Origin of the sequence: Nocardia coffeae (assembly GCF_019890715.1) — a bacterium.
In the GTDB taxonomy this organism is placed as follows: Bacteria; Actinomycetota; Actinomycetes; order Mycobacteriales; family Mycobacteriaceae; genus Nocardia; species Nocardia jiangxiensis.
Map to the genome: position 1 here is coordinate 344,767 of NZ_JAINZY010000001.1, position 461,373 is coordinate 806,139.

The 461,373-nt window shown below is 67.0% G+C and carries 363 protein-coding genes, 1 tRNA gene and 3 pseudogenes (2 of these 367 cut by a window edge); 150 read left to right on the top strand and 217 right to left on the bottom strand.

The annotated features are described in order from the left end of the window. On the bottom strand, window positions 1-698 hold the 5' portion of the coding sequence (locus K7711_RS01510; RefSeq protein WP_308014395.1) for an SDR family NAD(P)-dependent oxidoreductase. It extends 169 nt beyond the left edge of the window; 698 of the gene's 867 nt are visible here — the first part of the coding sequence; it begins with the start codon at window positions 696-698; its stop codon lies off the left edge, out of view. A gap of 21 nt (window positions 699-719) precedes the next feature. Then, window positions 720-2,342: a GMC oxidoreductase gene (locus K7711_RS01515; protein WP_222964164.1), complete on the bottom strand. Its 1,623-nt coding sequence runs from the start codon at window positions 2,340-2,342 to the stop codon at window positions 720-722. Between the two features lie 116 nt (window positions 2,343-2,458). Between K7711_RS01515 and K7711_RS01520 the strand changes: the two genes are divergently transcribed. Next, window positions 2,459-3,739: a cytochrome P450 gene (locus K7711_RS01520; RefSeq protein ID WP_222964166.1), complete on the top strand. Its 1,281-nt coding sequence runs from the start codon at window positions 2,459-2,461 to the stop codon at window positions 3,737-3,739. Here K7711_RS01520 and K7711_RS01525 read toward each other — a convergent pair. Next, window positions 3,736-4,857, bottom strand: a complete 1,122-nt coding sequence (locus tag K7711_RS01525) for an alkane 1-monooxygenase (protein ID WP_222964168.1) — start codon at window positions 4,855-4,857, stop codon at window positions 3,736-3,738. The two genes, K7711_RS01520 and K7711_RS01525, sit on opposite strands and share 4 nt — an antisense overlap. 69 nt (window positions 4,858-4,926) lie before the next feature. Then, window positions 4,927-6,294, bottom strand: coding sequence for a lipase family protein (locus tag K7711_RS01530; RefSeq protein WP_308014396.1), 1,368 nt, complete (start codon window positions 6,292-6,294; stop codon window positions 4,927-4,929). A 174-nt stretch (window positions 6,295-6,468) separates the two neighbouring features. Between K7711_RS01530 and K7711_RS01535 the strand changes: the two genes are divergently transcribed. Further along, window positions 6,469-8,253, top strand: coding sequence for a serine/threonine-protein kinase PknD (locus K7711_RS01535; RefSeq protein WP_372460086.1), 1,785 nt, complete (start codon window positions 6,469-6,471; stop codon window positions 8,251-8,253). A gap of 220 nt (window positions 8,254-8,473) precedes the next feature. Here K7711_RS01535 and K7711_RS01540 read toward each other — a convergent pair whose 3' ends face one another. From K7711_RS01540 to K7711_RS01550, 3 genes are all read right to left on the bottom strand, one after another. Beyond that, window positions 8,474-8,905 (bottom strand): DUF6924 domain-containing protein, encoded by a 432-nt coding sequence (locus K7711_RS01540; RefSeq protein ID WP_222964172.1) that lies wholly within the window; start codon window positions 8,903-8,905, stop codon window positions 8,474-8,476. Window positions 8,906-9,093: 188 nt separating this feature from the next. Then, entirely contained in the window at window positions 9,094-9,660 is a 567-nt protein-coding gene (locus K7711_RS01545; RefSeq protein WP_222964174.1) for an ester cyclase, read from the bottom strand. 115 nt (window positions 9,661-9,775) lie between these two features. Further along, complete coding sequence (locus K7711_RS01550) at window positions 9,776-13,027, bottom strand: carboxypeptidase regulatory-like domain-containing protein (RefSeq protein WP_222964176.1); 3,252 nt, start codon at window positions 13,025-13,027, stop codon at window positions 9,776-9,778. Between the two features lie 175 nt (window positions 13,028-13,202). Between K7711_RS01550 and K7711_RS01555 the strand changes: the two genes are divergently transcribed. Then, on the top strand, window positions 13,203-13,823 hold the full coding sequence (locus K7711_RS01555) for a TetR/AcrR family transcriptional regulator (RefSeq protein WP_222964178.1): 621 nt from the start codon (window positions 13,203-13,205) through the stop codon (window positions 13,821-13,823). A 55-nt stretch (window positions 13,824-13,878) separates the two neighbouring features. On the opposite strand, the gene K7711_RS01560 is transcribed toward K7711_RS01555, so the two are convergent. After that, window positions 13,879-16,266, bottom strand: a complete 2,388-nt coding sequence (locus K7711_RS01560; protein WP_222964180.1) for a heavy metal translocating P-type ATPase — start codon at window positions 16,264-16,266, stop codon at window positions 13,879-13,881. 252 nt (window positions 16,267-16,518) lie between these two features. On the opposite strand from K7711_RS01560, the gene K7711_RS01565 reads away from it, so the two are divergent. Further along, on the top strand, window positions 16,519-17,325 hold the full coding sequence (locus tag K7711_RS01565; protein WP_222964182.1) for a hypothetical protein: 807 nt from the start codon (window positions 16,519-16,521) through the stop codon (window positions 17,323-17,325). A gap of 170 nt (window positions 17,326-17,495) precedes the next feature. Continuing rightward, entirely contained in the window at window positions 17,496-17,990 is a 495-nt protein-coding gene (locus K7711_RS01570; RefSeq protein WP_222964184.1) for a hypothetical protein, read from the top strand. Here the strand turns inward: K7711_RS01570 and K7711_RS01575 are convergent. Further along, the gene (locus K7711_RS01575) at window positions 17,974-18,909 is read right to left on the bottom strand and encodes an undecaprenyl-diphosphate phosphatase (RefSeq protein ID WP_372460087.1); all 936 of its coding nucleotides are present in this window, start codon (window positions 18,907-18,909) and stop codon (window positions 17,974-17,976) included. The genes K7711_RS01570 and K7711_RS01575 overlap by 17 nt on opposite strands. A 210-nt stretch (window positions 18,910-19,119) precedes the next feature. Here K7711_RS01575 and K7711_RS01580 point away from each other — a divergent pair, with 210 nt between their 5' ends. The 3 genes from K7711_RS01580 (at window position 19,120) to K7711_RS01590 (ending at window position 22,075) form a co-directional block, all read left to right on the top strand. Then, window positions 19,120-19,905 (top strand): RNA ligase family protein, encoded by a 786-nt coding sequence (locus K7711_RS01580; protein WP_222964186.1) that lies wholly within the window; start codon window positions 19,120-19,122, stop codon window positions 19,903-19,905. After that, window positions 19,892-21,019 (top strand): AAA family ATPase, encoded by a 1,128-nt coding sequence (locus tag K7711_RS01585; RefSeq protein WP_222964189.1) that lies wholly within the window; start codon window positions 19,892-19,894, stop codon window positions 21,017-21,019. The genes K7711_RS01580 and K7711_RS01585 overlap by 14 nt, the downstream gene beginning before the upstream one ends. Before the next feature lie 87 nt (window positions 21,020-21,106). Then, window positions 21,107-22,075 (top strand): GlxA family transcriptional regulator, encoded by a 969-nt coding sequence (locus tag K7711_RS01590; RefSeq protein ID WP_222964191.1) that lies wholly within the window; start codon window positions 21,107-21,109, stop codon window positions 22,073-22,075. Window positions 22,076-22,164: 89 nt separating this feature from the next. Here K7711_RS01590 and K7711_RS01595 read toward each other — a convergent pair whose 3' ends face one another. Next, window positions 22,165-24,477 (bottom strand): MFS transporter, encoded by a 2,313-nt coding sequence (locus K7711_RS01595; protein ID WP_222964193.1) that lies wholly within the window; start codon window positions 24,475-24,477, stop codon window positions 22,165-22,167. A gap of 469 nt (window positions 24,478-24,946) precedes the next feature. On the opposite strand from K7711_RS01595, the gene K7711_RS01600 reads away from it, so the two are divergent. The 4 genes from K7711_RS01600 (at window position 24,947) to K7711_RS01615 (ending at window position 30,810) form a co-directional block, all read left to right on the top strand. After that, window positions 24,947-25,798, top strand: a complete 852-nt coding sequence (locus tag K7711_RS01600; RefSeq protein ID WP_222964195.1) for an LppX_LprAFG lipoprotein — start codon at window positions 24,947-24,949, stop codon at window positions 25,796-25,798. Window positions 25,799-26,108: 310 nt separating this feature from the next. Next, window positions 26,109-27,572, top strand: a complete 1,464-nt coding sequence (locus tag K7711_RS01605) for a fatty acid desaturase (RefSeq protein ID WP_222964197.1) — start codon at window positions 26,109-26,111, stop codon at window positions 27,570-27,572. Between the two features lie 111 nt (window positions 27,573-27,683). After that, on the top strand, window positions 27,684-28,838 hold the full coding sequence (locus tag K7711_RS01610) for a type III polyketide synthase (protein ID WP_308014574.1): 1,155 nt from the start codon (window positions 27,684-27,686) through the stop codon (window positions 28,836-28,838). 73 nt (window positions 28,839-28,911) lie between these two features. Next, window positions 28,912-30,810, top strand: a complete 1,899-nt coding sequence (locus K7711_RS01615) for an ATP-binding cassette domain-containing protein (RefSeq protein WP_222964199.1) — start codon at window positions 28,912-28,914, stop codon at window positions 30,808-30,810. A gap of 43 nt (window positions 30,811-30,853) precedes the next feature. On the opposite strand, the gene K7711_RS01620 is transcribed toward K7711_RS01615, so the two are convergent. Both K7711_RS01620 and eccCa (K7711_RS01625) read right to left on the bottom strand, forming a co-directional pair. Then, window positions 30,854-32,146 (bottom strand): type VII secretion-associated protein, encoded by a 1,293-nt coding sequence (locus K7711_RS01620; RefSeq protein ID WP_235746701.1) that lies wholly within the window; start codon window positions 32,144-32,146, stop codon window positions 30,854-30,856. A gap of 152 nt (window positions 32,147-32,298) precedes the next feature. Next, window positions 32,299-36,333 (bottom strand): type VII secretion protein EccCa, encoded by a 4,035-nt coding sequence (gene eccCa / locus K7711_RS01625; RefSeq protein WP_222964204.1) that lies wholly within the window; start codon window positions 36,331-36,333, stop codon window positions 32,299-32,301. A gap of 172 nt (window positions 36,334-36,505) precedes the next feature. On the opposite strand from eccCa (K7711_RS01625), the gene eccD (K7711_RS01630) reads away from it, so the two are divergent. From eccD (K7711_RS01630) to K7711_RS01640, 3 genes are all read left to right on the top strand, one after another. Beyond that, entirely contained in the window at window positions 36,506-37,972 is a 1,467-nt protein-coding gene (gene eccD, locus K7711_RS01630) for a type VII secretion integral membrane protein EccD (RefSeq protein ID WP_235746510.1), read from the top strand. An 8-nt stretch (window positions 37,973-37,980) separates the two neighbouring features. Next, window positions 37,981-39,399: a type VII secretion-associated serine protease mycosin gene (gene mycP / locus K7711_RS01635; RefSeq protein ID WP_222964208.1), complete on the top strand. Its 1,419-nt coding sequence runs from the start codon at window positions 37,981-37,983 to the stop codon at window positions 39,397-39,399. Window positions 39,400-39,579: 180 nt separating this feature from the next. Beyond that, window positions 39,580-40,866 (top strand): MFS transporter, encoded by a 1,287-nt coding sequence (locus K7711_RS01640; protein ID WP_222964210.1) that lies wholly within the window; start codon window positions 39,580-39,582, stop codon window positions 40,864-40,866. Window positions 40,867-41,064: 198 nt separating this feature from the next. On the opposite strand, the gene eccB (K7711_RS01645) is transcribed toward K7711_RS01640, so the two are convergent. Next, the gene (gene eccB / locus K7711_RS01645; protein WP_222964212.1) at window positions 41,065-42,552 is read right to left on the bottom strand and encodes a type VII secretion protein EccB; all 1,488 of its coding nucleotides are present in this window, start codon (window positions 42,550-42,552) and stop codon (window positions 41,065-41,067) included. 111 nt (window positions 42,553-42,663) lie between these two features. Between eccB (K7711_RS01645) and eccE (K7711_RS01650) the strand changes: the two genes are divergently transcribed. Continuing rightward, window positions 42,664-44,325, top strand: coding sequence for a type VII secretion protein EccE (gene eccE / locus K7711_RS01650; protein ID WP_222964214.1), 1,662 nt, complete (start codon window positions 42,664-42,666; stop codon window positions 44,323-44,325). An 8-nt stretch (window positions 44,326-44,333) separates the two neighbouring features. On the opposite strand, the gene K7711_RS01655 is transcribed toward eccE (K7711_RS01650), so the two are convergent. Together K7711_RS01655 and K7711_RS01660 are read right to left on the bottom strand one after the other, a co-directional pair. Beyond that, window positions 44,334-45,074, bottom strand: a complete 741-nt coding sequence (locus K7711_RS01655) for an SDR family oxidoreductase (protein ID WP_222964216.1) — start codon at window positions 45,072-45,074, stop codon at window positions 44,334-44,336. 133 nt (window positions 45,075-45,207) lie between these two features. After that, window positions 45,208-45,768: an NADPH-dependent FMN reductase gene (locus tag K7711_RS01660; protein ID WP_222964218.1), complete on the bottom strand. Its 561-nt coding sequence runs from the start codon at window positions 45,766-45,768 to the stop codon at window positions 45,208-45,210. Between the two features lie 393 nt (window positions 45,769-46,161). Here K7711_RS01660 and K7711_RS01665 point away from each other — a divergent pair, with 393 nt between their 5' ends. Next, window positions 46,162-47,202, top strand: a complete 1,041-nt coding sequence (locus K7711_RS01665) for a GAF domain-containing protein (protein ID WP_222964220.1) — start codon at window positions 46,162-46,164, stop codon at window positions 47,200-47,202. Between the two features lie 8 nt (window positions 47,203-47,210). Here K7711_RS01665 and K7711_RS01670 read toward each other — a convergent pair whose 3' ends face one another. Both K7711_RS01670 and K7711_RS01675 read right to left on the bottom strand, forming a co-directional pair. Then, the gene (locus K7711_RS01670; RefSeq protein WP_222964222.1) at window positions 47,211-48,371 is read right to left on the bottom strand and encodes an NAD-dependent epimerase/dehydratase family protein; all 1,161 of its coding nucleotides are present in this window, start codon (window positions 48,369-48,371) and stop codon (window positions 47,211-47,213) included. A gap of 87 nt (window positions 48,372-48,458) precedes the next feature. Beyond that, the gene (locus K7711_RS01675; protein ID WP_222964224.1) at window positions 48,459-49,268 is read right to left on the bottom strand and encodes an S-methyl-5'-thioadenosine phosphorylase; all 810 of its coding nucleotides are present in this window, start codon (window positions 49,266-49,268) and stop codon (window positions 48,459-48,461) included. 125 nt (window positions 49,269-49,393) lie between these two features. On the opposite strand from K7711_RS01675, the gene K7711_RS01680 reads away from it, so the two are divergent. Next, complete coding sequence (locus K7711_RS01680) at window positions 49,394-49,729, top strand: metal-sensitive transcriptional regulator (protein ID WP_372460088.1); 336 nt, start codon at window positions 49,394-49,396, stop codon at window positions 49,727-49,729. A 129-nt stretch (window positions 49,730-49,858) separates the two neighbouring features. On the opposite strand, the gene K7711_RS01685 is transcribed toward K7711_RS01680, so the two are convergent. After that, window positions 49,859-50,683: an LLM class F420-dependent oxidoreductase gene (locus K7711_RS01685; RefSeq protein WP_222964226.1), complete on the bottom strand. Its 825-nt coding sequence runs from the start codon at window positions 50,681-50,683 to the stop codon at window positions 49,859-49,861. Between the two features lie 53 nt (window positions 50,684-50,736). Then, the gene (locus K7711_RS01690) at window positions 50,737-51,594 is read right to left on the bottom strand and encodes a hypothetical protein (protein ID WP_222964228.1); all 858 of its coding nucleotides are present in this window, start codon (window positions 51,592-51,594) and stop codon (window positions 50,737-50,739) included. A 213-nt stretch (window positions 51,595-51,807) separates the two neighbouring features. On the opposite strand from K7711_RS01690, the gene K7711_RS01695 reads away from it, so the two are divergent. Continuing rightward, the gene (locus K7711_RS01695) at window positions 51,808-52,470 is read left to right on the top strand and encodes a respiratory nitrate reductase subunit gamma (RefSeq protein ID WP_222964230.1); all 663 of its coding nucleotides are present in this window, start codon (window positions 51,808-51,810) and stop codon (window positions 52,468-52,470) included. An 8-nt stretch (window positions 52,471-52,478) separates the two neighbouring features. Here K7711_RS01695 and truA read toward each other — a convergent pair whose 3' ends face one another. The 9 genes from truA to K7711_RS01740 form a co-directional block, all read right to left on the bottom strand. After that, on the bottom strand, window positions 52,479-53,321 hold the full coding sequence (gene truA, locus K7711_RS01700; protein WP_235746703.1) for a tRNA pseudouridine(38-40) synthase TruA: 843 nt from the start codon (window positions 53,319-53,321) through the stop codon (window positions 52,479-52,481). Between the two features lie 85 nt (window positions 53,322-53,406). Further along, complete coding sequence (rplQ, locus tag K7711_RS01705; protein WP_222964234.1) at window positions 53,407-53,910, bottom strand: 50S ribosomal protein L17; 504 nt, start codon at window positions 53,908-53,910, stop codon at window positions 53,407-53,409. A gap of 47 nt (window positions 53,911-53,957) precedes the next feature. Continuing rightward, on the bottom strand, window positions 53,958-55,016 hold the full coding sequence (locus K7711_RS01710; protein ID WP_040818611.1) for a DNA-directed RNA polymerase subunit alpha: 1,059 nt from the start codon (window positions 55,014-55,016) through the stop codon (window positions 53,958-53,960). A 107-nt stretch (window positions 55,017-55,123) separates the two neighbouring features. Then, entirely contained in the window at window positions 55,124-55,729 is a 606-nt protein-coding gene (gene rpsD, locus K7711_RS01715; RefSeq protein ID WP_040818609.1) for a 30S ribosomal protein S4, read from the bottom strand. A 22-nt stretch (window positions 55,730-55,751) separates the two neighbouring features. After that, entirely contained in the window at window positions 55,752-56,165 is a 414-nt protein-coding gene (gene rpsK, locus K7711_RS01720; protein WP_040818607.1) for a 30S ribosomal protein S11, read from the bottom strand. A gap of 12 nt (window positions 56,166-56,177) precedes the next feature. Further along, window positions 56,178-56,552 (bottom strand): 30S ribosomal protein S13, encoded by a 375-nt coding sequence (gene rpsM, locus K7711_RS01725; RefSeq protein ID WP_040818606.1) that lies wholly within the window; start codon window positions 56,550-56,552, stop codon window positions 56,178-56,180. A gap of 222 nt (window positions 56,553-56,774) precedes the next feature. Then, window positions 56,775-56,888, bottom strand: a complete 114-nt coding sequence (gene rpmJ / locus K7711_RS01730; protein WP_040818798.1) for a 50S ribosomal protein L36 — start codon at window positions 56,886-56,888, stop codon at window positions 56,775-56,777. Between the two features lie 94 nt (window positions 56,889-56,982). Then, window positions 56,983-57,204, bottom strand: a complete 222-nt coding sequence (infA, locus tag K7711_RS01735) for a translation initiation factor IF-1 (protein WP_040804562.1) — start codon at window positions 57,202-57,204, stop codon at window positions 56,983-56,985. Between the two features lie 275 nt (window positions 57,205-57,479). Continuing rightward, the gene (locus K7711_RS01740) at window positions 57,480-58,730 is read right to left on the bottom strand and encodes an MFS transporter (RefSeq protein ID WP_222964236.1); all 1,251 of its coding nucleotides are present in this window, start codon (window positions 58,728-58,730) and stop codon (window positions 57,480-57,482) included. A 261-nt stretch (window positions 58,731-58,991) separates the two neighbouring features. Between K7711_RS01740 and K7711_RS48835 the strand changes: the two genes are divergently transcribed. The 6 genes from K7711_RS48835 to K7711_RS01770 all read left to right on the top strand — a co-directional run bounded on the left by K7711_RS48835 (window position 58,992) and on the right by K7711_RS01770 (window position 66,022). Beyond that, window positions 58,992-61,388, top strand: a complete 2,397-nt coding sequence (locus K7711_RS48835) for a MinD/ParA family ATP-binding protein (protein WP_308014400.1) — start codon at window positions 58,992-58,994, stop codon at window positions 61,386-61,388. 182 nt (window positions 61,389-61,570) lie between these two features. Then, window positions 61,571-62,572, top strand: coding sequence for an alpha/beta hydrolase (locus K7711_RS01750; protein ID WP_235746512.1), 1,002 nt, complete (start codon window positions 61,571-61,573; stop codon window positions 62,570-62,572). A gap of 18 nt (window positions 62,573-62,590) precedes the next feature. Continuing rightward, on the top strand, window positions 62,591-63,586 hold the full coding sequence (locus tag K7711_RS01755; RefSeq protein ID WP_222964238.1) for a helix-turn-helix domain-containing protein: 996 nt from the start codon (window positions 62,591-62,593) through the stop codon (window positions 63,584-63,586). Window positions 63,587-63,722: 136 nt separating this feature from the next. Further along, window positions 63,723-64,091, top strand: a complete 369-nt coding sequence (locus K7711_RS01760; RefSeq protein ID WP_235746513.1) for a hypothetical protein — start codon at window positions 63,723-63,725, stop codon at window positions 64,089-64,091. 247 nt (window positions 64,092-64,338) lie between these two features. Next, a complete protein-coding gene (locus K7711_RS01765; protein WP_222964240.1) occupies window positions 64,339-64,731 on the top strand; it encodes a TetR-like C-terminal domain-containing protein in 393 nt (130 codons plus the stop codon). A 298-nt stretch (window positions 64,732-65,029) separates the two neighbouring features. Next, entirely contained in the window at window positions 65,030-66,022 is a 993-nt protein-coding gene (locus tag K7711_RS01770; RefSeq protein ID WP_222964241.1) for a threo-3-hydroxy-L-aspartate ammonia-lyase, read from the top strand. Window positions 66,023-66,089: 67 nt separating this feature from the next. Here K7711_RS01770 and K7711_RS01775 read toward each other — a convergent pair whose 3' ends face one another. After that, window positions 66,090-67,541, bottom strand: a complete 1,452-nt coding sequence (locus K7711_RS01775; RefSeq protein WP_222964243.1) for an amidase — start codon at window positions 67,539-67,541, stop codon at window positions 66,090-66,092. Between the two features lie 393 nt (window positions 67,542-67,934). Here K7711_RS01775 and K7711_RS01780 point away from each other — a divergent pair, with 393 nt between their 5' ends. Both K7711_RS01780 and K7711_RS01785 read left to right on the top strand, forming a co-directional pair. Continuing rightward, window positions 67,935-69,419: an HNH endonuclease signature motif containing protein gene (locus K7711_RS01780; RefSeq protein WP_235746514.1), complete on the top strand. Its 1,485-nt coding sequence runs from the start codon at window positions 67,935-67,937 to the stop codon at window positions 69,417-69,419. A gap of 325 nt (window positions 69,420-69,744) precedes the next feature. Further along, window positions 69,745-70,551 carry a nucleotidyltransferase domain-containing protein gene (locus K7711_RS01785; RefSeq protein ID WP_222964245.1) on the top strand — a complete coding sequence of 269 codons (807 nt, stop codon included), beginning with the start codon at window positions 69,745-69,747 and terminating at the stop codon, window positions 70,549-70,551. A gap of 55 nt (window positions 70,552-70,606) precedes the next feature. Here the strand turns inward: K7711_RS01785 and K7711_RS01790 are convergent, their stop codons facing one another. Further along, window positions 70,607-71,197, bottom strand: a complete 591-nt coding sequence (locus K7711_RS01790) for a GNAT family N-acetyltransferase (RefSeq protein ID WP_222964247.1) — start codon at window positions 71,195-71,197, stop codon at window positions 70,607-70,609. Next, window positions 71,194-72,033 carry a GntR family transcriptional regulator gene (locus tag K7711_RS01795; RefSeq protein WP_222964249.1) on the bottom strand — a complete coding sequence of 280 codons (840 nt, stop codon included), beginning with the start codon at window positions 72,031-72,033 and terminating at the stop codon, window positions 71,194-71,196. Before K7711_RS01795 ends, K7711_RS01790 begins: the two co-directional genes overlap by 4 nt. Before the next feature lie 176 nt (window positions 72,034-72,209). Here K7711_RS01795 and K7711_RS01800 point away from each other — a divergent pair, with 176 nt between their 5' ends. After that, a complete protein-coding gene (locus tag K7711_RS01800; protein ID WP_222966546.1) occupies window positions 72,210-72,716 on the top strand; it encodes a DUF4254 domain-containing protein in 507 nt (168 codons plus the stop codon). A 525-nt stretch (window positions 72,717-73,241) separates the two neighbouring features. Here the strand turns inward: K7711_RS01800 and eccCa (K7711_RS01805) are convergent. Genes eccCa (K7711_RS01805) through eccD (K7711_RS01815) form a run of 3 tightly spaced genes read right to left on the bottom strand, consistent with a single transcriptional unit; the run spans window position 73,242 to window position 80,202 of the window. Beyond that, window positions 73,242-77,273 carry a type VII secretion protein EccCa gene (gene eccCa / locus K7711_RS01805; protein ID WP_222964251.1) on the bottom strand — a complete coding sequence of 1,344 codons (4,032 nt, stop codon included), beginning with the start codon at window positions 77,271-77,273 and terminating at the stop codon, window positions 73,242-73,244. Between the two features lie 5 nt (window positions 77,274-77,278). Then, a complete protein-coding gene (gene mycP / locus K7711_RS01810) occupies window positions 77,279-78,664 on the bottom strand; it encodes a type VII secretion-associated serine protease mycosin (protein ID WP_222964253.1) in 1,386 nt (461 codons plus the stop codon). 59 nt (window positions 78,665-78,723) lie between these two features. After that, window positions 78,724-80,202 (bottom strand): type VII secretion integral membrane protein EccD, encoded by a 1,479-nt coding sequence (gene eccD / locus K7711_RS01815; RefSeq protein ID WP_222964254.1) that lies wholly within the window; start codon window positions 80,200-80,202, stop codon window positions 78,724-78,726. 216 nt (window positions 80,203-80,418) lie between these two features. Between eccD (K7711_RS01815) and eccA the strand changes: the two genes are divergently transcribed. Next, window positions 80,419-82,242, top strand: coding sequence for a type VII secretion AAA-ATPase EccA (gene eccA / locus K7711_RS01820; RefSeq protein WP_222964256.1), 1,824 nt, complete (start codon window positions 80,419-80,421; stop codon window positions 82,240-82,242). An 85-nt stretch (window positions 82,243-82,327) separates the two neighbouring features. Here the strand turns inward: eccA and eccB (K7711_RS01825) are convergent, their stop codons facing one another. Next, on the bottom strand, window positions 82,328-83,872 hold the full coding sequence (eccB, locus tag K7711_RS01825; protein ID WP_222964258.1) for a type VII secretion protein EccB: 1,545 nt from the start codon (window positions 83,870-83,872) through the stop codon (window positions 82,328-82,330). Between the two features lie 216 nt (window positions 83,873-84,088). Here eccB (K7711_RS01825) and eccE (K7711_RS01830) point away from each other — a divergent pair, with 216 nt between their 5' ends. Then, window positions 84,089-85,903 carry a type VII secretion protein EccE gene (gene eccE / locus K7711_RS01830; RefSeq protein ID WP_222964260.1) on the top strand — a complete coding sequence of 605 codons (1,815 nt, stop codon included), beginning with the start codon at window positions 84,089-84,091 and terminating at the stop codon, window positions 85,901-85,903. 378 nt (window positions 85,904-86,281) lie between these two features. On the opposite strand, the gene K7711_RS01835 is transcribed toward eccE (K7711_RS01830), so the two are convergent. From K7711_RS01835 to K7711_RS01915, 17 genes are all read right to left on the bottom strand, one after another. Next, a complete protein-coding gene (locus K7711_RS01835; RefSeq protein WP_040818580.1) occupies window positions 86,282-86,578 on the bottom strand; it encodes a WXG100 family type VII secretion target in 297 nt (98 codons plus the stop codon). Between the two features lie 76 nt (window positions 86,579-86,654). After that, a complete protein-coding gene (locus tag K7711_RS01840) occupies window positions 86,655-86,933 on the bottom strand; it encodes a WXG100 family type VII secretion target (RefSeq protein ID WP_222964262.1) in 279 nt (92 codons plus the stop codon). 87 nt (window positions 86,934-87,020) lie between these two features. After that, entirely contained in the window at window positions 87,021-87,848 is an 828-nt protein-coding gene (locus K7711_RS01845) for an ESX secretion-associated protein EspG (RefSeq protein WP_222964264.1), read from the bottom strand. Continuing rightward, window positions 87,848-88,849: a PPE domain-containing protein gene (locus K7711_RS01850; RefSeq protein ID WP_222964266.1), complete on the bottom strand. Its 1,002-nt coding sequence runs from the start codon at window positions 88,847-88,849 to the stop codon at window positions 87,848-87,850. The genes K7711_RS01845 and K7711_RS01850 overlap by 1 nt, the downstream gene beginning before the upstream one ends. Beyond that, entirely contained in the window at window positions 88,850-89,176 is a 327-nt protein-coding gene (locus K7711_RS01855) for a PE family protein (protein ID WP_222964268.1), read from the bottom strand. A 34-nt stretch (window positions 89,177-89,210) separates the two neighbouring features. Further along, on the bottom strand, window positions 89,211-90,752 hold the full coding sequence (locus K7711_RS01860) for a hypothetical protein (RefSeq protein WP_222964270.1): 1,542 nt from the start codon (window positions 90,750-90,752) through the stop codon (window positions 89,211-89,213). A gap of 5 nt (window positions 90,753-90,757) precedes the next feature. After that, window positions 90,758-91,063: a type VII secretion target gene (locus K7711_RS01865; RefSeq protein ID WP_222964272.1), complete on the bottom strand. Its 306-nt coding sequence runs from the start codon at window positions 91,061-91,063 to the stop codon at window positions 90,758-90,760. A gap of 124 nt (window positions 91,064-91,187) precedes the next feature. Beyond that, window positions 91,188-91,478, bottom strand: a complete 291-nt coding sequence (locus K7711_RS01870) for a YbaB/EbfC family nucleoid-associated protein (protein ID WP_235746515.1) — start codon at window positions 91,476-91,478, stop codon at window positions 91,188-91,190. 58 nt (window positions 91,479-91,536) lie between these two features. After that, window positions 91,537-91,980, bottom strand: a complete 444-nt coding sequence (locus K7711_RS01875) for a hypothetical protein (RefSeq protein WP_308014402.1) — start codon at window positions 91,978-91,980, stop codon at window positions 91,537-91,539. Between the two features lie 68 nt (window positions 91,981-92,048). Further along, window positions 92,049-92,873, bottom strand: coding sequence for an ESX secretion-associated protein EspG (locus tag K7711_RS01880; RefSeq protein WP_222964276.1), 825 nt, complete (start codon window positions 92,871-92,873; stop codon window positions 92,049-92,051). Continuing rightward, entirely contained in the window at window positions 92,870-94,795 is a 1,926-nt protein-coding gene (locus K7711_RS01885) for a WXG100 family type VII secretion target (protein ID WP_222964278.1), read from the bottom strand. Before K7711_RS01885 ends, K7711_RS01880 begins: the two co-directional genes overlap by 4 nt. 16 nt (window positions 94,796-94,811) lie before the next feature. Next, the gene (locus K7711_RS01890; RefSeq protein ID WP_222964280.1) at window positions 94,812-96,458 is read right to left on the bottom strand and encodes a hypothetical protein; all 1,647 of its coding nucleotides are present in this window, start codon (window positions 96,456-96,458) and stop codon (window positions 94,812-94,814) included. A gap of 208 nt (window positions 96,459-96,666) precedes the next feature. After that, window positions 96,667-96,960: a WXG100 family type VII secretion target gene (locus tag K7711_RS01895; protein WP_222964282.1), complete on the bottom strand. Its 294-nt coding sequence runs from the start codon at window positions 96,958-96,960 to the stop codon at window positions 96,667-96,669. A gap of 36 nt (window positions 96,961-96,996) precedes the next feature. Further along, the gene (locus K7711_RS01900; protein WP_222964284.1) at window positions 96,997-97,803 is read right to left on the bottom strand and encodes an ESX secretion-associated protein EspG; all 807 of its coding nucleotides are present in this window, start codon (window positions 97,801-97,803) and stop codon (window positions 96,997-96,999) included. Continuing rightward, window positions 97,800-100,307, bottom strand: a complete 2,508-nt coding sequence (locus K7711_RS01905; protein WP_222964286.1) for a hypothetical protein — start codon at window positions 100,305-100,307, stop codon at window positions 97,800-97,802. Before K7711_RS01905 ends, K7711_RS01900 begins: the two co-directional genes overlap by 4 nt. Window positions 100,308-100,357: 50 nt before the next feature. Next, window positions 100,358-106,972: a WXG100-like domain-containing protein gene (locus tag K7711_RS01910; protein WP_222964288.1), complete on the bottom strand. Its 6,615-nt coding sequence runs from the start codon at window positions 106,970-106,972 to the stop codon at window positions 100,358-100,360. Between the two features lie 17 nt (window positions 106,973-106,989). Then, on the bottom strand, window positions 106,990-107,487 hold the full coding sequence (locus K7711_RS01915) for a YbaB/EbfC family nucleoid-associated protein (protein WP_222964290.1): 498 nt from the start codon (window positions 107,485-107,487) through the stop codon (window positions 106,990-106,992). Between the two features lie 432 nt (window positions 107,488-107,919). Between K7711_RS01915 and K7711_RS01920 the strand changes: the two genes are divergently transcribed. From K7711_RS01920 to K7711_RS01940, 5 genes are all read left to right on the top strand, one after another. Beyond that, entirely contained in the window at window positions 107,920-109,533 is a 1,614-nt protein-coding gene (locus tag K7711_RS01920; RefSeq protein ID WP_222964292.1) for a hypothetical protein, read from the top strand. Window positions 109,534-109,604: 71 nt separating this feature from the next. Beyond that, entirely contained in the window at window positions 109,605-111,110 is a 1,506-nt protein-coding gene (locus tag K7711_RS47275; RefSeq protein ID WP_235746516.1) for a hypothetical protein, read from the top strand. Window positions 111,111-111,174: 64 nt separating this feature from the next. Beyond that, window positions 111,175-111,858 (top strand): hypothetical protein, encoded by a 684-nt coding sequence (locus K7711_RS01930; RefSeq protein ID WP_222964294.1) that lies wholly within the window; start codon window positions 111,175-111,177, stop codon window positions 111,856-111,858. Between the two features lie 61 nt (window positions 111,859-111,919). Further along, a complete protein-coding gene (locus tag K7711_RS01935) occupies window positions 111,920-112,381 on the top strand; it encodes a YbaB/EbfC family nucleoid-associated protein (RefSeq protein ID WP_222964295.1) in 462 nt (153 codons plus the stop codon). A gap of 100 nt (window positions 112,382-112,481) precedes the next feature. Continuing rightward, entirely contained in the window at window positions 112,482-112,787 is a 306-nt protein-coding gene (locus K7711_RS01940) for a WXG100 family type VII secretion target (RefSeq protein WP_222964297.1), read from the top strand. 37 nt (window positions 112,788-112,824) lie between these two features. On the opposite strand, the gene K7711_RS01945 is transcribed toward K7711_RS01940, so the two are convergent. Continuing rightward, window positions 112,825-113,580 carry a MerR family transcriptional regulator gene (locus tag K7711_RS01945; protein ID WP_222964299.1) on the bottom strand — a complete coding sequence of 252 codons (756 nt, stop codon included), beginning with the start codon at window positions 113,578-113,580 and terminating at the stop codon, window positions 112,825-112,827. Between the two features lie 177 nt (window positions 113,581-113,757). On the opposite strand from K7711_RS01945, the gene K7711_RS01950 reads away from it, so the two are divergent. Both K7711_RS01950 and K7711_RS01955 read left to right on the top strand, forming a co-directional pair. Beyond that, window positions 113,758-115,311 carry an amino acid permease gene (locus tag K7711_RS01950; RefSeq protein ID WP_222964301.1) on the top strand — a complete coding sequence of 518 codons (1,554 nt, stop codon included), beginning with the start codon at window positions 113,758-113,760 and terminating at the stop codon, window positions 115,309-115,311. Window positions 115,312-115,442: 131 nt separating this feature from the next. Continuing rightward, entirely contained in the window at window positions 115,443-117,761 is a 2,319-nt protein-coding gene (locus K7711_RS01955; protein ID WP_222964303.1) for a serine/threonine-protein kinase, read from the top strand. Window positions 117,762-117,768: 7 nt separating this feature from the next. Here K7711_RS01955 and K7711_RS01960 read toward each other — a convergent pair whose 3' ends face one another. The 3 genes from K7711_RS01960 to K7711_RS01970 are packed head-to-tail and all read right to left on the bottom strand — an operon-like array spanning window position 117,769 to window position 141,018. Further along, window positions 117,769-140,142 (bottom strand): WXG100-like domain-containing protein, encoded by a 22,374-nt coding sequence (locus tag K7711_RS01960; RefSeq protein WP_222964305.1) that lies wholly within the window; start codon window positions 140,140-140,142, stop codon window positions 117,769-117,771. Window positions 140,143-140,157: 15 nt separating this feature from the next. Then, window positions 140,158-140,676: a YbaB/EbfC family nucleoid-associated protein gene (locus K7711_RS01965; RefSeq protein ID WP_235746517.1), complete on the bottom strand. Its 519-nt coding sequence runs from the start codon at window positions 140,674-140,676 to the stop codon at window positions 140,158-140,160. Between the two features lie 18 nt (window positions 140,677-140,694). Further along, complete coding sequence (locus K7711_RS01970; protein WP_222964307.1) at window positions 140,695-141,018, bottom strand: WXG100 family type VII secretion target; 324 nt, start codon at window positions 141,016-141,018, stop codon at window positions 140,695-140,697. Between the two features lie 173 nt (window positions 141,019-141,191). Between K7711_RS01970 and dtd the strand changes: the two genes are divergently transcribed. Beyond that, window positions 141,192-141,635, top strand: a complete 444-nt coding sequence (dtd, locus tag K7711_RS01975; RefSeq protein WP_222966553.1) for a D-aminoacyl-tRNA deacylase — start codon at window positions 141,192-141,194, stop codon at window positions 141,633-141,635. 12 nt (window positions 141,636-141,647) lie between these two features. On the opposite strand, the gene K7711_RS01980 is transcribed toward dtd, so the two are convergent. From K7711_RS01980 to rplN, 15 genes are all read right to left on the bottom strand, one after another. Then, complete coding sequence (locus tag K7711_RS01980; RefSeq protein WP_222964309.1) at window positions 141,648-142,421, bottom strand: DUF6585 family protein; 774 nt, start codon at window positions 142,419-142,421, stop codon at window positions 141,648-141,650. 142 nt (window positions 142,422-142,563) lie between these two features. Next, complete coding sequence (gene map, locus K7711_RS01985; RefSeq protein ID WP_222964311.1) at window positions 142,564-143,364, bottom strand: type I methionyl aminopeptidase; 801 nt, start codon at window positions 143,362-143,364, stop codon at window positions 142,564-142,566. A 5-nt stretch (window positions 143,365-143,369) separates the two neighbouring features. Next, window positions 143,370-143,915 carry an adenylate kinase gene (locus K7711_RS01990; protein ID WP_222964313.1) on the bottom strand — a complete coding sequence of 182 codons (546 nt, stop codon included), beginning with the start codon at window positions 143,913-143,915 and terminating at the stop codon, window positions 143,370-143,372. Continuing rightward, window positions 143,912-145,237, bottom strand: coding sequence for a preprotein translocase subunit SecY (gene secY / locus K7711_RS01995; protein ID WP_222964315.1), 1,326 nt, complete (start codon window positions 145,235-145,237; stop codon window positions 143,912-143,914). Before secY ends, K7711_RS01990 begins: the two co-directional genes overlap by 4 nt. Before the next feature lie 189 nt (window positions 145,238-145,426). Continuing rightward, complete coding sequence (gene rplO / locus K7711_RS02000; protein ID WP_222964317.1) at window positions 145,427-145,873, bottom strand: 50S ribosomal protein L15; 447 nt, start codon at window positions 145,871-145,873, stop codon at window positions 145,427-145,429. Continuing rightward, window positions 145,870-146,055, bottom strand: a complete 186-nt coding sequence (gene rpmD, locus K7711_RS02005; RefSeq protein WP_067667070.1) for a 50S ribosomal protein L30 — start codon at window positions 146,053-146,055, stop codon at window positions 145,870-145,872. Before rpmD ends, rplO begins: the two co-directional genes overlap by 4 nt. Before the next feature lie 2 nt (window positions 146,056-146,057). Further along, window positions 146,058-146,705: a 30S ribosomal protein S5 gene (rpsE, locus tag K7711_RS02010; protein WP_040818518.1), complete on the bottom strand. Its 648-nt coding sequence runs from the start codon at window positions 146,703-146,705 to the stop codon at window positions 146,058-146,060. Between the two features lie 49 nt (window positions 146,706-146,754). Beyond that, the gene (gene rplR / locus K7711_RS02015) at window positions 146,755-147,168 is read right to left on the bottom strand and encodes a 50S ribosomal protein L18 (RefSeq protein ID WP_222964319.1); all 414 of its coding nucleotides are present in this window, start codon (window positions 147,166-147,168) and stop codon (window positions 146,755-146,757) included. Window positions 147,169-147,171: 3 nt separating this feature from the next. Continuing rightward, the gene (rplF, locus tag K7711_RS02020) at window positions 147,172-147,711 is read right to left on the bottom strand and encodes a 50S ribosomal protein L6 (RefSeq protein ID WP_222964321.1); all 540 of its coding nucleotides are present in this window, start codon (window positions 147,709-147,711) and stop codon (window positions 147,172-147,174) included. 14 nt (window positions 147,712-147,725) lie between these two features. Continuing rightward, window positions 147,726-148,124, bottom strand: coding sequence for a 30S ribosomal protein S8 (rpsH, locus tag K7711_RS02025; RefSeq protein WP_040818510.1), 399 nt, complete (start codon window positions 148,122-148,124; stop codon window positions 147,726-147,728). Between the two features lie 214 nt (window positions 148,125-148,338). Beyond that, on the bottom strand, window positions 148,339-150,321 hold the full coding sequence (locus tag K7711_RS02030; protein ID WP_222964323.1) for a serine/threonine-protein kinase: 1,983 nt from the start codon (window positions 150,319-150,321) through the stop codon (window positions 148,339-148,341). Window positions 150,322-150,525: 204 nt separating this feature from the next. Further along, window positions 150,526-150,711: a type Z 30S ribosomal protein S14 gene (locus K7711_RS02035; protein WP_040818507.1), complete on the bottom strand. Its 186-nt coding sequence runs from the start codon at window positions 150,709-150,711 to the stop codon at window positions 150,526-150,528. A gap of 4 nt (window positions 150,712-150,715) precedes the next feature. After that, window positions 150,716-151,282: a 50S ribosomal protein L5 gene (gene rplE, locus K7711_RS02040; RefSeq protein ID WP_222964325.1), complete on the bottom strand. Its 567-nt coding sequence runs from the start codon at window positions 151,280-151,282 to the stop codon at window positions 150,716-150,718. Next, window positions 151,282-151,596: a 50S ribosomal protein L24 gene (gene rplX, locus K7711_RS02045; protein ID WP_036498213.1), complete on the bottom strand. Its 315-nt coding sequence runs from the start codon at window positions 151,594-151,596 to the stop codon at window positions 151,282-151,284. The genes rplE and rplX overlap by 1 nt, the downstream gene beginning before the upstream one ends. Before the next feature lies 1 nt (window position 151,597). Beyond that, window positions 151,598-151,966 carry a 50S ribosomal protein L14 gene (gene rplN / locus K7711_RS02050; RefSeq protein WP_067895247.1) on the bottom strand — a complete coding sequence of 123 codons (369 nt, stop codon included), beginning with the start codon at window positions 151,964-151,966 and terminating at the stop codon, window positions 151,598-151,600. 308 nt (window positions 151,967-152,274) lie between these two features. Between rplN and K7711_RS02055 the strand changes: the two genes are divergently transcribed. Further along, window positions 152,275-154,308 carry a M13 family metallopeptidase gene (locus tag K7711_RS02055; RefSeq protein ID WP_308014407.1) on the top strand — a complete coding sequence of 678 codons (2,034 nt, stop codon included), beginning with the start codon at window positions 152,275-152,277 and terminating at the stop codon, window positions 154,306-154,308. A 110-nt stretch (window positions 154,309-154,418) separates the two neighbouring features. Then, complete coding sequence (locus K7711_RS02060; RefSeq protein WP_222964327.1) at window positions 154,419-154,814, top strand: hypothetical protein; 396 nt, start codon at window positions 154,419-154,421, stop codon at window positions 154,812-154,814. Between the two features lie 9 nt (window positions 154,815-154,823). Here the strand turns inward: K7711_RS02060 and K7711_RS02065 are convergent, their stop codons facing one another. The 3 genes from K7711_RS02065 to K7711_RS02075 all read right to left on the bottom strand — a co-directional run bounded on the left by K7711_RS02065 (window position 154,824) and on the right by K7711_RS02075 (window position 160,693). Then, a complete protein-coding gene (locus K7711_RS02065) occupies window positions 154,824-155,231 on the bottom strand; it encodes a hypothetical protein (protein WP_222964329.1) in 408 nt (135 codons plus the stop codon). 54 nt (window positions 155,232-155,285) lie between these two features. Further along, window positions 155,286-156,077 carry an immunity 49 family protein gene (locus tag K7711_RS02070; RefSeq protein WP_222964331.1) on the bottom strand — a complete coding sequence of 264 codons (792 nt, stop codon included), beginning with the start codon at window positions 156,075-156,077 and terminating at the stop codon, window positions 155,286-155,288. 65 nt (window positions 156,078-156,142) lie between these two features. Next, window positions 156,143-160,693, bottom strand: a complete 4,551-nt coding sequence (locus K7711_RS02075; protein ID WP_222964333.1) for a WXG100-like domain-containing protein — start codon at window positions 160,691-160,693, stop codon at window positions 156,143-156,145. 338 nt (window positions 160,694-161,031) lie between these two features. On the opposite strand from K7711_RS02075, the gene K7711_RS02080 reads away from it, so the two are divergent. Together K7711_RS02080 and K7711_RS02085 are read left to right on the top strand one after the other, a co-directional pair. Beyond that, window positions 161,032-161,340 carry a WXG100 family type VII secretion target gene (locus K7711_RS02080; protein ID WP_222964335.1) on the top strand — a complete coding sequence of 103 codons (309 nt, stop codon included), beginning with the start codon at window positions 161,032-161,034 and terminating at the stop codon, window positions 161,338-161,340. 5 nt (window positions 161,341-161,345) lie between these two features. Continuing rightward, window positions 161,346-162,002 (top strand): YbaB/EbfC family nucleoid-associated protein, encoded by a 657-nt coding sequence (locus K7711_RS02085; protein WP_222964338.1) that lies wholly within the window; start codon window positions 161,346-161,348, stop codon window positions 162,000-162,002. A 16-nt stretch (window positions 162,003-162,018) separates the two neighbouring features. Here the strand turns inward: K7711_RS02085 and K7711_RS02090 are convergent, their stop codons facing one another. Beyond that, window positions 162,019-164,136 (bottom strand): amylo-alpha-1,6-glucosidase, encoded by a 2,118-nt coding sequence (locus K7711_RS02090; RefSeq protein ID WP_222964340.1) that lies wholly within the window; start codon window positions 164,134-164,136, stop codon window positions 162,019-162,021. Between the two features lie 264 nt (window positions 164,137-164,400). On the opposite strand from K7711_RS02090, the gene K7711_RS02095 reads away from it, so the two are divergent. After that, window positions 164,401-165,099, top strand: a complete 699-nt coding sequence (locus K7711_RS02095; RefSeq protein WP_222964342.1) for a siderophore-interacting protein — start codon at window positions 164,401-164,403, stop codon at window positions 165,097-165,099. Between the two features lie 7 nt (window positions 165,100-165,106). On the opposite strand, the gene secA2 is transcribed toward K7711_RS02095, so the two are convergent. The 10 genes from secA2 to K7711_RS02145 all read right to left on the bottom strand — a co-directional run bounded on the left by secA2 (window position 165,107) and on the right by K7711_RS02145 (window position 175,549). Then, window positions 165,107-167,467 (bottom strand): accessory Sec system translocase SecA2, encoded by a 2,361-nt coding sequence (secA2, locus tag K7711_RS02100; protein ID WP_222964344.1) that lies wholly within the window; start codon window positions 167,465-167,467, stop codon window positions 165,107-165,109. Between the two features lie 140 nt (window positions 167,468-167,607). Then, window positions 167,608-168,267 carry a helix-turn-helix domain-containing protein gene (locus tag K7711_RS02105; protein ID WP_222964346.1) on the bottom strand — a complete coding sequence of 220 codons (660 nt, stop codon included), beginning with the start codon at window positions 168,265-168,267 and terminating at the stop codon, window positions 167,608-167,610. Window positions 168,268-168,271: 4 nt separating this feature from the next. After that, on the bottom strand, window positions 168,272-168,721 hold the full coding sequence (locus K7711_RS02110) for a VOC family protein (RefSeq protein ID WP_222964348.1): 450 nt from the start codon (window positions 168,719-168,721) through the stop codon (window positions 168,272-168,274). 32 nt (window positions 168,722-168,753) lie between these two features. After that, the gene (locus K7711_RS02115) at window positions 168,754-170,184 is read right to left on the bottom strand and encodes an aspartate ammonia-lyase (protein ID WP_222964350.1); all 1,431 of its coding nucleotides are present in this window, start codon (window positions 170,182-170,184) and stop codon (window positions 168,754-168,756) included. Continuing rightward, entirely contained in the window at window positions 170,181-170,957 is a 777-nt protein-coding gene (locus K7711_RS02120; RefSeq protein WP_222964352.1) for a D-glutamate cyclase family protein, read from the bottom strand. Before K7711_RS02120 ends, K7711_RS02115 begins: the two co-directional genes overlap by 4 nt. Beyond that, window positions 170,954-172,258, bottom strand: a complete 1,305-nt coding sequence (locus tag K7711_RS02125) for an MFS transporter (protein WP_222964354.1) — start codon at window positions 172,256-172,258, stop codon at window positions 170,954-170,956. Before K7711_RS02125 ends, K7711_RS02120 begins: the two co-directional genes overlap by 4 nt. Before the next feature lie 183 nt (window positions 172,259-172,441). Beyond that, a complete protein-coding gene (locus K7711_RS02130) occupies window positions 172,442-173,359 on the bottom strand; it encodes a 5-oxoprolinase subunit C family protein (RefSeq protein ID WP_222964356.1) in 918 nt (305 codons plus the stop codon). Continuing rightward, complete coding sequence (locus K7711_RS02135) at window positions 173,359-174,006, bottom strand: 5-oxoprolinase subunit B family protein (RefSeq protein ID WP_222964358.1); 648 nt, start codon at window positions 174,004-174,006, stop codon at window positions 173,359-173,361. Before K7711_RS02135 ends, K7711_RS02130 begins: the two co-directional genes overlap by 1 nt. Further along, a complete protein-coding gene (locus tag K7711_RS02140; protein WP_308014408.1) occupies window positions 174,003-174,788 on the bottom strand; it encodes a LamB/YcsF family protein in 786 nt (261 codons plus the stop codon). Before K7711_RS02140 ends, K7711_RS02135 begins: the two co-directional genes overlap by 4 nt. 71 nt (window positions 174,789-174,859) lie before the next feature. After that, complete coding sequence (locus K7711_RS02145) at window positions 174,860-175,549, bottom strand: GntR family transcriptional regulator (protein ID WP_222964362.1); 690 nt, start codon at window positions 175,547-175,549, stop codon at window positions 174,860-174,862. Window positions 175,550-175,823: 274 nt separating this feature from the next. Between K7711_RS02145 and K7711_RS02150 the strand changes: the two genes are divergently transcribed. The 3 genes from K7711_RS02150 to K7711_RS02160 are packed head-to-tail and all read left to right on the top strand — an operon-like array spanning window position 175,824 to window position 178,803. Then, window positions 175,824-176,891, top strand: a complete 1,068-nt coding sequence (locus K7711_RS02150) for a FecCD family ABC transporter permease (RefSeq protein WP_308014409.1) — start codon at window positions 175,824-175,826, stop codon at window positions 176,889-176,891. Window positions 176,892-176,908: 17 nt separating this feature from the next. Beyond that, window positions 176,909-177,985, top strand: a complete 1,077-nt coding sequence (locus K7711_RS02155) for a FecCD family ABC transporter permease (RefSeq protein ID WP_222966559.1) — start codon at window positions 176,909-176,911, stop codon at window positions 177,983-177,985. Beyond that, complete coding sequence (locus K7711_RS02160; protein WP_308014411.1) at window positions 177,982-178,803, top strand: ABC transporter ATP-binding protein; 822 nt, start codon at window positions 177,982-177,984, stop codon at window positions 178,801-178,803. The genes K7711_RS02155 and K7711_RS02160 overlap by 4 nt, the downstream gene beginning before the upstream one ends. A 139-nt stretch (window positions 178,804-178,942) precedes the next feature. Here K7711_RS02160 and K7711_RS02165 read toward each other — a convergent pair whose 3' ends face one another. Then, window positions 178,943-179,647 (bottom strand): siderophore-interacting protein, encoded by a 705-nt coding sequence (locus K7711_RS02165; RefSeq protein WP_222964366.1) that lies wholly within the window; start codon window positions 179,645-179,647, stop codon window positions 178,943-178,945. Between the two features lie 142 nt (window positions 179,648-179,789). On the opposite strand from K7711_RS02165, the gene K7711_RS02170 reads away from it, so the two are divergent. The 15 genes from K7711_RS02170 to K7711_RS02240 all read left to right on the top strand — a co-directional run bounded on the left by K7711_RS02170 (window position 179,790) and on the right by K7711_RS02240 (window position 213,013). Then, the gene (locus K7711_RS02170; protein WP_222964368.1) at window positions 179,790-181,604 is read left to right on the top strand and encodes an ABC transporter ATP-binding protein; all 1,815 of its coding nucleotides are present in this window, start codon (window positions 179,790-179,792) and stop codon (window positions 181,602-181,604) included. Continuing rightward, window positions 181,601-183,391, top strand: a complete 1,791-nt coding sequence (locus K7711_RS02175) for an ABC transporter ATP-binding protein (RefSeq protein WP_222964370.1) — start codon at window positions 181,601-181,603, stop codon at window positions 183,389-183,391. Before K7711_RS02170 ends, K7711_RS02175 begins: the two co-directional genes overlap by 4 nt. A gap of 24 nt (window positions 183,392-183,415) precedes the next feature. Beyond that, window positions 183,416-184,438, top strand: coding sequence for an ABC transporter substrate-binding protein (locus tag K7711_RS02180; RefSeq protein WP_222964372.1), 1,023 nt, complete (start codon window positions 183,416-183,418; stop codon window positions 184,436-184,438). Window positions 184,439-184,661: 223 nt separating this feature from the next. Next, window positions 184,662-186,071, top strand: a complete 1,410-nt coding sequence (locus K7711_RS02185) for a cupin domain-containing protein (protein ID WP_222964374.1) — start codon at window positions 184,662-184,664, stop codon at window positions 186,069-186,071. After that, window positions 186,071-186,853, top strand: coding sequence for a YqcI/YcgG family protein (locus K7711_RS02190; protein ID WP_063712932.1), 783 nt, complete (start codon window positions 186,071-186,073; stop codon window positions 186,851-186,853). The genes K7711_RS02185 and K7711_RS02190 overlap by 1 nt, the downstream gene beginning before the upstream one ends. A gap of 52 nt (window positions 186,854-186,905) precedes the next feature. Further along, on the top strand, window positions 186,906-187,154 hold the full coding sequence (locus K7711_RS02195) for a phosphopantetheine-binding protein (RefSeq protein WP_222964376.1): 249 nt from the start codon (window positions 186,906-186,908) through the stop codon (window positions 187,152-187,154). After that, window positions 187,151-192,574 carry a non-ribosomal peptide synthetase gene (locus tag K7711_RS02200; RefSeq protein WP_222964378.1) on the top strand — a complete coding sequence of 1,808 codons (5,424 nt, stop codon included), beginning with the start codon at window positions 187,151-187,153 and terminating at the stop codon, window positions 192,572-192,574. Before K7711_RS02195 ends, K7711_RS02200 begins: the two co-directional genes overlap by 4 nt. Continuing rightward, the gene (locus K7711_RS02205; RefSeq protein WP_222964380.1) at window positions 192,571-201,429 is read left to right on the top strand and encodes a hybrid non-ribosomal peptide synthetase/type I polyketide synthase; all 8,859 of its coding nucleotides are present in this window, start codon (window positions 192,571-192,573) and stop codon (window positions 201,427-201,429) included. The genes K7711_RS02200 and K7711_RS02205 overlap by 4 nt, the downstream gene beginning before the upstream one ends. Then, complete coding sequence (locus K7711_RS02210; RefSeq protein ID WP_222964382.1) at window positions 201,426-207,731, top strand: SDR family oxidoreductase; 6,306 nt, start codon at window positions 201,426-201,428, stop codon at window positions 207,729-207,731. Before K7711_RS02205 ends, K7711_RS02210 begins: the two co-directional genes overlap by 4 nt. Before the next feature lie 173 nt (window positions 207,732-207,904). Continuing rightward, window positions 207,905-208,888, top strand: coding sequence for an ATP-binding cassette domain-containing protein (locus K7711_RS02215; protein ID WP_222964384.1), 984 nt, complete (start codon window positions 207,905-207,907; stop codon window positions 208,886-208,888). Then, on the top strand, window positions 208,885-209,655 hold the full coding sequence (locus K7711_RS02220) for an ABC transporter permease (protein ID WP_222964386.1): 771 nt from the start codon (window positions 208,885-208,887) through the stop codon (window positions 209,653-209,655). Before K7711_RS02215 ends, K7711_RS02220 begins: the two co-directional genes overlap by 4 nt. Next, window positions 209,652-210,443, top strand: coding sequence for an ABC transporter permease (locus K7711_RS02225; RefSeq protein WP_222964388.1), 792 nt, complete (start codon window positions 209,652-209,654; stop codon window positions 210,441-210,443). Before K7711_RS02220 ends, K7711_RS02225 begins: the two co-directional genes overlap by 4 nt. 19 nt (window positions 210,444-210,462) lie before the next feature. After that, on the top strand, window positions 210,463-211,227 hold the full coding sequence (locus tag K7711_RS02230; protein WP_222964390.1) for an ABC transporter permease: 765 nt from the start codon (window positions 210,463-210,465) through the stop codon (window positions 211,225-211,227). Continuing rightward, window positions 211,224-212,033 (top strand): ABC transporter permease, encoded by an 810-nt coding sequence (locus K7711_RS02235; protein ID WP_308014412.1) that lies wholly within the window; start codon window positions 211,224-211,226, stop codon window positions 212,031-212,033. Before K7711_RS02230 ends, K7711_RS02235 begins: the two co-directional genes overlap by 4 nt. Before the next feature lie 23 nt (window positions 212,034-212,056). Further along, window positions 212,057-213,013: a TIGR03560 family F420-dependent LLM class oxidoreductase gene (locus K7711_RS02240; protein ID WP_222964392.1), complete on the top strand. Its 957-nt coding sequence runs from the start codon at window positions 212,057-212,059 to the stop codon at window positions 213,011-213,013. Between the two features lie 26 nt (window positions 213,014-213,039). Here the strand turns inward: K7711_RS02240 and K7711_RS02245 are convergent, their stop codons facing one another. Continuing rightward, complete coding sequence (locus K7711_RS02245) at window positions 213,040-213,612, bottom strand: class I SAM-dependent methyltransferase (RefSeq protein WP_222964394.1); 573 nt, start codon at window positions 213,610-213,612, stop codon at window positions 213,040-213,042. A gap of 54 nt (window positions 213,613-213,666) precedes the next feature. Here K7711_RS02245 and K7711_RS02250 point away from each other — a divergent pair, with 54 nt between their 5' ends. Both K7711_RS02250 and K7711_RS02255 read left to right on the top strand, forming a co-directional pair. Next, window positions 213,667-214,476, top strand: a complete 810-nt coding sequence (locus K7711_RS02250; protein WP_308014413.1) for an AraC family transcriptional regulator — start codon at window positions 213,667-213,669, stop codon at window positions 214,474-214,476. Between the two features lie 48 nt (window positions 214,477-214,524). Continuing rightward, complete coding sequence (locus K7711_RS02255) at window positions 214,525-215,484, top strand: pseudouridine synthase (RefSeq protein WP_222964395.1); 960 nt, start codon at window positions 214,525-214,527, stop codon at window positions 215,482-215,484. Between the two features lie 10 nt (window positions 215,485-215,494). On the opposite strand, the gene K7711_RS02260 is transcribed toward K7711_RS02255, so the two are convergent. Continuing rightward, a complete protein-coding gene (locus K7711_RS02260; protein ID WP_222964397.1) occupies window positions 215,495-215,956 on the bottom strand; it encodes an EXLDI protein in 462 nt (153 codons plus the stop codon). A gap of 150 nt (window positions 215,957-216,106) precedes the next feature. Here K7711_RS02260 and K7711_RS02265 point away from each other — a divergent pair, with 150 nt between their 5' ends. Further along, window positions 216,107-216,907 carry a CPBP family intramembrane glutamic endopeptidase gene (locus K7711_RS02265; RefSeq protein ID WP_222964399.1) on the top strand — a complete coding sequence of 267 codons (801 nt, stop codon included), beginning with the start codon at window positions 216,107-216,109 and terminating at the stop codon, window positions 216,905-216,907. Window positions 216,908-216,994: 87 nt separating this feature from the next. On the opposite strand, the gene K7711_RS02270 is transcribed toward K7711_RS02265, so the two are convergent. The 4 genes from K7711_RS02270 to K7711_RS02285 are packed head-to-tail and all read right to left on the bottom strand — an operon-like array spanning window position 216,995 to window position 219,055. Beyond that, the gene (locus K7711_RS02270; RefSeq protein ID WP_222964401.1) at window positions 216,995-217,366 is read right to left on the bottom strand and encodes a hypothetical protein; all 372 of its coding nucleotides are present in this window, start codon (window positions 217,364-217,366) and stop codon (window positions 216,995-216,997) included. A gap of 11 nt (window positions 217,367-217,377) precedes the next feature. Then, a complete protein-coding gene (locus K7711_RS02275) occupies window positions 217,378-217,845 on the bottom strand; it encodes a roadblock/LC7 domain-containing protein (RefSeq protein ID WP_235746518.1) in 468 nt (155 codons plus the stop codon). Next, the gene (locus K7711_RS02280) at window positions 217,842-218,663 is read right to left on the bottom strand and encodes a hypothetical protein (protein WP_222964403.1); all 822 of its coding nucleotides are present in this window, start codon (window positions 218,661-218,663) and stop codon (window positions 217,842-217,844) included. Before K7711_RS02280 ends, K7711_RS02275 begins: the two co-directional genes overlap by 4 nt. Beyond that, complete coding sequence (locus K7711_RS02285; RefSeq protein ID WP_308014414.1) at window positions 218,660-219,055, bottom strand: hypothetical protein; 396 nt, start codon at window positions 219,053-219,055, stop codon at window positions 218,660-218,662. The genes K7711_RS02280 and K7711_RS02285 overlap by 4 nt, the downstream gene beginning before the upstream one ends. A gap of 363 nt (window positions 219,056-219,418) precedes the next feature. Between K7711_RS02285 and K7711_RS02290 the strand changes: the two genes are divergently transcribed. The 4 genes from K7711_RS02290 to K7711_RS02300 all read left to right on the top strand — a co-directional run bounded on the left by K7711_RS02290 (window position 219,419) and on the right by K7711_RS02300 (window position 223,944). Then, the gene (locus K7711_RS02290) at window positions 219,419-221,614 is read left to right on the top strand and encodes a hypothetical protein (RefSeq protein WP_222964405.1); all 2,196 of its coding nucleotides are present in this window, start codon (window positions 219,419-219,421) and stop codon (window positions 221,612-221,614) included. A gap of 110 nt (window positions 221,615-221,724) precedes the next feature. Further along, a complete protein-coding gene (locus K7711_RS02295; protein ID WP_040818447.1) occupies window positions 221,725-222,405 on the top strand; it encodes an SGNH/GDSL hydrolase family protein in 681 nt (226 codons plus the stop codon). Between the two features lie 172 nt (window positions 222,406-222,577). Then, complete coding sequence (locus tag K7711_RS48305) at window positions 222,578-222,703, top strand: hypothetical protein (protein WP_268929142.1); 126 nt, start codon at window positions 222,578-222,580, stop codon at window positions 222,701-222,703. Continuing rightward, window positions 222,703-223,944: an acyltransferase gene (locus K7711_RS02300; protein WP_222964407.1), complete on the top strand. Its 1,242-nt coding sequence runs from the start codon at window positions 222,703-222,705 to the stop codon at window positions 223,942-223,944. The genes K7711_RS48305 and K7711_RS02300 overlap by 1 nt, the downstream gene beginning before the upstream one ends. A 53-nt stretch (window positions 223,945-223,997) precedes the next feature. Here K7711_RS02300 and K7711_RS02305 read toward each other — a convergent pair whose 3' ends face one another. The 25 genes from K7711_RS02305 to K7711_RS02425 form a co-directional block, all read right to left on the bottom strand. Beyond that, window positions 223,998-225,131, bottom strand: a complete 1,134-nt coding sequence (locus tag K7711_RS02305) for a DUF6585 family protein (RefSeq protein WP_222964409.1) — start codon at window positions 225,129-225,131, stop codon at window positions 223,998-224,000. 59 nt (window positions 225,132-225,190) lie between these two features. After that, window positions 225,191-226,594 carry an MFS transporter gene (locus K7711_RS02310; protein ID WP_222964411.1) on the bottom strand — a complete coding sequence of 468 codons (1,404 nt, stop codon included), beginning with the start codon at window positions 226,592-226,594 and terminating at the stop codon, window positions 225,191-225,193. Continuing rightward, window positions 226,591-227,526, bottom strand: a complete 936-nt coding sequence (locus tag K7711_RS02315; protein ID WP_235746520.1) for a ketopantoate reductase family protein — start codon at window positions 227,524-227,526, stop codon at window positions 226,591-226,593. The genes K7711_RS02310 and K7711_RS02315 overlap by 4 nt, the downstream gene beginning before the upstream one ends. Continuing rightward, window positions 227,523-228,818 carry a hydroxymethylglutaryl-CoA lyase-like TIM-barrel protein gene (locus K7711_RS02320; RefSeq protein ID WP_222964413.1) on the bottom strand — a complete coding sequence of 432 codons (1,296 nt, stop codon included), beginning with the start codon at window positions 228,816-228,818 and terminating at the stop codon, window positions 227,523-227,525. The genes K7711_RS02315 and K7711_RS02320 overlap by 4 nt, the downstream gene beginning before the upstream one ends. 167 nt (window positions 228,819-228,985) lie before the next feature. Beyond that, complete coding sequence (locus tag K7711_RS02325) at window positions 228,986-230,605, bottom strand: monocarboxylic acid transporter (RefSeq protein ID WP_222964415.1); 1,620 nt, start codon at window positions 230,603-230,605, stop codon at window positions 228,986-228,988. After that, a complete protein-coding gene (locus tag K7711_RS47280) occupies window positions 230,605-230,940 on the bottom strand; it encodes a DUF485 domain-containing protein (RefSeq protein ID WP_308014415.1) in 336 nt (111 codons plus the stop codon). The genes K7711_RS02325 and K7711_RS47280 overlap by 1 nt, the downstream gene beginning before the upstream one ends. Window positions 230,941-231,098: 158 nt before the next feature. Continuing rightward, window positions 231,099-232,742 carry a sodium/solute symporter gene (locus K7711_RS02335; protein WP_222964419.1) on the bottom strand — a complete coding sequence of 548 codons (1,644 nt, stop codon included), beginning with the start codon at window positions 232,740-232,742 and terminating at the stop codon, window positions 231,099-231,101. Beyond that, window positions 232,739-233,074 carry a hypothetical protein gene (locus tag K7711_RS02340; RefSeq protein ID WP_222964420.1) on the bottom strand — a complete coding sequence of 112 codons (336 nt, stop codon included), beginning with the start codon at window positions 233,072-233,074 and terminating at the stop codon, window positions 232,739-232,741. The genes K7711_RS02335 and K7711_RS02340 overlap by 4 nt, the downstream gene beginning before the upstream one ends. Before the next feature lie 23 nt (window positions 233,075-233,097). After that, the gene (locus tag K7711_RS02345; protein WP_222964422.1) at window positions 233,098-233,871 is read right to left on the bottom strand and encodes a LytR/AlgR family response regulator transcription factor; all 774 of its coding nucleotides are present in this window, start codon (window positions 233,869-233,871) and stop codon (window positions 233,098-233,100) included. Continuing rightward, complete coding sequence (locus K7711_RS02350) at window positions 233,868-234,896, bottom strand: sensor histidine kinase (RefSeq protein WP_222964424.1); 1,029 nt, start codon at window positions 234,894-234,896, stop codon at window positions 233,868-233,870. Before K7711_RS02350 ends, K7711_RS02345 begins: the two co-directional genes overlap by 4 nt. A gap of 296 nt (window positions 234,897-235,192) precedes the next feature. After that, window positions 235,193-235,489, bottom strand: coding sequence for a 30S ribosomal protein S17 (gene rpsQ / locus K7711_RS02355; RefSeq protein WP_040818444.1), 297 nt, complete (start codon window positions 235,487-235,489; stop codon window positions 235,193-235,195). After that, complete coding sequence (gene rpmC / locus K7711_RS02360) at window positions 235,486-235,725, bottom strand: 50S ribosomal protein L29 (protein WP_040818715.1); 240 nt, start codon at window positions 235,723-235,725, stop codon at window positions 235,486-235,488. Before rpmC ends, rpsQ begins: the two co-directional genes overlap by 4 nt. Further along, a complete protein-coding gene (gene rplP / locus K7711_RS02365; protein WP_040818442.1) occupies window positions 235,722-236,138 on the bottom strand; it encodes a 50S ribosomal protein L16 in 417 nt (138 codons plus the stop codon). Before rplP ends, rpmC begins: the two co-directional genes overlap by 4 nt. A 3-nt stretch (window positions 236,139-236,141) precedes the next feature. Then, on the bottom strand, window positions 236,142-236,945 hold the full coding sequence (gene rpsC, locus K7711_RS02370) for a 30S ribosomal protein S3 (RefSeq protein ID WP_040818440.1): 804 nt from the start codon (window positions 236,943-236,945) through the stop codon (window positions 236,142-236,144). After that, window positions 236,946-237,344: a 50S ribosomal protein L22 gene (rplV, locus tag K7711_RS02375; RefSeq protein WP_040818437.1), complete on the bottom strand. Its 399-nt coding sequence runs from the start codon at window positions 237,342-237,344 to the stop codon at window positions 236,946-236,948. After that, window positions 237,341-237,622 (bottom strand): 30S ribosomal protein S19, encoded by a 282-nt coding sequence (gene rpsS, locus K7711_RS02380; protein ID WP_025347177.1) that lies wholly within the window; start codon window positions 237,620-237,622, stop codon window positions 237,341-237,343. Before rpsS ends, rplV begins: the two co-directional genes overlap by 4 nt. 14 nt (window positions 237,623-237,636) lie before the next feature. Then, window positions 237,637-238,467, bottom strand: coding sequence for a 50S ribosomal protein L2 (gene rplB / locus K7711_RS02385; RefSeq protein ID WP_067666856.1), 831 nt, complete (start codon window positions 238,465-238,467; stop codon window positions 237,637-237,639). Window positions 238,468-238,500: 33 nt separating this feature from the next. Beyond that, window positions 238,501-238,806 (bottom strand): 50S ribosomal protein L23, encoded by a 306-nt coding sequence (rplW, locus tag K7711_RS02390; RefSeq protein ID WP_040818433.1) that lies wholly within the window; start codon window positions 238,804-238,806, stop codon window positions 238,501-238,503. Further along, window positions 238,803-239,474 (bottom strand): 50S ribosomal protein L4, encoded by a 672-nt coding sequence (gene rplD, locus K7711_RS02395; protein WP_040818432.1) that lies wholly within the window; start codon window positions 239,472-239,474, stop codon window positions 238,803-238,805. The genes rplW and rplD overlap by 4 nt, the downstream gene beginning before the upstream one ends. Beyond that, window positions 239,471-240,136: a 50S ribosomal protein L3 gene (gene rplC / locus K7711_RS02400; RefSeq protein ID WP_222964426.1), complete on the bottom strand. Its 666-nt coding sequence runs from the start codon at window positions 240,134-240,136 to the stop codon at window positions 239,471-239,473. The genes rplD and rplC overlap by 4 nt, the downstream gene beginning before the upstream one ends. Window positions 240,137-240,150: 14 nt before the next feature. Next, complete coding sequence (gene rpsJ, locus K7711_RS02405; RefSeq protein WP_003938093.1) at window positions 240,151-240,456, bottom strand: 30S ribosomal protein S10; 306 nt, start codon at window positions 240,454-240,456, stop codon at window positions 240,151-240,153. A 444-nt stretch (window positions 240,457-240,900) separates the two neighbouring features. After that, window positions 240,901-241,452 carry a hypothetical protein gene (locus K7711_RS02410; RefSeq protein WP_235746521.1) on the bottom strand — a complete coding sequence of 184 codons (552 nt, stop codon included), beginning with the start codon at window positions 241,450-241,452 and terminating at the stop codon, window positions 240,901-240,903. Then, window positions 241,452-242,609, bottom strand: coding sequence for a hypothetical protein (locus tag K7711_RS02415; protein ID WP_222964428.1), 1,158 nt, complete (start codon window positions 242,607-242,609; stop codon window positions 241,452-241,454). The genes K7711_RS02410 and K7711_RS02415 overlap by 1 nt, the downstream gene beginning before the upstream one ends. A 94-nt stretch (window positions 242,610-242,703) precedes the next feature. After that, window positions 242,704-243,150 carry a FixH family protein gene (locus K7711_RS02420; protein ID WP_222964430.1) on the bottom strand — a complete coding sequence of 149 codons (447 nt, stop codon included), beginning with the start codon at window positions 243,148-243,150 and terminating at the stop codon, window positions 242,704-242,706. Beyond that, on the bottom strand, window positions 243,147-244,835 hold the full coding sequence (locus tag K7711_RS02425; protein ID WP_235746522.1) for a DUF8832 domain-containing protein: 1,689 nt from the start codon (window positions 244,833-244,835) through the stop codon (window positions 243,147-243,149). Before K7711_RS02425 ends, K7711_RS02420 begins: the two co-directional genes overlap by 4 nt. Before the next feature lie 177 nt (window positions 244,836-245,012). Here K7711_RS02425 and K7711_RS02430 point away from each other — a divergent pair, with 177 nt between their 5' ends. The 3 genes from K7711_RS02430 to K7711_RS02440 all read left to right on the top strand — a co-directional run bounded on the left by K7711_RS02430 (window position 245,013) and on the right by K7711_RS02440 (window position 246,176). After that, window positions 245,013-245,489 carry a hotdog fold domain-containing protein gene (locus tag K7711_RS02430; protein WP_222964431.1) on the top strand — a complete coding sequence of 159 codons (477 nt, stop codon included), beginning with the start codon at window positions 245,013-245,015 and terminating at the stop codon, window positions 245,487-245,489. A gap of 100 nt (window positions 245,490-245,589) precedes the next feature. Next, window positions 245,590-245,880 carry a WXG100 family type VII secretion target gene (locus tag K7711_RS02435; RefSeq protein WP_235746523.1) on the top strand — a complete coding sequence of 97 codons (291 nt, stop codon included), beginning with the start codon at window positions 245,590-245,592 and terminating at the stop codon, window positions 245,878-245,880. Continuing rightward, window positions 245,880-246,176: a WXG100 family type VII secretion target gene (locus K7711_RS02440; protein ID WP_222964433.1), complete on the top strand. Its 297-nt coding sequence runs from the start codon at window positions 245,880-245,882 to the stop codon at window positions 246,174-246,176. Before K7711_RS02435 ends, K7711_RS02440 begins: the two co-directional genes overlap by 1 nt. Before the next feature lie 401 nt (window positions 246,177-246,577). Here K7711_RS02440 and K7711_RS02445 read toward each other — a convergent pair whose 3' ends face one another. Beyond that, window positions 246,578-246,925: a hypothetical protein gene (locus K7711_RS02445; RefSeq protein ID WP_222964435.1), complete on the bottom strand. Its 348-nt coding sequence runs from the start codon at window positions 246,923-246,925 to the stop codon at window positions 246,578-246,580. Between the two features lie 28 nt (window positions 246,926-246,953). Between K7711_RS02445 and K7711_RS02450 the strand changes: the two genes are divergently transcribed. Continuing rightward, on the top strand, window positions 246,954-247,667 hold the full coding sequence (locus tag K7711_RS02450; RefSeq protein WP_222964437.1) for a DUF6980 family protein: 714 nt from the start codon (window positions 246,954-246,956) through the stop codon (window positions 247,665-247,667). A gap of 567 nt (window positions 247,668-248,234) precedes the next feature. Here the strand turns inward: K7711_RS02450 and K7711_RS02455 are convergent. Then, window positions 248,235-248,861 (bottom strand): TetR/AcrR family transcriptional regulator, encoded by a 627-nt coding sequence (locus K7711_RS02455; protein WP_222964439.1) that lies wholly within the window; start codon window positions 248,859-248,861, stop codon window positions 248,235-248,237. Window positions 248,862-248,940: 79 nt separating this feature from the next. On the opposite strand from K7711_RS02455, the gene K7711_RS02460 reads away from it, so the two are divergent. Together K7711_RS02460 and K7711_RS02465 are read left to right on the top strand one after the other, a co-directional pair. After that, on the top strand, window positions 248,941-249,687 hold the full coding sequence (locus K7711_RS02460; protein WP_222964441.1) for an SDR family NAD(P)-dependent oxidoreductase: 747 nt from the start codon (window positions 248,941-248,943) through the stop codon (window positions 249,685-249,687). Between the two features lie 69 nt (window positions 249,688-249,756). After that, on the top strand, window positions 249,757-250,971 hold the full coding sequence (locus K7711_RS02465; protein WP_222964442.1) for a lycopene cyclase family protein: 1,215 nt from the start codon (window positions 249,757-249,759) through the stop codon (window positions 250,969-250,971). A gap of 16 nt (window positions 250,972-250,987) precedes the next feature. On the opposite strand, the gene K7711_RS02470 is transcribed toward K7711_RS02465, so the two are convergent. Together K7711_RS02470 and K7711_RS02475 are read right to left on the bottom strand one after the other, a co-directional pair. Continuing rightward, window positions 250,988-252,016, bottom strand: coding sequence for an SDR family oxidoreductase (locus tag K7711_RS02470; protein WP_222964444.1), 1,029 nt, complete (start codon window positions 252,014-252,016; stop codon window positions 250,988-250,990). 106 nt (window positions 252,017-252,122) lie between these two features. Next, window positions 252,123-252,926: an enoyl-CoA hydratase-related protein gene (locus K7711_RS02475; RefSeq protein WP_222964446.1), complete on the bottom strand. Its 804-nt coding sequence runs from the start codon at window positions 252,924-252,926 to the stop codon at window positions 252,123-252,125. Window positions 252,927-253,058: 132 nt separating this feature from the next. Between K7711_RS02475 and K7711_RS02480 the strand changes: the two genes are divergently transcribed. Beyond that, window positions 253,059-254,291 (top strand): TetR/AcrR family transcriptional regulator, encoded by a 1,233-nt coding sequence (locus K7711_RS02480; RefSeq protein WP_222964448.1) that lies wholly within the window; start codon window positions 253,059-253,061, stop codon window positions 254,289-254,291. A gap of 6 nt (window positions 254,292-254,297) precedes the next feature. Here the strand turns inward: K7711_RS02480 and K7711_RS02485 are convergent, their stop codons facing one another. Further along, window positions 254,298-255,812 carry an aldehyde dehydrogenase family protein gene (locus tag K7711_RS02485; protein WP_222964450.1) on the bottom strand — a complete coding sequence of 505 codons (1,515 nt, stop codon included), beginning with the start codon at window positions 255,810-255,812 and terminating at the stop codon, window positions 254,298-254,300. Between the two features lie 565 nt (window positions 255,813-256,377). Between K7711_RS02485 and K7711_RS02490 the strand changes: the two genes are divergently transcribed. From K7711_RS02490 to K7711_RS02500, 3 genes are all read left to right on the top strand, one after another. Beyond that, a complete protein-coding gene (locus tag K7711_RS02490; RefSeq protein ID WP_222964452.1) occupies window positions 256,378-257,370 on the top strand; it encodes an ATP-binding cassette domain-containing protein in 993 nt (330 codons plus the stop codon). Continuing rightward, window positions 257,367-258,179, top strand: coding sequence for an ABC transporter permease (locus K7711_RS02495; RefSeq protein ID WP_308014418.1), 813 nt, complete (start codon window positions 257,367-257,369; stop codon window positions 258,177-258,179). Before K7711_RS02490 ends, K7711_RS02495 begins: the two co-directional genes overlap by 4 nt. A gap of 85 nt (window positions 258,180-258,264) precedes the next feature. Next, on the top strand, window positions 258,265-259,104 hold the full coding sequence (locus tag K7711_RS02500) for an ABC transporter permease (protein WP_443678086.1): 840 nt from the start codon (window positions 258,265-258,267) through the stop codon (window positions 259,102-259,104). Between the two features lie 16 nt (window positions 259,105-259,120). Here K7711_RS02500 and K7711_RS02505 read toward each other — a convergent pair whose 3' ends face one another. The 7 genes from K7711_RS02505 to K7711_RS02560 form a co-directional block, all read right to left on the bottom strand. Then, window positions 259,121-259,825, bottom strand: a complete 705-nt coding sequence (locus K7711_RS02505) for a polysaccharide deacetylase family protein (RefSeq protein WP_222964456.1) — start codon at window positions 259,823-259,825, stop codon at window positions 259,121-259,123. A 23-nt stretch (window positions 259,826-259,848) separates the two neighbouring features. After that, window positions 259,849-261,102, bottom strand: coding sequence for an Nramp family divalent metal transporter (locus tag K7711_RS02510; protein ID WP_222964458.1), 1,254 nt, complete (start codon window positions 261,100-261,102; stop codon window positions 259,849-259,851). 66 nt (window positions 261,103-261,168) lie between these two features. After that, complete coding sequence (locus K7711_RS02515) at window positions 261,169-262,164, bottom strand: alpha/beta hydrolase (RefSeq protein WP_222966577.1); 996 nt, start codon at window positions 262,162-262,164, stop codon at window positions 261,169-261,171. A 261-nt stretch (window positions 262,165-262,425) separates the two neighbouring features. Then, window positions 262,426-275,916 (bottom strand): amino acid adenylation domain-containing protein, encoded by a 13,491-nt coding sequence (locus tag K7711_RS47285; RefSeq protein ID WP_235746524.1) that lies wholly within the window; start codon window positions 275,914-275,916, stop codon window positions 262,426-262,428. Window positions 275,917-276,146: 230 nt separating this feature from the next. Then, window positions 276,147-281,264 carry an AMP-binding protein gene (locus K7711_RS02550; RefSeq protein ID WP_235746525.1) on the bottom strand — a complete coding sequence of 1,706 codons (5,118 nt, stop codon included), beginning with the start codon at window positions 281,262-281,264 and terminating at the stop codon, window positions 276,147-276,149. Between the two features lie 320 nt (window positions 281,265-281,584). Then, window positions 281,585-282,634 carry a helix-turn-helix transcriptional regulator gene (locus K7711_RS02555; RefSeq protein WP_308014419.1) on the bottom strand — a complete coding sequence of 350 codons (1,050 nt, stop codon included), beginning with the start codon at window positions 282,632-282,634 and terminating at the stop codon, window positions 281,585-281,587. Next, entirely contained in the window at window positions 282,616-283,416 is an 801-nt protein-coding gene (locus K7711_RS02560) for a M23 family metallopeptidase (protein ID WP_308014421.1), read from the bottom strand. The genes K7711_RS02555 and K7711_RS02560 overlap by 19 nt, the downstream gene beginning before the upstream one ends. Before the next feature lie 265 nt (window positions 283,417-283,681). On the opposite strand from K7711_RS02560, the gene K7711_RS02565 reads away from it, so the two are divergent. Both K7711_RS02565 and K7711_RS02570 read left to right on the top strand, forming a co-directional pair. Continuing rightward, window positions 283,682-284,725: a nitronate monooxygenase gene (locus tag K7711_RS02565; RefSeq protein WP_222964461.1), complete on the top strand. Its 1,044-nt coding sequence runs from the start codon at window positions 283,682-283,684 to the stop codon at window positions 284,723-284,725. Between the two features lie 58 nt (window positions 284,726-284,783). After that, window positions 284,784-285,176 (top strand): SCO5389 family protein, encoded by a 393-nt coding sequence (locus K7711_RS02570; RefSeq protein WP_222964463.1) that lies wholly within the window; start codon window positions 284,784-284,786, stop codon window positions 285,174-285,176. Between the two features lie 78 nt (window positions 285,177-285,254). Here K7711_RS02570 and K7711_RS02575 read toward each other — a convergent pair whose 3' ends face one another. Next, the gene (locus K7711_RS02575) at window positions 285,255-286,874 is read right to left on the bottom strand and encodes an acyl-CoA synthetase (protein ID WP_222964465.1); all 1,620 of its coding nucleotides are present in this window, start codon (window positions 286,872-286,874) and stop codon (window positions 285,255-285,257) included. 12 nt (window positions 286,875-286,886) lie between these two features. Next, on the bottom strand, window positions 286,887-288,521 hold the full coding sequence (locus tag K7711_RS02580) for a long-chain fatty acid--CoA ligase (RefSeq protein ID WP_222964467.1): 1,635 nt from the start codon (window positions 288,519-288,521) through the stop codon (window positions 286,887-286,889). A 519-nt stretch (window positions 288,522-289,040) separates the two neighbouring features. On the opposite strand from K7711_RS02580, the gene K7711_RS02585 reads away from it, so the two are divergent. After that, window positions 289,041-290,519 carry a flavin-containing monooxygenase gene (locus K7711_RS02585; RefSeq protein WP_222964469.1) on the top strand — a complete coding sequence of 493 codons (1,479 nt, stop codon included), beginning with the start codon at window positions 289,041-289,043 and terminating at the stop codon, window positions 290,517-290,519. Window positions 290,520-290,617: 98 nt separating this feature from the next. Further along, window positions 290,618-290,690: transfer RNA gene (locus K7711_RS02590), tRNA-Arg, on the top strand. A 929-nt stretch (window positions 290,691-291,619) separates the two neighbouring features. Here the strand turns inward: K7711_RS02590 and K7711_RS49615 are convergent. The 6 genes and pseudogenes from K7711_RS49615 to K7711_RS02620 form a co-directional block, all read right to left on the bottom strand. Next, window positions 291,620-292,084, bottom strand: a pseudogene (locus tag K7711_RS49615) (recombinase family protein); the annotation flags it as partial. A gap of 494 nt (window positions 292,085-292,578) precedes the next feature. Continuing rightward, entirely contained in the window at window positions 292,579-292,887 is a 309-nt protein-coding gene (locus tag K7711_RS02600; protein WP_222964471.1) for a hypothetical protein, read from the bottom strand. Between the two features lie 749 nt (window positions 292,888-293,636). Beyond that, window positions 293,637-294,602 carry a TRM11 family SAM-dependent methyltransferase gene (locus tag K7711_RS02605; protein WP_222964472.1) on the bottom strand — a complete coding sequence of 322 codons (966 nt, stop codon included), beginning with the start codon at window positions 294,600-294,602 and terminating at the stop codon, window positions 293,637-293,639. A gap of 56 nt (window positions 294,603-294,658) precedes the next feature. Continuing rightward, window positions 294,659-295,297, bottom strand: coding sequence for a hypothetical protein (locus K7711_RS02610; protein ID WP_222964474.1), 639 nt, complete (start codon window positions 295,295-295,297; stop codon window positions 294,659-294,661). A gap of 201 nt (window positions 295,298-295,498) precedes the next feature. Beyond that, window positions 295,499-295,903 carry a TniB family NTP-binding protein gene (locus K7711_RS02615; RefSeq protein WP_222964476.1) on the bottom strand — a complete coding sequence of 135 codons (405 nt, stop codon included), beginning with the start codon at window positions 295,901-295,903 and terminating at the stop codon, window positions 295,499-295,501. A gap of 177 nt (window positions 295,904-296,080) precedes the next feature. Beyond that, on the bottom strand, window positions 296,081-296,677 hold the full coding sequence (locus K7711_RS02620; RefSeq protein ID WP_222964478.1) for a hypothetical protein: 597 nt from the start codon (window positions 296,675-296,677) through the stop codon (window positions 296,081-296,083). A 319-nt stretch (window positions 296,678-296,996) separates the two neighbouring features. Here K7711_RS02620 and K7711_RS49620 point away from each other — a divergent pair, with 319 nt between their 5' ends. The 4 genes and pseudogenes from K7711_RS49620 to K7711_RS02640 all read left to right on the top strand — a co-directional run bounded on the left by K7711_RS49620 (window position 296,997) and on the right by K7711_RS02640 (window position 303,024). Continuing rightward, a complete protein-coding gene (locus K7711_RS49620; RefSeq protein WP_222964480.1) occupies window positions 296,997-299,333 on the top strand; it encodes a DUF4236 domain-containing protein in 2,337 nt (778 codons plus the stop codon). 122 nt (window positions 299,334-299,455) lie between these two features. Beyond that, a pseudogene (locus tag K7711_RS02630) lies at window positions 299,456-300,840 on the top strand (IS1380 family transposase). Window positions 300,841-301,720: 880 nt separating this feature from the next. Then, window positions 301,721-302,647: a sigma-70 RNA polymerase sigma factor region 4 domain-containing protein gene (locus K7711_RS02635; protein WP_222964482.1), complete on the top strand. Its 927-nt coding sequence runs from the start codon at window positions 301,721-301,723 to the stop codon at window positions 302,645-302,647. Continuing rightward, window positions 302,638-303,024, top strand: a complete 387-nt coding sequence (locus tag K7711_RS02640) for a pilin (protein WP_222964484.1) — start codon at window positions 302,638-302,640, stop codon at window positions 303,022-303,024. The genes K7711_RS02635 and K7711_RS02640 overlap by 10 nt, the downstream gene beginning before the upstream one ends. A gap of 36 nt (window positions 303,025-303,060) precedes the next feature. Here K7711_RS02640 and K7711_RS02645 read toward each other — a convergent pair whose 3' ends face one another. Then, on the bottom strand, window positions 303,061-303,300 hold the full coding sequence (locus K7711_RS02645; protein WP_222964486.1) for a hypothetical protein: 240 nt from the start codon (window positions 303,298-303,300) through the stop codon (window positions 303,061-303,063). Here K7711_RS02645 and K7711_RS02650 point away from each other — a divergent pair. From K7711_RS02650 to K7711_RS02695, 10 genes are all read left to right on the top strand, one after another. After that, window positions 303,230-304,897, top strand: a complete 1,668-nt coding sequence (locus tag K7711_RS02650) for a TrbL/VirB6 family protein (protein WP_504740365.1) — start codon at window positions 303,230-303,232, stop codon at window positions 304,895-304,897. The two genes, K7711_RS02645 and K7711_RS02650, sit on opposite strands and share 71 nt — an antisense overlap. Beyond that, window positions 304,894-307,977 (top strand): PrgI family protein, encoded by a 3,084-nt coding sequence (locus K7711_RS02655; protein WP_222964490.1) that lies wholly within the window; start codon window positions 304,894-304,896, stop codon window positions 307,975-307,977. Before K7711_RS02650 ends, K7711_RS02655 begins: the two co-directional genes overlap by 4 nt. Further along, the gene (locus K7711_RS02660; protein WP_222964492.1) at window positions 307,974-310,532 is read left to right on the top strand and encodes a DUF8128 domain-containing protein; all 2,559 of its coding nucleotides are present in this window, start codon (window positions 307,974-307,976) and stop codon (window positions 310,530-310,532) included. Before K7711_RS02655 ends, K7711_RS02660 begins: the two co-directional genes overlap by 4 nt. A 113-nt stretch (window positions 310,533-310,645) precedes the next feature. Further along, window positions 310,646-311,641, top strand: a complete 996-nt coding sequence (locus K7711_RS02665) for a replication-relaxation family protein (protein ID WP_222964494.1) — start codon at window positions 310,646-310,648, stop codon at window positions 311,639-311,641. Beyond that, entirely contained in the window at window positions 311,641-312,654 is a 1,014-nt protein-coding gene (locus tag K7711_RS02670) for a C40 family peptidase (protein ID WP_222964496.1), read from the top strand. The genes K7711_RS02665 and K7711_RS02670 overlap by 1 nt, the downstream gene beginning before the upstream one ends. 360 nt (window positions 312,655-313,014) lie before the next feature. Next, complete coding sequence (locus K7711_RS02675; RefSeq protein ID WP_222964498.1) at window positions 313,015-313,638, top strand: hypothetical protein; 624 nt, start codon at window positions 313,015-313,017, stop codon at window positions 313,636-313,638. 67 nt (window positions 313,639-313,705) lie between these two features. Further along, window positions 313,706-314,488, top strand: a complete 783-nt coding sequence (locus K7711_RS02680; protein WP_222964500.1) for a hypothetical protein — start codon at window positions 313,706-313,708, stop codon at window positions 314,486-314,488. 81 nt (window positions 314,489-314,569) lie between these two features. Further along, window positions 314,570-314,962 carry a hypothetical protein gene (locus tag K7711_RS02685; protein WP_222964502.1) on the top strand — a complete coding sequence of 131 codons (393 nt, stop codon included), beginning with the start codon at window positions 314,570-314,572 and terminating at the stop codon, window positions 314,960-314,962. 297 nt (window positions 314,963-315,259) lie between these two features. Next, window positions 315,260-316,726, top strand: a complete 1,467-nt coding sequence (locus K7711_RS02690) for a cutinase family protein (RefSeq protein WP_222964504.1) — start codon at window positions 315,260-315,262, stop codon at window positions 316,724-316,726. Window positions 316,727-316,991: 265 nt separating this feature from the next. Continuing rightward, the gene (locus K7711_RS02695; RefSeq protein ID WP_222964506.1) at window positions 316,992-318,653 is read left to right on the top strand and encodes a bifunctional 3'-5' exonuclease/DNA polymerase; all 1,662 of its coding nucleotides are present in this window, start codon (window positions 316,992-316,994) and stop codon (window positions 318,651-318,653) included. Window positions 318,654-318,785: 132 nt separating this feature from the next. Here the strand turns inward: K7711_RS02695 and K7711_RS02700 are convergent, their stop codons facing one another. Together K7711_RS02700 and K7711_RS02705 are read right to left on the bottom strand one after the other, a co-directional pair. Beyond that, window positions 318,786-319,628, bottom strand: coding sequence for an NmrA family NAD(P)-binding protein (locus K7711_RS02700; protein ID WP_222964508.1), 843 nt, complete (start codon window positions 319,626-319,628; stop codon window positions 318,786-318,788). Window positions 319,629-319,938: 310 nt separating this feature from the next. Then, entirely contained in the window at window positions 319,939-320,580 is a 642-nt protein-coding gene (locus K7711_RS02705; RefSeq protein WP_222964510.1) for a TetR/AcrR family transcriptional regulator, read from the bottom strand. A 54-nt stretch (window positions 320,581-320,634) separates the two neighbouring features. Here K7711_RS02705 and K7711_RS02710 point away from each other — a divergent pair, with 54 nt between their 5' ends. The 3 genes from K7711_RS02710 to K7711_RS02720 all read left to right on the top strand — a co-directional run bounded on the left by K7711_RS02710 (window position 320,635) and on the right by K7711_RS02720 (window position 321,915). Then, entirely contained in the window at window positions 320,635-320,883 is a 249-nt protein-coding gene (locus K7711_RS02710) for a hypothetical protein (protein ID WP_222964512.1), read from the top strand. A gap of 115 nt (window positions 320,884-320,998) precedes the next feature. Next, a complete protein-coding gene (locus tag K7711_RS02715; protein WP_222964514.1) occupies window positions 320,999-321,160 on the top strand; it encodes a hypothetical protein in 162 nt (53 codons plus the stop codon). A gap of 47 nt (window positions 321,161-321,207) precedes the next feature. After that, window positions 321,208-321,915: a tyrosine-type recombinase/integrase gene (locus K7711_RS02720; protein WP_222964516.1), complete on the top strand. Its 708-nt coding sequence runs from the start codon at window positions 321,208-321,210 to the stop codon at window positions 321,913-321,915. 439 nt (window positions 321,916-322,354) lie between these two features. Here the strand turns inward: K7711_RS02720 and K7711_RS02725 are convergent, their stop codons facing one another. From K7711_RS02725 to K7711_RS02780, 12 genes are all read right to left on the bottom strand, one after another. Next, window positions 322,355-323,626, bottom strand: a complete 1,272-nt coding sequence (locus K7711_RS02725) for a DNA sulfur modification protein DndB (protein ID WP_222964518.1) — start codon at window positions 323,624-323,626, stop codon at window positions 322,355-322,357. Window positions 323,627-324,726: 1,100 nt separating this feature from the next. After that, window positions 324,727-325,647, bottom strand: coding sequence for a hypothetical protein (locus tag K7711_RS02730; protein ID WP_222964520.1), 921 nt, complete (start codon window positions 325,645-325,647; stop codon window positions 324,727-324,729). A 240-nt stretch (window positions 325,648-325,887) separates the two neighbouring features. Further along, window positions 325,888-327,024: a hypothetical protein gene (locus tag K7711_RS02735; protein ID WP_222964522.1), complete on the bottom strand. Its 1,137-nt coding sequence runs from the start codon at window positions 327,022-327,024 to the stop codon at window positions 325,888-325,890. Window positions 327,025-329,094: 2,070 nt separating this feature from the next. After that, a complete protein-coding gene (locus K7711_RS02740) occupies window positions 329,095-329,667 on the bottom strand; it encodes a hypothetical protein (RefSeq protein WP_222964524.1) in 573 nt (190 codons plus the stop codon). A gap of 106 nt (window positions 329,668-329,773) precedes the next feature. Further along, the gene (locus K7711_RS02745) at window positions 329,774-331,198 is read right to left on the bottom strand and encodes a hypothetical protein (protein ID WP_222964526.1); all 1,425 of its coding nucleotides are present in this window, start codon (window positions 331,196-331,198) and stop codon (window positions 329,774-329,776) included. Between the two features lie 769 nt (window positions 331,199-331,967). After that, window positions 331,968-333,899, bottom strand: coding sequence for an AfsR/SARP family transcriptional regulator (locus K7711_RS02750; RefSeq protein ID WP_222964528.1), 1,932 nt, complete (start codon window positions 333,897-333,899; stop codon window positions 331,968-331,970). A 22-nt stretch (window positions 333,900-333,921) separates the two neighbouring features. Further along, window positions 333,922-334,830, bottom strand: coding sequence for an alpha/beta fold hydrolase (locus tag K7711_RS02755; protein ID WP_222964529.1), 909 nt, complete (start codon window positions 334,828-334,830; stop codon window positions 333,922-333,924). An 87-nt stretch (window positions 334,831-334,917) separates the two neighbouring features. After that, complete coding sequence (locus tag K7711_RS02760; protein WP_222964531.1) at window positions 334,918-335,616, bottom strand: DUF8176 domain-containing protein; 699 nt, start codon at window positions 335,614-335,616, stop codon at window positions 334,918-334,920. Between the two features lie 83 nt (window positions 335,617-335,699). Next, on the bottom strand, window positions 335,700-336,857 hold the full coding sequence (locus tag K7711_RS02765; RefSeq protein ID WP_222964533.1) for a lipase family protein: 1,158 nt from the start codon (window positions 336,855-336,857) through the stop codon (window positions 335,700-335,702). 134 nt (window positions 336,858-336,991) lie between these two features. Beyond that, window positions 336,992-338,245 carry a lipase family protein gene (locus K7711_RS02770; protein ID WP_222964535.1) on the bottom strand — a complete coding sequence of 418 codons (1,254 nt, stop codon included), beginning with the start codon at window positions 338,243-338,245 and terminating at the stop codon, window positions 336,992-336,994. Continuing rightward, window positions 338,242-339,480, bottom strand: a complete 1,239-nt coding sequence (locus tag K7711_RS02775; RefSeq protein ID WP_222966584.1) for a cutinase family protein — start codon at window positions 339,478-339,480, stop codon at window positions 338,242-338,244. The genes K7711_RS02770 and K7711_RS02775 overlap by 4 nt, the downstream gene beginning before the upstream one ends. A gap of 2 nt (window positions 339,481-339,482) precedes the next feature. Further along, window positions 339,483-340,175: a hypothetical protein gene (locus tag K7711_RS02780; RefSeq protein ID WP_222964537.1), complete on the bottom strand. Its 693-nt coding sequence runs from the start codon at window positions 340,173-340,175 to the stop codon at window positions 339,483-339,485. An 843-nt stretch (window positions 340,176-341,018) separates the two neighbouring features. Here K7711_RS02780 and K7711_RS02785 point away from each other — a divergent pair. The 4 genes from K7711_RS02785 to K7711_RS02800 all read left to right on the top strand — a co-directional run bounded on the left by K7711_RS02785 (window position 341,019) and on the right by K7711_RS02800 (window position 346,069). Continuing rightward, window positions 341,019-341,822 carry an MmyB family transcriptional regulator gene (locus tag K7711_RS02785; protein ID WP_222964539.1) on the top strand — a complete coding sequence of 268 codons (804 nt, stop codon included), beginning with the start codon at window positions 341,019-341,021 and terminating at the stop codon, window positions 341,820-341,822. Window positions 341,823-342,516: 694 nt separating this feature from the next. Next, window positions 342,517-342,816 carry a hypothetical protein gene (locus K7711_RS02790; RefSeq protein WP_222964541.1) on the top strand — a complete coding sequence of 100 codons (300 nt, stop codon included), beginning with the start codon at window positions 342,517-342,519 and terminating at the stop codon, window positions 342,814-342,816. A gap of 32 nt (window positions 342,817-342,848) precedes the next feature. Continuing rightward, on the top strand, window positions 342,849-345,359 hold the full coding sequence (locus tag K7711_RS02795; protein ID WP_222964542.1) for a TPR repeat domain-containing protein: 2,511 nt from the start codon (window positions 342,849-342,851) through the stop codon (window positions 345,357-345,359). 8 nt (window positions 345,360-345,367) lie between these two features. Then, on the top strand, window positions 345,368-346,069 hold the full coding sequence (locus K7711_RS02800; RefSeq protein WP_222964544.1) for a hypothetical protein: 702 nt from the start codon (window positions 345,368-345,370) through the stop codon (window positions 346,067-346,069). Between the two features lie 187 nt (window positions 346,070-346,256). On the opposite strand, the gene K7711_RS02805 is transcribed toward K7711_RS02800, so the two are convergent. From K7711_RS02805 to K7711_RS02830, 6 genes are all read right to left on the bottom strand, one after another. Continuing rightward, window positions 346,257-346,973 carry an ESX secretion-associated protein EspG gene (locus K7711_RS02805; RefSeq protein ID WP_222964546.1) on the bottom strand — a complete coding sequence of 239 codons (717 nt, stop codon included), beginning with the start codon at window positions 346,971-346,973 and terminating at the stop codon, window positions 346,257-346,259. Next, window positions 346,970-348,388 carry a hypothetical protein gene (locus K7711_RS02810; RefSeq protein ID WP_222964548.1) on the bottom strand — a complete coding sequence of 473 codons (1,419 nt, stop codon included), beginning with the start codon at window positions 348,386-348,388 and terminating at the stop codon, window positions 346,970-346,972. Before K7711_RS02810 ends, K7711_RS02805 begins: the two co-directional genes overlap by 4 nt. A 135-nt stretch (window positions 348,389-348,523) precedes the next feature. After that, complete coding sequence (locus tag K7711_RS02815) at window positions 348,524-349,105, bottom strand: DUF3558 family protein (RefSeq protein ID WP_222964550.1); 582 nt, start codon at window positions 349,103-349,105, stop codon at window positions 348,524-348,526. A 74-nt stretch (window positions 349,106-349,179) separates the two neighbouring features. Continuing rightward, on the bottom strand, window positions 349,180-349,575 hold the full coding sequence (locus K7711_RS02820) for a hypothetical protein (protein WP_222964552.1): 396 nt from the start codon (window positions 349,573-349,575) through the stop codon (window positions 349,180-349,182). Window positions 349,576-350,560: 985 nt separating this feature from the next. Then, window positions 350,561-351,475, bottom strand: coding sequence for a helix-turn-helix domain-containing protein (locus K7711_RS02825; RefSeq protein ID WP_222964554.1), 915 nt, complete (start codon window positions 351,473-351,475; stop codon window positions 350,561-350,563). 97 nt (window positions 351,476-351,572) lie between these two features. After that, the gene (locus K7711_RS02830; protein ID WP_222964556.1) at window positions 351,573-351,752 is read right to left on the bottom strand and encodes a hypothetical protein; all 180 of its coding nucleotides are present in this window, start codon (window positions 351,750-351,752) and stop codon (window positions 351,573-351,575) included. Between the two features lie 121 nt (window positions 351,753-351,873). Between K7711_RS02830 and K7711_RS48310 the strand changes: the two genes are divergently transcribed. Then, window positions 351,874-352,005 carry a hypothetical protein gene (locus tag K7711_RS48310; protein ID WP_268929145.1) on the top strand — a complete coding sequence of 44 codons (132 nt, stop codon included), beginning with the start codon at window positions 351,874-351,876 and terminating at the stop codon, window positions 352,003-352,005. Between the two features lie 810 nt (window positions 352,006-352,815). Here K7711_RS48310 and K7711_RS02835 read toward each other — a convergent pair. Continuing rightward, window positions 352,816-353,637, bottom strand: coding sequence for a hypothetical protein (locus tag K7711_RS02835; protein WP_222964558.1), 822 nt, complete (start codon window positions 353,635-353,637; stop codon window positions 352,816-352,818). A gap of 23 nt (window positions 353,638-353,660) precedes the next feature. Then, a complete protein-coding gene (locus tag K7711_RS02840; RefSeq protein WP_222964560.1) occupies window positions 353,661-353,864 on the bottom strand; it encodes a hypothetical protein in 204 nt (67 codons plus the stop codon). A 324-nt stretch (window positions 353,865-354,188) separates the two neighbouring features. On the opposite strand from K7711_RS02840, the gene K7711_RS02845 reads away from it, so the two are divergent. After that, window positions 354,189-355,046: a helix-turn-helix domain-containing protein gene (locus K7711_RS02845; protein ID WP_222964562.1), complete on the top strand. Its 858-nt coding sequence runs from the start codon at window positions 354,189-354,191 to the stop codon at window positions 355,044-355,046. Next, window positions 355,039-355,434, top strand: coding sequence for a DUF397 domain-containing protein (locus K7711_RS02850; RefSeq protein WP_222964564.1), 396 nt, complete (start codon window positions 355,039-355,041; stop codon window positions 355,432-355,434). The genes K7711_RS02845 and K7711_RS02850 overlap by 8 nt, the downstream gene beginning before the upstream one ends. A gap of 419 nt (window positions 355,435-355,853) precedes the next feature. Here K7711_RS02850 and K7711_RS02855 read toward each other — a convergent pair whose 3' ends face one another. The 3 genes from K7711_RS02855 to K7711_RS02865 all read right to left on the bottom strand — a co-directional run bounded on the left by K7711_RS02855 (window position 355,854) and on the right by K7711_RS02865 (window position 358,425). Then, window positions 355,854-356,000 carry a hypothetical protein gene (locus K7711_RS02855; protein WP_222964566.1) on the bottom strand — a complete coding sequence of 49 codons (147 nt, stop codon included), beginning with the start codon at window positions 355,998-356,000 and terminating at the stop codon, window positions 355,854-355,856. 347 nt (window positions 356,001-356,347) lie between these two features. After that, window positions 356,348-358,174, bottom strand: a complete 1,827-nt coding sequence (locus K7711_RS02860; RefSeq protein ID WP_222964568.1) for a recombinase family protein — start codon at window positions 358,172-358,174, stop codon at window positions 356,348-356,350. Next, window positions 358,171-358,425 (bottom strand): hypothetical protein, encoded by a 255-nt coding sequence (locus tag K7711_RS02865; protein WP_222964570.1) that lies wholly within the window; start codon window positions 358,423-358,425, stop codon window positions 358,171-358,173. Before K7711_RS02865 ends, K7711_RS02860 begins: the two co-directional genes overlap by 4 nt. A 202-nt stretch (window positions 358,426-358,627) precedes the next feature. Here K7711_RS02865 and K7711_RS02870 point away from each other — a divergent pair, with 202 nt between their 5' ends. Further along, window positions 358,628-360,307, top strand: a complete 1,680-nt coding sequence (locus K7711_RS02870; RefSeq protein WP_222964572.1) for an N-6 DNA methylase — start codon at window positions 358,628-358,630, stop codon at window positions 360,305-360,307. On the opposite strand, the gene K7711_RS02875 is transcribed toward K7711_RS02870, so the two are convergent. From K7711_RS02875 to K7711_RS02905, 7 genes are all read right to left on the bottom strand, one after another. Then, window positions 360,228-362,396: a UvrD-helicase domain-containing protein gene (locus K7711_RS02875; protein ID WP_222964574.1), complete on the bottom strand. Its 2,169-nt coding sequence runs from the start codon at window positions 362,394-362,396 to the stop codon at window positions 360,228-360,230. The two genes, K7711_RS02870 and K7711_RS02875, sit on opposite strands and share 80 nt — an antisense overlap. A 10-nt stretch (window positions 362,397-362,406) precedes the next feature. Then, the gene (locus K7711_RS02880) at window positions 362,407-363,600 is read right to left on the bottom strand and encodes an McrC family protein (RefSeq protein WP_222964576.1); all 1,194 of its coding nucleotides are present in this window, start codon (window positions 363,598-363,600) and stop codon (window positions 362,407-362,409) included. After that, a complete protein-coding gene (locus tag K7711_RS02885; protein ID WP_504740364.1) occupies window positions 363,597-365,429 on the bottom strand; it encodes a DUF4357 domain-containing protein in 1,833 nt (610 codons plus the stop codon). The genes K7711_RS02880 and K7711_RS02885 overlap by 4 nt, the downstream gene beginning before the upstream one ends. Beyond that, entirely contained in the window at window positions 365,429-369,373 is a 3,945-nt protein-coding gene (locus K7711_RS02890) for an Eco57I restriction-modification methylase domain-containing protein (protein WP_222964580.1), read from the bottom strand. Before K7711_RS02890 ends, K7711_RS02885 begins: the two co-directional genes overlap by 1 nt. After that, window positions 369,373-372,270 carry a DUF8741 domain-containing protein gene (locus K7711_RS02895; RefSeq protein WP_222964582.1) on the bottom strand — a complete coding sequence of 966 codons (2,898 nt, stop codon included), beginning with the start codon at window positions 372,268-372,270 and terminating at the stop codon, window positions 369,373-369,375. Before K7711_RS02895 ends, K7711_RS02890 begins: the two co-directional genes overlap by 1 nt. A gap of 23 nt (window positions 372,271-372,293) precedes the next feature. Then, window positions 372,294-378,527: a protein kinase domain-containing protein gene (locus K7711_RS02900; protein ID WP_222964584.1), complete on the bottom strand. Its 6,234-nt coding sequence runs from the start codon at window positions 378,525-378,527 to the stop codon at window positions 372,294-372,296. Window positions 378,528-379,427: 900 nt separating this feature from the next. Further along, complete coding sequence (locus K7711_RS02905) at window positions 379,428-379,589, bottom strand: hypothetical protein (RefSeq protein ID WP_222964586.1); 162 nt, start codon at window positions 379,587-379,589, stop codon at window positions 379,428-379,430. Between the two features lie 507 nt (window positions 379,590-380,096). On the opposite strand from K7711_RS02905, the gene K7711_RS02910 reads away from it, so the two are divergent. Further along, window positions 380,097-380,885 (top strand): DUF8757 domain-containing protein, encoded by a 789-nt coding sequence (locus K7711_RS02910; protein ID WP_222964588.1) that lies wholly within the window; start codon window positions 380,097-380,099, stop codon window positions 380,883-380,885. Here the strand turns inward: K7711_RS02910 and K7711_RS02915 are convergent. From K7711_RS02915 to K7711_RS02925, 3 genes are all read right to left on the bottom strand, one after another. Continuing rightward, window positions 380,882-381,355, bottom strand: a complete 474-nt coding sequence (locus K7711_RS02915) for a DUF488 domain-containing protein (protein ID WP_222964590.1) — start codon at window positions 381,353-381,355, stop codon at window positions 380,882-380,884. The two genes, K7711_RS02910 and K7711_RS02915, sit on opposite strands and share 4 nt — an antisense overlap. A gap of 415 nt (window positions 381,356-381,770) precedes the next feature. After that, on the bottom strand, window positions 381,771-382,109 hold the full coding sequence (locus K7711_RS02920) for a hypothetical protein (RefSeq protein ID WP_222964592.1): 339 nt from the start codon (window positions 382,107-382,109) through the stop codon (window positions 381,771-381,773). 69 nt (window positions 382,110-382,178) lie between these two features. Beyond that, window positions 382,179-382,397 carry a hypothetical protein gene (locus K7711_RS02925; protein WP_222964594.1) on the bottom strand — a complete coding sequence of 73 codons (219 nt, stop codon included), beginning with the start codon at window positions 382,395-382,397 and terminating at the stop codon, window positions 382,179-382,181. Between the two features lie 576 nt (window positions 382,398-382,973). Here K7711_RS02925 and K7711_RS02930 point away from each other — a divergent pair. Genes K7711_RS02930 through K7711_RS02940 form a run of 3 tightly spaced genes read left to right on the top strand, consistent with a single transcriptional unit; the run spans window position 382,974 to window position 386,228 of the window. Further along, window positions 382,974-383,291: a type VII secretion target gene (locus K7711_RS02930; protein WP_222964596.1), complete on the top strand. Its 318-nt coding sequence runs from the start codon at window positions 382,974-382,976 to the stop codon at window positions 383,289-383,291. Continuing rightward, window positions 383,291-385,678 (top strand): TPR repeat domain-containing protein, encoded by a 2,388-nt coding sequence (locus tag K7711_RS02935; RefSeq protein WP_222964598.1) that lies wholly within the window; start codon window positions 383,291-383,293, stop codon window positions 385,676-385,678. Before K7711_RS02930 ends, K7711_RS02935 begins: the two co-directional genes overlap by 1 nt. A gap of 10 nt (window positions 385,679-385,688) precedes the next feature. Continuing rightward, the gene (locus K7711_RS02940; protein WP_222964600.1) at window positions 385,689-386,228 is read left to right on the top strand and encodes a DUF3558 family protein; all 540 of its coding nucleotides are present in this window, start codon (window positions 385,689-385,691) and stop codon (window positions 386,226-386,228) included. A 207-nt stretch (window positions 386,229-386,435) separates the two neighbouring features. Here the strand turns inward: K7711_RS02940 and K7711_RS02945 are convergent, their stop codons facing one another. From K7711_RS02945 to K7711_RS02965, 5 genes are all read right to left on the bottom strand, one after another. Continuing rightward, on the bottom strand, window positions 386,436-386,789 hold the full coding sequence (locus tag K7711_RS02945; protein WP_222964601.1) for a hypothetical protein: 354 nt from the start codon (window positions 386,787-386,789) through the stop codon (window positions 386,436-386,438). Continuing rightward, window positions 386,747-387,223, bottom strand: coding sequence for a DUF2637 domain-containing protein (locus tag K7711_RS02950; protein ID WP_222964603.1), 477 nt, complete (start codon window positions 387,221-387,223; stop codon window positions 386,747-386,749). The genes K7711_RS02945 and K7711_RS02950 overlap by 43 nt, the downstream gene beginning before the upstream one ends. 581 nt (window positions 387,224-387,804) lie before the next feature. Further along, the gene (locus K7711_RS02955) at window positions 387,805-389,010 is read right to left on the bottom strand and encodes a DUF1214 domain-containing protein (RefSeq protein ID WP_222964605.1); all 1,206 of its coding nucleotides are present in this window, start codon (window positions 389,008-389,010) and stop codon (window positions 387,805-387,807) included. Then, entirely contained in the window at window positions 389,007-389,168 is a 162-nt protein-coding gene (locus K7711_RS02960; protein ID WP_222964607.1) for a hypothetical protein, read from the bottom strand. The genes K7711_RS02955 and K7711_RS02960 overlap by 4 nt, the downstream gene beginning before the upstream one ends. A 32-nt stretch (window positions 389,169-389,200) precedes the next feature. Beyond that, window positions 389,201-390,565, bottom strand: coding sequence for a DUF1254 domain-containing protein (locus tag K7711_RS02965; protein ID WP_235746528.1), 1,365 nt, complete (start codon window positions 390,563-390,565; stop codon window positions 389,201-389,203). Window positions 390,566-391,122: 557 nt separating this feature from the next. Between K7711_RS02965 and K7711_RS02970 the strand changes: the two genes are divergently transcribed. From K7711_RS02970 to K7711_RS02990, 5 genes are all read left to right on the top strand, one after another. Beyond that, window positions 391,123-391,356 carry a hypothetical protein gene (locus tag K7711_RS02970; RefSeq protein WP_222964609.1) on the top strand — a complete coding sequence of 78 codons (234 nt, stop codon included), beginning with the start codon at window positions 391,123-391,125 and terminating at the stop codon, window positions 391,354-391,356. Then, complete coding sequence (locus K7711_RS02975; RefSeq protein WP_308014424.1) at window positions 391,353-392,168, top strand: SDR family NAD(P)-dependent oxidoreductase; 816 nt, start codon at window positions 391,353-391,355, stop codon at window positions 392,166-392,168. The genes K7711_RS02970 and K7711_RS02975 overlap by 4 nt, the downstream gene beginning before the upstream one ends. Before the next feature lie 67 nt (window positions 392,169-392,235). After that, window positions 392,236-392,943 carry a hypothetical protein gene (locus K7711_RS02980; protein ID WP_222964611.1) on the top strand — a complete coding sequence of 236 codons (708 nt, stop codon included), beginning with the start codon at window positions 392,236-392,238 and terminating at the stop codon, window positions 392,941-392,943. 145 nt (window positions 392,944-393,088) lie between these two features. Next, window positions 393,089-394,075, top strand: coding sequence for a sigma-70 family RNA polymerase sigma factor (locus K7711_RS02985; RefSeq protein ID WP_372460090.1), 987 nt, complete (start codon window positions 393,089-393,091; stop codon window positions 394,073-394,075). A 12-nt stretch (window positions 394,076-394,087) separates the two neighbouring features. Then, on the top strand, window positions 394,088-394,354 hold the full coding sequence (locus K7711_RS02990; RefSeq protein ID WP_222964615.1) for a hypothetical protein: 267 nt from the start codon (window positions 394,088-394,090) through the stop codon (window positions 394,352-394,354). A 23-nt stretch (window positions 394,355-394,377) separates the two neighbouring features. Here K7711_RS02990 and K7711_RS02995 read toward each other — a convergent pair whose 3' ends face one another. Beyond that, window positions 394,378-395,127 (bottom strand): nucleotidyl transferase AbiEii/AbiGii toxin family protein, encoded by a 750-nt coding sequence (locus K7711_RS02995; RefSeq protein WP_222964617.1) that lies wholly within the window; start codon window positions 395,125-395,127, stop codon window positions 394,378-394,380. Continuing rightward, entirely contained in the window at window positions 395,124-395,765 is a 642-nt protein-coding gene (locus K7711_RS03000) for a type IV toxin-antitoxin system AbiEi family antitoxin domain-containing protein (RefSeq protein ID WP_222964619.1), read from the bottom strand. Before K7711_RS03000 ends, K7711_RS02995 begins: the two co-directional genes overlap by 4 nt. A 91-nt stretch (window positions 395,766-395,856) precedes the next feature. Here K7711_RS03000 and K7711_RS03005 point away from each other — a divergent pair. After that, window positions 395,857-396,209 (top strand): annotated as a pseudogene (locus K7711_RS03005) (hypothetical protein). A gap of 411 nt (window positions 396,210-396,620) precedes the next feature. Next, a complete protein-coding gene (locus K7711_RS03010; protein ID WP_308014426.1) occupies window positions 396,621-397,412 on the top strand; it encodes an SAM-dependent methyltransferase in 792 nt (263 codons plus the stop codon). A 14-nt stretch (window positions 397,413-397,426) separates the two neighbouring features. On the opposite strand, the gene K7711_RS03015 is transcribed toward K7711_RS03010, so the two are convergent. After that, entirely contained in the window at window positions 397,427-397,678 is a 252-nt protein-coding gene (locus K7711_RS03015; RefSeq protein ID WP_222964621.1) for a Smr/MutS family protein, read from the bottom strand. A 290-nt stretch (window positions 397,679-397,968) separates the two neighbouring features. On the opposite strand from K7711_RS03015, the gene K7711_RS03020 reads away from it, so the two are divergent. Together K7711_RS03020 and K7711_RS03025 are read left to right on the top strand one after the other, a co-directional pair. Further along, window positions 397,969-398,298: a hypothetical protein gene (locus K7711_RS03020; protein ID WP_222964623.1), complete on the top strand. Its 330-nt coding sequence runs from the start codon at window positions 397,969-397,971 to the stop codon at window positions 398,296-398,298. Window positions 398,299-398,487: 189 nt separating this feature from the next. After that, window positions 398,488-399,087, top strand: coding sequence for a TetR/AcrR family transcriptional regulator (locus tag K7711_RS03025; RefSeq protein WP_222964625.1), 600 nt, complete (start codon window positions 398,488-398,490; stop codon window positions 399,085-399,087). A gap of 28 nt (window positions 399,088-399,115) precedes the next feature. Here the strand turns inward: K7711_RS03025 and K7711_RS03030 are convergent, their stop codons facing one another. Further along, entirely contained in the window at window positions 399,116-399,772 is a 657-nt protein-coding gene (locus K7711_RS03030; RefSeq protein ID WP_222964627.1) for a TetR/AcrR family transcriptional regulator, read from the bottom strand. A 97-nt stretch (window positions 399,773-399,869) separates the two neighbouring features. On the opposite strand from K7711_RS03030, the gene K7711_RS03035 reads away from it, so the two are divergent. After that, entirely contained in the window at window positions 399,870-400,784 is a 915-nt protein-coding gene (locus tag K7711_RS03035) for an SDR family oxidoreductase (protein WP_222964629.1), read from the top strand. A 62-nt stretch (window positions 400,785-400,846) separates the two neighbouring features. On the opposite strand, the gene K7711_RS03040 is transcribed toward K7711_RS03035, so the two are convergent. From K7711_RS03040 to K7711_RS03060, 5 genes are all read right to left on the bottom strand, one after another. Next, window positions 400,847-401,227 carry a DUF5313 family protein gene (locus K7711_RS03040; RefSeq protein ID WP_222964631.1) on the bottom strand — a complete coding sequence of 127 codons (381 nt, stop codon included), beginning with the start codon at window positions 401,225-401,227 and terminating at the stop codon, window positions 400,847-400,849. Between the two features lie 25 nt (window positions 401,228-401,252). After that, entirely contained in the window at window positions 401,253-403,079 is a 1,827-nt protein-coding gene (locus tag K7711_RS03045) for a phosphoenolpyruvate carboxykinase (GTP) (protein WP_308014427.1), read from the bottom strand. 93 nt (window positions 403,080-403,172) lie between these two features. Then, complete coding sequence (locus tag K7711_RS03050; RefSeq protein ID WP_222964633.1) at window positions 403,173-403,502, bottom strand: ArsR/SmtB family transcription factor; 330 nt, start codon at window positions 403,500-403,502, stop codon at window positions 403,173-403,175. Window positions 403,503-403,641: 139 nt separating this feature from the next. Continuing rightward, window positions 403,642-405,204 carry an adenylate/guanylate cyclase domain-containing protein gene (locus K7711_RS03055; RefSeq protein WP_308014428.1) on the bottom strand — a complete coding sequence of 521 codons (1,563 nt, stop codon included), beginning with the start codon at window positions 405,202-405,204 and terminating at the stop codon, window positions 403,642-403,644. 52 nt (window positions 405,205-405,256) lie between these two features. Further along, on the bottom strand, window positions 405,257-406,393 hold the full coding sequence (locus tag K7711_RS03060; RefSeq protein ID WP_222964635.1) for an FAD-dependent oxidoreductase: 1,137 nt from the start codon (window positions 406,391-406,393) through the stop codon (window positions 405,257-405,259). 322 nt (window positions 406,394-406,715) lie between these two features. Between K7711_RS03060 and K7711_RS03065 the strand changes: the two genes are divergently transcribed. Both K7711_RS03065 and K7711_RS03070 read left to right on the top strand, forming a co-directional pair. Continuing rightward, on the top strand, window positions 406,716-407,516 hold the full coding sequence (locus K7711_RS03065; RefSeq protein WP_222964637.1) for a DUF8017 domain-containing protein: 801 nt from the start codon (window positions 406,716-406,718) through the stop codon (window positions 407,514-407,516). A 37-nt stretch (window positions 407,517-407,553) separates the two neighbouring features. Beyond that, window positions 407,554-409,305, top strand: coding sequence for a hypothetical protein (locus K7711_RS03070; RefSeq protein ID WP_222964639.1), 1,752 nt, complete (start codon window positions 407,554-407,556; stop codon window positions 409,303-409,305). Here the strand turns inward: K7711_RS03070 and K7711_RS03075 are convergent. After that, on the bottom strand, window positions 409,289-409,696 hold the full coding sequence (locus K7711_RS03075) for a Rossmann-fold NAD(P)-binding domain-containing protein (RefSeq protein ID WP_222966913.1): 408 nt from the start codon (window positions 409,694-409,696) through the stop codon (window positions 409,289-409,291). The genes K7711_RS03070 and K7711_RS03075 overlap by 17 nt on opposite strands. Window positions 409,697-409,981: 285 nt before the next feature. Between K7711_RS03075 and K7711_RS49230 the strand changes: the two genes are divergently transcribed. After that, complete coding sequence (locus K7711_RS49230; RefSeq protein ID WP_222964643.1) at window positions 409,982-410,080, top strand: TetR family transcriptional regulator; 99 nt, start codon at window positions 409,982-409,984, stop codon at window positions 410,078-410,080. Between the two features lie 34 nt (window positions 410,081-410,114). Here the strand turns inward: K7711_RS49230 and K7711_RS03090 are convergent, their stop codons facing one another. Next, on the bottom strand, window positions 410,115-410,573 hold the full coding sequence (locus tag K7711_RS03090; RefSeq protein WP_222964645.1) for a hypothetical protein: 459 nt from the start codon (window positions 410,571-410,573) through the stop codon (window positions 410,115-410,117). Between the two features lie 323 nt (window positions 410,574-410,896). Here K7711_RS03090 and K7711_RS03095 point away from each other — a divergent pair, with 323 nt between their 5' ends. From K7711_RS03095 to K7711_RS03115, 5 genes are all read left to right on the top strand, one after another. Beyond that, the gene (locus K7711_RS03095) at window positions 410,897-412,285 is read left to right on the top strand and encodes a hypothetical protein (RefSeq protein WP_222964647.1); all 1,389 of its coding nucleotides are present in this window, start codon (window positions 410,897-410,899) and stop codon (window positions 412,283-412,285) included. Between the two features lie 145 nt (window positions 412,286-412,430). Further along, window positions 412,431-413,174, top strand: a complete 744-nt coding sequence (locus tag K7711_RS03100) for an SGNH/GDSL hydrolase family protein (RefSeq protein ID WP_222964649.1) — start codon at window positions 412,431-412,433, stop codon at window positions 413,172-413,174. A gap of 78 nt (window positions 413,175-413,252) precedes the next feature. Further along, on the top strand, window positions 413,253-414,707 hold the full coding sequence (locus tag K7711_RS03105; RefSeq protein ID WP_222964651.1) for an amidase: 1,455 nt from the start codon (window positions 413,253-413,255) through the stop codon (window positions 414,705-414,707). A 551-nt stretch (window positions 414,708-415,258) separates the two neighbouring features. Further along, the gene (locus K7711_RS03110; RefSeq protein WP_235746529.1) at window positions 415,259-415,600 is read left to right on the top strand and encodes an LGFP repeat-containing protein; all 342 of its coding nucleotides are present in this window, start codon (window positions 415,259-415,261) and stop codon (window positions 415,598-415,600) included. A 210-nt stretch (window positions 415,601-415,810) separates the two neighbouring features. After that, entirely contained in the window at window positions 415,811-417,553 is a 1,743-nt protein-coding gene (locus K7711_RS03115; RefSeq protein ID WP_222964653.1) for an alpha/beta hydrolase domain-containing protein, read from the top strand. A 32-nt stretch (window positions 417,554-417,585) separates the two neighbouring features. Here K7711_RS03115 and K7711_RS03120 read toward each other — a convergent pair whose 3' ends face one another. The 4 genes from K7711_RS03120 to K7711_RS03135 all read right to left on the bottom strand — a co-directional run bounded on the left by K7711_RS03120 (window position 417,586) and on the right by K7711_RS03135 (window position 422,589). Further along, a complete protein-coding gene (locus tag K7711_RS03120) occupies window positions 417,586-419,052 on the bottom strand; it encodes a serine/threonine-protein kinase (RefSeq protein WP_235746530.1) in 1,467 nt (488 codons plus the stop codon). Between the two features lie 15 nt (window positions 419,053-419,067). Then, window positions 419,068-420,306 carry a DUF7373 family lipoprotein gene (locus K7711_RS03125; protein WP_222964657.1) on the bottom strand — a complete coding sequence of 413 codons (1,239 nt, stop codon included), beginning with the start codon at window positions 420,304-420,306 and terminating at the stop codon, window positions 419,068-419,070. 19 nt (window positions 420,307-420,325) lie between these two features. Beyond that, window positions 420,326-421,861, bottom strand: a complete 1,536-nt coding sequence (locus K7711_RS03130) for a serine/threonine-protein kinase (protein ID WP_308014430.1) — start codon at window positions 421,859-421,861, stop codon at window positions 420,326-420,328. Window positions 421,862-422,016: 155 nt separating this feature from the next. After that, window positions 422,017-422,589: a TetR/AcrR family transcriptional regulator gene (locus tag K7711_RS03135; RefSeq protein ID WP_222964659.1), complete on the bottom strand. Its 573-nt coding sequence runs from the start codon at window positions 422,587-422,589 to the stop codon at window positions 422,017-422,019. Between the two features lie 155 nt (window positions 422,590-422,744). Between K7711_RS03135 and K7711_RS03140 the strand changes: the two genes are divergently transcribed. The 4 genes from K7711_RS03140 (at window position 422,745) to K7711_RS03155 (ending at window position 426,951) form a co-directional block, all read left to right on the top strand. Next, on the top strand, window positions 422,745-425,237 hold the full coding sequence (locus K7711_RS03140; RefSeq protein ID WP_222964661.1) for a 2Fe-2S iron-sulfur cluster-binding protein: 2,493 nt from the start codon (window positions 422,745-422,747) through the stop codon (window positions 425,235-425,237). 139 nt (window positions 425,238-425,376) lie between these two features. Then, window positions 425,377-425,565: a hypothetical protein gene (locus K7711_RS03145; protein ID WP_040828068.1), complete on the top strand. Its 189-nt coding sequence runs from the start codon at window positions 425,377-425,379 to the stop codon at window positions 425,563-425,565. A 252-nt stretch (window positions 425,566-425,817) separates the two neighbouring features. Further along, window positions 425,818-426,027, top strand: coding sequence for a hypothetical protein (locus tag K7711_RS03150; protein WP_222964663.1), 210 nt, complete (start codon window positions 425,818-425,820; stop codon window positions 426,025-426,027). A 126-nt stretch (window positions 426,028-426,153) separates the two neighbouring features. After that, window positions 426,154-426,951, top strand: coding sequence for an SAM-dependent methyltransferase (locus K7711_RS03155; RefSeq protein WP_222964665.1), 798 nt, complete (start codon window positions 426,154-426,156; stop codon window positions 426,949-426,951). 4 nt (window positions 426,952-426,955) lie between these two features. Here the strand turns inward: K7711_RS03155 and K7711_RS03160 are convergent, their stop codons facing one another. After that, the gene (locus K7711_RS03160; protein ID WP_222964667.1) at window positions 426,956-427,993 is read right to left on the bottom strand and encodes a hypothetical protein; all 1,038 of its coding nucleotides are present in this window, start codon (window positions 427,991-427,993) and stop codon (window positions 426,956-426,958) included. A gap of 359 nt (window positions 427,994-428,352) precedes the next feature. Here K7711_RS03160 and K7711_RS03165 point away from each other — a divergent pair, with 359 nt between their 5' ends. Beyond that, entirely contained in the window at window positions 428,353-429,366 is a 1,014-nt protein-coding gene (locus K7711_RS03165) for an alpha/beta hydrolase (protein ID WP_308014431.1), read from the top strand. A 360-nt stretch (window positions 429,367-429,726) separates the two neighbouring features. After that, a complete protein-coding gene (locus tag K7711_RS03170; protein WP_222964669.1) occupies window positions 429,727-430,617 on the top strand; it encodes a Sco1979 family transcriptional regulator in 891 nt (296 codons plus the stop codon). 53 nt (window positions 430,618-430,670) lie between these two features. On the opposite strand, the gene fadD11 is transcribed toward K7711_RS03170, so the two are convergent. The 6 genes from fadD11 to K7711_RS03200 are packed head-to-tail and all read right to left on the bottom strand — an operon-like array spanning window position 430,671 to window position 437,340. Then, window positions 430,671-432,494, bottom strand: a complete 1,824-nt coding sequence (gene fadD11, locus K7711_RS03175) for a fatty acid--CoA ligase FadD11 (protein WP_222964671.1) — start codon at window positions 432,492-432,494, stop codon at window positions 430,671-430,673. Window positions 432,495-432,536: 42 nt separating this feature from the next. Next, window positions 432,537-433,424, bottom strand: coding sequence for a short-chain dehydrogenase/reductase (locus K7711_RS03180; protein ID WP_222964673.1), 888 nt, complete (start codon window positions 433,422-433,424; stop codon window positions 432,537-432,539). Further along, window positions 433,424-434,878 (bottom strand): flavin-containing monooxygenase, encoded by a 1,455-nt coding sequence (locus K7711_RS03185; RefSeq protein ID WP_222964675.1) that lies wholly within the window; start codon window positions 434,876-434,878, stop codon window positions 433,424-433,426. The genes K7711_RS03180 and K7711_RS03185 overlap by 1 nt, the downstream gene beginning before the upstream one ends. Next, complete coding sequence (locus tag K7711_RS03190) at window positions 434,875-435,375, bottom strand: SRPBCC family protein (RefSeq protein ID WP_222964677.1); 501 nt, start codon at window positions 435,373-435,375, stop codon at window positions 434,875-434,877. The genes K7711_RS03185 and K7711_RS03190 overlap by 4 nt, the downstream gene beginning before the upstream one ends. A 22-nt stretch (window positions 435,376-435,397) precedes the next feature. Continuing rightward, window positions 435,398-436,462 carry a PDR/VanB family oxidoreductase gene (locus tag K7711_RS03195; protein ID WP_222964679.1) on the bottom strand — a complete coding sequence of 355 codons (1,065 nt, stop codon included), beginning with the start codon at window positions 436,460-436,462 and terminating at the stop codon, window positions 435,398-435,400. Continuing rightward, on the bottom strand, window positions 436,459-437,340 hold the full coding sequence (locus K7711_RS03200; RefSeq protein ID WP_222964681.1) for a metal-dependent hydrolase: 882 nt from the start codon (window positions 437,338-437,340) through the stop codon (window positions 436,459-436,461). The genes K7711_RS03195 and K7711_RS03200 overlap by 4 nt, the downstream gene beginning before the upstream one ends. Window positions 437,341-437,437: 97 nt before the next feature. On the opposite strand from K7711_RS03200, the gene K7711_RS03205 reads away from it, so the two are divergent. Then, the gene (locus tag K7711_RS03205) at window positions 437,438-438,049 is read left to right on the top strand and encodes a TetR/AcrR family transcriptional regulator (protein ID WP_222964683.1); all 612 of its coding nucleotides are present in this window, start codon (window positions 437,438-437,440) and stop codon (window positions 438,047-438,049) included. Between the two features lie 34 nt (window positions 438,050-438,083). On the opposite strand, the gene K7711_RS03210 is transcribed toward K7711_RS03205, so the two are convergent. Beyond that, complete coding sequence (locus K7711_RS03210; protein ID WP_222964685.1) at window positions 438,084-438,947, bottom strand: P1 family peptidase; 864 nt, start codon at window positions 438,945-438,947, stop codon at window positions 438,084-438,086. A gap of 124 nt (window positions 438,948-439,071) precedes the next feature. Here K7711_RS03210 and K7711_RS03215 point away from each other — a divergent pair, with 124 nt between their 5' ends. Continuing rightward, the gene (locus K7711_RS03215; RefSeq protein WP_222964687.1) at window positions 439,072-440,004 is read left to right on the top strand and encodes an aldo/keto reductase; all 933 of its coding nucleotides are present in this window, start codon (window positions 439,072-439,074) and stop codon (window positions 440,002-440,004) included. 153 nt (window positions 440,005-440,157) lie between these two features. Here K7711_RS03215 and K7711_RS03220 read toward each other — a convergent pair whose 3' ends face one another. The 4 genes from K7711_RS03220 to K7711_RS03235 all read right to left on the bottom strand — a co-directional run bounded on the left by K7711_RS03220 (window position 440,158) and on the right by K7711_RS03235 (window position 444,567). Next, window positions 440,158-442,044, bottom strand: a complete 1,887-nt coding sequence (locus K7711_RS03220; RefSeq protein WP_222964689.1) for a glycosyltransferase family 39 protein — start codon at window positions 442,042-442,044, stop codon at window positions 440,158-440,160. 103 nt (window positions 442,045-442,147) lie between these two features. Then, window positions 442,148-443,029, bottom strand: a complete 882-nt coding sequence (locus K7711_RS03225; protein ID WP_222964691.1) for an IclR family transcriptional regulator — start codon at window positions 443,027-443,029, stop codon at window positions 442,148-442,150. Window positions 443,030-443,268: 239 nt separating this feature from the next. Beyond that, on the bottom strand, window positions 443,269-443,964 hold the full coding sequence (locus tag K7711_RS03230) for an MspA family porin (protein WP_222964693.1): 696 nt from the start codon (window positions 443,962-443,964) through the stop codon (window positions 443,269-443,271). Window positions 443,965-444,021: 57 nt separating this feature from the next. Beyond that, a complete protein-coding gene (locus tag K7711_RS03235) occupies window positions 444,022-444,567 on the bottom strand; it encodes an MspA family porin (protein ID WP_308014575.1) in 546 nt (181 codons plus the stop codon). A gap of 569 nt (window positions 444,568-445,136) precedes the next feature. On the opposite strand from K7711_RS03235, the gene K7711_RS03240 reads away from it, so the two are divergent. The 3 genes from K7711_RS03240 (at window position 445,137) to K7711_RS03250 (ending at window position 446,696) form a co-directional block, all read left to right on the top strand. Continuing rightward, window positions 445,137-445,637 carry a hypothetical protein gene (locus K7711_RS03240; protein ID WP_222964697.1) on the top strand — a complete coding sequence of 167 codons (501 nt, stop codon included), beginning with the start codon at window positions 445,137-445,139 and terminating at the stop codon, window positions 445,635-445,637. A gap of 52 nt (window positions 445,638-445,689) precedes the next feature. Next, window positions 445,690-445,848 (top strand): hypothetical protein, encoded by a 159-nt coding sequence (locus K7711_RS03245; RefSeq protein WP_222964699.1) that lies wholly within the window; start codon window positions 445,690-445,692, stop codon window positions 445,846-445,848. 95 nt (window positions 445,849-445,943) lie between these two features. After that, complete coding sequence (locus K7711_RS03250; RefSeq protein ID WP_372460091.1) at window positions 445,944-446,696, top strand: isocitrate lyase/PEP mutase family protein; 753 nt, start codon at window positions 445,944-445,946, stop codon at window positions 446,694-446,696. Between the two features lie 34 nt (window positions 446,697-446,730). On the opposite strand, the gene K7711_RS03255 is transcribed toward K7711_RS03250, so the two are convergent. Together K7711_RS03255 and K7711_RS03260 are read right to left on the bottom strand one after the other, a co-directional pair. Further along, window positions 446,731-447,009 carry a DUF4254 domain-containing protein gene (locus K7711_RS03255; RefSeq protein ID WP_235746531.1) on the bottom strand — a complete coding sequence of 93 codons (279 nt, stop codon included), beginning with the start codon at window positions 447,007-447,009 and terminating at the stop codon, window positions 446,731-446,733. 173 nt (window positions 447,010-447,182) lie between these two features. Further along, the gene (locus K7711_RS03260; protein ID WP_222964703.1) at window positions 447,183-447,413 is read right to left on the bottom strand and encodes a hypothetical protein; all 231 of its coding nucleotides are present in this window, start codon (window positions 447,411-447,413) and stop codon (window positions 447,183-447,185) included. Between the two features lie 434 nt (window positions 447,414-447,847). Between K7711_RS03260 and K7711_RS03265 the strand changes: the two genes are divergently transcribed. Together K7711_RS03265 and K7711_RS03270 are read left to right on the top strand one after the other, a co-directional pair. Then, a complete protein-coding gene (locus K7711_RS03265) occupies window positions 447,848-448,732 on the top strand; it encodes a helix-turn-helix domain-containing protein (protein WP_222964705.1) in 885 nt (294 codons plus the stop codon). Next, the gene (locus K7711_RS03270) at window positions 448,729-448,935 is read left to right on the top strand and encodes a DUF397 domain-containing protein (protein ID WP_222964707.1); all 207 of its coding nucleotides are present in this window, start codon (window positions 448,729-448,731) and stop codon (window positions 448,933-448,935) included. Before K7711_RS03265 ends, K7711_RS03270 begins: the two co-directional genes overlap by 4 nt. Window positions 448,936-449,104: 169 nt before the next feature. Here K7711_RS03270 and K7711_RS03275 read toward each other — a convergent pair whose 3' ends face one another. Continuing rightward, entirely contained in the window at window positions 449,105-449,296 is a 192-nt protein-coding gene (locus tag K7711_RS03275; protein WP_040828104.1) for a hypothetical protein, read from the bottom strand. Window positions 449,297-449,446: 150 nt separating this feature from the next. Between K7711_RS03275 and K7711_RS03280 the strand changes: the two genes are divergently transcribed. Further along, window positions 449,447-449,875, top strand: a complete 429-nt coding sequence (locus tag K7711_RS03280; protein ID WP_222964709.1) for a hypothetical protein — start codon at window positions 449,447-449,449, stop codon at window positions 449,873-449,875. Window positions 449,876-449,945: 70 nt separating this feature from the next. Here K7711_RS03280 and zapE read toward each other — a convergent pair whose 3' ends face one another. Beyond that, window positions 449,946-450,995: a cell division protein ZapE gene (gene zapE, locus K7711_RS03285; RefSeq protein WP_222964711.1), complete on the bottom strand. Its 1,050-nt coding sequence runs from the start codon at window positions 450,993-450,995 to the stop codon at window positions 449,946-449,948. 41 nt (window positions 450,996-451,036) lie between these two features. Here zapE and K7711_RS03290 point away from each other — a divergent pair, with 41 nt between their 5' ends. Beyond that, on the top strand, window positions 451,037-451,624 hold the full coding sequence (locus K7711_RS03290; RefSeq protein ID WP_222964713.1) for a TetR/AcrR family transcriptional regulator: 588 nt from the start codon (window positions 451,037-451,039) through the stop codon (window positions 451,622-451,624). A gap of 27 nt (window positions 451,625-451,651) precedes the next feature. Here the strand turns inward: K7711_RS03290 and K7711_RS03295 are convergent, their stop codons facing one another. From K7711_RS03295 to K7711_RS03305, 3 genes are all read right to left on the bottom strand, one after another. After that, a complete protein-coding gene (locus K7711_RS03295; RefSeq protein WP_222964715.1) occupies window positions 451,652-451,981 on the bottom strand; it encodes an NIPSNAP family protein in 330 nt (109 codons plus the stop codon). Window positions 451,982-452,110: 129 nt separating this feature from the next. Further along, window positions 452,111-453,457 (bottom strand): LpqN/LpqT family lipoprotein, encoded by a 1,347-nt coding sequence (locus tag K7711_RS03300; protein ID WP_222964717.1) that lies wholly within the window; start codon window positions 453,455-453,457, stop codon window positions 452,111-452,113. Between the two features lie 81 nt (window positions 453,458-453,538). Further along, a complete protein-coding gene (locus tag K7711_RS03305) occupies window positions 453,539-453,973 on the bottom strand; it encodes a hypothetical protein (protein WP_222964719.1) in 435 nt (144 codons plus the stop codon). 160 nt (window positions 453,974-454,133) lie between these two features. Here K7711_RS03305 and K7711_RS03310 point away from each other — a divergent pair, with 160 nt between their 5' ends. Together K7711_RS03310 and K7711_RS03315 are read left to right on the top strand one after the other, a co-directional pair. Next, window positions 454,134-454,439: a hypothetical protein gene (locus K7711_RS03310; protein ID WP_222964721.1), complete on the top strand. Its 306-nt coding sequence runs from the start codon at window positions 454,134-454,136 to the stop codon at window positions 454,437-454,439. Window positions 454,440-454,449: 10 nt separating this feature from the next. Continuing rightward, window positions 454,450-455,193: an MBL fold metallo-hydrolase gene (locus K7711_RS03315; RefSeq protein WP_222964723.1), complete on the top strand. Its 744-nt coding sequence runs from the start codon at window positions 454,450-454,452 to the stop codon at window positions 455,191-455,193. Between the two features lie 15 nt (window positions 455,194-455,208). Here the strand turns inward: K7711_RS03315 and K7711_RS03320 are convergent, their stop codons facing one another. Together K7711_RS03320 and K7711_RS03325 are read right to left on the bottom strand one after the other, a co-directional pair. Beyond that, the gene (locus K7711_RS03320) at window positions 455,209-455,994 is read right to left on the bottom strand and encodes a dioxygenase family protein (RefSeq protein WP_235746532.1); all 786 of its coding nucleotides are present in this window, start codon (window positions 455,992-455,994) and stop codon (window positions 455,209-455,211) included. A 10-nt stretch (window positions 455,995-456,004) separates the two neighbouring features. After that, window positions 456,005-456,634 carry a GTP cyclohydrolase II gene (locus K7711_RS03325; protein ID WP_268929152.1) on the bottom strand — a complete coding sequence of 210 codons (630 nt, stop codon included), beginning with the start codon at window positions 456,632-456,634 and terminating at the stop codon, window positions 456,005-456,007. A gap of 95 nt (window positions 456,635-456,729) precedes the next feature. Here K7711_RS03325 and K7711_RS03330 point away from each other — a divergent pair, with 95 nt between their 5' ends. From K7711_RS03330 to K7711_RS03340, 3 genes are read left to right on the top strand one after another with little or no spacing between them, the layout of a single operon-like run. Continuing rightward, window positions 456,730-457,191 (top strand): MarR family winged helix-turn-helix transcriptional regulator, encoded by a 462-nt coding sequence (locus K7711_RS03330; RefSeq protein WP_222964725.1) that lies wholly within the window; start codon window positions 456,730-456,732, stop codon window positions 457,189-457,191. Window positions 457,192-457,220: 29 nt separating this feature from the next. Beyond that, entirely contained in the window at window positions 457,221-457,697 is a 477-nt protein-coding gene (locus tag K7711_RS03335; protein WP_222964727.1) for a carboxymuconolactone decarboxylase family protein, read from the top strand. Next, window positions 457,698-458,009, top strand: coding sequence for a GNAT family N-acetyltransferase (locus K7711_RS03340; protein WP_222964729.1), 312 nt, complete (start codon window positions 457,698-457,700; stop codon window positions 458,007-458,009). 20 nt (window positions 458,010-458,029) lie between these two features. On the opposite strand, the gene K7711_RS03345 is transcribed toward K7711_RS03340, so the two are convergent. Beyond that, on the bottom strand, window positions 458,030-458,905 hold the full coding sequence (locus K7711_RS03345; RefSeq protein ID WP_222964731.1) for a helix-turn-helix transcriptional regulator: 876 nt from the start codon (window positions 458,903-458,905) through the stop codon (window positions 458,030-458,032). Between the two features lie 102 nt (window positions 458,906-459,007). On the opposite strand from K7711_RS03345, the gene K7711_RS03350 reads away from it, so the two are divergent. Further along, window positions 459,008-460,012, top strand: coding sequence for an aldo/keto reductase (locus K7711_RS03350; RefSeq protein WP_222964733.1), 1,005 nt, complete (start codon window positions 459,008-459,010; stop codon window positions 460,010-460,012). Between the two features lie 65 nt (window positions 460,013-460,077). On the opposite strand, the gene K7711_RS03355 is transcribed toward K7711_RS03350, so the two are convergent. Together K7711_RS03355 and K7711_RS03360 are read right to left on the bottom strand one after the other, a co-directional pair. Beyond that, complete coding sequence (locus K7711_RS03355; RefSeq protein WP_222964735.1) at window positions 460,078-460,545, bottom strand: PaaI family thioesterase; 468 nt, start codon at window positions 460,543-460,545, stop codon at window positions 460,078-460,080. Between the two features lie 128 nt (window positions 460,546-460,673). Continuing rightward, window positions 460,674-461,373, bottom strand: the 3' portion of a protein-coding gene (locus tag K7711_RS03360; RefSeq protein WP_222964737.1) for a Uma2 family endonuclease. Its footprint extends 77 nt past the window's final position; the window shows 700 of its 777 coding nt (coding positions 78-777); its start codon lies off the right edge, out of view; the stop codon is at window positions 460,674-460,676.

A 461,373-nucleotide genomic window follows, 5' to 3' on the forward strand; every position in this document is an offset into this window, starting at 1 on the left:
TCGGTGGGTGCGCTCATCCGGGTGTGCACCAATGGCATGTAGACCGAGGTGGTGGTGACGTGGTCACCCGCGATTTCGGCGGCGATGCTGCGCAACCAGACGTCGAAGGCCGTCTTCGAGGCGCCGTACGCCGACCACCGCGGACTCGGCGGCATGAGCACGCCCCAGGTGGAGACGTTCACGATATGTCCCTGCTTGCGTGCGCACATCTGCGGCAACAGAGTAAGAAGCAGCCGAACCGGGCCGAGATAATTGATGTCGATGGTGCGGGTGAAATCGTGGAAGCGGTCGTAGGACTCGGCGATCGGCCGTCGAATCGACTTTCCCGCATTGCTGATCACCATATCGATATGCCCGTACTCGGCCAGCAGTGTCCGGCCGAGTCGGTCGACCGCGGCCGCATCGGCCAGGTCGGTCGGGTACGCGCGGGCCGTGCCGCCGTCCCCGGTGATGTCCGCGGCCAGTTGTTCCAGTTCGGGACCGGAACGCGCGACCAGCAGCACCACCGCTCCCGCCGCGGCGAGTTTGCGCGCACTGGCCTTGCCGATACCGTGCGAAGCGCCGGTCACCAGCACTGTCTTGTCGGCGACTGCCGCACGCAACGCCTTCTCGCTCGGCCGGAATGTCGGGTAGAACAGCCGGATCGCCACCCGCTGGGGAAGCGACCGCTCACGATGTGTGACCGGCGTCTCATCCACAGCTTTCGACTGTATCCGCCACTAACCCCCGGAACGAATGATCTGTTCGATATTGCGCTCGGCCAGCGCGCTGATCGTCAATGAGGGATTGACCGTTCCGGTACTGCCCGGCACCGCCGCACCGTCCATGACATAGAGGTTTCGGTAACCACGCACCCGGCCGTATGCGTCCGTTGCGCGTCCGATCACCGCGCCGCCGAGCGGATGCGGGGTGAACGACGCATCCGCATCCCGCGTCGCCCGAATACCGGACCGGCAATCACAACCCGCTCGCTTGTTGACTTCCCGCGCTCGCGCGACCGCGGCGGCCGACCCGCCGGGTGGCCACTGCAGAACCACCCGCCCGCCGGCCGGGTCGTAGACGAACCGGCCGCGGGTGTCGTCCAGGACGATGCCCAACGATCCGAGCACGGTGGTGTCGAAGTACGACGTGCCGGGGATGAACCAGTTCTCCAGTGCCACAGGCATTCCCGCCTCGTCCAGAATCCGGCTCGCGGACGGTGCGCCCTGCAGGCCCACCTCGAACGTGTCGAGCGGCCGAGCCAGCGCGACGTCGCCGTTGCCGCCCCAGCCTTCGCCGATGTGTTCGTTCAGATTCGGCAGCGCGCCGGTCGCCCGCGCGCGCACCAGCAGTTCGGAGGTCCCGATCGAACCCGCGGCCAGGAACAGCTTGTCGCAGGTCAAGGTCCGGGTGCGGAGCACCTCACCGGTGGGGGCGAGCTTGGTCACCGCAACGGTGTATCGGCCCGGCGCTCCCGGTTCCACGCCGATCGCGTCCACGCGGTGGCCCGGATGGATCCGGGCGCGGCCGGTGCCTTCGGCGTCGCGCAGATAGTTCTGGTTCAGATCGAATTTCGCACCGTTGGCATTGCCGAGGTTCGAACAGCCGACCGTCGCCGATGCCCTCGATCGTCCGGCCAGCTCGCCCCGGACGATGTCCCACGTCCACGCACCGGCGATGGGCTGCGGCGTGTACCCGGCCGCGCGGGCCTGTTCGTCCCAGGCCCGGGAGTGCGCGAACGCGGCGGAGTTGTAGATGTCGACCGGTATCGGGCTCGGCCGCAACATCTTTCGAACCCTGGGGTAGTAGACCCGGTGCATCTCGCGATAGTCCACGACACCGCGGAACACATGATCGAAGAATCGCTGCTCCGGTTCGATCATCACCCCGGTGAACACCACCGAGCCGCCGCCCACACATGCTCCGCGCCACACGTCGATGCCCGGGTAGCTGCAGACATCCAAAACCCCGCCGAACGGATCGATGACCTGCGTGACCCCATCCACCCCGGTGAAACTCGTGCGATGCCAGAAGCCGCGGCCATCGGGAAGCGTGTCGACGGCGAAGATGTCGCGCCACGGATCATTCGGCCAGCGCGACCCGCGCTCGAGCACCGCGACGCTGGTCCCGGCCTGCGCCAGGCGCAATGCGGTGACCGCCGCCCCGAATCCGGATCCGACGACGATCGCGGGTACGTGATCGGCCGGATCCGGCACCGGGGCGAAGATCTCCGGCACCAGCATGCGATAGATCGGCGTGTTCGGGCTGAAGTTGTCGGCCCGTGCGACCGGCGTCCCGGCGCGCGCGAGAGCGAGCAGCGCCGCGGCCGACCCGGCGCCCTGGAGAAATTCGCGCCTGTCCATGATGGCTCCTCGTCCGATTCGAACGTCGCCCCATCACCCGCCGACGCCCACAGCCGCTGCGCCGGACATAGCGACTACCTATCATAGGGAGTAAGTCGAGGGCGGGAGGTGACGATGTGATTCGCGCATGGACCCGATGGCTGCTCACGCATGGCCTGCCCCGGACCTATCTGCGATTCTCGGCGTATCGGGGTGACCCACTCGGACAGATCGCCGTCGGCGACGATCGCCTGCTCGGTTCCTCGCCGTATATCGAACAGATCCGGCGGCGGGGGCGCATTCCGCGGATGTCGGGGGTGCACGTGACCGCGGACTACGAACTGTGCCGGCTCATCCTGCGCGACCGGCGCTTCGGCGTGGTCTCACCCGATCACCCGGCCCTGCCCAAGCCGATCCGCTGGATGCTGGCCAAGACGGATCTGGGACTTCCCAATCTGGGCGAACCGCCCTCGATGCTGGTCACCGATCCGCCGGATCACACCCGATTCCGTCGCGTGGTCGGGCAGGCGTTCGGTCCGAAGGCGATCGCCATGTTGGAGGAGCGAATCGGCGAAGTGGCCGATGAACTGGTCGAACGTCTGAAATCGAATCCGCGACCGAATCTGATCAGCGACTTCGCCGCGCAACTACCGGTCACGGTCATCGCCGAAATTCTCGGGCTGCCGGCCGATATGCATTCGACCCTGCTGAAATGGGGCGATTCCGGTGCACCCCTACTCGAACGCGGCCTGCCCTGGGCCACCTACCGGCACGCTATCGAAGATCTGGTCGAAGTCCGGCAGTACTTCGACCGCTATCTCGACGGCCTCACCGCCGAGCCGCGCGATGACGTACTGAGCATGTTGGTCACGAGTGAAGATCTGACACGCCGCGAACAAATGTCCAACGCGGCACTGCTACTGGACGCGGGATTCCTGACGACGGTGAACATGCTCGGCAACGGAATCGTGCTACTGACCAACCACCCGAACCAGCTGGAGCTGTTCGCCGCGGACCCGGGCCTGTGGTGGAACGCGGTCGAGGAAATCCTGCGCTACGACGGCCCGGTGCGCATGACCGGCCGGGTCGCGAACTGCGACGTCGACATCGCCGATCAGCACATCGCGTCGGGTTCGCTCGTCCTGCTGTCCCTGGCGGGAGCCAATCACGATCCCACGGTCTTCCCCGAGCCCGAACTGTTCGATGTGACCAGAGCCAATGCCGCAGAACATCTCGGGTTCGGTAGCGGGATACACGGATGCCTGGGCTTCAGGCTCGCCCGATCGGAGGGCGCGATCGGTCTGCGAGCCCTCTTCGAGAAGTACCCGGATCTGAGCCTCGACGGCCCACCGATCCCGCACCCCCTGCGAAACCTGCACGCCTACCGGTCGATGCCCGCCACACTGGGCGCCCGCTAGTCCGGTTGCGGCCCGTTGTTCACGAGCGTGCGGTCGCCGCCGTAGTGGGCGAGCACTCGGCGATCCATCACCGTGCGCCACAACGGCGGGAACAAGGCCAGCACGACCATGGTGGCGTAGCCGAACGGCAGCTGCGGCGCCTCGCCGGAGCTGCGCAGCGTCTGGTAGCGACGGCCCGGATTCGCGTGGTGGTCACTGTGGCGTTGCAGGTGGAACAGGAAGACATTGGTCACCAGGCGGTCGCTGTTCCAGCTGTCCCGCGGTGAACATCGCAGATAGCGGCCGTCGGCGCGCCGACCGCGCAGCAGGCCGTAGTGCTCGACGTAATTGACCGTCTCGAGCAATGCGATGCCGACGATGGCCTGCAGAATCAGAAAGGGGATGATCACGGGCCCGAAGACCAGGATCAACATGCCGAACAACACGGCGCTCATCGACCATGCCTGCAACAGGTGGTTGCCCAGGCTGAACCACCGTCTTCCCTGCTGGGACAAGCGTATTCGCTCCAGGGCGAGCGCCGAACGGAAGCCGCCCAGGACGGTCCTGGGCAGGAATCTCCAGAGCGACTCGCCGAATCGGGCGCTCGCCGGGTCTTCGGGTGTGGCGACGCGGGCATGGTGGCCGCGATTGTGCTCGACGTAGAAATGCCCGTAACAGGATTGCGCCAGTGCGATTTTCGAGAGCCAGCGTTCGAGCTGTTCGACACGGTGGCCGAGTTCGTGGCCCGCGTTGATGCCGACGCCGGACACGAACCCCATGGTTGCGGCCAACCCCACCTTGTCGACGAGCTTCAGTTCGGGACTGGACCACATGAATCCCGCGACGACCAGTCCGACGAACTGGATCGGCAGGAAAACGTAGACGCACCAACGGTAATAACGATCGTTGGCCAGCGCCTCGTAGTCCTCGTCGCGGATGTTCCGAGTGTCGATTCCCATCGCCATGTCCAGCAGTGGGATCACCCCGAGCACGGCGATCGGGCCGATCCACCAGAACACTTCGAGCCCGGTGAACCGCACCAGCTGCGAAGGCAGCAGCGCGCCCGCGGGCCCCAATGAACTCAAGACCCAGAGGTAGCGTTTGTGATCGCGAACCTGGGCACGTCTGAAAACCGTCATAGCCGTCTCCCTCAGCCAACCGACGATGATCAACGCACGACGCCGCGATGCGGCATTCTCACAAGGGCCTCAGCGCCTGGGACATTCGTTCGGTGCCGGTTCACCACGCAGTCGCGCATTGAGCCAGTCGTCGAGTCCGGGATAACTGGTGGCGTAACTGGACAAGTGCTCGCCGGGCACCGTGCGGAACACGGCCGGAACGCCCCGGCTGCATTGTTCGCCGTACATGCGCTGAACGTCCTCGATGGGAATCCAGGGATCCCACGAACCGTGGTAGATGTACAGCGGCACGCCCGAGGTCCGATTGGTCAGATCCAGTTGGCGGTACAGGTTTTCGGCCGCCGGACTGTCGAGCGAATTGCTGATGTTCGCGGCGGCGTCCATCGGGATACCGACCGCGCCGAGCGGTCCGTCGGCGTCACCACACAGATCGCGCGTCGGCGAAGTCACCACCCACTGCGCGAGGTTGTTCATGTACTGGAGCATCTCGGGATGTTCGCGCGCTATCGCCGTCGTTACCGACAGCATGATGCCGGAGGCGATCCAGCCGTTGAAACGGTGGGCGATATCCCGGTAGTCGGTGACCAGTCCACCCGAAGCCACGCCGGTCAGAACTCTCGACAATTCCGGCGCGTACTCCCGCTGCAACATGGCGGTCGCGTACGCGGCGATCGCTCCGCCCGAATAACCCGCGACCGCATAGCGGCTGTTATCGAACTCCGGCAAGGCATTTCGCACCGCGCGAATGGAATCGAGCATCATGTGCCCGGCCACATTCGGCTCGCCATATGCCATCAGCGGACCTTCGTGATCGGGCAGCAGAACCGCGTGCCCCTGGTTCAGGGAAGCGTAGAGGGCCGGCATGAACCAGACCAGATCGGTATTGGTCCGATCGAATAGGTTGTGCGACAGCTGATAGCCCGGGGTGCAGTGCATCCCGAGGGCATTGATCGGCATCGCGTTCACCTCTACCGGGCGGGATCCCGGACCGTTCCACGCGGCCGCCGGGGTGATCAGCGTCGCGGTGCCGAAGGAGGGTGTGCCCGTCGAGGAGGTGGAGCGGAACTTCAACAGCACCGCGCGGCGGATCGGTACCGTCATGTGCTGCGCGGTCGTCGCCGTCACGTCACGGGATTCGATGATCTGCCCCGGTTTCAGTGCGGCGAGATTCGGGGGCCAGGCATCGAACATCCGATCCCCGGTCGGCGAGGACAACATCGCACGCCACAATGCCGCCTGATGATCGGCGGGGGTGGAAGTCAACTGCGGCGCCTTGATGTTGTGGTCGATCCAGCTCTGCAACGGGGAGGGCGGGGAATTCACCGGAAACACCGGTGACGGAGCGACATTCGGGCCCGGATCCGCCCCGGCGGGCTGTTCGACCGACAGCACGCTACCGACGAGAACAGCTACCACGATCGCCAGAAACCCTCTCACAAGCCAACATCCTTTGTTCGGACGAAACTGCCGGGGAGTGCCTCTAGGTGATGGTTGCCATGTAAAGCGGCATTATCAAGGGCCTTTGTTCTCTAACCAAAAAGGTCTATTGCACGATAATTGCGTTCGGGGAACCGCGACCTGCGCGTTCGAGGGAACGGCACAATGGATCACATGTCAGTGGGTGGAGAAAGCACCACCCCGGCGGAGGCGTTCGGGCGCTACCGGCTGTTGTCGCTGCTGGGTGAGGGCGGCATGGGCCAGGTATGGCGGGCGCACGATCTGCTGACCGACCGGGTGGTAGCGCTGAAGGTATTGCCCGAGCGCTTCACCGAGGACGAGCAGCTGCGCGAGCGGTTCCGCAGGGAGTGCCGGACGGTGGCACAGTTGACCGAGCCGCATGTGATCCCCATCCACGACTTCGGCGACATCGACGGTCGGCTCTACCTGAACATGCGCCTGATCGAGGGCACCGACCTGCACGCGTTGCTCATGCGAGAAGGGGCCTTGTCGCCGCGGCGGGCGGTCTCGATCACCGCCCAGGTGGCGGGCGCGCTGCAGGCGGCCCACGACGCCGGGCTCGCGCACCGCGACGTCAAACCCTCCAACATCCTGCTGTGCGCTGATGATTTCGCCTACCTGATCGACTTCGGGATCGCCCACGCCGCCGGCGACCGAACGCTGACCAAGGTCGGCGAGACCATCGGCACCGTCTCCTACATGGCGCCGGAGGCGATCAGCGCGGCTGTCAAGACCGACGCCCGCGTGGACGTGTACGCGTTGGCGTGCGTACTGCACGAGTGCCTGACCGGTCAGCCACCGTTCGTGAGCACATCGGGCATGGAAGAGGTGATCGCCCATCACCTGCGGACCCCGCCGCCGCGCCCCAGCACCACACCCGGGGTACCGGCTGCCTTCGATGCGGTCATCGCCAAGGGAATGGCCAAGGACCCCGACGATCGCTACCAGACCGTGCGCGAGCTGGCCACGGCCGCACGCGCGGCGGTGGGCGAGCCCACGGCCGACGGCACCCAGGCCGTGCCCGCGCGCCGGGGACGGCGAATCAGGCTGTCGCGCAAGGCCGCCTGGCTGCTGGCCGCCTCGGTCGCGGTGGCGGTGGTGGCCGTCGCAGCGGTGATCATCGGCGTGCGACTGGGGTCGGGCGGCAGCGGCAACTCACCCGCCCCCATCGGCCCGGCCTACTCGTCACAGATTCCGCTGCCGTTCACCGGCGTCAACCTACCCACCGGTGTGGCGGTCGACACCGCGGGCAACGTATACGTCGCCGACATCGGTAACGACCGGGTGGTGAAGCTGGCGGCGAACGCATCGACCGCGATCCCGCTACCGTTCACCGGACTCAAGAACCCCCAAGGCGTAGCAGTCGACACCGCGGGCAACGTGTACGTCACCGACACGAGCAACAATCGGGTGGTCGAGCTGGCAGCGAACGCATCGACCCCGACCCCGCTACCGTTCACCGGACTTCGGAATCCCCAAGGCATATCAGTCGATACCGCGGGCGACCTGTACGTCACCGACCGGGGCAACGATCGCGTGGTGAAGCTGGCGGCGGGCGCACCGACACCGACCGCACTGCCGTTCACCGGACTCAAGGATCCGCAGAGCGTGGCAGTGGACACGGCGAACAACGTGTACGTCACGGAATTGGGTGGTGACCGGGTCGTGAAGCTGGCGGCGGGCACGTCGACCCCGACCCCGCTGCCGTTCACCGGACTCAAGGATCCCCGGAGTGTGGCAGTCGACCGAGCGGGCGACATCTACATCGCCGACCGCGGCAACGAATGGGTGGCGAGGTTGGCAGCGGGCGCATCGACCCCGACCGCACTACCGCTCACCGGACTCAAAGATCCCCAGGACGTAGCAGTCGACACGACGGGCAACATATACGTCACCGACCTGGGCCCCGATCCGGTCGTGAAACTCCCGATCGGCTGAACAGCGGGTCCCTCACTCGCGCTCGGGTTCGGAAATCGCGGGCCGGGACACCATGCGGCCGGTCTGCTGCGGCAGCGAATGCCGGTGGGGCACCGATCCTCCCGTGCAGAAGATCGTCGACGTCGGTGACGAACACGGCCCCGGGATCATGGCCGCGTTCGTCTCCGGCGCGACCGAGTACTACCGCTACCTGGAGGGCGCAATCCGGGCCGGAAGGTGTTCAGGCAAATCCGCGGAAAACGTTCTTGTCGCCCGCGTGCGCCGCGGCTGCGGCGTAGTCCTCGATGGTGATGTTGCCGTTGTCCACGTTGCCGACCGCTTCGCCCAGCTCGGAAGACGCGACGCGGACGGTGGCGCCGCGCTGGTCCTCGAACAGGTCGAGGAACAGGATCGGGTATTCGGTGCTCGCCAAGGTCTCGCGGTCCGCCAGCATCACGAACGTGTGGTCCGTCTCCTCCAGCGCGAGCAGCTGTTCGACGGTGATGTCGTGGTTGTCGGGATCATCGAGTATCTCGACGTCCTGTTCGATGTTCACATCGGACGCCGCCATCGCCGAGGCATCGATCGCCGACCGGCAGGACTCCCATGCCTGCTGATCGGAGAAGTCCGTGCGAATGAGGACAGCCTTCACGGTCTCGGGCAGAACAAACACTGGTGCAGTACCTCTCGGTGTCATCGGGAAACAGGCTCGAGTGCACACACCGTACTCGTTCGGACGGAGGAAACACTCGAACCGCAACCCACCCGCCACGGGTTCGCGGACGCGATCGGAGCCGCCGTCGTCGTCGGCAACACCGTGGCACCCGCGAATTCATCGCCTGTGCGTCGAGCCGAGATCAACTATCGGTCATCGAGATTCGGCGGTGTGGTGGACAGCAGGCGCGGGTCCGGCTCGGCGCCGGCCGCGGCGAGGGCTCCGGTGAGCGCCCGCACGAGTGTGAGCAGGTCGCGGGGGTCGCGCTTGTCCAGCCCGCCCAGCAGTTGTTTCAGGACGGTGAGCTGATCGAAGTAGATCCGTTCGGTCACCAGGTTCTCGTGCTCGTCGAACACGAAATACGCCGTCATCCGGGTCCGATGGGTCGAGCCCGTCGGCGGGATCTTGCCCAGCGGACCCAGATGCGTTCCCAGCAGCCAGAATTCGACGATCACCGCATCGTGGCTGTGCCGCAACGCGATGATCTCGTGGTCCTGGTCGGGGAAGGCGACGCGGGTGTCGCGATAGTAGTCGCGCACCTCACCGTCCCCGTCGTGCACGGTCATCGGCGCGATCAGCTCGTAGTGCGGGTGCGGAAATGTCGACAAGGTGGCGTCCCAGTCCTGCGCCACCTCGTCGTGGAAGTGGTCGAGAACGAGTTTCTCGCGGGCACGCAGGACGTCTTCGGGCGGCAGGGTGAAACGTGACGACATCGATGATCTCCTCGCAGGTCTGATCACAAGCTATACCGACTCGGCCCGGCCTGCTCGTCCGCCGGAACCTGCTCGGGCGCAATGGGTTCGGAGCAGTCGCGGCCTGCCGGGCGGACTACTCGCCCCGGGCGCTGCCTACCTCTTCACCGTAATCGAACAGCACATCGTGGACGACCTCGTCGCCGAAAACCCTGACCCGGCTGGTCACCGGCGGGTAGCCGCTGGTGACGACGGTGTAGCGGCCGGTGTCGAGATCGGGGACGACGTAGCGGCCGTCGGTATCGGTGCGGGTGTGGGCGATCGGGGCGCCTGCGGGGTCCAGGATCGTCACCCGGGCGTCGGGTACCGGGCGCTCATCGGTTCGCACCGAACCCGCGAGCGATGACATCGGGGTCATGTCGATGTCGCAGTGCAGCCGGCCGCTTTCGGGGACGGTCAGGGTGATCGCGGTCGGGCGCATGTGTTCGGCGTTGGTGACCAGGGTGTAGTCGCCCGCTGCCAGGCCGGGGCACAGGTAGCTGCCGTCGGTGTCGGTGATGGTCGCGCCGACGACCTCGCCGCGCGGATCGGTCAGCGTGACGGTGGCGTCGGCGAGCGGTGCGCCGCGATCGGTGCGCCGGACCACTCCGGTCAGTTCACCCGAACCGAGCAGGGTGACGTGCTGGCGTTGCGGCCCCGAACCCGGATGGACGGTGACCGCCACCGGTCCGTACCCGTTCGCCGACACGATCAGCACATGGCTGCCCGTCTCCGGCACGTCGATCCGGTAGCTGCCGTCACTCCTGCCGGTCGCCCGTGAAATCTGGTGTCCCAGTTGATCTATCAGCGTCAACACCACGCCGGGGACCGGGCGTCCGCCGCCGCCGTGGACATGACCGTCGATCCAGCGGCCCTCGCCCGAAGCCGGTGACTCGATCGTCGGCCACGCCCGCACCGGCGCCGCCACCCGCGTACGACGCGCTGCCCCGCCTGCCGGCAGCGTCTGCCCGGCGGTCGCCAATTGCGCTTGGGCAGTGAATAATTCACGACTGACGGCCTGCGCGCCGGTCCGGTAGTCACCGCCTTGCACAGGGATGTCCAGCCGGGCGGCGAGGTCGCCGAGCAGATCGTCCAGATAGCCGAGATAGTGCAACGCGTGCCGCAGCCGGGCATTGGCCGAAGAGACGGACAGCGCCTCCTGCAACCGCCGAATGTCGTCGGCCTGGCGGACCCAGACCTGCCGAGCGGTCGGGTTCGCTGCCGTCTCGATATCCGCCGCGTACTCGATCAGCGGGGAATCTGCACTGTCCGAGGCATTTTCACTGTCCGACACGATCCCGGCCAGACCGTCGATCGAATCGGACAGGTTGCCGGTGATCTTCAGCAACAACTCCCGCTGGCCCGTGGTCAGCACCGCCGCACCACTGCCGACCGACATCTCCCGGGCGCAGACCGCGGCCGTGCGCAGCATGGCACGGATCTCCTCGGCGGGCTCGTGGCCGGTGCCGCCCGGCAGGCGAACCAGCGAGCCGGAGAACCGGTGCAACTCGTGCGCCGCCTGATCCACCGCCCTGGCCTGTTCCCGGGTGCCGTGCGCACCGGCCGCGCCGCTCCAGACCTCGCCGGATTCGCGGACGAACGTGGCCAGGGAGTGCACGTGCGTGGCCTGGGCGTGCCGCAGCAGCGTGCGCGTCGCGATGGGCAGGACCACCAGCGCGACCAGTGTCGCGACCACAGCGCCCAGGGCGTTCTCCCCCGCGCGCAACACCACCACCGAATCCTCGTAGCCGCCGGTGAACGAGTAGAGCTGGATCAGCGAGAACGCCAGCGCGCCGGACCACACCGAGTAGTACGCGCTGATCGAGTAGGCGCCCACCACCAGGGCCACCACCAGCAGCGACAGTGTCGCCATCGGATGGTGCGCCCCGAGGAGCTGAGCGAAGCCGATTCCGGCGAAGCCGCCGACGAGCGTGCCGAGGACGCGTTTGACGGTCTTGCGCAGCCGATCGTGCGGAGAGTCGGTGTTGCTCAACACGATCAGCGCGCCGATGACGGCCCAGTAGAACCGGTAGCCGTTCAGCGCGTCACCCAGCGGAATCGCGATCATCAGCGTGATCAGCATCTGCGCGGCGATCCGCAGTTGGGGATTCGGCCTGCTCCAGAAGTTCCAGGGGCGGCGCATACCGCCGGAGTCCAGGACGCGTCCGGCCAGCAGATTGGTGCCGGGGAGTCTGCCCGCGACCAATTCGACCGGGGTGCTGAAGGGTTCGGCGTCGATCTCGGCCTCGAGGTCGTCATCGGATGCGATGGTCCACGCGTCGCTGACGTGGTGCAGGTCGCCGAGCACCGCGACGATCCGGTAGAGCGTCGAGACCAGCCGCTCGTGTTCGGGATCCCGGGAGTCGTTCTCGTGCTGGGACAACCATTGCAGCAGCGGGGCGGTCGAGGCGGGCAGGGCGCCGTCGTGTCGGCGGCCGCCGCGGTCGAGATCGGTGCAGGCGGCCAGCAGGCAGCCGCGCACCTCGGCGGGCAGCGGGCGGCCGGACAGCTGAATCACGATGCGGCCGAGCGCATGTGCGGCGAGTTCGGTGTCGAAGACGAGCCGGTGCAGGCGGTCGGCGGACCGGCTCGAGCTCGAGGCGGTCGCCAGATAGCCGTCCACCAGCATGGCCGCCTCGTTGAGGTGGATCATCTCGTCGCAGAGTTTGCGGGTCGCGCGGGCGGTGGGGTTCTCGGACGCGATCAACCGGGTGGCGCGCCGGACGACGTACCGGGTACGAGTCAGGAACGCCCGTTCGATGTGCAGCAGACCGGTTTCCGGACGCATCCGGCACAGCACGACCTGAACCACCGCCGCCGCGATCGCCGCCACCGCGACGATCGGTGCGATGTACTGCATCTTCGACACCGGCAGCGGCACCAGGACGCCGCTGAGGTAACCGGCGAAGATCATCACGCCCGAGTCCTGCCCGAATTCACCGAAGAACGCGGGCGCGGACAGTTGCACCACCGCGGCCACGGCCGCGACGACCAGCGCGAGAATCCGGTTGTGCTGGACCTCGATCGCGCACAGCAGTGCGATCAGGAACGCCGGGACACCCCACACACAGCGCACCGCGAGCCTGCCCGCCTTGGGACCGGCGACGGTCAGGCCGACCAGCAGTCCGACCATGCCGCCGTAGGTCAGGCCGAACAGCACCGGTTGCCCCAGCGCATGCGCCATGCCGTAGCCCACGGCCAGAGTGGCGACGAAGACCGTCAGCATCCGCCATCCCGCTCGCAGCCGAGCCAGGGCCGGATCGGTGGCCTGCAGATGATCGCGCAGGCGGACGGGCCACGCCGGGCGGCAGGCCGGACACCGGCCGCCGCTGCCGAAGATATTCGACAAAACGTCGTTCTCCTTGTTGCACAAAGCTTTTCAATCGCTCGTGGGGCCATCCGGCCGAACCACCGAGCGCGGCATCGTTGCCGCGAACCCCACCGCTAGTTACTTAGACAGGCTAAGTTATTCAGTTTATCACTGCAAGTATGCAGCACTGCAAGTTTGCAGTAGGATAACTTGGGTGAACAGCGCGAGTGCGACCCTCGGCCTGCGGGAACGCAAGAAGCAGCAGACCCGTGAGGCCCTGCACCGCGCCGCCATCCGCCTCTACGCCGAGCGCGGCCCGGATTCGGTCACGGTCAACGACATCTGCGCCGAAGCCGACGTCTCACCGCGCACGTTCTTCAACTACTTCGACTCCAAGGACGACGCGGTCCTGGACTGGCACGAGCAGCAAGCAGGCGGATCACTCGCCGATCGGATCGCCGCCCGGCCACCCGAGGAGGCCCCGCTGCAAGCGGTTCACCAGGCGATCAACGCCGGTATCCGCCGCCTCCAGGACCGCCCGACCTGGCGCGAATACCAGCAGATGGTGCGGCAGAACCCCCGCCTGGTACCCACCGCCTACGCCGAGAGCCGCCGCACCCTGGCCTCGATGACCGAGGGCGTCGCCCGCCGCACCGGCCTCACCCCCGACGACCACTACCCCCGCGCCCTCGCCGGCGCCGCTCACGCCATCACCCGCGCCGCCCTGGCCGAGTGGAACCCCGAGGACCCCGTCTCCGACCTCCTGACCATCATGAACGCCTCGTTCGAGATGCTCGTCGCGGGCTTCCCGCCCCCACTGCCGAAGTCCGGATAGGGCATCGGCAGAACTCCGCGAGACCGGCGAACGGCTTCGAGACCGCCTCCCGGGATCATCGTCTCCGGCTCCGTCCCGAATCGGAAACCGTTGTCGTAGTAGCGGGTTCGAGGTCGTCGTCGGTGAGGGTGAAATAGTTCTCCTCCTCCTGCAGGAAGTGCAGGCGCAGCAGGGTGTACAGGCCGTAGAGGCAGGCCAGCAAGTCGTCGGTCTGGTCGGGGTCGAGGTGACCGGCGCCGTTCGCGAGGTCGAGATGTGTGCCGATACGTGTGGTGAGCCGCTGTATTTCGGCGTGGGTGCGGCTCATGGTCGCCGTGGCCTCGCCACTGCCGAGCGGACCGGCCAGCGCCGGATACAACTGCGTCTCCTCGGCCTGCTCGTGCGGGAGCAGTTCCTCGGTGAGGAATCGGTGCGCGGCCCGCACCGCGGTCAGTGCCGCCGGGTCGTGCGGGTGGTCGGCGAGTTCGTCGGCGGCGGCGCGCAGCAGCGTGAGCGTGTCGCGCAACGTGTCGTGCTCACCGGCGAATCGGTGCAGCAATTGCTCTGTGGCGGTACGCAATTCGAGACGTGTGGCCGGATTGCCGCGTAACGCGCGCAGGGCGTTGAGGATGACCGCGATGTCGATGCCTTCCTGCAGCAGCGCCCCGGCGGCAGGCGGCAGCAGCCCCACGGCGGCGACGATCATGGCCAGCAACGACAGGCTCATGCCGGCGACCGCGCTCTGCACGGCGATGTGACGTGACCAATGGGCGGTGTCCATGGCGTCGGCGAGCCGATCGAGGCGATCCGTGGTCAGCACGACATCCGCGGCTTCGGAGGATGCGGTGGATCCGCGGGCGCCCATCGCGACGCCCACGGTGGCCGCCGCGAGAGCGGGCGCGTCGTTGACGCCGTCGCCGACCATGACCGCGACCGCGCTCTCCCGTTCTCGCCGCACTGCGGCGACCTTGTCGGCCGGTGTCTGCCCGGCATACACCTCGTCGAGGCCCAGGACGGTAGCGACCTCGCGGGCCGGTTCGGGCCGGTCACCGGTCAGCATGACCAGTCTCCGCAATCCGGCTCGCCGCAGGCGCCGGACCGTGCGAGGTGCGTGGCGACGCAGCGGGTCGCGTAACAGGATCGCTCCGGCGAGTTCGCCGTCGACCACGACCCAGGCAATCGCGGCCGAGTCCAGACCGGCCCGATTCACCACCGCGCGTGTCCATTCGGCTGCGGTGAGCATCGCATCGGGGAGCTTGCCGACCTCGACCCGACGGCCGTCGACCGTCCCGCGGACGCCGCGGCCCGCCTGCTCGGTGACATCGGACGGCGCGAGCAGATCCAGGCGGCGGTCGAGGGCCTCGGTGACGATCGCTTCGGCCAGCACATGCGGCGACATCTGATCGACCGATGCGGCCACGCGCAGAACCGCCGTCACCTCCCGGCCCGGCGCGGCGACCACCTCCACCACCCGAGGTCGGCCCGCAGTCAGCGTGCCGGTCTTGTCCATCACCAGAGTCGTTGCGTGACCGAGGCTTTCCAGCGCACCGCCACCGCGGACCAGCACACCCATGCGAGAGGCCCGGGACAGCCCCGACACGATCGCGACCGGTGCGGCCAGTAGCAGCGGGCACGGGGTCGCCACCACCAGCACAGCCACCGCCCGCACCGCCGACCCGCTCGCGAGGTACGCCGCGGCGGCGACCAGCAAGGCCAGCGGCAGGAACCAGGCCGCGTACCGGTCGGCCAACCGCACCACGGGGGCGTTCTCGGCCCCGGCCTGTTCGGCCAGGCGCACGATTCCGGCGTAGGTGCTGTCGGCGGCGGTCGCCGTCGCACGCATCTCGAATACGGCGCCCGCATTCACCACGCCGCTGCGCACCGGTTCGCCCGGACCCCGCTCGACCTGCAGCGGCTCTCCGGTGAGAGCCGATTCATCCAGTACCGCAACGGTATCGGTAATTCTGCCGTCCACCGGCACCGCCGCACCGGCGGCGACCACCAGCACATCGCCGACCACGACCTCGTCCACCGCGATGACGGTGACCTCGTCGCCGACGCGACGGCGTGCCGAGCGCGGCGCTCTGTCCAGCAACGCACGCAGATCTCGGGCGGCGCGGCCTTCGGCGGCGGCGTCCAGCGCTCGGCCACCGGCCAGCATGACCGCGATCAGCGCGCCCGCCAGGTACTCGTGCACCAGGATCGTCCCGGCCAGGGACAGCACCGCGATCAGATCCACCCCCGCACGTCCCTTGACCAGGGTCGCGATCATCCAGCACACCGCGGGCACGAACGCCACCGCCGTGGTCGCTGCCCAGACCGCGTCGGCCGCATCCCGAACCCCCGCCAGCCACAGGATTCCGCCGACCGCCAGCCCGGTCACCGTCACGGCGACCAGCGACGGCTCCAGCCACCGCGCCAACCGGTTCAGCCACGGCCGCACCGCGGTCGTCACCTGACTCATCGCACACCTCCGGGCCGAGGATCGTCCGCTTACGAGTCCAGTCCGCGCGACGATCTTCGGGGAGGGTCGAAATCCCTGGCCATATGTGTCTTCGGGCCCAACCGCCAGGCATCGTCCCGACACCGGGCGAGCACGAATTCCCAGGTCGGGCGCCGTGCGGATAATGTGTCGCCGCGGTCGCGGCGGGACGATACGATCTGGCCGACGTTACGGTCGGCGGGGGTTCCGCCGCGGAAGCGGAGGACTGCGGGGATGGCCGATTCCCAGGACACGGGTGATCGACCGGCGGTGGGCGATGCCGAACCTACTGTGCGGCAGCATGATTCGTCCGCATCGGGCGGGGCGCGGTCGGAGCCGGGGCATGGTGATGCCAGTCGTGGACATCCTGCGCCGAGGCCGTATCCACCACCGAGCAATTCGGGCAGAACGGGGTGGATCATCGGCGGCATCGTCGCGGCGGTCGTCGTACTGGGCATCGGGGTCGGCGTCGGGGCGCTCGGTGCGCGGTCGTCCGAGAAAGCCGGAAATGCGGTCGCCGAGACGCCGATCTACTCGATGGACGGGATCGACGACGCGTGTGGTTCGGTCGATACCGCGCCGCTGAAGAAATGGTCGTCGACGCCCGGCAGCCCACCCGAGCACCGGGAGGATCGGCCGGGGCCCGACGGCGGCGGCAGTCTGAGCTGCCGGATCGGTTACTCCACCAACGGCGATCCACTCCAGGAGGCGCGCATCCTGGTCGACGTCGACTTCACCAACGGCAGCGCCCCGCCCTATTACGAACACTGGGACAAGCGCGAGACCGGCAAGATCGGACCGGGGCTGTCCTCGGGCAAGGTCACCGGGCTCGGCTCGCAGGGGTACTGGCATTCCGAGGTGAGCGGCGATCTGGTCACCGATACGAGCTACATCGTGTGCGTGCTGGCCGACAACGTCTCGGTGCACGTCGAACTCCAATTCGTCCGGGACCGCGATGTGTCCCAGGTGAGCGGCGCGGACCTCGACCCGATCGCCCGAGCCCAGGTCCGCCGCACGCTGGACGCATTGCGGAAGAAGTAGGGAATCCCTTGCAGCACAGACGGGTACAGCGCCGATGACCGGCCCCGGACATGAATCCGGGCCGCCGCCCGGCCAACGGCCACGCGCGAGCGGGATGAACACGATCGGCCTGATCGTGGCAGGCGCGGCCACCGACCACCCACTACGAACCCGCGCCGGGCATCTACTCGATGAACAATGTCACCAACGCCTGCGATCTGGTCGACACCGCACCGCTCACGAAATGGTCGTCCGGACCGACACCGATCGTGCACCGCGAATATCCCGCGCAGAGTGCCGATTACGGCGGTGTCCTGCTGTGCCAGATCAAATACACCAGCACGTCGCCGGTCGACGATGTCACCACCGACGACGCGGAAATCAGCCTCCAGGTCGAGTTCACCGGCGTTGCCGGACCGCCCAAATACGACGAGTGGAAGAGTGCCGACACCGTCCCGCAGCAGGGCGCCAGCTCGGGCGACCTCACCGGACTGGGCACCCGAAGCTATTGGTACGCAGGACATCTGACAGCCACGGACGCCAATTCCGATTCCTACGCCGTCGGCGTGCAGGACAGTAACGTCTCGGTGAAAGTCGAGGTCGGCATCAGACGCGCCCGAGGTGAGGCCGAAGCGAGACTGCTGCGAAATTCCTGTCTGCCTGAGGATTTCAGCCGAATCGGATGATGGATAGGACTCCGGCCACCAGGCAGTACACCGCGAAGGGCAGGAGCGTGCGGGTTTGGAAGTGGCGCTCCAGGAAGCGCACGGCCAGCCAGGAGGACACCCCGGAGACGATGGCGCCCACCAGGATCGGGCCGCGAATCGGGGCCAGGCGAGAGTCGGTGAGTTCGGGGACCTCGAACAGGCCCGCGCCCAGGATCGTGGGGGTGGCGAGCAGGAAGGCGAATTTGGCCGCGTGCTCGTTCTCCAGGCCGCGCCACAGGCCGCCGACCATGGTCAGGCCCGCGCGGCTGAAGCCGGTCAGCAGGGCGCCGGCCTGGGTGAGGCCGATGCCGATGGCGTCCAGGACGCTCAGCGCCGCCAGCGGGCGGTCGGCCTGGCGGGGTAGGCGACGCTCGGCGGTGAGCAGTGCGCCGTGCGCCTCACGTCGGGCGAACCGGCGACCGTATTCGGCCAGGGTCGGCTCGTTGCGGCGGCGTAATCCCTCCCCCAGGACCAGGACCGCGCCGTTCAGGGTCAGGAAGATGCTGGTGTCCACGGGCGTGTCGAACAGCGCGTGCAGCGGGCGATCCAGCAGTGGGCCGAGCACCGCGACCGGAACTGTCGCGATCACGATCAACCAGGCCAGCCGCTGCGGTACGGTCTCCGCGCGACGGGTGCGCAGGGTGGATACGAATCCGGCGATGATGGCCAGCCAATCGCGCCAGTAGAACGCCAGCAGCGCGACCGCCGTCGCCACGTGCAGCGCGACCACGAAGGCGAGATACGTTGCGCCCCTGTCGGATTTGTTCACACTGACCGCCTCCCAACGGCCACCGAACCAATCCGCGACCAGCACGGAGTGGCCGAGGCTCGAAATGGGGAACAACTCGGTGACACCCTGCACCGCGCCGATGACGGCGGCTTGAGAGTACGTGATCATCGGCAGGAGTTTCGCACGCGCGCCGGGCGATTACCCTGGCAGTCCGGCTGATGTACCAGATGCCTGAATCGTCTTGTATCCCAGTGATTCTCATCTCATTTCAAGATCGATTCGCAGGGACGCAGCACATCTCGGGCAACCGAGTCGAACCGGCTGTGCGGCTGAATAATCCGGTGGACACCGCTCGCGCCACACCGTTACAAACGACGAATGATCCGCAAGTATCCGCGCACCCGGCACCTGGAGGGGTCCCGCCTGCAACCGGGCGACCACGACCTGCGTGCCGTGCCGTTCGCGCAGATCGCGGGCGAACATCTGGTCGTGGAGGAGAAACTCGACGGCGCGAATGCGGCAGTCAGCTTCGATTCCGAAGGCGCACTGCGACTTCAGAGCCGAGGGCACTATCTGACCGGTGGCCCGCGCGAGCGGCAGTTCGGACCGTTCAAGGCGTGGGCAACCGCCGTGCAGCACATCCTGCGCGCCCGGCTGGGCAGCCGCTACGTGATGTACGGCGAATGGCTCTATGCCAAGCACACCGTGTTCTACGATGCACTGCCCCACTACTTCTGCGAGTTCGACGTCCTCGACCGCGACACCGAGACATTCCTGTCGACCGAACGCCGACGGGAGCTGCTCGACGGAGCGCCGGTCGTCTCGGTGCCCGTCCTGCACACCGGTCCGATCGATCGGCTCGAGGACCTCACCGCCCTGATCGGACCGTCCGGCTGCCGAACTCCCGGCTGGCGCACCGCACTCGCTCACGCCGCACGGGTCGCGGGCGTCGATCCGGCCCGCGCGGCGGCGGAGACCGACACCGCTGATGACATGGAGGGCCTGTACATCAAGGTCGAATCGGGCGCGGAGACCGTCGACCGATTCAAATGGGTGCGCGCCGGATTCCTCACCACCATCCTGGATTCGGGCGGGCACTGGCAGGATCGGCCCGTCATCGCCAACGGGCTCGCCGATCCGGAGGCACTGTATGCGGGAGTATGAGGCGCTGTGCCCCGGACCGCCCGGCTGGACGGTGCCGTGGGCGCAGATCCGCGAACGGTTCGACTGGGTCCGCTCGATGACCGGTGTGCCGCAGGATGCGGTGCACCACGCCGAGGGCGATGTCGAGATCCACACCCGGATGGCCTGCGAAGCCCTTGCCGAACTGCCCGAGTGGCGAGCTCGGCCCGCTGCCGAGCGCGTCCGGCTGTTCGCCACCGTGCTGATGCACGATATCGCCAAACCCTATTGCACACAGATCGATTCGGACGGCCGCATCACCGCGCACGGCCATTCCCGGCGGGGTGATCTGCTGGTGCGGCGCGCGCTGTGGCAACTGGATGCGCCGATCGCCGACCGGGAACACGTCGCCGCGCTGGTGCGTCATCATCAGGTCCCGTTCTGGGCGCTGGAGCGACCCGACCTGCAGCAGATCGCCTTTCGCGTCGCTCTGCTGGCCCGCAACGACGATCTCGCCCTGCTGGCCACCGCCGATCTGCTCGGCCGGATCTGCCAGGACACCGAACAGATCCTCGAGAACATCGCGCTGTATCGCGAATACTGTGCCGAGCAGCAATGCCTCGACCGGCCACGCGTTTTCGCCTCCGATCACGCGCAGTTCCAGTACTTCCGCACGCCCGGCCGCGATCCGGACTACGCCGCCTACGACGACACCCGGCTGACCGTCACCATCCTGTCCGGTCTGCCCGGCGCGGGTAAGGACCACTGGATCGCCGCACATCGCCCCGGGCTGCCGGTCGTCGGCCTGGACCGGATCCGCGCGGAGCTGGGCATCGCGCCCACCGACGACCAGCATCCGGTGATCGCCGCGGCCCGCGAGCGCGCCCGCGAATATCTGCGGGCCGGAACATCATTCGTGTGGAATGCGACCAACACCACTCGACGGCTACGCAGTCGCAGTATCGATCTGGCCGCCGGCTACCGGGCCCGAATCGAGATCGTCTCCCTGGAGGCTCCCGCCCCGATCCTGCACGCCCGAAACCGCTCCCGCACCTCCCCGGTCCCGGCCGCGGTCATCGATCGACTCGCCGCGCACTGGGAGACACCGGATCCGACCGAAGCGCACCGGGTGGAATGGATCTGCACCGCAGCGTGATGCGCTTTTCGTAAATTCGGGGTGACCGGTCGATATCGGGTACCGAAAGCGGCAAAAATAACACCGACAGGGATTATTCTGCCACCCGTGCATCGATGTCATCGTGTCGCCGCCGTGGTGACCCCGCCGCAATCGACATTCGAATTATCTTGCGTCGCAGAGGTATTCGGTATCGAACACCCCGGCGTGCCGACCCGCTACTCGTTCGAGGTCTGCGCGGAGAATACCGGCGCGCTGCCCACCAAGGCGGGGTATCGGATGCTCGTCGACCACGGTCTCGACACACTCCGCACGGCCGATTCGATCTTCGTGACCGGCTGGCCGGACCGGGATCGACAGCCCTCGACACAACTCACCCGCGCCCTGTGCGAGGCGCATCGACGCGGCGCCCGGATCATCGGAATCTGTTCGGGCACTTTCACACTCGCGGCCATCGGACTGCTGGACGGCCGGGAGGCGACCACGCACTGGCGGATGGCCGAGGAGCTGCGGGAGCGGTATCCGCAGGTGTGGGTGCGGCCGCACGCGCTGTACGTGAATCACGGCGACGTCGCGACCAGCGCGGGCACCGGCGCGGCCATCGATCTCGCCCTGGAACTGGTCCGCTGCGATTTCGGCGCGGCATATGCGGCCGATATCGCGCGGCATATGGTTCTGCCGCCGCACCGGGAGGGCGGCCAGCGCCAGTACACCCGAAATCCCGCGCGCCGCCCCACCCCGCAACCCGATACGCTCACCCCCGCGCTGTCCTGGATCGAGGACAATCTGCATCGCCCGATCGCCGTCGAGGAAATCGCCGCCCGGTGCGCGGTCTCCCCCCGAACGCTGGCCCGGCTGTTCGACCGGCACCTGGGCACCACACCGGGAAAATGGTTGTTGCGCAGAAGAATTCATCACGCCTGTGCCCTGCTCGAACGCACCGACGCCACCGTCGCCGCCGTCGGCGCGGCCACCGGCTTTCCCGACCCCTCCAACTTCCGCCGCCGATTCGCCGACGAGGTCGGCACCAACCCCAGCGATTACCGCCGCACCTTCGCCCAGCCCGCGGGGCACTGAGCACAAGGTCGAGTCCGAAACGACGGCGCTCCGATCGGAATCACCTGTTTCGGTGAGGTTCCGACCGGAGCGGCCGTCGCGGTGCAGATCTAGTGGACGGGCAGCGTCGCCGCCTCGTCGTATCCCAGTTCCAGGTCGTGCCGGATGCGTTCACCGGTCACCCGGACGCTGCTGGCCACCGAGGGGTAGCCGCGGGTGACCACCGCGTAGCGGCCCGCGGGCAGATCGGGGACCAGGTAGCGGCCGCTCTCGTCGGTGCGCGCGGTGGCGACCAGTTCACCGGTCTCGTCCAGCACCGTGACCTGCGCGTCGGGCACGACCCGATCACCGGCCTGCACCGCACCGGCCAACGTCGCGGTCGCGTCGAGGTCGACATCGTGTCGCAACACGCCGCTCTCGGGTACGACCACCGTGCTCGCGGCGGGACGCATGCCGTCGGCGACGACGACCACGGTGTGCGCGCCCGGGGTGACGGCACAGGTGTACGTGCCGTCCGCGCCGGTGACCGCGGCTCCGACCACCTCGCCGGGTGCGTTGGTCAGGGTGACGGTCGCACCGGCCACCAGCAGGCCACCCGGACCGCGGACGGATCCGGTCAGCTCACCCGAACCCGGCAGCGTGACGGTCAGCAGATGCGGTCGCGCACCGACGGCGACGCTCACCGCGACCGGCCGGTGCCCGTGCGCCGAGGTGATCAGCACATAGTTGCCGGGCGCGGGCGCGGTGATCCGGTAGCCGCCGTCCGCATCGCCGGTCACCCGCGAAACCTGCTGTCCGCGTGGATCGATCAAGGTCAGCGCGGCGCCGGACACCGGCTGACCGCCGGAACGCTGCACGTGGCCCACGACCGCGGGCCCGCTGCCCGCATCGACCACCCGATCCGGAATCGACCGTGCGACAGCCGAATCGGCGAACACAGCGGCCTCGGACAGTGGAGAGATGTCCACGATCTGTTGCGCCGGAACAACTTCCGCCTCCTCGGCCGAATGCGCGAGTTCGACCGATTCCAGCGCCCGCGCCCGTCCGGACGGAATGAAGATGCTCACCACGGCCGCTCCCGCGGAGACCGCACCCAGGAACCAGAAGATGTTGGCATATCCCGAATCCGCCGGAAGTCCGTGCGCCGCATGCGCACCCGAGGTCAGGATGACCGAGGAGATCGCACTGCCGATCGCACCGCCCACGGTCCGCACATTGGCGTTCATCCCGGTCGCCGCGCCGGTCTGCGCGGGCGGCACCGCGGCCACGATGATGGCGGGCATCGAGGAGAACGCCATGCCGATGCCGATCCCCAGCAGCACGGCGGCCAGGTAGATCTCCCAGCGCTGATCGTGCCCGAGCGCGAGCAGGAAGAAGGCGGGCGTGGTGATGACGGCGCCGATCAGCACGATCGCCTTGGAGCCCAGCCGCGCGGCCAGCGGCCCGATGGCCAGGCCGATGATGAACATCGCCACCGACAGCGGCAACAGGTACAGCCCGGATTGCGTGATGCTCGCGCTGAGCCCGTATCCGGCAACCGATTTCGGCGTCTGCAACAGCTGCGGCAGGAACGTCATCATCGCGTACATCGCAGCGCCGATCAGCACCGCGACGATGTTGGTCGTCCACACCGCCGGAATCCGCATCGTGGTCATATCGATCAGCGGTGTCTCGGAACGGATCTCGACCACGACCCACGCGATCGCACACACCACCGTCAGGGCGAACAGGCCCAGGGTGATCCCCGAAGTCCAGCCCCACGAGGGCCCCTTGCTCACCGCGAGCAGCAGCGCGACCAGCCAGGCGGACAGCAGAATCGCTGCGCCCCAATTGATCCGGCCCGGACTGCGCACCGGCGATTCGGGCACGAACAGCACCGCGGCGACCGCGGCCACCGCCGTGATGATCATCGGGATCCAGAACAGCCAGTGGTAGTTCAGGTGATCGACGATCGGACCGGCCAATACCAGTCCGAGTCCGGAGCCGACCGCGATCAGCGAGGAGGCGATGCCCACCGCGCCGTTCAGCTTGTGCATGGGGAATTCGTCGCGAATGATGCCGAACGCCAGCGGAATCACGCCACCGCCCAGGCCCTGGATCACCCGCGCGACGATCATCACGCTCACCGATTCGGTGAGCGCCGCGATGAGCGAGCCGACGGTGAGCCCGACGAGCGTGACGACGAGCATCCGCTCCTTGCCGACCTTGTCACCGATCCGGCCGAGGATCGGCGTGGCCACCGAGGCCGAGAGCAGATAGCCGGTCATCAGCCAGGTCGCGGTGCTCTGCGTGGTGTGCAGAGCCGGAATCAACAGCGAGAACACCGGCACGATCATCGACTGGAGCATCGCGTACGCGGCGATCCCGAGCAGCAGCACCGCGAAGACGACGTTGTAGTGCGGGCGGGTCTTCACTAACGCCATGAGATACGGGTTTCCTCCCCGGAGAACATAAACGGAGTCATTCTCCGTTTAGATAACGGTAACAGAAAGCGGGGCGGTCGCTCCCTATCGGAATTGTGATCTGCGACTCGAAACCCGGGCATCGCGCTCGGCAGCGCACCCGTGTACCGGCCACTACTTGAAGCGTCTTGCGTCGCAGATCAATTCCCGGTATGGCCGAATTTCTCCGCCAACCGCACGTCGCGAACCGGCGGACGAATGTGAAACATCGATTGCCGCAGGGCCGGGCCCTGATCGGCGCACCACCGGTCGGTCCCGTAATGATCTGCGCGCCTTCGAGTTCGACTAACAGGTCGACACCGGCGCAGCGGTGCTGGTTGAATGCCCGTGTCCGCTCGACCGAGCGTACGTCGGCGGCGTGCTGCATACTGCGACGCAGTTGCACCGAGCATCTCGACCGAGTGCCCAAAGAACCTCCGGGGGTTGACACATGACAGACCTGAAATCGCTCGACCGATCCGTGCGCCGGTCTCGGCGGACCACCGTGCGGACGGTCGGCGCGGCCGTGCTGGCGGCCTCACTGCTCGGCGCGTTCGCGACGGGTTGCAGCTCGAACTCCTCCTCCTCGACCTCCGCCGCGGCGAGTAGCTCCCCCACCGCGCCGCCGCCCAGCCAGCTCCCGGACGGCGCGCAGCTGATCTCCGAGTCGGCCAAGACCACCGAGACCCTGCACTCGGTGCACCTGGACATCAAGGTCAACAACCTCCAGAACCTGCCGGTCGACACCATCTCCGCCGATGTCACCAACCAGCCCTCCGGTCAGGCGATCGGTGACGCGAGCATCCGCCTGAAGGAAGGCGACCCGTTCACCAAGACCAAGTTCCTCGCGGTGGACAAGAAGATCTACGTCTCCAGCGACGGCACCAAGTACGTCCCGGTCGGCGACACCCAGAAGGTCTACGACCCGGGCGTCATCCTGGACAAGGACAAGGGCATCGCCAACGTCATCGCGCACGTGAAGGGCGCGAAGGCCGAGTCCCGCGAGACGATCAACGGCGTGAACACCGTCAAGGTCACCGGCACCATCGATCCCACCGTGATCGACCCGGTCGTGCCCAAGATCGGTGACAAGGTCCAGGGCAGCCTGCCCATCACCCTGTGGATCACCGACGTCACCCCGCCGAAGTCCTCGGCCGCGGCGACCACCCTGCCCTCCTCGGCGGCCTCCCCGGGGACCGGCCCGAACCTGGTGCAGGCCCAGGTGACCAAGGACAAGGGCAACGCCACGATCGACCTGTCCAACTGGGCCAAGCCCGTCACGGTCACCAAGCCGGCCGGCTGATCCCACCACAGCAGGCAGTTCGGACATGCGAGCCGGTCCGGGATCGCGTACGGCGGCACTGTTGCTGCCGTACCTCCCGGACCGGCTCGCGTAGCGTCCGCGCCGGATTCTCGCCGGTGAGCTCCGGCATCGTTCCGCGCCCGAATCCCGGCCCCGGAACCCTGATCTCGGCCCGCTTAAGGGATTATTCAGTCAAATACAAGGCGCCGCACGGAATCTGAACACCAACGACGCTCGAACGCGACGCCTGCCGGAGAACCTGATCGGCAGCACGGCCTCGAACGGCCGATCAGACATGGAGGTAAGAAAGATGACCGACCGCCCGGATGTGCAGGAGCGGGAGTTCAGTCGACCTCCCATTCCCGACGGCCCTCCGCCGGTCTCCAATGTCTGGATCTACAACGGGAAAGCTTACGATCTCAGCGAGTGGATTTCCAAGCATCCCGGCGGAGAATTCTTCATCGGCCGGACGAAGAATCGTGACATCACGTCCATCATCGGCTCGTATCACCGCGAACCCGAGCGGATCGCGCGGATGCTCGAGCGGTACTCGCTGGATCGCCAGGCCCTGCCCGAGGACATCCATCCCAAGAACAACGCCCCGGACTTCCTGTTCACCGAGGGTTTCGACAGTTGGACCGACACCCCGAAGTACCGCTTCGACGACGAGAACGACCTGCTGCACAAGATCAAGGCGCGGCTGCGCGAGCCGAAACTCGCCGCGCGCCTGAATCGTATGGACAAACTGTTCAACATCGTCGCTATCGTGCTGACCATCGCCTATTTCGCGGTCGAGGGCCTGCGGCTGTTCGAACGTAACTGGATTCCGTTGCCGGTCTTCGTGATCGCGATGGTGCTGCTGCGCAGTTCGCTGGCCGGCTTCGGCCATTACGGAATCCACCGAGCCCAGAAGGGGCTCAACAAGATATTCACCAACGCATTCGATTTCAATTACGTGGCACTGTCTTTCGTGACCGCAGACGGCCACGCGCTGCTGCATCATCCACACACCCAGAGTGAAGTCGACATCAAGAAGAACGTCTTCACCATGATGATGCGCATTCCGCGGGTGTATCGCGTTCCGGTGCACACGATTCACAAATTCGGGCACACCATCACCGGGATGACGATCCGCCTGCTGGACGTGTGCCGCCTGACCCGCAAGGTCGGCATCAAGGACATGTACGGCACCTGGGGCGGCGCGCTGCCACACTTCATCGGCTCCTTCGCCATGCGATTCCTGCTGTTGGGCGAGCTCGTCGCCTTCGTGCTCGCGGGCGATTTCTGGGCCTGGGCACTGCAATTCGTGATCACGCTGTGGATCAGCACCTTCCTGGTCGTCGCGAGTCACGACTTCGAGGAGGAGGTCGGCGAGCTGCCCGAGGCCGACACCGAGGATTGGGCGGTCAACCAGCTCGAACAGGCCTACGACCTGACCGTGGTCGGCAACCGCTACGTCGACTGCTTCCTGTCCGCGGGGCTGAGCTCGCACCGGGTCCACCACGTTCTGCCGTTCCAGCGCAGCGGATTCGCCAATATCGCCACCGAGGACGTGGTGCGCGAGGAAGCGGCGAAATTCGGCGTCGAATGGCTTCCGGCGAAGAGTTTCTTCACCGACCGGTTCCCGAAACAGTGCCGGACCTATCTGCTGGCTCCCTCGCGCGATGCGCAGGAACGCAATTGGGGTTTCTTCCGCGAGCATTTCGCGCCCGGCGCGCTCAAGACCTGCGGGGTCTACATGGTCCAGGGATTCACCGGAATCGGAACGGTGTAAACAGCTTTCACACTTCACCGCGCCACGATTCCGGCGTGTGGATGTTTCATCAGAAGGGGAGAATTCGTGAGTATCACATTCGATGCGGGGGGCGCACGCCCGGACGAAGCGATCCGGCCCGACGCAACCGGCGAGCACGGCCTGGCCCAGTTGCCGCCTGCGCCGCCGACCACGGTGGGCGTCATCGAATCCATCGCCACCGGTGCGCCCGGCCGGGTCATGGACCAGGCCGCCTCCGCCGAGCAGGTGGCCGCGCTGTTCGCCGATCCCGCACAGCGAGCGCGCATTCCGCGGATCTACGCCAAGACGATGGTGCGGACCCGGCAGCTCGCGGTCGACCCGCTCGATCCGGAATTCCTGGAATTCAGCCGCAAGCCCGCGACCATCCGCGACCGGATGAATCTGTTCTTCCAGCACGCGGTTCCGCTCGCGGTCGACGTCGCCGGACGCGCGGTGGCCGGTCTGGACTACCCGGCCGAGGAGATCGGACTGCTGGTCTTCGCCACCAGCACCGGATTCATCGCGCCCGGCGTGGACGTCGCGGTCGTCAAGAGGCTGGGCCTGTCCCCCACGGTGGGCCGGGTGATGGTGAACTTCATGGGCTGCGCGGCGGCGATGAACGCCATCCGCACCGCCGTGGATTACGTTCGCGCACATCCGGACAAGAAGGCGCTGGTCGTCTGCCTCGAACTCAGCTCGGTCAACGCCGTGTTCGACGACGACATCAACGACGTGATCACGCACAGCCTGTTCGGCGACGGCTGCGGCGCGGTCGTCATCGGCGCGGGCCAGGTGCATCAGCCCCTGGCGCCCGGCCGGGTGGTGATCCGCGACAGCTTCAGCCATCTGCTCGACGACGCCGAGGACGGCATCGTCCTGGGCGTCAACCATCACGGCATCACCTGCGAGCTGTCCGAGCAGTTGCCCCGCTACATCTACACCGGGGTGGATCCGGTCATCGGAAAGATCCTGGAGCACAACGGATTGCGGAAATCCGACGTGGATCTGTGGGCCATCCACCCGGGTGGTCCCAAGATCATCGAGGAGTCCGCACGATCGCTGGGCATCTCGGCCGAACAGGCCGCGCCGAGCTGGGATGTCCTGGCCCGGTACGGAAATATGCTCAGCGTCTCGCTGATCTTCGTCCTGGAGGAGATGGTCCGGGCCGGATCATCCACCACGAAGCCGATATCGACCGGTGTCGCCTTCTCCTTCGCGCCCGGAGTCACCCTCGAGGGAATGATCTTCGACATCATCCGCCGATAGTGCGCCGCGGCCCCGCCCGAGTCGACGCGACCGCCCGAGTCGTCCGACTGCCCGAGTCGAAAGACGCAGCATCATGCAACTCCTCCGATTTCTGATCTCGATCTCCTGGATGCGGATCACCGCCGTCATCGCCGCCGGGCTGGTCTGCGGTGTGGCGAACACCTATCTGGTGACATTGATCCGGGGGGTCGTGTCACCGCCGCCGCATCCGCCGGTCACCATCACCAGTTTCGTGCTGGCCGGTGTGGTCATCCTGGTCAGCGGCGTGCTGTCGCAACTGCTGCTGATCCGGCTGGCCCAGGACGCGATCTACCGGCTGCGCGCGGACCTGAGCACAGGAATCGTCTCCGCCCCGCTCGAACACCTCGAGCGCCTGGGTACCCACCGCCTCATGGCGACGCTGACCGAGGATGTGCGCTCGCTGTCCGAGGCGGTCACCGCGATTCCGAGCATCTGCGTCGACGTGGCGACCATCGTGGGATGTTTCGTATTCCTCGCGATCGTCTCCGGTCCGATCTTCGCCGTGACGATCGCGGGCACGCTGCTCGGAATCGCCTGTGTCGAACTGGTTCTCAAGCGCGTGCGCGGACTGTACCGGGCCGCGCGCGAGCACGAGGACGGGCTGCTGGGCTCGTTCCAGGCGGTCACCCTCGGCATCAAGGAACTCAAGCTGCATCGGGGCCGCCGCCGCGACTTCATGGATCGGCACCTGCTCGGTTCAGCCCGCGACGTGCGGGCGCGCAATGTGGAGGCGGGATCGAAATTCTCGCTGGCACAGGGCTTCGGGCAACTGCTCCAGCTCGGCACGATGGCGGTGATCCTGTTCGTGCTGGCCTCGGCGATGCATCTGTCGCTGGATGTGATGGTCGGCTACGTCCTGGTGACGACCTTCCTGGCGATGCCGATGCAGAACTTCATGCACCGCATCCCGGACCTGGTTCGCGGCGACGTCGCACTGGCGAAGATCCGCACCATGAACCTGTCCATGGAGACGTTGCACGACGAGGAGTCGCTGCCGTACACCGAGCGCCCGCCCGCGGGACCGGAACCGCTGGTGCTGACGAACGTCGGCTACAGCTACCGCACCGAGGCGCCGCCGCCGGTGCCGCCGATTCCGGGTGCGCCGCCCCCGCCCGGGATGCCGCCGATGCCCGGCGGGTCCGGTCGCGGAGCGAAGCAGCCGCCGGGTGGACGTCCCGCGGGTGCACCCCCTCCGCCGCCGCCCGGTGCGCGGCCGCCCGGTGGCGGTCGTCCCGACGTCAACGGCCGTCGGCAGTTGCACCACGGCCGACCGGATGACCGGCCGGTGCCGATGGCTCCGCCGCCGGGCGGTCCGAACGAGTCCGGCGACGACTCGGGCTTCGCACTCGGCCCGCTGGATCTGGTTTTCGAACCCGGCCAGATCAGCTTCGTCATCGGCGGCAACGGCAGTGGCAAATCGACTCTGGCCAAACTGATCACGGGTCTGTACGTGCCGCGGACCGGTTCGATCTCGCTGGGTGAGGAGCGGATCGATCACGAGAACATCGAATGGTTCCGGCAGAACGCCTCGGCGGTGTTCACCGATTTCCATCTGTTCGAGGACTATCTGGGCTTCGACCGTCCGGGCATCGACGAGGAGGTGCGCGGATACCTCGAGGAACTGCAGATCGCGCACAAGGTGACGGTGCAGGACGGACGGCTGTCCACCATCGCGCTGTCCCAGGGACAGCGCAAACGCCTCGCCCTGCTGACCGCTCTGCTCGAGGATCGGCAGATCTACGTCTTCGACGAATGGGCGGCCGATCAGGAACCCCGGTTCCGCGAGGTGTTCTACACCGAGATCCTGGCCGGGCTGAAACGTCGCGGCAAGACCGTCATCGTCATCACGCACGACGACCGGTACTTCGACCACGCGGATCAGATCGTCAAACTCGATTTCGGCAAGGTGGTCGAGGCGACCGCCGCGGCCGGCGAGGCCGCGGTCCGCTGAATTACCGTGGCCCGCACCGCTATCGGTGCGGGCCACGCTCAACTCATCCGGTGATGCGCAGGTTGCGGACGAACTGTTCGCAGATCTCGGCGATGGGCTGCCAGGCACCCTGAACGTATTGGCAGCCGATGCTGGCCTGCAGGCCGGAGTCGACGAGGATCTGCCAGCGGACCGTGGTGCCGTCGCCGGGAGATTCCTCGTAGGACAGGCCGGGGCGGTCGCCGAAGACCGCGTCGCGACGCAGGTCGCTGACCTGACCGGCGGGGCGGCGTTTGATCTGCGCGTCCAGGGTGTCCGCGACGTCGTTCAGACCGGCGCCCGAGGTGAGCGTCTTCTGCATCAGCGTGATGCGTTGGCGCGCACCGTCATCCGGGGACAGGTCGATGCGGTCGCCGACGTGCGAGGCGATGTGCCACCCGGCGGGGATCTGTGCCTGTATCCGGCCGAAGGTCTGTGCGGTCGGCCGGGACGCGCTGGTCGCGGCGGCCGAAGCCGTTGGCGCAGACGATGATTCGGCGACCGTGGTGCGGGACGAGCCGGAGCGGGTCAGCGCGATCGTCACACCCACACCGATGAGCAGCAGCACGACCACCGCGGCAGCGCCGATGAGCAACCGGTTCGGCCCCTGTCGCGGCGGCTGGGTGGCCAGCGCGTGCTCGTGCAGGGAATCGAACTCCGGCTGCGGCGACCGGGCGCCCTGCGCCGTGGACAGCTGCGCGGCCTGCGCGTTGGGCATCGGCATCCCCGGATGTACACCGCGAATCAACTCGACACCGGCGAGCGGGCGCACGTCGACCGGGAATCCGCACTGTTCGGCCAGGGTCGCGGCCAGCGCGTCGAGCAGGCCCCGATCCGTCACGCCGAGGGCGAGCAGATAGGTCGGCGCCTGTCCGCCGAGCAGCCGGGCGATCACGCCGACCACCCCGGGCAGACCGTGCCCCTCCTCGACATCGGCCATGCCGACGGCCGGTTCGAACTCGCACGCCTCGATCCAGGTGTCCTGCCCGGACCGGCCGATCAGGCTGACGGTGGTGGACAGCGGGTCGAGTTCCAGTACCGCGATCCGCTGCTGCTGAGCGGTACTCACCCCCAGTGACGCCGCGCGCCGGGCCAGCGGCTCGACCGTCACCTGCGACACCAGTCGCCGGGCCGCGGTCTCCAGCGCCGCCCGCCGACGACGTCCCCAGGCCGAGGGGCCCACGATGGTGAGTTGCGAGCAGGGCGTGGGCAACTGCAGATTGTTCAGTACCGCACCCAGCGTCACCGCCCAGGCATCGGCCATCGGCGGCAACGTCGGTGGGAAGGCGATCCGGTCGGCCGCGGCCATCCGAACCATCGACACCGCCGGATACTGCGGCCGAAGCTGTTCTCCGACAATGAAACTCCTGCCATCACTGGCCGGAACGATCGAAGGCGGGCCATCCCAGTGTGTCGACTCGCTACGCGCCCACAGTCGCGTGTCGGTCAACACTATGTCGACAGTTGCCATCAGACGAGCGGCATCCATCCGGTCTGGATGAGTTCCTCGCCGTTACGGGTGACGTAGATACCGCGTCCGGCCGGCATGGCCGACGGACGGGCATTGCCCCACAGCACACCCTCGTCGCGGCTGCCGCTCATGATCAGACCGGCCGAGCCGAGATCCTTCATGCGCCCGATCACCGGCTCGTACATCGCGCGGCTGGCGCCGCCCGAACGCCGGGCGATGATCACGTGGAAACCGAGATCGCGTGCGTGCGCGAGACTTTCGAGCAGGGCCTGAACCGGGTTGCCGCTGGATGTGGCGACCAGATCGTAGTCGTCGATCAGGACGTACAGCTCCGGACCATCCCACCAGGACCTGTCCCGCAACTGCTGCGGGGTGACGTCCGGGCCCGGGGTCCGCTTCTCCACATAACCGGCCAGATCGGCCATGTTCTGCATGAACTGCGGTCCGGTGGAACCGTATCCGGCCATGTACTGCTGCGGGAGCAGGCCCAGCATGCTGCGCCGGTAGTCGCCCATGATGATGCGCGCCTGATCCGGCGTGTTGGAGGAGATGATGCCCTCCGCGATCGAGCGCAGCAGGGTGGTCTTACCCGATTCGGAATCACCGACGATGACGAAGTGCGGGCTGACGTTGAAGTCGATGTACGCCGGAGCCAGCTCGGATTCGTTGATACCGATGGGGAACCGCATGCACTTCTGCGACGCCTCACCCGCCCAGTTTCCGCACAGGCGCAGCAGTTCCGCACGCTCGAGCCGTTCGGGCAGCATGCGCACCCGCGGGGCCGGACGGCCCGGGGTCATCTGCTGCAGCGCCGCGACCGCCTGGGCCACACCGGTACTGACCGTCTCCGGATTCGGATCGCTGTCCACACGCGGCAGCGCGGTCAGCATGTGCAGGGTCTCGGCGGTCATACCGCGACCGGGACGGCCCTTCGGGACCAGGGCGGCGAACTTGCGGCCCAGATCGGAATCCATCGGATCACCGAGGCGCAGTTCGATACGGGTGCCGATCTGATCCTTGAGCGCCGGGCGGGCCTCGGCCCACCGGTTCAGCGCGATGATCACGTGCACGCCGTACGACAGACCCTGCACGGCCAGGTTCATGATGCCCTGCTCGAGCGAGTCGAAGTCCTGGCGAATGGTGCTGAAACCATCGATGACCAGGAAGACGTCACCGAACGGGTCCTCGTGCACACCGGCCGCGGCCGTGCTGCTACTCGGATCGGTGCCGCGCAACCGGCGGAATTCCGACATGGACTCGATACCCAGCTGCCGGAACCGCATCTCGCGCGCACGCACGATGCCGTGCATCTCGGACAGGGTGCGCCGCACCTTGTCCTCGTCGAGTCGAGCGGATACCGATCCGACGTGCGGCAGACCCTCGAGGCTGACGAGGGTACCGCCGCCGAAGTCCAGGCAGTAGAACTGCACCTGTTCGGCAGTGTGGCTCAACGCCATCGACATGATCAGCGATCGCAGCGCGGTCGACTTACCCGACTGCGGACCACCGACCACGGCCACGTTGCCGCCGACGCCGGACAGATCGACGATCATCGGATCGCGGCGCTGGTGGTACGGGCGGTCGACGATGCCGATCGGCACGCGCAGCGAGGCGACCTGCGGGATGTCGCCGGTCAGCAGGGAACGCGGCAGGAGCTGATCCATGGTCGGCGCCTCGTCCAGCGGCGGCAGCCAGATCTCGTGCGCTGTGCGGCCGTGCCCGCGGATGCGCGAGACCAGCATGCCGAGGTTGGAGACCTCCTCCCCGTCCTCGCCCTTGACGGCCTCCTGGATCAGTTCCGGCTCGGCCGCCACCGAAATGTGGTCGCTGGCACGGAAATCCACGTGACCGGCGGTGAACATGCGGGCGTGGATATCGATCTCGCCACCCTGGATGCCGGCCTGGGTGACCTGGCGCTGCGAGCCGCCGCCGACATACGTGCCCGAGACGTACGAGGCCTGGAAACGCCGGATCTCGCCGTCACCGGCCTTCAGATAGCCGCCACCGGGGCTGGGCGGCAGGTTGTACGCGTCCGGAACGCCCAGCACCTGCCGGGATTCGTTGGCGGAGAAGGTTTTCAGACCGATCCGGTAGGACAGGTGGGATTCCAGGCCCTTGAGCTTGCCCTCCTCCAGACGCTGCGAGGCGAGCAGCAGATGCACCTGCAGCGAACGGCCCAGACGACCGATCATCACGAACAACTCCGCGAAATCCGGATGCTGCTGCAGCAGTTCGGAGAACTCGTCGAGCACGACGAACAGCGCGGGCAGCGGATCCAGATCGGCGCCGGCGGCGCGCGCCTTCTCGTACTCACCGACGTTGGCGAAGTTGCCCGCCGTGCGCAGCAGTTCCTGGCGGCGGGTCATCTCACCGGCGAGGGCGTCGTGCATACGGCCGACCAGGTCGGCCTCCTCCTCCAGGTTGGTGATAACGGCCGCGACGTGCGGCACGCCTTCGAGTCCGAGGAAGGTCGCACCACCCTTGAAGTCGACCAGGACCAGGTTCAGCTGATCGGGCGAATGCAGCGCGAGCATCGAGAGCACAAGGGTGCGAAGGAATTCCGACTTACCCGAACCGGTCGCGCCGATGCACAGGCCGTGCGGGCCCATACCGTTCTCCGCGGCCTCCTTGATGTCCAGGAAGACCGGCAGCCCGTCCGCGCCGACACCGAAGGGCACCCGCAGCCGCTCCCGGCCGTAGCGGGGCTTCCACTGGCTCTCCGGGCTGAACGTGCCGATGTCGCCGAGCGCGAGCATCTGCGCCCAGGACGTGATGACCTCGGCATTCTCGTCCGAGGCGGATTCCGCGCCGGTCTGGGCCACCACCCGGAACGGCGCGAGACGGCGGGCCACCTGCTCGGCCTGGCGCGCGCTGATCCGGTCGATCACCGCGAAACGCTCCATATTGCCGGTGGCGCCGCGGCCGACGCATTCGCCGTTCTCCACGACCATCTGGATGCCACGCGAAACCGCAAGGCGCGGAGCGTAATTGCACAGGTCGATGATGGTGACGCCCTCGTAGCCGGATTCGCGCAGCGCATCCTCTTCGGCCTCGAGCAGACCACCGTCGACTACGACGACGATATGGGTCAGATTCTGATTGGCCGGTTGATTACGCGAGTAGCGAACTCGGTTGTGCACCAGTGGATTCAGGCCCGCGGTCATCTCCCGGACCGAGCCGTACACCATGCGCTCGGCCCCGACGCCGTCCTGCGACTCCGGATGCTGGGTGTGCGGGAGCCATTTGGTCCACTCCCACTCGGCGATCGTGTCCGCACCGGACACCACTGCGACCAGCACCTGATCCGGCGCCTGGAACATGCACAGCTGCAACAACATCGCGCGCGTCATATCCCGCGCCTGGGCGCGGTCGCCGTTGAGCTGGATGGTCGCGAAACCCTTGACCGCGATGGCGGTGGCCAGGTCCGGCACGGTGGAATGGGTGCGCACGAAGCGGCGCAGCGAGACCGCGGCGATCGGCTCGAGCTCCTCGACCGGACCGGTCTCCGGCGACACCAGACGCGTGGCCAGGCGCTGACCGCCCAGGCCGATGCGGGCGTGGCAGAAGTCCTTGTCGCCCGGACGGCGCTCCCACATGCGGCTGGTACCCGCGAGCATCCAGACCAGGCCGGGTTCGGGATGACTCCAGTCCACCGCGGCGCGCTGCTGGCGCGCGGTCTCGTCGACATCCTTGCGGACCTGGTCGAGATAACGCAGATAGTCCTTGCGGTCCTCGTTGGCCTCGGCCGCCTTCTGGCCCTTGCCACCACCCTGGGTGAACATGCCGACCATCGAGAAGACCATCATCATCGGGAACATCAATGCGGTCGGATTCGACCCTATGCCACCACTTTTGGTGAACATGACGGCCATCATGCCGACCATGCCGACGACCATCACGACCGGCATCAGCTTGCCCAGCAGGCCACCGGGTATGGAGCGGGGGATCTCCGGAGGCGGCTGCAGCGTGACCTCACCACCGGGAGAACGCGGAACCTCCCGGCGCTGGCGGCGCTGGAAACGGACTGTGCTCATCGACTGAAGCTCCCCCTTCGGCGGCATGGTGCGGCCTCAGTGTAGAGGTCACGGCCGACATGTCGTACAGTTCGGGCAGCATTCTGCACGGGTCAACCGCGCGATCGCAACTCGCGCGCTTGCGGAAACACCAGGTAGAGACGGAGTTGGGGGCAGCGTGACGCACGCGCGAATGAGCCATATCGAAGATGATTCGACTCGCGGGATCGTCCGTGCGCCGGATCTTGCCCGGGTCACGATTCTGGCCAAGCACACGCAGGTCGACATGGCGATCCCGGTGGATGTTCCGGTGGCACTGGTCATTCCCAGCGTCGTGGATATGGTCGCCCAGCACAGCCGGACCAATGATTTCGATACCAGCGGCGAACAATTCCAACCCGCCGAATGGGTTCTGGCCCGCATCGGGCAGCCGCCGTTCTCCAATTCACTGAGCCTGGGCGAGCAGGGGGTGCGCGACGGCGAGCTGCTGATGCTGGAGAGCGCCGACCACGTCGCGCCGACGCCGCTGTTCGACGACATCATGTACAACGTCGCCATCGCCGACGGCGACAACTTCCGCTCCTGGTCGCCGCGGATGGCCCGGATCGCCGGTTCGGCCATCGCCGTGCTGACCATGATCGTCGGCTGCGTCGGCCTGCTCGCCGCCCCGAATGCCATGCCCGGCTGGATATCCGGCGCGGTCGCGGCATTCCTGACCATCCTGCTGGTCGTGGCCGGCACGGTGCTCAGCCGCATGTACGGGGACATTCCGACGGCGATCGTGGTCGGCGGCTGCGCACTGCCCGCCGCATTCGCCGCGGGCATGCTGCTGGTGCCACTGCAACATCACCACTACGGCTGGGCGAACATCCTGCTGGGCTCGGTGTTGTTCGGCGCGACCGCGGTACTGGCCTGGCGGGTCAGCGGCGTCGGGCTGGCGCTGTTCATCGGCGCGACCACGGTGTCGCTGTTCGCGATCGTGGGTGCGCTGGTCGGCCTGCTGGTCTCGCAGCCGACCCGGGCGATCGGAGCCGGTGCGGCCATCCTGGCCCTGGGCGCCCTGTCGCTCGCCCCGCGGGCATCCATGCTGCTGGCCAAGCTGCCGCTGCCGCCGGTCCCCTCCCCCGGCACCCCGATCGACCCGACCGAGGACGACCCGGACGACCACCGCGCGCTGCCGACCATGGAGGTGCTGCGCGAAAAGTCCGAGCGGGCCCGGATGTATCTGGGCGGCATCGTCGGTGCGACCACGCTGGTCACGGTGATCGGCACGCTGGCGGGGTGCGATCCCGGCCACCACGGCCCGTACTGGCCCGGTATCGCACTGGCGCTGGTGGCGGCGGTGGTGCTGCTGTTCCGCAGCCGCACCTACACCTCCGCCGAACTCGCGGTGGTGCTGATCGGCGGCGGCGCGGCCATCCTGCTCGCGGTGATGCTCGGCGCGGCCTTCACCCAGTCCCAGCCGCTGGCGGTATTCGGCGCGGCGATGATCCTGCTGATCGGCGCGCTGATCTGTGGTCTGGTGATCCCCAACCAGACCGCGACCCCGCCCATGCGCCGCGCGGTCGAGCTGCTGGAATACGCATTCGTCGCCGCGATTCTGCCGCTGGCATTCTGGGTGGCCGATCTGTATTCGATCATCCGCTCACTCTCGCTCTGAGGCGCGCGATGAACCCGAAGACATTCGGACGCAACGTGATTCGCGTCGTCGCCGCGGCGGCGGTAGTGGGCCTGAGCGTATCGGTCGGCGCCGGAACGGCTTTCGCCGAGCGCCCGCCCGCGGTGAATCCGGGCGATCTGCCCGCGGACGGCACGCCGCATCCGTCCAAGACCACCGAGCCGAAGCCGAACACCGCGTGTATGAGCACCGTTCCCGGCGGCGACGGCGAGACCGTGCCACAGGCGCAGCGGGTGCTGGACCTGGACCGGGCGTGGAAGTTCGCCACCGGCGCGGGGCAGACCGTCGCGGTCATCGATACCGGGGTGGCCCGCAATCCGCGGCTGCGGAATCTGTCCGCGGGCGGTGATTACGTCAGCACCGGCGACGGAACCCAGGACTGCGACGGCCACGGCACCGCGGTCGCGGGCCTGATCGCCGCCAGCCGGGTGAGCGGACAGGGTTTCGCCGGTATCGCTCCCGACGCGAAGATCGTCGCCATCCGCCAGACCAGTAACTACTTCGAGGTCAAGGGCCAGTCCCAGGGACAGACCCAGGAGCAGATCGAGAAGAACAGCTACGGCGATCTGGACTCCCTGGCCTCCGCCATCCGGCACGCCGCCGACCTGGGCGCTCGGGTGATCAACATTTCCGAGGTCAACTGCGTCGCGGGTACCCCGTCGGACGCGAAGATCGGCGCGGCGGTGCAGTACGCGGCGGTGCAGAAGGATGTCGTCGTGGTGGTGGCGGCCGGTAACAGCGACGCCTGCAAGGGAACCAACCCGGTGCTGGATCCGACTGATCCCGACGGCGACATGTGGAGCCGGGTCAACGAGAACGTCACCCCCGCCCGCTGGGACAACTACGTGCTCTCGGTGGGTTCCATCGATCCGGCCACCGGATCGCCGTCGAAGTTCACCGTGCCCGGCCCCTGGGTCGGAGTCGCGGCGCCCGGCGAGAAGATCACCTCGCTGGACGTCAACTACGCCTCGGCCAACAGCAAGGGCACCGCGACCGCGTTCATCGAGAGCAGCAAGCAGACCGAGATGGCCGGAACGAGTTTCGCCAGCCCGTATGTGGCCGGACTGGCCGCTCTGGTTCGCTCGAAGTTCCCGCGCCTGAGCGCATTCGACGTGATCAAGCGCATCGAGGCGACCGCGCACGCACCGGCCGGGGGCTGGAACCCGTACGTCGGCTACGGCGCGATCGATCCCGTCGCCGCGCTGACCGCCGAGGTCCCCACGCAGATCCCGCCCAAGCATCCGTTCTCCGCCCAGAGCTGGCAGATGGCGGTCCCCGCGCCGCCGAAGCCCGCGGACAACACCGCCCGCAACGTGGCGTTGATCGGTACGGCCGTCATCGCGGTACTGCTGATCCTGGGCTATCTGGCATCGTTCCCGATTCGCCGCCGGCTCGGCATGCACGACTGACGGGTTGCCAGAACCAAGCTTTCCCCAAGTCCTCGTCAACGCGGCCCAAAATTTCCATTCGGAAGCGCAACGAACGTGGCGAAGTCGAGTTGCGCGGTGCTTCCCACATTGCAGAATGCGCTACGGCGCGGTCGCGCGGAATGGCCGCGTCGTACACCTGAGAAGAGGGCAGGGATACACATGGCCACCGCCGTACCCAAGGCACCCAGACCGAAGCTGACCGCCGATCAACGCAACTCGTTCATCGCCGCCCAACTCGGGTGGACGATGGACGCCTTCGACTATTTCCTCGTGGTGTTCGTCTACGCCGACATCGCGCACACCTATCACATGAGCAAGGCCGAGGTCGCCTTCCTGACCACGGCCACGTTGATCATGCGACCGGTCGGCGCGTTGCTGTTCGGGATGTGGGCGGACCGCGTGGGACGACGAATCCCGCTGATGGCCAACGTATCGATGTATTCGGTGATCGGCTTCCTGTGCGCGTTCTCGCCCAACTTCACCGTGCTGGTGGTGCTGCGCATGCTCTACGGCATCGGCATGGGCGGTGAATGGGGCCTCGGCGCCGCGCTGGCCATGGAGAAGATCCCCACCGAACGTCGCGGTTTCTTCTCCGGCCTTCTGCAGGAGGGATATTCGTTCGGCTATCTGCTCGCCTCACTGGCTTCGCTGGTGGTCATCAACTGGGCGGGGTTGTCCTGGCGCTGGCTGTTCGCACTGTCGATCATCCCGGCGCTGATCATCCTGATCATCCGTACCCGCACCGAGGAATCCGAAGCGTGGGAGCGGACCCAGGAGCGAATGAAGGTGACCCAGACCAGGATTCGCGACATCATCCGCAATCCGATCATCGTGCGCCGGTTCATCTACCTGGTCCTGCTGATGACGGCGTTCAACTGGATGAGCCACGGCACCCAGGACGTCTACCCGACGTTCCTGTCCGCGCCGCACGCCCAGGGCGGCGCGGCGATCAGCGCGGTCACCGCGAAATGGATTGCCGTGGTGTACAACATCGGCGCCATCATCGGCGGTCTGCTGTTCGGCTCGCTGTCCGAACGGTACGGCCGCCGGTACACCATCATCTTCTGTGCGGTGCTCGGTCTGCCGATCGTTCCGCTGTTCGCCTATTCGACGACCGCGGCGATGCTGTGTCTGGGTTCGTTCCTCATGCAGCTGATGGTGCAGGGCGCCTGGGGTGTGATCCCGGCGCATCTGACCGAGATGTCACCGGACGCCATTCGCGGGTTCTATCCCGGTGTCACCTATCAGCTCGGCAATCTGTTCGCCTCACTGAATCTGCCCATCCAGGAACGCCTGGCCCAACATCACGGCTATCCGTTCGCCCTGGCGGTGACCATCATCCCGGTCCTGATCGTGGTGGCGATATTGACCGCGGTCGGCAAGGAGGCCAAGGGAATCAAGTTCGGGGCGGGCACCGGCCCCAACGAGCCGATACCGGCCACGTGAATGCGTCCCGGGGTGCGCGATCCGCTTCACGCACCTCGGGACGAACGCGGATCCTTGTGCCGGGCAGGGTAATTCGCACGATCGACCGGGCCACCTGAATGGTCCCGATGTACGACGAGCGCACGGTCACCTGTCGACCGTGCGCTCGTTCGTTGTCCGCGGCCCATCCGGAATCCGTTGCCCCGCAGACGTTTCGGATCAGTTCGACGCTGCCGCCGAGGTCGGGGAGACCAGCGTCTTGGCGGGGTTGGAATCCGGCGCCACACCGTCGTGCGCGACCATGGCGTCCTGCCGCGACAGGGTCGGGCCGGAAGCCACCAGGCCGACGATCGGCCAGGGCGCGGGCTCGTATTTGGTCTTGGAGGAATCCATCCCGAGCGCCTTCTCCGCGTCGGCATCCTTGAGGCCGTAGCGCACACCGGTGTCGGAGATGAAGAACACGGCGTCCTTGCGCTGGCTGTCCGGCTCGATTCCGGTGGTCTGCACCAGGATTCCGGTCCCCGGGGTGGTGTAGAACTGGTCGGCCTTGTCACTGCCCGAGCTGTCGGCCTGGGCCAGGCGAACCGGCTTGGAGCCGTCCGGGATCGGCAGCGCATGCCCGGTGACCAGGGACAGTTCGGCGTGCATACTGCCGTCGGACTTGTCCGCGGAGTTCAGCGGCTTCCAGGACATGCACTCGACCGGCTGGTCCTTCGACTCCACGATCTTGGGCGCGGTGTCCGGATAGTCCTGCACCGGAAGGGTGTTCACGATCGGAGTGTGGGTGCGGCTGTACGGGCTGATCTGTCCGTTGCCCGCCGTCGGATTCGAGTTGCGGATGATGTCGGCGGTCAACGGGGAGATCTGCTGAATACCGTTCTCCAGCGCCACGAAATACTGGTTGTCGGTGCCGAGTTGCACCACATCGCCGTTGCGGTGGTCGGCCAGAGCCGAGGTGCCACCCGGATCGGTGATGGTCGGCGCGACGATCGAGAGCACCTCGGGGATCGAGTTCAGCAGCCCCTGGCTGATCGGGCGCGGGGTCTCACCGGTGATCCCGAGCGCGTCGGTGACCGAGCGGTCGTTCATGCTCACCCGGGCGCGCTTGTTGTCGTAGATGAGGTAGATCCCGTCCTTGCCCTGCACGAGCAGCGCGCTGTTCTTCGGGAGCTTGGAACCCTTGTCGCCGAGCGTCAGACCGCCCGCGATGGCCGTGCTGGTCAGCGTGTTGGTGCCATCGGTCTTCAGCTCGTCGCACACCGTCCACTGCCGGCCGTTGCCGCTGGAGTCGAAGGTCAGCAGCGACGGCGCACCCGGAATGCCGATCAGCGCACCCATCGGCTTGCTGGACAGCTGCGATTCCTTGACGCTGGCCGGGCTGGAGGCATCCCCCACGGCCAAGCGCGCGGAGGCGAGATTCAGTGCGGGATGGACGGTTCCGTCGATGACCGCGTAGATCTGACCGGATTCCTTGCCCATCAGAATCTTGCTGTTGCCGATCGTGCCCTGCGGTTTGAGCAGCGCCAGGACCGCACAACCGGCGAGCGCGACGACACCGAGAATGAGTCCGACGCTGTAGGCGCGCGACTGAGAGCGCATGGGGTCGTGCAACATTCGCACATCCCGGCGCACCAGGGCGTGCTCCATGCGGCGTACGAGGAAGCGATATCCGCTTACCTGCCACCTGGTTGTGGGTCTTGAAGGCATGAGTCCTCCCCCGAACAGTGCTCGCGTTCGTGGAACACAGTACAGTTCACGGGGACTTCAGTTCAGCTCGGCCATCGAATCTGGCCGACACCGGGTACATGGGGGACCACGATGGCCGAACCCAGCGGGGCGAACAGGCGCCCGCTTTTCGGGCGGATCACGCTGTCGAATCTGCTCGCCGCACAGCTGCTCGGCCTGGTGGTCGCGCTGGTGGTGCTGGCCGTGCGCCTGCCGTGGTGGTATGCACTGGGCGCGGCGATCGTGGCGGGCCTGCTGCTGCTGATTCCGTTCGGCAAGCGCACGCTCGCCTCCTGGATCGCCACGATCTGGCGCTTCTCCGCCAAGCGGGAGTACGAGATCGGCGACACGGTCGACTTCCGTGGTCCGGACGGCCGATCGCTCGGACTGTTCTGGGAGGGCAGCCGGGTGGTCGCGGTGGTCGAGGTGCTGCCCCCGCGCGGCGGACTGACCCGGATCGACCGCAGCACCGTGCACGCCTCGCACCTGCTGCCGATGCCCGAACTGGCCCAATGCCTGAACCAGCACGACATCCTGCTCAGCGGTATCGACATCATCAGCCACGGACACCGCAGCCGCTCGGGCACCCCGGCCGGGCCGATCTACGAATCGCTGCTGGGCCCGCTGCCCGCCACCGCGCATCGCACGGTGTGGCTCGCCATCAGTTTCGACGCGCTGAACTGCCCGGATGCGGCGGACCGCCGGGGCGGCGGCACCGAGGGCGCCTGCCGCGCGGTCACCGTGGCCACGCAGCGGATCGTGCGCGCGCTCGAGGATGCGGACTGCTATTCGCGCGTGCTGACCGCACCGGAGATCCGGCAGGCGGTCCTGCAGATCAGCGCCGGCATCGACCCGCGCACCCTGACCCATCGCTGGCGGTACGCCGAACTCGGCAACGGCGTGAACATCGGCGCCGCAGTCGATCCCAAGCGTCTGGGTTCGGATCTGCTCGCCCAGCTGTGGGTACCGCCCTCGCGCGGCACCACGGTCGCGGTGCGGCTGCGGCCCGGCAGTTCGGCCGAGACGGTCAACATCGGCGCGGCCTGGCGGCTGACCGCCCGCGAGATGCCCGAGCAGATCAAGCGCAAGAACATGGTCTCGATGAGCGGGCGGCATCGGCAGAATCTGTTGGCGCACTTCCCGATCGGCATTCCGGACGTCGACGATACGGTGCCGGTGGCGGAGTTCCCGATCGATGTGATCGACGCGCTGCATCTGCCCTCCTCGGGCTGCGGTCAGTTGATCGGCTCCGACTCCGAGGGTAACGGCGTCGCGATCCGCCTTGTCGGACAAGGTATTTCGACGGTTTACGTGGCCGGTGAGCTGTATCTGGCACAGCAGTTGGTCTTCCGCGCGCTGGCGGTCGGCGAGCGCATCCTGATCCGCACCGACCGGCCGGGCGCGTGGGAGCAACTGGTCAGCACCATCGGCAATCCGGAACGTCTCACCATCGCGGTGGAGACCCACCAGAGCGATGCGTCGTTCACCGCCGCGGTCGTGGACGGCGTGCTCGCCCCCGCACCGCACGCCGGTGTGACCACCATCTACGTGACCGGCGATCCGATGGGCTGGCCCGCCACCAAGCCCGATCTGCAGATCCACCAGCCCGGCGCGATCGGCAACCACGTCCTGCTGCGCACCGGCACCACCCAGGTCGATCTGAGCCTGGTCTCGATTCCACGCGAGTCCACCTATATCGGCTCACCCCGCGGTCAGCAGCAACAACAGCAGCGCCGGGCCGCGGCCCGAGGGTAGCCGGGCGCTCAGCCCTGCCGGGTGGGCCGCAGGGTGATGTCGCCGATCTCCACATCGTCGGGCTGTTCGATGGCGAAGGCGATCGCGCGCGCCACCGCGTCGGGGCCGATGCCCAGTGCCGCCATCGTCTCCTGCGCCTGTCCGCGCTGTTCGGAATCGTCGATGTAGTCCACGAGTTCGGTGCGGACGAAGCCCGGCGAGATCGACGTCGTGCGCAGGACGCCGTCGGTGGATTCCTGGCGCAGTGCCTCCAGCAGCGTGCGCACGGCGTTCTTGGTTCCCGCGTAGACCGCCTGGGTCGGCACGATCTTGAGTCCGGATGTCGAGATGGTGGTGACGAAATGTCCGCGGCCCTGATCGCGGAAGACCGGCAGTGCCGCGGCGATACCGTGCAGGACACCACGCAGGTTGACGTCGATCATGGCGTCCCAGTCGTCGAGGTCCAGGGCCTGCATCGGTGCGATCCGGGCGATGCCGGCATTGCTCACCAGCACGTCGAGGCGGCCGAAGCCGTGCACCGCCGCCGCCACCAGGTCTTCCAGATCGGCCCGCTGCGTGACGTCGACCGCGACCATCTCCGCACGCCCGCCCGCGGCCCGGATGCGCGTCACCGACTCCTCGAGCCGATCGGTCCGCCGCGCGCCGAGTACGACGGCCGCTCCGCGCGCGGCCAGTTCCGCAGCGGTGGCCGCACCGATACCGCTGCTGGCTCCGGTGATGGCCACGACCTTGCCATCCAGTCCACTCATCGAGATACCTCCCGGTCCGAGAATCGTTCGATCACGATGTCGACCGTACCGGACAATTGTCCGTTTAGCTGAGCGACGGGCGGCCCGGCACCTCGGAAGGCCCCGAGTCGTGCGCCGCGGATCCGGCGACGGATCAGCCCGGATACGGATCGGCGATCCGCGCCTCCCGCAAATGCCCTGCCCACCAAGCGAGTTGGCGCAACAGCCGCTGAGCCGCATCGATCGCCGCGCCGTCGCGGGTCTCGCCGTCGGCGTCGAAGGCGCGCTTGGCCTGATGGAAGCTGACCGATTCGCGGATCGAGACCATGTGCACCTCGGCCACCACCTGACGCAATTGTTCGATCGCCCGCAGACCGCCCGACATCCCGCCGTACCCGACGAATCCGATGGGCTTGGCGCGCCATTCGCGTTTGGCGCTGTCCAGGGCGGTCTTCAGCGAGGCCGGGTAACCGTGGTTGTATTCCGAGGTCACCACGACGAAAGCCGCTGCGGCGGAGAGGCGTTCACGAAAAGCCTCGACCTCCGGCGTCTCGGACAGATCCGTCGGCAGCGGGGTGTGCAGCAGATCGATGACACCGACGTCGAACCGGTCGTCGGCCCGCGCGGTCCGCAGAAACCAGTCGGCGACGACCGGCGCGAACCGCCCCTGCCGCACACTGGCGACGATCACCTCGAGCCGCAGCGGAGTATCCATGTCAGCGAGCCTAACCGCACCCACCGCGCGCTCCGGCCGAACAATCCGTCACCGTGGCGAATTCAGCCCGGCCCTCATGTCCGGACCGGACGCTGCGAGCAACGCGACGATCCTGCGAACCACCGCCAAACACACACCTCGACACGGTTGTCCCCGCAGTTGATACCCCGCCGGGGAACCGGCGTCCAACCGAACGACTTGAACGAGACCACCACCAGAGACGATCCTGTACCGGGCGAACTGGAATCTGACGATTCAGCACGCCACCCGAACTCGCCCGAGTTCCGCCCATCCCTGGGCAACGCCAACCCCGGCCGGGGCCCGCCCCGGTCCTGGACTGACCGGAGCGGAGGAGCGAAGCGGGGGAGCGGAGAGAGGGAAGGACCGGGGTTAATGGGGCCCCGGCCAGCCGGAGCGAAGCGGAGGCAGAATATTCAGCCCCGCCGGAGCGAAGCGGAGGCAGAAATTACAGCCTGGCTGCTGATCGAGACTCTCGGTGCGCCCGAGAGCTGGTCGCTGGTCGCCGTGGGCACCGCACCGCGACAGTGGAAGTCGTTGGCGCGCGCGGTACCCGGCCGGGTGCTGCCGGTGATCGCCGCGGCCCATGCCACCGGCGAGCCGGTCGAGCGGATCCTGCCGAAGTCCCGGCACGCCTGGTCACAGCAGCGAGTGCAGGCCATTCCGGTCGTCGGACCGGGCGATCGGGTGTACGCGGTGCACGTCCGGGTGGGCGAGGGCGACACCGAGCCGACCTCGGCCGCGCCGTATCTGTACAACAACGACGATCGGCGGCTCGAGGTCGTCTCCACCGGGCTCGGACCGGACTTCGACCGCGGCCGCACGGTGTGGACGGGGACCGAGACCTTCGAATACGTCGAACGTTTCGACGACGCGCTCGACTGGGTGGCGACCATGGCGCAGGCGGTGCCGGGTGCGCGCTGGCTGGGCGAGATGACCGTCCGCATCCCCGGCGGCCTGCGCACCCTGATGACCGCGGCCCGCAGCGACGACGAGGATCCGCGGCGTTGGCGGGGACTGCTCGTCGACATCACCGACAGCGTTCCACCGCAACAGAAGTCGTTCGAGGCCGCGACGGTGGACACCCTCGTCAACGCCAATCCGGGGCTGTATCTGGCGGTCGTGGACACCGAGCAGGTTCGCGTGCTGCGCTGGATCAGTGGGCCGATTCCCGGCCTGCGCTGGTCCGGTGACATCGAGGAACGCACGCTGCCCCATCCGGACGATCTCGAACGGATTCGCGCCGCCCGCAACAACGTTCGGGCGGGCAAACTCAACCAGGCCCTGCCCGGATTGCGCCTGGCCGCCACGGACGGCGGCTGGCTGAGGGTCGACGCGGAGATCAGTCCCCTGCCGCACGGCGCCCCCGCCGAGGGCCGGCCCCGTTTCGCCCTGGTCCGTTTCGAGGTGCTCTGACGACCGGTTCAGGGGTGCACGGCGGTCGCGGCGTACTCGGCAAGCCCCTGTTCGGGAGGCACCGCAGCGGTGAAATCGACTGTGCGACGGGCACGTTGCGGATCGGCGACGATATGCCGGGCGTCGGTGATCCGATACTGTCCGCTCACCACGGGATTCGGGCCACTGCGGGCCCGGGACATGATCGAGGCCACTTCCCACAGCGTGATCGGATGGCCGGAGGCGATATTGAGCGGGACGAATCCGGACAGCGGGCGCGCCACCACCGCGGCGGTGGCGGCCGCGATATCGCGGACGTGCACGAAATCCCGCACCTGCCCGCCGTCCTCGAACACGTACGGCGCGCGTCCGGCCGCCAGTTCCGCGCGAAACCGCGCCGCGACTCCGGAATGCGCACTCAGCGCGGCATTCTCGTGCATCGGGTCGCCGTACACGTGGTGATACCGCAGCACCGTGACGCCCGCGCCGGTGGCTGCGCCCCAGGCCATCGCGTAGTTCTCCTGGGCCGCCTTGCTCGCCGCATAACCGGTCCGGGGCCGCAGCGGGGCATCCTCGCCGACCGGCTCCCAGGTCAGGATCTCCCCCGATCGCGGCGCGCGATGGTCGAACATCCCGCGGTCCAGATCGCCCCGGCGGCGCACCCCCGGGAAGAACGGCCCGCTGCGCAGCCCGCGATAGCGCCCCTCCCCGTACACCGACACCGAGGAGGCGAGCACCAGCCGCCGGATTCCGGCGCGCTCCATCGCGGCCAGCAGGACCGCGGTGCCGAAGTCGTTGTGCGCGGCGTACATCGGGGCGCGCTGCACGCTCGGACCACCCGGCCGCACCACACTCGTCGCGCCCGTGCCCGGCTCCGACCCCGTGTTCCGCCGCGGCAGTCCGGGCGGCCCCTGCACTCCCATCGACGAGCCGGACCCGCCGACGGCCGAGGATCCCGGCGGAATCGCGGCGGCCAGATGCACGACCACATCGATACCGCGAAGCAGCGGGTCCAGCGCGTCCGGATCGCGGATGTCCGCGCGCACGATGCCCTCGGGCGGGGTCGGATCGGGCCCGTGCACGGTGTCGAGCAGCGCGTCCAGCGCGACCACCTCGTGTCCGGCGTCGGCCAGGGTGCTGCGCACGTGCAGTCCGATGAATCCCGCAGCCCCGGTCAGCATCACCCGCATGTCATCTCCATCGGCCCGCGAATCCCCCGCAGGAAGATCGGCGCGACCGCCGCCGGAACCGAAGCCTGCGACGGTGCACCCATCACCTCAGGGTAGTTCGAACGGCAGCGTCACACCGGCATGGACACGACACCGCGCACAGGTGTCGGTGCCCTCGACCGCCGCGATCGCGTTGCGCACGAGTCCCTTGAACGGCACCAGATTCTGCTCGAACGCGGCGAAAACCGCCGCCGCGCTGACGCCTTCGCCCGCCTCCAGCCCGGCATCCAGATCGGTCACCAGGGCGATTGCCGCGTAACACATTTCGAGTTCGCGGGCCAGGACGGCCTCCGGGAATCCGGTCATGTTCACCAGTTCCCAGCCCTGCGCGGCGAACCAGCGGCTCTCGGCACGGGTGGAGAACCTCGGCCCCTGCACCACGACCATTGTCGCGGTCGATCGCAGCGGCAGCTCCGGAACTACGGATCCGATTGCCGCACCGCGCAGTTCATCGCAGTAGGGGTCGGCGAAGGAGACGTGGACTCCGCCGTTGTCGAAGTAGGTCTGCGGCCGCCCGGACGTGCGGTCGACGAGTTGATCGGGCACCGCGACCGTCCCGGGGCCCCAGTCCGCGCGCAGGCTGCCCACGGCGCAGGGTGCGAGGACCCGGCGCACGCCGATCGAGCGCAACGCCCACAGATTCGCCTGATAGGGCACGGTGTGCGGGGAGAATTCGTGTTTGCGGCCGTGGCGCGGGAGGAATGCGACCTGCCGCCCCTCGACCTCCCCGACGGTGATCGGCGCACTCGGCGCACCGTAGGGTGTGTCGACCTCGAGGCTCACCGCGTCGTCGCCGAAGAAATCGTAGAAGCCGCTGCCGCCGATGATGGCCAGCGCGGGCCGGGGAACCGAACTCATGCGCCGATTCTCGCGCACCACCGGGTCCCGCGCGGAAACCGGGGCGCGACCACTCCCACCAGCCTGTACCCTGGTGGGGTATCACAGACGGCAGGCTCGACGGGCTGGGAGAAGAGGGCGATCCGGTGACCGAGGACGACATCACCACGGCGGAGACCACGTCGGGTCACGATCATGCCGGCCATGGGTACATCACCGCCAAGGACGACTACCTCAAGCGGCTGCGCCGCATCGAGGGCCAGGCCCGCGGCCTGCAGCGCATGGTCGAGCAGGAGCAGTACTGCATCGACATCCTCACCCAGGTCTCGGCCATGACCAAGGCCCTGCAGGCGGTGGCGATGGGCCTGCTCGAGGATCACATCAGCCACTGCGTCGTCGACGCGGCCGTGCGCGGCGGACCCGAGGCCGACGAGAAGATCAAAGAGGCCACCGACGCCATCGCCCGCCTCGTGCGGTCCTGAGCGAGCGGTCCGGGTGGCTTCCGGATCATCACGGACAACCGCCACCGATTTCGTGGACGACCGCGCCCCGCATCCGCACCCTCGCGGGGTTCGCGTCAGGGCGCGGATGCGGGGCAGCGTGCGGCGGTCTCAGCCGAGCGCGGCGGCCAGCGTCCGCAGGGTGCCCATGTAGTCGTTGCCCAGCGCCTGGATGGCGACGGTGTCGGCTCCGGCGGTGAGGTGCTCGGTCAGGCCCGCGGCAATCTGTTCGGCGGTGCCGTGCAGCGCCAGCGCGTCGATCAACTTGTCACTGCCGGGCGTGGTGAGATCCTCTTCGCTGAACCCGAGACGGCGCAGGTTGGACACGTAGTTGCGCAGGCCGAGGTAGAACTTCACCACGTCGCGGCCGGTCGGGCGGGCGGTGGCCGGATCGGTGTCCAGGACGATCTTCTGCTCGGCGACCAGCAGCGCGTCCGGCCCCAGGATCTCGCGGGCCTCGCGGGTGTGCTGCGGGATGGTCAGGTACGGGAGCGCGCCCGCGGTGCGGTCGCCGGAGAGCTTCAGCACCCGCGGGCCGAGTGCGGCCAGGGCTGTCTGCTGCTTGGGCACGCCGGCCTTGTCCAGGACGTCGATGTAGTCCACCAGGACGTCGTAGGGCTTGCGGTAGTCGTTGTCGTGCTCCGGGTGCCCGATCCCGATACCGAGGATGAAACGCCCCGGAAAACGCTTGTCGATGCGATGGAACGACTCCGCGGTCTCCGCCGCGGCCGCGCTCCACACGTTCACGATGCTGGTGCCGATGACGAGGTTCTCGGTCGCCTCCAGCAGCGACTCCACCACCGGCAGCTCGGCGGCGGGCGATCCACCCAGCCAGATCGAGCCGTACCCCAGACCTTCCAACTCCTTCGCCTCGTCCGGAGTCACTGCCCCGTAGTAGCGCCACACCCCGAACCGGCCGAGTCCACGAATCGTCATATCGGTTGTGAACCGCGACACTCCGGCACGTATTCCGCCCTGGTGAGGAACGGCTACACCACCCCCGCCTCGAATTCCGGATGCACGTGGATCGGGAGCGGTTCGGCCGCGACGGGCAGGATCTGCAGCCGCGCCCGCACGACCACCTCGGCGACCTCGTGCGGAATCGCGTCGTCCTCCTCGGGCTCCTCCAGTTCCACGCCGGCTTCGCGCGCGGCGCGATCGTGCAGCGCGCGAGCGTCCAGTGCGGCGTGCACGTGCCAGCGGAATTCACCGGCGGTCATGAGTTCCTCGTCGGCAGGTTCCTGTTCATCGGTGAGGCGCCGCGACTCGGTCAGCCCCTCGCCGACGAACGGAGCCAGATCGTATGCGGCACCACAGTTCTCGTCGTCGACGAAGATCAGGAACCCGTCCGTGCGACCCGCCCGCGCGAAACTGCCGAACAGCGTCGCACCCGTGCCGTCCACATCGGGCCAGCGGACGAATTCGCCCGCGGTGAGCGGTTCGTCCAGTTCGGGGACCCAGGCGGGCGGGACGACACCGGCCGCGGCGAGCCGATCGGCGGCCTCCTGCGCCACGTTGCGCGAGGGCTCGGCGATCAGGGCCGTGACGCAGCGCAGGAAGGCCAGCGCACCCGGCGTCGCCAATTCCTCCGCCCGGTCGACGAACAGGCGCACGAACACGTCCAGGTAGTCCGCGCTCTCCCCGTATCCGACCGCGAGCAGCCCCGCCGCCAGATATTCGCCGTCGACCGGCTCGTCCACCTGCTCGAATTCCGTTATCCGAGCGTCGACCTCGGCCATCATCTCGGCAACGCCGAGATCGTCGTTCTCGACGACGTCGGCGCCACCTCGGCGCACCTCGCCTCGCTTGTTCTCCTTGCCCTTACGGCCACGGCTCACCGGACTCATGAGAGCCGAGTCTGCCATCTCCGCCCGCCGGCGCACGAACACCCCGGGGAGCGAGTCGGCGCAGGCAGCCGGAATGCACCCCGCTCACGCTAGCGGCTATCGGACATTTCCCGCCGCCACTTCGGATTCCGCCCTGCTGCGAGCACGAGGACATAGGCTTGCCACGATCTGGCGAACCAGGATGGTCGCCTCCGGAGGGCACCGAGAATTTTCATGACAACCCTGGTTTGGCTCGTCGTCCCCTACCTCGCTTTCGCCTCCTTCGGCGTGGGCCACTGGTGGCGCTGGCGGCACGATCGATTCCGCTCCGGCGTCGCCGGCGGTCGCACCGACATCTCGCGCACCGGCTTGTGGCTGTTCCGGATCGGCATCCTGGTGGTGCTGCTCCCCCGGATCGGCCGAATACTGCTCAGCCGTACACATTTCGGCTTCTCCGTCAGCGTCTCGCAGGTCGCCCTCGTCAGCGAGGCGATCGCCGCACCGATCGCCTTGACCGGTGCGGTACTGCTGCTGTTGCCCGCCATGGTGAACGGCTCCACCCGCCCGGTCACCATCGTCGACCGCATCACGCTGCCGATCCTGGCCGCGGCGATCCTGTCGGGCGTCCTGGTGATCTTCGACCCGAAATCAACCGGCTCCCAGGACATTTCCGAACACACCCTGTTCGTCTGGTTCCCCTCCCTGTTCGGCCTCGACCCCCAGCCCGGCGTCATGGCCCACGCCCCGTTGCTCTACCGGGTCAGAGGGCTCACGGTCATCCTGGCCATCGCCGTGTGGCCCTACACCAGACTCGCCGGACTGTTCGCGCGCCCGATCGGGCACGGCATCCGCCGACTCACCACCGCACTGACATCAGCTGTCCGCCAAGCCAATTGACCTGCGGGTCACGCTCCGCAGCAACCCCCGGCAGTCGGCACGGTGCGCATCTCTCGGGTCTGGGCGTTGCGGGTGGCCAGATCCTCGTCGGCGGGGTAGTCGACGGCGATGAGGCTCAGCCCGTGGGCCGGAGCCACCGTGACGGAGCTGGAGCGGCTGCGTTCGTCGAGCAGGGAGGCCAGCCAGTCGGGAGTGCGGCGGCCCTCGCCCACCGCCAGCGCACCGCCGACCAGGCTCCGGACCATCGACCAGCAGAACGCGTCGGCGGTGACATGGGCGGTCAACAGATCGCCGGTCCGGTCCCAGTCGAAGCGCTGGAGTTCGCGGACGGTGGTCGCACCTTCGCGGCGGCGGCAGAATGCGGCGAAATCGTGCAGCCCCAACAGGTTTCGCGATGCCTCGCGCATCGCGTCCAGGTCCACCGGGCGGCACGGGACCACGCTACGGGCCTGCAACGGCGACGCACCGTACGGCGCGGTGGTCAGCCGGTAGACGTAGTGGCGGCGGATCGCCGAGAAGCGGGCGTCGAACTCGGCGGGCGCGGGCCGAATCCCGGTGACCCGCACATCCTTCGGCAGAAATCGGGCGAGCCGATGCAGCAACTTGCCAGCATCGATTTCGGCGGCGGTATCGAAATGCGCGACCTGCCCTTCGGCGTGCACTCCGGCGTCGGTGCGCCCCGCGACGGTCAGCTGGACCGGCTCCCGCAGCACCTTGCTCAGCGATTCCTCCAACACGCCCTGCACCGTGCGCAGACCCGGCTGACGTGCCCACCCGGTGAAATCGGTGCCGTCATAGGAGATATCCAGCCGTACCCGAATCGAGACGGTTCGCTCGGACGAATCGGACATGGTCACAGCGATCTCCTGGTTAACATGAACGAAGCCCGCCGACCCGGAGGGGACGGCGGGCTCGCGCATGGATCCGACGCAGCGGTCAGGCTTCCTCGGTGGCAGCCTCTTCGGCAGCGGCCTCGGCCGCAGGCTCGGTCTCGGCAGCCTCGTCGGCCTTGGGGGCCTCCTCGGACTTGGCCTGCTGCGACGCGGCGACCCGACGGGCACGATCGGCCTCGTTGGTCACGGTCTTCTCCCGGACCAGCTCGATGATCGCCATCGGCGCGTTGTCACCCTTGCGAGGGATGGTCTTGATGATCCGGGTGTAACCACCCTCGCGGCCCTCGAACGACGGTCCGATGGTCGCGAAGAGCTCGTGCACGACATCCTTGTTGCGGATGACCTTGAGCACCTCGCGGCGGTCGGCCAGCGAGCCGGCCTTGGCCTTGGTGACGAGCTTCTCGGCGTACGGGCGCAGCGCCTTGGCCTTGGCCTCGGTGGTCGTGATCCGACCGTGCTCGAAGAGCGCCTGCGCCAGATTGGCGAAGATCGCCTTCTGGTGCGACGCCGACCCGCCGAAGCGAGCACCCTTCTTGGGCTTGGGCATTGGTTGTTCTCCTTTGGGAAGGCCCCGGGGACGCTGCCCCGTACGGCCTAGAGCTGTTCGGTTTCGGCGTAGTCCTGCTCGCCGTTGTCGGTGTCGCTGAACGTGCCGCTGTCGCTCCAGGTACCCGTGGCGGCGTCGTAGCCGACGACGCTGGAAGGATCGAAGGAGGCCGGGCTGTCCTTGAGCGACAGACCCAGCGAGTGCAGCTTGACCTTGACCTCGTCGATGGACTTCTGCCCGAAGTTGCGGATGTCCAACAGATCCGACTCGGTGCGCGCGACCAGCTCACCCACGGTGTGCACACCCTCGCGCTTGAGGCAGTTGTACGAACGCACGGTCAGGTCCAGGTCCTCGATCGGCAGCGCGAACGAGGCGATGTGATCCGCCTCGGCCGGGCTGGGCCCGATCTCGATGCCCTCGGCCTCGACATTGAGCTCACGCGCCAGACCGAACAGCTCGACCAGGGTCTTACCGGCGGAGGCCAGCGCATCCCGCGGGGAGATCGAGTTCTTGGTCTCGACGTCCAGGATGAGCCGGTCGAAGTCGGTACGCTGCTCGACACGGGTCGCCTCGACCTTGTAGGTCACCTTCAGCACCGGAGAGTAGATCGAGTCGACCGGAATCCGGCCGATCTCCGCACCCGAGGCCTTGTTCTGCACGGCCGGGACGTAACCGCGACCGCGCTCGACCACGAGCTCGATCTCCAGCTTGCCCTTGTCGTTCAGGGTCGCGATGTGCATATCCGGGTTGTGCACGGTCACGCCCGCCGGGGGAACGATGTCACCGGCGATGACCGCGCCGGGGCCCGACTTGCGCACGTACATGGTGACCGGCTCGTCCTCTTCGGACGACACGACCAGCCCCTTGAGGTTCAGGATGATGTCGGTGACATCCTCCTTCACGCCCGGGACGGTGGTGAACTCGTGCAGCACGCCGTCGATGCGGATGCTGGTGACCGCGGCGCCCGGGATGCTCGAGAGCAGGGTGCGGCGCAGCGAGTTGCCGAGGGTGTAACCGAAGCCCGGCTCGAGCGGTTCGATGGTGAACTTCGAGCGGTTCTCGGCGATGACCTCTTCGGTCAGCGTCGGTCGCTGTGAAATCAGCATGAGGATCTCCTCCTTCAGGGGCGCCCGCTATTTGACGCCCACGACTGGGGTTGCGGGAGACCGCGTTCCGCGGAACACGGCCTCCCACCAGCGGCGTGTGTAACGCCTTACTTCGAGTAGTACTCGACGATGAGCTGTTCGTTCAGCGGCACATCGATCTGCGCGCGCTCGGGCAGCTGGTGCACCAGGATCCGCAGCCGGTTCGGCACGACCTGCAGCCAGCCGGCGTTCGGACGGTCACCGATGGTCTCGCGCGCCACCTGGAACGGCAGCGTCGGCAGCGACTTCTCCTTGACATCGATGATGTCGTACTGGCTCACCTGGAAGCTGGGAACGTCGACCTTCTTGCCGTTCACCAGGAAGTGGCCGTGCGAGACGAGCTGACGGGCCTGACGACGGGTGCGAGCCAGACCGGCGCGGTACACGACGTTGTCCAGACGCGACTCCAGCAGGCGCAGCAGGTTGTCACCCGTCTTGCCCTTCTGGCGATTCGCCTCTTCGTAGTACCGGCGGAACTGCTTCTCCATGACGCCGTAGGAGAAGCGAGCCTTCTGCTTCTCCTGCAGCTGCATCAGGTACTCGGACTCCTTGATCCGCGCGCGGCCGTGCTGGCCGGGCGGGTAAGGACGACGCTCGAACGCCTGGTCGCCTCCGACGAGGTCGACACGCAGACGACGCGACTTGCGGGTGATGGGGCCTGTATAACGAGCCATTTTTCGCTAAATTCCTTTCCCGCTAGACGCGACGCCGCTTGGGCGGACGGCAGCCGTTGTGCGGCTGCGGGGTGACGTCGGAGATCGTGCCCACCTCGAGGCCCGCGGCCTGCAGCGAGCGGATCGCGGTCTCACGGCCCGAACCCGGGCCCTTGACGAACACGTCGACCTTCTTGACGCCGTTCTCCTGCGCCTTGCGGGCAGCGTTCTCGGCGGCGAGCTGCGCGGCGAACGGGGTCGACTTGCGCGAACCCTTGAAACCGACGTGGCCGGAGGACGCCCAGGAGATGACGTTGCCCTCGGGGTCGGTGATCGACACGATGGTGTTGTTGAACGTGGACTTGATGTGCGCGTGGCCGTGCGGGACGTTCTTCTTGTCCCTGCGCCGCGACTTCTGGGTCTTCTTGGGGCCGGAGGTCCGGCTCTTCGGAGGCATCGGTTATATCCCCTACTTCTTCTTGCCGGCGACGGTCTTCTTCGGACCCTTGCGCGTACGCGCATTGGTCTTGGTCCGCTGACCGCGCACCGGAAGGTGGCGACGGTGGCGGATGCCCTGGTAGCAGCCGATCTCGATCTTGCGGCGGATGTCGGCCTGCACCTCGCGGCGCAGGTCACCCTCGACCTTGATCTGGTCCGACGCCTCGATGTAATCGCGCAACCGGGTGACGTCATCGTCGGTGAGGTCCTTCGAACGCAGGTCGGGGCTGATGCCCGTGCCTGCGAGGATCTCCTTGGAGCGGGTACGACCGATACCGAAAATGTAGGTCAGTGCGATCTCCATGCGCTTGTCGCGCGGGAGGTCGACGCCCATCAGACGTGCCATATGGCATTTCCTTCATGTTGCGGAGGTCTGCTCCCTGGCCGTCCCCTCGTCTGGGGCCCCGGCCTCCGTTCCGGGGGTGGTTCCGGCATCCGCCCGCCTCGTCCCTGGAGACTTCGCGGGCTCGCCGATGCCGTGTGGCGCTGGGAGTTCTTCATATGTGCCAATCCGAACCGCGTTCGGTGCTTGGCTGGTGGTGCGAACCGGGGGTCGCCCCCGCCGGGACTAGCCCTGACGCTGCTTGTGACGCAGGTTGTCGCAGATCACCATGACCCGGCCGTTACGGCGGATCACCTTGCACTTCTCGCAGATCTTCTTGACGCTCGGGTTGACCTTCACGTCATTCCAATCTTCTCGGTGTTCACCGGCTGTGAACACAGGTTTTCCCCGACCGGTGCGGCCGGGGAAATCTATGGGGCGATCGCCGAAGCGATCACTTGTAGCGGTAGACGATGCGACCGCGGGTCAGGTCGTACGGCGAAAGCTCCACAACCACACGATCCTCGGGGAGGATACGGATGTAGTGCTGCCGCATCTTGCCGCTGATGTGGGCGAGAACCTTGTGGCCATTTTCCAGCTCGATCCGGAACATCGCGTTGGGCAACGGCTCGATGACCCGGCCCTCGACCTCGATGGCCCCTTCCTTCTTCGCCATATCCTCCGCGATCCCGTTTGCGCTGAAACCCTGGCTGGTCGCAGCTCGTCGGCGGATTTCTCCGCCGTCACCGTCTGTTTTGCGGCCGACTCTCGTGCACTTTCGCCGACCTGGTGCCATACTCACCGGACAGCAACATGCGAACATGAAACGACCGGCGGATAGGTGCACCGCCGACCAAGCTTACCTGTGCCCACTTCCCCCCTCCAAACCGGTCCATTCTGCCCTGCGCGAAGCGCGCCCGAGGCGATTGCGCGGCGCGGGGACCGCCGCTCTCAGGCCAGCGGCCCGCGGCCGGTGCGCGGTCCCCAGACGCTGATCAGGGCGAACATGATCAGCAGGGCCGCGGTGATGATCGTGAAGACCGTCCCCGGGCCGCGACTGTCCAGCAGTGGCAACAGCAGGAACGGCTGGATCGCGGTGCTGAGTTTGGACAGCGAGTAGGTGGTGCCCGAGGCGGTGCCGCGGACGGCGGTGGGGAACGATTCGGGCAGATAGGTGTGGATCGCGTCGGAGAACACGTTGCTCGCCAGGGTGAACAGCCCGCCCGAGATCAGGATCAGCGGGATGCTCACCGCGAATCCGAAGATCAGGCCGAAGATCGCCATCGCGGCGGTGGAGACCAGCACCAGATATTTGCGTTCCATCCGCTCGATCAGCGGGACCGCCAGCAGTGAGCCGATCGGGTAGCCCAGATAGGTGATCGCCAGGTACCCCAGCGAGTTGACCACCGTGAAACCCTTGTGCTGCAACACCAGAACGGCCAGCGTGCCGAAGCCGTAGTAGCCGAAGACCTGCAGGATCATCGCCGCGGAGAACAGCAGGGTGCGGGAGCGCAGCGGCGCGGCGAGAATCTCGGTGAAGCGCGTGCGTTCGGCCGTGCGATCCCGATGTTGTTCCCAGCGCGGCGATTCCGGCATGAACCGGCGCGCGAAGAACACCAGCGCAGCGCCCAGTCCGCCGATCACGAACAGCCACCGCCAGCCGTCCAGGCCCAGCGGCTTCAGCGGAACCAGCCAGCGCGCCAGGAATCCCACCGTGGGGACCGCGCAGAAACCGATCGTGTAGGCGATGGAGATCATCCGCCCGCGTACCTGCGGCGGCATCACCTCGGACAGATAGGTGTCCGCGAGGGTCATCTCCGCGCCGATGCCCAGACCGGCCAGCATTCGGGTCACCATCAGGAACCACACGTTCGGGCTGAAGGCGCCCAGCAGGGTGAATCCCGCGTAGAGGCCGATGTTGATCATGAACATCCGGCGGCGTCCGAACAGGTCCGACAACCGGCCCAGCACCAGCGCGCCGAAGAACTGGCCGACGAACGCCGAGGCCAGGATGCCGCTGAGCTGATAGGTCGACAGATGCAACTGCTCTTTGAAGACGCCGGTGATCGTCCCGGCCAGGAACAGCTCGTACAGATCGAAGAACAGCCCCATGCCGACCAGTGCGACGAGCCTGCGATGGATGGGCCGGACCGGCAGTTCGTCGAGGCGACCGGCGCCCTCGTGATCGACCGATTGTGCCATCGCGCCCTGCTCCTGAACTCGTACATCCCCCGGCGACAGCGCCCGCCGAGCCCGGCCGAGACTACACCGCACACAGGTCCCGCACCTGCCCTGCTCGATGGAGCAGCGGATCACTCGTCATCGGGTGCGCTCGCGTAAACTGCGGACTGTCCAGGTAATCGGCCGAGCAGATCCCAGGGGGACACCAGTGAGCGAGCGCAGCGACTACGTCGTCGGCGACGCAGCGCACGCAGCCATGGCGAGCACCGACGAGGTGGCGCTGTGAGTAACAACGAACTCCCGATGCTGCCACCGTGGCTGTCCGAGAGCGAAGGCGCGGAGTCCGGCTACGAAGCCCCCGTACAGAACCTGCCGCAGCGGGATCTGATCTCGGAGAAGCCGTCCAAGCGTCCTCGGTTCGGCCGCAAGGCCGAAAGCGAGCGTCCCGACCCCGGACTCAAGGGCCGCAACAAGAAAAAGGGTAAATCCAAATCCGAGGATGCGCCCGAGCAGCGGCCGTGGGGTGAGCCACAGTCCGAGTCGCAGGCGTGGGGCGAGCCACAGCAGAGCGCCCAGTCCCAGGGTGTGCGTCCGAACGAGACAGCGGCACCGGCCGATCCGCGTCAGTTCGCGCCGAACGCCCAGCGCCCCAACGGGGAATTCCAGCCGCCGGCGCCCGAGAATCCCCATTCCGTGGGCGGATTCCCGCAGCCCGACAACGGTTTCGGACCCGGTCCCCGGCCGAATACCGGCCCGCAGCAGACGGGCCAGGATTTCCCCGGTCCCGATCAGCGCGGTCCCGGACCGATGCCGCAGGGCGAATTCGTTCAGCCGCAACAGAATCAGCCGCAGCCTCCCGGCCCGATGCCGCCGCAACAGCTTCCGCCGCGGCAGTCCGGTCCGATGCCGCAGGTACCTCCGGCGCAGCCGGACGGGCCGCCCCCGAACCGCCCGCCGATTCCCGATGCACCGCAGGCGTATTCGACTCCCGCGACGCCGGAGTCCGGTGACGCCGGTGAGATGACCGTGCGGGTCGGCGGCCGGCCGGATCTGCCGCCTCCCCCGCAGCAGACGCCGCAGCGGCCGCCGCTGCCCGAACCTCCGGGGCAGCACGAGGGACATCCGGCTGCCGATGATTCCGGTGCGCCCGACTGGGTGACCGGGCTGGATTCGCCCGCGCCGCAAGAGGATTCCGGCGCCCTGGGTCCGGATGCCGAGACACCGCAGCGGCTGCCCGATTCCCCTGCCCCGCAACCGAATACGCCCGCACCCGAGGCGCTCGCCCAGCCTCCGGCCACCCCGGAGCGGGGCATCGACCCCAACAGCGGGCGGCATCAGGCATACGATGCGCCCGCGCCGACCCACCCGGGTCCGGATTCCGATCGGACCGTGGTCGCGGGACGCCCGGACGAGCAGCATCCCCAGGCTCCGTATCCGCCCGCCGCACAGGGATTTTCCGGCGATCGCCCGCCTTCCGGCGACTACCGGCAGGTTCCGCCGCCCGATGCGCCGAACTTCGCGGCGCAGCAGCCGCCGGTCGCGCCGCAGAACGAGCAGTACTCGCCGCAGGCTCCGGGTCCGGCCCAGTCCGATCCGCGTTTCGGCGCTCCGGCGCAACCGCCGATGCAGGGCAACCAGTGGAACGCCCCGGCTCCGCAGCAGGGCGGTCAGGGTTATCCACAGCAGTACCAGCAAGGGCAGTACCAGCAGCAACCGCCGCAGTACCAGCAGCAGCAGTACCCCCCGGGACAGCAGCCTTCGCTGGACGACGTCCCGGTGCGCAGGGCCAAGAAGGCCCCCGGCACCGGATGGCGGCGCACCGTGCACCACATCTCCGGCGGCGCGATCAATCCCGGCATGTCGGCCGAGGAGCGGCGGCTGCAGGAGTTGGTGGCCCGCATCCGCCAGCCGGTCCGCGGTGACTACCGGATCGCGGTGCTCTCCCTCAAGGGTGGCGTCGGCAAGACGACCACGACGATGGGCATCGGCTCGATCTTCTCCTCCATTCGCGGCGACCGCGTCATCGCGGTGGACGCCAACCCGGACTTCGGCACGTTGTCCCAGCGCGTGCAGTTGCAGACCCGCTCCACGGTGCGCGATCTGCTGCTGGACCCGTCGATCAACTCCTACTCCGACGTCCGCCGGCACACCTCCCAAGGCACCAGCCGACTGGAAGTGCTTGCCAGCGAACGGGATCCGGCCGCCTCGGAATCCTTCAGCGATGACGAGTACCGCCAGGTCGCACGCATCCTGCAGCGGTTCTACAACATCATCCTCACCGACTGCGGAACCGGTCTGATGCATTCGGCGATGGCCGGTGTGCTGGAGTTGGCGCACTCGCTGGTGCTGATCTCGTCCTCGGCGATCGACGGCGCCCGCAGCGCCGCGGCCACCCTGGACTGGTTGTCCCTGCACGGCCACGACCACCTGGTCCGCAACGCCGTCGTGGTGATCAACCTCCCCCGTCCCGGCTCCCCCAACGTCGGCATCCAGCAACTGCGCGAATACTTCCTGTCCCGCTGCCGCGCCGTCCACATCATCCCCTACGACGCCCACCTGTCCGAGGGCGCCGAAATCGAACTGGCCCGCCTGCACAAGACCACCAAGCGGGCCCTGGTCGAACTCGCCGCGACCGTCGCCGACGACTTCGCCACCGAACACCACAGATTCAGTTACTGACCGTTCGAAAACGAACCACACCAACGGAATTCAATTCGCGCCCGCCTCGGCATCGAGGCGGGCGCGAATCGGTTCGGGCGCCGCAGCACCCGCCGAATGGCGGGTTTTTCCCGTCGCTTGGCTGTTCCGCTCGTGACGACCACCCGCCAGACTGGGCCGAGCAGCTATCAGCAGGAGGAGCCATGACCGACAGCGACGTCGCGACCTCAGCACCGATCGGACCGCCCGTACCGTTCGACCCGGAACTCGCCGCGGCGCTGGAGGTGATCCTGCCGCACATGCCGACCTTCACCAGCGTGGAATCCATCCCGCAGATCCGGGCCAGGGCCGGCGATCTCCTGGTGTATCGCTCGAACGAGGACCTCAGCCGCGAGGGCACCCTGCACGTCGAGGAGGTTTTCATCCCCGGGGCGCCCGGAGCGCAGATCTCGCTGATCATCTGCCGCCCGGTGCGAGCCCAGGCGCCGACCGCGGCGATCTATCACACGCACGGCGGCGGCATGATCCTCGGCAGCAACCGCATGATCAGTGACGAAATGCTGGACTGGGTGGTCGAATTCGACGCGACCCTGATCTCGGTCGATTACCGGCTCGCTCCGGATACGCCGCACCCCGGGCCGGTAGAGGACTGCTATACCGGGCTGACCTGGGTTGCCGATCACGCCGCGGAACTCGGCATCGACCCGGCGCGAATCGTCATCGCGGGAGAAAGCGCGGGCGGCGGCCTGGCCGCGGCGACCGCGCTACTGGCCCGGGACCGGCAGGGTCCGGCGATCGCGGCGCAGGTCCTGATGTGCCCGATGCTCGACGACCGCAACGACACTCCCTCGGCGATCCAGGGCGAAGGGCGCGGCGTCTGGCACCGCCACACGAACGAGATCGGCTGGTCCGCGCTGCTGGGCGAATCTCGCGGCGGCCCCGACGTCTCGCCCTACGCTGCTCCCGCGCGCGCAACCGACTTGTCCGGTCTGCCACCGACATTGATCGATGTAGGCTCGGCGGAGACGTTCCGGGACGAGGCGGTCGCCTACGCGGGCAATATCTGGCGCGCGGGAGGCCAGGCGGAACTGCACGTTTTCGCCGGAGGTTTCCACGGATACGATGGCCTGGCTCCGCAGGCGACGGTCTCCCAGGACACCAAGGACGCCCGGATTCGGTGGCTGCGCAGGATCATGAACTCCTGACCGAACAGAGGAAAGACGATGCGAGAGCTCACCATCCGCCTCTCGGCACTCGCTCCGGAAGCGGCGAACGCGCTGCACGTGGTCGCCTATTTCGATCGGCTCGTCGAGCACGGCGCCGGTTCTCGTTCGGTACTGCGCGGCGCCGCAATACTTTCCGGGTGCCCGGTGGGCTTCGTCGATCGAACGCACGGCAACAGTTGGCGGGTTCTTCCGGATGGGACGTTCACGGCGCCGGAACCGGAGGCCGCGGAGACGTGGCCGCGGGTCGCCGCGGGCGATGGTTCGCTCGAAATGTGGCTGGAGCGTGCCGAACCCGTCGAGGGTGGGCTCGACGCACTCGTCCTCGAACGGGCGCTGCTGGCCGCGGCGACCATGCTCGGCCGCACCGCGGACACCCCCGAGCAGCGCCGGGCCGGATGGATCCAGACGCTACTGGCGGACGACCCGGACGATGCGGCCCGCGACGCCGCCCTGCGCGGACTCGGGCTGACCGCCACGACCCCGCTGTGCGTCGTCGCCACGGCCGACGACACTCCGTTGCTCGCGTCGTCGATCGACGATGCCCGCACCGCGATCGGCGCCGGACGTGCGGGTATCGGTCCGATCGTGCCCGCGCGAGCAGCCGCGACGTCGTGGCGGCAGGCCCGCTCGGCGCGCAGGCTGACAGCCGAAGGCACACAACAGGATCCGGGTGATCGTGTAGTCCTCGCCGAGGAAACCGGCACCCTGCTCGTCCTCGCCGCGAGTATCCGTCCGGACGAGACGCCACCAGCGGATGTCGTGGCGCTGGAGGACGCGGCCACCACCACCGCGTGGATGTTGGAGACCCTGCACGCGATCAGCACCACCAACAGCGTGCGAGACGCCGCGAGCGTCCTGCATCTGCACCACTCCACGGTGCAGGAGCGCGCCGCCCGAGCCGATCGGGTCCTGGGCTGGAATGTGTTGAGCCAGCGCGGAAAACAGCGCACCCAGCTCGCCTTGGTGATGCGTCGCATCCTCGCCGCTCGGTGAGCAGCGATCCATCCACCGGTTCACACGACCATCGCGTGCCTCGCGCAGGACACGTTCGAGCAGGTGGGAGGTCCGAGCGGCCGTAACGGCCAGGTATCCGGAGCCGATAATCGGATAACTCGTCGGGAGGACTTGAATGAGAAGAACGACAATCGCCGCCACGCGAGTCGCGATCGGGGCCGTCTCGGTGCTGGGTTTCGCCGCGGTGATCGGCTCCGGCACAGCTCAGGCGGCACCGCAGGACTGTGTCGTCACGCGGGACCTGTTCGGCGCGACCGCAGCATGCCACGACACCGGAACACCTGCCGGCAGGGAGTACACCCTGGTCGTCGAGTGCGTCGGACTGCACGGCGTACCGAACGCCTTTCCGCTGATGGCCATCGGCCCGTACCGGGGTTCGTGGGGCGGTTCCTTCGCTCCGTCCGGTCAGGGCACGGCCACCTGTTTGGGGCCCACCAGCGTCGGAACCGCCACCAACGCCTATGTAGCGATATACCGCTACTGATCGAACCCGGAGCCCACCTCTGCGCCGGTACGCGCTCGCGAGAATAGCTGGCGCCCAACGACTATCGCCCGCACGAACAGACCCGGTCGGGTACGAGCGTCCCGATCAGGCTGTTCTGCTCGTCGTCTCCGATGGCGAAAATCCCGAGCGGCCCAGGAATCCCAGTAGTTGCTCATGAGCGGGCGCATCAAGGGGAACCGGTTGCGCGGGCCCGAACATGCCGGGGCGGCGGAAGGTGTCGAAGTCCATGGACCGCATCGTGGTGACGACCAACTCACCCATCCCCGACACCGGCGGCCTCGACAGCGATCTGCGCGGCTACGCGGCGGGCGTGGCCCGCGACATCAGCGGTCCCGACGGGCTCGCGGTGCCACGCCTGGCCATGGCCCTGTCCCAGAGCGGTGCGATCGGCGCGGACGCTCGCGACCGCTTCATCGACGAGCGCCGACGCCAGATTCAGCAGATGCTCGACCGTGCCGCGACGCGAGGCGAGAATCCGCCTGCGGCCCTGGACATCCTCGACCACCTCCTCGCTCCGCTCTACATCCGCATCCTGTTCGGTATGGGTCCACTCACCCCCGGCTACATCGATTCCCTGGTCGACCGGCTGCTCGCCACCTCCCGCCCGAAGTCCGTGTAGCGACGACCATGAGACGGTGACCGGGCTCATCGTCCGGGGCTCGAGCCGGGGTCTCCGATGGCTGGGCTCCTGTGCGGCGCGGCCGTGGCTCTGCGGCGTCTCTTCCTCCGATCGTGCGGATCGTCGGACTTCTTCGATCACGCACGAGATCATCACTGGCACAGGCGGTATCGATATCGGTTGAGATTCCCGTGCCTGACGAGAAGTTCCACGACCCTGTTCCGCGCCGCGCTGCAGCGGCCGGTGGGACGGTCGCGCACAACGACAGACGAAGAGCCGCGATGGCAGAATCCTCTGGGTGGCAAGCCTTATCACTATCGAGAACATCCGCAGGGCGGCGGACCGGCTGGCCGATGTCGTGCACCGGACGCCGGTGCTCACATCCCGCATCTTGAACGAGCGCGTCGGCGCCGAGGTGTTCTTGAAGTGCGAGAACTTCCAGCGGATCGGTGCGTTCAAGTTCCGGGGGGCCTACAACGCGCTCGCCGAGCTGACATCCGAACAGCGCGAACGCGGGGTGGCGACCTGGTCTTCGGGGAACCACGCCCAGGCGATCGCTCTGGCTGCGGGACTGCTGGGCACCTCGGCCCTGATCGTGATGCCCGCGGACGCCCCTGCCTCGAAGTTGGCTGCTACCAAGGGATATGGAGCCGAGGTCGTCACCTACGACCGCTACACCGAGGACCGGACCGCGATCGGTGCGGCCTTGGCGGCCGAACGCGGGCTGACCGTCATCCCACCGTTCGACCACCCCGCGGTCATGGCGGGCCAGGGCACCGCGGCGCTCGAACTGGTCGAGCAGGCCGGGCCGCTCGACGCCTTCCTCGCCCCGATCGGCGGCGGCGGGCTGATGGCAGGGTGCGCGACCGCCGTGAGCGCGCTGTGCCCCGACGCTCGCATCATCGGCGTCGAACCCGTCGACGGCGACGACACGAAACGTTCACTCGCAGCCGGTCACCGGGTTCGGATACCGGTTCCACGCACCATCGCCGACGCTCAGGCGGCCGACATTCCCGGCGAACTCACCTTCCCGATCAACCAGCAGCTGGTCGACGAAATCACCCTCGTCACGGACGATCAACTGGTGACGGCGATGTCGTTCCTCTTCGACACGATGAAGATCGTCGCCGAACCGACCGGAGCCGCCGCCGTCGCCGCACTCCTGTCCGGCCGGGTCCAGCTCCCGGGTGCGCGTATCGGCCTCGTCATCTCCGGCGGCAACATCAGCGCGTCACGCTTCGCGGCCCTCGTGGGAGAGCGCGACTCACGGAAACCAGCTCAGCAGCTGTAAGAGGCCAGGACGTTGGCGGCGGCGACCGGCGCCGCATTTCATCCCCGACGGGCACCCGGCGCACGCCCTACTCCGGTGGTTGGAAGCCGCCGATCTGCTGTTCGAGCAGTTCGGCAAGCCGTAATGTGGTGCGGTCCTGGAACATCGGGCCGATGAGCTGTACTCCGACAGGGAGCCCGTCGGGTGACCGGCCCGCGGGTATGGCCGTGGCAGGAAGGCCGGGCATGGTGGCCAGACCGGCCCAGACGAGCTGGTCGAAGTACGGGTACTCGACCCCGTCGATGTCGAGTCGACGCTCCAGCCGATCAGGGTTGTGGTCGTGCGGGTGCGCCGGGGTCGGCGTGATCGGACACACCACGGCATCGAACTCGCCGAACAGCTGTCGCCAGCCGTGGCGGTGGATCTCGCGACGGTTGTTCACCTCGATCCAATCGCGGTGACTGAACACCATTGCGCGCAGTCGCGCGGCGTCGAGGCTGTGGTCGTCTGCGCTCAGACCGGCTGCGCGGGTTCGCAGCTGCTCGTACGTGTCGACGGGAAATCGTGCCGTGGAACCGGAGAACAGCAGCTGCGTGTAGAGAGTCGCGGCTTCGGCCAGATCGGGCAGCAGTGGGCTGTGCCGTTCGACGCGGGCGCCATTGGCGACGAGCGCGTCGGCCACCCGGTTCACGCCCGCTCGCACCGCGGCCCCGGTCGCGATGAACGGATGCTGGTCCAGGACCAGGACCCGGAAGTCGCCGAGTCTGTCGTGGCGCGCGGGCGGCAGCGTCACCTCGTGCGCCACGCCGAGCGTCAGCGGGTCCGGTCCGGCCATCACGTCGAGCAGGACAGTGAGGTCGCGTGCGGTGCGTGCCATCGGCCCGACGACAGCGAGGTCGAGATCGATCGGCAATGCGGGCGCGGGCGGGGCGACCATGCCTCGGGTCGCCGCCAGCCCGAGTGTCGGCTTGTGCGCGTAGACGCCACAGAAATGCGCGGGGGTGCGCAGCGAACCGGCGAGGTCGGAACCGATGGACAGCGCACCGAAGCCGGACGCCAGGGCCGCAGCCGATCCGCCGGAGGATCCGCCCGACGTGCGGCCGCGATTCCACGGGTTGTTGGTGGTGCCGTAGATCTCGTTGAAGCTCTGCAGATCTTGCAGCCCCAACGGCACATTGGTCTTACCGAGCACCACCGCGCCTGCGGCCTTCAACCGCGACACCTGTACCGCATCCTCGGCCGGTACGAAGTCCCGGTACTGCGGCATGCCCCAGGTCGTGGGCAGCCCGGCCATGTTGTAGGACTCCTTGACCGTCACCGGAATACCCAGCAGCGGCCGATCCTCTCCGCGGGCGCGCGCCTGGTCGGCACGACGCGCCGCGGCCCGCGCACGATCGAAGTCCGGCACACAGATCGCGTTGATCAGGCTGTCATCCCGCTCGATCCCGGCGATCGCCGCGTCGGTCAATTCCACCGAGGACACTTCACCAGCACGCAACGCAGCCGTCAGCTCACCGGCCGACCGAAAATTCCATTCCATGATTTCGACGCTAACGGCCCTCCGTGAAAGCCATAAAATCCCGCTTCCCGCAACGGAAATGACGCGGAGACTCACCCTGGCCAGGGCACATCGAAATGTCAGCCGCAATACGCGTCGTAGGGCGCCGAGCCGCCCCTCAACGCCACCGGGACGATCCGGGCAGCAGAGCCGCCGACAATATCTTGGCCCGCAACAACAGCGATCCTGCGCGAGTTTCGGAACCCACTTTTCCGATCCGGTCGCCTGGAGCGTGGAAGATGGTCGAATCCGCACAGAGGTTGAGCGAAAAGTGGTGTGTGCAACAATGATTGGGTCAAATGTCCAGGGTGAAGATTCTGAATTCACATGGATTCGCGGGGTGTTTCGGGGTGGTTTTCTCGGTAGAATTCGAACATGGATTCGATGGGGGAGATTGGAGGGCCGACAGCCGATGCGCTGCTGGCTGCGGTAGGTGAGCTGGTCGATGGGTCGCTGACCCCGTTGCCGGATCGCGGGGTGGTGGAGTTGCTTCGCGGGGTGGAGCGTGCGGCGCGGATGTTGGTTGCGGTGCAGCATCGGGTGTTGATCGAGGTGGATTCCCGGTCGATTCCGGCGGATTCGGGTGCCAAGACGATCAAACGGTTCCTGATGGAAACCCTGCGCCTGTCGAACGCCGAAGCCGGTGCACGAGTACGCGCGGCGACGAAGGTGGGCACGTTCCGTGATTTGTGCGGTGAGGAGCGTGAGCCCGAATTACCTTGCACGGCAGCGGCTTTGCGGTACGGGGATATCTCGCTGGAGCACGCCCGGGGTATCGCGGCGGTGATGGCCAGGATCCCGCGTGCCGCTGATGAGGTCGATCGTGCTGCGGCGGAACAGATTCTGACCGAGTTCGCTGAAACTGGTTCGCCTGATGATATGAGCAAGGTCGGTGACAGTATTCTGGCGTATCTGGATCCGGACGGGAAGGTCACCGACGAGTCTGATCGTGCGCGGATGCGTGGTATCCGGATCGGGCGCCAGCGTGCGGATGGGATGTCCCCGATCAGTGGCGAGATCGATCCGATCCTGCGGGCGTTACTGGACCCGGTGATCGCGAAATTTGCGCGCCCGGGGGTAGGGAATCCGGATGACCCGGCCAGTCCCAGAGTCGATGTGGACCGCATGAATCCGGACCTGATTGCTGCTGCGGCGCAGCGTGATTCCCGGACCGCCGCCCAACGCACCCATGACGCGTTCACCCTGTTACTCGGTGAGCTGGTGGATACCGACAAGCTCGGCTCGCATCGAGGGATTCCGGTCACCACGGTGCTCACGATGCGTGTGCAGGATGTGGAGCGCCTGTCCGGGGTGGCAACCACAGCGACCGGTGGCACGGTCGCGGTCACTGAGGCGTTGCGGTTGGCTGAGCGGTCCCGCCCGTATCTGGCGGTGTTCGACCACAATGGTTTACCACTGCATTTGGGTCGGATGCGTCGGTTGGCTTCATCCGCGCAACGGTTTTCGTTGATCGCTGCGTTGGCTGGTTGTTCGCGGCCGGGGTGTGATGCGCCCGCGTCGTTGTGCGTGGTGCATCATGTGCGTGATTTCAGCAAGGGTGGTCCGACTGATATCGAGAATCTGGTGTTGGCGTGTGATCACTGTCATTCGCTGATCAACGACACCGAGACTGGTTGGGGAACTGTTGTCCTGAACGAAGATTCACAGTTCCCCGGCCGGACGGGGTGGATCGCGCCGGAACATATCGATCCGACCGGTGCCCCGCGAGTGAACCACCGTCACCGAGCGGGGGAACTGCTCGCGGAAGTAGTAGCGGCCATCCATGCTCGTCGGGAACGAGAACACGCCGCACACCGACGCTGGTTGCGCGAACGAAAACCCAGCGATATGGCAGCCTGACCTCGGCGGAGAACCACCCCGCCGAGGTACTCACACAGGCCCGAAGCGTATCCGCGTGGGCGTTCATCAGGTCGAGGAGTCGCCAAAGCGAATACCTCGCGTCCTCGGTCGATGCCTACATCGAAGCCGCTGCCAATCATCGGCCGAGTAACTAAGACGGAGCCGCCACAGCCCCTCGTGCCGAATCCCTCACGATCTGATTGCGCAGCCAGGCGAACAAGATGGATACATCCGATCTTCAGTAAAAGCCTGTGTCCGAGCATGTTCCGGGATCTGCGCGAAAATCCGCTGGCCACAGCGTGCCGCCAGGTCGCATAGTGCGAGCGTGGCGATCGAGGGTGTGGACGAGGCAGGCTACATACGCCGGGAGGGTTCGTTGAGTCGGATTCAGCCCGAGTTCGCTACTGTCGTCGACAGATTGCGCGCGACGCTGTCCCGCATCTTCGGACCGGATCGACTGCACAGCGCCTACCTGTACGGCAGCGTTCCGCGCGGTACCGCGATCGCCGGGACGTCCGATCTCGATGTCCTGCTCGCCTTGCGCCATGAGCCGACCGCCTTGGACCGCTCCAACGCGGACGCCATCGCGGCCGAGCTGGACACAGCTTTCCGCGAAATCCGTGGCGTCGGTATCGAAATCGCGAGTATCGCGAAGTTGACGAGCGAGCTCGAGCGCTACGACCTGGGCTGGTTCGTCGCATGCCTGTGCACGCCGCTGCTCGGCGACGACCTGGCCGCCGACCTGCCGCGCTACCGCCCGAGCGCGCTGCTGGCCCGAGAAACCAACGGAGACTTAGCACTACAGCTGCCTCAGTGGCGCTCACAACGCGCGAACGCCTCGACCGATCTGTCCCGAATCCAGCTGTCCCGCACAGTATCCCGCCGCATCGTCCGCACAGGACTGACCCTGGTGATGCCCCGATGGGGCGGCTGGACCAGCGACCTGATCCGCTCGGCAGAGATATTCGGCCACTACTACCCCGGCCGAGCCGACCACATGCACACAGCAGCCACCATCGCCCGCTCCCCCACCACCGCCCCAGCCGCCCTCGACCTGCTCATCGACGACCTCGGCCCCTGGCTCGCCACCGAATACATCGCAGTCCACGGCCCCAAGACACCTCGCCCCTGACCGAAACCAGGAGATGCTTCGACGCGTATTCCGACTTCGTCTCGGACGAACGCGTTCAGCGCGGGGAAGCCGAGCGGATGATGCTCTCGGCCTCGCGGGGGAGGCTGGGAATGACTGCGGGGAGCCAGGAGTCGGCGCGGCGTTCGAACAGTGCTGCCGACGGGCCCGGAGCTTCCGGGCCCGCTACTCGGGCCAGGCGGAATCCGGCGCGGCGGTAGTAGTCGTGCAGGTCGGTGTTGGCGGTCCAGGCGTCCAGGCGGACCCAGGTGCGGCGACGGGCCCGGGCCAGGGCGGCGGCGTGGGCGAGCATGTGCGAACCCACACGGTTTCCGGCGAACCGCAGGTCGACGATCATGTAGTGGACGATGACCGATTCGGCGGTCTCGTGTGACGTCCAGAGTCCTTCGTCCGCACGGTCGTTCACGGTGATGGTGCCTGCCGGTTCGCCACTCTGCTCGGCGATCCAGGTCTCCCCGGCGTACACCGCGCGGCCGACCACGTGGGCAAATATCTCGATGGGCAGGCCCCGCCCCTGCCGCGTCCACTGATCGGACCCTCGTTCCGCAAGCCAGTCCGTTCGTTGGAGCCGTAGTCGGCAGATGGTGCCGAGGTCGGCCAGCGTGGCCTGGCGTATGCGGACTGTCATGGTGATCCGGGTACCAACGAGTTACCGAAGGAATGGGAATTGCCCGGGGGATGCTGCTCGCCCAGGGTCTTGCGGATGAGTTCGGTGCCGGCGTCGTCGCCGAGTTCGTAGGCCAGACGATTACGCGCGGCGATGGAACGATGCCTGGTCACACGGGTGATCCGGGCGTCGTTCGCGCCGATGCGCAGATGATCCAGCAGCAGCGTGCCTGTCGCTACCCCCAGCACAGCAGCCTCCTCGGCGGTCGCGGGGCGGGCGACGACGGTATCGCGATGCGCGGATTCGGGATGGCCGCGCTCGGCCAGACGACGCGTGGTGCCCTCGGGGATGTCGTGCGGCGAGTCCACACCGGTGGCCTCCGCCAAGTCCCGTGGATAGAAGCTGACCTCCCAGGACCACGGCTCGTTGTCCAGGTACTGCACGACCGTGCGCGCGACGACCCAGGAATCCTCCGGTACACCCAGCCACAGTGCCACATCCGGACCGGCCGGTTCCATTCGGGCGGTGAAATGTTTCGCCGGTTCGCGCCCGGCCGCCCGCGCGATCTCGGAGAATATGTCCTGTGAGGATTTGGGGCGATCGGGCCGGATCGGGCTGGTGACAACCGATTCCAGCACTTCCTGACTTCGCACGATGGTTCCGCGCGAAGTGGCTGTATACAGCAGATTTTCGGCGACCAGCACTTGAATCGCATTGCGAGCGGTGGTGATCGACACCTGCATCTGATCGGCCAGCTCGTTGTGGCTGGGGAGCCGATCACCCGGCTTCCACCTGCCGCTGCGGATCTCCTCACGGAGGAGATCCGCGATCCGCTGATACCTCGGACCGTCCGCCATCTCGCTCCTACGGATTGTTACTTCAAGGTAAGGAAGTTTACCCCCGCGGTCCGCAGGGCGCGGGACCCTTGACACCCAGCTTCAGAGGTTTATTGTAATGAACGTCCTGAACGGGTGTTGTACGGCGATGACGGCGAGGCAACGTGGCGGGTTCGGAGACATCTCATACGGTGGTGATGGCAGCAGTGCCCAGCACGCCGCAGAGTGTGACTGCGGTCCAGACCTTCGTGAACGGCATTCTGCCGAGCTCTGATCTACTCCTACGCGCATGTCGCGGCTATCGCGTGATCGGTGGGCCCATGCTGTGGTTCACCCGCGATCTCGCGGTGCTGCACGAGCGTCGGCTGATCGGGCGCGGCGGATCCGAACCGACGCACGATCCGGCCACCCTCATCGAAATCGACCGTCGCCGAAACGAACTGGTGATGGCGATCGACGACTGGATCTCCCGGTCCATCCCCCAGCATCGTCTCGGCGCGACCCTGCACACCGAAACCGTCGGCTCGGTCATCGACCGCATCGCCGAAGCATCCGTCCGCGCCCACCACGCCCTGATGACCCTCGACGCCAACGACGAAATCCTGCATATCGCCTGGCACCACCTAGCCGAACTCGCCGACGCCTACGACGACCTCATCGCCGACGTCCTAGCCGGCCGCCGCCGCCTCCCCGCCTGGCTCTAATTTTTGGCCTCCGCTTCGCTGCTGTATTTTTGGCCTCCGCTTCGCTGCGGCGGGTTTTCGGCGCTGTAAGGCTCGTCGTTGCGCGGTCGAGACTCGGCCTTCGGCCATGCGCTTCGACCGCGCAACGACGAGCCCGCGCCGAAAACCATTAGTGTTGACGTTCCTTGCCTGACGGTTCCGGCGTACAAAGACGCTTCGCACCGGGGAGGTCGTTTTTGCCTCGCTTCGCTTCGGCAGGTTTCCGCGGTGAGGTTCGGTGTTCAGGTGCCGTCGTTCGGGCGGACACGTCGACGCAACTCACCGCACCACAACGCAACCACCAACGCACCCAGCGGCGAATCGTCTCCGTACGCCGGAAGCCGCCCGCGAAGCGAAAGGCTCAACAAGGCCAACGCCAAGGTTTTCGGCGCGGGCTCGTCGTTCAGCCCTCGAAGCGCATGGCCGAAGGCCGAGTCTCGAGGGCTGAACGACGAGCCTTACAGCGCCGAAAACCCGCCGCAGCGAAGCGGAGGCCAAAAATACAGCTTACAGCGGCGGGAGGTTGGCTATTTGGACCATTTCCTGGCCGTGGCTGCGGGAGACCAGGATGCCTCGGCCGGGTGGGAGTTTGGAGGGGCGGACGTCGCCGATGATCTTGCCCTCGTCGCGGGGGCCGCTCATGATCAGCGCGTCGACGGACATGTTCTTCATACCGCCGAGGATCGGGTCGAACAGCGCGCGGGACACGCCGCCGGTGCGGCGGGTGACGATCAGGTGCATGCCGATGTCGCGGGCTTGCGGCAGGTATTCCATGAGTGGGCTGAGCGGGTTGCCCGCGCCCTGCACCACCATGTCGTAGTCGTCTACCAGGATGTAGATCTCCGGGCCGCTCCACCAACTGCGTTCGCGCAGCTCCTTCGGGGTGATGTCGGAGCCGGGGATGCGTTCGGACAGGAATTTGACGATATCGCTGATCATCGAGCTGCAGGTCTGCGACGAGGTCGAGTATCCGGCCAGCTGATCGCCCTCGACGACACCGAGCATGGTGCGGCGGTAGTCGATCATGATGATGCGGGCCTGTTCGGGTGTCGCACTCTCGATGATGCCCATCGCGATGTTGCGCAGCAGTGTGGTCTTGCCGCACTCCACGTCGGCGAAGGCCATCAGGTGCGGATCGGAGCCGAAATCCAGGACCAGCGGCTCCAATTCGTTCTCGCCGAGGCCGACCACGATGCGGGTCGGGCTCTGCTCGATACCGCGCGCCGCGGCCACGGCCAGCAACTCCTCGCGGGAGAACTGCATGGGCAGCATGCGCACCTCGGGCGCCTTGCGGGGGCCCCACAGCTGCGCCAGGCCCTCGCGTGAGGCCGCGACGCCCTCGGACAGATTGCCGGGCTCGGTCTGGGAGTCCAAGCGCGGCAACGCGATCAGCATGTGCAGTTCCTCGGGCGTCAGACCGCGACCGGGGCGGCCGACCGGAACCAGCGCCGCCGAACGGCGATTCATCTCCGAATCGGTCGGATCACCCAGGCGCAGTTCCAAGCGGGTACCGATCTGGTCCTTGACCACCGCGCGGATCTCGGCCCAGCGGGACGCACCGACCATCAGGTGAATGCCGAGCGAGAGCCCTTGTCCGGCAATGGCATTGATCTGCGGCTCGAGCGCCTCGAATTCCTCGCGGATGGTCGCCCACCCGTCGATCACCAGGAATACGTCACCGAACCGGTCGGCCGCGAGCGGATGGTCCGCCGGCATGGTGCCGTCGGTGCCGAGGACCGAGAACTTGCGCCGCCGGAACTCGGCCATGGATTCGATGCCCAGTTCGCTGAATCGCTCCTCACGCTGACGCATCAGCGAGGTCAGCTCCGCGATCGTGCGCCGGACCCGGTCAACGTCCAGACGACCGGCCACCGAACCGACGTGCGGCAGACCGACCAGACCGGCCATACTGCCGCCACCGAAATCCAGGCAGTAGAACTGCACCTGTTCGGGAGTGTGCGTCGCGGCCGCGGCCATGATGATGGTGCGCAGTGCGGTCGACTTACCCGACTGCGGACCGCCGACCACCGCGACATGTCCTCGCGCACCGGACAATTGGATGGTCAGCACATCGCGGCGCTGTTCGTACGGCTTGTCGATGATGCCGATCGGCATCCACAGCTGACCGTGCCGGTTCGCGGGCGAACGCCAATCCGGATCGGGCAGCAGCATGTCCACCGACGGGGATTCCTCCAACGGCGGCAACCACACCTCGTGCGCGGGACGACCGTGTCCGGTCAGCCGCTTGACCACCACGGTCAGCAGCGAATCCGGGATGCCTTCGTCGGCCGACGGCGGTTCGGGCAGCTCGAGCGGATCGAACGCGGGTTCGGGCTCCGGCGGCAGTTCGGGCATCTCCACATGACTCGCGGTGAAGACGGTGGGCGAACCGCCGACCGTGCGGCCGCCGACCACGACCGGACCCGTCGTCGCCGGCGCGACGTAGGGCCCGGAGACGTAAGTCGCGTTGAACCGCAACGGATCCGCGGCGTCGGTCTTGAGATACCCGGCGCCGGGCACGCTCGGCAGGTGGTAGGCGTCGGTGATACCCAGCACGGCGCGGGATTCGTTGGCGGAGAACGTTCGCAGACCGATCCGATAGGACAGGTGCGAGTCCAGACCGCGCAGCTTGTTCTCCTCGAGTCGCTGCGAGGCCAGCAGCAGATGGACGTGCAGCGATCGGCCCAGACGGCCGATCATCACGAACAGATCCGCGAAATCCGGCTTCTGCGAGAGCAGTTCGGAGAACTCGTCGACCACGACGAACAGCGCGGGCAGCGGATCCAGCGGAGTTCCGGCGGCACGGGCCTTCTCGTAATCGGTGACGTTGGCGAAGTTGCCCGAGGACCGCAGCAGCTCCTGGCGGCGGTTCATCTCACCGGCCAGCGCGTCCTTCATACGGTCGACCATGGAGAGTTCGGCTTCGAGGTTGGTGATGACCGCCGCCACGTGCGGCAGCGGATCCAGCCCCAGGAAGGTCGCACCACCCTTGAAGTCGACCAGGATGAGGTTCAACGCGTCCGGGGAGTGCGAGGTCACCATGGACAGCACCAGCGTGCGCAGGAACTCCGATTTACCCGAACCGGTTGCGCCGATGCACAATCCGTGCGGACCCATACCGTTCTCGGCGGATTCCTTGATGTCGAGTTCGACCGGGGTGCCGTCGGGGGTGACGCCGATCGGCACCCGCAGCCGCTCGCGCGGGGTGCGCGGGCGCCACACCTTGGACGGTTCGATCTGCGCGGCGTCGGGAATCTTCAACAGCGCCATCAGACCCGGATCGGTGCGGGTCTCCTCGCCCAGGCTGACGATCTGCGCGGCGGTGGCGATCCGGTACCGCGCCAGTGCGCGGGCGAAGGTTTCGGCCTGAGCGCGGCTGATCACGTCCACCGTGGCGAAACGCTCCACCCCGGCGGCGCTGCGCGCGCTCACCGCACCGTCGCCGACGACCAGTTGCAGACCGCGGCGCACGGCCAGGCCGTTCTCGGGCGCGGTCAGGTCCAGCACCGTCACCGAGTCCAGACCGGACTCGCTGACCAGCCGCTCGGTGCCGTTGACGAATCCGTCGTCGATGATCACGATCAGATGCGTTCGGCCCTGTGTCGGTTGGGGATTGCGCATGAAGCGGCCGCGTTCCATCAGCTCGGCGGACAGCGCGGTCTCCAGCTCACCGAGCGAGCCGTACATCATCCGGGCCGAGCCCATCCCGTCGCGGTGGGTCGGATGTTGCAGGTGCGGAAGCCATTTCGCCCACGCCCACGCCTCGCCGTCGGGATCGGCGCAGACGATGGCGACCGCGACGTGATCGGGTCCGTGGAATGCGGTGAACTCCATCAGCATGGCGCGCACCAGCATTCGGGAGTCTTCGTCGGGCCCCTCGATGTTGACCGCGGGGAATGCGCGCAGCGAGACCGCGGTCGGCAGCTGGTGCACGACCGAGTGGGTGCGCACGAAACGACGCAGCGCGACGGTCGAGACCGGTTCGAGGTCCTCGAGCGGACCGGTCTCCGGACGAGCCAGTTTGGTGGCCAGGCGGTGACTGCCCACCCCGACGCGCACATGTCCGAAGTCGGGATCGTTGGGGCGGCGCTCCCACATCCGGCGGGAGCCGACGAGCGATTCCAGATCGACCGGTTCGGGATGCGACCAGCGCAGCGAATCCAGCTGCCGCACACCCGTTTTACGCACATCACGGCGGATCTGATCGAGATACCGGAAGTAGTCCTTGCGTTCCTCGTTGAGCTCACCGGCGGACTTGGCGCCGCCACCGCCGCGGCCCATCATCATGCCGACCATCGACACGAGCATCATCATCGGGAACATCATCATCATGGGATTGCTCAGCAGCGACTTTCCCATCATCACCATCATCGCGAGCATGCCCACGACGGCGACGACCATCACCACCGGCATCAGCTTGGCGATCAGCGGACCGGGCACCGGCCGGCTGACTTCGGGCGGCGGGCTCAGCGTCACCTCACCGCCGGGCGCGCGCGGCGGCGCGATGCGGGGACGGCGGACGAAACCTTCGGTAATCATGGGTCCTACCGATCGGGGTCGAGGGTATCGGCGGCGGTCCCGGGGCGGCGACGCAGCGGAATAGCCAGTGCGATACCGATTCCCAGTACGGACAGACAGGCGATCGAGCCGATCGTGGCGTACTTGCGCGGGCGCGTGTCCGCGGGCGGGGGCGAGTAGGGCGTCGGAATGGCCCGCGGCACATCCGCTCCCGCGGACACCGGACGATCCGGCAGCACGGCGGTCAGCGCGGCGACGGGATCGATCATCCCGTAACCGACCGAATCGTCCCGGGTCGCGCCCGGATGGTGCGCGGTGCGCTCGATCCGGTCGATGACCTGGCCCGCGGTGAGCTTCGGGAAACGCGAACGCACCAGTGCCGCAAGGCCGGAGACATACGGCGCGGCGAAACTCGTGCCCTCGATGGGCCGGATGCCGTCATTGCCCTGCACGGCGTTCACCAGGCCGGTGCCACCGGTTTTGCTGTCCAGCGACACGATTTCGCGGCCGACCGCCGCGGCGCCGATCCACGGACCCCGCAGCGTCAGTTCCGACGGGGAGCCGCTGGGATCCACCGAGCCGACCGACAGCACATATTTATCGAACCACGCCGGACTCGGAATCGTCTGCACTCCATCCCAACCCGATCCGGAATTCTGCGTCTTGCAGGGCCCGTCGGACTGCATGTTTCCGGCCGCGGCGACGACGACCACATTGTGGTTGTAGGCGTATTGCACGGCCGCGCCGAGTGATCCGTCCGCGGTGTCGTACCCCGCGCCGGTGCAGGCCACCTCGGAGATGTTGATCACCGTGGCGCCCATGTCGGTCGCGCGCACCACCGCCGCGGACAGGGTGAGCACATTGCCGTAGCCGGAATCGGAGATCGCGCCCGGTGACTGCCCGCCGGAGCGGTTGTTCTTGGCCGCGAACGCGAGACTCAGCTGGCGGATGCTCAGAATCTGCGCCTGCGGTGCGACACCGGAGAATCCGTCGTTCGCACTGGGCTGCCCGGCGATGATGCCCGCGACGATGGTGCCGTGCCCGTCGCAGTCGGTGGTGCCGTCGGAGTTGGAGACGTAATCGCCGCCGGCTTGCAGATTCGGCAGCCTCGGGTGCCGGTTCACGCCGGTGTCGACCACCGCGACCTTCTGCCCGGCGCCCTCGGAGAACTGCCATGCCCCAGGCAGATTCAGCACCCGCTGCGCGATCGGCGCGTCCGCGGGCGCGGTGCCGCTGAGCATCGGGGTGGCGCAGACCTCGCGCTGCTCGGTCGGCTCGAGCGGTGCGGGATGCCCGCTCAGCGCCTGGGCCGCGCCCAGCGCCCCGGGGTTGACCGTCGGCGGTTGGACCGCGTTCGCGGGTCCCGGCACGGCGAATACCGCGGCACCGAGAACTGTTGCCGCGCACAACATCCGAAGAACCGAACGACCCCGGCCGCCGTGTCCTTCCCCGCCGGCGGGGCCCACACCGGTCATATGTCGCGGGCCATCGAGTACACGCCCATGATCCACAGCACCAGCGGGATCACCAGCACGATCAGCAGATATTCGAACAACTCGTTCATCCGGCGCATGACCGGGGTGATCTCGATGTGCGGGCCGATCACACCGAAGACGACCACCGCCGCGGCGAACAGCAGCAGAATCCCCGTCGAGATCAGCACTGCGCGTGAATCACCCAGCGCCACACCGGCTGCCGTCCCGACGAAGATCACCCCGCCGCCCGCGATCAGCGTGCCGGCCTGGGTCAGATCGGCGAAGGAGCGGCCGCGCAGGGCCAGGATGATCGAGGTGATCACCGCCAGCGCGATGCCTGGCCAGCGGGCATTGCCGCCGACCGGATCGGCCGCGGCGATCGTGCCGACGACCGCCGCCAGCGTGCAGCCCGCCATGATGCCGGTCTGATACGCGTTGGCCGCCTTGGCACGTCGGCCCAGTCCGATCGCGGAGGGCAGGGCCGTGGCGCCGATCGCGCCGATGCCTTCGATGGTCGGGCGCGGTTCGTGGTCGGCCGGATCGATCGCCGCACCGGCCGTGGGTACGTGCGGCACGGGCAACCGGGCCAGCACCGCGGACAGCCGAGGCACCGTGGAGATCACGATCAGCGCGCCCACCAGCATGCCCGCGCCGATGCCGGGCAGTGCCACATCGCCGAACATCCTTACGGCCGAAGCGATCCCGCCGAACAGCGCGACGGTGATCGCCATGGGGAACAGCGTCGCGCCGATGCCCGTCGCGCGATAGCCCACCGCCGCGGCCACCAGAGCGACCGAAAAGCCCAGCAGCAGATGAGGACTGCCCAGACCGCCCGGTACGAAGAACACACCGCTGGAGAACAACAACACCAGCGACGCCAGCGACAGCCAGGTGCCCGCGAGCGTATCGCTGTAGCGGCGCACCGCGATCGCGGCGGCCACCATCGCCGCCACCCCGACACCGGCCGCGATGAATCCGGCGGCCAGACCGTTGACGTGCGATCGCCCAGCGGCCAACAGCAACATCGCCACGACGGTGGACAACACGGCGGCCACCAGGCCCGTCCAGCGGGCCGACTGCGCCGACCAGCCGCGGAAAGTGTCCGCGGTCAAACGCGATACCGCATCGATGACGTCGTCGAACAGCGCCGGAGTCTCCTTGGCGCCCACCGCGCGCAGGACGAGCAGATCGCCGTCGTGCACCTCGGCCTCGACCAGGGTGCGGCTCGGCGGGATCGGGTCGCGCCCGAGCCGCGCCAACGTCCAGTGCTGGGTCTGCAGCGGGCCGGTGTCGTCCTCCGCATCCCCGACGTCCGGGTTGCGAGATTCGATCAGCGAGACCAGATCACCGATGAACGAAGCCACCGGGATCGCCGTGGGCAAACCCACATCCAGCTGCGTGTTTCCTCCGATTACCGAAACTCGGCAGAGCTCGGGTTCCGCGGCGGTCCGCCCGCCCGGCGATGGTGTCGTCATGAGGCCGCCGATCCCGGACCTACGGTAACCAACGGTGTTTCACAAGACGATCTGTCAGCTGGCCGAACCACTTTCACCCCGTCAATTGCCTTCGCGTTGCGACCTCTATGCAGCGAACCCTAATGTATCGGACAGGTGAGTAGTGCGCGATCGGTAGGCTGGTCAGGAGAGATACGGAATGGGCCTTCACAAAAGAAAATTCGGGGTTCGAGTGTTATGACCAGCAACCGCCAAGCTCAACGCGCTTTCGACGCCGGCGTTCTGTCGCTGGGTCTGACCATCGACGGACAAGAGGCCACGCGCGATCTGGAGTACGCCAAGTTGGCGTTCCAGCGTGCGACCGAGTGGGATCCCACGATGTGCGATGCCTGGCTCGGACTGGCCGTCGCCGGTGAGATGACTCCCGAGGTGCTCAACCAACTGCAGAAGACCAGTGGCTCGACGCTCTACCGCGAGCAACGCCGATTGGGGCTACGACCACGAGAGTTGGCCGGACGCTTCGTCACCGGCCTGTACATCGACTACCCGCTGTCGAACTACGCCGAGATCTGGGTCGCCCAGGCCGCACAGCTGATCACCGCCAAGAAGTACGACGAGGCCGAGCAGGTGCTCGACGAACTCGCCGAATTCCGTCGCGGCCAGGCCCCTGCCCCCGAAACCGAGCCGGACAACCGGATCTCCGCCTACGTACGCGGCGTGCTGCACTACAACACCCAGCGCTGGCCCGATGTGATGACCGTCCTGGCCGGTTCGGCCGAGTGGGACGATCCGTTCATGGCGGCGGGCGCGCACGTCATGGTCGGTTCGGCCTGTGCTCAGCTGGGCCTGTTCGGCGAGGCCATTCGCCGCATGGAAATGGCCGAGCACGGCCCGATTCCGGCCGCGCGCACCACGGCCATGTTCTGCCGCGGCCTGTGCCTGCGCGAGAACGGGGCCGAGGAGGAAGCACAGAAACTCTTCGAGAAGGTGTACTCGCAGGCGCCCGATTTCGCCGCGAACACCGAGGCGATGCGCGATCGCACCTACCGGATCACCATCACCTCCAAGGAGACCATCGCCGCCCGCACCGATCGCTGGGACCCCGAATCGGCCCCCTCGATGCAGGAGCAGCAGGAGGCCGATTTCCAGGATCGCGCCAAGAAGATCCTGGACGAGGCGCGCAAGGAACTCGATCACCAGATCGGTCTGGTCTCGGTGAAAACCCAGGTCGCCCGGCTGCAGTCGAGTGCGCAGCTGGCCAAGATCCGTGCGGAGAAGGGCCTGTCGGCCAAATCGCGTGGCAATCACCTGGCGTTCACCGGCCCGCCCGGTACCGGTAAAACCACGATCGCTCGCGTCGTCGCCAAGATCTATTGCGGCCTCGGAATTCTGAAAACCGACAAGGTCGTCGAAGCGAAGCGAATGGATCTCGTCGGTGAACATTTGGGTAGCACCGCGATAAAAACCGATAAATTGATCGATAGCGCAATGGACGGTGTGCTTTTCATCGACGAGGCGTACACCCTGATCCAGACCGGCCTGTCCGGCGGTGACGCCTTCGGTCGTGAAGCCGTGGACACCCTGCTGGCCCGCATGGAGAACGACCGCGACCGGCTCGTGGTGATCATCGCCGGATACGACGGCGAGATCAGCCGTCTGCTGGCCGCCAACGACGGTCTGGCCTCCCGTTTCTCCAAGCGCCTGCAGTTCCCGTCCTATACCGCCGAGGAACTGGGCCGAATCGGCCAGGTGATCGCCAAGTCGCGCGACTCGGAACTGACCGACGGGGCCACGGCCCAACTGGTCGCGGCCTGCCAGCGGCTGTACGAGATGGAGAGCACCGATCAGAGCGGCCAGCCGCGTCGCGGGGTCGACATCGCCGGTAACGGTCGTTTCATCCGTAACGTCATCGAATCGGCCGAGGAGGAGCGCGAATTCCGCCTCGCCAACGATGATTCGCTGGATCTGGCCGACCTGGACGAGGCGGTGCTGATGCGTATCGAGGGGTCGGACATGCAGGCCGCGCTCGGGACCATTCTCGCCTCGCTCGGCCTGGGCTGAGTGTTCCCGAGCTGAGTGTCACTGCGGCTCTGCTGCTTTCGAGAGGAATCGAAAGCAGCAGAGCCGCAGGTGTTTCGGGGACCGCTCAGTTCGACGCTGTGGTGGTGTTCGACGAGTCGTCCGAGCTCGAGGCGCTGCTGGGCACGCTGTCGTAACTCTGCAACGCCGATGTCCGCGAGAGCGTCGGGCCCGGGACCAGTTGGCCCACGATCGCCCACGGCGCCAGATGCGGCGTCTTGCCCAGGCCCAGCATCTGCGCGGTGGCCAGATCCGGTATGCCGTACCGGACTCCGTCGTCGGTGATGTAGAACAGGCTGTCGCGGCGCAGGCTGCCCGCATCCATCCCGGTGGTCTGGACGAACTCACCGGTCATCGGCTTGACGAACACCTCGTCGACGTGGTCGCCGGCGCCCGAGGAGGTGGCCAGCTTGACCGGATGCTCCGAATCGGCCAGCGGCAGTTGGGTTCCCAGGACCAGCGACACTATCGCCTTGTCCGCCGGATTACTCGATTCGACCTGTTCGGTAGCCATGCCCGAACTCTTGTTCCAGTGCACGCAGGTCACCGGATCGTCCTCGGCGGAAACGATTTTCGGCACCTGTGTCGGGAACTGGTCCAGCTGCAGAGTGGTCACCACCGGGACACCGTCGAGCACGTCCGGCGGCACCGTCTTGATCTCGCTCATGCCGTGTGAGTCGGCATTGCGGATCAGCTGCGCGACGAACGGTCCGATGTGCTGCACGCCGTTCTCCAGCACCACGTACAGATCCGAGGCGCCGCCGCCATCCAGCGGCGCGACCGAGATCACGCCGCCCACAGGCACGTTCGACAGTTTACCCGGCCCTGGATGACCGGCCTGCGGGATCGTCGGCGGAGCCAGCGCCGGCATCGGGACCGCGACGTCGAGCAGGCCGGTGCCGGTCGGCCGCGCCGGATGCGCGCCCAGGTTCAGGGTGCGGGCGACGACGGTGTTGCTGGGATCGATCTCCGCGCGCTTGCCGTCGTAGAGCAGATAGGTCTTGTCGTCGTGGCGCACCAGCACCGCCTCGTCCGGGCCCGCGGTCTGCGCCCGGGAGCCCAGCTGCGGCGGTCCGGCCACGACGGTCGTGGTGACCGCCGAGGAACTCGTCGCGCTACCGCTCGCCGAGAGCGCCACCGACTCGCACATCGACCAGTCCGAATGGTCACCCTGCGAGGTCGCCGGCAGCGCGTTCGGCGCACCCGGAATGCCCAGCAGCGGACCGCGCGGATAGGACGACAGCTTGGAATCCTTGACCGAGGTGGGTGTTTCGGCGGTGCCGCTGATCAACCGGGCCGAGGCCAGGTTCATCGCGGGATGCAGGGTCTGATTGCCGGACTGATCCTTGACCAGTACGAACAACGCGGCGCTGTCCTTGCCGACGATGATCGACGCCTTGCCGACCGACCCCTGCGGATGCAGCAGCGCCAGGATCACGCAACCGGCCACGGCGATCACGCCGAGGATGGCGCCGATGATCAGCGAACGGGATTGCGAGCGCATCGGATCGTGCAACATCCGCACATCGCGCCGGACCATCGCGTGGTCGAGGCGGCGCAACAGGAAGCGGTAGCCATTGACCTGTGCCCGAGTTGTCAGCTGTGCCGGCACTGGATCTCCCTCGAACGGTAGGGCATCGGTCGAACGCGCGGGTGTGGCCGCCCATCGGTGGAGACTCCCCGCATGGAAAAGACTAAGCGGTTGCGCGGGCGGGACGCCACTCGCAGCCGGAACAGGTAACGTAATCCGCGAAACCGGCCATTCGTACCGTGCTTCCGGCCGTACCGGCCGGCCTGCATTGCGGCTCGTGAACAGATATGGGAAACGATGGTCGAAGAAGCGGTCGTGTACACCGGCCCCGAGGAACAGGAATCCGGATCGCCGGACGGGCCGTCGTCGCAGAACGGCGGCGTGGGGCGCACCGGCCGCCCACCGGTCGCGCTGCATGATCAGGACTTCTGGCTCTTCCGGGATTTCCCACTGCGCCAGGTGGTTCCGGTGCTGCTGCTGGCCGCGATCGCGGGCTGGATCGCCACCGCATTCCATCAGCGGCTGTACGTGATCATCCCGGTCGGCGTCGTCGTGGCGCTGATCGGACTGGTGCCGCTGCGCCGTCGGCTGCCGCGCACACTCGCCGGAATCATCGGCGGCGCCATCTCCTTTCGCTGGAACCGGTGGCGGCACGATCCCAGCGCCGAGCCGCCGGAGGCGTTCGACGTTCCGCTGCCCGAGGGCGGCAGCTACGGCGTGCGCTGGGACGCGGATCGGCTGATCAGCATGCTGCGGATCGAACCGCCGCCGGACTCGATGACCTGGCTGCGCCCGGGCTCGCTCGGCTCGGTGCAGGAACTGCCGCTCAGCGAGATCGCCGGCTGCCTGGGGCAATTCGACATCACGCTGGACTCGATCGACGTCATCAGCACCGGTGCGCGCACCGCGGGCAACGGCGCGGTCGCGTGGCTCTACGACCGCATCCTGGGCCCGCTGCCCGCGATCGCGCGGCGCACGGTGTGGCTGGTGCTGCGGTTCGATCCGCTGGCCAATGCGCAGGCGGTGGACAATCGCGGTGGCGGCGGGGCCGGTGCCTTGCGCGCGGCGATCATCGCCACCCGCCGGGTCGCCAACCGGCTCGCCGCGCGGGACATCACCGTCTCGGTGCTGACCGCCGGTGAGATCAACAGTGCGGTAAGGCAACTCACGCACGGCATCACCCCGGACCAGTTCACCGAATCGCCGAACACGCTGGAGTACGAGGGTCTGCACCTGACCAGTTACGCGATCGGGCGGGATCTGATCGCCTCCCCCGGTTTCGCGGATCTGTGGGCCGCACAGAGCCTTTCCACGACCATCACCGTGCGGCTGCGCCCGCAGGCCGTGCGCTCCGGGCAGGACGAGATCCGGCCGGGCATCGCACTGCACGCGCTGGTCCGGTTCGACACCCTCAGCAATCCGGCCGACCCGCCGGTGCCGGGCCTGCGGCGGCTGCCCGGACAGCAGCTGCGCGCCTTCCTGGACAGCCTGCCCATCGCGGTGGCGCCGGGAGAGGCCCCGGAGGATTATCGCGGTCCTCTGGACGCGCTGGACGGGCTTGCGGTGCCCACCGCGGGATGCGGACAGCTGATCGGCGCGGATCTGACCGGGCAGGGCATCGCGGTGCCGCTGATCGGTGAGGGCACACGGCATCTGGAGGTCATCGGCAAGCTCGATCTGGCCCAGCAGGTGGTGCTGCGGGCGATCGCGCTGGGCGCGCACACGGTCGTGCACACCGTGCGTCCGGATGCCTGGAACGCCATGGTCGCGAGTGTGGCCGCACCGCATTCACTGTCCCTCGCGCCGCGTTCGGCGGGCGCCAGCCATCATCCGCCCGCACCCACGATGCAGCCCGGAAGTTCTTATCCCACAACGACTGTCGTGGTCTTCGACGGGATCACCCCGACGGCGCTGCCCGGCGGGGCCACCATCCTGCACGTGCGCGAGCAGGACGGTCCGGAGAGTCCGTTCGACGTCGATGTCACCCTGCTGCAGGATCCCGCGGCGCCGAATATGATCACCGTCCGCACGGCGACAGATTCGGCGACGGTGCACATGGTCACCACACCCGACGAGATGCAATACATCGGGGAATCGCTCGCCACGCGCTGAATTCCGTTGACGCGGCGGAAATATCGAAGTGCCGACGTTTTCCGAATCTGCCACGTATGTGAACACTTCGCCACATATGTGAACGAAAAAGTCAGCGGCCGTTCAGGATTGTGACATCACCGGGAAACCGTGCCTCCCACCCGATATTTCAGTACTCGAGAGAATATCGGCGTTCGCGCATCACGAAATGCACACGGAATCGCGAACCGGCGCGCCCGGCATTACCGCGAACCGATACGGCGGGGCCACGCAATTATGCTGCCGGACAACAGAACAGGCCGCGCGAGGATATCGCGCGGCCCGGTGGGATCGACGAAACGCCGACGGCCGCCCGGAGGATCTACTCCGAGCGGCCGTTCGTGTAGCGCAAACCGTGAATCAGAAGACCTCGAAGCCCTGACCGACGGCGGAGTCGGCGGACAGCGCGCGGTGCAGCGCCTCCTCCACCGAGTTGGACAGCTGGTCGAGCACGCCCAGGTGCTGGCTGAACTCGTCCGACCACTTCTTGTGCACCGAGTCGAAGCTGGACGACGCGTTGTCACCCTGCAGGGCGTTGTGGAACGCGGTCGCGTTCTGCTCGAGGTTCTGACCCTCTGCCTTGAGCTGCGAACCCGAGTGGTTCAGGTCGTCGTACAGCGTGTTCATCGTGGCGGGGTCGTAAAGGATATCGCTCATGGATGTATCTCCTCATCGGGAAGTGATGGAGTGCGGCAGAATTGCCGCTGCGCCGGCCTGTGGCCGCGACGGACGATCAGGCGTTGCCCTGGTCCATCGACAGCAGCTTGTTCTTGCCGTCGATGACGGCCTGGTGCAGCGCGGCGAGGTTGGCCTTGAGAGTCTCGGCCTCCTCGTGCCACGAGTTGGCGGCCTTCACGAACGAGGCGTTCGCATCGCCGTGCCAGCCGGCCTTGGCCGCATCCGCGGCATCTTCGATCTTCTGGATGTGGCTACGGATGTTAGTGATCGAGGTGTCCATGTCGCCGGCCACCTTCTCGATGGCGGCCTTATCAAGACCAACTGCGCCTGCCATTTTCCCAACCTTTCATCACGGTTTACTGCTACTCGGAGATCGTCCGAACTTCTTCAGAATAGAAGACTTCCGGACATATTTCAGAACTTATAGCCGCAGCCACCTTTCCCCGGGCAGCAACTGGATCAGCGCCGAAATCGCCTGAGCGATTCGGTGATCCGTCCCCGGTGTGACCGTCGACCAAGACTGTTGATCGGGCGCCAGTGCCGGAATGGCGATAATCCGGCCGCGGCCGGTGTCGTACACCGCGACGGCACCCGGCGTCCGGGTGGCTATGCCGTCCTCGTGAGTGTAAGCCACGATTTCGGCGTAGGCATAACATGATTCGAAGGCCAGACCGAGAATGGTCGCCTCCCGATCGGGCACCCCGAGCGCGTAACAGGCATCGGAGTACTCGATGGCGGTGCTCGCCTCGCTGAGCCGCTCGCTCAGATCCTCCGATGGCACATTGAAATCGGGAATCTGCGCCGGTGCGCACGCACCGAGCGCACCGAACAGCGGACGCGCCAGCGAATCGCCCGAACCGTCGGACCAGAAGGTCTGCAGCTCGAAATCGTCGCCAGTGCGCACTGCGATCGCGTGGTCTTCTCCCCTGCGCGCCAAGCACACTCGCACCACGTCGGCCGGGGCTGCGGACGCGTCGCCGGCGTGATTCGGCGGGACGCGATAGATCCGCGCGACCAGTTCGCGCTCGGGTTGTGCGAGCACGAAGAACGCCTGCGCCAGATCCGAACTCACCTCGCCGTAGGAGTCGAACACCCCGGCGTCGGTCAGACCGGCGACCGCCTCCTGCTGGGCGGCCTGCCAGTCGGCGTACGAATCATGGTGCGGCGCAACGGCGAGCACCAACGGCAGCGTCTGCACGCCGAGCCGTTCGGCCACCGCGAACAGGCCGTCGTTGGTGAGCGTCGTCATCAGGCCGCCCCGGGCTGGGCGGTATCGGGCACCGGCTTCGCCGCCTGCTGCGGCGCGGCCGAAGAACCGCCGAGAACTGCCGGGGCGCTGACGATTCCGTTGTCGAGGCCGACAGCGTCCGCACCCTCGACGGCGATTCCGGCGCGATGCTCGTCGTTCTGCAACGCCGACCCCGCCGCCGCGGCCGGGGCGACCGCGCCCGGGACACCGCCGGCGGGAATCTGGCTCGCGGCGGTGGTCGCCGATGCCGGAACGACCTCCGCGGCCTCCTCGGCCGCAGTGGCCGATTCCACGAAAGACGGTGCGCGATAGGCGGTCTTGACGGGCGGTGCGATGGCGAACGCCGCGGGATCGAAGCTCGGCGGCAACACCGGAACGCCCTCGGGCTCGGGCAGTTTCGGCACCTGGGCACTGGCCTGCTCGGCAGCCAGCGCCGTCCCGGCGCTCAACACCGGCGGATGATCCTGCACCCACGGGGTGGCCAGCGGTTCGGTGGCCGCCTCGTAGATGCGCATCACCCGAGATGCGGTGGCCTTGGCCATATCCGAATTCGTATCGGTGACCGCAGCGATCGCCTGGATCGGCGCGCCCAGCGAGATGCCGATCTGCTGCAACATCTGCTGTGCTTCCAGAATCGCCTTGATATCAGCCATATTCGGCATCGTCAGGCGGGCGAGCTCATTGGCCGCGGCATGTTCCTCGGCCTTCGCGGCATTGGCGGCCGCCGCCTGTGCGGCGCCGGCCAGCCAATCACGCAACGCCGAAACACGGTCGTGCACACCGGCACTGGTCGCCGACTGCCACGCACCGCGCAGGCTGACGATGATCGCCTCGTACTCGGCCGCCGCAGCCCCGAAGGTGATCGCCAGACGGGACCAGGTGGCACCGGCCTCGGCCATCGGAAGCGGACCGGGGCCGGTATCGAGATCGCGTGCGAGCTGGTCGGGTTCGCGCGCCTCCCAGACGACCCCGGTGAAACCGGGCTGCGGTGGCTCGATCATCTAGACCGACCGCGCCTGCTCGATCCCGGTGCTGTTCTCGCTCTCGACCCGGCCGAAATGCGTGACCTGAGCCCGCAGCGAGGCAGCCATCTTCTGCAGTTCGAGTACACCGGCATCGGCACTGGTGGAGAACGAGCCTCCGACGTCGTTCATCGTGTGCGCCGCGCGCACGGAGACCTCGTCGGCCCCGGCCGCCGGTACGGTCAGTGCGGGCTTGCTGGTCTGCAGCTCCTGCTGCAGGCGCTGGGCCAGTGCGTCCAGGCGGCCCGCGGCGTCGGTCGCGGCGGCCGGGCTGAAATAGAGCCCGTCGAAGTTGTTGTCTGTCATGACGATCCCTCCACAATTGGTTTCCGCTGCACCATCACAACGTCAATTCTTTGTCGGGTGGCGCTTCCACGGCCCGCACGTAGGCCCCGACCACTGGCAGCGTCGCACCATTGAGATCGCCGACGACTTCATCGCCGTTAACCCCGGTCACCAGATTGCTGTTCACGCCGCCATCGGCATCGCCCGCGCCGCCGATACCCCGGGCAGCCGCCGCGGCGGCGCCCGCACCGGCCATCGGCACCATCGGGCTGCTGGCAGACATCGGCGTCGAGGTCGCCACCGGCTCGGCCGCCAGCGCCTCGGCAGCCGCGGCACCGCCGGGGCCGAAAGTGGATCCACCGGCCAGCTGGGTGCCGATATACGGGGTGAGCGGCGTCGCGGGAACTGCGGCGACACCGCCGGCCCCGCCCGCGGCACCACCGCCGGCGGCGGAACTCTTCGAATCCGAGCCCTTGTACGCACCCAGCGCGGTCTTGTCCGCCGAAACCGAAGCGGCCGTGGGCGTTGCGGACACACCGGGGATGAGCGTCTTCGCCGCCTCCCCCAGCTGTGTCGCCGATTGCACTCCGGTGGTGAGCAATTGGCCCACCGGCGAGATCATCTGCATGAGCTGCTGCAGCTCGCTGGTGGACGAACTGGACGAGGCTGCCGCGGTATCCGCGGCGGTCGACGCCTGGGACGCGGCGTTGACGCCGGTCGGCGTGGAACTGACCTCGACCTTCTGACCGGCCTCGGTCATGTTGGCCGAGTGGATCGTCAGCTCCACGCGCGTCTTGGTGATGACCGCGAGCGCCTCGGCGATGGCCTCGGCGGTCTCGGCGACCATGAATGCCGCGCCGCCGGGCACCGACAAGGCCGGTGCGGTGAGCGCCATCGTGGTCATGTACTTGCCCATCACGGTCGCCATCAGCGCACCACCGGTGAAGACCGAGGTCGCACCGGCGCCGAGAATCGCCTTCTGCCCGGTGCTCTGGGTGGCCAGCTGGCTGCCGGACGCCTGCGCCTGCGTACCCGTCGAGGCCGCCTGCTGCGCGCCCTGGCCCTGCCACATCTGCATCACCACCTGCAGCGCCGACATGCCGAGCTGCATGGCGGTCTGCAGACCGGTGGTGATCGCCGTGAGTACCTGGGTGGGATCGACATTCGGCTGCGCCGCGGTCGGTGAACCGGCTGCGTTGTTACCCGCGGGCGCGCCCGGCGTCGCGGGCTGCGGCGCGGCGGCCTGCGGCTTGCTCGCCTGTGGTGCGGCCGAATTGTTCTGTGCCGCAGGGCTGTTCACCGGATTGCTGGCGGTCGGCGCGGGAGCCGGTGCGACGCCCACCGCGGGATGCACTCCCGCGCCACCGAACTGGCCGGTGCCGAAACTCGAGGCCATGTCCGTCAGCGGCCGGACGATCGCCGTCAGGTCGATCACCGGCATCGGCGGCAGCCCCGGCAGGGGCGGCATCGGCGGAATGGCAGGCAGCTGCGGCAATCCCATGCTGTGCAGGATGTGGCTCACCGGCTGGTCCATCATGGGCGCCAGTGAGCTACCCCGCAGCAGATCCGAGATGCTGGGGTCGATCGGCGCGTTCATCGGACTCAGACCGAGCCGATGTGTGCGGCAGAGTCGTCGTCGGTGAGCTGATAGTGGTCCGCGGCCGTGAAGGCGGCCAGCGCAGTGCCCGCGTGCACGGAAGCCAGCTCGTTGACCGACGAGATGTGGTTGGCCTGCGCATAGGCGAACGCCGCCAGGAAGTCCTGGCCGATCAGCCCGAACACCGGCACCGCCGCACCGACCGTGGCGGCCTGATCGACGTTGCCGACCGTGGCGATGGTGGTCGCCATCGCCGCCGAGGACGCACCGTATCCGCGGATGGCATCCGGGACTGTGACAAAAGGCTCCATTATAAAAAACCCCGATCCGGTGACGAAAATCCTTACTTGCCATCAATGGTAAGCGGACCCGCGCTCATCGCGCTACGCAATTGCTGCCCTCGAGTCTCGGGGGGCCTGGCCATGGGCCAGAAGTTCACCAGCTTGCAACCTCGTCATTGAAGCTATTAACCAGATCGGCACGTTCGGCAAAGGCTTGGCGCGCAGCGGCATACGAGGTAGTCACCAGAGTGCTCTCGAACTGCTCCGGGGTCATCCGCGAAATCGACTCGGACAGTTGAAGATCCACGATCGCGCCGTTGCCGTCGACCTCGACGGTCATCGATTCGTCCGGCGCGGTCTCGCGGGCGCGCACGCCGGCCATCTCGTCACCGAGGTCACGCAGCCGGTACAACCGTCGGCGCACACTCGCCTCGAGCTCGTCCATCGATTCGTACATGACGCTCCTCACAAGGGTTTTCGTCGCTCGAACAGGCCGAACCGTCTCAGACGGACCGCAGCCAGCTCTCCGGCTCGGTCTCGTACTCGTCCTCCTCCGCGAGCTCGCTCTGCGCGACCTCCGCGGGACTGGGCAGCCCCATCCGGCGCAACGCCTCTGGCGCGACCCCGGCCTCCTCGAACTCCGCCCGCCGCGCCAGCGCCGCACGGTTCGCCGCCTGTTTGCACAGCCGCAACACCTCGGCCGCCAAAGCCTGCGGATCCCGCCGCAATTCGGCCGGATCGACCGAAATCCCCAGCGGCAGACCCTGTTCGGTGGTCCGCACCGAAATCGACCCGGTCCGGTTGGCCGCGGTCCACTCCACCAGCTCCGGTTGCGCCTGCTCGTCGACCGGACTCTCCTCGGCCGATTCCAGGCGCACCGGCTCCTCGCCCAGAATCCCCTCGCCCACAACGGAATCCATCTCGAAACCCGAATCGTCGGCGCTCATATCACAATCCCATCAGCTCGTTTCGGACAGCCCCGGGCAGGTGCCCCACCAGCGTACGTCCCATGCGCTCAGGCTCTCTCGTCTTTGATCGCATGCACCACGGCCGCCACTCGGGTGTTGATCATGGCGATCAACTTCGCGTTGTCGACCGCTGTCGCGACGGGCGGAGTCTGATCGTCGATCACGTAGCGCCCGTCGTCCTCGAGATCACGCCATTCCAAGCGATGTTTGGTCCGGCCACGCGGACCGAATATCGAACGCATCTGGCGGACCTCCACGATTCCGGTATAGGTCGTGGGCGCATCGAGAAAACGCTGCGCACGATCCGATGCCGATTCGGCGAATGAATCCTGAACCGACGACTGACCGTACGAATAATCCAGCTCCTCGTGAGAATTCCCGGGGCCGATGTTCTCACCGGCGAGGACCAGCGCAGAGATATGTCCGGGATCCGCCTCGGGAATCGCTGCCACCACGGCATCGGCCAGCCGGATGGCGTCACATTCGGTCACGGTGAATCCGTCTGCATCCCAATAGGTTTCACCAGTCTGCTGCGAGATGACGTAGCCCCGGTCACCGCTGCGAGCGGCATACAGCCGGACAAGCTCGCCCGGCTGCCCCCACACGCGCCAGTCCGCCTTTTCCCATGCGCGCCAGTCGGCGCATTCGAGCATGACCGCGATATCCGGTCGAGTGATCGCGGCCAGCATCCGATCGAATTCCGCGTCGCGGGCCTCGGCCAGACTCGCCCTGGTTTCCCGCTGCACGAAACGGAACTCGTCTTGGGACTTCGTCCGATTCGTATAAGCCAGCGGCCAGGGAACCGGGCCATCGGTCGCATCCAGCCACAGGACGAAGAAGTCGAATCCTGCGAACGTCCAGGTGCGACTCATTTCTCGACAACGGGTTTGGCGACGGTCGGCGCATTTCCGAGTGCATCGTCGAGCCATTCCTCGGAGTCGAGGAATTCGGCCCGCTTCCGCTCCTTGTCGCTCTGGCCGCCGCGTTGCGCTGCGCCCATGGGGCTCATCGCAGGCATGCCCATACCGCTGCTGTTGGTGGAAAGTGCGGACTTCGCCTCGCCGGTGAGGGTTTCGCCGAGAGCGGACGTGAGAGACGCACGCGGGAACAACTTCGCCGATGCCTGTCCGACGGACGAGAATGGCGTCGACTCGCCGCTGAGGCCCCCGCCACCGCCACCACCACCGCCGCCCAGGCCATTCAGCGCCGACTTCTCCAGTCCCTCCAGGGCGGAGGAAGCAGGCGTTTCGAACTCGCTGGCGAGGTTCTTCAGCTGGCTCTGCTGTGTGCCCTGCTGCAGGAACTGTTGCGCCGCCTGCACTCCCTGTTGCAGGACCTGCTGGAGGGTCTGGAAGATCTGCTGTTCCTGCTGCTGTTGCTGTTGCTCTTGCTGCTGTTGCTGTTGCTCTTGCTGCTGTTGCTGTTGCTCCTGTTGCTGTTGCTGTTGCTGCTTCTGTTGCTGTTCCTGCTGCTTCTGCTGTTGTTGCTCTTGCTGCTTCTGTTGTTCTTCCTGCTGCTTCTGCTGCTGCTCCATCTGCTTCTCGTAGGAGCTGCTGGGGCCGGGTTGGGAAGGAGTCGACGGCTTCGAAGGGTTAGCGGGGTTGGACGGATTCGCAGGTTTGGACGGATTCGCAGGGTTAGCCGGATTCGCAGGGTTGGCCGGGGGCTGTGTGCCGTCATCGACGCCCTTGATACCGGTGGGGGGCGGCAGATCCGGCAGCACCTGCATGTGCGTGAGCCCGGGCGAGTAGAAGCCGGCGACCGCAGCGTTCGCAGTGGCCATTTGCTCGCTCTGAGCACTCGTGTCGGTATCGACCTTGTCCGGCATGGCATCATGTACGACCTTGAGCCAGCCCGACGCATCCACCATCAGGTTTCCGATGATATTCATCCGGCCGATCAAATCGTCTGCAACAGTCTTGATCCGGGTGACTGCCTGCATTGCAGCGTCCGAACCGTCCCCCTTCCAACTGTCCTTGGTGATGTCGGTCATCTGCTGATCCAGATAGTGGAACGACTCATTCACCTTGGCGGCGATAGCAATCCAGGTGCTGCCCAGGTCGAGCAGCTGCGCAGGCTTGCCGTCGGTCGTCTTCTTCAGGTTGACCGCGGATGGAGGGTCCAAACTGTGCGGTCCCGGAGCAGAACCGTCCACAGTCGTCGTACCAGCGCCCGCCTGTACTTGCGGCTTGGCAAAGTCCGACGACGGAGGATTTTTACTGTCGTACTTCGGCACCTGGTTGGTCAGGTTTATGGGATCGTAGACGTCGGGAATCGTGGTCGCCGCCGGTTTATTGCTCGTCACCGGGACGTCCTGCTTCTCTTTCGTGGTGTCGATTCCGTAGACGTACTGTTCCTGTGAGTACAGATCCGGCGCAGCGAACGTCAGCCTCGTATAGGCGCTCTTCACCTTGTCCAGCGAATCTGCCGCCCCCTGGTCCTCATTGGTCATCAAATTCCCGGCACGTACGAGGGCTTCACCAATCTGGTCGACGGCGTCCTTGTACTTGGGCAGGAGATTGGTCATCAGGTCGGCCGCGGTATCGGTCAACTTTTTCGACAGATTCGTGGGGAGGTCGTAGTGATTGGGCGGAGTGCCGAAAAGTTGTGTGTCCCCTCCTTTCTCGAAACCGTCGTACTTGTTCAAGGTGCCGTTGTATGCCGTCTCGAGCATCGATGCCGCGACCCCGACAGACCCCACCGCCTTCTTCAGCACGCCCGCGTCCACTTTGACGATCCGGTACGAACCGTTCTGAGCGTTGGTCAACAAGTCCTTCCACGGTTCGTTGGCCATGCCTCACCCCTCCTGATCAAATGCGCAAATCGGCTGCCGCACCTGTTTGTCGCTGGTTGAAACGCTCCTCGAAACCGGTGGCGTACACCGACGGTGCGGTCGAGGAAGACGACTGTTCGATGACTCCGTCGTCGGCGATGTAGAAGATCGCGCGGCCGATGGCGATCTCGCCCTCGGGGACCGGGACGAAGACCATCCAGCCGACGTTCAGGCGCTCGGCGACCAGGTCCTCGAGCGGGTAGTTGGTGGTGTCGATGTCCAGGCTCAGGATGTGCTCGCGCACCAGGGCGATGGCCCGATCCTGGGACAGCGCAACGGGATCGTCGGTCACCAGGCCCGCCAGCGACAGCTGGTAGAGCGCGCCGTCGATATCGTCGGCGGGGTCGTCGAACAGGGCGGTGAGGGTTTCGCGGGTGACCACGCCGGCCTCGGCGGCGGCCACCAGATTCACCGCGGCGGCACGCTGGGCGCTGCTCGGATCGTTGCTCACCACACCGCACACCACGTCGGCGACCGTATCCGCGGACCACACGCCGGGGATCGCGGCGCTGATCCTGTCGGAGGTCGGCGATTCGCCGCGGTACCAGCCGTCGCGGTCCCACCAGTAGCAGAACGACATCAGACCGCGCGCCGCGCGCGGGTTCAGCACCTGGTTCGCAACCCATTCCGGCGCACCGGAATACAGATCAGGCATCGGTTCGCCGTCGTTGTACGCCGCATCCAGCGCGGGAGCGTCCCAGACGCCGCCGGACAACACCGCGCGCCCGCCCGGCAGGATGTACAGCGTCGAACCGCTGCGCGAGGAGCCCTCGAAAACGCCCAGCGCGGGCAGCACCCGCGGACCCCAGTCCGAACCGATCGCGACGAAGGCCGCGGCGATCGCGGCCCAGCGCGACCAGAACACCGGCAGCACCGGGAAGTCGTCGTAGGACGGCACCGGGACCACGCCCGCCTCCTGCTCCGCGCGGGTGTTCTGCGCGGCCTGCTGCGGCGAACGCCACTGCCGGTTGTCGTGCCCGACGTACGCGGCCAGCCACACCGGCACCCGCTCGCGCGGAAAGGCTTGCAGGTCGGCCAGATACGCGTCCGGGACCAGCATCTGATCCTCGGGGAACGGCTCGTCGCCGTAGTCGTAATCGGCCTCGACGTGACCGGTGACATCGAGCCGGATCTCCATCCGCCACCACGGACCGTCGCCGAGCTGCGCGGAAACCTCGCGCTGCATCTGCACCAGATCGATGATCTCCGAGGAGGGTTCGCGCCGGGCCACCCGATCGGCGTCGTCGTAGTACAGCGTGTAGGTCACCCCGCCTGCGACGGTGATGGCGAAGTACGCCTCGAGCCGCTTCCAGCCTTCCGGACCGGCAACCGCGAGTTCGCGCGCGATGGTGTGGGCGAGCTGGGTCGCCTGCTGCTCGATGGAGGAGGGTTCCTCGGCAGCGGCCTGCGGTGCGGGCGTCGACTCACCGGGCACCTCCTCGTCCACGAGCGAGATGTCCAGCGGCGCTTCGGCACCGGCCTGCGGCGTGGGCGTGGCGCCCGCACCCGCGTCGGCGGACGGTCCGGCGGCGCCGGGTGTACCCCCGCCCAGGAGACCGCCCAGGCTGAAGGTGACGTCGGGGGCTTCCTGGCCCTTCGACGCTTCCTCGTGCGGATCGGTCATGTCCTCGAACCCTCCTGTATGCCGCAACGGCCTGCCTCATCACGGACAGGGGCAATCATGCCGTGTCACCGGCCGTCACGCTATTCAACGGTATCGCCGATCGACGTGAACGACGAGCCAATATCTCGAAAACGGCCACGGCCGAAAGGGCAAGACCACACTTCCCGGGTCTCGGGCCGGACGAGGCGCCGACCGGCCCGAACCGGAACTAGTGGTCCATATCGTCCATCTTCTGCGCGGCGTCGGTCATACCGGTGCCGAACTTGCCGAGCGAGCCGACCATATTGTCCGCACCCTGCACGAGGTTCTTGCTGGAGTTGGTGTATCCGCTGTCGCCCTCGGTGAACTTGTTGCCGTAATGGTCGTGACCCCAGGGAAATCCCTTGGCGTTCAGGCCGTTCTTCAGGGTCGTGACGATCGTGGTGACCCGACTGGTGACATCGTTCATCGTTCCCGCGGCCTGCCGCAGTTTCGCGGTGTCGACTTCGACCGGTTTACTCATCGAATTCTCCCTCTCTGATCGTCCTCGGTGACCGCATTACCAGCGATCCTCGGGACGTCCACTCTCCCAATGGGTATCGAGCCGCTCCATCAAATTGTCGATCTGCTGCTGGATCTTGTTCGCGAACGCGTTGCGACCGATGCCGACGGCCACCGGAGAGTCGTCCATGTTCATCACATAGCGGCCGTCGCCGATCACATCGCGCCAGAGCAACTTGGTCTCCTGGATGCCGCGCGGGCCGAATTTCGAACGGCCCTGGACGACGCGCAGCGTCCCGGTCTTGCTGGCGGGCATGTTGAAGAACTTCGTGGAGGCGACGGCGGGCGGATCCTCGTCGTCGTCCTTGAAGAAACTTCCGCCGCCGTGCCCGACGTGCTCGGCCGGATCGATGATGATCGGGGTGCTGGACTGACTGCCCGCCTCGGTCGGCGGCAGCGACCTGACCACCTCGGATGCCAGGCTGCGCGGATCACATTCGGTGACGATGTATCCGTCGGTGTGCCAGTACGTCTTTCCGGGCTTCTGCTCGAATTTGAACGCCTGTGCGCCACTGCGCGCGAAATGGATGTAGATGTTCTTCTTGCCGTTGTCCATATCGCGCTCGTCCCAGCCGTGCAGCCGGATGTAGATCTCCGGGGCGCACATGACGTCGATCATCGAGTCCCAGGACGGATCCCATTTCGCCCGCAACTCTTGCCAGACATCGGCTTTCAGCGCCGCCGACTTGTCGATCGTCATGTGCTCGTCGAGCGTCCAGAACAGCGGGTCCGGCATTTCGCCACCCCGGTACTTTTCACAGAGCACCTGGAATTCGATGCCGGTGAAGGTCCACGACAGGCTCACGGCTCGATCACCGGCCTCACCTTGTCGACCGGATCGAGGATCTCATCGAGATTCGTCGCGCCATCGAGGTATTTCGCCCGCTTGTGTTCCTTGTTGCTGTTGGCCTGCTGACTGCCTCCCATGGGTCCGGGCATACCCGGCATGCTCGGTCCGTTCGCGGAATTCGGGTCGAGGGCATGTTCGGTGGACAACGGCGTATCGGAGCCGGCCGCACGCGGGAACAGTTTCGACACGTCCGGCGAACCGTTCGGATCCAGCGCGGCGCCAACGGCATTCGAGATGTCGTGCCCCGCTCCGCCGAGTGCTTCCCCGGCCTGGGTCAGGCCCTGGCCGAGGCTGCTCAACGCGTTGTTGAACATGCCGGGCAAACCAGCCATACCGGAGGTCGCGGCGCCCAGCAGCGAGGGCAGCAGGCCCGAGAGCGCACCGCCGAGGGTGTTGCCCAGGCTGTCCAGTCCGGACAGCGCGCTGTACGGGGACGCGCCCGACAGGCCCAGCGCGTTCTCGGCGGCCAGGTAGCCCGCCGAGTAGCCCGCTTGGTAGCCCGCGGCGTAACCCGAACCGCTCAGGCCGTACGAACCGTAACCGTAACCACTGCCGTAGCCGCTGCCGTAACCGTAGGAGCCGTATCCGCTGCCGTACGCGCCACTGCCGTTCCCGTATCCGGAGTAAGCGCCCGAGTAGCCGATACCCGAGTAGCCACCGAGCCCCGAGTAGGCGCCGATGCCGGAGTAGGCGCCCATACCGGATGCGGCCGCCAGGCCCGCGGAGTAACCGGCCATGTACGCCGAGCCCATGGCGCCGGTGTAGCCGCCCGCATTGCCGCCGCCGCCCTGGCTGCCGCCACCGCCGCCACCGCCGCCGTACGCACCAGCACTCGATCCGGCCCCGCTGTAGGCGCCGTAAGGACTGCTCGCGCCGTAGCTACCGGCGCCGCCGCCGCCGTAGCCGCCACCGGTGCCGCCACCGGTGCCGCCGCTGCTCTGTCCTGCACCGGTGCTGCTGCCTGCGCCGTAGCCACTGCCGTAGCTGGAGCCGGTGCCGCCGGTCGAAGCGCCACCGGCGCCACCGCCGTACCCGCCGCCGGTGCCGCCGGTCGAACCACCACCAGCGCCGCCGGTCGAACCACCAGCGCCGTAGCCGTTGCCGTTGCCGTTCCCGCTGCCCGCGGCGGCCGCGGCGGCGGCGTAACCCGCGGAGTACCCGGCGCCGTAACCGGCGGAATATCCCGCGCCGTAACCGGCGGAATACCCTGCGTTGTAACCGGAATCGGCGCCACCGCCATAACCGCTTCCGGTACCGCTGCCATAACCACTGCCGTAGCCGCTGCCATAACCACTGCCGGCGCCGCTGCCGTAACCACTTCCGGCACCGCTACCGCTGGCGGCACCGCTACCACTGGCGGCGCCGCTGCCACTGCCGTTACCGCTGTTCGAGCCGCTCGAGCTGGTATTTCCGGTGCCCGAACCCAGAACCGTGATGTACGGCAGGGCCTTCATCGCATTCTGGATACCGACCTTGTAGTCGTTGTTGTACGCATCCAGGGCCTTGTTGCGCCACTTCTTGATGGTGCAGTCTGCGACCCACCAATCCGACCGGGGCGCGGTGGGCATCTGATCGAATGTGGCCTTCAAGAAACCACTGGTGTACTTCAGGACCGAGGACAGTTCGCTGATGCTGTTACTGAACGCCATGGCGCCGTTCTCGAAACGCTGCACCGCGGCCATGGCCGCGGTCGCTCCGGTGCCCGTCCACATGTCGCCGGTGATCTTCGACAACTGCTGGGTCACGGACGTGAAGCTGTTGCCCATCTGCGTGGCCAGCCACCCGTAACGGACGCTCGCGGCGTCGGTATTCCAGTCACTGCCGATCATCGACCGGTCGAAGTAGTAGAAATCGTCGAAAGTCCACGAGCTGGCATCGTTGATCTGCACCGTCTGACCGGTGTCGTGGTTCAGCGGAGTCGTGGGCGCGTCCGGCATATCACCGCTGCCCACCGAGAACTGCGAGGGGTCCGGTGGATTGACGGTCGGATCGCTCTTCAGCGCGGCATTACTGATGCTGGTGAAGTCGTCGACCGTCTGCCCCTCGGTCTTCTGATAGGCCTTGAGCGCCGCGATGAACGTGTCCTGCATATTCGTCAGGATCTTCTGCAGGCCCTCGATCCCGGTGAGGATCGTGGTGCCCTTCTGGTTGTAGATGTTCGTCAGCTGGGGACCGGCCGGGTCCAGCGCGTAGTTCGTGATGGGCTTGATGGCGTTCAGCTGGTTGTCGGTGATGTACTTGTGGTACGTGTCCAGCTGCTTGATCAGCTCGTGAATCGCCGCGGCACTGTCCTTGAACACCTGGAAGTCGGCGCTCATACCCTTGTCGGTGTTGAGCGTCAGGCTCGGCGGATCGCTGCTGGCCCAGTTGTGGAGATTGGTCCAGTCCGTCGAATCTTGGGGCGTCGTATCTCCAGGGCCACCGGTGGTTGTACCGCTGGTGCCGGTGCCGTCAGCCATCTCTTCCTACTCCCTCATCAAAGTCACTAAGTGTGCCGAGCTCTGCTGCCCTAATCGGAATCCCGGTAGCTCAACCCCGGGGCCCTCGGTTCGCCGTCGGGAGCCTTCGGCCCGCCTTCGGAGATCGTCGTCACGGGCGTCGCCTTCGGCTTCGGCTTCGCCCTCTGTTTATCAGGATCTCGCGAACCCGCCTGCGGCAGTAGAGGTTCGCCGAGGTTGAACTTGACGTCCACATCGGCCTCGGGAGGCTCGACCTCGACTTCCTCGTCCGGCGAGGGCATCAGGACTGCCTTGGGACGCTTGCGTTTTCGCTTGTCGTCCTTCTTGCGGTCCTTCTTGCGATCCTTGGGGCCCTTGGATTCGGCCGTCTCCGCGCCGCCACCCATACCGCCCATACCACCACCACCGCCCGCACCGCCGAATCCCGAACCTGCCGAACTCGGCATGCTCTGGTCGTCGGAACCGTCCGGGTTCTGCGGTGTCTGGTCACTCTGATTCGTCGGATCCGGAGAACTCGTGCCGTCGCCCAGCGACCCCGGGGAACCGTCGTGCGAGGCGCCGTTCGATGCCCCATTGCTGCCGTCGTCGCCGGTGACGTCGGCCATCGACTTGTTCGCCTCGGAGCCGTACTGCGACCCGGGCTGACCGCCGGTCCCGTCGGTGCCCGAACCTGTTCCGTCCGTGCCGGATCCGGTTCCGTCGGTGCCCGAACCTGTTCCGTCGGTACCGGATCCGGCTCCATCGGTGCCCGAACCCGTTCCGTCCGTCCCGGATCCGGTCCCGTCGGTGCCCGAACCCGTTCCGTCCGTCCCGGATCCGGTCCCGTCCTTGCCGGAACCCGTTCCGTCCGTGCCCGAACCGGTCCCGTCACTGCCCGAACCCGTCCCGGTGGACGATCCGTCCCCGCCCGAACCCGGGGTGTTCTGCGAACCGAGCGGGTTCTGCCCCAAGGCATTCAGCAGGCCGGGCGCCGAGAGGGATTGCAGACCGTTCTGCCCGGTGAGCGCGTTGAGCAGTGCGTTCAGGGCGGGACTGGCCGAATTCAGCAGATTCGACAATCCCTGACCGCCCAGGCCGGACGATCCCTGATTGCCCAGCCCCGTCAGATCACCGAGCCCCGACAGGCCGTTCAGTCCGGACAACCCGTTGAGCCCGTTGAGCATGTTGTTCAGCCCCGACAGCCCGCCGGGTCCGTTCAATCCGGACAGCATGTTCGCCAGGCCGAGCGGACCGCCGCCACCCATCGAACCGAGCAGATCCGACATCGCCTGCGGGGACAGATGCGACATACCGGCCAGCCCCGACAGTTGCGACGGCGACAGTCCGGACAGCCCGCCCAGACTCGAGAGTCCCGGCAGATTCGACAGATTCGACAGCCCCGCCAGCTGCGCGGACTTCAGTCCCTGCAACCCGGCCAGCCCCTGGGCCAGGTGCGCGGCCGCGGCCCGCTGGGCAGCGGCGGCGGCCTGGTGAGCCGCCGCCTCGCGGGCGGCGGCCTGCTGGGCAGCAGCCGACGACGGACCCGACACACCCGCCAGATCGTGGGCCGCCCGTCGGGCAGCGTCGTTGAGACCGGACAGATCCGGGCCGCCGGAGTGGTGGCCGTTACCGCCGCCGTACCCGTTACCACCGCCGTACCCGTTACCACCGCCGTACCCGTTGCCGCCGCCGTAACCTCCGCCGCCCCAGTTGCTGGTCCACGGCGGATTCCAGTAGAACGGCGGTGGCTGGAACGGTGGTGGTGGAAGCGGAAGCGGAGGTGGTGGCGGGGGCAGCGGCGGAGGCGGCGGCACCAGATCCTGCTCCGGAATGAACTGGATCGCCTCCGGCCCCGGCAGCGCCATGAACATCGTCGGATCCGGCGGCGGTGCGGGCAGCACCAGCCGCGAACGGAACCTCGTGGTCAGATCGCCGCCCTCGACGAACGGGCTGTCCCGGTCGCGCGGCGGCAGTTTCACGCCGTCGGCATCGTTGACGTGCACCTTGCCGTTCTCGTCGACGGTCCACGTGGTGCCGTCCGGGCGGCTGCCCGACGAGGTGCCGTCCTTGTCGGTGACCCGCACCGAACCGTCCGAGCGGATCTCCCGGAGCGACCCGTCGGGATGCTTGATCCCGACCATGCCGTCCGGTCTGGTCTCGCGCGAAACACCTTCCAGATCGGTGAATTTCACCCCGCCCTTGCCGACCTCGGACACCGAGTCGCCGTGGAACACCTTGAACCCGTTGGAGGTGTTCTCCAGGGTCGAGCCGTTGGAAAGCTTGACCGTCCCGTGCGTCGACTCGATGGGCGAGCCGCCCTTGAGCGCCTCCCCGTCGGGACCGGTGACGGTCACCTTGCCCTTGGCGTCCTTCTCGAAGGTGGTGCCGTTCGGGTCGGTGACCTTGACCGTGCCCTTCGCGTCCACCCGCAGTCCGGTGCCGTCGGGACGGTCGAGCGTCACCGGCGGTCGCTGCGGGCCGGTCATCCGCTCCTGGAACCCCGACGGCTCCGGCGCCTTGGGCACGGTCGTGGTCGAGCCGTCCGGATAGGTGGTCTTGCGCCCGCCCAGCGGATTCGAGGTGTCGGCGACCGCGTGGGTGGTGCCGTCCGGATCCTTCACCGTCACCGCGCCGTCGGAATGCAGGGTCTGCTCGGTGCCGTCGTGCATCGAGACCACGGTCGGCGAGTCCGGCCCCTTCTGCACCACGGTGCCGTCCGGCTTGGACAGCGTGGTGTGGCCGTTGGGCTCCTCGAAATGCGTTGTGCCGTCGGTCTTGATGGTGCTGACGGTGCCGTCCGGGGTCTTGGTGCGCACGGTCCCGTCGGGGCCGATCGAATGCGTCGTGGTGTCCGGCCGGTCGAACGAGATCGAGCGATCGGGATCGATGGTGATCGTGCGCTGCGGATCGCCCGGATGCCCGAACGTGATGTTCTTGTCCTTGTCGACGGTGAAGTGCGTCCCGTCCGGTGCGGTGATGTGTATTTCGCCGCCGCTCTTGTTCCAGGCCGCGAAGGTGCCCTGCCAGCCGGACTTGGAGCCCGATTCCCTTCCGCTGGAGCCGAATCCGGTCTTCGTGCCGTCCTCGCTGACGAAGTCCGCGGAACCGTTGCGCTTGATCGTGACCGTCGAGCCGTCCGAGTTGGTGGCCTTGACGGTGCCGTTGGGCTGCGCCTCGACCGTGACCGTTTTCCCGTTCTGGCCGAAGAATTCGACGCTGTGATCGTTGGTCTTCGGTGTCGAGGAACCCGGGGTGATCCGGCTGATGAAGCTGGGCTTCTCCGGGGGTGCGGGCGGGTGGATGGTGAACCGATGCGGGTCGTTTGCACTGCGCCCCACCGGAATCGGGCCGCCGTCGGATTTCATCAGATGCGTCGTGCCGTCGGTGGAGCTGACCAGCAGATCACCGTCGGAGTTCTTGTTCCAGGATCCGCGGTCGGACTGCACGGTGTGGGTGCTGCCGTCGGAATGCGTGACGATCGTCGGGCGGCCCGGACCGAATTCGACCTTGCCGCCGTCCGGGCTGTGCGTGGTGGTATGCCCCGACGGTCCGGCGAATTCGGTTGTGCCGTCCGGTTTCACGGTGGTGGTCGAACCGTCCGGGCCGGTGGTGCGCACCCCGCCGCCGGACAGCGTGGTGTGCGTCGTGCGGTCCGGGCGACCGAAGGTCTGCTCCTCGAAATTTCCCGCACCCTTGCCGGGTTTGCCTGCGGGACTGCCACTTTCGTGGCCGTCCGGGCCGACGAACCGAACCGTCTCGCCGTCCGCGGACACCTTGATCCCGTGCAGTTCGCCGGGGCGGATGACCGTGATGTTGCCCTCGGAGTCGACGGTGTGCCGCGTGCCGTCGTGCGAGACCACCGTCGTGGTGCCGTCGTCGTTCCTGGTCCAGCTCTGTTTGTTCGTCGGGACGGTGTGCTGAGTGCCGTCCGGGGTGGTGACGATGGTGGGCTGTCCCTGCTCGGACTCCACCTTGGTCCCGTCCGGGCGGTAGGTGGTCTTCTTGCCGCCCGAGGAGGTGACCTCGGTCTCGCCGTTCGGCTTGACCGTGACGTTGGCTCCGTCCGTACCCGGGAACCGCACCGAACCGTCCCGGCCGAAGTTGTGCGCGGACGGCCCTCGGCCGCCATCCGCGCCGCCGTGCACGCCGATGAACACGAAGCCGTCCTGCACCTGGACCTCGGTGCCGTCGGGGAGGCGGACGGTGATGCTGCCGTCCTTGTTCCGCCGCCAGGTGGGGTTGTTGTCGTCATCGTTCGAACCGCTGCGGGTGTTCCCCGGGTTGGGTTCGTTGTGCAATCCACCGCCGCCGTCTTCGGTCCGAGATCCGTAGGGGGACAACGGAGTCTGATCGGACCGGTTCGATCCGCCGCCGACCCCGGCGCGCGGGCCGTTGCCGGAGGTGACCGGATCGTCGTTCGAACTGCGGCCGCCGCCGGAGGGGGTGGAGTTGCTGTCGCCGAGCGGGCGGCCACCGGAGTTGCCTGTATTGGACGAACCCGTATTGGACGAACCCGTCGCCGGAGTCCCGCCGACGCGTGTCGGCGTGGAGGTGCCGTCGCCGGTCACGCTCACCGTCGGGCGCGGTCCGCTCTGCAGGGACGTGCCGCCGCCACCCGGCGTGTTCTTGACCGAGGCCGCGATCGGGTTGCGCGTCCCGCTGCCGCCGGTTTCGGTGTTGGACCCCAGCGAATTCGAGGCGCGGACCGGCGTGCTCGTCGAACCCGTATCGGAGGACGAAAGTGGCCGCGCCGTACTGGAATTCGTTGTGAAGTCCGAACCGAACTGCGATCCGCCGGAGAACGACGGTGTGGCCTTGGGGGTGATCGGGCTGACCGGCGACAGGTCTTCGGAGTTCCACGGGGAGGTATCCGACACCGGGCTCACCAGTTCGTCGCCCTGGCGGGCGAGATTGAAGGCCGTCATGTCGGTCTGGACGCGCAGCGTCGGACGCGCTGTCGTACCGTCGCCGGTGTTCGAGGTCGAGGACGACCGGATCGGCGAGGACTGCGAGGTACTGCTGGAACTGGTCGTCGTGGTGGTCGTGGTTCGCTGGACCTGGTTGCCGGTGCTGGTGGTGGTGTTGTTCGTGACCTCGGTCTTCTGATTCGACTGAGTGACCGGACCGTCGGTGACCTCGGACTTCTGGTTCGACTGGATGACCGGACCGTCGGTGACCTCGGACTTCTGGTTCGACTGAGTGACCGGACCGTCGGTGATCTCGGACTTCTGATTCGACGGAGTCACCGGACCATCGGTGACCTCGGACTTCTGATTCAGCGGGGTTTCGGTGCCCTCGGTGGGCGGCTTCTTGGTATTCCCCCCGGTGATCCCCGAGGTCTCGTTCGCCGGTGGATCGGACCGCTGTTGCCCGTTGGTCGAATTGGACTCGGGCCGTGTGTTGTTCTGGGTCGATCCGGCCGGAGTGGTCGGCTTCTGATTGGCCGGCGGAGTCTGGTTGGAGTCGCTGAAGCCGCGCCCGTTGGTGTTGCCGTTGGTGACGGTGAGCTGGTTGTTCGGATGCTCCTCGTCGAAGTTCCCGCCCCGGTTGCCGTTCGAGCCGCCCGGCATGAAATCCGAACTGCCGCCGCGGAATCCGTTCGATCCGCCCGGCGTGAACTCCGAACTGTCACCGCGGAATCCGGTCGGGAAGGTCGGCGGGGAATCATCGCTCCCGCCGCGGGTGAAGGTGTTCTCGAAACCGCCCTTCGGGGAGAACGATCCGATCTCGAAGGTGTGCGACCCGGGCGGTGCGACGATGCCGCGGTACCCGCCCAGACCACCGCCCAGGGCGCCACGCACCGCACCACCGGCCCAGCCCGCGCCGTTGCCGAAGGTGCCCTCCCAGTCACCGGTGATGCCCGCGGCCACCAGGTTCGTGACCGCGTTGCCGAATTCGCCGCCCGCCGCGCCGACGAGCATGCCGTGACCGGTGCGCATCCACGGATTGGTCATGTCCCCGAACAACTTCGAGGCCTGCTTGCCGAAGAAGTTGCCGAAGGTCTTGCTCAGCCCGCCGACTCCGGCGCCGCCGGCCATCGCCACGCCGAACTCCGTGGCGTTGAAGCTCTTTCGCTTACCGTCCGCCATCTGGCCGAGCTGCACGGCGGCGTCGACGCCGCCGGAGATGAGCGCGGACTCGAGGATCCGCGCGACCCAGCCCTTGGCCAGATTCGCGAACTTCTCACCGAAGATCCGCAGCACCCGGGCGACGATCTGATCCTCGATCATCCTGGCCAGGAACCGGACCACCGCGCGGGTGGCGCCGATCTCGGCCGCCTCCACCGCGGGCGCGGTCGGCGGGAACAGCCACGCCCAGGCGATCTCGATGGCCAGCATGATCAGCGAGATGATCACCATGAGCTTGGCGGCCTGGACCTGGGTGCCCATGTCGAACGCGGCGTCGCCCACCGAATCCATATATTTGGCAAGGGTTTCCACCGAGGAGTCACCCTGCAGGATCTGGTCGAACATGCCCGCGATGTTCTCCCCGCCGGTGCCCTGCGGGTAGGCCGAGACCGCTACGCCCTTGGCGGACTGGATCTCCGGGATGACGCCGCGCAGTCCCTCCGCGGCGTCCTTCCAGATATGCGAGACCGCCCAGATGGCATCTTCATCGCCATCGGGCCATTCGGTTCCCGCGACGTAGCCCAACCATCGAAGCTCCGGAGGCAGATAGAGGCTCATAACGGTACAACCCGCACCTACCGGTCGACGTCACTGATCATCGAACGCGGGCGAACATCCTCGACGTCACCGTAGACCATCGTGGGCTCCTCCTCGCGCCGACGTTCGGCGGCATCGGGCGGGGCGGTCGACGCGGGCGGGACCAGCGGCATCATTTCGCCGAGATCCGGTGCGCCCTCCAATAATTCGGACAGCCGCGGCAGCCGGTCCTTGCGCTCGCGCAGCGGCTCCATGAGTTCGCGGGCCATCTTCTGCACCTTGGCGGAGGCGGCCTGGACCGACTGGGTCATCGCGGTGGCGATCTCCTCGTAGGTCAGATCCTTGATGTCGTCGGCGAATTTGGTTCCGATGAGGATGCCGTCGGCATTGACGGTGACCGTGATGCGCTTGTCGCATGCGGTAACGGTGGCCGTGAGCCGAGACCGATTGCGCTGGATCTCAGCGATGCCGGACATTTGCTCGGAGAACGCCTCCATCATCATTGCGGCATCGGCCTGCAATCGCTCATTGCTCATCGGCAACCTCCACGGATCAATGCTACGGCCGAACCCACTGAGCCGCACGTCGAGACGCTTGTCCCGGCGCACCCTCAGCTATATCCGGATCGTTGGTCCCGCTTCCATTGTTAACGTTCATCATGGCCGGTTCGCGGCAGGTTTCGCATCGCAATGCCGAAGTTTGCCCAGCCGATCTGTCGTCACATGACGTCACCACGAACAGCGCGCGAAATGCCCGGGAAACCTCCAGAGAACTCTGGACGAATCGACAGCGTCGGCGAGATGTCCTGGACGCCAACAGGTCTCGACGTGACCTCGCACACACCACGACCCCGCCCGCCGTCCCGGCATCCCGAAACACCCTCCCAGCGCACGACGCGGCTGGTCCCGGGCCGGTGGATCGGACGACGGCCGCGGGCACGCCCGACCGGACGATGCAATACTGACGCGGTGCGACGCAATCTTGTCATTGTCCGAGCCGGCGACACGTCGATGCACGAGAAGTGGCTGGCTGGGCCGGTGGATCGGAACTGGGACCTGATCGTCAGCTACTTCGGTGACGACCCGGATCGCTACCGGGTGCCCGACGTGGTGCGAGTGGATGCGAAGGGTCCGAAGTGGCCGCCGCTCGGGCAGCTCATCCAGAATCTGGCCACCCTGGTCGACCAGTACGACTACATCTGGCTGCCGGACGACGACATCGACGCGGACACCGCATCGGTCAACCTGATGTTCGACTATTGCGCCGAGTACAAGCTGTCGCTGGCCCAGCCCGCCCTGACCCCGGACAGTTCCATCGTCCACCCGATCACCCGGCTCGATCCGCGATACACGTTGCGCTACACCAACTTCGCCGAAGTCATGGCTCCCTGCCTGAGCGGGGACTTCCTGCGCCGCACCGTCGCGGAGTTCGGTGAGACCCAGTCGGGCTGGGGCATGGACTACGTGTGGACGAGCATGCTCGGCGAGGGCGATATCGCCATTCTCGACGCGGTCCCGATGCGGCACAGCCGGGCCCAGGGCAGCGGTCCGCTGTACGCGGCGGTGCGCGAGGCCGGGGTGGAGGATCCGCGGCAGGAATACGAGGCCTACATGGCCCGCAAGGGAATCTTCCGGCAGCCGCAGGTGATGTATCGCGGTATCCCCGCAGGTTTCCCGGAACCGGCGAGCCTGACTCGCCGCCGTCTGATGTGGCAGGCCCCCTCGCGGGAGGTGCTGGACCCGGGGCGCTGCGTCGTGCTGGTCCCGGTCGCGGACAAGATCGAACCCGATTGCGCCCGCGGCCTGTTCGAACTCGAACGGCAGGGATACACCGTGTGGCGCCTGTACGGAGCCTCCGCGATCGATCAGGCGCGCAGCCAGATGGCCACCGACGCACTGGCGGCCGGGTTCGAAGAACTGATGTGGATCGACGCCGACATCGACTTCCCCGCCGACGCGGTGAACCGGCTGCGCGCACTGGATCTGCCCGTGGTGTGCGGGGTCTACGCGAAGAAGGGCAGGCGCGAACTCGTGGTGCACTTCGAGCCCGGAACCGAACAACTGGTGTTCGGCCAGGGCGGCGGGGTGCTCGAAATCAAGTACGCTGCCACCGGATTCCTGCTCACCAAGCGCAGTGTTTACGAGAAAATCCAAGCGGCGGAACAACTTCCGACCTGCAACCGGCAGTTCGGCACCCCGACGGTGCCGTACTTCCTGCCGATGGTCATCGACGACGGCGAGAACCCCTGGTATCTGGGTGAGGACTTCGCCTTCTGCGAGCGGGCCCGGCGCAACGGTTTCGCGATCATGGCCGACACCCGAATTCGCTTGGGCCACATCGGCCGTAACTCCTACAGCTGGGAGGAGGCCGGTACCGACTCCCCCCGCTACGCCACCTACACCTACCATCTGCACCCGCCCAAGGATGCGACCGCCGAGCCGGAGCCGCAGCCGGAGGCGCCCGCCGCGGGCGCGGATGCCTCGGCAACCGCCGCACCGGCGTGGGCGAGCCCGGGGCAGGAAGAGCCCGCCGCACAGCCGGAGCCGGACGACGCACCACCGGTGTCCGGACCGAATTCGTGAGTGAGTTTCCCGACGTCACCGACCTCCAACGCGCACAGGCGGAGTTCGACGACCGGTGTAATACTGTCGTTGTGCGACGTAACCTTGTCATCGTCCGAGCCACCGAAATATCGCAGCACGAGTCCTGGCTGACCGGTCCGGGCGATCGGAATTGGGATCTGATCGTCAGTTACACCGGCGCCGACGCGAAACGCTTCCGCAGCCCGCACGTGGTGCGTATGGATTTCGAGGGCACGAAATGGCCCGTGGTACGGCAGGTGGCGCAGAGCTTGGGCGATGCACTCGAACAGTACGACCACATATGGGTTCCGGATGACGATCTCCAGACCGATATGGCATCGATCAATGCGATGTTCGATATCTGTGCCGAATACTCCTTGGCACTGGCGCAACCCACGCTCACCAGTGACAGTTATGTCGATCACGAGATCAACCGGGTCGTTCCCGATCATGTACTGCGATACACGAATTACGTCGGCACCATGGCGCCCTGCTTCAGCCGGGAATTCCTGAATCGCTGCCTGCCGGATTTCGTCGCGAGGGTCTCCGAATTCGGCCTCGCGGCACTGTGGCCGACCATGCTCGGCGACAACGACATCGCCGTCATCGATCACGCGTCGGTCCGCAACGTCCGGTCGCGCGCGATTCTGCAGCCCGCCACGGACGAGGAGCTCGAGCTGTTCGCCCGGCTCATCGAGCTGGAAGGCACCGAGGAGTACGACGACCTGCCCGACGTGGATCCGCGGATCGTCGAGTATCGGCGGTTCATCGACGCGCGCGAACTCTCCCCCGTCGAACCGCAGGTGCGCGGGGAGGTCGCGGCCGATCCGGACGCACCGGACGCGCCGCGGCCGCGGCTGGACCCGTTCTGGGTCGCCTCCAATACCCGCGAACGCCTCGATCCCGCGCGCTGCGTGATCCTGGTGCCGGTGGGCGATAGTATCGAGCCCGATTGCGCGCGTGGGCTTTTCGAGCTCGAGCAACAGGGTTACCCGGTGTGGCGGCTGTACGGCGCCTCCGGTATCGACCAGGTCCGCAGCCAGATGGCCACCGACGCGCTGGCGGCCGGGTTCGAGGAACTGATGTGGATCGATGCCGATATGTCCTTCCCGGTCGAGGCGGTGATGCAGCTGCGCACCCTGGACCTGCCGATCTCCTGCGCCGTCTACACCAAGAAGGGGCAGCGCGAGCTGGTGGTCCACCTCGAGCCGGGTACCCAGCGGCTGACCTTCGGCGAGGGCGGCGGACTGGCCGAGATCAAGTACGGCGCAACCGGATTCCTGCACACCCGTCGGGAGATCTACGACGAGATCCAGCAGCACGAGCAATTGCCCACATGCAACAAGCATTTCGGGCGCCCGGTCGTCCCGTACTTCCTGCCGATGGCCGTCCCGGTGGGCGAGGACTTCTGGTATCTGGGTGAGGATTTCGCGTTCTGCGAGCGCGCCCGGCGCTGTGGTTACGCCATCATGGCCGACACCCGGATCCGATTGGGCCACATCGGGCGACGGACCTACGGCTGGGAGGATGCGGGCAGTTCCCAGGAACGGTTCGCCAGCTTCACCTTCAACTTCTGATCCCCGCGACCGCCTCGGCGGTGCGGAGATCAGCGAACATGTTTCGACGAGGGAGTGAACTTCGATGGATCCGTCCCGCTGCGTCGTGCTGGCGCCGATCAGCGGCTACCTGGAGCCCGAATGTGCCCGGGGGCTGGCGCAACTCGAGGCACGCGGCTATCACGTCCGTGCGGTGCCCAGGTACGCCGCGATCGATCAGGGGCGCAGTCAGCTGGCGACCGACGCGCTGATGGACGATTACGAAGCGTTGATGTGGATCGATTCGGATATCGGCTTCGACGCGGATTCGGTGGATATGCTGCGCGAGCACGATCTTCCGGTGGTGTGCGGGATCTACCCGCGCAAGGGCCGGCGGGAGCTGGCTTGCAAACTGCTGCCCGAAACCCCCCGGGTCGTCTTCGGCGAGGGCGGCGGACTGATGGAGATCCGTTATGCGGCAATGGGTTTCTGCTACACCCAGCGAACGGTCTACGAGCAGATGATCGTGCACGAGGAACTTCCGGTGTGCAACAAGCAGTTCGATCGCATCACGGTGCCGTACTTCCTGCCGATGGTGCTGCCGGAGGGGACGGAGCACTGGTACATGAGCGCGGAGTACTCGTTCTGTGAGCGGGCCCGGCGCAGCGGTTTCCAGATCATGGCCGACACCCGGATCCGCCTGGGCCACATCGGGCGACACACCTTCCAGTGGGAGGACGCGGGCACCGATCAACAGCGTTTCGCCACCTATGAGTTCAATCTTCGCTGACCCCGAGCGGCGTTCACGCGGTAAACTCGGACGAGTTTCCGCACGAGGAGATTTCGCTGTCGTGAGTAACGAGAGAGCCAAGGCCGACCTCGCCGACCTGCTGGACACGGTCAACACCCACATCCGGTCGATCGCCGACGCACAGCGTCAGCGCACCGAGCTCGTCGCCACCGCCACCGCCGAGGAGGGCCGGGTCGAGGTGACCTGCAATGCCGACGGTGTGCCGATCGACATCGTGTTCGGCGATGACATCGACGATCTGGACTACGACGAGATCGCCGCGGCGGTGCTGGAGGCCGCACAGGATGCCGCGGCCTCGGTCGCCCGCCGGGCCGAGGAGTTGATCGCGCCGGTGCGCAAGACCCGCTCCCGGCTGCCGAGCCTGTCCTCGATCGTCGCGGACCTGCCGGATCTGCAGGTGAAGGTGCCCGAACCCGAACGTGCGTCGTTCGATCCGCCTTCGGCGCGCAACAAGGAGCAGTCGGGCCAGGCCCAGCCCTGGTCGGTATCCGACGACGACTGATCTGCCCGTGAGAGCGAGGACCCGTGAACGAGCTTGCGAGTGAACCATTGATGCAGCGCGCATCGCGCATGCCGGAACCGAACGCCAGCGAGGTGGAGTCATGAGCGAACCGGTAGAACTGAATCCCGACGGGCTGCGCAAGGCCGCCACGGAGTTCGACGACGTCTCCGCCAGCACCAAGGCGCTCCTGGACAGATTGCAGTCCGCCAGCGGCGCCAAGGGCGCGCCCTGGGGCGACGACAAGAACGGCAAGAGGTTCGCCGAGGGCGACAAGGGCTACATCACCAATCGCGACGGGATGTTCAACACACTCTCCCAGCTGGTGACCGTGTTCACCGACAACGCGAACAACCTGCGGGACTCCGCGAACACCTTCGAGCAGAACGAGAAGGACTCCTCGCAGTAGCGGCGTGCGCCGCCACGGGCCGATCGGCCCGCGCGACTCACACGCCGTCGGGCAGGATGTCGCCCAGTTCCCGGGTGACGTGGTCGAGATATCGGGCGACGTACTGACCGATCAGCTCGCCCGCCACCCGGCCGGGCATCGACCGCGTCATCGACAGGTGTCCGACCAGTTCGGCCACATCCTGCGATTTGCGATCGGACCGGCGGAACTCCCGCACCGCGGTCCGCTCGAACATGTCCACGAACTGCCGGGCGATGTGGTCGCAATCGTCTCGCAACCGCTCGATTTCGTCGAGCACCCGGGTCGGCGGCACGCCCGCGCCCATCAGCTGCGCGGCGATGTCGACCAGATGCGGATCCTTGACCCGGTACGTGGTGGCATCCAGCGGCTCGTACAGGCCGGTGGCCACCACGCGGGCCAGGCCGTTCGGGATCTCGCTGTAGCGTTCGGCGAGTTCGGTTGCGGCAACCGTGGTTTCGGCCGCCACGGCAACAGGTTTCGGGGCCGCGGGCGCGGGCGAGGTGGATGCGCTGACGCCGAGCACCGCGGCCAGATCGTCACCGCGATCCCACGCCTCGAGCAGATCACGCACACCGTTGAGCTTGATGCCGCGATCGAGCAACCGGCTGATGATCCGTACCCGGTTCAGATGTTCGTCGCTGTAGAAGCCGGTGCGCCCTTTCAGCTGCGGGGGCGGCAGCAAACCGCGCTCGTTGTACACGCGCAGCGTGCGCACGGTCATCCCGGCCTCGCGCGCCAACTCGTCGATCGTGAACTCCGATTCCACAGCCATACCTCCAGGAAACCATATGGAAACCCGTGTCCACAGTGCCCGTAACCACCGGGTTTCGGTGAGAGCCATGGGTTTCCATGACGTTACATATGAACTTACCTCTTGCATGTGCCATTTATCAGCGGTACGTTACACCACACAGCGGTATGATCGGCATCACTAAGGAAGGTCCCGCACATGACCACAGTTCAACCTCCTCCGGAGACGCAGGCACATTCCCTGCACGCGGAGGACGAGGGCTACCACAAGGCGCTTCGGCCTCGCCAGCTGCAGATGATCGCGATCGGCGGCGCCATCGGCACGGGCCTGTTCCTGGGTGCCAGCAAACGCCTCCATGACGCAGGCGCGGGACTGTTCATCGCGTACGCGGTGTGCGGCATCTTCGTCTTCTTCATACTTCGCGCCCTGGGCGAGCTGGTGCTGCACCGGCCGTCCTCGGGCTCGTTCGTCTCCTATGCGCGCGAGTTCTACGGGGAGAAGCTCGCCTTCGGCGTCGGCTGGATGTACTTCTTCCACTGGTGCATGACCGGTATCGCCGACATCACCGCCATTGCAACCTACGTCCACTACTGGGGGGCCACCAAGGTCATCCCGCAGTGGCTGATCGCGCTGGTAGCGCTGGCCATCGTGCTGAGCATCAACATGATCTCGGTGAAGTGGTTCGGTGAGATGGAGTTCTGGGCCGCGATCATCAAGGTCGTCGCGCTGGTCGGATTCCTGGTCCTGGGCGTGGTGTTCCTCGCCGGGCGGTTCAAGCTGGACGGCGACACCACCGGCTGGACGGTGATCAGTCACAACGGCGGTCTGTTCCCGAACGGCACCTGGCCACTGGCGTTGTCCGTCACCGGCGTCGTGTTCTCTTACGCGGCAGTCGAATTGGTGGGCACCGCGGCCGGTGAGGCCGAGAACCCCGAGAAGATCATGCCCCGCGCGATCAACTCGGTCGTCGCCCGCATCGCCCTGTTCTACGTCGGCTCGCTGGTGCTGCTCGCGTTGCTGATCCCGTTCAAGGCGTTCGACCCCGACACCAGCCCGTTCGTGACCTTCTTCTCCAAGCTGGGCATCCACGGCGCCGGCACGGCGATGAACCTCGTGGTGCTCACCGCGGCGTTCTCCAGCCTCAACGCGGGTCTGTACTCGACCGGTCGCATCATCCGGTCCATGTCGATGAACGGCAGCGCGCCGAAGATCGGTTCGAAGATGTCCTCGCGGGGCGTGCCCTACGTCGGCATCCTGGCCACCGGCTGCGTCGCGCTGATCGGTGTCGGGCTCAACGCGGTCGTCCCGAAGGAGGCGTTCTCCATCGTGATGAACGTGTCCGCGCTGGGCACCATGTTCGCCTGGACCGCGATCCTGCTGTGCCAGCTGCAGCTGTGGCGGTGGGCGAAGCAGGGCAAGATGTCGCGGCCGTCGTTCCGGCTGTTCGGCGCCCCGTACACGAGCTACGCCACGCTGGCGTTCCTCGCGGCGGTCGTGCTGATCATGGTGTTCAGCGGCGATCGCACGCAGTGGGGTGCGGTCCTGGCGATGGTCGTGATCGTGTTCCCGCTGATGATCGGCGGCTGGTTCCTGGCCCGCAAGCGGGTGATCGAACTGGCCAACGCACGGGTCGGCTACACCGGTCAATTCCCGGTCCTGGCCGAGCGTCCGATGGAGAATCGGGAGGCCAGGCTGCCCGGTTCGAGCTCGAGTCCGAGCGCGAGCCCGGACGATGAGGCACAATCGCACTGATACCCGACGATTCCGGTAACCACCGGAACACCGCCGGGACCGGTCCCCGCCGCTCCGCAGTACGGATCACTCCGGCTGCGGAGCGGTGGGGTTTCCGGGTCACTGCGAGGTTCGAGGTTCTGAGAAGACGAATGGCCGAGAATTCCAGCCCGCCCGGCCACCCGAGTCCACCTCCGTGGGCGACGCGCCAGCTGCGCGAGGCCGCCGATACGTCCTACCGCTGGGCGACCCGGCGCGCGGTGGTCACCCAGCCCAGTTCGTGGACGGGACAGGAGGATTCGGTTCCGGCCGAACCGGACACCGAGCGACGCTCGCGTCCCGGGGTGCGGCGGGTGGGTGTCGGGCTGATCTCGCTGCCGCGGGTGAATCCGATCGATCCGACCGCGGCGGTGCTGCGCGATCCCCAAGTGCCCGAGGACAAACGCTTCTGCTGGAAATGTCAGCAGCCGGTCGGGCGATCCGAGGAGAGCGCGGCCGAACCCACGGCGAGTTCCGCGGCGCACGACGTGTCGGCCGGAAGCTGCGCGCAGTGCGGCTCCCCGTTCAACTTCCGGCCCATGCTCGAACCCGGCGAACTGGTCGCCGACCAGTACGAGGTGCGCGGCTGTCTGGCCTACGGCGGGATGGGCTGGATCTTCCTGGCCCGCGACCGCAACGTCAGCGGGCGCTGGGTGGTGTTGAAGGGGTTGCAGAATCCCCTGGACATCGAGGCGCACGTGGTGGCGCTGGCCGAACGCCAATTCCTTTCCGAGATGGCGCATCCGGCGATCGTGAAGATCTACAACTTCGTCAAACACCGTGGCGCGGACGGGATCCCGTGCGGATACATCGTGATGGAGTACGTCGGCGGGCGCTCCCTCAAGACCGAACTGGACGAGCGCGCCCCCGAATTCCTGCCGGTCGCCGAGGCCGTGGCCTATATGCTCGAAGTGCTTCCGGCACTGGACTATCTGCATTCGTTCGGGCTGGCCTACAACGACCTCAAGCCGGACAACATCATGGTCAGCGAGGACGAGGTCAAACTGATCGACCTGGGCGCGGTGGCCGCTCGCCAATCCGGCGGCAGTCTGTACGGCACACCCGGTTATCAGGCGCCCGAGTTCACTCGCACCGGCCCCACCGTGGCCTCGGACATCTACACCGTCGGGCGCACCCTGGCCGCGCTGACCATGCGCATGCCGACCGATGCGCACGGTCACAAACTTCCCGGCATCCCCTCGTCGCAGGACGGATCGGTGCTCGAGCGCTATCCGGCCTTCGCCCGGCTGGTGCACCGGGCCACCGATCCCGATCCCGCCCAGCGCTTTCCGTCCGCCTACGCGCTGTACCGGCAGCTGCTCGGCGTGCTGCGCGCGGTCCTGGCCGAGGACACCGGTCGGGAGTATCCCCAGGTATCCACCGTATTCAGCGCTCCGAGAGGGGATTTCGGCATCGAGACGCTGCTCCGGCAGACCGATGCCATCGCCGACGGGGTGCGCCGCACGCCCGAGCTGGACGCGGCGAATGTGGCTGCTGCCCTTCCGGTTCCGTTGATCGACGGCGAGGATCCCAGCGCGGATCTGCTCTCGCCGCTGCTGCACGGCGATCCGCATCGGGCGCTGGACACCCTGCGCCAGGGCCGGGAGAACATGCGCATCGGCAAGATCGCCATGCCGGACACCTTCGAACTGGAAGGCGCGTTGACCGAGGTCCGCGCCTATCTGGACCTGGGTGAAGTGAAATACGCGCGATCGAAACTGGACACGCTGCGCACGGGATACCGGATCGACTGGCGCATCGAATGGTATGCCGCGGTCGCCGATCTCGTAGACGCGGATTACGACAAGGCTTATGCGCGTTTCGATCTCGTCGCCGCCTCGGTGCCCGGCGAGGCCGCGCCGCTGCTGGCCCTGGCCGCGACCGCGGAACTGCTGCTCGAATCCGAGCCCGAGGACGCGGACCGGTGGGAGCGCGCGGCGACCGATCACTACCGCGCGGTGTGGCGCTCCAATCGCGGGATCGCCAGCGCTGCTTTCGGATTGGCTCGCTGCCTGGCCGAGGCCAAGGACCACAGCGCCGCCGTGGCCACGCTGCAGCAGATGCCGGAGACCTCGCGCCACCACGATGTCGCCCGGATGACCGCCTGCCTGCTGCTGGTGACCCGTCCGGCCGACGAGCTGACCCGCGAGGATCTCGACGCGGCCGCCACACACCTGCACGGTCTGCACGACGAGCCCCGACTGCACCAGTTGCGGGTGCTGGTGCTCAGCGCCGCGCTGGACTGGCTGCGCCGCGGCGGATCTCCCCCGGCCCCGGGGTCGACGATCCTGGACCTGAACTACTCCGACGAGGCGCTGCGCGAGGGAATCGAACTGGCACTGCGTCATATCGCCCGCACCACCCCGCGCCGCCTGCAGCGGTACGCGCTGATCGATCTGGCCAACCGGCTGCGGCCACGATCGTGGTGGTAGTCGCCGCTCATCGCGCGAAGATCTGGGTGCGTCGATCCGGATCGGCCAGCACGTCGCGGATGAGCAGGCCCAGATCCATCTCGTTCGGCGTGGACGGGTAGTACAGATCGCACACCACGACGCCGTCCACCGCGACCGCGAACCGGGTCCGGCTCGGATCGACGCGCTCCCAGTGCGTGGTGACATCCGGTGAGTCCAGATCCACGCCGCGCTCGTTCACACGCAGCGACAGCCCGGTTCCGCAGCGGTAGAACACGATTCGCGAGCCGCCCAGTTCGCCGTAGACTCCGGCGAGCCCGCCCATGGCGAGTTCGACCGGACGCAGGGTGCCGGTGACCGGGTCGAAGGCGGCGCTTTCGCCCCAGCCGGTGTGCGACCGGACGTAGATCTCGGTGTCGTTGCCGTGCCCGTTGCCCGGACCGATACCGCTGCCCACGCGGGGCATGTAGTTCTTGCGCTTCTTCGACGAATCCGAGCCGCGCAGTGCTGCGCCCGGCAACCCGGGTACACCGGGGAAGCCGGGCACGCCCGGATACTGGCTGCCGTTCGAATCACCCTGCTGGGAGGGCTGATTCGCGCCGTTGGACCCGTTGTGCCGACCGGATCGGTCGGACAGCGGCATCCCCGGAAGAGAGCCGAAGGTATCCGGACCAGGCAGATCCGGATATCCGGGCTGATCGCCCGGCCCCCAGGAACCCGTGCCACCGGGCAGTTCGGGAGGTTGCGGAATTCCGGGCGGCACAGCGCCGTTCGGTGATCCCGGCGGCTGCGATCCACCGGTGGCTCCCGGAATGTCCGGCAGTGACGGAAGACCGGGCAGCGAGGGCAGACCGGGCCACTGTGTCCCCGGATCCGAGCCCTGTCCCGGACACTGCGGACACGGATTCGGATCGTGCGGGCAGTGGTCGTGCCGATCGCACCCCGGCTGCCCGTCGCCCGGCCCGGACCCGTGCGGCGGACCGGGCACGGGATGCTGCGGCGATTGCGGCCCGCGCGGCCCGGGGCCCTGGGGCCCAGGACCTTTCGGCCCGGGGCCGTGCGGCTTCGGCGGCTTGGGCGGCTGCCCCGGATCGGGCGGCACCGGCGTGAGGTTGGCGCCCGGAATATGTTCCGGCGCACCCGGTTCACCCGGCCACCGGAAGTTGTGCCGGATCGGGATGCGCGGCGTGCGCGGCCCGTAGTACGGCCACGGCTCGGTCCGCTTACCTCCGAGCCCACCGATGCCGCCCTCGTCCGGTGTCCCCGGCTTCGACCCCGAGGATTTCGGTGGCTTCGGCGGCTTACCGGCTCCGGACTCGCCCTCGGACCCCGGCTTCTTCCCCTTCGGCGGCTTACCGGATTCCTGCGGCTCCGTCTCGGGACGCTCGGCCTTCGGGGATTCGCCGGGCTCCTGCGGCTCCTGCGCCCTGGGGCGCTCGGCCTTCGGAGTCTCGCCGGGCCCCCGTGCCTCCTCCGTCCCAGGGCGCTTCACCTTCGGCGACTCGCCAGACTCCTCCGGCTCCTGTGCTCCGGGGCGCTTCACCTTCGGAGTCCGGCCCGATTGCTCCGGCTCGGACTTCTTCGGCGGCACCGGCTTCGACCGCTCGGTTCGCTCCTCGGACTCCGCGGACTCCTCCGGCTCCGAAAGTTTCGGCGGCTTACTGGACTCCGAAGATTCCTCGGCACTGGGCTTCTTCGCCTTCGGCGTCCGCTCCGAGCCCTGCGACTCCTGCGACTTCTTCGGCGATTCGATCGTCTCATCGGACCCGTCGGACTCCGCGGTGTCCGACTTCTTCGGCAACTCAGCGGATTTCGGAGTGCGACCCGACTCGGACGACTGCTCCGGCGGCGTCTTCGGCAGCTGCTCCGCCTCGGTCCGGCGCTGCTGCGGCTGCGTCGGTGCGTCCGGGTCGCTCTGTTGCACCTTCGGCGACTCGGGCGACTCCGGGGACTTCGGCGGTGTCTGCCCCGATTCGGCCCGGCGCTGCTGCGGCTGCGTCGGGGCATCGGGATCGGACTTCTGCTGTGGGAGTGGGGTTTCCGGTTCGCTGCTCGGGAGTTCCTTGGTCTTCGCCGAGCCCTCGACCTGTCTGCCGTTCTGTAGCTCGAGGTCGTGCTCGATGTTGCGGCGCAACCTGGCCAGCGTCCGGTCGAGGTTGTCCGGGTCGACCGCCTCGGGGAGTTCGTCCAGTCGGCGGGCCCATTCCTGGCGTTCGCTCCTGGTCGGCGAATCGGCCAGCAGTTCGATCGTGCCGGCGCGGATCACCCTGGCCAGTTCGCGATCGGCCTCGTTCAGGTGCAACGTGGTGACGTCCGGGCCCAGTTCGATCCAGGCGTGCAACGCGACCTTCTGCAATGCCGCGACCGGATCGTCCGGCAGTCCGTCGTACCAGTCGCGCAGACCGGTGGCCTCGATGATGTGCTCGGCCCGGCGCATCGTCGGATGCTTCCAGGAATCGTCCAGCGGCCGCATCTCGACCGCGTACGGAATCCGCGCGAACGGCACCTTCTTGTCGCGCGCGAACGGCATCCCGCCGCGCTCGGGCGCCTCGGCCGGCAGATCGTCCGGGTGCACCAGCGCACCGCCGCGGACCACGAAGTGTTCGGTCAGCGGTGGCCGAATCCACTTGTAGCCCAGCAGATCCGCGTGCGCTTCGGCGTCGTGCCAGGTGACCTTGTCCTCGGTGTCGAGGTAGTGCGCCTCGGCCCAATAGTGTTCCAGCATCACCAGATCCGGCCGCGTCGGCGAGGTCTTGCCCGCACCGTCGCCCCGACCGGTCAGCCGGTTCCAGGCATCCACCAGCTGCGGCATCGCGTCCATCCGCCGGGTACCGGACCGGCCCTCGGGCGTATTCGCGTCGAACACCGACATCACATCGCGCATAACGTGGTTCTTGACGCGCAGAATACGTTGTCCCAGTTCTTCTTTCGTCAACGGCGTGCCGTCTTCACGATGTGCCAGCGGCATACCGTGCGCGTAGGTGACCCCGCCGTCCTCGGGGCGCAGCAGCGGGTTGCCCGAACGCGTCAGCGCATCGACGATCTCCCGGACATCGGCGTTGTTCTCGTGCTCGATGTCGTCGTGCGCGGCCTGCCCGGCCGCCTCTCGCGCGGCCTGCCGGTCGGGGGCGAATTCGTCGTATCGCTCCTCGGCCCACTCCCGCACCTTCGAATAGCGGTGGACCATCCGGTCCCACTTGTTCGAGATGAAATCCACCCGATCACCCGGCGGCGCGAATTCGGCGACGTGGTACCGGGGATGGGGCGGCTGGACCTCCAGGTCGATCGGCGGATGGAATCCCCGGAAGGTCCGGATACTGCGCAGCCCCGGAACGAACCGCAGCACAGGGTGATTCTCGTCGAACGGCCCGTTCGGCAGACCACGGGTGTGCTCGAGCACCCACCTCCCGATCTCGGGATGGTTGTAGAACCGGTTGAGCACCCACGGATGTTTGCGCGCGAGGTTGTAGAGCTGGAACCACCGCTTGCCGATCGTGTACAGCGCACCGTCGAGCGGCATCTCGTGGTGAGCGTCCTCGTCCCAGCCGATCGGCGGTTCGGGCCCCGGCCCGGGGCCCTGGGTGGCCCAGAGCATCGCCCGCCCCTGCTCGGTCAGGCTCAGCAGCTCCTCGTAACTCATCTCCGGCCAATGCCCGGTGATCAGCCGCAACAGACCCGGCTCCACCATGTTCTGGAACGGCTCGGCGGCCATCGCACCGCTGAATCCGTCCGGCATCTTCTCCTCGTAGGAGCGCGCGGGCAGATGCGATTTGTCCTCGCCGCCGAACGGGGCCCAGCCCTTGGGTGGCAGCCGCCAGCCGTCGACGTCCTTCTGCCCGTACTTGTCGAGCTTGGTGCCCATCGGCAGTTCCGGTTTGTGCGCCCGGAAGCCGTACGCCTCGCCCGCACGGACGTCGTGCCAGGTCGGCTCACCGCCCGGAGTTTCCGAACGCCGTTCCCACAGCAAGATTTCCAGCGGAATCGTGGGTTCGCGCTGACGCCGCCCCACCTCGGCCGCCTCCCGATCCCGGCTGGGCAGCGCGCGGCGATCCCCGGTGCCGGGAGCCTTGATTCCCGTTGCCTCGTACAGCATCTGCCGCCAGCGCACCGCCCCGGAGAGGGTCAGCGGACGCTCACCGTGCTGGATGATCCGCAGCGACTCGACGAGATTGCCGTCCTCGTCGAGCTCGGTGCGCATGCCCTGACGTTCGATCCGCGGCGGCGCCAGTTCGCGCACCCGATGACCGTTGCCGCTCTTCTCGGCCGCCACCTCCAGGTAGTGCACCACGGTCTCCGGCCGCTCGAACAGCCGCGTCACGACGTGGTGACGGCTCAGCGTCTCGGCGAGCGCGCGATCGTGATCCACGCCCGCGTCGAGCCCGTACTCCGGACGGCCCGCGGTCACGACGATGCGCGCGGGACGGCCGCCCTCGCCGTTCTCGTCGGGGACCCGGCCGTGATCGATCCACACGTTGTCGGTGATCCGCCGCAGATTCCGCGGATCCACTACGCTCTGCGCGGCCGCGCGCCAGCCGCCGCCCGTGCCGACCCGGCGATCGTTGATCCGATCGATCTCGTTGTCCGCCCGGTCGACGGCCTCCCGGGCGTCGGCCAGAGCTCGCAGATCCTCGGGCGTCGCCGCGCCCGGATCGGCCTCGTGCTGTGCGCGCAGGCGGTAGTACGTCCGGCGCAGCGGTTTGGTCCGCTCGAGCGCCGCCTTGTACCCATCCGCGAGCCGCCCGATCGAACGATGCGCCTTATCGGTCTCGGAGACATCGTGTTTCGCGCCGAGCTGTTCGAGCTGATGGATCCGCTGATCGATCTCGGCGAGCTGATCGACCACCGCGTAGTACTGCTCGGCGGCCTCGGCGAGTTTGTCGATCGGATCCTGCCGGCGGGCCAGCTCCTGCTCGCTGACCTGTTCGGGCAGGGACAGGCCCGGCGTGTCGAGACCTGCGTCCTCCCGGGTGTAGCCGACCCGCTCGGTGGTCAGCCGCGCGATGGTGGACGACCACGCGTCCCGGCTCAGATCGTCCGGTGCCACGCCCTCGATGCGGGAGACACGGCCTTCCAGTTTGGTGCGCCAGAATTCGTGTGTCAGGGCGATACGGGCGCGGCGATTCACCAGTTCGTCGAGTTCGACCTGATTCGGGTCCGGGGCGAACTGCTGCGCCGGATCGGTTGTCTCGTCCGGTGTTTCGGCGGCATCGGCCCCCTCGCGCTCCGCCGGTGCCGCGGTCCGCTTCGGCTCGATCGCGGGGGCGCCTCCTGCCGGGACCGCTGCCCGCGCGCGCTGCGGCTCGGTGAGGTCGGCCAGCCACACTCGCCCCTCGTCGTCCACCCGGATCCGCCGGACGTTCAGCGCACCATCGGCGCCGAGCAGTTGTTCGCGCACCGCGCGGGGCAGCACGTGATCCGGATTCGCGGTCGGCGCGACGATATCCAGCCGGATCGGGTTCCCCGCCTCGGCCTCCCGCAGGCGGGCCACCTCCGCGGTGGCATGATCCGCGTCGACCGGCAGACCGTTCCGGCCGATCGCGGTACCGCCGGTGTGCCGCAACACATTCCGCGTGGCCATCATCGTCAGCTCGGCGGCCTTGCGATCGCGCATCACCACGCCCAGCTCGTGGATGCCCAGCCGTTGCAGAACGGCGTTGCCGCGCGAGGAGACCTCCTCCGCCCGCGCCTCGACGGCACGTCGCTGGTCGAAGAACTCCTCCATCCGATCGGCCGGAATGGCGGTGCGGTCGAAGAACTCGTCGGCCCGCGCCCGATGTTCGGCGACCAGCCCCCGCACCGCGCCGGCCAGTTCGTGCCGAGTCATACCGGCCGCATCGATGTCCAGCCAGCCGACGTCCCGCAGGATGCTGCGGAAGTTCTCGTTCAGCGCCTTGTCCATATCGCTGACCTGAAGGGCCAACTTGCGCAAGGCTTTCCGGTCCGACCGCGAGGCGGGCAGATATTCGGTCTCCGCGCCCGCGTCCCAGTCGCCCGGACGCGGCGCGGGCGGAATCTGCGGACGCCGGGCAGGCACCTCGTCGGGATGGTGTTCGGTGAGGTGCACCGTACCGTCCGCACCGACCCTGACCTGGTAGTAGACCGTGTCGGCGCCCTGCTCGGCCAGAGTGCGGCGGCGCGCGTCGTCGATGTGGATGTTCGGATCGTCGGTCTTGCCGACGCCGACCAGACGTGCGGTCCGCCCGTCCGCACCCTCGATCTCCCGGGTGTGCGAGACGCCGAACTTCAGCCGCACCTTGCGCAGGCCGTCGCCGTAGACCCTGGGCCCCTTCTCCAGAGCACCGGCCTTGACGTCCATCACCTCGCGCTCGGCCTCGGTCTGCGCCTCGGAGTCGCGCATCCGCTCGTTGGCCTGCGCGACCCGGAACGCGTTCAGCTGCTCGATCAGCTTGCCCGCACCCTCGACGGTCCGGTTCGTCTCGACCTGCGATGCCTTGTCGATCCTGCGCACCAGGGCTTTTCGATCCAGTTCGGGATCGACGCCGAATTCACCTGCCAACTCCCGCAACCGCGACAGGCGGGTGCGGGGATTCTCCAGCTCGTCCCGCACGGCCGCGCGCTGCCGCGCCGCTGCCCGGGAGTTCTGCTCGGCTTGCCCGCGCAGCGCCTCGTCCAGCTGGTGGCGGGTCGGCTCGTCGATCCGCAGATCGTCGATGCGGGTGCGGAATTCGGCATCGGTGAGCGCATCGCCGTTGTCGCGCAGCTCGATCAGCTCCGCCAATGCCCGGCGCTGCTGCAGTTGATCAGCCCGAATGAGTTGGCGCAGTTGGCTTTCGGTCAGGAGGTCGTGCTCGATGGCGCGCTCGTCCGCGTAGTCGCGCAGCTGTTCGGCGTTCATCCGCCACACCGCGGGCCGCTGCGCGTAATCCTCCCGGGCGAGGATCACCACATCGGAAACCTTGCCCTGCAACACTTCCCGGCGCACCTGCTCGGGATCGACCCCGGCCGCACGCGCGGCGCGCAACGCGCCGTCCCAGGCCTGCTCGCGGCGGGCCACCGCCTTGACCAGCTCGCGCAGCGCCTTCTTCAGCGGCCGCGTGGTCGGCACATGCCGCTGCTCGGCATCCGCGCTGGTCCAGGTGTCGCGACGACGTGGCTCCGGGCCCGGTTCCGCGCCTTCCCATTTCGCCGGTGGCGTCGGCCCGTCACCCGAGCCGCCCGCACCGCCGTCGTCATCGCTGTTCGTCGGCGGCGGAACCGAATCCGTACCGCCGCTGTCGCCTCCGGCCCCGTCATCCGAATCCGGTCCGGAGACCGGCCGATCCGGCGCACCGGCGCCCTCCGGACCGGCGGGATCCAGACCCAGCGCCTGCATCTCGGCACGCAGTCGCTCCTGCTCCGAAACCGCCGCCCAATAGTCGTTGGCGACCTTGACCACGGCCTTCGTGATCGGGCCGTTGGCCGCCAGCTGCGCCCGCAACTCCCGGTGCCGCTCGACGTCACCGGCCTCCTGCGCCGCCTTGACCTCCGCCCGCAGTCGATCCCGGTCCGCGCCGACCGTGCGAACGGCCGCACGGGCCAGGTCGTTTCCGGTCAGCGTGGGATCGATGCCGATCGTCGGGGCGAGATCGCGCAGGATCTCGTGCGCGGTGTGCTCCGCGTCCCGGGCCGTATCGAGCTGATGCCGGTAGACCTCCAGCGGCGCGGCCGCTTCCGCATGTCCGGATTGCTCGGTCCGCGGCACCACCGTGCCCCGCACCCGGACCTGTCCGTCCTCCTCGTGCACCGCATCCACCCGGACGTGCAGTCCGCGCCCCAGCAGCAGCCTGGCCGTCTCCAGCCGCCCGCCCGGAGACAGGTCGGCGCCGCCGACGAACAGCGCCGGTGTGCCGTCGGGCACCGTGAGTTCCAGGTGGTAATTCGACTCCGGTCGCGCCGACACCCGGCCCAGGAACCCTTGCAGGTAGCCGGGCACCTCGTACACCGATCCCGGTGTGGTGTCACCGAACAGCCCGTGTTCGCCCTCGAAGCTGAGCAGTACCGGTGCGGGCAGCACCGCTCGGTTCAGCACGTCGTCCAGGATCGCGGCCGCCTCCGGCGACAGCCCGGACATCCGGCCCGACAGGAATTCACCGAGCACGCGGCGTTCCTCGGCGGTCAAGCCGTCCAGCACCGCGTCCCACACCTGATGCGCGAAGCGCAGCCGATCGACGATCGGACCGGTGGCATGCAGTCCGATCGCCGGGACCTGCTGCGGGGCAGCATTATTCGATGACTGATCGCCGAGTTGCACAGGGGCCGAACCGGATTCGACCTCCTTCTGCTCTGCCTCCGCCGCGCGCCGAGCAGCAGCCTCCGCGGCCGACAACTCCGCATCACGCGTCTTCGCCTGCTGCAGTTCCTCGGCCAGCTCGCCGACCCGGGTGTCTGCGAGGTGGAACGCCACCACGGCGTCCTCCAGCCGCGACACCCGCTCGGAGTGTTCGTCCACCCGGGTCGCGGGTAGCGTGCGCGACCGCAGTTCTTCGAACAGGCGCCGGCGGACCGGTTCCTGTTTCAGGTCGTCGTGCAGCACCTCCTCGACATTCACCCGCACGCCGCTCTGCCGCGCGATCACGTCGAACCGTGCGCTCTCGCGAGCGAAGGTCGTCTGCCGCAATTCCTCTGTCAGCCAGTCTATCTCGGCACGTCGAGCAGCCGGATCGCGTACCGCGTCACCCGGTTCGGCGGCGACGCGGAGCGCACGGACCCGCTCGGACAGCTCGGCGGCGCGAGCATCGAGGCGGTGATATTCCTGGACGGCATCGTGCAGTTCGGTCACCCGCGCCTGATACGCCTCGGTCTCAGGGCTGACCACCTTCCGACGGTTGCGCGCCTCCGCGAGCAGATTCTCCAGCGCCATCGGATGTTTCATCTCGTCCGACAGCAATTCGTCGGTGTCCACCGGCAGACCGTGGGCCTTGTCCAGGACCTCCCGCAGCGCGTTCGCCCGCTCGCGCGCGGCCGACGCCCACTCCAGCAGCGCCTGCTCGTGCGCGGCCTGCCGCTGCGTCCGCGCCGCCTCGTCCGGATCGCTGAACTCGGACAGCTGTTGTGCCACTTCGGCACGCAACTGCTCGGTGAGTTCCTTCGGCGTGGCCGTGGAGTCGGCGTGATTCAGCAGTGCGGCCCACCGCTCACGCTGCTCCGGAGTCCGGGCGGCGAGGTAGTTCTCGACCGCACCGGCGCGAACCGCCAACGCCAGCGCGGGATCGTTGCCCAGGTCGGGCACCGGCCCGCCGCCGAGCAGCACCTGGACCGCCAGCTTCCGCAGGGCGGCGATCGGATCCTGCGGCAACGCCGGGAACCGGTCGCGCATACCGGTCTCGGCGAGGATCCGGGCCGCGCGCCGGGTCGCCGGTGGCAGCCAATCCTGCTCGGCCGCAAGCGGTTCCACCGCGTAGGGCAACGCCGCCACCGGCAGCGTGCGGTCGCTGAACAGTGGAATCCGCTTGTCGGTGAACCAGAAGGTGCGTCGTCGCTGCGGGCGACCGGCGGGCAGCTCCTCCGGGTAGTACAGCCGACCACGCCGACGCACGAGCTGCCCGCTCAGCCGACGACGGTTGGTGTCCCAGTCGTGGCCCAGGCTCGCGGCGTGCTCGTCGGCCTCGTGCCAGGTGGCCTTGGGGTGCGTGCGCAGGTAGTCCGCCTCGGCGTGGGCGTCCTCGAGCAGCAGCAGGTCCTCCGGATACGGCCGGGTGCGACCATCGCGGTCACCGATCCCGGTCAACCGCAACCACGCATCGGCCACATGCGGCAGCCGATCGTACGGCTTCTCGATCAGCCTGCCCTCCGGGCTGGCCGGATCCTGCACCCGCATCTCGTTGATCATCAGATGTCGTTTGATCAGCAGGATTTCGGCGGTGAGCTGCGCGCGCGTGAGCGGGGTGCTGCCGTCCGCGTGACGCGCGAAACCGAGCAGTTCGGCGAACACCGCACCGCCGTCACCGCGACGCAGCAGCGGGTCGCGCGGGTCGGTCAGCAGATCGACGATCCGCTGCACATCCGCGTGCGCCTCGTCCTCGGCGAATCCGCCGATGACCCGATCCGCCCAGGCCTGCACCTGCGCCCAGCGCTCGACGTCGCGCTCCCAGAAGCGCGCCCGCACCGGATCGAGCTCACTGTCCGGCCCGTGCTCGGCCTCGGTCCAGCTCAGATGCGGCGGCTGCAGATCCAGGCGCGGCGCCTTCCAGCCCCGGTAGCCCCGATAGCTGCGGACGATCGGAATCTTGCGCAGGAGCGGATGATCCGGGTCGAACGGCCCGTCCGGCAGCCAGTACCGGTTACGCCGGCGGCTGCCGAGTTCGGGGTTCTTGTGGAAGTGCTCGAGGATCCAGGGCAGCTTGCGCACGCCCTCGCCGATCTGGATCCACCGCTTGCCGACGTTGTAGAGCGCGTCGTGGAACGGCAGGTCGTGGTGCTCCTCCTCGTTCCAGCCGTGCGGAGCCTCCATGCCCGGTCCCGGCCCCTGCAACCAGAACGCCTCGGCGCGACCGTCCGGGCCCAGGCTCGCCAGCTCCTCGTAGCTCATCTGCGGCCAGTAGCCGTAGATCTCGTGAATCAGCCACGGCTCCACCATGTTCTGGAACGGCTCGACCGCGACCGCGCCACTGAACCCGTCGGGCATCTTCTCGTCGTAGGAGCGCGCGCGCAGATGCGATTTGTCCTCGCCGCCGAACGGGGCCCAGCCCTTGGGCGGCAGCCGCCAGCCGTCCAGCTCCTTCTGCCAGATCTTGTTCAGTTTGGTGCCGGGCTCGACCTTCGGCTGGTACGCGCGGTAACCACGGGCCTCCCCCTCGCGGGTGCTGTGCCAGTTGCCCTCGGCGTCACGCCACTGCATCAGGGTCTGCGGCGGCAACGCGTGCCGGGCGAACACCTCCAGTTCGGCCGCGTTCCGATCCTGGTCCGGCATCCGCCACCGGGTCTCCGAGCCGGCCGGAATACCGGTGACCTCGTGGATGATTCGCCGCCACGCGATCGGATCGGTCACCGGCAGCGCCCGAGCGCGCGGATTGCTCGGACCCATCGTGGCGCGCTGCAACTGCGGCGAGGCGAGGCGGACATTCGTGGTGTGCAACTGGGCGTCCGCGGTCACCCGCAGGTAGTCGACCGTGGTATCCGGCCGCTCCAGCAGCCGGGCCAGGTAATGGTGGTGGGCAAGCGCGTCGGCCAGGGCGGCGTCGTGCGCGGTGGCGTCGAGCCTGCCGTATTCGGCGCGACCGGCGACGACGATGATCCGGCCGCCGCGGAATACGCCCCGCGCGTCGGGCACACCGCGGTCGAACCACACATTGGCGCTGATCCGCCGCAGCCGCTTGCCCGACTCGTCCGGATCGACGGCCACCGAGCGCCAATGTGCCTGTGCCGCATCGGCCCACGCGCCGGTCGCGGCGGCATGCTGATCGTTGAGCCGGTCGATCTCGGTGTCGGCGCGGTCCACCGCCTCCTGCGCCTCGGTGAGCTCCCGCAGTCGCTGCGGATCGTCGGCGGCGGGATCACCGTCGCGGCGCGCCTGGTCCAGGCGCGCCTCCAACTCGTCGCGCGCACGGCGCAGCGGTTTGGCCGCGTCGACGGCGGCCTTGTGCCGATCGGCGAGCTCGACCTGCAGACCGTCGAACGCGGCGATGTGCGCCGGATCGTAGGTGGCGCCCTGTCGCACCAGTGCGTCGATATCGTCGTCTATCTGCTGGATATCGTCGGCGAGCTCGTAGTAGTTCCGCGCGGCCTGGGCCAGTTTGTCGACCGGATCCCGGCGCCGGGCCAGTTCCGCGGGACCGAGGTCCTCGCGCTCGCCGGGCGAAACATAGTCCAGCCCTTGATATTCGGCGGTGTATCCGGTCGTCTCGCCGCTCAGCCGACGCACCGTCTCCGCCCAGGCGCCCCGGGAGATGTCCGCGTCGGGGAACTTCGCGGCCCTGCCCGTCAGCTTGTTTCGCCAACGCTCCTGGGCGGCGACCTTCGCGGTACGCCGACGCACCAGTTGATCGAGCCTGCGCTGCGCCTCCTGCGGGGAGAGCGCGGCGTCGCCGGCTTCCTCGGCCGGAACCTCGGGGGTGTCCGGGTCCTGCCGGGCCGGTGTTTCCGAGATCGCCGGGCGCTGTGGCTCGGTGGTCGATTCGGGGGCGAGCGTGACCGGACCACTCTCCGGTTCCCGCAGCTCACGCGTCCACACCCGGCCCCGCGCATCGACGCGCACCTGCTGGAAGGTGAACTCCCCGTTGCCCACCAGCAGATTCCGGGTCGCCGGATCCAGAATGTGGTCCGGATGCGCCGCCGGTGACACCACGACCAGACGGTTCGCGCCGTCCGCCGAGGTGATCAGGCGGGCCACCTCCTGCCCCGGATGCGCCGGACGCCCATCCCGGCCGATCGGCACGCCGCCGTGCGCAGCCAGCACCCGCCGCGCGGCCAGCACCGCGGTATCGGCGGCCTTCAGATCACGCGGCCGGAGGTAGTTGTTGTCATGGTCGGCCAGCCGCAACAGCAGCTCGTCACCGATCTCCTGGGCCGACTGCGCCTCGTCCTCCAGCCGATTGCGCTCGGCCAGCAGCGCGGAGCGCTCCGCGGGCGACACGTCGTCGGCGCGGTCCCACGCCTCCTCGGCGCGAGCACGGAATTCGGCGACCTTCGCCCGCGTGGCGGCCTCGAGTTCGCGCGGACCGAGCTGCCAGGCGTCCTCGATGTCCAATGTCTCCGCGAGGTCCAGCAATTCGGCATAGTTCTCATCCGCCGCTCTGGTCAGCCGTCGAATGTCGTAGGCGAGCTGACGCAGGTTCCGCCGGACCTTGCCTCGCGAGGGCACGAACTGGCGCTCCTCGCCCGCGGGGGTCCAGTCGCCGGGCCGCGCACTGGGCCCGAGCCGCTGCACCGGCACGGGCGGTGGCCGGTGCTCCCCGACCCGGACGACGCCGTTCGCATCGATCGAGACCCGGTAGTACACCGCGTCGTCGTAGCCCTGTGCGGCGTGCCGACGGCGTTGCGCGGCAGGCAGATAGATCTCCGGATCCGCAGCCGCGCCCACGCCGACGAACCGGCCGCGCTCCCCGTCCGCGCCCGGAACGATGAGGGTGTGCCCGTCACCGTGGCGCGCGTGGACGGTGGCGGTGCCGATGACCCGCGGGCTTCGATCGGACACCCCGGTCCGGTGATACAGGATCTCGTGCTGGGCGGCGGCCTGCGCCTCGGAACGACGCACCGACTCGTTGGCGACGGCCACCCGGAACCGGTCGAGTTCCGCGAGCACGGGCACGGCCCGTTCCCGCGCGGCCGCGATGCGCCGGCCGATCTCCGTGCGCAACGCCCGCTCCACCTCGGCATCGGCCCGGCCCGCCGGATCGATGCCGTACTCGCGCGCCAGTTCGTGCAGGCGTTCTGTGCCGATCGGCGCACCCGAGGTCGGGCTGCGGTAATTCGTACCGCTGCGGCTGTCGCGATGGGTGCCGGACAGCTCGCGGACCACCTGCCTGCCGCGTTCCTCGATCGCGTCGATCCGATCGCGGACGGCGTGCTCGACCATGAAGTCGGTGACCTGCACGCCCAGGTCTCGCGCACGCCGTTCCAGCTCGGCCGGTGGCACGGTGTCCGATTCCCCGGCCAGCGCGCGCAGCGCCGTCACGGCGGCCGCCGCCTCGGCTCGCTCCGTCTCGGCGAGCAGGACGCGCCGCCGCAGTTCGGCAGCGCCCGCCGAGCCGGGTGCCAGGCCGAGACCGTCTGCGCGCAAACGCAACTCGGCCAGACTCTGCCCGCGCGGATCCGGTTGCCGCAGATCGTGTTCGTGGTCCTGCTCGGCCCGGTCCGCCTTCGCGCCGAGTTGTCCGGCGAACACCTCGCGCCGCACCCGATCGGGGTCGATGCCCAACTCCCGGACCCGCGACACCGCCCGGTCCCAGGCCCGCGCACGAGCCTCGGTGGCGCGTGCCAGAGTGCGCAGCGCACGGCGCGTCCGTCCGGTGAGCGGCCGGTGTTCCTGCGGCGCGGCGCGCTCGGTCCAGCCCTCGGGACGCAGCGAATCCGGATCGGGCGTGGCCTCCAATTCGGCCAATTCGCCTTCGAGCCTGGCGATCTCGTCGACGACCTCCTGGTGATCCAGCGACAGTCTTTCCAGCGCAACGATTTCCGCGGCACGCCGGGCGTGCTCGCCGGGGGCCGTCGCGCGGGCGCGCAGCTCCTCGAGAGTGTGGTCGAGATTCTCCGGCCGCAGCGCTGCCCATCCGCCGCTCGGATCGACCAGCAGGTGCGCCGCCAGCAGATCCCGTTGCTTGCGCAACTCCGCCAATCGCGCAACGGCTTCGGTGTGCTCGGCCAGCTTCCGGTCGTGCACGGCGAGTTGTTCCGGGGTCAGGTAGGCGGTCCGCTCCGCAAGGCTCGGCGGCCGGTGACCCGCCTGCGACGTCCCGGGTTCCGGCTCGCCCGCGGCGGGCGATCCCGGCCGGTGCGTCGGGGCGATACCGCCCGATCCCGCGTCCGTACCGTCCGCATGCCGAAATGGATGATCCGGATCCACATCCGCCGCGAGGAGCCGATTCAGCACGGCCATCCGGAAATCCGCGAAGTCGCCCTGCCGATGCGCGTCGAGCTGCTCCAGGACGATGTTGCTGCGCACCTCACCGAAGCTCTGGTCCCGGCCCGCGGCATCGGGGTGCGGTTCCGCGCCGATGCCGACACCGGGCAGCACCTGGTCGGTCATCGCGGGCACATCCCAGCCGAACGCGTCCGGGCGGGCGTCCTGGAATGTCTTCAGCCACTCCACAACTCGTTGCGCGGAGTCCAGATCGCGGACGTAGATCACGATGCGGTCGTCGCGCAGCCGGTGCGGACCGGCCACCTTCATGGAGTGGATGCCCGGGAAGCTGCCCGGATCGTCGAGGATCTCGTGCACGATGCCCGCGGCCAGATCCGGCGCCCCCTCGTCACCGGCGTTCACGTAGACGCGGTATCCGACGTCCTCGGGATCCAGCGGCTCGGAATGGCGGAAGAAGTGCGCGAAGCTGACGTCCTCGGGCGCCCAGACATCCGCGTTGTCCGGCTCCAGTACGCCGACGTCCTGGAGCACCGCGAGCTGCCCCTCCGGAGCGCGCTCACCGAGGATCCGAACCAGCCCGTCCAGGTACGCGCGCGGATCCTCGACCGCCCCCGCGACCCGGCCCGAATACAGGCGGTACACATCGTTGTACGAGCGCATCGAATCGCGGCGATCCCAGACGCGCCGCAGGAATTCGTCGAGGCTCTCCCGCGACAACGACGGCGGGAGCAGGCCGTTGCGGCGATAGGACAATTCCCGCACCGCCAGCAGGACTTCGAACGGCGTCCCCGGACGCAACCTCGTATGCAGTTCGGCCAGGGTTCGCGGCCGGTCGAACACCTCCGGGAACCGGTCCATCACCCGCCGCACCGCGGTGGCGGGGTCGAGCGCGGTGCGATGCGGTTGCGCCGGAGAATTCGCCACCCGGCCCCGGGCCACCGTGAGCGCGTCGTCGAGGCGATCGGCTTCCGTTCGGGCAGTATGGAATTCGCGCGCCGCATCCTCCAACGCCCGGACGTCCCGCAACCATTGCTCGGCGAGATCCGAACGCTTGGTGCGGCTCTGCAGATATTCGATGGTCTCGTCCAGAGTCCGCACGTATCCCGGATCCTGCGGATCGGTCGGCTCGCCGGGTGCGCGACGTGGTCGCAGCTCCGCATCGGACAGGCGGATACCGGTGGGCGCGCTCGGCGGCTCGCGCCCCGGGCCCGCCTGGTCGATGCGTTCGCGGGCCTCGGTCAGCTTCTCCTGCGCGACACCGAGCCGGGTGAGCGCGTGCGCGTGGTCCTGTTCCAGCTGATCGGCCACGGCCTGCCGGGCCAGCGCGCCGTCCGGTCGCACGTCGACATCGCCGCGAATGGCCTCGGCGAGTTCGCGTGCGGCCTGCGCGGCCGCGGCGTCGGCCGCCCACTGCCGACGCGCCGCGGCGGCCAGGTCGTCGACCGCGGCGTGCCAGGCGTCGGCCAGGTCGGCGCGCTTGGTGCGGCTGTGCAGGTAGTCGAGCGTCTCCGCCAGCGTCCTGGCGTACTCCGGGTGATTCGGATCGGTCGGCTCGCCCGGCAGCCTACGCGGACGCAGGTCCCGCGGCGTGATGCCGACCGTGCCGCCGCGAGCGGGCCCCTCCCGGCCGAGACCGAGCCGATTCACCTGCTGCCGGGCCGCCTCGACGGCCGCGTGCGCCGCGATTCGCGAGCGTTCGGCCGCATCGCGGGCCCCCACCAGCCGATCCACCTCGGTCGCGGCACCGGCCTGACCGATCCGCGACTGCGAGGCGGACGATCGCATGACATAGCGCACGATCCACCGCAGCGGGTGCATCGGGCGGCCCTTCTTGTCGAACAGCACCGCGTGGGTGCTGCGCAGTTCGACCGGCACCGTCGGCGGATAGCCCTGCACCGTGCCGGTGGACGGATCACGGACGACGATCCGGCCGTTCTCGTTCACCAGCACATAGGCGTGCGCACCCGGCTGCTGCCTCGACGAGTCGGCGTATTCGTCGACGACGAGTGCGATCGCGCCGTTCCCCTTCTTGCGCAACATCGCGGCGATCGCGTCGTGACCACCGGGGAACTTACGCAGTCGGCCACCGGCGGCCAGCTGGAGTTCCCGCCTGGTGACCCCCTCCGGGCCCACCTCACGATCGAAGGGCCGGATGAATCTGCTGCCGGTCAGCTCGCGAATCAGCTTCAGCGCCAGCGGCGCACATTTACCCTGGTTCGTATTCCGCTGCGGTGCTCGGGTTCTCGGCTCGGACGGAGTGCCCGTGTCCGAACCTCGCTGCTGGGCCGAACCGTCGGAGTTCGGCACTCGCCTCGAACGGGTCGGCGGCGCAGGGGCCGGATCCTCGGAGGTAACGACGGGCACCGGTGCGACACTCGGATCCGTTGTGGTCGAGTCCTTTTCGGTGCTCCGATGCTCCGGATCCCCGGCCCGCGCCGGGGAACGATCCTGTTCGACGGAGGAATCCGGGAGTCCGGTACTCCGCTCCCCGTGCGCCTCGGCGGGTGCGCCCTCGGCGGTGCCCTGCTGCTGCGAAACAGCCGGTGCCGCAGGTGAATCGGTTGTCGACTCCGGCTCCGGCGTGAGGTCCGGGGCGCTCTCGCGGTCGGCTACCGAACCGGGCAGCTGCCCCACTCGGGGCGGATCCGTGGTCGCGTTCTCGTCGCGCGCCGCCGGTGTCCCGTGCTCTGCGGTGCGCCCTGCCCGGGTGCTGGTATCCGCCGTACGTTCCGTCCGGGTCCCGGGTTCCGGAGTGCGCTCGGTCCGCGACCCGGCATGTCCCCTCCGCGCCCCTGGGTCTGTGGCATCTCCCGCTCTGGTCCCGGAGTCTGCGGTATGCGCGGCCCGAGTTCCCGGGTCGTCGGTACCCTGCGCGACCGGACGCTGCGGTTGCGACGGGTCGGCGACCGTGGCATCCGCGCCGTCTTCGGTATCGACGGTATCCACCTGAGGCACAGCGGCTTCGGGATCGCCCAACTGTTCCTTGGCTACCTCCGCAGCCACCTCGCCGCCGGGAACGATCCCGCGTGCGGGCAGACCGTGACGAGCCGCTCCCGGAGTGGACGGCGAATCCCCTTCTGCAACAGGATTGTTCGCGTCATCATCACCACGAGCCGGATCCCTCGTCGCCTCGGGCGCGGCACCGTCGGTATCCGACGGCGGCGTCGTCCGCTCCTGCGCGTGCGGCTGCTCACTCGCTGCCGCAGGTGACTGTTCACTGCTCGGCGCCGGAGACTCCTCATTCGTCCCCGCAGGAGGCCGCTCACTGCTCGGCGCCGGGGACTGCTCGCTCGTCCCAGCAGGAGTTTGCTCAGTACTCGACGCTGGCGGCTGCTCGCTCGTTGCCGAAGGAGGCCGTTCGCTCGTCGCAGCGAGAGGCTGTTCACTCGCCGCAGCAGGAGGCCGCTCGCTCTGTGCCGCAGGAGACCGTTCACTCGTAGCGGCAAGTGGCCGTTCACTCGTTGCCGCGGGCGACTGCTCGCTCGTTGCCGCAGGAGGCCGTTCCCCTGTCGCCGCGGGAGGCCGCTCGGGAGTATCGGTCCCGGCGTCGGTCCCCCCGCCCTCGTGCTCGGGCACGGGTGCGCTGCCGTCTCCCGGCGGGGCGCGGGTCAGGCCCAGTCGCGCGGCGGCAGCGTTCTGCAGCGGCTCGACCATGTCCCGGAGCTGCTGCTCGGCGACGATCCGCATATCGTGCGTCGGCGCGACGGCGCCCTCCGCGTCGGGGGAGCCGACCGACTGCGAGTACCGCACGACCACATGCTGCACATCCGGATTCGCGCTCAGGGCGTACAGCTCGTCCTCGGGCGAGGTGTAGTACTGCACGGTGCCGCGCTGCCCGGCGCGCGCGGCCCGGTTCTCGGCCTGGATGTCGATATCGTGCGAGGTGCCGGAGTGGCCGGTGACGATGACGTGCAGGCCGCCTCGCGCGTTCATGTCCTTCCCGATCGGGATGTCCACGCCGCGCGCGCCCTGCATGTTGATGATGAGGATCTTGCCCTCTTTACCCGCCGCGTCGAAGATCTCCTGCAACCGAGCCTCGGCGTGCACCCCCTGCTCGGCCACCCAGTTGGCATCGATCGCCACATGTTCGACCGACGTGCCATCCGTGAGTTCTGTTACGCGAGCGGACAATTCGCCGACGAGACTGTTGCGATGCGCCAGCACCAGCTGCGGCCGGCCGCTCTCGTGATTGCTGACGATGTCCGCTGCGATGCGGTCCAGCTTCGTGTTCTCGTCGGGCGAGACGTCGTCGTCGCCGTGGATCAGCTTGGATGCCTCGTTCCGCGGAATCTCCGTGACGCCGATGTTGTAATCCTCGTGCAGCCGCCCGGACACCCCGGTCGCCGTGCCCGAGGCGCCGGTCTTGCTCTCGTAGTGGTCGTTGATCAGTTCCTTCGCGCCCAGCTCGTTCGTGCTGCCCGGATCATCGCGAATCCGCAGCCCGTGCTCGGCCTCGAGGGCCTGTGCCAGACCGCCGTTCCAGCGACTCTCGGTCGAGGTCTCCGGATCGAACATCACCTTGTGGGTGGTCTGATCGATGATCAGCACCCGGCCGTCGTCGATGATGTAGTGGTCTTTGTTCCGGTACTCCCACCTGGCGGTAGCGGCCATGTTCAACCGGCGAACCTCCTGCTCCGAGAGTTCCCGGCCCAACGACTCCTCGAGTTTGGCCCGTCCAGCCTCGGTGAGCGCGGCGGGCCCGCCCTGCTGACCGGGCTGCCGACCGTAATCGGCCTCGGTCAGCACGCTGTGGCCCGACTCGTCCCGCGCCAGACTGTCGTCGAGCATGTTGCGTGGCCCGACGACCTCCTCCACCACGTGCGGGGGCGCGCTCTCACCCGCGCCCTCCGAGAGGATGTAGGTGGTGTTCGCGTGGACCAGCGCCTCATCGATCTCATCGATGGAGACATGCTTTCCGGGCGGAATATTGCCGCGCAGATGGCCGAACCCGACATCCTCCATGGTGCCGATGTAGATGGTGGGCCTGCCCTCGACAGGTTCGGTGTAGGCATGGTCCGCATCCATCCGCACGATGTCGAAACCCATGTTGCCCAACGTCTTCAGATACCGGTCGACCTCGCGGTTGGCCAGATTGTCGCGGGTGGTGAGCACCTGCACCGCGCCGTGCTCCACCGCGTCGATCGAGGCGCCGGCCAGGAACACCAGCGACTTGCCCTCCCCGGCGTCCATGTTGATCGCGCCGTCCCGGATCGCGAGAGTCGCCATGACCTGCGTTTCGCGCAGCACGATGTTGCGGTCCGGGGATGCCTGCCGGATCGCCTCGATCACCGCGGCGAGCTTGTCGGCCTGCGAACCCGATTCCAGTTCGTGGCGCAACGCATCCGGCCCGGCGTCCTTCAACTGGAGATGTTCGGGGGTATCCGGCCCGGTCCTGGCGTGGTAATACTCGAGCGCCGCCTTTCCCGCGGCCCGGTACGCGTCGGTCAGCGGTTCGCCGCGGACGCCCTCCGCGTGAGCGGTCTGCGCGGCCGCCACCAGTTCGTCGGTCGCCTCGTGCAGAACCTCCGCGTGATCGGCCAGCGCAGCATGGTATTCGTCGCGGGCAGCATCCAGATCACCGTGCGGACGCGCGGCCGAGTCGTCGCCCGAGGCTCCGTCGGGGTGCGCCGCGTCGTGCGCCTCCTGCGCCTGCCGCAGAGCCTGCTGCGCCTCGTCGACGCGCCGTTGCGACTCATCGATCCGGGCACGCTGTCGCTGTTGTTCGGCCGTGGCGCGGTCCTGTGCCTCGGCGATCTGCCGGGGCGATCGCTCGGGAGTCACGGTCTTGTCGCCATCGCGCCCGGCGGCCGAATCATCATGTGTCCGTGCGGGATCGCCTTCTCCCTGCGCTCGGGCAGCATCAGGCGTCTCACCGGCACGCGCCCGCACCGAGGGCTTGTGACCGCCCGCCTCGGCATCTCCCGCGGCCGACCGTGGCCGACCGTCCTGCCCCGCACCGGGAGCCGCCTCGGCGGTCCGCGACGCCCGCACACCGGGCTCGGCGGCCGCCTTCGTGCCATCCGCACCGGCCCGTGCACGCGGCGCGTCACTCGACTGGGGGCGAGAACCGGGCGAGTCACCGACCTTGCCGGCGTTCCGCGCATCCGGTGCACCCGCGCGGCTCGTCCCCTCGCCGCCCGGCGCCGATCCGGAACGGGTGCCGGATGCATCCGCGGCAGCGGTGCGGCCGTCGCTCACCGGGGAGGATTGTGTCGGGGTGGAGCGAACGTCGCTGGTCGCGGGCGAGTTGCCGCCCAGCCGGGAACTCTCGCCGCCGACCGGAGCGTCCGCACGCACCGGAGCGCCTGTCGTGGACGTGCCCGAGGTATCCGCCGCCACGGGGGCCGACGTCGTCGTGGTGCCGTCCGGTTGGACCGCCGGGGTGACCGTCGGATCGGATTCCGTTCGCGCACCGGTGATCCCGTTCGCATCGGTCTCCGAGTGCGTAACCGTGCCGGGCTCGCTCTGCGAGACGGTATCCCCACCGGCTCGAACCCCCGCCCCGGAAACGTCGTCGCCCGCAGCGGGCGAACGAACCCCGTTCGCATCGGATTGCACACCGGCACCGGATGTTTCGGTGCTCCGTCCCGGCGGCTGCGCGGCCGTCTGCTCCGGACGGGTGGTAGTGGTCCCGTTGTCACCACCCGACTGATGCTCACCCCCGGCCGAATCCGACGCCCCGGCCGCGCGAACCTGCGTGTTGTCCGGCGAATCCACCGCTGCCGCACGGCTGTTCGGCATCTCCTGACTGGTGCGCTGATCTCCCCCACTGCCGTGCTCCTGGACGGGAGTGACCTGATCGCCGTGTGCACCCGAATCCACCGTCAGCGGCGTACTGCCATCGGGCAGGATGGTCATGTCCCGGGAGGACCCGATGCGCATCTCCGGAACCGACGAGGGCGTCTTCCAGAAGCTGCTGTTGGTGTAATACCTGTCCGCCACAGCATGATTCGCGCCGGACAGCATGCCGCCCGCCGCACCGGCGGTGAACATCCGCCAGTCCGCGTGGGTGTTCTTCAGATCATCGACCGCGGTGTCCCAGCCCTTGGTCGTGGCATCCACCACGAATTGCGTGGGCACCGACGCGGCGAACGCACCCACGGAATTGACTGCGCCGGAGACGGTTCCGGCCACGATCCGGGCCGCCTTGGTACCCAGCGAATTCACCAGCGCCTTGTCCAGCGCCTCGGCCGTCGGACCGCCCACCGCACTGCCCGCCGCCCCGGCCACACCCGAGACGATCGTCTGCCCCCAGTCGATTCCCTTGCGATGTCCCTCGAACACCTGGAACTGCTGAATCGCGTAGTCCTGCAACGCACCGAGCAATCCGCCGATCATCACGTGCCGCAGCAGGAATTTCGCCATCCGGGCGCCGATCAGGCTGGCGAGCTTCTCCTCCATCGCCGCCAGCGCTTCGCGCATCATCACCCGGACCCCGACCCGGGTGGCGACGATGATCCCCGCTTCCTCCGCGGGCGCGGTCGGCGGGAAGATCCACACCGAGGCGATCTCCGCGGCCGTCACCACCAGCGTCGTGTAGAACATCAGCTTGGTGTACTGGATCTGGGTGCCGCCACCGTCGACCGATTCCGCGACCTGATCGAAGAAATCGGCCAGATCGGGCAGCGAATTCTTCTCCTTGCCCGAGTCTTTCAGGATCGCGTCGAACGCCTTCGCCATCGAGGCCGATCCGTCGCCTTCGGAGTAGGCGGCCAGAGTCGCGCTCTTGGCCGCCTCGACATCGTGCACGATATCGCGCAAACTCGATGCGGCCGTGCGCCAATCGCCGGCCATGGCCCACATCTCGTCCTCGTTGCCGTGCGGCCACTCCATGCCGACGGCAGCGCCCAGCCACTCCAGCCAGGACGGAAATTCCATCGGCATGGGGCTACCCCGCGATCACCAACCGGCTTCTGTGGGCCGATGCTGCACTTCGTGATCGTGGTCGTGGTCGTACGACTCCACGTCGGTGAACTGCATCTCGTCCGCGCCGGGTAGTGGGTTGCGCTCAGCCGAATTCGGCGGTTCCAATGAGGGTTCCGGCGGCGTGGGCAGCTGACCGCGCAGGTCCGGCATGCCCTCGATGAGGTCGGTGAGTTTCGGTAGCCGGGCCCGCTGACTCTGCAGCGGCGACATCAGCTCCCGATTCTTCTCGGCCAGATCCTTGGCGGCCAGCTGGGCGGCCTCGGTGACCGCCTTGGCGATCGCCGAGAAACCGAGGTTCTCGATACCCGGCCCGAACTTCGTCTCCACCACGACTCCGTCGGCATTCACGCTGACGGTGACGCGCTTGTTGGAAACCGTTGCGGTACCGATCAATTGGACGCGCTGCTGCTGGATTCGAGCGACGGTGCGCAGCTGTTCCTGCGCATCCTCCACCATCGACTCCAGCTCGGCCTTGTCGAACTTGTATGCCATCGCCTCACCCAACCGGCATCAGTTGTCGAACGTGACGTACACCGCGGCCGTGCCGTGCTCGGTGGTCTCGATCTTGTCCGCGCTCTGGGTCTGGCCCGTGGAATAGCTGTCGAAGGTCTTCTCGAACTGCCCCGCGCCGGTGATCATGTTCGACTTCGCGGTGAGGTAGCCCTTGTCGCCGTCGGCGAACTGGTGCCCGAGCGAATCGTCACCCCACGGCTCGCCCCGAGCGGCCAGAGCCGACTGGAGGGTGGTGAGGACACTCCCGATCCGGTCCCGCACCTCGCCGGTCTTGACCGACGCCCTGCGCAACTGCTCCGGATCGACCTTGACGGTCGTCATCGCGGTTCCCCTCTCCTCGCGGTGTCACATCGACGCGTTGTCACATTGACGCATCATCGACGATGACATTCGCCGGCGAATCCACCGTAGCGACGACATGAACGAGGAGTAGCCGAAATGCAAATCGGCACAGCCAAACCTGGGAACATAACAGACCTGCAATGATGTCCGACGTGCGAATTCTGGTGCAGCGCGTGAGTTCCGCGCAGGTGATCGTGGACGAGGAAGTGGTCGGCCGCATCGACCCGGCCGCGGCGGGTGTGCCGCACGGTCTCGCGGCCCTGGTCGGGGTGACCCACTCCGATTCCGAGGCGACCGCGAAAGCCCTGGCCGACAAGCTGTTCCGGTTGCGCATCCTGGAGGGGGAACGTTCCGCCGCGGATCTGGGCGCACCCGTCCTGGTGGTCAGTCAGTTCACGCTTTATGCCGACACCACCAAGGGCCGTCGGCCCTCCTGGTCCGCCGCAGCGCCCGGCCCGGTCGCCGAACCTCTGGTCGAGCTGGTCGCCGAGACCCTGCGCAAGCTCGGCGCGACCGTGGCGACCGGACGATTCGGCGCGCACATGCGAGTCGAGCTGGTCAACGACGGTCCGGTGACCCTGCTCCTGGAAGCGTGAATCCGGTCCGGCTCAGCCGGCCGCGCCGGTGACGGACGTCGTGTGCAGTCGCTCGGCCAACGCCCGGAACACCACGTAATTCGGCATCAGGCACAGCGGCAGCGATTCCAGCGGCTGCGCCCGCCCCCGCACCCGCACACTCAACCAGCCGCCGACCACCGCCAGATCGCCGACCTGCGACCACGGCACCGACTCCGAACCGGTCCCCAGTTCCCTCGAGGTCAGCCACATCGGTGCGAAATCCAGTCGCTGCCCGGCATCCAGCGCCGCCTGGGCAACCGGTAGCTGCGCGTGCAGAATGCCCTGTTCGATCTCCACGCCCCACTGCCGCGGACATTCGATGCCGTGCCGCAGCACCACCGGCTCACCGTCGGTGTCCACGATCGTGTAGCGGTATGAAATCCCCTCTGCGGCAGGATCTTTGGCGGAATGCACGATCTTGCGCCGGACCGTCGTACTGTCGTACCGGACCACCCGGACCTGTCCCTCGCCCGAGGCGACCATGCCCTGCTCGTACAGGTCCAGCCGACTCTCGCGCCGGTGCGCCGAGCCGGACCGGCTCACATCCCACAGCGACCAGGCCCCGCCCGCCAGCAGCGCCACGATGCCCAGAGCGCCCACCGCCGGAACCCCCACGACGAAACCGATCGAGGCGACCACGATCCCGGCCGCGATCACCACGGCTTCGACCAGCGGCCGCCCCGCATCCGCGGGCCCCGGCCGATACGTCCGTAGGTACCGCCCGAGCCTCGCACGCTCGGCTGCCACGCCGACCGCTTCGGTCACCCCCGAGTCACCGCCCGATGTCACCACGAATGGGTGCCCACCGCGAACCCGATCCACACCTGTTCATCGAATAATTCACAGAGAACGACGACGCACCCATGCCAACCTGTGGAATGGGTGCGTCGGTGTGCTCGCCGAGTGGTTACTCGGGTCGCAACGTCAAAATTCTCGGACCGTCCTCGGTCACGGCGACGGTGTGCTCCCAGTGCGCCGCCCGAGTGCCGTCGGTCGTCACGACCGTCCAGTCGTCGCCGAGCACCTTCGTCTGCGTGGTGCCCAACGTCAGCATCGGCTCGATCGCGAGCACCGAACCGACGACCAGTTTCGGTCCGCGACCCGGTGCGCCCTCGTTCGCCAGGAACGGATCCATGTGCATCTCCCGGCCGATGGCGTGCCCGCCGTACCCGTCCACGATGCCGTAGGACCGGCCGTGCTCGCGTTCGGCCGCGCGCGTGCCCAGCTCGATCGCGTGCGAGATGTCGGTGAGCCGGTTGTCCGGCAGCATCGCCTCGATCCCGGCCTCCATGGACAGCCGCGTGGCATCGCTGAGCAGCCGATCGGGCTCGATGATCTCGCCGACGCCGAACGTCCACGCCGAATCGCCGTGCCAGCCGTCCAGGATCGCCCCACAGTCGATCGACACCAGATCGCCCTCGGCCAGAATCTCGTCCGCGACCGGAATCCCGTGCACCACACGGTCGTTCACCGAGGAACAGATCGATCCCGGAAAACCGTGATAGCCCTTGAAGGAAGGCACCGCACCCGCGTCGCGGATGATCTGCTCGGCGACCTCGTCCAATTCCAGTGTGGAAACGCCCGGCTTCGCGGCAGCGCGCACCGCGACCAGAGCCCGGCCCACGACCGCTCCGGCCGCCGCCATCGCGTCCAGCTCACCGGAGGTGCGGAACGGCACCACCTTCTTGTGCTTACGGCCGAAGACCATCCGCGTCAGCGACCCAGCGCCTGCAGCACGCGCCCGTTGACCTCGTCGACCTCGCCGACGCCGTCCACGGTGACGACCAGGCCGTCGTAGTGCTCGAGCAGCGGCGCGGTCTCAGACTGGTACACGTGCATCCGGTTGCGGATGACCTCTTCGGTGTCGTCCGAGCGACCGCGACCCAGCATGCGGCCCACCACGACGTCCTCGGCGACCTCGATGCTCACCACGGCGGTGAGCTCGTGCCCCGCCTCCTTGAGCATCTTCTCCAGCGCCTCGGCCTGATCGACCGTGCGCGGATAACCGTCGAGTACGAAACCCTTCACCGCGTCCGGCTCGGCGATCCGGGATTCCACCATGCGGTTGGTGACATCGCTGGGCACCAGATTGCCCGCGTCGATATACCGCTGTGCCTCGCGCCCGAGCGGCGTCTGCTGCGAGATGTTCGCACGGAAGAGATTCCCCGTGGAGATGTGCGGGACGCCCAACTTGTCCGACAGCAGTTCAGCTTGTGTGCCCTTACCGGCACCCGGCGGACCGAGCAGTACGAGTCTCACTTGAGGAACCCTTCGTAATTTCTGTTCATCAGTTGGCTCTCGATCTGTTTCACCGTGTCGAGGCCCACACTCACGACGATCAGCACCGACGTACCACCGAACGGCAGGTTGCTCGCCGCACCACCGCCACCGCCGATATGCAGCAACAGATTCGGCAACACCGCAACCGCACCCAGATAGATGGAGCCGGGCAGGGTGATTCGGCTCAGAACCCGAGTCAGATAGTCCGCGGTCGGCTTACCGGGACGGTATCCGGGAATGAAGCCGCCGAACTTCTTCATCTCGTCCGCGCGTTCCTCCGGACTGAAGGTGATCGCGACGTAGAAGTAGGTGAAGAACACGATCAGCACGAAATAGATCGCGACATACACCGGATTACCCGGATTCACCAGGTATTCCTGAATGATCTTCTGCCACCAGCTGCCCTGACCAGCCGAGGATCCCTGCGTCAGCTGCGCCACCAGGTTCGGCAGGTACAACAGCGAGGACGCGAAGATCACCGGGATGACACCGGCCTGATTGACCTTCAACGGCAGATAGGTCGACGAGCCGCCGTACATCTTTCGCCCGACGACACGTTTGGCGTATTGCACCGGAATCCGGCGTTGGCCCTGCTCCACGAAGATGACAGCGATGACCACCAGCAGTGCGGCCACGATGACCGCGCCGAAGATCAGGCCGCCGCGGCTGTCCAGAATGCCCTTGCCCTGCGAGGGCAGCCGCGCGGCGATACCGGCGAAAATCAGCAGCGACATGCCGTTTCCGACTCCGCGATCGGTGATCTGCTCACCGAACCACATGACCATCGACGCACCGGCGGTCATCACCAGCACGATGATGATCATGCCGAAAATGCTCTTGTCGGAAAGAATGTCCTGATCGCACCCGCGCAGCAGCTGCTTGCGAGCGGCCAGCGCCACCAGACCGGTGGCCTGCAGAATCGCCAGCGCCACCGCGAGATATCGGGTGTACTGCGTCATCTTGGTCTGGCCGGACTGGCCTTCTTTGTGCAGTTCCTCGAAGCGCGGAATGACGACCCGCAGCAACTGGATGATGATGCTCGCGGTGATGTACGGCATGATGCCGATCGCGAACACCGAAAGCTGCAGCAGCGCACCACCGGAGAACAGGTTGATGAGCTGATAGATGCCCGCGTCACCGCCACCGCTGACGATGTCGACGCAGTGCTTGACGGCCTTGTAGTCCACACCGGGCGACGGCAGAGCCGCCCCGACGCGGTACAGCGCGATCAGGCCCAGCGTGAAGAGAATCTTCCGCCGTAGGTCCGGGGTCCGGAAAGCCGACACGAAGGCGGAAAACACAGATCCTCCTGGCTAACGACATGTGGGGTCATGCCCGGGTTTCGACAAGTCTTGGCAGACAACACTTGAACTCTAACAGCGACGCCGGACGGGCTCTCACCCGTCCGGCGACACTGTGTAGTACTGCGACGTACGCGAGGCTTTCACGTGGTCATATGCCACGCTACCGCCCCGCCGCACCGGTTACTGTCAGCCCAGCTCGGTGGCGGTGCCACCGGCCGCGGTGATCTTCTCCTTGGCGGAGCCGGAGAACTTGTCGGCGCTGACCTGAACGGCCACGGCGATATCGCCCTGGCCGAGCACCTTCACCAATTCGTTCTTGCGCACGGCACCGGCGGCGACCAGTTCGGCCTTGCCGATCTCGCCACCCTGCGGGAACAGCCGGGCGATATCGCCGACGTTCACGACCTGGTACTCGACGCGGAACGGGTTGGTGAAGCCCTTGAGCTTCGGCAGCCGCATGTGCAGCGGCATCTGGCCACCCTCGAAACGGGCCGGGACGTTCTTGCGAGCCTTCGTACCCTTGGTACCGCGGCCCGCGGTCTTGCCCTTGGAACCCTCACCGCGACCGACGCGGATCTTGTCCTTCTTCGAGCCCGCTGCCGGGCGCAGGTGGTGGAGCTTGATCGGGGTCATGCGTTTACCTCCTCAACGGTAACGAGGTGGCGCACGACGTTGACCAGACCACGGTTCTGCGGGTTGTCCTCGCGGACCACGCTCTGCCGGATCTTGCGCAGGCCGAGGGTGCGCAGCGAATCACGCTGGTTCGCCTTCGCGCCGATTGTGCTCTTGATCTGGGTGATCTTCAGCTGTGCCATGTCTAGACTCCCTGTCCGGCACGTGCACGCAGCATGCCCGCGGGAGCGACGTCCTCGATCGGCAGACCGCGGCGCGCGGCGACCTCTTCGGGACGCTGCAGCATCTTCAGGGCCGCAACGGTGGCGTGCACGACGTTGATGGCGTTGTCGCTGCCGAGCGACTTGGCCAGGATGTCGTGGATACCGGCGCATTCCAGCACCGCACGAGCCGCACCACCGGCGATCACACCGGTACCGGGCGAGGCCGGACGCAGCATGACCACACCGGCGGCCGCTTCACCCTGCACCGGGTGGGTGATGGTGGAGCCGATCATCGGGACGCGGAAGAAGCCCTTGCGAGCCTCCTCGACGCCCTTCTGGATGGCCGCGGGAACTTCCTTGGCCTTGCCGTAGCCGACGCCGACCAAGCCGTTGCCGTCACCCACGATCACCAGGGCGGTGAAGCTGAAGCGCCGACCACCCTTGACGACCTTGGAGACACGGTTGATCGCGACTACGCGCTCGAGCTGGTTCTTCTCGGCGGCATTGTCGCGGCCACCGCGATCACCGCGACGGTCACGACCGCCGCCACGTTCCTGACGGCCGCCCTCGGGGCCGCTGTTCTGTCCGGCGGGTCCGTTTCCGCCGTCACGCCGCTGACGTCCCGGCATCAGACGTTCCTTCCGTTCATGGTCATTCCGGTCTGGGGCTGAATCCGCATCAGAACTTCAACCCACCTTCGCGCGCGGCATCGGCCAGGGCGGCGATGCGGCCGTGGTAGTCGTGGCCACCGCGGTCGAACACCGCGGCCTCGACACCGGCGGCCTTGGCGCGGGCGGCGAGCAGCTCGCCGACCTTGCGGCCCTTGGCGGTCTTGTCGCCCTCGAGCGCACGCACGTCGGCCTCGATCGAGGAGGCGGAGGCGATGGTCTTGCCGGCCGAGTCGTCGACCAGCTGGGCGTGCAGGTGCCGCGCGGAGCGGTTGACGACCAGGCGCGGACGCTCGGTGGTGCCGGCGACCTTCTTGCGCAGCCGGAAGTGACGACGGACCTTGGCGTTGCGCCGACGGGTCGAGGCGTCCTTGCCGAGCGGCTTGCGCGCAGCCTTCTGGGCTTCGGTTTGTGTATTGGCCATGGCTTACTTACCCGTCTTTCCGACCTTGCGGCGAACGACCTCACCGGCGTAGCGGATGCCCTTGCCCTTGTACGGGTCGGGCTTGCGCAGGCCGTGGATCACCGCGGCGATCTGGCCGACCTTCTGCTTGTCGATACCCGACACCGAGAACTTGGTGGGCGATTCCACCGCGAAGGTGATGCCCTCGGGCGCCTCGATCGGAACCGGGTGGCTGTAGCCCAGGGCGAACTCCAGGTTCGAGCCCTTGGCCTGCACGCGGTAACCGACGCCGAAGATTTCCATCTTCTTCTCGTAGCCCTTGGTGACACCCTCGATCATGTTCGAGACCAGGGTGCGGGTCAGGCCGTGCAGGGAGCGGTTGCGACGCTCGTCGTCCGGACGGACGACCTCGAGCTCGCCATTGTCCGCCCGGCTGATGACGATGGGCTCGGCGACGACGTGCGACAGGGTGCCCTTGGGGCCCTTGACCGCAACGCTCTGACCGTCGATGGTCACCTCGACCCCGGTGGGGACGGTGATCGGCTTCTTACCGATACGCGACATTGTCCTGACCTCCCTTACCAGACGTAGGCGAGGACTTCGCCGCCCACGCCCTGCTGCTTGGCCTGACGGTCGGTCAGCAGGCCGGTCGACGTGGAGATGATGGCCACGCCGAGGCCGCCCAGGACCTTGGGCAGATTGGTGGACTTCGCGTACACACGCAGACCCGGCTTGGACACGCGGCGCACGCCCTGCAGGCTGCGCTCACGGCTGGGGCCGTACTTGAGGTCCACGACGAGGGTCTGGCCCACGTTCGCTTCCTCGGTCCGGTAGTCGGCGATGTAACCCTCACGCTTGAGAATCTCGGCGATGTTCGCCTTGAGCTTCGAGTGCGGAGCCTTCACCTGATCGTGGTACGCCGAGTTGGCGTTGCGCAGACGGGTCAGGAAGTCTGCGATCGGATCTGTCATGGTCATACGTGACCGCTAACCTTTCTCGCCACGGTTCCCATACAGCACCCGCGCACGCGAGTAGTGGGCCTATGACAATTCGGCTGGTCCGGCCGACTATCTGCCGACCGGATGAAGTGCGTGTCCCCGAGCCCTGCGCACACGACAATGCACACAGACCTGCCCAGGCAACTGGACCAGTGTAGACAAGCCCGCTACCAGGACAAAATCGGGGTCCCGGTCACAAGTGACCGACAGGTCGGGTGGTCGGCGCCGGGGCGAGAGCCGGACGTATGCCGGTCGACCTGACGGGCCGCATGTCGACGGTGGCGCTGCTGGTTCCGGGGCAGGGCCCGGCTTTGTCGCGGGACCAGGTGCCGGTGAAGGAGTCGGCGGAATCCGGGTCGGCGCCGGATCGGGCCAGATTCCAGCGGAACGTCGCGTTGGTGTGGGGCTCGTTCGAATCGTTGTAGCAGGGATAAGGAGTGTCGTAGACCATGCTCCATGTTCCGCCCGCGTACACGAGCATCGGAGCGAAGACCGCACGCGGATCCGTGCGAGGATCCACGCTCGGATCCGGCTGAGTCGTCGCCGCGCAACGATCACCCGTGCGCAGGCAGATGGTGTCGTATCGCTGCCGGATCCGGTCCGGCGCAGGAGGATTCGGAACTTCCGGTGTCGAACCATAGGCGATGGTCACCTGGTAGGTCCCGTTCATCGCCGTCGCCGGCGGATCGACGGGGGCGGCGATGGTCTCCGGTGCGACGACGTGCACGTTCGGCTCGATACCGCCGAGGCGGGACAGCGTCATCCCACTCTCCTGTGCATAGGCACAGGGTCCGCCGACATAGCCCCGGTACGTTCCCGTCCACTGCGAGCCGGCCGACCGCAACACCACTCGCTGCCATCCCTGAACCATTTGGGGTGCGTGCGTGATCGGGCTGGTGCAATCGTTGTCGGGCCAGGGTTCCACCTCTCTGGTGGCCATCCACGCGCCATCGCGATAATCGGCGACGAACTGGGTCGGGGCACTGCCCGGAGCGCCGGGATTTTCGCTGGTGATCGAGGCTACGCACCGATCGCTGCCGGACAGGCAGCGCGACCGGACCGACCACACCCGGGTATCGGTGACGGCTTCGACCGGATTCCCGTTCACAGTGCGGTGCGTATAGGTGACCCCGTACCTGCCGTCGAAGGCGAGTACGGGCGTGGACCCGTGACTCAACCGCCACACTCCCGCCACCGCCGCCGCGCCGATCAACAGCGCGACCGCGACCAGCGTCGCCCGGACGACAGGACGCTTCTTTCCCGGTGCGATTCGTGTGCGCTGCAATCGATTCGATCGCAGGAAGGGGAGCAAGCGATACCCGGGCGGTTTCGGATGCGCCCTCGCCAGGACCGTCGGCGGCGTATCGGCCAGTGCGGTACCGGCCGCGACGGCCAGCTCTCCGGCGGTCGAGTAGCGGTCGTCCGGACTTTTCGCCAGGCCGCGGGCGACGACATGGTCGAACCCGCCCGGCAGGTCGGATCGCCGCGTGCTCGGCGCAGGGGGTTCGGCGGTCAGATGCGCCGCGATCTGTTGTTCTGCGCTGTTGCCCGGATAGGGCGGGGTTCCGGTCAGACATTCGCACAACACACAGGTCAGGGCGTAGACATCCGATCGGCCGTCGACAACGCCGGTGGTGAATCGCTCCGGCGCCATATAGGCCAGGGTGCCGATCATCGCGCTGGTCCGGGTCAGCCGGGTGTCGTCGGCCGAGCGGCAGATGCCGAAGTCGATCAGATACACGAATCCGCTGTCGTTGACCAGCAGGTTCGACGGTTTGACATCGCGGTGCACCAGCCCTTGCTCATGTGCCGCATCCAATGCCGCCGCGGCTTGGGCGATCACCGCAACCGCCGCCTTCGGCTGCATGGCCCCATCGCGTTTCAGCAGGGTTCGCAGATCGATGCCGTCGATCAAGCGCATATCGAGGTAGAAGCGACCATCAATTTCGCCGTAGCCGTGGATCGGGATCACATGCGGTTCCCGCAGCCGGGCGGTGTCGTGCGCCTCGCGCCGGAATCGTTCCCGGAAACTGGCATCGGCCGCGAAGTGTTCCGGCAGCACTTTGATAGCCACGATCCGGTCGGTGACGGTGTCGTAGGCCCGCCAAACCTGGCCCATGCCACCTTCACCGATCAGCTCTTGCAGCTGGTAGCGGCCGAACGCCCTGGCGCTCACCGACCACCTCCCGCGCTGATGGGTCGCGTTCGCCGCGCGAAATCCACGTCGTGAAACGGTCGCAAACCAATGATATCAAGGCGTTTCACGCGTCGCGATCACGCGACCGGGGAAATATGCGCAAGCCCTGGCACAGCGCGATGCGCTGTGCCAGGGCTTGCGTTGTGGCCGACTCGAGCCGACGTTTATTGCGTCCGGTAGGAATTACCAGCTGGACTTGTGCACGCCCGGCAGCTCGCCGCGGTGCGCCATCTCCCGCAGGCACACACGGCACAGGCCGAACTTGCGGTAGACCGCGTGCGGGCGGCCGCAACGCTGGCAACGGGTGTAGGCGCGAACGGCGAACTTCGGCGTGGCCGCGGCCTTGATCTTCAGAGCTTTCTTAGCCATGTGCTCAGTTCTCCTTGAACGGGAAGCCGAGGTGCTTGAGCAGCGCGCGACCCTCGTCGTTGTTGGTCGCGGTGGTCACCACGGTGATATCCATACCACGCGGCCGATCGATGCTGTCCACGTCGATCTCGTGGAACATCGACTGCTCGCTCAGGCCGAACGTGTAGTTGCCGTGGCCGTCGAACTGCTTGGGAGACAGACCGCGGAAGTCCCGGATACGAGGCAGCGCGATGGACACCAGGCGGTCCAGGAACTCCCACATCCGGTCGCCGCGCAGGGTCACCTTCGCGCCGATCGGCATGCCCTCACGCAGCTTGAACTGCGCGATCGACTTGGTGGCCTTACGAATCTCGGGCTTCTGACCGGTGATCAGCGTCAGGTCGTTGACCGCGCCGTTGATCAGCTTCGCGTCACGGGCAGCGTCACCGACACCCATGTTCACCACGACCTTCACCACGCCGGGAATCTGCATGACGTTGGCGTAGCCGAATTCCTTGTTCAGCTCGTCCCGGATCTCCTCGCGGTACCGGACCTTGAGGCGGGGCTGAATCTTGTTCTCGGTGGTGGTCATCAGATGTCCTTCCCGTTGCGACGGGAGATGCGCACCCGCTTGCCGTTCTCGTCGGTGCGGTAGCCCACGCGGGTCGGCTTGCCGTCCGAGTCGACGACCATCACGTTCGAGACGTGGATGGGCGCTTCCTGGGTAACGATGCCGCCGGAGCTGGCGCCACGCTGGTTCGCGGAGTTCGCGACATGCTTCTTGATCCGGTTCACGCCCTCGACCAGGACCTTGTCGGTCGCCGGGTAGGCCTGGATGACCTTGCCCTTGGCGCCCTTGTCCTTACCCGAGACGACGATGACGGTATCGCCCTTGTGCACCTTCATGTCAGAGCACCTCCGGGGCCAGCGAGACGATCTTCATGAACTTCTTCTCACGCAGCTCGCGGCCGACCGGGCCGAAGATGCGGGTGCCGCGCGGATCGTTGTCCGCCTTGATCAGCACCGCGGCGTTCTCGTCGAAGCGGATGTACGAGCCATCCGGACGACGGCGCTCCTTGACGGTGCGCACGATGACAGCCTTGACGACCTCACCCTTTTTGACGTTGCCGCCGGGGATCGCGTCCTTCACGGTGGCGACGATCACATCGCCGATACCGGCATAGCGACGCGACGAACCGCCGAGCACGCGGATGCACAAGATCTCCTTGGCACCCGTGTTGTCGGCGACGCGCAGTCGCGACTCCTGCTGAATCACTTCAGCTCCTCCTAGACCTGGACGAAATGCACGCCGGATTGCCGACCCGACGGGCATGGTCAGTTGCCCCTCAAAACGCGCGCCTGCCAGCGGTTATACGAGGATCCGGGGATCAACCACTGTGGGTTCGCGGCCGAAGTGCGGGCACAGCTGTCCCGCAAGCAACCGGATCAGTGTAGCCAAGCCGCAGGTAGGGCCCAAATCCGGGCCCGGCGTCGCGTTCTTCAGCCACTCTCAGCAGGCTCCAGTAGCCTCGGTCCAGCTACGACCCACGTCCGCCATACACAGCAGTCGGGGAAGGATTCTCTGTGAGCTCGTCGCGTCGTCCGGTTCAGCTGGATCGCCGTTCATTTCTGGTCGCACTCGGTGCCGTACCGGTGGTGGCGACCCTGGCCTCCTGCAACACCAACGATTCCGCCTCGAAGCCGCCCGCCGGGCCGGATCTGTCGGGCATGGATCGGGCCGTGCGGCCGCAGGATGATCTGTTCCGCCACGTCAACGGCACCTGGTTGCGCACATATCAACTACCGCCGGACAAGACGAGTTTCGGCACCTTCACCGAGGTGTCGGACCGGGTCGAGGGCCAGCTGAAAGATGTCATCGCCGGGATCGCGGATCCGAAGGACGGCACTCCCGAGCAGCAGATCCGCGATCTGTACGACGCGCGGATGGACGAGGCCACCCTCGACAAGCTCGGCCTGACGCCGCTGTCCGGACTGTTCGCCCAGATCGACGGGGCGGCAACCAAACCCGATCTGGCCAAGGTGATGGGCGCACTGCCGCTGGGCGGGCTGATCGGGCTCGGCATCACCGTCGACCAGAAGAATTCCAACGCCTACCTGCCCTCGATCGGCCAGTCCGGCCTGGGCATGAGCGAGCAGTACTACAGCAAACCCCAGTTCGCGCAGTATCTCGCGGCGTATTCGACGCTGCTGGGCAAGCTCGCCGCCGGGGGCGGTCTGCCCGATCCCAACGGCTCGGCGCAGCGCGTGCTCGATCTGGAGAAGCAGATCGCCGCGGCCTTCTGGGACAACGTGCGCACCCGCGACAGCGATGCCACCTACAACCTGAAATCCTGGGACGAGGTCAAGGCTCTGGCCCCGGAATTCGATTGGGAGCCTTGGCTTTCCGGAAGCACCGATCGCCCGAAGGAACTGTTCGCGAAGATCGTCGTCGCGGAGCCCTCCTTCGTCACCAGCGCCGGGAAGATCTGGGCCGCCACCGATATCGCGATCTGGCGCGACTATCTGAAGCTGGCCCTGCTGCGCAGCTATGCCAAGTACATGACCAAGGCGCTCTCGGATGCCAACTTCGAGTACGTGAAGGTCACCGCGGGCGTCCAGCAGCGACCCGAACTGTGGAAATCCGCGGTCGGCGTCGTCGACGGCAATCTGGGCGAGGTGCTCGGAAAACTGTACGTGGCCAAGTACTTTCCCGCCGAGGCCAAGGATCGCGCCAAACAGCTGGTCGACAATCTGCTCGCCGCGTACCGGCAGAATTTCCGCAACTCCAGCTGGATGTCCCCGCCGACGCGTGATGCCGCCATCGCCAAACTGGGCAAGATCACCGTCAAGATCGGCTACCCGGACAAGTGGGTGGACTACTCGAAGGTGCAGGTCACCCGCGGCAAACTCGTCGAATCCCTGCTGGCCATCACGGCTTTCGAGGCCAAGCGCTCGATGAACAAACTCGGCACCCCGGTCGACAAGACCGAATGGGGGATGACCCCGCAGACGGTCAACGCCTACTACGACGTGACCTCCAACTCGATCAATTTCCCCGCCGCGATCCTGCAGGCCCCGTTCTTCGACAAGGACGCCGAAGCGGCGGTCAACTACGGCGCGATCGGCGCGGTCATCGGCCACGAGATCGGCCACGGCTTCGACGATCAGGGCTCCAAGTACGACGGCGACGGCAACCGCAAGGACTGGTGGACCCCGCAGGATCAAGCCGCGTTCGACGCCAAGACCAAACAGCTCATCGCCCAGTACGACGTCCTGGTCCCCGAGGGCCTGCCGCCGACCGATCACGTCAACGGTGCGCTCACGGTCGGCGAGAACCTGGCCGACCTGCGCGGACTGATGATCTCGCTGGCCGCCTTCCGCATCGATCTGAAGACCGACAAGCCGAACTACACCGACATGTTCCTGGCCTGGGGCCGCAACTGGCGCGAGAAGCAGACCACCCAGTACACCGAGTCGCTCCTGGCCAACGACGTCCACTCCCCCAGCGAATTCCGCTGCAACCAGGTCGTCCGTAACCTACCGGAGTTCTACCAGACCTTCGGCGTCAAAGAGGGCGACAAACTGTTCCTCGCCCAGGATCAGCGGGTGAGCCTCTAGCGTCGTACACCGGGGCGGGACGGCTGATCGCCATCCGCGAATCACACCGCGCCGCCCCGGTTACGATCGAGACACAGACTCGAAAATCCTTCGGAGGGGATGGAATTCAGATGAGCGAGCCGACCAACGATGCGACCGCATCAGCCCCGCGCCTGGCCCGCGTCTACGACGGCCGCGACCCGGACGGCCGCCCCATCGCCGACCGCGACCCCGTTGATCCCGCACTCGTCGAGGCGTTGCTGACCTACCTCGAGTCCGCCCCCGTCATCCTGGCCGCCCGCAGCTTCGACGTCGACGAGTTCGCTCCCGCCGACCGCGACGTCCCGCTGAACTACCGCACCGACGGCACCTGGATCTGGGCCGGCTCGGTCCCGCACTACCTGCGCAAACACGGGCTGGCACCGGAACCGAAGTTGGTGCGGCACATCCAGGCGCGGGATTTTCAGCTGGGCCCGGTCGACCAGGCCGCGAAAGATCTTGCGGTGTCGGTGATCACCGGCTCGTGAAGCCGGCGTCTATCGCGATGGTTTGCGATCGGTCCTGCTCAGCACACCGGTGACCGAGTCGCCCGGAAAGGGTTTACGCTCGGTCTGCGGCAACGGGACCTCCGTCAGCTTGCCGTCGAACAACATCCACAGGCCGAAGCAATCGTCCTCCTCGTCACGAACGAGCACCTGGACCGATTGCGGATCCGGCCACGGAAGCGACTCGAGATGAGGCAGCAGCCCTCGCCAATTGAGCCGGTAGAACTGCACGACCCACGCATAGCATTCGCTCGACCCCGTACCGGAACCGGAGAACACCGAATCGTCGACCGGAGTGAAGCATTGCTGCCACTCGCGGTCCGGATCGGGCTCGGTCAGCGGTGCCATCACCTTCTCGGCGTTCCGCGCGAGAACGATCACCTCCGCGAATCTACTCATCACCAGTCACCTTTTTCGGCATGAAGTGTCACCTGCCCGCGGCAGGTCGGATGCTCAGGCCGGGAATTCACCGAGCCAACCACGCTGAACGAGTTCCGTCGGGATATAAGCGGACTCGACCTCGACCGGGAACTCCGCATCGTATGCGAGGCAGGTAATTGCCAACGGGCCCAACGCAATACACCCGTCGGGATCCTCCGCTCGATCCTCGTCGGCCGTCCAGTACTCTCTGTGCAGTTCCAATGCCTCCACCAGAGCATCACCAAATTCTGCCCGATCGTCGGTGATGAATCGGTGGAAGAGATTGATGGGCTGGTAAACGATCTGACCGAGCCGATCCCGCGGCATGAGCGTGGCAACCTCGGGATACGACGCTCGAATCGTGGCGGTCAGTTTCTCCGCGACCCCGGGCCGACGGAGCCAGTAGGCTTGCAAGGTATCCACCCACAGATAGACGAACTCATCGGTGTCGCCCTCGGCCTCACGCAAGCGATCAACGGGAAAGTTGCAGAGCTGGGTCATCCGCTCCTGATCCCGACAAACGATCGCCAACCAGAATGCGTTGAGCCACTGGGTGACATTGGGGAATGTCCGCGAGCCGATCGCGGGCAATTGCCGGATCTCGTGAGCGATGCGACATTCGACGGTACCTTCGGTATGGCTGGTGACGGCGAACATCGCCGATCCGACCTGCATGGCAGCAACCACCGACTCCCAGGTCGTACCCAATACCGCGCGCGAGTCGACACCACACTGCGCTCGCATGAACAGCATTGATTTGGAGAATGCGACATCGATCATTTCCGGAGTGGTCTCGAGTCCGTCGATCGTCTTGGTCGCGCTCACGCCGAGCCTGGCAGCATACTGCTCATCGTTCGGACCTCCAGTCCAATGCGTTTCCACAGTACGTGTCACGTGGGCCTCCGACCGCTGATATCGAATATTTTCATGACATAGCCAGCATACTCACCATTGTTTCGACGACCCTGCACCAGGACGTAGTCGAGTTTTCCGTTCGCCAACGCTTTTTCCAGGTTATCGGCCAGATCAAACTCCTCCGGAAATTTTCTGCCACGCTTTCGCATTGCCTCCAGAATATCCAGGAAATAGTCTCGATGGCCCTGCGAAACCCGCGTGTCACCGACCCATCGGGAGCCGAGCTCGGTATCCACCGTACTCTTACACTCGACAACGACATACTTCCCATTCGGGAGTTCATAGACCTGGTCGAACTGATCATTACCGTTTTTCGGACCGTGCAGCTCGACCGGTTGCGCATCTTCGTAGTGATCAGGAATAGCATGCTGGGCCGCCACAGTCTCACCGAAAGCTTCGGATTTCTTCGTCATGTCACGGTGCATCGGTACATGATCCTCTTCCGCTTGCCGAACAGCCTCTCTGTTTTCGGGAGTATCCTCTTGCCCGAGCGCATCACGAGCGCTCCGCAGGGCACGTTCCGCTCTGGTGTCGGCCGTAATGGCATCTTGCCTCCCGCCCGCGCTGGCGTCGAGTATCTCTCGCGTCTCCTTGCTGATTCCCTCCGGACCGACCGGATCGTAAATCTTCAGTGGGTCGGCCGGTGGTAGCGGCGGTGGCGCGTCACTCTCGACGATCCATTTACCGGTTTTCGGATTCTTGATCAGATGCGGGGGAACATACCCGGTTTCGTCCGCAAGCCCCTTATTGTGCCGGACCGTGTAATTACCGTGATCCTTGTAATACTTCTTGAAGTATTCCGGATCGTTGTTCGCCCGCTCGACCTGTTGGCGCATCGCCCGGCGCTGCGGCGTTTCCCCGTCGGGCGCGACGTGGTCGGCATTGTCACCGTGCCCCGGGTCGTGCTTCGTACCCGATCCCGCCTCGGATTCACCCGACTTCGGTGGACCATCGTGTTCGGGCCCATCGCCACGGGCCATCGGCCGTCCGCCACCGGAATCATCGCCCGCGGAAGACGGACGGACCTCATGCGCCGAGCCGTCCCCGACGCTCGTATCGTCCGAGCCCGACCTCGCGCGCGCTCCCGACTCACCCGCGTTCGCCGCCGAATCGAAGCCGGACTCCGGATGGATCACCCTGATCCGGGGATCGCCGCCCGCTGCATCCGTCACCGCATGCGCCCACTCCTCGCTCGGCGCGACGAAGACGCTGTTGTCGGTTTGATACTTGCTGCCGTCCGGCAACTTGTTCCGCAACGTGGTCATCTGGCGTTCCAGATGCTCTTCCACGCTCTTCGTCGTGGTCGTGGAATCGAATGTCTCCACCTCGGCCACCCGACCGTCTCGCCAGGTGACCTTGACGAGATCGGCGGTGGTGCCGGTAATGGAATCAGCGCCGTCGATGACAGCCTTGGGCACCGGCGGATTCTTGTCATCCTGGAAGAAGAACCGCGAACCGTCGCCCGTCTTCGGGGCGTACAGTTCACCGGCGCGCTCGAGCTGGTTGTTGAAGTACTCGTGCGCTGCGCCGGAAGCATCGTTGTCCTGCTTGCCATCGATCTTGTGTGGCACCCCGTTCTCGTCGACGACGACCGGCCGGCCATCGACCGTCTGTTCGGTGAGCGGCTCGTACAGCCGGGCCTCCGACGGTGTGATGGTCTTGGGGTCCTTGGCCCGCATGGTTGCGGGGTCGTGGTGCTGCTCGAGATCGTGTTTGGCACTCTCGGGGGTCCCCGGGACGAACCCGTCCGCACCGGCGGGCGTCGTGGTGCCGTCCGGGTGGGTGGTGTGCCATTCGCCGTCCGGGGGGATACGGGGGCGAGGGTTGCCGTTGGCGTCCTTGACCGGGGTGCTGCTGTAGACGCGGCCGTGTTCGTCGGACCAGGCCTTCTCGGTGGGGGCGAGGACATCGGTGTCGAGGTGGTTCGCCAAGCGACTGGCGAAGCCGTTCTCCGATGCGTCGCAGCCGATCATGCGGATGGGCTTTTCGCCGTCCCAGCCGTGCTCGCGCAGCATGTCGCCGAATTCCTCTGGCGTGTAACGATGTTCGCCGATTCGGACGTGCCCGTCCGCGGTGACGTGAGCGTCGACGGTGAAGTAATGGTCGTCGGCGGGGACGAGGCTCGCCAACCGGCTCAGTTCCGGATCTTTCGCGTGCAGCGAGACTCCGGCATCGGTCGGCTCGGCGTGATCGCGGAACGCATCCTCGATGCTCGGACGCTCGGTTGGCCCGGCCTCCTCCGGATGCGGCGAGCCGTCCTCGTGATGATCCTCATCGGTCGAATCCCGTCGCGGCTCCTCCCGTTCATGATCGGCGGGACGAGTCACCGGGTCGTCGTGATCGCCGGTGCGGTGTTCGGCCGGGGTCCGGTCGGACGGGTGCGTTTCTTCCTTGCCCGCACGCGGATCCTCGGGCAGGCCGGCGCGGGAGTGGGGATCCTCGCCCGGGGGATGCGGGGGTCGGGTTCCGTTGTCGCCGTTGGGATGTTCCTCGTTCGGGTGGGGGGTTTCGTCGTCGCCGCGAGAGCGGGCGCCGACGAGTTCGCGTGGGCGATCGGAGCTTCCGGTGCGATCTGTGCGGCTGGAATCGCCTGCTCTCGAGGGGGATTCGGTCGCGCGGGAGCCGGGTTCGGTGCCGGTGCTGCGGGCTCGGATCGGGGAGGAGGATTCGGGGCGGTCGCCGAGGCGGCTCGACGGTCGTTCCGGGTCGCCCGGACGAGCGGTGTTGTCGGCCAGGCCGGCACGCGTCGACGGTTCCGGCGGTGCGGGAGTCTCGTGGATGGTCGAGATATCGTCCGGGACGACGAATTCCGCGTCGTCCAGCGATCGCGACTCGGCGACCGGAACATCCTCGGTGCGCGGAGTTTGCGTGACCGGATCGTCCAGCGAAGGACTGAACGGCTTGTCCGCAGACACGGAATCGGTGGTCCGGGAATCCGACACCGGGCGAGTCTCGGACGACTCGGCACTGCCCGCCGACGGGTGCTCGGCCGGTGTACTCGTGGATTCGCTTCGCACCGGGGTGGTTTCGGACTGGGTGGGCCGGTAAGCGCTCGACCCGTCACCGGTCGCCTGCGGGCGCGGGCTCGAGCCCGGCGCGCGCACACCATCGCCCGCGGAACCGGCCGAACGCGCCGAGACCGGCGACTCCGGCCGCGCGGCATTGTCCGCACGCGGTCCCGCATGATCGACGCCGGAAGTGACATTCGTTCCCTCGGAACGAGATTCGACATTGTGCGACTGAGTCGGATGAGGCTCGGCCGCATGCGATTCCGGACGCACCCCGTCCGAACCGGTCGAATGCACCTTCGGCCCGTTCTCGGACGACGTCTCGTGCGGCGATCGCGAATCGACCGGACGATCGTGGGTGGACGTCGAATGGTCCTGTGTCTCAGGGCTTTCCGAGCGATGCTCCGATCCGGCCGGATGCGTCGCATCGGGCTCATCGGTGCTGTGCTGCCCGAGACCGGAATCCTCCGAGGACGGAGAATGATCACTCGTGAGGGTCTCGGTCGGCTCGACGTGTGGCGAACTGCCGTCCTGACCGTCCGAGGGCACCGAGGGGCGCTCAGTGGGCACACCACCCTCGTCGCTGAGATTCACCCGGGTGTGCGGAGCGGTGCCGTCCTCGATCGGACCGTGGTGTCCGCCGAGCGAACCGTGCGCACCCCAGAATGCTCCCGCGACAAGAGCACTCGGATCCATCTCCCATTTGCCCGTGTACGCCATGTCGGCCAGACCGCTGGCCAGCGTTCCGGTCACACCGCCGGTGATCCCCGACACCAGGCCCTTGAACATCCCGCTGCTCAGGTTCCGCATCCACCCCTGCATGAGGCCACCGGCGAAACCACCGGTCAGGCCACCCGCCAACCCCACCACGGCGGTCTTGCCGACATCGCCCCAGTGGATGCCGTCCTGATGGCCGCTCTGCACCTTGGCTTCCTGATTGGCCAGATTCACACCGGCGGGAATGGCCGCGTCCAGCACCAGATGCAGCAGAAGCCGCTGCCACTGATTCTTCAACGTCGTCAGCAGGACGTCCTTGAGCCCGTTCTCGGCGATGGCCTTGAGCAGCTGGCGCATCGCGAGCCGTGCACCGACCCGGGACAGGGCGATCGTGGCCGCCTGTTCCGCCGGCGCGGTCGGCGGGAATGCCTCCTCGGCCAGGAGCGCGGCCGCCGTGGTCAGCAACAGCGTCTCGAACTGGATTTTCCCGCCCTCGATCGAGTCACCGGTCGCCTGGGCGCTGTCCCCGACGTGGTTGAACCAGGAGACGAGCTGATCGATGGACTGTGGTCCCGAGCGCATCGACCGCAGCTGCTTGATCATCGCGTCGCCGCCGGAGCCTTCCGGATACGCCGCCTGAACCGCGCTGATGGCCGCGTCGATATCGCCGTCGATATCCGACAGCGCTTTCGCCGCGTCGTGCCAATCGTCGGCGAGGTCCCACATCTTGTCCTCGTCGCCCTCGGGCCAATCCAGCCCCAGCCAGTTGAGCAGGTACTCCAGGCCGGACGGCTTGTCCATCCCGCTACCGCCTATGGCAACCACCCACCCGCGCGGCTAGTCCGGTACATCGAATCCCCCTCCCGATGAAGCGTGCCGGTGGCGAGATCGAATCGCACCGCATCCACTCCACACGGCTCATCCAACACCGTCCGAGCCCGGACTTCCCGGTCCGCAGCCTAACAGCACCCGGCATTCGTCACGGTGACATACCGCGTGTACGATCGCAAGCCCCCAAAACCCTTGGACTATACGGCCTTTCAAATGAGGTTGCTCGTGGTTCGGCCGGACCGCTATCTTTGATTCGGAAACGCTGTCTTCGAATGGCATTCGAGTACGTCGGTCGGGAGGGGCCAGCCATGGGTAAAGTTCAGGTGGATCCGGAACTACTCCGGCAGGCCGCAGCCAAGACGCAGCACGTCAGCGATCGAATCACCAATGCCCTCACCACCTTGCAGTCCAAGGCCGACGGTCTGGGTTCGCCCTGGGGTGATGACGTGTACGGATACAAGTTCGCGGTGGAGAACGGCTATCTGGACGCGCAGAAACAGCTGCACACCATCACCAACGGACTGGCGGACCATTCCGGAAGCCACGCCGACGGTCAGAAGACCTCGTCGAAGTATCTCGACGACACCGATCACGGCAACTCCGACGGCTTCCAATAGCCCGCATGGCCAACGAATTCGCGAAGGCTCAACTGGCAGATGTCCGGGCGGCCTTCCAGGATCAGCTGGCACTGATCGCCGACCTGCAGTTCCGCCGCACCCAACTCACCGCGACGGGCACCGCACGCGGTAAACGAGTGACGGTGACGGTGAACGCCGACGGCACCGTGATCGAAACCAAGTTCAGCGGCAACGTCTCCGACCTCGGTTATGCCGACATCGCGCGCGCGGTGACCGCCGCGGCCCAGGAGGCCGCGGCGGAATTGGCCCGCAAGAGCGGCGAACTCATGGAACCGCTGCAGGAAATTCGCGGCCGCTTCCCGAAGGTGCACGAAATCGTCGAGGGTATGGCCGATCTGAGTGCGCAGCGTCCCGTGGCGCCCGAAGTCTCCCTCGCGCCGCCGAACTCGCCGGAACGCCGGAACGCCGAGGACCGCCCCTTCGAGAACGCGGAGCACGCCCCCCGGCACAGCGACAACGGCGTTACCGAATCCGGCTGGTCACCCGCGAAAAGCCAAGCGGCGCATACTCGCTTGGCTTCGGCCACCGGGCCCGGCGCGCCGGATCCGGGGCCTGCCGTCGAGACACTTTCCGCAGGCTTCTCGGAGATCGAGGAGATCGTTCCCGAACCGCGCGGCGGTGTCACCGAATCCGGATGGTGACGCCGGCGCCGCACGTTCAGTGGGTGATGAGTTTCCAGTCCTGCGGCAGATTCGACGAACCCACCTGATCACCGTCGACCACCAGGTCCAGGACTGTTCCGCCCAGGCGCAGGTCGGTGAGTTCGACACGCCCCCAGCGGGCCGGGACATGCGGTAGGACCGTCAGGGTGCGATGGGGCACGTCGGGCTCTAGTCCGAGGAACGAGCGCACCAGCAGCAGCGGGGCCGCACTCGCCCACGCCTGCGGTGAGCAGGAGGTGGGATACGGGACCGGGGCCGGAAATCTGGATCGCGGGAAGCCGCAGAACAATTCGGGTAGCCGTCCGCCGAATGCCGCCGCGGCGTCCAGTAATCCGTCGGCCAGCCGGGTGGCCAGGTCGATCGCGCCGGGGATGTGCCGGTAACGCAGGAGTCCGGCGATGGTGATGGCGGTGTCGTGCGGCCAGATCGAACCGTTGTGGTAGCTCATCGGATTGAACGCACCCATGCTCGAAGCCAGTGTGCGCAAACCGAATCCACTGTCCATCTGCGGCGTGGACAGGTGTTCCACGATCCGCACGGCGTGTTCGTCGGTCGCGATACCCGACCACAGGCAGTGCCCGATATTACTGGTGAGCGAATCCATCCGACGCTTGTGTCGATCCAGGGCTATTGCGTACCAACCCTTTTCGGGAATCCAGAAAGCCTCGGCGAATTTACTGCGCAATTCGGCGGCCCGGTCGCGCAGCCGGGTCGCGGTCGCCGATTCGCCGAATTCGTCGGCCAATTCCGCCCGCGCGGTCAGTGCGGCGTAGACGTATCCCTGCACCTCGCACAGAGCGATCGGCGCCTGCGCCAAATGCCCTGCGCTGTCATTGATTCCGTCGAAACTGTCCTTCCAGCCCTGATTGGCCAGACCGCGGTCGGTGGCGCGCTGATATTCGACGAAGCCGTCGCCGTCGCGGTCACCGAAATGCTCGATCCACTCCAATGCGGCGTCCGCGGCGGGCAGCAACGCCTGCACCGCGTCCAGATCCGCGCCCCAGCGCCGCACCTCGGCCAGCAGCATCACGAAAAGCGGTGTGGCATCGACGGTTCCGTAGTAGACCTCGCCGCCGAGCACCTGACCGCTGGCGGGGCCGCGGCGGATCTCGTGCATGATCCGGCCCGGCTCCTCCTCGGTCAGCGGATCCACCCGCTGCCCCTGCATCTCGGCCAGTTGCTGCATGGTGCCCAGTGCCAGGCCCACATCCATCGGCAACGCCATCCACGCGGTCAGCAGGCTGTCCCGGCCGAACAGCGTCATGAACCAGGGCGCACCGGCGGCGACGAAGGTGCGGCCCTCGCGGGTGTCGTCGTGGATGCGCAGCGCGCCCAGATCGCTCTCGGTGCGCTGCAGGACCGAGGTGAGCAGCGGATCGCCCGCGGTGAGTTTGGTCGCGGTATCGCGCCACGCCTCGATCTTGCGACCGGGCTCACTGGCGCCGTAGTGCTCGCCGGGATGCGCCGGCGGGCGGGGGCGCTGATTGGCCATCGTCGGCTGCGCCAGGATTTCGGTCCGCCAGCGCCCGCCGGGCGGAACCACCACCCGCCACGACAGCGAACCGGGCAGCACCTGCGGCAGTTCCGAGGAGGTGACCGCCAGCCCGCGGGCCCGATCGGACCGGTCGGTGAACAGCAGTTCGTTATCGGTGACCAGGACATCCGCGCGGCCGTGTCCGCCGCGCCCCTCCTTGACCGCGAACAGATCCACGAAATCGCCCTCGGCGTGCAGTTCCAGCACGACTGCGGTGGGTTCGCGGCCGAGATTCTCCAGCGTGACCGTCTCACGCAGTCCCTCGGAGACGAGCCGATCGCGCACCACCAGCAGAGTGCTGTCGGCCACACCGGCGCGCGGCGGGCGGCGCAGCACGAATCGTGCGGTGAACGCCTCCGGGCTCAGCACCGAGAGCGGTTCGGGCCGATGCCCGTCCACCCGCAGCTCCCAGCGCGACACCACTCGCGCATCGCGATAGAACAGTCCGTGCGAGGTGCCGAGTTCGACATCGCCCACCCGGTCGGACAGACAGAACGTACTGCCCTCCACCAGCGTGATCGCACCGCCCGCGCCGCCGAGCATGGCGGGTTCTCCGGCATTGAGCGGACCGGGGCTCATCCGTGCGCACCCGTCGCTTCGACCGGCGTCGTCGTCGCCGGTCCGCACATCATCATCGGCTCGATCGTCATCACCATTCCGGACGGTTCCTCCCATTGCACCGGGAACAGCTGGCATCGCGCTTCGGACAATCCGGTACCGGCCGTACCGAAAAGGGTGGTCGCGCTGTGGCCGGACCGACTCAGGTGATCAAGCGTAGCGGGTCGCGGCGAAACCCACGACTTCCCGCGTGACTGAAACATATGGTTTGGCTAACCTAACCTCATGGGAAAAGGCTTCAACGGATTCGTCCTCAAGGCGCTGCGCGCCGACGACTACCGGCTCACCGTCACCGACACGCGGCAGATCAGTGACCACTACCTGCGGCTGAGCTTCACCGGAGGCGGTCTGCTGGCCGAGCATCCGCTGCACCCCACCCAGTGGATCCGCATCTGGTTCCCCGACGTGGGCGAGAATCTGGTGCAGCGCGGCTACACCCTGGTCGACCCCGATCCGAGCCGCGACACGTTCGACATCGAATTCGCGTTGCACGCGGGCCCGGCCTCGCAGTGGGCGCGCGCCGCCGCGGTCGGGGATGCCGTCGACGCGACCGTGATGGGCTCGAAATTCGCCGTCCCCCAGCCGATTCCGCCGGAGTTCGTGGTCTTCGGCGATACCGCCTCGCTGCCCGCGATCAACTCGCTGCTCGACGCCATCGGCGAGACGCCCGCCCGGGTCTGGTTGGAGTGGCAGCACGAATCCGATCGCGAACTGCCCGTGCGCACCGGTCCGAAGACCGAGGTGACCTGGGTCGAGCGGGACGGCGGCGGGCAGTTGCTGCGACAGGCCGCCGAATCGCTGACCTGCGCACCCGATGCCTTCGGCTGGGCGGCCTGCGATGCGGCGACCACGCGATCGATCGTCAGATCGCTGAAATCCCGGCTGCCCAAGGACAATATCGCCGGCCGCGCCTACTGGCGGTGAGCGCGGTTCAGTCCCGTAGCCCCAGTTCGATCGCGGCCTGGCGCACCTTGCCGCCCACGTAGTCGGCGAAGCGCTGTTCGTGTGATCCGAACGGGTTGTCGTTGATCAGATACGTCCAAGTGGCGGAGGGCCCCTCGATTCCGGCCGCTTCGAGATCCACACCGTCGGCGGTGATCTCGGCGTGGTCGAAGGTGTCCGCCGCACGGTCGTACACCGTGGCCAGGAAGGTGCCGAACTCCTCGACCGCGATGCGGTGGAATTCGTCGATCGGCGTCTCCCGGCCCAGGGCGCGCAGGTGGATGCCTTCGCGCACATCGGCCAGATGGGACAGGTGCTCACTCCAGCGCCGATCGAGATGATGCAGCACGATCAGCCGGGCGGCCTCGGCCGTGACCGCCGCGCCCGCCTCGGCCTCGGAACTCTCGTAGCGCTCCGGGCACCGTTCCCGGATCCGCTCGGCGGCAAGGTCGTTGCGCAACACCTCGCCGCGATGCCGCAGCACCTCGTCGCGCTGGATCGTGATCAGGTGGTGGTAGCGCCAGGTGTTGCGGTGCGTCGCGAGATGTTCCCCCTCCGCGACCCGCTGGGCGTGATCCATCGCGCGCTGCGCATCCCCATCGCGCACCTGCCCGTCCTCGTCGACCGTGCGGGGCTGCGGCGGCCGGACGTGATTCACCAGCACCTCGTCCTCGAGGCTGGTGAAGAACACCGAACTGCCCGGATCGCCCTGCCGCCCGGCCCGGCCGCGCAGCTGATCGTCCAGCCGCCCGGTGTGATAGCGGCCCGCGCCCACCACGCACAGCCCGCCGAGTTCGGCGACCCGCTCGTAGTCCTCCTCGCCGACCGCGCCCAGCCGGATGTCGGTCCCGCGACCGGCCATCTGGGTGGAAATCGTCACGCGGCCGAATTCGCCGGCGCGAGCGATGATCCCGGCCTCCTCGGCGTCGTTCTTGGCGTTGAGCACCACACCGCCGATCTCCGCGTCGACCAGGGTGCGGGCGATCCGCTCGGATTCGGCCACGCTCGCGGTGCCCAGCAGCACCGGGCGGCCCTGCTCGTGCACCGAACGCACGTATTCGACGATGGCGTCGAATTTGGCGTCCTCGGTGACGTAGAGACGATCGGGTTCGTCGGTGCGGATGCACGGCACATTGGTCGGGATCGCGCCGGTCTCCAGCTGGTAGAACTCCGCGAACTGATCGGCCACGGCGACGGCCGTACCGCTCATCCCGCAGACGGTGCGATACCGGCCGATGAGCGCCTGTACCAGAATCGAATCCAGAATCGTGCCGGTCGGGGTGGTGTCCAGCCCCTCCTTGACCTCCACCGCGGCGTGCAGCCCGTCCGGCCAGCGCTGCAACCGCGCCACCCGGCCGCGCGCGGCGTTGATCAACTCCACCTTGCCGTTGCGGACCAGGTAGTCCACGTCGCGGTGCAGCAGGGCGTGCGCGTGCAGGGCGAGCTGGATGCGGGTCAGCTGATCGGCCTGTTCGACGGTGTAGAGATCCACGTCGCCGAGCAGTTCCTGGACGCGGTCGATACCGGCGTCGGTGAGGAAGACGTTGCGGCGGTCGCCGTCGGCCTCGTAGTGCACCGATTCGACCAGTTCGCGCACCACGTGCGCGACGTCGATGTCGTCGTGGCCGTGATCGATCGAGCCGGCCAGCACCAGCGGCACCGTGGCCTCGTCGATCAGGACCGAGTCGGCCTCGTCCACGATCACCACGTCCGGGTCGGGCAGCACGATCTCGGCGGCGTCGGTGCACATCCGGTCGCGCAGGACGTCGAAGCCCACCTCGCTCACCGGCACGTAGGTCACGTCGCAGGCGTAGGCCTCCCGGCGCCGGTCCGGTTCGGTGTGCTGATCCACGAAGCCGACCGTCACGCCGAGCAGTGCGTACAGCTCACCCATCCACTCGGCGTCGCGGCGGGCCAGATAGTCGTTCACCGAGACCACGTGCACCTTGCGCCCGCGCAGCGCGAATCCGGCCGCGGCGAGCGCCCCGGCCAGGGTCTTTCCCTCGCCGGTGGCCATCTCGACGACATAGCCGCGCAGCAGCCCGACCACACCCAGCAGCTGGGTGTCGAACGGACGCTCGTCCAGCGCCCGGCGCGCGGCCTCGCGGCCCAGCGCGCAGATCCGCGCGAGCTCGTCGGCCTCGAACGGCCGATCCGGTTCGGCGCGCACCTTCCCGGCCGCGTCGATCAGGCCCTGCGGTGACAGCTCCCGGAACTCGTCCTCGAACTCGCCCGCCGCGTCGACCACCGGCCGATATCGCAGCAGATCCGCACTGCCCGGTCGTTCGATGATCCGCCGCACCCGATCACCGATCCCCCGCAGCCACCCAGTCCCGCGCTCGCCCGCCACCCGTACCTCCGTAGTCTCGGTCCCGCACGACCGACAGTACTCATGCCCGCACCCGACGTGCCGTGGACCGCGTGCGGGCCGGGCCGTCGTATGCCTGCCGCGCGGCAGGCGCTCGCTGTCCTACACGGTGCGAGACTTTTTCACCGATCGTGTTCTCTGGGGCGCGGCGCCCGGGCGCCACTCGCCAGGGCTACGGTGCGCAGGAAGACGACCGGTTCGGCGCCGTGGTTGTGGTAGCTGTACGGGCGGTCGCTGCGCAGGCGGCCGGATTCGCCGGGGGCCATGGTGACTTCGACGCCGTCGGCGAGCACGCTGAGGTGGCCGTGGGTGACGTGGAAGAGTTCGAACGAGCCGGGCGGGTCGGGCAGGCCGCGGTAGGCGTCGCCGGGGGACAGCGTCCAGGACCACAGGTCGGCGGTGCGCACGCCGGTCGTGGAGACCAGCAGATGCGCCGAACTGCCCGCGGGCGAGGTCCAGACCAGCGAATACTTCTCCGGCGGAACGCGTTCCACGGCACCCTCGGCCGGTCCGGCGTCACCGATCAGCTCGGTGAACTCGGTACCGAGACTGCGGGCGATCCGGGTGACGGCCACGAGACTGGGATTCGCCTGGCCGTGCTCGATCTGCGTGAGCAGCCGTCGGCTGACCCCGGACAGGTCGGCCAGGTGCTGCACGGTCAGACCGCGATCGATCCGGGTGGCCCGAATGCGCTCGCCCACCCGGAGCAGGAAGTCGCGGGCGAGTACGCCGTCACCGGTGGTGTCGTCCCCGCCCGCGACCTCGTCGGTGTCCTCGGCCATCGGCTCAGACGGCGAACAGCTGGTCGATATTGCGGAACGCCTTGAACTCCAACGCGTTTCCGGACGGATCGAGGAAGAACATGGTCCACTGCTCGCCCGGCTCACCCGCGAACCGCACGTAGGGCTCGATCACGAAGTCGGTGTCGACCGCGCGCAACCGCTCGGCCAGTTCCTGGAATTCCTCGACCGAGAGCACAAGGCCGAAGTGCGGGACCGGAACCTGGTGCCCATCAACGGGATTGGTACCGCGCACGGCCGAGTCGGGATCGCCGCCGACCTCATGGGTGACGACCTGGTGGCCGCGCACGTTCCAGTCGGTCCACTTCTCGTCGGAGCGGCCCCGGGGGAAGCCCAGGACGTTGCCGTAGAACTCGCGTGCGACCTCGATGTCGACGACCGGGATCGCGAGATGGAAAGGGGGAAGGGTGCCGGTTGCTTCGGTTGCCGTTGTCATGATGAGTACTTTAATTCTCTCTTAGTGCGCAGTCAAATGCTCATTGCGGTATTTTCGCTGCTCCGAGGCCGTACATGACCCGTCAACGCGACCGGCGACAGGATGGCCGCCAGCTCTGTCCGGCTCAGCAGCCCCGCATCCTCGGCCAGCTCCGCCACGGTGCGATCCGAGGACAGCGCCCGCGCCGCGAGTTCCGTCGCGGCCTCGTACCCGATATGCGGGTTCAGCGCCGTGATCAGACCGGCCGATCGTTCGACGTACGCCCGCATGCGTTCGACGTCGGCGGTGATGCCGGGGACACAGCGCTGGGCCAGAGTCGTTGCGGCACTGGACATATGGGCGGCCGATTCCAGGAGCTTGTGCGCGATCAACGGTTCGAAGGCGTTGAGCTGGAGTTGACCGGCCTCGGCGGACATGGTGATCGCGATGTCGTTGCCGATCACCTCGTACGCCACCTGCGAGACCACCTCGGGAATCACCGGATTGACCTTGCCCGGCATGATCGACGAACCCGCCTGCACGGCCGGCAGCCTGATCTCACCCAGACCCGCCCGCGGCCCGGAAGCCAACAGCCGCAGGTCGTTACACACCTTCGACAACTTCACCGCGGTGCGCTTGAGCGTGCCGGAGATCTGCACGAATGCCCCGACATCCTGGCCCGCCTCGAGCAGATCCGTGGCCGTGGTCAGCGGGAATCCGGTCAGATCGCGCAGCACCGAACACGCCTGCGCGGCGTAGTCGGGATGCGAGTTGAGGCCGGTGCCGATCGCGGTGCCGCCCAGGTTGATCTCGTCGATCAGGCGCGCGGCCTCGTCGAGCCGCTGGATGTCCTCCCCGATCATCACCGCGTAGGTCCCGAACTCCTGACCGAGGGTCATCGGAACCGCGTCCTGCAGTTGGGTTCTGCCCATCTTCAGGTGGTCGGCGAACTCGACGGCCTTGGCGGCGAACGCCGCCGCCAGGTGCGCGAGGGCGATGCGCAACTCGCCCAACACCGTTCGCACCGCGATCCGCACGGCCGTCGGATACACGTCGTTGGTGCTCTGCCCCAGGTTGACGTGCTCGATCGGATGGATGACGCCGTAGTCACCGCGAGGACGGCCGACGAGTTCCAGTGCGCGATTGGCGATCACCTCGTTGGCGTTCATATTCGTCGAGGTTCCGGCTCCGCCCTGGACGACGTCGACGACGAACTGCTCGTGCAGCGCGCCCTCGGCGATCTGCCCGCAGGCGGTGACGATGGCCTCGGCGATCTCGTCCGGCAGCAGTCCGAGTCGCTGATTCGCCTGCGCGGCAGCCGATTTCGTCAGCGCCATGGCCCGGATCAATGCAGGATGGTGCGAAATGGGCGTCCCGGTGATCGGGAAGTTCTCCACCGCGCGCAGCGTATGGATACCCCAGTAGGCGTCCTCGGGGATCTCGCGCTCGCCGATGAGATCGTGTTCGGTTCTGGTCGAACTCACGCGGTGACCACCGTATCCAGGACGAGCATATGGCCCGGGTAATGCGTCGCCGCGTACTCCAGTCCGGCTTCGGCGAGGGCGAGTTGCGGTGTGACACCGCAATTCCAGAACACCGGCGTCTGATTCGGCACGATTCCGGGGAATAACCCGAAGTCGGGCGAGGCGAGGTCGGTCAGGCCGATCTCGGCCGGATCGCCGATGTGCACCGGCGCTCCGTGTCCCGTGGGGAGCATCGCGGTCACGGCGATCGCGGTGTCGACGAGATCGTCCTCGACGGGCCGCATACTGACCGCCACGGCCCCGTCGAATCGCGTCGCGCCCCGGGTGGTCAGGCTGGTGATGTACACCGGCGGCGCGGTGACCGCGACGGGAATGCCCGCGCGGCGCAACGGTCCGTCGAGCGTGTGACTGCAGCCCAGGGCGAAGGCGACCGAATCCGCACGCCACCACGGGGTCAGATCGACCGGTTCCTCGACCAGGCGGCCCTGTTGCCACACCCGATAGCGCGGCACCATCGTTCGCACGTCGACGGTGCAGCCGTCGTAGGTCAGCTGCGGATCGCCCGGTGCGGACGCGGCCAGCAGCGGGCACACCGACGGATTCGCCCGGCAGTACTCGGCGAATTCCGTTGCGGCCGAGGCGGGTACGACGACCAGATTCGCCTGCTGATAGCCGTCCAGGATGCCCGCGGTCGGACTCGTCCAGGTGCGGTCGGCGATCGACCGGCGCAGCTGTTCCGGGGTCGCGGGGACGGCGGGAGCGGAATTCGTCACTGCGCCTTCGCCTTCGCCGAATCACGAACGGTCGCCAGCGCGATGAGCGCGAGCACCACCGCGACGATGAGCAGGAATCCCGGGGTGAGCAGACTGCCGGTGCGATCGATCAGGTACGTCGCCAGATACGGAGTCAGACCGCCGCCGACGATGGTGCCGATATTGAAGGACAGCGACAGACCGGTGTAGCGCACCCGGGTCGGGAACTGTTCGGCATAGGTCGGATAGGTGACCGACTGGACGATCGGCATCGGCAGCGCCAGCACGACCATCGCCCCGACGGCCAGTGCGAAACTGCCCTGATCCATCGCGATCATGGCCGGCAGCACCAGGATCGCGTAGCCGAGGAATCCGACGGCGATGACGCGCTTGCGGCCGACTCGATCGGACAACGCGCCGAACAGCGGCATCAGCAGTGCGACGAACAGGTTGATCGCGCCCATGATCCAGAACGTGTTCGACTTGGAATAGCCCAGATACGTGGTCAGGTAGATGTTCATGAAGACCAGGCCGACCCAGTAGCCCGTATTGGAGCCGATGGACAGGAAGATGACCCGCACCAGCGCACCGCCGTGCTGGGTGATGGCTTCGCGCAGAGGCGCTTTGGCGGGTTCACCGGACTCGACGAACGCGTGCGAGTCCTCGAGCTTGCGTCGCGCGATCAGGGTCACCGCGATCAGCGGCAGCGCGAGCACGAAGGGAATCCGCCAGCCGAAGTCCCGCAGTTGTTCCTCGGTGAGCAGCGTCGTGGTGAGCCCGGCCACCAATGCCGCCGCACCACCGCCGACCGCGACGCCGACCGGCGTGAAGGCGCCGAAGAAACCGCGACGTCCCGCGGGTGCGGACTCGGAAAGGTATGTGGCCGAACCGGTCACCTCTCCCCCGGCGAAGAAGCCCTGGGCCAGCCGGACGATCAGCAGTGCCAACGGCGCGAGAATCCCGATGCTCCCGGCGGTCGGCAACAGACCGACGATCGCCGTCGCCGATCCCATGCCCACGACCGTGGTGATCAGCACGGGTTTGCGCCCGATCCGATCGCCCAGGCGCCCCAGCATGATTCCGCCGAGCGGGCGCATCAGGAAGGCGCTGCCGAAGACCGCCAGCGTCGCCAACAGCGAGGCCGTCGGATTGTCACTGGGGAAGAATCGCGGGCCGATGATGACCGCGAGATATCCGTAGACACCGAATTCGTAGTATTCCACCGCCGTTCCAGCGGCGGCCGCGAGCGCAGCGCGCCTGGGGTGTAATCGATTCGGCGCCTGCGTAGCCGGAGGCGAGGCGGCGGTGACGGGAATGGTCATGGTAGTTTCTCCATGAGTAGTGGTGATGTCGAGAGGCAGCACCGTGGTCGAGTGTCCGGGCAGGATGTGTTCGCCACGTTGCCGATCGGCGTGAACGTCGGGGTTTCGCTGTGCGTGGTGCTCGTGGCCGGGCGGCGAGTGGTCTCCTTCTCTGAGCGATGTCCGTGGGCAGAACTGTCGGCGCTAGGCACCGGTGAGCGGGGAGAACGACACCCTCGAGCCGGGTGGCGCCTGGGCGAGCAGATCGAGATCGGATTCGGTGACCACCCCGATGACCGGATAACCGCCGGTCACCGGATGATCGGCGAGGAAGACGATCGGCTCCCCCGAGGGCGGCACCTGAATCGCCCCGAGCGGCATACCTTCACTGGGCATATCCACCGCGCCGATGGACAGTGCCGGTCCCGACAGCCGCACGCCGACGCGGTTGCTGTCCACACCCACCGACCAGACCGTCGAGGTGAGCGCCCGGGTATCAGCGACGCTGAACATGTAATGCCTTGGACCCCAATGGAATCCGAGGTCGATCACGCCGACCGGCAGGGCTCGGCCGATCAGTTCGAGCCTGGCATAGGGCGGTTCGGACACGGTCGCGCCGAGTTGGAGGTCGTCGCCCGCCTGCACGGGCGAAGGACCCAGCCCCGACAGGGAATCGGTACCGCAGGAGGCGAATACCTGCTCGGCGGCGACTCCCCCGGCGACCGCGACATAGACGCGAATGCCCCAGGTCGGCCTGGCCACCGACATGCGCTGTCCCGCACGCAGATACAGGCGCTGCGGTTCGGCGACGATTTCCCCGTCGACGCGGACCTCGGCCGCCGCACCCGTCACCGACACGTACCGGGAGGCCGTCGCGGTGATCGTCAATCCGCCCAGCAGATTCTCCAGCACGGCCGCACCCTCGGGATTGCCGACCAGTCGATTGGCCAGCGACGCCGCGCCCCGATCGGCCGGGCCGCACGCGCCGATGCCCAGGTGCGCGAGACCCGGGCGACCGGCATCCTGAATGGTCGTGTACATACCCACGTCGACGATGCGCAGGCGAGCGGTCGCCTCGGCGGTATTCGACGGGCCGGTGGGCGATTCCAGCAGTGCGGACATCACGCCACCGCCCGGAAGGTGACCCGATCACCGACGGCGAGCCGACTCGGGTTGTCCCACTCGATATTCCAGAGCAGTTCCTCGGTATGCCCGATGATGTGCCATCCGCCCGGCGTGCCACCGGGATAGACGACGGTCTGTGTTCCGGCGATGGCGACCGCGCCCGCGGCGACCCGAGGACGCGGCGAGGACCGGCGCGGCATCGACAGCTGACTCGCGGTGCCGTCGATGTACGCGAATCCCGGTGCGAAGCCGAAGAATCCGACCCGATGGGTCGCGCTGGTGTGCGCGTCCACGATCCGCTCGCGCTCCAGGCACAGGGCCTGCGCCACGTAGTCCAGGTCCTCCCCGTCGTACACGACCGGAACCACCACGCTCGCACCCTCGTCGCGGGTATCGGCGGTCGTCCCGTCGAATCCACTGAGCAGACCGTCGATCCGGTCGCGAAGCTGGTTCATCTGCCCGGCCGAATGCGCGATCACCAGAATCGATGCCGCCGCCGGAACGAGATCCTGTATCGCGCCGAACCATTCGCGGCCGCGGAACTCGAGTACCAGGGCCGCGATGTGCTCGGACGGGACGTCCACCAGCCACCCGCGATCGCCCGCCCGATGCACCGCCGGGGTGAACGCCGTCTGCGTGGTCATCGGGTACGTCCGATCGGTTCGAGCCGGAAACCGTTCTCCAGCAGCGCCGCACCGGTCGCGCGAGCCATCCCGGCCGCACCGGGGGTATCGCTGTGCACGCACAGCGCCAGGGCCGCGGCCTCCGGCGGCGCGACCTGTGCGCGTTCGCCGTCGACCGAGGTCACCTCTCGACCGGTCACCATCGACACCGCCCGTCGCGCGGCGGCCTCGACATCGGTCAACAGCGCGTCGGGATGCTGCCGAGAGACCAAGCGTCCCTGGGAGGTATAGCCACGATCGACGAAAACCTCTGCGATCGGGGTGATTCCGCGTTCGACGGCGCGATTCCACACCTCGGTGCCGTACTGGCACAGCAGCGGCAGTGCGGGATCGACGATTTCGACCGCTTCGACGATCGCCGCCGCCTGCTCGACGTTGTCCGCGGCCACGTTGTAGAGCGCGCCGTGCGCCTTGACGTAGGTCACCTCGGTCCCGGCGATCCGGGCGAACGCCTGCAACGCACCGATCTGATAGACGATGTCGTTGACCAGCGTCGGCCGGGCCACGTCGATGAAGCGGCGGCCGAAGCCGACCAGATCCCGATAGGACACCTGCGCGCCGATCGACACGCCCCGCTCGGCGGCCAGGGCGGTGGTGCGCCGCAGGATGTCCGGGTCGCCGGCGTGGAACCCGCACGCGATATTGGCCGCCGAGACCAGATCCATCAACTCGGCCTCGTCGCTGTTGCCCCAGACACCGAACCCCTCACCGATGTCGGTGTCCAGGTGCACCCGCGCGCTCACGCTCTGTTCTTCGCCGCATGACCGGGGGCCTGCGTGGTTAGGCTCCGCTGCCGCCTCCGGCCCTGATCCGCTCATGCGTGACTCCGCCAGTACAGCCGCATCTCGTCCGCGGAGTTCTCCCACGCGTGATGCAGGCCGGTCTGCCCGCCGTCGATGTGCGCGAGGATCTGCTCGGCCAGCGCATTCGCATCACCGTCGGCGAGGGCCTGGACCATCGCCTTGTGCTCGTCCTGCACGCGGTCGTAGGCGCAGGTGCCGTGCACGTAGAACCGGGAGTAGGGCTCGAGCCGGTGGTACATCTGCGAGATGAACTCGTAGCGCAGCGGCAGACCCGAGAGCCGGTACATGTCGAGATGGAAGGCCAGGTTGGTCCGCGACCAGGCGGCCGCGCCGATCTCCGAGACGCCGTCCATCTCCGTGGCCATCGCCTCGAACCGCGCGATGTCGCGCCGGGACACCCGTTCGGTGACGTGGCCCGCGAAGCTGGGCTCGATCAGGCGGCGCAGGTCGTAGATCTCATCGATCTCCTCGATGTCCAGCGCGGTCACGTAGGTGCCGCGGCCCGGCTCGGATCGCAGCAGCCCCTCACCCTCGAGCGTGCGGATCGCCTCCCGCAGCGGAATGCGCGAGACCCCGAACCGATCGGCCAATTCCTCTTGGACCAGGCGATGTCCGGGCGGATAGACACCTTCGACGATCGCGGTGCGCAGCTGACTGGCGACATCGTCCTTCGTGCCGGGCTTGTGTGACGCAGGTGACATATACTCTGTATACACTGAATACAGTTCCGGAGGGAAGAGGGGGCCGCCGGAGTTAACACGCTCGATTCCGGCGTAACACGGCACTAACAGCCGACGTCAGCTCGGGCTCTACCACCCCTGCACCGAATAATCACCCTCCCGGCCGCCACACAGCCCCTGGACGATCTCGCCCATTCAGGCCGGTCACGTGAAGGAACCAACCGTCACCGCAAAGGATCCAACGCCAATTAATGTAGGTTAGGCTTACCAAGATTCTGATTGGCGAGGAGTGAGCGTGGCCGGGGCAGAAGTTACGACGCCGCCGGATGCGTCACAGCGGGCCGCCACGCTCGCTTCACACGTCCATCGACGTCGCATCGTGGGATTGGCCGTGTTGATCGTCGTCCTGGTGCTCGTGGTTCTGGCCGGTATCGCTTTCGGCGCACGCACGATTCCGCCCGCGGATGCGTGGCATGCGGTGTTCGGCAGCGGTGGCGGTGCGGACGCGGAAATCGTTCGGTCCCTGCGGGTTCCACGCACCGTGCTGGGTCTGGTCGTAGGTGTCGCGCTCGGGCTGGCAGGCGCGCTGATCCAGGGGTACACGCGCAATCCGCTCGCCGATCCCGGACTGCTCGGCTTGAATTCGGGGGCCGCGTTCCTCGCCGTGCTGGCCATTCACGTCTTCGGATTGGCCACGCCGGGTGGCTACGTGTGGTTCGCGCTGGCCGGATCGGCGCTCGCGGGGGTGGTGGTTTTCGCCGTCGCGGCGCTGGGCACGCGTTCGGGGACCGCGAGTCCGCTGAGCCTGGCGCTGGCCGGGGCCGCGGTGACCTTCCTGCTCCAGGCGCTGACCAACGCGCTGGTCCTGACCGATACCGCGACCCTGGACACCTATCGGTTCTGGGTGGTCGGTTCGGCGGCCGGGCGCGGGTTCGACGTGCTGTGGGACGTCCTGCCGTTCCTCACCGCCGGCGTCGTCATCGCGCTGTTCGCGGGCCGGGGATTGAACGCGCTGAGCCTGGGCGAGGACGTGGCACGGGCGCTCGGGGTGAAGGTCGGGCTCGCCAAGGGTGCGGGCCTGCTCGCGGTCGTCCTGCTCTCGGGCGCGGCGACCGCGGCCTGTGGGCCGATCGCCTTCGTGGGACTGGTCGTTCCGCACATCGCCCGCGCGATCACCGGACCGGATCAACGCTGGCTGCTGCCGTATTCCGGGCTGCTCGGCGGGGTGTTGCTGGTCGCCGCCGACACCGTCGGGCGGCTGATCGCCCGGCCGGGTGAGGTCCAGGTGGGCATCACCCTCGCGATCTGCGGTGCGCCGGTGTTCATCGCACTGGTGCGACGACGGAAGTTGGTGACGTTGTGACCGAGCCCGCCGCCGATATCGCATCCGACGCGAAAGCTGTTCTCCCGCAACCTCTCGTACGCCCCGCCGTTCGAATCGGGCCGATCTCGGCGGTGCGCCGACCGGCCGTGCTGACCGCGGTGCTGACGCTGGCGGTCGTGCTCGTCGTGCTGGCGGTCCTGGACGTGTGGCTCGGCGGCGATCCGATTCCGTTGCCGCAGTTGCTGAATGCGTTGACCGGCGGTGGAACCGGCGCGCAGCGGTTCATCGTCTGGGAGTTGCGGATGCCGCGCACCGCGACCGCGCTGATCGTCGGCGCGGCGCTCGGCCTGGCGGGCGCGATCACCCAGTCGGTGCTGCGCAATCCGCTGGCCGCGCCGGACCTGCTCGGGATCACCGCGGGCGCGAGCCTGGCCGCCACCGCCGCGACGGTCGTCGGCGGCGCGTTCGCGGCGAGTGTGTACGGCGTCCCGCTCGCCGCACTGCTCGGCGGCCTGATCACCGCGGCCGCGATCTACCTGTTCGCCTGGCGTGGCGGTGAGGTGGCGGGATTCCGCCTGGTACTCATCGGAATCGGCGTCAACGCGATGTTGGTCGCCGGTGTCGGCTGGCTGCTGGTCTCGGCGCAGATCCAGGACGTCGGCAAGGCTCAGGTCTGGCTCAACGGATCGCTCGACGACACCAGCTGGACCCGATTCTGGCCGACCGCAGCGGCATTCGTGATCGCGCTGGCCATCACCCTCGGTGCGGCACGGTCGCTGGCGGCGCTGCGCTTCGGTCCCGACATCGCACGTTCGCTCGGCGTTCGGGTGCAGTGGAACCAGGGCCTGCTGCTGACGGCCGCGGCCGCACTGGCGGCACTGGCGACCTCGGCCTGCGGTCCGATCGCCTTCGTCGCGCTCGCGGCGCCGCAGATCGCGCGCCGGATCACCGGTTCGGCGGGCGAGCCGCTGTTCGGCTCGGCCCTGACCGGCGCCGTATTGGTCACCGGCAGCGACCTTCTCGCTCGCGCGATACTTCCCGAGGATCTGCCGGTCGGCGTCGTGACCGCCGGATTCGGCGGCTGCTACCTGTTGTATTCACTCGTCCGCAGCAATCGGAAGGCATCCCTGTGACGGCCCAGCTCTCCGCACGGGAGATCACCCTCGGCTACGGCGATCACATCGTCCTGGACAAGCTCAGTCTGGACGTGCCGCCGGGGCAGGTGACCACGATCATCGGCCCCAACGGCTGTGGAAAATCGACGCTGCTGCGCGCGCTGGGCCGTCTGCTGACCCCCTCGGCCGGACGAATCCTGTTGAACGACAAACCCATTGTGGAGCTTCGCCCACGCGATGTGGCGCGCACGATCGCGATGCTCCCGCAGACTCCGATCGCACCGGACGGCCTCACCGTCGCGGATCTGGTCGCCCGCGGTCGTCACCCGCACCAGTCCTGGCTGCGGCAGTGGTCCGCCGACGACCGGGCCGAGGTGGCCGCGGCCCTCACCCAGACCGGTATCGCCGAATTGGCCGACCGGCCAGTCGAACAACTCTCCGGCGGGCAGCGCCAGCGCGCCTGGATCTCGATGGCACTGGCGCAGGGCACCGACATCCTGCTGCTGGACGAGCCCACCACCTATCTCGACCTGGCCCACGCGGTCGAGGTACTGGACCTGGTCGACAACCTGTCCGCCGAACTGGGCCGCACCGTGGTGATGGTGCTGCACGATCTGAATCTCGCGGTGCGCTACAGCGATCGGCTGGTGGTGATGGCCGAGGGGCGGATCGCCGCCTCGGGAACACCGCAGGAGGTCATCGATGTCGACCTGCTGCGCAAGGTATTCCATCTCGACGCACAGGTGATCGAGGACCCGGTGTCGGGCCGCCCGCTGATCATCCCGGTCGGCCGCCGACGTGCCCTTGCCCCGACCAGTCCGGTCACGGCGAGTTGAGTCACCCGCGAGCCGGCTCACTCCGGTTCGGGGCGAGCCGAACCGCACGGCCGACCGAGTCACGCGCAGGCACGACGACTTGCCCCGCGCGACTCACGACCGGCCGGAGCAGGCCGACGGACGAGCGGCGCTCAGTCGCTCAGAGACCGACCTTCCCGGTCGCCCAGTACGGCTTTGTGCTGATCGATTTGCGCGACAATTCGGTGCGGTCCAACAGGATTCGGCGCTGACGCTGGATCGACTGGGCGTGGCCGAACAGCGAGGCCGCGTCGTATCGCACCGCGGTCGACGCGGTCCCTTCGAGCCAGTCGGCAACCGCGTCGCCAGGGATCGAGGCGGCCGGGAGTACGTCGATTCCGGGCAGCAGGCCCGCGAGGACATCTCGATCCTCCGCGGGCACCTCGACCGCACCCGACGCCGTGCCGTTCGAGTTCTGGACGGCGGCGAGGCCGTGGATCGTGCCGACGGCGGATCCGTCGCCGAGATAGAGGTGCTCCTCGCCCAGCCGCTTCGGCGCGGGCGTGTTCATACCCAGGACGATCATCTCGTCACCGGCGTTCCGGGCCGCGACCCAACGGCTTCCGGGACCGTCGACGCCGAGGTGGAACAGTACCGAGATCGTCGTGCCCGAATCGTCCACGGCCATCACCGAATAGTGCCGGAAGGTTTTGTCATCGATCCGGAACTGGACGTCCTGACCCGCCTTCCAGCCCGACTTCAGCGGCTCGACCCGCAGGTCGACGCGACGAAAATTCGGCGAGACCTGCTCGATCGCGGCGATGCTCGCGCGATGGCCGAACGATTTCTCGGTGAGAGTGGCCAGCAATCCGGGCATGGACGGCACGACATTCCTCCTGGTGACCGGGCGTCACTCCACGCCGCGACGTTTGGGTTAAGCTTAGCCTAACCAAAGATCGCAAACGGTTCCACGGCTCCGCTCATGCGTTCCCGAGGCGCAGCAACGTCGTGGCCACAAGGGAGTTCCAATGGTACCCAACGACGCTCAACATCGCGTCGATACGTTGACAGCACAGGTACGCGGGCCCGTCACCGTCGCGGCGGTCGCCGAATCCGTGTCCGCCGCGCTCGCGGTGGTCCCGGTCATCGCCACGGTGAACATCGCCGGCCTCATCCTGGATGGCGGCGCCTCGCGCACGCACCTGTGGGTCTGGGTGCTCGTCGCGGCGGTCGCACTGGTGCTGGGCGCGCTGTGCAGTATCGCGTCCTCGATCGTCGCCCACCGCGCCGACGCCGATCTGGGTCTGTCACTGCGGATGCGGCTGGCCGGGCATCTGGCCCGGCTCCCGCTGGGCTGGTACTCCTCGGACGCCGCGGGCAAGACCAAGGCCGTCGTCCAGGACGACGTCGCGGGCCTGCACGAGGAAGTCGCGCACCGCAAACCGGAACTCGCCGGATCGGTGGTCGCCGGAATCGCCGTGGTCGTCTACCTGTTCGTGCTGGACTGGCGGCTGGCGCTGGCCGTGGTCGTGCTGGTCACCATCGCGCAGCTGGTCCGAAACTTCCTGACCCGCAAGATCATTCCCGCGTACGGCGCGGTGGCCGGGGCCTCGGCGCAGATGGGCTCGGCGGCGGTCGAACTCGTCCAGGGCATCACCGTGTCCAAGGTGTTCCATCGCGCCGACGAGGATTCCGAGGCCACCCCGGACACCGCCTACGGCGCCCACGCGCGGTTCCGGCGCGCGGCCGCCGACTACGCGGACGCCGACGAGAGTCTCACGAACAACATCGCGACCCTGCGCGCCTGCACCCGCGCCACCGTCGCGCCGGGCACGGTCGCGCTGATCGTGCTGGCGCTGGCGACGCTGCTGCTGGCCACGTGGGATGCCAGGCCGGTCAACATCATCGCGTTCCTGCTGCTGGGCCTGACCCTGTTCGACGTCACCACCCCGCTCTACCTGAACCTGGTCATGCCCAAACTGCGCCTGGCCGTGCCGATGCCGAACAAGGCACAGGCGATGGCCGAGCGGATCGGTCAGATCCTGGACGTTCCCGAGATGCACGAGCCCGCCGCTCCCGCGACGCTGCCCGCGGCCGACGGGGCACGGCGGGTCTCGATGAAGAATGTGAGCTTCTCCTACGACGGGCAGCGCACGGTCCTGCAGGGTCTGGATCTCGAACTCGCGCCGGGCACCATGACCGCACTGATCGGCCCCTCGGGTGCGGGCAAGTCCACCGTGGGTCAGCTGCTGGCCCGCTTCTACGATCCGACCGAGGGCAGTATCGAGATCGACGGTGTGCCGATCTCCACCCTGGACGCCCAGCGGCTGTACGGCACAGTGGGATTCGTCTTCCAGGATGTCGCGTTGCTGCGCGCCACCGCGCGGGACAACATCGCCCTCGCCCGCCCGGATGCCACCCAGGAGGACATCGAACGCGTCGCGCGCGCGGCCCAGATCCACGATCGCATTCTCGCGCTGCCGGACGGCTACGACACCGTACTCGGCGAGGACGCCGCCCTGTCCGGCGGCGAACGCCAGCGCCTGAGCATCGCGCGGACGCTGCTGGCCGACACCCCGATTCTGGTGCTCGACGAGGCGACCGCCTACGCGGATCCGGAATCGGAAGCGGCGGTTCAGGATGCGCTCTCGGAGCTGGCCCGCGGCCGCACCCTGCTGGTCATCGCGCACCGCCTGCACACGGTCGTGCACGCCGATCAGATCGCGGTGCTGGTGGACGGAGCGGTGACCGAACGCGGCACCCACGACGAATTGCTGAATGCCGCAGGCGAATACGCGAAGCTGTGGCAGTTGCAGACCACGACGATCGGAGCGCGCGCATGATCGCCCTTCTCGACAAGATCTTCGGCGATGCCGCGCGCCGCCGCATCCGGCTGCTCATCGCCGCGAGCGCCGGCAACGCGGTACTCGAGGGAATCGCTGTGGCACTGTGCATTCCGGTGCTGCTCGAGCTGCTGCGCCGCGACATCGGCGCGGCCGGGTTGTGGCTGATCCCGCTCGCGGTGGTGGTCGCGGGCTACTGGGTGGTCAACGCGGTCATGGAGCATCTCGGCACACATGTGGCCGCGACATTGCGGCGCGAGCTGTTCGCCCGGCTGGCCGACAAGATCATCGCGCTGCCCCTGGGCTGGTTCGACTCCACCAGCGCCGGATCGGTGACCGCGCTGGTCACCGGTGGCTCGCAGGCGCCGCTGGGCGTCGTGACGGCGCTCAAGACCATTGCCGAGACGGTCATCCCGCCGGTGATCGTGCTGGTGGTCGTGCTGTTCCTGGATTGGCCGGTGGCCGTCGCGGTGCTGATCGTCGTCCCGCTGCTGTGGGCGCTGCAACGCGCGGTCGCCGAGCCGATCGCGCAGGCGGACGCCGACGAGGCCGGTGCGGTCGCGGACGCCAACGCCCGGCTGATCGAATTCAGCCAGACCCAGCCCGTGCTGCGTGCGAGCGGCCGCGAGGACCGGGGCCTGGGCGAGCTGTCGTCCGCGCTGCACCACCGGCACGCGACGACGAACAAGCAGATCCTGCGCGCCACAGCCGGACTCAACGTCGGCGAGCTGAGCGTGCAGCTCGGTTTCGTCATCGTGCTCGCGGTGACGGTCGTGATCGGCAGTGGCGCTTGGCAGGTGGGACCGAACGATCTGGCCCGGCTGATCACCGCGGCGGTCTTCGGCATCTGGGCGCTGCGCCCGATCGGCAAGATCTCCACGGCGATGCTGATAATCAGTGGTTCCGCCGCCGCACTGGGCCGCATCGACGCACTGCTGTCCCATCCCGAACTGGCCGAACCCGATTCGTCGGCGAAGGCCACGAGCACCGGCAACGCGATCGAGCTGCGCGATGTGCGCTTCGGCTACCGCGAGGGCATCGATGTGCTCTCGCAGGTGAACATCACCGTGCCCGCGGGCAGCACGACCGCACTGGTCGGCCCGTCCGGTTCGGGTAAGACCACGATCGTGAACCTGGTGGCCCGATTCTGGGACGCGAGTTCGGGCAGCGTGCGGGTCGACGGCGTGGACGTGCGGGATCTGCGCGGCGAGGACCTGATGGACCGAATCGCGTTGGTACCGCAGGACGTCTATCTGTTCGACGACACCCTCGAGGCGAACATCCGCGTCGGCAAGCCGGACGCCACCGACGAGGAGGTCCGCCGGGCGGCGAGTCTGGCTCAGGTCGATTCCATCGTCGAACGCCTGCCGCAGGGCTGGCAGAATCCGGTCGGCGCGGGCGGCAGCATCCTGTCCGGCGGTGAGCGGCAACGGGTTTCGATCGCGCGGGCACTGCTCAAGGACACCCCGATCGTCCTGCTCGACGAGGCGTCCTCGGCGCTGGACGCCCGGAACGAGGCCGCGATCGCCGCGGCCCTGGGCGAACTGGGCCGCGGCCGCACCCTGCTGATCATCGCCCATCAGCTCTCCACCATCGCCGACGCCGATCACGTGGTGTATCTGCGAGGCGGACAGGTGGTCGAATCCGGTTCGCACACCGAGCTTTTCGCCGCCGATGGCGAATACGCCCGGTTCTGGCGGGAGCAGCAGCGGGCCAGGTCGTGGCGGCTGCGCGAGCGATCTTTACCTGAACGGGTGACCATTATAGGATTGCCTTACCTAAGTTAGATTTCCTGAGAGGTTCTGCACTCCATGGCTTCACCGACAACACTGCGCCGGCGCACGCGCCCGATTCTGCGGCGAGCGGCCGCGACATCCCTCGCCCTGGGCGCGATCGCTTTCGCCGCGGGGTGCGGCAACTCGGACCCGGACTCGACGACGTCGAGTGCGAACGCCTCCTACCAGGCGGTCACCGTCGATCACGCCTTCGGGCAGACCGTCGTGACACACAAGCCGACCCGCATCGTGTCACTGTCACCGACCTTCACCGACGCGCTGGTCGCACTGGACACCAAGCCCGCGGGCTATGTCCCGAACCCCATGACGAATGCGGATTACGCCTGGGACCAGGGGAATTCGAACCTCGCCGGGGTCACCAAACTGGCCCTGGGACCGGGCGGGACCGTACCGGAGGAGAAGATCGCGGCGCTGCAGCCGGATCTGATCCTCGGCGGCGGACTCATCCTGTCCAAGGACGAGTACGACAAGCTCAGCAAGCTGGCGCCGACCATCCCGTCGCTGAAGGCCGGTGCGCTGGACAACTGGCAGGACGACACCACCCTGGTCGGCAAGCTGCTGGGCCGCCCGGCCGACGCCCAGCCGATCATCGCCGCGAGCGACAAGGCGCTGGCCGACGCCAAGACCAAGTACCCGAAGCTGGCCGGAAAGACGTTCGCCGTCAGTCTCTTCGTCGACGCGACGAATATCGAGGTCATCACCAATCCGGATGACAACGCCAACAAATTCTTCGAATCCCTGGACATGAAGATCCCCGACTCGCTGCACGGCCTGTCCGGCGGCCTCGGCGGCCTCAACGGGAAGATCAGCATGGAACGTCTCGACCTGCTGAATGCGGATCTGCTGTCCGTCGGATACATGACGCCCGGCGCGGCCGGACAACTCGAGAACCAGCCCCTGTTCAAGCAACTGCCCGCCGTCCAGCACGGCACCTACGTGTCCACCGATGCGGACGTTAGTGCGGCACTGCGGCTTCCGACCGCGCGGACCGCGACCTGGTTGCTGACCAAGTTCGACGGGGCCTTCGGAAAACTCTGATTTCACCACAGTGGTAGCGCCGCAACGATTCTCGTCGCGGCGCTACCGCTGCGCGCCGAGTGCGGGCACGTATTCGACTGTGCCGCAATAGCTTACCCGTGTGACATCACACAAGGACTCGACGCCGACGTTTCAAATTGTTAATGTAGCCTTGCCTCACTAAGGATTACCTTAGACGGTTCGATCCGTACTGGGTTCCTGTGATCGAAGGGATAGATAGAACGTGGGCACTGTCCACCGGCCGCTGCCGGACCTCCCAGACACCACTGATCCGAACGCCATCGTCGTCGCGTTCGCCTCGAATCCGGCATTCCGCGCCGCGGAATGGAGCGAACTCACCACACCCGGCAACCCGTACCGCAGGCCGGTACGGCCCGACGATCTGGCCTGGGTCAAATACCACAACACGATGCTGCCGGAGAAGGCGTTACGCCTGAGCGCCCTGCTCGGACATCGCATGCTGCGCAACATCTACGACCTCGAGTCCACGCTCGTCGCACCCGCCGACGGCGTCGACACGGTCGGCCAGGACCGCGCCGACTTCTACAGCCGGGACAACCGGGTGCGGTCCGCGCTGGCGCGCCCGGTCCTCGAGCGTCACCTGTTCGACTTCCTCGACGATGCCACCGACGAGACCTCCGCCGCGGATGCGCTGGAGCTGGTGCGAACCACCGCGCAGAGCCTGTCGCAGAGCGCTCCGGAGGCCGCGAAGCTTATCGAAAAGCTCACCGGCACGAAAGAAGCCGCCGTCTTCGTGACCATGCAATACCACGGCTTCATCCCCGCGGTGCGCGAAGCGTTGGGCCGCACCGGCATCGGCGAATTTCCTCGGCACCTGGACGGGCTGCAGGCCGCGCTGTTGGGCTCCTATCAGCAGTGGATCTCGCTGCGCTCGGCCTATCGCAACCTGCTGGAGGCCGCGGGTCTGGCACAGACCCCGGGCGGACACTGGCAGCTGCTGCTGGGGACCTCGCTGGCGCGCGGCAATCATCTGCTGTCGCTGGCCGCCGATCCGGGGCGGCTGCCCGAACTCGTCGGCGCCGCAGCGTTTTCGCACCTGGCCGGACAGCGGGACACCGCCGCGCTGCGGCCGATCCTCGAGCGCGGCCTGCCCGCGGAGACGAATTTCGCCGGATTCGATCTCGGCATCGGCTGGGCGGTCGACCTCGACGATTTCCTGCCCGAGGTCCTCGATGCCCTGGTGACCTCGTACGGCCAGGACGCGCCCCGGGCCTTCCGGCGCGGATTCGCCGCCGCACAGCGCCTGCACGAGCTGTGGCATCAGGACCTGGCCGCGCAGCTGAGCTGGGCCGATCAGATCGAGCTGCATCAGGAGTACGCGGAGAAGATCGCGCTCTACCTCGAGGACAACAACATCGTCGTCGATCTGGACACCTTCGTGGAGAGCGAGGAGGAGACCTCGACCACGCACGTGCACAACGAGCATCGGCTGGTGATGATCGAGGAAGGGCAGATGCACTTCTGGAACAACGCGACCCACAAAATCGAATTGTTCACCGGCGACAAGATTCTCATTCCGGTGTCACGGCTGCACGGCTCCACCGTGTTGTCCGGCGTGTGCACCTATCACCAGCCGATCATCCCCGATGATTTACTCCGGAAGATCATCTGATGGAGAGCGAAAGTTCGACCGGCCCAGGTGAATCCGACGGCCTGCGCCGAATGACCTTCGGCCCCCTGCCCGAATGGGGGATCAAGCACGGCACGGAATTGCTGGACCTGATCGGCCTGCCCGAGAACGGTTTTCCGTGCACCTTCGCGGTGCGCGGCGCACTGACCGAGGGATTGCGATTCGGTTTCATCGACGAACTCTACGATTCCGGTGCGCGCGATGAACTCCGAGCCATTCTCCGGCGGTATCTCGGGATGTACAAGACCATCTCCCGGGAAACCTCGTTGATCGTCTTCTTCCAGACCAAGGAACCCGACGACACGCTGTCCGGGTATTACCGGACGTTCTGGGACATCCTGCAGGACCTGCACGACGGCGATCCGGTGCCGTGGCCCGAGGATATTCCGCCCGAGACCGATGATCCCATGTGGGAGTACGTCTTCGACGGTACTCCGATGTTCGTGGTCTGCAGCAATCCGGCACATACGCGTCGCCGCAGCCGCTACAGCCCGATCTTCTACATCACCTTCCAACCGCAGTGGGTGTTCGAGAACATCAAACCCGACACCAGAGCGGGTCAGTTGGCGCGCAAGCGTATTCGCAAGAGATTGGTCGCATTCGACGACGGCCTCGAACCGTCCTCGGTACTGGGCAACTACGGCGACGCGGACAACCGGGAATGGCGGCAGTACTTCCTGCCCGACGACAACGAATCGGACGTGCCCGCCGGCGGCTGCCCGTTCCTGCACCGCATGCGGCAACAACCACCGTCTTCCGATTGAGCGGCTCATCGGATCGACTACCGCACAAATCTCGACGGAAGAAGAAATACGAATGTCCGACAAGCCGAACTGTGACGATCTCCTGCGCAGATTGGTCGGTGAAGCGATGGGGGCCGACGCCGAATCTCTGGACTCCGACGCCAATCTCATGGCCCTGGGCCTGGATTCGGTTCGCGTGATGAAGATTTCGGGTCTGCTCAAGCGCGAGGGAATCCGCCTGCGGTTCGCCGAGATGATGTCCGAGCCGACCCTCGGAGCCTGGTTGCGACTGACCGGCGCCACCGCATCGGACGCGTCATGACCGAATCGATGGGCGACGAACCGATCGGCGAGGACGCCGTCGCCGTGGTCGGCATGGCGCTGCGCACGGCGGGAGCGCAGACGCCCGAACAATTCTGGGCACTGCTGCGCGAGGGCCGTGAGGCACTGACCACCTTCACCGACGAGCAACTGCGCAGGTCCGGACTCGGCGAGGCCGACCTGGCCGATCCGACGCTGGTGCGCACGCGTCCGGTGATCGACGGCATCGAACAGTTCGACCCGGGTTGTTTCGGCCTCACCCCGCGGGAGGCCGAAACAACCGACCCGCAGTTGCGGCTGTTGCTCGAATGTGCTGGCGAGACACTGGAATCCGCGGCCATCGACCCGGCTCGATTCGACGGCGCGATCAGCGTGTTCGCCGGATCGGGCCCGGATTCCTACTACCAGCACCACCTGCTCCCGCTCGAGCGGCGCGATCCGGCCGCGCGGATGGACCATCTGCTGGGCAACAGCAAGGATTTCCTCGCCGCGCGCATCGCCTGGTCGCTGGGCTTGCGCGGTCCCGCGGTGAACGTGCAGGCCGGCTGCGCGACCTCACTGGTCGCGGTGCACCTGGCCGTGCAGAGCCTGCTGGCGGGGGAATCCGATCTGGCCCTGGCCGGTGGCGCGACGATCTACGTGCCCCAGTACACCGGCTACCGCTACCGCGAGGGCGGAATCAACTCGCCCGACGGACATTGCCGCGCCTTCTCCGCCGCCGCCGACGGCACCACCCCCGGCGACGGCGTCGCGGTGCTGGCGCTGCGGCGACTTGCCGACGCGATCGCAGACGGCGATCCGATTCTCGGCGTGCTGGAAGCGACGGCGGTGAACAACGACGGCGCGGGCAAGGCCGGCTTCGCCGCACCCGACGCCGGTGCGCAGGCCGAGGCCGTCGCCGAGGCGTTGAGCGTGGCGGGTATCGACGCCGACGACCTGGACTACCTGGAAACCCACGGCACCGGAACCGCACTCGGCGACGAGATCGAGATCGCAGCCCTGAGCGAGGGGTTCGAGGGTCTGCTGCGCGATCGCGGTCACCGCGTGTGGATCGGCACGCACAAACCCAATGTGGGCGATACCTGGGCCGCCGCAGGGGCTTTGGGCCTGGCCAAGGTGCTGCTCTCGCTCACTCACGACGAACTGCCGCCGAGTATCAACAGCGCGCCGCTCAATCCGCGCATCGATTTCGACGCCACCCCGTTCACGGTCAATCCCGCGTTGCGGGCCTGGCCGGAGCACGAGTCCGGGCGGCCGAGGCGCGCGGGTGTGCACGTCTTCGGGCTGGGCGGCACCAATGCCCACGCCGTCCTCGCGCAGGCCCCGCACCGTGCGCCCGCCGCACCGCCGCGCGCCGCGGAACTGCTGACGCTGTCCGCTCGCAGTACGGTCCAGTTGCGCGACATGCGCAAGGAACTGGCCGATCATCTTGCCGCGCACCCGGATACGGATCTGCGCGCGTTCGCGTGGACGTTGCAGTCCGGTCGCCAGTGCCTTCCGGTGCGGGCCGCGTTCCTGGTCACCGATCCCGCCGAGGCCGAACGGGTACTGCGCGACGATTCGCTGGAATCCTCGAACTTCACGGCGTCCGCGACCGCGGACACCTCGCCCGGTATCGATGTCGATCTGCTCACCGGCGAGACGTATCTCGCGACACTGCGCACGGTCGGCCGGGCCTGGCTCGACGACCGTGCCGATATCGATCCGGCCATCCTGCGCGGCGGGCACACCCCGGTCCGGCTCGCCCTGCCGGGCCATCCCTACCTGCGTCAACGCTGCTGGGCAGCGGACCCGCCGCAGGAGAGCGTCGAGTACGCGACCGCGGAACCCGCCGCATCGGTCCATCCCCGCCCGATCACCCTGCCGCCCTATGCCGAGCCCGGCACGGCCACCGAGACCACGGTGACGCGGATCTGGGCCGCGGAGTTCGGCTTCGACCGGATCGGCATCCACGACGAATTCTTCGACCTGGGCGGGCATTCGCTGCTGGCGGCGCGCATCGTCGACCGGTTGCGCGAAGCCTGCGCCGTGGACCTGTCGATCCGCGAATTACTCTCCGAGGCAACGACTCCCGCCCAGCTGGCGACACTGATCGATGCGCGCGAGCGGGTCGAGACCAGCCAGGACGCACCTGCCTGGCAACCGGGTATGCGCATACCGCTCAGCGCCGCACAGCGGCGGATGTGGCTGTTCATGCAGCTCTACCCGGCCTCGAGCGCCTACAACATCGGATTCCCGATGCGGCTGCGCGGCGCCGTCGACGTCGAGGCGCTGCGCCGCGCGGCGAACCGGCTGCTGGCTCGGCACGCCGCGCTGCGGACCCGGTTCGTCGTGCACGAGAACACCCCGTTCGCCGTCGTCGACGAACCGGACGACACGGTGGACATCCTGACCGTACGCGACCGCGACGACCGCACCGCCGAACAGTGGATCGGCGAGATCGACTCGGCGCCATTCGATCTGGGTTCCGGTCCGCTGGTGCGACTGGCCTTCGCACCCGCCGGGAATCCGGACGGACCGCATCTGATGCTGCTGTGCGCACACCACAGCATCGCCGACGGGATGAGCGTGGCCGTCCTGCATGCCGAACTGGCCGAACTGTACGCGGCCGACCTCGACGCGCGCACCCCGCGACTGCCCGCGGCCGTCGCGCAGTTCCCCGATCTCATGCTGCGTCGCGAGGATCCGGCCAGGCGTGCCGAACATGCTGCGGCACTGGACTATTGGCGTACGCGCCTCGCGGGTGAGCCCGCCGTGCTCGACCTGCCCGCCGACCGTCCGCGTCCGGACACCCCCACGTTCGCCGGACACGCGCACACCTTCGACCTCGCCGCGGAACCGTCCGCCGCCCTGCGCGCGCTCGCGCAAGGTCAGCACGCGAGTACGTTCGCGCTCGTCACCGCGGCGTTCGTCACCGTGCTGCACCGGCTCACCGGCCAGGCCGACATCCTGACCGGCACCGTCACCCACGGCCGCCTCGACGCGGCCGAACGCGATGCGGTCGGTTGCTTCGCCGACACCGTGCTGCTGCGCGAACGCATCACGCCCGACCTCGCCTTCAGCGCCCTGCTCGGCCAGGTACGCGACACCATCGGCGAGGCGCTGGCCCACCAGTCGGTGGCCTTCGACGAACTGGTCGCCGAACTGGGCTGGGACGCCACCGCCAACCGGACGCCGATTCCGCAGGCCATGGTGATCGGCCAGCAGCCGGTACAACCCCTGCGAATGGGCGGGGTCATCGGCGAGCCGATCATCGACCGCGTCGACACCGCGCGATTCGATCTGGTGTGCAACGTCTGGGAGGAGGACGGCCGCATCCGGGGCGCGGTGACCGGCGCACTGGACATCTTCGCGGTCGAGACCATCGCCCGGATCGCCGAATCGATCACCGCGGCGCTGGAATACCTTGCCGTCGAGCCGGATTCGCCACTCGCCGATGTCTCGATCGTCCCGGCCGTCCAGCGCGAACTGGTGCGCACGGGATGGACCGGTGCGGCACATCCGGATTCGGCCGAGGTCTCCAGCACCGGAATTCCGCGCGGCGCACGTCCGCCCTCGGTGCCCGAACTCGTCATCGACGCGTCGCGACGCGATCCGGCGGCCGTCGCCATCACCACCGATTCGGCGACGCTCACCTACGGTGAACTGCTCGCCGCCTCCGAACGCCTGGCCCGCAGACTGCTGGACGCGGGCGTGGCGCGCGAACAGATCGTCGCGGTATCGCTGCCGCGCGGCATCGACTACGTCGTATCGCTGCTGGGCGTGATGCGCGCGGGCGCGGCATTCGTGCCCGTCGACACGACCTGGCCCGTCGAACGCCGCCGCCAGGTGCTCGCGCAAGCGGGCGTATCGCTCATGATCGCCGATCCCGATGCGACGGACGTTGCGCCGCAGGGTATCTCGGTGATCGATGTGCGGTCCGAGGCAGAACCTGGTCGGCACACGCTGCCCGCGGTGGATCCGGAGCAGCTCGCATACGTGATGTTCACCTCCGGCTCGACCGGAACGCCCAAGGGTGTGATGATCCGGCACGGCGCTATCGGTTACCGGCTGCGCTGGCAGCAGGATCTGCTGCGGTTCGGGCCGTCCGACGCCGTGCTGTTCAAGGCGCCGCTGGGCTTCGACATCTCGATCAACGAGATCTTCCTGCCGCTCGCGGTCGGCGGCCGCCTGGCCATCGTGGCTCCCGAGCGCGAGGCCGATATCGGTCATCTGCTGGAGGTGATCGAGCGCGACAAGGTCACCTTCTTCTATGTCGTGGCCTCGATGCTCGATCTCATCCTCGACCGCCGCGACAGCGCCACCCGGGCCCGCTCGCTGCGCTATGTGTGGTGTGGCGGTGAGGCTTTGACCGACGAGCTGTACCGGCGATTCGCCGCCGCCTTCCCCGAGGCGACCATGTTCCACGGGTACGGACCGGCCGAGGCGACCATCGGCGTGGCCTGCCGCCGGTACACGCCTTCGGGCGGTGCGAGTACCGCGGTCACCATGGGTACGCCCAATCCCGGTGCGCGCGTGTATGTTCTGGATCGCCGGTTGCGGCCGGTCCCGGCCGGAATGGTGGGCGAGCTGTATATCGGCGGGCTGCCGCTGGGCCGCGGCTACGTCAACGCACCCGGCCGAACCGCGGAATCCTTTGTCGCCGATGTCGTTTCCGGGCTGCCCGGAACTCGCCTCTACCGGACCGGCGATCTGGCGAAGTTCACCGCGACCGGGGAGCTGCAGTTCTGCGGCCGCGTCGATCACCAGGTCAAGGTGCACGGGCACCGGGTGGAACTGCCGGAGCTCGAGGCGGTGGCCCTGCGCCACCCGGCGGTGCGCCGCGCCGCGGTCGTCCTGGATTCCGACGGCGAACTCGCGGCGTTCTGCCAGCCCGAGGACGGTGCGCAATGCGATGTGAATTCGTTGCGGCAGTGGTTCACCCGGTGGGTTCCGGCCTTCATGGTTCCGCGCGGCATCACCGTCCTGGACCGGATTCCACTCACCGATGCGGGCAAGGTCGACCGGAAGGGATTGGCGGCTCTGGCCGTTCCGCAGCAGGACGAGGCAGTCGACCGCATCGCGCCCAGCGGTGACACCGAGCTGCGCCTGGCCCGGATCTGGTGCGAGGTGCTCGGCGTCGAATCGGTCGGATCGAACCGCAACTTCTTCGAACTCGGCGGCCACTCCATGGCCATGGTGCGCGTGCAGAACCTGATCGACGCCGAATTCGGCACCGAGATCGCGCTGCTGGAGTTGTTCGAGCACACCACGATCGGCCAGCTGGCCACTCACCTGGACAAGCGGCGAACCGGCGACGGGGACGAGTCCCGTGCGGAGGCCCGAGTCGACAGCGACGCGGTCGCCGCGGCCCGGCGACGCGCCGAGGCGGCCAAGACCGCACAGCGGGCGGCGGCCGCACGCCGGAGGAACAAGAAATGACGACCGAACGCTACGAGCCGTTTCCGCTGACCGATACCCAGCGGGCCTACCTCATCGGCCGCGGTGACTTCTATCCGCTCGGAAACGTCTCCACGCACGCGTATCTGGAATACCGCTGCGTGATCGACCCGGACCGCTTCGCGGCGGCCTGGGCGCGCGTGGTGGACCGCCACGACATGCTGCGCGCGGTGGTCGATCCGCGTACCGCCACCCAGCGGATCCTGACCGAGGTGCCCGATTCCGGTCTGGTCCTGCGGGATCTGCGCGGCATCGACGAGTCCGCGGTCGCGGCGCAGCTCGCCGCGATCCGCGACACGATGGCGCACGAGGTGCGCGCGTGCGATCGGTATCCGATCTTCGGCATGGCGCTGTCGCTGCTGTCCGACACCGATCGGGCGCACGAGGTGCACGCCCGATTGCACGTCGGCATCGACGGATTGACGCTGGACTACGCGAGTTGGCATGTGCTGCTTCGTGATCTGTCCATCTGCTACGACGATCCCGAGGCGACGCCGCCCGCGCTCACCTGTTCGTTCCGCGATTACGTCCTCGCCGCACAGGATCTCACCGATCCCGAGGACATCGCCGAGGCGGACGAGTACTGGGACCGGGTGCTGCCGGATCTGCCCGGCCCGCCGCAACTTCCGCTGCGCCGCGAGCCGGAATCGGTCACCCATCCCCGATTCGATCGGCTCGACGACTGCCTCGACGCGTCGACCTGGTCGCGGTTGCAGTCCAGCGCCACCGAGCACGGGCTCACCGCCAGCGGACTGATGATCGCCGCCTTCGCGCAGGTCGTCGCGCACTGGAGCGCGACACCGCGCTTCACGCTGAACGTTCCGCGGATGGGCCGCAACGAACTGCTGGACGGCGTGCAGGACGTGGCCGGCGAATTCGCCACCTTCACCCTGCTCGATATCGACGCGAGCGAACGGGAACCGTTCGCCGACTTCGCCTTCCGAGCCCAGCGCCGGATGTGGGAGGCGCTCGAACACGGCGTGATCAGCGGTACGGAACTGCTGCGCCGACTCGGCGAACTACACGGCGCCGAACACGGGCCCGTCCTGATGCCCGTGGTGCTGACCAGCACGTTGGCCTTCTCCAAGGGCGATTCCGCGCTGGTGCGCGCGCTCGAGCCGGTCTACCACATCACCTCCACGCCACAGGTGTACCTGGACGTGCAGTTGGAGGAACGGCTCGGTGAGCTGTACATCAACTGGGACTACGTGCGTGATGTGCTGCGGCCCGGCGTCATCGAGGCGATGTTCGCGGCCTGGTCGGCACTGTTGCGCAATCTCGCGAGCGACGAAACACATTGGCGCAGTGTTGATCCGATCAGCTTTGACGCCGCGTCCGTGAATGATGAACTACCTCGACAGAACGTCGCCTCCACTGACAATCCACTGGATAGCGCGGCACCCGAGGATATCCCGGCGCTCGCCGACGATGCCGATCTGGCGCACAACGACTTTCTGGAGCAGGTACGGGCACGCCCGGAGGCACCGGCGGTGCGCGGTGCGGACGGCCGCGAATTCACCTACGCACAGGTGCACGCCCAGGCGTCGGCCATCGCGTGGTGGCTGCGCGAGGTATCGCCGGAACCCGATGCGCCCGAACCGATCGTCGCGATCGTCATGGGCAAATCCCCCGCACAGATCGCCGCGGCGATCGGCGTGCTGTGCGCCGGAATGGCGTATCTGCCCATCGATCCCGAACTGCCGACGTCCTCGATCGCCGCGCTGCTGGAGCGGGCGCGGCCGATCGCGCTGCTGACCGACACCGCGACCGAGCAGGTATTGCCGCAGGCCGCACCGCCCACCCTCGCCGTCGACCGGCTCGCGCCCTCGCCTCAGCTCGGACTTCCGCAGACCACGACCACCGCGCGCAGCCTGGCCTATCTGCTGCCGACGTCCGGATCGACCGGCGAGCCCAAACTCGTCGCGGTCGAGCACGGCGGCGTCGTCAACTGCCTGCGCGCGACCGCACGCACCTTCGGCATCGGTCCGCAGGATCGCTCGCTGGCGGTCACCGCACTGCACCACGACATGTCGCTGTTCGACGTGTTCGGCGTCCTGGGCGCGGGCGGCTGCGTCGTGGTGCCCGACGCGGCCCGGCGCACCGATCCACAGCATTGGCTGGCGCTGATGTCCGAACACGGTGTCACCCTGTGGAATTCGGTGCCGGCAATGATGCGGATGCTGCTGGACTACCACCGGGAGAACCCGGCGGCCGAACTCGGTTCCGTGCCGCTGCGACTGAGTTTCCTGGGGGGAGACTGGTTTCCGCTCGAGCTGGCCGCCGACTATCGCGCCGTCTTCGATACCGCCGAGCTGGTCAGCGTCGGCGGCCCGACCGAGACGACCCTGTGGAACATCTGGCATCGCGTCGGCGATCCGGCCGGCTATCCGGACTGGATCAGCGTGCCGTACGGCAAGCCCATCCCCGGCGCGCGCTATCACCTGCTCGACGAACGCGGATTCGAATGCCCGGACTGGGTGGTCGGCGAGATGTGTTGCAGCGGCATCGGTGTGGCCCGGGAGTACCGGGGCGATCCGGAACTCACCGCACAGCGCTTCGTCCGTCATCCGGTCACCGGCGACCGGCTCTACCGCACCGGCGATCTGGGGCGGCGCCGGCCGGACGGCACCCTGGAATTCATCGGCCGACGTGATTCACAGGTCCAGTTGCGTGGCCGCCGGGTAGAGCCCTCGGCCGTCGAGGCGGCGCTGCGGACTCATCCGGAGGTGCGAAATGCCGTCGTCACGGCGGTGCCGCAGACCTCCGGACCGGGACATCGCGCGCTGATCGCCCACGTGGTGGCCGATGCCGACGAACCGACGCTGCGCGCACACCTGCTCGATCGCGTCGCGGGATATCTGGTGCCCAGCCGGATCCTGGTCCTGGAGACACTGCCGCTCACCGCGGGCGGCAAGGTCGATAGAGCGAAGTTGACCGCGCGCGGTCAGGCGGCCCTGAACGACTCGGTGACCGTGGAGACCGACAGCACCACGGATTCCGCGCTGACCACGGTGATCGCCGCCGCCTGGGCCGAAGTCCTGGGCCTGGACCGGGTCGGCCCGCACGACAACTTCTTCGCCCTCGGCGGAGATTCGTTGTCCGCCACCAGAATTCTGGCCCGGCTGCGGCGAGAGCTGGCGGGCTGCGAGGTGTCCGCACGCGCCGTGCTGGCCGGTATCGACGTCGCGACCTGCGCACGGGAACTACTCGCGCACGCGGGCCAGGCGATCGAGCAGACCGCACGTCGTGCCCTCGACGACGGACCCGCACCCGAGTCCACCGGACCCCGGACCACCTTCGAGGGCGGATCCGCACCGGATACCGGGACGCTGTCCGCTGCCCAGCGGCGCATGTGGTTCGCCGAACGCCTCGCCCCCGGACGCGCGGCCAACCATCTGGCGGTGACGGTCCGGCTGGACGACGCCCTGGACCCGGTTGCCCTGTGCGCGGCCCTGGCCGACGTGGTCGCCCGGCACACGGTTTTGCGCACCGTCTACCGCGTCGACGCGAACGGCCTTCCCACGCAACATATTCTGGACTGGAGCCGCGACGAAGCATCCCGCACCGCACCCGTCGGCGATCCGAACACCCGGACAGATGCGGTTCGGCCTTTCGAGGTCGCCCGGATCAGCGATCCCGACCCGATCACCCATGCGCATGCCGAGGCCGTCCGCCCCTTCGACCTGAGTGCGGAGCTGCCGATCCGGGCGGGCCTGGCCCGGGACGAGACCGGGGACGGCTGGCTGTTGTGGATCGCGTTGCACCACATCGCCTTCGACAACAACTGCTGGGACATTCTGTTCGGCGATCTCTCCGCGGCCTATCGCGCCCGGCGAGACGGCGAAGTCCCGGCACTCGGCACGGCGGGAAGATATCTGGATTACGCACTGGCGGAGGACGATCGCGCACACAGCGTCGAATACGCCACCGCTCGCGACTACTGGCGTTCGCGTCCGTTGCAGGCTCGCCCGGGCTCGACCCTCCCTCCCCGTGGCGGCCGCAGGGCCGTCCGGAAACTGACCACGACGGATCTGGACGCGGTCGCCGAAATTGCACGTATGCACAGGATTTCAGAAACCTCGGTATTGATGACAGCCGCGGCGATGACCATCGCGCGTCGGACCGGCCGCGACACGGTCACACTGGCCGTGCCGGTGATCGACCGCGGTGCGCCGGGCGCGGAATCGGTCCTCGGCAATTTCGGCAATCTCGTACTCGTCGACATCGATCTCGCGGCCGCCGATCCGCTCGCGGAGGTCGCCGCCAAGAGTATCGAAGCCTATGCGCACCAACAGGTTCCGTTCGACGTCGTGGTGGCCGACCAGCGCGCGGCCCGGCCGGGCGAATCCGGCCCGCTGTTCGACGCCGTCTTCTCCGCACGCGGCGAACTGGCGGGCGCACTGGCGCTCGACGGCGTGCGCACCACCCTCACCCCGATCGACCTCGCCACCGCGCGATTCGACCTGGTACTCGAATCCGTCGACAGCGGCGGCGGACGCCAACTCGGTGTCGTCGCGGACCGGGATCGCTACCCCGCCGACGACATCGAATCCCTGCTCGGCGAATTCCACACCACACTCATCGGCCTGTGTTCTCCGTCGGCCTGCCACCCCCCGACCACGGCCCGGAAGGAAGTTCAGATGACCGGCACCAACGAATTCGAGGAACTACCCGAAGGGCCCGACGCGGACGCCATCGCGGTGATCGGCATGGACGGCCGGTTCCCGGGCGCACCGGATCTGACGACCTTCTGGGACAACCTGATCGAAGGCCGGGAGGGCGCACAGGAATTCAGCCTCGCGCAATTCCTCGCCGCCGGAGGGACCGAGGCCGAATACAACGATCCCGCGCTGGTGCGGGTCGCCTCGACCGTCGAGGGCATCGACCGATTCGACGCCGATTTCTTCGGCTACCGCCCGTCCGAAGCCGAACTCATCGACCCGCAGCAACGCCTGTTCCTGGAATGCTGCCACCAGGCCCTGCAACAGTCCGGTCAGGTGCCTGACCGCTTCGACGGCCGGATCGGGGTGTACGCGGGCAGCAGCCAGAGCCGCTACTTCCTGGAGAACGTGTACCCGCACGTCATGGACCAGGCCAATTCGATGGCGTCGCTGCCCGCCACCTCGGGCAGCTCCCCCGGCGGCATCGCCACCCGGGTGGCCTACAAGCTGGGTCTGACCGGTCCGGCGATGAGCGTGCAGACCGCCTGCTCCACCTCGCTGGTCGCGATCCACGTCGCCTGCCAGGATCTGCTGAGCTACCAGTGCGATGTCGCGCTGGCCGGTGGCGCTTCGCTGAATCCCAATCCGCACCAGGGATATCAGGCGATCACCGACGGCCCGCTGTCCCCGGACGGCCGCTGCCGCGCCTTCGACGCGGGCGCGAACGGTATGTTCCCCGGTGATGGTGTGGGCGTGGTGGTACTCAAGCGCCTGGCCGACGCGCTGGCCGACGGCGATCCGATCCGCGCGGTGATCAAGGGTTCCGCGGTCAACAACGACGGCAGCCGCAAGGCCGGTTACGGCGCGCCCAGTGCGCCCGGTCAGGTGGAGGTCATCCTCGCCGCGCAGGCAGCGGCCGGGACGACCCCGGAGGACATCGGCTACGTCGAAGCGCACGGCACCGGCACGCCGGTCGGCGATCCGATCGAGCTGCGCGCCCTGGACGACGCGTTCCGCACCGGCACCGACCGCACGGGCTACTGCCTGCTCGGTTCGGTCAAGACCAACCTCGGCCACCTGGACGCCGCGGCGGGCGTCGCCGGATTCATCAAAACCGTTCTCGCCCTGGAGAACCGGACGATACCGCCGAGCCTGCACTACTCCGCGCCGAATCCCCTGTTCGATCTCGACGCCAGCCCGTTCCGGGTCGTCACCGGCCCGACCGAGTGGACCGAATCGCTGCCGGAGCTGGCCGCGGTCAGTTCCTTCGGCATCGGCGGCACCAATGCGCACGTCATCCTCGGGCGTGCGCCACAACGCGAGCCGGACCGCGAAAATAGCGTCGCCCCAGAGGTTCTCGCGCTGTCCGCACGCACCCCGGAGGCGCTGGGGCAGGCCGCCGAGCAGTTGGCGGCGCATCTGGCGGCGCATCCGCAGCTCGACCTTGCCGATGTCGCGCACACCTTGCGCGTCGGGCGCGAGGACTACGAATTCCGCACGGCCGTAGCGGCTTCCGGAATCGAGGAGGCCCGCGACGCACTCGCCGCCGCGGCGCCCGCACACGCCCGCGCCGACCGGCCGGTGGTCCTCGTCCTGCCCGGCGGCGGCACCGACTACGCGCAGATGGGCCTGGGGCTCTACACCTCCGAACCGGCGTTCCGCGAGGTCATCGATGCCGCGGCCGCGGTCGCCGAGCCGCTGACCGGCGTCGACCTGATCGCCCATCTGCGCGATCCGGAAGGGTTCGCCGAATCGGGCGATTCGGCGGTCGCGTTCACGGGAATCGTCGCCACCGAGATCGGGCTCGCGGCGACCCTGGCCCGCTACGGCGTCACCCCGGCCGCACTCATCGGCCACAGTCTCGGCGAATACGCCGCGGCCTGCATCGCGGGCGTCATGAGTCTCGAGGACACCATCCGGGTGGTGATCGAGCGCGCGCGTCTGCTGGACCGGGCGGGCGGCGCAGCCACCAGCGTGCTGCTGGGCACCGACGAACTCGGCGAATACCTCACCGCGAACCTCGGTATCGCCACGGTCAACGGACCGCTGCACACCACGGTGTCCGGTCCGGTCGACGAGATCGCCTCGCTGGAAACCGTTCTGGAGGCCAAGGGCGTCGACGTCAACCGGCTGCCGCTGCCCGCCGTGCACTCGTCGCTGCTGGACCCCGAATTGCCCGCGCTGGCGAAGGTTCTGGCGACCGTCACACTGAGCGCACCGCGAATTCCGGTGATCTCCAACGTCTCCGGCACCTGGCTCACCGCGGCCGAGGCCGCCGATCCCGACTACTGGCTGCGGCACACCCGGCAGACCGTTCGCTTCGCCGACGGTATCGACACCCTGGTCAAGGAACACGCACCGCTGTTCGTCGAGGCCGGACCCGGCCGCGGACTGACCCGGCTGATCGAACTGCAAGCGGGTAAGGACGCGGTCGGGGCGCCGGCCATGCGGCATCGTCGCGACGAGAGCGAGGATCGCATCGTCCTGCTCCACGCGCTCGGCGGCATCTGGGCCGGCGGCGGCGCGGTGGATCTGGCCCTGACCGGCTCCCCGGCGGCGCAGAAGGTGACCCTGCCCGGCTATGCCTACCAGCGTCGCCGGTTCTGGATCGATCCGCCCGCCCGCAGCGCGACCCGGCGATTCGACCTGTTCGGCTATCTGGATCGGCGGGAAGACGAACTGCGTCAGCAGATTCCGGTCGAACATGTGGAACAGGGCCTGGATTCGCGGCTGGAAGCACTGTGCGCGCTCTACGTGACCCGCTTCCTGCGTGAGATCGGTTGCGCCACAGCGCCGGGCATGCTCATCGACCCGGCGGCGATCGCCGTGGAGCAGAAGTTCGTCGCGCCCTACGAGCGATTCTTCGACGCGCTGCTGTCCCTGCTGCTCGCCGACGGGTATGCGGTGCGCGAGGGCGATCGCCTGCGCATCACCGACAAGCCGTGTGACGAAGGCGAACTCGACCGCGAACGCGCCGCACTGCTGACGCAGTACCCCGACGCCGAGGAGGAACTGGCCTTCCTTGACTACTGCTCGGCCCGCTACCGCCAAGTGTGCACCGGTGAGATCGCCGGAACCGAGGTGATGTTCGCCAACGGATCGGACGACCGCTCGACCGATGTGGTCGACAAACGTCTCGCGCACAGCGACGTCGCGATCTACACCCGTCTGGTCGGCTCGGCGCTGCGCGAACTCGCCGCCGGTCGCGACCGTCCCCTCCGGATTCTGGAAGTCGGTGCGGGCCAGGGCTATCTGACCTGGGTGGTGGCCGAGGCGGTGCACGGCACGCCGGTCGAATACACCTTCACCGACCTCGGGCGTTCGTTCGTCGTCGCCGCACAGCGCAAGGCCCAGGAGGAGGGCTACGACTGGATGCGTTTCGGCGTGCTGGACGTCACCTCGGACGCCGAGGCACAGGGCTTCACCGAGCCGTTCGACGTGGTACTCGCGTTCAACGTGCTGCACGCCACCCCGGAACTGGCCACGACGGTGTCGAAGGTGCATTCGCTGCTCGCCCCCGGCGGCAGTCTGCTGCTGCTGGAATCGGCTCAGCAGCGCCGGGTTTCGATGCTGACCGCGGGTCTGTTCGAGGGCTGGTGGTACTTCACCGACTCGCTGCGCACCCATTCGCCGCTGGTCTCCCCGAAGCAGTGGGCCGAATTGCTGCGCGGCGCCGGATTCGCCGAGGTGCGGGTACAGGCCGATGTGGACACGCACGAGGGTCCGATACCGGTGGACCACGCGCTGATCATCGGCACCCGCGCACTCACCGGCACGGCCGACGCGCCGGAGCAGCAGGCCCCGGCCGGTCGCGGAATGTTCGGTGGCGGATCGGCATTCAACGCCCGGCCCAACCTGTCGGTCCCCTACCGCGAACCGGACGGGCCGTTGCAGGGCCGGATCGCCGAGGCGTGGCAGGCGGTGCTGGGCATCGACAAGGTCGGCGCCGACGACGACTTCTTCGATCTCGGCGGCGAATCGCTGCTGGCGATGCAGCTGGTGACCAGTCTGCGCAAGGAGCTGGGCGTGAGCCTGTCGGTCAAACAGTTCTTCTCCTCGGGCAATCTGACCGTCACCGGGCTGGCCGAACTGGTCGAACGCGCCCGGTCGGACAACGGCGCGGAACGCGCGGCCGACGTGATCATCCCCAGCGCGCGACGTGCGGTGCGGTCATGAGCGAACAGGAGACGCTGAGCTTCCCGGCCTCCTTCGCTCAGCAGCGAATGTGGTTCCTGCACAGGCTCGATCCCGGCGATCCGTCCTATCACGTGCCACTGCTGCTGCGCATCCGCGGACCGCTGGACGCCGGGGCGCTGGCCGGAGCGTTCGCGGATGTGATCGACCGCCAGGAGCAGTTGCGCACCTCGTTCGCCGATGTGGACGGCGACCTCCAGCAGCGAGTGCATCCGCGCGGCACGTTCGAGTTGAGGCGGCACCGCGTCGACGCGAGCGATGCGGCCGATACCGAACTGGTCGACCGGCCCGCCGTCGCCGCGATTCTGCGCGAGCTCATCGACGCGCCGTTCGACCTGGGCGAGCCCGGTGCGCTGCGGGCGGCGTTGCTCGACCTCGGCGGCGAGGACCGGTTGCTGGCGATCGTGGTGCACCACATCGTGGTCGACGGTCTGTCGCTGAAGATTCTGCTCGGCGAACTGGACGCGTTCTATCAGGGGCGCACCGCAGGTGTACCGGTTGTGTTGCCCGCGTTGGACATTCAGTACGCCGACTACTCCGAATGGCAGCACGGCAGAACCGACCAGGCCGCGCTCAACGCGGAGCTGGCGCATTGGCGCGGGCTGTTCCCGGATGGACTCGCCGATTCCACCGTGCCGACCGACCGGCCGCGCTCGGCGACGCGCACCTCCAACGGTGCGCGGCACGAGTTCGATATCGACGCCACGGTCGCCGATGCCGCGCGCCGGCTCGCCCGCGGCGACGGCGCGACGCTCTACATGGTGCTGCTGGCCGCCTGGGCCGCGACCGTCTCGCGGGCCAGCGGCGGCTGCGACGACGTCACCGCCGCAACCCTGCTCGCCAATCGCGACAATCCGCAGATCGTCGATCTGATCGGCCTTTTCGTCAACACGCTGCCGATCCCGGTCGATCTGAGCGGGCAGCCGACCTTCCGTTCCCTGCTCTCGCGCGTGCGCGCCGCGACCATGGACGTCTTCGCCCACCAGGACGCACCCGTCGAGCAGATCGTGCCCGCCCTGCGCCGGAGCCACGACACCGGCGAGGTCACCTTCCCGCTGCTGTTCGCGTTGCAGAACTTCGCCGACGCCCGGGTGCGCTTCGCCGATCTCGATGTGGTGCGCATCGACGAGGACGAGCGCTCGACCCGCTTCGAACTCGAACTGCACATCTGGGAGCATCCCGATCGGCTGCGCGCGGCCATCGTCTACAGCACCGATCTGTTCGACGCGGACACCGTCGAACGGTTGGCACAGACCTTCACCACGATGCTGCGAAACTGCTGCGCCGCACCGGATCTGGAGTTCGGCCGACTCGCGCTGCCCGGCGAATCGGTACTGCCCGCCTCCCCCGGGCTCCGACCGGACCGGCAATCCGGCCACACCGCCGCGCCCGATCTCGACCGACTCACATCGACCACCGAAGCGGCGCGGCCTGCCTCCGCACGCCACCGAGATCCCTTGCCGGACCGCCAATCCGAGCACAGTGCCGCATCCGATGTCGGCCGGCGCACCTCGCGCGCGGAGTCGGAGGTGCCCGACTCGAGCACTCGCCGAGATACCGAGGCGGACCCGCACTCCGCTGACGAAGCCACAGCGAGCCGCGACCGACTCGGATCGATCATCGAGTCGATATTGTCCAGCTTCTCCGGACAGCGAGTATCGTTGCCGGACTCACCTTTCCGGCCCGACGCCGACTCGGTGGCGCGGTACGAGGCCATACTGCACGAGGCGGGGGTGCGTCCCGGCGACGTGGTCGCGACCGCCGGGCACCCGCGCTCGAGCGATGTGCTGATCGCCGCGCTCGCGATCCTGCGTCGCGGCGGCGTGTGGCTGCCCCTGGATCCGCGTGACTCGGATGTGGCGCTGGCACAGGAGATCGCCGCGGCCAACCGCTGGTACCGGGCCGAGAACTGGTACGCCGCCGGCTTCCGGACACCGGGCGTTCACCAGCTGCGCGCACCCGGCAGTGTCGAATCCGGCGACGCCGCTACCTCACCGCCCGCCGACCTGACACCCGATCGGCCCGCGATCCTCGCCACCGTCGTCGACGGCCGAGTGCTACTGGATCGCGCAACCGTGGCCACGCAGGTGCAGACCATGCGGGCCTGGTTCCCCGGCGATGCGAATCGGACGATCTGGCTCGGCGATGCCGCGCACGCCACGGATATACTCTGGGCCGCAAGCGAATTCGGTCAAATCAACGACACGCCGACACCAGGCGACGCCGACGTGGCACTCGGCTCGGGCGCGGAACTGTCCGGCTTCGAGGGCACGGCGATCGCCGTCGGCGAATCCGTCGCCGCCCCCGCGCACACCCACACCGTCTACGGCGACGAAGCCCACGGCTGGTACCTGCGAGTCGACGCCGACGCGAGCGCGTACAGCCCCGGCGAACTGACCGTGCGCGACCACTTCGGGGCAGTAGTTCCGCACGGCTTCCGTGGCGATATCCACATCGATGCCGAACCGACCGGGTTGCGCGGCGCCATCACCGGGACGCGACTGCGTATCGACACCGACCGCGCCGACACCGCAGTGTGGACCGGGCGCGGTCCGGCACTCGCCGCCCGCGTGCGCGATGCGCTGCTGACGCTGCCGCAGTTGCGCGAAGCCGCCGTGCTGTCCCGGACGAACGCCGCGGGTCTGCGCGAAACCATCGCCTACGTCTCCCGGACCACCGCCATCGATGGGCGCGCGGTGCTGCGCCTGCTCGACGACGACGTGCCGCGCGCACTCGTCCCGGACGCCGTGGTCACCCTCCCGGGCGCACTACCGCTCGACGCGACCGGCCGCATCGATACTGTTGCCCTGCAACGCATTCCCGTCCTCGATGCGGTGGAGACCGAACGCATCACCGCGGCGGCCGTCGCGGCGGGAGCAGCCACCGCGACCACCGACAAACCGCTGCCGCCACCCCTGCGCCGCACGGCCGTCCCGGCCGCGGCCGCCACGGCGAACGGCGAGGGCGTCCCCGGCACCGGTCCCGCGCTGTCCGACGGCGGTCCGCAACCCGAACCGCGCTGGACCGCCCTCGGTCCGGCGCTGGTGGCCGCCGCCGGTGGCAGCGGCAGCATCCGGCATCTGCGCGCCACCGACGCCGACACCGTCTCGAACTACGGCGAACTGCTCTCGCGGGCAACCGCTCTGGCCGAGGCGCTGCTCGACGGCGGCAGCCGGACCGGCGACCCGGTCGTCCTGCAGTCCCGCGACACCGAGGATTTCTTGGTCGGCGTGTGGGCGTGTCTGCTGGCGGGCCTGGTCGCCGCACCCGTTGCCGCCCCGGTCGACTACACCACGGCGAGTCCGGCGCGCGATCGGTTCCTGCGTATCTGGCAGAACCTTGAACAGCCGATCGTGCTGGCCGGGCGCGACGAGTACGACGCACTGCGCAGGTGGCACACTCCGGACGGAGATCCGTTGCGCGCCATCGGCATCGAGGCGTACTCGCGCGGCTCCGCGAATCCGGACAACCACTCGTCCCGTCAGCTGCCGAAACTCGGCCCCGACGACGTCGCACTGCTGATGTTCACCTCCGGCAGCACCGGCGCGCCCAAGGGCGTCGAGCTGACGCACGGCAATATCCTGCGGCGCGGCGAATCCCTGCGCACCGTCGAGGATTTCACCGGCTCGTACGTCTCGTTCAACTGGATGCCGCTGGATCACGTCGGCGGCGTGGTGATGTGGCATCTGCGCGACGTCTACCACGGCGTCGATCAGATCCACGCGCCGACGGACTGGATTCTCGCCGACCCGCTGCGCTGGCTCGATGTCATGGACCGCTACCGGGTGACGAGCACCTGGGCCCCGAACTTCGCGTTCGGACTGGTCAGCGAGGCTGTCGGCGCATCGCCCGAACGCCTCTGGGACCTTTCCGCACTCCGGATGACCCTGAATGCCGGCGAGGCCATCGCACCCGCGGTCGCGGCGGCGTTCCTGGACGCGCTGGCTCCACACGGCCTGGCCGCCGACACCATGGTCCCGGTCTGGGGTATGTCCGAAACCTGTTCCGGCGTGGTGTATTCGCCCCGGTTCCGCAGTGCCACCTCGCGCGCGGACACCTTCGCGCACCTGGGCGCGCCGATTCCGGGATGCCGCATCCGCATCGTGGACGACGCGGATCGGCTGCTCGCGACCGGTGAGGTCGGCCGTCTGCAGGTATCCGGAGCCACCGTGACCCGCGGCTATCGCAACCTGCCGCAGCAGAATTCGGCTTCCTTCGACGCCGAGGGCTGGTTCGACACCGGCGATCTGGGTCGCATCGACGACGTCGGCAGCCTGCAGATCACCGGCCGGGCCAAGGATGTCGTCATCATCAACGGCGTCAACTACCCGTGCCACGAGATCGAAGCCGCGGTCGATCGGCTGGACTGCACCCTGACTTCCTGGTCGGCCGCGTGCGCGGTGCAGCAGGGCGACGGCGAGCAACTGATCGTGTTCTGCCGTCTGGCGGGCGACGGCGATGTGGCCTCGGCGGTATCGGCGATCCGGGCCGCCGTCGTTGCGACAGTGGGTGTTTCACCCGCCGTGGTACTGCCGTTGCCCGAGGGCGTGATCACCAAGACCGAAATCGGCAAGATCCAGCGTTCGGCCCTGCGCGAACGTTATGAGCGCGGCGAATTCGCGACCCTCACAGCCGATCTCGCGGCCCTGGGCGTCGCCGCCGGGGATGCCGGCACCGTCGCCGATCATTTCTTCGACCTGACCTGGGCGCCCAGACGGCTCGAGGCCGATGCACCGTCGGATCCAGGCACGGTGATCACCGTCGGCGCCATCGAGGGTGCGCCCGCCGAGGCAACCACGGTGGACGACACCGCCACGCCCGCACAGGTATTGGCGGCACTGGCCACCGCACTGTCCGAGTGCCCGCCCGGCGCCTCGGTGACCGTCGTGACCGAGACGGCGTTCGCCGTCGACACGGCGGCCGACCCACTGCACGCCGCGTGCGCCGCACTGGTGGAGACCGCACGGGCCGAACTCGAGCAGTTGCACATCCGCCACATCGACACCGCCGCATCGGTCCCCTCCGAGACTCTCGCCCGCGAGATCGCCAGCGGCACAGGTGATCCGGTGGTCGCGCTGCGAGATGGCCGATTCGTACCGCGGCTGCTGCGCAACACGACCCCGCTGGATTCCGAACCGCCCGCGCCGGGTGATTTCTACCTGGTCAGCGGTGGCCGCGGCGGTGTCGGCACCTTGGTCACCGCACACCTGCGACGCCGATACGGGTTGCGGCTGCTGGTGATCGGCCGCTCCGAGGCCCCCGCCGATTCGGACGGAATCCGCCACGCCGTCCTGGATCCGACCGACGCCGAAGCCCTGCGGCAGTGCGTCGAGACAGCGGAGACGGATTTCGGGCGACGCCTGGACGGCGTGATCCACCTCGCCGGACATTTCGCCGAACAGCCGCTGGCCGAATCGACGGCCGAGGATTTCGACACCGCACTCACCGCCAAGGCATCGGTCGCCGAAACCCTGATGCGCCTGGGCGATTCGCGGACCGACCTGCACTGGATCGGATTCTCCTCGGTCAACGCCGTATTCGGCGCGGCGCACGCCGCGGCATATGCGGCGGCCAACGCCTATCTCGACGCGCTCACCGGACAGTTCGCGGCGCGCGGGCATCGCACCCGGTCGATAGCCTGGTCGACCTGGCACGGCGTCGGCCTGAACCGCGCCAGCACGCTGAGCGATCTGGGCCGGGCCAACGGCTATCGCGCCCTGGATCCGGCCGAGGCACTGGCCTCTCTGGATGTGTGCCTGCGGCGCGAAACCCCTTACCCGCTGGTCGGACTCGACCCTCGGGGGGCGCGGATCGCCGGACTGCTCGCCGTCCCCGACCCGACGACCACCGATCTGGTGCTGCGCCTCGATGCGGCATCGCGCGACCGAGTGCTCGGCGCCCTCGGCACCGTGCGTGACCGCTTCGGTGTGCCTGTGCGCATCGAGGTCGCCACCACCGACGCACCCGGTGACGCCGACGCGGGCTCGGACACCGGAGGACTGGACGCCACGATCGCCGCGGTGTTCGGTGCGGCGCTGCGCGTCGGCGAGTTCGGGATCCACGACAGTTTCTTCGACCTGGGCGGCACGTCGATCAGTGCGATCCGTGCGCACGCGCTGCTGGAAGATCAGCTGGGACAGCACTTCTCGCTCGCCGAACTGTATCGGAGCCCGACGCCGTACCGGCTGGCGCACACGCTGCGGCCGGTGCGGGTGGTCACCGCGGCCCAGCGCGTCGCCGCACGAGCACAGCGGCGCCGCGCCGCCCGAGCCACGCCCCGATGATCCGGCCGCCGGTTCCCGATATCCGTCACCTCTTACCCGACCACCGAGTATTTTGTTACGGTTAGGCTAACCTTACAGAGCCGGGCCGAACTCCGTTCGATCCGAGTTCGGCTCCGGCGGTGGGTTTTCGGACGGGTAGCAGTTAGTTCGCGAAGAAGAGTTGGGAGGATCCTGTGGCTGCGGTTCCAACGCAGGCAAACGCCGAGGCCGTGGTCGTCGAAGGCGTCGAGAAACGATTCGGTGCCGTGCACGCCCTCCAGGGAGTCAGCTTCACCGCGCCGGTGGGCAGCGTTCTGGGTGTGCTCGGACCGAACGGGGCGGGTAAGACGACGACGGTATCGGTGCTGTCCACCCTGGTCCGGCCGGATGCGGGGCGCGCGACGGTCGCGGGATTCGATGTGGTGCGCGATGCCGCGTCGGTGCGCGCATCGATCATGCTCACCGGGCAGTACGCGGCGTTGGACGACCTGCTGACCGGGCGGGAGAACCTCGTACTGTTCGGCCGTCTGCTGGGAATGGGCAGCAAGGCCAGCAAGCAGCGGGCCGCGGAACTGCTCACCCAGTTCGATCTGGAAGAGGCCGCCGACCGGCGCGTCGGCCAGTACTCGGGCGGTATGCGCCGGCGCATCGACATCGCCTGCGGTCTGGTCCGGCTGCCCAAGGTGGTGTTCCTGGACGAGCCGACCACCGGACTGGATCCGGTGAGCCGCCAGGCGGTCTGGTCACTGGTGCGCGATCTGCGGCACGAGGGCGTCACGGTGCTGCTGACCACCCAGTACCTCGAGGAAGCCGATGTGCTGAGCGACAACATCATCGTCATCGACAAGGGCCGGGTCATCGCGGAGGGCACGGCCAACGATCTGAAGGCGCGCTCGGGGCCCAGCTATTGCGAGGTCGTCCCGGTGGAGTCCTCGGACATCCCCGCGGTGGCGAACGCCCTGTCCGGTCTGGGAGAGGTCACCATCGCCGACGCCGGGGACCGCGTCTCGGTGCCCGCTCCGGGCGGAGCCGCGACGTTGACCGCGGCGCTGGAACGCATCTCGGCCGCCGGAATCGAGTTGGTGGACATCGCCCTTCGCCGTCCGTCGCTGGACGAGGTGTTCGTCAAGCTGACCAAGTCCGACGCGAATTCCGGCGCCGAAGCGGTGCAGGCATGAGCGAACAGGCCACCATCGCGCTGCCACCGACCGGCCTGCAGTGGCGCGCACTCAGCGGCCGCACCGTGCGCGCCGCGATCCGCGAGGGCGACCTGGCTTTCGGATTCCTCGCGCCGATGATCTTCTTCATGTGTTTCTATGTGCCGCTGCGACATTCGATGGAGCGGTCCGGGATGAACTACGCGCAGTACCTGCTGCCGGTGATCGTCCTGCAAGGCATGTTCTTCACCGCCATGTCGGCCGCCGACCGCGCGGCCCTGGACACCTCGAGCGGAATGGGCACGCGATTGCGCTCGATGCCCGTGCGGCCCTGGGTGCCCATGGCCGCGCGGATGTCGGCCAACGCCTCGCGCGCGTTGGTGGCCATCGCCGGTGCGCTGGTGATCGGTTCGATCTTCGGGTTCCGCTTCCACGACGTCGGCACCGCGGTCGTGTTCGTGGTGCTCGCGCTGTTGTTCGCCGTCGGCGTGGTGATCGGCGCCGACGTCGTCGGCACCGCGACCGGTAATCCCGAGATCGGCGGGCAGATCCTCCTGCTGCCGCAACTGCTGCTGATCATGGCCTCGACCGGATTCGTTCCGGCGGAAGGCTTTCCGGGATGGATTCAGCCGATCGTCCGGTGGCAGCCGGTATCGGTGTGCAGTGACGCGTTGCGCGCGTTGTCCGCGGGCCGGTACGACTCGGTGGGCTCGGCGCTGGCGTGGGCGGTCGCCTTGATCGTGGTGTTCACCGCGGTGTCGGCACGGATCGGAAGGCGAGCACGATGACCACGACGACACAGCAGAACGACACCGCGACCACGCACGCGTCGCTGGTCGGGCAGAGCCTGATCCACGCCGGCCGACTGCTGCGCCGTTGGCAGCGCGAACCCGAGATCATGGTCCAGTCGCTGATCTTCCCCACCGTGCTGCTGCTGATGTACCAACTGGTGCTGAGCAGATTCCTGTCCGCGTCCTCCGGACGGGCGAGTATCGAGGGCTTCGTTCCGCTGGTCGCGGTGACGGCCACGATGTTCGGCGCGATGGCGAGCGGCACCTCGCTGCACGCGGAGGCCGAGAACGGCCTCCTGGACCGCTGGCGAGCGCTGCCGGGCCATCGGGCAGCCATCCCGGCGGGCAGACTGCTCGCCGAATGCGCGCGCACGCTCGGCGCGACGGTGCTGCTGCTCCTGATCGGGGCGGTGCTCGGGCTGCGCTGGCACACCGGCCTGTTGTCCGTGCTCGGCGCGCTGCTCGTCCCGGTGCTGCTCGTGGTGGGATTCGCGACGATGGTGATGGCCCTGGCCATGAGCCGTGCGGGCGCGAAGATCGTGGAACTGTCCTCGATTCTGATCCTGCTCGGCATGTTCTTCAATTCGGGATTCGTTCCGGTGGACCAGTATCCGGGCTTTCTGCAACCGGTGGTCCGGGCTCAGCCGATGAGTGTGGCGATCGACGCGATGCGCGGTCTCATCTCCGGCGGACCGGTGGCCCTGCCGGTGTTGTACACGGCACTGTGGTCGGTGGGACTGACGATCGTATTCGGCGGGCGGATCATTCGTAGCTTCCGCAAATAGCAATCGGGGCGGAGAACCGATGACGAATCACTTCACCTCCGCTCGGCGCGGTCAGTGGATCGCGCTGAGCGGGCGGGCGGTTCGCACCGCACTACGCGAGCGAGATCTGGCGTTCGGATTCCTCGCCCCGATGCTGTTCTTCGTTTCTTTCTATTTACCGCTGCGCTATTCGATGGCGGTCGTCGGCTACGACTACGCACAGTATTTCCTCCCGGTGATCGTTGTGCAGGGAATGTTCTTCACCGCCATGTCCGCCGCCGACCGGGCGGCGCGCGATGCCGCGAGCGGCGTGCAGGTCCGGCTGAGTTCGATGCCGATCGAGCCGTGGGTCGTGATGGGCGCCCGGATGTGGGCCGATCTGGTTCGCGCGGTGGTGGCGATCGCCGGGGCGGTGGTGATCGGCTCGGTGTTCGGCTTCCGTTTCCACGACGCTGCCGCCGCGCTGGTCTTCGTGGCCGTGAGCCTGTTGTTCGGCGCGGCGCTGGTCCTGGGCGCGGACGCGTTGGGCACCGCCACCGCCACGCCCAAGATCGGTGCACAGGTCCTGGTCCTGCCGCAGCTGTTGCTGATCATGGCCTCGACCGGATTCGTTCCCGCGCAGTGGTTTCCGGGGTGGCTACAGCCGTTCGTCCGCAATCAGCCCGTCTCGGCGCAGGCCGATGCGCTGCGCGAGTTGGCCGTGGGCCGGTACACCTCGGCGCTGGGTCACGCAGTTGTCTGGTCGGTCGTATTGGCGGGAATCTTCGTCGCGGTATCGGTGGCTGCGCAGAGGAGGAAACGGTGAGTCGATCCGCGAAGATGAGCGACCCGTTCGGCGGGAGCCTCCCCACTCAGGCTGTCGTACACGCTCAACGCCTGCTGCGGCGCTGGAGCCGGCAGCCGGAGGTCCTCATCCAATCGTTGGTCTTCCCGCTGGCGTTGCTGCTGATGTACGAGGTCGTATTCGGCAAATTGTTCACCCTGACCTCGGGACACGGCAGCATCTACCGGTTCGTTCCGCTGGTCATGGTGATGGGCGCGCTGCTCGGTGCGATCGCGACGGGCGGATCGCTGCACAAGGAGCGCGAAACGGGACTGCTCTGGCGCTGGTGGGTGCTGCCGGGAAGCCGTGCGGCCGTACCGATGGGCGGGCTCTTGGCGGAGTGCGTGCGCGCCCTCGTCACCGGCGTGCTGTTGCTGGCGGCCGGAGTCGCACTCGGACTGCGGTTCCACCGTGGCTGGTTCGCCGCCGCCGCGGCGGTATGCGTGCCGGAATTGCTGCTCGTCGGACTGGCGACGATGGCGATCGGCCTGGCCGTGACGCACATCGGCAAAAGCATGGTGGAATTGGCCGGTCTGCTGATTCTGCTCGGCGGGTTCTTCAATACCGGATTCGTTCCGGCCGAACAGTATCCGGGCCCCTTACAGGAAATCGTCCGGGTGCAGCCCATGAGTACCGCGGTGGATGCCATGCGCGACCTGCTCTACGGCGGCCCCGTCATGACACCGTTGCTCGAGACCGCCGCCTGGTCGTTGGGATTCGCAGTGATATTCGGCACCATGGCCGTACGCAATTATCGTGTCGCCGTGCAGGATATCCCTGCTCATTGATATTCGCCGATAATATCGAAGATATGAGCCTTGTACTCGGTTGCAATATTTCAACTTTCGATTCCACTACAGCCCCGGCCGATCTGTTCAACGCGGTCCGCGATCAGGCAATTGCGGCGGAAGAGGCCGGATTCGACGTCGTCACGATCGGCGACCATCTGTACGCGACCCCGGGCGCACCCGATGAACCGACCCTGGAGGCCTACACGACGCTGGCCGCGTTGGCGAGCTGCACGAACTCGATCCAACTCTCGACGATGGTGACCAGCAACACTTTCCGGAATCCGGCCGTGCTGGCCAAGATGGTCACCAGCCTCGACGTGATCAGCGGCAGCCGGGCCGTCCTGGGCATCGGTGCGGGCTGGTTCGAACCCGAACACGACGGCTACGGACTGGAATTCGACGCCGTCTCCGAACGAATGGCCAAATTCGAGGAGGCGCTGCGCATCATCGTCCCGATGCTGCGCGGCGAACGCCCGACGATGGACGGCCGGTGGTATCGCGTGCACGAGGCCATCAATGAACCGCGCGTGCGAGACGATCTTCCCGTCATGGTGGGCGGGGGCGGCGAACGGCGCACCTTCGCCTACGCGGCCCGATACGCCGACCACCTCAATATCACTTGTCTCCCTGCGCAATTGCCCGACAAGCTCCGCGCGCTCGAGGAGCGCTGTGCGGAGGCGGGACGTGACCCCCGGACGCTGGAGGTCAGCTTCGCCACGCCGATGGTCATCAACGAGGACGGCGAGAAGGCGCGACAGCAGGTGGAAGAGATTCTGGTCCAGTCCGGAGTGGACGCCTCGATGGCGTCGGAGGTGTTCTTCGTCGGCACCCCCGCCGAGGTCACCGAACAACTTCGCGCGAAGGTGCTCGCCCACGGTGTGCACCGGTTGATGGTGAATCTCTTTGCCGCAGGCCAAGATCTGGATGTCATCGCACTCACCGGACGCACCCTCGCGCCGTTGGTCTCCGGCGGCTGACGCGAACGATCATTTCCGGGGCGGGCCTAGCTTCCGGGGCGTCGTGCGCGAAAACGGAAGCTGGACAATCGCTTGTCGACCTCGATGTCGGTGAATCCGATGCGGGCCAGGCGCTCGGTGATCGTCTCCGGGGGTACCGGCACGCAGGTGTCGCCCACGTGCATCAGCCGGAACGGCAACTGATCCAGACCGTCGCTGCCCGCGAACACTCCGCCGGGGCGCAGCACACGCAGCGCCTCGGCGAACAGTTCGTCCTGCCGGGACGGCGAGGGCACGTGATGCAGCATCGTGAAACAGACGACCGAGCTGAACTCGTTCTCCGGCAACGGCATTGCCGCACCGTCCCCCTGAACCACGCGCAGCCGCTCGCCGTGCCTGCTCACCAGACCGGCCGCCAGTTCGGGATCGATCTCGACCCCGGTGAGTGTCGCCGCGCGTTCGCGCAGCGCCCTGACATTGGCGCCGTATCCGGGACCGATCTCCAGCGCGGAGTCGCCCAGATCCAGACCCGCCAGCGCCCACGGCACGATCTTCTTCACACTCGTGCGCTCCCACAATGCGGAGCGGCACAGCACTCGATGTAGGTAATTCATTCCCATCACTCGACGGTAGGACGCCGGGAGCGTGGCAACCAGACACTACAGTGACAGACTGTGTCGCAAAACGGCCACGCACAGCTGCTCACCCCACCACCGATGTCGACCACGATGATCTTCGGCGCCGGCGACCTCCCGTCCGGCCATTGGTTCGACATGCACGAACACCCACAACATCAGATCGCCTGGGCATCACGGGGAGTCCTCGCTGTCCAGATCGGCGTCGGCCGTTGGGTACTGCCGCCCACCAGGGCACTGTGGATCCCCGGTGGCATCGCGCACCGCACGGGCACATCTCACGGAGCCGCGATGCGCGGCATCTTCGTGGAGCCGGAGCACACCCCGGTCGCCTTCACCGCGCCGACGTTGCTGCGGGTGGGCCGCCTGCTGCACGAATTGTTCGACCACCTCGCATCGGACGACGCCGGAGCCGTGCACGACAGCCCGGACACCCGGCGCGACCGGGGCGATGCCGGGCCACGCCGACGGGCGGAGGCGGTCGTGTTCGACCTGCTCGACCCCGTCGAGGTGGTGCCGGTCGGAGCGCCGATGCCGACCGATCCGCGCGCCCTGACGGTGGCGCGGGCGCTGGTGCGCGATCCGGCGGACGACCGCTCCCTGCACCAGTTCGCCGCGACGGCCGCCGCGAGTCCGCGCACCCTGGCCCGGCTTTTTCTCGCCGAGACCGGAATGACGTTCGGGCAGTGGCGAACTCAGATCCGGCTCGCGGCCTCACTACCGCTGCTCGCCGGTGGGCTGCCGGTGACCCGCATCGCGGAGCGGGTCGGCTACGGCACGTCGAGCGCCTATGTGGCCGCCTTCCACCGCATGGTCGGCATCTCCCCGGGCCGATACTTCGCGCGGTGAGCACCGGCGCGACGCCGGGAAGACCTCGTGCCGTTAGTCTCGGTATCGATGAGACGCAGGCAGAAGCCACCGTTGCCCAAGCGGCACGGACTGGACCCAGCGCGGCTGCGGCTGCCGGAGGAGGGTTCCTGGACGACCATCCGCGATCACCTCGTGGAGCGGTTGCCCAGAGTCGCGCCCGCTCGCATCGATGAACTGCTCGCCCAGGGCGGCATCGTGGACATGACCGGTCCGATCGCGCCGGACGCGCCTTACGTGCCGGGCGGGGCGGTGTGGTTCCACCGGGATCTGCCGCAGGAGACCGAGGTCCCGTTCCCGATCACGATCGTGCACCGTGACGAGGACCTGCTCGTGATCGATAAACCGCACTTCCTGTCCACCATCCCGCGCGGCAGGCACATCCTGCAGACGGCGCTGGTGCGCCTGCGTCGCGAACTGGAACTGCCGGATCTCGTCCCCGCACATCGCCTCGATCGAGGGACCGCAGGACTGGTGCTGTTCGTGATCAACCCCGCCCGGCGCGGGGCGTACCAGAAACTGTTCGGTCAGCGCCGCGTGCGCAAGGAGTACGAGGCGATCGCCCCGCACCGTCCCGACCTATCGTTACCGACCACGGTGCACAGCCGGATAATCAAGGAACGCAACATCATTCGCGCCTTCGAGGTGCCGGGTGAGCCGAATGCCGAGACCTTCGTGGAACTGCTGGACCACCGCGACGGGCTGGGCCGCTACCGCCTGAGCCCGCACACCGGCCGCACCCATCAACTCCGCGTGCACATGAACGGCCTCGACATCCCGATCCTCGGCGACGATTTCTTTCCGGAGTTGACCGAGCGTCCGATCGACGACTTCACCCGGCCACTGCAATTGCTCGCCGCCACACTGGAATTCACCGATCCGGTGACCGGGGCAGCCCGCCGCTTCGAAACCACCCGAACTCTGCAGGCCTGGACGGATCCCACCGGCTGGTCGGCCGGGCTACCCCCGGAGCCGCACCGCGACAACTGATCTCGAATATTCAGATGTCGAGGTATTCGATCCGCGGCTGCTCGACCACCGCGGCCACGCGACGATGCAGTTTGGCCGAGAGCAGCCCGCGCAGATCGTCGAGGGTGTCCACGACCTCGACCTCGTAGTCGCCCCAGGTCGGCTCGGCCTCGAGATCCACGCCGAATCCGCCGCCGCCCAGCATGCTCAGCCAGTTCTTCCAGTTGCCCTGGAAATTGGCCCGCGACGCCATCTCCGCCCAGTCGAACCGCTGCCGCTGCACCACGAATTTGCCCGAGCGCCCCTGGTAGACCTTGGTCACCTCGACCTCGCGCTTGCCGAATTCGCGCCCCTGGACCACGAATCGGCCCTCGAAGCGTTTGGTGCGCGCCCCCGCGGGGCCGTCGGCGAGTTCGACGGTGGTGAATTCGGCCGCGGCGTCGGTCGATTGCGGGGTGTCGACCGAGACGGGCTGCTGCGAATCGATGGCCATGAGTTTCACCTTCCTGAAGTGATGCACAGATGCGCATCTTGTCCATCGACCACTATACGTAGACGTATACATATAGCGCAAGGACTGTTCGGGACCACGTGATCGATGGAATACGGCGAACTCTCAGCTAGCGAACGTAGACTGGCCTCGATGTCTCGAAACGATAACGGCAATGCGCCGGTCGCGACCGCCTCCGGCGCGACCGCGCACACTCTCGCCGAACCGCCCGCGCCCGCCGGGCCGGTTCGGCGGCTGCACGCCTACGTGGACGTGGCCGTCGTCGTTCTCACCCTGGCGGGCACGAATCTGATCGCCCACTTCACCTCGGCCTGGGCCAATATCCTGACCGTCCCGGTGGCCGCGGTGGTGCTGGTGCTGCTGATGCGCCGACGCGGGCTCGGCTGGGCCGAACTCGGCCTGTCACCGCGACATTGGCGACGCGGCACGCTCTACGCGCTGGGCGCGGTCGCGATCGTGCTGAGCGCGGTGGTGATCGGGGCGGCACTGCCGATCACGCGGCCGTTCTTCCTCGCCGATCGCTATGCGACCATCTCCGGCGCGCTGATCGCCTCGATGATCGTGATCCCGCTGCAAACGGTCATCCCCGAAGAACTCGCCTTCCGCGGCGTCCTGCACGGCACGCTCGACCGCGCCTACGGCGTGCGCGGCGTATTCGCCGCGGGCTCACTGCTTTTCGGACTCTGGCACATCGCCTCCTCGCTCGGCCTGACGCACGGCAATCGCGGACTGAGCGGAATTCTCGGCAACGGACCGGCCGCACAGATCGCGGGAATCGCGCTGGCGGTCCTGGCGACCGGCGCGGCGGGCGCGGTCTTCACGTGGTTGCGGCGGCGCAGCGGCAGCCTGCTCGCGCCGATCGCGCTGCACTGGTCGCTCAACGGGGCCGGCGCACTCGCCGCGGCACTGGTCTGGCACACCGCGCTGCACTGATCCCGAAACCGAAACGAGGGCCCCGGGATCCGTCGTCGGACGGATTCCCGAGGCCCTCGGTGATTCCCGCAGGGTCGGACGTGCGGATCACACCTCCAGGTCCTCCTCGATGCCCTTGAGGCGGTGCCGCGCCAGCGCCAGGTTCGCCCGCGCCCGGTCCGTGGCCAGATAGAGGAACAGGCCCTGGGATTTGCGGCCGGTCATCGGCCGGATGATGTGGTACTGGCCGGACAGGGTGATGAGGATGTCCTCGATGCCGTCGGAGAGCCCGAGCTGCTCCATGGTGCGCAGCTTGGCGCGCACGACCTCGGTGTTCCCCGCGGCGGCGACCTGCAGGTCCAAGCTCTTGGAACTGCCGAGCATCCCGAGCGCCATACCGCTGTTGTAATCGACGACGGCTGCTCCGATCGCGCCGTCGATCGCCATCATCTCCTTGAGCGCCAGATCCAGATTGGACATATGTGTTCCTTTCAGTGGGTGTTCGTCGGCTGGTCTTCGTCGGAAACCGCGAGATGGTCGGCGATCGCGCGAGCCACCGGCCGTGACTCCAGATGGAGCCGGCCGACGTTCACCTCCGCGCTCGCCAGCACGGTCAGCGAGGTCCAGCCCGCCGCGTAGACCACGACGTGCCCGCCGGTGCCGCGCACCACGACCTCGTGGAATCCGCCGCCGTGCGCGGTGGTGGCGAGCCGGTGCGACAGGGCCAGCTGCGAGGCGGCCATCGCGGCCATCGTCGAAGGCTCGAGATGTTCGGGCAGATCGTGCGCGACGAGCAGTCCGTCGCTGGAAGCCACCAGCGTGCCGGTCAGCTGCGGGACGCGGTCGCGCAATGCTTTCAGCTCCGCCAGCACCGCGGCGTTCGGTTCGGGTTCGGACATCGGCACCTTCGTCAGCCTTCCCTTCAGTGCTTGACCGAGCAGTTTCCTGCGCGCGGTCATGCGAGCTCCGCCAGAGCTGCTCGCAGGCGCAGGAGTAGGTCCTTGTCGACCGGCTCCCAACCGCCGTCCGAGTCGGGAATCGGCTCGGACCGCCGCGGCGCGCGACGTGGTAGCGGCCCGGACCGGGCGGGTGCGCGAACGGCCACCTCCGGCTCGGCGTGCACCGGCTCGGCCGTCGTGACCTGGGCGGCCGTCGTGACCGGCAGCTCGATCAGGCCCGCCGCGGTCAGATCCCGCACCGCCTCCAGACAGCCATAGGTGGTGCGGCCGAGGTCGCGGGCGATCTCGGTGACGCTGCGCCGCGTGTCGGCGGCGGCCAGCACCTCGGCCTGGCCGCCGGTGAGCACCACGCGCCGACGCCGCACGCGATGCACCGGCACGACCGGGGCGCGGTCGACCAATTCCGCAGGCCACGGGCCGGATTCCGGGTCGCCACGCCGGGCGCACTCGTGTACCAGCGCGCGCGGGGTGATGTGGCAGATCGGAGCGAGCCAGTGTGGCGGCGCGGGCCGGAATTCGGGGACCGACGGCGAGGCCAGCAGAAAATAGGCAGCGTCGAACGCCGACAGCAGTGCCAGGGTTTCCAACCTCGGCCGTCCCAGCATGTGGCCGGGATCGCCGCTCGCGGCCCGCTGCCAGTCGTCCGTGGTCGCCACACCCGCTTCCACCACGAGACGATCCAGCCCGACCGTGCGGCGGCAGTCGACGGATGCGATGGCGCCTTCGGCCAGATGGAACACCCCGTCGCTCGCGCGCAACATGCCGGTACGCCGTTCCTGCTCGAGCCGCCGCAGTTCGACCGCGAGCTCAGCGGTCACGACCGTCCGTCCTCGGCCAGTTCGCCCAGAATCCCCCGGAGCTGGAAACGCGCCATCGCGAGATTGCCGGTGTCGCCGTCGAACAGCACGTGCACGAAGAGGCGGCCGTCGAAGTCGCCGTTCAGCAGATTCAACAGGTGATAGGCGCGGGTTCCCGAGACGATGATCTCGGTGACGTCGTCATCGCCGCCGTCGGGGCGGGTCGCGAGCGCGGCGCAGCCCAGTACCGCACGGACCACATCGGTGGTCGCCGCGGCGTCCTCGTGCTGATCCACCAGATCGTGTCGACCGGCCGCGGCGATCGCCAGACCGCTCGCTCCGTCCACCAACGTCACGCTGCACGCACCGGGAATGTCCATGATGCGGCGCAGACAGCCGTCAATATCGGTCACCGTGCCCTGGCCTGTCTGTCGTGTGAGATTTTCAGCAGACCAGACGGTACACACAGCGTCTAGCGAATGTACAGAAAATACCGGAATATTCTAGTAAAAAATACATTTCCCCAGGTCGAGACATCAAGAATACCAATCGGTTTGGTCTACGCCAGGCCTGGAGACCGGCTCGCGAACCAGATGCGCGATTCGACCTCGCCCGGCCGGCAGATTTCGGCGATCACCGGCCTTCAACCGAACGGATGTTCGGTGGAAGCATTGACCTCGGATAGGCCGGGCATTACTCTCACTGCGGTCACACATACGTTCGAGTAATCGGTTCGGCGGCTGCCGGAACCGCATCCGCACCCGGGAAGGCGCGCCATGCTCGACAACCGGTCGACCGGCAATTCCGAACCCTCCGACCCCGCGACCACTGCCCCGTCCCAGGTGGCGGAACAGGCCACCGCGACGTCGCCCTCGGCCGCCGAGGCCGCGATCGCCGCATTGGCGGATCGAGTCGCCACCGCTCGCGGAAAGCTTCCGCTGCAATCGGATCCGGCGCTGTTCGCCGAACTGTCCGAGGACGAGATCGCCGCCGAGCGCGAACTCGCGGAATGGATGCGCAAACAACGACGGCAACAGCGCCGCCGGGCCGTGACCGCCGAACTGGCCGCCGAGAAACGCGACCGCGGCGTCGCGCTGTCGGTGCGCCGCGCCGACGACGCCGATGCGCGCTGGCACCGGCGTGCCCTGGCCGCGCGGCGGCGGGTGTCCAATCCCGATGCGCGCCTTGCCCAGTTGTATCGCCGCGCCGAATGGTCCTCGCGGGCGCTGATCGGCGTCGTCGTGCTGGGCATGCTGTGGGCCGGGGTCAACGTGCAGCACAATCTGGTGCCCAGCGGCGATATGACCGACCCGCTGTACTGGCTCAGTTACGGTTTCGAGGCGATGATCTCGATCCCGATCATCACCATCATGGTCGTGGCGACCACCGCCGCCCGCTGGGGTCGCGAAATCGCCCGCGGCAAGGTCGTTTTCCTGGAGGTGGCGCTGCTAGGGGTCACCATCGCCCTCAACGCGGGCCCGCATCTGGTCGCGGGCGAGTTGGCCCGCGCCGCCGAATCCGCGGTCGCCCCCGTCATGGTCGGCGTGGTGATCTGGTTGCACTCCTGGGTCTCGGCCCGCTACGCCCAGCTCATCGACGCCATCCCGGTCGAGAACGACACCACCGCGCCCGACCGGTCGCCGCGCCGATTCACGCACACCACCGTCGAATTCGGCGAGCCCCATCCGTTTCCCGAATTCACCCCCGAGCCAACCGATTCGGTAGCCCTGCCGATCGGCCACACCGCGCGCCCCGTCGATGATTTCGACACCTACGGCACCCGATTCGATCCCGCCGCAGGACTTTTCGCCACAGCCGACCCGAACGCGGAATTCGCTCGCCCGAACGCCGCGTCGCCCGCCGGGTACACCCAGCACGCGACGGCCCAGGATCCGAGCGCAGCGCCCGTCGCCCCGAACGGCGTGACCGCCACCTCCGCGACTCCACAGCAACCCCCGATCCCGCACGGCGACAACAGAACCACCGCGCCCCAGCAGCCCGCGCGGGATCAGGCAGCAGTCCCCGCCGCCGCACCCCAGCAGCCTCCGGCCGCGGCGACCACCGTGCTCCCGCAGAGCGCCCCGTCCGAATTCCCCGCGGATTACGCCACTTCCGCGCCGAGGAACAACGGTTCCACCGCAGTCGCCCCCGATCCCGCGCCGACTCCGCTCGCGCACAACGCGATCCCCGATCCGACGACGACCGCGCCCGACGTCGCCGCGGCCGCCCTCGCGGCCTCGGAGCAGATCGCGAACAGCGCGCCCGCTCGGACCGAAGACAGCGCTGCCGACGGCCCCACTGCTGCTCCGGCTCCGGCTCGCACGATCACCGAGACCACAGCCCGGAACGAGACGGCACCCCGCCCCACAGCGATCACGCCGACTGCCGACGCTCCCGAGCCCGTCGAATCCCCGCGAAGCGAAACTCGAGCGCCCGCCGACAGCGCACCCACTGCCGCCACAACGGACGAATCGCAGGCGCGGCCCACGAGCGCACGCCCGGCGGAACCGGCGCAGCATCCCGCCCAGCGCGCGGCAGCGATGACCGAGCCCGCCGAAACCGCCCGCCGGGCCGCGAGCACCGAGCAGCAGGGCACGCAGCTCGCACTCGACGAGCAGGCAGTCGCCCAAGCGCCCGTGCGGCGGCCACGGCCGCGCATCGTGCCGGTTCCCGAACCGCAGGAGCGCGTCCAGGACCACCGCGAGCTGAGCGAGGCGCACGATCCGTGGGACGACGGTGACGAGATCGACCCCGACAGCGACGAGACCGGCGTCTGGGCCGTGGCACGGGAGATCTCCGCGCGCCGCCTGTCCAAACTTCCGGTGGAACAGCTCGCGGAAGTCCTGACCCTCGCGGACGAATCCTGGACCCCGGCCGCCATCGGTGCGTCGATCGGCCTGCCCGGCTCACGCATTCTCGGCATCCTCGAGGCCGCGCGCCGACTCGCCCGCCCGTACGCGGTGAGCAGTTGAGCGGAAACCGATCCATTCCGCACACCGCTGACCTGCAATTATGTCCTGGTGGCGTAGCTCACCGCGCCGCACAGCTTGACCCGCTGTTGCAACCCCATAACACTGGCTGCGTGAAGCGCGTTTCGAGATTCGGCATCTACGCCACTGTTGTCGCGGCGGCGGCCGTAATCGGACTTGGTGCCCAGCACGGCCACGCGGGGGCCACCGGACCCGAGGCAGCGCAGGATCGCCCGACCCTGGCCGTGGTCGGAGCATCGATCAGCGACGGGGTCGGCGCGGGGTCACCGCAGAAGGGCTGGCCGGTGCTGCTGGCCCACCAACTCGGCTGGCGTTCGACGGTGAGCGCCGATCCGGGCGCCGGATACGTCGCACCGGGCTACCACAAGCTCGGTCCCATGGAACGCCTCCTGGGCAAGCTCCAGCTCGCCTCCGACCACCCGACCGTGGTCATCGTCCAGGCCGGATACAATGACATCGGCACGTCCCCGGCTCAGCTGACCGCCAATGTGCACAAGGTCATCGGCGAGATCCGCACTCAGGCCCCGGACGCTGCGGTCGGTGTGATCACCGTCTTCCCGAAGGGCGAGGCGACCCCGGCCGCATGGGCCACCGACAAGATCATCGTGGCAGCGGCCAGGGATGCTTATCCGAAGGTGTACGTCTTCGATCCGCTGGGCTCACATTGGGTATTCCCCACAGTGGCGGATCGGCTGCATCCCACCGCGGCCGGTCATCAGTGGATCGCCAACCGACTCGCCTCGGATTTCCGGCACTACGGCCTGACCCGCTGACATCGGGCGGCGAGCCCGCGCCGCCGGCACAGTCGATTCGGAGGAATCGATCAGTCGGTTCACAGGGTCGGTGGGAACGATGGCGATAAGGGCCGACCGAGGGAAGCATATGACGCAGAGCGAAGTGCGCGATTCGCAGAACCGAATACTCCGAACCGATACCGTTGGGCGCGTGCATATTCGAGGCGGCGGTGTCAGCGGCAGTTATCCGGGCGGTCGGGCCGCCGAGCGCTTCGACGGTAGGTATCAGCGGCCCGCACAGTGGCAGCGCTGCCGGGAGCAGGCTGCGGTGGCCTGATGAGTATCGGCATCGCACCCCCCGCCATCGCAGCGCAGTCCGAGACCTCCGCGCCGCGACGCAAACGACCGCATCTGCATCAGATCGACCTGTTCCGGATCATCACCTTCGCTTGCGTCATCGGCGCGCACGTGGTCGGCAATTCGATCGACTCGGGCAATACCGCCGCCAACGGCGTCGTCATGCCGCTGCACTTCACCCGGGACGCGTTCTTCGCGCTCACCGGATTCGTGCTGATCTACCAGTACCGCGGTAAGACACTGGACACCCGGGCGTTCTGGCGGAAGCGTTTTCCACTGGTCGGCATCCCCTATCTCGCCTGGTCGGTGATCTACTGGGGTTATTCGGTCGTGGCCGGCCTGCATCCCGGGGAATCGGTCCGCAGCGCGCTGTGGCGGCTGGTGTTCGAGACAGCGACCGGCGGGGCCTGGTATCAGCTGTACTTCCTGCTCGTGACGATGCAGGCGTATCTGCTGTTCCCGCTGATCATGCGTCTGCTGCGCGCCACCGAGGGCAATCACCGGTGGGTGCTCGCGGCGAGCGCGACACTGCAACTGGGCGTGCTGTGGTTGCTGGTGCATCCCCCGGCCCTCACCGGACGATCGCTCGGCATCTGGAACCACCTGTACGCCACGGCCATCCCGTACCAGTTCTACATCCTGCTCGGCGCGATCGCGGCCTGGCACATCGAGGCGGTGACCCGCACGGTGCGCCGACTCGGCCCGGTGTTCGTGGCGACGGCGATCGTGGGCCTCGCGCTGGCCGAACTGTACTTCCTGTGGCAGACCCGGCAGATGCCCGCCTGGCAGGCCAACAACGTCTTCATGCCGCACCTGCTTATCTGCTACGTCCTGATCATCTTCGCCGTGTACACGGTGAGCAGTTGGTGGGCCGCGCACAGACAGCAGCACGATCTGTTCTCCCGGGCCGTGCGCTACGGCTCGGACCGATCGTTCGGCATCTTCCTGTCGCACCCGATCGCACTGCAACTGCTCGCACCGGTCATCCCGGCGCTGCAGACCCATCTGGGGCTGCTGTGGGGCACCGTGGTGCTGTACCTGACCGTCGTCGCGATGGCGATCGGCATCACCGAGGTGGCGCGCCGCATTCCGGGCAGTCTGTGGCTGACCGGGCGGCCGATGCTGCACACCGATCCGCGCGTCCTGGCCGGGCGCCTGCGTCGAACGCAGACACCCGAATCCGCGGGCGCCGAGGACCTGACCTGCACGCCGACACGCTGAAGACGGTGCCGATATCTCACGGGCGATCACCCCGTGATGCCGAATTTCGGCGGCTAGACCTCGGAACGGACCTCGTCGCTACGCGTTGAACGCACCTCGTCGCTCAGCGTTTCGGTGTCTTGCGACTCGTCGTTCAACGACTCGGCCGCATGTGACTCGCCACTCGATGACTCGTCGCTCGGCACCTTGGCGTCCGATGACACCTCGGTCGGCGACTCGACGTCCGGCGCCCCCTCGACCGGCGACTCGGCCTCCGGTGCCCCCTCGCCCGGAACCTCCGACGTCGACGGATTCTCGACAACAGCGTGCGACGGATCCAGCGGCGTATCAACGGTTCCGGACCGCCGCACCCCAGCCTCGGCGATCTCGGTCGCGGCGGCCATCCGCAATCGTTCGGCGACCTCGTTGAAGATATAGAAGTTCGGAATGGCTTCGATGGGCGGCAACGTGACCCAGCGGCTACCGGATTTGAATCGGATCAGACCACCCTGGGCATCGATCGTATCGACCTGCTCCCAGGGGTAGTTCGATCCCGCGAACGCCAATTCGGCCAGATCCACGGCGATTTCACCGAACGGCACCCGCTGCCCGGCATCGATCGCCGCCACCACGCGCGGGAGTTGCGTTGCGGTCACCGCCGATTGGATCGCCGGACCCCATTCGTGGGCACCGTCGAATTGGCGTTCGTCGAACGATTCGTGCGATCCGTCCGGTCCGTCGAGGGTCAGCGAGTACTCGGTGGTGGCCGCGGCGGACGCCCCGTGCAGCGGGATCACCGACTGCCGCACTTCGGCGGTATCCCAACGGAATGCGGTGATCTCCTGTCCGGACCGGTACACCGTCACACCGTGGTCGAACAGGTCCATCCGGGCGGTGCGCACCGCACCGGTCAGACTGCCGCGCAACCAGGCCGCCACCAGCGGAATCAGCGCGAGAATCGCGAACACGATCGTGCCGGTCCACCACGAGGCGGTCGCGCAGATCCCCGCGACGATCGCCAGACCGCCCGCGATCAACCCGCAGGCCCGCACGAAGGTGTCCTCACTCATCGACGCGGGTAGAAACGTCTGGCGATGCGCGCCCAGCTTCTGATATTCGGCCATCAAATGGACCAGCCGTGTCAGGGGTACCGGCGGTCGTTCGCCGGTTCCTCCGGTCCCGTGCTGAATCGTGCTCGGGGTGGTCACATCATCCCTCCATACGCGGATTCTCCCGCGCGAAGCGTATTCCACTCGCCCGAATCTTGCTACCAGTGGGCAGAATGGCTTCGCTTATCTCGCAACCCGCCCGCAATCACCATGGAAATCAGCACCCCGGCGAATGCCCCGCCGACAGCCAGCATCGGCACCAACAACTCGGTGGAGAAGCCCATCCCGCCGAGTATCGCGACAGCGATCACCATGCCCGACTGACGGCTGGTGTTGAGCAGTCCCGCCGCGGTTCCGGCGACTGGAGCCGGGGCCAGATGCATGGCGGCCGCACTCAGCGAGGATGCCAGAATCCCTGCGGCATAGCCGATCAATGCCGTCGGCGCGATGGCGAGCACGAGATTCCCGCCCAGCGACAACCCGGCCGAACCGATCGCACCCACCGCGCCGACCGCCGCGAACGCCACGATCATCCGATCCCGCCGGGCCGGGGTGATCACCAGCGCGGTCACGTTGCCCAGACACCAACTGACACAACACACCAGCAGTACATAGCCGGTGTGCACCGCGTCGAGTCCGTGCTTCTGCTGCAGATACAGCGCCAGCACCAGCAGTGAGCCGTAGGAGGCGAACTGATAGCAGCCACCGGCCAGCGCGACCAGCAGATACGGCCGGTTGTGCGAAAGCTCCTGCGGCACGGTCGGCTTGTCGGAGACCAGCTCGATCCACAGCAGCCCGGCGGCGGCCACCACGGTGATCCCCGCCGCACCGATCAGCCAGCCGATCGGCCAGGTTCCGTGCCGCCCCTCGATCAGCGCCGCGGCCAACGAGGTGAGCAGCACACAGAGCAACAGCTGCGAGACGGGGTTGACCCGTCGCTGGTGTGCCTCGGGCGCATCGGAGAACCGCCGCAGCATCCACAGCGCCACAAGACATATCGGCACATTGACCGCGAACATCCAACGCCAGCCGATGAATCCGGTGACCAGGCCGCTCAGCAGGGGTGAGGAGGCGATGCCGACCCCGCCGACAACACCCCACGCACCGATCATCCGGGCCCGCCGGCCCGGGTCCGCGATGCCCTTGCCCAGGATGGCCAGCGTCATCGGCAGCGCGAAACTGGCGCTGACGCCCTGCAACACCCGCGCGGCGATCAGCCACTCACCCGACATCGCGGTCGCGCACAGCGCCGAGGCGACCGTGAACACCACCAGCGCCGCCCGATACACCTTCGCCGCGCCGAACCGGTCACCGGCCGCGCCGGACACCATCAGGAATACGCACAGTGGAATCGTGTAACCGTCCAGGAACCACTGCCCGGCTCCAGCAGAGGTGTGCAGTTCACGAGTTATGGTCGGCAGCGCCACGTTCACCGCGGAGGCGTCGAACGCGACCAGGAAATTGCCGATACTGACCGCGATCACCCCGGCGATACCCAATTGCCCGGCGCGCGCGGCCGTGTCGTGCGATGTCGCGGTCTTCGAGGCGTTCACGTCGGTCATGACTTCCGTCCCGCACGGGCCGCCGTCTCGGCGGGCAGTTGCGCCGCGTAGATCGTGTGATGAATGGGAGTCCGCACCCCGGCAGCGCGGCCGAACCGCACCACCGCGCCACTCTGGCAATCCAGCTCCGAGGGCCTACCCGCGGCCAGATCCCGCTGCATCGACGAGGTGGTGTCGGGGCTGAATCCCCGGTACACCTCCATCATTCGCGCGACATCACCCTCGTCCAGCGCGATCCCCCGAGCACGTGCCACGACCAGCACCTCCCGCATGGCCGCGTGCACCAGACCCGCGGTCTCCGGTTCGTCGCGGGTGACGCCGACCGGCTGCCGCGCGATCGCGCCGACGCCACCGTAGGAGGCGATCAACATCAGCTTGCGCCAGAGCGTCGCCTCGATATCCACCGACCGGGTGACGGCGATCCCCGCCTCCGCCAGCACCGCGGCAACTTTCGCCACGCGATCCTCGGATTCCGTTGTGAGCGCGCCGATCTCGACCGCAGCATCCGCCCCCAGGCAGCGCACCGCCCACGGGGCCACCCGCTGCGCGATCACCACACAGCTGCATCCGACGACGCACTCGGCCCCCAACACCGCGGCCAGGTCGGCGGCGGCCTCCACACCGTTCTGCAACGGCAGGACCGCGGTCTGCGGACCCACGATCGGCGCCACCGCCGCAGCCGCGGCGGGCACCTGCCACGCCTTCACCCCGACGATCACCAGATCCGCCGGCCCCTCATCTCCGGCGACATCGGCGACCGCACGAATTCCCGGAACCTCGACCTGTGCCGAATCACGTTCCAGGATCAGTGGATTCGCCGCGGCGGCGACCGTATACGGCCGCCCGGCCACGGTGACACGATGCCCGGCGCGGGCGAGCATCGCGGCAAAATACAGACCTATCCCACCCGCGCCGAACACCGTAATTCTCATGATGCCAACGCATCCTCGGACACGAACGGATCCTGGACGTCCATCAACCGCGGTGAAAACTCTCGGTCGCGTAGAGCTTCCAGAGCGAAGTGCTGAACCTCGTCCAGCCGGACCATATCCCGATAGAAGTCCTCGATACTTTCCGCCAGAACCGCGAACTCCCGCTGCTTGCGGTCGAACAACCTGTCCATGTGGGCTGCCAGTCGTTCATAGACATCCTTCACGAACTCGTCGTCGGCCAGGACACGGGAATCCACGCCACGCTCGGCCAGAATCTGCCGAATGTACGTGGGGAACAGCCCGATGCGGTTGAGAAAATAATCGACCGGACGCGAAACGCCCAGATAATCGGGCACATTCACGATACCCGCATTCTCGTTGCGGACCAGGAATCCGCTCACCGCGCGGTAGGGGGCGGGCGCGGTCAGGAACACCTGCTCGGACAACCGGGCCGCCTCGGACAGTTTGTCCAGATCGAGCGGACAGGCCTCGACGCCGATGTTGTTGTCCTCGAACGTCGCCGCGATACTCTCGATCTCCGCCAGCCCGGCCCGGTTACCCGTGCCGGCCACGCCGCCCTCGATCATCTGGAAACCGTGGAACACCGAGGTCAGCGAGTTCGCGGTGCCCAGTCCCCGATCACTGTGACCATGCAGGTAGAAGGTGGTATCGGGATTGTCGTGCACCAGATTCGCCGCGAGTACGGCGGTCGAATCCGGGACCAGGGTGCCGACCGAATCGTTGATCCGGATCAGCGAGATGCCCTGTTGCCGGCAACGTTCGATCTGCCGGTTGAGATGGGCGTACTTGTCCTCGTCGACGGTGATCGAGAAGGCGTTGAGCAGGCTGGAGCGCAGCTTCCCGACGCCGATCGAGCGAAGCCGCTCGGCCACTCGTTCGAAAAGCTGTTTGTCCGAGTCGATCTCGATCATGCCGATGCTGACGTAGATCTCCGCGAGGTATTCCCGCGGAAGTTCCCGGGCCAGCTGCTCGCACAGCGGCTCCCAGGTCTTGAGCGTGAGATTGAAGGAGAACTGCGCGGCCTCGGGAATGCGGCCGATCAGGTGTTTGTCGTCGAGTACCGAACGCACGAACGCGGGTTCGGTGATACCGGAACCGACATCGATGTCGGTCACTCCGGCGTTGGTCACCGCTTCGATCAGCGCGACCTTGCCTTTGTCACTCGCACCGTACGGTGCGCGCTCGCACCCTTCGCGGATAGTCTCATCCGAAATCGCCTTGATGGAAAAGTCCTGGTATCGCGGCTTGTGGCCGGACGGAAACGAAAGCACAAATTCCTCCGTAGAACAGAAAGTGGTCACTGATGGGATTTCCAGAGCATCGACCTTCCGTCCTCGTCGACGGGCGAACTCCGACGATGGCTGCGCCTGTTCGTCACACGGCGCGCAATGGCCATCGGGTTGAACTGTCCTGAAACGTACCTCGATTCGCTCGACGACTATCGGACCCTCGGCGCACGAGGCGCCGAAACCTTTTCTGCGCCCGCACCGGTCAGCGCGCGCACTTCCATTTCCGCGAATTTGCCGTCGGCGCGCTCGGCCGACAGCATGGTTCCCGCCCAGCCGAGCAGGAACGACACGGGAATCGACACCAGCCCCGGATTCTGCAGCGGGAACCAGTCGAAATCGGCGTGCGGGAACATCGCCCCCCTGCTTCCGGACACCGCGGGCGAGCAGACGATCAACACGACGGTGACGACCAGCCCGCCATAGATACTGCACAGCGCGCCAAGGGTATTGAACCGCTTCCAGTACAGCGAATACAGAATCGTAGGCAGATTCGCCGACGCCGCGACCGCGAACGCCAGCGCGACCAGGAACGCGACATTCTGATTCTTCGCCAGGATTCCGCCGACGATCGCGATCACCCCGATCACCACCGAGGCCAGCCGCGCCACGCGTACCTCGGTGGCACTGTCGGTCGGTTCCTTGCGAATCAGGTTGCCGTAGATGTCGTGTGCGAAGGACACCGATGCGGTGATCGTCAACCCGGCCACCACGGCCAGGATCGTCGCGAACGCGATCGCGGCCACGATCGCGAGCAGCACCGGCCCGCCGAGGGTCTGCGCGAGCAACGGCGCCGCGGCGTTCTGCTTGCCCGGCGCGGCGGCGATCGCGGCCGGATCCACCAGTGCCGCAGCGCCGTAACCGATCACCAGGATGAACAGATAGCACAGCCCGATCAGCCCGATCGCCCACACCGCCGACCGCCGCGCCTCGCGGGCGTTCGGGACGGTGTAGAAGCGCATCAGCACGTGCGGCAACCCGGCGGTGCCCACCACGAGCGCCACGCCCAGCGACAGGAAATCGAGTTGAGACGTGGCGCTGACGCCGTACTCGGCCCCCGGCCGCAGCAGTCGCTCGCCCGTCGGCCCGGCGCGACGCACCGCGGCCCGCAACAACTCCGACGGATCGAAGCCGTGCCGGCCCAGCACCCACAGCGCCATCACCCCGGCGGCCACGATCAGCAGCACCGCCTTGATGATCTGCACCCAGGTGGTGCCCTTCATCCCGCCGACCAGCACGTAGACGATCATCACGACGCCGACCACGGCGATGACCACGCTCTGCCCGGCCGCCCCGGATATCCCCAGCAGCAACGAGACCAGGATGCCCGCGCCGGCCATCTGGGCCAGCAGGTAGAACAGGCTCACCATGATCGTCGAGACCGCCGCGGCCGCCCGGATCGGACGTTTCCGCATTCGGAAGGCGAGCACGTCACCCATCGTGAAAGTGCCTGTGTTCCTGAGCAGTTCGGCGACCAGCAGCAAGGCCACCAGCCACCCGACGAGGAATCCGACCGAGTAGAGGAAGCCGTCGTAGCCGTACACGGCGATCGATCCGGTGACGCCGAGGAAGGTCGCCGCGGACAGGTAGTCCCCGGCGATCGCGATCCCGTTCTGCGGCCCGGTGAACGCCCGCCCGCCCGCGTAGTAGTCCGAGGCCGTGCGTGATCTGCGGCTGGCCCGCACGACCACCACCAGCGTGACTGCCACGAACAGGCCGAAGATGCCGATGTTCAGTGCCGGATTGCTGTCCTGCAGCGCGTGCGCGGCCATCACGCACCCGCCTCGAGGTCCGCGCGAATCCGATCGGCGAGCGGATCCAGCCGGCATGCGGCGTACCGGAGGTACACACCGGTGATGGCGAACGTACTGACGAATTGGGCCAGCCCGAACAGCAATCCGATGTTGACGGCGCCGATCACCCTGATCGACATGAACCCGTGCGCGTAGTCACCCAGGACCACGTACAGCAGATACCAGGCCAGTCCCAGCCCGGTGACCGGAAAGGCGAAGGCGCGCAACCGATGTCGCAGCCGGATGAACTCCGGGCTGGTGTGCGCGCCGAGTACGTCGGCATTGTCGGCCGGATCTCGATCGATGGTCGTCACTCGAAACTCCTCGACCTGTGCAGGAGTGGTACGAGCAATGCTAGATCCGGGGCAGCGCAACAGGATTCGATCGTCGCCGAGCAGTCGGCCGGTGCGGCGAACGGTCGACGAACGGTCACCCGAAGGCGACGAACGGTCCGGCCGGCCGGACCCTCCCCCTAGTCCAGATGCAGCCGCAGCATCGCGGTCCTGGACCATTCTGGCGCGCGGCCGCGCAGCGAAACCCCGATCATCGTCGCGAACGCGAGCGGAACCGACAGTGGCGCAGGCTGTGTCGCCAGCACACCGAACCAGCCCGAGAGCGGCGGACCGAACGCGGTCAGCGTGATCGCGCCCGAGGAGATGAGCAGGCCGACCAGAACTCCGGCGATCGCTCCGGCCGCGGTGAGCCGCGACCACCAGATCCCCAGGATCAGCAGCGGCGAAAACGTCGACGCCGCAACGGTGAACGCCCAGGTGACCAGGATTCCGGCATCGAGTTTGCCGAACGGCAGGGACAGCAGCAGCACGACGAATGCCGAGAGCAGGACGGTCACGCGCAGCCGTCCGAGGCTTCCGGTGGTGAGGTCGTGCGAGATCGCGCCGGACACGGCCAGCAGCAGCCCCAGCGAACTGGTCAGGATCGCGGCGAATGCGCCCGCGGTGAGCATCCCGGTCAGCACGATGCCCTGCCAGCCCAGATGTACCTGGCTCGGCAGCGCGACGACGACCGTATCGGTGTCGCCGGACAGATACAGCTGCGGTACCAGCGCGCCGCCGAGCACCCCGTAGATGCCGGGGAACAGGTAGAACATCCCGACCAGAGGGACGGTGAGCGCGGCAGCCCGTCGCGCGGCCCTGCCATCGGGGCTGGTGTGGAACCGCATGATCACGTGCGGCAGCCCCATGGTGCCCAACGCCGTGGCCAGCAGCACCGACAGGGTGCTCAGCAGGGGGTGGCCGTAGTTCCCGATATCGAACAGCGGCCGCTGCCAGCCCGCGGCGCCGGGCGCGCTGAGCCCGTCGATCCGCGGGGCCGCGGCTCCGGCCGGAAAGACCACGCGCTGCCCGGCGTGGAACCGGTGCGGGCCGGGCTCCAGCATCAGGCCCGGCGCGTGCACGGGCTCGCTGATCTCGACGATCACGTTCTGCCGGAAGACCACGGTGGTCGCATGTCCGAAGTGGTGGAACGCGACCGGATGCATCGCCTCGCTGCGCGCCACGGACCCCACGCCGACCAGCAACCAGATCGCGGGCACCGCGAACAGTACGACTTTCGCCACGAACTGGAAGGCCTGCACATAGGTCGCCGCGCGCATACCGCCGAGCACGAGCGTCAGGCTCACCGCCACTGCGGCCAGCACCACACCGACCCAGTACGGCGTGCCGCTGACCATGCTCAGCACCAAGCCGGAGGTGTGGAACTGCGGCACCAGATACAGCAGGCTGATCACCAGCACCGCGGCCGCGGCCAGCCGCCGCAGCGGCGGCGAGGCCAGCCGCGCCTCCACGAAATCCGGGACCGTCAGCGCACCCGAACGCCGGATCGGCGCAGCCACCAGTGCCAGCATCATGATGTACCCGGCCGCGAATCCGACCAGGTACCACAGCGCGCCGACGCCGTACTTCACCACCAGCCCGGCCGCGCCGAGAAATGATGCGGCCGAGAGGTATTCACCCGACAGAGCGGCCGAATTCAGCAGTGGCGTCGCACGCCGCGACGCGACCAGGAAGTCCGAGGTCGTGCGCATCGCCGCGACGCCGCGCAGGCCGATGAACAGGGTCACCGCCATCACCAGCCCGACAGCGAGCAGGCCGATCACCCGCTGTCCTCGCGCGGCGATTCGATCGCCTCGGCCCGGCGCAGATGCCACACACCCACCACCACCAGCAGCGGGTAGGGCAGCACCGCCAGGGCCAGCCAGGACAGCGGGATATCGACCAGCCGCAACCGATCCAGCCGGGGCCACAGATCCAGGACGACCGGCAACCCGACCAGGATCGCCGTCAACACGAGGACGGTGACGATCGCGCGGCGACGCTGAGATCGGTAGTTGCGCAACGCCTTCGAGGTATCGATGTCCTCCGGAAATCGCACCTGACGACGGCTGTGGCGGCGCGGGCGGGCATGGGCGCGTCTGGTCTGCGGGCTCATCACGGTTACCCTGCGGACGGCGCTCAACGCGGTCCCGTTTCGCTCGAGCGCGCCACGTCCAGCAGCCGCTCCCGCAGTTCGCGCGCCATCCGGCGGCTGACCGGGACGTCACCGAGCGCGGTATGCGCGAACAGCCCGCTCGAATCGGTGCGCAGTTCCCGGATCGCGCCGAGAGCGACCAGGTATCCGCGATGGGTTCGCAGGAAACCGGCTGCCTCCCAATACTCTTCGAGCCGGGAAATCGGCATCCGGTACAGGTGCACCCCGCCCGCGGTGTGCAGTTTGACGTAATCGCCCTGCGCCTCGACGAAATGCACCTCACTGCGCCGCACATAGACGGTGCGACCACCGCTGTCCACCGGGAGCGCGGCCAGCACATCGGCGATCGCGGCGCCGCGCGTCGCATCCGGTTCCTCGGGCAGGAATTTGAGCACCCGCGCCAGGGTGGCGGAAAGACGTTCCGCGCGAACGGGTTTGAGCAGATAGTCGGCGGCGCCGATGCCGAACGCGGCGACCGCGTGCCGGTCGTGCGCGGTGACGAAGACGATCGCGGGCGGGTCGCCGAGTTTGGCCAGCAGGTTGGCCAGTTCCAGCCCGTCGAGTCCGGGCATGGAGATGTCCAGCAGCACCGCGTCGTACCGCTCGTTCTGGATCAACTTGAGCGCTGTCAGCGGATCGCCTGCGGCCGTGACGTTTTCGATCATCGGAGATTCGCGCAGCAGACGGCACAGATCGTCGAGCGCGGAGGGCAGGTCGTCGACCGCGAGCACGCGCAGACGCCGCGAGGTCGTCCTCATGAGGCCACCACGCCCGGCTGCGACAGCGGAACTCGCACCAGAACCCGGGTCCCGGCGTCCCGCTCGGTCTCCACGACCAAGCCGTACCACGCCCCGTAGCTGGTGCGCAGCCGACGATCCACGTTGGACAGCCCGACCGACCCGGTGGATCGGCCGGCCAGGATGGCGGCCGCATGTGCCGGGTCCATCCCGACGCCGTCGTCCTCGACGGTGATCAGGCAGTCCCCGCCGCGCGCCTCACCGTGCACGTGGATCGCGCCACCCCGCTCCCGAGTCTCGATCCCGTGCCGAATCGCGTTCTCCACCAACGGTTGCAGCACCAGATACGGCAACGGGACCGCGAGCACGTCGGGGGTCACCCGGATCTGCACGCGCAGTCGATCGCCGATCACCGCGCGCTGCAGCACGAGATACGTTTCGATGGCTTGGAATTCGTCGGCGACCGTGGTGTATTCGCCGTGCCGTGCCAGGCTGTAGCGCGCGTAGTCGGCGAAATCGAGGATCAGCTCGCGCGATCGTTCCGGATCCGAACGCATCAGCGAGGCGATGACCGTCAGCGCGTTGTAGACGAAATGCGGTGAGATCTCCGCCCGCAGCGCCCGCAGTTCGGATCGGGCGGCCCGCTCGGCGCTCTCCTGCAACCTGCCGTGCTCGAGCAGGTACTCGACCAGCAGGACGACCTCTTTGAGCGCCCTACCCGGAATCGGACCGTCCACCAGCAGCGCGCCCGCGACCGCACCGTCGAGGGTCAGCGGCGCGGCGGTGAGAGGTCCTTCGGTCACGTTCCGTTCGGTGCGCAGCGCCCGGTGCAACACCGCGGCGGCGGCGTCATCGGAGTCTCCGGACCAGGTGAGATTCGCGTTCGGATCGGACAACCCGACCGATCGCACCCCGAGTATCCGCCGCAGCCGCTGCGCGGCGGCCGCGGCGCCGGGACCGGACAGGCCCTCGGCCAGATTGGCGGCGAGGCGACGCACATGCCCCAGCGTCGCGATCGGATCCGCGCGTTCACTTCGCGGCCGCATCCACATCTGCACTGTGACAGACCCCCTCATCGTCTGCAGTTGTTCGAGGGCGCCACACCACCGCACCCTCGGTTCATCCAGCCAGAAGCGTCCCGGTCATCACCTGTTGCGATCACCGAGGTCACTCCCAAACAGGAAGCGGCCCCGGTCTTTTGGAATCCACTGTAACGCGATCCGGCCGACGCCGCGGAGCACCGGATACCGCCCACCCGGACACGGCGCGGAAAAGACGAAGGCCCGCTTCCCGGGACGGGAAGCGGGCCTTCGTATTCGGACTTCGAGCCGAGAAGCGTGCCTTACTTGGCGCGCTCCAGGACCTCGACCAGACGCCAGCGCTTGGTGGCCGACAGCGGACGGGTCTCCATCAGCTGAACGCGGTCGCCGACACCGGCGGTCTCGTTCTCGTCGTGCGCCTTCACCTTGGAGGTGGTGCGAATGATCTTGCCGTAGAGCGGGTGCCGGTTACGGTCTTCCAGCTCGACGACGATCGTCTTGTTCATCTTGTCCGAGACGACGTAGCCGACGCGAACCTTGCGGCTGCCACGCTCCGTCTCCTTGGCCGGCGTCTTGGCCGGGCCCTTGGTGTCGCTCATGCGGCGTCTCCCTCAGTCTTGGGACCGGTGGCCAGACCGAGCTCACGCTCGCGCATGACCGTATAGATGCGCGCGATCTCGTGGCGGACCACACGCAGCCGACGGTTGTTCGTCATCTGACCCGTCGCCATCTGGAAGCGCAGGTTGAACAGCTCTTCCTTCGCCTCACGCAGTGCGGCGACGAGCTCGTCCTGATCCTTGTCCCGCAGCTCTGCGGCCGGTGTTCCGCTCATCAGAACTGCTCCTCCCTCGTCACGATCCTGCACTTCATCGGGAGCTTGTGCATCGCGCGGCGCAGGGCCTCACGAGCGGTCTCCTCGTTCGGGTAACTCATCTCGAACATCACCCGGCCGGGCTTGACGTTCGCGATCCACCACTCGGGCGAACCCTTACCGGAACCCATGCGGGTCTCGGCGGGCTTCTTGGTGAGCGGGCGATCCGGGTAGATGTTGATCCAGATCTTGCCGCCACGCTTGATGTGGCGGGTCATCGCGATACGCGCCGACTCGATCTGCCGGTTGGTGACGTAAGCGGGCTCCAGAGCCTGGATGCCGTACTCGCCGAACGTCACCGCGGTGCCGCCCTTGGCCATGCCGGAGCGGCCCGGGTGGTGCTGCTTGCGGTGCTTGACCTTGCGAGGCATCAGCATGGGTCAGCCCTCCTGAGGTGTCTGCGCCGGAGTCTCCGCCACAGCGGTGGCGGCGCGCCCGGCCTCGGTGCTGGTCGCGGTGGTACCGGACGAACCGGACCGACGCGGACGGTTCGGCCGCTCCCGACGCTCGCGACGCTCACCCGACGGAGCAGCGCTGGCCGTGACCTCACGCTTGCCACCGACGATGTCGCCCTTGTAGATCCAGACCTTCACACCGATGCGGCCGAAGGTGGTCCGAGCCTCGTACAGGCCGTAGTCGACGTCCGCACGCAGCGTGTGCAGCGGAACGCGACCCTCGCGGTAGAACTCCGAGCGCGACATTTCCGCGCCGCCGAGGCGGCCCGAGCACTGCACGCGGATGCCCTTGACGTTCGGCGAACGCATGGCCGACTGGATGGCCTTGCGCATCGCGCGACGGAACGCCACACGGTTCGACAGCTGCTCGGCAACACCCTGAGCAACCAGCTGGGCATCGGACTCGGGGTTCTTGACCTCGAGGATGTTCAGCTGAACCTGCTTCTTGGTGAGCTTCTCCAGCTCGGCGCGAATGCGGTCGGCCTCGGCTCCACGACGGCCGATCACGATGCCCGGACGCGCGGTGTGGATGTCCACCCGGACGCGATCACGAGTGCGCTCGATCTCGACCTTCGAGATGCCGGCCCGCTCCATGCCCGTAGCGAGCAGCTTGCGGATCGCGACGTCTTCCTTCACGTAGTCCGCGTACTGCTTGTCCGCGTACCAACGCGACTTCCAGTCGGTGGTGATACCGAGGCGGAAGCCATGGGGGTTGATCTTCTGTCCCATTTACTTAGCCCCTCCCTTCCGGCGGCTGCGAGCCGGGGCGGCGCTGGCGACGCTCTCGACCTCGATGGTGATGTGGCTGGTGCGCTTACGAATCCGGAACGCACGGCCCTGGGCCCGCGGCTGGAAGCGCTTCATGGTCGCGCCCTCGTCGACGAACGCGGTCGAGATGACCAGCGTCGCCGGGTTCAGGCCCAGGTTGTTCTCGGCGTTGGCCGCGGCCGAGGCCACGACCTTGGCGACCGGCTCGCTCGCGGCCTGCGGCGCGAACTTCAGGATGTTCAGCGCGTCCTCGACCCGCTGGCCACGGACCATGTCCACGACCCGGCGCGCCTTCATCGGCGTCACGCGGACGTGCTTGGCGGTCGCGCGTGCGGTCGGGTTCTGAGTTTCAGTGCTCATCGCCGCTTGCTCTTCCGATCTTCCTTGACGTGGCTCCGGAACGTGCGGGTCGGTGCGAATTCACCGAGCTTGTGCCCGACCATGTTCTCCGACACGAACACCGGCACGTGCTTGCGGCCGTCGTGGACCGAGAACGTGTGGCCGATGAAATCGGGGATGATGGTCGAACGCCGCGACCAGGTCTTGATGACCTGTTTGGTGTTCTTCTCGTTCTGGACGTCCACCTTCTTGAGGAGGTGTTCGTCGACGAACGGGCCCTTCTTCAGGCTGCGTGGCATGTCTTAACCTCCTCTTAGCGCTTCTTGCCGCGACGGCGGACGATGAGCTTGTCGCTCGGACGGTTGGGTTTACGAGTACGGCCTTCCGGCTGACCCCAGGGCGAGACCGGGTGGCGACCACCGGAGGTCTTGCCCTCACCACCACCGTGCGGGTGGTCGACGGGGTTCATCACGACGCCTCGGACCGTGGGGCGCTTGCCTTTCCAGCGCATGCGGCCGGCCTTGCCCCAGTTGATGTTCGACTGCTCGGCGTTGCCGACCTCGCCGATGGTGGCGCGGCAGCGCACATCGACGCGGCGGATCTCACCCGAGGGCATACGCAGGACGGCGTAGGCACCTTCCTTACCCAGCAGCTGGATGCTCATACCGGCCGAACGGGCCAGCTTGGCGCCGCCGCCGGGACGCAGCTCCACCGCGTGCACGGTGGTACCGGTCGGGATCGAGCGCAGCGGCAGGTTGTTGCCGGGCTTGATGTCCGCACCGGTGCCGGACTCGATGCGAGTGCCCTGCGTCACGCCCTTGGGAGCGATGATGTAGCGCTTCTCGCCGTCCGCGTAGTGCAGCAGCGCGATGTTGGCGGTGCGGTTCGGGTCGTACTCGATGTGCGCGACCTTGGCCGGCACGCCGTCCTTGTCCAGCCGACGGAAGTCGATCAGACGGTAGGCGCGCTTGTGGCCGCCGCCGCGGTGCCGAGTGGTGATCCGGCCGTGCGCGTTACGACCACCGGACTTGCTCAGCGGACGCAGCAGCGACTTCTCCGGGGTGGAGCGAGTGATCTCGGCGAAGTCCGAGACGCTCGCGCCACGACGGCCCGGCGTCGTCGGCTTGTATTTACGGATTGCCATGAGTTCTTCTCTACTTTCTGGATTCTCCGCCGCTTACGCGACAGAGCCTCCGAAGATCTCGATGGGCTTGCTGTCGGCCGAGATGGTCACGAGCGCGCGCTTGGTGCTCTTGCGCTGGCCGTAACCGAAGCGGGTCCGCTTGCGCTTGCCCTGACGGTTGGCGGTGTTGACGCTGGTCACCGTGACGCCGAAAACCTTCTCGACGGCGATCTTGATCTGCGTCTTGTTCGAGTCCGGGTGCACCAGGAAGGTGTAGGTGCCTTCCTCGATCAGTCCGTAGGACTTCTCGGAGATCACCGGCGCGAGCAGGATGTCGCGGGGGTCGGCGATGGTGGTCACTTGCTCTCCTCCTGTGCAGCTTCGGCGGGGCCGTGCACGAAGGCGTTGAGCGCCTCGACCGAGAAGATCACGTCGTCGCTCTTGAGGACGTCGTAGGTGTTCAGCTGGTCGGGAGCGATCGGGTGCACGCCCTGCAGGTTCGCCACGCTCTTCCACGCGGTGGCATCCTCGCGGCCGACGACGACCAGGATGTTCTTGCGCTCCGACAGCTCGGCCAGGAAGTTCTTGGCGGTCTTGGTCGAAGGGGTCTGTCCCGCAACGAGTTCGGTGATCACGTGGATCCGCTCGCTACGCGCCCGGTCCGAGAGGGCGCCACGCAGTGCGGCGGCCTTCATCTTCTTGGGCAGACGCTGCGAGTAGTCGCGCGGCTGCGGGCCATGCACGGTGCCACCACCGGTGAACTGCGGCGCGCGGGTCGAACCCTGACGGGCGCGGCCGGTGCCCTTCTGCCGGTACGGCTTCTTGCCACCGCCGCGGACGTTGCCGCGGGTCTTGGTCGCGTGGGTGCCCTGGCGAGCCGCGGCCTGCTGGGCCACGACGACCTGGTGCATCAGCGCGATGTTCGCGGTGACGTCGAAGATCTCCGCGGGGAGCTCGACTGTGCCGTTGGTCTTGCCGCCCGGCTCTTTGACCGGAAGCGTCAGGTTGGTCTTGGTCTCGGTGCTCATGCCCGCGCACCACCCTTCACTGCACTCTTGACGATCACGACGCCGCCCTTGCGGCCCGGGATCGCACCCTTGATCAGCAGCAGGCCGTTCTCGGCGTCCACCTTGTGGACCGAGAGGTTCTGCGTGGTGACGCGGTCGCTACCCATCCGGCCCGACATGCGCATGCCCTTGAACACACGACCGGGAGTGGAGCAACCACCGATCGAACCCGGGCGACGGTGCACGGCCTGCGCACCGTGCGAGGCGCCCTGGCCGCGGAAGCCGTGGCGCTTCATGGTGCCGGCGAAGCCCTTGCCCTTGCTGGTGCCGGTCACGTCGACGTAGGCGCCCTCTTCGAACACCTCGGCATTGAGTTCCTGGCCCACCTCGAAGGTCGAGGCGTCGGCCACGCGGATCTCGGCGACGTGGCGGCGCGGGGTGACACCGGCCTTGGTGAACTGGCCGGACTCCGGCTTGTTCACCTTGCGCGGGTCGATGGCGCCGAAGGCGAGCTGAACGGCGGAGTAGCCGTCGCGCTCCACGGTGCGGATCTGGGTGACGACGTTCGGGCCCGCCTTGACGACGGTCACGGGAACGACGCGGTTCTTCTCGTCGAAGACCTGGGTCATGCCGAGCTTGGTGCCCAGGATGCCCGCGGCCGGACGGCTCTTGTTGTCAGTCATATTCGAAGTCCCCGTCACTGAATGTTGACGTCGACGCTGGCCGGCAGGTCGATGCGCATGAGCGCGTCCACCGTCTTCGGCGTCGGGTCGAGGATGTCGATCAGCCGCTTGTGCGTACGCATCTCGAAGTGCTCGCGCGAGTCCTTGTACTTGTGCGGCGAACGGATGACGCAGTACACGTTCTTCTCGGTCGGCAACGGCACCGGCCCGACGACGCGGGCACCGGTGCGGGTCACCGTCTCGACGATCTTGCGCGCAGATGCGTCGATCGCCTCATGGTCGTAGGCCTTGAGCCTGATGCGGATCTTCTGTCCCGCCACGCTGAGTGTCCTTTTCTCCGCTTTCGTCGTGATCCGGGAGTCACCTCCCGAAGCACCCTCATTTGCATGCCCGAACCTACGAAGACAGCAGACGCATCCGTACTTGCCCCGACCGGTCTCGACCGATCCATCGCCGCTGTTCATCTGTCATGGTTCTTCCGGTACACGCGGTCGGGCGTGTCGCCTTTCCGCTCATTCTTCGGCCCCGGATGAATCTCCATGGGGCCGGTAGAACGCTGTCCCGGACGTATCCGCGCCGGACTCGACACCGATACTGAATGGGTACTGCCCGCCTCCACCGATCGGGCTTGGTATCAGCGGTTTTCACCACGGACACACGCCACCCGGTGCAGGCAACCCGACAAGTATGCACGAGCCCGGCCGCCGACTTCAAATCGGGGTCCTGTGAGAACCACGACCCCCGTCGGCGGCGCGAGCCCCTGCTCAAATGCTCAACGGCAGCTTACCCGGACGCAGCCTGCGCCATACCACCACGAGGAATATCACCAGCCCGGCCAGTGGCAGCAGGCCCAAGGTCCAGCTCAGCGGCAGCGGCGGGCCGGGTTGATCGAGGACCTGCACGCCCGCCAGCGCGCCCTCGCCGCGCCCCTGCGGGCCGTCGATGACGAAGGTGAAACCGTAGTCGCCGGCCGCGTTGAGCGATTTGACGTCCAGACCCCAGGAATCGCGTTTGCGCGGATGCCGCACCAACGGTTCCACCCGGCGCGTCGCCCGGCGATCCGGGCCGTTGATCTTCAGGGTTCCGGATTTGTCGGCGATGCCGCCGTCGGGCAGGAAGGTGAAGTCCAGCGACTGCATGGCCCGGATCGGCCAGGTGGTGAAGCCGACGGTGACACCGTACGGCCCGACCTGGACTCGTTCGGTGTGCACGATGTTCACCGGCTGATAGGCCGCGGCCGGACCGGCCGTGAGCAGCCCGAGAGTGGCCACCGCCAGCAGTAGTGCCGCCAGACGGCGCGCGGAGATACGTGGCATCACAGGTTCTCCCGCGGTGCCAGGGTGCGCAGCATGGCGGCGAAACGTCCGCTGAGGAATCCAGCGGCGAGTCCGAAGGGGATCCCCAGAACCGCGATGATGGTGAACATCGACGCACCGATGTGCGCGATCGGATCGGTCAGGATCGTCTGCAGCGGCAGGCCGACGCCGAGGATGACCCCCGCGACCACACCGGTCGCCAGCAGCGTGCGGTGCGGATCCAGATTCCGGGCCCTGGCCAGCGCGAACATCCCCTCCACGGCGACCGCGGCCACGATCAGGAACATCGGCATGATGCTCGGGAACGAGGGCGGCAGCGGCAGCAGCCCGTCGCGCAGGGGCAGGCCCACGGCCGAGGCGTACACGTGCGCGGCCCACGGCGAGAACCACCACAGCAGCCCCTGCGTCACACTCATCGCCACCCCGATGGCCAGCGCGGATCCAGCCCGCCCGAGCACGACCGCGCCCATGATGAGCAGCATCGGCGCGAACAGCACGGTGGCGGCGACCATCGCGTCGACCGGCAGCCGCAGATTGTTCAGCCCGTCGGCGGGGATCGGGGCGTAGGAGATCAGCAGCACGATCGCGAACACCAGCCCGATCCGGCCCCACAGCTCGTCGCGATGCGCGGAGAACACGATGATGCTGCCGATCATGGTCGTCGAGATCGACAGGAACAGCGCCACGTGCGAGGGGGTGTTGAGCACCGCGTCGAATCCGTAGATCGAATGCCATTCCAGGTCGAACAGGCCGTAGAGCAGGAACAGTGCCGCGCCCGCGCCGGAGACCATATAGCCGATCGGTGCGGTGAGCGTCCCGCCGAAGACCCGGATCGGAGTGCCGCCCGCGCGTGGCGTCTCGCGTCCCGCCCGCTGCGCCGAGGTCGTCAGCACGACCAGGGCGAGACTGGCGAATCCGGAGATCGCGCTGCCGGAGTAGAGGAACAGATGCGGCAGGGTGAAGAAGGTGTCCGGCCCGACGTCGTTGTGCCACTGGATATCCCAGCTCGTCCCGACCGTGGTGACGATGACGCCGAGCAGCACGACCCAGGCCCCGGCCCGTGCCGCCGTCCCGGTGGCGTCGGCCACGGCGATCGGGCGGGTGCGCACCGATCCCTCGCCGCCGCGCGCCGCGTCGAACGGTATCGAAGTACTCACCGCGTCTCCCCCGTCTGCTCCGGCGATCCGGCCGGTCGCCGCCTGTGCTCACCCATCGTGATCCTCCCTTCCGGTGCTGCCGCACCGCTGTTTCTCATCCGCTGATCCACAGCGGTACGGACAGTTGGTCGGTCGCGCCGCCGACGACGATGGACAGCCGCAGCTCCCACGGCCCGGTCATCATGAACGACACGTCCGGTGCGCGATAGCGACCCGCACCACTCGCCGACGCGGTGACGGGCGCATCCGAATACCCCATCCGAGGTTCCACCGCCTGCACCCGGACCACGGCGCCGTCCACCGACCGTCCCGCCCGATCGGTGAGCTCGATATCGATCCCGGTATCACCCATCCGCGAGCTGCCCAATGTCACAGTGACGATGTGATCCGCTGTGCCGCTGTGCATTACGAGATGCCCCGGCGGACTCGGCCACAGCAGCCATCCGATCAGCGCAACCAGCGCGATCACGAGTGCGAGTACCCCGCCCACTCGTAGTGTCCGGGCACGCGAACCGTGGGTGACCGGCTCTGCGGTAGTCATCGCGCCACCCCCGCTGCCACATCGAGAACGACCGGGATGGTGAGCACGGTGTAGTTCCGTTCGACCTGGATCCACACGCGATAGTGGCCAGGGGCCGGGAAGGTGTACGTGAACGGGACCGCCGGGCCGTAGGCGGCCACGGTTTCGTCGGGTGCGCTGTCACCGTTCACCGGGAGCATCAGCATCGAGCCGCCGGGATTCGTGGTGTTCATGCCCGGACTCGGAGCACTGGTCACCGAGCCATCGCTCATACCCGGCATCGACGAACCGGTCGAGTCATGGTCCATCCCAGGCATATTCGGCATCGGCGGAGCGCTCGTGGCACCGTTCGTTCCCGACATCGACATACCGCCCATGGAGTGTGCGTGACCCCAGACCTGGGCGTTCTGCACCGCGGTGCCGATGTCGGCGTCCGAATCGGGCAGCGGGCCGGCGACGATCATGTGCCCGACCATGCCGAGCCAGGGTTGCAGGTCGGACGCGTTGCCGACAGTTGCGGTGAGGGTGATGGGCGCACCGGCGGTCGCGGCCGTGGTGGTCACGGCGATCGGGGTGCCCTCGACAGCGGTCGACGCGGCCGTCGCACCATCACCCAGGTGGACCGGATTCGCGGTGTGCGCCGGGGACGTATTGCCGGTCGGCCCCGGCGCGACGGTGAAACCGCTTGCGGCGCGGACCATTTGCACACCTCCGCCGCGCCGCGCAAGTTCGCCGGACAGCGCGTAGCGCCCGGCCTCGGGCGGGGTGAGATGAATCCGGAAGTGGCCGGGCACGATTCGGATCGGATGCAGATGCCAGAGTTGCCCGCTCGGGCCGATCACCAGCAGGTGGATCAGCGCGCTGTCCTCGATGATCAGATCGTCGACGGCTGCGCCGGTGGCCGCATCGGTCAGGTTCAGGTCCAGATCGCCGGGCTGCCCCGCGGTCAACGGCGCACCGCCCAGACCGAGCATCACCGGCGGCCGGGAGAAGTCCGAAATCAGCGGCTGCCCAAGGGCATACGGGTTGCTCACAGTGTCCACGTCGGGGTCGAGCTGCACGCCGGGCTGCGGCGGCAGCGGCAACGAGGCGGACAGCACCGCGGCGGTGATCGCCACAGCCAGACCCGCCACCATCCCCCCGGCAGGCAGCAACGCCCACGCGCTGCGCCGAGCCCGCACCGCCACCAGAATCGAAACCGGAAGCAGCACACCGGCGGCCAGGAATCCACCGTAGACGAAACGTTCCGGCGGCGTAGTCAGCTGTTTCGCCACGACGAACGGAATCCGCGCAGTCTGCTGCCCGTCCCCCACGGCCAACTCCCAGGGCCCCGCCCGATCCACTCGCAACGTCGTCGAGTACATCCCCGGCGCGGCACCCAATTCCACCGCCCCCCGATCGGTCGGCGCACCCGGTGCGGGCGACGACGCCGACGACGAGGCCCCGGTGGGCGTCACGGCCAGCGTCAGTTTTCCTCCCGCGGTCCCCGCATGCGTAACCACCTCCACCTGCAAGGGCCCCGGCACCGACGTCACCCGCCGCAGCACAACGGTCAATTCCCGATCCCCCAACGTCTGCGCAACGGACACATCCCCGCCCGCCGAAGGCGCATCAGCAACCGCAGGCGCGAAATCGACCAGCCCCACCAGCAGAAGTACCCCCACCAGCACGACCAGACGACGCCGAACCTTCCGCCCAACAGCCATCACACGCCCATCGTAGAAACGCCGACCCCCGATTCCATCACCTCGCAAGCTGATCCCGCCTCCCCCACACGGGTGATGCCTCACGAGAAATCCACGAGTATTCCCCGGCCCATTCAGCCGCGCGTCGTGTTCGCCGCCCCGCCCGCCCGCTAACTTACTTTCGAGTAAGATATGGGTATGACGAACGAGACCGCCACCTTCCGCGGCTGGAAGAAGCTTCCCGACAACCGCATCGGGCATGCGCTGTTCTCTCTGGGCATGATCGCCCGCGTGCCGTACTTCGGCACCGTCGTGCCGAACGTCGTGCGTCTCGAACCAGGTGTCTGCGAAGTCACCGCCCCCAAATGGTTCGGCATCCACAACCACCTGGGCACCTTCCACGCGATCGCCGCCTGCAACCTCGCCGAAGTAGCCATGGGCATGCTCAGCGAGGCCACCGTCCCCACCACCCACCGCTGGATCCCCAAGGCCATGAACGTCCAGTACCTCGCCAAGGCCGAATCCGGCCTCCGCGCCGTCGCGAAACTCCCCGAGATCCCCGACTTCACCGCGATCACCGAAGGCCGCGACCTCACCGTCCCCGTCTCGATCTACGACAAACACGGCGTCGAGGTCGTCCACGCGGACATCACCACCTGGATCACCCCGAAGTAATCGGCGCGAATTCGGTGCTGGGTCGGTTCGTCGTTGCCGATAGCATCGTCGGTTATGGGAGAGCAGGGGAACTCATCCACTGCGGGGCAATCGGTTTCGGTTGTTCGGCGAGGATGTCGCCGCCATCGGACGTTACGTCTACGGTGCCGCAGAGAATTTGCGGTCCGCGTTGAGCGCGGTGAACCGCGAAGTCGACGCACTGGCGTCGGGAACGTGGACCGGCACTGCGGCAACAACATTCGGTCAGGGCTGGGACGAGTGCCAGGACGGCGGCGGCAAGATCATCGATGCGCTGACCGCGATGGCCGAGAAGCTCGGTGTCACCGCAACGAACTTCCACGCCCAGGACACCCGAACCTCCACCGCCATCTCTAGTCTGGATCTTCCCTGATGAGCGGTATTTTCGGCGTCGATCTCGAACATCTGGATCAGGTCGTCGCCCGCCTCAGCGGACTGGCCGGATACCTCACCGAAACCTTCGACGAGATCGACCGCCGCGTCAAAACTCTCCAGAACGGCGCCTGGGAAGGCGTCGCCGCGCAGGCATACGCCGAGGCCCACACCCAATGGCTCACCGGGGCACAAGAATTCGCTCAGGACGTCACCGACGCGACCACCGCCGCCCGCGAAGCACACGGCCACTACACCCGGGCTGTCGATACCAACGGCACGATGCTCAACGGCTGAACCTCGTGACCACACTGAAGGTCGACCCGGACACCTATTACAACGCCGCCAAGAAGCTCATCCTGCTCGCCGACCAGGCAATCCTGCCGTTCATCGCCCTGCACAACAACCTGCACGACAACGGCGGCATGGCCGGAAATTACCAGGGCGTCGAGTCCTGGACCTCCCCCTACGACGCCCAGGCACAGGACTTCCACCAGGCATACATCGCATATGTCAACGCACTCAACCACTTCGGCGACATTCTCAACGCCACCGGATACAACTGGGACATCGGGAACTACAACGCCGACAAGCCGACCGTAGCCACCGAACTCCTCGTCAAACCCAACCTAGCGACCCCACCCTCGGCCAAATCGGCGAATACCGCACCCGGGCTGGACGAGGGCCCGCTGCACGGCCTACTCGCCAAGATCACCCACCCCGTCCCCAACGGCGACCTCGGCAAACTGGCCGCCGTCCACAGCACGTGGGACAACTTCGCCAAGCACAACGCGGTGACCAGCGCGCAAGGCACCATCAAACAACTCATCGACACCTTCACCGACCAGGGCACCGTCGACCCCCACCTGCCCTCGCATCCAGGAATACCTCACCAACCTCTCCACCGCCGCCGGCAACCTCGCCCAGGCATCCACCGCCATCACCACCGCGGTCGCCAACCACCACGACCAACTCTCGACCCTGCGCGACAGCATCCGATCCGATCGCACCCGCGCTCTCATCGCCATCGGCGCCACCGTCGTCACCGCGGGACTGCTCTGGTGCCTCACGGTCGTGGCCACCGACGGCGCAGGCGCAGCCGCCACCGGAGTCGAGGTCGACGCCGCCATTGCCGCGACCGAAGCCGAAATCTCCACCGCCGCAGCCGCAATCACCAGCGACATAGCCGCCAGTACCCTCCCCGCCCTCCTCGCCGACGGCGCCGAAATATTCAGCGGCATAGGCCAATTCACCAAGGCCGACGCCCAGATCCTCGCCATCCAAGCTTTGGTCGTCGCGATGGCATCCGGTGACAGCACCGAGGATGAGAAGGACCGCAAACAGAACCCTCAAGGGCCCGGCGAGTCCGAGGTATGGAAGAATTTCAAGCCATATCGCGGGCGGACAAAACGAATGGAAAGAACGGAAAGTCACGCGAATACTACAGATATACAAGCCCGCAGTTCCAGGTCGAACGATCACAGTGGGGTAGAAATGTCACCAGAACTTCGACGGCATTCTTGCGAGGGAATGGACGCGTGGCTCGGCGATGACTCGATACCAATCGGATACGACCCGAAGTTTCGTGAATATTACATCAGCATACCTGAGCAGGAAAGCCGGATCGTAATAAAGCATTGCCCTTGGTGTGGCGCGCTACTACCTACGAGTCTGCGCGACGAATGGTTCGATCGTATTTTCGACATGGACCTGGACGGCCCCGAGGATGCACGTATCCCTCAGAACATGCAATCGGATGCATGGTGGTTCGAGACTTCACCACAGTGAGGTCATTCCCGACCCATGGCGATAACATCGCGGTGAGCAGCGGCACGCACGTCTTCAGGGATGAAGGACAGCGAAATCATGGGTGAGCCATCATCTTTCATCGAGACGCTACGACATGCGGGAGACATCGAGTGGTTTCGCCATGCAACCGCAGTCGGCGATGCAGGCCAGCCGACACTTCCCCTCGTTGTTTGCCATTTCGCGGAACCTCGACCGCAGTAGGTGCTGGAGGAACTTCGAAAGCTCACCGAAGCGAGTGCAAGTCGGATCGAATGGACAATCGATGCGACCCGGAGAAATTGGGTTCTGATTCCCGCCCGCACATCGAAGAAATAAACCGCACGCAGCCACCCCTGACTGATCGCGAAGCAATCCGAAACCTGATGCAGACCGACCAGGAATTCTGCCGCCGTGCCTCCGAAGATTTCGCACGCATCGCAAACGGCCTGGCAAAAGCAGTTTACCGACGACTCAGATAACGAGTGGTCGACAACTGGACCGAGTTGGATCGCCGTTGAGCAGCCCCCCCCCCCCCGACGGCCGTAGTGCCCGCAACCCTCCAAGCTATTAATCGCGCCCCGGCGGCCAGTTGCTTAACGCCTGGTCCGCGACATCGTGGAGTTCAGCGGCGGCGACTCCGGTGGCGGCTTGGACGGCGATGCCGAAGGCGACGGTCATGATGTAGCAGGACAATTGCCGTGCATTGGCGTGCGGAGGGAGGTCGCCCTCGTCTATGGCGCGTTGGAATCGGTCCTGTAGGTGTTGGCGGGCGGTTTGTCGCCATTCCACGAGCATGGCGCGGGCGGGTTCGCCTGCGTCGCCGGATGCCAGAGAGCCTTGTACGCCAAGGCATCCCGAAGGGTGGCCGGGGCCTGTGGTGGTTTCCACCGCACCGTGCAGGAAAGCGGTGGCTACCGCTGCGGCGGTCTTTTCCTGCATTGCGCGCAGGCCGTAGGAGGCGGGGCCCTCGGTGTAGCGGTCCAGGGCCTTGCGGAAGAGCTGCTCCTTGTTGCCGAATGCTGCGTACATGCTGGTTTTGGTGATGTTCATGGCGTCGGTCAGGTCGGTGAGGCTGGCGCCTTCGTAGCCGCGCGCCCAGAAGACCAGTAGGGCGCGTTCCAGCGCTTCGTCGGCGTCGAAAGCACGCGGACGTCCGAGGGGGGCCTTCTCCCGGTTGCTCACATCCTCGATCATAACCTTTCTGTACCGCCCGGTACCAATCTGCTACGGTGCTATCGGTACCGATTGGTACAGATATACGGAAGGGTGCGTCATGGCGGGACAGTTGGAAGGCAAGACGGCGGTCGTGACCGGCGGCAGCAGCGGTATCGGCCGGGCCGCTGCCGAGCGGTTCGCAGCGGAGGGGGCGCACGTATTCGTCACCGGGAGAAGGGCGGACGAACTGCACGCGGTGGTCGAGACGATCGGATCGGCCACCGCCGTTCCGGGCGACATCTCGAATCCGGCCGACCTCGATCGGCTCTACGAGGCCGTCGCGGCGCGCGGGAAAGGTCTGGACACCTTGTTCGCCAACGCGGGCGCGGGATCCTTCGCGACGCTCGAACAGACCACCCGAGAGCACTTCGACGCGGTCTTCGACACCAACGTCTGGGGCACGCTCCAGACCGTGCGCAAGGCTCTGCCACTGCTCAACGACGGCGCGACCGTCATCGTGAACACTTCCGTCCGCGCCGACGACGGCATGGCGGCGTTCGGTGCGTACGCGGCATCCAAGGCCGCCTTGCGCTCCTACACCCGCACCTGGGCCACTGAACTCGAGGCACGCGGCATCCGGGTCAACGCCATCGCCCCGGGCACGATCGACACCGCCGCGCTCGCCACGGTAGGCGGCCCGGAGGACGCCGACGCGGTCAAAGCCGGGTTCGCGGCGAACGTTCCGATCGGCCGGATCGGCACGGCAGCGGAGGTCGCCGGGGCCGTCATGTTCCTGGCCTCGGCGGACAGCAGCTTCATCGTGGGCGCGAACATCTACGTCGACGGCGGTGAGAAGCAACTCTGAGCCGCACGACGATTCGGTGGCCGACACGCGGATGCCGCCCGACCCCGCACGGCTGATTGAATGAGAGACATGAGTGGTCAGCGTGTCGGGGAGGCGGATCTCTGCGTGGTGGGGTTGGGGCCCACCGGGCGGGGGCTGGCGCATCGGGCGGTGCGGGCCGGGATGCGGGTGGTGGCGGTGGATCCGCGGCCCGAGCGGTTGTGGCCGCCGACGTTCTCGTGCTGGATCGACGAGTTGCCGCAGTGGTTGCCGCACAGCACGATCGCACAGCGGATCGAGGCTCCGACGGTGTGGACGAAGACCGCGCATCGGATCGAGCGACCGTACTGCGTGCTGTCCAAACCCGGCCTGCGCGACGCGCTTCCACTCGACGACGCGACCGTGCTGACCGGGCGGGCGACCTCGGTCGGCGCGCACCGCGTCGAACTCGACGACGGCACGATCATCACGGCCGCAGCGGTTTTCGACACCCGCGGGCTGCCCTCGCCGGGTGCGCGCCGGACCGCGAGTGCGCACGGCATCTTCGTCGACGCCGAGCGGGCCGCGCCGATGGTCACCGATGGTGAAGGGCTGCTGCTGGATTGGCGCGCGGAGAACGGGGCCGGGCCGGACGAGCCGCCCTCGTTCCTGTACGCGGTACCGCTCGGCGACGGCACGGTGATCTTCGAGGAGACGAGCCTGGGGCTGCGCGGCGGCATGCCACAGCGCGAGTTGCGGCGACGCACGCTCAACCGTCTTGCCGCACACGGGATCACACTGCGCGGTGATGAACCCAGCGAAGCCGCGCACTATCCCCTGGACCAGCCGCCGCCCGCGATTCGCGCCGCCGCGCGGGCCGCGGATGCGGTACCGTTCGGCTCCCGCGGCGGAATGATGCACCCGTGCACCGGATACAGCGTGGCGGATTCGCTCGCCCTGGTGGACACCGCGATCGATGCGTTGCGCGCGGGCCGCGACCCGGTCCAGGACCTGTGGCCGTGGCAGGCACGCCTGGTCTACTGGATGCGCGTGCGCGGGATCTACGGACTCGGCAGACTCACCACCGCCCAATCCATCTCGATGTTCGAGGCGTTCTTCACCGCCTCACCTCGCGAGCAACACGCGCTGCTGTCCGCGCACGCGGACTACGCTCCCCTGGCGACGGTCCTGTTCATGACCGTCGCCCGCACCTGGCCGTTCCGCTGGCGCTACGACCTGGTCGGCTGGACCAACCGGAATCGTTGGGTCGGTTACGAATACGCGCCCGCCGAGACCCGCACGCAGGCCGCGGTCGACGAAATCTGAAGCCCTTGCCCGCGGCTCACACCCAGTTCTCGATCCAGTACTTCCAGATGACCGGCGCGTAACCCGCCAGCGGCGGCACGCGAATATCGGTGCCCGCCAACGCGGCAGTCGTATTGCGGCAGTCGAACCAGCAGCCGAATTCGTTCTGCTCGAGCACTTCTCGCGGCACGCCCAGATGCGGGAGCACCGCGCCGACGCCCGGCAGCCGCACCATCATGTCCAGGGTCTGCCGGGGCATGACCTCCACCAATCGGGGAGCGCCCGCCTCCTGCGCGAACAGATTGAGTACGTCGGCGGCACTCTGGCGACGCGGGTCGACCAGGTGATAGGTGGTCCCGCCGGCGACCGGTCGATGCACGATGTGCCCCAGCGCCCGGACGACGAAATCCACTGGCACCATATTGGTTTCGCCCAGTTTGGGCACCAGTAGCGGCAGGATTCGCGGTAGCTGGGCGGCCATCCGCAGCAGCCGGAAGAAGTAGTACGGCCCGGTGATCCGATCGATCTCGCCGGTGCGGGAATGGCCGACCACGATCGAGGGCCGATAGATGTGCCAGGGCACCGCCGAACGTTCGCGCACGACGCGCTCGGCCTCGAAGGCCGCCCGCTGCGGCGCGGTGGGCAGCGCCTGCCCCACGTCGAACATGTCCTCGCCGAACAGCCCCTTCGCCGTCCCGGCCACCTCCACGGTCGACATGTGGTGCAGCGCACCGGCTTCCAGCTGTTCGGCGAGATCCACCACGTTGCCGGTCCCCGCACCGAGCCCGGCCGCGTCGAAGCCGACGGCCAGGTGAATCACGTGATCGATCGAACCGCGGTGCGCGGCAATCCAACCGGGATCGAGGCCCAGTGCGGGTGCGCCCAGATCCCCGCGCACCCGCCGAACCCGCTCGCCCGCACCCCACTCCCGCGCACACCGATCGAACCGGTACGCCGGGTCGGCCCCGGGTCGCACCACCACATGAATATCACCGCTATGTTTCAGCAACTCTGGGACGAGATACCGACCGATACACCCAGTTGCCCCGATAACCAGGTAATTCATGCGTTCACAGTAACGCCCGCCCGCCCGTGCACCTCATCCGCGTGTTGCACATGATTCGCCCGATCACGAACCGGACGTCCAGTCCGAAAGTCCGTCCGGTTCCGCACTACTCGGCGAAAACCGCCTTGCGCTTGGTGAGCATGGCGGTCGCGCCCTCCATGAAATCGGGCGACTGGAGCAGTTCGGACTGCCCGGTCTTCTCGGCCGCCAGCGCGGCATCCAACGAGGTCAGCGAGGCATTGTTGAGGGCGCTCTTGGTGAGCTCGAGGGCGCGGCGCGGGCCGGTGGACAGTTTCGCGGCCGCCGCCTCCACCTTCGCGTCGAGCTCCTCGGCGGACAGCACGCCGGTGACCAGGCCGTGGCGGACCGCGTCGGCGATCGGCAGCCGCTCACCCAGCAGCGCCATCTCCGCGGCGAGCGGACGTCCGGCCGCGGCGGCGACCATGGCCGCCGCGCCGCCGTCGGGCATCAGGCCGATGTTGATGAACGCCAGCAACAGGTAGGCGTCCTCGCTCGCATAGGTCAGGTCCGCGGCCAGGGCCAGCGCCACGCCGACGCCCGCCGCCGCGCCGCGAATCCGCGCGATCACCGGCACCGGTGCGTCGACGATGGCCTTGACCAGCCGGTTCGCCGCATCCATGGTCATCTCGGGAGTGACGCCGCGCTGCGCCTCGGATACCGCGCCGGACAGATCCGCACCGGTGCAGAAATCCTCGCCCTCGCCGGTCAGCACGATCGCGCGAACCGTGCGATCCTCGACGACGGCCTCGAACGCGTCACCGAGCGCGACCATGGTGTCGTAGTTGATGGCGTTCTTGCGCTTGGGATTGGCGATGGTGACACGCAGCACCCGGCCGTCGTGGACGACACGCAGGCCTGTCGGGGCGGTGGTCTGCTCGACGTTGCTCATAACAACTCCCAGGTAGGCCGTCGACGCTGGCGGCGGCGCGAGAATGACGGTTAACATTGCGAATTGTGGTTAACTTAGGTTGAGTGGTGCGGCGCTGTCAACCAGGCGGCGGTGCGAGAGAAGGAGAGGTGCATGGTCGCGGATCCCAGCGAGTCCGGACTCGCTTCCGCGCGGGGAGACGGCACGACGGTCCGGCGACGGCCGAAGAACAGGAAAGCACAAATCGTGCGCGTCGCAGCCCAGGCGTTCAGCGAGCGCGGCTACCACCCGGTCGGTGTCGACGAGATCGCGGCGGAGGTCGGCATCTCCGGCCCCGCGCTGTACCGGCACTTCCGGAACAAGTACGCGCTGCTCGTCGCCACGGCCGAGGGCGGCGCGCAGTTGCTGCTGGACGCCGCACACGCGGCCGACGATCCCACCCTCGACCCCGAGGCCCGGCTCACCGCACAGATCCGCGCGCTGGCCGAGCACACCATCGACGTGCGCCGCGGGGGCGGGCTGTACCGGTGGGAGCGCCGGTATCTCGAAACCGAGGACCGCCACCGCATCCGGAAGATCTACGACGAACTGCACAGGACGGTGGAATCGGCCATCGCCGGGCTGCGCCCCGACGACGATCCGGCCGACATCAACGTGCTCGCCACCGGAATGCTCGGCGCAATCGGCAGCATCACCCTGCACCGCACCACCCTGTCCACGGCCCGGCTGACCGATCTGCTGCAGGACATCTGCTGGTCGATCCTGCGCACCGAGTTGCCCCCGGCGCCGACCGAACCCGCACCCGAGACACCCGCGCGCGGCCTGCCGCTGAGTTCCAAACGCGAACAGCTGCTCACCGAAGCGATCCGGATCTTCGGCCGCCAGGGGTATCACGAGGCCAGCATCGAGGAGATCGGCGCGGCCGTCGGGATCAACGCCTCGAGCGTCTACCGCTACTTCCCGAGCAAATCGGATCTGCTGGCCGCGGCCTTCCACCGCACCGGCGAGCGCGTCGCGATCGCGAACTCCGAGGCGCTGGCCGAGGCGAGCAGCCGCGCCGACGCCGCACTGCGCATCGCGGACCGCTTCGCCCGGCTCACCTTCGCGATGCCCGAGATCCTCCCGGTCTACTTCGCCGAATTCTCGAATCTGCCCGCAACCGAACAACATCGACTGCGCGCGATTCAGCGCCAGAACGTCCTGGAGTGGGCGAACCTGCTCGACGGCGATCCGGCCGAGGCGCGCTTCCGGGTGCACGCCGCCATCGCCCAGGTCGTCGACGTGGGCCGCCGCCTGCGGTTCGACCGCCGCCCGGAAAGCCTTGCCCGCGTGCACGAACTCATGCGCGCGGTACTGCTGGGCCCGAACGCGCCCGCCGAGAGCTGAACCGCCTCAGCCCTGTCCGTGCCGCATCCGGAAGACGGCCTTGGCCAGGCGCAGATTTCGCGGATGCCGGTCGAACGTGGTCAGGTCGACCATGCCGCGATAACGCTTCTGCGCGATGGACAGGGTGCGGCTGAATTCGCGCAGTCCCGCCTCGCCGTGCGTGTGCCCCTGGCCGTATTCGCCGACGCCGCCGAAGGGCATGGCCGGGATTCCGGAATAGGCCATCGATGAATTGATCGTCACCACACCGGTTCTGATGCGTTCGGCGAATTCGGGCACCATCCGCACGTCGCGGGTGAACACCGCGACCGCCAGGCCGTGTTCGGCGGCGTTGATGCGCTCCACGGCCTCGTCCATACTCGCCACCGGATTCACGATCAGCACCGGTCCCGCGGCCTCCCCGGTGATCGCCTGGGAGTCCTCGGGCACGCCGGCCAGCACGATCGGCTCGACGTAGGGTTCGCGGATCGAGTCCAGACCGCCGACCACCAGCCGCCCGCCCTGCGCGACCGCATCCTTGACCTGCCGCCGCACCACTTCCACCTGCGACTCGAGGATCATCGGGCCGTAGGAGGCGCGACGGTCGCCACCGGGGCGGAGCTTTCCCGCACGCGCGGCGACCCGCTCCAGAAACGGCTCGTACACCGATTCGGCGACATAGGCGCGCTGGATTCCGGCCGGACTCTGCCCGGCGTTGGACATCGCGCCGAAGACCGCGGCATCGGCGGCGTCGTCGAGTTTCGCGTCGACCTGAACGACCATGGCGCCCTTGCCGAAACGTTCCACGACCACCGGTGTCATCGTCTGCGCGCACAGCGAGATCACCTCGCGCGCACCGGCATCCGAACCCGCGTAGGCGATCTTGTCCACTCGCGCGCGGCACAGCGCGGCGCCGGTCGAACTGTCCCCGGTGACCACCTGCAACACAGGCTGATTCGGCGCGAGCCGGGCCCAGCTCTCGGCCAGCCACACCCCGACGCCCGGGGTGAGTTCGCTGGGTTTGAAGATCACGGCGTTACCGGCGGCCATGGCGTAGGCGATCGAACCCATCGGCGTGTAGACCGGGTTGTTCCACGGGCCCAGCACGCCCACCACGCCGAGCGGAAGAAAGCCGACCGAGGCGCGTTCGTTGCGGGTGAACCAGCTCCCGCCCAGTCGCCGACGCCCCAGGGCCCGTTCGGCATTGCGCGCGGCCCAGTCCAGATTCTCCACCGCCTGCATCACCTCGATGGCCGCATCGGCCTCGGGTTTACCGGTTTCGGCGCAGATGAGATCCACCAACTCGCCCGCGCGCCGGACGATGATCCGCTTCCAGTCCAGTAACCAGCGTTTGCGCCCGGCGAATCCGATTGTCGCCCACCATTTCTCGGAGGACCGCGCGGCACGGACCGCGCGCGTCAGATCGACCTGGCCCATCACCGCGTAATCACCGACGGATTCGCCGGTGCGCGGGTCGAAGGACGTCAGGACTCGGGAGCGGGCCGCGAGCCCGCTGTGCACACCTCGGGCAGACTCTGCCATCGGTCAACCTCTCGCCGACGTGAGCCCGCGGCAACCGGACGTCCCGCTCGCCGGACGAGGCTGCCGCAGACAAGTGAGTGTCCGTCTCTTCCCCTCGCCGTCAGCGTATGGGCGGCCGGGCCCATGCGACAAGGTTTCGTCGCACGCGCCGTACCGCCCGGTTCGTCCCTGTACCAGCAACAACTTCGAGGCCGTACCGGTCGGTTTCCTGAATTGTGAGTAACGCCACAGTTAATGACACAATCAATTCCAACACCCCGAACAACGCTGACACCTGATATGCGGCGAGCCACACCCCGAGGGTCGCCCGAGTTCCACCCACCCGAGACAACGCCGACACCAAGGTTCGCGGCCCGTCTCGCTGGTCGGACGCGTGGCGGGTGCGAGGAACGAGTGCCCGACACGGGGCCGAGCGGTGAGACTCCAGGGGCCGCGAACCTGCCGTAGCGAAGCGGAGGCCATAGGACCAGTAACATCGCCCGCGGTGGAAGGGATCACCAAACCGGACGTACCAACAGGCGATCCGGACAATCCGATTGCCGCCCCCGGCCATAGTGGAGAGTCGATGCCGAGCTTGGACAACGCAGAGTCGCCGCCCGAAACCGCGGTGCTGGTCGCCGACGTGCGCAAGTCCTTCGGAGATGTCCACGCGCTGCAGGGCGTCAGCTTCACCGCCGCCCGCGGCTCGGTCCTGGGCATCCTGGGACCCAACGGCGCGGGGAAGACCACCACGGTCAAGATCCTGTCCACGCTGCTGCGCCCGGATTCGGGCACGGCCCGGGTCGCCGGGCACGACGTGCTGAGCGATCCGGCCGGTGTGCGGCGATCGATCATGATGACCGGCCAGTACGCCGCGTTGGACGAGAATCTGTCCGGCCGGGAGAACCTGGAGTTGTTCGGGCGGCTCATGGGGTTGAGCAAGAAGGCCGCCCGCGACCGCGCCGACACGTTGCTCGAGGAGTTCGACCTGGTCGGAGCGGGCAAGCGCGCGGTGCGCGGCTATTCCGGCGGTATGCGCCGACGCGTCGACATCGCGTGCGGGCTGGTCGTGCGGCCCGAGGTGGTGTTCCTCGACGAGCCCACCACCGGTCTGGATCCGCGCAGCCGCCAGGGCGTCTGGGATCTGGTCATCGCGCTGAAGAACCAGGGCATCACGGTGTTGCTGACCACGCAGTACCTCGAGGAGGCGGACGTGCTCAGCGACAACATCATCGTGATCGATCGGGGCACCGTGATCGCCGAGGGCACCGCCGACGAACTCAAGGAGAAGACCGGCGGCAGCTACTGCGAGGTCGTGCCGCTGGATCCCACACGGGTGTCGATGGCCATCGAGGCGCTGGGCGATCTGGTCCCCGAGTCGATCGCGAAGGAATTCGCCGATCAGTCCGTCGGCGTCGACCGGATCTCGATCCCCGCGCCCGAGGGCGCGACCACCCTGTCCGAAGCGCTGCGGCGGCTGGACGCGGGCGGGGTGGAGCTGGCCGATATCGGGCTGCGGCGGCCCTCCCTGGACGATGTGTTCCTGTCCATCACCGGCCATACGGGCGGGCACGAGTGACACAGCAGCTCACCGAGTCCGATGGTGGTCTTTTCGCCGGGGTGACCCGGGTGCGCCCCTCCGGATTCGCGCAGTGGCGGGCCTTGACCGGGCGGATCGTGCGGACCATGGCCACCAAGGGCGAACTGATCGTCGCGGTGATCACGCCGCTGGTGTTCACGCTCGGGTTCTATCTGCCGCTGCGGTGGGTGATGCGGGTGCGCGGCATCGATTACGGGCAGTTCGTGATGCCGATCATCGTGCTGCAGACCATGTCGTTCACGATGATGTCCAATGCGCAGATCGCGGCATTCGAAACGGCCAGCGGCCTGAATACCCGCATGCAGACCATGCCGGTCGGCCGCATGGTCCCGTTGCTGTCGCGGCTGTCGGCGGGACTGGTGCGTTCGGTGATCTCGCTGCTCGCCGCGCTGGTGTTCGGGTACGCGATCGGATTCCGGTTGCATTCGGGCCTCTGGCAGTCGGTCCTGTTCTGCGCGTTCTCACTCGGCGTGGGCACGGTGCTGGCCATCGGGGCCGACGCGCTGGGTTGTCTGACCAAGAGCCCGGAATCGCTGAGCCAGGCGCTGACGCTGCCCACGTTGATCTTCGGCATGCTCTCCTGCGGATTCGTCCCGGAGACGGGCTTTCCGACGTGGATTCGGCCGTTCGTGCGTAATCAGCCGATTTCGCAATTCTCCTTCGCCATGCGGGATATGGCCGCGAGCGGAGTGAGCTGGCATGTGCTGTGGGTGCCGCTGGTGTGGTTGGGCGGGCTCGCGGTCTGCTTCGTGCCGCTGGCGATCTGGGCGAGTATGAGGCGGGCATGAACGGGTCAGGGCCGAAGGCGGCAGCGGAGCGTAACCACGTAGGCCCCCGCTCATGCCCCATGGACACGGAATGAGCGTTGTTGTGATGGAGTCCGCACAGACCTCCAGCGGGCAGGCGCCGCTGCCGGTCGTGCCACCGCAATCCGAGCGCGCGTTCGGGGCGTGGGTGCGGCACAGCCTGATTCAGTGCAAACGGCTATTGCTGGTATGGCTGCGCGATCCGGCGACGACCATCCAGACTCTGATCTATCCCGCGCTGACGCTGCTGATGCTGCGCGTCGTGCTGGGCGATTCGATCACCGCGGCCACCGATATGCCCAGCGAGTACGGGACCGTGCCGATGATCACGCTGGTCGCGGCGATGTCGGGTGCGGTGGTCAGTGCGCTGGGGTTCAAGAACGAGCAGTACACCGGGCTGCTGGGCCGGCTGTGGACGATGCCGGTGCACCGGGCGGCCGGACTCACCGGACGTCTGCTGGCCGAGGCGATCCGGGTGCTCATCACCACGTTGTTCGTGATCGTGGTCGGGTTCTGCATCGGTTTCCGGTTCTGGAACGGCCCGCTGGCCGCGCTGGCGATGATCGCCATCCCGGTCCTGTTCGGCGTGGCGTTCGCGGTGCTGGTGACCGCGCTGGCCACGGTGTCGGGCGGAGTGATGCTGGTGAACATCGTCGCGATCGTCAACACCCTGCTGATGTTCTTCAACTCCGGATTCGTGCCCACCACGGTCTACCCCACCTGGATGCAGTCGACGGTGGCGAATCAGCCGATGAGTACCGCCATCGACGCGATGCGCGGCCTGGCCTGGGACGGCGCGGTCACCGTGCCGCTGCTCAAAACGCTCGCCTGGACGCTCGGCGCGATCGTCGTGTTCGCCTACCCGGCCATTCGGGGGTACCGCCGGGCTGCGGAGTCCAGCGGCTGACCGTGCCGTCCGGGAGTCAGTGCCGAATCAGCTCGGAGACGGTGACGAACCGGTAGCCGCGGCCGCGCAGTTCACCGACGATCCGGGGAATCGCGGCCAGTGACGACGCGCCCGACGGATACATCGCATGCAGCAGGATGATCGATCCGGGACGGACCTTCGACACCGTTTCCGTGACGATCTCGTCGGTGGTCGGATGTTTGCCGGAATCGGGTTCGACATCCCAGGTCACGGTGGTCCGGTTGTGCCGCGACAGGTACAGCGGCAGCGCGAACAGCTTCTTGCCGTTGGGTGGGCGGAAGGTGATCGGGCCCGGGTAGCCGATCTTCCGGATCTGCGCGTCGGTGCGCTCGACCTCGGCACGCGCGGTCTCGGGCGTGATGAGCACCATCCGCTGATGGTGATAGGTGTGGTTGCCGATTTCGTGGCCTGCGCGGGCGATCGCGGCAGCCCGGTCGGGGTGTGCGGCGATCTGGTCGCCGATCAGGTAGAAGGTGGCATGGATGCCCGCGGCGCAGAGCGTTGCGAGGATCTCGGAGGTGCGATCGGACGGCCCGTCGTCGAGGGTCAGCGCGACCACCTTGTCGGCGGTATCCACCCGATGCACCAGCCGTCCGGCCACCTGGTACGTGCGGGAGTTCATCAGCACGTACAGGCCGGTACCAGCGGCCAACAGCACGACCAACACGAGTGCGCCGGTGAGCAGGAGCTTGCGTCGCATCCGCGGGATACGGACAGCCGGGCTCAAGCTCCCCCGCCGGTGACGGTGAGGTAGATCAGGAACAGGTTGAGGGCGGTGATCAGGACCGCGATGAGCCAGGCCACCGCGGTGGTCGCGCGGTGGTTGACGTCGACGCCCATCAGTGTGCGGTTCGCGGTCAGGCGCACCAGTGGGATGAGTGCGAACGGTATGCCGAACGAGAGCACCACCTGCGAGACGATCAGCGCGCGCGTCGGATCGACTCCGGCGGCGAGGATGATCAGCGCGGGCACGAGGGTGACCGTGCGCCGCGCCGGCAGCGAGACGCGGCGGCGCAGCAGTCCGTCCATGATCATCGCGCCCGCGTAGGCGCCGACCGAGGTCGAGGCCAGGCCCGAGGCGAGCAGGCCGACCGCGAGCAGCAGCGCCGCGAACGCGCCCAGCGAGTGATGGACCGCGTGATACGCGTCCTGGATGGTCGAGACCTCGGCATGTCCGGCGAAGGTGTGCGCGGCCATCAGCAGCATGGCCAGATTCACCACACCCGCGATCAGCATCGCGATGCCGACGTCCCACCGGTTGGCGCGCAGCAGCCGGGTGCGAGCCGGACCGGGCTCGCTGTGGCCGTGCCGATCACGCGACATCCCCGAATGCAGGTAGATCACGTGCGGCATGACCGTCGCGCCGATCATCGCCGCGGCCAGCAGCACACTGTTGGTGTCCTGGAAGCGCGGCACCAGACCGCCGGCGGTCTGCGCGACCGACGGCGGCGAGATCACCAGACTCGCCACGAATCCGATCGAGATGATCGCCAGCAACCCGACGATCACCCGTTCGAACCGCTGCTGCCCGTGCCGGTTCTGCACCGTCAGCAGCAGCATCGAGACCACACCGGTGATCACCCCGCCCAGCAGCAGCGGCAGCCCGAACAGCAGTTGCAGCGCGATCGCGCCGCCCACCACCTCGGCGAGATCGGTTGCCATCGCGGCCAATTCGGCCTGCGCCCAATAGCCGAGCCTGCTCCGCGGCCCGGCGGCCGCACGCACCAGTTCCGGCAGCGAGCGTCCGGTGACCACGCCGAGCTTCGCCGAGAGATATTGCACGAGCGCGGCCATCAGGTTGGCCAGTACGACCACCCACACCAGCAGGTATCCGTACTGCGCGCCCGCGCTGACGTTGGCGGCCACATTCCCGGGATCCACATAGGCGATCGCCGCGACGAACGCGGGCCCGAGCAGCATCGACGCCGACCGGGCCCGCCGGAACGCGGCAGCCGGGGCGGCGATCGCGAGGCTCATCCACCCAGTTTACGGGTACCCGAACTTTTCTCCATAGGGGAGCCGAAAATGTGACGATCCGGACTGCTACACCCCGAGGCCCTTGGCCAGCACCGGCCAGGAGCTCAGGAAATCGTCATGCCAGTAACCCCAGGAATGCGTGCCGGAGTTGCGAAAGTTGTAGGTCGCCGGGATGTGCAGGGAGTTCAGCTTGTTCTGCAGATTGTGCGAGCAGTAGTTGACCCCGGCCTCGATGACGCCGCCGATCAGCAACTGGTTGGCCAGGCCGTACGCGCCGGGCAGGGCGTACTTGTTGTTCATCGTGTCGTAGACGCCCGGCAGGCCGTTCCCGGAGGAGATGTAGAGGTTCATCCCGCGCAACTTGTCCGCGTGCACATACGGATCGTTCTCGGCCCAGGCCGGCGCACCGTCGGGGCCGTACATGTTCAGCACATCGCCACCGCCCCAGACGTTCACGGTGAGCTTGACGAACTCCCGGCCGACCGGATCGGCGGTCTGCGCGCACCCGGAGTAGGCGGCGACGGACTTGTACAGGCCCGGCTTGGCGATCGCCAGATTCAGCACGCTGGTACCCGAAGTGGACAGGCCCGCAATGGCATTCACGCCATTGGTGCCCAGCGCCGCGTTGATCAGCGGCGGCAGCTCCTGGGTGAAGAAGGTCTTCCACTTGTTGCGGCCCAATACCGGATCGTCCTTGATCCAGTCGGTGTAATAGCTCCACTTACCGCCGATGGGCTGGACCACGTTGACGTTCTTGTCGTTCAGGAAGCCCTTGACGATATCGGTCTTCTTCACCCACGACGCGTCGTCCTCACCGCCGCCCGCACCGTTGAGCAGGTACAGCGTCGGACGCGCCTTGGACGCGTCGGCGGGACGCTGCACGTCCACCGGATAGGTCTCGTCCATCGCCGCCGAGTACACGTACAGGCGGATGTTGCGGTTGTCGGTATAAGTAGCCCGGGTGATGTGCGAACCGTCGGGCGCCTTCGGATCGGCCAGCAGGGCCTTGGACGCGATGATCGGATCGTCGGCCGAGGCGGTCGTCGCGCCGACCCCGGTCAGAACTCCGGCGAGAACTCCCGTGGCCGCCAGGACGGCGGCGGCTCGCAGGCCACGCCGGACGTGTCGACGAATCACTTGTGCACACCTTCACTATCGGTTCGAATTTCCAGCAGTCCGGTCGGAACCGGTGCGCCGACTCCCCCGCGGGCCGTGCGACATCCCGCCCGACGATACGTCACCAGCGGCCGCTGCATCATCCCGGATCGCCACTGTCCGAAGAGATTTCAGCCCCGCGGCACGTCCGGTCGAGGTTGCGGAACATTATCGGCCCACCCCGGCATCGCTCGGCGCGGGCTCGATGTGCAGGTCCAGATCAGCGATCAGAGTGTGCGGCGCTGCCGCGATCTGCCGGATCACCGATGCCAGCCCGTAGGACAGGACATTCGCTACAGATTCGCTGACCTCTTCGGTCAGATAGCGCAGCGACAACCGGATCGGCCCGTTCAGCATCACGGCCACTGCGGCCCGATCGGCGAACGCGGGCGCAGAATCGACACCGGCGATGCGGATGCCGTCGATGATTCCGGACAGTTCGGCGAGGTCGGCGGCGTCGTCACGGAACATCACCACCGAATCCAGCAGCCGATCCACTCCGAGGGACCGGGCCATATCGGCCTGACTCGGGCAGTAGTGCCCGGGGCGGGCCGACCATTCCGACCGGATCCGCAGCAGCAGTTCCTCCAGGGATTCGTCCGGCTCCGGGCGCACCCGCACCGGGACGATGCCGCCGAACCGGCCCACCAGCGTGTCGATGTGCGGCACCTGCGGGGAACGTCCGGGGGCGGCGACGCCGAACACCACGTCGTCGCGATCGGCGAATCGCCCGAGCAGCAGACCCCAGGCCGCCTGCACCACCATCTGCACCGTCACGCCCAGACGAGTGGCCAGACCGCTGAGTTCCACGGCGTCGGCGGGCAGCAACTCCACGCTGACTTCCGCAGTGGCCGAGGAGGTTTCGCGACCGCCGCCGCCGTGCCCGAGTAGCGCCGGGCTGTGGTATCCGGACAACGCGTCGCGCCAGACCGCTCGCGCCGCGGCGCCGTTCTGCTCGGCCAGCCACATCGGGTAGGCGCGATACGGATGGACCGCGGGCAGTTGCCGCGAGCGCGGACCGCGCGCGTAGACGGTCAGCAGATCGCGCATGACCAGCCGCAACGATCGATCGTCGAGCAGCAGCGGATGCGCGGTGAGCAGGATCCGATGCGAGCCGCTCGCCGATTTCAGCAGTGCGATACGGATCAGCGGCGCGTACTGCGGATCGAACGGCGCGAGTCGATCCGAGGCCTGATAGCGCTCGACCTCCACCCGCGCATCGGCCGCCGCCAGATCGGTGAAATCGACGGTGCGCCAAGAGATGTCGACGGGATTCGAAATCACCTGGACCGCGCCGTACGACCGGTCGCCGAAGGCCACGCGCAACCCGTCGTGCCGGTCGAGTACGGCCTGCGCGGACAGGCGCAGTCGCCGGTCGTCGAGCGGGCCACTCAGGTCCACGGCGAATTGCGCGGCGCCGGTGGTGTGCGCGGTCGCGAGCAGGCCTATCTGCCCGGGTGCGACCGGCCAGATCTCGGCGAGATCCGGGTTGTCGTGGCGGAGCCGGTCGATATCGTCCTGGGTCAGCGGCACCATCGGGAAGTCCGATGGGGTGAAACCGCCTGCCTCCGGCCGGGTTCCGTGCTCGGCCAGGCCGCCCAGCGACCGAACCCAGTGTCCGGCCAGCTCTTTGACCTCGTCCGCCTCCAGAACCGCTGACGCGTAATCGAATCGGGCCCGGAAGCCCTCCGCGGTCGCGTCCACGGTGATGTCGAGGAACAGATCAGCGGCCGGAGTGTCCGGGTAGGGGCGTGCGGGGCGCAGGTCGCGATAGCGGAATGCCGTGCGGCCGTGGGCAAGTGCGGACATCTCCGGCGAGGTGTCCGGATCCAGGTAACGCAGCCGGCCGTACTGTGCACCGCCCGCGGGCACCGCGCGACGCTGCTCCTTCACCCGGGAGATGGCCGCACCGGCCGCGGCTCCGCCGCTCAGGGCCTCGTCCGGGTCGATGCCGTCGACGTTCGGCACCAGCGGATAGGTCGCGGTGAAACCGCCCACCGCACCGGCGGATTCACCTCCTCCGAACGCTCTGCCGTCCACGGTCAGCTGCACCACCGGGCCGAGGATCTCGGCCGCGCGGGTATCGGGCACCATGGCCAGTGCGAGCGCCGCGAGCAGAACGTCCTCGACGTCCGTGTGATACGAGGCCGCCACTGATGCCACCGCCGCCGCGCCCTCCGCGGTGATCACCAGCGACACCCGGCCGCGAGCGGTGAGATCCACACCGTCCAAGGCACTTTCGGCAGGCAGGTCGGCCAGTGCGCGCCGCCACCAGGACACCTCGTGACGCACCGAATCGTCGGCCGCGCGCCGGGCGAGCGCCTGCGCGACCGCGTCGGGCGCGGCCTGCGCGGAGTCGCCGAGCACGGTGTGGCCGCCCGACCATGCCTGGGACAGTTCCTCGATGATGATCCGCCACGAGGCGTCGTCCACGACCAGGCCGTTGGCCGCCACCACGAGGGTGCGCGAATCATCTTGCGGTTCAGCGGATTCCGGCGGGTCGATCAGGCCGAAACCGATATTGCGGCCCTGGCCGGGATCCAGTTCCACGGCCAGCGTGCGCACCGCCATCTCCGCGACGCCCTCCGAGTGGACGAACCGGCGGGGTGAGATGTCGGGAGGCGTCTGCGCGAGTACCAGCCGAGCCTCGCGGGCCGACCCCGCGAAAACGGGCGACCACGCGCGCAACGGGTCGTCGCCGGCCCGGCCCGGCACCGCGAGACGGGCCGACAGCAGCGGATGCCGCTCCAGGACCGCCCGTACGGCGGCGCGAATGTTCTCGGTGGGCACCCCGGCCGGAATGTCCAGGGCGATGGCGCGGCTCTCCCGGCCGGACGGGTCGATCTCCAGCAGCCGGACCGCTCGCGGTGGCAGCGGGAGCGAACCGTGGTCGTCCGGTTCGGTTTCGAGGGTCGATGGCATCGACTCGGCGACCGCATCCGGTTCGGCGGGCTCGGCCGCACGCGCGCCACGGCGCGGGAGGGCGGGCGCAGGGGTGTCGCGGTTCGGGAGCGCTCGCCGGGGCGAGGTGCGCGCCGGCGCGGACAAGGCTGTGGCGCTGTCGAATTCCTCCGGCGGCGGGGCGCTCGCGCGGGCCTCGGCGATGATTCGTTCCGCGGGGGTCATCGGGCGATCGGCCGCTGCGGGGTGTTCCGCGTACTCGGACTGCTCCGGCTGGTCCGGGTACTCGCGATATTCGGAGTATTCGGACTGTTCGGAGTATTCGGCCTCCTGCGAGTACCCGCCCTCTTGCGAGTATCCGGCCTGTTCCGAATGCTCAGCTTCCTCCGAGTACCCGGCCTGTTCCGAATACCCGGCTTCCTGCGAGTACGCGGCATGGTCCGCATACCCGGCCTCCTGCGAGTATGCGGCCTGCGCCGAATATCCGGTGTGTTCGAATTGCTCCGGCCGGTCGGCGTACTCGGCGTGTTCGGTGTATCCGGGCCGGCCCAGCTGTTCAGGCAACCCGTGGTACTCAGCCTGTTCCGCGTACGCCGTCTGCTCCGAGTACTCCTGTGCCGGGTACTGCGCCTCTTCCGCATACCCACCCTGCGCGGAATAGTCGTCCTGCTCGGAATATCCGGCCTGTTCGGCGTGCCACGACTCGTCGGCCGACGACGGATCCTCGGCGACGGCATACCCGTCCGCCGCCGAATACTCTTCTGCCACGGCACGATCGGTGACCACGACCTCGACACCGTCCAGGGATGCCGGGTCCACCGTGCGCAGTGCCGCTTCGGGCAGGAACGCGTGCGTCACCCGTTCGGAGCGGATCAGCCGCGCCAACTCCGGGCCGCCGCCGATGGTCGCGGGGGCCACGACCAGCGCCGCGGCCGCACCGAGGGCCAGGACCAGTTCGAGCACGGCCTCGTCCGAGGACGGCGCGGCCAAGGCCAGCACGCGTGAATCACGGTGCAGCCGATAGTGACTCGCCTGTTCGGCCAGATCGGCCAGATCCTCGTGGGCCACCACGATGCCCTGGCTGTGATCGATGTCGGCCGAGCCGTACAGCACGTACGCACCGTCGTCCGGCAGCAGGGCGGTGATCCGCTCGGCATCCGAAATTGGCTCGCCCGCTTGTGAATCCACCTCCGCGGCGAAGTTCGGGTGGTCCAGAACCAGCCATTCGCCGTCGATCTGCGGCAGGCCCGCGATGGCAGCGCGAACCGTCACGCCCAGGATCGCACCGGAATCCGACACCAGATCGGTGATCCGGTCACCGGGCAGACTCGGCTCGACGGGCACCACCGCGGCGCCGGTCTTGGCGACCGACCACAGGGTCACCAGCGCCTCCAGCGAGCGCGGAATCGCCACGGCCACCGGCTTCTCCGGTCCCGCACCGAGCTGGACCAAGCGTCTGGCCAGCTTGGACGATGCGCGATCGAGCTGGAGGTAGGTGAAACTGCGACCCCGGAACACCACCGCCGGACCGTTCGGATTGGTGGCCACGGCGGAGGTCATGAGTTCCGGGATGGTGCGCGGCCGGGCGGCCTGCTCACCCAGCTGAACCGGCGTGCCCAGCGCGACCGACCAGAATTCCCACACCGCCAGATCGGCTGTCGCAGCCGTCGCCAGGAGCGCGCGGCCGTCGGCATTCAATCCGAATTCGGTTGTGCTGCCAGTCAATTGGCCAACGGCACCGGCGTGCGAGACGACCACCCGCTCGGCCCCGGCGGACTGGATGATCCATGCCGGATGTGCGGCGCGCAGTGGTTCGATCCGTTCCGCATCCGCGAGCCGGTGAGTCGGAATGCCCTCCAGATTCAGTCGGTCGATCCGCACGACCATCGGCTGCCCACCCGTGGCGGGCCGGTGCGCGGGCGTGCGTCCGATCGGGGTGAGCAGTTCGGTCGGCGCGTCGAAACTCCCGTCCCCGCCGGAACGATTCGACGCCACGAAGGGATACTCCGCATCGGCCAACACACAGACCGGCCCCGCTCCCGCGAGGATCTCGCGGTTGCGTTCCACCGCCCCCTCCGGATCGATGGGCAGCGCCGCACCCCCGGCCTTCGCGACCGCGTACACGGCCACACCGAGATCCACCGAACGCCGAACGGCCAGCGCCACAACCGATCCGCGCCCGACCCCGAGCGAAATCAGATACCGCGCCAGCCGGTTGGCCCAGGCATCCAACTGTCCGAGCGTGAACTCCGTTGCCCCGCTTCCGCTCTCCGCGGCAGAGGCGATGATTCCCACGCCCTCGGGCCCGGCTTCGGCCGCCTCCTCCAGCAGCGAGACCAGGGTCGGCCCATCATCGGAACCCGCATCCTCGGCAGCCTCGGAATCACTACGCCACCCGGCATCCACGCTCCCGTGATCGGCCGAAGCCGCGTAGGCATCACTCCCGTATCCGGAGTCCCAACGCCCGCCGGCGGAATCGTCGCCGTGGAATTCATCCACAGGTCGGCTCACGGAATCCAGGGGGGCGGATCCCGCCTGGTCCGCAAGCTCGGTCTCCTCGGCCGACACCGGTGCCCGCCGCAGACTGTGCAGCCCGAACACCGAGCCTCTGGCCACCTTGGTGTCACTCCGATCGTTGTCAGAATCACCGGTCTCGACCGCGTCCGCCACGAATCCCCGCGGACGTTCCGGCGCGTCGGCTCCCGCGGAATCCCAGGCTCGATCGTCCGAGTCCTCGGCCTTCTCCGGTGCGGAGCCGGCCCCGCGACGCCGAGCCAACGGCGGCAACGCGGAAATCGCGTCGACGGACTCGGCATCCCGGCCCGCTCGCCCGGCAACCTCGCCACTGTCCTCGCCGACAACACCAGCGGGCGACTGCCATTCACCGGCCGCACGCGAACCCTCGGCGTCCTCTGCGCCCGCGCCGGACCGCCGACGCCGAGCTTGCGATTCACCAGCCGCACGCCACTCGTCGGATACCTCCGCTGCGGTGCCAGCCCCGCGACGCCGAGCCAACGGCGGCAGCGAGGCGATCGAATCGGCTGACTCGACATCCCGATGAGCCCGCCCGGAATCCTGAGCGGCTGTGTCGAAGTCGTCGGCTGCTGATGCATCGGGAGTTGCGCCGAGTACGACCGGGTGGTCGGCGTCCGCCGGTTGCGGAGCCGAGACCGTCAGGGCAGCAGCAGTTTCCGAGCTGTGTGCTGTCACGTCGTCGGAGCGGGTGGATAGTTCGGGGGTGCCGATGCCGATGGCGCCCAGGGGTTGGGCGGGATCGCTGACCAGGGTGGTCAGGAGGTCGGCCAGACCGGTGGTCAGGTCTTCGGCCGCAGTGCGGTCGAAAATGTCTGTGGCGTAAGCGATTCGGCCGTCGATACCGGACGGGTTGCCGTCGGAGTCGTAGGTTTCGGTGACGGTCAGGCTCAGGTCTACCGGTGCGACCTCCAGCTCGGTGTCGATGTCCTCGACCGTCAGACCGGGTAGATCCATCGTGATACGCGCAGGGGTCTGCACCGACACGCCCACCTGGAACAGGGGGTTGTGGGCGGTGGACCGGCCGAGACCGAGCGCCTCCACCAGGCTCGCGAACGGCAGGTCCGCATGCGCGAACGCCTGCTCGCGGCTGTCTCGCTGGCGAATCAGCAAGTCGCTGAACGACTCCGCGGGATCCAGACGGGTGCGCAGCACAACCGTATTGACGAATGTGCCGATCAGATCCTCGAACTCGCCCGCGGCGCGCCCCGGGACCGGAGTGCCGATCGCGATGTCGTCACCGTTCGACAGACGGGCCAGGAAGGCCGCGACGGCGGCCTGCAGGACGGTGGACAGGGTCGTCGCATGGGTGTGCGCGAGTTCCAGCAGGGCGGTGTGTGTGGCGGCATCGATATGGACGCCGGTCCACGCCCCGGCCATCGATGCCACCGCCGGACGGGGTCGACCGCCGGGCAGATCGAGCACCTCGGGCAGCCCTGCGAGTTCACCGCGCCAGTAGGCGATCTGCTGGGCGGCAACCGATTCCGGATCCGATTCCGCGCCGAGCATGGTGCGCTGCCAGCGAACGTAATCCGCGTACTGCGCCGACAGTGACGCCCACCGCGGCGAATGGTTCGCGGTCCGCGCCGCGTAGGCCACCATCAGATCGCCGACGATCGGGCCCAGCGCGGAGTTGTCCGCCGCAATACGGTGCACGACCACGGCGAGCACATATTCCCGGCGCGAACCCGGTGCCAGATCGGAGATTTCGAACAGCTGCACCCGCAGCGGCAGTTCGGTGGACACGTCGAACGGCGCGGCCGCAAGCTCCCGCACCGCCGCCTCGACCTCGGCCGCACCGATCCGTTGCGCCATCAGCGCAGGGCGCGGCGCGGCGGGCAGCACCCGCTGCACAGCACCCGAATCCGCTTCCGCCGCAGCCGGATATACCGTGCGCAGCACCTCGTGCCGGGCGATCACGTCGTCCAGCGCCACACCCAGCGATTCGACATCCAGACTGCCGGTCAGCCGCAGAGCGAACGGCAGGTGGTGAGCCGCCGGAACAGGCCCTCCCGCATCGTGTTCCGCCTGATTGAGCGCCCACAACCACTCCTGCGCGGGCGACAGCGGCACCGGTTCGACATCCGCCGCGGCAGCGACGTCCGCAGCCTCGTCCGATTCCGGGCCCTGCGGCACCGACCGGCGGGGCAGCAGCATCGTTCGAGGCTCCGCCTGAGATTCTTTGTCCGACACCCACTCCGGCGCGGACTCCGTCTCGTTGCCGGACCGCCGCAGCGGAAGACTCGGCAGCTCCGGTGACTGCGCGGGCTGCTCCGCACCGGACTCCGACGACGACTCTCCTGCCTCCGAACGCAATCCGCGATCGAACCCCGCCCGCAGCGAGGACAGCCCGGACTGCGGTTTCGGCGAATCCGGCTCCGCGTCCGCCGTCGACTCTTCGGACGCCCATTCCTGGTCGCCCGGGTCGGACTCGGTCGGATCGTCATCGGCCGCATCGGACTCCGGCGACGACACCACCCGCGGCAGCCATCCGGCCTCCCGACGCGAGGTCCTGCCGGACCCCGAAGGTGCCGAGTCGGACTCCGGCTGACCGTCATCCGCGGCGCCGGACTCCGAGGAGGAGACCACCCGCGGCGACCACCCGGCCGCACGACGCGGCAACATACCGGACTCCACTCGCGAGGACGACTCGGACTCCGCCCGATCATCACTCGCCGCACCGGCCTCGTCCGAGGGCACCACTCGTGGCGACCACCCGGCCTGCGACCTCGACCCGGGAACACCACCGGATCCCAGAGCGGAGGTTCCCGAACCATCCGGCGCGGAGTCGAAACTCCCTTGCGGTGCAGCCTGATTCGAATCAGATGCCGCAGCGGCTCCGGACAAGGCGGTATCCGACGCGCCGGCCTCGGCCCGGCGGCGAGCCGCATCCCGCGAGCGTCGCGGAAGTTGCGTGCGGGGCTCGGATTCCGTCGAGTCCGGTCCCGCCGACGCGTCGGGATCCGACAACGGACCGAGCTTCCACTGCTTGGACAACCACCCCGATTCCGTCGCAGAATCGGGCTCGTTGCGCACCGGCGACTCGTTCTGCACCGGGGATGCCGAAACGGGATCGGCCGTGCGTGGCGGCTCGACGGTATCGACGCGCACGACCTTCAGCGAGGACGACGTCTCGACACCGAGCGAGGGATCCGGCAGCGCGCGGCGGTCGAGTTTGCCCGCGGCCGTGCGCGGCAGCGCGTCCATGGGGACGACGACGTCCGGAATGAACTCCTCCGGAAGGACTTCCGCCAGCGAGGCCGCCACCCGCTCGGTGACGATCCGCTTCTCCGCGCGCGGCGCGACGTAGGCGACGAGCCGACCGTCCCGCGCCACCACCACCGCATCCCCGACCGAGGACTGCGCGAGCAGCGCGACTTCGATCTCGCCGGGTTCGATCCGCCGACCCCGAATGTTGATCTGAAAATCGGTGCGGCCCAGGTAATCCAGCCGCGCGGGCAGTTCACCCGAACCCTCGCGCCACACGACCAGATCGCCGGTGCGGTACATCCGGCCACCGGCATCCTGGCCCGAGAACGGATCGGCCACGAACCGATCCGCGGTCAGATCGGGCCGGTTCGCGTAGCCGCGGGCCAGCGCCGCGCCCGCCAGATACAGCTCACCCGGAACACCCACCGGCACCGGACGCAACCGGTCGTCCAGCACGTAGACGCGAGTGTTCCACTGCGGCAACCCGATCGGCACATTTGCCCCGTCCGCGCTCCCGGCGGGCCAGTAGGTCACCGAAACCGCGGCCTCGGTCGGGCCGTACAGGTTGTGCACGCGCGCATCGCTGATCCGCTGGAACGCCGTGACGGTCCACGCGGGCAGCACCTCGCCGATCACGAAGATCTCCCGCAACGTCGGGCAGATCCCGGGCGCGGTGCGATCCACGAATGCCGCCAGCTGTGCGGGTACGAAGTCGGTCACCGTGACACCGTGCGCGATAATGGATTCCGCGAGGTACAGCGGATCCGTGCGCCCTGCGGCGGCCAACCGCAACCGCGCCCCGGCCCGCAGCGGCAGGAAGTATCCCCACAGCGAGGCATCGTAGGTCGGCGGGGTCTTCTGCAGGTACACATCGTCGCTCGCCAGCGGATAGGCCGCGAGCATCCAGGCGAGCTGGTGGTCGATGGCCGCATGCGAGACCATCACGCCCTTGGGACGCCCGGTCGACCCCGAGGTGAAGATGACATACGCCGGATGGCCGGGACGCAGCGGACGCGACAACTCCTCGGGCCGGACCGGACTCGGGTCGAATCCGCTCAGGTCCATGGTGTCCAACCGCAGGACCTGCGTATCGGGCGGCACCGGAACCGAATCCGCGACGGTGCTGACCACGCAGACCGGGCGCACCGTGTCGAGGATGTACCCGATCCGCTCGGCCGGATGATCCGGATCCACCGGCACGTAGGCGCCACCGGCGGTGACGATCGCATACATGCCGATCAGCAGATCCAGCGATGGCGAAATCGCCAGGACCACCATGGTCTCCGGCCCGACGCCACGCGAGATCAGCAGGCGCGCGAGCTGATTCACCCGGGCATCGAATTCGGTGTAGGTCAGTTCGAGCTCGGCACTGGACACCGCGATCGCGTCCGGATGCTCCCGCACCGCACGCCGGTAGCCGTCCAGCAGCAGTCCGGGCTCGACGGAGTACCGAGTGTTGTTCCAGTCGCCGAGGATTCGCATCCGCTCGTCGGGCTGCAACAACTCCACGTCCCCGACCGGACGGCGCGGATCGGCCGTGACGGCCTCGAACAACAGGACGAGACGTTCGGCGAATCCGGCGACGGTGATCTCGTCGAACAGGTCGGTGGCATAGGTGAATGTGGCCGACAACCCGTCGGCTTCGCCGTCCCGCATCCGCGGGAACACGTTCAGCCGCAGGTCGAACTCCGCGAGGCCGCTGTCGAATTCGACTGCGGTAGCGGACAATCCGGGCAGGTTTACCTGGGAGACGTCCTGCTCGCGGACCGTCAGCGCGATCCGCAACCACGACGGATACGCCTGCGCGGACTCGCCCAGCGCCTCGGTCAGGAGCCCGAACGGCAGCTCGGCATGCTCGGAGGCGACCAGGTCGTCGTCGGTCACCGTCACCAGCAGGTCGGCGAAGGACGCGGTCGGGTCGAGCTGGGTACGCATGATCAGCGGATTCTCGAAAAGCCCGATGGCACTGCCGAGTTCACGTGCCCTGCGGCCCGAAGCCGCTGTGCACACGACGACGTCGCCCGCACCCGACAGCCGTGCGATCAGGGCCGCGAATCCCGTATGCAGCGCGGTGAACAGCGTGCCGCCCGCGGTGCGGGCGAGTTCCAGGAGTCGGGCGTGCACCTCGCGATCCACCGTGAAGGCGTATGCCGCACCGCGTCCCGACGGCACCGCGGGCCGCGGCCGGTCCGCCGGTAGGTTCGGGCCTTCCCTGAGTCCCGCCAAAGCCGTTCGCCAGTAATCGATCTCCCGCGCAGCCATCGAATCCGGTTGCGCCGCATCGCCGAGCACCGACCGCTGCCACAGCGCATAGTCGGCATACTGCACGGGCAGCGGCGCCCACGACGGTTTGGCCCGATTGCGCCGCCCCAGCAGGGCCACCGCGAGATCGCGCAGGAACGGCGTCACACTGGCCTCGTCCGCGGCGATGCGATGCGCCACGACGACGACCACGTGATCGTCCTCGCTGATCTGGGCGATGCCGATCCGAACCGGAATCTCGGTGGTCACATCGAACGCTATCCGCGCGTATTCGCCGAGCCAGTCCTCGATCTCGGATTCTTCCAGCGGCTCGGGCGCCAGATCCGCGAGCACCCGATCCAGCGGCAGCACGACCTGATATCCGCCGCCGTCCGACACCGGATACGCGGTCCGCAGCATCTCGTGCCGCTCGATGACGTCGACCACAGCGACCTGCAGCGCCTCCACCCGGATCCGCGCGCTGATCCGCACGGCGAAGCACACGTTGTGCGCCACCGTCTGCGGATCCGATCGGTTGATCGCCCACATCCGCTGCTGTGCCGCCGACAACGGCACCCCCGGCAACTCCGTGTCCTCGAACTCCACCAGCGTCGAAGGCCGCGGCATCGCCGTCAGCGGAATCGCCTCGGCACCGGTTTCAGCCTCCGGCCCCGGCTCGGCGGCCGTGTCGCCGCCGCCCTCGGTCAGCACGTCCCGATCCGGCTCCGCACGCACACCGTCGGTCTCCGACGGCCGCTCGCCGCCCGCATCGGCAGTCCCCGCCGATTCCCTCTCACCGACAACATCGTTCGCATCGAACGACCGATCTGCCCCCGGCGGCACACCGAATGGAGCCTCAGCGGAAATCACTTCCAGCGCAGCGTCTTCCGCACCCGGATCGACATCCGCCCGACGCGTATCCGATTCCGCCGCACCCACCGGATCATTCGAAGCCGACCGTCCACTCACCGGCGGCACACCCGATGTGACATCGGCGGGAACCGCAGCGGCGCTCCCCGCTGTCCGCTCCCACTCGTCGTGCGCAGCCTCCCCGGGCAGTGGATCGAACCCACTCCCCGACGCACCGGTCGCAATCGAGTCCGCGCGTTCGCCGCCCGAACCATCCGCCGGACCCGAACCCGAAGCCCTTCCGCCGGACGAATCCCGCACGGCGAGCGGACGATCGATCCCGATCGAGGGCACACCGGCCGAATCCGTCTCCGCAACAACCTGTTCGCCCCGGGCCGGGTCACCGATCCGCGAGTCCGGCCCCCACCCGGCAGCCGAATCCTCCGACGTCCGACCGATCGTCGGCAGAGCGGAGCGCACCTCGACGGAATCCGTGCCGGAGACATCCGCGTCCGGCTGGGCCGCATCCCCGGCACCCGCATCGGCCGCACCCTCGACCGACGACCGATCGAGTCGATCCCGCACACCGGGCATGACCCCGGCGGTCACCACCGGGGCAGCAGGGCCGACGTACTCGACAGCGCCATCGGCCGAACGACGCACCAGATCCCCGGTGCGGAACAGTCGCGAATCGGCGGCGGAGAGCCCGACGCCGTCGGGTCCGCCGAGGAACGGATTCGCCACGAAATGCGCCGCGGTCTGCGCCGGCCGCCGCAGATATCCGCGCGCCAGCTGCGCACCGGCGACGTACAGCTCGCCGGTTTTCCCGTCGGGAACCGGCGAAAGCCGTTCATCCAGCACATATTCGGTGACGCCAGGATTCGGCGCACCGATTCCGGACGCCTCGGCGGGCGAATCCGGCGCACCGACATTGGTCAGCACCGTGGTCTCCGCGGACCCGTATCCGTGCAGGAAACGACGCACCGCGGCCCCGAACGGACCCGCACCGATCGGCCGCGTCCACTCGTCCACCAGCTCGGGCGGATACGACCGGCCCGCGCAGATCACCACGCGCAATTCGTCCAGTCCGGCCGGATCCAACGATTCCAGCACCTCGGACGGCAGATACGCGTGCGTGACGTCCTCGCGCAGCAGCAGCGGAGCCAGTTCGTCGCCGCCGCGCACGGTCGGCGCGGCCACCACCATCGTTGCCGCCCCGCCCACGGCGAGCAGCAGTTCCAGCACCGACGCGTCGTCCGAGGGGGCCGCGAACGCCAACGTCCGCGAATCGCCGTCGGCCTGATACCGCGCCCGCTGCGCATCGGACAGCACCGACAGTCCGGCCTGGGTGACCACGACGCCGTGCGGTGCGCCGATCGCGTCGACGGTGTACACCACGTAGGCCGGGTGTTCGGCGCGCAGCGGGCGCAGCCGGTCGGCATAGGTGACCGGGTCGGCGGCGAATTCCTCCAGCTCCACGGCGATTCCGGCGGTATCGACGGCCAGCCAGGGCGTCGTGCCGGGCAGTGCCGGACGGTTCGACGCGACGGTCAGTCCCAGCACCACCCCGGAATCCACGACGATGTGCGCGATGCGCTGGGCTGGATCGTCCGGATCCACCGGCACGAATCCCGCACCTGCCTTGGCGACCGCCCACAGCGCGATCACCGCTTCGAGTGAACGCGGAAAAGCCACGGCCACCAGGTCTTCCGGGCCGATTCCGCGGGCGATCAGCAGGCGCGCCAGACGCGTGGACCGCTCGTCCAGCTCGGCATAGGTCAGCTCCGCGAGGGTGCTCGTCGCATCCGCCAGGACGATCGCGATGCCGTCCGGATCGGCCTCGACCGCGGTCGACATCAACTGGGGCAGGGTGATCACGCGGGTCCGGCGGCTCCGGGACGGCCGCTGGCGGGTCGGCCGGCTCATGCTGGGAACCCTTGCCGGGTCACGTTGCGCCGTCCGAACACCCGAAGCACGTTGCCTCACACCCTGCCTGTTGTTGCTCATGCGCCGCTGGGGACGCCACCCTCGATCGATCGAACACGACAGCGGCCGATATCACCATCGTGCGGATATTCCGTGGCGGAGGGTAGCCGCCCGCGGAACCAGACCATTGTGGAGTACGGAGCCCCGATGGTCACCTGGTGGGCCGGAATTCACCGGATCAACTCGTCGAGCACCATGAACATCTCGGCGACGCCGTAGCCTCCGACCGGTACCGGGCCATTGTCCACGATGACAGCTCGCAAATCCGCCAGCGGTTCCGGATCCAGCGATGCGAGCCCGGCCGGATCGCTGAACAGGTGCGTCACCCATTCCTCGGCCAGCACTGCGGCGTCGACCGCGCCGTCTCCGTTTTCCGGCAGCACCAATGCGGCCCCCGCGACACCCGCCGCCACGATTTCCAGCAATGCCGCCGGGGACTGCGCAGCACCCTGATGAAAGGTGCGCGATTCGATATCCAATTCGGTGCCCGAACGCAATCGCTCGACCGCCGCGGCCAATTCGTCGTAACCCAGAACGGTGTCCGCGCGGACGAACGCCGGATCGGCGCCGCGCAGTGCGCGAGTGCGGTCGGCGTAGGTCACCGGACGGGCGGATCGACTCTCGATCTCGGCGGCGACGTCGGGGTCGGCGAGAACCAGCCAGTCGATCCGAGAATCCCACACCGGCACGGCGGCCAACCCGACCGCCACCTGCGACTCCGGCCCGCCGTCCGCCGTGAAGACCACGGCCGCGCCCACTTTCAGCACCGCCCACACGGCCACCACCGCATCGATCCCGCGATCGAACCGGACCGCGACCCCGGCGCCGGGACCGCAGTCGCGGTCGATCAGCACCCGCGCGAGCCGTGAGGATCGCGCGTCGAGTTCGGCGAAGGACATCTCGTCGGCACCGGACACCAGCGCGGGCCCGTCCGGATCGCTCTCGACGATCGCGGCCAGCGCCTGGGACAGCGCGGGCCCGGCGGCACTCATCGTGCGACCGTCCGCAAGCGCGGCTTCCGTTGCGACATATCCTGATTCGGCTTCGCCGAGCGGATTCTCGGCAACCGACCGGACCGGCACGTCCTGCGTATCCGCCCGGATCTGCTCTCTGCGCCCGGCGTACTCGAGTACGGCCTCACCGCCGAAACCGATCCAGCGCCCGGCATCCCCAGTGCGATACATCCGAGAGCCCGGCTCCCCGAACGGATTCGCCACGAACCGCGTCGCGGTCGAACCCGCACGCCCCGCATGGCCGCGAGCAAGCTGCCCACCGGTGAGATACATCTCCGCGGCAACACCCATCGGCGCCGGATGCAGCCGTTCGTCCAGCACGAAACAGGCCAGTCCCGGCAGCGCGCGCCCGATCGCGTTCACCGGATCGTCCGCCAAATGCTCGTCCACCGCCAGGAACGACGCGTGCACCGTGGTCTCGGTGCGTCCGTACATGATCACCAGCTGGGGCGCGTCCGAGATGTGCCGCTCGTACCAGCGCCGGATCGACTGCGGATCCACCTGTTCCCCGGCCAACACCACATAGCGCAACGCGAGCCTGGCAGATCCGGTTTCGCTGCTGCTCGCGGCCCGATCCGCCTCGACCAGCCCGTCGAACTCCGGCGGCGTCTGCTGCAGCACCGTCACCTGCTCACGAATCAGCAACTCCCGGAACGTCTCCGGCGACAGCGACGTCGGCCGATCGACCACCACGACCGCCGCGCCGGTCCCCAGCGCACACCACAGCTCCCACACCGACAGATCGACCGCGTACGAATGACACAGCGCCCACACGTCGGTCTCGACCACATCGAACAGCGGCCGGGCAGCGGCGAACAGCTCGATCACATTGCGATGGGTGATGGTCACGGGCCGGGATCGGCCGGGGATACCCGAGGAGTACATCAGGTAGGCCGTATTCTCCGGCCGCAGCGGGGAGATCCGATCGGCGTCGGTCACCGGGGCGTCGGAGAAGGTCTCGGCATCGTCGAGCAGAACGACGGCAGTTTCGCAGCGCGGCAGTCGCTTTCGCACGTCGGCGGTGGTCAGCAGGCACACCGGCGCGGTGTCGGCGAGGACGAACTCGAGCGAGTTCGGGACAGCGCCCACGGTCGTGGGCTGCTCGTCCCGGTCCGGATCGACGGCAACGTATCCCGCCCCGGACAGCAGTACGCCCAGCAGCGCCACCGGCAGTTCGACATTCGGCTCGACCGCCACGGCCACCAGCGATTCCGGTCCCGCACCGCGTTGGATCAACGCCCGCGCCACCCGATTCGCCTGCCGCATCAGCTCCCCGAAACCGAGTGCGGCGTCACCGGACCGGATCGCGATCGCGCCGGGTCGCTCGTTCGCCCGGTCGGTGATCAGATCCACCAGCGTCACCGGCGGCGCCGGAGTGCCAGCCGTATTCCATTCGCGCAGTACGAGTTCGCGCTCACCGGGCAGCAGGACGTCGATATCACCGGCGATCACCCGGTCGTCGGCGGTGACGGCGTCGATCACCCGGCCGAAACGATGTGCGAAATCACGGACGGTCGCGTCGTCGAAAAGATCCGTGGCATAGGTGAACCGGGCCGTCATCCCCTGCGCGACGCCGTGGTCGTCCAGGCGTTCGGTCATGGTCAGTTGCAGATCGAATTCGGCTCGCGCGGTGTCGAATTCGATATCGTCGACGGTCAGATCCGGCAGTTCCGGACGGGTCCTGGCGGTATTCCGCAAGGTCAGCGCGACCTGGCACAGCGGATGCCGGGCCGCGGACCGCACCGGATCCAGCTCCTCGGCCAATTGCTCGAACGGCACGTCGGCGTTGGCGAGCGCCGCGAGGTCCGTATCACGCACCGCGGTCAGCAGATCGCCGAATCCGATACCCGGATCGATACTCGCGCGCAGCACCAGGGTGTTGGCGAATACGCCGATCAGCTCGTCCAATGCCACCGCACCGCGTCCGGTGACCGGCGCGGCGATCGCGATGTCGCGGGTGCCGGACAAGCGCGCCAGCAGGATCGCCAGCATCGCGTGCAGGACCGTGAACAGCGTCGCGCCGTGCTCGTGCGCCACCCGGTTCAGCACGGCGTGCACCCGGGCGTCGATCTCGAACTCCAGCGTCGCGCCCCGCTGGGAGGCGATCGCCGGACGCGGCTGATCCGACGGCAGCTCGGCCTGCTCGTGCAGCCCGGCCAGTTCCCCGCGCCAGAACTCGATCTGTTGTGCCGGAATCGAATCCGGATCGTCCTCCGCGCCGAGCACCTCGCGCTGCCAGAGCGCGTAATCGGCGTACTGCACCTCGAGCGGCGACCACTGCGGCTGCTCACCCCGGGCGCGGTCCCGGTAGGCGGTCATCAGGTCCCGGGTCAGCGGGCCGGTCGAAAACCCGTCTCCCGCAATGCGATGCAGGACGCACACCAGGACGTGGTCGGTCTCGCCCGCGGTGAGCACCCGTAGTCGAACCGGCGGTTCGCCGGTCACGTCGAAACCGGTACCGACGAATTCGGATACCAGCCCGAGCAGTTCGTTCTCCGCCGCTCGGACGACCGGAACGTCCGGTGTCGCACGGGGATCGGCGGTCGGCAACACGAGCTGATAACCCGCGCCGCGGAATTCGGGAAATACGGTGCGCAGTACCTCGTGCCGCACCACCAGATCCCGGACCGCGGCGCGCAGCGCCTCGATGTCCAACCGGCCGCCCACCCGCATCGCCACCGGAATGTTGTCGGTCGCGCTCGCCGGATCGAACCGGTTGCGTGACCATATCCGCTGCTGAACATAGGACAGCGGAATCCGCTCCGGACGCGGCATCGGCCGCAGCTCTCGCGCGGACACCGAATCCACGTGCCGCCCGATGCGTTCGGCCAGACCTCGCACCGTGGACGCCTCGAAGACGAACCGGGCCGGAACCCACAGCCCCAGCGCGGCGCCGATCCGCGCCACGGCCACAGCGGCCAGTGCGGGATCGCCACCCAGCGCGAAGAAGTCGTCGGTCGCCTCGATCCGGCGCGGCTCGGCGTCGGCGCTGATCAGCAGTGCGGCGAAGGTCTCCGCGACGGCCTGCTCCAGCAGTGCGGACGGGACGGGCCCGCGCATCGCGGAGGTGGGCTCGGGCATCCGCGAGACGAATTCGATGGAACCGTCGGAGTCGTTGCGCCGCACCAGATCCCCGGTCCGGCACAATCGCAGGCCGGGCTGTCCGGTCTCGGCGCCGAACGGGCTGGCCACGAACCGTGCGGCGGTCGTCCCGGGGCGGCCCGAATACCCCTGCGCGAGTATCGGTCCGGACAGATACAACTCGCCCACGATGCCCGCGGGCACCGGGCGCAATCTCGAATCCAGCACGAACGCACCGATTCCCGCGATCGGCGCACCGATCGTCGCGATCTCGCCCGGCCGGCGGACGCCGCTGACGGTATCCAGAATCGTCGCCTCGGGAAGTCCGTACGCGGTGTGGACCGCGCACCCGTCGCGTACCCATCGGTCGATCTGCTCCGGATCGAACAGGTCACCGACCACCGCGACGGCCTCGAGGTCCGCCAGGTCCGACGGGTTCACCGGCCCGGGCGTCTCCGGAGTGATCAGCAGATGCGTGATCCGCTCGTGCCGCAGGAGATCCGCGAGCCGATCGCCGGACGCCTCCGGCGGGGCGACGATCAGCATCGCCCCGGTGGAGAAGGTCAGCAGCAGTTCCAGCATGGCCAGGTCGGCATCCGGTGCGCTCAGATGCAGCACGTGGGATTCCCCGTCGACGCCGAGCTGCTCGCGCATCGCGTTGACCACGGTGGCCAGACCGGTGTGGGTGACCACGACGCCCCCGGTCGAGTCGGCGGGGTGCACGAGGTAGGCCGGATGCTGCTCGGTGAGCAGGCGCACCCGGTCGGTGTAGGAGATCGGATGCGCGGCGCGCGCGGCGATGCGTTCGCCGGTGCGCGCCTCGTCGAGTTCGAGCCACTCCATGCCGTCGCCGAGGTCCGCGCGGTATCCGGTGGTCGTCAAACCAAGTGCCGCACCGGATTCGGCGAGAATGCGCGCGATGCGTTCGGGCGGACCGGCCGGATCCACCGGCGCGCAGGCCGCACCGGCCTTCGCGATCGCCCAGACCGACAGCACCGATTCGATCGAACGGTCCATCCCCACGGCCACCACGTCGCCGGGCCCGATGTCGCGCGCGATCAACTCGCGCGCCAGCCGCGAGGACGCCTCGTCGAACTCCCGATAGCTCAGCTCACGCGCACCGGCCGGATCACCGCTCGAGTGCGCCCGGATCGCCACCGCATCGGCAGCCGATTCCACTGCCGCGGTGAGCAATTGCCCGAAGAGGGGATTACCGGAACGTCGACGACGATTTCCCCGTGCAGTACGACGAGCTGTATGCATTCGAGCGCTGTCACCTCTCGCGGTCGGCCAGGTCCGCACCGCCGAACCAAGGTCGGACCCCACTCGCACGGTCCGAGAAAGCATATACGGCTACGGATCTCGGTGTTACCGCTGTGTTTTGATTGCCTCCGCTGCGCTGCGGCTGTTCGCGGCCCTCTGAGTCCCACCGCTCGGCCCCGTGTCGGGCACTCGTTCCTCGCACCCGCCACGCGTCCGACCGGCGAGACGGGCCGCGAACTGCGGAAGGTACCTCACAACCAACCGCGGCGGATCGCCTGCACGCCCGCCTGGAACCGGGTACTGGCACCGAGCCGCTCGAGCAGGCTCGCGGTGCGCCGCACCACCGTGCGCCGGGACATGCCCAGCCTGCGGGCGATGGTGTCGTCGGTGGCGCCCAGTCCCATCAGGGTCAGAATCGCGCGATCACGCTCGTCCAGGGGCTCGCTCGGATTCACCGAGATCGGCGCCGACAACGACCAGAGCACGTCGAACGTGCGCATCATCAGGTCCAGGGTCGGCGAGGGACCGATCCGCAGGCCCATCGGATCGCCGCGCCGCTCGTCGTTGTGCAGCACGATCGTGGCCCGCTCGCCGTCCGCGACGATCACCTTCAGCGGCGGATCGGGCAGCGTGCGCGCCTGCGCCCCGGCGGCGGTGACGGCCAGCGCGTGCCGCAACCGATCCGGATCCTGATAGATGGTGTCCTGATACAGCAGCTGATAGCGCACACCGGCGGCCAGCCGCGCGGACTTCAGCTCGAACAGCCGCTCGGAACGTTCCGCGTCGCAGACGTACGGACCGCGTTCGATCAGCCGCACGTTCTTGCGCGCACCGCGATGCAGATCCTCGAATTCCGCGATGATCTCCCGGGTTTCGTACATCGGCACGATGACACCGTCACCGCGCCCCGTCCGCCGCACCGACCGGAAGGTCTCGCCCAGCCGCGCCGCGGCGGCATGCATCCGGGCCGTGTCCTGCTGACGGCGACGCGCCTCGGCCTCGGACAACGCCTCGGGTGCGTGCGCATCCCAGACGGTGCGGCCCCCGGCGTCGATCCGGACCACGGCCTGCACCTCGCACAATCGGTCGAGCGCGGCCTGGACCAGTTCCAGCGGACATTCCAGATGCGCACCCAGTTCGGCGAGCGTGGCCCGGGGATGCTGGACCAGCGTGGCGTAGGTGCGCCCGTAGAGGGAACCGGTGTCGAACAGCTCGTGCACGTCGGTCTGACCGCCCCCGATGACGGCGAGCCGTGGCCGCGTGCGGCCCGCGGCGCCCACCGCTACTGTCCCGATCCCCACGACTGCGCCTGTAATACAACCCCTTTGGCGGCCAGGTACGGTGCCGGGTCGATCTTGTGGCCGGCCGGATCCCAGATCTCGAGATGCAGATGCGGGCCGGTGGAATCGCCGCGGTTGCCGACGGTCGCGATGGTCTGGCCCGCGTTCACCCGCTGGCCCTCGTGCACGAGGATCTGGTTGACGTGGCCGTAGACGGCGGTGGTCCCATCGTCCTGCCGGACCCGCACCCACAGGCCGAATCCCGAGGCGGGACCGGCCTGGATCACCGTGCCGTTCTCCACCGAGGAGATCGGCGCGCCGATCGGATCGGCGAAGTCGACGCCGTAATGGAATGCGCCCCAGCGGGAACCGTATCCGGAGGTGAGCTGACCGGAGACCGGGCGAACGGCCTGCGCCTGGGTCTGCGGCGCGGCCTGCTGCTGAAGGTTCTTGATCACCTGTTCGGCCTGCGACAGCGGCCCGGCGACCTCGGGAGGCAGATTCTGCAGCCCGAACGGCGCGGCCACGGGGGCGGGCGCGGCGACCGGCGCGGCCGCCGGGGTGGGGGCCGCGGCCTCCAGCGGAACGCCCGTGTGCGCCTCGGCGGCCGGTGCGGCCTGCGCGACAGCGGGTTTGAGCGCGATGGTGTCGGCGCTGTTGGCGGTGTGCACGCCCGGCAGCGGGGCGGCCTGGGCGAACTGGGCGGTGACGCCGATCAGCGCGCCGGTCGCGACGGCGGTGCCCGCGGCCAGCCGCATCCGATCGTGGCGCGGTTCGGCCCGGTGCCGGGCCGAACGGCTCACGACGCCATCTGCGAGCAGGTCCCTGACCGATACGGAACTGGATGTCTCCCGGTGCTGCGGCAAGGTTCGTCCTAGCGTCGATTCACTTCGGTTGTGGAATGCCGGAACGCTTCCGGAAGTCGAAACCTGCAATTCGGTAACGATTCGGCATCGGTGTGACGGAAACTGTACTCCGTCGTGACCTTTTCGCAACCTTTCTCGGAATAAACGCAGGTGAGAGTGGGATCACGAGCATCTCGCGGCATTGTCGGGCCACACTGTGAGAGTGATCATCGACGAGCTCCGAACCCCGATCGTGCTGGCTCCGATGGCCGGTGGGCCGTCCACTCCCGAATTGACCGCGGAGGTATCGCGCGCGGGCGGCCTGGGCTTCCTGGCCGCCGGATATCTCACGGCCCCGGCCACCGCCGAACGGATCGCCGCCACCCGCGCCCTGGACGGCGGACCGTTCGGGGTGAACCTCTTCGTGCCCGGCACTCCGACCCCCGCCGACCGGTACGCCCGATATCTGGACGAACTCGGCCGCGCCTTCTCCCTCGGCGAGCCCAAGTTCGACGCCGACGACTGGGCCGCGAAACTGGATCTGCTCACCGCCGAACCGGTTCCGGCGGTCTCGTTCACCTTCGGCTGCCCCTCGGCGCAGGAGATCGAACGCCTGCACGCGGCCGGATCCGAGATCTGGGTGACGGTCACCTCGGTCGCCGAGGCCCGCATCGCCCGCGAGGTCGGGGCGGACGTGCTGGTGGCGCAGGGAGCCGAAGCTGGCGGACATCGCGGCACCTTCGCCGATCGCGCCGAGGACGACCCGACCGACCCGCTCACCATCCTGGCGCTGGTCCAATTGCTCACCGCCGCCGTGGATCTGCCCGTCGTGGCCGCGGGCGGCATCGCCACCGGCGCGGGCGTGGCCGCGGCACTCGCGGCCGGTGCGGCCGCCGCCCAACTGGGGACCGCCTTCCTCGACTGCCCGGAGGCCGGGACCGCTCAGGTGCATCGCGACGCGCTGGCACTGGATATTCCGACGATGCTGACCCGCGCGTTCACCGGCCGCCGTGCGCGCGGACTGCGCAACCGGTTCATGCTCGACCACCCCGAGGCACCGGTCGCCTATCCCGAAATCCATTACGCCACCGGGCCACTGCGCGCCGCGGCCCGCGCCTGCGGCGATGCCGATGCGGTGAACCTCTGGGCAGGTCAGGCCCACGCCCTGACCGGTCGGGAACCGGCCGGTGAGCTGGTGCGCCGACTGTCCGAGGAGGCGAAAGCAGCTCTGGAAAAAGCACTTTCACGGAGAATCCAGTGTTATTGACAACGTTTTTCGTTTAGACTCGTAGGCGCATCATCCGCCCTACCAGGAGGAGAGCGTCATGTCACTCGACGTACCAACCGCACTGCTCGAGCGCGCCGAACGTGGTGAAGTCTCCGACGATGAATTCGTCGACTGCGTCCGCAACTCACTGCCCTACGCCTACGAGGTGGTCAGTCGCGTCGCGGCCGAACTGCGGTCCGGCACAGCAGAATACGCCGACAACCGCACCCCGCCACCGGATGAGGCGGCGCGCGGCCAGCTGTTGCGCGCCATGGCGTCCGACTCCATCCGCGGCGGTCTCGAGCGGCACTTCGGCATCAAAATCGCCTTCCAGAACTGCCACCGCGTCGCGGCCTTCCCGATCTCGGCGGTCGGCGGCGACACCTACACCACCTTCATCTCTACCCGCGCCCAGCTGTTGAACCAGAGCCCCGAGCTCCGCAACTGCTGATCCGGATCGGATTCCGGTGCGGGCGATCCCTTCCGCCCGCACCGGCTCTCCGCGCAGGCACCTGCGCGCACGAAAACCCTAGAGCTCCTGTAGAACTCGCTTGAGGACCTTACCGGTGGGGTTGCGTGGCAACTCGGCGAGGAACACCACCTCGCGGGGGACCTTGTAGCGGGCCAGGCTCGCCCGCACATGGGATTTCACCTCGTCCTCGGTGAGTTGCGCGTCCTCGCCGGTCACCACGAACGCCTTCAGCCGGGCGCCGAACGTGTCGTCGGGTACGCCGATGACCGCGGCCTCGCGAATGGCGCTGTGCGCGTTGAGGAGTTCCTCCACCTCGGCGGGGAAGACGTTCTCACCGCCGGAGACGATCATGTCGTCGTCCCGCCCGTCGATGAAAAGCCTTCCCGCGGAATCGAAGTGGCCCACATCGCCGGAGGACATCAACCCGCGCACGCATTCCTTGCCGCCACCGCCGGTGTAGCCCTGGAACTGGATGGCATTGCCGACGAAGATGCGTCCGGTCTCCCCGCGCGCGAGTTCTCGCCCGGTCTCGTCCAGGATCTTCACCACCGCGCCGAGCACCGGTTTACCCACGCAACCGGGTTCGATCGCCAGATCTCGCGGCGTGGCGACGGTCGCGTAGGCGACCTCGGTGGATCCGTACAGGTTGTAGACGACCGGCCCGAAGATCGCCGTCGCTCGCAGGCACAGGTCCGCGCCGAGCTGTGAGCCCGCGACGAAGACGATCCGCAACGCGGACAGATCCTTGCGCGCGAACGACGCGGGATCCAGTTCGGTCAGCCGGGCCAGCATCACCGGCACCGCGATCAGCGTGGTCGCCCGGTGCCGGGCCATGCTTTCGAGCACCTGGTTCGCATCGAAACGTCGCCGGATCACCAGCGTCGACCCGAACCCGATGGCCAGCATCGCCATCGCGAAACCGAGCGTATGGAACAGCGGCGCAGGACATTCGGTGACCTCGCGGGTGCGGAAGGGCACCCGGCTCAGGATCGCGCCCAGCGGTTCGAGCGAACGCGGTTCCGGACGCGGCGCTCCCTTGGGCGTGCCGGTGGTGCCGCTGGTCAGCAGGACGATGGTCGAATTCGTACCCGGCGCGGGCGGCGCGTCGGGCGATCCCGCGGCGATGAGCGATTCGAGATCGCTGGCATCGCGCATATCGGACCACGCGCGATACGCCCCGCGACGCGGGCTCAGCGAACCCAGCAGCGATTCGTACTCCTCGTCGTACACCAGCAGATCCACGCCCTCGCGACGAGCGACGTAGCGCAGCTGCGGTCCACCGAAGTCGGTGTTCAGCAGGATGATTCGCGCACCGCACTTGGCGGCGGCGAAGACCGCGTCCAGCATTCCGCGATGATTGCGCGTCAGCACGGCCACGCCTTCACCACCGCGCAATCCGCGGATCCGCCACTGGTTGGCCAGCCGGTTCGACCGGTCCTCCAGCTCGCGATAGCTCAGCGCACCCAGCTCGTCGATCACCGCAGTCCGATCGCCGTAGCGCGCCGCCGAAAGGCTCAGCGCCGCAGGCAGCACGCCGTACTTGAGCAGCGCGCTACCCGCGGACAGCAGCGTGGCGGGTGCGTCGATCCCGATCACGCCGCTGGCCACACACAACCGCAGATATTCCAGCTCGGTCCATGCCCGCACCCCCAGGGAGCGGACCAACCCCAGCGTCATTGTCGGAATCCCCTACAGCGTAACAACTTTCAGATCCCCGTCAGCGTACCGCGCACGCAGGCGTTTCTTGTCGAACTTGCCGACGCTGGTCTTGGGAATCTCATCGATGAACGTCCAGTGCTCGGGCAGCTGCCATTTGGCGAACTTGTCGACCAGATAGCCCTGCAACTCGGCCGCCTCGACGGTGACGCCCTCCTTCAGCACGATCGCCACCAGCGGGCGCTCGTCCCACTTCTCGTCGGGGACGCCGATCACCGAGGCCTCCGCGACCGCCGGATGACCCATCATCGCGTTCTCCAGATCCACCGAGGAGATCCACTCGCCGCCGGACTTGATCACATCCTTGGAGCGGTCCACGAGGGTCAGATAGCCGTTCGGGCTGATGTGCCCGACGTCGCCGGTGCGCAGCCAGCCGTCGTCGAACTTGCTCGCGTCCACCTCGGCGCCATCGGGCGAATAGTACGATCCGGCGATCCACGGACCGCGAACCTCCAACTCGCCCACCGACTTTCCGTCGTTCGGCAGGACGCTGCCGTCGTCGCCGACGATCCGCGCCTGCACCGAGGCGGGGAAGCGGCCCTGGGTGGCACGATAGGCCCATTCCTCATCGCCTACCGCACCTTTCGGCGCGTGCGCGATACTGCCCAGCGGCGAGGTCTCGGTCATTCCCCAGGCGTGCAACAGCTTCACGCCGTACTTGTCCTGGAACGCACGCATCATCGATGGGGGCAGCGCCGAACCGCCGACCGCGCAGGTGCGCAGGTGCGAGATGTCCTGCGGATGAGCCTCGAGGGCGGCCAGCACGCCACCCCAGATGGTCGGCACGGCGGCGGCGAAGGTCGGCCGGACCTGGGCCATCATCTCCAGCAACGGGCCCGGCTGCAGGAACCGGTCGGGCATCAGCAGGCTGGCTCCGGTCATCATCGCCGCATAGGGCATACCCCAGGCGTTGGCGTGGAACAGCGGCACGATGGCCAGCACGGTGTCCTGATCGCTGAATCCCATGCTGTTCGGCGAGATCACCTGCATGGCGTGCAGCCAGTTGGACCGGTGCGAGTAGACCACGCCCTTGGGATCCCCGGTGGTGCCGGAGGTGTAGCACATCCCGGAGGGGGCATGTTCGTCCAGAACCGGATAGTCGTAGGTATCCGGTTGTGCGGCAAGAAGTTCGGCGTAGGAGTGCACCTGGACCCCGGCGGGCGCGGCGAGTTCGGCCGGATCGCCGTTGGCGACGAGGACGTGCCGGACCGTGCGCAGCTGCGGCAGGTACTTCGCGAACATCGGCAGCAGCGAACCGTCGACGACCACCACCTGATCCTCGGCGTGATTGGCCACGTAGACCAGCTGTTCGGGGAACAACCGGATGTTCAGCGCGTGCAGGACCGCACCCATCGCCGGGACGGCCGCGTAGACGACCATGTGCTCGGTGTTGTTCCACATGAAGGTGGCGACCCGGTCACCCTCGCCGATCCCCAGCGCGCGCAGGGCATTGGCCAGCCGCGCCGCTTCGGCGCCCATCTCCCGATAGGTGATGGTGCGAACACCGTCACCCGTCCACGTCGAGATCGTCGCATCGCCGTGGAAACTCTGCGCGTACCGCAACAGCGTAGCCAGCGACAGCTGCTCGTCCTGCATCGTGCTCAACATCCGAACGCCACTCCTTCACCCGTGAACGAGGTCACACCTGCCGCGAGGATAGCTGATACCGCGCGTCATCGTTATTGAGTCGACTGAAGCCAGACCAACCTGCAACATGCCCCGGGAGCAGGGTAAATACCCGGATCATGATCAACTCCGCGACTCGCCCGGACTCGGCCGCAGCCGAATCGCGACGACGAGACCCGAATCGCACCGCAGGATTTAGCAATCCGCAGCTCAGCAAGGCCCTGCCCGACCAGCGACCACCGCGCAAACCTACTCGACCGGATAGATCGCCGAGGCGCATCCGCCGCACGGCGTCAGCGCGCACCATGCCTCGCACAGAGTCGCCCCACTGCCCGCTCGACCAGTAGCGAAGACAGCCCATCCACACCCACGAGCATCCGGGCCGACCGCCGAGCGCCCGGGTGAACCGACGGCATCCGACCCCGCCAGGTTGGCCGAAAATATTGATCCGATGTCCGGCGTTCCCCTAGAAAACCCGGTCCGACCACATAATCTCTGGGTATGACCCGCACGCCGTCCATCCTCATCATCGGAGCCGGATTCGCCGGGCTCGGCATGGCGCTCGAGCTGAAGCGCAACGGCCTGGAGAATTTCACGATCCTGGAGAAGGCCGCCGACCTCGGCGGGGTGTGGCGGGAGAACACCTATCCCAACGCCGCCTGCGATGTGCCCTCACCGCTGTACTCGTGGTCGTTCGAGCCGAAATCCGATTGGCCGCGACGCTTTTCGCAGCAGGCCGATATCCACACGTATATGCGTTCGGTGGCGGACAAGTACCGTCTGCCCGAGAAGATCCGGTTCGGCACCGAGGTGACGGATGCGGAATTCGATGAGCGGCAAGGCATCTGGCAGGTCCGCACCGCGGACGGCAGCACCCTCACCGCAGACGTGCTGATCCCCGCGGTCGGCCAGCTGTCCCGTCCGGCGCTGCCCAACATCCCGGGCATCGACACCTTCACCGGGGCCGCGTTCCACTCCGCCGAATGGGATCACAGCGTCGACCTGACCGGTAAGCGGATCGCCTGCATCGGCACGGGAGCCAGTGCGATCCAATACATTCCGGCGATCCAGCCGCAGGCCGCGCACCTGACGCTGTTCCAGCGTTCGGCCGCCTGGGTGCTGCCGAAATTCGACACCGAGTACACCGCGTTCCATCACGCACTGTTCAACCGGTTCCCGCCGAGCCGATGGGCCGAGCGGTTCGCGATCTGGCTGTTCTTCGAGGTGATGGCGCTCGCACTGACCGATATCCCCGGCATCAAGGGGCCGGTGGTCGGCATCGCGGATCGGCATCGCGAACAGCAGATCCCGGATCCGGAACTGCGTCGCAAGCTCACCCCCGACTACGCCGCCGGCTGTAAGCGCGGCCTGTTCTCCAACGAGTACTTCCCGGCGCTGAGCCAGCCGAACGTCACCGTGGAGACCACCGCCATCGAGGCGGTCACCCCGACCGGCATCCGCACCGCCGACGGCGTCGAGCACGAGGTGGACGTCATCGTCTACGGCACCGGATTCAAGGGCACCGAATTCCTCGCCCCCATGAACATCTACGGCCGCGCCGGACGCAAGCTCGCCGACGTCTGGGCCCCCGAGGGCGCCCGCGCCTACCTGGGCATGTCGGTCCCGGACTTCCCGAACCTGTTCCTGATGTACGGCCCGAACACCAACGTCGGCGCAGGCTCGATCATCTACATGCTCGAATCCCAGGCCCGCTACATCCGCCAGATCGTCCAGTACCTGTCCCCCCGCCCCGGCCGCTACCTCTCGGCCCGCCCCGCCACCGAACGGTCCTGGGACGACTGGCTCCAGCGCCGCCTGAAGGACACCCCCTGGAACTTCTGCTCCAGCTGGTACCGCAACGCCTCGGGCCGCATCACCAACAACTGGCCCGGCGCCACCGTCCTCTTCCGTTGGAAGACAAGAAAATTCACCCCCACCGACTACGAAGAATCCACCGCCCCCACACCCCCGCACCCCTGACCCACCCATACCACCCCCGACACCCGACCCGAAATCCCACACGATCGCCCGCATTGGGTAAACTCGCGCGGGCCCGGTACCAACACCGATACCGGCCAGCCTCCGTAGCTCAGGGGATAGAGCAACCCTCTCCTAAAGGGTAGGCCGCAGGTTCGAATCCTGCCGGGGGCACGTAAAACATGGGCAACTGTTGTCGCTTGTGTGGTGGTGTTGCGCTGGCTGGTGGTCGGGCGTGGGGTCGGGGGTTCGGGTGTCGGTTCTGGGGGTGTGGTGCCGTTGTCGTGGGTTGCGATCGCGGTGGTGGCTTGGGTGATGCCGGGCAGGGTTTCGGTGGTCAGGGTGGCGTGGATGGTGACGTGCCGGGTGTCGTGGTCGTAGACGATTTTGATGCCGAACGCGGCGTATAGGTCGCGTTGCAGCGCATCGGGGGCGTTGGTGAGTTGCAGTGTGAGAGTGGGTAGGTGCTCGATCAGGTCGGGCTGGTGGGGTTGTTCACGCGCGGCCCGCTCGCGCAGGGTGTCGAGTTCGGTTTGTTTGGTGCGGCGGTCGTGTTCGAGATCGGCGAAGCGGCGGCGTACGCGTTCGGCCCAGGCATCGGCGATCTCGTCGCCATCGGAGATGGTGCGGGTTTCGCGTTCGTCGAGCAGGTTGTTCTGGCGGCGGGTGATATCGGTGATCGTCTTCTCGATCGCGGCGATCCGCTGCTCGATGTCGTGGCGATCGCTGGAGTCGTGGCCCCGGAGTTGATGGCGCAGCAGCGTGGTGCGGTCGCGGCCGAACACGCGCTCGTTGAAGAAGGTTTCCACGCAGTCGAGCAGCCTGTCTTCGCGCACGTACACCGCGCGGGGGTGGTCGGCGTAGGAGCTGGGGTCACCGACACGGTCGAGTTGGGGCTGGCAGGTGTAGTACGCCAAGCCTTTGCGGGTTTTGCCGAACATCCGTTTCGCGCACTGCCCGTGGTGCACGTAGTACCGCAGCACGTAGGTCCGGCGCGTGGCCGGGTGGGAGTTCTTGCCGCTCATCCGCGATCCTTGCCGGGCGGCGGCGATCTCCTGCACCGCTGTCCACATCTCCCGGCTGATCAGCGGCTCGTGGGTCGGTTCGGCGGACCAGACCCATTTCTCGGGGGGATTGAGCCGTCCGCCTTTCTTGGTGGCTCGCCGGTTCCACACCATGAACCCGGTGTATTTCGGGTTGATCAGGATCTCCCGCACCGACGACACCGCCCAGCATCCTTTTGCCCGCGTACCGCCATTGGGGCGGGGTGGCGGGTAGCGGTCCAGATCCGCGTTCAACCGTTGCGCGATCACCTTGTAGGCGAGGCGTTCGTCGTGACGCCATTGATAGATCCGCACCACTGCCGGGGAACGCTCGGGGTCAACGACCAGCCGGGACTTGGTGCGGCCTTCTTCGCGTTTGGCTGCGACCGGGTGCGGGACGTGGTCGTTGAGGTAGCCGTGGCAGGCTTTGCCGATGTTCCAGCCCTGTTTGGCGTGTTCGCGGAATCCTTCCCAGGACTGTTCGAGGGTGTGACGCAGAAACCATTCGCCCACACCCTGTTTCATTCGCCGGACCAGGATCTGCGTGGCCCGTTTCTCGGTCAGCGCGATCGGTCCTTCGTCGGCGGCGAACAGCGGCACGCCTACGGTTTCCAGCTCGTGTTCGAGCTGGGTGGACTGATGCGTCCACCGCGCGGCGCGTTCGATCTCCTCGACCACGACCGCCTCGAACCGCCGGTTCGGGTGCCGGGCCTCGGCCAGCAGATCGGCCAAGCCCCCGTCACGGGGGATCGGGATGTCGAACGCCTCGTGCGCATGACCCAGGCCACGCTGGTCCAGATCTTTGCGCGAGGACTCCACGTCGTAGAAGAACGCGACGATCACGAACTCCGGCGGCAGCACCTTACGGCAGTTGTCCAGCTGACGCGGCAGCGACAAGGTCGGGTCCTGCAAGTCACGTGTCGAGGTCCGCAGGAACACCGCCACCGGCACCTGCTCGGCCCCACCGATCCCCACAAGACCCACCGATTGGCCTGCAGGGCTAGCGAATTCGGGCACTCTCACGCGGCACGCTCCTGATCACCATCGTCGCCCAGTACGTCGTGGACTCGTGGGGGCTGGTCGAGAATCGATCCGGCCGCATCGCGTGTGGCTGCCCATCGCAGCAGCGCGGCGATCGCCCGCGCCTGGGCGGCGGCGACCCGTTCGGCCTCGCCGCCGTGGACGTAGCGCACCTGGAATGACACCGTGAAACCACCGACGCGGCCGTCGGCCCCGTCCGGCACCCGGCGGTGTCGGCGCGAGCCGCGAGCCTCGCCTCTCCCGTGTAGGGGCACGACCGCTTTGTTCGCGGATTTCTCGTCCGTCATCGGCACTCCTTTCCCATAATTCGCGGCCCCGGAACCGGGGTGTAATTCCGGCTCCGGTGTCGCGGACGGTTTCCGCTCCGAATTCGGTGCGGAACGTTTTCTCGGGTTTCTTTTCGCGCCGTCACCGGTGATCCGAGTCATCACGCACCCCGGGTGTGCGCGCTGATTCGGATATCGGTGGAATGTCGACGCGGACGGTAATGGACGCTCCATATACGCGGATTTGTCAAACAGGTATCTTTTGCCACGCCGCTGCCACGCACCGACCCGCAGGCCATCACTGGCATAGGGAAATAGCCGCTACCACGCCCAGCGGCACGATAAGGGCACCGCAACGCGCCATCGGCTCCCCGGCAGACCCGCCCGGCCCGGCGGGTTGCACAGGCGGGTCGGTTACGTCATGATCTGTCGGCACGGGGCGATCACCTCCGGTGTCTCGTGTTCATGTGAGGACTCGTCGCTATCGGCCGGACCGGAACACCCCACGCAGATATTCCTCTCCCCCGAATCTTCGCGATGGTGTATGTGCCGCTGCGAGATTCGGGTTCCGGTTGCCCGGCTCGCCGAGATCAAAGCCACAACCTGCGACGCCTGTGGCTGCTGCATAGTCCGGCCGCAACATCCGAGATCGGGATAAGTGGGCACTACGAACACCAGTGCGGCCGACATCCAGCAGGGCCTCGGCCCGGACCTGTGGAAGAGAAGCGACCGGGGCCCAGCGCATGTGCACCGAACCCCGGTCGCATCGGCTAGGCTGCCAGGCCTCCGGCTTGTCCCGTCCACTGCGACGGAGCAACTTCAGGCATGGAGTGCGACTGAAAGCGCCTGGCTTCCAATGCATTCCGGGAACGTGCCTTGAGTTCGAACACAAGGACATCCTCATGCGCAATCAGCGCCAAAGGCAGGCCCGCGTCGCGGTTCTTCAACACGAAGTCGCGCTGGAAGAAGCTCGAATGCGCGACGATGTCGTTGTCGGTGAGCCGCCCCAAAAGTGCCACGGCGCGGTCGACGGGGGTGAGTCCGGCGGTGGCGGCGCAGCGGGTCAGCAGGGAGGGTAGGTCGACGAGTTCGGCGTGTTGCCGCCAGGGGCGGGCGGTGATCACGACGTGCCCCCCGGGTTTGAGGTAGGCGGTGGCGGCGGTCAGGATGCGGGTGAATCCGGACAGCAGGCGGGGCACGCCGAGGTTGGCCAGGTTCCCGCGGTCGAGGGTGTTGCCGTACCGGTGGTTGCGTTTGCGGATCCCTTCCCCGGCACGCACCCGCACATGCCCGTGGACCGAGTCACCGTACGGGGGTGAGGTGAGGATCAGATCCACGGTGCCACGCACCTGCTCGGGCAGGACAGTGGCGAGTTTGCGACCGTCGCCGGTGTACACGAGCGCATCCCTGTCGTTCCCGGTGTCGGTGGCCAGGGCGAGGTTGTCGCGGGCGATCGCGGCCCACCGGTCCTCATACTCCACGCCGAGGGCGCGGCGGCCGGCGTGGACCGCCTCGACGAGGGTGGTGCCGATGCCGCACATCGGGTCCATCACCACATCGCCGGGATTGCTGTAGCGGGCGATGGCCTCGGCGGCGATGTGCGGCAGCATTTTCGCCGGGTGCGCGGAGGACTCGCGGGTATAGCGGGGACCGCGCTGGGCGACGGGGCTGGCCTGCGCGGTCGCCCACACCGACACCGGCACAGGGCGGTTGGACGTGATTTCGGGAGCAGACATGAAATGATCACCTTTCCGAAGTAGTGGACGATGCGCCGGTAGGCGGGGTCCGGGACTCATGCGGTGGTGAGGTCGTGGGGTTGCAGAAAAACCAGGACATCCACATGCACGATGTCCGTGCCGAACGCCTGCGATGGGCCGGTGTCGACGCAGGAGTCAGCGGGGTCACCGGCGGAGCGGGGCTCCGGCGGAGTGGGGACGATCTCGGTGCCTTGCACGGGTGCGGCGACGAGGTGCTGAAGATAGAGCAGGTCGGTGTTCTGGGCTTGGGTGATCAGGTCCCCGGACGGGTCGTGGAACGCCCCGTCGTGGTCGCGCCATGTGCGGGCCAGGACCACTAGCAGCCCTCCTGCCCGGAGCCGGGACGCGGCGACCTCGGCGACCATCGGGGCACGAAGGTCGGGTGTGCCGGGCAGGGTCGTGGCCAGGATCAGGTCGGTGTCGGCGGGCTGCGCCAGCCCGGGATCGGTGACGGTGGCGCGGTCGAGGTCGTGCACGAGGCGCTGAGTGTCGAGGGTGGCGGGCATCAGCAGGACGCGGTCGCCCGGAACGCTGTACTCGATCAGTGCACGCGCGGTGACCCGGGGCGGCCAGGAATCGGCCGCTTCGATCGGTGTGGTCCCGCACGCCCACAACGTCGACGGGATCGACGCGGGCACGGTGCGGGGTGTGCGCGCGGAGTTGCCTACGGTCATCGGGATGTACCTCATTTCCGGTGAAGGAGCGAAGCACGGTTGCTTCTGCTGGAGGACTCCTGTCCGAGACCGGTTTCTTGACATCCGACAACCCAAATTTTTCGCACACCTCCCGACGCAGGCCAGCTGTGACTCGCGGCGGAAAGTGGCGGCGTTCTCGCGGTTCTCGCGCCGTCAAGTGGCGCATCGGGGGGACTGCGCTCAGGTGGTGCCGATGACGAGGGTGCTGCGGGCGGTTTCGACGACGTCGGCGGTGATGGTGTGGAGTTCGTTGATTTTCATGATGCGGTGGATTTGGGCGAACAGGCGTTGCAGGAGGCGGAAGTTGCCGCCGATGATGCGGGCGGCGACAGCTCGGGCGTCGGTGAAGTCGTCGGGGTCCAGGTCGAGGGTGAGTTCTTCGCCGGTCAGGGGCCGGTAGTGGTGGGCGAAGCCGACGCGGCTGTAGAGCTGCGGGTAGCGGGAGAACGTCTTCTCGATGCCGGGCATGCCGATGAATAAAAGCCCGTGGTCTCCGCAGCCATACTGGTCGCGCAGGTGCTCGACGGCGTTGGCGGTCAGGCGTTCGGAATCGTCGACGCCGAGCAGTTTGATGTAGTCGGGCATCAGGTACTTCGGGGGCTGCCGGCGTGGAGGTGCGGTCTCGAAGTGCCCTACATCGGGCTCGGCACCCTCGGAATCGCGTCCGCAAGTCGGTCATATTCCTCGCGATCTCTGCAATATCTCGGAACAACGACGGGACCCCTGCTGATCAGTGCAGGGGTCCCGTCGTTGTTCCGAGCCTTAGCCTACGAGGATGTCAGACTCCCGGCCAGGCGGAACGTCGATCCAGATTCCCGATCCCACGGCCTCTCGCACCATGGCTGACGCCACCTTCGTATGGAAGTAGCGGCGCGCGGTGTCCTTGACGTGCTCCCAGCTCACGACCTCTCGCACGTGCTCGGGATGTACGTAGCCCTTCGCCGTGGCCAACAGAATTCCCCCCTCGGCGACCAAACGGTTCGCGTTGTGCAGACTGAGCTTCCAGACCCCCTCGACACCGCCGAGAAGTGCCGGGTTCGTGTAGTCGACCCCGGCGTGTGTGCGCAGTACATTGCCGTCCAGGTCGTGGCAGACGCTATCCCGGTATTTGATCACGCTCACCCTGAAGATCAGATCGGCGACTTCTTCCGGGTGGGCCACGTAGCGGGTTGCTTTCGCCAACGCGACGACCTTGTCACGATCGACACGGAACTGCTTGCCGAGTCCGACGTTGGGGAAGAGGCCCGCGTGGATGAGCGTCAGGACCTTCTCTCCGGTAATCGTGGGGTGCCCGTCGTTCGTGGCGAGAAGCTCGGTCAGCTCCTCGGCGACCTGACCGGTGGTGAGTGCGATGCCCATAACGAAACCGCCTTTCAATCGGTTGGTGCGACGACGGCCTCGGACGGCCATCTGCTCGCGGGGCCAGGCTAACATACCTACGTTATGAAACAAGTAGGTATTACTGAAAGATTGTCAATAGGCCGTCCGGCCACCGGATAACCTCGTGGGTCGTTCGCGTGGCCAGGGCGATGTCAATAACCTGCTGGCCAGCAGCACCTAGTCGTGCGCTTCGTACCTGGCTTCGACAAATCACGTCCCATTGCGCGGTAACGCTGGACTGCTTGCAACGACAAGTCGTTGCAAGGCTTGAGCATTGGAAAGAGGCAGGGATTCGTCGATGGGGTTCTATCTAGGGAAGTCGCTGCGAGCCGGACCGTTCCGCTTCAACCTGAGTACCTCGGGCATTGGGGTCAGTGCGGGTGTTCCAGGGTTCCGAGTCGGAACCGGGCCTCGCGGAAACTATGTTTCCGTCGGCGCCGGTGGGATCCGATACCGCACTGCGATCGGACCGACGGCATCGCGTTCACGCTCAGGGGCGAGCCTGAGTCGAACCGATCGACCAGCTGGATTCTCCTCACCAGCGCCCTACGCGCCGATGACGGATTTGACGGGAGCGTCAGCCGAATCGCTTGTCTCGACCGGTGGCGATGATCTCGTTCAGCAACTCAATGACGCAGCCCGCCGCTGGAATTGGGCACTGATCCTGACGATCGCCCTTGTCGTTTTCGTAACTACCGCATTCCCGTTCGGCTTGGTTGCGGTAGTCGTTTTACCCGCGGTCTGGTGGTTGTGGCAATGGGACCAAGGGCGGCGCAACGTTGTCGTGTTCTACGACGTCACCGACGACCCTGCCGCGTGGTACGACACCGTCGTTACAAATGCGCAAACCTGGGCGCAGTCGCACATGCTATGGCGGATAGAAGCCAGCAGACAGCTCACAGGCACTCATCAACGCAAGGTCAACGCGCTAGCGGGCAGTCTCATCAACCGATCACCTCTCGGGCTGCAGTTCGAGAAACCGAAACACCTGGTCACGAATATCGTGGTACCGACCTTCGTTTGCGGCCGCGACGCACTGTATCTACTTCCTGACCGTATCCTTGTACGCACCAAACGTACGTTCAGCGATGTCACTTATGACCGACTCAACGTCGACTGGTCGGTGTCACGGTTCATCGAGAGTGGTCGGGTTCCTAGGGACGGCAGACAAGTCGATACGACATGGCAGTACGCGAACATCGGCGGTGGCCCCGATCGCAGGTTCAAGAACAACCGGCAGATACCGGTGATGGCATACGACAGGTTGACCTTGTCCAGCGGCGAAGGCTTGAGCTGGATCATCGACTCCTCCAGGCCGGATGCGTCCAAGCAACTCGCTGCGGTGTTGCGCCGCTCACCCGCCCTCGAAGCCACCGCATCACCGCACGCAGGACTGCCGGAGCGAACTGTTCAGGATCCCCATGGTGCCCTCGCGACCCCACCGGCGGAGGTGCAGCCGGAGCCGACCCCCGTTGAGCCTCAACGGATCCAACCTATTGCCCTCGAGATGCGGGGGGTGGAGAAGAATCCTGCAACGTCGGCGCGGCAACTGCCGGCTGAGGTCAGGTATCGGAAGGCTGCTGACGCCGGCGACATCGCGGCGATAAACAGTCTCGGGGACATGCTCGAACAGGATGATCCGGTGCAGGCCGAACACTGGTATCGGAAGGCAGCGCACGCACGCGAGATCAGTGCGATGTTCCTTCGTGGGTACGAGCTCCGAGAGAGCGATCCGGTGCAGGCCGTGGCGTGGTATCGGAGGGCCGCCGACGCCGGTGATACCAATGCGATGAGCAGTCTCGGGTACCTGTTCAAGGAGCGGGGTGATCTGGTGCAGGCCGAACACTGGTGGAGGCGGGCCGTCGACGCCGGCGACACCGATGTGCTGTTCAGTCTCGGGCTGCTGTTCGCGCAGCGGGGTGATCTGGTGCAGGCCGAACACTGGTATCGGAGGGCCGCCGACGCCGGTGACACCGATGTGCTGAGCAGTCTCGGGGACTTGTTCGAGCTGTTGGGTGATCCGGTGCAGCCCGTGGCGTGGTATCGGAAGGCCGCCGACGTCGGCGACTTCAGTGCGATGTTCAGTCTCGGCGACCTGTTCGAGGAGCGGGGTGACCTGGTGCAGGCCGAACACTGGTATCAGAAGTCCGCCCACGTCCGCGAGATCAGTGCGATGGTTCAGCGCGGGTACGAGCTCCGAGAGATTGATCCGGTGCAGGCCGTGGCGTGGTATCGGAGGGCCGCCGACGCCGGTGATACCGATGTGCTGGGCAGGCTTGGGTACCTGTTCGAGAAGCGGGGCGACCTGGTGCAGGCCGAACACTGGTGGAGGCAGGCCGCCGATACCGGTGACACCAATGCGATGAACAGGCTCGGGCTCATGTTCGAGGAGCGGGGTGATCTGGTGCAGGCCGAACACTGGTGCAGACGGGCCGTTGACGCCGGTGACACCGATGCGATGAGCAGTCTCGGGCGGCTGTTCGAGCGGCTGGGTGATCCGGTGCAGGCCGTGGCGTGGTATCGGAAGGCCGCCGACGCCGGTGACACCGATGCGATGACCAGCCTCGGAGACCTGCTCGAACAGGCTGATCCGGTGCAGGCCGAACACTGGTGGAGGCAGGCCACCGAGACCTGACTAACCTCGTGAATTCGCTGTGCCGGGTGATGGTGGGTGGCTGGAATGGCGAAAGGTGCTCTGACCTGCGATAATTCTGTTTGCTGAGGACAGAATTGGCGTGGTCGAGGAGCACCTTTCTGGTGAGGAAGTCTATCTTGCCGTATCCGGCGTTGGTCGCGGACGGTGACGGTTGTGCTGTGGTGTCACAGGCGGGTGCGGTGCTGCTGTTGCGCACGGCCGAGAAAGTGGGTCTGTCAGGGGTTTGTCGGAGGAGTTGACGACCTGGCGCAGGCCCCTGGCCACTCATGATCCGGGCAAGATCGTGTTGGATCTGGCGGTCTCGCTCGCGATCGGCGGGGACTGTGTATCGGATCTGGCGCTGCTGCGAGCCGAGCCGGGTGTGTTCGGGTTGGTGGCGTCGGATCCGACGGTGTCGCGGCTGGTTGCCGTGCTGGCCACCGATGTGCCGAAAGCGTTGGCCGCCATCGCTTCTGCGCGGTCCCTTGCGCGAGCGGAAGCGTGGAAGCGCTCCGGTGAATATGCACCCGATCACCGCATCGATGCCGAGCATCCGTTGATCATCGATCTCGATGCCACGCTGACCGACGCACATTCGGAAAAGGAGAAAGCGGCCCCGACATTCAAGCGCGGCTTCGGTTTTCATCCGTTGTGGGCGTTCATCGACCACGGTGAGACGGGCACCGGGGAGCCTGCCGCAGTGATGCTGAGGCCAGGCAACGCCGGCTCGAATACCGCCGCGGACCACAAACGGGTTCTCCATGAAGCTCTCGCTCAGCTGCCATGGCAGCCGTTGTGGCGCGTGGGCCGGAAAGTATTGGTGCGCACCGACTCCGGTGGCGGGACCCACGAGTTCGTCGGCTACTGCCACGCCCGGCGGGTGCAGTACTCGATCGGATTCACGTTGACCGACGAGATCGTCGAGGCCATGGACACTCACCTGCGCGCCGATGATTGGACCCCCGCCTACGACGCCGACGGGCAGGTCCGCGACGGAGCCTGGGTCGTCGAGGTCACCGGCATCACCGACTTGTCCGGGTGGCCAACGGGAATGCGGTTGATCGTCCGGAAGGAACGCCCCCATCCCGGCGCGCAACTGCGATTCACCGACCGCGACGGTATGCGGCTGACCGCGTTCGTCACCAACACCACCCGCGGTCAGCTGCCCGATCTGGAACTGCGGCACCGCCGGCGGGCGCGTTGTGAGGACCGCATCCGCGCCGCCAAGGACACCGGCCTGCGGAACCTACCGTTCCATAGCTTCGACGCCAACCGCATCTGGCTTGCCCTTGTCGCGCTGGCGCTGGACCTGACCGCCTGGATGCAAACCCTCGCCCTGCACGATCACCACGCGCGATGCTGGGAACCGAAAACCCTTCGCCTGCGGCTGTTCTCGATCCCCGCCCGCCTCGCGCGCCACGCCCGGCGAACCCACCTGCGCTTACCAGCCCACAACCCATGGACCAGCTTGGCGGTCACCGCGCTGACCCGCCTGCAACCAGGCTGACCAGCACCCAACCCGCCCCAACGAGACGAAAGGCAACCATTCCGGGTCCGGTGGACACCCGGCAGCCACCCGCTGAACGGGACCCCAGCCCTGCCGTTTTGCGGCCGAACGGCCGCAAAACGGCAATCCGAACCCGATCAGGCCAGCACATCACCCCCGTGAAAGATTGAGGCTAATGGGAGTGGGTACGTGGGTGAGCCAAACTCGCGAAATCCGACGCTATCGCAGACAAGGAGGCGCGCAATTATCTGCGGTAGAGGGGGCCGGGGCAGAGGTTGACCCATTTCGGGGGCAATCACCGGCGTCGATCTGGGGCAGACCCCAACGCCACATCCGGTCGCGGTGATCGTCCCCTCGGAGAGCACGGTACGTCGAGCAGCGTGACTGGGGCCCGGGTACCGGCCAGCATCGCCGGCCTCGACGGTGACGGCGGGCCGGAGATGCTGTTCGTGTGCGCGCAAAATATCTGGTGGACAAGATGTTTCACTTGCCGGTTCGGGTCGTCGGCGCGCGCTATATCGGCACAAGATATGAACCTCGGTCTGCCGGTACCGGATCCCGTAGCGGAAAAGACGGGTCGAGGCGAAGGCCGACAAAGTTTCTTCGATTTGTCTTTCCCGGAGTCGTGTGGCGGTGGTGTGGCATCGCCACACCACCGCCACACGACGGTTTCACCGCAGGTAGAACGCTATTTCACGGGTGATCCCGAGGCAGGGCGGAAACGCTGGCCGCCAGAGTCCGTGGGGGCGTGAATTCTGCCCGTGAATTCGTCTCGAGGTTCTCGTGTATGCGCGGTGAGGTTTTTCTGACATTGCCGTGTGGATACCGCTGTCTTTCCTTGCCCGGCCGATTTCTTTTCGCCGAGCACGGGAGAGGCACGATGCCGAATTCACGAACAACCCACGACCAGCACGCCGCACCCAGGCCGTTGGTGGTGATCCGCGAACAGTTCACCCGGTTGGCCGGTCACCCGGTGGCGGGTCTGCCCCCGGGCTGGGAACAGATGAAGGCCGCGGAGCTGGCCGAGAAACTGCTCTATCCGCAAGTCCCCGCCACAGAGGTCGACGCGGTGTGGGCGTCGCTGATCCAGCAGGCCCGCACTCAGGATGAGGCCGCGGTGCTGGTGTGCGCGGGGGCGGCGCTGCCGATGCTGCACTCGATCACCGCGGTGCTGTGCGGGCATTGGATTCATCGCGCCGACACCGAGGCGATGGTGATCCTCGGGTTCCTCGAAGCACTCGGCGAGCTGGATGTGAACCGGCCCAACGTGGCCTACCGACTGCGGTGGGCCACCTTTCACCGCACCTGCCCGCGCGTGCGCGAACGCCGGGCAGCACCGATCCCGGCCGACTGGTCCCCCGAGGGCGATGACCCGGCCCGTGTGGACGGTGAGGTCGTCGCCTCGCCCGCCGGGCACCCGGATCTGCTGCTGCAGCAGGCGGTGGACGAGGAGGTGCTGACCGCGTCCGAGGCCGAGCTGATCCTGCGCACACGCCTGGAACACCAGCGGCTCACCCGGGCCGCGGCCGACACCGGCCTGGCGTACAACACCCTCGCGCAGCGCCGCTACCGCGCCGAACAACGACTCACCGCCTGGCTGCGGGCCCGCATCACCACCAAAGCATCGTCGACCACGGTCGAAATGGCCGCCCTCGACGACCTCACCACGCCAGGCGACCGCACCGATAAACAGCAATCGCACGAGCGGATGTCAAATAAGCGGCCCGAATCAGGAGTCCTCCCATTGCACAGGTCCGCACCCAGCGCGGACCACACCTCGCACGAGGAGGAGCCCCGATGCGCGTGACGACCCGTTCCCCCGCCACCCCGCGCCCTGCGCGCCGCTCGCGCTATCGGGCCTCGCCTGCCCTCGCGGCCGGTGCCGCCGCTGTCGTGATGCTGTGCGCGGCGGCGGGCCCGGCCGCAGCAGCACCGGTCGTGCTGGCGGTGGCGACCTCGCTCAACCAGGTCGCGGACAACCTGCGCAACTGGCTGATCGCGATCCTGGCCACGATCGCAACCACGTACCTGACGGTCGGCGGGGCCCGGTACCTGCTCTCGGGCGGGGATGCCGGCGAGGTCGAACGCGCCAAAGCGTGCCTGCGCTCGGCGATGATCGGCTACTGCCTGGCCATCCTCGCGCCGGTCGTGGTCAGCATCCTCAAATCACTGGTGGGAGGCTGACATGCACCCCACCTTCTCCACTATCCGCCTGACAGGTCACGGCCCGGCACGCTGGATCCGGCGGTGCGTGCTGCTGGTTCTCGGTGTGGCAGCGCTGATCTGCACTGTCGCTGCCGCGCCGGGGTCGGCGATCCCGGTCACCACCCCGCCCGCGCCGCCGTCGGTGACCACGCCGATCACTCCCGGCCCGCAAACACCCGCGCCGGTGACGCCCGCGACACCGACACCACCGACCACGGCACCGGCGGCGCCTCCGGGCGAGCCCTGCTCCAACACGAGCCAAGGCTGCGCTCAACAGCCTGGTGAGGATCAGGGTCCGGCCGCTGCGCCCGAGCCCGATTGCGCGCTCGATGCCATCAGCGGGTGCTTGGTCAAGGCGATGGACGGCCTCTTCAGCACTGTGGTGTCCTCGGCGCTAGACCCGCTGCTGCAGTTGCTGTCGACCACCCTGCTGGCGACGCCGGACCCGGCGAGTCTGCCCCGGGTCGGGGAATTGTGGACCTCGTCGTGGCAGATCACCCTGACGGTGTACGGGCTGCTGGTGATGGCCGCCGGAATCCTGGTCATGTCCTACGAGACGTTGCAGTCACGCTGGTCGCTGCGCGAGATCGCCCCCGGGCTGCTGATCGGCATGATCGCGGCCGGGTTGAGTTTCCCGCTGGTCACCCAGGCCGTCCGCGCCGCGAACGCCCTGTCCACCGCGGTCGCCGGGAACGGGGTCGATCCCGACTCGGCCGGACAGGCGTTGCGGCAACTGGCCTCGGTGACCGTCGGCACGGGCGGCATCTTCGGGCTGCTGCTGGCCCTCGTACTGATCGTGCTGGTGGTGATGCTACTGGCCGGATACGTGATCCGAGTCGCGATCACGATCGTGCTGATCGTCGCCGCCCCCCTGGCGCTGATGTGCCACGCCCTGCCGGTCACCGAACCGATCGCCCGCTGGTGGTGGCGATCCATGAGCGCGTGCCTGGCCATCCAGATCGTGCAGAGCATCACGCTGATCACCGCCACCCGCGTCTTCCTCACCTCCGGGGACTGGCACCTGCTGGGAGCTACGAAATCCGGGCTGGTGGACCTGATCGTGTCGATCGCGCTGGTCGGGGTGTTGGTGAAGATCCCGTTCTGGATGCTCTCGGCGATGCGGATCGGGTCGGGGCACTCCATGGCAGGTCGCATCGTCCGCAGCTATCTGACGTACAAGACGCTCGGCCTGCTGCGCGGCAGCGCTCACGCCGGGAAGGCCCCCAAGCCCCGGCCCAAGCCCGCCGAGCCCGACCCCTACGACAAGGCCGAGACCGCCGCCGATGGGCAGATGATGCTGCCATTGCAGGGCCTCAAACGCGTGCGGCCGAAACCACCGCCACCGGCCCCCACCCCCACGCCGCGCACGTCCAGGTCGGCGGACTCGGGGCAGCAGCTGACGCTGGACCTGGGAAAGCCCAGCCCCTCGCTCCCGCCCGAAGCGCCTCGCCCCGACGGCCAGCGCGCCCTGTTCTACGCCACCCCGGTCAAACCCACACGCCGTCGACCGCCCTCGGCGAACACGGCCACCGCTGGGAACAGCCGGGCCGGGGTCTCGGCGGGGAAGCGGGCACCGAAGGGCCGCCAGTTGGCGCTGCGGTTCCCGCCCCCACAGTCCCCGAAGACGCTGCCCGCGAGGGTGCAGGACCCGTACGCGCGGACGACCTCCACCGCGCAGGGCCAGTACGTGCTGCCTCTGGAGGTCAAGCGGGTCCGGAAACCGGCCCCGCCGCCGACACCGGCGTGGATTGCGCCGCCCGCGCCGCGCCGGGCGGGGCGGCAGCTGCACCTTCCCCTGCCCGATCTGCCCGTGCGCCGCCGTCGGCGGCCCGAGACCGGAGGTCCCCGATGAACGCCTACCGCATTCCCTCCGATGTCGAGCGGCCCGACCGGATCCTGGGCCCCCTCACCGCCCGCCAACTCGCACTGCTGTCCGCGACCGGGCTGGTCCTGCTGCTGATCTGGGCCATCACCCGCGCGCTCGTGCCGATCACGGTGTTCGCCGGGCTCGCGGCCCCGATCGCGGCGGTAGCCACCGCGATCGCGCTCACCACCCGCGACGGCCTCTCCGGTGACCAGTTGCTCATGGCTGGGTTGCGTCATCACCGGCGCGCGAGGCATCTGATCGCCATGCGTCCCGGTGGTGACACCGAGGGCGGGGCGGTACCGCGCTGGGTAACCGGTCGTGCACGCGGGCCGCGCCCGCCCATCGCGCAGCCGATCACACCCGGCACCGCCGGGCTACCGCAGGCGGTGACAGCGGGCAGCGGTGCGGGCGGCGGGGTCGGTGTGGTCGATCTGGGTGAGGAGGGGATCGCGGTGATCGCCGCCGCGACCACCATCAACCTCGCCCTGCGCACCCCCGCCGAGCAGGCGGGCTTGGTTGGCGCGCTGGCGGGCTACCTGCAGAGCCTGTCCGGGAACGGCGTGCAGATCCTGCTGCGGTCCGTGCGTCTCGACGTGACCGGCCACATCACCGACCTGCACACCGCCGCCCATGACATGCCACCGGCGTTGGCCGAGTACGCCCTCGACCACTCCCGCTATCTGAGCGAGTTGGCCGCGGACGACACCACCGGGCAGCGCCAGGTCCTGCTGGTGTGGCGCGAGCCCCTGGATCCCGCGACCCGCCTGGCGGACTCCCTGGTGGGCGGGCTCACCGCGCGGGGCCGCCGCGAACGCCGGATCTCCGTGCAGGCTCGTCACGCGGCTGAATCACGGTTGCTGGCCCGTCTGTCCGATGCCACCGATCTGCTCGTGCCTCTGGGGGTCGGAGTGCGCGCGCTGGACGATTCGCAGGCGCGGGCGATCCTGACCAGCTGCACCAACCCCGCCAACCTCGTGCCCTACGGCGCGGCCGGAGCCGCTAGCCCCACCGAGATCATCACCACCGAGGACAGCCCGTACACGGGCACACAGTTCGACCCTCTCGATACCGACGACGAGCAGGACGACGTCGGCCACGGTGCCCAGGGTCTCGGACCCCGGGCCCGGCGAGGCCGGACGCCACGCCGAGGCGGTGGTGTGGAGTTCGCGCCGGAGTCGTTGACCATCGGCGCCCGGCACCTCCAGGTCGGATCGGACTTCGTGGCGACGATCGCGGTCACCGGCTACCCGCGTGAGGTCACCCCGGGATGGTTGTCACCCCTGGCTGCGTTCGGGGGCCGGGTCGATATCGCCCTGCACATCGAGCCGATCGACCCCCACCTCGCCGCCATGCGGCTACGCCGCCAACTCGCCCGCCTCGAATCCAGCATGGCCTCCGCCGCGGTGAACAACCGGGTCGGCGACCCCGCCGTGGAGGTGGCCGCCGAGGACGCAGCCGCGCTGTCGGCGCAGCTGGCGCGTGGGGAGTCCCGCCTGTTCCGCGCCGGACTGTATCTGACCGTCCACGCCACCAGCGAGGACGAACTCACTGCGCAAGTCACCGCTTTGCGGACTTTGGCGGCGAGTCTGCTGATCGACACCTGCCCGCTCACCTACCGGGCCGTGGAGGGCTGGACCGCGACGTTGCCGCTGGGCCTGGACCCGGTCCGGCTGCACCGCACCTTCGACTCCCACGCCCTGGCCGCGGCGGTCCCGTTCGCCTCGGCGCAGTTGCCGCCCACAGATCCGGTCTCGGTGACTCCGGCCGGGGTGCTCTATGGGCGCGACGGCGCGGCCGGGTTGTTGTTCCACGACCGCTTCGGCCCCGCCATGCACAACCACAACGAGGTCATTCTCGGCCGGTCCGGGTCCGGCAAGTCGTATCTGGCGAAAACCAGCATCCTGCGGTCGCTGTACCGGGGGATCGAGACCATCGTCATCGACCCCGAGGACGAATACGCCGCGCTGTGTGAGGCGCTGGGTGGCACCCATATTCGGCTCGGCGCCCCCGGCGTGTGCCTCAACCCGTTCGACCTCGACATACATGTGGGGCCGAGCGGGCACCGCACCGCGACCGCCGATGCGTTGCTGCGGCGAAAGCTGCACCTGCACACCGTGATCGCGGTCCTGTTGGGCGAGCAAACCCCCGCCCAACGCGCCGCCCTCGACACCGCGGTCACCGCCACCTACCTCGCGGCGGGGATCACCCACGACCCGGCCACGTGGGTGCGGGCCGCGCCGACGCTGAGCATGCTGCGCGACCAGCTCGCCGCCACCGGTAGCCCGGTGACGGCCGACCTGGCCGCCGGGCTCGCCCCGTATGTCGGCCAGGGTGCGTTCGCCGGGCTGCTCGACGGCGCGAGCACCCATCACCCGGCCGGTGCGTTGACCGTGTACTCGCTGCGGGAGTTGCCCGAGGAACTCAAAACCATCGGCACCTTGCTGGCGTTGGACGCGACCTGGCGGCGGGTCAGCGACCCGAGTCTGCGCAGGCCCCGCGCGGTGGTGGTCGACGAGGCGTGGCTGTTGATGCGCCAGCCCGCCGGAGCGAGCTTCCTGGCCCGGCTGGCGAAATCCGCGCGCAAGTACTTCGTCGGGTTGACCGTCGCGACCCAGGACGCCGCCGATGTGCTGGCCACCGACCTCGGGAAAGCGATCGTCGCCAACAGTGCGACCCAGGTGTTGCTGCGCCAAGCTCCGCAGTCCATCGACCAGATCGGCGACGCGTTCAGCCTCTCCGACGGCGAGCGCCGCTTCTTGCTCTCGGCCGACCGCGGCCAGGGCTTACTCGCTACCGGGGCCCACCAGCGCACCGTCTTCGGCACGGTCGCCTCCCTCGCCGAGCACCAACTCGCCACCACCTCACCCGAGTACGACCTGCCTGACACCGACGAGCAGGCCGGCTACCTCGATCTCGACCTCGACGCCGAGGACACCCGCATCGACCTGGACCTCAGCTCCCGCCCCTTCGGCACCGACGACCCGGTCCGTCTCGGCGCGCAGGTCCTCTTCGGCGCAGGCAACGAGTGGGACAGCGCGCGGTTCACAGAACAGGAGACCCAATGATGAACCCCTTCCTGCACACCCAGACACCCACGGACTCCGACACCGACGGTGGTGGGGTCATCGGCAGGCTGCTCACCCACCCCGGCCTGCGCCCCGGGCACCTGCTCTCCCTCGCCGAACAGCACGCGATTCCCCTCGCCGCCGCCCTCGTGGCCACGGTCACCGGCGTCGTCGCTGTGGCTGGGTGGGTGCGGCGTCGTCGGGAGCGGCGCTGGGCCCAGGGGGCTCGCCACGTGGAGATCCTCGTCCCGCCGCAGGTACAACCCGAGGGCGCACAAGTGCTCTGGGAGCAGCTACACGGTGCGATCGCGCGCCGCTGGTGGCAGCGGTGGTGGTCCGGGCAGCACCTGCTCGGGTTCGAGTACTGGATCAGCCCTGAGCAGGGTGCGAGGATCCGGCTCTGGGTGCCCTCGTGTGTGCCGCCGCACCTGATCGAGAATGCCGTCACGTCCTCGTGGCGCGGTGCCCGCACCCACACGACCCCCGCCACACCACCGCTGCCGCCGCCACCGGCCGGGCACCGCGACCTGCTGGCCGGAGGCGAGCTCCGCCTCGCACGGCACGGCCGCTGGCCGATCCGCACCAACGCCCCCGGCGACCCGGTTGCGTTCCTGCTCAGCGCTGCCGCCGCGATGGAGCCCGGCACCACCGCGTGCGTGCAGGTCCTGGCTCGCCCGGTCACCACCCGCCCCACCCGGCGCACTCGCAGCACCGGCACGCCCGCAGCCCTGGGCCAGTTCCTTCTCGAAGTCGGGCGGGAGCTCTTCGGCCTGTTCGCCCCGGGCCCGGTCCACCGCACCGGCACACCGGCGCGAACCGGCAGCGCACGGTATGGGTCTGGTGATCGGCAGGTGAGCTTGGAACAGTCCGCCCAGGATCACGCCGCCGCTACCAAAGCAGGTGTTCCGCAGTGGGCTACCGTCGTGCGCTACGCGGTCACCGCCCCTGTGTCCCTCGATGCTGACCACGCCACCCGCGCCCGGGCCAGGGACATGGTGCGGGGCCGCGCACACGCGGTCTCGGCTTTTCTGTCCTCGGCGTCGCAGCACAATCACTATCTTCGTCGTTGGCGTCGCGGTGCCGGGGTGCGCGAGGCGATGTGCTGGCGGCGGCTCGGCCGCGGTGATCTGCTCTCCTCGCCCGAGTTGGCGGTGCTCGCGCACCTGCCGACCGATGCGAGCATCGCCGAGATCCACCGCGCCGGAGCCCGCGCCCTGGCCCCCAGCGAAGTCGTGGCCGCCGGTGGTCCAGGCACCAAACCCCTCGGGCGCGCCGACGCGACCCGAGGCCGCCAGGTCGCGATGCGGGTGGACGATGCCCGCCACCACGTGCACGTCATCGGCCCCACCGGGACCGGGAAATCCACCCTCCTGGGCCAGATGGTCCTCGCCGACGCCACCGCCCGTCGCGGGCTGGTTCTCGTCGACCCCAAGGGCGATCTGGTCAGCGACGTGTTGACCAGGCTCCCGGAGGAGTGTGCGGGGCGGGTGGTGTTGTTCGACGCCGACTCGTCCAGCCCGCCCCCGTGCATCAACCCCCTGGACTTGACCACCGTCGGCGGGGATCTCGACCAGGCCGTGGACAACATCGGGTCCGTCTTCGGACGCATCTACCACCAGTTCTGGGGCCCGCGCACCGACGACCTGTTCCGCAACAGTCTCAAGACCGTCTGCGCCCAGGCGCGCCCGGCGACCCTCGTCGACGTCGCCCACCTCCTGACCGACGACCCCTACCGCGCCCGGCTCACCGCAGACGTGAAAGACCCCCTCCTGCAACAATTCTGGGGCACCTTCGAAGCCCTGGGCGAGTCCGGGCGCGCCCAGCTCATCGCACCCTTGCTGAACAAACTCCGCCAACTCCTGATGCGCCCGTTCGTGCGGTCCGCGCTCGCGGGCGGGCCCGCCACCGTGGACCTTCGCGCGGCCCTCGACGGCGGCGGCCTGGTGCTGGCCCGGCTGCCGAAGGGACGCCTCGGGGAGGACACCACACGCCTGTTCGGCGCGCTGCTGGTCGCCCGGACCTGGCAGGCCGCCACCGCCCGCGCGGACACCCCCGCCACCCAACGCCACGACGCGGCCCTGTACCTCGACGAATGTCACAACTTCCTGCACCTGTCCACACCCGTGGAGGACATGCTCGCCGAAGCCCGCGCCCTGAAACTCTCCATGGTGTTGGCGCACCAGAACCTCGGCCAGCTCACCTCCACGCTGCGCGAGGCGATCTCCACCAACGCCCGCAACAAAATCTATTTCGCCCTCTCGCCCGAAGACTCCCACGACCTGGCCCGGCACACCCTCCCCCAACTGGGCGAGCACGACCTGGCCCACCTGGACGCCTACCACGCCGCGACCCGCCTCGTCGTCAACGGCCAGAACATCGCCCCCTGCACCGTCGAAACCACGCCGCTGCCCCCGTCGGTCCCGGGACGAGCCCGCCGCATCCGCGCCGCCGCTCGCGCCCACACCACACCCCGCCCACACGCTCTGCCCGCGAGCATGCCCCGGCCGAATTCTTCTGGGCCCCAGGTGCCCCGGAACGACCCGCGCCGCCGGTGAAACACCTTCCAGCGCAACGGTTTGCGGCTCACCCCTATCCATGCACGCACTCTCGGGGCCTTCGCGCCTGGTCCGGCGTTTCGCCCCGCCCTCGATCGGAGGTGTCTTTTCCGATGACCCCCACCCCACCCTCTCCACACGACTCGGCACGTTCGGCTGGTCCGGTGCTGGCCGGGCGAGCCCGGCTCGCCGGCATCCTCACCGCGCGAGATCGGTGGCTGCTGTGGATGCTGTGGGAGCACCGCGTGCTCACCACCACCCAGATCAGCGCCCTCGCATTCGGCGCGACCCGCCGCGCCACCCGACGCCTGCTCACGCTGCATCAGGCGGGGGTGATCGACCGGTTCCGGCCCCACCGCCCGGTCGGCACCGCACCCTGGCATTGGATCCTGGCCCCCGCCGGAGCCGCCGTCCTGGCCGCCGAACACGGCCTCGACATCCGCGAGCTGCGCTGGCGGCACGACCGCGCCCTCGCCCTGGCGCACAGCCTGCACCTCGAGCACGACATCGGCGTCGCCGACTGGTTCACCACCCTGGCCACCAACCCCGAACCCGGCACATTGAACCTCTGGTGGTCCCAAACCCGATGCGCGCGACTGTGGGGAGACCTGGCCCGACCGGACGGCTACGGCCGCCTCGACCCCACCCCTGGATCGACCGGGGTCGAGTTCTTCCTCGAATACGACTGCGGCACCGAATCTCTCACCCAGCTGGCGGGGAAACTCCACGGGTACAGCAACCTCGCCGCCGCGACCGGGATCACCACTCCGTTGTTGTTCTGGCTTCCCACCGCGCGGCGCGAGGCCACCGCCCGCACCGCCTTGGCCGCCGCCGCGACCGGCCTGGACCACCCCGACACGGTCCCGATCGCCACCGCCACCCCCGAACACACCCCCGAGGCGGGTCCGGCCGGGGAGGTGTGGCTGCCGCTGCACCCCGCACCCGCCTGCCCCGGGCCTCGGATCTCGTTGGCGCGCTTGGCTACTGCCTGGCCGCACCTGCACCTCGACCCGGCCGCCGCCAGCACCGGCGAGAACAGCACGGCCCTGGACCGGCGGGTGGTGATCCCGCCACCGTCACCGCGCCCACCCCGCCACGGGAGGCTGTGATGTTCGGGCTCGCACTCGGGGCCGGAGCCACCGCCCTGTTCACCGCCGTGGCGATCGGCGCGTTCACGGTCACCGTCGTCGCGGTCGACTCCGCCCGATCCCATACGAGCATCACCGCTCCCGGCCCGGCGGCCGGGCAATCGGTGCCGAGTCCCGATGCGGTCGCCGACATTCCCGCGGACACGCTCGCCCTGTACCGTGAGGCCGCCTCGGACTGCCCCGGCCTGGACTGGACGGTCCTGGCCGGCATCGGGAAAGTCGAGACCGACCACGGCCGCAGCCGCCTCCCCGGAGTCACCACAGGCGAGAACAACGCGGGCGCCGCAGGCCCCATGCAGTTCCTGGCCTCCACCTTCGACACGGTCACCGCACGCCACCGCCTCCCCGCGGGCGGCGCGAGCCCACCCTCGCGCTACAACGCCTCCGACGCCATCCACGCCGCCGCCTACTACCTGTGTGACTCCGGTGCCCCCACCGACCTGCGGCGTGCGATCTACAGCTACAACCACGCCGACCGGTACGTCCGGCAGGTCCTCGACCAAGCCGACCACTACCGCAGCACCACCCCCGAGCCCGGGGCTGGGGATTGCCAGCACCTCACCGGCCTGAGCCCGGTCGCGGCTACCGTGCTCACCTTCGCCTGCTCCCAGTTGGGGCAGCGGTACGTCTGGGGAGGCAACGGACCACAAGCCTCGGGCGGATGGGACTGCTCCGGGCTCACCAAGGCCGCCTACGCCGCCGCCGGAATCACCCTCCCGCGCACCGCCGCCGACCAATACCACGCCACCACCCCCATCCCCACCAGCCAGATCCAACCCGGCGACCTCATCTTCTACAGCAACCAGAAAGACGGAATACACCACGTCGCCCTCTACCTCGGCAACAATAAAATGATCGACGCACCCGACCTCGGACAACAAGTAAAAATAGAAGACTACCGGCATCCGGGCGACGACTTTCTATCCGCAAATCATGTATTCACGCGCAATTCAGCCGTCTCCAACGCCTCATGACTGTGGACACCATAAACGCGGAGTCCCGCGCGCCGCTCGCGCACGCGACGTACGACCGGTCTCCACACACACCGTACGCTGCTGCGACACCGTCCCTGATAAAAACCTCGCGGCAAGTCGTGTGCCGTTCTTGTTTCGTAGCATCGGAGTCGCGCATATCCGATAATGCCGGGCGTTCAGTGTTGCCGTTGTAAATAATAGAAGACGCCCGTCTTGTTTCGATTTCGGCTTGACATTTCCCCGGACGACGAGCGTCCATGGATGTGGTTTCCCCACAATTCCCCGGAATTGCGGGGTGAACCGTCCCGGCCGGGACATGGCAACACCGCTATCGAATTCCCTAACACCGACGGAGATGTCATGCCCGATGCACGACCAGCAAATGACACCAACGACGCCGCTGTGCGCGCGGCGCTGGCCGCTAATCCCGGGGCCACCGCCAGCGCGCTGGCGTTCGACGCGGGAATGAGCGTGTCCACGGCCCGCACCATCCTGGGCCGTATGGCTGACGACGGCACCGCTGTGCGCACCACCGACCCCGACGCTGCCCGCGCCACCTACCTGTGGACCCTGGCCGACACCGCACCCCCGGCCCGCACCGCGACCGCGAAACCGGCCGCACGCTCCGCACGCACGCCGGGCCGCCCGAAGAAGACCGGCACCCCGGCACCGCCCGCACCGGCCAAGGCCAAGGGCAGGGCCGCGACCGGTGCTGGGAGCACCGCCAGCGCCGGGGGTGTTGCGGACACGGTGGACAAGTTGCCCCCGGGCGGGTTGCGGGGGCTGGTCGAGGACCATCTGCGGGACAACCCGGGCGAGTCGTTCAGCCCGACGGCGCTCAAACACGCCCTGGACACCGCACACGCGCCCCGGCAGTTCTCCTCCGGCGCGATCAACAACGCCCTGGAGAAGCTCACCGCCGAGGACGTGGCCACCCGTACCAGCGACGCGCCGAAGAAGTGGGCCCTGGCCGCCGGGGCGTGAACGCCCCGCCACCACCAGGCACACCGAACCGAAATCTGGACTTGCACAACAGAATTGAGGCATCGTCATGACCATCTCGACCTCCACCGAACCGATCGCGCTGTTGCGTGCCGCCCGGGACCGGGCCGCCGACGCCCGGAATCTGCCCCGCGCGCTGGAACTGGACAACGAACTGGAAGACCTCGGGCAGCTGGGCACCGCGCCGCGCCGCACGTGCTGGCCGTGCGAGAGTTGGGCCGATCACGTCCACGAACCCGGCACCGGGGAGCGCATGCCGGTGCACGGGGGCCTGCTGGCCGATGACGAGCACATCGCCACAGCGGTGCGCGCGTTCGCGCTCGCGGCCACCGCGCTGCCGCACCACTGGACCCAAACCCCCACCGCCGCACAGGTGGTGGTCGATCTGGGGCGTCACCAGTTCACAGTGACCATCCACCACGGCGACACCGGCGACCCGGCCGCCCGCGTGGTCTACATCAGCGGGTGTGTGCACCGGGTCACCGGGCAGGCGAAGGCGTTCCCGGCCATCCACGCCACCACGCGCGGCACCGCCGCGATCGTCACCGCCTACCACTACGCCCGGTACCACGGCTGCGGGCCCATTACGCCCGCGCCCGTGGTGCCGGTGCGCACCGAGGATCCTGACGACCTGCTGGCGCGGTTCCGCGTGTGCCAGAACCAGATCGACGCCGAGATCGACGCCCACGACGGCGATCCCGACACCGGCGATCACCACGACCGGCTCGCCGCGCTGCACCGCGACGCCAGCGAACTCATGGCCGCCCTGGACAACCACCTCACTACCGGTGGCGCACTGCCCCGGGCATGGGCACACACCCGGACTGCATGAGCTGAGCGTCTGTTTCCAGGCGGGGTCCGCCCCGCCTGGGAACAGGCCATTTCCGTAACGGGACGACAAGGGGAAAGATTTATGTACGAGACAGTGACCGCGCGGTTGGACGAGTCCTACACGATGCTGGGCACCGCGCAGCGGGTCACCCGGATCCGCGCGCACCGGTTCATGGTGGTGCCGCCGGATGAGTGCGCGCATGTCACCAGTGGGACCATCTGTACCGAGTGCGCCGAGGGTTGGCAGGTCGATTACGAGTTCGACGACCCGTTCCCGTTCGCGCGCACGCCGCATCGGTGGACGGTGCGCGATCTCATCAACGGGGGCCAGCTCCGCGTCGGGGACGCGCTCACCCTGGGCGGGACCGGCATCAGCGCCGTGGTCACCGCTACCGGTGGGCTGATGCTGCCCGATGGGCGCGTGTTCGACACGCCGTCAGCCGCCGCGATCGCCGCACTAGACCGCGACCGCTAACCAACGCGCGGCGCGCGAACACCGCACGGGCCCCGGCCAATTCCACGGCCGGGGCCCGCGCCATATCCACGCCCGCACGGTGCCCAGGGCGGGACATGCGGTGCCGGTCGGCCCCTGGGACGGCCCCCGTGCCCCGTCGTTGGGGCCGTGCGGGAATCCCGGCCCCGCGCGGCTGCGGTCGAAATCCGTCCCGTATCGCGTGTCAAATTTCGGCCCCCGAACAGGAGTCCTCAGATAGCAGCACCGCGCCCCGGTGGTGTCCGCGTCCGTCATTCGGCCCTGTTCGGGAGGATCCCCATGATCGGTTCACACATCCGCATCCGCACCACACGCCACCCCGCACGCCCACGCCCCCTGCTGCGGCGGTGGGCCGGTGCCGCGCTCTGCGCGGCCACCGTGCTCACCGCGGCCGTGGTCCCCGGCCTCGCCGTGGCCGCACCGACCGAACGCTGCGCGAAGGTCACCACGGTCACGGTGCCCGGGACCTGGGAGGACGCCCCCACCGGCACCCCGCCTACCGAAACCGCACCGCAGACCCTGCTCGCCCCGGTCACTCGTGACCTGCAGGCCCGCTACGGCAACGATCTCGCCTCGCAGACGGTGGACTACTCCGCCTCGATCACCCCGACCTACGCCGCCTCGGAAACCGATGGCACACAAGCCCTCTCCGCGCAGTTGTCGCAGCTGTGCCCCACCACGAAAGTGGTCCTGCTCGGGTATTCGCAGGGCGCGCAGGTCGCCGGGGACCTCGCGGCCCGGATCGGGCACGGGCAAGGCCCCATCCCGGCCTCACGGGTCCTGGCGGTCGGACTCGTCGCGGACCCCCACCGCGCCTCCACCACACCACAACTCGGACACCAGGCCGGCGGGGAAGGCGTCGAAGGCCCTCGCGCCCAGGACTTCGGCCAGTTGACCGACCGGGTGCGCACCCTCTGCGCCCAAGGCGACCTGTACTGCTCGGCCTCCCCACAGACCGACCCGCTCGTCACCACGATCGGACGCGCCTTCACCAGCACCCCGAACCCCACATCCGGACCCGAGGCAACCACTCAGACCGGCCCGGCCTCACAGCCCAGCGACGCGGGTAGTGCCCTGGCGGGACTCGATGCGTCCACGCTCACCCAGCAGGTACTCAACGTCCTGGCGGGGATGACCTCGCTTGCGGCGAACCTGCCCGCGATCGGTGGCGACCTTGCCGCGCTGCCGCAACGCCTGGTCGCCATGGACGTCCCGGGCACCCACCAGCTCGCCGGGGACCTCAATAATCAGTTCCGCCCTTTGGTCACCATGGCCTCCCAGGTCGACCTGCACCTCATCGCCCGCATCCTGACGATTGTCGCTCCGGCCGACACAAGTGGAATCGCCAGCGCGGCAGCGCAAATCGTCGATCTCCTCGCCGGAGTCGACATCAACCGAGCCGCCACCGACCTCGGTACCGCCCAGGAAACCGCGTGGGCGGCAGTGCAGAAACTCATCACCGGAGACGTTCTGGGTGCCGGGGCCGTCTTGACCGGCCTGCTGCCTGTGGCCGCCGACCTCGCGCAGGTCGCGGCGAACGCGCTCACCGGCAGCACTGCCGCACCCCTGGCCGCACTCACCGCCACCAACACCGGCACGGCCTCGAACGGTGGGCTCGCCGACCTGGCCCGGCAAGGAATCGACGCGGCGAATTTCTTCTCCTCTGGTGTCCACCAGAACGGGTACGCCTCGGGCCTACAGAACCTGACCGGCTGGTTGACCGGCCGAATCAACCACGCCCACTGATCGAGGTCACCTCCGATGTAGTTTCTCATGGCTGAGTTCGCTTTCTCAGTGTTAGTTCGCCTGTCGTTCGTTTGCGAACGATTGCTGAGAATCTGCGACGGTGTGCCTGTGGCCAGCAGGTGCTCGGTAATGCCGATTATGTGACGTTGCGATGAGTTGTCCCGCGCCGATGGTATTGCACCGCATCCGGCGCGATGTATAGCGCGTCATCACGACGGTGGCGGAGGTGGCCGGGGGTGTCGGTGCCTCCTGCGAGACTCGGGCCATGCGATGGGCGGTGGCCGAGACAGGTACGGGCGGGGCCCGGTTGTGTCCGCTCGATCGGGACGGCCGGGCCGCGGGCCCGGTGGCACACGAGTCCTCGCTTGCCGCGGCGGTACGTTCGCGGCCGGATGTCCAGCGGTGGGTGTGGCGATCGACTACCGGGATCTATCGGCGTTTGCTGGCCGCGGGGGTGCGGGTCGACCGCTGTTACGACGTGGAGGCAGCCGAGGCGTTACTGATCGGCCATGAACAGGGCCAGTCGGGGCAAGCTCGCTCGCTGGCCGCGGCCTGGGCACGATTGCACAATCTACCCGTACCGCCGGATGCGCCCGCCCGTGCCGCCGACACCGAGCCCACCCTGTTCGAATCGGGCCCAATACCGCTCCCACCGGACACCGACGAGTTCACCGCACTGCTGGAGGTCTACGCAGCACAGGTGGCCCGGACGAGCCGGACCGACAATCCGCAACACATGCAGATGCTGCTGGCCGCGGAGTCGGCGGGCATGCTGGTAGCGACCGAGATGTCCGCAGCCGGGATTCCCTGGCGCGCGGACATCCACCGAGAATTACTCGATTCGATGCTGGGAGAACGCCTTTCGGGCGGAACCGAACCGCGCCGCATGGTCGAACTGGCCGAACAGGTATCGCGTGCCTTCGGCACCCGGGTCCGGCCCGATCTGCCCCAGGACATCATCCGAGCCTTCGCGCGTGCCGGAATCGCGTTGTCCTCCACCCGCAAATGGGAGCTCCAGGAGATCGATCACCCGGCCGTCGAGCCGCTGCTGGCCTACAAATCGCTGTACCGGCTGCACACCGCGCACGGCTGGTCCTGGATCGAGCAGTGGGTACACCAGGGCCGCTTCCGTCCCGAGTACCTGCCGGGCGGCACGGTCAGCGGCCGCTGGACCACCAATGGCGGTGGCGCCCTGCAGATCCCGAAGGTGGTCCGCCGAGCGATCCGCGCGGACCCGGGATGGCGGCTGGTGGTCGCCGACGCCGATCAGATGGAGCCTCGCGTGCTGGCCGCGATCTCCCGGGATCCGGGGTTGATGGAGGTGGCCGGCCGCGGCGAGGATCTGTACCAGGATCTGGCGGTCCGCGCGTTCGGCGGTGATCGCGCCAAGGCCAAACTCGCCCTTCTGGGCGCGATTTACGGCCAAACCTCCGGGGACGCACTGACCCACATGGCCGAACTCCGCCGACGTTATCCGGCCGCGGTGGCCTACGTCGACGATGCGGCCCGCGCCGGTGAACAAGGACGCCTGGTGCGCACCTGGTTCGGGCGTACCTGCCCGCCCACCACGTCGTTCGACCAAGCGGACCACGAGCAAGAGGGGGCCGGCGGATACCGCAGCACGCCCAGCGCCCGTGCGCGCGGCCGCTTCACCCGAAACTTCGTCGTGCAGGGCAGCGCCGCGGACTGGATGCTGCTGGTACTGGCCGGGTTGCGGCATACACTGCACCATGCCGGGCTACGCGCCGAACTGGTCTTCTTCCAACACGATGAGGTCATCGTGCACTGCCCGCAGGAAGAAGCCGCAACAGTTGCCGATGCAATCGCCACCGCGGCACACACCGCGGGCCACACGGCCTTCGGACCGATACCGGTCCGGTTTCCCTTCACCACAGCGGTGGTGGAGTGCTACGGGGACGCGAAATGAGCAGACACGCAAAGCAGTGTGACACACGCCCCGCAATCCACTCTCGTAGCCGATTAGCGGATGTTCGCTGTCGTCAGCGTGTCATGTAGCGGGCCAGCCGCAAGCGGCAGTTCACCCGGTCGACAACTGCTTTTATGCGAATGCAGTGGCGAACTCGGTGACGAACTGCTGGAAGGGTCGTCCCGGACGGCCAAGAATCGTGGGGAGGTCGTCGGTGAGGTAGTCCGCGTCGCCCTCGGCGAACAGGCCCAGCGCCTTCGCATTGTCGTCGGCGACGGGTGCGGGAAGGCCGAGGTCGATCATCGCCTGTCGCTGTTGTTCGACCGATATCGAGCGATAGGTGATCCGCCGATCGAGCACCTTCGACAGCACCGCCGCAGCGTCTGCGTAGGACAGTGTCTCCGGGCCAGTGGGCCAGTAGATCTTTTTCGCGTGATCGGCTGGTGCGGTGGCGATCTCGGCGGCGATAGCAGCGACGTCACGTGCATCGATCATGCCGATGCGGCCGTCCTCCGCCGCCGCGGTGAAGCTGTCGGTCGCGGCGATCGCGGGCGCGAGCATGAGGAAGTTCTGCATGTAGGCGTTGTTCTTCAACAGCGTGTAGCTCAGTCCGGAGGCGATCAGCGCGTCCTCGATTTCCGCCTGGCCGCGCCGCCGCGCGATAGGCGACGTCGCCGAGGAGTCGCTGGTGACTTTGACGACGTGACCGGCGCCGGCGCGCACGGCGCTGTCGATGACGGCGATCTCCTGCGCGGGGATCGCGGGACTGACGAGCACGACGCCCGACACGCCGTGCATGGCGGCGTCGACGGTCTCCGGCGCGGTCAGATCACCTTCGACGACCTCCGCGCCCGCCAGTGCCAGCGCGTTCGCCCGCTGCCGGTCGCGGACCAGAACGCGAACGGGCACACCGCGTTCAGCGAGGATGCGCGCTGCTTCGGAGCCGACCTTGCCGGCGGTGGTGATGAGGATCATGGCGATGTCCTAATGCGAGAGCAGGATGTCGACCCGGGCCGAACAGTGCACCCTGGTCTAATTTTGTATAGACTCTAATATTAACACTGACACTAAGTTGCATAGGATGTGCGGCAGCGGTCGCAGGTTCGTGAAGTGTGGAATGCGAGATCCTGCGCAAGACCGATGCGGCGGGAGTGGTTACGGTTCGGCGCCTACGAGTGGTCGCCCCCCGACTCGCGACTGCCACCGGCAAACGCGCGGCGACAACCTTGTCCGGATCGGGAATCGTTCGGTGCCGGTTGATAATTCGCGATACGGACCGGACCGGTCAGGCCGGGGTCGACGGTTCGGCGCCGCTCAACCAGCGGTCGATCTCGTCGAGGATGTTCGCCACGATCGGGTACAGCTCCTTGGCTATCCGTGCCTGGTCCTGCCCGTTGCGGGTGCGTTCGCCCGCCTCGTCGATAATGATCTGCCACACGCTGGACAGTGCGATCCCATGCAGCCGGGCAATCTCCGGTGCGACCGCCGTGGTGTCGGCGATGGCCTGCGCGAACGCCACGGCCTGGCGGTCGGTCATCTCCAGGGCCAAGCGGTGCACCGCCGGACTGATCGCCGCGAGATGCCCGAGCTCACCGCGCCACAGCTCGGGGGAGACGTCCCGAATTCCGGCAACGGACCGCAGCATGTCTTCGCGGATCGCAGCTGCCGCACTGACACCGGACGGCCGGGTCCGGATCAGCTCGCACAGGCGATCGCGAATCTGCTCGTCACGGTCGGTGACCAGCTGATCCTTGGCTGGGAAGTAGTTGTAGACAGTCTGCTCGGCCACCTCGGCCACACGCGCGACATCAGCGACAGCAACCTGCTCATAGCCATGTTCGGCGAACAACCGCGCGGCGGTATCGGCGATCAGCCGCCGGGTACGCGCCTTCTTGCGCTCACGCAATCCCATGCCGTCCGCGTCCATCCCCAAGAGTATAAGGTCGGCAACAAATGTGTACTTCACCACATCATTGGAGTCATGCATATCGTAACTGACTGCACTCATACGGAGACGGCGGTGGTGCCGGCGCGGTTCGACGCCCGTCCCGGGGGTAGTAGTGACTGGATCATGGTGTCCACCTCTCAGTCCGACGGGATCGTCATCGAGCCGAACTACCGGTTCACCAGAATCGCGTTCAGCACCGACGACCGCTTGCCGGGATGTGGGAGGCAGCGGATCCGCGTTACCGCGTCGCCGCCGCAATCACCTTCGACGACGGTGGCGTGATGGCAAGGACGGTCTCCTGCATCGATGCCGCTGGGTAGGCACGCCGCTGCGTTCACCCTGAAATGCCGCATCAAGGATGAGCGTAGTGAGTCGCCGATCGCGGTCATCGTGGAGTATGGGTACCTCGACCGATATCGACGTCGCCTTCGCCGGTGACGATCCCGTGCTGCGGCTGGCCTGCGCGGCCTACCTCGCCCGCTACACCGGGGGAGCTCCCGCATCCACTGCACCTCGGACCTGCACCTGTATTTCCGATGGTGTACCGAGCACCAGCTGACGCCACTGGCCATGAGACGGCCGGAGGTGGAACGGTTTGTGCGGTGGATGCAGGAGACCCGCCGGTTCAAACCCTCCACCGTCGCTCGCCGCACTGCCGTGCTGACCGGGTTCTACCGCACCTGTGTCATCGACGGAGTCCTGGAGCACTCACCCGCGGAGTACGTGCGCCGACCACGGGTATCGAATGAGTCTCCGACGCTGGGACTTTCGCATCTGCAGTTCGAGGCGCTGTTCGCGGCGGCGCGAGATTCGGCACACGCCAGCGATTTCGCGTTGGTGGCGATGCTCGGGTTGCTGGGATTGCGGATCTTCGAAGCCTGTGGATCCGACATCGAGGATCTCGGCGAAGAACACGGTCGTCGAGTCCTGCGGGTTGTCGGCAAGGGCACCGAGGTCGTTCTGGTGCCGCTGTCGCCGGCAGTGGGCCGGGCACTCGACCGATCGTGCGGTGACCGCGTGAGCGGCCCCATTCTGCTGAACACTCGCGGCCGACGCATGGACCGCCATTGCGCGACCCGCCGCCCGCGGAAGTTGGCACACGGCACCGGGATGCGGTTGCCGCGAATGCATCCGCACATGCTGCGGCACACATTCGTGACCACCATGCTCGATGCGGGAGTCGGCTTGCGCGATGTTCAGATCGCCGCCCGCCATGCCGACCCGCGCACGACCATGCGCTACGACCGAGCCCGAACGAACCTCGACCGGCACCCGAACTACATACTTGCCGCCTACATGGCCTCGGGCACATGACATCTCAACCGCGCACTACTTTGCCGAGAAGCGCGCGTTCTTCCACAGCCTTCGAAGACTGACTAGCATCGAGGGCGCGTCGGCACCGGTTGGATCGGAATTCGTGACCAAGCACTCGCGGGCGCACCTCGCGCCGTGCGTGCCCAAGTCGAGCGCATCGCCCGCAAGGTCGAAGCAGAGTCCGGCGTCAAACCCGCACCACCTCTACGCCCCGTTCCGGCCATCGATCTGCGGCGTCATGCGCTTCCAACCAATCCGGACCGCGCCGATGACGAGCACAATATCTCCGCGCACCGCCGAAATGCTGCGCTACGTCGAGGAACTCGATGCCCTGATCGCCCAGCAACAGCGAAGTCTTCCGCCACGAACTACCCACGGCGCTTCGGCGCCAGAAGGTTCCATTCCTTAAGCAAGTAGTTTCAATCCTGTCCTGCGACAATTATTCCGCCTCAGCGCCATCGGCCATCTGCAAGTTCTGTTTCATTCGACTGTAAGCACCATTCACTGCGCCACGGAGCGTGACAATCTTCGAATCGGACGATTCATCGCTATCGGCCACGACGACCGTCCCGCGCCAGATTGCCGCCGAGCGTCGCCAGTCGATCGCAGTAGCCAATTCGACGTATTTGCCGATACGGGCGTCCCGGTCGTAAACCTTATTGATTTCATGTACTGCGCGGCCAATCAACACCAGGCCTGTTGCAGTCATATTGATGTACTCGGCGCGCAACTTCGGGATGAGCTGAGGATCGGAAGCAATGCCAGAAATGCTTCTCCACGGATCCATGTGCCTTACCAGCGTGTCTAACACCAGGAGGGTGTCCTCAACGAACGCATCCTGGTCGGCCTTGCTGGCGAGAAGTCGCTGAGTGTGTCGGGACAGGGCGTCCTCGGAGATGGCATAGTCCCCCACCAGAATCTCCTTCACCAAGCCTCGGATCTGGTTGAGTAGGAACAGAGAGGTTGCACCTTTCGAGAGCGATTTCGACGTCTCATCAACGCGCTTCTCAAGAAACGGAGACTCATCGACGATCCTCGTCAGCACCCTGTTGATCGGCTCTCTGGTGTTGAAGGCCGCTAGTAGGCTCAGCGGAAGGGATTTCGTCCGAGCTGCGTCCGCAAAGTCCTGCTGGATCGCCGGAAGTTTTTCTTCGATAATGATGACGACTGCAAGTCCATCCGAGGCAAAAGCACCATCCTCGTCGTGAACCAGCCCTGGAGTGTGCGTCTTTCCGACGTGGTGGCCCGTGATCGCCGCAATACGGTGCTGTCCATCCGTTATGTAGAACTTCGTCGAATCGACAACAACCATGAAGCCGCACTTGATGGCCGTGTTCCCCCGCACTACATGCAGAGCCGGGATCTCGCGGGCGTTGAGCGTTACTGGTGGGAGGACGTAATCATCACGGTTCGCTGCCACGTAATCGCGAATCGCCCGCACGTGGTCCGGCAACAGGGGGCGATTTGTGCGCTTGCGCGGGCTTTCCCCTTTAACTGCGGAGTCCATCACGATCAGCTGTCGGACTGAGGCGAACTCAAGTGCTGTCGAGATCATAGTGCGGGTTCCCTGCACGAACACCGTACACGGGAATGCTCGGCCATGAGACGACTCGGCGGTATCGCGCGCAGCCTTTCGTGCAGCATCAAGATCCGGATGCTCGATCAGGTTCTGGGATAAAGCTTTCATGATCACGTCCGTTTCACTCGACATCAACCCACCCCGGCCGGTGTTCCAGGTGGGAGACCGGCACGGGGCACGTCGATGTAGTCTGATGATTAGCCGCAACTTCAGGTCATGAAGAGCGGCAGCAGGCGTACTACGGTGATCGCTCCTCCCAGGAGTAGCAGCAGTACGGCCAAGCGGGCGGTGCGATTCCAGCTGTCCAAGGCGTGTCGCACCGTCCGTCCAAGCTCTTTCACAAGAGCTTCAATCATTCTCATCACCTCCTCCCGTCTGATCGCCGCCAACAGTAGACCGATACGTGGATTAGTGCACGTACAACGTTGTAGATTCTGCGTTTTCGCATGTCGCAGGGATCGCGGTGCCGACGTCGACTACGCGGAGGTGTTGGGAGACAGCAGCTTCTATGGTCGGCGTTCAGGCCGAGGGGAACTTTGCTGCCGCGCGAAGCCTGGGGTTGCCTCGGTTCGAAATCGTCGACGACCGCATCCGCATGCCGCTCGTTGCGGGTGTGACGACCCCGCGAAGCGCCACTCCAGATAGCACTTGAGGGCGAATATGCCTGGTACCGTGGAAGATTCGGCACGTGGCCTCGAACCCCGTGCACCACCGTCCGCCGCCGCAGGTGAGGCGGTTCACCATCAGAGTCGGCACATGTGCGCGAGCACACGTTGGATTTGTCCGACGCTTCGTTCGGTAGCACTGACCAATTGCCAGCCTTGGAGTTCAAACACCTCGATGCCATTCAGCAGGCGGGTCACCGGCAGGCGAACGACCGCTGGTGGGCCTCCGTGCCGAACCCACTTCCTCCACAGTAGGAACTTCGAACAGCGCCAGGATGATCTGGTATCGGTCCGAGAGTGCCTGCAGGGCCGGGGCCGTGCAGGCAGTCGCGGATGCGGTCGATGGCGCCGAGCGCCTTGAAGGTCTCCGCGGGTATCTTGACCGGGATGTAGCCGGTGCTGCGGCCGATCTGGGAGGTGGCCTGACTTCAGTCGGCACGAGTGAGCGATAATGCCGCTGAGCGCGCATGTCTGGCAACGGGTCTCCCCGCTGTTGGGGTTGTCAAAGCCCGATTCTGTGAACTGAGTTTCGCCCCAGTGCCGGATCTCCGGTCGGCGCTCGCTCAGTCAAGCACCGCCCAGCAATTCCCACACTCGCGCACGCTCCACCGTGACATCCACCGCATCGCCGGCGAGCGTTTCCAGTAGCTGCTGCAGTGGCCACTGATGCCACACGCCGTAGCGGGCCGAGTACATCGTTACCGTATGGATTCCGAACTGGTTGGTGGTGTCGAACAGCGCGTAGCCGACCATCTGATAGATCTCCGCCAATGACAACCGGTCGGACCGTTTCCCGGTCTTCCTGCTCGGTCGACCACCAACCTTGACTTTCAATTCGATGAGCAGGCCGTCGATGATGGCATCCGCGTCCGCGTTACAAAGATGCGACGCAACGAATCTCGGCCCAAGCGCCAGCCTTCGCGGCACAGCTGCCAGCAAACCGCCGAGCTGCGCGACCGCGAGGTCGTGCAACGCCGTCAACTCCTCGACCGCGTCATCCGTGGCCAGCGCCAGTAGCGATTCCGCATCGAAACGGCCGCCACGCATCACGCCGGCCAGCGGCGACCCACCCACGAGAACCAGTGGATTCCGGTATACCTCGGTGCACAACGCCAAGGCCCAGGCAGCACGGGCCAGCGACCCGACATCGGCAGTCGATGGACGTGCCGCACCGCCGGCGACCCTTGCCACCTCCTCGATCGCGGCGACACGTTCGAGCCTCGAGAACGCCGCCACCGCCACGTCAGGAACATATTCGGCGTCGAGGCTGGCACGGATCATGAAGTCGAAAGCCGCCCCGACCGTTCCCGGCGCAGCAGTCCCCAGATCAACCGACAACGCACCCGAGGAGTTCCGGTAATCATCCTGGACAGGGCGGCGATTCGGGAACCGCTCATCGAAGTACTGGCGCAACGGGCAGCTCTTGTCACTGATCGCCGCGGTCAGGTTCTGGTACCGGTATCTACGCGGTTCACCGTGATCGAGCACCTCGGATACTTCGGTGCCTCGAGTATCGTGGACTCGGTTGCGCCGCAACGCCTCGGCAACTCGAAGGATCGGGTTACGCCAACCATTCACACTGCTGATCCTGTACCACAGCAAGCAGTTTCACAGCGGATTCGCGGCACTACGAGGCGACATGCTAGGCATCGCTGACTGCCTCGATAGCAGCGGCGTACTCATCGATCGTCCGTGGTGCGGGCGCGATGGCACCTGAAGTTGGCACAGCTACCGGGATCGCCGGCGAGCCATTCGGACGATCCAAACCGCAGCCGAAGCGACGACTGCGGTCGAGGCGATCAACAGTCCAGACGGCCGCAGGAATGGCTTGGCATGGAGAGGTTTCTGACCGGCGCGTGCGAGATCCGAGCGCACGAGCTGAGGAGCCGTCGGCGGATCGCGGTCTGGTACATCGATGGCTGGTTTGGCGCGCGACCACTCGAACAGTTGTGTAGCCAGCACACCGCCGCCGAGACCGAGCAGGATGCTCGCAATGACAAGAGTCGGCTGCCATCGACCCAGTGCGGATGTGTCGGTCAGGCGAGCCGATGGCTGAAACGGACTCGACATTTCCCAGCCGAGGCCCATCGGTTCCGTTGAGGCAGGAAGCGCTGCATCGACGGAAGTCTGGGCTGTGAGCGTGCCGACATCGACCCTGAATGTCTCCATCGGTGGACGGCCCCAGGAACCCGATAGCCCAGTGACCCCAACGAAGGAGCCCAGGTCGCCGGGAGGGCTTCCTCCCAGCGCGCCGATCCGAGGCCATGCCTGGCTTTGTCTCGGTGCGCTCCACCATCCGAAATTCCAGTGTCGTTGGATACTTGCACCTGCAGTGCCGGTGAACCGAGCTGCAACACCGCTTATCGAGGGCGTGGGGGATGTCGGTAGACAGGGTTCGACGCTGGCGAAGTCGAAATCCACGATCTGAGTCTCACCGAGGTCGAGCCGCTTTCCGAACCCAATGTCATCGACGACCAGGTCCGGGATGTCATGCCCAGCTGGCCTATCGGGGCCGATCGATGTGAGCCCGGACTGTCGTAGATCGGTAAGTCGAGCATCGCCGCCGATCACGAGGATTCCGTGGAACGGCCGATCGCCGCAGACGACTACCGAGTAGGTCAGACCCGGGTGTGTGCCGGGAGCACCTGGCACCCAAGGTTCGACAATCAATCCGACATGGTCGACCATCGGCTCGTCATCGGGCTGGAGCACGGCAACCCATCCGGCGAAGGGACGTGTGGAGGGTTGAGCGTTGATGATCATCGATACGACACCGAAGAACAGAAAGGTAGCGAGGCAGACGATCGCGATTATCGCGCTGCGCCACTTACGATGTGGGCGTTTCTGACCTGGTTGAGAAGGCACAGAAGATCTCCTGGGGCGACGTACGATGCATCGCCGGTAGTCGATTCAGGTGGAGACGCCTGGCCTGCCGACGTTGACACATGCCGCAACAGGCTACCCCAGACCCGAAGTCGACAGTCCCGGCTATCGTCCTGTCTGACAATCGATTCAGCTGATCAGGCCGTCGGTGCACAGGCAACTTGCCCATAGTGAACCTATCCGGAACAGCCGCTCTCTCCGCTGACGTCACCGCTACGGAGCGGTCGGCAGAGCAAGATCGGATATAGCAAAGAACGTCCGCACATGCGGCATGCAGAGCGACTGGCGGAGCGAGATGCACTGCAGATGCACTGCACCGCAGAACATTCGACATTGCCGAATAGTGTGCATTCAGCGTAGTGCACCTGATCTGTTGTCCGACAACGCATCCGGCCCCAGCGGAACGTCCGCACATAGCCGACGAGCAATCCTCGGTTGGGTATGTGCGGTCGTGGAGCGTGGGCGCGTCGACACGGCGTTGCTTATCCTCTCGGCACCCGCAGCGCCGAAGATGATCGCGCTTGTCGACGAAACGCTCGCCGCGCCCGGCGCGCTTCACTCTGGTCCGGGCCGGAATCTCCCCGGAGGCGTACTGTCGAGGGACCGAGACCGCCGAGGTCTTGCAACCAAAGGATGCCTAGTTGTCCGACAAATCTCCGCGTAGCACGATGTCCAAAAAGCAGGGGAAATCGATCAAGGAGAAACGAGCGGAGAAGAAGGCCAAGTCGACCGCTGCTCAATCCGGTGTTGAAGCGTTGGAGAGCAAGGACAGGAAGCGCAGGTAGACATACTCCTGTCCGCCGTCGAGCCCTGACCGGTCAGCTCCGGTGCGAGGAGAGTGACCGTCGTTTCCAGAGTGCGGGGCGAGCCTCCGCCCGACGTCCGGTTCTCGGAGATGGGACGGCGCGAGGAAGCCCCCCTGGCCGCGACCGAGGAAGCCCCTACCGTCCGGTGCCGACTGGCCACCGCCAAGGCCGCCCCCACCAACCCGGCCGCGTTTGCCGGGGCCCAACCCGTGCCAGCGCCACCCTTCCCGAGATGCTGGACGCCCCCTCGGCCGACACCACGAAGCCACCGAACATCGCCGACACATCGACCAGTAACCACAGACCTGACAGTCTACGAGCCGGGATACAAGACAACGTTCCGGCAGTTTCAGATCGCACGGTAATGCCGCATATCGAGTGCATATCGGGTGCCGGTGTGCTCCTACCCGAAGGTAGCGGCGTGGCTCGGCAGACGGATGAGCGCCGATCTGCTCAATGAACCACGAAGCGAGGAGTCTTCTAGCCGCTGCAACTGGCCATGACCGTCCCTGGAAAAAACCCACTGGCCGCTGACACCATGCAGAAGGAACGAACAAACCATGAGAAGACCGGGACGAACAACTGAATGAAAATGACTGCAAAGGCCCAGGTCACCACGGTTTGAGGCGAAGATTTCTATGAGAACCTACATCCGAGAGAGCTGACATGGGTTTTCGGGGGCCGCGTCCGCCCGTCGCGACGATCCCGCCGTACTCGGCCGGGCGGGTGTTATCAGCCGCCCGAGCGTCCCGCACAGCCCGTCCACCGATATCGGCACCGGTCTCAGCCGGACCGGCGTTGCCGCCCACGGTATGACGTGCGCGGTGGGGGGCCAGGGGTGTGGCGGCCCGCGCCGGTGCCGCCCCGATGTCATCAGCACCGACGACCGATTAGGGTCCGGGGGGATCTGCGCTGGCGGATCGCCCCGGGCCCGTTCGATCTCGGCGTCGGGATTGCTACGTCGGGGCGTCGGGCCGGTTCGGTCTCCCGCCGCGAGGGCGGGCGGGGGTGTCGCGGGTGGTTTCGGTGCACTCGTCGCACAGGCCGATGATCGGCTGTCGCGTTACGGCGAGGCCGGAAGCGTTGACCCGCTTGACTTTACGGCACCTCTCGCACCATCCATGAAGTCTCATGACCTTGTTCCTTTCCGGGGGTGTTGGATCGGCTGTTGGGTGCTGATTCACCCGGCCCCGGCCACGGCCCCGGCCACGGCCCCGGCCACGGGGGCGGGGCCGGGGCTGTGCGGCTACATCGCCGCGTATTCGAAGGCGTCGGCGATAGCGGCAGCGGCGCGGGCGTTGGCATAGATCACCGGCGGCCTCAGACCACCGGCCGGGCCCCGGCGATAGCTCTCGATCCACGCGGTACCGGGCCGCCCGGTGTCGTCGTCGACAGGCACGCGGACGCAGTAGTAGCTCGATTCCAGTACGACGGTGATCCGAAACCCGTCCTCCAGCCCCTCCCACGCCGAGCGCGGGGCCGCCCCCGCCAGCGCGAACACCTGCCAGGCGATGTGCCGCACGTGTGCGACATCGGCACGGGTGAAGGTGGGATCCCACCGCGCCACCTTCATCGGTTCATCGGTCAACGGGTCATGGACGTGATCGGCCCAGCTCCCGCACGCCCCGCAGGTGCGGCGGCGGCCCTCGCTGAAATCGGCCAGTTCGAGCCGGGTGTCGAGTTCATTGTCCGCGTGTAACGTGCGAGCCCGGTCATTGAAAACGTAGGCGTCGTTGCGCATCAGCAGCACCTCGTCGGTAGTGAGGTGATCAAGGGGGGTCGGGTCGTTGTCGTGCTGGTCGTAGTGGTGGTCGGTCATGGTGGAATTCCTCGATTCGTGTGTGCCGGTGACGGTTTCGGTTCCGGTGCCCTGTCGGGCGTACCGGCCGGGGCCACAGGGCGCGGCCCCGGCCGGTGCGGGGGAATCAGGCGGCGGCGCGGGTGTGCGCGGTAGCCGGTGCGGTACGTGTGCGGCGGGTCCGCGCGGGCGTGCCGGTCGGCGCGGTGTCCGCCGGGGCCGGTGCGGCGGCGTCGGCCTTGCCCTTGGCCGTACCCCGTGTGGCCGCAGCGGGTTTCGTGGCCTTGCGGGCGGGTTCGGCGGTGTCGGCGGTCTTGGCCCGCGTGGTCTTGGCGGGGGTGGCGGTGGCCGGTTCGGGCGCGGTGGCGGTCTTGCGGGTCGCGCGGCGCGCGGTGGGCGCTGGTGATTGTTCGGCCGGGGCGGCGGTCAGCGGGGCCGGGGCGGCGGTGTTGTTCGCCTTGCCCTTGGCCGTACCCTGTTTGGCCGCAGCCGATTTCGTGGCCTTGGCGGGCGTGCTGAACTTGGCCGCAGCGGGTTTCGTGGTCTTGCGGGGCGCGCGGGGCTTGGCCGGGGCCTCCTCCAGGGCCGGGGTGGTGTCGGGCGTGGTGTCAGTGGGCATGGTGTTCTTGCGGGTCCGTGGCTTGCGGGCGGGTGTGGTGGCCGCCTCTGGGGTACCGGCCCCGGTGTCGTCGGCGGGCACGGTCGCGGCGGGGGTCAAGTTTCGTTTCGCCGCAGCGGGTTTGGTGCTCTTGCGGGGCTTGGCCGGTGCGGTGGCGGTGGCGGGCGCGCTGTCGGCGGCCTTGCCCGTCTCGGCCGGGGTCACGGTGGCGACCGGCTCCAGGGTGGTGACCGGCTCCGGGATGGCGACCAGCTCCGGGATGGCTACTGGGTCCGGCGTGGCGGCAGGCTGGGGCGTGGTGTGCGCGGCCGGGGCGGCGCTGTCCGGGGCGGTGTCGGCGGGTGCGGGTGGGCGCGGGGTTCGCGGTGCCGGGGCGGGGGTGGCCCGTTCCGCCGTGATCGCGCGGCGGGCGGGCACCGGGCGGGGATTCGGTCGGTGCCGTGTGGTGGCGCGGCGGGCCAGGGTGGTGATGGTGTGGCGGCCCAGCGCGGCGGCCACACCGACAACGGCCACCACCAACACCACAGCGGCGCGGGCGAATGCGACGGCGGCCCGGCCCAGGGTGACGCTCGCAGCGGCTGGCGTCATGGCGGCCGGTGCCGGTGTCGCGGCGGGACGGGTGCGACGGGCGGCGCGGGCCGGAGCCACCGACACCCGGGCCGGGACTACGGACGCGGCGGCGGCGGTCGCGGTGGTGCGGGTGGCGCGGTAGCGGCGCGGGGTGGCTTGGGCTTGTTCGGCATGCCCGGCATCGGTCAGCCGGGCCAGAGCATTGCCGACCGCCCCGGCCGAGCGGCCCAGGAGGACCGCGATCTGGCGGGGCCCGTATTCGGTACCGGGGTTATCGGCCAGGACGCGCGCCACCATGGCACGCAATTCGCCGTTACCCAGACGGGCGGGCGCGGTGGCCGCTGCGTGGCTGTGTTCGGTCATTTCGGTAACTCCTGTCGGAATTGGATTGCGCCGTGGTTTCGGTGAAATTTCCGTATTCGACGCAGCGCCCCCGGGTTCGGTAATAGTTGATTTCTCGGTAGGTGCGGGTCGAAGCTAACTCTGCACACCGCACCAATTCAAGCCAATACCGGAAAACGGCCCCGGAAAACCGGATTCAGACACCGACCTCGCGTTATCGGCGGGCACGGTAACCGGGCACAGCAAGCGCGACTCGATATCAATTGCCGGAAATGAATTCGACCCGCCGATTAACCCGCCGCAGATAATCATTTAATACCCGAGGGATGTCCGGCACCGGCCGACACGACGACACCGCGCCGACAGTGTCGCTGCCCTGTGCCCGGCTGAGTCGCCGCCGCGCACCCTCCCCCGATGTGTATGTAGGTATGTATTACATACAGCCTGGACAGCGCCTCGCCCTGTCACAGGCCACCTACCTGCATGGATGCGGTGTGTAGGGTGGGCCGATCTCAAGCGGCCCTGGTATCGGCCCTGCTATCGGCCCCCGTATCGGCCCTCGTATCGGCATCACCCCCACCTGAAGTCCGACTTTCTCGACCGACAGCACCACAGCGAGCCCCAATGTCGCCCCGAGGGTGCCGTGGGTTTCACCTTCCAAACCAGATTTTGCATTGCAACGGAGCTTTCGATACACGCGAAGACATGCTCCCGTTTCGTCGATTACCCGGATCGCCGCGAATATTTTGTTTTCGCTTACCGAAAGCATCCTGATGACGGTCTTGCGATGTTATCGGGGCGGGTCGGTGTCACCTTTTCGCGGTCGCTGGGCGGTGTCGGGGTTGGCGATATTGTGGTCGCGTAATGCTTTGGCGATGTTGAGGGTGTTTTGTGTGGGGAGGTCGCCGATGGTTTCCAGGCGTCGTTTGAGCAGGGCCAGGGTGGGGTTGATGGCGGTGCGTTCGCCGAGGCGGGCGTGCAGGCGCAGTATGTCTTGGTATATGGGTTCGTTGGTGGGGTCGATGAGCAACGCGGTTTCCAGCAGTGCCAGGGTCTGGTCGGGGTCTGTTTCGACCAGCATCGCGGCGAGTTTCCCGACGGCTTTGAGGCGGTCGCGGCGCGTGTGTTCGCGGATCGGGGCGATCCAGTCCCCGGCGAAGTCTTCGGCCAGCACACCGTCGGCCGCGCCCAGGATCGCGCGGCAGGCACGCTCGCGCTCGCTGTGGGTGGTGGCGGTGCGCAGCTCGATCACGGCGGTGTCGAAGGCGTGGTAGTCCACCTTCCACAGATCGGGCGCGAGTCGGTAGCGGTATGTGTCGTTGTCGAGGATCTCGGTGATCGTGTCCGCGGTGGCGGTGGTGATCGCGGCCCGCAGCCGGGACACGACGGTGTTCAGGGCGTTGGTCGGTCGGCGGGGCTGGTGGTGCTCGTCCCACAGGGCCTCGATCAGGGCCTCGCGGGGGGCTCCGTGCGGGTGCACCGCCAGCACGATCAGCAGATCCCGCTCCCGGCGCCGCAACGACCGGGTGATCTCCACCGGGACAGCCTGCGGGCCCGGCCGCCACCACACCCGCAACGGACCGAACACCGCCACCGACAACACCGGCACCGCCTCGGGCACACTGCCCGCGGAAAGTGCTGCCGCAGAGCCTGCCTCGGGAGGTCTGAGCGATGCGGAGCTGGGGATCTCGGGTTCAGCTGGGCCGGAGGGTTCCCACGGCTCGACCGGCTGCTGGGGCACGATGGTTGCGGTGGCATCGGAATCGGTGGCCGCAGGCGTGGGAGGGGTCCGGCGAGGCGCGGAACTCGCCTCAAGGTGGAGCGTGTCGCCGCGTGGGGGTGTGGTGGTGGGGAGACCGATCTGGTAGACCGTGGGGCCGGTGGTCGGGCGTCTGGGGACGCGAGGGAGACGCGGAGAGGGCGGGTCTGGCCGAGCGTTCGTGTCGGGAGCTGGCGGTGGTCGTAATTGGCTCTCGACCGTGGTGGTGATGGCGCGGGCCGCGTGCAGGAGCCGGTTGCGGCGCTGCGATAGCCAGGTGCGGTGTAGCAGGGTGGTCGCGGCATGCCGGGTATGGGGCACGGAGGCCAGCACGGGCACACGCAACGCGGTCGCGATGGCGCTGTCGGTGTCCGCGCCCAGCAGCAGCACTCCGGGGCGGCGGGCGTGGCCGGCGAGGTCGAGGATCTGCTCGCCGGTGCGGTACGGGTCGATGAGGTCGGCGTGCACGAGCACCAGGCACGCGTCCGCTCCGGCGAGCAGTGGTAGGAGTGCGGGGTCGGGGGTGCCGCAGTCGGCGATCACGGTGGCCCCCAGTTCGCGCCAGGCTGCCAGCTCATCGAGGCGGCGGTTGTGGTGGCGGCCGGTCAGCAGCATCGTCACCCACGTCGTGCGCAAGGGGTCAGGGCCTGGTGGCGCGGCCAGGAACCCGACCCCGCCGGGAAGCGTCTGGAGATGCTCGGCGAGGCGCACCGGTCCGGCACCGAAGTGCGCAGCCCAGGACACGCTCGCCAGACCCTGGTAGGGGTCGCCATCGATCAGGTCCGCGAGTTGCCCGCCCGCAGGATCGGCTTCGAGCAGCACCGCGGGTTCGGGGCCCGGCCAGGTGCGGGCGAGCGCGAGCGCGGTGGTGGTGACCCCGGTGCGGGGCGTGAGTCCGGCCACGGCGATCAGCAGCGGGCCCTCGCGGACGGGGATGGTGGGTGCGGCGGTGGTGGAAGTCATCGCGACGGGACGGGGTTCGTGGTCACCGCACGGCCCCCGACGGGTCGGTGTCAGGGGTGTGCGCGGACGTAGTGGTTTGTTCGAGGTGGGTTCGTAGGGCGAGGTCGAGGGTGGTGGTGATGGTGTCGGTGGCGTGGGCGGGGTGGGTGCGGGGAAGGTCGTGCCCGGCTCCCGGGACGATGTCGTAGTCGGCCCACAGCGCGTCCGCGAGGCGGACCGCGCGTTGCGGGGGCACGAGCGGGTCCTGTTCCCCGACGAGGACGGCCGAGGGGATGTGCCGCAGGCCGGTGGCGACCCCGGTGAAAAACCCGAACCCGGCATGCGCGGCCAGGACATCCACGCGCACCCTGCGCTCAGCGGAGCCGAGTGCGCGGCGGTGCCCGTCGGGGTGCACCAGGCGGTAGCCCAGCACGGCCTCTCCCGCTGCGGTGACGGCACCCAGGCCCCGGTATCGCCGGAGCCGGATCAGCCGCTGTGGCCAGCGGCGTAAATACCGGGCCAGCACCGGAGGATCGACCGAGGCATTGAGGAACACCAGCCCGGCCAACGCTCGGGCCTTCTCGCGGTGGGTGGTGGCGTACGCGTGCACGAGGTGCGCGCCGGTCGAATGCGCCACCAGCACCACCGAACCCGACGCGTGCGCCAGCACAGTATCGAGGTCCTCGGCGAGGCGGGTCACGGTGGTGACCTCGCCGCTGGGCGGCGCCTGGGAGTCACCGTGCCCGCGCTGGTCGTAGGTGAGCTGGGTGACCGCGCCACACAGGTGCTCGTGCACACCGGTTGTAACCGGGGCCCAGAACCGGCGCTCGCGCAGCAGCGGGTGCACGTACACCAGGGTGGCCGCCGCAGCGCGCCGCCCGACGCGGGTGGCAGCGAGGCGCACCCCGTCATCGGCGACGATGCTCACAGCGTGGAAAGCGGAAGTTGTCATCGGTACGGGCTCCTTCGATGCGTCGGGGCGCGGGCGAGGTGCTGAGGCGGAGAACAGATTTCGCGCGACAGTAGGGTGCGCGGCTGGTCAGCCCTGTTCTTGGACGTGGCTGATCAGCAGGCCGCCACTCGGGCCGGAGATCGTGTTGATTACTTGCAGGTAGTCCACGCGTTTGCGGTCGGGATGGACCTCGACGAGGTGCACATTCGCGGTGTTCACCGTGATCGGGGTGACCGCGACGCAGTGCAGGGTGCCCGCGGGGATGGTGGCGATCCCGGCGGCGAGGGACTGCTGGGTGATCCCGGACTCGGGGGCGACCACTCGCATGGCGGCCTCGGCGTTGCGTTGGGTGTAGTAGGCGTCCTCGAAGGTGGCGATCACCCCGGGCACCGTCGCGGGGTCACCACCGTGTTCGGTCACCACCGCCCCCGACAACCCCGCACACACACCCACCCCCGCTGTCGATGTCGATGTCGGCGCGCTCGCCGCACTGGCCTGGGTCCCGGCCGGGTGGTGTGGGCCGTGCGCACCGGCGACCACGCCCACCGTCACCGCGGCCACCGCGGCGAGCGCGGCCCAGCACCGCAGCGGCACCCGCCGCATGGTCCCGCGCCGACGCGAGGGAGGCGGGCTCGGCTCGCGGCCGGGCGCGGGTTCGGTGGCCAACCAGGCCAGGTCCGGGACCGGCTCGGGCACATCACCGGCACCCGCACCGCCGTCGAGGTCGGCGGGTGTGAGGGTCAGCGGCTCGTCCTGATCGTCGAACTCGTTGCCAGGCAATCTCATTCACCCTTCCCACGTTGTGCCTGGAGCCCTGACCGCACCCTCCGGGGCAGGGTTCGGTCGCGGGCACCGGTCCCCCGAGCAGGTCACGGATGCACTGGAGGTGCGGGGCTGATTACCGGGCCAGGAGTCGATACCAGAGTGAGGTTGTCCACCAGGCGCGCCAGGACGTCGGTGACGGCTTCCAGGGCGGTGCCGGCATGCCCGGAGTCGTACTCGCGCCAGGTCACCGTGGCTCCGCGCTGGCGGTAGGCGATCAGGGTGCGCAGGCCCGCGCGCACGGACACGATGTGGTCGGTGTGCCCGTGATACAGGTGCAGCGGCACCGCCGGGGCGGTGTGCGCGAGGCACTCATACGCCAACACAGCCCGCCACATCGGGTCGTTCCACGGATCCTCACGGACGCACCAGTGCGCTAGTGGCTGTGGATACCGCTCGAAAAGCTCGGTAGCGGTGAGGGTTTGCGCGTCGGTCACCGCGCGCACGCCGTCCTCGGTCAGCACGTGCCGCAGGCGCAGGTGCGGGTACGCGGCCGATAACCCCATGAGCGCGGCTAACCCCAGCCCCGCGCACGGCCCGGCGCTGACGGTCGGTGCCAGCGCGGCCACATCGGAGACGACCGCGCCCGCGCAGATCCCCCGCAGGTCCAGCTCCGGGGCATACCGTCGAGCGAGCTCGCCCGCTGCGGCGACCGCTCGGCCACCATCGGCGTACCCCCAGGCCACGACCGGCATCCACGGCTCCTCCCGATCGTCGGTGTCCAGGTCCGGGACGAACTGCGCGGCCCGCGCCATATCCAGCACGATTTGCCCGCCCGCGCGTGCCGCGAGGAACGTGTGCGGGCCCAGGCCCGTGACACCGAGGCCCTCGCCGTCGGGTATGGCGACCACCCAGCCTTGTTCGAGGGCCGCGGAGATCTGCACGCTGTGCGCTTCCTCGCCCACGGCGAGCATCTGCGACGCCGACCGGCCGCCGAAGCCGTGGAAGACCGGGTAGTACACCAGCAGCGCGCCCGCCCCCGGACGCGAATCGGCGTCGTTCCCAGCAGGGTCGGGGTGGGGGTCGGGCAGGATCACCGTGCCCGAGGCGGTGATGAGCTCGCCGCGGGAATTGGTGGACACGTACAGGATCTGCCACGCCGCTGCCGCGCCCGCCAGCTGCGGCACGAACGTGGGACGCATCCGCACCAGATCCCCGGGAACACGACTCGAGGCCAGGATCGGCGCGGTATAGAACTCGGACATGAAAACCTCCAACGGAGTCGTTCAGTTGCTGTGTGGCACACTGCTTTTGGTGGGCTCCTGTCCTGCCCGGCGGAGGGGGTACCGGGCAGGACGGGGCCGCTCGGGCTGGTCCAGATGCGCGCGAGTGCCTCCGGTCAGTGGGAGTTGCTGGGCGCGGTGGTGAGATGGCTGGTGAGGTGAGCGATGACGTCCTCGATGGCCTCGGTGCGGGTGGCGAAGTGGTCGGCGGGGTAGTCGATCCAGCTCACCGGCACGCCACGGGCCTGGTAGTCGCGCGCGAGCTCGAGGCCGCTCTCGACCGGGACGATGGTGTCGGCGGTGCCGTGGTAGAGGTGCACCGGCACGATCGGGACAACTGTGTGGTCGAGGCGTTCGCTGGTGAACACGTGGTGCCACATCGGGTCGTCCCACACAGACCGGTCGCACCAGGTCGCGAGCCGGTGACCGAACCGCTGGCACAACGCCTCGACGCTCTGCTCCTCCGCAAGCGCGACCAACGGGCGAGCCGCCTCGCAGAACACGTGCCGCAGCGGCAGATGCTTGTATGCGCGGGCCAGGCCGATCAACCCCGCCAGCGCGAGCATCGGCCACCGCCCTTGATCGGCCAGGGCCAGGATCGGTCCCGGGTCGGTGACCACCGCCCCGGCGCAGATCCCCCGCAGGTCCAGCTCCGGCGCGTACGCCGGGTGCAGGGCTCCTGCCCATACTGCTGCCCTGCCGCCGTCCGCGTAGCCCCACAACGCCAGCGGTCCGGGTGCGGTGTTCAACGCCGGAATCCGGGCCGCCGTGCGCCCCAGATCCAGCATCACCTGCCCGGCCACCCGACCGGCCAGGAAGGTGTGCGGGCCCACACCTTCCACACCGAGCCCTTCCCCGTCGGGGACCGCGACATACCACCCGCGTGCCAGCGCGGCGCTGATCTGCTCGATATCGGGCTCGTCCCCGGCGGCCAGCCGCTGCGAGGGCGCGCAATCCCCGCCCAAGCCATGGAAACTCGGCGCATACACCACCACCGGCGCGGTGGAGTTCTGAGTGACCGCGGACGCGATCACCGTCCCGGACACCGGGATCGGCTCACCGTAGGTGTCCCGGGACACGTACAGCACCTGCCAGGCGGGCCCCGCGTACGGCAGGCCCGGCGTCGGGGTCGGGCGCAGCCGCAGGATATCCCCGGGCCGGTGATGAGCTTCCAATTCCGGTGGGGTGTAGAAGCCGGGATCGGCCATCGTGGGATCGGTGTTCTCGGGCCCTGTCGCGCCGGAGGATTCAGCGCCTCGCACGACCACCCTGACTGGTGGCTCGGTGGCCGAAGTGCGGTCTCCGAGCGGAGCTATTCGCAGCTGGTGGGCATTGGACGGAGTGGTGTCGGTGTTCTGTTCGTCGGTCACCGGTGTTCTCCTTGGGCCAGGTCGTGCGCGGCGGCCACCAGCCAGGCAATCCCCGAAGCGAGCTGGCCGGTGGCCGCGTAACCGTCGTGAGCGGTCACCGTGGCCGCGAAACTCGCCCATACCGCCGGGTTGGTCAGGTCGGCCTCGTCGGCGACCAACTGCCCCCACGCCGCGGCGAGCTGGCTGGCCAGCTTGGGCAGCTCGCCCGGGTGCGCGGCGATAATGGTGGTGATCTGGCCCCAGCGCTGGCTCGCGGCGCGGACCCGCTCGGGTGCCGGGGCGGGGATCCGGGGATCGGCGGCAGCGATCAACCGCTGCGACAACGGCTGCGCGGGCAGATAGTCGACCGTGGCCGGACCTACCCGCACGTCATCCAGAACCACCGTGGCCCACGCGCTCCCCAGCACCGAGGACAGCACCCGCTGCAAACTCCCCACCGCAGCGACCGGGTTCGACAAATCGGCTTGCGCGGCGATCTCGGCCCCGACCCGCAGAAGCGCGGCGTGCTCCGGGGCCGCGCACGCCAGGTCCCCGTCGACGCAGATGTCCGCGACCCGACCGGTCAGCGAGCCATAGCTGGCGTTGTCGGCGGCGATCCCACTGCCCGGCGCGGGCGGTGCGGTGATCCGCACCGCCGACACCGCAGCACTGGAGGTGCCCGGAGCAGCATCGGGCACGCTCTGACCGGGCCGCCCCGGGAACACCGGCGAGTTCGCTTTGCGTTCGGGATCCGCGTAAAGCGCGACGGCGGCGACCTTGTTGGCCGGGACCGGGCCACGACCGGCACCGACATCCCGAGCGAACTGCGAGACTGCTTGCGCGCCTTGCGAATACCCGACCACCGCGAGCTCCGTGGCCGGGCAACGGGCCACGATCTGCCCGGCAGTAGCGTCCAGCTGCCGGATCGCGTCGGTGACCGAGACGGTGTACGACTCCGGGCCTCCACCGGCTCCAGGAGCGCCGCCGAATCCGGCCGGGTACGGAATGTAGGTGCGCTGCACCAGATTCGGGACTGCCGCGACCACCGGGCCCAGCAGCGTGCCGAGAACCCCGGTATCAGCGGTCGGGCTCGCGGACGGGGAGGACTGACCGGTGCCCTGGACCGCGAGCACCCACAACACCGGGCACCCCGCCGCGGGCGAGGTCGGCGCCGCATCAGCCGGTGCCGCGAGCAGGCTCGCACCGAGGGCCCCCAGCACGGCCGCGGTGGCTGTGCGCGTACGGAACCGGGACATGTTCACCGCTGGTCCACCCCGACTCCCGCACCGAACCCTGCGCCGACGGTGCCGCCGATCACCGCTCCGGCGATCGCGGCGGGCGCTCCGGCGATCAGCGCTCCTGCTGCTGCGCCGGCGGCTGCGCCGATGGCGGTTCCGGCGACTCCGGAGGTGACGGTGCCGATCACCGGGACCGCCACCAGGGTGCCCACAGCGGCTCCGGCGATCCCGCCGACCGTGCCGCCGATCAGACCGCCCACCACCGCGCCCACCGCAGCGGCGGGGGCGGCGGTGATGGTGCCGCCGATCGCGGCCCCGATCCCGGTCCCTGCCGCTGTGGCTCCAGCGACCCTGTCCGAGCGGCCCGGCGGGATCCCGACCGAATCCAAAGCGGTGGAGACCTGCGCCTCCGCTGTGGCGGCGGTGTTGTTGATCGCATCGCGCATCTGCCCCGGAAGCCACGGCGGGGAGGGGGCTTCGAATTGGCCGATGCGAATCTCGTTGGGCGGCGGCGCGATCGGCGCGACCGCAGGTACCGGGCGCGGCGGATGCAGATCCGCCACCACCACCGCCGGAACCGGAGCCGCCGACGGCTCCGGCCGAGGCACCGGCCCATTACGCACCGATGGCGGTTGCTCCGGGTATGCCGCAGGATCCGAAGCCGGAGGCGGCGGGGTCGGCGCGGGGGTGCCCGGCTGAATGCCGGTGGTCACGCCGGGCTGGTTGGCAATCGGCCCGGCACCGGCACCGGACGCGCCCCCCGGGGCTGCCAGGACAATTACCACCGGCACCACGCCCGCGACCATCACACGGGCCCACAAAGCCCGCCGCGGATTTATCGAAAGACCCGCATAGGGGGATGCATTCCCCCTATGCGGGAGGGTGGGATTTGTTCGGGTTGGTGTCGATTGAATTCGGGTTTCAGGCATGCCGAATAGACCTTCCGAAGAAAGGGTGGAAGTGGTTCAGATGGGCGCGTTCATGATGCGCCGGGAAGGCGCTCCCGGCCGCAGAATGCGCAGCCAGGAGCCACCAGCGAGAAGGAGGGAATTACTAGTGCGGCAGGAATGAAGCGACAGCATTCCACGCGTCGGTCGCGAGAGCAACGACGTTGACCGCGATGTCCGAAGCGAGGCTGACCAACGACAAGATGGATAAAGGATCCACGAGATTCTTTCCTTCCATGTGGAGTAATGAACTATCTTCATCCAACACACGAAACACACTGTCGCGCTAGACCCTTCAGCGGGGGAATTTATCCCCCCTTTCACATTCCACCTCACCGGACAGTCAACGACCTGCACCGATATAAGAAAGGGAGGACAGCATCCCCCTGCAAATTTTTTTCCTCGGACGGGCTCATGTGGCACGCGCCACAAGCCAGGCGTCAACCACCCAGACGGCTACTCATCGGCTATCAAAAGTTTCGGTCGGAATAGTATTGCCCCGATGATCTAGGTCTGATACCTATTGAAGAGTCTCCGGGGGGAGATCAACTCTTCAGCATATCCGTCTGGAGATCGTGAACGGAAGACCTAAAAGTAGGGGGTTTGACCATGAAAACCGAACGTGGTGGGGCCTACTCCGAGCCCTGCACCGTGATCTGCCTGGCCTGCTGGGCACGCACGATCCGCGAGCACCACGGCCTCAGCCGGCCCCAAGCCGCCGAAACCACCGGCATCAGCTTCTACTACCTGAAAGACATCGAGAACCACAGGCAAATCCCCAGCCAGGAATACCTGCACAACCTCATCACCGGATACCGCATGGACGACGCACAAGCCCGCCTCACCACGGACCTGTGCCGACCACCGGTACCCCTGCCACCGATGCAGGAACTGCGCAAACGCATCAGCACACCCGAACGCCTACAACTACTGACACGGCTCGACCCATCCGGCATCGCCCTGGCCTACCTCGACCCGCTGTGGAACATCCTCACCGCCAACAGCACGTTCTTCGGACTCTTCCCCCGCGCCGGGGCATGGGCCACAGACGACAACCTCGCGCTATGGTCACTACCACCGGCGCCCGAGCCCTCGCCAGCCGAATCCGTACTGATACACCCCGACCGCGAAGCGCACTGGTTCGTAGGCACACTGCGCGGCGCGTTCGGCCGCTACCGCGACAGCCCTCACGTGGCCAGCATGTACGAACAGCTCTCACGCAACGAGACCTTCAAACACCACTGGCACAACGACATTCACGTCTCCCACGGCCGCTGCACCCAACAGCCCCTGCACCTGCGCGACCCGGTCACCGACCAGCCCTACACCCTCAACGTCCAACTCACCGAACTCACCGACGTCCCCGAAATTCGCGGCTTCCTCGCTTGGCCGCGAACCGACGCCCCCTTGTAACCGCATCATCTGTGACGCCAGCCGTAGATGGCGGTTCCCAGTTTATCTGGCGAATAATCAAGAGCGGTACACCTGAGCTGGGCGGATGTCTGGTGACGTGTACCGGGCCGCCAAGTAGCGCTGGGCCGCCCGCCAACTACGCCTTGGAATTCGGCAGGACCGGCTGCTTGGCCGTCTCCCATCCGCCATCTTCAGCTGGTGGTCAACATCATCGCCACGACGTTTACTCCCACGGCGACGCGGCTCCACACCAAGGCCGCGCCGCCGCCACGGCACATTCGCCAGAATCTCAGGGCGGCAAGCGAATCCGGCAGACCTAAGGGCGCGCGCCGGATTCGCTCGCACGTGTACGTTGGCCGCGGGAGCCTGGACCTGCCCTGAGCACACCCGCCGACCGGCAAATCGCCTCCGCGCCGCCTCAAGGACGATCAGAGATCCCCGTGCGCCATGCCCGGAACCGCAGCCGCGCACGCTCCGAAAGATGAGTCATGCTGCGAGGCAAGCGGACTACCTCTCAGTTTAGTCGTCCAGGTGACGACCGTGGCCCCGTCGGCACGGTTGGCCAGCTGCGTCCTGGCGGCCGAGCTGCGCCTTTCCGATTCATCCCATTCCGTCCAGCAGCTGCTAAATTTGGTCCGGTTCAAACACAGGCCGCTGGGTCAGGTGGCGAGGGGAAGTATCAAGAGGGGGCGTCGTGCTGAAGGCAGATATCAATGAGCTGGAGAAGCTGGCCGGGTCGTTGACCACGATCGGTGACGCGATCGTTGGGCTCGAGGTCGGAGTCGACAAGGTCAACAGCGCCGCGGGCGCTATGCCCGGCTCAACCGTGGCAACGGAGTTCGCTCAGGTCAGCACGGAGATCGATGGAGCGTACCTGCGAGTCGGTCAGCGTATGAAAGACCTTGCCGCGAAGATCACTACGTGCGCCAAGGACCTGAACATGACCGACGTTCAGTTCGCCCAGAAGATGCACGAACTGGACTTTCACAAGTAGGCGGGGGTCGCGTAATGCCACTACGGTCGGAGTTGGACCGCTGGAATCTGCAGGCGCTCAGGGACTGGGTCACGTCGGTGCACAACGGCAACGAGAAGATGCTCGAGCAGATCGACAAGGCCCGAAAGTTCTTCACTGATCTCGGCGACAACTGGGTCGGCACGGCCTTCTACGCTGCCTACGATCGCGTCGGAGAGGACCACGACGAGGCTCGCAAGGTCTACCAGGACATCAGCGACTTTCTCGATGCGTTCGGGAAATCGGTCAGCAACGTGTCTTCACACCGGGATGTGCTGCGCGCCAAGGCGAGCGACGCCGAAGGGGCCAGTGTGAAGGTGGCCGACAACTGGACGTGCTCGGGATCCAACGCTGAAGCCGTCAATGCTCATCAGGACGCGATCAACACCGCTTACCGCGAGTTGACTCAGGCCGAATCCGAGTTGGGGCAGCTGCTGACCAGTCGCGGCGAACTCATCCGCGCCGCCGGGGATCTGTTCGGTTCATCCATCGAAGTCGACGAAGCCCCCACTGCCGGAGCACGGCTCGGCGCCGAGGACGGCAAACGCCTCGCCGATGCGGCCCGTAACCACGACAAGGCCGCGATGGACACCATCGCGGCCGAGATGCCGCAATACCATCTCACCCCAAAGGATCTGCAAGATCTCGCCGACGGCAAACAGGTCACCAACATCCCCACCGACGTGCAGGACTACTACCGCGAATTCTTCAAGAGCTCGGGCAAGGACGGCCTGTTCGCGCTGTCGGACCAGCTCAGCCAGGAAGAGACCCTCGCCGCGAACTCCGGTTCCAAGACCAATATCGCTGGCCTGCAACGTGACAACCTCGCCAACGCGATCGTCATGATGTCCAACGAGAATGTGGGCAGTACCGGCCCGGACGGGAAATTCCGGCCCGGTGGGATAGACCAGCTCCCCTCGTACATGCAGCATCTGGTTAGCGACAGACTCGAGTCCAATCCACCGAAAACGGCCTTGGAGATGAAGACTCGCCTGGAAGACCAATCCAAGTTCGCGAAGATCCTCGGTGAGGCGAACCCTGGTGTCGTCCCCGGCAAGGCGATGGCGGGCCAGATGGCCGCGACATCGGCGAGTATGGCCGGGTATCTGGACGGCAAGACTCCCGCTGTCAACGACATGGTCGACCGTTTCAAGCACGAAGGCCCGTTCGGGATCGGCGACAAGTACTTCAACGACGACAAACCGCAGATCAGCGACGCCGCCAAGTCCTACCTCGACTTAGCAACCCGTAACCACGAGGTCGACTACCATCTGCTCACCAACCCCACGGAGCAGGCCAAAACCCCGGGCGACATATACGCCGATCCGAAAACCTTCCGCGACGAGGTGTTCAACCACGACTGGGGCGACAAGGGCAAACTGGCTTCCCAGCTCTACAGCTGGGCTGGTGAACACACCCACGACCAAACCCCGGACGGTGACCTCTCACGCAAAACCCTTGCAGCCCTACCCGAAGTGTTCTCACCAACCCAGGACGACCACGGCAAGCCGAGCCTGGCCATGGGCACCGGCGGACACACCGCATTCGAGAACAACGCCGAGTTGTTCAAGAAGAACCCGGAACTGGCCACAGGTCTATCGAAGGTACTCGCACCCAACTTGGACGCGCTCTCGTACGGAGACCAGCACAATACCGTCACCTTCCCGGTCACAGATTCCAGCACGTACCCCAAACCGACCTCCAACGATGTGATCCTGGGCCGCGACGAGGGCGATCGGCTCCTGTTCCTGGGCAACCAATCCGAAGATGGCCGCCACCTCCTCGACACAGCAAGAACCCTGCGGGAGAACACCTTCTACGACGAGGCAATGAAACAAGGCGGCGACATCGGAAACAACCTGACCCTCTTGGACGAGAAAAACAACATTCAGTCCTTGAATGCACGAATGACCGCCCAGCAATACAATGCGCTCTTCTATCAAGACCACAGCAGCGCTGACGCCGCCCATAATGCAGCAATGAAGGTGTACGAGAGCCATCAGAAAGCTGCCGAGGTAGCCAAGAACCTGGTCGATACCGTAAACCCCGCCGACAAGGTCACTAAACCGTTGATGGACCTGGTCCCCGACAAGCTTCAAGACCCTGCCACGAAGTACATCAACGGCCTGCCGGATAAATGGATGGACTCCGCGATCGGGGCATGGAATCCAAAACCCGACACGCCCAGCATTCAGACTCCGAATACGACAGATATCACTTCCAATATCCATGACGAAGTCTCCAATCAGTTACTCAACTCTGCATATAGGAGCGGGCAGCTACCGCCCACACTACTTAATGACGATGGCAACAGCCCAGTCCAGTTGAGCGATTCGACTTCAAAGGATACACGCGCTGCAGTTACGGACTACATGCATAATCACCACATCGATACCTATAGTGACAGATATAAATCGAACTCTGATATCAATATTTTGATTGGCCTGGACGACACACAGGACAAGTTGAAGAAGTTTCTCAACGGAGGCAACGAACTCCTTCAGACGAAAGATCCTGGTTCATAATGGTCGAGATGGGAAAGAATTCTGTCCGGACGTCCTTTACATGGATTGCTGCGTTCGCTTTCATGGCGGCGGTGTCGTCCTCCTGTGGCCATACGACTGAACACTCGGATCAGATCAAGCCATCGACGACGGCATCAGCTTTTCCTTCCTCGACACCGCACCCACCGCTGAGTATCGAATGGGATGTCTCGGGATCGTTGACAGGAGAGGCGAAGGATTTTGCACAGTTCGCAGCGGAGACTCGGTCCGATCAATACAAATTTCTCAACGCCGACAGTTTCTCATCCGATCTACTGAACCGCTACAATGCCCGTGTAGATGCCGCAGATGAAACATCCCGAGACGCTTGGCAAGACTGGCATACAGGAATACCGGTAACAGGTGGCCTACTGATGCGCGCAATTGACTCTACACCTGCCGGGGACGGTCAGAGAATCACTGTCTGCGAATACAATACCCCGGGAGTTTTCGATGTCGTTGATGGAAAATTGAAGTTGGACTCGAATAAGCGTGTTTTCGGGTCCGGCACGATGACAGTCAGCTCAACAGTGCAACCATCGGCTGCGGACTCCCATACTTCCGAAATACCCCGGTTGCTGGTGGTTTCATTCAAGTTCGGCGAAGACCAGGATGCTGCAGATCGCTGCGAGAAAGCGATCCCTGAGCCATTCGTTCAAACGACACCGTCAACGACGACCCCTACAAAATAATTTGGCCCGTGCGCCGGTCCAGCAAGGCTCAGCGAGAATCTCAACGACCGCGAGGTCTACGTAATCCGTGTGCGCTGGGCAGGTGGCCCTGGGAGTGGGAAAAAGCGAGGGTTCCCAACTCTGGGACACGATCACGACGTCATTGACCGACCAGCATGTCAGCGAAACCGCCACATCCAGGCACTGCTCATCGGATCGCGGCCAGCCGGGTGATCTTCTTGGCAAGTTCGTCGTCACCCGCTGGTGTGAGGGCCATGTCGTGGCCGATGGTGAGCAGATACCGGCCGTCGCCGGTGAAGTCCAGCCATGTTCGATGCTGAGGAGGCGGGGACATGTCGTCCTCGGGCAGCACGGTGACGATGATGTACCCGCGGGCGTCGATCGGGCGGCGCAGCGCCTCGCGCAGTTGTCTGGCTCGGCGGCTGGTGCCGGTTTCCTGCCACTGTCCAGGATCGGGGAATAGCACCGCTCTGCGCGGCTCACGCATCGCCCCCGCTGACCCTGCTGGCGCGGATCCCATCGCAAGGATCAGGCGTTTGGCGACGTCGCGCGCATGGCACGGCCATACGGCCACAGTCTCGGGTGTCGCGGCTACCACTGCACCCCAGTCACCGAAGGCGACCCCGAGTGCCAGGATCGGGTCGGGGAGTCGCTGTCCGTCGGCGAAGCGGTCTCCGAACACGGTGACCGTGGTGACGTCGGTGCGGGCGATGAACCGCAACGTACCGGTGAGGTCGGGGTCGCCATTGAAGGGGAACCGCTCCGACAACCCCAGTGCCGACTTCTCGCTCTCGGTGCCGACAGTGCCCGCTGGGGCGAGATTGATCGGGTAGGGGCGGCGATCCTGGCCAGTTTCCACCGACCAGACGTGGGTGAACTCGTCTGGCGTGAAGACCCACTTCACGATGAAGTTCCCTCCGGGCCTTCCTGTATAGGCTCTGGTTCGTCCATCGGGCCACGGCCCACGTGGATGGTGGATGCTTCGTTCGGAGTCGTCGCGGCCGGTGGAATCCCTTCCGGGGCTGTCTCTTCCCCGGAGCCTTGCAGCACGGGTTCTCGTAGCTCGAACTGACTCATCGGACCCGTACCGACGTAAATGGTTGGTTCCTCGATGGGGGGCTGCTCGATCGCGGTATACACAAGATCCTCGTATGGATCGCGGCTGTTCACGCCGATGACATCGAGCATTCCGGGTGGAAGATCGCTCAGTTCCTCGTATTGGCGACGCAGGTAGTCCGGGCTCATCTTGGAACGCTCGTCTTCGGATTCCTTCTTGCCGTGTCCAGCATGCGGCGCGTGTGGCATTCCACTTGTCGGTGATCGGGACGTCGTCGTCGGAGTCTGAGCCGTACGCGCTGTTTCGGCCTTCGTTCCCGAGGCCGGCTCACCAGATCGCGAGGTTCCGGGCTCGGGCTGTAGCGAACGTCCCGGTGTTTGGCTTCCAGCGCTACCGGATTCGCCGCCCAAGCCGATCGCGGTAATCCCAGGGGTGCTCGGTGAAGTCCCGGACGCGACAGGGCTCGCGTTGGTCTGTGATGTCGTGCTCACGCCGGGGGTGGCTGCTGTGGTCTGTTGTGCGGCTTGGGTGGATGCTGGCGTGGTGGCGGAGGAAGCCGCGGTCTGCGTCGAATTCGGTTGGGTGTGATCCGACGCGGTACCAGGCTGCTGTGGGTTGTCGTTCTGTGTCTGATCACCAGGCTTGCCGTCAGTGGGCTTGCCATCTTTGGTCGGCGCCGTCGTCGCAGGGGCCGCCTGCGCCGGGGCCTTGGTGGCTACCGGAGCAGCCGTGGCCGGTGTTAGCGCTGGCTGGCTGCTGAGAGCGGGTGGTGCGGGGACGAATCGCGGCACGCCGTCTCCCGACGCGGGCATGGTCGGGTTGTAGATGTTGTTCATCGCGTCCCGGGCATCGGCGGTAAGTGCTGCCGCCTGGGTGTTGTACGAAGTGCGGGCTGCGCCGTTGGCGGCCTCCTTCGCCGGGTCCGGGTTCGGCTTGTACGCGGCCGGAGGTGGTGGGATCGCGGCCTTCACCGTCGACGCGGCATCAGCGTTGAGGTCCATCAGCCGTTGGACGGTATACGCGGTCTGATAGGCGTCCCCGCCGGCACTGACGAACGCATCGGCCGACTTCTGCGCCGCCGCGGCGAATTCGCCTGACCACTCGGCGAATTCGCGTTTCACCTCCTTGGAGAAGGTATCGAACACCTCGTGGATCTTGTCCTGAACTTTGCTCCAGCCGCTGGCGATCTGCCCCATCGCTGCCGGGTCCAGCTTCTCGTGCACCAGGTCCCAGATCTGCTGATGCGCGTAGCTGTCGAACACCTCCCGATCGGGGACATACGCGGGATCACTTCCCGCAGGACCGAATCCGCTCACATGAGCCAGCTGACTCTCCTGCAACCGGATATCGTCCGCAAGCTCCTGCGGTGTACGCCGTCCCACTGTGCCCCCTGCCGTTCAATTGTCCCCGATACGAGGGATGATGCTCTTCACCAAATCCACCATCCCAGAACATCTCTCGGGAACGGGACCAGACGTGATCAGATAACTCGCAATATTGCGGTCGAAGTCGATGTACCCGACCTTGTCCTGCAACACCACCGAGCAGAAGTCACCAGCCTTCTCCCGCACGATCATCGCCTGCCTGCCATCGATCGTGGTGTCCTGGATCTGATCGCCATCGCTCGCGTATTTCGCTCGTCCCTCGGCCATCGTCCGGTTACCGGACATGATCGTCAGACTGTAGACACTGTCGGGCGACTTGTAATCACACGATAGGAATGTGTACTCACCGTGGATATCGGAGATGCTGCGCGTCCGGGACGGCGGGTCGTAACCCAGCTTGGTCAGCGTCGCATCGTCGATCCACGTGCACGGGTCGAAGACGACATCCGACCGACCGACATTGTGCTGCTGCGGCGGCTGTAACGCAGGTGCCGTCAACGTCGGAAATGGTGCCGCACCAGACGATTTCGCAGCAGCAGACGATGCAGCAGTCGTCGCCGAGCCGCCGGAGGAAGCACTACAACCGGCCAGCACGAGAGCGGCGATGACCGCGCCAGCCGCGGGGAGGAGACCTGCAGTCCTCGAACCGCGCCCCTGTCGATGTCGGATCATGATTGATGTCCTTGGTCCAGGTAGGACGTGGCCCGGCGAATCGCGGCCTGGTTGGCCTGATCCGCTTCTGTGAACTGCTTGCTCGCGGCCAGATACGCGGCCTTGTACCGCAACGCCGCTTCCTGGAACGAGGCGAGCGTGTCCAGGCACTCCTGCCCCTTCCCGGAAAACCCCTTCGCCAGCGCCTGGCCTGACGGTAGATCCGGAAAACCTGTCACCTTTGTGAGACGCTCAGCGTCCAAGAAGACGCTCTGCAACCCCGACACGAGCTTGTCGCACGATGCGGCCAACCGCTTAGCGCTATCCACCGGCATCTGAAACGTTCCCGCCTTGGCCGCATCGAACGCCGCTTGCGCGTCCTTCTGCCCCTTGTCCGGTAACTCAGCAGTCACGACCGCGCCCCCTCGATCTCGCCGGTACGGCTCTCCACAAAGCCCGATTCCAGTCCAGGAGTTTATCAGCGCCAACCGGTTCACGATCGGCGCCGCAGGCTCTCATCGAAGAGGCAGCACGGGCGCGAGGACCTGTGCAGCCTCGAGAAGCCGGGCGTCCGGTGTTGTCCGGGACCGGTGATCGAGCCTGAGTACCTCGATGCTGCACGCCCCGTCCACTGCAGGAAAAACCACATTGCGCTGGTCACCGCGGTGATCGAACGTCGGCGTGTATCGAAGCCCGACACGACCGGCAACTGTCACGGGGTCGAAGTTGGTGCCGGGCTGTGCTCGTCGGAAGTCCTCGACGGTACGCAGTTGGGACCACACACCGATGGCGTACGTGCGAGAGAACTCCATACCGCCACACCGCTTGAACCCGCTGACTCGGTCGCTCCCCGCGATATCGCACGACAATGACGCAGGATCGACACCGATCTCACGCCATACCTCGTGACCGATTTCTACTGGATCCCAGAGCTTTTCATGCAGAAGGTACGACTCGACCTCGTCCAGCGAACCAGTGAAGAGATCCTCCCGATCGCTGCGCAGGCGCCATTCACCCGGCTGTCGGACCCCGGAATACAGTACGAGCCCTACTGATTCGGCAAGCCGGTACACAAGCGCCGCATGCTCTCGCCAGCTATCAAGATGCGGCCCTCGAGATGTCCCGTCGTCGGCCCATCCAATCACGCCATCCCCCGCCCATCAGCGAACTGAGAGAACAGCAGGACGCACGTCGCCGCCACTCGCATCGTTTTGTGCGCCAACCGAACACAGATGGCGTGGAGCACACCGCGACATCCGAAGAACTCTCCATTTATCGCGAACCCCCTGCCTCCGAACGAGACAGCCGATAGCAGAATGAACAGGAAGCGGGGCCAACCGGCAGAGCCCCCGAGGCTCTCGACTCCGCGCTCAGCAGCCCACCCTCGATTCAGGTCGATCAACGGGACTCCTGAAGGACGAGAGTGGTTCGCGTACTATATTTCTGCTCGATCGTCGCCATGAGCATGCGAGATTCGTCCGGGCTCATCGCCACTCGGTCCAATTGCGCGACCGCGGCCCGATACCGATTGATATCGCCGTGGTCTCTGATACAGAGCTCCTCGGTGAAGCCCTTGGCATAGACCACGGGGGCTCCGACTGCGCCGATTCCCGGAAGGTCCCCGAATTCCATCAGGGTGAACCCGCCCCCATGCAGCCCGATGTGACTGCCTGCGTCTGACGGAATGACCCGGAGGGTTACGTTCGGCAGCTGGCTGACTTGTTCGAGGTGCGCCAACTGCTGGGCCATCAACGCCGGACCACCCACCACATGGTGCAGGACCGACCGCAACAGATAAACCTCAACATCAAAGTTGTTGTTGTGAAGTCTTACCCGTCGCTGCTCATTCAGCTGCTGCCAGCATTCGAGGTCGGCCGCCGAGTCGTGTGGGTGCCGTGCGGGGCGGTTGATCTGGTGGTACTCGGGAGTGCGGAGCAGACCCGGCACCACGGTGTTGGCGAATATGGTCACGGCGCTTGCGGCCTGCTCCAGCTCGACGCGGTCCACTAACCCAGCCATGGCCACGCTCACTCCGCCGCTCCTGGTGCTTCCCCCCTTTTGTTGTGCGGCGCGCAAGTCCTGTGCGAGCTTGAGCACCACAGTGCGCTCGTGTTCTTCTGCCTGGTAAAAGTTGCAGAGTTCAGACAGAAGCACCTTCGAGATCCTCGTTGCCTGACCATCTTCCAAGCGCCCGATGGTCTGCGGCGACACGTCGATGGCCTTGGCCGCCGCGGACTGGCTGAGCTTGGCGTTCTTGCGCAGCGAGCGCATACGACGCCCGAGCTCCCACTGCTCCAGCAATGAATTGATCATCGATTCCCTACTTGATGTGACGGTAAAACGGACAGATACGCCTTCCGGCCCCACGCCCCTGCCGCGCAGTCCGCAGTACGAGGGCGGTTATCGTTAGTCAGCAGCGCCTTTCTTCCGGCGGTACTTCGTGAGCGCGGCAGCCACGGGTGTACAGGTGTCGGAGCCCGGTGATGAGGTCATCGAGCGACTGCAGAATCCGCTCGCCCCCAGGACCGACCGGCAGATCGCCGGGGGCGCAGCGATCGCGATCGCCGTTGCAGGAGATTTCATCGGTCATCGTCATCTCCCCCCGGCGGTGGTGCGCCGGAGCGTCGGTGAGGCCCCGGTCTCGACGCACAACTGCGCGGCGACGAGACATCCGCAGAGGTAGCGGACGATGGAAACACCTTGTCGCAACGATGATTTCGTTCGACGGTGACAGGTTCCTCGGCCTGCAGCAATGCCTCTACCGCACGGCGGACCAGGCATTCCTCGACCGGGTGGTCGTGATGTATCTGGGCCAGTTCTCGGGCGCGTTCAATGGTCGGTGAGTCGAGCAACTCCACCGCGCACAGTTCCTCGGCGAGACGACCGTCGGCAGGGACGAACATGTGCGGATACTGCGGATCAGACACCCTCACCACCCCCGCTGACAACCTGCGAAAGGCCACGGTTCCCGACTAGGAACGGCCGGAATGCGGGGGTAGACCGCCGTGGGCCCCCGACGCCCAGCCCCGGCACCGCAAATGACCGCATCTGCGGCAACCCACGCACACGCATCCCGACCGACCGACCCCGAGAAATGCAGAAACACATCTCTCGACCCGCGCCATAGGCAAGGAATCCATAGCGGCGATCCGCGTTGGACCAGGCCATAATCGTTCTATTCATCGAAAAGGACTCTCTTCTCCAAAAATCAGCTCGATGGCAGAGGTGTTAGCCGCGCGGCGGCACCGTGTAGGAGGTGGCACGAGACCGTGACCGTGTTGAACCCGAACTCCCGCTAATCCACTCGGCAGCGATCACCGACCTCACTCGCACATGCGCTGAGTGCGGGCATGGCTACAGCGTTCATCGTTCTCTCCCAAGAATTTCTCGCCGACTCACGCCGGACTACGCGATCCAGAACGCGCGGCTATTCCCACAGCCACAGCCGTTCGGTCCCCAATCGCGGAAACGCGGTACGGCCATCCGGCACGAGCCGGACAATCTGGTCCGGCGGGTGACACTTCCGCCAAGCGGCCACGAAATTCGTTGCGGCGGAATGGCATGCACACACATCGATCACCACGCCCAGCTCACTCAGGAACTGGATGTGTAGATCCGGTTCCTCCGGCCGCGGACTCGTTGCACACACCCGCTCACCCGGGCACGTCGAGCGCGGCCCGGTAGGCGTGCGTGGTGCGGACCATCTCCCCCCAGCCTCCCGGCAGCGGGATCGCACACCAGGTCAGCGTTCCACCGCCCAGTGCAGATTTCCGGCCCGGCTCGCCATAACGACCCAACACAGTCGGCACGAGATCCGATGCGTGCGAGCGAGTTTCAACAACCTGCACTTCGAGCATCGCTGGCCACACCAACAGCCGAACCTCCAGCTCATTGAGAGACGCCTCGATCTGCGCATAAATCGGATGCACCCCGACCTGCACCGCCCGCGCAAACTCGGCAGCCTCGGCGAGAACTGCACCGACCACGGCCTCGCACGCCTCGACCAGTTCACGCAGACCGGCACGAGTCAGACGCTCGTGCACATGGAGCCGCGCGGTCGACCACGCTGATTCCGATACCCGCAGGCGAAAACTTCCCAGAGTTACCGCGGACGCAGACAAGGCCTCGGGTGGTGTCGACCTGGTCAATACCGACACACCTTCCCGAGGCAGCAGCGACCAGGCGTGCACCGAAGGCGACAATGCCGCCAGTTTGCGCAGCAAAGCCGCGCGAGGTGCGGTCACCGGCGCCAGGTGGGCTCGCGACGGCACAACCAACCTGCGGTACTCCATCCGCTCGAGCTCGTGCACGAGGACCCACAGGGCACCGGTCAGCGCGCCCGCGTCGTGATACACCGCGCTCAGGCAGTAGCCCTCCGACACAGCGAAGGTTCGCAGCTGGAGCTCCACCTCGTCCAGGGAGCCAGGAATCTGTTCCTCACGCACATACCCGAACATCAACGGTCGCGATTTCATCGTGGATCCCGCTATCCGCGTGCTCAAAACCGCTGCCGGAGCGAAAACCGATCTGGCGGGTGCACTTCTGGAGACATTTCGACATCGAGCAGAAGAGGCTGCGGGAATCTGCGAAGCATCAGGCCGAGCACGTCCACACTGTCACGAATGACGTTCTTCACCTTGATATTTGGCGCTGAAACTACCTGGAACGTCTCCACCATGCGGATCACTGCACCGGCCGCCACATTAGAGACAGTCCGGCCGTGCAGCCATGCCAAGGAGTACCGCCCGAGCCCCACGCACCACGCCCACTGTCGGACGTTCGATCTCGATCCAAGCTGCATGGTTACCACCTGGTTGTCGCTGGTTGCGGGCCGAGACGACCCCACGGCGAAAGTTCGTCGACCGTCGCTCGAAGTGAAGTAGCGACCGACGCAAGAAGAGTAATGCTGCAACAGTTGCTGAGTCAAGTGCAACGTGCGATGCAGCGTTCGGAGTAGCATTCAAATCGAAGATCGATGCTGCACCACCATGCGCATCGCCCACGTCAATAAGGGAGGATGGAACCCATGACCTCACAGTCGCCCACCGTCGCAAAGTGGGAGCTCAAGCTGCGGTTGGGCAGGCTCCGCAGCGAGTCAGGTCTCAACGACTCCGACGTGATGCAATCGCTCGCGATCTCGCGTCCCTACTGGGTCCAGATCTTCAACGGCAGCCGAGTGCCCAATGACGACAAGCTCATTGCCCTCGCCAAGGCGTACGGCTGCGGGGAAGAAGAACAGGACGAACTCATTCAGCTGCGTGCGGCCGCCACCGCGAAGCGCGGCTGGTGGCTCAAGTACCCGGCGCTGATCAGGCCGGAGATGCAGCGTCTGTACGGCTTCGAATATGGCGCGCACAGCATCCGCTGTTACAACTGCCTGCTGATTCCCGGACTTCTCCAGTCGGAGGGCTACGCACGAACGATCATCGCCGCCAATACCAACATCAGGCCATACGAAGTCGACCAGCACCTGGCAGTACGTATGCAGCGACAGAGCCGCCTCACCGGCGAGAACCCTCTGCACGTCACCGCCGTATTCAGCCAGGCGGCCCTCGTCCAGCAGACCGGTGGACCCGAAATTCTTCGCGAGCAGCTCCTGCATCTGAAAGCGCTCATCGAGGAGCACCCGGACACCATCGAGATCCGCATCATTCCCTTCACTGCCGCCGAGGGCACAGCGCTGGGCGGATCCACTTTCCACCTGCTCGACTTCGGCAGCCCTCAATTGCCGACGCTCGGATGGTCCGAGACGCCGACACAGGCCGACATCGTCGAAGACGAATCCGAGGTCAACCGCCTGGTCTACGCCTACAACCAGACCCTCACACAAACCCTCAGCACCGCTGAATCTCTAGAACTGATCAAGGAATACGCACGTGAGTAGCAAGCCCATCCTGAACGCCTATGAGCACACTGCCCCGACGACCGGCTGGAACAAGTCCGCCTATTCCGACCACGGCAACGCCTGCGTCGAATGGCAGCTCGTAGGCGAGCAAGTGCTCATCCGCGACAGCAAGTACCAAGGCAGCGAAGACCTTCGGCCGATCATCGCCGTTCCCGCCAACGCCTGGGACACATTTCTCGCCCGCGCCATCGGCGATGAGCACAACAACGACGCCGTGGGTGCACTCCCGATAATCAAGTTCGATCCAACCTCCGCCGAAACGTCGCTGGTCGACGCCGCGGGCACCATGCTGACATTTACCGTGCCAGAGTGGGATGCCTTCACCCGGAGCATCTGCACCCAACAGTGGCAGCCCACGGCTGCCTAACGGTAGGACTGTGCACGCTGATAGCCGATCTGGTACCTCTCATGCCGACAGACGTGGGCAATCGTCACCGCCGCCTTTGCTCAAAAGTCACCTGCGATGAGTCCGCCCCGGAGAGGCCCACGGACGCAATGGATCCCACTGCTGCCAGTCGAGTAATCATCTCAGTGCAACGCGATCTGAGGGGTAGACCGCGCGCAGCGGTTTCGATCAGCGGGTCACAGCAGAACCGCAGCGCGATGGAAGCATCGCCTGGTGTGTGAGTCTGGCGCAAATCGGCGGAACGGATCTCGTCGGCCACAATCGTTCGCCGCAGGAACCAACGCGATAACGCTGGCTTGCGGAAGCAATGAAAGGTGGCCCGGTTCGATCCGGCGATGCGGCAGGCCGCTCGGCCCGAACGCCCACGCGCGATCAGCCTTTCAACGCTCGCGGATTTTCTCTGGGCAGATCGCCCCCTGCTCGTCGAACAGATCACACGCTTCGCGGGTGAGCAACTCGGCCTCCAACTGGGAAATCCGGCGATGCGCGGAGGCCAACTCGTCGGCCACGACGCTCGGCGCCCTCATGGACTCCCACATCAACCAGCTTCTCAGTTTGCAATCTGGACAACCTCGCCGTGGAAATATCTGTCTCAGCAGCGATCTCAGCGGCCCGTTCCCCCAGCACGCAGTCGCACACACTCCTGCCGCCCCCACGGACGGGACTGTCGGAGCTCCGGCTCTGGTGCACATTCGGTGGTTGCGCCCCTTCCGGCTGTCCGCTCGGAAGCAAATCAGGCTGACGGCCCACGAAACGACCACTGCGACAGCATCATTCACGACCCACGCGGGGCCGGGGAGTCGGCGACAGTCCGTGACCACCGAATATGCACCAGAGCCGAAAGTGCGACAGAGCCGGAGCTCCGACAGTCCCTTTAGGCGATGTCGGGTCGTAAGTCGGCGGGCAGTGTGATGGTGATGGTCACGTAGTCGCTGTTGTCGTGCAATCGGATTGCGACCTGGGTGATCTCGAACAACCGGCGCACCAACAGTTCCCGCGCCGAGGTGAGGTTGAGCGTCAGGTACGGCAGGGCGTCCAGGAGCGCGGCGCCGGGGTGGCTGTGTCCACCGTCATCGGTGGCGTCGAGTTGGGCGATGAGGGACAGTGCGGCGTTTTTCTCAGCGTCGAGGTCGTTGTAGGTGCTGCGTAGGGCTGTGGCGAAGGGGTCATCGCGGTCGCCGTTCTGAGCTTGTCGCAGCACTGAACTCTGGCGTCGGGTCACGTCCGCGACGACTCGTTGGAGTCGTTCCCGTTCGAATCGGCGCTCCCGTTCGGTGCGGTCGTCGATGCCGGCGAGATCGGCGGCCACGATGTCACGGCGGTGTGGGCCCAATACCCGGTCGGCGAAAAATCGGGTGATTGCCTCCAGGATGGCGTCTTCGCGGAGATACACGGCCTTGGTGTGGCCGGCGTGCTTGTCTGGGCGGCCTCGGTTGTTGCTGCGGGGCCAGCATTGGTAGTAGGTGATGCCGTGGCGGTGGGTGCCGAACATTCGGCGTCCGCATCCGCAGAACACCATCCCGCGCAGCACGTAGGTGCGGCGCGTGGCCGGGTGGGTGTTGGGGCTGTTGCCCTCGCGGGACCCGCGCCGGGCTTGTCGGCGTGCGGTGAGTTCGTCGTACATCCATTTCGGGATCAGCGGCTCGTGGGCAGGTTCGGTGGACCACACCCATTTCACCGGGTCGTTCACCTTCCCGTGCCGGGAACGGGAGGCACGTCTGTTGAATACCTGGTAGCCGGTGTACTTGGGGTTCCTGAGCACTTCGCACACGCTGGTCTTGCCCCACGCCCCGCGGGCGCGTTCCCGGTTGGGTGGTTCGGGTGGCGGGTACTTGGTGGGGTCGGCGTTGAGCCGGGCGGCGATGGTGTCGTATCCGATGCCTTCGTGGTAGCGCCACAACGCGATCTGTGTGACCGTCTCTGCGCGTGCCCCGTCCGGTTCCAAGCGGGTCTTGCTCTGGCCTTTGGCCGCCTTGGTCGGGTTCGGGTGCCGGTACGTTGTGGCCTTGTATCCGTACGGGGGTTTGCCGATGTTCCAGCCCTCGCGCACGTGCAGGCACAGTCCGCCCCAGGATTGCTCGAGGGTGTTGAGGACTTCGTATTCGGCGACGGATTGGTTGATCCGGCGTTGCAGGATCCGCTGGGCGCGGCTGCCGGACAACATGATCGGCTCGTTAGCGGCGAACAGTGACGCCTCGCAGCGCTCCAACTCACGTTCGATCGACAGCCCCTCGAAGGTACGCCGCGCCACGCGCGACACCGACTCGAAGATCACCACATCGAACCGACGGCCCGGATGCGCCACCTCGTCCAGCAGATCCGCGACGCCGCCGTCACGGGCAATCGGGATGTCGAACCGCTCGTAGCCGGTCTTCTGGCCGCGTGCTTCCAATTCCATGCGGCCGGACTCGACATCGTAGAAGTGCGCCACGATCACCCACGAGTCGGGGATCGCGGTCTTGCAGTTCCCCAACTGCCGCATCATCGATTGACGCGGATCCTGCTGATCCTCAGTGGAGGTGCGGCCCAGGAACGCCACACGCACCTCGTCACGCAGCACGGCGGTCGGCACGCCCAACGGGGATACCGCATAGTCGGACAATCCCGATGGCCCAGATACCGGCGCGGTCACGGACAGCGACGCGGACCGACTGGCCAAGACGGGTGCGGGCGGGTTGGCAGTCGTGTCGTCGAGGGTCATGTCGCGGCACCATCCTCAGCAGAGTGATCGGCGGACTGTTGTTTCGCGGCCCACTCCAGAAGCTCCCCGACTACGTCGGCGAGTTCGCCACGCAGGCGTTCAGCTTGCGTGCCGTGAAGGAATCTGACGTGACCGGAGAATTGCCGTTCGCTGCGGCGTTCCCTGCTCTGGCTGTAGCTCCAAATAGGCTGGGCAGGGCCAACTTCTGGGGCATTTTCGCTGTTACTACGTAGGGGGTTCTCGTCGTCCATGCCCACTACCATGCAGTCTCCGTTTGATTGAGACTCAACCCGACACCGCGGCCGGCAGCATTCCCAAGAGCCCGAGCAACTTGGCTGCCAATCGACCGGGCAACTTCGAGGGTTGAGGGCAGGAGTACGGCTAGTTGCATACGTTAACTACGTCAATGCACTCCGAGCCGATGTCGTCGCCTCTTCCGTGTACTGTGACCTCATGGCCGATGACGTGTCGTCAGTCGATAGCAGCTTGGTCACTCCCACAGAGATCGCGAGGCTTGCGCACGTGACTCGGGCGGCGGTCTCCAATTGGCGTCGGCGTTATCCCGATTTCCCTGCGCCTGCGAGTGGGACAGGGCGAAACGCAGTATTTGCGGCCAAGGACGTGGAGGCATGGCTGTCCCGGCACCACAAGGCCGACGAACCCAACACCGAAGTACTGGTGTGGCAGACATTGCGCAGTCATTACCGGGACGATGTGATGCGCGGCATCGCCGATGTGTCCGAGGTTCTGCTGACTGAGAAGTCGGAAGTGTTAGATAGCGAAGTTTGGGCGCTCGCGCGCGAATGGGCCGCACGAACGTCGACGGCCGAGGTGATCGAAGGACTCGTCGAGCGCTACCGCAGCCAACCCATCCGCGCGGGCTCACTTTCAATTACCACACCGCAGCTCGCCCGTGCGGTGCGTCAATTCGCCGGACAGGTGAAGGGCACCATATTCGATCCCGCTTGCGGAGTTGGGTCACTGCTACTGGCGGTCGCCGACGAGCGCGCTACTGCTCTGGTTGGCCAGGAGCTCGATTCTTCCGCCGCACGGCTCGCGTCCTCGCGTCTCGAGCTCGCCGGGCAGGTGACCGTCACCATCGCAACCGGCGATTCGCTCCGCAACGATGCCTGGTCTGACCTTCGCGCCGACCTCGTCCTGTGCGCGCCACCGGTCAATGTCATCGATTGGGGCCGCGGGGATCTGTTACTCGACGCTCGCTGGGAATTCGGCGTCCCCACTCGCGCGGAGAGCGAGCTGGCCTGGCTGCAGCATTGCTACGCGCATGTCGCATCAGATGGGAGGGCGATCGTCGTGATGCCGGCGTCTGCCGCGTATCGGAAGGCCGGTCGTCGGATTCGCGCGGAGCTGGTGCGGCGAGGCGCGCTGACCAACGTTGTCGCGTTGCCGGGCGGCATAGCCGCCTCGCATGGGCAACCCATGCACCTGTGGGTGCTGAGGCGCCCCGCCGATCCGGCCTCGGCGATGTCCGCGATCCGCATGGTCGATCTGACCGCCAACGATCCGAGCGGAAGCTTCGAACCTACGGCTGAGCAGGTCGCCGACGTATCGCCGATCGACCTGCTCGACGAGGAGGTCGACCTCACGCCGGGGCGCCACGTCGCCGTCCGATGTGTCGATCACCTGGCCGATTACCGCGCTACGGTCGAGAAACTCGATGTCACGCTGAGGCAGTTGAGCCAGGCACTGCCGCCATTCAGCGCGGGTCCTGGGATGCTCGACACCACTCTGGTACGGATTGGCGACCTGGTCCGGGCGGGGCTGGCCACCGTCTCCGAAGGAATCGCGGTATCCACCAGTGATCACCTCGACACCGATTACTTGCAGGGGTTCATCCAAAGTTCGGCGAACATCAAGCGCGCTACCAGCGGCAGCTTCCGTGCCGATGTTTCGGGTTCCCGCATCCCGCAGATGAGCATCGAAGATCAGCAGCGATATGGGGCGGCCTTCCATGCACTCGACGAGTTCGAACGTCTGTTGTCGGAGTTGACGACGTTGGGTGGCCGGGCGGTTGCGCTGGGCCGGGAGGGGCTCACCCTCGGTGCGCTCCGGCCTCGCCAAGAGACACCGCCGACAGAAACGGGCTCGGCCGGCCGGACCACGAAACACTGAGCTGCTCCCGCGCCCTGGTGCACGCCACGAACAGCAGGCATCGTTCTTTCAGCAAGTCATTCGCGTGCTGCTGACTGTCCACCTCCGCTGGGGTGATCTCCTTCGCGAACGGGATAGCGCTCGCCGTGGCGCCCACGACCGCGACACAGCGGAACTCCAGCCCTTTCATGGCGTGCATGCTGGCCAGCCGCACACCGTCGACATCCGCGCCCGGCCGATCCTTGACCTTGACCGCGGCGATTCCCGCGGCATTCAGGTGATCGAATACCTTGTCCAGCAGCAGGTTGAACCGGGCGCAGACGGCGATCTCACCGGGAAGAACGGCCTGGCCGATCCATTCCCGCACACGCTCCACCAATGCGGCGACCTCGGCCTGTTCGTTCTCGTATCCGGACCGGTGCGGCCGGTTGCCGTGCAGCAGTGAGCGGTAGCCGAGCAGCGTGTCGTCCCCGTCGCCGCCGAGATCCTCGATCGCCGAACCACTCATGAGCCCGGTCGACCACGCAAGGATCTCCGCGGTGCTCCGGTAGTTGACCCGTAACCGGCTGCTGCGGCCCGCAACCGAGATTCCCAGCGTGCGGAGCGAGACGCGGGAGTCGTAGATCCGCTGGTGCGGGTCCCCGGTGATGAACAGATCGTCCGGGCGCTCCGCCACGGCGGCGCGCACCGCCCGCCATTGGGACGGGTGCAGATCCTGGGCCTCGTCCACCACCACATGGTCGTAGGGACGCTCGCCCCTGCCGGTGGTATCGAGCAGTTCGGCGGCACGCGCGCAGATTTGCAGGTGAGTGGTCTTTCCTGTGGCATTCAGTTCGGTACGAAATTCCTCGATCGCCTTCCAGAGCTGAGTGCGCTGGGGCTCCCGTAACGCGGAGCCGCGTCCGCGCCGGTCGGCTCGCAGGTACTCCGCTTCGGTGGTGATGGCTTGCGCGAGGATAACCTGCCGGAACTCCTGCGCGAGAAACTGCTCCGCCCATGGAAGGTCGAGCCGTCGCTGGATCCGCCGCCACAGTCGGCGTTCGTCCATGTCGCTGATCGGGGACGGCGTCCGGCCGGTCAGCTCGCGTACCACCCGGTTGGCGAAGGCATCGACGGTGGTGACGTCCACCCGCGCCAGCTTTTCGTTGTCATCAAGCAGCAATGCGAGGTTCTCGCGCAGCATCCCCGCGAGGGCGTTGGTGAAGGTGGTGAGCAGGACCCGGGTGTCCCGTGAGCGGGACAGCAGGTGTTTCACGCGGTGCAGTGCGACCACGGTCTTCCCGGTGCCCGGACCGCCGCTCACCTGCGCCGGGCCGTTGTAGGAGGGCCGGTAGGCGACCCGGCGCTGGGACGGGTGGAGGAACACCCGCCATGCCGCGAACGGCTTGTCGAGGATCTCGGTGAGTTCTTCGGAGCTCGTGACCAGGGTGATCCTGCTCCTGGTGTTCGCGATCGCCGTGGCCAAGGTGTCGCTGCCCTCGGGTGCGGCGCCGACGGGCCGGCGCGCGGCGACCACGTCGCGGTAGATCTCCTCCGGCGAGAAGCCCTCGGCGAGAAACTGAAGCACCTCGAACTGATCCTGGGGCAAGACGCCACCGAACGCGTCGAGCTGGTCCCGGCCGCTGATCGCTCGAGCGGCCCGCAGCACCTGGGCGTCGATGCCGAGGTCGCGCAGCACGGTGTCGGACCAGCGCGCGAAGAGCAGGGTGGGCGCGGTCGCGGCGATTTCCTCCAACGGAGGCGTGAGCTGCTCGATCGCGACCACGTCGCGAACTTCCACGGCGCGGGTCGCGGTGTTGATGGTGTAGAGGCGCTTGGCCGCCCAGCCGTAGGCATCGTCGTGCGGCAGAACCCTCAGCAAGAGGAAGATGTCGCTGCCGTCGTCCGGCGCGAGCACCACGCCCCGCCAGAAGTCCGTGATGCGGATGGTCCGCATGCGCGGGTCCCGCGCTTTTTCCACGGATTCCAGGTGCAGGCCCTTGTCGGCGTGCAGTTCCGCGATGGACAGTGTGCGGAATTTCGCCATCGCCTTGCGCACGCCGGACTTGATCGGCTTTTCCAGCTGGTCGTAGGTCTCCCAGAAGCTGTCGGTGAAAGCGAGTTGCGGCATGGCGAATCCCTCAGTGCTTGATGAGCGGGCCGGCTACCGCGCGGATGTCGTGCAGCAGCCCGGCGGGTGGCTGGTCGAGGTCAAGGGCGTGCTGGTGAATGACGATGCCCGCGTGTTTGACGCGATGGGCGTTGCGCGGCGCGTTCCCCCTGGCGTAGATGAGGTGGCCTTCGGGCAGGTTCAGCGCCGTGCAGTAGGCGAGCATCTGGTAGAGGTCCGCATCGGGGAAGCCGGCGGGTTTCTCGGCCTTGTATTTGGCATCGGCCACGGCGAGTGGAGTGCCGTCCGCGGCGTAGTAGACGAAGTCGGGAACCATCCGGATCGTGTTCCGATCGTCGAGATGATGGGTGGCCTGAAGAACCGAGTGGCCGCCACGGTCGGCAAGCGCGTCGCGGAGCGCGACGGTGACGAAATCCTCGAACACCTTCGCGAGGTCGAACAGGAAGCCGTGCACGGCGACCTGGCCGGGCCGGTGCTCCACGGAGGCCCCGGACAGCACCAGGTCGGCGAGGCGCAGCGCGTCGTGATACCGCGCGTTGAGACGACTGGGGTACCAAGCCGGCATCGGGTGACCACGCGGGATAGGGGTGACGTCGGCGAGCTGGCTATGCAACCGCAGCAGTGTCCGGCGGACGTCGGCGGGAATGCCGGGCAGACGGAGCAGGACGTCGCCGGCGGCCCGCAGGAGACGGTTTTCGGCGATGTCGATGGTGTACTCGTCGTGGGTGATCTCCAGCGGGATGAGCCTGCCGTAGTGCTGGCGGACCTGTTCCGCGTTCCGGACGCGGCCGCGGACGACCAGCGCCGTCTCGTCGGTCTCGCGATAGCCCTTCAGCAGCCCTTGGCGCAGGGCGTGTTCCGCCTGGCGCGCGAAGATGCGGGCGAATGCGGGCAGCAGGTCCCGTTCCTCGTCGACCTGTACGTGCTCGCTGCGCCAGCCCTTCGGTCCTCGGGCATAGCCCAGGAGAAACATCAGCCGGGCGATGGGGATCTTGGGCGCGATCCGGAGGGTGATCGCCTCGCCGTCGGGGATGGGTACGGAGGCGACGCCGACAACGCTTTTCGCTCGTAGCCGCCAGTTGCCCGCCATCTCCGGGTCCGGGGTCGCGTCGACCAACCCGGACTGGGCCAGTGCGCGACCCGCCGCATCGCTCAGAGGCCGCGACAGTGGTGCGGCGTACTCGGTCAGGGCGATGCCGGTCATTCCGGGACCGGCGCGTCATCCGCCGGAGGTTTGATGGCTGTGCGCAATGCCGGTAGTCCGTACCGCTGCCCGACATTGAGCCCTTCGCCGTAATGGTGTTCTTCCAGTAGCGGCAGGATTTTCGTGCGCCAAGTGCGTTCCAGGCCGCCGTCTCGGTAGACACCCTTCTTCATGAGATAGGACGGCCCGATCAGGAAATCCGGGTCGTCGATGCGGGAGTTCAGCGCGTCGAGCAGGTCGGCGGGTTCCGTATCGTGATCCTCGCGCGCGAGCCACCGGCGAAGCAGACCGCGGGTCGGCTCGGCCCTGGTGGAGAGTTCGACGAAGGCGAACCGCCGCCGCATCGCCGCGTCCACCAGCGCGATGGAACGATCGGCGGTGTTCATAGTGCCGATGACGAACAGGTTCGACGGAAGCGCGAAGTCGTTGCCGGAGTATGTGAGCCTCACGGACTTGTTGCGGTATTCCAACAGGAAATACAGCTCTCCGAACACTTTCGCCAGGTTGGCGCGGTTGATCTCGTCGATGACGAGGAAGTGGGGAATGCGCCGGTTTCCTTCGCGCGCCGCCAGGTCGGCCAGTTCGCGCAGCGGCCCATCGGTGATTCGGAAGGCGACCTCGCGGGTCTGCGGATCCTCGATGGGCCGGAAGCCCTCGAAGAAGTCCTCGTAGGAATAGGACGGGTGGAACTGCACGAGTTTGACCTGCTGCGGGCCGCCGCCGAAGAATTCAGCGAGTTTGAGCGCCAGGTAGGTCTTGCCGGTGCCGGGCGGGCCGTAGAAGACGAGCTGCCGCTCGTCCCACAGCAGATCGCGAACTTCCCGAAGCCAATCGACGTTATGCACCAGCAGGTCTTCGGCCAGTTCGACGGTCGGTTCGGGGAGTTCCAGCTCCCGGCGCGCGAGCACGGCGATCTCCGCGCTGACGTCCTCCGGTGACTCGCGGGCCTCCTCTTCCAGCTCCTCGTCGGTGCGGCCGAGCCCGGCGACCAGGCCCGCTACGGCGGTGAGATCGACGACGTCATGCTGGATGGACAGTTTCTGCTGAAGCTCCTCGGGGAGGTCCTCGTAGGGATGACCTTCCGCGATCCACTCGACCGGCCTGCGCAGGTTCGATCGGCCCCCATCGGATGCGACCTGCTCGGCGTCCCCGATGATTTCGCCGACGTAGACCAGCCCCTGGGAGATCGTGCACACCGTGTCGCCGGGTTTCATCTTCGACAGGAACGCATGCAGTTCCTCGACCAATTGGAGGCGCTGGTTGTAGGTGAGGGTGGACTCGTAGTCCTCGTCGACGAAGGTCCGCAACTCTGCTTTGCTGATGCCCGGCTCGGCCTCCCGCAGGTGGCCGGCCGCGAGGCTCACCAGGCCATCGGGCCGCCAGAGCCGTTGTACCAGGTCGAAACCGGCGACATTCGAGCCGCGCACCAGCCAGGTGCGGGTAGGCCCGGACTGGGGGCCGTCGATGAAGTCCCTGAGCGGATGTCCTTCGGCGGTCTGCCATTCCACGAACCCGTTCGCACTGCGCCCGAGAACGATCTCGGCAGCGGCCGACGGCGAACCGCAGACGGTGTTCTCGGTGGTTTCGAAATATTTGTCCCATTTCCGAGAGGGTGCGATCCGGCCGTTCGCGATGAGATCCTCGCGGAACTTGTATGAAGAAGGCATCCATTTGGCGAACGAAGGCACCACCTGCGGCCGGACCGGGGAACCAGCGAGAAGCAGGAACTTCCGGCTACCGCGGTTCCCGATCTCGTCCAGCAACCGACCAAGGGCGACATGGCCGCTATCAGCCAACCGGAGCCTGAATTCGGGGTAGTCGCGGGGCATCAGGCGTCACCGCTCCTGGCGGGGTGGCGGGGGCCGTGGCCAGGTGGCGGGTTGAGCGTTGACGTGTAGTTCTCGCCGTCGATCAGTGGGGTGGTGAGGTTGACCCCGGCCTGGGCCATCCGGTCGTACTCGGCCAGGATCAGATCCTTCGTACGGTAGGTGCCGTACTTGGCCTCGTCCTTGCGCTTGACAATCGGGAACGTGTCGAGGATGTAGCCGATGTCCTCACGGGAAATCGCGTAGAGATGGAAGAATAGGGCGTCTAGTTCTGAGCGTATAACGGCGCGGCGCTCCTCGTCCCAGACGAACGGTGCACCGGTGTCTCCGAGGTCGCGAGCGAACGGAGTAAGCGCGCCTGTCACATAGCAAAGCTCAAGGACACGCCCGCAGACAAATGGAAGAAGGCGATCTACAACATCAACTACAGGTATTTGTTTCATGATTGTTACATTGAAGTGTTGATTTGGGGTCTTTTGTTTCGCCATGAAGTCATAAGGGAATGAGTTGATCGCAGCGAGAGCCCATGCATGCTGCTCGATATCGCCAACTACAGAGAAACCGTTCAACGGCTGAATTGGAACAGTTCGTGGAACAACTCCCGCGATAGCCGTCCGGGAATCAGTAGCGCGTACATAGTCTCGGACAACCATTATCCAATCCTGCACTATACCTTTGCGATTGAGAAAATCATCAATCACTGATTTACTGCAATAGTACCTAGGTATGATAGGTGCAGTCTTTCCGCTCGGGCCAATTTCAGCAATGGAACCTGTAGCATAATCCGCGAACCGCGCATCGAATTGATGGACCATTTTACCTTCGATGAGCTTTACGGAATTCGCCGCAGGATGATCCCGATAGTGGCTAGAGAACCCTTCCGAAGTGAATCCGACCCAAGGTGTCACGGTCAGGCCAGGTTTACCGCTCTTCGTGATGGATACAAGGAGCTCAAAATCGCGTCGAGACCTACAGATCGGCAATTGTTTAGTAATGGGATTCAAGTCTGTGAGTTCACGGAGCGGTAGGCTATAGATGCGATCGGGATCCCCGAGTTCCTGTTCGGATTTTAGATACGTCCCTATCCTCAGGAGTTCGCTGGCTTCATTTGAATTCTTCTGCTGCAAGGTGAGGAGGGTGAATTTTGTACTACGGTGGACTGTCGGGAACAGTCCGTCGCTATTCTCGCAGTCTAACACTCCCCGAAGAAATCCGGAGTCACGCAAGCTTTCCCAGAACTCCTTCATTGGTATGTCTGTCAGCACGCTGGTCGTTACAATAATGCCCGACCATCCGGCACTTGCGTTGAGGTCCAGAAAAAGAGAGGAGAATAGTGCTTGTGTCTTCAATCGCCCGCGAGCGGTCAGTGGATAGATCCCGGAATTTGCAAAAAAATGCGACAGTTCCGCCTGCCGCCTGACCTCATTCTCATACTCTTTCCGCCAACTCGCACCACGCGCCAACTCATCCTTGATAAATTTCTTGCGTGCATCTGTTGTTGCATTAGAAAGGATCTCGGGTGCTCGGGGTGAAAAGAATTCTTCGTCATCGAAGGCGATGCGCTCCCACGGTGGATTACCAAGTAGGCAGTCGAATCCGCCATTCCAACCTAGATTATCCCGAGCCACCTCGGTGTCTTCTGAGACGGCGAATACTTCAGGGAATTCCAAATACCAGTGGAAGAACCGGTACTTATCACGTAGGCGGACTATCTCACTATTGGTGCTATCCGACACTGATTCACCGCGGGAGCTTAACATGCCTGCAAGAACTTTCTGCGTGACCGCCGGCGGGGCCTCCGCATCCTTTCGCCACAAGAATGCGGCGCACCAGGCGTCAGCGACATGCAATGCGTGCCGGTAGTCCGCTGACTCGGAGAACTCGCGGTAGTCGGCTTCCTGCAGGCGCACCTCTGGCAACTCACCGGGAACGGTCTTCATCATTTGCCGGACACTTTCCGCGAACTCGGCGTTTGACAGCCCGGTTTCGGTGTTCAGCTCGAACAGGCTGTACTGGCCCTCGCGTTCCTTCTTGTTCCGCTTCGCCAGGGACTTGGCGAAATCTTTGTCGTCACCCTCGATCGGCTTGAACGCCTCGTCCGGAATGCCCGCTAGCAGGAACGCAGGCGTCGCGCCGACGAGGGAGTTGCCGCACTTGACGTGCGCGTCGAGGAAGCTCAGTGGCTTGCCTGGTTCGAGGGCTTCCAGCCACAGCGAGACCTTCGCCAGTTCCACCGCCATCGGGTTGAGATCCACCCCGTAGATACACCGCGCGATCACCTCGTGCAGCGCGTGACGCACGGCGTCCACCGTCGGCTCGGGGTTGTGTTCGCGCACGGCCGCCAGTCGCTTGGCGATGCGGCGGGCCGCCGCGACGAGGAAGTGGCCGGAGCCGCAGGCGGGGTCGCAGATCGTGAGCGACAGCAACTCCTTGCCGATCGCCTCGGACGGGTCCGGCTCGCCCGCCGCCGACGCTGTCTGCTCGCCGCGTTTCACCGCATCATCGATGACCGGGTCCAAAGTGGAGTTCAGCAGGCAATCGATCAGCGAGGACGGCGTGTAGTAGGAACCGGTGGTCTTGCGTTCGTTGCCCGCCAGCACCACCAGCTCGAACGTTCGCTCCGCGGCGCTGTGGCGGGGGATGCGTTCCAGCAGCGACTCGTAGATCGAGCCCAGTTCCTCGGCATCCAGGTGCTGGTAGTCGACTGCGCGCAGCCGGCGTGAACCGGTGTCGCGGACCTGTGCGAGGTGGCGCACCGCCGCCAGCAGATACTCGTTCGACAGCGACAGGCCGCGCAGCGGGGCGTCGGCCTCCGTGTCGTCGAAGATCCCGCCGAGGCCCGGCAGACCCAGCTCGGGCCGCCCGTTCTCGTCGCCGAGCGCGTCCAGCACGATGCGCAACGCCCGGTACAGGTCGTCGTGGGCCGTGCCGCGCCGGCGACGGGCGTGCGCGCGCAGCCTCGCGGTCGAGAAATACCGGGCATACCGCTGCCGCGCCTGCTCGGTCGCGTCCGGCGTATGGAGGGCTTCGCGGTCCTCGGCGACGAAGACGAACAACAGCCGGTACACCATGCGCAGCAAGGCATTATGCAGCGCGGTGACATCCACATCCGCTCGCAGCCCGCCGTTGCCCGGGTGCCGGAGGAACCCGGTGCCCAGTGTGGTGATCGCTTTTTCCACGCCGTCGCGCAGTTGGTCCAACGCGCGGGTGCCGGAGGTGATCGCGGCCAGCCGCCACTTCTCCAGCCAGCAGGTCGCCGGGGTCGCGCCGTCCGCGATCACGAAGCGCGAAACGTGCAGCAGCCGGTACAGCAGCACGAACTCGCTGAACAGCTCGCCGTCGAAGATCGCTTCCAGATCGAACTCGACGTAGGACGCGGTGGCCAGAGAGCTCGAGTCACGCAGCAGCCGCAGCTGACGGCCGTTGGTGAGCACGGCCCACAGGTGCGCTTCGGTGCGGTTAAGGCATTCCTGCACCAGTGACTGTGGCGGCACGGTGCCCTGGCCACCCGGCCGTTTGTCCAGCGCATAGTGCCACGCGGCGAAGTGCATCGGCACGTGGTTCCACCGGTGGCTGATCGGGAAGGTCTTGTCTCCGCCGTCAGCGTAGATGCCCGCGGCCCCGATCGTGGTCAGTTCACCGAAGCCGAGCTCGGCGAACAGCGGCACGAGCCACTGGGTGACCGCCAGCCCGGTCGGGTCCGGCGGAGTCTCCGCCTCGGGGGTACGCGGCAGCTTCTCCCGCAGCTCGACCCACACCGATTTCAGGTAGTCCCAGTGGCGTTCGGCTTCGTCGCTCACCGAACGCGAGCCGACGACCCGGTAGTCGGCCGGTCTACTGCCGTCGACGTCCTTGCCTTCGGAGATGCGCACCAGCATGTCGGCGGGCAGCAGACCGCCGATGGTGTGCACGGCCGAGAACACCTGATTGCGTGTGACCGCGGACATCAGGCCACACCCCCCGACACCGGCAGGTAGACGTAGACGCCGAGGATATCGGCCGGTTTCTGTGCTTTCACGTTCACTCCGCGCACGATCTCGCCGGAAGCGCTGCGCACGCGGCGATGTGAGGCAAGCAGCTCGGCGGCCAGTTCGTCGCCGTAGGAATCCAGATACGGGCCGGCGGCGCCCAGCCCGTCCAGCACGCGTCGCATGGTGCGTTCCCCGAACGCCGGGTCGGTGTTCTCGTCGGCCGTCAGATCCAGCAAGGCCAGGGCCCGCTCAGCCGGCAGCCAGGCCGCACTGGCGGGTGAGCCCTGGAAGGCGACCAGCCTCGCGTCCTCGGCCACCGACTGCCGTTCTCCGGCCCGTGAGGGCAACGTGAGATGGAAGCGGTACCGGACCAGCAGCAGGGTGGTTCGGGTCTCGACGCCGTTGGTCCGGACCACTCCGCACCGGCGGGCCGGCCGGGGCCCGGTCACCTTGTCGTCGAGGGCCGCGTTGAGCACATACCCGGCGAGCGCGCCGACTACCGGGTCGGTGCGCACCATGGCGACTTCGCCGCGCGGCACCGCCGCCGTGTCGCGGAACGGCACCTTCACGCTCGCCTCGACCGCGTCGCCGCCCAACAGCGGGGCTAGGGCGTCACGCAGCCCGGACGGGGTGCCGCTCAACTCGGCGGCGAAACCACCCGAGCCGTCGTCCCACAGAACCGCTTCCAGCGAGTTCAGCGCGTGTCGCGCGAAACCGCGGACTTCGGCCGCGCGGCCCAGCGCGTCCCGCACCGCGATGACCTCACGCGCGACCTCCTCGGGGTGGATGGCGCGCTGGGCGAACCGGGAACGGGAGGTCTTCTCCCGTTCGGCGGCGGACTTCCAATCCGCCTCCAGCGCGGCCGCTTTCCGATCCACCGCTTCGAGCTCGAAAAGGCCGGCCTGTTCCGGTCGTTGCTCGCGCATCAGCAGCCATTCGACGATCGCGTCGGTCACCCCCGCCGAGTCGGCGTCCGGCACGGACACCGAGATGCCCAGGTCCTTGCGGATCTGGCGGTGCTTCTTGATCAGGACCTCGAGCACCTTGCCGTCGATGCCGTTGTCGCTGCCGTACAGCGTGATCACCTTGACGGTGTCCCGCTTCTGGCCGTACCGGTCGACGCGGCCTTCCCGCTGGTCGTGCCGCGTCGGGTTCCATGCGAGGTCGTAGTGCACCACGGCGTCGAAATGATGCTGGAGGTTCACGCCCTCGGAGAGACAGTCGGTGGCGATCAGCACCCGGCGGGCGGCCGCATCGTCGCCCGCGTCGGCGGCCAGCTCCTCGATCCGCTGCAGGCGCTGTTGCGGCGACAGGTTGCCGGTCACCGCCCGCACGACGGTCTTCTTGCCCAGTTTGCCGTCCAGATGCGCGGCCACGTACTCCGCGGTGGGAATGTAGCGGCAGAAGACGATCGGGTGGTAGCCGTCGGCAAGCAACGCCTTGAGCTGTTTGACGAGGACCGCCAGTTTACGGTCCTCGGCAGGCCCCTCCAACTGCTCCGCGCGCTCGGCCAGTGCCTTCAGCCTCGCGCTCGCGCCGTCCGTGTCCGCCCCCGGTGCCGCGTCGAGCCCTTCGAGCGCGTCGCTGTCGGCCGCGTCGCTGGTGATCGGGGCACCGAGCCGGTCCGCCTCTTCGGCCGTGGGCGCCGCGGCCGCTGCCGAACGGGTACGCAGGGTCTGCGCGGCGGCCCGCGGTGAGGAGACCAGCGAACGGAGCAAGGCAATCGCCGACCACCAGGCAATCCGGGCCTCGCGTTTGCCCTGGCTGCCCGCCGCGGTGACCCGCTCGCTCGCGTAGGCGACCGCGTCGTCGAGCAGGGCCCGGTACGCGGAGGAGAGCTGATAGGTCTCGTCCTTGAAGAACCGGTCCGACGGGAAGGTGGTGTCCTCACGCAGGCTGTCGTCAGCGAGTCCATCTTGGACAGTGAGGAACTGGCGCACGTCCGCGCGCTTACGGTGCACGAAATGCGCGGCAAGCAGGCGCCGGCCCGCCTCGGAATCCAGGTCGACCGCCGCCAACTCGGGCTTGACGAAGCCGAGCAGCGCCCGGAAGGCGCTTTCCTTGCCGCTGTGCGGGGTCGCGGTCACCAGCAGCAGATGCCGGTCGGCGTCGGCGGCGATCCGCTGGAGCAGTTCATGGCGGAGCTGATTCTGCGTGGACGCTCTCTCGTCGGCGGCCACACAGGTGTGCGCCTCGTCGACGATCACCAGGTCCGGGCAGTGCTTGACGAAATCGTCACGGTGGCGGGTGGATTTGATGAAATCGGTGGAGACCACCACATGTGGATGCCGGTCGAACAGCGACTGTCCCAGATCGAGTCCGCGTTCGAGCCGGGGCACGGTGGAGGCGAGCACCAGCTCCGCGTCGATACCGAACTTGGTCCGCAGCTCCTCTTGCCACTGCTCGGCCAGTGCGGGCGAGCAGAGGACCGCCAGTCCGCGGGCGCTGCCTTGGGCGAGCAGTTCGCTCGCGATCAGGCCGGCCTCGACGGTCTTGCCGATACCCACATCGTCGGAGATCAGCAGGCGCACGGTCCGCTGTCGCAAGGCCATCAGCAGCGGCACGAGCTGGTAGGCCCGGGGCTCAACGGCGATACCCGCGAGCGAACGGAACGGCCCAGCGCCAGAACGGAATCCGATTCGCAGCGCGGAGCGGAGCAGACCCGCGGCGAGCGCGTCGCCGAGGTCATCCGCCGACGGCGGCGCGAACGTGGCGTGCCCTATCTCCTCGAACGCCGGGAACAGGGCGGCGACGTCGTCGTCGGTGCCACCCAGCGGGCGCAGCACGAGCATGTCCTCGGCACTTTCCGGGAGCACGACCCAGTCGCGGCCGCGTGCAGAGACCAGGGAGCCCGCGGTGAAGGTGGTCGTCATCTGCTGTTGTCGTCTCTTTCTCGTCAGGCGCTGACGATAGGCCCGAAGTAGCGCGGGAACTGCTTGGCGATGGCTGTCCAGTCGCCGTCGTGCGGGAACCGCACGATGTCCCAGCCCTTGTCGAACAGGCGGTCTTCGGCGTCGGCGTCGCGTTGCGCGACAGCCGCGTTGTCGTGCACCGGACCGTCGACGAAGACCGCGACGTTGACACCCGGCAGGCGATAGACGTAGTCGGGACGGGCGAGCGCTTCGGAGATGAACGTCTGCGCCTCGTCGGGCAGGCGCAGGCCGTGCTCCTTGAGCCAGGTGATCAGGCTGCCTTCCAGCCCGGTGTCGGACTGTTCGGTCAGCCGGGTCAGCTGCTCCGACCGCGACTCGCCCCGGCCGGTCGCCAGTGCCGTGGCTTCCGCGAGGCGCAGCAGCAGTTCCTGCACCGAATGACGATCGATGACGCCGTGATCGGACTGGTTGCCGTAGGTCAGCAGGCATTCGTAACACCCTCGCGCGCATGGCCGGTCGGGGTGCGGGCCGCCTCGGTCGGTCCCGTCCGGGGCGAAGTGGCAGATGTCCAGGGCCATCGTGGCGGCCTGCCGCAGGGCCGCGGGATCCGCCTGCATCAGCCGCAGCACACCCGCTCCGCCCTCCGCGGCCTCGGTGAACAGCATCCGGTCGCGGTCGCCTTCGTCGGGCGGCAGCAGTTCGCTGGTCAGCTCGGAATCCTCCAGCTCGAAAGCAGCCTCGATGCCCCGCTCCAGCGCGTACATCAGCGAGAGCGCGACCGGTTCCGGCAGTGGCGCCGCGAGATTCACCACCAGGATGTTGCGGCGGTCCTGAACGAACGGGATAACCCGTTTCTTGCGGCGCTTCTCGTTGCCGTCGGCATCGACGATGGGCAGCTCGCTGGAATCACCGGCGGCCTCGGCCGCGTCGCGCACGTTCATCCACTCGCCGGTGGCGGGATCGAGCCAGAACCCGTCCGGCTCATTGTCGGCCGCACGCAGCCGCCCGACATTGGTGATCCGGACGGTGGCCGAGTCGCCGTAGGAAATCGTGGCGATGGTCCCCTGCTGGTCGGAGACGGTGGCGTCGCGGCGGCCGGGCCGAGCTCCGTGATTGTCGAACCGGTAGGAGGTCACGAGCCGGAACCCAGCCCGTCGGCGCTCTTCCTCATCCGAGGAGATCCGCTCCCGCCGTTTGGTGTAGACGGTATGTAGCTGCAGGAGCCCGTTGGTCTCTTCCCGCAGTGGCTCCTTGCACATCTGGCAGCGGTCGGTCTTCTCCTTGAGATCGTGGTGGTATCCGCAGGCGGTGCAACGCTTGGCGCCGGTCATGACGAGGTCCCCGGAGGTGTCGGGCGGCAGCTGGATGCGGGTGACCTGGTAGCGGGACCCTTCATGGTAGATCAGCGCTCCGGGGCCGAACTCTCGGATGGCGAGGAACCGGGGGCGCTGGAGATAGTCGCCGTCGCCGAAACGACGTCTGCTCGTCGGGATGTACGCGGCCAGCGGCAGTCTCGGGAACGAGTAGCCGGGCAGAAACCCTTCACTGGCGAGGTAACGGTACGGATTGAAGTCCGACAGCAGCGACTTGCTGTCCACGCTTTCGTTCTTCAGCAGGTCGAGCTGCGTCTCGGCTTCCTTCCGCCGGCGGACGGCGGCATTGCGGTCGCGTTCGGTGAGGGTGTGGTCAAGGACGCGGCGGTTCTGTTCGGCCTGGTCCACCAGCGCCGAGCGATACAGGTCGCGCCACCGGTCGAAGGCGCGGTTCAACCGATCCGGCGTGGTTCGGACGGTGTCCTCGATCCACTGCTCATGCCACCACGCGGTGTCCGCGAAATCGCCGATCAGCTCGCCGAGGACGTGCTGCGTGGCCGTCACCGCGCGCCGCTGCGCATTCCCATCGTGCAGTGCGGCCGCGATGTGGTCGTGCAACAGCAGTTCTGGGTCGGGCCGCCGGGAGTCCTCGGCGTACCCGATGTCAATGATCTCCGGGATGGCCCGCCCCAGCTTGAGTCCCGATTCAGCCAGCCAGATAGCTTGCACATGGCTGCGGACCAGGTCCTCGTTGGTCAAATCCAGCCGCGGCGGGGTGACCGCTCCGGCGACCATGCGTTCCGAGCGGCGGAAGTAGTACTGGTCGTGGCTGTTGCCGGTGGCGCAGTAGGTGGTGACGAGCGCGGGTTGTCCCGAGCGGCCGGCACGGCCGCTGCGCTGCGCGTAGTTGGCGGGCGTGGGCGGCACATTGCGCATCATGACGGCGTTGAGTTCGGAGATGTCGACGCCGAGCTCCATGGTGGGGGAGCAGTAGAGCAGTTTGAGCTCTCCCTTGCGGAAGGCTTCTTCCCGCTCTTCGCGCAGTGCCGGGGCGACCTGCGCGGTGTGTTCCTTCGCGTACAGGCCGCTGAGCGAACTCGCCGCGCTGCGATAGAGGTCCCGGAAAAACGTGTTCACCCTGGGCCCGTCCCCGCTGGCGTAGGTGCGGGTCAATGGATCGTGCGTGCCGCGCTCACCCGTTCCAGCGCGCCAGATCAAGGCCCGGGCCGCAATCCGGTAACCGCTGAGCGCCGGGCCCGCTGGCCGCCGGAAGCGGCCCGCGCGTTGCGGCGTCGCGTCGACCTTCTGTACCAGATCGGCCTCAGTGAGCACCTCCAGCAAGTCCGCGATCAACTGCTGGGCGTCGTCGGCCGACAACCGCGGAAAGTGTGCTCGGCGAAGGTATTTGCCGAACTTGCCCCGGCCCGACAAGAACAGGCCGGAGCGATCCATGCCGGGCTTGGAACCCCGCGGGTAGGCCGTGCCGACCTGAGGACGATCGCCGGTGGACAGCACCCAGGGGTCGACGAGGCGTTCCTCGCTGGCGCGTTGCAAGGTGTCGAAGTCGTCCCGGAAGTACTGCACGTCGACAGCGAGCGCGCGGCGCATCTCGTCGAGCAGCACTCGCATGATCTCGAAGCGGCGGCCGGGCTCGGCGTCACGCAGTTCCGGCTGCGTCTTCGCCCAACGGTCCGCCTTCGCGGCAAGCCACTCCAGATCCTCATAGTGGATCTCCAGCAGACCGGCCTGCTCCAGGTTGGGCATCGTGACCCGCCAGCCGCGTTGCAGATCGAGATACAGCCGGAACGCGACGACATCGCGCAGCGTCTTGGCGGCGTTGCGGGCGAGCGAGGGCGGCAGGTCGGAGTTGCCTGCGTAGTCGGCGACCCCGACACCCAGGGCGTCGGTGACACGCGAGGCGAGTTCCTCGTGCCGGATTCCCTCGTCGCCAGCTTCGACCGCAGCGCGGTACAAGGCGGCGCGCAGCTGAGTGATCTGCACGAAGTCGTTGAAATGCCCGGCCTGGAGGGAGGCGTCCTGCCGGTTGTCGACGAACGTGAGAAGCTTGCGGGCCTTTTTGTCCAGCGCCTCGGCGGGCGTCTGCTGCAACGACCGCAGAATGGACGCGGACACCAGCGAGGTCGCCGATGACCGGCCTTCTTGATCGAGCGTCGCCAGCTTGGCGAAGTCCTTGCCGCGGGTCTGCTCGTAGCTCACCCCGCAATGCAGGCAGAACAGGAACGGCGCCGGGATGAACGCCGCGTCGAGATCGCCCATCCCTTCGTTGCCATACGGGTCGACGGTGACGGCCCTGGGCAGCCGTTTCTGATACGAGTCACGCACGATCTCCTGGCCGTGCTCGTCGATGTGCAGCCACGACTCGGGGAGACGCCGATCGGCGATGGCCTCTTCGCTGGTACGGGGCCAGGCGCGGTCAGGGTCGATGTAGAGGTAGCCGTCGCCGGCCCGGCCACCGGTCGCCGTGGTGTCCTGGCGCGGCTCGTAGACCACCCGGCCTTCCTGCTGCTTCCGCCACACGGTCAAGTACTCCTGACCGCACTCTCGGCAGAAGGCGAGCGGCAACAGGATCTTACCGTCGGACCCCGGCTGAACACGCTGGTAGTCACGCGTCAGATGGCGGGTTTCCTTGTCCTCGAGGGTGACGTAGACGGTGTCGCCCTTGGACAGGAACTGGTGCAACCGAAACGCGAAAAGCGGCCGCTCGGTCACCGGGTTCCTGGCTTCCGAACCCGCCTTGAGGGTGCTACGGATCGCCGCCGCGCACTCCTGTTCGGGCACACCGCTGTCGCGAGCCAGTTCCGCCGCTGCCTCTTCGATCTTCGCGGGATGCTGCCGCACCAGGCGATCGGACCCCTTTTCGGTTGCCAGGCCGAACCGGGCCTCGATCCAGCGCGCGAGCGGGTCGGCCACCAGATCCGCATAGGCGCGCGGAGCCTCGGGTTCCCGCAGCCTGTCGGCGGGCACCGTGTCGGGTGCCTCACCGGTGGCGCGCACCAAGGTCTCGCCGATGACGTTCTCGGGTCGCACAGAGGTGCCGAAAAGCGTGGATGCGACGCGTGCGACCGCTGCGCTCTGATCGGAGAAGTTATCCGCACTGGCCATCGTGGCCGACGTGCCCACGCACTGCAGCCGGTCGGCCTCGCAGGCCTCCCGGACGCGGCGGATGAGCAGCGCCACATCCGCTCCTTGCCGGCCACGATAGGTGTGCAACTCGTCGAATACGAGGAACTCCAAGCCTTTTGCCATCCGGATCAACGAGCGCCGATCGTCGGGCCGGGTGAGCATCAGCTCCAGCATCACGTAGTTGGTGAGCAGGATGTCCGGCGGATTATCGCGAATTTCCTTGCGCCGCTGATCATTTTCCTGACCCGTGTAGCGGGCGTACGTGACCGGCTCCCTGCCCTCCCCGTAGCCATCCGAGAGGTACTTTTTGAGCTCGTTGAGCTGACTGTTCGCCAAGGCGTTCATCGGATAGACGATGATGGCGCGCACCCGCTTGACAGCGCCTGGGCCTTCGCGCTCACGGGCTCTGAGCACCTTGTCGACGATCGGAACTATGTACGACAGCGATTTACCGGATCCGGTGCCCGTGGTGAGCACATACGATTCGCCCGATGCGGCGACCTCGATCGCCTCGCGCTGGTGCAGATGAAAGGTGAGCGGGCGGCCATCACATACGCTTCCGCCCTGGGTCTTTTTCTCCTGGAAGATCCGCGTGCATTCCTGAAGGAGAAGTCCACTGCTGGCCAACTCCATAACCGTTCCCCCAGAGGCGAAAAAGGGGTTCAAGGAGAGCCAGGGATCCGGCCATTGCGACTTCGAATCCAGATCCGCCTTGACGAAGGCCGCGATGTTCTCGTCACGGATGACCGTCCCACCCTCGGTGAAGGCTCGATAGTCCTCGACGAGAGCGCGATGGATACCGAAGACGTCCATTCCCGTGGCCTGATGTTTCTTGCCGGAATCCACGATCTCCCCGCCCGCCTTCGTTTTACGGATCCGAGTCAGCCACGTGGCCGGATCGAATGCTTCCCAGCCAGGAACAGACGCATCGCTCGAAACAAAGGGCAGCAGGGCGTCCCGCACGGCGAGTGCATCCACTGGCCGATCCGCCGGATCCTTCATCAGCAAGGCTTCGACCAGACGCACCAACTCTTTCGGTACATCGGGGCGCTGTGGCAGCAACGGCGGCGGTTGCTCGGTCAGATGCTTCTGCCCGAGTTCATGGGCGGATTCGCTGTGGAACGGGGGTACCCCGGTCAGAAGTTCGAACAACACGCAGCCGAGCGCGTACAAATCGGCCGCCGGTCCCACAGCCGACGCACGAAACTGTTCCGGCGCCATGTAGCGGGCGGTCCCAACGGTGACGCCGGTGCTGGTGAGTCGAGCTTCACGCTCGTCGTTGACGATCCGGCCCATCCCGAAATCGAGAACCTTCACCACACCGCCCGGCAACACCATGATGTTGGACGGCTTGAGATCGCGATGAATCACCCCGCTGGCATGCGCCGCCGCCAGTCCATCAGCGATCTGTGCCCCCAGCCCGGCGACCCACGAGATCGGCAGGTGCGCATGCTCTTCCACGAGATCACGAAGCGACCGGCCATCGAGAAACTCCATCGCCAGGTACGCCCGGCCCTGATCGTCTACGCCACCGTCGATCAGCCGAGGAAGATTCGGGTGGTCGAGCAGGCGCATGATGCGCACTTCCCGTTCGAACCGCTGGGCGGTTGTGGAGGAGGACGACGAGCTGACGAGCGCGCCGGAGCGGCTGCGCAAGATCAGCTTCACGGCAACCACGGAGTCGGCCGACTCTTCAGCCGCTTGGAGGTCCCGGGCGCGGTGCACTTCGCCCATGTTTCCCCTGCCGATCGGTCCGAGAAGCTGGAACCGGCCCGCTACCACCTCCAGCTGCGCTGGCACATCGCCCTCCATGCCATGATCGACGAGTTCACAGGGTGTACATCGACCGGGACCGACTGTCTGTAACAATGTACACGAAGTACGTATGTGCAGCATCGCGTGAGGTGTTTACAACGTCAACACATCGCACCTGGCAATGTCGACGCGAAAGTACGGCCGCCGCATCGTAAACAGATTGGATGCGCTGTCGCCGGTGGGACCCGGTGTGCCAGCGACTGTTCGATCCCCCTCCCAAGGACTGATAAGCGCAGCTATCCTATCGCCCTGGGGCAAGATCACCGAGTCACAACCGAAACTGCTCCAGAACCCAGTGAAACACCAGTCCCGCAACAACATCCGGTACGCAGTTCGCCTGCCCGCCGGGCCGCGCCGTCGCCATCGCCGGTCTCACTGCACTACTCGGCCCTGGGTTGCAGTTGACACGATGAAAGCTGTTGCCACCCCAGGGATCCCGATTTGCTACGGTTCAGCAATCCCACTCTTATACGCGCGGATCACCAAGCCGCCTGGTCGAGACCTCAGTCGCAGACCGCGGAATCCGATCCTGCCGCGGACGGTACTCCATCCGAAAAACCAAGAGCCACAGTCAATCACGCATATTAGCCCGTGGTTCCGTCGACTGAATGCGTGCAAGGACTCTTCGACCTCGTGTTGTCGCGCTGGCAATCCGGATCCCTCGCGGACCGCGATGAATCCACACGAGATCGAGCCTGACGAGTTCCATGAGGTAATCCTCGTAACGCGAAAGCGTACTCGGCGCATCCGAGGGTGCTGCCCCACGGAGCAACCGAGGTACCTCAACCTGCTTGCAAGCGGCAACCAGAGACAAGAGCCAGTGCAGCCGCTCGCGGCGCCTCAGCAGAGCCGTGATGCTCCGGCCTCGACGAACTCCCTGTTCCATCAGCGGTTCCGCCCCAAGAGCACGCGAAGAACTTCCACCGCCGTCTTACGCCGTTCGCGATCACCATGAAAGACCGCGCCGACGGTGGCAATCAACACCGCCACCGACACCGGAACGGCTACGAGGAGGGAGAGGAGACCAGATGCAAGAGCGTCTTTCATGGATGACACATTGAATGTATGCCGTTGTGGTGGACAAGCTCCCACGCAACGGCCCTGGATAAAAGGGGGTCCGACATGTTCCGCTGCTGGTCAATCGGTGTAAAAATCCAGATTATGATCCCCATCACCAGCGCGTAGTGTCGCGGCGTGTCGAGTTCCGCCGACAGTAACGGGAACCACTGCAAAGCAGCAGAACACCCACCCCAGAAGGAGCCGTGTGAGCATCCTGGACGCCTGTTGCCGATGCTGGAGGCTTGCTCGTTGCTGACCCGCTGATCTCGCATCGTAGGAGCGCCCGTGCTTCTCTCTTCTGGCCCATGACGTCACCGAACTTGTTGTAACAACGCCCTACTCCACCACAACGGTTCAATCACTGGCCTCCGCAAAGCCGTTCCGAGTCGCGTTCTCGGTCGTTACGCTATGTAGATGGGGGACAGCGAATTACCAGGCGCCACAAGCGGAATGAAGCTCAGGCAACCCCGGCCCGGGGACGAGACGGTCGAGGTCATGATCACCGTCAAGACCTACCCGAACCCGAGCGACACCTACGGCGAGACCGTCTGCGTCGCGGGCGTCAGGATCGATCGAAAACATCCCGAGTGGATCCGCCTGTATCCGGTGAAGTTCCGCAATGAGGACTTCAACAAGCAATTCAAGAAGTACGAGGTCCTGCGTCTCAACGGCACGTACAGGCAACCCAACGACAACCGCCCTGAATCATTCCGGCCGCGCCAGGACGAGATGGAACATATAGAGCTGCTGGACCCGGGTAGCAACTGGCAGCGGCGCCGGATGAACCTCGACGGCCTTATCGGTGCCACCACGATGTGCGAGCTCCTCACACAAAACCCTGTCGGTGGCATGGGCATCCCGTCACCGTCGCTCGGACTGATACAACCGAGCGATGTCGAGGTCAGCGTCGTCGCGGGAGATCCTTGGTCCGCCGCGGAGCAGGCGAAGATCGAAAAGTCGTCTGCTCCCGATCTGTTCGGGACCTCGCTCGAGCCGTTGGAACCCGCGCCATTCTCTGTGCGATACAAGTACCGCTGCCAGGCGCCGAAGTGCCGCGGCCATGACCAGAAAGTGCTCGACTGGGAGGCCGGACAAGCCGGCCGACGGTGGCTGAAGTCCTACGGTGCCCCCCGAGCGCGCGAGATGCTCCTGGCACAGTGGCGCGACACCATGCTCTCACCCGGCCGCGACGTCCACTTCTACGTCGGCAACCAGAACCAACACCGCCGATCCTTCTCCGTCCTCGGCGTCTGGTACCCCAAGACCGAGCTCGCCTTGTTCTAGACGTGCACCACGGCGGCATTGGGTCGGGCTACCAGAAGCCTATGCACAACGATGTCCCGATGACACTCGGCGTGATCATGCTCGAAACACAGCAACGCCACCACGCCACCGTCGAGAAGCTCGCAGACGTGCGCAAGAGCCTCAGTCGCAGCGGCACTGTCGAGCAACTCGTGATACCGGGCGTGAGACTCCGGCTCACCAGCACGGAACCCTTCCCGGTTGCTCTTCGGATTGCCGAGTGCGCGGTGATGAACATAACCGATGCCCACCGCAGCGAGAGCCTCGGCAAGCTTCGTCTTCGACAACCCAGGTTTACGGCTCAGCGGAGTCAAGCGCACATCGACAAGCACCTGGACGTCTTGTTCGACGAGCTGGGCGACAAGAGCGCCGACAGTCTTGCCCTCGTAGCCGATGCTGACAAGGGTTCCTGCCGTGGCGTCATACTCGGCGGCAGTGTCAGAGGCTCCCATGGGTCCCTATCGTGCATCAACCACCCCGATGCAGCACAACGGACCACGAAATGCGCGACAGGATCCGACCCGCCAAGTGGCTGCCGAACCACGTGGCGACGGCGAAGGGATGCCCAAGCAGTCAGATTCGGTGTACCAGGCGGTGCATCCCCACCACCCCGTGCAGCCGGGACGACAGCACCGGATCTGCGGCGATACAACGGCTGGCGTCGATGATCAACAGTTGGGCCACCCCGATGGAGCGGTCCAGGAAACTTCGCGTGGATGTCCGCTACTTGTTTCAGATCGAGTACTTACCCACGATGACCAGGCGTTTTCCGGTTGCCCATGTTTTGTGTGTCCTGCCGGGGGCACCTAGAGGCTGTAACCATCACCTAAAGGCCAGACCGCAGGTTCGAATCCCGCCGGGGGCACCCTAGACCTTTGCTTGCTCTGCCCGTACGACCTCGTCGTCTCCATAGGCGTATTCGTAGGCTGGCTTGTCGCTGTCGGCCCGCACAACGACAGCTGGCAGGTTGGGCTCACCGCGCTTGCGGCAGTCGACGGCCACGCCGTCGAGCAGCATTCCGATATTCTGTGGGCTGTAGTGACCGACTGCCTCGGCCAACTCGGTATAGGTGATGGTCCCTTCTCGCTGAGCGACTGCGATCAGTACCGCTCGAGCGATCGGAACGACTCGCACTTGGTGCGGGGTTGCACGGCGCACGCTGCCGTCGTGGCGGCGGATCTTGTCGCCGACTTGTATGGTTTGCATTGCGGGAGTGGTCCTTTCGGGCCTCGAACGGGTCATACACCACCGCTATCGGAGCTGGCAGGTAGCCCGTTACCGCTCCGGGTAGTCGCCCGTTTCGAGTGCCTGCCGCACCTCGGTGTCGACCACGCTGAGCGGTTCCACGTCGATAACCCTCGTGACACTCAGCACCGCTGTATCGCCCACGTCGAGTCCGTCCATATCGGCCAGTTCGATGAGCCAGCCATCATCGCCCACCGCCGCCCACGCCCCGTATTCACGCTGAAGCCAGCCAGCGATCGGCCCCGTCATCGCGCCCCCTGGACTCTCCGGCCAGCCCACGTTTTGACGCCAGCGGCCACGCGGGCAAACACCTCATCTGGCGGCAGATCGAGCGCCCGTCGCTCGACCCCGATGCGCCGGGGTCACGGCGTGGCAGATCCGGCGGCCCGGTCGGCGCGGGCACCGACCATGCCCGGCCCATATCGGCGCGAATCTTCAGTAGTTTCCACCGTGCACCGCAGCATTGCGGCGTATTATCCTGTCCCACAACGCAATTGCGGTGCGCACGGCGCAAGTTCCGGACAGTGGGCTGCAACTGCCCCGGCTCCATCATGGACAGATGCTGGATCCGATAACCGATCGATGCCCGCGGGTATATCACTGTGACGGTTCTCCCCGAGGAAACGATGTCCCCGCTGCAATACATCGCACGTTGCTGGACTTCACCGGCGACGGCCGCTACCTGCTCGCTGTCGGGCACGCGAGAACATGCTGATCCAGCACCTTGCACAGCTGGCCCGGCTCCGCTCAGCGCTCGTTGAGCGGAAATTCGCGTGATCTAATAATTTGGACGTTGTACGGCTCAAAGCTGATGGGGGATAACCGATGGCGCAGTTGTTGCAAGCAGACATCGACGAGTTGCACAAGCTGGCAGGAGTTTTGGCCGCCGCGGGGGTGAACATCACCAAGGTCAATGCCACTGCCGCAGCCGCCGCGATCGCGGCGGCACTGCCGGGCAGCGGCCTGGATTCGGTGTGCACTCAGGCAGGACAGTTCGTGGACGGCGCGTATCAGCGGGTCGCGAAGAAGCTCTCGGATGTGTCGGGGAAGATCGACACCGCAGCGCAGTGGTACCTGGAGAGTGACGAGAACTTCGCCGCCGAGATGCACAAGTTCGACGTGCAGCACCTGGGAGGGAAGTAATGGTCGACGCTGGAACGACCTCGCTGCTGCGGTCGAACGTCGAGAAGTGGCAGCCCTCGACGCTGACCGGTCTGGCCGCGGCACTGGTCAAGGACAACGACGAGACCTTCGAGGTCAACATCGACCAGCCGAAGAAGTACTTCGCCGGCCTCGGAACATCCTGGCAGGGCGCTGCCTACAACGCCGCGTACGATCGCGTCGGCGAGGATCACGACCAGGCTCGCAAGGTGTGGACCTACGTCGATGATCTGGCGACAGCGATCAAACAGGCGGCCAGCGACATCGACTCACACCGCACCGTGCTGCTGAACAAGGTCAACGACGCCGTGAGTCACGGTCTGACGGTCGCGGACAACTGGGTGATCCCCGACAAAGACGGGGTTCCCGCGGCCACCATCAACGACCTGCAGGACGCTATCAACCAGGCGTTCTACCCATTCCGTGACGCTGTTTCAACGGCTGCGACGAAGATCAGCGAAGCAGCCGAACTCGTTCGAGCCGCCGGAGATCTGTTCGGTTCCGATCTCGACGTCACCGATGCGCCGTCGGCAGGTAAACGGCTCGGCGCCGAAGACGGCGACGAAGCCGCAGCTGCCGCGAAGAACCACGACACGGCCAAGCTCACCGAGGTCGCTTCGCATCTGCCCACCAATGTGCTGACGCCGCAACAACTTCAGGACTTGGCCGATGGCAAGGACGTGTCGACGCTGCCTGCCGACGTCCAGGATTACTACAAGGAGTTCCTGCAGCATTCGGGCAAGGACGGTCTGCTTGCATTGCAAGACCAATTGCAGCAAGACGCCACCGCGACAGCGGATCACCCGGCCAGCACAGCCGCTGTCACACAGCAGAAGGCCCTCGCGGACGGGCTCATGGCCGTCACCAACGAGCATCTCGGCACCGGCACAGGCCCCGATGGCAAGCTCACCTCACCCGGCTCGTACACGAACCTGCCATCGGACATTCGTGCGGTGATCTCCGGTCGTGAAGAGGAATACAACAACACCGGCACCGCAAACGCCGACGCCGCCCGCCAACGAATGCTCGACCGATCCCGCCTGGCGAACCTGCTGTCCAAGAGCGATTCGAATATGACCGGTGGCACGACGTTCAGCATGGAAACCTCGCGTCAGGCCGCGAGCATGGCTCATTACATCGACAGTGCCAACGCCAACGGCGCCATGCCGCCTGGATTCCAGGACCAAGACAAGAACACCATCCAGAACGCAGCGAATCAGATGCTCAACGTCGGTCTGCGCAACCATGACGCCGACTATCAGCTGATGACCGGTCTCGATGCCCATACCGGTCAAAAAATTCCGGCCGACCTCTCCTTCGGCGCCAACGGCAATCAGTACACGCCCACCGGAAACTATGATCCGCATAAATTCACCCAAGCGGTCTTCGGCCACGATTGGGGCGACCAAGGTAAGGAAGCATCGGGGCTATACGGATGGACGGCTGATCACGTTCACGACCAGGGTTCCGAGGGGGACCTTGCCCGGAAGACCATCGCGGCATTGCCGGAGACTCTTGCACCAAAGAACGGCGAAGCCTTGGTCACAGCCGACGACGGTAAGACGATCTTCCAGCACACCACAGATGATTTCAATAAGAATCCGGAACTGGCTAACGCTCTTGCGCGCGTTTCAGCGTCGGACATAAACGCCTTCGCGAATGTGCCGAACAGTCCGAATGCCCTGAATGCCGCGGTGCCATTGGAACTGAAGGATTCCGAGCGACTACTCTTCCTGTCCAGTCAGACTCAAGACGGGCGTCACACACTCGACATGGCCAGACAGGTGTACGAGAATTCTGCTTTGGCACAGATTACATCGAATTCCGACCCCGGCCTGGACAAGAATGCAATTGTTCGCAATCTCGCCGGTTTGGATGCGCACGTCGATGCAGCACAGCGAAATGCCCTGATCTACCAAGAACACAACGACGTCGCACAACATAACTCACAGGCACAGCAGGCACACGACGACAATCAGAAGATTGCAGATACGGTCAAGACCGTCGTCGATAAGGTTCCATTGCCTGGAGGTAAAGTTACCGATACCGTAAAGAGTCTCGTCGAAGATCCAGCTTATAAGGGTCTGATGAATACCATAAATCCGGATCCGACTCTACAAAAGGTTCAGTACCTCGACCCCGAGAAGATGTCTCAAGTCGGAACACAAGATTTCATCAACCGGATGATTGCATATAACAACAATAGCGACACACCCCTTTCGGTAGGGCTTCAGGGGCAGGTTATCAACACCTACGGCGATGTTTACGGCCAAACCGTAGGATTCAATCAGGTCAAAAATAACTCGGACTTGGAACAGCTCGCCACAGGTGGAGCACAAGCACCGTCAGACTCGAGCCAGCACAAGTGAGGCGGGTGACATGTCGCTAAGTCGAACGAGAAAACTCGTCTTCTCGTTGCCATTAATTTCCATCCTTCTAGCCGGCTGCAATTCAGAAAAGACGGCAGCCACTCCGGAGATCTCGCCAACGATTCCGTCATCGTTCGACCCATGTCACGATATCCCTGCAAGCGCACTAGAATCGGAAAAGCTGTTGGCCAATCCCAATCCGCAAGTCGACTCTAGTGGTGACGACTCGAAAGTTAAGAAGAAGGGTTGTAAGTACTCGACCTTGCCTAGCGAGATACTAGACCGCGGCGCAGGGATCCTTGTAGAAGTTACCAACCAAACCACAGCGTATTACGAATACTATCATCACGAATCCACCATAAAGAAGGAAGCGATAGACGGAAGAGCTGCGCTGGTCGATGGCCCGATCGCTGGCGAGGCGTGCACCCTAATTCTAGAGATAAGGGGGGGTGCGATTCGATTCGACACCGCGTCGTCGAGCCACGATCCCTGTCAGATTCTCCTTGACTTCGCATCCAAGACTGCTCCTGCGCTGCCGCCGGGCATCTGAAAGTAGCACGTCGGCCACTTAAAAACCTGGCGCACAGAATCCCAGGAGCGCACTACAGAATCACTGTAACGCGGATCCGCATGGGATAATGGCACGGTTGTATCGATTCTGGAAATTGCATACCTTTCGGCGGTGATCAACTCGGATTGTTGTGGTTGTCATCGGTTATCGGGAGACGGGACGGCCAATTCGGTCAGGATGGCCTCCTCAGCGACGTCGTGCGGGGCCAGCCCGGTATCCGGTGGTGGGCCGAGTCTGGTTGGGGTAGAGGAGGTCTTGGATCTGTGGGGCGTAGTGCTCGAACGCTGCCTCGTTGTAGGGCTGCTCGGCGCTGGTGTGGTGGGCGATGCACGGGCCGCGCTCGGGGAGATCGGCCAGCCGTAGCCGTTGGGTGACAGCGTCGCCGCTCTCGGCTGTCAACAGCGCCCACACCGGTCCTGCTGGACCGTCGGGGTGGGTCAGGTCGCGACTGGTGGTCGCGATCACGAGGCCGGGGCTATAGCTGCCGAACGCGCGGATCAGCGCGGTCCGCAATCCGGTCTCGCGGCGTGCGGAATGCACGAGAGCAGCAGGACGCCGTCGGCGGTCTCGGCGTGGTGCCGTTTCAGCGCGCGGTTCAACAGTTCGACCGCTAGCAGCAACGCCAGCGGCGGGCACGCCGCCACCGCGACGCTGAACAGGCTCAACACCGGTGCCGCAGCGATATTGGCACACAGCGACAGGCAGATCCCGAATACGAACGCCGACCACGCCGACCACCGACCGCCCGCACTCCGATCGCCGCCGGTCTTCCACAACTCGACCGTCGCCAGAGTCAACAAACCGTCCACGATCAACAGCCAGATGCTGGCCGTCGTGGCGTCCGCGCCGAACCGCAGCGTGAACTCCCGGCCGTGCCGATAGGACGCGTACGCCGCGCCGAAAGCGACCACGGCGGTACACGCGCACTGGATCCACAGTGTCCGGTCGCGGCGATCCGAAATGGAGGTGCTCATCCTCCCGCCCGTTGCGAATCGCTCAAATGGCAGGAGGCACAGGCGAATACCTGCGAACCGGTGACCGATCGGCCGACCGGCACTGCGGAACGCGGATGCGGAGGTAGTCAGCTCCGCACACCACGCAGGCCAGCCCATCGGCCTGCAACGGGTTCAACCCGGTGATGATCTGCTCGGCGTTCACTGCACACCACCGCCGGTGGAACGACGACGACGCCGAACGATGTCAACCGTGGCGGAAACCCGCAGTTCACGACGGGTACGGTTACGTGCAGATCCTGTACGTGCCCCGCTGGGGCACCAACTTGCGAAGCATTTTCGCAGTTCAGCAGGTTTCTTGATTCGTGCATTCCTTCCGGATCGCCAACGAAACGGAAACGTGCAGGTCGGATGGTTGCCCTGGTCTGGCGCGGGGAACCGCGGTGGCCTGCCACGGCTCGACCAGCATGTTGCTCGGCCGGCTGGCGGGGTGACGGCAGCAGGGCAGGGCGCGGCCGTGATCGGCGGCGACTCGTTGTCCGGACTTCCGGTTGTGACGCGAGGGGTGTTGGGGCGCAGCGGGTGTGGTGTGGGGGTGGGTGTTAGTTGGGGGTTTTGGTGAAATCGCCGGGTTTGTAGGTTCGGTCGAAGAATTCTTGTTTCGGTCCGTAGAAGCGGAAGAGGCTGAACCAGCCGTGGCCGGGGACGGTGGTGAGCCAATTGTGGGCGCCGTGGGGTGGGGTGGGTCCGATCTGCAGTGTGATGGATCCGTCGGGGTTGGTGTCGATGTCGTTCATGCTGTTGAGGGAGGGGTATTGCTGGCCGGGGGCGTCGAGACCGGCGGCGGTGTCGGCGTCGTAGAGGGTGATCGACCAGAACAGGGCCGCGGGTGGGTTGGGTGGCAGGGTGATGGTGTACGTCTGGTCGCCGCGGAGGTAGTCACCGTCGCTGTCCTTGTATGCGGCACCGTATTTCGCGCCGGTGCCCACGATCGAGGACATCATGCCGCTGCTGATCGAGTAGGCGTTGATGAACATGTGGGCTTTGGCGTCGAGATCGGTATGGCCGGTGGTGCGGTCGCGCCATTGCTCGTCCAGGACGGTGTGCATGAAGTCTTCGGGATCGGTCTTGACGTGGGCGACCCATTGGCGGTCGTTCCACCACAGAGCCCGGTCCTGTTGGTCGAAGGTGGCCGCGGTGGTTTTGGCGATCCGCCACGCGGTTTTCGCGGCCTGGTCCAAGAGTTCGCGTTCGCGGGCGGACGGGGTGAACGGGGCTGCTTTGCGGATGCCGAGCGCGGCCAGCATTCCGTGCATGTACGGGTCGGTCCGGTCGATGCGTTCGGCTTGGATGAACGTGTGTAGATCGTCGAAATAGCTTCCGTCCGAAGCGAACAGCGCGTTCGATGGTATGTCGGATACGTGGGTGAACTTCATCGGCTCCGCGGCTTGGTCCAGGGGGCGCACAGTGATCGCTTCTACTGCCGACACCCCTGGGGTGAGGTCCTCGACGTCGGTGAAGAATCCACGCACGAAGATGAATACGCCGTTGGTGGGGCTGGTGTAGACGAAGTACCTGTCGTGGTCGACCTCACCGGTGTAGTCCTGTGGGACGATGAGGTAAGTGCCGCCGGCACCGTGGTCGGGACCGGGCAGCCCGATATCACCCAGGTATTGGTGGCCGTCGATACTCGGGCCGGTCAGTGGCCGGTGCCAGAAGTCGTCGAGCAGGGCTTGCAGCCGGGGCGGGGCGTCGATCACCAGCGGTCCGGTTTCGCTCAGGTCGGCGAATCCGAGTCCGTAGATCACATCGGTATGTTCATCGCGGGCAGCGCCCACAGGTAGACCTGCACGGCGCGCTGGAAGAACAACTCCTCCCGCAACCGCTTCTCGGCGCCAGGGTCCGGATAGCCCCCTGGCATGGGCAGTGCGGCGAGAGCGGCGTAGTGGTCGTGGTCCTGGGGCATCGCTGGCTCCCTTTCCGGCGACGGATATGGGTTCAGGCCGGGGTGATCACCGGCGGTTTCCAGGTGCCGTCGAGGATGGGTTGCCGGCCCCAGTAGGCGCGAATGTAGAGGGAGAACGGGCCCGAAGGTGCTGGGAGCCAGTTGGTTTCCCTGTCCGGGCCCGGGGATTGTGCACCGGCGTGGAGAGTCAGGGAGCCGTCGGCGTTGTGGGTGAGGTTCGTGTTCTTGGTACCCAGTGAATACCGGTGCAGGTCGTTGGGGTGGAACAGATGCTTGTCGTTGTACAGCGTCAGTGACCAGAAACCGTCCACGGGAGGCTTTTGGCCGGCGGGGAAGGTGACCGTGTAGCTGTGCTCGCCGTTCAGCGGTGTGCCGGTCGCGTCGTTGTCGGTGTAGAAGTACTGGGTTTCCCCGGGCCGGTTCTCGAACATGTTGGACTTGGCGGTGCCGGTGCGGTTGAAGTAGTCCACGCCGAACTGGGCGTTGTTGGTCGAACGATTCCAGCCGTTCCCGGCCGGGGTGCCGTTGCGCGCCCAGCCGAAGAACGGGCCGATGATGTCGTGTTCGGCGGCGGTGGCGGTGTCGCCGAGCACTCGTTTGATCGCGGGGTCGTGGTCGGCGGCGTCGAGCAGGCTGCGGAACTGGCCGTAGAGCGCTTGCTCGCCGGGCAGCGGTGGAACATCGTCCAGGACCGCGGCGAGTTCGTCGAAGAACTTCTCCGGCACCACCCATGTCGTCTCCCCGCCGCCGTTGTCCGAGGCGGGCCCGGGGACCGTGGGCAGTGCCGACCACTCGGTGGTCTTGGGCTTGCCGTCGAAGTCACCGAGCGGATAGATCATCACCTGGTTGAGCACCGACTGAATCGCCGCGTGGTCCTCGGTGGTGGAGTTCATGAAGACCCGCGGAATCGCGTTGGCCAGGGCAGTGGAACTGCGGATCACCGATTCCACTCCCTTGGGCACCTCGCCTGTCCAGTTCGGACCGGCGAGCAGATAGAACCCGGGTTTGGTGCCGTACGGTGCGCCGAGCTCACCGAACTGGTCGGTGCGCTGGTCGTAGAGGGCATAAACCCAGAATCGGTCCCCGAAGTCGGGCACCTGCACGATCACCGGCTGCACGTCCAGGTCGAAATAGGCCAGCCCGTAGACCACGTCCTGATTCGGGCAGGTGACAAAGGTTTCCGATGGATCGATGTAATCCGAGAGCATCGCCAAATGCCCCTGCGGGGCAACCGGCAGCACACCATTGAGCAAGCACGGGTGCGGAGCTTGAACGGTCACATCGTGGCGATTGCGCATGTTCACCAGTGGCCACCCCCACATGTACGCCGTCTGCGCCAGCGCCGAGGCATAACCGGAGAACATGTCGATACCGGCCGCAGGCTCGCTCACCCTCATCGCGGACACATCAGGTTCGGCACTGATACCGCTAGCCGCAGCAGGCGCAGCAGCGATCGTCGTCCTCTGACCACCGGAAGACCCGCGCCCCCGGGCGAAGGCCGCTGCCGCCAGCCCGGCACCTGCCGCCACGGCCGCGACTCCTGCGCTACGCAGTCTCCACCACTGAGGCCCACCCCGGATGCCGGGTATCGCGCCACGGTCCGAAGGTCCGGAAGAGTCCACGGGACGATCGTCGCCCCATGATGTACGAGCTCGGCCACGCCATAATTTGCTCACAGTTCTCTCCTGTCCAGGCAACTCATGAACACACGTCAAGAACAGCTGCGAGACTGACGCTAACACCGAACCACCGCGCCGCTGATGGTTCGACGAAACTTACCTGGCCAGTGACACTTTCAGTACAGCCTTGGCGCGCTCCGGACAGGTGGCGGGCTGCGGCGAGCAGACTTCCAACATGACTCCAAGAGTTAGCTGGTCGGTGGCTAATACGACCGGATGAAACACCGATGACTTTCGCGCTGCGATCACCTCTGTATTGGTAGGAGGTGGTCACCATGGCCGAACCGGTCGTTCTCCCAGACCAGGCGCGCGGCGACGAGGCAGGCGGCGTCGCCGCCTACGTCCGGCGCGCGGGAATCGACACCGCCACATTCACCGCGGCACTCGAACCGCAGCTCACCCCGGCCACCGTCGGCACCGAGATCGCACGACCGTGCCGGGACACCGGCAACCAGGACGAGCCGGGGATCTACGAGCTCACCTGCCACGGACTTCACGCCCTGGCGTGATCGACGAGAAGGAGAAGGACATGTTGCTGGAGAACAAGAACGTGGTTGTCTACGGCGCTGGTGGGGCGGTGGGCGGCGCGGTCGCTCGCGGGTTCGCCGACGAAGGCGCCAGGGTCTTTCTGACCGGGCGCAATCCCGACAACCTCGACACCGTGGCGAAGGAGATCTCCGCTGCGGGCGGGTCCGTCGAGACCGCCGTGGTCGACGCCCTGGACGAGAAGTCCGTCGCCGAACACCTCGACGCCGTCGTGGCCGACGCCGGTGGGATCGACGTGTCGTTCAACGCGATCGGAATCTCGCCGCGCGGACTGCAGGGAATCCCGTTCGCCGACCTTCCGGTCGAGAATTTCCTGCGACCGGTCACGACGTACGCCCAGGCTCACTTCGTGACCGCGAAATCCGCTGCACGGCACATGATCCCGCGCGGGTCGGGAGTGATCATGATGCACACGCCCGAACCGGCCCGGGTGAGTCTGCCGCTGGTCGGCGGTATGAGTGTCGGCTGGGCGGCGATGGAAGCCCTCAACCGGGCGCTGTCCGCCGAATGGGCCCAGCACGGCGTCCGCTCGATCTGCCTGCGCACTACGGGCATGGTCGAGACGCCGGTGATCGACGTCGTGTACGGGCTGCACGCCGACGCGCTGGGCATCGGCAAAGACCAGTTCACCGCCGCCGCCAGCGCGATGACCCACCGCCGACGCCCCACCACACTGGCCGAACTCACGTCGGTCGCGGTATTTCTCGCCTCCGACCGGGCCTCCGCGATGACCGGAACCGTCGCCAACCTCACGGGCGGGCTCATCGTCGACTGACAACACGCACGCCCCGGCCGCCACACCACACCGGCGACCGGGGCACATCCACTGGAGGAGCACAGCAATGAACGATCTACTCGCGACCGCGGTCGCCGCACACGGCGGCCTGGACCGATGGAACAAGATCCGGTCGATCAACGTCGACGCAGCCATCACCGGCGCGTTCTGGCAGATCAAGGGAAAAGCAGACGCGATGCGCGGCGTCCGCTTCGAGGTGAACACCACACAGCAAGAGCTGACCATGGACTACGTCGGTCGGAACCGACGCTCGCTCTTCCGGCCCGACCGGGTCGTCCTGCAGCACCTCGATGGCACGGTTGTCGACACACGTGACGACCCGGAGCGGTCGTTCGACGGCCACCAGTTCCAAACACCTTGGGACGACCTGCATCTCGCGTACTTCACCGGGGAAGCACTGTGGACCTACCTGAATACTCCGTTCCTGTTCACGTGGCCGGGATTCGTCTGCGAAGAGATCGCGCCCATCGAGGCCGACGGCGAAACATGGCGGCGGCTGAACGTCACCTTCCCCGACCACATCAAGAGCCACACCCGCAAGCAGGTGTTCTGCTTCGGTCCGGACGGGCTGCTGCGCCGCCACGACTTCACCATCGACATCGTCGACCCCGGCACCGAGTCACAGCTCTACGCCGCCGACTACCGCGACATCGACGGCATCATCATCCCCGCCACCCGCCGGGCCTACACCACCATGGGCGACGACCGGATCGTCCTGGTCGCCATCGACATGGCCGACATCACCGTCCGCTGATCCGAAAACCGTTCCACAACAGGAGAATCATGCACACCGGAGTCATCGGCACCCGAATCGTCACGGAAGCGCTCGACCGCGGGCACCAGGTCACGACATTCAGTCGCGACGTCTCCGTCGTTCGAGACAGTCGTGAGAACGTCCGATGGAAGAACAGGATCGACGGATCATGCACACAGTGACCGAAACCGGTACCGGCAACGAGGATTTCGGACGGCTGAGCGAACCGTTCCGGCGAGAGCTGCTCGCCTACTGCTACCGCATGCTCGGCTCGGTCGAGGAAGCCGAAGAAGTGCTGCAGGACGTCTTTCTCGACGCCTGGCGGGCATACGACGGCTTCGAAGGCCGATCGTCGTTGCGCACCTGGCTCTACCGCATTGCGACCAGGGCATGTTTCAAAGCGCTGGAAAAAGGCCGGCGCAGGCCACTGCCGGCCGATCTCGGCGCCGCTGAGACGAACCTGGACGCCGAGCTGGTCCAACGATCCCCCGAGATACCGTGGCTGCAGCCGATACCCGACTTCCTGTTCACCGCCGCACCGACCGACCCGGCAACTGTCGTGGTGCAACGACAGACCATGCGCCTGGCCCTGATGGGGGCACTGCAACAGCTACCACCGCGACAACGAGCCGTCCTGATCCTGCGCGACGTGCTGCAATGGCGAACCTCCGAGGTCGCGGAACTGCTGGAGATGACAACGGCGGCCGTCAACAGCACGCTGCAGCGAGCACGCGCCCAGGTTCCGCTCAGCCAGGACAATCTGACCGAACCCGCCGAACCACGCCAGCGAGCCCTGCTCGACCGATACGTCACCGCATTCGAAACCGCGGACATCGATCAACTCGTCGCGATATTGACCGAGGACGCACGATGGGAAATGCCGCCGATCGCGACCTGGTTCGAAGGCCGCGACACCATCCTGGCCTTCCTGGCCCGGCAGATGCGGGCGATCGGGCCGACCGACCTGCTCCCCACCTCCGCCAATGGACAGCCCGCCTTCGCCGTATACGCCCGCGGCCATGACGGTGCGCGGCGACCACACGCGGTGCACGTCTTGACACTTACCGCCGACGGCGTCAGCGGGGTCGTCGCATTCCACGGCTCCGGGCTGTTTCCACTGTTCGGGCTCTGACCTGGCAACGACATGCCCGAACAGGAAAACACCGCTCAACACGACGCCGCGCTGCGCGCACAGCTGCGCCTGTTCTGCCAACTCATGCTCGGATCCGACGCCGCCGCCGAATACGTGATTCAGCAAATTGATAGTCGCGCACTCGATTACCCCGACGAGCAGGACAACTGCCCATCCGAACGCGTTCGACTGTTCCGCATCGCAGCCGAACTCTGCGGGGCCCCCGAAAAGGCCGCACCAGACACTGTTCCGCCCCTACCCGACGACGGCTTCCACTAGCCCTGTCTCGAGAGCGACACCAGTCACCCGACAACGTTCGCCCAGGCGTCTCGAACCGCTGCCAGCGCGGTCTCGGCCGTGATCGCCAGCCGGGTCTGCCCGGCCAATTGCGTGTTCCAGTCGTCTTCGCCTGGTGCACGATCGAACAATTGCGGGCTGGGGAGCCGGTTCGTCGGACCGTATCTCCGGTACAACTCGCATGCAGCATCGTCGATCGCACCTATGCCGGTCAGCGCCCAAAGGTCCCAGAGATCGCGTGATGCGCGCCGGTCCTGCCATGTCACCGTCTTCCCCGCAACAAAAGCCGGCAGCGTGGGCACGAACAGCTCGGCCGGCGGCACGTCGCTGTATCGCTGCTCGAGACGGCGGAGTTCGGTCGGCCACGCCGTTCGGCCGCGTGCCGACAGCAACTGGATCTTGACGGACACACCGGACGCGGAGCGAAGGATGGCGGCCCCCGTGTCCGAGACAGTGCTCAACGACGGCGCCCAGTCCAGCCGACCGTAGCTCCGCGCAACGGATCGCGGCAAAGCTACATCGAGTTCGGCTGCCAGTGCCGTTCGGTTGTCCAACGCAACCAGATCGATGTCTTCACTGAGTCTGCCGCTCACCAAATGCGTACGGGCAAGAGCGGTTCCACCGATGAAGTGCAACCGATCACCGAAGTCTCGGCTGACCGCCGCCAGCAGATGCGAGATCAGATGGTCACGCTCGACCTGCTCCGGAGAAACGCCGAATTGGATTGCGACACTGTCACGTTCGTCGATACTCAACGCTCGACCCAACTTTCCGCACGTCGCAGCGCCACACCCAGACGCTGATCAGTAGCGAGCTGTGCGAGTCTCGCCGAATCACTCCGGCGGTACAGCGTCTCGATCGCTGGACGGACCTCCGCCTCGGCATTACCCAGTTCCGGGCGCCGGGCGAGATCGAGCACGGTCTGCTCCGGAGTAGTGACCAGCGCTGCACCCAGTGAGGTTTCGATGCGCTCGGCGTCGAGAGCGTCGGGGTCTCGACGGACGAACCGAACCCGGGCCGAACGGTCGGTCAGTGCGATCGGCCGGTGCTGACTCGGAACCGCGACAACCGCCGTCGCCAGCGCACGAGGTATGGCTCCCAGCAGGCGGGCCGCGCTGATGCCCATGACGACGATCCGATCCGCCCCGTAAATCGATGCAGCGATACCTGCGGCGGCCGACTCGAGACCGGGCAGCCAGGTCCGACCGACGTAGTCCGGTGGGACGATGACGTAGTAGCCGTGAGCTATGCGGTGCAGCAATCCTCGATCGACGAGCCGAGCGATCTCGGGCCGCGGCTGGGCGTAGATGTCGGCCAGATCCTGGGGCCGCACGGTTCGAAGCGGTGCCCGCCAGAGCTCACTGGGCAATGGTGTACTGCGACGCTCAGCCACCAGCACCACCTCCCGAAACTATGCAAAGAGTTGGCCATTACCCAACGAATTGCATAATACCTGACGCTGAGCGCTGACGATCAACTTCCTCATGCCGTCCGACGGCACCCCACTGGGCAACCGATGGGACCTCACCCCCGACCGCTGCCTTCGGATCCTGGCACTGTTCCGCTTCTATTCCCCGACGTCGAGGTACGTCTCGCGGGCGGGCGCGAAATCCACCTGCGCAGTCTGCAACCGCTGGCGCTGCACCTCGCCAACTCGATCTTCCTCGGCGACTACCTCACCAGCGAAGGACAACCCGGCACCGATGACCGCCGGATGATCATCGACGCGGGCTTCACCGTCGAAGGAACCGACGAACAAACACTCCCCGCCTCCCGCCACGACCTGGTAACCATCCGACGCCGTGGAGCCGGAACCAGCCTGCGCCCCAACGCATAACCTGCTGCATCACTCAGAACTCGGCCGCGTCGGTCATGCATCCGCGACGTTATTTCAGCTGACGAGCGTAACCAGCAGCTCAACGCGCCCGTGTCACAGTTCGTTGCCGACCATTCCGGAAGCACGTCGGTCTCCTTCGGCGACAACAACACCGAGAGTTGCGGCGGCATCGAACTGAGCGAGGAGTACTCCGACCACGCCTGGGTACCCCCTGGACGAGGCGGATTCATTTCGAGCCGACGAAGCCACCGGAGCGATCCACCCCGGCAAGGTCCAGAGGACGTCACCCAATTGATATACGCCCCAATGGGTTTGGGTGTGCGGATCGAATCATGTAGGCCCTAGGATCAATTCGGGGAGGGCCGGAAGTACGACGGGTTGGAGGCGGAGTCAGTGGGCGAGGAGGAAGCTGTGGATCTGGATGTCGGGCGGGCTCACGGGGCCCGGATCTACGACTACATCCTGGGCGGCAAGGACAACTACGAGCCCGATCGCGCTGCCGGCGAGGAATCACTCGAGGTGTGGCCTGCTCTGCGAATTCATATGCAGGCCAACCGGACTTTCATGCATCGGGCGGCTCGGTTCCTGGCCGCCGAATGTGGCATCCGGCAATTCCTCGACATCGGGACCGGCATTCCGACCGCGCCCAATCTGCACGAGGTCGTACAGGCGGTCGCACCCGACTCGCGGGTGGTCTACGTGGACAACGATCCGGTCGTGCTCGCTCATGCCAGAGCGTTGATGAGCAGCACTCGCGAGGGACGTACCGACTACATCCACGGCGATATGCGCGACCCGGAAGCGATTCTCGCCGCTCCGCAACTTCGGCAGACGCTCGATTTGAACCGGCCGATCGGGCTGATGCTGATCGCGATGCTGCACTTCATCGAGGACGACGCCGAGGCGCTGCGCGTTGCTCGCCATGTCATCGACATCCTGCCCCCGGGAAGCTATTTCGCCGCGACGATCGCCACCGACGACTTCGCCCCCGAACCACTCGCCAAGGTCCGCGACCTCTACCACTCGCACGGCGAAACCCTCAGGTGGCGCACCAAAGCCCAAGCGGAGCAGTTCTTCGAAGGACTCGAGCTCGAGGAGCCCGGCCTGGTGCAGATGCACAAGTGGCGACCGGATCCGATACACATCGGAAAGATCGATGACGCCGACATCGCGATGTACGGGGCCGTCGGACGCAAACCCTGACCGCGGCTACCGGTTCACAGATGCACCAGGATGCGACCCGCGTTCTGTGGGTCCTCCTCGACCTTCCGGTAGAGCTTGCGCATATGCGGCTGCCGAAGTAGCGCCAGCACGCGCTTCTTCAACGTGCCCGCCCCCTTCCCCGGAATGATCTCGACCAACGTCGCGTTCTGCCCGGCAGCGCGAAAGATGGCCGAGCGCACCACATTGTCGATATCGCGATCGTTACGGAAGACCGGATGCAGATCGACGGTCACTACGTTGGGCATCTTCACTACTTTCGCTGTACGACAGGGCGCAACCATCCTCACCGAGCAGCGCTACGGCCGCCTGAGCGGTGACGCGAGCACCCTTGTTATATGCCACCAATCAGCGTTATATTACATAAAACAGCGGCATGGTCCACAAGGTAGGAGGACCGCCATGGCCGGCATGACACCCCGCCGATGCGCCCGATCCTGTTGTGGAACGCCCTGGAGTGGCTCGAATCCGGTGGGCGCCTGCGCAATCCGGACCAGAGAACCTGAGTGCTGGTAGAGAGTTCGGAAGGAATTCGGTCATGAGCGTGTGGAGTACAGCGTCGGTGGTGCTGATCGCGCTGGCCGGTTGCGGTTTCGTGCTGGCCGGTCTGATTCCGCTGCTGCCGGTGTGTTGGCCGGCGATCTCCGGACACCACGGCGCGTCCGCGCGGCGCGGCCGGGACACCGCGATCCTGCTGCCGAGCCGGTCGTGTTCGACACCGGAGCGGCCACTGACGGTCGCCGAAGCGCACCGGACGATGCAGACGCATCGTGAACATTCCTGCGGCCGCAAGCGCGCCGCATTCGAAACCCTCATCGCCGCAGGACATATCGCGCCGGACTCGTCGCGTCCCAACGATCGTCGGTAGCTGGACGAACCGGACACGATCACAACCGCAGTTCCGGCGCACCGGGTCCCGCGGTAGGAGCTGACGCTCCGTCCCGGCCTGTAGGTTGCGTGAAATAACCGTGTCAGCGGGCTCGTGTCCACTAGTTTGGTCGTGCAGCGAGACAGATACCCACCGACTGATCGTGAAAATCGTGCAGGGAGGGGCCGCATGTCGAGGTCGATCCAGCAGGGCCGCAAAACCCGCGAGCGGCTGATGGACGCGGCCGCGGTGTTGATCGCCGAACATGGTTGGGGCGCGGTGACCACCGAGATGGTGGCCGAGCGCGCCGGACTGTGCACTGCGCTGCTGTACTACCACTTCCCGTCGGTGACGGATCTGCTGATCGACGCCTCGCTGCGGCTGGCGCAATACTTCGGAACCGGCGTGCTGGAGGGCGCACTCGCGCAGCCCGGACCGACGGGGGTGAAGCAGCTGCTCGGAGCCCTCACGCCCTACAGCGCCGCCCTGCCCGACAGCCGGGTATTCAGCGAAATTCTCTTGGCCGCAACACGATACGAGCGATTGCGGGAGGGACTGAGTCCGATGCTGCGGGGCTTCCGGGCCGCGGTCGCCACCTGGTTGCACAGCGAGGGTGTGGCCGATCCGGAGGCGACGGCGACGGTACTGCTGGCCACCCTGGACGGGCTGATCCTGGACCAGGTGATCGATCCGACGCTGAGCACGCAGGGCTTCGACGAGCCGCTGCGGCGACTGACCGGAATTCCCCAGATCGGCGCCCGCGCAAGACAAACCGCGACATCGTCTTGAACCAGCGGATTTCCGCAGCCGCCCCGGATCAGCGGACCAGCAGACCGGAGATGGTCACAGCCAGCGTCCGGCCCACTATCGCGGCGAAATCCATCCGCAATGCGGCCACCGCGGGATCGGCGGCGTAGGCGGCTTCGATCGCGGCCGTCGGCTGACTGTGCGGCCAGGCCGCGGTGGCGATCAGCACGGCCACGGCGGTCAACTCCTGCGCGTCGGCCGGGTCCAGCTCCGGCAGGTGCCGCCGCACGAGCGTGACCAGCGCCTCGGCGGATCGCATGACCGCGTGCTTGTGCGCGATGACGACGTCGGCGGACACGTTCTGTTCCAGCACCGCGGCCTGCGCGCTGAGCAGGTCGCACAGTATCGGTTGCCGCGCCAGCGAGTCGGCCAGGAGCGTGGCGAGCCGGTCCCCGCGCTCGCGCGGTGTGCCCGCGACCGGCTCCGCCGCATCTTCCAGTGCGACGATCCAGTCCCGCACCTGCGCGTCCAGCAGTTCGAGCAGGATTGCCTCACGAGATTCGAAGTAGCGCAACACATTCGACTTGGCCAGGCATACCCGGCGGCTCAGCTCGTTGAGGCTCAGTTTCGCAGCGGGCATCTCGGTCAGCATCTCCGCCGCGGTGTCGAGGATCTTCCGCCGACGCTCGGCGCGCTGCTCATCGCTGCGGGCGCGCTTGAAACTCACGAATCACATCCTAGTCGACCACCGGTCTCTTGTTAAAAGACCATCGGTCCGTTACGGTCGTAGATATTACAGACCGCCAGTCTTTTAGGAGTTCACGATGTACCACGTTCCCGACCAACACGGAAAACTCGCCGTCGTGACCGGCGCGAACAGCGGAACCGGCAAAGAAACCGCCACCCGCCTGGCAGCGGCGGGGGCGCGCGTGATCCTCGCGGTGCGCACACCGGCCAAGGGCGAGCAGGCCCGCGCGGAGATCCTGGCCCAGCACCCGGCCGCCGAGGTGCAGGTCCGTCGCGTCGACCTGGCCGACCTCACCTCCGTCCGCGACTTCGCCGAAAGCCTGATCGCCGACGGCGCCCCGCTGGATCTGCTGGTGAACAATGCCGGCGTGATGACCCCGCCCGCTCGCCACGAAACCGTCGACGGATTCGAATTGCAGATGGGCAGCAACTATCTCGGCCCGTTCGCACTCACCGTCCGTCTCCTGCCGCTGCTGTCGGCCGCGCCCGCACCCCGGGTCGCCACGATGAGCAGCGGCGCCGCCAACTTCGGCCGCATCGACTTCGACGACCTGCAATGGCAGTACAGCTACCGTCCGACCCGGGCCTACTCGCAGTCCAAACTGGCCGATCTGATGCTGACGCTGGAGCTGGCCGACCTCGCCGCCGAACGCGGCTGGCCGCTGCTGTCGACCGCGGCGCACCCCGGCTACACCCGAACGAATCTGGCCGCCACCGGCCCGCACCTCGGCGGCGGCCGTCCGAGCCTGGTGGCCCGAGCCGCGCTCAAGGTGGCACCCTCGCAGGGAGTCGAGCAGGGCAGCGAGCCGCTGCTGCACGCCGCGACCAGCCCGGATGTCGTGCCCGGCGGCTACTACGGCCCGCGCTGGGAAATGGTCGGCCCGACCGTCGTCGCCCGGCCGCCCCGCCGCGCCCTGGACAAGACCGTCCGTGCACGCCTGTGGAACGAATCCGAACGACTCACCGGCGTATCCGTTCCCGCTCAGGTCTGAGCCTCATCCGGTCGGCGATCCCGGTGGCGAGCCGCGGGCAGGTCGGAGACCGCCGGGACGAATCAGCCTCGGCCGTGGCGGCGTTCGTACGCTTCGCGTTCAGCGGCGACCCGTCGACGTTGCCCACTGTCGGCGAGGGCGGGGTCGAGGCCGTGACTGGTGAGACGGGCACGGCGGTAGACGTACATGAGCGCGGCGGTGAAGTAGATCAGCGGCAGGTACAGCAAGGCCATCATGGCCAGCCGCATCCACAGCGGACCGGGGATCAGCAGGAACAGGCACAGCAGGGCGAGGATCGGGACGAGGATGCGCAGCAGGTAGCGCCGCGCGGCCCCGGGGCCGGTGAGGTCGTCGATCACCCAGGCGGACATCGGCGGCGGTAGCGTGCCGCCGCAGATGTACCGGATGCGTTGCGCGAGCGTCGGTGTCGTGCGGTCGTTCATCGGCGGACAGGTCGTCTCGGGGCCGTCACAGGGTCCTGGCCAGGCGGAGTTTCAGCGCGGCGAGTTCGTCACGGAGCGCTGCGGGGAGCCGGTCGCCGCCGATCGAGGCATACCAGTCGTCGATGGACGCGGTTTCGGCGATCCACTCGTCGGTGTCGACCGCCAGCGCCTGCCGGACCAGTTCGCGTTCGGCGTCGTCGAGGCCGGTCAGGTCCAGGGCGTCGGCGGTCGGCACGTACCCGATCGGGGTGTGCACGGCCTCGGCCTCACCGTCGAGGCGTTCGAGGGCCCATTTCAGCACGCGCACGTTGTCACCGAAGCCGGGCCACAGGAACTGCCCGTCCGCGCCGCGGCGGAACCAGTTGACCTGGAAGACCTTCGGCAGCTGCGCACCCTCGCGTTCGGCCATCGACAGCCAGTGCGCGAAGTAGTCCCCGACGTGGTAGCCCAGGAACGGCAGCATCGCCATCGGATCCCGGCGCACGACCCCGACCTGCCCGGCCGCCGCGGCGGTGGTTTCCGAGGACAACACCGACGCGGTGAACACCCCGTGCGCCCAGTCGAAGGTTTCGGCGATCAGCGGGATGGTGGACTTGCGACGTCCGCCGAAGAAGATCGCCGAGATCGGCACCCCGCCCGGATCGTTCCATTCCGAGGCCACCGACGGGCACTGCTCGATGGGAGTGCAGTAACGCGAATTCGGGTGTGCGGCGGGGGTTTTCGAATCCGGCGTCCAGTCCTTGCCGTGCCAGTCGATCAACCGGGCAGGCGGCGTGCTCAGACCCTCCCACCACACGTCACCGTCGAGGGTGCGGGCGGTGTTGGTGAAGATCGAGTTGCCCTGCTCGATGGTGGCGATCGCGTTCGGGTTGGTGTGCGTCCCGGTACCCGGTGCGACGCCGAAGAATCCCGACTCGGGATTCACCGCGTAGAGCCGACCGTCCGCGCCCAACCGCAGCCAGGCGATGTCGTCGCCGACGGTTTCAGCGGTCCAGCCGTCCAGGGCCGGTTCGAGCATGGCCAGGTTGGTCTTGCCGCACGAGGACGGGAACGCCGCCGCGATGTAGTGCGTCCTGCCCTGCGGGGAGGTGAGTTTCAGGATGAGCATGTGCTCGGCCAGCCAGCCCTCGTCCCGGCCGATCACCGACGCGATCCGCAGCGCGAAGCATTTCTTGCCCAGCAGCGCGTTGCCGCCGTAGCCCGAACCGTAACTCCAGATCTCCCGATGCTCGGGAAAGTGCGAGATGTATTTGGTGGTGTCGCACGGCCACGGCACATCGGCCTGCCCGTCGCCCAGCGGCGCGCCCACCGAATGCAGGCATTTCACGAATTCGGTTCCCGGCGTGAGCTTTTCCCAGACCGGCACACCGGAGCGGGTCATCACCCGCATCGACACCGCGACGTATTCCGAATCGGTGATCTGCACACCGAATTTCGGATCCGACGCGTCGAGCGGGCCCATGCAGTAGGCGATCACGTACATCGTGCGCCCGGCCATCGCGCCGCGGTAGCGCTCGGTCATCACCGCGCGCATGTCCGCCGGGTCCACCCAGTTGTTCGTCGGACCGGCGTCGGCGCGATCCTGCGAACAGATGAATGTGCGGTCCTCCACCCGCGCCACATCGTCGGGGTCCGAGACGCACCAGAAGGAGTTCGGCTTCGCGTCCAACGGGACGAAAGTGCCCTTGTCCACGAGTATCTCGGTGAGCCGGTCCCACTCGGCGCGGGACCCGTCGCAGAACACGATGCGGTCCGGCGCGGTCAGCTCGGCGGTCTCGGCGATCCAGGACAGGATTCCGTCGTGCTCGGTCGGTGCCTGCACGGTGGCCACGGCGTCGGGGTGATCGATCACGGCGGAACTCTCTTTCGTAACTGCCAGGGTATTCAGTTTAGAAAAACAGCAAACAGACGTGTCGTGCGGGGTCCCGCCCGAGTCGAACCCGGCTCAGGCGGTGTGTTCCAGGGCCTCCGCCTGACCTGCCACGACGCCGGTGAGGATGGCGCGAGCCGCGGCCAGCAGTTCGGCCACCTGGGGTGTGGTGATCTCGTAGGTGACCGACAGTCCCTCGCGCCGACCGGTGATCAGCCCGGCGCGACGCAGAATCGCCAGCTGCTGAGACAGATTCGCCGCCTCGACCCCGATCTCGGACAACATCTCCGCGACCGTGTGCTCACGCTGGGACAACAGCTCCAGGACGCGGATCCGCACCGGGTGCCCGAGGGTTTTGAAGAACTCGGCCTTCATCTGATAGAGCGGCCTGCTCGCTCCGGGCATGATCAGCCACTCCCTTCCAACGGCGGCCGGTGTCGATGACGACCACCGGCCTATTGTTTGCAGAGTTTAGCAAACAGGGTAAATATGGTCCGCAGCGCCGCCCGGGTCGTCGCCCGCTCGGCCGACGCCGGAGCCCGCGTCACACCTCGGGCTGGTACAGCCGGGTCGGGGTCGCCCGCCCGCGCAGGACCACGGCGTCGGCCGCGTTCCAGGAATGTTCGGCAGCGGCCGCGACGGCTCGCTCGGATGCGAGCGGCAGCCGCGTGTCGCGCTTGGCGAGCTCGGACAGCCGGGCCGACTCGTTGACCGGATCGCCGATCACGGTGTACTCGTAGCGATCCTCGGCGCCGATATTTCCCGCGACGACCTCACCGTAGGAGACGCCCACCCCGGCCTCGATACCGAGATCGGCTGCCGCGAGCTCGCGCGCGATCTCCGCGGCGGCTTCCAGAGCCGCGCCCGCCGGATCCGGATGCGGGGTGGGCGCGCCGAAGACGGCCAGTGCGGCATCGCCCTCGAACTTGTTGATCAGCCCGCCGCGGCGGTTCACCGCGGCGACGACCACGCCGAAGAACCGGTTGAGCGTCTCGACCACCTCGTGCGGCGGGAGTCGGGTGGCCATCGTCGTCGAACCGACCACGTCCACGAAAAGCACTCCGACATCACGGATTTCGCCGCCCAGCCGAACGCCCCGGTCCAGGGCCGCGCGCACGACGTCGGGCCCGACGTGCCGACCGAAAAGATCACGCAGCCGCTCTCTTTCGGTGAGACCGTCGACCATCGCGTTGAAACCCGCTTGTAGTTCCCCCATTTCGGTGCCGTCGTAGACGACGATCGTCTCGGTGCGGCCGTCCCGGCGAACCTGCTCCATCCCGCTGATCACCGAACGCAGCGGTGCGCCGATCCGGTCGGTGCCCAGATAGGTCAGCAGCAGGCCGGTGCAGAAGGAGATCGCCCCGATGATGCCGACCGACAACAGCAGATCCGGCTTGGTGGTCCGGTCGTCGGCGGCCCCGAACGCGACCACCAGCACGACACCGAGCACGGGCACCCCGGATCCGAGCAGCCAGGTCACCAGCGCGCGCACGGTCAGATCCCGGCGGCGCATGCTCGGGTGCGCGGCCAGCGCCAACGCCGCGTACGGCCGCATCGCGAATTCGGTCAGCAGGTAGGACGCCGCGCACACGACCACCGCGCTGAACAGCGACACCAGCACCGCCTTGGGGATCAGCTCCGGATCGCGCATCCCGTACAGCGTGGCCACCAGCGCCGTGCCGACGATCCACAGCACCGCCTGCATCGCCGCGAGCACCCACGGCGCCCGAAACGCCGAACGGGCCTCCTGCCGGGTCGGGGCCGGATCGGTGTCCGAGGCCCAGCGAAGCATCCGCATCACCACCGCGGTGCCCAGCGCCGCACCGACGACGAAGGCGACCACCACGTAGATCGGCAGATATACGAAGACGATGTCGTGGACCTCGGGTGCGAACACGTCGGGATTGGGGATCCCGACCGTGCCGAGCAGAATCACCACGCCCACACCGACCACGTTGGCCGTGAGCACCCACAGGGTGAGCAACAGTTGCACTCGGCCCCGGCGCCGCTCCGGGGAGTCCCGGCGCGAACCGAGCAGGATCGACCCGTATTCGATAGTGCTGTGCGACAGATTCATCGCGGGTTTGTCATCCTGGACGCTCGACACTCGCTCAGCGTATCGAGGGTGCCGACCGTATTCGGCGGATCCGCCTCTCGGCTCAGTGGGCTTGCTCGGGTTGGGCGAACAGGCCGAGCAGCGCGTCCGGGATTTCGCCGCCGAACAAGCTCTCCAGGATGACGGGCTCGTCCGCGGTCGCTTCGCTGCGCGGGAACATCGCCTGCTCGTATTCGGTGAGTGCGGCCTCGACGTCGTCGGGGTGCGCGGCCAGGGAACGGGCGAGTTCGGCGCCGTCCAGCATCGCCAGGTTGGCGCCTTCGCCGTTCGGGGCGGTCAGGTGGGCGGCGTCGCCGATCAGGGTGACGCCCGGCACTCGCTCCCAGCGATGCCCGATCGGCAGTGTGTAGAGTCCGCGGAAGTTCGGCGGGGTGTCACTGTCGGTGATCAGTGCGGTGATTTCCGTTGCCCAGCCGTCGAATTCGCGTGCGATGCGGGCGGTGGCCGCCGCGCGGTCGGTGAAATCGATGGCGTCGAACCACGCGAGCGGCTCGGTGAACATCACGTAGGCGTGCAGGGTCGCATCCTTTTCCCGGTGCGCCATGATCTGCCTGTCGGGCGAGGTGCCGTGCGCGCTCATCGTCCCGCCGCCAACGGCTTTCGCGACGATCGGATGCCGTACGTCGGCGTCGAACAGGTAGGTCTCGATGAACGAGTCGCCGGTGTACTCGGGTGTGGCGTCCGACAGCAGCGGCCGCACCTTGGACCAGGCGCCGTCCGCGCCGACCAGCAGGCTCGTGACGACGGTGCTGCCATCGGCGAAACTCACCTCGTGGCGGCCACCACCCACCGCGCGAACACCCTTGACCTTGCGACCCCACTGCACGGTGCCCTCCGGCAGCGAATCCAGCAGCATCTGCCGCAGCTCGCCGCGCTGCACCTCGGGCCGTCCGCCCGAGCCGTCGTCGTCCTTCTCGAACAGGACGTTCCCGTCCTGTTCGACGAACCGCATCGCCTGGCGGCCCTCGAGGATCAGCCCCTCGAACTCGTCCATCAGGCCCGCGGCCCGTACGGCGATCTGGCCGTTGTAGTCGTGGATGTCGAGCATTCCGCCCTGTGCTCGCGCCGTCGGCGAGGTCTCGGCCTCGTAGACCGTCGCGGCGATACCGTGCACGTGCAGCACCCGGGCCAGCATGAGTCCGCCGAGACCGGCGCCGATGATCGTCACTGAAGTAGTCATGGCAACGACGATGCCCAGCGGTAATTGCACCGTCCTTGCACTCACCTTGCATCCTCATGCATGCGGCCGAAATACCGTCCATGACAGGCGATAACGCGTGCACGTCCGATCTCGCAAGTGAGATCCGCTGCGGCTCAGCACATCACATCGTTCGCGGACGAGCCACGACACCGCGACCACCGATCCGAACGAACCTCGCCGATCCCGCGGAAATCGGCTGTCGCGGCGATCGCGCCGTTGTTAATGTGCGAGGCGGTGAGAATTCGGAGGAGGATCTCGTGCGCGATGTCGACGACACGGGTGAGTCGCACGGGGGTCCAGCATGACTCGGGCCGGGAACACCGGTGATTACCGGTGGGGTGTGGCCGAGCGGATCGCCGTCGGAGCGGCCGGCCTCTCGCTGGTGATCGCACTGGTTCTGATGATCGTGACGGCCTGGCCTCGGACGTTTCACGGGGCCGCGGTCGCCGCACCAGCACCGCCGACACCCGCACAACCGCAACCGGCCTCGCTGACAGCACCGCAGATACCGGGCTGGCAGGCTGCGGTGTCGACCGACCGGAACGCCGCATTCGATCTCCCGCCCACCTGGTACGTGGAGGGCCCGGGGTGGGTGTACGGATACCGGATCAAACAGATCAACATGCAGATCGCTTTCAGCGGAGGCGCGCAGTACCGGAAGGCCACCTGTCCCAGCGATCACTCGACGAACAGCAACTCGGCGATCGCCGGCGTCGGCGGATCGGCGATCACCGATCTGGCCGCTGCGGCAAGCGATTCCGCCCGCCTCTGGGCGTGGGGGATGTTCAGCGATGACAACGCCCCACTCGCGCAGGTCACGCTCACCGATCCGGTGCCGATGACCGTGGCCGGCAAACCGGCCATGGCGGTAACGGCGACCGTCCCGAAAACCTACTGCGCGGACGGCCGCAGCGGGGTCCTGCACGCGATCGCGTTGCCGGGCAACCGCAATCAGCCGGTGGTTTTCGTGGTCGGCGCCGAACAAGGCATCCCGGACGCGGCGAGCGACGCGGATATGCAGAAGATGCTGACGAGTGTGCGTCCCGCGGGACTCACTCCGGCCCAATGCAAACAAGGAAATGTCGTTGGAACCTGGTGTTGAGAACCGATCACTGCTGAATGTCGTTGCAGCACAGGGGGTGCTATCACCTGATGAGCTGCGGCGGTTCGGTGCGGATCTGGCGCGACGGCTGGCCGCGGCAACGGGTCCGCACGGCGGCATCTCCCCGGCGACAGTCGTATTCACCACGACCGGCGTGGAGGTGAACGCAGCACCGACGCTGGCACAGAGCGCCGGATACGTTGCGCCGGAAGTCGCTTCGGGCGCTCCCGCCGACGCCGCGGCCGACGTCTTCGCACTCGGCGCAGTTCTGGTCTACGCCGCCACCGGCGTCGGCCCTTTCGGCACCGGAGCTCCGGTGGAACTGCTGAACCGCACACTGACCTCCGAACCCGATCTCGGCGCGGTCCCGCCGCAACTACGACAGATGGTGGCGGACTGCCTGTCCCGATATCCGCAGCAACGGCCGAAGGCCGCCGACCTGGCCACGCGGCTGGCACTTCCCTTCTCCCCAGCCGATCCATCCGCACAAACCGTTGTCCCGCACCAGAACTCCGCCGGGCAACCTCCGCAATCCAGCGTCCTTCGTGCCGAGCCGACCACTCCGGCAGCGCAATCCACCGGTGCGCCCGCGAAACCTGCAGCTCCGGAAGCACAATTCACCGTCCCGCCCGCACAATGGGTCGCCACACCGGCGACGCCCGTCACGCCTCCGGGCCACTGGGGAACCGCACAGGCGCACGCCGAATCACCGGTGAATTACGCTGCACCGCAGGTATTTCCGCCTGAACGGTCACGATCCCCGCGTCGAGCCGTGCGCATCGCGACAAGCGCGCTGTTCAGCGTGCTCATCCTGGCGGCCGCGGTAACCTTCGCCGTCGTCTGTCGCCGACCGGCGGATGCCACCGATCCCGCCGCGGCATCGCGGGCGGTGATCGCGACCGACGAGGTGAGCGCCCTGGCGGTGTCGCCCGACGGGCGGCGAATCTACGTGGGCAGTTGGAAGCATCCGGTGGTCTCGGTGATCGATACGACCTCGAACACCATATCGAGGCTGATCGGCGTGCCGCAGGAGCCGACCGGGCTCGCGGCATCCGCCGACGGCGCATACCTCTACGTGAGTTCGGAGAATGCCGTATCGGTGATCGCCACCGCGTCGAACACCGTCATCGGAGCCGCCATCGCCGATGCCGGTTCGACCCCGCACGGCATCGCGGTCTCCCCCGACGGCACGCATCTCTACACCGCGGACGGACTGCGCGCGACGGTGACCGTGCGCGATGCCGGGACCAGGAACGCCACCGCGACGATCCCGATCGGCGCGGGCGACGACATGGCGGTCGCGGTCGCGGCCACGCCGGACGGCCGTCACCTGTTCGCCACGAGAGCCGGCGAGATCGCGATGATCGATACCGCCACCTCCACCGTCGCCGCCCGATCCGCATTCGACGGAATCGAAGGAATGGTCGTCGCCGCTCCCGACGGCCGGTCCGTCTATGCGGTGAGCCAATTCTCGTCCACTCTGCACATTCTCGACGCGGTCACCGGAGCCGAGACCGGGACGGCGAAGTTGCCGGGCATGAGCACCGGCCTCGCGGTATCCCCCAGTGGCCGTTACGTATTCATCGCGAACAAGGCGTACTCGTCCGATCGGACCTCCGGAGATATCGAGGTGTTCGACACGGCGAGCAGAACAGTGGTCGGCGGCCTCCAATCCGGCGTCGGCGCAGGACATCTCGCGATCACCCCGAACGGTCACCGGCTGTACGCGTCCCCGCTGGAGACCGATAGCACCGGTGTAGCGGTCGTCGACATCAGCCGCTACTCCTGAGCCCGAGTCCGGAGATCGAACCGATCACCCCCGGAAGTACCACCTGATAGTCCGGCAGCGGAGTCGGCGTGCGGGGTGCCATGATGCGTTCCATTCCGGCGAGCGATTCCATGACCGGCAGCCGGGCGATCCTATTGCGGGTGGCGATGCCCAGGCCCGTCCGGGGGATCATCAGTCGCACATTCGGTCCGATCCTGTACTTCTCGGCGACCACCGGGCAGTGCGCTCGCTCGTAATTGCCGAAGGCCGGGCGATGATCTCCGTTCGCGGCGCCCAGTTCTCCGGCCAACCGGTAGCCGCCGGTGAGGGCCAGTTCCGCACCGCCGGAGATGAGGATTCGTGCGTTGATGACGCCCATGGCCGACAACTCGCGCGCGCATCCTCGAGACATCGCTGGAAATGTTCGCGCTGCGCGGCTACTCCAGGGTGTCCGTCCGAAATCGCCGAACACGTCGGGTTGACGAAAACTGCTGTGCTGTTTCACTTTCCGAGCAAGGGAGATATCGTCGCCGCGCTCGTGGATCCACTGGCGCCGCGATACTCGACGGTATCGCCCGCCTGCTGAGCCATCGACGACCGGCGCGGCGGCCCCGCCCCGCACCGCCGCGATCCGCGCACCCCGCACCCCCGGGCGCGGCCGTCCCGGCGTCATGACCGCAAAGATGGTGGCCGCCGCATGCGAGATGCGGGCGAGGGCACCGTCGACGAAATCGCTGCCCGACTGGGCGTCTCACGCGCCACCCTCTACCGACATCTCACACCTTCGTCTCAATAAACTTTTCGAGACCGGCTATCCGTCACACCACGAGTCAGTGATCGTCGTGGTGGTGGTGATCCGCGCGGTCCTGCTGGTCCTGCCGCATCTGGTCCAGCTGGTCCTGGACCTTCTCCCAGTCGCTCTCCCCGTTGACCAACCAGAAGATCGGGTTCGCACCGGGGCCGCAATCGCGGGTGAAGTGCATCCTGCTGCGCGGGCCCATCCTGGTCGGCGGCATGCTGATATTGGCGAAGTTCGTGCAGAACGCGTTGATGGTCACGGTCGCCGGGGTGTAGTCGTTGTCGGTGCAGTCCACCTCCAGACGCGAACCGATCGGCCCGTAGGTGCACGGCACCAGCGTCGAGGCGGCCGCGGTGCCGGATCCGAGCAGCATCGGCGCACTCGCCCCGACACCGATCACCGCGGCCACCGCCGCGAGCCGCCGGGACGCACGCGATACGACACCCGCGCGTCGCGGCGAACCGGACGCGCTCATCTGCTTTTCAGCCATTTATCCACCATTCTTCACAGTCGAATACGCACGTCGAATCATGCGCTGGTTCAATTACTTCTCACGAAATCCCCACACCCACTATTCCCTACGCCAAAAGGTCATCCCACAACGGCTTTCGCAAGAACGCACGATTCCGATCGTATCAATCGGAACCATCGTTCGCAGAGTCGGCGGTGCGCACCGTCGGGAAGCGATGTTCAGCATGCCTTCAGCAAATATCACCGGTGTCTAACTGAAACGTATCCCGGTGTTAACAGAAACAGCGCCGTCCACGATTATGGTCCCCCCTCGCACCACACGACTTTCGGAAAGGGCTCGGCATGACACTCGACACGGATCGGACCGGCGAATCACGGCTGGACATCGGGGCGAAATTATCCGGATATTCGCTGATGGACGCCCTGCTGTGGCGACGTTCCCGCAGATTCGCGCCGGGTATGCAGATCAGCGGCGGTCCACTGGCCTATCGCAGCACCGCCGCGCCGCGACCGCTGACCCGCGACGAGGAAGCCGCACTGGCCTTCGCTGCCTGCGGAATCACCGGGCACACCCTGGCCGAGATGCCGTATCGCGACGGTGACCGGCCGGGCGCGGGCGGCGGCAATATCATCGCTCAGCTGGTGGGCCGCACCATCGCCAGCGGCGACGGGATCCACAGCGTCTCCCTGTTCGTCATCAATGACGAGGGCGTCTCACTGGTGCGCCGACCGCAGGATCTGGATCGAGCCGAGATCCCGGACCTGATCCGGCTCGCACACGACCGCGAATTGTCGGCACTCTACGAACGCGTGCGGGTACAGGTCCGCGACCGCCGGTCGGACGTGCCCCGGGAAGTGCCGTTCGTCCCGCCGTTCAACCAGTTCTCGGCGAATGTCCCGGGAACCACCTATTTCCTTCCCGTCGCCGAGCTCACCGCATTGATGATAAATCTGCTGCTATCGGCTTTCGAGGACGATTTCGCCTTTTACGTACTCGACGAGCGCAATCGATTCCAGCCCGCCGGACTGGCGAAATTCGCCCGCTCGCGCGGCGGTCACCTGAACGACGATCTGTCCTCCGGCCGCGTGGTCACCGCCGGATTCCTGGACACCTGGCTATGCGAGTTCGCCGCCGTCGAGCAGGGCGCCATGCTGCAGAATCTCGGGCTCATGACACAGGCGTTGGGCCTGGGTGGATTCCCGCATTTCGCGGCGCATCCGTTCGCCTGGTATCAGGAGCTCGGCTTCCGGATGAACGATCTGCGGTTCTCCCGGACCATCGGGGCCGGTCCGCTGATGGCGTCGGTGATGTCGCTGACCGGTCGCAACATGCCGATGCCGACGGCCGTCGGATTCGAGCACGACGGCGAGCCGCTGCTGCGCCCGTACTGCCCGCCCTACTACCGGAACATGGAGGAGGCGGTCCTGGCGTTCGTCGATTTCAAGTACGCACCCGGCCGCGGCACCCTGCGCGACGGCGGTGCGAGCAGCAGCTGGAGCGACGGTGCGGCGGTGCAGAGCGACATTCCGAAGGCGTCGGATCGCGCCATCGCCGCCACGATCGCCTACCTGGACTACCTGCACACCCGGTACGGTCGCGTGCCCGCCAACAACGGACCATTCCGGAGCGTGCTGGCCTATCAGGCCGCCGATCTGGACGAGGATTTCTACAACCGTTTCTACGTGCCCGACGCGCTGAGCCCGACCCAGCGCGACCGGGCAGCGCAATGACGGCGTGCAGCCGGGCCCGCAGCGCCCGGAACTGCCCGAGGTAGCGTGTCGATCCGACAGCCGATCGCTGCCACACCACCCTCTTCACGTCCGGAGGTCTGCCTTGCCGACATCACCCGCACCCCGATTCGAGCGGTTCGTCGCCATGGGAGACAGTCAGACCGAAGGTCTGTGGGACGGTGACGACGAGACCGGTGTGCGCGGCTGGGCGGATCGTTTCGCCGAGCGGCTGGCCCGGGACAACCCGGATATCGGGTACGCCAATCTCGCGGTCCGCGGCCGCCGCGTCGCCGAGGTCCGGGACAAGCAACTCGACGCGGCACTGGCCATGCAACCCGATGTGGTCGGCATCTGCGCGGGCATGAACGATGTGACCGCGCCCGGCAGCGACTTCGGCGCGGCGCTGGATGTCATGGAGGAGCTGTACGCGAAACTCAGCGCAAGCGGTGCGACGGTCGTCACGACGACCTTCCCGGACGCCCGTCGCATCGTCCCGCTCGCCGCGCGCCTCATCGGCCCGCGCATGGATCTGGTCAACGAGCGAATCCGCTTGTGCGCCAACAGATACAACCTGCGTCTGGTCGACCTCTACGCCGCCGAATCGATGGCCGACCTGCGGATGTGGAGTCCGGACCGATTACACGGCTCGCCCGAGGGCCACAACCGGTTCGCCCTGGCCGCGGCGCAAGCCCTCGGCCTCGACGGCGCGGACGACAGCTGGACCGTCCCCCCGCCCAATACCGAAAAGCACCGCGCCGGTGGCACTTTCGGTGAACTCGCCTGGGTGGCGGCCACCGTCCGCCCCTGGCTGTGGCGTCGCCTGCGCGGCACGTCCACCGGTGCCGGTCGCGCGGCCAAACGCCCGGAACCGCGGCCGCTCGAACACTGACCCCCGACGCCGCTCACCAGGCCCGCGGCAGTGCGCTATCCGGTTGTGCGGTGACCGCCGACAGGTACGCTCGATTCGGTGGAATGGAGCTTCCGTACGGCTGAAGAACTCGCCGCAGCGCTGCGCGCCGGTGAGGTGACCTCGGTGGAACTGACCGACGAGGCGATCGCTCGAATCGAGCGGGACGACAAGGACATCAACGCGATCTGCATGCCGGATTTCGATCGGGCACGAGACGCGGCGCGCGAGGCCGACCGGGCACGCGCCCGTGGTGAGGATCGGCCGCTGCTCGGAATTCCGGTGACGGTCAAGGAGTCCTACAACATCGCCGGACTGCCCACGACCTGGGGCATGCCGCAGTTCGCTGATTTCCGGCCCACCGAGGACGCGGTGCAGGTGGCACGGGTCAAGGCCGCGGGCGCGGTGGTCCTCGGCAAGACCAATGTGCCGCTCATGCTGGCGGATCTGCAGAGCTTCAACGAGGTCTACGGCGCCACCAGCAATCCGTGGGATCTCGGGCGGACGCCGGGTGGCTCGTCCGGTGGATCCGCCGCGGCACTGGCCGCCGGATTCGGCGCGTTGTCCATCGGATCGGATATCGCCGGATCGCTGCGCGTCCCCGCGCACTTCTGCGGAATCTACTCGCACAAGCCAACTTTCGGTCTGGTCGCCAACCGCGGTCACGTTCCCCCGCCCGCACCGGCGCTGCCGTCGGATCGCGATCTCGGCGTCGTCGGACCGCTGGCGCGCACCGCCCGCGATCTGTCCCTGCTGCTGGATGTGATGGCCGGGCCGGACCCGCTGACACTCGGTGTCGCATACGAACTCGCGCTACGACCCGCGCGACACGAACGGCTGGGCGACTTCCGTGTCCTGGTCCTCGAGGACCATCCGATCATCCCGACCGGGTCGGCGGTGCGTGCCGCGGTCAATCGCGTCGCGGATGCGCTCGTCGCCGCCGGAGCCCGGGTGGAACGGCACAGCCCGCTGCTGCCCGACCTGGTCGAGGCCGGGACGCTCTACACCCAGCTGCTGCTGGCGAATCTCGCCTCCGGCTATCCGGACCAGGCATACGACTTCATGCGCGAGCACGCCGCGAAGCTGGATCCGGACGATCGGAGTATGGACGCGGAACGCTTGCGCGGCGCGGTATTCAGCCATCGCGACTGGGTCGCCGCCAACAATCGGCGCGAGTTGCACCGTCAGGGTTGGCGCGAGGTGTTCGGCGAATTCGACGTCGTGGTCTGCCCGATCACCCCGACACCCGCCTTCCCGCACGAGCGCGACATCGACCTGAGCACCCGCCGGATCGACATCGACGGTGTCGCATACCCGTTCGCCGATCAACTCGTCTGGCCGGGCCTGGCCACCATGCCCGGCCTGCCCGCCACCGCCATCCCCGCGGGCCGCTCTCCCGAAGGGCTCCCGGTGGGCGTACAACTCATCGGCCCGATGTTCGAGGACCGCACCCCGTTGCGCCTGGCCGAACTCCTCGAACAGGAGATCGGCGGCTTCGAGGAGCCGCACCGGTAGAGCGTTTCCCGCCGTGGCACGGCTCGACAGCGCGTGGCCACGGCGGGATGGGGGCAGGGCAGTCTCGGACCACCACGTGGCCGCCTGCCCTGGAGATCAGTTGGGGGATCTTGTCGCGGAACAGCTTTCGGCGATTCCGAATTCACTGCCGCGCAGGCATTTTCACGTATCGCACGGGGGGGACTTCCGGCATGTCGCGAGCGGGCCATGGTTGGTTACCCATCCGGGTACGCGGCCGCTCGGCGCCGATGCTGAGCATGCCTGCGGAACACCGTGCTGAACAACGGGATTGGTAACAAGTCCATCACGGAACAGTCCGGCGGGACGGATGGAATCGAATTGCTCGCAGGGGAGCGCTGTCCACTACTTCGCTGGTAGATAGCTCGAGGGGTGTAACAGACGGAGTTTCGGGGATAGACCGGTTCGAGCGAACTCCACGTGTACGGACGCTGATCGATACATGACTCGATACCCGGAATCGACGAACGTGCGCTACCGTGATGCCCGGCGTTTGCCAACATGTATGGATCTGCACGGAAGGAACCTGTCGAATGGGATTCGAAGTCAAGGGAACGATCGGCGACCACTACAACGAAGCCGGCGGCGCGTCGAGCCCCTTGGGTGAGCCGACCTCGGAGGAGCTGGACGCCCCCAACGGCGGCAAGTACCAGGAATTCACTGGCGGCGTCATCTATTTCAACCTCCCGACGGGCACCTACACCGTGTACGGCGAGATCCGCAAGGCGTGGGAGGCCGACGGCGGCGCGGGCGGCCCGCTCGGCTACCCGACCTCCGACGAGCAGGACATCGAGGGCGGCAAGATCAGCAACTTCGAGCACGGCTCGATCAGCTACTCGATTGCTGACAACGCCACGACGATCAACCGGGCCTGAGTTCCGCGCGATCGACAGGTGGGCACCGACCGATCGGTCGGTGCCCACCGTTTTGTCCGAATTCTCCTGGCAAATCATTGCGGATAGTTAGCTGGCGCGGAAGCGCGGCCGAGGTCGACAGGTTCCCCCGCCCGTGCCAAACTCGCGGTTGTCACGCCGAAACCGGCCCACCCGAGCGGATGCCGCGACGACAGCCAACGAGGGAGCAGCGTGCTCGAAACCCTGACCGTCCACACGTCCGAGCCGTACGGGGACTTCCCCTACGAATGGGTAACGGCCACTGCGGAATTCGCCGTCGATCCAGCATCGGCTGCCAACGCCCGGATCGTCGATCTCGACTCGGCCCCACGCGCCGAGGACGGACGCGTCCGGTTCGACGCGGACGTCCGGATACTGCGTCCGAAGACCGGCGGCAACGGCCGCGCCCTGCTCGCGGTGCCGAATCGCGGTATGGCCCTGGGACTTCCGTGCAATGCGCAACCCGCCCCGCCGTCCTTCGATCCGACCGCCGCACCGGCCGCGGGCGATGGTTTCCTGCTCCGGCGTGGCTGGACCATCGCGTGGTGTGGCTGGCAGTGGGACATCCGCCGGGAATGGGGTGCGGTAGGGCTGAACGCACCGGTCGCCGAGGTCGAGCCCGGCCGGCTGCGAGTCGAGTTCCGGCCCGACGCCGATCAGGCCGAACATTCCCTGAGCGACAGCGTGGCGCTGCTGAGCTTCACCGAATATCCGACCGTCGACGTGCACGATCCGGACGCCGTGCTCACCGTCCGCACCTCGCCCACGGCCGCCCCGCAGACCGTGCCCCGGTCGGCATGGCGGTTCACCGGGCCGACCACCTTCGCGGTCGACGGCGGTTTCCGCGCCTTCCACATCTACCGGTTGATTTACCGATCGGCGTTCGCGCCCGTCGCCGGCAGCGGACTGCTGGCCCTGCGCGACTTCGGCGCTCATCTGCGCGGCGAACACGAATACGTTTTCGCGCACGGCGTTTCGCAATGCGGGCGACTGCTGCGCCAGATGTTGTTCGACGGTCTCAACGTCGACGAATCCGGCGCGCGGGTCTTCGACGGCATGTTCGGTCAGATCGCCAGCGCGCGGCGCGGCGAATTCAATCAGCGATTCGCACAACCGAGCCTGACCACACCCCTGACCCCCGCCTACGGCGCGCCCCTGGACACCGCGGCGCTGCTGACCCGCCAACGCGCGATCGGCGGCACTCCGAAGATCATGTTCGTCAACAGCGCCTCGGAGTACTGGCGCGGGGATGCCGCACTGCTGCACCAGGACCCCGAAACCGGCGAGGACCTGCCCGAGGACCCCGACGCCCGCGCCCACCTGGTCTCCGGCACCGACCACATCGGCCCGGCTCCCGAGATCAAAAAGCTCATGCCCCTTGCCAATCCGCCACACGCACTGGACCCCGCACTCGTCCTGCGCGCATTGTTCGTCCAACTCGAACAGTGGGTCTGCGAAGGCCGCGAGCCCGAACCGAGCCAGGTCCCCCGCCATGCCGATGGCACCGCGACCACCCGCGAACAGGTCCTCGACCAGATCCGCGCAAGATTCCCCGACGCCGCCCTCCCCGATCCACAACACCTCCCCTGGACCCCGGTCATCGATCCAGACAGCACGGATCTACCTCTCGCACTGGGTGATCCACTCGTCGCACTCGTCTCGACCGTCGACGAGAACGGCAACGAGCTGGCCGGTATCCGCCTCCCCGACCTCGCCGCCGGAACAGCCGCCTACACCGGCTGGAACCCCCGCGCCCACGTCGACGGCCTACCCGACGTCCTCTACGAAATGCTCGGCAGCCGCCTGACTTCCGAACCTTCCGTCACCCCCGACACCGCCGCGATCCGCGCGGCCGCCCGATCCCTGATCGACAACCGCTTCCTGCTCCCCGAAGACCTCGACCAGGCCGTCACCCAGGCGGTCGACCTCACCTGACCGCAGGACAGGCGGGAGCCCTGCGGCCCACTTCACAACGGCGCGTTCGGCCACCACGTGTCGAACAGTTCCTTACCCGACACACCACCCCAGATCCCCATCTTGCAGAAACCTCTTGCCGCGCCATCGAATCGGATTTCCAGACGACCGACCTGCGTTTGATCCGAATTCTTCTCGTCGCGCCACGCGATGAAACCCGTACCCGACGGCCGCGACCAGGTGTGGGCCTCGGGGTCGCCGGCCAATGCCGCACGATCGGAGGCCGAGACCACCGACCGATCCGTATCACATTGCAGCGACACCACCACGATCGGATTCTGATCGCCACTGCAGCCGAGATACGACAATGGGGTGAGGACTTTCGTGACGGGCACAGCCGTCCCGTGTCCGTCGGACGAATGACATTGTATGCCTTGATAACCGGTCGAGTTCGGCGTCCGGGGCAGGAACTTGGGGAAGGCGTCGACGATGAACTGATACGCCTCCCACGTCGAATTGTCCACAACCGTCGGTGTATTCGTCGCATGCGCCGCGACCGGAGTCGTCCGGCCCCCATCGCGAGTGGTGATCACAGCGAACACTCCGGCCGCCGCCAACACCACCACTGCCCCGGCAGCGAGCGCGATCCGACCGGCGTGCCGACGAATTCGCCCCACCGGCTTGCCCTGCAACGCCGCGATCGCCGCTGCCGCCAGTTCTCCGCAGCTGCCGTAACGTTCGCCGGGATTCTTCGCCAGCGCGCGGGCGACGACCTCGTCCATCGCCCCCGGAACCCCCCTGGCAACCCCGGACGGGCGCGGCGGCGGCGCGGTGAGCTGGGCATGCATTATCGCTCCGGCCGAGTTGCGCGGGAAAGGCACTGTGCCGGTGAGCAACTGGTAGAGCGTGCAGCCCAACCCATAGATATCGACCCGCTGATCGATCCACTCCCCGCGAATCTGCTCGGGCGCGGCATAGGCGAGTGTCGCGGCGACCGAACCTCCCGTGGTGGCGGCGGGATCCACATCACCCGCGGTGCGGGCGATGCCGAAATCGGCGATCATCGCTCGATCCCGACCGCCGTCGCCGGGTTCGATCATGATGTTCGCCGGTTTCACATCGCGATGCAGCAATCCCGCGCGATGCGCCTGGTCCAGACCCGCTGCCGCGGCGGCGATGATCCCCACCGCGCGCTCGGGGGGCAGGCCCTGCGGCCACTGCCGCAACAATGTCGCCGCGTCATAGCCATTGACGAATCGCATAGCGATCCACAGCGTTTCGCCGTCGGCCCCGTAGTCGTAGATCGGAACGATATTGGGATGATCGAGACGACCGGCAAGTTCCGCCTCCCGGATGAACCGCGCCCGGAATTCGGGACTACCACCGCGCTCGGCGGCCAGCACCTTCAACGCGTCCCTGCGCGGCAGCCGCGGATGCTCGGCCAGATACACCGTGCCCATCGCCCCGGAGCCCAGCTTCCGCTCGATCCGGTATCCCGAAATGGTTGCACCCGAATACATTTCCGGCATCTCGCCCTACCGATTCCGTACCAGCAGTGCATATTGCGCCGCGGCGCGCTGCACCACCAGCTGCTCGGTGCCGCCGTACACATTCGCCACGTACCGGCCGTCCAATACGAAGCAATTGAATTTCAGAGCGCGGTCGTAGTCCGGATCGCCGAACTCGCGGATCCGGCCACACACCGCATCGGGCACATGTGCCGGCCCCGGGATGGGATCATCGGTACTCGCCGCGGCTTTGCGCCGCCGCTCCAGAAAACTCCGCGCGTCGACGGCATTCGGGTACCTGACCAGAAACCGTGTATCGATCCCCGCCATCGCGTCGGGACGCGTCGCGGAACGTTTTCCGGGCTCTCGCTGGTCCGGCCGCACGACCTGATCGATGCCGTTGGGCCCGTAGATGATCCCGCTGGTGTGCCGGAAGCCTCCCCAACCCGCGACCTGATTGTTGTCGATCAGAACCGATGACGGGTACGGCCATAGACCGGGATCCGCAGGCAGCATGCGCCGCAGCATCGCGTCGCGATCCAGCGGCAGAGTGGTGAGGCTGTCCGACGGTGTGGGCGTGAACCGGTCCAGCATCGGCAATTCGATGCCGAACGCGGCGGTGGCCAGGGCGGTCATCGCATTGATGTCGGTGGTCGGATACATGATGTACATGGTCACCACGAAGGGGCCGTGTGCGAGCGTCGCGGCGAGAGTCGGTACCGAGGGGCGCCAATGCGCGTGCGCATCGGCATATTTCGACAATGGCACCGAGACGTTGTCAGCACTGATCGTGAAATCGACCGAATCGATGTCCTGCGCGGCGGCACGGGCGCTGTCGTCGTCGGGAAACTCCAGCACCGACAGGCGCAGCGCCCGGGTCTGCCCGAGTGTCGGCCTGTTGTGCACAGCGTCATCCATGCCGCCGGTGCTGAACGCGGTCACCAGACGGTGCGCCTGCAACGTGGGCGCGACCGTCTTGGCGAGAATTCCGACCAGATCCCGGGGGGTGGGCAGCGTCGCGGCATCGCCGTATCGCAGCGCGGCATCGATGTCGCCGGGCACGGCCACGGCTTCGGCCAGCCGCGCAGCCTCCAATACCCGGCCGTAGCGCTCATCGGTATCCGGCGGCTGCGGCACGGATTCGGTACCGAAGACCCCGACGTCCAGAGCTGTCAGATCAGGGGTCTGCGGCCCGGCCCGTCCGGGCACCGTGCACCCGCACAGCAGCACCGCGATCAGCAGGATCGCACCCGCGATGGGAGCCACGGTTCGCGGCGTTCGGCGGTCACAGCGGCGCACTCGGCCACCACCTGTCGTGCAGCGATTGCCCGGTCTCGGTGCCGCTGGTCACTCGCACCCCGCAGAACGATCGTTTCGGGTCCTCGAATCCGATATCCAAGCGGCCGTAGGATTTGCCGGTCGCATCACTCCAATCGCTCCACAGGATCCGGCCGCCTCCCGACGATCGCTTCCAACGCTCCTCCCCGCGCAGGATCACATTCCCGGTCGGTCTCGTGGCCGAGATGGGCATGCGCGCGGGAACGCACTGCACGAGCACCTCGAACACCGGATCGTCCTGGCCGTAGCATTCCAGCGCACCAACGACCGGTGTCACGTCGAAGGAGATCTTCGAATCGTCCTCGGCCTGCGCTCGGCACCAGATGCCCTGGTATCCGGCGCTGATCGGCATGTGCGGCAACAGTTTCGGGAACGCGTTCACGATATATCCATACGTCCCCCACCCTTCGGAATAGTCGAGCGTCGGCGCGGGCGCCGACACTACCTGCGGCGCAGCACGATCCGGTGCCAGCGCCCAGACCGTCGCGGCCACGGCGACCAATGCGATCACCACCCCGATCGCCGCGATCGCCAACCCCCGCCGACGCCGACGCGGCGGTTCACTCTCCGTCGTCCCGCACAACGCCGCCCACGCCGCCGCGGCGAGTTCACCGCAGCTCCGATACCGATCATCGGGCTTCTTCGCCATTGCCCGCGCGACGACCTCGTCCAATTGCGGTGGCAGCGCGGGATTGAGCGCGCTGGGCCGAGGCGGCGGGTCGATCAGATGCGCCGCCATCACCGCCGCCGCCGTCGGCCGCGGGAACGGTGTACTGCCGGTGAGCATGTGAAACAGCGTGCAGCCCAACGCGTAGACGTCGACCCGATGATCGATTCGCCCCGCCTCGATCTGTTCCGGCGCAGCGTAGGAGAGCGTTGCCAGTACCTCTCCCGCGGCGGTCAGCACCGTGGATTCCTCAGCGGCCCTGGCGATTCCGAAGTCGGTGACCAGCACCCGATCCGCTCGCCCCGGTACGGCCGAGACCAGGATGTTGGCCGGTTTCACGTCGCGATGCAGCAGCCCGGCGGCATGGGCGGCATCGAGCCCGCGTGCCGCCTCGCCGACGATCCGCACCGCGCGATCCGGCGGCAGCACATTCGGCCCCGCCCGCAGCAGCTGCGTCACATCGCTGCCCTCGACGTACTGCATGGTTATCCACAACACGCCGTCCTCGACCCCCCGGTCGTAGACCTCGACGATATTGGGATGCGATACCCGCGAAGCCAATTCCGCCTCGCGCAGAAATCTGGCCCGGAATTCCGGATCGGCGCTGGGCCCTTCGGCCAGCACCTTCAACGCCACCAGGCGCTGCAGCCGAGGATGCTGCACCAGATATACCGCGCCCATACCGCCCGCTCCGAGTTCCCGGACGACGCGATATCCCGCGAACACCTCGCCACTGCGCAGCACCCCGCCGACCTCCCAGACTCGACAACGCGCCGCATCCTCCGTACTGCCACGCTGAATGGGCAGTATGCCCACCCACTCTCCCTGCGGCAACCGCGATTCCCGCGCCGTTCACACCCACCACACCACTGCGGACCCGCGCTCGAAATCCCGATCGACCCGGCCCCGGCCCGGCTCCGACCCAAGCCCGTTGGTGAAACGAAATGGTCGATCCGTATCAGTCGATACGGTCACTCCTGGACAGCGAGAACAACCGCCCGGGTGGCGGTGTCGGCGACTTGTTCGTCGGTCAGGTTGCTGTGCGCGAGCAGGACGTGCGACAGGACGATGCGGACCACGACCTCGGCGGCCTGAACGGGGGTCAGGGCCAGGACGGCGTCGGCGCGGGCGGCAATCAGCGGAGCAGCCAGGGCGGCGACGGTCTCGACCAGATTGAGTTCGGATCTGCCGTGCGCGATGGCGACGTTGATCAGCCAGTCCGGTTCGTGATTGCGGATGTACCCGAAAGCGGCGTGTCCACGCAGGTAGCCGAGCGCGAAAAGCGTGACGGCGTGGACGATTCGGCCGGGCGGGGCGAACAGGTCCAGTTCGGTGTAGGCGGCGGTGATCATCTTGACCACCTCGCCGCGACCGATGGCAGCGATCAGGCCGTCCTTGTCGCCGAACTCGCGGTAGGCCGTCGCACGGGAAACTCCCGCGCGTTCCGCGACGCCGCCGATGGTCAGAGCGCCCAGACCGCTCTCGGCGATCAACTCGAGCGCCGCGTCGTGCAGCGTCTCCGAGGATCGAGTCGGTGAGGTCATGCCTATTTTTCTACCTGCACGCCGCGACCGGCCGTGCGCGAACCGGCAGACAATGGTTGCGACAACCAACTAACTGAGACTATTCTGCGATCCAGTATCAGTAACCGGAGGTCTCGCACACCCCGGCTGCGCCACGACGACGCCGGAGGACACCGATGACCGAACGCGGACAGGCTCATCCGGCGGACAAGCGACGCGGACATGCCGTGGTCCTGGGCGCGAGCATGGCCGGACTGCTCACCGCGCGGGTGCTGAGCGAGAGCTTCGCCTCGGTGACCGTGCTCGAACGCGGCGATCTCGCCGAGCCCGGCGACCGCCGCGGAGTGCCGCAGGGCCGGCATGTGCACGCCCTGCTCGCGCGCGGCGAACGCATTCTGGCCGAACTGTTTCCGGGTATCACCGACGAATTGCTCGCCGACGGCGCGGTGCAATGCCGCTCGCTGACCGAGATGCGGATGAGCATCGCCGGATACACGCTGTCGCAATCCGACGCCGGATACTCCCTGTTGCAGGCCAGCCGCCCGTTCCTGGAATGGCGTGTGCGACAACGTGTCCGCGCCCTGCCCAACGTCGAGATCCAGGACCGTTGCACAGTGCTGAACCCGCTGACCGACCCCGCGCGAACCCGCGTCACCGGAGTTCTGGCGAAACCGGAGAACAGCGACCACCCGAACGAGATATTCGCCGATCTGGTGGTGAGCTGCCTGGGCAGGCACGGCCCGATCATCGACTGGCTCACCGCAATCGACTATCCGCGGCCCGCCGAGGAGGGCGTACGCATCGACATGATGTACGCCAGCCGCTACATCCGGCTGCCGGACCATGCGGCCACACACCTGCGCGGCGACAAGGAGATCGTCGTCGCGAACCAGGATCCCGCACGCGGCCTGGCCCTGTTCGCGGTCGAGGATGGCCGGCACATCCTGACCCTGATCGGCTACGGCGCGGACCATCCCCCGACCGACTCGGACGGGTTCTGGCGATTCGCCTCCTCGGTCGCACCGCCGGACGTCGCCCAGGCACTGCTGTCGGCGGAATCGCTGACCGGCATCAGCACCTACCGCTACCCGGCCAATCAACGCCGTCGCTACGAGCGCCTGTCCCGATTCCCGGACGGACTGCTCGTGCTCGGCGACGCGGTGTGCAGCTTCAGTCCGGCGTTCGGACAGGGCATGTCGGTCTCGGCACTGCAGGCGATGCAGTTGCGCGACGTACTCGCCGCGGGCGATCACGATCTCGCACGCAGGTTCTTCCGCGCCGCGGCCCACGTCATCGATGATCCCTGGCTGATCACCCGTCTGTTCGACCTCGCGATGCCGCACGTCGACGCCAAGGGGCAGGTGCCGATCCAGCTGCTGGGCCTGGCCGCGCGCACGGCGATGGCCATCGGCGCACGAGATGCGACTGTGGGACAACAGATCTCACGCATCGCGGGCCTGCTCGACCGTCCATTGGCGGTGGCCCGGCCGACTCTGCTGACCCGGATCGCCGCGAACGCGGGCGTGGTCGGGCTGAATCTGCTGCGCGAGGTCGCGGTATCCGGCCGTCCGGAAAGAGTCAGCGGATTCGGCCCGATCCCGCTGACTCCCGCACACGGTTTCCACCCGCTCCCGGTCCGCGCGGTCGAACGCGACACCGGCGACAGCGTGCTGATCGAATTCGAGGTTCCCGATCGGCTCGCGGACCGATTCGGCTACACCGCCGGACAGCACGTCGTCATCCGCGGCACCGCCGACGGGCAGCCGATCCGGCGCAGTTACTCGCTGTGCGACGCACCCGATGCGGGCCGGTTGCGCATCGCGGTGAAGCGGCAGGACGGCGGCCTGTTCTCCGAATACGCACTCGAACGCCTCGCCGCGGGAACGGTTCTGCACGTCGGCGAACCGGCGGGCGCGTTCACCGCGCACACCGATCCGGGCGCGGCCGAGCACCACGCCGCCGTCGCGGCGGGCAGCGGGATCACCCCGATCGCCGCGATCGCCGCCGCCGTCCTGGCGAACGATCCACACAGCCGCTTCACCCTGTATCACGCCAGCCGCGACAGCACCGCGATCATGCTCGGCGACCTGCTCGGCACACTGACCGCCCGGTTTCCCGGACGATTACGGATCGTCCACCACCTGTCCCGCCAAACCGGCACACCGCTCCCCCCGGCCACCCCCGGCATCGATTACCGCCACGGCCGCATGGACATTCACGAACTGCCCGCCCTCGACGCGGACCACTGGTACCTGTGCGGACCCGACTCCCTGCTCTCGACCGCTCGTGCGGAACTCCTGGCGGGCGGCATCGCCGCGTCGCGCGTATATACGGAGCGTTTCCGGACCCGCGAGCCCGAACCTGTCGCCCCGCAGCCGGATCGGCCGACGTGCACGGTCACCCTCACCGGCCACGGCGAGGATCTGGTGTTCACCATGCCCCAGGGCGACCACATCCTCGACGCCGCGCTCACCCATCGCGAGGACCTGCCCTACTCCTGTCTCGGCGGATCGTGCGGAACCTGCATCGCCACAGTGCGATCCGGCACGGTACAGATGGACGAGGATCCGATGACGGCCCTCACCGCGGCCGAAATCGCCGACGGAGCGGTGCTGACCTGCCGAAGCGTGCCCGAATCCGCCGCGGTCACGCTGCGATTCGGTCGTTGAGCCCGGAGTGACCCGGACCGCATTCGGCCGCCTTTTGCTCAGGAGGTCTTGCATATGTACTTGCATCCGCTGTTACACTGTGGATCTTCAGTAAGTACGTGTCAGGTTGCGCCCCAAGGGATTCAGCGGTACCGGCGATATGGCGAAAAAGGTTCATCTGCAGTTGCGATTCCCACTCGGGGGAGCGGTGCTGGACTACCGTGCCGAGAGATCGGTGGCACACCGGGTGGCCGCCGAGTTGAGCCGACACGGCGTCGACGTATCCATCGACGACAACCTCCGCACCGGCCTGGCCGACCTGCCACACGAGGAACTCTGGGCGGTATAATCCCTGGTCAGCAGGCTTTTCCCAGGGTCGGCAATATTCCAGCGCCACAATGGTTGTGCAGATGCGTTTTCGAATGTTCTTGCACCGGTACAATTTTCGCAAACTTCGCGGGAATGTGACACCATACCCAACAGCATGCTCATCGCCGGTGTTGACGCGAGCGTGCTCCGCGCCTCAACCGCACCCCGCGCATCTCTCCAGCCAGGAGTCACCTGCCACATGCAGCACGCCGCACCCGCCCCAGGCTCCCGAATGCCGAATACGCAGCGCCTCGCCGATCTACTGTCCGTGATTCGCGCCGAGGAGAAACTCCTGCGTGAGCTCGGCAGCGAGGTGGCCGCCATCGCGATCGGCACCGCGCCGAATCTGCCCGGCGCCCGCCCGGCACAGCGCGGCTCGCGCCCCGATCTGCGCATCGGCCGACCCGACGATTTCCTCTGGGAATGGTACGGATTCCCCTGAGCCACACCGAGAGCTGCGAAGGATCGCGAGCCCGGACCGATCACGTATTCGCACGCGGCGCGTGATTCGGACCCGCACCGCTGATGGCGACGGATTGTTATTCTGGTCATGATGTCAGGAGATGCGGTGTCGGATAAACGACCAGCACCCGAGGGGATCGACCCGACCAAACCGAATACCGCCCGGATGTTCGACTATCTGCTGGGCGGTAAGGACAACTACAAGGCCGACCGGGAAGCCGCCCTGCGACTGCTTGAGATCGCGCCGGAGACCAGGACGCTGGCCTGGTTCAGTCGCCGATTCCTCACCGGCGCGGCCGAACTGGCCGCACAGGCGGGCGTGCGGCAGTTCCTCGATATCGGCGCGGGCATTCCCACCTCGCCGAGCGTCTACGAGACGGTGTCCGCGGTGGACCCGGACGTCCGGGTCGCCTCGGTCGATTTCGACCCGGTCGTCTACCGGCACACCGACGCCATGGTGGGCAGCACGCCCGCGGTCACGGCGATGCTCGGCGACTTCCGCCACCCGGACGACCTGATCGAACGGTTGCGCACCGAGGCCGGGATCGATTTCGACCGACCGGTCGCCCTGCTGCTGGTCGGCATCCTGCATTTCGTGATGGACGACGAACGCCCGGCCGAGTTGATCGCGCGGTTCCGCGAGGTGATGGCCCCGGGCAGCTATCTGGTCTTCACCCACGGTTCCACCGACAGCGACGACGAGTTGATCGGCCGGACCGCGCGCGCCACCGACGGCACGACCGCCCAGTGCGCCTACCGTTCCCGGTCCGAAGTGGAGAAACTGTTCGACGGTTTCGAGATGCTCGATCCGGGCGTGGCGCCGATTCAGCAGTGGATCGGCAACGATCTGCCGCCCACGACGCTGGTCATGCTCGGCGGCGTGTGCCACATACCCGCGGGGTAGGAGATCACTCCACCCCGGTGAGAGCCAGGGCCCGCGCCATGTGCGCGTCGGCCAACGGGCGCGAGTCGCGGCCCAGCCCGCACGGACTGGCCACCGCGTCCACCGGACGACCCAGCGCCTGTTCGATCATGTGCAGCGTGCGCGTCTGCTCGGCCTCGTCCGGACTCTCGTGGACGAATCCGGCGTAGAACGCGGTCCCCTCGCCCAGCGCCAGATCGGCCAGGGGCGCATAGAATTCCGGATCGCCCGAAGGCGGATTGCTCACTCCCGCCAGCGGTCCGTGCAGGAATTCCAATGTGCGGCCCGCGGGCCAGTGCCGGACGACGGCGTTGGCCAGATCCACCACCGGCCGGGCGCTGCGCAGTACCGCGCCGGTCCGATTTCCGCGGCTGCCCAGACACAGATGCACCCCGAACCGGGTGCCCTCGGGTGCGGCCGCGGCCAGCGCGCCGATCCCCCGGCTCAGCCCCAATGCGGCGTCGACCATGCGGTGCGAGGGATATGCCTTGGTCATGAGCACCAGCTCGGCCGGCGCCTCGAGCTGCACGATGACCTTCCCCGCGGTCAGTTCCACGACGGCCTCGATCTCGCGCACGGTGGCCTCGGTGAACACCCGCCGATGCGAGCGGGCCCCGGACAGACCCATGGCGATGAACCCCAGGGTGAAATCGGTCGGCATCCCGATCTGCAGGATCGGATCGGTCCCCGCGGCCGACTCGCACAACTCCGCGAAGATCGGCAGTGCCTCCTCGGTCTCCCGCAGATATCCCAGATCCATTGTGCTGGTAGGCGACTCGGCCTGACGTGCGAGGCGGTGCACGGGCCGGCGACTCATCCCGGGCAGCACCGGACGCTTGGCCTCGAGCACACCCTGATCCACCAGCCCCTCGATGATCGGCAGGATGTAGAACTCGTGCCGCCGAACCTCACCGGTAGGCAGCGTGCGCAGGCGTCCACCGGTCCCCTCCAACATCGCGCGCATCGCTTCTTCGGTGCTCTCGGCCGGGAAACTACCGACCAGGTGCACGGCTCTCTCAGCCATGTCCGCATCCTAACGGCAATCGCAGGCGATTCGCCCGTTCGGGCGTCTGTCCAGCTGTGGCACAAGGTTATCCAACCCTCACGACCCGACCGTTCCGCACACAGCGAATCGAATCCCTGACGCGTCATGCGCAATGGCGGACCGCCGACTCGCCGATGCCGGAACGCATTCCGACATGTGTTACGAAACATACTGCCGGACAGGCTTTTCCATTTCGGTTCCGTCGGTTGCCGACAATTCTCCGGAATTCTTGCGTGTCGTTGCGAGGCGCTATAGCCTCCCTGACTAATCCATTCGAACCACCAATTCACGAGGCTGCCCAGCGGAGCTCCTCGTATTCACGACAGGGAGCGCGTCGCGTGCGAGCCTCGGTGCGGACACTGGCCTTATTCGCTGCGATCGCCTTGACCTGCCTCGTCGCAGGCGTGGCCCGCGCCGACACCGGACCGGCGACCTGCCGTTCCTTCCCCATCACGGTGCCTCAGGGCCATCTCGGCGCGACGCTGTGCGCGCCCGCGGCGGCGAAAACCGTCATGGTGCTGATGTCGGGCTCCAATTACAACGGAACCTATTGGGATTTCGACTATCAGCCGCAGACCTACAACTTCCGCGAGGCGATGAACCGGGCCGGTTACGCCACGCTCGTGGTCGACCGGCTCGGTAACGGCTCGAGCACGCACCCGCCGGGCCTGTCGCTCAACGCCGAGGACACCTCCGAGCCGCTGCACGGGATCGTCCAGAGCCTGCGGCACGGTCTGGCCGGCGCGGCGCCGTTCGCGAAGGTCGTCACCGTCGGGCATTCGCTGAGCTCGGGCACGTCGGTGATGGAGGCCAGCAAATACCACGACGTGGATGCCGTTGCGCTGACCGGATATTCGCACGCGCTGAACATCTCCGAAACCCTCGGCGTGATCTCCACCTACCACCGGGCCGTGGACGATCCGGTCTTCGCGGGGCACGGCCTCGACGCCGGATACCTCACCACCCGACCGGGTTCGCGCATGCACGACTTCTTCGCGCCCGGCGACGTCGATCCGGCGGTGGTGGCCCTGGACGAGAAGACCAAGGAAGTGTTCTCGCTCACCGAATATCCCGATTCGCTGATGTCGACGCTGCCCGGCATGTCCGGCCTGATCGACGTCCCGGTGCTCATCGTCGACGGCAGCCTGGACCGATTGTCCTGCGGCGCGGGCTATTCCGTGTGCGCGTCCGCCGCGACGCTGCACGCGGCGGAGGCGCCGTACTTCGCTCCCGCCGCGAAGTTGCAGACCTTCGTGCTGCCCGGCAGCGGCCATTCGGTGAACCTCGCGCGCAACACCGGGGCATACCACGCCGCGGTCCTGAACTGGCTGAATTCGACCGTCGGACACTGATATTCGCGTACCCACCCACCGCTGAGAAGGCGAAAATCAACGCCCCCAGGAGCATTGGGCAATACTCCAGCAGATCCGCTGCGGCGGATCACCGTCCGCCGGGCGGGCACGCCGTCGGCCCTGCGGCATTGGCGCCGACCTGGGCCGGGCCGGTATGGTCGTCACCGCAAGGGGAATGCCGAGGGGATTCGATGCAACAGTTACTCAGGGTCACAGCAAAACGTCGGATATTCTCCTCGCCGCACTCGGTTTTTCGCCCGATTCGGCGTTACCATGAGCGGGTGCGGTGATGACGGCACGCACTTGCGCATGTACCGATGCGGTGTGTGCCAGTGATCGGAGAACAGCGGAGACAGCCTCATGACGGCAGAACAGGCCCGGATCGACCTCGTCACCACTCCTTTGGAGCAGCGCGGCCCCACAGCATTGCGCATCATGGTCGGCGGTCAGTTGCGCAAGCTACGCGAGGCCCGCAAGATCACCCCACAGGTCGCCGGTGAACACATCCGTGGTTCGCACGCCAAGATCAGCCGACTCGAACTCGGCCGCACGGGTTACAAGATCCGCGACGTCAACGATCTGCTGACCCTCTACGGCGTCACCGATCCGACCCAGCGGGAATCCTTCCTGCGCCTGGTCGCCATGGCCAACGAGCAGGGCTGGTGGCACGGTTACAGCGATCTGCTGCCGTCCTGGTTCGAGAACTACCTCGGCCTCGAGGGCGATGCGAAATCGATCAGAACCTATGAGGGACAACTGGTTCCGGGTCTGCTGCAGACCGACGCCTACGCCCGCGCGGTCGTCTCGCTCGCCCACGGCGAACGGGAGGTCGATCGTCGGGTGGAGCTGCGGCGCCGACGTCAGCAGATCCTGGACCTGCACGACGGCCCGACGCTGTGGGCGGTCCTGGACGAATCGGTGCTGCACCGTCCGGTCGGCGGCCGCGAGGTACTGCGCGAACAGCTCATCTACCTCGAGCAGATGTCGCACCGCACCAACGTCACCATCCAGGTCCTGCCCTACCGCGCCGGTGGTCACGCCGCGGTCGGCGGCTCGTTCACCATCCTGCGGTTCAACGAGCAGGAGATCCCGGACGTCGTCTACCTCGAGCAGATGGCCAGCGCCCTGTACCTCGACCGTCCCGACGACCTCGAGCTCTACCGCGAGGTGATGGACCGCCTCAGCATCCAGGCCGACCCACCCGGGCAGTCCCAGGAACTCCTGCGCGCCGCCGCGGCAGATCTCGCCTGAACTCATCTCGGCGAATCCTCCTGCGCGCACACCGATCTCGATGACATGGCAAGTCAGTTCGGTGCCAGGGCGGGCGCTGCGGCGGGCTCGTGCACGTTCGGGGACAGGGTCGCGGTGTAGAGCGCTTCGATGTCGGCGGCGTACTTCTCGGTGACCACTCGGCGCTTGAGTTTCATGGTGAGGGTGATCTCCTCGCCGCCCGCTTCCCAGAAGACGGGCAGGATGCGGAAGCGTTTGATCTGTTCCACCCGGGACAGGCGGTCGTTGCCCGCGGCGACCGCGGTGCGGATCGCGTGCACGATCGACGGGTCGGCGGCCAGGGCGGCAGCGGAGGCGTCGGGCAGCTCATGTTGGCGCGCATAGGATTCGGCGGCCTCGGCGTCCAGGACGATGAGGGCGGTGTTGTACGGGCGGCCCTCGCCGATGGTGGCGATCGCGCCTATCAGAGGCGCACCGGCCTTGACGCTGTTCTCGATGACCGCCGGTGACATGTTCTTGCCCGCGGCGTTGATGATCAATTCCTTCTTGCGGTCCACCACGGTGAGATAGCCGTCCGCATCGATGCTGACGATATCGCCGGTGGACAGCCAGCCCTCGGCATCGATCGCCTCGGCGGTCTGCTGTTCGAGGCCGCGATAGCCCTTCATGACCAGCGGTCCGCGCACCTGCAACTCACCGTCGGCGGCCTGACGCGCCCGCATTCCGGGCAGCAGCCGGCCGACCGTGCCGAGCCGGGCGTCGCGCGGATGGCTGACGCTGCAGATGCAGGACAGCTCCGACATACCCCAGATCTCGGTCACCGGAATGCCGAGGCCGGCGAAGAAGCCCAGCGTGCCGGGCGGAATCGGCGCGGCGCCCGACATCGCCCAGCGCACCCGGTCCAGCCCGAGCGCCGCGCGCAGTCCACGCAACACCAACTCGTCCGCGCGCGCCCATTCGGCGGCGACGTCATCGGGTACCGGCTCACCGGCCAGCTGAAAAGCGCTGCGCCGCTGCGCGACCGACAACGCCCACGCCATCGCCGCGCGGCGCTGCTCGTCCGGCTCGCCCGCGACCTTGAATTCGATTGCGGCCTTCAGCTTTTCCCACACCCGCGGCACCGCACCCCAGATGGTCGGATGCAGATCCGCCAGCGCGGGAGCGATCAGTGTGGGGTCGGACACACAGGTGACCTGGGTACCCAGCACCTCCTGCACGTACAGACCGGTGAGCCGATCGGCGATGTGCGCACTGGGCATGAACGAGGTGATGGTGTCGCCGAATTCGATGCCGAGCACCTCGGCGATCCCGTAGACCTGGAACAGGATGTTCGCGTGCGTGGTCTCCACGCCCTTGGGGTTGCCGGTGGTGCCGGAGGTGTAGATCAGCGTCGCCACATCCTCGGCGCGTACCGCCCGCCAGGCCGCCTCGAAATCGAAATCGGCTGCGCCCGAAGCGATCAACTCGTCGATCGACAACGTGCCCTCGGCGACCTGGTCCAGGCAGACGATGTGTTCGAGCCCGACCTCGGCGGCCCGCAACCGATCCACGTACTGCGGCTCGCAGATCACCACGCGCACACCGGCATTGCCCAGCACATGCGCCAACTGCGCGGGCGGGAGCGTGTTGTACACCGAGAACGACGTCGCCCCCAGATGCTGCGCGGCGACCTCCAGCGGATAGAACTCCAGCCGATTCGACATCATCAACGCGACGGTGTCGCCCGGCCGGACCCCGATCCCGGCCAGCCCCGCAGCCGACAGCCGAACCCGCCGGGCATATTCACCCCAGGTCAGCGTCTGCCCGTCCCCGGGCGTGCGCAACGCCACCGCCTCCGGCGCGCGGGCGGCGGTGTACTGGAACGCCTCGGGAAGCGTGTCGAAGCGAGATGCGCTCACGCGAAAACCTTTCGGAGACAGACGATCGGGCTCGCACGCAGGTCATTCGGATGCGGGCTGGATGCGTCGGCGCTGCTCGATTTCGTGGATGAGTTGGTGGACGGTCGAATCGGCCGCGAGTTTGGCATCCAGGACGACGTTGATCGCACCGCGGAACAGCGCGTAGGGCTCCCAGCTCGCGGGAGCCACGGTGCGGGCGGCGCGACGGGCGATGCCGTCGGCGACGGTGCGGGCGGCCTGGGCAGCGGTGATGCGGATGTTCAACGGCCAGGGCAGCAGGCCGTCGATACGGCGGCCCAGGTCGTCGGCGTCGAGCATGTCGTGCGTCATGGCCGTTTCGACGATGCCGAAGTACGCGACCCCGGCGCTGGCTCCCGAAGCCGACAGCTCCACCCGCAACGCCCGGCCCATCTGCTCGACCGCGGCCTTGCTGATCATGTACGGTGACCCGCCCATTCCCGGCGCGAACGCCGCACAGGAGGACACCACCACCACGTGCCCGCGCGAACGCACGATGTGATCCAGCGCCGGATGCACGGTGTTGAACGCCCCGGTGAGGTTGATGCTCATCACCCGGTCGAAATCCGTCGGATCCATCGCGCGCACGGTCGAGGGCACCGGGGTCACACCGGCGTTCGCCACGACCACGTCGAGGCGGCCGTACTGTTCGATCACCTGCTCGACGGCCGCCGCCATCTGTGCCCGGTCCGCGACATCCGCGCCGATCGACAGTGCGCGCGTGCGCAATTCACGCACGACCCGCAACGCCGCGTCGGCATCGATGTCGACCACGACGACGATCGCCCCGCGCGCGTGCAGAATCCGCGCGAGTTCCAGGCCGATCCCCTGGCCCGCACCGGTGACGAGCGCGACCTTGCCGGCCACGTCGTAACCGGTCGAACCGAAACCGAGGTTTCGCAGCAGTCCCATCAGGCCACCTCATAGGAATCGGCGTCGAACTTGCTCGTGCGACGGCGGTATTCGAAGCTCCAGCTCGGGTACAGGCCCGCGTTCTGCCCGTCGGGGGTGGTGTAGTACCCCTGGCAGCCGCCGGTGAGCCAGACCGTGGCCGCACTGCGCTCACGCATCTCTTCCACGAACGCCTCCTGCACCTCGGCGCGCACCTCGACCCGCGAGGCGCCGCGCTCACGCACGGTCGACAGCGCGTCGACGATGTAGGCGATCTGCGATTCGATCATGAAGATCGCGGACTGATTACCCGCCGCCCCGAACGGCCCCAGCGTGCAGAAGAAGTTCGGGAATCCGGCAACGCTCGTGCCCAGATAGGTCTGCGGCCGTTTGTGATACAGGTCCGCGATGGAGAGGTCCTCACGACCGATGATCCGTCCGAACGCGGTCGGGATCGAGGTGAATCCGGTGCCGAAGATGATGGTGTCCACCGGAATCTCGTCCCCGGCGCGAGTCACGATGGAATGCGCCCGCACCTCGGCGATACCGTCGGTGACCACCGCGACGTTGTCGCGATCCAACGCGGGCAGATAGGCATCGGAGAAGATCGCCCGCTTGCAGCCGATGATGTAGTCCGGTGTCACCTTGCGCCGCAACGCGATATCGCGGATCTGCCGCCGCAGCTGATACCGGCCCATCAGTTCGAACGGATGCCGGAACCGGTTGTCCACGAAGCCGACCAGTCCGAAGCTCTCGATCAGGGTGTACCAGGTGCCGCGAACGGTCTTCTGCGCCAGCGGAAGTCGCTTCAGCAGAAAGCGTTCGAAACCCAGCGTGGCGCGATCCATCCGCGGCACGATCCACGGCGCGGAACGCTGGAACACCGTCAGCTCGGCCACTTTCGGCGCGATCTCCGGCACGAACTGCACCGCGGAGGCCCCGGTGCCGATCACCGCGACGCGCTCATCCGACAGATCGTGGTCGTGATCCCAGTGCAGCGAGTGGAAGGTCTTGCCCTCGAAATCGTCCAGGCCGGGCACCGACGGGAACTTCGCCTCGGCGAAAATCCCCGCGGCGGAGATGAAGTAGTCAGCGGTGAGGTCACCGCGCGAGGTCTCGATGCGCCACAGCGACGCCTGCTCGTCCCAGCGCGCGCCGAGCAGTTCGGTGCCGAGCCGGATGTGCCGGACCACATCGTGTTCGGTTGCCACCGAACGGATGTAGTCGAGGATCTCGCGCTGCTGACCGTAGGTGCGGGACCAGTTCGGATTCGGCGCGAACGAGTAGCTATACAGCTGCGAGGGCACATCGCAGGCGCAGCCGGGATAGGTGTTGGCCTGCCAGGTGCCGCCCAGATCGTCGGCGCGTTCGAGCAGGACCAGATCCTCGAATCCGGCCTCGCGCAACTTGACCGCCAGGCCGATCCCGCCGAAACCGGCGCCGAGGATGACGATCCGATGATGTTCGGTGCTCATCGCCGCGCCTCCTGTTGTGCCTTGCCGGTGATGCCCTGTGCGATGGTCCGGGTCACGATGTTGTTCACCGGACTCGCCACACCCAGCAACGGTTGCAGCAGCGGATTGCCTTCGAGGGCGAACGTCCAGGTCAGCCGGGTTCCGCCAGGTGTGGGTTGCAGCACCAGATCTTCGGCGAAGCGCTTCAGGCCGGGAATCGAGGCGGCGTCGACGGTGAACGTCATGCGCTCGCCCTCCTCCCAGCGATAGAACCGCTCCTCGAGCCGGACGACGCCGCCGAGGGTGACCAGCCGGGTCGTGCCGACGCCGAAGGGCCTGGGCGAGAGCCACTTCGAGGCGGTGATCACCGCCGACCAGGACACCAGGGCGTCGTCGGCGGTCAGCATGTCCCAGACGTCGTGCGGGTCGCGGGATATGTCGACGGTGTGCACGTAGCGCCGGGCGGCGGTCGCCAGGAACGAATCGTCCGAAGCGGCCAGCGTGAAGCGTGGAGTCATTGTGACCGTGAGCCTTTCGGATCTACAGATCGAGTACGAGGGGGCCGTCGCAGCGGGAGACGCACACCAGCATGTGGTCCGCGCGGTCGGCGGCCGACAGCAGGCGGTCGCGGTGATCGACCTCGCCCGACACCACACCGGACTTGCAGGTGCCGCAGAAACCCTGGCGGCAGGAGTACGGCGCATCGGGTTTCACCCGCTGGATCGCCGCGAGGGTGGTCTCCTGCGCGCCCACTCGCACGGTGCGGCCCGAACGGGCCAGTGTCACATCGAATTCGCGGCCGTCGAGCACCGGCAGCGGCGAAAAGCGTTCGGTGTGCAGGGATGCCGAGGGATTCAGCTCGAACAGCCGTCGCTGCGCCGCTTCCAGCACCGGCGGCGGACCGCAGACGTACACCGCCGCACCGGGTTCGGCCTCGGCCAGGATGGCGGCGATATCCGGGATGCCGTGCTCGTCGTCGGTGCGGATCTGCGCACCCTCGGGCAGTTCGTCCAGGAACGGCATACTCTCGCGGGACCGGCCCAGATACACCAGCCGCCCGCGCGATCCGGCCGCGTGCGCCATCGGCAGAATCGGCGTGATCCCGATCCCCGCGGCCACGAACAGATAGGACGGCGCGGCCTGGACGAAGGTGAACGCGTTGCGCGGACCACGCAGCCGCAGCCGCTCACCGGGCTGCAGAGCATGCACCTCCCGCGAGCCACCGTCGCCATCGGCGATGCGGCGCACCGCGATTCGATAGCGGAACCGATCGCGCGGACTGCCGCACAGCGAGTACTGCCGCTGCCGCCCCGAGGGCAGGAACAGGTCCACATGCGATCCGGGACGCCACGACGGCAGCGGTTCGCCGCCGGGCCGGATCAGTGTCAGACTCACCACGTCCTCGGCTTCGGCGCGTACCGACTCGACCAGGACGTCCAGGTCGAACCCGCTGCGCCGCACCGGATTCGGCCGGGACGCCGCAGGTGCGGTGACGACCTTCTTGTACACGTCCATCACCACGCCCAGCGCCCGCAGGGCGACCATGGACATGTCCACACTCCGGCCCGGACGCTCGGCTACCGCCTCGGCCCCTGACCCGCTCATCCGCGAGCCGCCGGGGAGTGCGCCAGATAACGCAGCGCACTGTCCATCGATCCCAGCTGCGAGGGATGGAAGCCGCGACTCAGATACCGCGGCATCTCGGTGAAGAAGGTGGTGAAGCTCGGAATCACCCCTCGCACAGTGGCGCTGGCGAATTGCCGGAGCCAGTACCGGCCCTTGGCCGGGCTCGGATCCCTGCGGTACAGGTACGCGGTCGAGAAGATGAACAGCGGCAGCAGCAGACCGCTGGCCAGCAGGCCGGTGCGGAACCGTCGCGCATATCCGCCGTCGACGTGCATGTAGGCGTCGAACACCACGCTGCGGTGCTCGACCTCCTCCGCGCCGTGCCAGCGCACCAGATCCAGCATCGTGGGGTGCATGCCCAGTTCCTCGAGCACCTGGGATTCGAGCAGCCATTCGCCGATGACGGCGGTGAAATGCTCCATCCCGGCGAACAGGCCGAGCCGTTCGCGCAGCCACTGCTCCTTGGCCCGGCCGCCCAGACCGTGATCGCCCAGGACCCGGTCGACCAGCCAGGCGACCTTCGACACATAGGCCTCGACATCGAGGCCGATGGACTGCAGATGATTGCGCGCGCCCTCGTGGCTGCTGGCGTGCATCGACTCCTGGCCGATGAATCCGGTCACCTCTTCGCGTAGGCGCTCGTCCGTGATGTACGGCAGCGCCTCGCCCAGGCAGGCGGCCATCGCCCGCTCGCCCTCCGGCAGGACCAGATGCATCACATTCGTGACGTGGGTTGCCAGAACTTCTCCGGGAATGTAGTGCATCGGCACGGACGAGAAGTCGAAGTGGACATCCCGCGCGTGGATCGCGTGCGCTTCTTCCCGGTAGGGGTGCGACGTCGCACCGTCATCAGCCATGCCCCGACCGTACAAGACCACAAATCGCATTGCAATGTTGCAGCCACAAATCGGGGAAGATTGTTGCAATCAACGCGGGAGCTGCTAGCGTCGATGTATGCCCACCGCCTCCCGGACCTCGAAAGAAGCGCCCAAGGCCGAGTCCATCGAGGCGCGCATCCTCGACGCCGCCCTCGTGCAGTTCCAACGTCTCGGCGTCAAGAAGACGACCATCGAGGACGTCGCCCGCCAGGCCGAGGTCGATCGGGTGACGGTCTATCGGCGTATCGGCTCCCGGGAGGATCTGGTGCGGTCGGTGACCGCGCGGGAGGTGCAGAGCGTGCTGGCCGAACTGCGCGAACTGCCCGCACAGCACGACACCATCGAATCCGTTGTCGCCGCGGTCTTCGTCACGGTCGTCACGCGCTGGCGCACCCATCCACTGGTCGAGCGCATGATCGCACTCGAACCCGATCGTCTGCTACCCCAACTCACCACTGATGGGGCGTCCTTCTTCACCATGGCCTCCACGGCCAGCACCGCAATCCTGCGTCAGGCCCTGCGCGACCGCGGCCTGGCCGAGATCCCCGACCTGAGCACCCGCGTCGAAATCTCCTGCCGCATAGTGCATTCCCTCATCCTGCAGCCCGTCGGCACGGTCACCCTCGACACCACCGATGACCTGGAGACCTTCGCCCACCAGTACATCGTCCCCATCGTCGTCGGCTGATTTCGGAATTCGCCGCTGCCGCAGGGAATCCGGTTCAGGTCGCAGCCAGTGAGCGAATCGCTTCGGCGACGGCCGCGACGGCCATCAGACGCACGGTGTCGATATGGGCCTCCACCGAACCCGTTGCCGCGGCGATGAATCCGTCACCGTCGTAGCGAGTGTGCGGTGGGGTCAGCGCGCGGGCCAGGCCGTCGTGTGCGCCCTGCGCGGCGATCAGGCAGCCGGTCTTGTCCAGGCGCGCGTTGGTCAGGACCGCGCCGATGGTGGTATGCGTTCGGGCGGTGTCGAATTCGAACGGCTCGCCCATGATCTCGACGACGTCGAGAGATATCTCCGCGCGGCCGTCGTCGATATCGCCGAACGCGTTCACCGCGCACAGCGCACCCACCACCAGCGGGCCCGAAGTCCGCTCGGCGTAGCCGATTCCGCCGGGACGTCGCTGCGCACCGCGCCACTGCGAGGTGTACGCGCCGGTCCCCGCACCGACACGGCCGTGCAGAATCTGCTCGCCGGCGGCGGCCTGCGCGGCGGCGTACCCGTGCTCGGGGGTGGGCCGCGCGGACGGATCACCCGCGGCGAGATCGAACAGCGCCATGGTCGGCACCAGGGGCACCGGCCCGGCCGGGGTGGGCACGCCGCGGCCCTGCTCCTCGAGGTAACGCAGCACCCCATCCGCGGCGGCCAGACCGAAGGCCGAACCGCCGGTCAGCACGATCGCATCGATCGTGACCGCGGCCTTGTCCACCGCCAGCGCGTCGAGCTCCCGGCTGGCCGGAGCCCCGCCGCGCACCTCACACGAGGCCGTGGTGTGCTCCGGCAACGTCAGCACGGTACAGCCGGTCTGCGCCTCCGGATCGGACCAGTGCCCGACCCGGATACCCGGAATTCCGATCGTCATGTGCACCCTCCTTCGCTCGCGCCCGTCCCGGCGATCATCGCATTACGACGCACCCCGTGTTCGGCCGATTCACCCCGGCTCGCACATCCGGCGACGTCACCGCTACCGGAGCTACCGTGGATTCATGACCGTTCCCGAGATCAACGACCCCGGCACCCTTCCGCTCGTGCTCGGCGGCAACGTGTTCGGCTGGACCGCCGAGCGCGACGAGTCGTTCGCCGTACTGGACGCCTTCGCCGAGGCGGGCGGCACCATGATCGATACCGCCGACGCCTACAGCGCCTGGGTGCCCGGACATTCCGGCGGCGAATCGGAGGCCATCCTGGGCGAATGGCTGACCGCGCGCGGCAACCGCGACCGGATGATCATCGCCACCAAGGTCGCCAAATCCCCGCAGCGCCCCGGCCTGCACGCGGACAACATCCGTGCGGCCGTGGAGGATTCGCTGCGTCGCCTGGGCACCGACCACCTCGACATCTACTACGCGCACACCGACGACACCGACGTCCCGCTGGCCGAAACCCTCGGCGCATTCGACGAATTGGTTCGCGCGGGCAAGGTCCGCGCCCTGGGCGCCTCCCAGTACACCGCCCCGCGACTGGCCGAGGCCCTGGCCGTCGCCGACAGCGCGGGCCTGACCCGCTACTCCGTCGTCCAGCCGCTGTACAACCTGCTCGAACGCGACGTCTACGAGGGCGAGCTCGCCGAATTGTGCGTCCGCGAGAACCTCGCCGTCTTCCCCTACTACGGCCTGGCCATGGGGTTCCTGACGGGCAAATACCGCCCCGGCGACGACACCGCCGACAGCCCCCGGGCCCCGCGCGCCCGCGCCTACCTGAACGATCGCGGCCTGCGCGTCCTTGCCGCCCTGGACGAGATCGCCGCCACTCACGACGTCCCGGTGGCCTCGGTCGCCCTGGCCTGGCTCCGCGCCCGCCCCGGCGTCACCGCCCCGATCGCCAGCGCTCGCACCCTGCCACAGCTTCCAGCACTGCTGGATTCCGCCCAACTCACGCTCACCGCAGCGGAAGTCGCCACCCTGACCGCCGCCGGTTAGCGACGACACGTCCCGCTGGGGGCGATCGATCACCCACGAAACGCTGGAGGGCCCGCATAGCGAGCCCTCCAGTGACGTGTCAATTCCCCGAGCCGTACCTCACACGCGGTCCGGTCACGCGGTATCGACGGTGTTTCCGTTGCGCGGCAACACCTATCCCTTCGATGCGGTGAGGTCGTAGACGCTCGTGCCGTCGACCGTCGTCGCCGTGTAGTGCTGCTCGATCCAGGCGGTGATCTTCGCCGACTCGGAGTCGCTGTCGCCGTGCGGGCCGCGGTCGTCTCCGGCGATGAAGTAGTGGATGCGGCCCTGCGCGACGTACTGCTGGAATTGCGCCAGGGTCGGGGCGGGGTCGCCGCCACTGAATCCGCCGATGGACATGACCGAGACGTCCGCGGCGAGCTGGTAACTGTTCGCGCCGTGCGAGCTGACCGCCGCACCGGCCCAGGTGTACCGGCCCGCATCGGATTTCAGCATGGTGACGATCTGCGCCGACGGACCCGAATCCCAACCCGGCCCGCCGTGACCGCCCGAATTCCCCTTCGGACCCCCAGGACCCCTGTGCCCGCCGCCGGGCCCCCATCCCGATCCGGGGACCTGCGGCCCCGCACTCGCCATGCCCCCGTCACCCTGCGACTTCCCCAGTGAATCCACGGTATACGCGACCGGCCCGGCCAACCCGGCCAGCACCGCCACGAGCAACGCGGCCACCGCGAACCTGCCACTCGACCACACGGCCAGCGCCACGGCCGCCACCAACCCGAGCACCAACACCGCCCACCGCAGCCACGGCACGAAATCCGGTGTGCGCGAAAAGGTCAGCCACGCCGTGGCCACCGTGAGCAGCACACTCACCGCGAGTACCAGACGCGCCCAGCTGTTTTCGCGTGCCCGCCAGATCAGCACACCGCCACCGCCGACGAGCGCGGCCACGGCCGGGGCCATCGTCATCGTGTAGTACTGGTGGAACGTCCCGTTCATGAAGCTGAACACCAGCCCGGACACGACCAGCCACGCACCCCACATCACCAGTGCGCTGCGCACCTGATCGGTGCGGGAAGCTCTGCCGCGCAACACCATCCCGGCCACCAGCAGCACCAGGGCCGCCGGAACCAGCCAAGTGATCTGACCGGCGAGTTCCGGTCCGAACAGTCGCGCGATCCCGGGCTCCCCGGCGCGCGGCCCGAATCCCGAGGTGTCCAGCCGCTGGATCCCGTTGTAGCCGACGGTCAGATCCAGAATCGAATTGTTCTCCGAGCCACCGAAATACGGCCGCGAATCCGCGGGCCACAACTGCGCGATCAGCACCCACCATCCGGCGGCGACCAGCAGCGCCACCCCGGCGGCGCACAACTGCCCGATCCGCTTGCCCAGCCGCGGCGGACCGGCCACCAGATAGGCCACCGCCAGCCCCGGAACCACCAGCATGACCTGCAATTGCTTTGCCAGGAAACCCAATCCGACGAATGCCCCGCACAGCACGAGCCACCGCCAGCGGCCATCGCCCAGCGCCCGCGTCATCGCCCAGGCCGCGGCGATGATCAGGAAGGTCAGCATCGCATCGGGGTTGTTGAACCGGAACATCACCACGACCACCGGCGTCAGCGCCAGCACCAGCCCCGCGAGCAGCCCCGCAGCCGGCCCGAACACGCGACGCACCGTCGCCCACAGCAACGCCACCGAGCCGACCCCGAGCACCACCTCCGGCAGCAGCATGCTCGCACTGCTGAATCCGAAGATCCGCCCGGACAATTCCATCGGCCACAGCGACAGCGGCGTCTTGTCGACCGTGACGATATTCCCGGGATCCAGCGAGCCGAAGAAGAACGCTTTCCACGACAACGTCCCCGATTGCACCGCGGCGGCATAGAACTCGTTCGCCCACCCCCCTGCGGTGAGATTCCAGCAGTAGGCCGCGGCCGTTCCGATCAGCAGCACGGCCAGAATCAAGCGTTCGCGTGGAATTCCGCGCCCGGACGAGGTGGGCACGGGCGTCGGCCGCGCGGCGGCCCCGGGTTCCGCGGTGGCAGTCTCGGTCATGATCAGCAATCCTGATCGAGCACCCTGCCAGGCATCTCGAGCGACACTGGGAGAACCCTGGGAGCCCTCCCGCGGTCGGATCACCCCGGAGAACGAGGGGGAATCAGGGCATCGCGACCCGGCCGAGCGCGAACACCGACGCATTGGCCCGTAACGAACGCGCCGGTCCCGCACTGTGTCGAGAACCCTCCGATTCCTGCGGATCCTCCGAATCCGGCTGCCACGCCGGCGTATTCCGCGCGGCCAGCGAACGCGATATCTGCGCACCCGTGGTGCGCAACAACGGCACCATCGCCCGCGCGGCATCGGTATTGGGCACGATCGCCGACAACGCCGCCACCACCTCCCGCCCGGTCGAGCGCAACGGCACGGCGATCGCGGCGTTCGCGGGATCGATCAGCCCCGGACAGAACGCGGCGCCGGTCCGGCGGATCTCGCTCAGCAACGCGCGCAACGCGTTCGGCTCGGTGACCGTGCGCGCCGAGAGCGCGGGCAGCGGGCCCGCCAGCACTGTCTCCTGCACCGCCGGAGGCCCGTACGCCAGCAGCACCAGCCCGGCCGCGCACGCGTGCAGCGGCAGCCGCGATCCGGGCCCGCGCAGCACGGTCTGCACGGCATTGGGTGCGGACAACGTCTCGATGAACATCGCCTCCGAGCCCTGCCGCACGCTCAGATGCACGTTCTGCCCGATCCGGGCGCTGAGTTCGGTCATGAACGGCACGGAGGTCCGCACCAGATCCCGGGTGGGCGCGGCCCGGGAGACCAACTCCCACATCCGCAATCCGATCCACACCCGCCGGTCGGCGTCGCGCTGCAACCAGCCGCGCTCGACCAGTTCGGACACCATCCGCGAAACCGTCGGTAACGAAAGGCCCGTCCGTTTCGACAACTCTGAGACGGTGATGACCGGACTGTCGTCCTCGAACGCCTCGAGCAGACGGGCCAATCGAGAAAAGACGGACTCACCGTTGGAATATCTGGCCATCTACGACTTACCTTCCGGTATTTCCGGGACACGCAGCATCGGTCCGCGGCGTTGCGGACGCGACGGGTCTCGACTTTGTCGTATCGGCCTGGCTGTGCCCTGCTCGAATGCTTAGAGCTTTCTGTGCGTCGGCCTTCGTTGTAACCAAGGAAAGCTATGGTCCCGCGGTTTTCATACAAAGAAACCTCCGCCGTGATCGAAAACACGATACGGCGGAGGTTTCGGTTTTTTTGTCCGAATTATCCGATGCTGAAAGGCTTGCCCCAGACCGTTACATATCCGATCGACGACGACGTGTACACCTTCGCCTGAGCGAATGAGCGAGCCTGGGCGTACCCGCCGCAACCGTCCACGGCGAAGGTCTCGTTGTGCCAGGTCAGACTCTGATGCGGACCGGTCACCTGCTGAAAGGGGTTGTGCGTGTCGGTGCCGAAGTCGTCCGGAGCCTCCACATCCAGCAGATTGAGCACCTTGGCCTGCCCCGCCGCGAGAGTCAGGGTGGTCGAGGCCCCGCCGGTGCCCGAAACGGTCGCCGGATTCGTACTCAGGTCCGCGGTGCCGCTGGCGTCCACCCCGGGCACGATGCCGCCGCTCAGATCAACCTGGCAGCCGACGATGTAGCCGACAATCAGCCTGGTCGCGGTCTTGGGGTCCTTTGCCGCCCCGCCGGTCAGATTGACCTCGGCATGGCCGCTGGTCCACGCGTTGCGGCTCAGCGGAGTCGCGTTCAGCGAGGGATTGATATTCGCCGATTCCCCGGTGATGTCGACGTTCACGACGGTCCCGTCCCCCATGGTCTGGGTGATGTGCCCGCCCGGCAGCGGTACGAAGGTGTCGGCGTCGGCCGCACCCACGGAGAAGTAGCCGAATGCGGCAGTGGCGGCCAGCCCGATACCGGCCATCCGGGCCACTAGGCCCATGCGAACAGTATTCATGTGAGTATTCCTCGATTCAGATTCGCCGGAGCGAAATGCTGTGCGTGACAGGCGAACTCAGCCGAGGCTGAAGGGCTGGCCGTAAAGGGTGGTCTTGGCGTAGTCGGGCCCGACGATCTCCACCGTCACCACCTGGCGCGCCTGGGCATAGCCCCCGCACCCCTGAATCTCGACCTGCTGATCCTGCAGATCGAAGTGATACTGACCCGATTGGGTCATATCCCGCTCGTCGAAATTCACCCACTTCACCTGTCCGGGCGCGAGCGGCACCGACAGCGACCCGGACAGGGTCGGTGACGTGCTGATCGATCCCGACAGCGCCGCCGAGAAGCTCCCCAGCGACACCTGACAGCCCACGAGATACCCGACGGCCATCGTCGAGGCTCCGTGCGTCGAGGAATTGTTCGTCCCAGCATCGTTGTTCGGCCCGTTCCAGGGGCCGACCGTGCCGGGCGGTGTGGTCACATTCGCGGTGATGTGCGAGGTCAGCCAGGCGACCCGGCCCGCCCCGTTCGCCGCCAGCGACGGCGAGATGTTCACACTGTTTCCGACACTGTCGATGGAAACACCCGGGTCCACGATGTGTCCGTCCGGCAACGGCACAAACGTGTCTGCGTTCGCGGCTCCCGTCGATAGGAAGCCGATCGCGGCGCTGACCGCCGCGGCTATGCCGGCGGCCCGGAAAATCCGGGCCCCGACACGACGATATTCCCTCATCTGTTGTCCCTCACTACCTTCATCGGTATGCCCCGCCGGAGCGCGGCAATCGTGTGGCACGTGGACGGTTACGCCTTCGAATTCGCAATCCGCCGAACACGCACCGAGCCGAACGGTAGCTCAAATCACTATTTACATCAGTCCAACTTTCTTTCATTGCAGAAAGCATGATGGAAATTCGTACACGACTATTTCCATCAATGAAATTCTTCCTTCAAGGAAAACGCGGTGGCGAGGCCGATGAATTCGAGGCGAAGCTGGTAGCGGCCCGTACGGAGGGCAGGACAAGCACTCGCCGAGTACGCACCCGGTACTGCAGCCGGAACCTCGCGACCTGCCGCCGTAAGACCACCGGGCCTGCGCGCGTGCCCGCCGAAGTGTATGTCCCCTCATCATATTTCGGCGGGCACGCCTCCTCCTCCCCCTTCTCTCTTCCCAGGTGAAAGCAGGCTGCCGTGCGACGCGTCCTCCCCATCCCCATCGCGACCGGGCTCGGCCTGCTACTCGGCGCCGGTCTTCTCGGCTCCGGAATCGCCCATGCCACAACGACTTCCGCACCCTGCCTGTGGGACGGATCACCACACACCCAAGGATCGGCGATCACCTCCGGCGGCTGGAACTTCCGCTGCACCGACGATCAGGGCACCCCGACCTGGCAGCCGGCCGGGCGCACCGCCGCGCGCAGCACGGTGCCCGTGCCGGGCGCGGACACCAACCCGACCGGGCTGTTCAGCGTCGGTGCGCGCCAACCCGGCACTTCCTACGACGACTACTGCGTCGGCGATCAGCTCATTCCCGGCACCGACGACGTGTACGAGGCGTACTCCGGCGGCGACGGCCACCTCTACTGGCGCGCGGTCGCCCCGATCTCGCGGTGGTCCTTCGATCCCGGTGCGGCCCACCCGGCTCCGACGACGCGGACCGCAAGTCTGTGCCACGACGGCGATCTGACGTGACCAGTCGGTAGGAAATTCGCTTTTACCGCCCGCGGCGAGCAAACTTCATCGAATGGACCAGGAAAACGGGCCGAAACCCGAGTTGTTCAGTCACAGCACCGTCGCGGTGCCCACACCCGCGAACGCCACCGCCGAGGCGAAGGCGCAGCGCCCCATCTTCAGCAGTGCACCCGCCGCACCGCCCACCGCCCCGGCCGACCAGGACCGCTGAGGCACACTCCGACGCAACGTTCCGCCCGGTCCAGGCCGGGCACCGATTACGGTTGTCGGCGAGACCATCACCTCACCTCAGGAGAGCTGACAGCCGTGAACGCACTCGCCGACAAGGCCACGAAATTCCTCGCCCTGCACAAGCCCGGTGAACCCGCGATCCTGCCGACCGTCTGGGACGCCTGGTCGGCGAACCTGGTGCAGCAGGCCGGATTCGCGGCGCTGACCGTGGGCAGCCACCCGCTGGCCGATTCGCTGGGCAAGCAGGACAAGGAGGGGATGACCTTCCCCGAGTCCCTCGCCCGAGTCCGCGAGATCACCGCCGCCGTGGACATCCCCGTCTCGCTGGACATCGAGTCCGGATACGGCCGCAAACCCGCCGAACTCATCGAGGGCCTGATCGAGACCGGCGTCGTCGGCCTCAACATCGAGGACACCGTGCACAGCGAGGGCGGCCGTCTGCGTGAGCCGCAGGAGCACGCCGATTTCGTCGCGGCCCTGCGCCAGGCCGCCGACGCCTCCGGCGTGCACGTGGTGATCAACGCCCGCACCGACCTGTTCCTGCGCCAGGACGGCGACGAGTCCGATCGCACCGATCGCGCCATCGCCCGCCTGCGCCTGGCCGCCGAAGCCGGCGCCGACGTCCTCTACCCGGTAGGGCGCCACACCCCGGAAACCCTGCGCCGCTTGACCTCCGAACTCCCCCTCCCGGTCAACGCCATCTCCACCCCCGACCAGAACGACCGGGCATACTTCGCCGAGGCGGGCGTAGCCCGAGTCAGCTTCGGCCCGTTCCTGCAGGCCGCCCTCGCCACCGAAACGAACCGCCTCCTGCAACGCTGGAGCTGAGCGACACCCGGCCCGGCCGCATCGGCGGCCGGGCTCACGGTCCACCCGGCAGTCGGCGGCGGCCGGACTGGACTTCGCTGACCAGGTCCTCGTAGCCGATGGCGAGTTCGGCCAGGCGTTCCCAGGCGTCGCCGAGGTGCCGGTCCGTCGAATCCGCCAGTGCCGCAACGGCTGCCGCGGTGAATTGAGCGAGGCGGTCGATCACTGCACCGAGGGTTTCGGTGTGTACACGGGCCGCCCCGTGCGCGGGCGGCAGCGATCCGGTGACGCAGCGGTTGATCTCCGCAACCCATTGGGCGCGTTGATGATCCATGTCCGCAGTCGCGGAACAACCTGCATCCGAACGTCTTGTGTGCAGTTCGGTCAGCGCGTGCGCCGCCCGCAGGATCGGGTGACGGTCGAACTCGACACCCCGGCAGGCATGCAGCACTTCATATTTCGTGGGCAAAGGCTCGCACAGCATCGTCGTGCATTCTCCGGATGGTTCTAGGCCGAAGTGGATCTGCTCGGGTCGTCGTCTCGGCACGCGGAGCACTCACCCGGCGCATCGTCCGGATTCAACCGCCCGAGTTCGATCAGCCGCCCTCGGCAGTACCAGATCATGGCGCAGGTTTCCGGCGTGCAGTCCGCATGCCGGGACATGTGCAGTTCGTGATGCATCCGCGCGACCGTGAGTGGATTCGGCGGATAGTCGTGGAAAACCGGATTGCCTCGCAACGTTTGTCCTCCTTCATTTTTCGAGCGCAATATTTCAGACAGGCGCGCATTACATCGACAGACCGCCGCTCGACCGCTCTGACCAGCACGCATCCGACCTCTATCTGCAATGGACACAACGAGATTGGACACCTTCCATTTCTCTGGACAAGCCGCCCTCTTCGGAACTACCGATGTACGAACAGATTCCGTTCTACGCCAACTGAGAGCGAAGCAGAACATCACGACCTACCATGTCGCCTGAGACGACACAGATATCCAGTGCGACCCTCACCATGAATTCCATTCCAGCACGGAGAATTCCAGGAGGAATGGCCCCGATGGATCACCCTCCGTAATTCGGTTTTCCAATCAGCGCATTCCAGAAATGTGACTCCGGAATGGAATGCACCGGCAAGGGCAGCACGAACGACACCAGATAGTGAGGCAATGCCATGACAGGATCAACGCTCGCGCGACGGTCGCTGGGCCGGCGACTCCGGAAGCTCCGCGCCGCAGCGAAACTCAGCCAGTCCGCCGCCGCCCGAGCCGTGGAGTTGTCCCCCCAATCCATCGGCAGACTCGAGGACGGCCAGTCGACCCGCGTGTCCGGGTTGCACATCAACGCTCTGTGCAACCTCTATGGCGTCTCCGACGAGGAGCGGCGTCTACTGCTGGAATTGGGCCAAGAAGCGCGTGAGGCAACCAAATCCGGCGGGAGTTGGTGGCGAGCCTATGCCGACCTGTCACCAGATGGATTCGAGCACTACTACAGCCTCGAGGAAGCGGCCCGAAGGTTCACGTCATTTCAAATCACGATGGTTCCCGGCCTGTTACAGACCGCCGACTACCGACGCGCCGGGGAGTGGACCATGCACCCACAGGACTCGACACCCGATGTGGAGCGTCGTGTCGAGATGGCTGTTCGGCGCCAAGAACGGTTGCAGGACAGAGAGTTCGAGGTAGACCTCTACCTCTCGCAGGCCGTCTTGAACCATCAGGTGGGCGGTCCCAGCGTCATGGAACGCCAGTGCTATCACCTGATCACGATCGGCGAACTGGCCAATGTCTCGGTCCGAGTGATACCCCATTCCGTAGGCAGCCATATGGGGCTGCATGTCGGCGCGTTCGTACTCCTGGAATTCGACACGCTCCCTGCCGGCGGTTCGATCGAACCTCCGGTGGTATATGTCGAGGGCTTCACCGGCGATCTGTATCTGGAACGCGACACCGAGATCGATCCGTATCGGCATGCGCTGGAACACATTCGCCGCGTAGCCTTGAGCCAGGACGAATCGAAGGCCCTCATCGGTCGGATTGCAAGGGAGTACCGAGCGTGACTTACGACCTGTCCCAAGCACATTGGTTCAAATCGAGCCGTAGCAAAGAGTCGACCGCCTGCGTGGAGATCGCTCATCTCGACGCCGACACCGTAGGCGTTCGCGACTCGAAGAATCCGACCGGTCCGGCCCTCGTCTTCGACTCTCAGGAGTGGGATGCATTCAATGCGAAGGTTCAGCACGGCGGCTTCGACAACGCCTGACCGGACACGATCTCACGCCTGACCAGACATGAGTGACGGGAGGATCGAGCACCGTCTCGATCCCCCACAGCTCACCGCAGAGGGGGTATCCGATGCCAGTGATCCGGCGATCGGAGCCGACCCGAACCGCCGGCGCCACCGCGGGCGGAAGGGCGGTCCACCCAGTCGACTACTTCAATTCGGACAGATCGAGGCCGAGCATGGCCAGCAGGTCCACACATTCGGCGGCGTCCTGGGCGTAGACGGCGACGGTCTTCGCAGCCAATGCGCTCCGCTCCAGGTGTGCCGCCCTCTCAGCGGCACGGATGTCCGCGAATGCGGTCGCCGGATCGTCGATATGGCTGCTTTGGGCCGAGGTCATGAAGGCTCCTTGCGGATTGCCTCGACCGAAATGCCGGATGCCCGCGATCGAGGACCGATACTCGACCACCACCGCTGCTCCTGTGCGTCGGCCGAAAGTCGCGTTCGGTTGCAGCCGACGTTACCCGCTCTATCGCCACACCACGGGCCGATGCCCGACTTGGGTTCGTCGATAGCAAACAACCATCACCGAGACCGAAAGTCAAAATCGCCTGCAACCGTCGATGATCAACGACCCATCCGTACTGGGGCATTCCGTACAGGAAGCACCGAACTCACCGAGCTGGGCTTGGGAAAGACAGCCGCCGCCAAGAAATGGAGCCAACTGATGAGCGCAAACCTCTCCTTCTTCAAGTCGGAGACCTCGCAGCGACTCCGTGCCGAAGGTCGAGCTGAGGGCCGGGCCGAAGGCGAGGTCAAGATGGCGGCAGAGAAGGTCCTGCGGCTGCTGCAGGCTCGCAAGATCAGCGTCTCGACAGACGCGGAACAGCGAATCCGATCCTGCCGAGACCTCGATGTCCTCGACCAGTGGTTCGATCGCGCCATCACGGCGACCACGATCTCGGAAATCTTCGCCTGAAAACAACCGGGGTAGACAACCGCACAGGCGCTCGCCTTCAACCCGAGGTTGAGGGCGAGCGGCCCTGTTCCTACACCTCGACGACGCGACCCTCATCGATGGAATCGAGTTCGTATCGGCCGAGTTGACCGAGCCGACTCATGATTCGTTCGATATCGAGCGGCAGCCGCGCGTCGTCGGTGAGATCGGTCAGGGCGGTGGCTGCCAGGAACACGGGAACGATGTCGCGGTCGTAGAGCACGTCCACGACGTTGGCGAAACGCTGCGCGGACTCTCGACCGACGTCACGAAGGGTGGGCACACCGCTGATCACCCACATCGGGAAGTCATGGGTCAGCGCGAGGTAATCGACTGGCGCGGTGGCGTTTTCACACAGATCGGCGAAATCGATCCACAGCTGCGCGGCCGTTGCACGGCGGACGCGGATCGGATGTGCGGCAGGTACGAGCGTCCGGAATTCGTCGGGGCTCGGCGGATGAAGGCCGAGGCGCTCGAGCTGTTCGGGTGCGCCGGGGCTGACCCACCATCCGGCGGCGAATCCGGTCTCGTGGTCGGCGGTGGTGCGGTAGTCGACGGGACCGGCGACGGCGATGACCGTCAGGGACCGCTCGATCAATTCGATGGTGGGCAGGAAGTCGTCGTGGAACAGCGGGTTGGGGAGCAGGGAGTGCGGCGGATAGTTCGAGGTCACGATCACTCGAAGGTCGCGGTCGAGGATCTCGGCCAGCAGGCGGGAGATGAATTTGCCGTCCGCGACATCGTGGACATGGAATTCGTCGAAGCACAGGACATCTCGTTCGCCGAGGAGATCGTCCAACGCGGCCGACAGGTCGCTGCCGTGCCGGTGGATGGCCCGGTGCAGGTCGCGGAAGAACTCGTGGAAATGGACCCGCAGCTTTCGCTCTGTCGGCACCGCGGCGAAGTACGTCGCCATCAACCAGCTCTTGCCTCGCCCCACCGGACCCCACAGGTACAGATTCCGATCGGAGGCGAGCGCAGCGGCGGCCCGACGTTGTGCGTCATCGAGGGTGAACCCGAGTTCTGCTGCTGCCCTGTGGAATACGGCGACATCCACACGCCCGGATCGACGCGAGCGCACAGTTCGACGGGTCCAACGCATGCCGAAACTCTAGCATCGTAGAGTATTGAGATGATCGAGAGATGCCGCACCGCACCTCACGCCGTGATCTCATCTGCGAAGCCGCGCTGGATCTCGCGGCCGAGGGCGGCAATCACGCGCTCACACACCAGGGGATCGACGCGCGCCTCGGCCTGGCAAAGGGGTCGACCTCGTACTACTACCGCACCCGGCACGCCCTGGTCTCGGCCGTCATCGAGCATCTGACGCTCCGGTCCCGCGAGTATTTCCGCGATGCCGTCCCGGCGCACCCACCGACGACGGCGTCGCAAGCAGCTGCCGTGATCAGCGATCAGCTGGAAACCCTTCTGACAGAACGGCATAGAGATGTAGCGGCCCGCTACGCGCTGATGACAGACGCCGCAGCCGACGACGAGCTACGAAACGGCCTGGCCTCATGCCTGTTCTCACTACCGTCGGCGACCGAACTGATGAATTCCCTGGGCGCACAATCACCTTCGTCCGCCGCCCGAGACCTCGTCGCGCTACTCGAGGGCCTGGTGTTCACGCACGCCGCCGGCGCACGACCGCTCGGTGCAACGACCGCAGGCGAATTCGAGTCCCTGCGGGCGACAGTCCACTTGTGGGTCGCGGCACTCATCGGGAAGTGAAGATCCAACCGCTCCCACACGGCAGACTCACACCGCCGAATCACCCAACGCTTCCGCAACGGACGCGGAACGCATGAACACCTCGTCCCGCTCGGTGAAGAACGGCGGCAGCTCGCGCCGCAACTCCTCCGCCCACCGAGTAGCCGGATCGGCCGCCACCTCGGCCTGAATATGCTCGTACGATTCGCGATCGTCGTACTCCCACACCGCAACCACGCGACCATCGTCGGTCTCCCACCGCCCCACCAGCCGCGCCCCGTGCCGCACCTCCACCGGCAGCAGATGTATCCGGAAGTAGTCGTGGAAGGTCGCCAGATTCTCCCCCACCGCCTGATAGATCTGCATCCGATAGATCACAACTCCCCCTCCAATCAGTCTCGCCGCCGACAATCGCCCCATACTCCCACACCGCAGGCGATCCCATTGCCGGACAACCTGATCGGTTTTGTTCGTCACACCCGGCGAATGTATCTGTGCCCCAGCGACTCAGATACGAAAATCCATATTTCCCGTACTCGGAGCCTCCGGCTCGCGACGGTGCGGCCCACGGGGATCGCTGTCGACGGGCGGCGGATCGATACCCATGATGGCGGAATAGGCATCGGGATCCGATGATTCTTCCTCGCGCACAAGCGAATCCCGATGCCCGTCATAGGAATCGTAACTCCTTGCGGGAGTGTCGAATCCGACACTCGGCTCCTGCTCGAAAACCACCGAATCGAATTCCTGCACCACCGAATGCGAACCGGTACGTGCAGAATTCGATCCGATGACCGATGAATCGTCCCAGCCGGCCGGCGACTCCGCGACAGGTTCGAATTCGTACGCGTCGGACCGCGCCGGGAAATCCGATTCCACACCAAATGATTCCGGTTCATACGATCGTGTATCCGCCAGCGGTAGCGGCGGTTCCGGCTCGTACCCGAAATCATCTCGCCGCGGGGAAGATTCGAACTCCGAATCGAACGACTCGGGAGTAATACCGAAATTGGCTGCCCGAGTATCCGACTCGGTCCGCTGATCGTACGCATCCGACCAAAATCCGGAATTACCCTGCTGTGCGACTTCATCCGGCTCGAACGACTCTGCCGAAACACCGGAATCCGCTTGCCGCCAGCGCGATTCGGAGTCCGGCTCGTATATCCCCGACCGGAACCCGGAGTTCTCCTCCGAGACCACCGGCTCCGGACCGGCCTGCGGCTCGGTCCGCTGCTCGTGCGCACCGAGCCCGGGACGCGCGGGAGGCACCTGCACACTGAAGGATTCGGCGATGAACACCCCCTCGTCGATCTCGTCGGCGAAGGTCGTCACGGTCAATTGCAGCAGGTACTGACCGGTGGGAGTACTCGCGATGAGATAGCGCGTGGACATCCACAGGCTCAGTGCCGCATAGGTATACGTGCCGGAGATCTCCGCGGAGGGAAATCCGTCGTAATCCTCGACATCACCGCCGAGTTCCACCCAATCCGGCAGGCGGCGCGAATCGGTGTAGGCACAACGCATCACCGCTCGCGGATCCACCGGCAGCGACAGGCGCCAGGCCATCAACACCGCGTTCTCGACCCACCCGGATTCCTCCGAGACGCTCCCCTCCTCGGCCGGTAATGCCCAGGCCCCGAAGGCATTCGGCAGCACCTCGCGAACGACCTCGTGCCAATCTCCCGGAATATCCAGCAGAACGACCGGAACTCCGGGATACTCGGGGTGCACCACCACCGGTGTCGCGCCGACGGCAGCCAGAAACTCACCGATCGTGGGCAATGTCTGCTCGCGCAGTGCCTGTTCGTCCGAGTCCTGCGCCTGCGTGACCTGGTCTTGTGAAGCCGCATTCATCGCGCCGAATCCCCTCCTTCTCGTGCGAACCTGACCGTACCGCACATATCCGGCGGTTCCATCCCCCGGCGGACGGATATCTCAGGAACGCGCCTTCTCCGCGGACAGCAGCGCGGTCACGACGCCGAAAACCGCACCGGCGAAACCGAAGAAGGCGGTCGCGGAGGTCGGATGATGAATGTCATCGGACCAGAAACCCATGGCCGCGAGCACCACGAACAGCACGATCGCCAAGGTCGCGCGTCCCCAGAGGAACTGCGACGGCGGCGCGATCGCGAGCGTCGCGGCGACCGCACGCGCCTGGTCGTCGGCATCGGATTCGGACGGCGGCGCGATCTGCAGCGCGGTGGTGATCGCCGACTCCAGCCGCGGATCCTGAACCCCGAGCATCCCCATCCGCTGCGCCGCCGTCGCGGCCGCATCGCCCTTCCCGGAATCCAGCAGCGCACGCCGGATCTCGGCACGGACCACGTCCGCCGGAACCTGCTGCACCGGATGGTTGAAGAACAACCCCATACCCCGTCGCCTCCCTCAACGACTTGTCCTCGCGCACAGCGTAACTGGTCCCCTCGATGCGCGCGCGGCGAGCGCGGGAAAACTCGATCGCACCCCGCGACGACGAATGCTATGGTTTCGCACCAGCCGGAACGACCGGATACACACTCGGGGGATTCTCATGTTCAACTGGTATGTCGGCCTGCTCGCGATCAGCGGCATCGTCATGCTCGCGCTGGCCGCACTGAAGCAGGGCCAGAGCACCGTGTCACGCTCGATCAACGCCATTTTCGGCGCGGTCTACCTCGGCTACGCGATCTATCTCGCCTTCTTCTTCGACGGCGGGTCGTACCTCATCTTCTTCCAGGCGTTCCTGCTGCCGGTGCTGATGGTGGTGAACTTCTTGCGCAACCGCACCCCGCGCACGAAGCTGACCGATACCCAGAAGGCGTGGCGCGAGTTCCAACGCACCGATCAGGCGCGCTAGCGTTGCGCGGGTGAAGATCGAGCAGGTTTCCGACTCCGTCCACGTCGTCGCCGGGACGAATGTCAACTGGGCGCTGGTCAGCGACGGTTCGGGCGTCACCGTCATCGACGCCGGGTACGCCGGCGACACCGATGATGTGCTGAAATCGGTGCAACAGATCGGTCATCAGCTCACCGATATCGCCGCGGTCCTGCTCACCCACGCGCATCTCGATCACATCGGGGCCATCCCGACCCTGGTCGAACGTCTCGGGGTGCCGGTGTACACCGGCGCCGAAGAAGTCCGGCACGCGAAACGCGAATACCTGCAACAGATTTCACCGGCACAGATGGCGGCGCAGTTGCTCGACGGCCGGGGCCGCCGCTGGGTCGCCCAGACCGTCCGCGCGGTCTACGGCCACATCAACACCTCGATCCCGTCGGCCGCCGCCGCCGACGAGACCACCCTCGCGGCCCTGCCGGGCGGCATCGTCGCGGTGCCCACCCCCGGCCACACCGACGGCCACACCGCCTACCTGCTGCCCTCGGAGGGTGTCCTGTTCTCGGGCGACACCCTGGTCACCGGCCATCCCCTCTCCCAGCGCACCGGCCTGCAACTCCTGCCGACCTTCTTCAACCACGACGAATCCGGCACCCGGGCCAGCGCCGCCGCCCTCGCCGCCCAACCGGCCCACATCCTGGTCCCCGGGCACGGCGCCGCCACCGAATACGACCCGGCCGAGCTCACCCGCCTGTTCGAGTCGACGGCCGAATAACCGAATCCCCCGCGATCAGCCGAGCTGAATCGACCGCTTCGCCAGGCCGAGCCAGAAGCCCTCGATCGGGGTCTGCCGGTTCTCGAGGTCCGCTTCACCCGCGCCGAGGGTGACGAACAGCGGGGCGAAGTGCTCGATCCGGGGATGGGCGAGACGAGCGGCGGGTGCGGTGTGCCGGAAGTCCAGCAAGGCGTCGATATCCCCGGCGGCCAAGGTTTCCCGACCCCAGGCGTCGAATTCGCGGGACCAGGCGGGGGCCTCGTCGTCGGCGGCGCCGGGAGTCATCTCGCGCAGGTTGTGGGTGAAGAATCCGCTGCCGATGATCAGCACGCCCTCATCCCGCAGCGGGGCCAGGCGACGCCCCAGATCGAACAAACCGACCGGATCCAGCGTCGGCATGGACAGCTGCAGCACCGGGATGTCGGCCTCGGGGAACATCTCCACCAGCGGCACGTACGCGCCGTGATCCAGGCCCCGATCCGGCGCCTCGTGCACCGAATCCCCCAGTAGTGCACGCACTTTCGCGGACAGCTCGGGGGCTCCGGGCGCGGGATACAACACCGAGTAGTAGTGCTCCGGGAAGCCCCAGAAGTCGTAGACCAGCGGGACCGTCGTGGTCGCGCCGAGCGTCACCGGCGCATCCTCCCAGTGCGCGGACACCACGAGAATGGCTGTGGGCCTGGGTAATTCGGCGGACCAGGCGGCCAGCTGACCGGGCCACAGCGGATCGTCGGCCAGCGGCGGAGCGCCGTGGCTCAGATATAACGCGGGCATCCGCCCGGCGGTCTCGGCGGTGGACATGGTGAACCTTTCAGCCGATCAATCGAATGGTATGCCCGGTGTGCTGGGCCTTGGCGCGCAGATAGCGCAGGTTGTGCGTGGTCGCGTGCACACCCGTCGGCACCGTGACGCGCACGTCCACCCCCAGCGCGTGCAGCTGTCGCGGCTTGTCCGGGTTGTTGGTGAGCAACTCGATCGTCCCGACACCCATCGCCGCCAGCATCTGCGCGGCGGCTGTGTAGTCGCGAGCGTCCTCGGGCAGGCCCAGGGCGGTGTTGGCCTGGTAGGTGTCCAGCCCCTGATCCTGCAGCGCGTAGGCGTCGAGCTTGTTGTACAGCCCGATGTCGCGACCTTCCTGCCGCAGGTAGAGCAGATATCCACCGGCCTCGGCGATCAGTTCCACGGCCTCGCGCAGTTGCGGTCCGCAATCGCAGCGGGCCGAGCCGAACACATCGCCGGTCAGACATTCCGAATGCAGTCGCACCAGCGGCGTCGGCCCGGGATCGCCCAGGGCCAGCGCCAGATGTTCGCGGCCGTCGGCGAGTCCGTCGAAGGTGACCGCCTCGGCGGTGACCGTGTACCCGTCGGCGAATGCGAGCGGGATGCGCACCCGGGTCCGCACCGCGGCCGCGGCGTTCCCGCCTGCGAGGATGGATGTCATAGCTGCTCCGGGGTCCGGTAACTGTTCCGTTCAAATTTGAACAGAGGGCACCCCGAGATTATTCCAATTCGAATGACGGGCGGTAACCTGGGACGATGAGTGGTCCGCGCTGGCTCGACGAGCAGGAGCAGAGCGCCTGGCTGGCCTTCCTCACCACCGCGGCGCTGCTCAACCGCCGCCTCGATCAGCAACTCGAACGCGATTCCGGGCTCTCGCATCTGCAATACGAAATCCTGGTGCGCCTGTCCGCCGCCCCCGACCACGAACTGCGGATGAGCGAACTCGCCGGTGCCCTGCTGGACTCCAAGAGCAAGCTCACCTATCAGATCGACCGGCTCGAACAGGCCGGACTCGTCCGCCGACGCTCCTGCCCGAGCGATATGCGCGCGGTCTACGCCGTACTCACCGAAGCCGGGCAGCGCACGCTGGAAGGGGCCGCCCCCGGACATGTTGCCGCAGTCCGTGCGATGTTTCTCGATCCGCTGACCCCGGAGCAGCTCACCGCCATCGCCGAGGGACTCGGAGCGGTCGGCAACAGACTCCGCGGCGAGCGCTGAACGCCGGGCACGGTTACGATTCGACCGCTATGCAACCTCCACCCGACGCCCGTATCTGGATCGACAAGCAGACCCCCGAGCCGTTCCACGCGCTCGGCGCGGTGGCCGTCGCCGTGCAGCACGCCGCGGAGGCCGCGGGCCTGGATCGGGACGTGATGGAACTGGTGAACGTCCGCGTCTCACAGATCAACGGCTGCCCGTTCTGCCTGAACCTGCACACCCGCGCCGCGATCGCCGCCGGCGTGACTCAGCAGCAACTCGACGTGCTGCCCGCGTGGCGGCGCAGCGACCTGTTCACCCCACTGCAACGAGCCGCCCTTGTCCTGGCCGAGACGACCACGACTCTTCCGGATGAGGAAAACCTGACGCGTGAGTATGCTCTTGCGCGACAACATATGTCGGACGACCAAGTGTCCGTCGTCATCTGGGCCGCAACGACCATCGGTGCCTTCAATCGCGTCTCGATCATGAGCAGGCATCCGGTGCGAGTGCGGAAGGAGAACTGAGTGAGCGAGCAGACGACACCGTCATCGGTTGTCCGCAACGATGCGCAGTTGCGCTACGAGATCTGGTACCAGGACAGGCTGGCCGGATTCGCCGAATACCGCGAGCGGGAGAACGACACGGTTTTCATCCACACCGAGGTCGACACCGAATACGCGGGTAAGGGCCTCGGCGGCATCCTGGCCGAGGCCGCGATCGAGGATGTCGTGGAGCGCGGGCGGACCATCGTGCCGCGTTGCCCGTTCATCAAGAGCTGGCTGGACAAGCACCCGCAATATGATGATCACGTGGTGGGAAAAGGCATCCAGCGGTGAGCTGAGTCGGCCTCGGCAACTCAGGGCGTGCCGAATATCGTTGTGCCGATATCCGATTCGGCTGTCATGGACTGGACCCCGATGACGCGCAGAAGATCCAGTTTCTCCTGTGCGTCGCTGCCCGGGCGCGGGTAGTAGACCAGTAGTTTCTGTGCGACGTTCGGGGTGACCAGCGTCTCGCACACCATGTCCATCAACCCGACCCGCGGATGGATTATCCGCTTGGAGTCCGAGAGCCGCACCGCCACTTCATGTTCGGTCCACATTCTCTCGAATTCCGAACTCACCGAACGCAATCGGGTGATCAGCTCGACGACGTCGGCGTCACCCGGTCGACGCGCGGCCGTGGCCCGCAGATCGGCGACATGCTTGCGGATCAGGCGATCTCGATCCTCCTCGGGGAATCTGCGCCCCGCATCGGGCTCGGTGCACCACCGCCACAGCACATACCGGGACAGACCCGTGAATCCGGTCTGGTCGCCCACCAGCAGGACGTGCATCCGGTTCTGCGCCAACACCTCGCCGAGATCCGAACACACCGCGGCCGGGGTGTCCTCGAGTTTGGACAGCAGATACAGCAGGCCCGGACCGACGTGCCGATCACCGCCGTCGCGATGCGGCGCGGTATGACCGCACAGGTGGAACAGGTAGTCGCGCTCGTCGTCGGTGAATCGCAGCGCGCGGGCCAACGCACCGAGCACCTGCACCGACGGCCGCGGACCGCGAGCTTGTTCCAACCGGGTGTAGTAATCGGTGGACATACCGGCCAGCAGGGCGACCTCGTCGCGCCGCAGCCCCGGCGTGCGTCGCCGGAGACCGGGCAGCAAACCCACCTCGGCGGGCTGCAACTGCTCGCGACGGCGTCGCAGGAAATCGGCCAGTTCGTCGCGGTCCATGCGATCCACTGTCCTCCCTCGCCTCGCCCGCAGCCAGGGATCGCCGATCCCACGATGTGCCGTCCCTCCCTGGTCCTTGGATCCGCGCGCACGATGAACCCCATGACCACCATCGAAGAAGTTCAGCTCGGCGCGGCCGGACCGGCCGTCGGGCGCATCGGCCTCGGCGGTATGGGAATGTCCGGCTCGTACGGCCATGCCGACGAACAGGAATCCATCGCCACCATCCACGCCGCCCTGGACGCGGGCGTCAACCTGATCGACACCGGCGACTTCTACGCCATGGGCCACAACGAGATGCTGATCGGGCGGGCCCTCGCCGATCGCAAGCGCGAGGACTATCTGCTCAGCGTGAAGTTCGGCGCGTTGCGGGGGCCGGACAACAACTGGGGCGGCACCGATGCGCGGCCCGAGGCGGTCCGCAACTTCCTGGGATACTCCCTGCAACGACTCGGCGTCGACCACATCGACGTCTACCGGCCCGCGCGGCTGGATCCGAACGTGCCGATCGAGGACACCATCGGGGCGATCGCGGAGATGGTGCAGGCCGGATTCGTGCGGCACATCGGGTTGTCCGAGGTCGGAGCCGATACGTTGCGCCGCGCGGCAGCCGTGCACCCGATCGCGGACCTGCAGATCGAGTATTCGCTGATCTCCCGGGGTATCGAGGCATCGATCCTGCCGACCGCCCGCGAGCTCGGCACCTCGATCACCGCCTACGGGGTCCTGTCGCGCGGACTGCTGAGCGATTCGCTGCGCGGGAACCGGCCCTTCGCCGCGGGCGATTTCCGGGCGTTCAGCCCGCGGTTCCAGGGCGAGAATCTCGCGGCGAATCTGCGGCTGGTCGATGCGCTGGCCGCCATCGCGGACAGCCGCGGCAGGAGCGTCGCGCAACTCGCCATCGCCTGGGTCCTGGCGCAGGGCCGCGACATCGTCCCCGTGATCGGCGCACGCCGCCGCGACCGCCTCACCGAGGCGATCGGCGCACTCGACATCACCCTGTCGCCCGACGAACTCGCCGCGATCGAAGCGGCCGTACCCGCTGATCAGATCGCGGGTGAACGGTATGCGCCCGCACAGATGGCGATGCTGGACAGCGAGAGCTGAGCCCTGTCACCGCTCGGCACAGCTCGGTCCTCGTCCGAACGTTCGGACGAGGACCGAGCGACGTTCTACTTGCGGCGCGGGCGGATGACGGCGGTGAAAGTCGCCGCGGCGACGGACTTTCCGGTGTTGTCGGTGATGTCCACCGGCACGGAGAGTTCGACCGGGGTGCCCGCCAGAATGTCCTCGCGCATCTGCTTCAATTCCTCGGCGCTCAACTCCGAGGTAGCGCGGATCGGACCCGCCTGCCCCTTGGCCCGCGCCAGATATTCGATGCGCCCGTCCCGCGCGACGATGAACGCATCCCCCATCAGATCCACGATCCCGGAGATCGACGCACCCATGGCCGCGGTCTCGGCCAGCCCGAACAACATCGCCGCATGCAGATCACCATTGTGATTCAGATGCTCGGGCTTGGGCGCCATCTGCACGACGTTGCACCCCTCCCGATACTCGACGTTCTCCATCCCCGCGTACTGGATGAACCCCAACTTCTGAAACCCACCCCACACCAGATCGCCCACGGCACTGTCCACAACTACTCCCATCCCAAGTGAAACACGTTCTACTTTTCATACAGTGAATGGGGAACGTTGTCCACGGGTGGGGGAACCACCGGTATCGAAAATCACCGAGGCGGGTCGCCCCGCCCAACCCGCCGTGATTACCAGGTGATTTCAGGTAGTTCGACGTCGATCGGGAACGGACGATCGAGGCGCAGTTGTTTGCGGAAGACACCACTGGGTACGTACTGCCCGCCCTCGGGAAGCAATTCGAAGGCGTAGACGACCATTTCGTCGTCCTCGTTCTCCACTCGCCAGAAGCATTTGATGCCCGCTTCGGCGTATTGCAACGGCCGGAGTTTACGGTCCTTGGTCTTCGTATTGGGCGAGACGACCTCGACGGCGAGATGCACATCCGAAGGATCGAACATCAGGCTGACGGCGCTAACCGCCTCGCGCGATACAACCAGAACGTCCGGCTCCGGCGCGCTTTCGACGAGGTTGATGCCTTTTTCCGTCGCGATGACAAACTCACGAGGGGCAACCGCTCGCAACCCAAACTTGAGCGCATAGACCACTTCATCGTGCCAATGCGTGGCAGGCGCCATCATCACGACTTGTCCATCCTCCAACTCGAAGCTGCCATCGACCACTTCTGTCAGGCGAGGCAGGTCAGCGGTGGTAAACCCTTCGGGCGGAGGCACTGGCACCGACACCAACCGCGAGCGAATCGGTTCCTCGGGTTGATCGTGCGCAGCGACGGCCATAGCAGCAGGGTACCGGTCGAAAAAAACCTCCCGCAACAAATCTTCACGGGTATGGATGCGCGACGAAACAGGATTCGCAGCCAACCGGGCGAAC

Coding starts and splice junctions, on each gene's coding strand:
- K7711_RS01515 (WP_222964164.1), bottom strand. CDS start 2,342: ATGGACAGGCGCGAATTTCTCCAGGGCGCCGGGTCGGCCGCGGCGCTG.
- K7711_RS01525 (WP_222964168.1), bottom strand. CDS start 4,857: ATGACGGTTTTCAGACGTGCCCAGGTTCGCGATCACAAACGCTACCTC.
- K7711_RS01535 (WP_372460086.1), top strand. CDS start 6,469: ATGTCAGTGGGTGGAGAAAGCACCACCCCGGCGGAGGCGTTCGGGCGC.
- K7711_RS01545 (WP_222964174.1), bottom strand. CDS start 9,660: ATGTCGTCACGTTTCACCCTGCCGCCCGAAGACGTCCTGCGTGCCCGC.
- K7711_RS01560 (WP_222964180.1), bottom strand. CDS start 16,266: ATGAGTCAGGTGACGACCGCGGTGCGGCCGTGGCTGAACCGGTTGGCG.
- K7711_RS01565 (WP_222964182.1), top strand. CDS start 16,519: ATGGCCGATTCCCAGGACACGGGTGATCGACCGGCGGTGGGCGATGCC.
- K7711_RS01570 (WP_222964184.1), top strand. CDS start 17,496: ATGAACAATGTCACCAACGCCTGCGATCTGGTCGACACCGCACCGCTC.
- K7711_RS01575 (WP_372460087.1), bottom strand. CDS start 18,909: ATGATCACGTACTCTCAAGCCGCCGTCATCGGCGCGGTGCAGGGTGTC.
- K7711_RS01580 (WP_222964186.1), top strand. CDS start 19,120: ATGATCCGCAAGTATCCGCGCACCCGGCACCTGGAGGGGTCCCGCCTG.
- K7711_RS01585 (WP_222964189.1), top strand. CDS start 19,892: ATGCGGGAGTATGAGGCGCTGTGCCCCGGACCGCCCGGCTGGACGGTG.
- K7711_RS01595 (WP_222964193.1), bottom strand. CDS start 24,477: ATGGCGTTAGTGAAGACCCGCCCGCACTACAACGTCGTCTTCGCGGTG.
- K7711_RS01600 (WP_222964195.1), top strand. CDS start 24,947: ATGACAGACCTGAAATCGCTCGACCGATCCGTGCGCCGGTCTCGGCGG.
- K7711_RS01605 (WP_222964197.1), top strand. CDS start 26,109: ATGACCGACCGCCCGGATGTGCAGGAGCGGGAGTTCAGTCGACCTCCC.
- K7711_RS01615 (WP_222964199.1), top strand. CDS start 28,912: ATGCAACTCCTCCGATTTCTGATCTCGATCTCCTGGATGCGGATCACC.
- K7711_RS01620 (WP_235746701.1), bottom strand. CDS start 32,146: ATGGTTCGGATGGCCGCGGCCGACCGGATCGCCTTCCCACCGACGTTG.
- eccCa (WP_222964204.1), bottom strand. CDS start 36,333: ATGAGCACAGTCCGTTTCCAGCGCCGCCAGCGCCGGGAGGTTCCGCGT.
- eccD (WP_235746510.1), top strand. CDS start 36,506: ATGAGCCATATCGAAGATGATTCGACTCGCGGGATCGTCCGTGCGCCG.
- mycP (WP_222964208.1), top strand. CDS start 37,981: ATGAACCCGAAGACATTCGGACGCAACGTGATTCGCGTCGTCGCCGCG.
- K7711_RS01640 (WP_222964210.1), top strand. CDS start 39,580: ATGGCCACCGCCGTACCCAAGGCACCCAGACCGAAGCTGACCGCCGAT.
- eccB (WP_222964212.1), bottom strand. CDS start 42,552: ATGCCTTCAAGACCCACAACCAGGTGGCAGGTAAGCGGATATCGCTTC.
- eccE (WP_222964214.1), top strand. CDS start 42,664: ATGGCCGAACCCAGCGGGGCGAACAGGCGCCCGCTTTTCGGGCGGATC.
- K7711_RS01655 (WP_222964216.1), bottom strand. CDS start 45,074: ATGAGTGGACTGGATGGCAAGGTCGTGGCCATCACCGGAGCCAGCAGC.
- K7711_RS01660 (WP_222964218.1), bottom strand. CDS start 45,768: ATGGATACTCCGCTGCGGCTCGAGGTGATCGTCGCCAGTGTGCGGCAG.
- K7711_RS01665 (WP_222964220.1), top strand. CDS start 46,162: ATGGGGCCCCGGCCAGCCGGAGCGAAGCGGAGGCAGAATATTCAGCCC.
- K7711_RS01670 (WP_222964222.1), bottom strand. CDS start 48,371: ATGCGGGTGATGCTGACCGGGGCTGCGGGATTCATCGGACTGCACGTG.
- K7711_RS01675 (WP_222964224.1), bottom strand. CDS start 49,268: ATGAGTTCGGTTCCCCGGCCCGCGCTGGCCATCATCGGCGGCAGCGGC.
- K7711_RS01685 (WP_222964226.1), bottom strand. CDS start 50,683: ATGACGATTCGTGGACTCGGCCGGTTCGGGGTGTGGCGCTACTACGGG.
- K7711_RS01690 (WP_222964228.1), bottom strand. CDS start 51,594: ATGAGTCCGGTGAGCCGTGGCCGTAAGGGCAAGGAGAACAAGCGAGGC.
- K7711_RS01695 (WP_222964230.1), top strand. CDS start 51,808: ATGACAACCCTGGTTTGGCTCGTCGTCCCCTACCTCGCTTTCGCCTCC.
- truA (WP_235746703.1), bottom strand. CDS start 53,321: ATGTCCGATTCGTCCGAGCGAACCGTCTCGATTCGGGTACGGCTGGAT.
- rplQ (WP_222964234.1), bottom strand. CDS start 53,910: ATGCCCAAGCCCAAGAAGGGTGCTCGCTTCGGCGGGTCGGCGTCGCAC.
- K7711_RS01710 (WP_040818611.1), bottom strand. CDS start 55,016: ATGCTGATTTCACAGCGACCGACGCTGACCGAAGAGGTCATCGCCGAG.
- rpsD (WP_040818609.1), bottom strand. CDS start 55,729: ATGGCTCGTTATACAGGCCCCATCACCCGCAAGTCGCGTCGTCTGCGT.
- rpsK (WP_040818607.1), bottom strand. CDS start 56,165: ATGCCTCCGAAGAGCCGGACCTCCGGCCCCAAGAAGACCCAGAAGTCG.
- rpsM (WP_040818606.1), bottom strand. CDS start 56,552: ATGGCACGTCTGATGGGCGTCGACCTCCCGCGCGACAAGCGCATGGAG.
- infA (WP_040804562.1), bottom strand. CDS start 57,204: ATGGCGAAGAAGGAAGGGGCCATCGAGGTCGAGGGCCGGGTCATCGAG.
- K7711_RS01740 (WP_222964236.1), bottom strand. CDS start 58,730: ATGGCACAATCGGTCGATCACGAGGGCGCCGGTCGCCTCGACGAACTG.
- K7711_RS01750 (WP_235746512.1), top strand. CDS start 61,571: ATGACCGACAGCGACGTCGCGACCTCAGCACCGATCGGACCGCCCGTA.
- K7711_RS01755 (WP_222964238.1), top strand. CDS start 62,591: ATGCGAGAGCTCACCATCCGCCTCTCGGCACTCGCTCCGGAAGCGGCG.
- K7711_RS01760 (WP_235746513.1), top strand. CDS start 63,723: ATGAGAAGAACGACAATCGCCGCCACGCGAGTCGCGATCGGGGCCGTC.
- K7711_RS01765 (WP_222964240.1), top strand. CDS start 64,339: ATGGACCGCATCGTGGTGACGACCAACTCACCCATCCCCGACACCGGC.
- K7711_RS01775 (WP_222964243.1), bottom strand. CDS start 67,541: ATGGAATGGAATTTTCGGTCGGCCGGTGAGCTGACGGCTGCGTTGCGT.
- K7711_RS01780 (WP_235746514.1), top strand. CDS start 67,935: ATGGATTCGATGGGGGAGATTGGAGGGCCGACAGCCGATGCGCTGCTG.
- K7711_RS01790 (WP_222964247.1), bottom strand. CDS start 71,197: ATGACAGTCCGCATACGCCAGGCCACGCTGGCCGACCTCGGCACCATC.
- K7711_RS01795 (WP_222964249.1), bottom strand. CDS start 72,033: ATGGCGGACGGTCCGAGGTATCAGCGGATCGCGGATCTCCTCCGTGAG.
- K7711_RS01800 (WP_222966546.1), top strand. CDS start 72,210: ATGGCAGCAGTGCCCAGCACGCCGCAGAGTGTGACTGCGGTCCAGACC.
- eccCa (WP_222964251.1), bottom strand. CDS start 77,273: ATGATTACCGAAGGTTTCGTCCGCCGTCCCCGCATCGCGCCGCCGCGC.
- mycP (WP_222964253.1), bottom strand. CDS start 78,664: ATGTTGTGCGCGGCAACAGTTCTCGGTGCCGCGGTATTCGCCGTGCCG.
- eccD (WP_222964254.1), bottom strand. CDS start 80,202: ATGACGACACCATCGCCGGGCGGGCGGACCGCCGCGGAACCCGAGCTC.
- eccA (WP_222964256.1), top strand. CDS start 80,419: ATGACCAGCAACCGCCAAGCTCAACGCGCTTTCGACGCCGGCGTTCTG.
- eccE (WP_222964260.1), top strand. CDS start 84,089: ATGGTCGAAGAAGCGGTCGTGTACACCGGCCCCGAGGAACAGGAATCC.
- K7711_RS01835 (WP_040818580.1), bottom strand. CDS start 86,578: ATGAGCGATATCCTTTACGACCCCGCCACGATGAACACGCTGTACGAC.
- K7711_RS01840 (WP_222964262.1), bottom strand. CDS start 86,933: ATGGCAGGCGCAGTTGGTCTTGATAAGGCCGCCATCGAGAAGGTGGCC.
- K7711_RS01845 (WP_222964264.1), bottom strand. CDS start 87,848: ATGACGACGCTCACCAACGACGGCCTGTTCGCGGTGGCCGAACGGCTC.
- K7711_RS01850 (WP_222964266.1), bottom strand. CDS start 88,849: ATGATCGAGCCACCGCAGCCCGGTTTCACCGGGGTCGTCTGGGAGGCG.
- K7711_RS01855 (WP_222964268.1), bottom strand. CDS start 89,176: ATGACAGACAACAACTTCGACGGGCTCTATTTCAGCCCGGCCGCCGCG.
- K7711_RS01860 (WP_222964270.1), bottom strand. CDS start 90,752: ATGAACGCGCCGATCGACCCCAGCATCTCGGATCTGCTGCGGGGTAGC.
- K7711_RS01865 (WP_222964272.1), bottom strand. CDS start 91,063: ATGGAGCCTTTTGTCACAGTCCCGGATGCCATCCGCGGATACGGTGCG.
- K7711_RS01870 (WP_235746515.1), bottom strand. CDS start 91,478: ATGGACGAGCTCGAGGCGAGTGTGCGCCGACGGTTGTACCGGCTGCGT.
- K7711_RS01875 (WP_308014402.1), bottom strand. CDS start 91,980: ATGAGCGCCGACGATTCGGGTTTCGAGATGGATTCCGTTGTGGGCGAG.
- K7711_RS01880 (WP_222964276.1), bottom strand. CDS start 92,873: ATGAGTCGCACCTGGACGTTCGCAGGATTCGACTTCTTCGTCCTGTGG.
- K7711_RS01885 (WP_222964278.1), bottom strand. CDS start 94,795: ATGGCCAACGAACCGTGGAAGGACTTGTTGACCAACGCTCAGAACGGT.
- K7711_RS01890 (WP_222964280.1), bottom strand. CDS start 96,458: ATGACCGATCCGCACGAGGAAGCGTCGAAGGGCCAGGAAGCCCCCGAC.
- K7711_RS01895 (WP_222964282.1), bottom strand. CDS start 96,960: ATGAGTAAACCGGTCGAAGTCGACACCGCGAAACTGCGGCAGGCCGCG.
- K7711_RS01905 (WP_222964286.1), bottom strand. CDS start 100,307: ATGGCTGACGGCACCGGCACCAGCGGTACAACCACCGGTGGCCCTGGA.
- K7711_RS01910 (WP_222964288.1), bottom strand. CDS start 106,972: ATGAGCCTCTATCTGCCTCCGGAGCTTCGATGGTTGGGCTACGTCGCG.
- K7711_RS01915 (WP_222964290.1), bottom strand. CDS start 107,487: ATGAGCAATGAGCGATTGCAGGCCGATGCCGCAATGATGATGGAGGCG.
- K7711_RS01930 (WP_222964294.1), top strand. CDS start 111,175: ATGGATCCGTCCCGCTGCGTCGTGCTGGCGCCGATCAGCGGCTACCTG.
- K7711_RS01940 (WP_222964297.1), top strand. CDS start 112,482: ATGAGCGAACCGGTAGAACTGAATCCCGACGGGCTGCGCAAGGCCGCC.
- K7711_RS01945 (WP_222964299.1), bottom strand. CDS start 113,580: ATGGCTGTGGAATCGGAGTTCACGATCGACGAGTTGGCGCGCGAGGCC.
- K7711_RS01950 (WP_222964301.1), top strand. CDS start 113,758: ATGACCACAGTTCAACCTCCTCCGGAGACGCAGGCACATTCCCTGCAC.
- K7711_RS01955 (WP_222964303.1), top strand. CDS start 115,443: ATGGCCGAGAATTCCAGCCCGCCCGGCCACCCGAGTCCACCTCCGTGG.
- K7711_RS01960 (WP_222964305.1), bottom strand. CDS start 140,142: ATGCCGATGGAATTTCCGTCCTGGCTGGAGTGGCTGGGCGCTGCCGTC.
- K7711_RS01965 (WP_235746517.1), bottom strand. CDS start 140,676: ATGGCATACAAGTTCGACAAGGCCGAGCTGGAGTCGATGGTGGAGGAT.
- K7711_RS01970 (WP_222964307.1), bottom strand. CDS start 141,018: ATGACGACCGTCAAGGTCGATCCGGAGCAGTTGCGCAGGGCGTCGGTC.
- map (WP_222964311.1), bottom strand. CDS start 143,364: ATGGTCTTCGGCCGTAAGCACAAGAAGGTGGTGCCGTTCCGCACCTCC.
- rplO (WP_222964317.1), bottom strand. CDS start 145,873: ATGACCCCGATCAAGCTCCACCACCTGCGCCCGGCAGCGGGCTCGAAG.
- rpmD (WP_067667070.1), bottom strand. CDS start 146,055: ATGGCACAGCTGAAGATCACCCAGATCAAGAGCACAATCGGCGCGAAG.
- rpsE (WP_040818518.1), bottom strand. CDS start 146,705: ATGCCGGGACGTCAGCGGCGTGACGGCGGAAACGGACCCGCCGGACAG.
- rplR (WP_222964319.1), bottom strand. CDS start 147,168: ATGGCCAATACACAAACCGAAGCCCAGAAGGCTGCGCGCAAGCCGCTC.
- rplF (WP_222964321.1), bottom strand. CDS start 147,711: ATGTCGCGTATCGGTAAGAAGCCGATCACCGTCCCCACCGGGGTCGAG.
- rpsH (WP_040818510.1), bottom strand. CDS start 148,124: ATGACCATGACAGATCCGATCGCAGACTTCCTGACCCGTCTGCGCAAC.
- K7711_RS02035 (WP_040818507.1), bottom strand. CDS start 150,711: ATGGCTAAGAAAGCTCTGAAGATCAAGGCCGCGGCCACGCCGAAGTTC.
- rplE (WP_222964325.1), bottom strand. CDS start 151,282: ATGACCACCACCGAGAACAAGATTCAGCCCCGCCTCAAGGTCCGGTAC.
- rplX (WP_036498213.1), bottom strand. CDS start 151,596: ATGAAGGTGCACAAGGGCGATACCGTCATCGTCGTCTCGGGTAAGGAC.
- K7711_RS02060 (WP_222964327.1), top strand. CDS start 154,419: ATGAGCGAGCCGACCAACGATGCGACCGCATCAGCCCCGCGCCTGGCC.
- K7711_RS02065 (WP_222964329.1), bottom strand. CDS start 155,231: ATGAGTAGATTCGCGGAGGTGATCGTTCTCGCGCGGAACGCCGAGAAG.
- K7711_RS02075 (WP_222964333.1), bottom strand. CDS start 160,693: ATGGACAAGCCGTCCGGCCTGGAGTACCTGCTCAACTGGCTGGGGCTG.
- K7711_RS02080 (WP_222964335.1), top strand. CDS start 161,032: ATGGGTAAAGTTCAGGTGGATCCGGAACTACTCCGGCAGGCCGCAGCC.
- K7711_RS02085 (WP_222964338.1), top strand. CDS start 161,346: ATGGCCAACGAATTCGCGAAGGCTCAACTGGCAGATGTCCGGGCGGCC.
- K7711_RS02090 (WP_222964340.1), bottom strand. CDS start 164,136: ATGAGCCCCGGTCCGCTCAATGCCGGAGAACCCGCCATGCTCGGCGGC.
- K7711_RS02095 (WP_222964342.1), top strand. CDS start 164,401: ATGGGAAAAGGCTTCAACGGATTCGTCCTCAAGGCGCTGCGCGCCGAC.
- K7711_RS02105 (WP_222964346.1), bottom strand. CDS start 168,267: ATGGCCGAGGACACCGACGAGGTCGCGGGCGGGGACGACACCACCGGT.
- K7711_RS02110 (WP_222964348.1), bottom strand. CDS start 168,721: ATGACAACGGCAACCGAAGCAACCGGCACCCTTCCCCCTTTCCATCTC.
- K7711_RS02125 (WP_222964354.1), bottom strand. CDS start 172,258: ATGACCATTCCCGTCACCGCCGCCTCGCCTCCGGCTACGCAGGCGCCG.
- K7711_RS02130 (WP_222964356.1), bottom strand. CDS start 173,359: ATGTCCGCACTGCTGGAATCGCCCACCGGCCCGTCGAATACCGCCGAG.
- K7711_RS02135 (WP_222964358.1), bottom strand. CDS start 174,006: ATGACCACGCAGACGGCGTTCACCCCGGCGGTGCATCGGGCGGGCGAT.
- K7711_RS02145 (WP_222964362.1), bottom strand. CDS start 175,549: ATGTCACCTGCGTCACACAAGCCCGGCACGAAGGACGATGTCGCCAGT.
- K7711_RS02170 (WP_222964368.1), top strand. CDS start 179,790: ATGGTACCCAACGACGCTCAACATCGCGTCGATACGTTGACAGCACAG.
- K7711_RS02175 (WP_222964370.1), top strand. CDS start 181,601: ATGATCGCCCTTCTCGACAAGATCTTCGGCGATGCCGCGCGCCGCCGC.
- K7711_RS02180 (WP_222964372.1), top strand. CDS start 183,416: ATGGCTTCACCGACAACACTGCGCCGGCGCACGCGCCCGATTCTGCGG.
- K7711_RS02190 (WP_063712932.1), top strand. CDS start 186,071: ATGGAGAGCGAAAGTTCGACCGGCCCAGGTGAATCCGACGGCCTGCGC.
- K7711_RS02195 (WP_222964376.1), top strand. CDS start 186,906: ATGTCCGACAAGCCGAACTGTGACGATCTCCTGCGCAGATTGGTCGGT.
- K7711_RS02200 (WP_222964378.1), top strand. CDS start 187,151: ATGACCGAATCGATGGGCGACGAACCGATCGGCGAGGACGCCGTCGCC.
- K7711_RS02205 (WP_222964380.1), top strand. CDS start 192,571: ATGACGACCGAACGCTACGAGCCGTTTCCGCTGACCGATACCCAGCGG.
- K7711_RS02210 (WP_222964382.1), top strand. CDS start 201,426: ATGAGCGAACAGGAGACGCTGAGCTTCCCGGCCTCCTTCGCTCAGCAG.
- K7711_RS02220 (WP_222964386.1), top strand. CDS start 208,885: ATGAGCGAACAGGCCACCATCGCGCTGCCACCGACCGGCCTGCAGTGG.
- K7711_RS02225 (WP_222964388.1), top strand. CDS start 209,652: ATGACCACGACGACACAGCAGAACGACACCGCGACCACGCACGCGTCG.
- K7711_RS02230 (WP_222964390.1), top strand. CDS start 210,463: ATGACGAATCACTTCACCTCCGCTCGGCGCGGTCAGTGGATCGCGCTG.
- K7711_RS02240 (WP_222964392.1), top strand. CDS start 212,057: ATGAGCCTTGTACTCGGTTGCAATATTTCAACTTTCGATTCCACTACA.
- K7711_RS02245 (WP_222964394.1), bottom strand. CDS start 213,612: ATGGGAATGAATTACCTACATCGAGTGCTGTGCCGCTCCGCATTGTGG.
- K7711_RS02255 (WP_222964395.1), top strand. CDS start 214,525: ATGAGACGCAGGCAGAAGCCACCGTTGCCCAAGCGGCACGGACTGGAC.
- K7711_RS02260 (WP_222964397.1), bottom strand. CDS start 215,956: ATGGCCATCGATTCGCAGCAGCCCGTCTCGGTCGACACCCCGCAATCG.
- K7711_RS02265 (WP_222964399.1), top strand. CDS start 216,107: ATGTCTCGAAACGATAACGGCAATGCGCCGGTCGCGACCGCCTCCGGC.
- K7711_RS02270 (WP_222964401.1), bottom strand. CDS start 217,366: ATGTCCAATCTGGATCTGGCGCTCAAGGAGATGATGGCGATCGACGGC.
- K7711_RS02275 (WP_235746518.1), bottom strand. CDS start 217,845: ATGACCGCGCGCAGGAAACTGCTCGGTCAAGCACTGAAGGGAAGGCTG.
- K7711_RS02290 (WP_222964405.1), top strand. CDS start 219,419: ATGCTCGACAACCGGTCGACCGGCAATTCCGAACCCTCCGACCCCGCG.
- K7711_RS02300 (WP_222964407.1), top strand. CDS start 222,703: ATGAGTATCGGCATCGCACCCCCCGCCATCGCAGCGCAGTCCGAGACC.
- K7711_RS02310 (WP_222964411.1), bottom strand. CDS start 226,594: ATGACCGACGTGAACGCCTCGAAGACCGCGACATCGCACGACACGGCC.
- K7711_RS02315 (WP_235746520.1), bottom strand. CDS start 227,526: ATGAGAATTACGGTGTTCGGCGCGGGTGGGATAGGTCTGTATTTTGCC.
- K7711_RS02325 (WP_222964415.1), bottom strand. CDS start 230,605: ATGGCCGCGCACGCGCTGCAGGACAGCAATCCGGCACTGAACATCGGC.
- K7711_RS02340 (WP_222964420.1), bottom strand. CDS start 233,074: ATGAGCCCGCAGACCAGACGCGCCCATGCCCGCCCGCGCCGCCACAGC.
- K7711_RS02345 (WP_222964422.1), bottom strand. CDS start 233,871: ATGAGGACGACCTCGCGGCGTCTGCGCGTGCTCGCGGTCGACGACCTG.
- K7711_RS02350 (WP_222964424.1), bottom strand. CDS start 234,896: ATGCGGCCGCGAAGTGAACGCGCGGATCCGATCGCGACGCTGGGGCAT.
- rpsQ (WP_040818444.1), bottom strand. CDS start 235,489: ATGAGCGACACCAAGGGCCCGGCCAAGACGCCGGCCAAGGAGACGGAG.
- rplP (WP_040818442.1), bottom strand. CDS start 236,138: ATGCTGATGCCTCGCAAGGTCAAGCACCGCAAGCAGCACCACCCGGGC.
- rpsC (WP_040818440.1), bottom strand. CDS start 236,945: ATGGGACAGAAGATCAACCCCCATGGCTTCCGCCTCGGTATCACCACC.
- rplV (WP_040818437.1), bottom strand. CDS start 237,344: ATGAGCACTGAAACTCAGAACCCGACCGCACGCGCGACCGCCAAGCAC.
- rpsS (WP_025347177.1), bottom strand. CDS start 237,622: ATGCCACGCAGCCTGAAGAAGGGCCCGTTCGTCGACGAACACCTCCTC.
- rplB (WP_067666856.1), bottom strand. CDS start 238,467: ATGGCAATCCGTAAATACAAGCCGACGACGCCGGGCCGTCGTGGCGCG.
- rplD (WP_040818432.1), bottom strand. CDS start 239,474: ATGAGCACCGAGACCAAGACCAACCTGACGCTTCCGGTCAAAGAGCCG.
- rplC (WP_222964426.1), bottom strand. CDS start 240,136: ATGACTGACAACAAGAGCCGTCCGGCCGCGGGCATCCTGGGCACCAAG.
- K7711_RS02410 (WP_235746521.1), bottom strand. CDS start 241,452: ATGCCACGTATCTCCGCGCGCCGTCTGGCGGCACTACTGCTGGCGGTG.
- K7711_RS02420 (WP_222964430.1), bottom strand. CDS start 243,150: ATGACTACCGCAGAGCCGGTCACCCACGGTTCGCGTGCCCGGACACTA.
- K7711_RS02425 (WP_235746522.1), bottom strand. CDS start 244,835: ATGGCTGTTGGGCGGAAGGTTCGGCGTCGTCTGGTCGTGCTGGTGGGG.
- K7711_RS02430 (WP_222964431.1), top strand. CDS start 245,013: ATGACGAACGAGACCGCCACCTTCCGCGGCTGGAAGAAGCTTCCCGAC.
- K7711_RS02440 (WP_222964433.1), top strand. CDS start 245,880: ATGAGCGGTATTTTCGGCGTCGATCTCGAACATCTGGATCAGGTCGTC.
- K7711_RS02455 (WP_222964439.1), bottom strand. CDS start 248,861: ATGATCGAGGATGTGAGCAACCGGGAGAAGGCCCCCCTCGGACGTCCG.
- K7711_RS02460 (WP_222964441.1), top strand. CDS start 248,941: ATGGCGGGACAGTTGGAAGGCAAGACGGCGGTCGTGACCGGCGGCAGC.
- K7711_RS02465 (WP_222964442.1), top strand. CDS start 249,757: ATGAGTGGTCAGCGTGTCGGGGAGGCGGATCTCTGCGTGGTGGGGTTG.
- K7711_RS02470 (WP_222964444.1), bottom strand. CDS start 252,016: ATGAATTACCTGGTTATCGGGGCAACTGGGTGTATCGGTCGGTATCTC.
- K7711_RS02475 (WP_222964446.1), bottom strand. CDS start 252,926: ATGAGCAACGTCGAGCAGACCACCGCCCCGACAGGCCTGCGTGTCGTC.
- K7711_RS02480 (WP_222964448.1), top strand. CDS start 253,059: ATGGTCGCGGATCCCAGCGAGTCCGGACTCGCTTCCGCGCGGGGAGAC.
- K7711_RS02485 (WP_222964450.1), bottom strand. CDS start 255,812: ATGGCAGAGTCTGCCCGAGGTGTGCACAGCGGGCTCGCGGCCCGCTCC.
- K7711_RS02490 (WP_222964452.1), top strand. CDS start 256,378: ATGCCGAGCTTGGACAACGCAGAGTCGCCGCCCGAAACCGCGGTGCTG.
- K7711_RS02500 (WP_443678086.1), top strand. CDS start 258,265: ATGGAGTCCGCACAGACCTCCAGCGGGCAGGCGCCGCTGCCGGTCGTG.
- K7711_RS02505 (WP_222964456.1), bottom strand. CDS start 259,825: ATGCGACGCAAGCTCCTGCTCACCGGCGCACTCGTGTTGGTCGTGCTG.
- K7711_RS02510 (WP_222964458.1), bottom strand. CDS start 261,102: ATGAGCCTCGCGATCGCCGCCCCGGCTGCCGCGTTCCGGCGGGCCCGG.
- K7711_RS47285 (WP_235746524.1), bottom strand. CDS start 275,916: ATGAGCCGGCCGACCCGCCAGCGGCCGTCCCGGAGCCGCCGGACCCGC.
- K7711_RS02570 (WP_222964463.1), top strand. CDS start 284,784: ATGTCACTCGACGTACCAACCGCACTGCTCGAGCGCGCCGAACGTGGT.
- K7711_RS02575 (WP_222964465.1), bottom strand. CDS start 286,874: ATGACGCTGGGGTTGGTCCGCTCCCTGGGGGTGCGGGCATGGACCGAG.
- K7711_RS02580 (WP_222964467.1), bottom strand. CDS start 288,521: ATGTTGAGCACGATGCAGGACGAGCAGCTGTCGCTGGCTACGCTGTTG.
- K7711_RS02585 (WP_222964469.1), top strand. CDS start 289,041: ATGACCCGCACGCCGTCCATCCTCATCATCGGAGCCGGATTCGCCGGG.
- K7711_RS02600 (WP_222964471.1), bottom strand. CDS start 292,887: ATGACGGACGAGAAATCCGCGAACAAAGCGGTCGTGCCCCTACACGGG.
- K7711_RS02605 (WP_222964472.1), bottom strand. CDS start 294,602: ATGTCTGCTCCCGAAATCACGTCCAACCGCCCTGTGCCGGTGTCGGTG.
- K7711_RS02610 (WP_222964474.1), bottom strand. CDS start 295,297: ATGACCGTAGGCAACTCCGCGCGCACACCCCGCACCGTGCCCGCGTCG.
- K7711_RS02615 (WP_222964476.1), bottom strand. CDS start 295,903: ATGCCCGACTACATCAAACTGCTCGGCGTCGACGATTCCGAACGCCTG.
- K7711_RS02620 (WP_222964478.1), bottom strand. CDS start 296,677: ATGGGCATCGCACTCACCACCGGTCAGGTCGCCGAGGAGCTGACCGAG.
- K7711_RS49620 (WP_222964480.1), top strand. CDS start 296,997: ATGGGGTTCTATCTAGGGAAGTCGCTGCGAGCCGGACCGTTCCGCTTC.
- K7711_RS02635 (WP_222964482.1), top strand. CDS start 301,721: ATGCCGAATTCACGAACAACCCACGACCAGCACGCCGCACCCAGGCCG.
- K7711_RS02640 (WP_222964484.1), top strand. CDS start 302,638: ATGCGCGTGACGACCCGTTCCCCCGCCACCCCGCGCCCTGCGCGCCGC.
- K7711_RS02655 (WP_222964490.1), top strand. CDS start 304,894: ATGAACGCCTACCGCATTCCCTCCGATGTCGAGCGGCCCGACCGGATC.
- K7711_RS02660 (WP_222964492.1), top strand. CDS start 307,974: ATGATGAACCCCTTCCTGCACACCCAGACACCCACGGACTCCGACACC.
- K7711_RS02665 (WP_222964494.1), top strand. CDS start 310,646: ATGACCCCCACCCCACCCTCTCCACACGACTCGGCACGTTCGGCTGGT.
- K7711_RS02670 (WP_222964496.1), top strand. CDS start 311,641: ATGTTCGGGCTCGCACTCGGGGCCGGAGCCACCGCCCTGTTCACCGCC.
- K7711_RS02675 (WP_222964498.1), top strand. CDS start 313,015: ATGCCCGATGCACGACCAGCAAATGACACCAACGACGCCGCTGTGCGC.
- K7711_RS02680 (WP_222964500.1), top strand. CDS start 313,706: ATGACCATCTCGACCTCCACCGAACCGATCGCGCTGTTGCGTGCCGCC.
- K7711_RS02685 (WP_222964502.1), top strand. CDS start 314,570: ATGTACGAGACAGTGACCGCGCGGTTGGACGAGTCCTACACGATGCTG.
- K7711_RS02690 (WP_222964504.1), top strand. CDS start 315,260: ATGATCGGTTCACACATCCGCATCCGCACCACACGCCACCCCGCACGC.
- K7711_RS02695 (WP_222964506.1), top strand. CDS start 316,992: ATGCGATGGGCGGTGGCCGAGACAGGTACGGGCGGGGCCCGGTTGTGT.
- K7711_RS02700 (WP_222964508.1), bottom strand. CDS start 319,628: ATGATCCTCATCACCACCGCCGGCAAGGTCGGCTCCGAAGCAGCGCGC.
- K7711_RS02705 (WP_222964510.1), bottom strand. CDS start 320,580: ATGGACGCGGACGGCATGGGATTGCGTGAGCGCAAGAAGGCGCGTACC.
- K7711_RS02710 (WP_222964512.1), top strand. CDS start 320,635: ATGCATATCGTAACTGACTGCACTCATACGGAGACGGCGGTGGTGCCG.
- K7711_RS02715 (WP_222964514.1), top strand. CDS start 320,999: ATGGGTACCTCGACCGATATCGACGTCGCCTTCGCCGGTGACGATCCC.
- K7711_RS02720 (WP_222964516.1), top strand. CDS start 321,208: ATGCAGGAGACCCGCCGGTTCAAACCCTCCACCGTCGCTCGCCGCACT.
- K7711_RS02725 (WP_222964518.1), bottom strand. CDS start 323,626: ATGTCGAGTGAAACGGACGTGATCATGAAAGCTTTATCCCAGAACCTG.
- K7711_RS02740 (WP_222964524.1), bottom strand. CDS start 329,667: ATGACCGACCACCACTACGACCAGCACGACAACGACCCGACCCCCCTT.
- K7711_RS02745 (WP_222964526.1), bottom strand. CDS start 331,198: ATGACCGAACACAGCCACGCAGCGGCCACCGCGCCCGCCCGTCTGGGT.
- K7711_RS02750 (WP_222964528.1), bottom strand. CDS start 333,899: ATGACTTCCACCACCGCCGCACCCACCATCCCCGTCCGCGAGGGCCCG.
- K7711_RS02755 (WP_222964529.1), bottom strand. CDS start 334,830: ATGACAACTTCCGCTTTCCACGCTGTGAGCATCGTCGCCGATGACGGG.
- K7711_RS02760 (WP_222964531.1), bottom strand. CDS start 335,616: ATGAGATTGCCTGGCAACGAGTTCGACGATCAGGACGAGCCGCTGACC.
- K7711_RS02765 (WP_222964533.1), bottom strand. CDS start 336,857: ATGTCCGAGTTCTATACCGCGCCGATCCTGGCCTCGAGTCGTGTTCCC.
- K7711_RS02775 (WP_222966584.1), bottom strand. CDS start 339,480: ATGTCCCGGTTCCGTACGCGCACAGCCACCGCGGCCGTGCTGGGGGCC.
- K7711_RS02785 (WP_222964539.1), top strand. CDS start 341,019: ATGAAAACCGAACGTGGTGGGGCCTACTCCGAGCCCTGCACCGTGATC.
- K7711_RS02800 (WP_222964544.1), top strand. CDS start 345,368: ATGGGAAAGAATTCTGTCCGGACGTCCTTTACATGGATTGCTGCGTTC.
- K7711_RS02825 (WP_222964554.1), bottom strand. CDS start 351,475: ATGATCAATTCATTGCTGGAGCAGTGGGAGCTCGGGCGTCGTATGCGC.
- K7711_RS02830 (WP_222964556.1), bottom strand. CDS start 351,752: ATGACCGATGAAATCTCCTGCAACGGCGATCGCGATCGCTGCGCCCCC.
- K7711_RS48310 (WP_268929145.1), top strand. CDS start 351,874: ATGATTTCGTTCGACGGTGACAGGTTCCTCGGCCTGCAGCAATGCCTC.
- K7711_RS02835 (WP_222964558.1), bottom strand. CDS start 353,637: ATGAAATCGCGACCGTTGATGTTCGGGTATGTGCGTGAGGAACAGATT.
- K7711_RS02845 (WP_222964562.1), top strand. CDS start 354,189: ATGACCTCACAGTCGCCCACCGTCGCAAAGTGGGAGCTCAAGCTGCGG.
- K7711_RS02855 (WP_222964566.1), bottom strand. CDS start 356,000: ATGAGGGCGCCGAGCGTCGTGGCCGACGAGTTGGCCTCCGCGCATCGC.
- K7711_RS02860 (WP_222964568.1), bottom strand. CDS start 358,174: ATGACCCTCGACGACACGACTGCCAACCCGCCCGCACCCGTCTTGGCC.
- K7711_RS02865 (WP_222964570.1), bottom strand. CDS start 358,425: ATGGACGACGAGAACCCCCTACGTAGTAACAGCGAAAATGCCCCAGAA.
- K7711_RS02870 (WP_222964572.1), top strand. CDS start 358,628: ATGGCCGATGACGTGTCGTCAGTCGATAGCAGCTTGGTCACTCCCACA.
- K7711_RS02875 (WP_222964574.1), bottom strand. CDS start 362,396: ATGCCGCAACTCGCTTTCACCGACAGCTTCTGGGAGACCTACGACCAG.
- K7711_RS02880 (WP_222964576.1), bottom strand. CDS start 363,600: ATGACCGGCATCGCCCTGACCGAGTACGCCGCACCACTGTCGCGGCCT.
- K7711_RS02885 (WP_504740364.1), bottom strand. CDS start 365,429: ATGCCCCGCGACTACCCCGAATTCAGGCTCCGGTTGGCTGATAGCGGC.
- K7711_RS02890 (WP_222964580.1), bottom strand. CDS start 369,373: ATGTCCGCGGTCACACGCAATCAGGTGTTCTCGGCCGTGCACACCATC.
- K7711_RS02895 (WP_222964582.1), bottom strand. CDS start 372,270: ATGACGACCACCTTCACCGCGGGCTCCCTGGTCTCTGCACGCGGCCGC.
- K7711_RS02905 (WP_222964586.1), bottom strand. CDS start 379,589: ATGAAAGACGCTCTTGCATCTGGTCTCCTCTCCCTCCTCGTAGCCGTT.
- K7711_RS02910 (WP_222964588.1), top strand. CDS start 380,097: ATGATCACCGTCAAGACCTACCCGAACCCGAGCGACACCTACGGCGAG.
- K7711_RS02915 (WP_222964590.1), bottom strand. CDS start 381,355: ATGGGAGCCTCTGACACTGCCGCCGAGTATGACGCCACGGCAGGAACC.
- K7711_RS02920 (WP_222964592.1), bottom strand. CDS start 382,109: ATGCAAACCATACAAGTCGGCGACAAGATCCGCCGCCACGACGGCAGC.
- K7711_RS02925 (WP_222964594.1), bottom strand. CDS start 382,397: ATGACGGGGCCGATCGCTGGCTGGCTTCAGCGTGAATACGGGGCGTGG.
- K7711_RS02930 (WP_222964596.1), top strand. CDS start 382,974: ATGGCGCAGTTGTTGCAAGCAGACATCGACGAGTTGCACAAGCTGGCA.
- K7711_RS02935 (WP_222964598.1), top strand. CDS start 383,291: ATGGTCGACGCTGGAACGACCTCGCTGCTGCGGTCGAACGTCGAGAAG.
- K7711_RS02940 (WP_222964600.1), top strand. CDS start 385,689: ATGTCGCTAAGTCGAACGAGAAAACTCGTCTTCTCGTTGCCATTAATT.
- K7711_RS02950 (WP_222964603.1), bottom strand. CDS start 387,223: ATGAGCACCTCCATTTCGGATCGCCGCGACCGGACACTGTGGATCCAG.
- K7711_RS02960 (WP_222964607.1), bottom strand. CDS start 389,168: ATGCCCCAGGACCACGACCACTACGCCGCTCTCGCCGCACTGCCCATG.
- K7711_RS02965 (WP_235746528.1), bottom strand. CDS start 390,565: ATGAGGGTGAGCGAGCCTGCGGCCGGTATCGACATGTTCTCCGGTTAT.
- K7711_RS02970 (WP_222964609.1), top strand. CDS start 391,123: ATGGCCGAACCGGTCGTTCTCCCAGACCAGGCGCGCGGCGACGAGGCA.
- K7711_RS02980 (WP_222964611.1), top strand. CDS start 392,236: ATGAACGATCTACTCGCGACCGCGGTCGCCGCACACGGCGGCCTGGAC.
- K7711_RS02985 (WP_372460090.1), top strand. CDS start 393,089: ATGGAAGAACAGGATCGACGGATCATGCACACAGTGACCGAAACCGGT.
- K7711_RS02990 (WP_222964615.1), top strand. CDS start 394,088: ATGCCCGAACAGGAAAACACCGCTCAACACGACGCCGCGCTGCGCGCA.
- K7711_RS03015 (WP_222964621.1), bottom strand. CDS start 397,678: ATGCCCAACGTAGTGACCGTCGATCTGCATCCGGTCTTCCGTAACGAT.
- K7711_RS03020 (WP_222964623.1), top strand. CDS start 397,969: ATGAGCGTGTGGAGTACAGCGTCGGTGGTGCTGATCGCGCTGGCCGGT.
- K7711_RS03025 (WP_222964625.1), top strand. CDS start 398,488: ATGTCGAGGTCGATCCAGCAGGGCCGCAAAACCCGCGAGCGGCTGATG.
- K7711_RS03035 (WP_222964629.1), top strand. CDS start 399,870: ATGTACCACGTTCCCGACCAACACGGAAAACTCGCCGTCGTGACCGGC.
- K7711_RS03040 (WP_222964631.1), bottom strand. CDS start 401,227: ATGAACGACCGCACGACACCGACGCTCGCGCAACGCATCCGGTACATC.
- K7711_RS03050 (WP_222964633.1), bottom strand. CDS start 403,502: ATGCCCGGAGCGAGCAGGCCGCTCTATCAGATGAAGGCCGAGTTCTTC.
- K7711_RS03060 (WP_222964635.1), bottom strand. CDS start 406,393: ATGACTACTTCAGTGACGATCATCGGCGCCGGTCTCGGCGGACTCATG.
- K7711_RS03065 (WP_222964637.1), top strand. CDS start 406,716: ATGACTCGGGCCGGGAACACCGGTGATTACCGGTGGGGTGTGGCCGAG.
- K7711_RS03075 (WP_222966913.1), bottom strand. CDS start 409,696: ATGTCTCGAGGATGCGCGCGCGAGTTGTCGGCCATGGGCGTCATCAAC.
- K7711_RS49230 (WP_222964643.1), top strand. CDS start 409,982: ATGCGAGATGCGGGCGAGGGCACCGTCGACGAAATCGCTGCCCGACTG.
- K7711_RS03090 (WP_222964645.1), bottom strand. CDS start 410,573: ATGGCTGAAAAGCAGATGAGCGCGTCCGGTTCGCCGCGACGCGCGGGT.
- K7711_RS03095 (WP_222964647.1), top strand. CDS start 410,897: ATGACACTCGACACGGATCGGACCGGCGAATCACGGCTGGACATCGGG.
- K7711_RS03100 (WP_222964649.1), top strand. CDS start 412,431: ATGGGAGACAGTCAGACCGAAGGTCTGTGGGACGGTGACGACGAGACC.
- K7711_RS03110 (WP_235746529.1), top strand. CDS start 415,259: ATGGGATTCGAAGTCAAGGGAACGATCGGCGACCACTACAACGAAGCC.
- K7711_RS03120 (WP_235746530.1), bottom strand. CDS start 419,052: ATGTATTCGGGTGCAACCATTTCGGGATACCGGATCGAGCGGAAGCTG.
- K7711_RS03135 (WP_222964659.1), bottom strand. CDS start 422,589: ATGACCTCACCGACTCGATCCTCGGAGACGCTGCACGACGCGGCGCTC.
- K7711_RS03140 (WP_222964661.1), top strand. CDS start 422,745: ATGACCGAACGCGGACAGGCTCATCCGGCGGACAAGCGACGCGGACAT.
- K7711_RS03145 (WP_040828068.1), top strand. CDS start 425,377: ATGGCGAAAAAGGTTCATCTGCAGTTGCGATTCCCACTCGGGGGAGCG.
- K7711_RS03150 (WP_222964663.1), top strand. CDS start 425,818: ATGCCGAATACGCAGCGCCTCGCCGATCTACTGTCCGTGATTCGCGCC.
- K7711_RS03160 (WP_222964667.1), bottom strand. CDS start 427,993: ATGGCTGAGAGAGCCGTGCACCTGGTCGGTAGTTTCCCGGCCGAGAGC.
- K7711_RS03170 (WP_222964669.1), top strand. CDS start 429,727: ATGACGGCAGAACAGGCCCGGATCGACCTCGTCACCACTCCTTTGGAG.
- K7711_RS03180 (WP_222964673.1), bottom strand. CDS start 433,424: ATGGGACTGCTGCGAAACCTCGGTTTCGGTTCGACCGGTTACGACGTG.
- K7711_RS03185 (WP_222964675.1), bottom strand. CDS start 434,878: ATGAGCACCGAACATCATCGGATCGTCATCCTCGGCGCCGGTTTCGGC.
- K7711_RS03190 (WP_222964677.1), bottom strand. CDS start 435,375: ATGACTCCACGCTTCACGCTGGCCGCTTCGGACGATTCGTTCCTGGCG.
- K7711_RS03195 (WP_222964679.1), bottom strand. CDS start 436,462: ATGAGCGGGTCAGGGGCCGAGGCGGTAGCCGAGCGTCCGGGCCGGAGT.
- K7711_RS03200 (WP_222964681.1), bottom strand. CDS start 437,340: ATGGCTGATGACGGTGCGACGTCGCACCCCTACCGGGAAGAAGCGCAC.
- K7711_RS03205 (WP_222964683.1), top strand. CDS start 437,438: ATGCCCACCGCCTCCCGGACCTCGAAAGAAGCGCCCAAGGCCGAGTCC.
- K7711_RS03210 (WP_222964685.1), bottom strand. CDS start 438,947: ATGACGATCGGAATTCCGGGTATCCGGGTCGGGCACTGGTCCGATCCG.
- K7711_RS03215 (WP_222964687.1), top strand. CDS start 439,072: ATGACCGTTCCCGAGATCAACGACCCCGGCACCCTTCCGCTCGTGCTC.
- K7711_RS03220 (WP_222964689.1), bottom strand. CDS start 442,044: ATGACCGAGACTGCCACCGCGGAACCCGGGGCCGCCGCGCGGCCGACG.
- K7711_RS03225 (WP_222964691.1), bottom strand. CDS start 443,029: ATGGCCAGATATTCCAACGGTGAGTCCGTCTTTTCTCGATTGGCCCGT.
- K7711_RS03230 (WP_222964693.1), bottom strand. CDS start 443,964: ATGAATACTGTTCGCATGGGCCTAGTGGCCCGGATGGCCGGTATCGGG.
- K7711_RS03245 (WP_222964699.1), top strand. CDS start 445,690: ATGGACCAGGAAAACGGGCCGAAACCCGAGTTGTTCAGTCACAGCACC.
- K7711_RS03255 (WP_235746531.1), bottom strand. CDS start 447,009: ATGGATCATCAACGCGCCCAATGGGTTGCGGAGATCAACCGCTGCGTC.
- K7711_RS03265 (WP_222964705.1), top strand. CDS start 447,848: ATGACAGGATCAACGCTCGCGCGACGGTCGCTGGGCCGGCGACTCCGG.
- K7711_RS03275 (WP_040828104.1), bottom strand. CDS start 449,296: ATGACCTCGGCCCAAAGCAGCCATATCGACGATCCGGCGACCGCATTC.
- K7711_RS03280 (WP_222964709.1), top strand. CDS start 449,447: ATGCCCGACTTGGGTTCGTCGATAGCAAACAACCATCACCGAGACCGA.
- zapE (WP_222964711.1), bottom strand. CDS start 450,995: ATGCGTTGGACCCGTCGAACTGTGCGCTCGCGTCGATCCGGGCGTGTG.
- K7711_RS03290 (WP_222964713.1), top strand. CDS start 451,037: ATGCCGCACCGCACCTCACGCCGTGATCTCATCTGCGAAGCCGCGCTG.
- K7711_RS03300 (WP_222964717.1), bottom strand. CDS start 453,457: ATGAATGCGGCTTCACAAGACCAGGTCACGCAGGCGCAGGACTCGGAC.
- K7711_RS03305 (WP_222964719.1), bottom strand. CDS start 453,973: ATGGGGTTGTTCTTCAACCATCCGGTGCAGCAGGTTCCGGCGGACGTG.
- K7711_RS03310 (WP_222964721.1), top strand. CDS start 454,134: ATGTTCAACTGGTATGTCGGCCTGCTCGCGATCAGCGGCATCGTCATG.
- K7711_RS03320 (WP_235746532.1), bottom strand. CDS start 455,994: ATGTCCACCGCCGAGACCGCCGGGCGGATGCCCGCGTTATATCTGAGC.
- K7711_RS03325 (WP_268929152.1), bottom strand. CDS start 456,634: ATGACATCCATCCTCGCAGGCGGGAACGCCGCGGCCGCGGTGCGGACC.
- K7711_RS03330 (WP_222964725.1), top strand. CDS start 456,730: ATGAGTGGTCCGCGCTGGCTCGACGAGCAGGAGCAGAGCGCCTGGCTG.
- K7711_RS03335 (WP_222964727.1), top strand. CDS start 457,221: ATGCAACCTCCACCCGACGCCCGTATCTGGATCGACAAGCAGACCCCC.
- K7711_RS03345 (WP_222964731.1), bottom strand. CDS start 458,905: ATGGACCGCGACGAACTGGCCGATTTCCTGCGACGCCGTCGCGAGCAG.
- K7711_RS03350 (WP_222964733.1), top strand. CDS start 459,008: ATGACCACCATCGAAGAAGTTCAGCTCGGCGCGGCCGGACCGGCCGTC.